The 461,373-nt window shown below is 63.6% G+C and carries 420 protein-coding genes, 3 tRNA genes and 6 pseudogenes (1 of these 429 only partly in view); 225 read left to right on the forward strand and 204 right to left on the reverse strand.

The annotated features are described in order from the left end of the window. Positions 1-700 precede the first annotated feature (700 nt). The 4 genes and pseudogenes from CK222_RS10605 (at position 701) to CK222_RS32250 (ending at position 2,990) form a co-directional block, all read left to right on the forward strand. Positions 701-979 (forward strand): hypothetical protein, encoded by a 279-nt coding sequence (locus tag CK222_RS10605; protein WP_095800350.1) that lies wholly within the window; start codon positions 701-703, stop codon positions 977-979. Positions 980-1,173: 194 nt separating this feature from the next. Continuing rightward, a pseudogene (locus CK222_RS10610) lies at positions 1,174-1,356 on the forward strand (DUF3606 domain-containing protein); the annotation flags it as partial. Between the two features lie 394 nt (positions 1,357-1,750). After that, on the forward strand, positions 1,751-2,053 hold the full coding sequence (locus CK222_RS10615; RefSeq protein ID WP_095800351.1) for a helix-turn-helix transcriptional regulator: 303 nt from the start codon (positions 1,751-1,753) through the stop codon (positions 2,051-2,053). 778 nt (positions 2,054-2,831) lie between these two features. Then, positions 2,832-2,990 carry a hypothetical protein gene (locus tag CK222_RS32250; protein ID WP_176477619.1) on the forward strand — a complete coding sequence of 53 codons (159 nt, stop codon included), beginning with the start codon at positions 2,832-2,834 and terminating at the stop codon, positions 2,988-2,990. A gap of 44 nt (positions 2,991-3,034) precedes the next feature. On the opposite strand, the gene CK222_RS10620 is transcribed toward CK222_RS32250, so the two are convergent. Together CK222_RS10620 and CK222_RS10625 are read right to left on the reverse strand one after the other, a co-directional pair. Further along, positions 3,035-3,256 (reverse strand): DUF768 domain-containing protein, encoded by a 222-nt coding sequence (locus tag CK222_RS10620; RefSeq protein ID WP_095800352.1) that lies wholly within the window; start codon positions 3,254-3,256, stop codon positions 3,035-3,037. Beyond that, positions 3,253-3,435 (reverse strand): hypothetical protein, encoded by a 183-nt coding sequence (locus CK222_RS10625; protein WP_095800353.1) that lies wholly within the window; start codon positions 3,433-3,435, stop codon positions 3,253-3,255. The genes CK222_RS10620 and CK222_RS10625 overlap by 4 nt, the downstream gene beginning before the upstream one ends. Positions 3,436-3,823: 388 nt before the next feature. Between CK222_RS10625 and CK222_RS10630 the strand changes: the two genes are divergently transcribed. Then, complete coding sequence (locus CK222_RS10630) at positions 3,824-4,129, forward strand: hypothetical protein (protein ID WP_095800354.1); 306 nt, start codon at positions 3,824-3,826, stop codon at positions 4,127-4,129. Positions 4,130-4,271: 142 nt separating this feature from the next. Here CK222_RS10630 and CK222_RS31575 read toward each other — a convergent pair whose 3' ends face one another. Next, complete coding sequence (locus tag CK222_RS31575) at positions 4,272-4,676, reverse strand: hypothetical protein (protein WP_141247055.1); 405 nt, start codon at positions 4,674-4,676, stop codon at positions 4,272-4,274. Positions 4,677-5,025: 349 nt separating this feature from the next. Between CK222_RS31575 and CK222_RS10635 the strand changes: the two genes are divergently transcribed. The 3 genes from CK222_RS10635 (at position 5,026) to CK222_RS10645 (ending at position 6,224) form a co-directional block, all read left to right on the forward strand. Then, positions 5,026-5,211: a hypothetical protein gene (locus tag CK222_RS10635; RefSeq protein ID WP_095800355.1), complete on the forward strand. Its 186-nt coding sequence runs from the start codon at positions 5,026-5,028 to the stop codon at positions 5,209-5,211. A gap of 645 nt (positions 5,212-5,856) precedes the next feature. Next, complete coding sequence (locus tag CK222_RS10640) at positions 5,857-6,039, forward strand: hypothetical protein (protein WP_348628809.1); 183 nt, start codon at positions 5,857-5,859, stop codon at positions 6,037-6,039. Continuing rightward, positions 6,006-6,224, forward strand: a complete 219-nt coding sequence (locus tag CK222_RS10645) for a hypothetical protein (protein ID WP_095800356.1) — start codon at positions 6,006-6,008, stop codon at positions 6,222-6,224. Before CK222_RS10640 ends, CK222_RS10645 begins: the two co-directional genes overlap by 34 nt. 118 nt (positions 6,225-6,342) lie before the next feature. On the opposite strand, the gene CK222_RS10650 is transcribed toward CK222_RS10645, so the two are convergent. From CK222_RS10650 to CK222_RS10670, 4 genes are all read right to left on the reverse strand, one after another. Continuing rightward, positions 6,343-7,500 (reverse strand): histidine kinase dimerization/phosphoacceptor domain -containing protein, encoded by a 1,158-nt coding sequence (locus tag CK222_RS10650; RefSeq protein WP_245433005.1) that lies wholly within the window; start codon positions 7,498-7,500, stop codon positions 6,343-6,345. An 831-nt stretch (positions 7,501-8,331) separates the two neighbouring features. Beyond that, positions 8,332-8,634, reverse strand: coding sequence for a hypothetical protein (locus tag CK222_RS10660; RefSeq protein WP_095800357.1), 303 nt, complete (start codon positions 8,632-8,634; stop codon positions 8,332-8,334). Between the two features lie 109 nt (positions 8,635-8,743). Beyond that, a complete protein-coding gene (locus tag CK222_RS10665; RefSeq protein WP_095800358.1) occupies positions 8,744-8,971 on the reverse strand; it encodes a hypothetical protein in 228 nt (75 codons plus the stop codon). A gap of 105 nt (positions 8,972-9,076) precedes the next feature. After that, on the reverse strand, positions 9,077-9,286 hold the full coding sequence (locus CK222_RS10670; RefSeq protein ID WP_095800359.1) for a cold-shock protein: 210 nt from the start codon (positions 9,284-9,286) through the stop codon (positions 9,077-9,079). Positions 9,287-10,890: 1,604 nt separating this feature from the next. On the opposite strand from CK222_RS10670, the gene CK222_RS32255 reads away from it, so the two are divergent. Beyond that, positions 10,891-11,064, forward strand: coding sequence for a hypothetical protein (locus CK222_RS32255; protein WP_176477618.1), 174 nt, complete (start codon positions 10,891-10,893; stop codon positions 11,062-11,064). Positions 11,065-11,100: 36 nt separating this feature from the next. Beyond that, positions 11,101-11,379 (forward strand): hypothetical protein, encoded by a 279-nt coding sequence (locus CK222_RS10675; protein ID WP_141247056.1) that lies wholly within the window; start codon positions 11,101-11,103, stop codon positions 11,377-11,379. Positions 11,380-11,580: 201 nt separating this feature from the next. On the opposite strand, the gene CK222_RS10680 is transcribed toward CK222_RS10675, so the two are convergent. Next, complete coding sequence (locus CK222_RS10680; protein WP_095800361.1) at positions 11,581-11,961, reverse strand: cytochrome c family protein; 381 nt, start codon at positions 11,959-11,961, stop codon at positions 11,581-11,583. Between the two features lie 956 nt (positions 11,962-12,917). Between CK222_RS10680 and CK222_RS10685 the strand changes: the two genes are divergently transcribed. Then, positions 12,918-15,260, forward strand: coding sequence for a Calx-beta domain-containing protein (locus tag CK222_RS10685; protein ID WP_095800362.1), 2,343 nt, complete (start codon positions 12,918-12,920; stop codon positions 15,258-15,260). An 813-nt stretch (positions 15,261-16,073) separates the two neighbouring features. Here CK222_RS10685 and CK222_RS10695 read toward each other — a convergent pair. Next, positions 16,074-18,539: an adenylate/guanylate cyclase domain-containing protein gene (locus CK222_RS10695; protein ID WP_095800364.1), complete on the reverse strand. Its 2,466-nt coding sequence runs from the start codon at positions 18,537-18,539 to the stop codon at positions 16,074-16,076. 80 nt (positions 18,540-18,619) lie between these two features. Beyond that, positions 18,620-19,714, reverse strand: coding sequence for a branched-chain amino acid ABC transporter substrate-binding protein (locus tag CK222_RS10700; RefSeq protein ID WP_095800365.1), 1,095 nt, complete (start codon positions 19,712-19,714; stop codon positions 18,620-18,622). A gap of 245 nt (positions 19,715-19,959) precedes the next feature. On the opposite strand from CK222_RS10700, the gene CK222_RS10705 reads away from it, so the two are divergent. Next, a complete protein-coding gene (locus CK222_RS10705; protein ID WP_095800366.1) occupies positions 19,960-22,857 on the forward strand; it encodes a trifunctional glycosyltransferase/class I SAM-dependent methyltransferase/polysaccharide deacetylase in 2,898 nt (965 codons plus the stop codon). 63 nt (positions 22,858-22,920) lie between these two features. Here the strand turns inward: CK222_RS10705 and CK222_RS10710 are convergent, their stop codons facing one another. Next, a complete protein-coding gene (locus CK222_RS10710; RefSeq protein WP_066994127.1) occupies positions 22,921-23,601 on the reverse strand; it encodes a redoxin domain-containing protein in 681 nt (226 codons plus the stop codon). A 19-nt stretch (positions 23,602-23,620) separates the two neighbouring features. Then, a complete protein-coding gene (locus CK222_RS10715; protein WP_128370242.1) occupies positions 23,621-26,923 on the reverse strand; it encodes an adenylate/guanylate cyclase domain-containing protein in 3,303 nt (1,100 codons plus the stop codon). Positions 26,924-27,166: 243 nt separating this feature from the next. On the opposite strand from CK222_RS10715, the gene CK222_RS10725 reads away from it, so the two are divergent. Beyond that, entirely contained in the window at positions 27,167-28,939 is a 1,773-nt protein-coding gene (locus CK222_RS10725) for an adenylate/guanylate cyclase domain-containing protein (protein ID WP_095800367.1), read from the forward strand. 80 nt (positions 28,940-29,019) lie between these two features. Here the strand turns inward: CK222_RS10725 and CK222_RS10730 are convergent, their stop codons facing one another. The 3 genes from CK222_RS10730 to CK222_RS10740 all read right to left on the reverse strand — a co-directional run bounded on the left by CK222_RS10730 (position 29,020) and on the right by CK222_RS10740 (position 32,026). Next, the gene (locus tag CK222_RS10730) at positions 29,020-30,405 is read right to left on the reverse strand and encodes a hypothetical protein (RefSeq protein WP_095800368.1); all 1,386 of its coding nucleotides are present in this window, start codon (positions 30,403-30,405) and stop codon (positions 29,020-29,022) included. A 197-nt stretch (positions 30,406-30,602) separates the two neighbouring features. Next, positions 30,603-31,127: a GNAT family N-acetyltransferase gene (locus CK222_RS10735; RefSeq protein WP_095800369.1), complete on the reverse strand. Its 525-nt coding sequence runs from the start codon at positions 31,125-31,127 to the stop codon at positions 30,603-30,605. A gap of 74 nt (positions 31,128-31,201) precedes the next feature. Then, positions 31,202-32,026, reverse strand: a complete 825-nt coding sequence (locus CK222_RS10740; RefSeq protein ID WP_095800370.1) for a hypothetical protein — start codon at positions 32,024-32,026, stop codon at positions 31,202-31,204. A gap of 203 nt (positions 32,027-32,229) precedes the next feature. Here CK222_RS10740 and CK222_RS10745 point away from each other — a divergent pair, with 203 nt between their 5' ends. Then, entirely contained in the window at positions 32,230-33,645 is a 1,416-nt protein-coding gene (locus CK222_RS10745; RefSeq protein ID WP_095800371.1) for an adenylate/guanylate cyclase domain-containing protein, read from the forward strand. A gap of 20 nt (positions 33,646-33,665) precedes the next feature. On the opposite strand, the gene CK222_RS10750 is transcribed toward CK222_RS10745, so the two are convergent. The 8 genes from CK222_RS10750 to CK222_RS10785 all read right to left on the reverse strand — a co-directional run bounded on the left by CK222_RS10750 (position 33,666) and on the right by CK222_RS10785 (position 44,677). Further along, positions 33,666-34,145 (reverse strand): class I SAM-dependent methyltransferase, encoded by a 480-nt coding sequence (locus CK222_RS10750; protein ID WP_067326330.1) that lies wholly within the window; start codon positions 34,143-34,145, stop codon positions 33,666-33,668. A gap of 180 nt (positions 34,146-34,325) precedes the next feature. Then, positions 34,326-35,507, reverse strand: a complete 1,182-nt coding sequence (locus tag CK222_RS10755; RefSeq protein ID WP_095800372.1) for an ABC transporter permease — start codon at positions 35,505-35,507, stop codon at positions 34,326-34,328. Then, positions 35,504-36,502 carry an ABC transporter permease gene (locus CK222_RS10760; RefSeq protein ID WP_066994096.1) on the reverse strand — a complete coding sequence of 333 codons (999 nt, stop codon included), beginning with the start codon at positions 36,500-36,502 and terminating at the stop codon, positions 35,504-35,506. The genes CK222_RS10755 and CK222_RS10760 overlap by 4 nt, the downstream gene beginning before the upstream one ends. A 2-nt stretch (positions 36,503-36,504) precedes the next feature. Then, positions 36,505-38,403 carry an ABC transporter substrate-binding protein gene (locus CK222_RS10765; RefSeq protein WP_095800373.1) on the reverse strand — a complete coding sequence of 633 codons (1,899 nt, stop codon included), beginning with the start codon at positions 38,401-38,403 and terminating at the stop codon, positions 36,505-36,507. Beyond that, positions 38,400-40,295: an ABC transporter ATP-binding protein gene (locus CK222_RS10770; RefSeq protein ID WP_095800374.1), complete on the reverse strand. Its 1,896-nt coding sequence runs from the start codon at positions 40,293-40,295 to the stop codon at positions 38,400-38,402. Before CK222_RS10770 ends, CK222_RS10765 begins: the two co-directional genes overlap by 4 nt. Before the next feature lie 143 nt (positions 40,296-40,438). After that, positions 40,439-41,779 carry an adenylate/guanylate cyclase domain-containing protein gene (locus CK222_RS10775; protein WP_066994087.1) on the reverse strand — a complete coding sequence of 447 codons (1,341 nt, stop codon included), beginning with the start codon at positions 41,777-41,779 and terminating at the stop codon, positions 40,439-40,441. Positions 41,780-42,046: 267 nt separating this feature from the next. Next, positions 42,047-43,390 carry a nucleotide sugar dehydrogenase gene (locus CK222_RS10780; protein ID WP_095800375.1) on the reverse strand — a complete coding sequence of 448 codons (1,344 nt, stop codon included), beginning with the start codon at positions 43,388-43,390 and terminating at the stop codon, positions 42,047-42,049. Between the two features lie 108 nt (positions 43,391-43,498). Then, positions 43,499-44,677 carry a DUF3095 domain-containing protein gene (locus CK222_RS10785; RefSeq protein ID WP_095800376.1) on the reverse strand — a complete coding sequence of 393 codons (1,179 nt, stop codon included), beginning with the start codon at positions 44,675-44,677 and terminating at the stop codon, positions 43,499-43,501. 75 nt (positions 44,678-44,752) lie between these two features. Between CK222_RS10785 and CK222_RS10790 the strand changes: the two genes are divergently transcribed. Together CK222_RS10790 and CK222_RS10795 are read left to right on the forward strand one after the other, a co-directional pair. Continuing rightward, positions 44,753-45,841, forward strand: a complete 1,089-nt coding sequence (locus CK222_RS10790) for a glycosyltransferase family 4 protein (RefSeq protein WP_095800377.1) — start codon at positions 44,753-44,755, stop codon at positions 45,839-45,841. Continuing rightward, entirely contained in the window at positions 45,838-46,614 is a 777-nt protein-coding gene (locus CK222_RS10795) for a polysaccharide deacetylase family protein (RefSeq protein WP_095800378.1), read from the forward strand. The genes CK222_RS10790 and CK222_RS10795 overlap by 4 nt, the downstream gene beginning before the upstream one ends. A 50-nt stretch (positions 46,615-46,664) precedes the next feature. Here CK222_RS10795 and CK222_RS10800 read toward each other — a convergent pair whose 3' ends face one another. From CK222_RS10800 to CK222_RS10815, 4 genes are all read right to left on the reverse strand, one after another. Then, on the reverse strand, positions 46,665-47,510 hold the full coding sequence (locus tag CK222_RS10800; protein WP_067326303.1) for an MBL fold metallo-hydrolase: 846 nt from the start codon (positions 47,508-47,510) through the stop codon (positions 46,665-46,667). 36 nt (positions 47,511-47,546) lie between these two features. Next, positions 47,547-47,993 carry a cyclic nucleotide-binding domain-containing protein gene (locus tag CK222_RS10805; protein ID WP_067326300.1) on the reverse strand — a complete coding sequence of 149 codons (447 nt, stop codon included), beginning with the start codon at positions 47,991-47,993 and terminating at the stop codon, positions 47,547-47,549. Positions 47,994-48,095: 102 nt separating this feature from the next. Further along, on the reverse strand, positions 48,096-50,810 hold the full coding sequence (locus CK222_RS10810; RefSeq protein ID WP_095781213.1) for an ABC transporter ATP-binding protein: 2,715 nt from the start codon (positions 50,808-50,810) through the stop codon (positions 48,096-48,098). 15 nt (positions 50,811-50,825) lie between these two features. Further along, positions 50,826-51,179, reverse strand: coding sequence for a hypothetical protein (locus CK222_RS10815; protein WP_095800379.1), 354 nt, complete (start codon positions 51,177-51,179; stop codon positions 50,826-50,828). Positions 51,180-51,261: 82 nt separating this feature from the next. Here CK222_RS10815 and CK222_RS10820 point away from each other — a divergent pair, with 82 nt between their 5' ends. Then, a complete protein-coding gene (locus tag CK222_RS10820; protein WP_095800629.1) occupies positions 51,262-51,933 on the forward strand; it encodes an SAM-dependent methyltransferase in 672 nt (223 codons plus the stop codon). 77 nt (positions 51,934-52,010) lie between these two features. Here CK222_RS10820 and CK222_RS10825 read toward each other — a convergent pair whose 3' ends face one another. From CK222_RS10825 to CK222_RS10835, 3 genes are read right to left on the reverse strand one after another with little or no spacing between them, the layout of a single operon-like run. Then, positions 52,011-53,168, reverse strand: a complete 1,158-nt coding sequence (locus tag CK222_RS10825; RefSeq protein ID WP_095800380.1) for a glycosyltransferase family protein — start codon at positions 53,166-53,168, stop codon at positions 52,011-52,013. Continuing rightward, entirely contained in the window at positions 53,165-54,409 is a 1,245-nt protein-coding gene (locus CK222_RS10830) for a glycosyltransferase family 4 protein (protein ID WP_095800381.1), read from the reverse strand. Before CK222_RS10830 ends, CK222_RS10825 begins: the two co-directional genes overlap by 4 nt. 1 nt (position 54,410) lies before the next feature. Further along, positions 54,411-55,625, reverse strand: a complete 1,215-nt coding sequence (locus CK222_RS10835) for a glycosyltransferase family protein (RefSeq protein WP_095800382.1) — start codon at positions 55,623-55,625, stop codon at positions 54,411-54,413. A 672-nt stretch (positions 55,626-56,297) separates the two neighbouring features. Here CK222_RS10835 and CK222_RS10845 point away from each other — a divergent pair. Next, positions 56,298-57,161, forward strand: a complete 864-nt coding sequence (locus CK222_RS10845) for a FecR domain-containing protein (RefSeq protein WP_095800384.1) — start codon at positions 56,298-56,300, stop codon at positions 57,159-57,161. Between the two features lie 175 nt (positions 57,162-57,336). Here CK222_RS10845 and CK222_RS10850 read toward each other — a convergent pair whose 3' ends face one another. The 4 genes from CK222_RS10850 to uxuA form a co-directional block, all read right to left on the reverse strand. Continuing rightward, positions 57,337-59,541 carry an adenylate/guanylate cyclase domain-containing protein gene (locus tag CK222_RS10850; protein ID WP_095800385.1) on the reverse strand — a complete coding sequence of 735 codons (2,205 nt, stop codon included), beginning with the start codon at positions 59,539-59,541 and terminating at the stop codon, positions 57,337-57,339. A gap of 212 nt (positions 59,542-59,753) precedes the next feature. Then, positions 59,754-60,998, reverse strand: a complete 1,245-nt coding sequence (locus CK222_RS10855; protein WP_095800386.1) for an MFS transporter — start codon at positions 60,996-60,998, stop codon at positions 59,754-59,756. A 19-nt stretch (positions 60,999-61,017) separates the two neighbouring features. Continuing rightward, positions 61,018-61,275: a MaoC/PaaZ C-terminal domain-containing protein gene (locus CK222_RS10860; protein ID WP_245433006.1), complete on the reverse strand. Its 258-nt coding sequence runs from the start codon at positions 61,273-61,275 to the stop codon at positions 61,018-61,020. A gap of 71 nt (positions 61,276-61,346) precedes the next feature. Next, positions 61,347-62,531, reverse strand: coding sequence for a mannonate dehydratase (uxuA, locus tag CK222_RS10865; RefSeq protein WP_095800387.1), 1,185 nt, complete (start codon positions 62,529-62,531; stop codon positions 61,347-61,349). 190 nt (positions 62,532-62,721) lie between these two features. Here uxuA and CK222_RS10870 point away from each other — a divergent pair, with 190 nt between their 5' ends. From CK222_RS10870 to CK222_RS10885, 4 genes are all read left to right on the forward strand, one after another. After that, positions 62,722-63,453, forward strand: coding sequence for an FCD domain-containing protein (locus CK222_RS10870; protein ID WP_095800388.1), 732 nt, complete (start codon positions 62,722-62,724; stop codon positions 63,451-63,453). A 17-nt stretch (positions 63,454-63,470) separates the two neighbouring features. Next, entirely contained in the window at positions 63,471-64,256 is a 786-nt protein-coding gene (locus CK222_RS10875) for an SDR family oxidoreductase (protein WP_066994025.1), read from the forward strand. A 556-nt stretch (positions 64,257-64,812) separates the two neighbouring features. Next, positions 64,813-65,604 carry a WecB/TagA/CpsF family glycosyltransferase gene (locus tag CK222_RS10880; protein ID WP_245433007.1) on the forward strand — a complete coding sequence of 264 codons (792 nt, stop codon included), beginning with the start codon at positions 64,813-64,815 and terminating at the stop codon, positions 65,602-65,604. Beyond that, positions 65,505-66,827 carry an NAD(P)/FAD-dependent oxidoreductase gene (locus CK222_RS10885; RefSeq protein WP_245433008.1) on the forward strand — a complete coding sequence of 441 codons (1,323 nt, stop codon included), beginning with the start codon at positions 65,505-65,507 and terminating at the stop codon, positions 66,825-66,827. The genes CK222_RS10880 and CK222_RS10885 overlap by 100 nt, the downstream gene beginning before the upstream one ends. A 99-nt stretch (positions 66,828-66,926) precedes the next feature. Here the strand turns inward: CK222_RS10885 and CK222_RS10890 are convergent, their stop codons facing one another. After that, positions 66,927-68,084 carry a GNAT family N-acetyltransferase gene (locus CK222_RS10890; RefSeq protein ID WP_067326263.1) on the reverse strand — a complete coding sequence of 386 codons (1,158 nt, stop codon included), beginning with the start codon at positions 68,082-68,084 and terminating at the stop codon, positions 66,927-66,929. A 280-nt stretch (positions 68,085-68,364) separates the two neighbouring features. Here CK222_RS10890 and CK222_RS10895 point away from each other — a divergent pair, with 280 nt between their 5' ends. Further along, the gene (locus CK222_RS10895) at positions 68,365-69,840 is read left to right on the forward strand and encodes a hypothetical protein (protein WP_095800390.1); all 1,476 of its coding nucleotides are present in this window, start codon (positions 68,365-68,367) and stop codon (positions 69,838-69,840) included. Here CK222_RS10895 and CK222_RS10900 read toward each other — a convergent pair. Further along, positions 69,826-70,920 (reverse strand): glycosyltransferase family 4 protein, encoded by a 1,095-nt coding sequence (locus CK222_RS10900; protein WP_095800391.1) that lies wholly within the window; start codon positions 70,918-70,920, stop codon positions 69,826-69,828. The genes CK222_RS10895 and CK222_RS10900 overlap by 15 nt on opposite strands. Further along, complete coding sequence (locus CK222_RS10905; protein ID WP_067326253.1) at positions 70,917-72,329, reverse strand: lipopolysaccharide biosynthesis protein; 1,413 nt, start codon at positions 72,327-72,329, stop codon at positions 70,917-70,919. The genes CK222_RS10900 and CK222_RS10905 overlap by 4 nt, the downstream gene beginning before the upstream one ends. 238 nt (positions 72,330-72,567) lie before the next feature. Here CK222_RS10905 and CK222_RS10910 point away from each other — a divergent pair, with 238 nt between their 5' ends. The 3 genes from CK222_RS10910 (at position 72,568) to CK222_RS10920 (ending at position 77,423) form a co-directional block, all read left to right on the forward strand. Next, a complete protein-coding gene (locus CK222_RS10910) occupies positions 72,568-74,718 on the forward strand; it encodes a GumC family protein (protein ID WP_095800392.1) in 2,151 nt (716 codons plus the stop codon). A gap of 20 nt (positions 74,719-74,738) precedes the next feature. Continuing rightward, complete coding sequence (locus CK222_RS10915) at positions 74,739-75,845, forward strand: cellulase family glycosylhydrolase (protein WP_095800393.1); 1,107 nt, start codon at positions 74,739-74,741, stop codon at positions 75,843-75,845. Positions 75,846-75,911: 66 nt separating this feature from the next. After that, positions 75,912-77,423, forward strand: a complete 1,512-nt coding sequence (locus tag CK222_RS10920; RefSeq protein WP_095800394.1) for a hypothetical protein — start codon at positions 75,912-75,914, stop codon at positions 77,421-77,423. Positions 77,424-77,464: 41 nt separating this feature from the next. Here CK222_RS10920 and CK222_RS10925 read toward each other — a convergent pair whose 3' ends face one another. After that, on the reverse strand, positions 77,465-78,349 hold the full coding sequence (locus CK222_RS10925) for a hypothetical protein (protein ID WP_245433009.1): 885 nt from the start codon (positions 78,347-78,349) through the stop codon (positions 77,465-77,467). A gap of 512 nt (positions 78,350-78,861) precedes the next feature. Between CK222_RS10925 and CK222_RS10930 the strand changes: the two genes are divergently transcribed. The 3 genes from CK222_RS10930 to CK222_RS10940 are packed head-to-tail and all read left to right on the forward strand — an operon-like array spanning position 78,862 to position 81,706. Continuing rightward, the gene (locus tag CK222_RS10930) at positions 78,862-79,416 is read left to right on the forward strand and encodes a MaoC family dehydratase (RefSeq protein ID WP_095800395.1); all 555 of its coding nucleotides are present in this window, start codon (positions 78,862-78,864) and stop codon (positions 79,414-79,416) included. After that, positions 79,413-80,570, forward strand: coding sequence for a CaiB/BaiF CoA-transferase family protein (locus CK222_RS10935; RefSeq protein ID WP_095800396.1), 1,158 nt, complete (start codon positions 79,413-79,415; stop codon positions 80,568-80,570). Before CK222_RS10930 ends, CK222_RS10935 begins: the two co-directional genes overlap by 4 nt. Before the next feature lie 14 nt (positions 80,571-80,584). After that, on the forward strand, positions 80,585-81,706 hold the full coding sequence (locus CK222_RS10940) for an extracellular solute-binding protein (RefSeq protein ID WP_095800397.1): 1,122 nt from the start codon (positions 80,585-80,587) through the stop codon (positions 81,704-81,706). A 25-nt stretch (positions 81,707-81,731) separates the two neighbouring features. Here CK222_RS10940 and CK222_RS10945 read toward each other — a convergent pair whose 3' ends face one another. Together CK222_RS10945 and CK222_RS10950 are read right to left on the reverse strand one after the other, a co-directional pair. Further along, a complete protein-coding gene (locus CK222_RS10945) occupies positions 81,732-82,568 on the reverse strand; it encodes an amidohydrolase (protein WP_095800632.1) in 837 nt (278 codons plus the stop codon). A 120-nt stretch (positions 82,569-82,688) separates the two neighbouring features. Beyond that, a complete protein-coding gene (locus CK222_RS10950; protein ID WP_095781194.1) occupies positions 82,689-83,474 on the reverse strand; it encodes an IclR family transcriptional regulator in 786 nt (261 codons plus the stop codon). 156 nt (positions 83,475-83,630) lie between these two features. Here CK222_RS10950 and CK222_RS10955 point away from each other — a divergent pair, with 156 nt between their 5' ends. From CK222_RS10955 to CK222_RS11000, 10 genes are all read left to right on the forward strand, one after another. Next, positions 83,631-84,944: an extracellular solute-binding protein gene (locus tag CK222_RS10955; protein WP_095800398.1), complete on the forward strand. Its 1,314-nt coding sequence runs from the start codon at positions 83,631-83,633 to the stop codon at positions 84,942-84,944. Positions 84,945-85,050: 106 nt separating this feature from the next. Then, positions 85,051-85,947 (forward strand): sugar ABC transporter permease, encoded by an 897-nt coding sequence (locus CK222_RS10960; RefSeq protein ID WP_095800399.1) that lies wholly within the window; start codon positions 85,051-85,053, stop codon positions 85,945-85,947. 2 nt (positions 85,948-85,949) lie between these two features. Beyond that, positions 85,950-86,816 (forward strand): carbohydrate ABC transporter permease, encoded by an 867-nt coding sequence (locus CK222_RS10965; RefSeq protein ID WP_095800400.1) that lies wholly within the window; start codon positions 85,950-85,952, stop codon positions 86,814-86,816. Between the two features lie 4 nt (positions 86,817-86,820). Next, on the forward strand, positions 86,821-87,918 hold the full coding sequence (gene ugpC, locus CK222_RS10970) for a sn-glycerol-3-phosphate ABC transporter ATP-binding protein UgpC (RefSeq protein ID WP_095800401.1): 1,098 nt from the start codon (positions 86,821-86,823) through the stop codon (positions 87,916-87,918). Positions 87,919-87,920: 2 nt separating this feature from the next. Next, positions 87,921-89,042, forward strand: a complete 1,122-nt coding sequence (locus CK222_RS10975) for a mandelate racemase/muconate lactonizing enzyme family protein (RefSeq protein WP_095800402.1) — start codon at positions 87,921-87,923, stop codon at positions 89,040-89,042. 2 nt (positions 89,043-89,044) lie between these two features. Further along, the gene (locus tag CK222_RS10980; RefSeq protein WP_095800403.1) at positions 89,045-89,374 is read left to right on the forward strand and encodes an L-rhamnose mutarotase; all 330 of its coding nucleotides are present in this window, start codon (positions 89,045-89,047) and stop codon (positions 89,372-89,374) included. Beyond that, positions 89,367-90,440 carry a Gfo/Idh/MocA family oxidoreductase gene (locus CK222_RS10985; RefSeq protein ID WP_095800404.1) on the forward strand — a complete coding sequence of 358 codons (1,074 nt, stop codon included), beginning with the start codon at positions 89,367-89,369 and terminating at the stop codon, positions 90,438-90,440. The genes CK222_RS10980 and CK222_RS10985 overlap by 8 nt, the downstream gene beginning before the upstream one ends. 8 nt (positions 90,441-90,448) lie before the next feature. Continuing rightward, positions 90,449-90,901 (forward strand): MaoC/PaaZ C-terminal domain-containing protein, encoded by a 453-nt coding sequence (locus tag CK222_RS10990; protein WP_067326205.1) that lies wholly within the window; start codon positions 90,449-90,451, stop codon positions 90,899-90,901. A gap of 15 nt (positions 90,902-90,916) precedes the next feature. Next, positions 90,917-91,648: an SDR family oxidoreductase gene (locus CK222_RS10995; protein ID WP_095800405.1), complete on the forward strand. Its 732-nt coding sequence runs from the start codon at positions 90,917-90,919 to the stop codon at positions 91,646-91,648. A gap of 13 nt (positions 91,649-91,661) precedes the next feature. Further along, complete coding sequence (locus CK222_RS11000) at positions 91,662-92,939, forward strand: L-fuconate dehydratase (RefSeq protein WP_095800406.1); 1,278 nt, start codon at positions 91,662-91,664, stop codon at positions 92,937-92,939. Positions 92,940-93,017: 78 nt separating this feature from the next. Here CK222_RS11000 and doeB read toward each other — a convergent pair whose 3' ends face one another. The 10 genes from doeB to CK222_RS11050 form a co-directional block, all read right to left on the reverse strand. Continuing rightward, positions 93,018-94,019, reverse strand: a complete 1,002-nt coding sequence (gene doeB / locus CK222_RS11005) for a N(2)-acetyl-L-2,4-diaminobutanoate deacetylase DoeB (RefSeq protein WP_095800407.1) — start codon at positions 94,017-94,019, stop codon at positions 93,018-93,020. Positions 94,020-94,024: 5 nt separating this feature from the next. Next, positions 94,025-95,203: an ectoine hydrolase DoeA gene (gene doeA, locus CK222_RS11010; protein ID WP_095800408.1), complete on the reverse strand. Its 1,179-nt coding sequence runs from the start codon at positions 95,201-95,203 to the stop codon at positions 94,025-94,027. Positions 95,204-95,240: 37 nt separating this feature from the next. Next, positions 95,241-96,233, reverse strand: coding sequence for a cyclodeaminase (locus CK222_RS11015; protein ID WP_095800409.1), 993 nt, complete (start codon positions 96,231-96,233; stop codon positions 95,241-95,243). After that, a complete protein-coding gene (gene eutB / locus CK222_RS11020) occupies positions 96,230-97,225 on the reverse strand; it encodes a hydroxyectoine utilization dehydratase EutB (RefSeq protein WP_095800410.1) in 996 nt (331 codons plus the stop codon). Before eutB ends, CK222_RS11015 begins: the two co-directional genes overlap by 4 nt. Before the next feature lie 12 nt (positions 97,226-97,237). Continuing rightward, positions 97,238-98,014 carry an ectoine utilization protein EutA gene (gene eutA, locus CK222_RS11025; RefSeq protein WP_067327080.1) on the reverse strand — a complete coding sequence of 259 codons (777 nt, stop codon included), beginning with the start codon at positions 98,012-98,014 and terminating at the stop codon, positions 97,238-97,240. Positions 98,015-98,019: 5 nt separating this feature from the next. After that, on the reverse strand, positions 98,020-98,679 hold the full coding sequence (gene ehuD / locus CK222_RS11030; protein ID WP_067002307.1) for an ectoine/hydroxyectoine ABC transporter permease subunit EhuD: 660 nt from the start codon (positions 98,677-98,679) through the stop codon (positions 98,020-98,022). Positions 98,680-98,695: 16 nt separating this feature from the next. Further along, positions 98,696-99,355: an ectoine/hydroxyectoine ABC transporter permease subunit EhuC gene (gene ehuC, locus CK222_RS11035; RefSeq protein ID WP_067326184.1), complete on the reverse strand. Its 660-nt coding sequence runs from the start codon at positions 99,353-99,355 to the stop codon at positions 98,696-98,698. Positions 99,356-99,536: 181 nt separating this feature from the next. Beyond that, positions 99,537-100,337 (reverse strand): ectoine/hydroxyectoine ABC transporter substrate-binding protein EhuB, encoded by an 801-nt coding sequence (gene ehuB / locus CK222_RS11040; protein ID WP_245307596.1) that lies wholly within the window; start codon positions 100,335-100,337, stop codon positions 99,537-99,539. A 154-nt stretch (positions 100,338-100,491) separates the two neighbouring features. Continuing rightward, positions 100,492-101,277 (reverse strand): ectoine/hydroxyectoine ABC transporter ATP-binding protein EhuA, encoded by a 786-nt coding sequence (ehuA, locus tag CK222_RS11045; RefSeq protein ID WP_067326178.1) that lies wholly within the window; start codon positions 101,275-101,277, stop codon positions 100,492-100,494. Positions 101,278-101,413: 136 nt separating this feature from the next. Further along, the gene (locus tag CK222_RS11050) at positions 101,414-102,799 is read right to left on the reverse strand and encodes a PLP-dependent aminotransferase family protein (protein WP_067326174.1); all 1,386 of its coding nucleotides are present in this window, start codon (positions 102,797-102,799) and stop codon (positions 101,414-101,416) included. Between the two features lie 84 nt (positions 102,800-102,883). On the opposite strand from CK222_RS11050, the gene CK222_RS11055 reads away from it, so the two are divergent. The 4 genes from CK222_RS11055 (at position 102,884) to CK222_RS11070 (ending at position 107,580) form a co-directional block, all read left to right on the forward strand. Continuing rightward, positions 102,884-103,369: an Lrp/AsnC family transcriptional regulator gene (locus CK222_RS11055; RefSeq protein WP_095800633.1), complete on the forward strand. Its 486-nt coding sequence runs from the start codon at positions 102,884-102,886 to the stop codon at positions 103,367-103,369. Positions 103,370-103,498: 129 nt separating this feature from the next. Continuing rightward, positions 103,499-104,992 carry an NAD-dependent succinate-semialdehyde dehydrogenase gene (locus CK222_RS11060; protein ID WP_095800411.1) on the forward strand — a complete coding sequence of 498 codons (1,494 nt, stop codon included), beginning with the start codon at positions 103,499-103,501 and terminating at the stop codon, positions 104,990-104,992. Between the two features lie 36 nt (positions 104,993-105,028). Continuing rightward, a complete protein-coding gene (locus CK222_RS11065) occupies positions 105,029-106,408 on the forward strand; it encodes an aspartate aminotransferase family protein (RefSeq protein ID WP_095800412.1) in 1,380 nt (459 codons plus the stop codon). 68 nt (positions 106,409-106,476) lie between these two features. Further along, complete coding sequence (locus CK222_RS11070; protein ID WP_095800413.1) at positions 106,477-107,580, forward strand: alcohol dehydrogenase family protein; 1,104 nt, start codon at positions 106,477-106,479, stop codon at positions 107,578-107,580. A gap of 36 nt (positions 107,581-107,616) precedes the next feature. Here the strand turns inward: CK222_RS11070 and CK222_RS11075 are convergent, their stop codons facing one another. The 3 genes from CK222_RS11075 to CK222_RS11085 form a co-directional block, all read right to left on the reverse strand. After that, the gene (locus CK222_RS11075) at positions 107,617-108,378 is read right to left on the reverse strand and encodes an SDR family NAD(P)-dependent oxidoreductase (protein ID WP_095800414.1); all 762 of its coding nucleotides are present in this window, start codon (positions 108,376-108,378) and stop codon (positions 107,617-107,619) included. A gap of 34 nt (positions 108,379-108,412) precedes the next feature. Continuing rightward, the gene (locus CK222_RS11080; RefSeq protein ID WP_095800415.1) at positions 108,413-109,183 is read right to left on the reverse strand and encodes an SDR family oxidoreductase; all 771 of its coding nucleotides are present in this window, start codon (positions 109,181-109,183) and stop codon (positions 108,413-108,415) included. A gap of 132 nt (positions 109,184-109,315) precedes the next feature. Then, positions 109,316-110,149 (reverse strand): GNAT family N-acetyltransferase, encoded by an 834-nt coding sequence (locus CK222_RS11085; RefSeq protein ID WP_095800416.1) that lies wholly within the window; start codon positions 110,147-110,149, stop codon positions 109,316-109,318. Positions 110,150-110,481: 332 nt separating this feature from the next. Here CK222_RS11085 and CK222_RS11090 point away from each other — a divergent pair, with 332 nt between their 5' ends. Next, a complete protein-coding gene (locus tag CK222_RS11090; protein WP_095800417.1) occupies positions 110,482-111,348 on the forward strand; it encodes a hypothetical protein in 867 nt (288 codons plus the stop codon). Positions 111,349-111,537: 189 nt separating this feature from the next. Here CK222_RS11090 and CK222_RS11095 read toward each other — a convergent pair. From CK222_RS11095 to CK222_RS11145, 11 genes and pseudogenes are all read right to left on the reverse strand, one after another. Further along, positions 111,538-113,053 (reverse strand): annotated as a pseudogene (locus tag CK222_RS11095) (aldehyde dehydrogenase family protein). 184 nt (positions 113,054-113,237) lie between these two features. Then, on the reverse strand, positions 113,238-114,512 hold the full coding sequence (locus CK222_RS11100; RefSeq protein ID WP_095800418.1) for an RNA polymerase sigma factor: 1,275 nt from the start codon (positions 114,510-114,512) through the stop codon (positions 113,238-113,240). Beyond that, positions 114,509-114,883 (reverse strand): YciI family protein, encoded by a 375-nt coding sequence (locus CK222_RS11105; protein ID WP_067002334.1) that lies wholly within the window; start codon positions 114,881-114,883, stop codon positions 114,509-114,511. Before CK222_RS11105 ends, CK222_RS11100 begins: the two co-directional genes overlap by 4 nt. 106 nt (positions 114,884-114,989) lie before the next feature. Further along, the gene (locus tag CK222_RS11110; RefSeq protein WP_067326145.1) at positions 114,990-116,081 is read right to left on the reverse strand and encodes a DNA topoisomerase IB; all 1,092 of its coding nucleotides are present in this window, start codon (positions 116,079-116,081) and stop codon (positions 114,990-114,992) included. 75 nt (positions 116,082-116,156) lie between these two features. After that, entirely contained in the window at positions 116,157-116,900 is a 744-nt protein-coding gene (locus CK222_RS11115) for a hypothetical protein (RefSeq protein ID WP_095800419.1), read from the reverse strand. Continuing rightward, entirely contained in the window at positions 116,897-117,769 is an 873-nt protein-coding gene (locus tag CK222_RS11120) for a glycosyltransferase (protein WP_095800420.1), read from the reverse strand. The genes CK222_RS11115 and CK222_RS11120 overlap by 4 nt, the downstream gene beginning before the upstream one ends. Then, positions 117,769-118,704, reverse strand: coding sequence for a glycosyltransferase family 2 protein (locus CK222_RS11125; protein WP_095800634.1), 936 nt, complete (start codon positions 118,702-118,704; stop codon positions 117,769-117,771). Before CK222_RS11125 ends, CK222_RS11120 begins: the two co-directional genes overlap by 1 nt. Before the next feature lie 105 nt (positions 118,705-118,809). Beyond that, a complete protein-coding gene (locus CK222_RS11130; protein ID WP_067326134.1) occupies positions 118,810-119,685 on the reverse strand; it encodes a transglutaminase family protein in 876 nt (291 codons plus the stop codon). Then, on the reverse strand, positions 119,686-122,097 hold the full coding sequence (locus CK222_RS11135) for a circularly permuted type 2 ATP-grasp protein (protein WP_095800421.1): 2,412 nt from the start codon (positions 122,095-122,097) through the stop codon (positions 119,686-119,688). It lies immediately after the preceding gene. A 6-nt stretch (positions 122,098-122,103) separates the two neighbouring features. After that, the gene (locus CK222_RS11140) at positions 122,104-125,463 is read right to left on the reverse strand and encodes a transglutaminase family protein (protein WP_095800422.1); all 3,360 of its coding nucleotides are present in this window, start codon (positions 125,461-125,463) and stop codon (positions 122,104-122,106) included. Between the two features lie 105 nt (positions 125,464-125,568). Then, positions 125,569-126,759: an acyl-CoA dehydrogenase gene (locus CK222_RS11145; RefSeq protein WP_067002729.1), complete on the reverse strand. Its 1,191-nt coding sequence runs from the start codon at positions 126,757-126,759 to the stop codon at positions 125,569-125,571. 106 nt (positions 126,760-126,865) lie between these two features. On the opposite strand from CK222_RS11145, the gene CK222_RS11150 reads away from it, so the two are divergent. After that, complete coding sequence (locus CK222_RS11150) at positions 126,866-127,777, forward strand: LysR family transcriptional regulator (RefSeq protein ID WP_067326124.1); 912 nt, start codon at positions 126,866-126,868, stop codon at positions 127,775-127,777. Here the strand turns inward: CK222_RS11150 and CK222_RS11155 are convergent, their stop codons facing one another. From CK222_RS11155 to CK222_RS11190, 8 genes are all read right to left on the reverse strand, one after another. Next, positions 127,778-130,099 (reverse strand): Tex family protein, encoded by a 2,322-nt coding sequence (locus tag CK222_RS11155; RefSeq protein WP_095800423.1) that lies wholly within the window; start codon positions 130,097-130,099, stop codon positions 127,778-127,780. A 123-nt stretch (positions 130,100-130,222) separates the two neighbouring features. Next, positions 130,223-131,401, reverse strand: coding sequence for a serine hydrolase (locus CK222_RS11160; protein WP_095800424.1), 1,179 nt, complete (start codon positions 131,399-131,401; stop codon positions 130,223-130,225). Positions 131,402-131,431: 30 nt separating this feature from the next. Next, the gene (locus tag CK222_RS11165) at positions 131,432-132,628 is read right to left on the reverse strand and encodes a serine hydrolase (RefSeq protein ID WP_095800425.1); all 1,197 of its coding nucleotides are present in this window, start codon (positions 132,626-132,628) and stop codon (positions 131,432-131,434) included. 65 nt (positions 132,629-132,693) lie between these two features. Next, positions 132,694-133,722 (reverse strand): extracellular solute-binding protein, encoded by a 1,029-nt coding sequence (locus CK222_RS11170; RefSeq protein WP_164763689.1) that lies wholly within the window; start codon positions 133,720-133,722, stop codon positions 132,694-132,696. A 47-nt stretch (positions 133,723-133,769) separates the two neighbouring features. Then, positions 133,770-134,582, reverse strand: coding sequence for an ABC transporter permease (locus CK222_RS11175; protein WP_095777180.1), 813 nt, complete (start codon positions 134,580-134,582; stop codon positions 133,770-133,772). Further along, the gene (locus CK222_RS11180; RefSeq protein WP_082953946.1) at positions 134,575-135,522 is read right to left on the reverse strand and encodes an ABC transporter permease; all 948 of its coding nucleotides are present in this window, start codon (positions 135,520-135,522) and stop codon (positions 134,575-134,577) included. Before CK222_RS11180 ends, CK222_RS11175 begins: the two co-directional genes overlap by 8 nt. Beyond that, positions 135,522-136,622, reverse strand: coding sequence for an ABC transporter ATP-binding protein (locus CK222_RS11185; RefSeq protein ID WP_095800427.1), 1,101 nt, complete (start codon positions 136,620-136,622; stop codon positions 135,522-135,524). The genes CK222_RS11180 and CK222_RS11185 overlap by 1 nt, the downstream gene beginning before the upstream one ends. Positions 136,623-136,765: 143 nt before the next feature. Continuing rightward, a complete protein-coding gene (locus tag CK222_RS11190; protein WP_067327066.1) occupies positions 136,766-138,424 on the reverse strand; it encodes an amidohydrolase in 1,659 nt (552 codons plus the stop codon). A 168-nt stretch (positions 138,425-138,592) separates the two neighbouring features. Between CK222_RS11190 and CK222_RS11195 the strand changes: the two genes are divergently transcribed. The 3 genes from CK222_RS11195 (at position 138,593) to CK222_RS11205 (ending at position 141,513) form a co-directional block, all read left to right on the forward strand. Then, positions 138,593-139,624 (forward strand): histone deacetylase family protein, encoded by a 1,032-nt coding sequence (locus tag CK222_RS11195; RefSeq protein ID WP_095800428.1) that lies wholly within the window; start codon positions 138,593-138,595, stop codon positions 139,622-139,624. A gap of 411 nt (positions 139,625-140,035) precedes the next feature. Next, the gene (locus tag CK222_RS11200) at positions 140,036-140,746 is read left to right on the forward strand and encodes a helix-turn-helix transcriptional regulator (protein ID WP_095800635.1); all 711 of its coding nucleotides are present in this window, start codon (positions 140,036-140,038) and stop codon (positions 140,744-140,746) included. Continuing rightward, positions 140,743-141,513, forward strand: coding sequence for a helix-turn-helix transcriptional regulator (locus CK222_RS11205; protein ID WP_095800429.1), 771 nt, complete (start codon positions 140,743-140,745; stop codon positions 141,511-141,513). The genes CK222_RS11200 and CK222_RS11205 overlap by 4 nt, the downstream gene beginning before the upstream one ends. 35 nt (positions 141,514-141,548) lie before the next feature. On the opposite strand, the gene CK222_RS11210 is transcribed toward CK222_RS11205, so the two are convergent. From CK222_RS11210 to motA, 6 genes are read right to left on the reverse strand one after another with little or no spacing between them, the layout of a single operon-like run. Next, entirely contained in the window at positions 141,549-141,986 is a 438-nt protein-coding gene (locus tag CK222_RS11210) for a hypothetical protein (protein WP_067002370.1), read from the reverse strand. Between the two features lie 19 nt (positions 141,987-142,005). Further along, the gene (gene flhB, locus CK222_RS11215; RefSeq protein ID WP_095800430.1) at positions 142,006-143,088 is read right to left on the reverse strand and encodes a flagellar biosynthesis protein FlhB; all 1,083 of its coding nucleotides are present in this window, start codon (positions 143,086-143,088) and stop codon (positions 142,006-142,008) included. A 24-nt stretch (positions 143,089-143,112) separates the two neighbouring features. Next, positions 143,113-144,129 carry a flagellar motor switch protein FliG gene (locus CK222_RS11220; protein WP_095800431.1) on the reverse strand — a complete coding sequence of 339 codons (1,017 nt, stop codon included), beginning with the start codon at positions 144,127-144,129 and terminating at the stop codon, positions 143,113-143,115. Between the two features lie 43 nt (positions 144,130-144,172). Beyond that, on the reverse strand, positions 144,173-144,559 hold the full coding sequence (gene fliN / locus CK222_RS11225) for a flagellar motor switch protein FliN (protein ID WP_095800432.1): 387 nt from the start codon (positions 144,557-144,559) through the stop codon (positions 144,173-144,175). 30 nt (positions 144,560-144,589) lie between these two features. After that, entirely contained in the window at positions 144,590-145,525 is a 936-nt protein-coding gene (locus CK222_RS11230) for a FliM/FliN family flagellar motor switch protein (RefSeq protein ID WP_095800433.1), read from the reverse strand. A 34-nt stretch (positions 145,526-145,559) separates the two neighbouring features. Next, a complete protein-coding gene (motA, locus tag CK222_RS11235; RefSeq protein WP_095781161.1) occupies positions 145,560-146,435 on the reverse strand; it encodes a flagellar motor stator protein MotA in 876 nt (291 codons plus the stop codon). Between the two features lie 144 nt (positions 146,436-146,579). Between motA and CK222_RS11240 the strand changes: the two genes are divergently transcribed. The 31 genes from CK222_RS11240 (at position 146,580) to CK222_RS11390 (ending at position 174,130) form a co-directional block, all read left to right on the forward strand. Further along, positions 146,580-147,356 carry a DUF1217 domain-containing protein gene (locus CK222_RS11240; RefSeq protein ID WP_067326092.1) on the forward strand — a complete coding sequence of 259 codons (777 nt, stop codon included), beginning with the start codon at positions 146,580-146,582 and terminating at the stop codon, positions 147,354-147,356. Between the two features lie 7 nt (positions 147,357-147,363). Next, entirely contained in the window at positions 147,364-148,077 is a 714-nt protein-coding gene (flgF, locus tag CK222_RS11245) for a flagellar basal-body rod protein FlgF (RefSeq protein WP_095800434.1), read from the forward strand. Between the two features lie 4 nt (positions 148,078-148,081). After that, on the forward strand, positions 148,082-149,488 hold the full coding sequence (fliI, locus tag CK222_RS11250) for a flagellar protein export ATPase FliI (protein ID WP_095800435.1): 1,407 nt from the start codon (positions 148,082-148,084) through the stop codon (positions 149,486-149,488). Next, positions 149,469-150,128 (forward strand): hypothetical protein, encoded by a 660-nt coding sequence (locus tag CK222_RS11255; protein WP_095800436.1) that lies wholly within the window; start codon positions 149,469-149,471, stop codon positions 150,126-150,128. Before fliI ends, CK222_RS11255 begins: the two co-directional genes overlap by 20 nt. Before the next feature lie 89 nt (positions 150,129-150,217). Then, a complete protein-coding gene (flgB, locus tag CK222_RS11260; RefSeq protein WP_095800437.1) occupies positions 150,218-150,598 on the forward strand; it encodes a flagellar basal body rod protein FlgB in 381 nt (126 codons plus the stop codon). A gap of 2 nt (positions 150,599-150,600) precedes the next feature. Further along, a complete protein-coding gene (gene flgC, locus CK222_RS11265) occupies positions 150,601-151,017 on the forward strand; it encodes a flagellar basal body rod protein FlgC (protein ID WP_067326083.1) in 417 nt (138 codons plus the stop codon). Further along, complete coding sequence (locus tag CK222_RS11270) at positions 151,017-151,346, forward strand: flagellar hook-basal body complex protein FliE (protein ID WP_095800438.1); 330 nt, start codon at positions 151,017-151,019, stop codon at positions 151,344-151,346. Before flgC ends, CK222_RS11270 begins: the two co-directional genes overlap by 1 nt. 9 nt (positions 151,347-151,355) lie before the next feature. Continuing rightward, entirely contained in the window at positions 151,356-152,144 is a 789-nt protein-coding gene (gene flgG / locus CK222_RS11275) for a flagellar basal-body rod protein FlgG (RefSeq protein ID WP_067002397.1), read from the forward strand. 6 nt (positions 152,145-152,150) lie between these two features. Further along, the gene (gene flgA, locus CK222_RS11280; RefSeq protein WP_095800439.1) at positions 152,151-152,693 is read left to right on the forward strand and encodes a flagellar basal body P-ring formation chaperone FlgA; all 543 of its coding nucleotides are present in this window, start codon (positions 152,151-152,153) and stop codon (positions 152,691-152,693) included. Next, the gene (locus CK222_RS11285) at positions 152,690-153,931 is read left to right on the forward strand and encodes a flagellar basal body P-ring protein FlgI (RefSeq protein ID WP_095800440.1); all 1,242 of its coding nucleotides are present in this window, start codon (positions 152,690-152,692) and stop codon (positions 153,929-153,931) included. Before flgA ends, CK222_RS11285 begins: the two co-directional genes overlap by 4 nt. Before the next feature lie 62 nt (positions 153,932-153,993). Next, positions 153,994-154,527 carry a MotE family protein gene (locus CK222_RS11290; RefSeq protein WP_095800636.1) on the forward strand — a complete coding sequence of 178 codons (534 nt, stop codon included), beginning with the start codon at positions 153,994-153,996 and terminating at the stop codon, positions 154,525-154,527. Continuing rightward, a complete protein-coding gene (gene flgH / locus CK222_RS11295) occupies positions 154,524-155,228 on the forward strand; it encodes a flagellar basal body L-ring protein FlgH (protein WP_067002405.1) in 705 nt (234 codons plus the stop codon). Before CK222_RS11290 ends, flgH begins: the two co-directional genes overlap by 4 nt. 18 nt (positions 155,229-155,246) lie before the next feature. Further along, a complete protein-coding gene (locus CK222_RS11300) occupies positions 155,247-155,741 on the forward strand; it encodes a flagellar basal body-associated FliL family protein (RefSeq protein ID WP_095800441.1) in 495 nt (164 codons plus the stop codon). Then, positions 155,738-156,469: a flagellar type III secretion system pore protein FliP gene (gene fliP / locus CK222_RS11305; protein WP_095777164.1), complete on the forward strand. Its 732-nt coding sequence runs from the start codon at positions 155,738-155,740 to the stop codon at positions 156,467-156,469. Before CK222_RS11300 ends, fliP begins: the two co-directional genes overlap by 4 nt. Positions 156,470-156,697: 228 nt before the next feature. Continuing rightward, complete coding sequence (locus CK222_RS11310; protein ID WP_067002410.1) at positions 156,698-157,582, forward strand: flagellin; 885 nt, start codon at positions 156,698-156,700, stop codon at positions 157,580-157,582. Positions 157,583-157,863: 281 nt separating this feature from the next. Next, entirely contained in the window at positions 157,864-158,748 is an 885-nt protein-coding gene (locus tag CK222_RS11315) for a flagellin (RefSeq protein ID WP_067002412.1), read from the forward strand. A gap of 187 nt (positions 158,749-158,935) precedes the next feature. Continuing rightward, positions 158,936-160,594 carry a flagellar basal-body MS-ring/collar protein FliF gene (fliF, locus tag CK222_RS11320; RefSeq protein ID WP_095800442.1) on the forward strand — a complete coding sequence of 553 codons (1,659 nt, stop codon included), beginning with the start codon at positions 158,936-158,938 and terminating at the stop codon, positions 160,592-160,594. 3 nt (positions 160,595-160,597) lie between these two features. Next, positions 160,598-161,224 carry a hypothetical protein gene (locus tag CK222_RS11325; RefSeq protein ID WP_095781153.1) on the forward strand — a complete coding sequence of 209 codons (627 nt, stop codon included), beginning with the start codon at positions 160,598-160,600 and terminating at the stop codon, positions 161,222-161,224. Next, positions 161,221-162,666, forward strand: a complete 1,446-nt coding sequence (locus tag CK222_RS11330; protein ID WP_095800443.1) for a MotB family protein — start codon at positions 161,221-161,223, stop codon at positions 162,664-162,666. The genes CK222_RS11325 and CK222_RS11330 overlap by 4 nt, the downstream gene beginning before the upstream one ends. After that, positions 162,663-164,093, forward strand: a complete 1,431-nt coding sequence (locus tag CK222_RS11335) for a chemotaxis protein MotC (RefSeq protein WP_095800444.1) — start codon at positions 162,663-162,665, stop codon at positions 164,091-164,093. The genes CK222_RS11330 and CK222_RS11335 overlap by 4 nt, the downstream gene beginning before the upstream one ends. Beyond that, positions 164,090-165,475, forward strand: a complete 1,386-nt coding sequence (locus CK222_RS11340) for a flagellar hook-length control protein FliK (protein WP_095800445.1) — start codon at positions 164,090-164,092, stop codon at positions 165,473-165,475. Before CK222_RS11335 ends, CK222_RS11340 begins: the two co-directional genes overlap by 4 nt. Beyond that, on the forward strand, positions 165,405-165,998 hold the full coding sequence (locus CK222_RS11345) for a transglycosylase SLT domain-containing protein (RefSeq protein ID WP_245433010.1): 594 nt from the start codon (positions 165,405-165,407) through the stop codon (positions 165,996-165,998). Before CK222_RS11340 ends, CK222_RS11345 begins: the two co-directional genes overlap by 71 nt. A 221-nt stretch (positions 165,999-166,219) precedes the next feature. After that, positions 166,220-166,888, forward strand: coding sequence for a response regulator transcription factor (locus CK222_RS11350; RefSeq protein ID WP_067002421.1), 669 nt, complete (start codon positions 166,220-166,222; stop codon positions 166,886-166,888). A 91-nt stretch (positions 166,889-166,979) separates the two neighbouring features. Continuing rightward, positions 166,980-168,236, forward strand: a complete 1,257-nt coding sequence (locus CK222_RS11355) for a flagellar hook protein FlgE (RefSeq protein ID WP_067002423.1) — start codon at positions 166,980-166,982, stop codon at positions 168,234-168,236. A 31-nt stretch (positions 168,237-168,267) separates the two neighbouring features. After that, entirely contained in the window at positions 168,268-169,722 is a 1,455-nt protein-coding gene (flgK, locus tag CK222_RS11360) for a flagellar hook-associated protein FlgK (protein WP_095781148.1), read from the forward strand. A 3-nt stretch (positions 169,723-169,725) separates the two neighbouring features. Beyond that, entirely contained in the window at positions 169,726-170,775 is a 1,050-nt protein-coding gene (locus CK222_RS11365; protein ID WP_095800446.1) for a flagellar hook-associated family protein, read from the forward strand. A 31-nt stretch (positions 170,776-170,806) separates the two neighbouring features. Further along, entirely contained in the window at positions 170,807-171,154 is a 348-nt protein-coding gene (gene flaF, locus CK222_RS11370; RefSeq protein WP_067002429.1) for a flagellar biosynthesis regulator FlaF, read from the forward strand. Beyond that, positions 171,151-171,588, forward strand: coding sequence for a flagellar biosynthesis repressor FlbT (gene flbT, locus CK222_RS11375; protein WP_095800447.1), 438 nt, complete (start codon positions 171,151-171,153; stop codon positions 171,586-171,588). The genes flaF and flbT overlap by 4 nt, the downstream gene beginning before the upstream one ends. A gap of 2 nt (positions 171,589-171,590) precedes the next feature. Continuing rightward, entirely contained in the window at positions 171,591-172,001 is a 411-nt protein-coding gene (flgD, locus tag CK222_RS11380; RefSeq protein ID WP_095800448.1) for a flagellar hook assembly protein FlgD, read from the forward strand. Between the two features lie 21 nt (positions 172,002-172,022). Continuing rightward, entirely contained in the window at positions 172,023-172,289 is a 267-nt protein-coding gene (gene fliQ, locus CK222_RS11385; RefSeq protein ID WP_027165133.1) for a flagellar biosynthesis protein FliQ, read from the forward strand. Between the two features lie 197 nt (positions 172,290-172,486). After that, positions 172,487-174,130 carry an MFS transporter gene (locus CK222_RS11390; RefSeq protein ID WP_067002435.1) on the forward strand — a complete coding sequence of 548 codons (1,644 nt, stop codon included), beginning with the start codon at positions 172,487-172,489 and terminating at the stop codon, positions 174,128-174,130. 34 nt (positions 174,131-174,164) lie between these two features. On the opposite strand, the gene CK222_RS11395 is transcribed toward CK222_RS11390, so the two are convergent. The 7 genes from CK222_RS11395 to CK222_RS11425 form a co-directional block, all read right to left on the reverse strand. Then, on the reverse strand, positions 174,165-174,521 hold the full coding sequence (locus tag CK222_RS11395; RefSeq protein WP_067326033.1) for a cupin domain-containing protein: 357 nt from the start codon (positions 174,519-174,521) through the stop codon (positions 174,165-174,167). Between the two features lie 105 nt (positions 174,522-174,626). Beyond that, positions 174,627-176,012 (reverse strand): FAD-binding oxidoreductase, encoded by a 1,386-nt coding sequence (locus CK222_RS11400; protein WP_095800449.1) that lies wholly within the window; start codon positions 176,010-176,012, stop codon positions 174,627-174,629. A gap of 31 nt (positions 176,013-176,043) precedes the next feature. Beyond that, positions 176,044-177,153 (reverse strand): ABC transporter ATP-binding protein, encoded by a 1,110-nt coding sequence (locus CK222_RS11405; protein ID WP_095800450.1) that lies wholly within the window; start codon positions 177,151-177,153, stop codon positions 176,044-176,046. Then, entirely contained in the window at positions 177,150-177,947 is a 798-nt protein-coding gene (locus CK222_RS11410) for an ABC transporter permease (protein WP_095800451.1), read from the reverse strand. The genes CK222_RS11405 and CK222_RS11410 overlap by 4 nt, the downstream gene beginning before the upstream one ends. Further along, positions 177,947-178,816: an ABC transporter permease gene (locus tag CK222_RS11415; protein ID WP_095800452.1), complete on the reverse strand. Its 870-nt coding sequence runs from the start codon at positions 178,814-178,816 to the stop codon at positions 177,947-177,949. Before CK222_RS11415 ends, CK222_RS11410 begins: the two co-directional genes overlap by 1 nt. A 19-nt stretch (positions 178,817-178,835) precedes the next feature. Further along, complete coding sequence (locus CK222_RS11420; protein ID WP_095781142.1) at positions 178,836-179,912, reverse strand: extracellular solute-binding protein; 1,077 nt, start codon at positions 179,910-179,912, stop codon at positions 178,836-178,838. Positions 179,913-179,949: 37 nt separating this feature from the next. Further along, positions 179,950-180,615 (reverse strand): XRE family transcriptional regulator, encoded by a 666-nt coding sequence (locus CK222_RS11425; protein WP_095781141.1) that lies wholly within the window; start codon positions 180,613-180,615, stop codon positions 179,950-179,952. Positions 180,616-180,846: 231 nt separating this feature from the next. Between CK222_RS11425 and CK222_RS11430 the strand changes: the two genes are divergently transcribed. Together CK222_RS11430 and CK222_RS11435 are read left to right on the forward strand one after the other, a co-directional pair. Further along, on the forward strand, positions 180,847-181,347 hold the full coding sequence (locus CK222_RS11430) for a molybdopterin-dependent oxidoreductase (RefSeq protein WP_067002450.1): 501 nt from the start codon (positions 180,847-180,849) through the stop codon (positions 181,345-181,347). 17 nt (positions 181,348-181,364) lie between these two features. Then, the gene (locus tag CK222_RS11435; RefSeq protein ID WP_095800454.1) at positions 181,365-183,389 is read left to right on the forward strand and encodes a bifunctional diguanylate cyclase/phosphodiesterase; all 2,025 of its coding nucleotides are present in this window, start codon (positions 181,365-181,367) and stop codon (positions 183,387-183,389) included. 8 nt (positions 183,390-183,397) lie between these two features. On the opposite strand, the gene CK222_RS11440 is transcribed toward CK222_RS11435, so the two are convergent. Then, positions 183,398-185,179, reverse strand: a complete 1,782-nt coding sequence (locus CK222_RS11440; protein ID WP_067002454.1) for a chloride channel protein — start codon at positions 185,177-185,179, stop codon at positions 183,398-183,400. A gap of 321 nt (positions 185,180-185,500) precedes the next feature. Next, entirely contained in the window at positions 185,501-186,226 is a 726-nt protein-coding gene (locus tag CK222_RS11445) for an NAD(P)-dependent oxidoreductase (protein ID WP_095800638.1), read from the reverse strand. Positions 186,227-186,288: 62 nt separating this feature from the next. Between CK222_RS11445 and CK222_RS11450 the strand changes: the two genes are divergently transcribed. After that, on the forward strand, positions 186,289-186,759 hold the full coding sequence (locus tag CK222_RS11450) for a MarR family transcriptional regulator (RefSeq protein WP_095800456.1): 471 nt from the start codon (positions 186,289-186,291) through the stop codon (positions 186,757-186,759). Here the strand turns inward: CK222_RS11450 and CK222_RS11455 are convergent. Further along, entirely contained in the window at positions 186,756-187,055 is a 300-nt protein-coding gene (locus tag CK222_RS11455) for a putative quinol monooxygenase (RefSeq protein ID WP_095800457.1), read from the reverse strand. The genes CK222_RS11450 and CK222_RS11455 overlap by 4 nt on opposite strands. 122 nt (positions 187,056-187,177) lie before the next feature. Between CK222_RS11455 and flhA the strand changes: the two are divergent. The 3 genes and pseudogenes from flhA (at position 187,178) to CK222_RS11470 (ending at position 190,402) form a co-directional block, all read left to right on the forward strand. Beyond that, positions 187,178-189,264, forward strand: a pseudogene (gene flhA / locus CK222_RS11460) (flagellar biosynthesis protein FlhA). After that, on the forward strand, positions 189,261-190,013 hold the full coding sequence (gene fliR, locus CK222_RS11465; RefSeq protein WP_067326000.1) for a flagellar biosynthetic protein FliR: 753 nt from the start codon (positions 189,261-189,263) through the stop codon (positions 190,011-190,013). The pseudogene flhA and the gene fliR overlap by 4 nt, the downstream one beginning before the upstream one ends. 5 nt (positions 190,014-190,018) lie before the next feature. Next, entirely contained in the window at positions 190,019-190,402 is a 384-nt protein-coding gene (locus CK222_RS11470; RefSeq protein WP_095800458.1) for a hypothetical protein, read from the forward strand. Positions 190,403-190,520: 118 nt separating this feature from the next. Here CK222_RS11470 and CK222_RS11475 read toward each other — a convergent pair whose 3' ends face one another. Continuing rightward, entirely contained in the window at positions 190,521-191,108 is a 588-nt protein-coding gene (locus CK222_RS11475; protein WP_245433011.1) for a transglutaminase-like cysteine peptidase, read from the reverse strand. A gap of 305 nt (positions 191,109-191,413) precedes the next feature. On the opposite strand from CK222_RS11475, the gene CK222_RS11480 reads away from it, so the two are divergent. The 4 genes from CK222_RS11480 (at position 191,414) to CK222_RS11495 (ending at position 193,452) form a co-directional block, all read left to right on the forward strand. Beyond that, a complete protein-coding gene (locus tag CK222_RS11480) occupies positions 191,414-191,983 on the forward strand; it encodes a rod-binding protein (protein WP_245433012.1) in 570 nt (189 codons plus the stop codon). A gap of 8 nt (positions 191,984-191,991) precedes the next feature. Next, positions 191,992-192,414 carry a hypothetical protein gene (locus CK222_RS11485; protein ID WP_095800460.1) on the forward strand — a complete coding sequence of 141 codons (423 nt, stop codon included), beginning with the start codon at positions 191,992-191,994 and terminating at the stop codon, positions 192,412-192,414. A 31-nt stretch (positions 192,415-192,445) separates the two neighbouring features. Further along, complete coding sequence (locus CK222_RS11490) at positions 192,446-192,970, forward strand: hypothetical protein (RefSeq protein WP_067002470.1); 525 nt, start codon at positions 192,446-192,448, stop codon at positions 192,968-192,970. Between the two features lie 197 nt (positions 192,971-193,167). Next, entirely contained in the window at positions 193,168-193,452 is a 285-nt protein-coding gene (locus CK222_RS11495; RefSeq protein ID WP_067002744.1) for an SCP2 sterol-binding domain-containing protein, read from the forward strand. Positions 193,453-193,533: 81 nt separating this feature from the next. Here the strand turns inward: CK222_RS11495 and CK222_RS11500 are convergent, their stop codons facing one another. Together CK222_RS11500 and odc2 are read right to left on the reverse strand one after the other, a co-directional pair. After that, positions 193,534-194,028 (reverse strand): N-acetyltransferase, encoded by a 495-nt coding sequence (locus CK222_RS11500; protein ID WP_095800640.1) that lies wholly within the window; start codon positions 194,026-194,028, stop codon positions 193,534-193,536. Positions 194,029-194,359: 331 nt separating this feature from the next. Further along, positions 194,360-195,493 (reverse strand): ornithine/lysine decarboxylase, encoded by a 1,134-nt coding sequence (odc2, locus tag CK222_RS11505; RefSeq protein ID WP_095800461.1) that lies wholly within the window; start codon positions 195,491-195,493, stop codon positions 194,360-194,362. 539 nt (positions 195,494-196,032) lie between these two features. On the opposite strand from odc2, the gene CK222_RS11510 reads away from it, so the two are divergent. The 4 genes from CK222_RS11510 (at position 196,033) to CK222_RS11525 (ending at position 200,208) form a co-directional block, all read left to right on the forward strand. Continuing rightward, a complete protein-coding gene (locus CK222_RS11510; RefSeq protein ID WP_095800462.1) occupies positions 196,033-197,232 on the forward strand; it encodes an amidase in 1,200 nt (399 codons plus the stop codon). A gap of 2 nt (positions 197,233-197,234) precedes the next feature. Continuing rightward, complete coding sequence (locus CK222_RS11515) at positions 197,235-198,134, forward strand: LysR family transcriptional regulator (protein ID WP_067002475.1); 900 nt, start codon at positions 197,235-197,237, stop codon at positions 198,132-198,134. A gap of 181 nt (positions 198,135-198,315) precedes the next feature. Continuing rightward, positions 198,316-198,984: a DUF1007 family protein gene (locus CK222_RS11520; protein ID WP_095800641.1), complete on the forward strand. Its 669-nt coding sequence runs from the start codon at positions 198,316-198,318 to the stop codon at positions 198,982-198,984. A gap of 6 nt (positions 198,985-198,990) precedes the next feature. Beyond that, the gene (locus CK222_RS11525; RefSeq protein ID WP_095800463.1) at positions 198,991-200,208 is read left to right on the forward strand and encodes a nickel/cobalt transporter; all 1,218 of its coding nucleotides are present in this window, start codon (positions 198,991-198,993) and stop codon (positions 200,206-200,208) included. A 15-nt stretch (positions 200,209-200,223) separates the two neighbouring features. Here CK222_RS11525 and denD read toward each other — a convergent pair whose 3' ends face one another. Genes denD through CK222_RS11545 form a run of 4 tightly spaced genes read right to left on the reverse strand, consistent with a single transcriptional unit; the run spans position 200,224 to position 203,123 of the window. After that, the gene (gene denD, locus CK222_RS11530) at positions 200,224-201,198 is read right to left on the reverse strand and encodes a D-erythronate dehydrogenase (RefSeq protein WP_095800464.1); all 975 of its coding nucleotides are present in this window, start codon (positions 201,196-201,198) and stop codon (positions 200,224-200,226) included. A 1-nt stretch (position 201,199) separates the two neighbouring features. Further along, a complete protein-coding gene (locus CK222_RS11535; RefSeq protein ID WP_095777137.1) occupies positions 201,200-201,406 on the reverse strand; it encodes a hypothetical protein in 207 nt (68 codons plus the stop codon). Between the two features lie 36 nt (positions 201,407-201,442). Beyond that, complete coding sequence (locus CK222_RS11540; protein ID WP_095800465.1) at positions 201,443-202,423, reverse strand: cation diffusion facilitator family transporter; 981 nt, start codon at positions 202,421-202,423, stop codon at positions 201,443-201,445. A 13-nt stretch (positions 202,424-202,436) separates the two neighbouring features. Continuing rightward, positions 202,437-203,123 carry a GNAT family protein gene (locus CK222_RS11545; RefSeq protein ID WP_095800642.1) on the reverse strand — a complete coding sequence of 229 codons (687 nt, stop codon included), beginning with the start codon at positions 203,121-203,123 and terminating at the stop codon, positions 202,437-202,439. An 83-nt stretch (positions 203,124-203,206) separates the two neighbouring features. Between CK222_RS11545 and CK222_RS11550 the strand changes: the two genes are divergently transcribed. After that, positions 203,207-204,391: a pyridoxal phosphate-dependent aminotransferase gene (locus CK222_RS11550; protein WP_095800466.1), complete on the forward strand. Its 1,185-nt coding sequence runs from the start codon at positions 203,207-203,209 to the stop codon at positions 204,389-204,391. A 14-nt stretch (positions 204,392-204,405) separates the two neighbouring features. On the opposite strand, the gene CK222_RS11555 is transcribed toward CK222_RS11550, so the two are convergent. From CK222_RS11555 to CK222_RS11565, 3 genes are all read right to left on the reverse strand, one after another. Beyond that, the gene (locus CK222_RS11555) at positions 204,406-205,158 is read right to left on the reverse strand and encodes an SDR family oxidoreductase (protein WP_082953977.1); all 753 of its coding nucleotides are present in this window, start codon (positions 205,156-205,158) and stop codon (positions 204,406-204,408) included. 279 nt (positions 205,159-205,437) lie between these two features. Next, positions 205,438-206,145, reverse strand: a complete 708-nt coding sequence (locus CK222_RS11560) for a tellurite resistance TerB family protein (protein ID WP_067002750.1) — start codon at positions 206,143-206,145, stop codon at positions 205,438-205,440. A 121-nt stretch (positions 206,146-206,266) separates the two neighbouring features. Further along, positions 206,267-207,196 (reverse strand): rhodanese-related sulfurtransferase, encoded by a 930-nt coding sequence (locus CK222_RS11565; protein ID WP_095800643.1) that lies wholly within the window; start codon positions 207,194-207,196, stop codon positions 206,267-206,269. A gap of 142 nt (positions 207,197-207,338) precedes the next feature. Between CK222_RS11565 and CK222_RS11570 the strand changes: the two genes are divergently transcribed. Beyond that, the gene (locus CK222_RS11570) at positions 207,339-207,974 is read left to right on the forward strand and encodes a 2-dehydro-3-deoxy-phosphogluconate aldolase (protein ID WP_095800467.1); all 636 of its coding nucleotides are present in this window, start codon (positions 207,339-207,341) and stop codon (positions 207,972-207,974) included. A gap of 113 nt (positions 207,975-208,087) precedes the next feature. Here the strand turns inward: CK222_RS11570 and CK222_RS32260 are convergent, their stop codons facing one another. The 4 genes from CK222_RS32260 to CK222_RS11590 all read right to left on the reverse strand — a co-directional run bounded on the left by CK222_RS32260 (position 208,088) and on the right by CK222_RS11590 (position 212,325). Continuing rightward, positions 208,088-208,264 (reverse strand): hypothetical protein, encoded by a 177-nt coding sequence (locus CK222_RS32260; protein ID WP_082980697.1) that lies wholly within the window; start codon positions 208,262-208,264, stop codon positions 208,088-208,090. Positions 208,265-208,385: 121 nt separating this feature from the next. Next, positions 208,386-208,459: transfer RNA gene (locus CK222_RS11580), tRNA-Gln, on the reverse strand. A 100-nt stretch (positions 208,460-208,559) separates the two neighbouring features. After that, entirely contained in the window at positions 208,560-210,404 is a 1,845-nt protein-coding gene (locus CK222_RS11585; protein WP_095800468.1) for a DUF882 domain-containing protein, read from the reverse strand. 379 nt (positions 210,405-210,783) lie between these two features. Then, positions 210,784-212,325: a sigma-54 dependent transcriptional regulator gene (locus CK222_RS11590; RefSeq protein ID WP_095800469.1), complete on the reverse strand. Its 1,542-nt coding sequence runs from the start codon at positions 212,323-212,325 to the stop codon at positions 210,784-210,786. A gap of 144 nt (positions 212,326-212,469) precedes the next feature. Between CK222_RS11590 and CK222_RS11595 the strand changes: the two genes are divergently transcribed. The 12 genes from CK222_RS11595 (at position 212,470) to CK222_RS11650 (ending at position 225,645) form a co-directional block, all read left to right on the forward strand. Next, positions 212,470-214,308 (forward strand): M3 family oligoendopeptidase, encoded by a 1,839-nt coding sequence (locus tag CK222_RS11595; protein WP_176477620.1) that lies wholly within the window; start codon positions 212,470-212,472, stop codon positions 214,306-214,308. 327 nt (positions 214,309-214,635) lie between these two features. Further along, positions 214,636-215,325, forward strand: a complete 690-nt coding sequence (locus CK222_RS11600; RefSeq protein WP_095800470.1) for a proton-conducting membrane transporter — start codon at positions 214,636-214,638, stop codon at positions 215,323-215,325. 152 nt (positions 215,326-215,477) lie between these two features. Further along, the gene (locus CK222_RS11605) at positions 215,478-216,623 is read left to right on the forward strand and encodes an aminodeoxychorismate synthase component I (protein WP_095800471.1); all 1,146 of its coding nucleotides are present in this window, start codon (positions 215,478-215,480) and stop codon (positions 216,621-216,623) included. Continuing rightward, positions 216,572-217,234, forward strand: a complete 663-nt coding sequence (locus tag CK222_RS11610; RefSeq protein ID WP_095800645.1) for an aminotransferase class IV family protein — start codon at positions 216,572-216,574, stop codon at positions 217,232-217,234. The genes CK222_RS11605 and CK222_RS11610 overlap by 52 nt, the downstream gene beginning before the upstream one ends. Positions 217,235-217,253: 19 nt before the next feature. After that, positions 217,254-217,541 carry a YciI family protein gene (locus CK222_RS11615; protein WP_067002501.1) on the forward strand — a complete coding sequence of 96 codons (288 nt, stop codon included), beginning with the start codon at positions 217,254-217,256 and terminating at the stop codon, positions 217,539-217,541. Further along, on the forward strand, positions 217,538-218,458 hold the full coding sequence (locus tag CK222_RS11620; RefSeq protein WP_095800472.1) for a DUF3445 domain-containing protein: 921 nt from the start codon (positions 217,538-217,540) through the stop codon (positions 218,456-218,458). Before CK222_RS11615 ends, CK222_RS11620 begins: the two co-directional genes overlap by 4 nt. A 125-nt stretch (positions 218,459-218,583) precedes the next feature. Further along, positions 218,584-220,029 carry a homospermidine synthase gene (locus CK222_RS11625; protein WP_095800473.1) on the forward strand — a complete coding sequence of 482 codons (1,446 nt, stop codon included), beginning with the start codon at positions 218,584-218,586 and terminating at the stop codon, positions 220,027-220,029. A 186-nt stretch (positions 220,030-220,215) separates the two neighbouring features. Next, a complete protein-coding gene (locus CK222_RS11630; RefSeq protein ID WP_067325938.1) occupies positions 220,216-220,587 on the forward strand; it encodes a hypothetical protein in 372 nt (123 codons plus the stop codon). 190 nt (positions 220,588-220,777) lie between these two features. Beyond that, positions 220,778-222,856, forward strand: coding sequence for a 5'-nucleotidase C-terminal domain-containing protein (locus CK222_RS11635; RefSeq protein WP_095800474.1), 2,079 nt, complete (start codon positions 220,778-220,780; stop codon positions 222,854-222,856). A 147-nt stretch (positions 222,857-223,003) separates the two neighbouring features. Then, positions 223,004-224,068 carry a ferrochelatase gene (hemH, locus tag CK222_RS11640; RefSeq protein WP_095800475.1) on the forward strand — a complete coding sequence of 355 codons (1,065 nt, stop codon included), beginning with the start codon at positions 223,004-223,006 and terminating at the stop codon, positions 224,066-224,068. A gap of 133 nt (positions 224,069-224,201) precedes the next feature. Then, complete coding sequence (locus CK222_RS11645; protein WP_067002512.1) at positions 224,202-225,152, forward strand: SPFH domain-containing protein; 951 nt, start codon at positions 224,202-224,204, stop codon at positions 225,150-225,152. 28 nt (positions 225,153-225,180) lie between these two features. After that, entirely contained in the window at positions 225,181-225,645 is a 465-nt protein-coding gene (locus CK222_RS11650) for an NfeD family protein (RefSeq protein ID WP_067325928.1), read from the forward strand. A 67-nt stretch (positions 225,646-225,712) separates the two neighbouring features. Here CK222_RS11650 and CK222_RS11655 read toward each other — a convergent pair whose 3' ends face one another. Next, on the reverse strand, positions 225,713-226,714 hold the full coding sequence (locus tag CK222_RS11655; protein WP_095800646.1) for a KpsF/GutQ family sugar-phosphate isomerase: 1,002 nt from the start codon (positions 226,712-226,714) through the stop codon (positions 225,713-225,715). A 161-nt stretch (positions 226,715-226,875) separates the two neighbouring features. Between CK222_RS11655 and CK222_RS11660 the strand changes: the two genes are divergently transcribed. Next, positions 226,876-228,666, forward strand: coding sequence for an outer membrane beta-barrel protein (locus CK222_RS11660; RefSeq protein WP_095800647.1), 1,791 nt, complete (start codon positions 226,876-226,878; stop codon positions 228,664-228,666). 69 nt (positions 228,667-228,735) lie between these two features. Here the strand turns inward: CK222_RS11660 and galU are convergent, their stop codons facing one another. Beyond that, positions 228,736-229,641, reverse strand: a complete 906-nt coding sequence (gene galU, locus CK222_RS11665) for a UTP--glucose-1-phosphate uridylyltransferase GalU (protein ID WP_095777124.1) — start codon at positions 229,639-229,641, stop codon at positions 228,736-228,738. A 224-nt stretch (positions 229,642-229,865) separates the two neighbouring features. On the opposite strand from galU, the gene CK222_RS11670 reads away from it, so the two are divergent. Both CK222_RS11670 and CK222_RS11675 read left to right on the forward strand, forming a co-directional pair. Next, complete coding sequence (locus tag CK222_RS11670) at positions 229,866-231,086, forward strand: lytic murein transglycosylase (RefSeq protein WP_095800476.1); 1,221 nt, start codon at positions 229,866-229,868, stop codon at positions 231,084-231,086. A 115-nt stretch (positions 231,087-231,201) separates the two neighbouring features. Then, the gene (locus tag CK222_RS11675; protein WP_095800477.1) at positions 231,202-232,416 is read left to right on the forward strand and encodes a DUF459 domain-containing protein; all 1,215 of its coding nucleotides are present in this window, start codon (positions 231,202-231,204) and stop codon (positions 232,414-232,416) included. Between the two features lie 38 nt (positions 232,417-232,454). Here CK222_RS11675 and CK222_RS11680 read toward each other — a convergent pair whose 3' ends face one another. Beyond that, on the reverse strand, positions 232,455-233,909 hold the full coding sequence (locus CK222_RS11680; protein ID WP_095800478.1) for a glutamate synthase subunit beta: 1,455 nt from the start codon (positions 233,907-233,909) through the stop codon (positions 232,455-232,457). Positions 233,910-234,063: 154 nt separating this feature from the next. Then, on the reverse strand, positions 234,064-238,782 hold the full coding sequence (gene gltB / locus CK222_RS11685) for a glutamate synthase large subunit (RefSeq protein WP_095800479.1): 4,719 nt from the start codon (positions 238,780-238,782) through the stop codon (positions 234,064-234,066). 490 nt (positions 238,783-239,272) lie between these two features. Between gltB and CK222_RS11690 the strand changes: the two genes are divergently transcribed. After that, a complete protein-coding gene (locus tag CK222_RS11690; RefSeq protein WP_095800648.1) occupies positions 239,273-240,325 on the forward strand; it encodes a low specificity L-threonine aldolase in 1,053 nt (350 codons plus the stop codon). Between the two features lie 180 nt (positions 240,326-240,505). Here the strand turns inward: CK222_RS11690 and CK222_RS11695 are convergent, their stop codons facing one another. After that, positions 240,506-240,973 (reverse strand): Hsp20 family protein, encoded by a 468-nt coding sequence (locus tag CK222_RS11695; protein ID WP_095800480.1) that lies wholly within the window; start codon positions 240,971-240,973, stop codon positions 240,506-240,508. A gap of 463 nt (positions 240,974-241,436) precedes the next feature. Between CK222_RS11695 and CK222_RS11700 the strand changes: the two genes are divergently transcribed. After that, complete coding sequence (locus tag CK222_RS11700) at positions 241,437-242,393, forward strand: alpha/beta hydrolase (protein ID WP_095800481.1); 957 nt, start codon at positions 241,437-241,439, stop codon at positions 242,391-242,393. Between the two features lie 20 nt (positions 242,394-242,413). Here CK222_RS11700 and hisN read toward each other — a convergent pair whose 3' ends face one another. Next, a complete protein-coding gene (gene hisN, locus CK222_RS11705) occupies positions 242,414-243,187 on the reverse strand; it encodes a histidinol-phosphatase (RefSeq protein WP_095800482.1) in 774 nt (257 codons plus the stop codon). 303 nt (positions 243,188-243,490) lie between these two features. Beyond that, complete coding sequence (locus CK222_RS11710; RefSeq protein ID WP_095800483.1) at positions 243,491-244,432, reverse strand: N-formylglutamate amidohydrolase; 942 nt, start codon at positions 244,430-244,432, stop codon at positions 243,491-243,493. A gap of 165 nt (positions 244,433-244,597) precedes the next feature. Here CK222_RS11710 and CK222_RS11715 point away from each other — a divergent pair, with 165 nt between their 5' ends. The 3 genes from CK222_RS11715 (at position 244,598) to CK222_RS31590 (ending at position 245,591) form a co-directional block, all read left to right on the forward strand. Further along, positions 244,598-244,960: a response regulator gene (locus CK222_RS11715; protein ID WP_006199474.1), complete on the forward strand. Its 363-nt coding sequence runs from the start codon at positions 244,598-244,600 to the stop codon at positions 244,958-244,960. A 214-nt stretch (positions 244,961-245,174) separates the two neighbouring features. After that, positions 245,175-245,249, forward strand: a tRNA-Val gene (locus CK222_RS11720). A gap of 126 nt (positions 245,250-245,375) precedes the next feature. Next, positions 245,376-245,591 carry a hypothetical protein gene (locus CK222_RS31590; RefSeq protein ID WP_141247057.1) on the forward strand — a complete coding sequence of 72 codons (216 nt, stop codon included), beginning with the start codon at positions 245,376-245,378 and terminating at the stop codon, positions 245,589-245,591. Between the two features lie 435 nt (positions 245,592-246,026). Here CK222_RS31590 and CK222_RS11725 read toward each other — a convergent pair whose 3' ends face one another. Next, positions 246,027-247,181 (reverse strand): dihydrodipicolinate synthase family protein, encoded by a 1,155-nt coding sequence (locus tag CK222_RS11725; RefSeq protein WP_095800484.1) that lies wholly within the window; start codon positions 247,179-247,181, stop codon positions 246,027-246,029. A gap of 222 nt (positions 247,182-247,403) precedes the next feature. Here CK222_RS11725 and CK222_RS11730 point away from each other — a divergent pair, with 222 nt between their 5' ends. The 14 genes from CK222_RS11730 (at position 247,404) to CK222_RS11795 (ending at position 263,561) form a co-directional block, all read left to right on the forward strand. Further along, positions 247,404-248,456 carry a LacI family DNA-binding transcriptional regulator gene (locus CK222_RS11730; RefSeq protein ID WP_095800485.1) on the forward strand — a complete coding sequence of 351 codons (1,053 nt, stop codon included), beginning with the start codon at positions 247,404-247,406 and terminating at the stop codon, positions 248,454-248,456. Continuing rightward, on the forward strand, positions 248,453-249,469 hold the full coding sequence (locus tag CK222_RS11735; protein WP_095800486.1) for a Gfo/Idh/MocA family oxidoreductase: 1,017 nt from the start codon (positions 248,453-248,455) through the stop codon (positions 249,467-249,469). Before CK222_RS11730 ends, CK222_RS11735 begins: the two co-directional genes overlap by 4 nt. Next, positions 249,466-251,067: an acyl CoA:acetate/3-ketoacid CoA transferase gene (locus CK222_RS11740; RefSeq protein ID WP_095800487.1), complete on the forward strand. Its 1,602-nt coding sequence runs from the start codon at positions 249,466-249,468 to the stop codon at positions 251,065-251,067. Before CK222_RS11735 ends, CK222_RS11740 begins: the two co-directional genes overlap by 4 nt. Further along, positions 251,060-251,836, forward strand: a complete 777-nt coding sequence (locus CK222_RS11745; RefSeq protein ID WP_067327025.1) for an enoyl-CoA hydratase/isomerase family protein — start codon at positions 251,060-251,062, stop codon at positions 251,834-251,836. Before CK222_RS11740 ends, CK222_RS11745 begins: the two co-directional genes overlap by 8 nt. Before the next feature lie 10 nt (positions 251,837-251,846). Continuing rightward, a complete protein-coding gene (locus CK222_RS11750; protein ID WP_095800488.1) occupies positions 251,847-253,358 on the forward strand; it encodes an aldehyde dehydrogenase family protein in 1,512 nt (503 codons plus the stop codon). 59 nt (positions 253,359-253,417) lie between these two features. After that, positions 253,418-254,671 carry an ABC transporter substrate-binding protein gene (locus tag CK222_RS11755; protein ID WP_067002546.1) on the forward strand — a complete coding sequence of 418 codons (1,254 nt, stop codon included), beginning with the start codon at positions 253,418-253,420 and terminating at the stop codon, positions 254,669-254,671. Positions 254,672-254,857: 186 nt separating this feature from the next. Continuing rightward, positions 254,858-255,817: a sugar ABC transporter permease gene (locus CK222_RS11760; protein ID WP_095800489.1), complete on the forward strand. Its 960-nt coding sequence runs from the start codon at positions 254,858-254,860 to the stop codon at positions 255,815-255,817. Beyond that, on the forward strand, positions 255,814-256,758 hold the full coding sequence (locus CK222_RS11765) for a carbohydrate ABC transporter permease (protein WP_095800490.1): 945 nt from the start codon (positions 255,814-255,816) through the stop codon (positions 256,756-256,758). Before CK222_RS11760 ends, CK222_RS11765 begins: the two co-directional genes overlap by 4 nt. 23 nt (positions 256,759-256,781) lie before the next feature. Further along, positions 256,782-257,897, forward strand: coding sequence for an ABC transporter ATP-binding protein (locus CK222_RS11770; RefSeq protein WP_095800491.1), 1,116 nt, complete (start codon positions 256,782-256,784; stop codon positions 257,895-257,897). 106 nt (positions 257,898-258,003) lie between these two features. Continuing rightward, the gene (locus CK222_RS11775) at positions 258,004-259,506 is read left to right on the forward strand and encodes a GMC family oxidoreductase (RefSeq protein WP_095800492.1); all 1,503 of its coding nucleotides are present in this window, start codon (positions 258,004-258,006) and stop codon (positions 259,504-259,506) included. Then, positions 259,503-260,264, forward strand: coding sequence for a 3-ketoacyl-ACP reductase (locus CK222_RS11780; RefSeq protein ID WP_095800493.1), 762 nt, complete (start codon positions 259,503-259,505; stop codon positions 260,262-260,264). Before CK222_RS11775 ends, CK222_RS11780 begins: the two co-directional genes overlap by 4 nt. A gap of 12 nt (positions 260,265-260,276) precedes the next feature. Beyond that, positions 260,277-261,905: a GMC family oxidoreductase N-terminal domain-containing protein gene (locus CK222_RS11785; RefSeq protein WP_095800494.1), complete on the forward strand. Its 1,629-nt coding sequence runs from the start codon at positions 260,277-260,279 to the stop codon at positions 261,903-261,905. Between the two features lie 10 nt (positions 261,906-261,915). Further along, a complete protein-coding gene (locus CK222_RS11790; protein WP_067002558.1) occupies positions 261,916-262,233 on the forward strand; it encodes a Dabb family protein in 318 nt (105 codons plus the stop codon). Positions 262,234-262,307: 74 nt separating this feature from the next. Next, a complete protein-coding gene (locus CK222_RS11795) occupies positions 262,308-263,561 on the forward strand; it encodes an MFS transporter (RefSeq protein WP_095800495.1) in 1,254 nt (417 codons plus the stop codon). On the opposite strand, the gene CK222_RS11800 is transcribed toward CK222_RS11795, so the two are convergent. The 14 genes from CK222_RS11800 to CK222_RS11865 all read right to left on the reverse strand — a co-directional run bounded on the left by CK222_RS11800 (position 263,548) and on the right by CK222_RS11865 (position 278,683). Continuing rightward, positions 263,548-264,393, reverse strand: coding sequence for an EamA family transporter (locus CK222_RS11800; RefSeq protein ID WP_067002559.1), 846 nt, complete (start codon positions 264,391-264,393; stop codon positions 263,548-263,550). The two genes, CK222_RS11795 and CK222_RS11800, sit on opposite strands and share 14 nt — an antisense overlap. A 7-nt stretch (positions 264,394-264,400) precedes the next feature. Continuing rightward, positions 264,401-265,318, reverse strand: coding sequence for an endonuclease/exonuclease/phosphatase family protein (locus tag CK222_RS11805; RefSeq protein WP_095800496.1), 918 nt, complete (start codon positions 265,316-265,318; stop codon positions 264,401-264,403). Between the two features lie 112 nt (positions 265,319-265,430). Beyond that, the gene (locus tag CK222_RS11810; RefSeq protein WP_067325865.1) at positions 265,431-266,981 is read right to left on the reverse strand and encodes a sodium:proton antiporter; all 1,551 of its coding nucleotides are present in this window, start codon (positions 266,979-266,981) and stop codon (positions 265,431-265,433) included. 152 nt (positions 266,982-267,133) lie between these two features. After that, positions 267,134-268,198, reverse strand: coding sequence for an ABC transporter ATP-binding protein (locus CK222_RS11815; RefSeq protein WP_095778821.1), 1,065 nt, complete (start codon positions 268,196-268,198; stop codon positions 267,134-267,136). Positions 268,199-268,225: 27 nt separating this feature from the next. Next, positions 268,226-269,017, reverse strand: coding sequence for an ABC transporter permease (locus CK222_RS11820; RefSeq protein ID WP_095800497.1), 792 nt, complete (start codon positions 269,015-269,017; stop codon positions 268,226-268,228). Then, positions 269,014-269,859, reverse strand: coding sequence for an ABC transporter permease subunit (locus CK222_RS11825; protein WP_176477631.1), 846 nt, complete (start codon positions 269,857-269,859; stop codon positions 269,014-269,016). Before CK222_RS11825 ends, CK222_RS11820 begins: the two co-directional genes overlap by 4 nt. A gap of 134 nt (positions 269,860-269,993) precedes the next feature. Beyond that, positions 269,994-271,100, reverse strand: coding sequence for an ABC transporter substrate-binding protein (locus tag CK222_RS11830; protein WP_095800499.1), 1,107 nt, complete (start codon positions 271,098-271,100; stop codon positions 269,994-269,996). 241 nt (positions 271,101-271,341) lie between these two features. After that, positions 271,342-272,514 carry an iron-containing alcohol dehydrogenase gene (locus CK222_RS11835; protein WP_095800500.1) on the reverse strand — a complete coding sequence of 391 codons (1,173 nt, stop codon included), beginning with the start codon at positions 272,512-272,514 and terminating at the stop codon, positions 271,342-271,344. A 16-nt stretch (positions 272,515-272,530) separates the two neighbouring features. Next, complete coding sequence (locus CK222_RS11840) at positions 272,531-273,916, reverse strand: aldehyde dehydrogenase family protein (protein ID WP_095800501.1); 1,386 nt, start codon at positions 273,914-273,916, stop codon at positions 272,531-272,533. A gap of 24 nt (positions 273,917-273,940) precedes the next feature. Further along, positions 273,941-274,357, reverse strand: coding sequence for a type II toxin-antitoxin system VapC family toxin (locus CK222_RS11845; RefSeq protein WP_095800502.1), 417 nt, complete (start codon positions 274,355-274,357; stop codon positions 273,941-273,943). After that, complete coding sequence (locus tag CK222_RS11850) at positions 274,347-274,757, reverse strand: hypothetical protein (protein WP_095800503.1); 411 nt, start codon at positions 274,755-274,757, stop codon at positions 274,347-274,349. Before CK222_RS11850 ends, CK222_RS11845 begins: the two co-directional genes overlap by 11 nt. A 70-nt stretch (positions 274,758-274,827) precedes the next feature. Continuing rightward, positions 274,828-276,198 (reverse strand): glutamine synthetase family protein, encoded by a 1,371-nt coding sequence (locus CK222_RS11855; protein WP_095778816.1) that lies wholly within the window; start codon positions 276,196-276,198, stop codon positions 274,828-274,830. Positions 276,199-276,285: 87 nt separating this feature from the next. Then, positions 276,286-277,842 carry an amino acid permease gene (locus CK222_RS11860; RefSeq protein WP_095800504.1) on the reverse strand — a complete coding sequence of 519 codons (1,557 nt, stop codon included), beginning with the start codon at positions 277,840-277,842 and terminating at the stop codon, positions 276,286-276,288. Positions 277,843-277,864: 22 nt separating this feature from the next. Next, positions 277,865-278,683 (reverse strand): N-formylglutamate amidohydrolase, encoded by an 819-nt coding sequence (locus tag CK222_RS11865; protein ID WP_067002583.1) that lies wholly within the window; start codon positions 278,681-278,683, stop codon positions 277,865-277,867. 146 nt (positions 278,684-278,829) lie between these two features. Between CK222_RS11865 and CK222_RS11870 the strand changes: the two genes are divergently transcribed. The 3 genes from CK222_RS11870 (at position 278,830) to CK222_RS11880 (ending at position 284,203) form a co-directional block, all read left to right on the forward strand. Further along, positions 278,830-279,660 (forward strand): MurR/RpiR family transcriptional regulator, encoded by an 831-nt coding sequence (locus CK222_RS11870; protein WP_067002767.1) that lies wholly within the window; start codon positions 278,830-278,832, stop codon positions 279,658-279,660. 257 nt (positions 279,661-279,917) lie between these two features. Continuing rightward, on the forward strand, positions 279,918-281,075 hold the full coding sequence (locus CK222_RS11875; protein WP_095800505.1) for an efflux RND transporter periplasmic adaptor subunit: 1,158 nt from the start codon (positions 279,918-279,920) through the stop codon (positions 281,073-281,075). Beyond that, a complete protein-coding gene (locus tag CK222_RS11880) occupies positions 281,072-284,203 on the forward strand; it encodes an efflux RND transporter permease subunit (RefSeq protein WP_095800506.1) in 3,132 nt (1,043 codons plus the stop codon). The genes CK222_RS11875 and CK222_RS11880 overlap by 4 nt, the downstream gene beginning before the upstream one ends. Before the next feature lie 27 nt (positions 284,204-284,230). Here the strand turns inward: CK222_RS11880 and CK222_RS11885 are convergent, their stop codons facing one another. From CK222_RS11885 to CK222_RS11895, 3 genes are all read right to left on the reverse strand, one after another. Next, positions 284,231-284,542, reverse strand: coding sequence for a hypothetical protein (locus tag CK222_RS11885; protein ID WP_176477621.1), 312 nt, complete (start codon positions 284,540-284,542; stop codon positions 284,231-284,233). A 209-nt stretch (positions 284,543-284,751) separates the two neighbouring features. Continuing rightward, complete coding sequence (locus CK222_RS11890) at positions 284,752-285,789, reverse strand: zinc-binding dehydrogenase (protein WP_095800507.1); 1,038 nt, start codon at positions 285,787-285,789, stop codon at positions 284,752-284,754. 5 nt (positions 285,790-285,794) lie between these two features. After that, positions 285,795-287,036, reverse strand: coding sequence for an acyl-CoA dehydrogenase family protein (locus tag CK222_RS11895; protein ID WP_095800508.1), 1,242 nt, complete (start codon positions 287,034-287,036; stop codon positions 285,795-285,797). Positions 287,037-287,150: 114 nt separating this feature from the next. On the opposite strand from CK222_RS11895, the gene CK222_RS11900 reads away from it, so the two are divergent. From CK222_RS11900 to CK222_RS11920, 5 genes are all read left to right on the forward strand, one after another. Beyond that, positions 287,151-287,966, forward strand: a complete 816-nt coding sequence (locus tag CK222_RS11900) for an SDR family oxidoreductase (protein ID WP_067325820.1) — start codon at positions 287,151-287,153, stop codon at positions 287,964-287,966. A gap of 44 nt (positions 287,967-288,010) precedes the next feature. Then, complete coding sequence (locus CK222_RS11905) at positions 288,011-288,496, forward strand: MaoC family dehydratase (protein WP_275955103.1); 486 nt, start codon at positions 288,011-288,013, stop codon at positions 288,494-288,496. Further along, positions 288,493-289,530, forward strand: a complete 1,038-nt coding sequence (locus CK222_RS11910; protein ID WP_095800509.1) for a phosphotransferase — start codon at positions 288,493-288,495, stop codon at positions 289,528-289,530. Before CK222_RS11905 ends, CK222_RS11910 begins: the two co-directional genes overlap by 4 nt. Before the next feature lie 298 nt (positions 289,531-289,828). Next, positions 289,829-290,473: a TetR/AcrR family transcriptional regulator gene (locus tag CK222_RS11915; RefSeq protein ID WP_095800510.1), complete on the forward strand. Its 645-nt coding sequence runs from the start codon at positions 289,829-289,831 to the stop codon at positions 290,471-290,473. 160 nt (positions 290,474-290,633) lie between these two features. Continuing rightward, entirely contained in the window at positions 290,634-290,870 is a 237-nt protein-coding gene (locus tag CK222_RS11920) for a DUF680 domain-containing protein (protein WP_095800511.1), read from the forward strand. Positions 290,871-290,955: 85 nt separating this feature from the next. On the opposite strand, the gene CK222_RS11925 is transcribed toward CK222_RS11920, so the two are convergent. The 5 genes from CK222_RS11925 to CK222_RS11945 all read right to left on the reverse strand — a co-directional run bounded on the left by CK222_RS11925 (position 290,956) and on the right by CK222_RS11945 (position 296,476). Continuing rightward, positions 290,956-291,174, reverse strand: a complete 219-nt coding sequence (locus CK222_RS11925; protein WP_067325802.1) for a hypothetical protein — start codon at positions 291,172-291,174, stop codon at positions 290,956-290,958. A gap of 84 nt (positions 291,175-291,258) precedes the next feature. Beyond that, the gene (locus CK222_RS11930; RefSeq protein WP_067325799.1) at positions 291,259-291,843 is read right to left on the reverse strand and encodes a sarcosine oxidase subunit gamma; all 585 of its coding nucleotides are present in this window, start codon (positions 291,841-291,843) and stop codon (positions 291,259-291,261) included. Beyond that, on the reverse strand, positions 291,836-294,844 hold the full coding sequence (locus CK222_RS11935) for a sarcosine oxidase subunit alpha (protein WP_095800512.1): 3,009 nt from the start codon (positions 294,842-294,844) through the stop codon (positions 291,836-291,838). Before CK222_RS11935 ends, CK222_RS11930 begins: the two co-directional genes overlap by 8 nt. Next, the gene (locus CK222_RS11940) at positions 294,841-295,137 is read right to left on the reverse strand and encodes a sarcosine oxidase subunit delta (RefSeq protein WP_067002607.1); all 297 of its coding nucleotides are present in this window, start codon (positions 295,135-295,137) and stop codon (positions 294,841-294,843) included. Before CK222_RS11940 ends, CK222_RS11935 begins: the two co-directional genes overlap by 4 nt. Positions 295,138-295,222: 85 nt before the next feature. After that, positions 295,223-296,476 carry a sarcosine oxidase subunit beta gene (locus tag CK222_RS11945; RefSeq protein ID WP_067002609.1) on the reverse strand — a complete coding sequence of 418 codons (1,254 nt, stop codon included), beginning with the start codon at positions 296,474-296,476 and terminating at the stop codon, positions 295,223-295,225. A gap of 254 nt (positions 296,477-296,730) precedes the next feature. On the opposite strand from CK222_RS11945, the gene CK222_RS11950 reads away from it, so the two are divergent. The 6 genes from CK222_RS11950 to CK222_RS11975 all read left to right on the forward strand — a co-directional run bounded on the left by CK222_RS11950 (position 296,731) and on the right by CK222_RS11975 (position 301,716). Next, complete coding sequence (locus CK222_RS11950; RefSeq protein ID WP_095800513.1) at positions 296,731-297,489, forward strand: SDR family oxidoreductase; 759 nt, start codon at positions 296,731-296,733, stop codon at positions 297,487-297,489. A 98-nt stretch (positions 297,490-297,587) separates the two neighbouring features. Continuing rightward, positions 297,588-297,974, forward strand: coding sequence for an SET domain-containing protein-lysine N-methyltransferase (locus tag CK222_RS11955; protein ID WP_095781084.1), 387 nt, complete (start codon positions 297,588-297,590; stop codon positions 297,972-297,974). 177 nt (positions 297,975-298,151) lie between these two features. Continuing rightward, complete coding sequence (gene rpsU / locus CK222_RS11960; RefSeq protein WP_040969057.1) at positions 298,152-298,415, forward strand: 30S ribosomal protein S21; 264 nt, start codon at positions 298,152-298,154, stop codon at positions 298,413-298,415. A 136-nt stretch (positions 298,416-298,551) separates the two neighbouring features. Then, the gene (locus CK222_RS11965) at positions 298,552-299,403 is read left to right on the forward strand and encodes a tetratricopeptide repeat protein (protein ID WP_067002613.1); all 852 of its coding nucleotides are present in this window, start codon (positions 298,552-298,554) and stop codon (positions 299,401-299,403) included. Positions 299,404-299,592: 189 nt separating this feature from the next. Next, a complete protein-coding gene (locus CK222_RS11970) occupies positions 299,593-300,069 on the forward strand; it encodes a DUF992 domain-containing protein (RefSeq protein ID WP_067325778.1) in 477 nt (158 codons plus the stop codon). Positions 300,070-300,264: 195 nt separating this feature from the next. After that, positions 300,265-301,716, forward strand: coding sequence for an MFS transporter (locus CK222_RS11975; RefSeq protein ID WP_245433013.1), 1,452 nt, complete (start codon positions 300,265-300,267; stop codon positions 301,714-301,716). On the opposite strand, the gene coaBC is transcribed toward CK222_RS11975, so the two are convergent. From coaBC to ubiE, 3 genes are all read right to left on the reverse strand, one after another. Next, positions 301,713-303,185, reverse strand: a complete 1,473-nt coding sequence (gene coaBC / locus CK222_RS11980) for a bifunctional phosphopantothenoylcysteine decarboxylase/phosphopantothenate--cysteine ligase CoaBC (RefSeq protein ID WP_206522069.1) — start codon at positions 303,183-303,185, stop codon at positions 301,713-301,715. The genes CK222_RS11975 and coaBC overlap by 4 nt on opposite strands. Before the next feature lie 73 nt (positions 303,186-303,258). After that, the gene (ubiB, locus tag CK222_RS11985; protein WP_095781082.1) at positions 303,259-304,833 is read right to left on the reverse strand and encodes a 2-polyprenylphenol 6-hydroxylase; all 1,575 of its coding nucleotides are present in this window, start codon (positions 304,831-304,833) and stop codon (positions 303,259-303,261) included. Positions 304,834-304,846: 13 nt separating this feature from the next. Then, positions 304,847-305,623 carry a bifunctional demethylmenaquinone methyltransferase/2-methoxy-6-polyprenyl-1,4-benzoquinol methylase UbiE gene (ubiE, locus tag CK222_RS11990; protein ID WP_095800515.1) on the reverse strand — a complete coding sequence of 259 codons (777 nt, stop codon included), beginning with the start codon at positions 305,621-305,623 and terminating at the stop codon, positions 304,847-304,849. A 171-nt stretch (positions 305,624-305,794) separates the two neighbouring features. On the opposite strand from ubiE, the gene CK222_RS11995 reads away from it, so the two are divergent. From CK222_RS11995 to CK222_RS12005, 3 genes are all read left to right on the forward strand, one after another. Beyond that, a complete protein-coding gene (locus tag CK222_RS11995) occupies positions 305,795-306,769 on the forward strand; it encodes an adenosine deaminase (RefSeq protein ID WP_095800650.1) in 975 nt (324 codons plus the stop codon). A 175-nt stretch (positions 306,770-306,944) separates the two neighbouring features. Then, positions 306,945-307,574, forward strand: coding sequence for a uracil phosphoribosyltransferase (gene upp, locus CK222_RS12000; RefSeq protein WP_067002624.1), 630 nt, complete (start codon positions 306,945-306,947; stop codon positions 307,572-307,574). A 105-nt stretch (positions 307,575-307,679) separates the two neighbouring features. Beyond that, the gene (locus tag CK222_RS12005; RefSeq protein ID WP_095800516.1) at positions 307,680-308,246 is read left to right on the forward strand and encodes a TIGR02281 family clan AA aspartic protease; all 567 of its coding nucleotides are present in this window, start codon (positions 307,680-307,682) and stop codon (positions 308,244-308,246) included. An 8-nt stretch (positions 308,247-308,254) separates the two neighbouring features. Here CK222_RS12005 and deoA read toward each other — a convergent pair whose 3' ends face one another. Genes deoA through CK222_RS12035 form a run of 6 tightly spaced genes read right to left on the reverse strand, consistent with a single transcriptional unit; the run spans position 308,255 to position 314,466 of the window. Next, positions 308,255-309,571 carry a thymidine phosphorylase gene (deoA, locus tag CK222_RS12010; protein ID WP_095800517.1) on the reverse strand — a complete coding sequence of 439 codons (1,317 nt, stop codon included), beginning with the start codon at positions 309,569-309,571 and terminating at the stop codon, positions 308,255-308,257. Continuing rightward, on the reverse strand, positions 309,571-310,377 hold the full coding sequence (locus CK222_RS12015; RefSeq protein ID WP_095778797.1) for a purine-nucleoside phosphorylase: 807 nt from the start codon (positions 310,375-310,377) through the stop codon (positions 309,571-309,573). The genes deoA and CK222_RS12015 overlap by 1 nt, the downstream gene beginning before the upstream one ends. Next, a complete protein-coding gene (gene cdd / locus CK222_RS12020) occupies positions 310,374-310,766 on the reverse strand; it encodes a cytidine deaminase (RefSeq protein ID WP_067325754.1) in 393 nt (130 codons plus the stop codon). Before cdd ends, CK222_RS12015 begins: the two co-directional genes overlap by 4 nt. A gap of 58 nt (positions 310,767-310,824) precedes the next feature. Then, on the reverse strand, positions 310,825-311,796 hold the full coding sequence (locus tag CK222_RS12025) for an ABC transporter permease (protein ID WP_067325751.1): 972 nt from the start codon (positions 311,794-311,796) through the stop codon (positions 310,825-310,827). 1 nt (position 311,797) lies between these two features. After that, complete coding sequence (locus tag CK222_RS12030; protein ID WP_095781077.1) at positions 311,798-312,937, reverse strand: ABC transporter permease; 1,140 nt, start codon at positions 312,935-312,937, stop codon at positions 311,798-311,800. Beyond that, the gene (locus CK222_RS12035) at positions 312,934-314,466 is read right to left on the reverse strand and encodes an ABC transporter ATP-binding protein (RefSeq protein WP_095800518.1); all 1,533 of its coding nucleotides are present in this window, start codon (positions 314,464-314,466) and stop codon (positions 312,934-312,936) included. Before CK222_RS12035 ends, CK222_RS12030 begins: the two co-directional genes overlap by 4 nt. A gap of 162 nt (positions 314,467-314,628) precedes the next feature. On the opposite strand from CK222_RS12035, the gene CK222_RS12040 reads away from it, so the two are divergent. Both CK222_RS12040 and CK222_RS12045 read left to right on the forward strand, forming a co-directional pair. Beyond that, complete coding sequence (locus CK222_RS12040; protein WP_067002641.1) at positions 314,629-314,838, forward strand: SlyX family protein; 210 nt, start codon at positions 314,629-314,631, stop codon at positions 314,836-314,838. Positions 314,839-314,876: 38 nt separating this feature from the next. Then, on the forward strand, positions 314,877-315,284 hold the full coding sequence (locus CK222_RS12045; RefSeq protein WP_095800519.1) for a hypothetical protein: 408 nt from the start codon (positions 314,877-314,879) through the stop codon (positions 315,282-315,284). Here CK222_RS12045 and CK222_RS12050 read toward each other — a convergent pair. From CK222_RS12050 to CK222_RS12065, 4 genes are all read right to left on the reverse strand, one after another. Continuing rightward, entirely contained in the window at positions 315,279-315,734 is a 456-nt protein-coding gene (locus CK222_RS12050; RefSeq protein ID WP_095800520.1) for a GNAT family N-acetyltransferase, read from the reverse strand. The two genes, CK222_RS12045 and CK222_RS12050, sit on opposite strands and share 6 nt — an antisense overlap. A gap of 70 nt (positions 315,735-315,804) precedes the next feature. After that, positions 315,805-316,794, reverse strand: coding sequence for a BMP family ABC transporter substrate-binding protein (locus tag CK222_RS12055; RefSeq protein WP_067325733.1), 990 nt, complete (start codon positions 316,792-316,794; stop codon positions 315,805-315,807). 196 nt (positions 316,795-316,990) lie between these two features. After that, on the reverse strand, positions 316,991-317,311 hold the full coding sequence (locus CK222_RS12060) for a hypothetical protein (protein WP_095800521.1): 321 nt from the start codon (positions 317,309-317,311) through the stop codon (positions 316,991-316,993). Positions 317,312-317,402: 91 nt separating this feature from the next. Beyond that, on the reverse strand, positions 317,403-318,104 hold the full coding sequence (locus CK222_RS12065; RefSeq protein WP_067325731.1) for a hypothetical protein: 702 nt from the start codon (positions 318,102-318,104) through the stop codon (positions 317,403-317,405). 403 nt (positions 318,105-318,507) lie between these two features. On the opposite strand from CK222_RS12065, the gene CK222_RS12070 reads away from it, so the two are divergent. After that, positions 318,508-318,597: transfer RNA gene (locus tag CK222_RS12070), tRNA-Ser, on the forward strand. Positions 318,598-318,743: 146 nt separating this feature from the next. Here CK222_RS12070 and CK222_RS12075 read toward each other — a convergent pair. Further along, entirely contained in the window at positions 318,744-319,604 is an 861-nt protein-coding gene (locus CK222_RS12075; protein WP_095800522.1) for a DUF1194 domain-containing protein, read from the reverse strand. A 142-nt stretch (positions 319,605-319,746) separates the two neighbouring features. Between CK222_RS12075 and CK222_RS12080 the strand changes: the two genes are divergently transcribed. From CK222_RS12080 to CK222_RS12105, 5 genes are all read left to right on the forward strand, one after another. After that, positions 319,747-324,585, forward strand: a complete 4,839-nt coding sequence (locus CK222_RS12080) for a winged helix-turn-helix domain-containing protein (protein WP_141247058.1) — start codon at positions 319,747-319,749, stop codon at positions 324,583-324,585. 683 nt (positions 324,586-325,268) lie between these two features. Next, positions 325,269-325,748 (forward strand): MgtC/SapB family protein, encoded by a 480-nt coding sequence (locus CK222_RS12090; protein ID WP_095800651.1) that lies wholly within the window; start codon positions 325,269-325,271, stop codon positions 325,746-325,748. Between the two features lie 97 nt (positions 325,749-325,845). Next, positions 325,846-326,202 carry a hypothetical protein gene (locus CK222_RS31595; RefSeq protein WP_127213981.1) on the forward strand — a complete coding sequence of 119 codons (357 nt, stop codon included), beginning with the start codon at positions 325,846-325,848 and terminating at the stop codon, positions 326,200-326,202. A 642-nt stretch (positions 326,203-326,844) separates the two neighbouring features. After that, positions 326,845-327,768 carry an NAD(P)/FAD-dependent oxidoreductase gene (locus CK222_RS12100; protein WP_245433014.1) on the forward strand — a complete coding sequence of 308 codons (924 nt, stop codon included), beginning with the start codon at positions 326,845-326,847 and terminating at the stop codon, positions 327,766-327,768. A gap of 19 nt (positions 327,769-327,787) precedes the next feature. Continuing rightward, positions 327,788-328,093, forward strand: coding sequence for a hypothetical protein (locus CK222_RS12105; RefSeq protein ID WP_067318770.1), 306 nt, complete (start codon positions 327,788-327,790; stop codon positions 328,091-328,093). Positions 328,094-328,176: 83 nt separating this feature from the next. Here CK222_RS12105 and CK222_RS12110 read toward each other — a convergent pair whose 3' ends face one another. The 4 genes from CK222_RS12110 to CK222_RS12125 all read right to left on the reverse strand — a co-directional run bounded on the left by CK222_RS12110 (position 328,177) and on the right by CK222_RS12125 (position 332,225). After that, positions 328,177-328,662 (reverse strand): DUF2269 family protein, encoded by a 486-nt coding sequence (locus CK222_RS12110; RefSeq protein ID WP_095800526.1) that lies wholly within the window; start codon positions 328,660-328,662, stop codon positions 328,177-328,179. After that, positions 328,662-329,945 (reverse strand): SDR family oxidoreductase, encoded by a 1,284-nt coding sequence (locus CK222_RS12115; protein ID WP_095800527.1) that lies wholly within the window; start codon positions 329,943-329,945, stop codon positions 328,662-328,664. The genes CK222_RS12110 and CK222_RS12115 overlap by 1 nt, the downstream gene beginning before the upstream one ends. 73 nt (positions 329,946-330,018) lie before the next feature. After that, entirely contained in the window at positions 330,019-330,495 is a 477-nt protein-coding gene (locus CK222_RS12120) for a hypothetical protein (RefSeq protein ID WP_095800528.1), read from the reverse strand. A 548-nt stretch (positions 330,496-331,043) separates the two neighbouring features. Further along, positions 331,044-332,225: an SGNH/GDSL hydrolase family protein gene (locus CK222_RS12125; protein ID WP_176477622.1), complete on the reverse strand. Its 1,182-nt coding sequence runs from the start codon at positions 332,223-332,225 to the stop codon at positions 331,044-331,046. Positions 332,226-332,587: 362 nt separating this feature from the next. Here CK222_RS12125 and CK222_RS12130 point away from each other — a divergent pair, with 362 nt between their 5' ends. From CK222_RS12130 to CK222_RS12160, 7 genes are all read left to right on the forward strand, one after another. Beyond that, positions 332,588-333,700 (forward strand): sugar ABC transporter substrate-binding protein, encoded by a 1,113-nt coding sequence (locus tag CK222_RS12130; protein ID WP_095800530.1) that lies wholly within the window; start codon positions 332,588-332,590, stop codon positions 333,698-333,700. A gap of 73 nt (positions 333,701-333,773) precedes the next feature. Continuing rightward, on the forward strand, positions 333,774-335,294 hold the full coding sequence (locus CK222_RS12135; protein WP_095800531.1) for a sugar ABC transporter ATP-binding protein: 1,521 nt from the start codon (positions 333,774-333,776) through the stop codon (positions 335,292-335,294). 17 nt (positions 335,295-335,311) lie between these two features. Then, positions 335,312-336,262 (forward strand): ABC transporter permease, encoded by a 951-nt coding sequence (locus CK222_RS12140; protein ID WP_176477623.1) that lies wholly within the window; start codon positions 335,312-335,314, stop codon positions 336,260-336,262. Between the two features lie 170 nt (positions 336,263-336,432). Further along, positions 336,433-337,317, forward strand: coding sequence for an AraC family transcriptional regulator (locus CK222_RS12145; RefSeq protein WP_067003926.1), 885 nt, complete (start codon positions 336,433-336,435; stop codon positions 337,315-337,317). A gap of 197 nt (positions 337,318-337,514) precedes the next feature. Beyond that, positions 337,515-339,122 carry an FGGY-family carbohydrate kinase gene (locus CK222_RS12150; RefSeq protein ID WP_095800533.1) on the forward strand — a complete coding sequence of 536 codons (1,608 nt, stop codon included), beginning with the start codon at positions 337,515-337,517 and terminating at the stop codon, positions 339,120-339,122. A gap of 111 nt (positions 339,123-339,233) precedes the next feature. After that, complete coding sequence (locus CK222_RS12155) at positions 339,234-339,629, forward strand: hypothetical protein (protein ID WP_067319606.1); 396 nt, start codon at positions 339,234-339,236, stop codon at positions 339,627-339,629. Positions 339,630-339,699: 70 nt separating this feature from the next. Next, entirely contained in the window at positions 339,700-340,890 is a 1,191-nt protein-coding gene (locus CK222_RS12160; protein ID WP_067004196.1) for an NADH-quinone oxidoreductase subunit D, read from the forward strand. 225 nt (positions 340,891-341,115) lie between these two features. Here CK222_RS12160 and CK222_RS12165 read toward each other — a convergent pair whose 3' ends face one another. Together CK222_RS12165 and CK222_RS12175 are read right to left on the reverse strand one after the other, a co-directional pair. Beyond that, complete coding sequence (locus CK222_RS12165) at positions 341,116-341,550, reverse strand: hypothetical protein (protein WP_067003930.1); 435 nt, start codon at positions 341,548-341,550, stop codon at positions 341,116-341,118. Between the two features lie 627 nt (positions 341,551-342,177). Further along, positions 342,178-343,363 (reverse strand): annotated as a pseudogene (locus CK222_RS12175) (Gfo/Idh/MocA family oxidoreductase). 304 nt (positions 343,364-343,667) lie between these two features. Here CK222_RS12175 and CK222_RS12180 point away from each other — a divergent pair. The 8 genes from CK222_RS12180 (at position 343,668) to CK222_RS12215 (ending at position 352,645) form a co-directional block, all read left to right on the forward strand. Next, entirely contained in the window at positions 343,668-344,555 is an 888-nt protein-coding gene (locus CK222_RS12180; protein WP_095800653.1) for a MurR/RpiR family transcriptional regulator, read from the forward strand. 71 nt (positions 344,556-344,626) lie between these two features. Continuing rightward, positions 344,627-345,409, forward strand: a complete 783-nt coding sequence (locus tag CK222_RS12185) for an SDR family oxidoreductase (protein ID WP_095800534.1) — start codon at positions 344,627-344,629, stop codon at positions 345,407-345,409. Then, complete coding sequence (locus CK222_RS12190; protein WP_245433015.1) at positions 345,406-346,941, forward strand: mannitol dehydrogenase family protein; 1,536 nt, start codon at positions 345,406-345,408, stop codon at positions 346,939-346,941. The genes CK222_RS12185 and CK222_RS12190 overlap by 4 nt, the downstream gene beginning before the upstream one ends. 18 nt (positions 346,942-346,959) lie before the next feature. Then, on the forward strand, positions 346,960-347,874 hold the full coding sequence (locus CK222_RS12195) for a sugar phosphate isomerase/epimerase (RefSeq protein WP_095800536.1): 915 nt from the start codon (positions 346,960-346,962) through the stop codon (positions 347,872-347,874). Between the two features lie 69 nt (positions 347,875-347,943). Then, complete coding sequence (locus CK222_RS12200) at positions 347,944-348,978, forward strand: ABC transporter substrate-binding protein (protein WP_095800537.1); 1,035 nt, start codon at positions 347,944-347,946, stop codon at positions 348,976-348,978. A gap of 153 nt (positions 348,979-349,131) precedes the next feature. Next, the gene (locus CK222_RS12205; RefSeq protein WP_095800654.1) at positions 349,132-350,679 is read left to right on the forward strand and encodes a sugar ABC transporter ATP-binding protein; all 1,548 of its coding nucleotides are present in this window, start codon (positions 349,132-349,134) and stop codon (positions 350,677-350,679) included. After that, complete coding sequence (locus CK222_RS12210; RefSeq protein ID WP_067003944.1) at positions 350,676-351,662, forward strand: ABC transporter permease; 987 nt, start codon at positions 350,676-350,678, stop codon at positions 351,660-351,662. The genes CK222_RS12205 and CK222_RS12210 overlap by 4 nt, the downstream gene beginning before the upstream one ends. Further along, positions 351,659-352,645 carry an ABC transporter permease gene (locus tag CK222_RS12215; protein WP_067003946.1) on the forward strand — a complete coding sequence of 329 codons (987 nt, stop codon included), beginning with the start codon at positions 351,659-351,661 and terminating at the stop codon, positions 352,643-352,645. The genes CK222_RS12210 and CK222_RS12215 overlap by 4 nt, the downstream gene beginning before the upstream one ends. 9 nt (positions 352,646-352,654) lie before the next feature. On the opposite strand, the gene CK222_RS12220 is transcribed toward CK222_RS12215, so the two are convergent. From CK222_RS12220 to CK222_RS12230, 3 genes are all read right to left on the reverse strand, one after another. Next, the gene (locus CK222_RS12220) at positions 352,655-354,724 is read right to left on the reverse strand and encodes a response regulator (protein WP_095800538.1); all 2,070 of its coding nucleotides are present in this window, start codon (positions 354,722-354,724) and stop codon (positions 352,655-352,657) included. 23 nt (positions 354,725-354,747) lie between these two features. Then, a complete protein-coding gene (locus CK222_RS12225) occupies positions 354,748-360,471 on the reverse strand; it encodes a HAMP domain-containing protein (protein ID WP_245433016.1) in 5,724 nt (1,907 codons plus the stop codon). 140 nt (positions 360,472-360,611) lie between these two features. Continuing rightward, the gene (locus tag CK222_RS12230; protein WP_095800540.1) at positions 360,612-362,111 is read right to left on the reverse strand and encodes an ATP-binding protein; all 1,500 of its coding nucleotides are present in this window, start codon (positions 362,109-362,111) and stop codon (positions 360,612-360,614) included. A gap of 208 nt (positions 362,112-362,319) precedes the next feature. Here CK222_RS12230 and CK222_RS12235 point away from each other — a divergent pair, with 208 nt between their 5' ends. Continuing rightward, positions 362,320-362,574, forward strand: a complete 255-nt coding sequence (locus CK222_RS12235) for a hypothetical protein (RefSeq protein WP_067318808.1) — start codon at positions 362,320-362,322, stop codon at positions 362,572-362,574. 95 nt (positions 362,575-362,669) lie between these two features. On the opposite strand, the gene CK222_RS12240 is transcribed toward CK222_RS12235, so the two are convergent. Next, positions 362,670-363,155, reverse strand: a complete 486-nt coding sequence (locus CK222_RS12240) for a hypothetical protein (RefSeq protein WP_095800541.1) — start codon at positions 363,153-363,155, stop codon at positions 362,670-362,672. 200 nt (positions 363,156-363,355) lie between these two features. Here CK222_RS12240 and CK222_RS12245 point away from each other — a divergent pair, with 200 nt between their 5' ends. Further along, a complete protein-coding gene (locus CK222_RS12245; protein ID WP_067318812.1) occupies positions 363,356-363,721 on the forward strand; it encodes a RidA family protein in 366 nt (121 codons plus the stop codon). A gap of 29 nt (positions 363,722-363,750) precedes the next feature. After that, complete coding sequence (locus CK222_RS12250; RefSeq protein WP_095800542.1) at positions 363,751-364,974, forward strand: amidohydrolase/deacetylase family metallohydrolase; 1,224 nt, start codon at positions 363,751-363,753, stop codon at positions 364,972-364,974. Positions 364,975-364,979: 5 nt separating this feature from the next. On the opposite strand, the gene CK222_RS12255 is transcribed toward CK222_RS12250, so the two are convergent. Both CK222_RS12255 and CK222_RS12260 read right to left on the reverse strand, forming a co-directional pair. Then, the gene (locus tag CK222_RS12255; RefSeq protein WP_095800543.1) at positions 364,980-366,770 is read right to left on the reverse strand and encodes an NAD(P)/FAD-dependent oxidoreductase; all 1,791 of its coding nucleotides are present in this window, start codon (positions 366,768-366,770) and stop codon (positions 364,980-364,982) included. A gap of 50 nt (positions 366,771-366,820) precedes the next feature. Next, complete coding sequence (locus CK222_RS12260; RefSeq protein WP_095800544.1) at positions 366,821-367,768, reverse strand: MurR/RpiR family transcriptional regulator; 948 nt, start codon at positions 367,766-367,768, stop codon at positions 366,821-366,823. Positions 367,769-368,039: 271 nt separating this feature from the next. Between CK222_RS12260 and CK222_RS12265 the strand changes: the two genes are divergently transcribed. The 13 genes from CK222_RS12265 to CK222_RS12325 all read left to right on the forward strand — a co-directional run bounded on the left by CK222_RS12265 (position 368,040) and on the right by CK222_RS12325 (position 381,878). Next, entirely contained in the window at positions 368,040-368,873 is an 834-nt protein-coding gene (locus CK222_RS12265) for an ABC transporter ATP-binding protein (protein WP_067318820.1), read from the forward strand. Beyond that, positions 368,870-369,718: an ABC transporter permease gene (locus CK222_RS12270; RefSeq protein WP_067318822.1), complete on the forward strand. Its 849-nt coding sequence runs from the start codon at positions 368,870-368,872 to the stop codon at positions 369,716-369,718. Before CK222_RS12265 ends, CK222_RS12270 begins: the two co-directional genes overlap by 4 nt. 83 nt (positions 369,719-369,801) lie before the next feature. After that, positions 369,802-370,974 (forward strand): ABC transporter substrate-binding protein, encoded by a 1,173-nt coding sequence (locus CK222_RS12275; protein WP_095800545.1) that lies wholly within the window; start codon positions 369,802-369,804, stop codon positions 370,972-370,974. A gap of 74 nt (positions 370,975-371,048) precedes the next feature. Continuing rightward, a complete protein-coding gene (locus CK222_RS12280; protein WP_067003969.1) occupies positions 371,049-372,140 on the forward strand; it encodes a Gfo/Idh/MocA family oxidoreductase in 1,092 nt (363 codons plus the stop codon). 498 nt (positions 372,141-372,638) lie between these two features. Further along, positions 372,639-372,728: a K(+)-transporting ATPase subunit F gene (locus tag CK222_RS12285; protein WP_067003971.1), complete on the forward strand. Its 90-nt coding sequence runs from the start codon at positions 372,639-372,641 to the stop codon at positions 372,726-372,728. A gap of 22 nt (positions 372,729-372,750) precedes the next feature. Beyond that, positions 372,751-374,454 (forward strand): potassium-transporting ATPase subunit KdpA, encoded by a 1,704-nt coding sequence (gene kdpA, locus CK222_RS12290; RefSeq protein WP_095800546.1) that lies wholly within the window; start codon positions 372,751-372,753, stop codon positions 374,452-374,454. 7 nt (positions 374,455-374,461) lie between these two features. Next, on the forward strand, positions 374,462-374,692 hold the full coding sequence (locus tag CK222_RS12295; protein WP_095783599.1) for a hypothetical protein: 231 nt from the start codon (positions 374,462-374,464) through the stop codon (positions 374,690-374,692). After that, complete coding sequence (gene kdpB, locus CK222_RS12300) at positions 374,689-376,785, forward strand: potassium-transporting ATPase subunit KdpB (protein WP_095800547.1); 2,097 nt, start codon at positions 374,689-374,691, stop codon at positions 376,783-376,785. Before CK222_RS12295 ends, kdpB begins: the two co-directional genes overlap by 4 nt. A gap of 12 nt (positions 376,786-376,797) precedes the next feature. Beyond that, positions 376,798-377,361: a potassium-transporting ATPase subunit KdpC gene (gene kdpC / locus CK222_RS12305; protein WP_095800548.1), complete on the forward strand. Its 564-nt coding sequence runs from the start codon at positions 376,798-376,800 to the stop codon at positions 377,359-377,361. Between the two features lie 56 nt (positions 377,362-377,417). After that, on the forward strand, positions 377,418-380,141 hold the full coding sequence (locus CK222_RS12310; protein ID WP_095800549.1) for a sensor histidine kinase KdpD: 2,724 nt from the start codon (positions 377,418-377,420) through the stop codon (positions 380,139-380,141). Further along, positions 380,138-380,830 (forward strand): response regulator transcription factor, encoded by a 693-nt coding sequence (locus tag CK222_RS12315; protein ID WP_095800550.1) that lies wholly within the window; start codon positions 380,138-380,140, stop codon positions 380,828-380,830. The genes CK222_RS12310 and CK222_RS12315 overlap by 4 nt, the downstream gene beginning before the upstream one ends. 63 nt (positions 380,831-380,893) lie before the next feature. Beyond that, complete coding sequence (locus CK222_RS12320; RefSeq protein ID WP_245307343.1) at positions 380,894-381,265, forward strand: hypothetical protein; 372 nt, start codon at positions 380,894-380,896, stop codon at positions 381,263-381,265. Between the two features lie 145 nt (positions 381,266-381,410). Then, on the forward strand, positions 381,411-381,878 hold the full coding sequence (locus CK222_RS12325) for an NUDIX hydrolase (RefSeq protein ID WP_095800551.1): 468 nt from the start codon (positions 381,411-381,413) through the stop codon (positions 381,876-381,878). A gap of 111 nt (positions 381,879-381,989) precedes the next feature. On the opposite strand, the gene CK222_RS12330 is transcribed toward CK222_RS12325, so the two are convergent. The 5 genes from CK222_RS12330 to CK222_RS12350 all read right to left on the reverse strand — a co-directional run bounded on the left by CK222_RS12330 (position 381,990) and on the right by CK222_RS12350 (position 387,177). Beyond that, entirely contained in the window at positions 381,990-382,829 is an 840-nt protein-coding gene (locus tag CK222_RS12330; protein ID WP_095800552.1) for a citryl-CoA lyase, read from the reverse strand. Further along, a complete protein-coding gene (locus CK222_RS12335; protein ID WP_067318839.1) occupies positions 382,826-384,010 on the reverse strand; it encodes a CoA transferase in 1,185 nt (394 codons plus the stop codon). Before CK222_RS12335 ends, CK222_RS12330 begins: the two co-directional genes overlap by 4 nt. A 15-nt stretch (positions 384,011-384,025) precedes the next feature. Next, complete coding sequence (locus CK222_RS12340) at positions 384,026-385,549, reverse strand: tripartite tricarboxylate transporter permease (protein ID WP_095800553.1); 1,524 nt, start codon at positions 385,547-385,549, stop codon at positions 384,026-384,028. A 5-nt stretch (positions 385,550-385,554) separates the two neighbouring features. Continuing rightward, positions 385,555-386,091 (reverse strand): tripartite tricarboxylate transporter TctB family protein, encoded by a 537-nt coding sequence (locus CK222_RS12345; protein ID WP_067318841.1) that lies wholly within the window; start codon positions 386,089-386,091, stop codon positions 385,555-385,557. Positions 386,092-386,211: 120 nt separating this feature from the next. Continuing rightward, positions 386,212-387,177 (reverse strand): tripartite tricarboxylate transporter substrate-binding protein, encoded by a 966-nt coding sequence (locus tag CK222_RS12350; protein WP_067318842.1) that lies wholly within the window; start codon positions 387,175-387,177, stop codon positions 386,212-386,214. Positions 387,178-387,379: 202 nt separating this feature from the next. On the opposite strand from CK222_RS12350, the gene CK222_RS12355 reads away from it, so the two are divergent. The 7 genes from CK222_RS12355 (at position 387,380) to CK222_RS12385 (ending at position 390,898) form a co-directional block, all read left to right on the forward strand. Further along, positions 387,380-388,231, forward strand: coding sequence for an IclR family transcriptional regulator (locus tag CK222_RS12355; protein WP_095800655.1), 852 nt, complete (start codon positions 387,380-387,382; stop codon positions 388,229-388,231). Between the two features lie 84 nt (positions 388,232-388,315). Beyond that, positions 388,316-388,786 (forward strand): nucleoside deaminase, encoded by a 471-nt coding sequence (locus tag CK222_RS12360; RefSeq protein WP_095800554.1) that lies wholly within the window; start codon positions 388,316-388,318, stop codon positions 388,784-388,786. Between the two features lie 141 nt (positions 388,787-388,927). Further along, entirely contained in the window at positions 388,928-389,251 is a 324-nt protein-coding gene (locus tag CK222_RS12365; RefSeq protein ID WP_067003998.1) for a metalloregulator ArsR/SmtB family transcription factor, read from the forward strand. Beyond that, positions 389,248-389,658, forward strand: a complete 411-nt coding sequence (locus CK222_RS12370; protein WP_095800555.1) for an SRPBCC domain-containing protein — start codon at positions 389,248-389,250, stop codon at positions 389,656-389,658. Before CK222_RS12365 ends, CK222_RS12370 begins: the two co-directional genes overlap by 4 nt. Positions 389,659-389,738: 80 nt before the next feature. After that, a complete protein-coding gene (locus CK222_RS12375) occupies positions 389,739-389,972 on the forward strand; it encodes a hypothetical protein (protein WP_095800556.1) in 234 nt (77 codons plus the stop codon). After that, positions 389,972-390,421, forward strand: coding sequence for a DUF1801 domain-containing protein (locus tag CK222_RS12380; protein WP_095800656.1), 450 nt, complete (start codon positions 389,972-389,974; stop codon positions 390,419-390,421). Before CK222_RS12375 ends, CK222_RS12380 begins: the two co-directional genes overlap by 1 nt. 78 nt (positions 390,422-390,499) lie before the next feature. Then, positions 390,500-390,898 carry a DUF1801 domain-containing protein gene (locus CK222_RS12385; RefSeq protein WP_067318850.1) on the forward strand — a complete coding sequence of 133 codons (399 nt, stop codon included), beginning with the start codon at positions 390,500-390,502 and terminating at the stop codon, positions 390,896-390,898. Positions 390,899-390,946: 48 nt separating this feature from the next. Here the strand turns inward: CK222_RS12385 and CK222_RS12390 are convergent, their stop codons facing one another. Next, a complete protein-coding gene (locus CK222_RS12390) occupies positions 390,947-391,501 on the reverse strand; it encodes a GNAT family N-acetyltransferase (RefSeq protein WP_095800557.1) in 555 nt (184 codons plus the stop codon). Between the two features lie 214 nt (positions 391,502-391,715). On the opposite strand from CK222_RS12390, the gene CK222_RS12395 reads away from it, so the two are divergent. The 4 genes from CK222_RS12395 (at position 391,716) to CK222_RS12410 (ending at position 395,485) form a co-directional block, all read left to right on the forward strand. Next, positions 391,716-392,171 (forward strand): DUF2214 family protein, encoded by a 456-nt coding sequence (locus CK222_RS12395; protein ID WP_067318854.1) that lies wholly within the window; start codon positions 391,716-391,718, stop codon positions 392,169-392,171. Between the two features lie 260 nt (positions 392,172-392,431). Continuing rightward, complete coding sequence (locus tag CK222_RS12400; RefSeq protein ID WP_095800558.1) at positions 392,432-393,409, forward strand: tripartite tricarboxylate transporter substrate-binding protein; 978 nt, start codon at positions 392,432-392,434, stop codon at positions 393,407-393,409. Positions 393,410-393,504: 95 nt separating this feature from the next. After that, complete coding sequence (locus tag CK222_RS12405; RefSeq protein ID WP_067318859.1) at positions 393,505-393,966, forward strand: tripartite tricarboxylate transporter TctB family protein; 462 nt, start codon at positions 393,505-393,507, stop codon at positions 393,964-393,966. 10 nt (positions 393,967-393,976) lie between these two features. After that, a complete protein-coding gene (locus CK222_RS12410; protein ID WP_095800559.1) occupies positions 393,977-395,485 on the forward strand; it encodes a tripartite tricarboxylate transporter permease in 1,509 nt (502 codons plus the stop codon). A gap of 81 nt (positions 395,486-395,566) precedes the next feature. Here the strand turns inward: CK222_RS12410 and nth are convergent, their stop codons facing one another. Continuing rightward, positions 395,567-396,382 carry an endonuclease III gene (gene nth, locus CK222_RS12415; RefSeq protein WP_067318863.1) on the reverse strand — a complete coding sequence of 272 codons (816 nt, stop codon included), beginning with the start codon at positions 396,380-396,382 and terminating at the stop codon, positions 395,567-395,569. A gap of 22 nt (positions 396,383-396,404) precedes the next feature. On the opposite strand from nth, the gene CK222_RS12420 reads away from it, so the two are divergent. From CK222_RS12420 to CK222_RS12465, 10 genes are all read left to right on the forward strand, one after another. Then, entirely contained in the window at positions 396,405-396,899 is a 495-nt protein-coding gene (locus tag CK222_RS12420) for a DUF2244 domain-containing protein (protein WP_095800560.1), read from the forward strand. Between the two features lie 213 nt (positions 396,900-397,112). Further along, positions 397,113-398,018 (forward strand): methylated-DNA--[protein]-cysteine S-methyltransferase, encoded by a 906-nt coding sequence (locus CK222_RS12425; RefSeq protein WP_176477624.1) that lies wholly within the window; start codon positions 397,113-397,115, stop codon positions 398,016-398,018. A gap of 228 nt (positions 398,019-398,246) precedes the next feature. Beyond that, positions 398,247-398,717 carry a hypothetical protein gene (locus tag CK222_RS12430; protein WP_095783521.1) on the forward strand — a complete coding sequence of 157 codons (471 nt, stop codon included), beginning with the start codon at positions 398,247-398,249 and terminating at the stop codon, positions 398,715-398,717. Between the two features lie 38 nt (positions 398,718-398,755). Then, entirely contained in the window at positions 398,756-399,133 is a 378-nt protein-coding gene (locus CK222_RS12435) for a hypothetical protein (protein ID WP_095800561.1), read from the forward strand. Next, positions 399,100-399,624 carry a hypothetical protein gene (locus tag CK222_RS12440; RefSeq protein WP_095800562.1) on the forward strand — a complete coding sequence of 175 codons (525 nt, stop codon included), beginning with the start codon at positions 399,100-399,102 and terminating at the stop codon, positions 399,622-399,624. The genes CK222_RS12435 and CK222_RS12440 overlap by 34 nt, the downstream gene beginning before the upstream one ends. Further along, complete coding sequence (locus tag CK222_RS12445) at positions 399,599-400,084, forward strand: hypothetical protein (RefSeq protein ID WP_095800563.1); 486 nt, start codon at positions 399,599-399,601, stop codon at positions 400,082-400,084. The genes CK222_RS12440 and CK222_RS12445 overlap by 26 nt, the downstream gene beginning before the upstream one ends. Positions 400,085-400,233: 149 nt before the next feature. Further along, positions 400,234-401,136 carry a ribokinase gene (locus CK222_RS12450; protein ID WP_095800658.1) on the forward strand — a complete coding sequence of 301 codons (903 nt, stop codon included), beginning with the start codon at positions 400,234-400,236 and terminating at the stop codon, positions 401,134-401,136. 5 nt (positions 401,137-401,141) lie between these two features. Further along, positions 401,142-402,593 carry an amidase gene (locus tag CK222_RS12455; protein ID WP_095800564.1) on the forward strand — a complete coding sequence of 484 codons (1,452 nt, stop codon included), beginning with the start codon at positions 401,142-401,144 and terminating at the stop codon, positions 402,591-402,593. Between the two features lie 93 nt (positions 402,594-402,686). Beyond that, positions 402,687-403,301 (forward strand): LysE family translocator, encoded by a 615-nt coding sequence (locus CK222_RS12460; RefSeq protein WP_095800565.1) that lies wholly within the window; start codon positions 402,687-402,689, stop codon positions 403,299-403,301. 72 nt (positions 403,302-403,373) lie between these two features. Then, positions 403,374-403,754 carry a hypothetical protein gene (locus CK222_RS12465; RefSeq protein WP_095800566.1) on the forward strand — a complete coding sequence of 127 codons (381 nt, stop codon included), beginning with the start codon at positions 403,374-403,376 and terminating at the stop codon, positions 403,752-403,754. A gap of 30 nt (positions 403,755-403,784) precedes the next feature. Here the strand turns inward: CK222_RS12465 and CK222_RS12470 are convergent, their stop codons facing one another. After that, positions 403,785-404,729, reverse strand: a complete 945-nt coding sequence (locus CK222_RS12470) for a nucleoside hydrolase (RefSeq protein ID WP_095800567.1) — start codon at positions 404,727-404,729, stop codon at positions 403,785-403,787. A gap of 140 nt (positions 404,730-404,869) precedes the next feature. Here CK222_RS12470 and CK222_RS12475 point away from each other — a divergent pair, with 140 nt between their 5' ends. Both CK222_RS12475 and CK222_RS12480 read left to right on the forward strand, forming a co-directional pair. Then, entirely contained in the window at positions 404,870-405,295 is a 426-nt protein-coding gene (locus CK222_RS12475) for an Hsp20 family protein (protein WP_067004038.1), read from the forward strand. Positions 405,296-405,359: 64 nt separating this feature from the next. Further along, positions 405,360-405,617 (forward strand): DUF1150 family protein, encoded by a 258-nt coding sequence (locus CK222_RS12480; RefSeq protein ID WP_067318876.1) that lies wholly within the window; start codon positions 405,360-405,362, stop codon positions 405,615-405,617. Between the two features lie 118 nt (positions 405,618-405,735). On the opposite strand, the gene ptsN is transcribed toward CK222_RS12480, so the two are convergent. The 6 genes from ptsN to lptC all read right to left on the reverse strand — a co-directional run bounded on the left by ptsN (position 405,736) and on the right by lptC (position 411,013). Further along, positions 405,736-406,200: a PTS IIA-like nitrogen regulatory protein PtsN gene (gene ptsN, locus CK222_RS12485; RefSeq protein WP_067004043.1), complete on the reverse strand. Its 465-nt coding sequence runs from the start codon at positions 406,198-406,200 to the stop codon at positions 405,736-405,738. A 59-nt stretch (positions 406,201-406,259) separates the two neighbouring features. Further along, positions 406,260-406,844: a ribosome-associated translation inhibitor RaiA gene (gene raiA, locus CK222_RS12490; protein WP_095800568.1), complete on the reverse strand. Its 585-nt coding sequence runs from the start codon at positions 406,842-406,844 to the stop codon at positions 406,260-406,262. A 313-nt stretch (positions 406,845-407,157) separates the two neighbouring features. Next, the gene (gene rpoN, locus CK222_RS12495) at positions 407,158-408,687 is read right to left on the reverse strand and encodes an RNA polymerase factor sigma-54 (RefSeq protein WP_095800569.1); all 1,530 of its coding nucleotides are present in this window, start codon (positions 408,685-408,687) and stop codon (positions 407,158-407,160) included. 190 nt (positions 408,688-408,877) lie between these two features. Next, positions 408,878-409,696 (reverse strand): LPS export ABC transporter ATP-binding protein, encoded by an 819-nt coding sequence (lptB, locus tag CK222_RS12500; RefSeq protein ID WP_095800570.1) that lies wholly within the window; start codon positions 409,694-409,696, stop codon positions 408,878-408,880. Next, positions 409,696-410,313 carry an LptA/OstA family protein gene (locus tag CK222_RS12505; RefSeq protein ID WP_067004051.1) on the reverse strand — a complete coding sequence of 206 codons (618 nt, stop codon included), beginning with the start codon at positions 410,311-410,313 and terminating at the stop codon, positions 409,696-409,698. Before CK222_RS12505 ends, lptB begins: the two co-directional genes overlap by 1 nt. Beyond that, a complete protein-coding gene (gene lptC, locus CK222_RS12510) occupies positions 410,300-411,013 on the reverse strand; it encodes an LPS export ABC transporter periplasmic protein LptC (protein WP_067004053.1) in 714 nt (237 codons plus the stop codon). The genes CK222_RS12505 and lptC overlap by 14 nt, the downstream gene beginning before the upstream one ends. A 297-nt stretch (positions 411,014-411,310) precedes the next feature. Between lptC and sppA the strand changes: the two genes are divergently transcribed. The 4 genes from sppA (at position 411,311) to CK222_RS12530 (ending at position 414,011) form a co-directional block, all read left to right on the forward strand. Next, positions 411,311-412,264 (forward strand): signal peptide peptidase SppA, encoded by a 954-nt coding sequence (gene sppA, locus CK222_RS12515; protein ID WP_095800571.1) that lies wholly within the window; start codon positions 411,311-411,313, stop codon positions 412,262-412,264. A gap of 75 nt (positions 412,265-412,339) precedes the next feature. After that, entirely contained in the window at positions 412,340-412,624 is a 285-nt protein-coding gene (locus tag CK222_RS12520) for an integration host factor subunit beta (protein WP_027165368.1), read from the forward strand. Between the two features lie 60 nt (positions 412,625-412,684). After that, positions 412,685-413,017 carry a DUF1049 domain-containing protein gene (locus CK222_RS12525; RefSeq protein WP_067004057.1) on the forward strand — a complete coding sequence of 111 codons (333 nt, stop codon included), beginning with the start codon at positions 412,685-412,687 and terminating at the stop codon, positions 413,015-413,017. 22 nt (positions 413,018-413,039) lie between these two features. Further along, positions 413,040-414,011: an ornithine cyclodeaminase family protein gene (locus CK222_RS12530; RefSeq protein ID WP_095800572.1), complete on the forward strand. Its 972-nt coding sequence runs from the start codon at positions 413,040-413,042 to the stop codon at positions 414,009-414,011. A gap of 45 nt (positions 414,012-414,056) precedes the next feature. Here CK222_RS12530 and CK222_RS12535 read toward each other — a convergent pair whose 3' ends face one another. After that, positions 414,057-414,437: a VOC family protein gene (locus CK222_RS12535; protein ID WP_067319618.1), complete on the reverse strand. Its 381-nt coding sequence runs from the start codon at positions 414,435-414,437 to the stop codon at positions 414,057-414,059. A gap of 69 nt (positions 414,438-414,506) precedes the next feature. Further along, a pseudogene (locus tag CK222_RS12540) lies at positions 414,507-415,212 on the reverse strand (YafY family protein). A 124-nt stretch (positions 415,213-415,336) separates the two neighbouring features. Here CK222_RS12540 and CK222_RS12545 point away from each other — a divergent pair. The 6 genes from CK222_RS12545 to CK222_RS12570 all read left to right on the forward strand — a co-directional run bounded on the left by CK222_RS12545 (position 415,337) and on the right by CK222_RS12570 (position 422,294). Further along, complete coding sequence (locus tag CK222_RS12545; RefSeq protein WP_067318889.1) at positions 415,337-416,395, forward strand: class I SAM-dependent rRNA methyltransferase; 1,059 nt, start codon at positions 415,337-415,339, stop codon at positions 416,393-416,395. Next, the gene (locus CK222_RS12550; protein ID WP_095800573.1) at positions 416,396-417,256 is read left to right on the forward strand and encodes an RNA methyltransferase; all 861 of its coding nucleotides are present in this window, start codon (positions 416,396-416,398) and stop codon (positions 417,254-417,256) included. It abuts the gene before it with no gap. Positions 417,257-417,269: 13 nt separating this feature from the next. Further along, on the forward strand, positions 417,270-417,758 hold the full coding sequence (lspA, locus tag CK222_RS12555) for a signal peptidase II (protein WP_067318893.1): 489 nt from the start codon (positions 417,270-417,272) through the stop codon (positions 417,756-417,758). A gap of 52 nt (positions 417,759-417,810) precedes the next feature. Next, a complete protein-coding gene (locus tag CK222_RS12560; protein WP_095800574.1) occupies positions 417,811-418,800 on the forward strand; it encodes an MDR family oxidoreductase in 990 nt (329 codons plus the stop codon). A 143-nt stretch (positions 418,801-418,943) separates the two neighbouring features. Then, entirely contained in the window at positions 418,944-421,223 is a 2,280-nt protein-coding gene (locus CK222_RS12565; protein WP_095800575.1) for a PAS domain-containing hybrid sensor histidine kinase/response regulator, read from the forward strand. Between the two features lie 186 nt (positions 421,224-421,409). Then, entirely contained in the window at positions 421,410-422,294 is an 885-nt protein-coding gene (locus tag CK222_RS12570; RefSeq protein WP_082953625.1) for a GNAT family N-acetyltransferase, read from the forward strand. 130 nt (positions 422,295-422,424) lie between these two features. Here CK222_RS12570 and CK222_RS12575 read toward each other — a convergent pair. Next, positions 422,425-423,056: pseudogene (locus CK222_RS12575) on the reverse strand (trimeric intracellular cation channel family protein). A 111-nt stretch (positions 423,057-423,167) separates the two neighbouring features. Further along, on the reverse strand, positions 423,168-423,818 hold the full coding sequence (gene grpE, locus CK222_RS12580; RefSeq protein ID WP_095800576.1) for a nucleotide exchange factor GrpE: 651 nt from the start codon (positions 423,816-423,818) through the stop codon (positions 423,168-423,170). Positions 423,819-424,036: 218 nt separating this feature from the next. Between grpE and CK222_RS12585 the strand changes: the two genes are divergently transcribed. Continuing rightward, the gene (locus CK222_RS12585; RefSeq protein WP_067318902.1) at positions 424,037-424,237 is read left to right on the forward strand and encodes a hypothetical protein; all 201 of its coding nucleotides are present in this window, start codon (positions 424,037-424,039) and stop codon (positions 424,235-424,237) included. Positions 424,238-424,278: 41 nt separating this feature from the next. Here the strand turns inward: CK222_RS12585 and CK222_RS12590 are convergent, their stop codons facing one another. From CK222_RS12590 to cysG, 6 genes are all read right to left on the reverse strand, one after another. Beyond that, a complete protein-coding gene (locus CK222_RS12590) occupies positions 424,279-424,899 on the reverse strand; it encodes a DJ-1/PfpI family protein (protein WP_095800577.1) in 621 nt (206 codons plus the stop codon). A 242-nt stretch (positions 424,900-425,141) separates the two neighbouring features. Beyond that, positions 425,142-425,675: a DUF934 domain-containing protein gene (locus tag CK222_RS12595; RefSeq protein WP_067318908.1), complete on the reverse strand. Its 534-nt coding sequence runs from the start codon at positions 425,673-425,675 to the stop codon at positions 425,142-425,144. 186 nt (positions 425,676-425,861) lie between these two features. Next, complete coding sequence (locus tag CK222_RS12600) at positions 425,862-426,626, reverse strand: phosphoadenylyl-sulfate reductase (RefSeq protein WP_095800578.1); 765 nt, start codon at positions 426,624-426,626, stop codon at positions 425,862-425,864. Beyond that, positions 426,601-428,271 (reverse strand): nitrite/sulfite reductase, encoded by a 1,671-nt coding sequence (locus CK222_RS12605; protein WP_095800579.1) that lies wholly within the window; start codon positions 428,269-428,271, stop codon positions 426,601-426,603. The genes CK222_RS12600 and CK222_RS12605 overlap by 26 nt, the downstream gene beginning before the upstream one ends. A gap of 39 nt (positions 428,272-428,310) precedes the next feature. After that, positions 428,311-428,616: a DUF2849 domain-containing protein gene (locus CK222_RS12610; protein WP_095800580.1), complete on the reverse strand. Its 306-nt coding sequence runs from the start codon at positions 428,614-428,616 to the stop codon at positions 428,311-428,313. Then, a complete protein-coding gene (gene cysG, locus CK222_RS12615; RefSeq protein WP_095800581.1) occupies positions 428,613-430,061 on the reverse strand; it encodes a siroheme synthase CysG in 1,449 nt (482 codons plus the stop codon). Before cysG ends, CK222_RS12610 begins: the two co-directional genes overlap by 4 nt. 417 nt (positions 430,062-430,478) lie before the next feature. Here cysG and CK222_RS12620 point away from each other — a divergent pair, with 417 nt between their 5' ends. Then, positions 430,479-430,919, forward strand: a complete 441-nt coding sequence (locus tag CK222_RS12620; protein ID WP_164747059.1) for a host attachment family protein — start codon at positions 430,479-430,481, stop codon at positions 430,917-430,919. A 214-nt stretch (positions 430,920-431,133) separates the two neighbouring features. After that, on the forward strand, positions 431,134-432,936 hold the full coding sequence (gene ybaL, locus CK222_RS12625; RefSeq protein ID WP_245433017.1) for a YbaL family putative K(+) efflux transporter: 1,803 nt from the start codon (positions 431,134-431,136) through the stop codon (positions 432,934-432,936). A 66-nt stretch (positions 432,937-433,002) separates the two neighbouring features. Here ybaL and CK222_RS12630 read toward each other — a convergent pair whose 3' ends face one another. From CK222_RS12630 to CK222_RS12665, 8 genes are all read right to left on the reverse strand, one after another. Then, positions 433,003-433,752 (reverse strand): SDR family oxidoreductase, encoded by a 750-nt coding sequence (locus CK222_RS12630; RefSeq protein ID WP_067004093.1) that lies wholly within the window; start codon positions 433,750-433,752, stop codon positions 433,003-433,005. A 63-nt stretch (positions 433,753-433,815) separates the two neighbouring features. Further along, positions 433,816-436,062 (reverse strand): transglycosylase domain-containing protein, encoded by a 2,247-nt coding sequence (locus CK222_RS12635; RefSeq protein ID WP_095800582.1) that lies wholly within the window; start codon positions 436,060-436,062, stop codon positions 433,816-433,818. 198 nt (positions 436,063-436,260) lie between these two features. Beyond that, positions 436,261-436,644 (reverse strand): hypothetical protein, encoded by a 384-nt coding sequence (locus CK222_RS12640; RefSeq protein ID WP_067004095.1) that lies wholly within the window; start codon positions 436,642-436,644, stop codon positions 436,261-436,263. A 190-nt stretch (positions 436,645-436,834) separates the two neighbouring features. Beyond that, entirely contained in the window at positions 436,835-437,815 is a 981-nt protein-coding gene (locus CK222_RS12645) for a beta-propeller fold lactonase family protein (RefSeq protein ID WP_245433018.1), read from the reverse strand. Between the two features lie 117 nt (positions 437,816-437,932). Further along, a complete protein-coding gene (locus CK222_RS12650) occupies positions 437,933-438,079 on the reverse strand; it encodes a hypothetical protein (RefSeq protein ID WP_082953626.1) in 147 nt (48 codons plus the stop codon). 57 nt (positions 438,080-438,136) lie between these two features. Further along, positions 438,137-438,343 (reverse strand): hypothetical protein, encoded by a 207-nt coding sequence (locus CK222_RS12655; RefSeq protein WP_067004099.1) that lies wholly within the window; start codon positions 438,341-438,343, stop codon positions 438,137-438,139. Between the two features lie 63 nt (positions 438,344-438,406). Beyond that, positions 438,407-439,024, reverse strand: a complete 618-nt coding sequence (locus CK222_RS12660) for a ribonuclease D (RefSeq protein ID WP_176477633.1) — start codon at positions 439,022-439,024, stop codon at positions 438,407-438,409. 144 nt (positions 439,025-439,168) lie between these two features. Further along, positions 439,169-440,554, reverse strand: a complete 1,386-nt coding sequence (locus tag CK222_RS12665) for a M20/M25/M40 family metallo-hydrolase (RefSeq protein ID WP_095800584.1) — start codon at positions 440,552-440,554, stop codon at positions 439,169-439,171. 435 nt (positions 440,555-440,989) lie between these two features. On the opposite strand from CK222_RS12665, the gene polA reads away from it, so the two are divergent. Then, complete coding sequence (gene polA, locus CK222_RS12670; protein WP_176477625.1) at positions 440,990-443,953, forward strand: DNA polymerase I; 2,964 nt, start codon at positions 440,990-440,992, stop codon at positions 443,951-443,953. Positions 443,954-444,000: 47 nt separating this feature from the next. On the opposite strand, the gene CK222_RS12675 is transcribed toward polA, so the two are convergent. From CK222_RS12675 to CK222_RS12710, 8 genes are all read right to left on the reverse strand, one after another. Then, positions 444,001-444,405, reverse strand: a complete 405-nt coding sequence (locus tag CK222_RS12675) for a Fur family transcriptional regulator (RefSeq protein ID WP_059184736.1) — start codon at positions 444,403-444,405, stop codon at positions 444,001-444,003. Between the two features lie 125 nt (positions 444,406-444,530). Further along, a complete protein-coding gene (mgrA, locus tag CK222_RS12680; RefSeq protein WP_095783545.1) occupies positions 444,531-445,577 on the reverse strand; it encodes an L-glyceraldehyde 3-phosphate reductase in 1,047 nt (348 codons plus the stop codon). A gap of 106 nt (positions 445,578-445,683) precedes the next feature. Then, positions 445,684-446,826 (reverse strand): Gfo/Idh/MocA family oxidoreductase, encoded by a 1,143-nt coding sequence (locus tag CK222_RS12685; RefSeq protein WP_095800586.1) that lies wholly within the window; start codon positions 446,824-446,826, stop codon positions 445,684-445,686. Positions 446,827-446,837: 11 nt separating this feature from the next. Then, a complete protein-coding gene (locus CK222_RS12690) occupies positions 446,838-447,584 on the reverse strand; it encodes a sugar phosphate isomerase/epimerase (RefSeq protein ID WP_095800587.1) in 747 nt (248 codons plus the stop codon). Between the two features lie 48 nt (positions 447,585-447,632). Next, positions 447,633-448,742 (reverse strand): ABC transporter ATP-binding protein, encoded by a 1,110-nt coding sequence (locus tag CK222_RS12695; protein WP_176477634.1) that lies wholly within the window; start codon positions 448,740-448,742, stop codon positions 447,633-447,635. Beyond that, positions 448,742-449,686 (reverse strand): carbohydrate ABC transporter permease, encoded by a 945-nt coding sequence (locus tag CK222_RS12700; RefSeq protein WP_095800588.1) that lies wholly within the window; start codon positions 449,684-449,686, stop codon positions 448,742-448,744. Before CK222_RS12700 ends, CK222_RS12695 begins: the two co-directional genes overlap by 1 nt. Beyond that, positions 449,679-450,572, reverse strand: coding sequence for a sugar ABC transporter permease (locus CK222_RS12705; protein ID WP_067318934.1), 894 nt, complete (start codon positions 450,570-450,572; stop codon positions 449,679-449,681). Before CK222_RS12705 ends, CK222_RS12700 begins: the two co-directional genes overlap by 8 nt. 85 nt (positions 450,573-450,657) lie before the next feature. After that, the gene (locus CK222_RS12710; protein WP_067318935.1) at positions 450,658-451,896 is read right to left on the reverse strand and encodes an ABC transporter substrate-binding protein; all 1,239 of its coding nucleotides are present in this window, start codon (positions 451,894-451,896) and stop codon (positions 450,658-450,660) included. A 383-nt stretch (positions 451,897-452,279) separates the two neighbouring features. Between CK222_RS12710 and CK222_RS12715 the strand changes: the two genes are divergently transcribed. Then, the gene (locus CK222_RS12715; RefSeq protein ID WP_095800589.1) at positions 452,280-453,323 is read left to right on the forward strand and encodes a LacI family transcriptional regulator; all 1,044 of its coding nucleotides are present in this window, start codon (positions 452,280-452,282) and stop codon (positions 453,321-453,323) included. A gap of 123 nt (positions 453,324-453,446) precedes the next feature. Here the strand turns inward: CK222_RS12715 and gndA are convergent, their stop codons facing one another. From gndA to CK222_RS12745, 6 genes are all read right to left on the reverse strand, one after another. Further along, the gene (gndA, locus tag CK222_RS12720) at positions 453,447-454,871 is read right to left on the reverse strand and encodes an NADP-dependent phosphogluconate dehydrogenase (RefSeq protein ID WP_095800590.1); all 1,425 of its coding nucleotides are present in this window, start codon (positions 454,869-454,871) and stop codon (positions 453,447-453,449) included. Between the two features lie 108 nt (positions 454,872-454,979). Further along, a complete protein-coding gene (locus CK222_RS12725; RefSeq protein WP_095800660.1) occupies positions 454,980-456,614 on the reverse strand; it encodes a copper resistance CopC/CopD family protein in 1,635 nt (544 codons plus the stop codon). A gap of 52 nt (positions 456,615-456,666) precedes the next feature. Beyond that, positions 456,667-457,185, reverse strand: coding sequence for a YcnI family protein (locus CK222_RS12730; protein ID WP_095800591.1), 519 nt, complete (start codon positions 457,183-457,185; stop codon positions 456,667-456,669). 26 nt (positions 457,186-457,211) lie between these two features. Next, positions 457,212-457,739 (reverse strand): copper chaperone PCu(A)C, encoded by a 528-nt coding sequence (locus tag CK222_RS12735; protein WP_095800592.1) that lies wholly within the window; start codon positions 457,737-457,739, stop codon positions 457,212-457,214. A 93-nt stretch (positions 457,740-457,832) separates the two neighbouring features. Further along, positions 457,833-458,180 carry a DUF2946 family protein gene (locus CK222_RS12740; RefSeq protein ID WP_095800593.1) on the reverse strand — a complete coding sequence of 116 codons (348 nt, stop codon included), beginning with the start codon at positions 458,178-458,180 and terminating at the stop codon, positions 457,833-457,835. Between the two features lie 128 nt (positions 458,181-458,308). After that, entirely contained in the window at positions 458,309-459,211 is a 903-nt protein-coding gene (locus tag CK222_RS12745; RefSeq protein WP_095800594.1) for a GntR family transcriptional regulator, read from the reverse strand. 248 nt (positions 459,212-459,459) lie between these two features. Between CK222_RS12745 and CK222_RS12750 the strand changes: the two genes are divergently transcribed. Both CK222_RS12750 and CK222_RS12755 read left to right on the forward strand, forming a co-directional pair. Then, complete coding sequence (locus tag CK222_RS12750) at positions 459,460-460,965, forward strand: altronate dehydratase family protein (RefSeq protein ID WP_067004128.1); 1,506 nt, start codon at positions 459,460-459,462, stop codon at positions 460,963-460,965. Positions 460,966-461,008: 43 nt separating this feature from the next. After that, positions 461,009-461,373: the 5' end (the start) of an aldo/keto reductase gene (locus CK222_RS12755; protein ID WP_095800595.1), read on the forward strand. Its footprint extends 634 nt past the window's final position; the window shows 365 of its 999 coding nt (coding positions 1-365); the start codon lies at positions 461,009-461,011; the stop codon falls past the right edge of the window.

The raw sequence follows: 461,373 nt of genomic DNA on the forward strand, positions 1-461,373 counted from the left end.
GTCGTCGATCGTGGCGTGGACAACGACTCGAATCCGACCGAGAACGACGGCAAGATCTATGAATTCCATTTGAACGACTGGCTGCTCGCCTGATCTGACTTCTCAGCCTTTTGGCTCACCGGGCGAACGGCGACAGTCGAGGCATCCGCTCGGGACCGACATACCAGCGTCGATCAGCCGTTGCAACGTCCACCCGCCATGTTGGTGGTTCAAGCGGGGTTCGACCTTTTGGCTGAATTTCAATCTATTAGCAGATGCGAATATATTCGGTCGCCGGCCATCTGTGTCTCCTGCCGGCCAAGGCCCGGTGGCCGCGCCCAAACGCCACACCCAAAGGCTGCGGACCGCAACCCGTTCTATTGGCCAAATTAGCGACGACACGAGGAAACCAAGAGCCCGCTCGCTTGGGGGGGCGGGGCTCGGGGGCCCCGCGCAACCCAGCCGCGCGCCTCAACAATCGCGCCGCGAAACCCAACCTGCCCACGGTGAAATGTTCCAGCCTCATGCGACCGAAGTCGCACCTGCTGAAGCTTTGGTCCCTACGCTGAAACCTTCGCCTCGCTACGGCATTTGATAAAGCCGGCGAGCATGGGGTTCCTTCGTTCGACGGCAGTCGAGAGTAGTGACGGATGCCCGCCAACCTTGTTGTCTGGGTGGCGGGCATCTGTTTGGGCGGGCAACGGATGGGGCGACAAGAACCATGTTCATCTCGGTCCTCCCGGGTCTAAATAACAGAGCGTCGCGCTGCGGCGGCAGAGCGAAACACCTGTCTCAAAAGAGCGACGTGCGGATGTGGCGCGAGGCTGGGAAACTTGCCGCATCGGGCGACTTTGAAGGGTGGCAGGCCATCGAACGGGAGCTTCGTAGCAAAGGTTTCGTGCGCGCCAACCTCCTGCTTGATAATAATCGGGTCCGCGACAAATTAGATGATCTCTGTAAGAGCGCACAGGAGAAACGTGCCGACGCCGACCGGGCCTGAGTCCAGGAGCTCCCAGCCGATGTGATGGCAACGCCCGCGTCATACGCATCGTTACCAGGTCAGCGGGCCTGGCTCCGTGTCGGGCACCGTTGACTCGCCTGACAGGCCTAGAAGTCGCCCGTTCAAACCGGATAGAGGAACATTCTCGTCTCGCGCGTCTTCCTTTAGCCACGAGAGAGGAACGACGCACGGCGGACGACAAGAGCAAACGCGATTCGCGCGACCGTGACCGCGCGTCTGGGGATTAGGAATATGAGGTTGGCTACTTCGCCAGCAAATTCGGGCTCTCGATCCCTCAGGTCCGAGAACTGATTGCCAAGCACGGAAACGACCGCGAGACTTTGGAGCGTGAGGCAAAAGCGTTGGGCACTCGATGAGCCGCTACTTCTCGACACGTTGAACGGCTCATCTCAGGTGAACTGGATTACATCCATGCAGTGAGACGACCATCAACGACGTTGGCCGAGATGGCGGTCGACCATTGGAACACCGGCTCGAACTACTTCGTCGATATTCGGGATCAGCCGGGTGCTCGGATTGTTAAAGCTCGTATTCGAAAGGTTCGGAGTGGTGACCTCGAAATCTAGCCCTGCATAAGTAGCCGCTCGTTCACCACATCACGGCATCGACATTGAAGGCCCACCGCGGGCCCAATCTGATCCACGCCTAGGTGACCCGCTCCGCCCGCGATCTAAGTTGGGGCTCACAAATATTTGAGGATCGCTGACGAACCGGGCGGCATATTTTAGGGACGTTGAATGTTCAACGCCCATGCGCAGACGAGCCCTACTGTCGGGGGAACAATCAAAAGCCGCACGAGCTCTATTGAGCTGGTCGCGAGTGCGGCTCGCTGCCAAAGCGCATATTAGCGAACCAACGGTCGTCGATTTCGAGAACGGGTCGAGGAACCCGAATCCACGCCATGTTACCGCTATCCGTCAGGCCTTGGAGGATGCGGGAATTGTCTTTGGCCCCGAAGGGCCATTGCTACCTCGCTCCGAAACCCCGAACGGTGATCGACAGACGGACAATAGGATGTGGCGGCGGCGGCAGACGAAACGCCTAGAAACCTAACACTCTTTTGCGGTGAAGGTCTTTCGGGCTGTGTCTGGCGCCGTACACGCCGCATTTCATCCTCAGTCGAAGATCCCAATTCCATCGCCGGAGCATCACGGCCGAAGCGATCGCGCAGCACCGGTAGATCGAGCTTCTGATGCGATGACAGTCGAGGCAGCCGCCAGTGACCGACATGCCCGCGTCAATCAGCTCCTGAAACGTCCAGCCGTTATTCATGTCGGCGATTCCGGCGGCTCGTCCTTTTGGCTGAATTTTCTAATCTACAACCAATGCGCTAGTAGTTGCTCGCCGGCCTCTCGCGTTCTCCTAAACCTAGCCGGCCAAGGCCCGCTGGCCGCCCCCTTAGAGACAGTGGAAAAGGCTACCGGGCCACCTGTTCGGCAACTAGCAAGATTGAGAGACCGCCAGAAGGCTGGAGCCCACTCCTGAGGGAGGGTCGAGTGGGCTCCGTTGCTTGCCTATTAGACGGCTCGGAAGAATGGAGGACGAAACTGCGCCGTCTAATCTATAACCGCTTTCGCGTCGCCAAGTTCCGCCCTTAGGCGGCTGCTAAACAAACCGGACTTATGCGCAGGATCGTTAGAGACTTCAGTCGCAAATCTGTTAGTTGCGAGTCCGCTCATATGGATGCAGGATCAATGCTCCCCACCTTCAAGCGGTGGGGTGGCCCGACCCGCGATATCCTGTGTCACCTAGGTTAAGCGGGCCGGGTCGCAGAGGTTCCTGGGGGTGCCCGATGCGTTCTCAGCCAAACAGCATTCTCGGACCCGACGACATGGCGATGCTTGAAAGAGTGCTCCAGAAGCTATTACCCGCAAGTGCAGACGCCGCCGAAAGGGAATGGCTGGGTAGCCTGTTGATCGCGGCGTTCCAGAACGGGGCGACAGACGAGGCGGCGCTGGTTGCCACGATGGATAGGAAAGCCAAACCGTAAGCCGCGTCGGTCGAAGAGAGCTAGATGCCCGCTGTTCGCTGTGGCTATTCCGGTGCCCCGCCTTCGTGATGAACGATGGCGTCTAGGAGGGCCTGATAGATGCTGCCGGTGTCTTCCTCGAGTTCAGTGCTGCTGATCCCAAACGACTTGGCGTCGGCAAACAGTTCCTGGATGAACTCGGCGATCGACAGGACGTCCGCGCTGATCATGCCCGACTGGTTGTTGGCGAGCCATTGATGCGGGAAGTTCGTGCCGCGCGTGCTCAATGGCGGCTCTTGAGGAATTTCGCCTCTCGCACCAGCGCATTCCAATCTGTGCCGATCGACTTGATCAGGCCCCGGGCCTCCTCCTCGGATAGGCTCGCCTCTTTTGCCAACCGCGCTGCCAAAAGGCCGATGTTTTTGTCGGTGTGCGAGCCATCCGGCTTGCCGTCGCCGTCCTTCATTGCCCTATCTCCGTTGCAAACAAGAGCCCGCTCGCCTGAGGGTCGAACGGGCTCCCGGGGGAGCGCCCCAGCGCGGCGGTGAGCCTCGTGCCGGAGGCACACGCCGCGACACTTAACCGGGACGCTGTAGGAATGTTCCCTTGCGCCCGATGCGACCGAAGTCGGATGGTCTGACGCTTTGGTCCGTGCGGAAACCAAATGCTTGCTACAGCATTGCATGGAGCCGGTGAGGAAATGCGTCACCTTCCTCGTCGGCAGCAGCTAGATCGATGCCCGCCATCCGTTGCCTGGGATGACGGGCATCGTCTTGACTAGGGCAGAGTTTGTGCCCTGTCGAACATTAGCATCTGCTTGATGAACCTACTGGCCGCGTCGGAGTTGTATCGACATGGCAAAGGGCATCAACATCGGCGACGAGGTCGCGATCACGGCGAAAGTGCGCCGTCGCGTAACGGAGGACCGGGTCAGCGTGTCCATCCCATCCTACGGCCAGCCTCATTCGATCGTCGATCGAATCTCGAAGGTGAAGCAAGGTCAGGAGATTGAGCTTCGAGGCGATGTCAGCCGCGTCGATGAAGGCAAGGTAACCATCAACCTAGGCGTCCCTGTCACGGTGAATGCCGATACCGTGAGAGTGGTGACGCCCTACAAGCCGCCGACAAGGAAGACGCCGCTGGTGGACAAGCCGACGTGACGAAGCTGTCCGATCTCGGGCCGCCAATCCTGGCACCGGCCTTGCATAGAAGAAATTGCCGGTTCCTCCACCGGCTCCTGATGGGGATCAGGATGAGTGCGGCGGGCTTGAGGATTTGGGGTTCCTCGCCCGGCGATCTCTTTCAGCAGCCGCTAAACACTGGGCGAAAACGCCGGCCTATGGACACGATCTTCGATGATATCGCCACTGCCCCCAGAGAGCCCGCGTAGACGTTTGGGCCAAGGTCGGCGTCGTTGCCCTGGATGCTGCCGGCAAGTTCTTTATCGGGCGTTTCATCGGCATCCGTTTCGCGATCGGTCACGCCTTCGCGGGCTGACCCAAAACAACAATTGCCACCGCCCGCCGCAACGCTTTGGTTAACGCCGCTTTGGCTACCCAGTCCCGGACCACCTAGGCCCGGCGGCGCGTCACCACCTTCCCCCGAAGCAATATCGCTGCCGGGCCGTTCTACAGCCTCTCCCAGGAGCGTGAAGCGCGGGCAGGGTTTAGCCGAGCCATAGCCCTGGCTATCTAAGTTGCCCGCCATTCGAGAGTGCAGAACGAAAAGAGACCAAGAGCGTAACGGAGGAACAAGCCCGGAGCCTGATCAGGCTGGTCGGCCTTAACTGGGCGCCATTGCTGCCTTGAAGCTCGCTTTATCAAGCAACGACATTGTCGGCTGGAACATTCCCGGCCGGCTGCACTGGGCTTAGCGCAGTTACCCTCTCATGCAGAGACGGTCTAGCCGGGCCTGTCGAACTGCAGATCCCGACAAGAGAGCTCGCTTGCAGGTAGTGTGTCATTGAAATTTGAGCGGCTGCTATCCGCCCCCGACAGACCGTCGCGCCACGCATCGAACTCCTCTATGCTTAGCGTAAAGCGTGGGAGAGCCCCAAATGGCCTACACTGTTATCTGGTATGGCCGAAAAGGCATCATCGACAAGGTGACCTTCGACGCCGAAAAGACGGCCAGGGATCATGCAATTTCCATGTTCCAGACCCGAAAGGGTGATGACGGGGTCATATCCGTTGAAGTCCGCAAGGATAACGGTGCCGTCGTCTTTAGTCATGCGGAAAACTAGAATTGCCCACCGAACCTAAAGCGAAAAACGCCCGCTCTGGTCAATGGAAGACCTTTGCGAACGGATGGGCGCCATCGCGCCGAAGCCGGCAAGCGCGGGTCCTTACAAAAAGCGCTTAGCCTAACGCTGCATGCCGTTGATTCCTATGAAACCGACCGGCGACCACATCACCGACGCACTGAACCAGGCTGAAGAGCTCCGAGTCGAAACGAGACTCCGCGCGCTTCAGCAATCCCGCAATTTTGCTGACGTTGGAACTAGATCGTTCTGCGAGAGGCGGTCGATCCATTCCGAGAGCGCTTCAGTGGCAACCACAAAGCCCGTCGCCTAGGCTCATTAGCTGCGACGGGTTTTTTCCGTTGGAACCAAACTCCGACCAGCGTTGCTAGCTACCGGGGACTTTTCCTATGGCCGAAAACATGCAAGAGCTTAGCGAGCGCGCGCACGCACAGAAGGAATTCAGGGTGCACTTTCTCACGCGAGAAACGGGCATCACCGAAGCTCAAGCCCCCACCTCATCGACATGATCGGCAATGAGCCTAATTCGCTCATTCGCGAGGCCCGCCTCCTGACGCAGACAACAACTAAGGTCTTACCCATGTGCGACGACTACGAGTAGCATACGCTTGGGCTGAGTACTGCCGAATGATGGAGGCGCTGGCTTTAATCCCGACCCATCAGACCGAGCTCGATCTGCCGCAAGGCGACGACATTCGCATCAATGACCCGGCTCCGATCATGCGCGATGCCGGCGATGCAATCGAGCTAGCCTCGATGACGTTCGGCTTCCCGAATTGCCGTCCGTTGCACTGCTCGACGTCAATCTGAGCAACGAGCTAGTCACGCCGCTGGCTGAAGAGTTGAGCAGCCTCGATGTCCCGTTCGCGCTGGCGAGCGCCTACGACAGGCCAGAGCTTGTCGGCGGGTCAGTTCTGGTGGATGCGCCTAACGTCGGAAAGCCAACCGCAGAGGGGCGTCTCTTCATCGTGTTGGCGAAATTGCTGGAACGCTGACAGGCGAGGCATCCCGGGTCCCTGAGCCCTTGGCGGGATCTGGAGAGAGTGCATTGACTGCTGCCTAGATCGGTTTGTGCGCCTGCGAAGCCAATGCAAACAGCCACAGGAGCGAGCGTTATGCAATGACAGGGAAGATCACGGTTATTGTGGTGCCCGCGGCGGAGCTCTCTTGCTGGAGGTTACCGCCCATCTGCCGGGCGAGCGCCTGGATCAATTTCTGTCCCGACCCGCCAGGCCGGGGATTCTGAATGCCACGACCGTTGTCGGCAACGGTCAGGCGTGCCTCGCCGTAGCCTATCCCGGACTCAAGCTTGACAACGATTCGCCCGCCCTCCGCCCCGAACGCATGCTTGACTGAGTTCATCGCGGCTTCGTTCAAGATAAGACCGAGCGGCACCGCGCGTTCAATCGAGAGCTCGACTTCGTCGGCCGCGATCTCGATCGTTGCAATTTCCACCTGCGTCTGCAGCGAAGCGCAGAGCGCCCGCAAGTAACCGGCGACGTCCACCGTTCGGAGGTCCTGCCCCGGTGCCAGTTGGTCATGAGCAAGCGAAATGGCATTAACTCGATTAGCCACGTGTTCCAGTGCCCGGTGCACTTCCGGCCTTTCAAGGCGGCGCTTCTGAATGGCTATCGAGGCCAGGATCAGCTGAAAGTTGTTCTTTACGCGGTGCTGCATCTCCCGCAGCAGCACCTCGCGTTGTTGCGCCTGGACTAGAGCCGTGGTGGATTCCAGGTTGCTTCGGTCCACCTCTGGTCGCCGCATTGCTGAAGCAATGAGGGCAGCAGCAGCCGTCATGAAGTCGACGGTATCTTCGCTGAAGTTGCGCGTGACCGAGGAATCCACCTCCAGCACGCCCCAGGCAGCACCCTTGATGAGGATCGGCACGTTCGCCAGCGATTTGATGTGGTGCTCTCTCAGCACATCTGAAAAGACGTATTCGCCATCCTGCTCGGCGGCCGTGCCATCGACAATCACTAAAGGCTCGGCTGTCTGATAAGTCCGGCCGGGCGGCGATCGCAGATCCGCCGAAAAAACAGCGTTCCGCACAGTCCCTTCCTTCCACCCGAAGCCGGCCTCCATGAACAGGTCCGCGGTGCGCGGGCGGTAGCGAAGGATCTTTGCGTGGTCTATCTCGACAGCCCGGGCTACCTGCACACAGGCCTGATCGAGGAAGCGGCCGAGCGGAGTTTGCTCGCCCGCTACGCGGCCAAGGTCCACGAGAATGCGGACATGTCGGCGCAACTTGGCTAGCTCGGTGGTGGGGTCCAATGATGAGATCCTCTCGAGCAGGGTTGAAAAACCAACGCATGAGCCTGCGAATTGCTCCGATCTGCACCTTGGCAAGCAAAGTGACGCGGATGAGTAGGAGCGCTCCGCGTATGCGATCAGAACTACGAGTTGCTGCCTAGCCGAAGTTCGCGAGGTTCCTCGGCGAAGTCAGCCTTCGCCTGCTTTTAGACGAGGTCAGAGCTTGTATGACTGACATGCTGAAGGGTTTCGGCTGCTGTCGGGCGTACGAAAGCCTCTCATGCAAGAACCCGCGGGGCAGTAGGCGGCGAGCTATGGGGCTTTGTGTCTCGGGTGTGCCAGCGCTTGTCGCGACGTCCGCATGAGGCGCTGGTGGCTGGTCAAGCGCGGGGCCTCTGGGTCAGGCCGGAGAGCTTCTTGCGGTGATGCCCGACAGGCTTCACGTGCCTGACGACCGGCGCCAAAGCGATGCGCATAGCGCGCTGATCGCAACGGTCGCGACTGGCAGATGATTGGGCGCCTCTGCCGACCGTCAGGGAGCGCTTGTGCTGCTTGAGACCGAAACGCCTCAGGTTCGATCCTCGATGTGAACCTTCGGGGGTGAACTGGTGATCGGGTCGAAGAGGCGTGAAAGGCGTGGCTTCGCTTTCACGGTGGGTAGCGCCTATGACAAGCCGGAGCGGGTCGGTGGCAAGGTTCTGGCGGGCGCACCCAACGTCGGCAAACCGGCGCGAGGCGGCGCCGGGAGCCTCATGCGCTGCAGAGGCAATGAGCGCAGGCGCCATTCGGGAAGTGGGCTGATTTCGCTATAACCGCGCGGCCGCCATCCATCAAGAGTTGGTCGAAGTCGGCCTAAGTGAGCTCAAAACAGAAATCGCAGATCAGGTCCGCAACTTTTACCGCCTCGAAGTCGGTCATGTGCGCCGCTGTCTCAACCGCGATCGTGACCATGTCGTCCTGATCAACGGCCAGGAGGTCCAAGATCCTTGCAAACTTGAGCTTCAGTTCCGGGTCGCCCGCGAACTCGTCGAGGGTCACGTTGAGGATGCTCTCGTTCGCTTCGATCAGCCGCGTTTGAATGCCATCCGACGACGCCGCCAGTGCCCTTACGGCTGCGAAGAAATGCCCTCGCGCGTTTGAATATTTTTCCACCATCGATCACCGCCGGTCGTGATTGAGGATTGGGTTCGTCGCCGTCCCCGTCGGATGTTCCACTATGCTCCGCCTGAGCACCCTTCTGGCCAGCCGCGTGCCTCCCCTGCGGTCAGGCGGCAACGCGCCGCTTTGCCGATGCACGTTTAGCTTTTGGCAAAACGGCGGGGGCGGCAGCTTCTTTGGCCAGCCGAGCCAGTCTGAGCCGCTGCGTCTTTGACTCGCGATCTGCGGTCTCTTTGTCCATGATCTGTCGTGCGGCTTGTGTGGTCGCGTCGCCCTTGCTCTCCCTAGCTGTCGGCTTCGGCTTGAACACGGCTTCCGCAATTGCATTGCGCATCGTAAGTTCCTTAAACGAAAAAAGGCCGGGCGAGCCCGACCTCTCCAAAACGCCTCGACGGCCAGTGCCAGTACATCCGTGGTCAAGGGCCAGAAGCGGTATCCTTTAGGCGGCCCGAAGATTGTCGGCCGCGCTCTTGCCATTGCGGCGGTCCTGCACCACATCGAAGCTCAGCTTCTGACCTTCTACGATTGTGCGCATACCGGCACGCTCAACAGCCGAGATATGGACAAACACATCCGCGCCGCCCGTTTCAGGAGCAATAAAGCCGAAGCCCTTGGTCGAATTGAAGAACTTTACCGTTCCAGTGTTCATAGCGATTTCCTTTCAAATCAGCATAGAAATTCGCGTCTGGCGACACGCCAAACGTCATATTAGTCGAGATTTGAGAGGAAGATCGTTGGGCGCCGGAGCGCAGAAACAAGTTCAACAGCAAACATCGATTGCAGATATATAGGCTTGAATTACCGCCAACGCAAGCCTCTCATCTCATTCTGGAGATTCCCGGGCTTTTGGTTTTCTGCCGCCAAAGCCGGGGCTGACCTAATCTGCTATGCCCTCCTGATGAACGACCACATCCAGCATGTCGCCTGATAGAGGCTGCGCTCTTCGTCGATCTGGATGCTGCTGATGCCGAGGGGCGCCGGAATAGCTCCTGGATTGCTTCGCCAATGGACATACATCGCTGCTGATCAGATCCGACTGATGTTGGCTGGCCCCGGTGAGGAATTTGGGGCGACGTGTGCGCTCCTGACCCCCAATAACATCCGAGAAGCCTTCCGGCGTTCCGTACTAGACGATTGTCTTCCGCGACAAGAGTGGGAAGGCATGCCTATGACCTGGTTCGCAGCTTCGTCGGCCTCGAAGCTCGGCCCGAACTCCTCGCCGCATTGCTTGATGACACAAAAAAACCCGCCGACCGAAGCCGACCAGCTTTGATGCTGCGAGTCAGGCGTCGATCCGTTCCGGGCATTTAGTGCGGATTGTATGTGGGACCGGGTGTGCAGAACGATCTGGGAGGGAACAGCCTCTTCCGGCTCGTCCGATAAAGCGCACACGTCCAGGAGCTAACGGGCGACTCAATGGCTCTTGCGGAGCTGCTCAGCCGCTTTTGGAAACAAATTCGGACTGTTGTCGTTAAGAGGTAGGTTGCTGGGAGACTACCGCATGCCTCGTTGCTTTTTCCATTTCGATAACGGTGAGTTCATTCCAGACCACGCAGGAATCGATTTGCCCGACTTAAACGCCGCGCGGCGAGAGGCCGTTCGAGCGGCCGGCCAATGATAGACGGTTCGCAGCAATCGTTCTGGGAACACATGACCCCTTGGAACATGCATGTGACAGATGACGATAGTCGACTTCTGTTCACTCTTCAGTTTGGTGCTAAGGTTCCATCCGGCGAAGCGCGATACATCCCTCGAGCCGATCAGAACTGGCCACTGACCGCTTCCGCTCCAGTCTCCTCCTGAGCTCGCCCAAGCCTGCTTGCCTTTGGCCGATCTGAACTTGCGACTGATCGAGAAAGCAACGGCATTGCTACACAGCGCTCTTGAGCTTTTCAAAAGAATTCAAGCAGATGGCTGGGTGGCGGAAACCCAAAACGCGCTTCTTCATTGATGTCTTCAATCTGAGCCCAGAGAACATGTCTGCGAACGAAGACAGACGACTGTTCGCTTCTGTCAAACAGGAAAGTCCGCTGCTGGCACGCATCCCAGGCGGCCGGCGAGGAAATGCGTCACCTTCCTCGTCGGCGGCAGCTAAGATGGATGCCCGCCATCCCGTTGCCTGGGATGTCGGGCATCTGTAGGGCCTTCCACGGCGCTCCGGAGTTCCGGACATCGTGGCGACATGTGCGCCTTTCCGGGGAACTACTTTCTTTGCATGCCGCAACTAGGTAATTTCTAGGAAGGAGCGCTAACATGCCAAATGAGAGCACAAGACTCACGGAAATGAACCCCGAAAAGCTTATTTTCAGAGGGCGAGGCGCGCCGGGAATTTTTGAAGAAGGCAGGGCGTTTGCGGCTATGACGCCGCCAGCCATAACCGTTTTGCTCGGCACGAGCTTGAACTCCAAGGCGATTGCCAAATCGTGAGGAACACGCCCGGGCAACGGAGGGGCGACAAGAACCATGTTCATCTCGGTCCTCCCGGGTCTAAATAACAGAGTGTCGCGCCGCGGCGGCAGAACGAAACGCGTGTCTCAAAAGAGTGACGTCCGCATGTGGCGCGAGGCTGGGAAACTTGCCGCATCGGGCGACTTTGAAGGGTGGCAAGCCATCGAACGGGAGCTTCGTAGCAAAGGTTTCCTGCGCGCCAAGCTCCTGCTTGATAATGATCGGGTCCGCGACAAATTAGATGATCTCTGTAAGAGCGCACAGGAGAAACGTGCCGATGCCGACCGGGCCTGAGTCCAGAAGCTCCCAGCCGATGTGATTGGCAACGCCGTCCGCGTCATACGCCTCGTTACCAGGTCAACGGGCCTGGCTCCGTGTCGGGCACCGCTGACTCACCCGACAGGCCTAGAAGATCTGGCTGCGACGGCCGTCATCAGTCCGGCCGCCTTCGGTCGCGACGAGCCGGCGCCACCGACAGGGCCTGGAAGAGCCCGTTTATTTGGAAAACTGTTTCAGGTAAGCGACGACGTTGGCTACGTCCTGATCGTTCTTGAGGCCGGGAAACGCCATCTTCGTCCCTTTGACCATCCCCCTCGGATCCTGAAGATACTTTGTCAGCGTGGGCTCATCCCATTTGATGCCAGATTTTCCGGCCTCGATCATGGCCGGGGAATAAGTGAAACCGGGATGCGTGCCCGCGGTGCGCCCGATGACGCCGTTCAGAGAGGGGCCAACCTTGTTCTGGTCCTGGTCGGCAATGTGGCAGACCTTGCATTTGGTGAAGACCTTCTCGCCTGCGGCTGCATCCTGCGCCCGCGAAGGGCTTGCAATGAAGATCGTGGCCGCCGAGGCGATGAAAAGTGCGATTGCGCGCATGGCATTCCTCCCTGATCGATCGTCATCTGCGCCGGACGATCCGCACCACGCCAGCTGCACTGGGGCGGCCTGCACGGTAGAGCGGAAATATCCGTGGTCCCATCAATGGAATTGCGGCATCTACATACCACAGTATCGAGCCGATGGGTAGAAACGCCAGTTTGTGCGAAGGTGCATGTCGCCCGATCGTTCATGCCATCGTGGGCTGACCCAATCAAGAATTGCCACCGGCTGCCGGGACGGTATGATTAACGCGTCCGGGTTTTGGCTACCCCAGTCCGGACCACCTAGGCCCGGCGGCGCGTCGACCACTTCCCCCCGAAGCAAGATGGCTGCCGGGCCGTTCTACAGCCGGGGCGAGGTCCCTAGCCATGGCCTCAAGCCCGACGAGCTGCCAGTGATCAACCGGCAACTCAACGGTGCAAGGTTGGTGCCAGCATTCCCGTCCTGAAACGAGACACAGGGCTGAGAACCCGGCGCCACCACGCCTTGAGGCGCGTGAGCGCGGCAGGATTCTTGCCAGCCATAGCTCTGGCTATCTAACTGCCTGCCATTCAGATGACAGAACGGAAAAAGAACGATAAACCTAGCCGCATCGTGGCCGCGAATGCGAACTGATGCCGGCCTAGATCGTCTGCAAACGGGCGCGAAGGACCCCGAGGGGTCCGTTTCGCCAAAACCGGTCATTTGTCACTCACGAGCCACCTGAATTCAATTGCGGATTAGGCGCGTTAGCGCTACGTTAACCATAGACGAGCCCTTGCTTGTTACCTGCTGCCCATAAAACAGAGACGTACCGAAGTCCTGTTCTCTTCAGCGGCAGCGATGGTGCCCTCGGTAGGCATGCATATTACCATTCCCAAGTCTCAGTGCGCGAAGTGCGAGCCCACTTCTGCGTTGGCCAAGAGTTGTTTGAACGAAGACGCTGTGTCATGGCCTGACCCGAGGAGCCCGACATGCCAACCGATACGCCGGTCACCATTTCTTCGATCAATAATGCAGACACTCAGGTAGAGGGTAATGATATTACCTTCGGCTTTACCCGCACTGGAGGTGATATCTCCCAGCCGTTCGATGCTTTCTATACGGCATTTTTAGGTAGTGGGGGCCGTGGAGGAGATGACGCCACGCTTGCTGATTTCGCTGGAGCAAACGTTCCTGACGGAACGGTCAAGGCCATTCACTTTGATGCTGGATCTACGACTGCCAGCGTTGTCTTCCAGACTTTGGATGATGCTGTCCAGCAGGGCGGTCAACGTGTCTTCACCGTCGAAGTGCAGACTTCGCCGAACTACACAATCGGCGGAGACGGTCGCACAACAAAGTACGGGTTCATTCTCGACAATGACGCTCCGACCTTCTCGATTGCCGATGGAGTAGCCCGCGAGTCTGATGGTGTAATTCATTTCCCGGTTACGCTATCGCATGCGGCCGATGCCGACCTGACGCTTCAATGGATATATCAGAATGCGAATAGGTCTGACATCAACGCAGAGTTCGGCTTCCATCAGTTTACTATTCCAGCTGGTGAGACTACCTACGACATTGCGATACCGTTGGTGATTGACGACGTGTCTGAGCCCGACGAAAACTTCACGGTCAGTGTATCGCGTGTAGCCGGACCTGGGAGCAACGGTGACACCGAAGCCACTGGAACAATCACCGAGATACCTCCGCCTACCATTTCTTCGATCAATAATGCAGACACTCAGGTAGAGGGCGGAATCATTTCTTTCGGATTCACCCGCTCTGGTGATACCGCACGGGCCCTCGACGTTCTCTACAGCACGCATTTCTTTGATCCGAACGGCGGACCGGGTTTTGCCACGCTTGCTGATTTCACTGGGGCAAACGTTCCTGACGGAACGGTCAAGGCCATTCACTTTGATGCTGGATCTTCCACGGCTAGCATCAGCTTCCAGACGATAGACAATACCGTACAGGAGAGCACTCATCAACGTAGCTTCACTGTCCAATTGCAGACTTCATCCAACTATATACTACCGGATGACTTTACCAAAAAGTTTGGATTCATCCTCGACAACGACCAGCCGCCCCCGGCTATCACGTCGAATGGTGGTGGCGACACGGCGGCAGCCTCAATTGCAGAGAATGGCATTGCAGTCACCACGGTGACCGCGACCGATCCGAGTGCTCGCCAGGGTCTCGGCTATGCGCTCGCTGGCGGGTTGGATGCCACCAAATTTGCCATTGACGGAGTTACTGGTGCGCTCACCTTTGTCACCGCACCGGACTTTGAGAATCCGACCGATAACGGTGCAAACAACATCTACGACGTGATCGTTCAAGTCACCGATGGTTATGGGAAAATTGACACCCAAGCACTGGCGATCGCAGTTCAGAACGTCGGTGGAGTCACGATTCCAGGGAATAACACAAGCCAAACCCTGAACGGCACTGGTGAAGAGGATACCATCTCTGGACTGGGAGGCATCGACACGATCTCTGGATTTGCCGGCATTGACCATCTGAATGGTGGAGCGGCTGACGATACCTTGATCGGCGGACTAGATGCAGATTTCTTAGACGGCGGTGCTGGTACGGACAAGGCCTCCTACGCAAGCTCAATCGCCGGTGTGGCGGTGAGCTTGATGCCGGGAATAGTCGGACATGGGGGCGATGCTGAAGGTGATATTCTCACTGCCATCGAGAACCTGATTGGCTCAGGTCAGAATGACACCCTGGAAGGCAACAACACCAATAATGTTCTTGACGGAAGAGCTGGTTTCGACACGATCTCCTACGAGCACGCTGGAGCGGGAGTGACCGTTAGCCTTGCAGTGACAGCTGCACAGAGCACCGTCGGCGCAGGGCAAGATACGCTGATCTCATTTGAAAACCTTACTGGCTCCGCTTTTAACGACGTTCTGATTGGAACGACAGGTGCCAATACCATCATCGGCGCGGGCGGTGCAGACAAAATCACTGGCGGCGGCGGAGCCGATATTCTGACCGGCGGGTTAGGTGCCGACACATTTTTCTTTAATGCGCCTTCCGACAGCGCGCCGGCCACTGCGACTACGATCACCGACTTCGATTTTCAGCATGCGGATCATATCGACTTGTCGGCTATCGATGCAAACACTTCCGCTAAGAAAGACCAGGCGTTCCTGTTCGCTGGTCACACCTCAAACGCCGTTGCGCACAGCGTCACGTGGTGTGAGAGCAGCGGAAACACCATTGTTCAGGCCGACGTCGACGGCAATACGACGGCGGATCTTACTATCATCCTGACGGGCATCGATCACAATCTGACTGGGTTAGATTTTTTGCTCTAAAAAAGCTTCAGTGGCTCAGTCTGTAGCAGGCGTGAATGGTGGGTCGCAAATTCGGCGCCTGCCGATGGTCGAGATTGTCGGCTTCATCCGCCTCCAGGCGGAGAAGGCAGGCTACGTCACACCGGTGTGCATCGGGGCCTTCCTGCTCGGCGCAGCGGGCTGTTGTAAGAGCGAAGCGCCACCACGCATTGTGCTCATACGGGGTTGCTGCCACCGGTCGGCGCCTACGAAAAGGGCCGCACAGCCGCGACGGCAATGTGTTCACCTCTGCCGGCGTGTCCGCGGCGACTGACTTCGCCTTCGCGATCATCGCTGAGGTTGCCGGGCAGGATGTGGCGAAGGCTATCCAGCTTTCGATCGAGTACGACCCAGCACCGCCTTTCGAGGCGGGCCATCCGGACAAGGCATCCGCGGCGGCAACAGAACTTATGACCCAGCGCAAGGGCAACCCACGCCGGCATCTCGCAGGCGCTGGGCAGAGCGCTGTCCTTTGCCGATTGAACGTGAGCACGTCGACCAATTCGGGGCGCCTCGAAAACCTCGTGGGCGGCCTTTGGCGTAATGGGCGCACTTGGGAGTTATGTTTACTCGTTGCCTGAAAGAGCCAGGCCACTTGCGGGGAGCCCAAATCTATCTTGATTCATTAGGTCCGACGCAACTACGTGCGCTGACGCCACGTTGAGCGAACCCCAGAGAAGGTTAGTTTTGGGTTCGCGTCCCTCTACCATCTCACACCTGTCCGACCCGAATACATCGTTCGTGACTTGCTCGGACCCGGTTCGGTGATTTGCCGGCAGGCGCGGCACCCAGCTCCTACTGCCCGGGCTTGTGGGAAAGCCGGTCCAGCGCGTCTCGAAGCGCAGTGGCGGCACCGCCACGCTCATCGGCGGACATCAGCCCCGGTTCAAGTTCCAGCCTGAAGTGCGGCAGCTCGGTTCGAACAACGCGACAGGCGCCCGCTAGATTGGCCTTGATGACGCGGTAGGTAGCGACCGGATAGGCGATGCCCTTGACCTGGACGTGCCCCATCTCCTCACAATCGATCGTGTCCTTCACTTGCGCAAACGTCTCGTAGGAAATGAGGATGGTCCCCGGAGCCGCCTCTTGTTCCAGGCGCGAGGCGAGATTCACGGCGCCGCCGATTATCGTGTAATCCATCCGGTCCTCGCTGCCGAAGTTACCGACGGTGCAGTAGTCGGTATGGATGCCGATGCGGCAGCGCAGCGGTGTTTCGATCCCCATGTCCCGCCAGACCTCCGTAAGCTCGCTGATCCGCTTTTGCATGGCAAGCGCCATCTGCACGCAAGCCAGCGCGTCCTGCTTGACGCCGCGCGTCTCAGGGTCGCCGAAAAACATCAGGATCGCGTCGCCGACGTACTTGTCGATCGTGGCACCATGATCCAACGCGATTTTCGACATTTCCGTCAGGTAGTGATTGAGGAGCTGGGTGAGATCCTCGGATTCCAACTTGTCGGTGGTCTCGGTAAAGCCGGCGATATCGGAGAAGCATATGGTCAGCTTCTTACGCTGGCTGGCGATTCTAACGTCTTGGCGGCCGGTGAATATCGAGCTGTACACTTGGGGCGCCAGATATTTGGCCAGCTTGCTGGAAAGCGCTTCCAGGGCAGCGGACTTCTCGGCGAGGTTCTCCTCCCTTTGCTTCAGCTCGGTGATGTCCGAATAGACGGCGACCGTGCCGCCGGCGCTGATCCGCCGCTCGCTTATCATGATCCATCGTCCGTCGCCCCGCCGCTGCACCCACGGTTCGCCGGGGTTACGGTGCCGCCATAGGCGCTCCGCGACCCACTCATCGACCCGACCCTCGGCATCCCTGATGTAGCCACGCTCCGCGGATCGGCGAATGATCTCCTCGAATGCCATGCCGGGTGTTAGCTCTGCCTCCAGACCGGCGTATAGCAGTTCGCGGTAGCGGCTGTTGCTAAGGACAAGCCAGTCCTCTTTGTCATAGAGAGCGAAACCTTCGGAAATGCTTTCGATGGCATCGACCAGCCGCTGACGCGCTTCTGCAACGTCGCGCAGGTTCTTTTCCTCGACCTCGACAGCGGTATCCCGGAAGAGGCTCAGCGCCTCGGCCATGCGCCCGATTTCGTCGCTGCCCGCCGCCGGCAGCGGCGCACGAAGGTCGCCGCCCGCGATCGCGAGCATGCCCTGACTCACCGCTCCCAGACGGGCGAGAAGGCTGCGGTCGACATAGAGCCAGACGACCAGAACCGAGCTCAACAGGCTGAGAAAGGCAGAGCCGAGGACAACTCCGGTGCCGTAGCGCTGGACGAGCGCGGCTTCGCGACCGGAGGCAGCGATCTCGCGGTCCGCTGCGGCGACAAGACGGTCGACGGCTGCGGTCAGACTGCGCGACAGCCGATTGTTTTCGGCCAGAAGTTTTTCGCCCTGCGCGAGGACCGCAAGCTCCTCCTCCCGTGCCTTCGGGATGCTGCTCTCACCATCGGTGAGTGCCTCGAACTCGTCCACCCGCAGCCGAAAACGGGTTTCCAGCTTTTCGTCGATCTCCGAGGAAGCCGTTTCCAGAGCGGCAAGCGAGCGGTGCAGCGGAAACAGGATCAACGCCAGGTCGCCTCGCGTCGGCGCGGTCGCGGCCTTCACCAGCGCGTCGTTGACCGCCGAGATCTCCAGCAGCGCCTTCTGCTGGGGGATGTAAGCCGCAATCGCGTGGACCATGTCGGCCATTGCCGCTGCGCGTCGATCGGGCGACAGCGACGTATCGGCCGCGACCGCCCGCCATTGCGGGAGCCTGGAATCCATCACCACGATGCCGGTGGCCAGAAGGCGTTGGCTGCCGGTCGTCGTCGCGGCGAGGCGGTTCAGAAGCTCCTCCTTGCGGGCGACGACATCGAGGCGGGCGACAACAAGAGAGTCAAGCTCCTTCAGGTTGCGCCTCAAAACAACCGCAGCTTCCTCGATCTCAGCTAAAGGCACTGTGCCCAGCGTAGCATCTCTGAGATCCGTACGCAGGGCCTCGAGGCGGGACATCTCGAGCGCGACGGCCGCCGAGACCTTGCTGTGCTGAGCCCTGCTTGTCGCCGCCAGCACCGATGGCGCGGCAGCAGCGACCCGTTCGGCCTGGCGCGACAGCTGGAGGGAAGCCAACGCCGGCGGCACCCGATCCGTGGTGATTCGGTCGACAACGTCGCCGACTTCGAGGAAGGCATAAAGCGCCGCAGCGGTAGCCAGCACCGCAAGGCCGCTGATCCCGAAAAAGGCGAGCAACAGCCGACCGCGTATGCCGAGGCGTTCAAGCATCGTGGGGAGTCGGAACAATCCAGCCACACTGGTCTGCATCAGACTAGACGTCTCAGCGTCACGCCGGCGTTCGGCGCACCCTATTCAACCGGCACGTACTCCCCGCCCCGCCAGACGTACCAAACCCAGCTCTGCCTCGTGAGGTCGCCCTTGGCGTCGAAATCGACCCTGCCAATGACGGTGTCGAATTGCTGTTCGCGCAGTGCCGCTATGACCGCCTTTGGCGCCAGCGAACCTGCCTTCGCCACCGCCTGGGCCCAGACCTGCACCGCGCAGTAGCTCAACAGCGTATAGCCCGCGGGCTCGAAGTTGTCCGCACGGAACTGCTCCACGATCGCGGCCGCGCCGGCATTTCGCCGCGGGTCCGCCGGGAAGGTGAACAGGGTCCCCTCCGCCGCTGAGCCTGCGATCAGGGCGAATTCCTCGGTAGCCAAAGCATCTCCGGATATGAGCTGAAGCGTGTAGTCCCGGTCGCCTGCAGCGCGAGCGATCAGCGCAACGTCGGCATGATACCCGCCCACATACAAGGCCGAAATGCCGGCGGATTGCAACGCAGCGACCTCGGCTGAATAGTCGTCCTTCCCAGGCCTGTATGCGTCGTAAAAAGCTTCAGTCACGCCCCGTTTGTTCAGCTGCTTCCTGGTCTCGTCGGCGAGACCCTTCCCATAGGTCGAATTGTCGTGAAGGATTGCGATCTTCTTGTCGCCCCAGTAATCGGCAAGGTAGTTGCCGGCGATGAAACCCTGCGCGTCGTCGCGGCCAATGGTGCGGAAGACATTGCCACGGCCCTGTTCGGTCAGCTGCGGATTGGTCGAGCCTGGGGATATTTGCACGACGCCCGCCGCCTCATACACTTTTGATGCGGGGATCGAGGCTCCAGAGCAATAATGCCCGACGACGAGCACCACCCCGTCGGCCACCAGCTTCTGGGCGGCCGCGACCGCCTGCTCGGGATCGCAGAAATCGTCGACCGAGATCAGCCTCACCTTCTGGCCGAGCACGCCACCCGCCGCGTTGAGGTCGGCCACCGCCCTCTCCGCGCCGCGTTGCCCCTGCTCGCCGATCCAGGCAAGCCGCCCTGTCATCGCAGACGAGACCCCGATCAGCACTTCAGCCCTCGCGGAACTGAACACGGCCGCCAGAACTAGGATCGCTAGGGCGATGACACGGTGCATGTTTTGCACCCCCTGTGAACAGTAGCTTACGCTAATCCAGTCACACCCGACAGCCCCTTCGGTAAGCGCGAGTGCCTCGGATGTGACGCGAAAACACCGCCCCGGCGCACGGGCCTAATTCTAAACCGTCGGGCATGAGCGCTCTCCATTCAAGCCTGTTTTCAAGTCTTGTTTGCCTGCAGGAAATCGCGGGCTATGGTTTGGGACTTTTGTTCTACGTTCGAAGCAGGCGCGGGTAAGACGGCGTGGCGCATAATCCTCTGGTTTCAATCGTGGTTCCTGCGCACAACGCCGAGGCAACGCTGGCGCGCGCACTCGATTGCCTTCTCGATCAGGATATAGTGGATTGGGAGGCGATCATCGTCGATGACTCCTCTACGGATCGCACCCCCGCGATCATCGCCGGTTATGTTGAGCGCGATGCCCGATTTCGCACATTGAGCTCTTGCGCGCACAACGCCGCCGGCGCGCGCAACAGCGGGATTTCGACAGCGCGCGGCCAATGGCTCATGTTTCTGGATGCGGACGATTGGGTGGATGCCAGCTTCCTTGCGAAAATGCTGGCCGCTCTGAAAACCGCTCCCGATGCGGTGGCCGCCTATTGCGGTTCTCGGCGCGTGATGCCCGACGGCGAACTGACCCCGTCGAGCATCTCAACAGAGGTTGCGATCGAGCCCTTCGAAACTTTCGCGCGCCGGCGCGCCATTCGCACTCACGCGCTGCTGGTCGATCGGAAGACAATTGTCGAGTTGGGCGGTTTCGATGTGTCGCTGCGCACCTGCGAGGACTGGGACCTGTGGCAGCGTCTCGCACGTCTGGGCAAACGTTGGGTGATGGTCGACGAGCCTCTCGCTTTCCATCGGGTCAGCCCCAACTCGCTCTCCCGCAATTCGACGCAGATGTTGGCAGATGCGGCAATCGTGATCGTCCGCGGCTTTTCTCCTGATCCCAGGGTCGAACACCCGGCATCGGTTCACGCCAATGGAGCGATCGACGCGAACGGCTGCTCCGCTGCCGAAGCACTCGCGTGGTTCGCGCTGTGGAACGCCGCGTCGGATTGCGGCCGCGGCGCCTGCTCAATCGACGCGCAGTCCCTGCGCGCGGTCCCGGCAGCACGCAAATGGGCGCGTGAGATCGCCAGGGTGGTCTTCGATGGCCTTATGGCAGGAAGCCTGTCGGTGCCAGCGCAATTGGCTGCCAGGTGGGACAGGTTCGGTGGCCCCCTCACCGAGTTGATCGTCGAACTCGGCAGGGTCTGGGACGATCCCGCAGCGGGTCGCCGCGTCCAGTATCACCTTGAGCAAATGCTTCTCGACTCCGACGATCTCGCCGCGCCGCGCAGATTGGCGCGGACACTGGGAATTCGCGTCGACGCCGGAAATCCGGCCTCCACCGAACTTCCGGAAGGAATCGATCGAATTTATGCCTATCTGATGATGGACGGCCGGATCGAGGCTCGCGTGCAGTTCGGCGCGCTCGGGAAAGTGACAAGGAGCCATTGGATCGAGTTGGCCTCGCAGAGCGGCGTTGCCGACAAGTCAAACATGTCTGAAGCCGGGGCATCGTTGTCCATGGCGGAGCCTCCGTCCGATCCGGACAGCCACTTCGGCAAGCTGGCGCGATTGGCCGCGAAAGCGCAGGAACTGGTTCGGTCGAGCGCCGAACCTGCAGAGCCATTAGCGGCACCGCGCCGTAAACCGGCCGCGGATGACAACGGTACTGATCGCACGTCGTTCTGGAATCGCCGTTTCGCGACCGAGGATCCCTGGAACTATCGTTCGCCCTATGAGCAGGAAAAGTATGAGCGGCAGCTCGAAATTCTGCCTGCCGGTCTCATCGGACGGGCGCTTGAGCTGGCCTGCGCGGAGGGCCACTTCACGCGGCAGCTGGCGCCGCGAGTCGGCCATTTGACCGCAACTGACATCTCCAGCGTAGCCGTCGAGCGGGCGCGCGCGCGATGCAGCGATCAGCCGAATGTCGACTTCGGCGTACTGGATTTCTCCGCGGAAACGCTTCCGGGCAAGATGGATCTGATCGTCTGTTCGGAAGTGCTCTACTACCTGGACGATCTCGCTGAGTTGCGGCGCATCGCCAAGAAATTTGTTGAGGCGTTGACGCCTGGCGGCAGTGTCGTCAGCGCACACGCATTCGTGCTCCGCGACAATGTTGAGAGGACGGGCTTCGACTGGAACACATTCGGCGCACAAGCGATCTCGGAGACGCTGGCGGCGACCGAAGGCCTCGTCCTCGAGCGGTCGATCCAGACCGAGCTCTATCGCATAGACCGCTTCCGCCGCCTGTCACCGGACGGCGTGGCGACGGACCCGGTGATTGATCATGTGCCAATCCACGCGCCCATCGGTGTTGGAGTCGCGCGAAATATCGTCTGGGGCGGGGCACGGGCCTTGCGCCGCGACGTCGCGCGCAGCGAGCGGCGGCAGCATGTCCCTGTCCTCATGTACCACGGCATCGCCGATGATGGTCCAGCCGCGCTCGCCCGTTTTCGGCTCACGCCCGCCGCATTCGACCGCCAGATGGCATGGCTGCGCGCCAATGGCTTTCACGCCATCACGTCCGAGCAACTGGGATGGTCCATCGCCAACCGTGAACCTTTCGTTGGTCGCCCGGTGCTCATCACCTTCGATGACGGCTTCCAGAATTTTGCCGACCATGCTTGGCCGATCTTGCGCGCGAACGACCTGACCGCGGAAGTGTTCCTGGTAACGGACTTGGTAGGGGAAAGTGCACGGTGGGACATCGACAGCGGTCCGCCGACGCAGCTCATGGACGCTGGGACGGTGCGACGTCTCGCCGGCGAAGGTGCGTTCTTCGGAAGCCATCTGGCGACGCATCGCGCGATCGATGGTCTGTCGAGTTCTGATTTGGCCGCCGAGCTCCTGCGCTCTCGCATGTTCGTCGAACGGTGGACCGGTCGGCCAACCACGGCGTTCGCGGCACCCTTCTCTGTCACCGACCGACGGCTTGGCCGGCTGGCCAGGGAGTGCGGCTATCGGATCGGCTTCGGCGGCAAACACGGGCCGGCGGATCTCGATTGCGATCCCATCGACCTTCCGCGCATCGAGGTTCGCGGGGATCGCTCGCTCGAAGACTTTGTTGCGCGTGTCGAGGCCGTGCTCGGATGACCGGTGAACAAACCGGGTTCTGCTTTTTTATCGGTGTCCCGCCCGACTACCTTGTTCGCAAGTCTATTGAACGACCTGGGATACGGCTGACATCAGCTCCTGCGGGTTTGGCGCCCCAAACATGTATCGCCCACCCTCTGGAACCTCCGTGAAGCTCCAGCGGACCACCCCCTGCCGGTCCAGCAGGAATTGACCGATCAGTTGTCCGTGTCCCGTTGCCATCATCTGCTGGTCGGCCTCGGTCACTTCGTAATGGTCCTTCTTGTCGAGGAATTCGCTGGCCGCAAAAGGATCCATGGGAGCGGGCAACTCGCCTGGTATGTCGACCCGCATATCCTTTGCCGCTGCCATCGAGACCTTGTACGGCCAGTTCGTGTCGTCCTGGGTAAATTCAAGATTGGGCAGTCCAAAAGCACGATGCGAAGCGCGTTCAGGGTCGGAAGCCGCAAGCAGATTCGGCATCGGGTGGTAGCGGAAATAGAGACGCGCCCGTTCGATCGGCGTGTTGACCACCGTCAGGCTTTCCACCCCCTTTTCGCGCAGTTCCGGATCAAGCCGCGCCTGGGCGGCGATATGGCGTCGGCAAAACGCACAATGCAGACCTCGAAACAGGCCAACCAGCACCGGTTTTTGTCCGCGGAAGTCGTCAAGCGCGATCTTGCCTTCCTGGGTTATGGCGTCGAGCACCACGTTCGGCGCACGATCGCCCGGTTGAAGCGGTACCAAGTCAATACGCGCGGACATTGTTCAACCTCCCACCCGGCTAGTCGAGAAAAGGCAGCACCACAAGCGCTTCCGGGTCTAGCCCGTGCTGGGCGCATATACCCTGCGCCAGGGAAAAGTAGCGTTCGGCCTCGGCCAAATTGTCGAGGTCGAGATTAAGCGTTGCCAGACCATCATAGCACGGAAACAGCAGTTGGGGTTCACTCGTTTCGCGCGCTACGTCCAGTGCTTCGTGGAACAAGCCAACCGCCAGTTCCGGACGACCATTGCACTGGTGGATCTGCGCAAGCACGATCAACGGCACCGGCAGATGCTCGCGCTGGTCGAGTGCCCGGTCGATCTCGATGGCCTTCTCGGCAGCAGGCACGCCCTCCGTTGGGCAACGATCCGTGAAAGTACAACAAGCAACCGCCAGGTTCGCGAGGAGGCGCGCCTGAAAGCCCGAATCACCAATATGGCGCGCCACTTCAAGACCGCGCCGACAGACCTTTATCGCCTGTGCCGGATCGATGGTCGTGTAAAGCACGCCGAGATTGGTGTAGCCGCGGCAGGCCGTGCCCAGCAGACCGGCGGCTTCGGCCAGTTCAATGCTACGCTCGATCTGGCGCACCGCTTCAAGGTTTCGCCCAAGGCGAGCCAGCGCGACAGCCTTGGTGTTGAGTGCCTCGGCGGTCACAAGAGTGGCGTCACGCCCTTCCTCGGAGACATGCTCCGTTGTCAGAGTGCGTACGCCATCCAGCGCCGCGTCTGCCCATTTTGCTGCGCGAGCGTGATCTCCGCCACGGAACGCCTGTCGGCCACGTTCTTGCCACAGCTGCGCCTGCTCGATCGGGGCATCCGCTCCTTCGAGGAGCGCTGCGGCTTCAGCATAGCGGGTTTCTGCGTTGTCCCGCTTGCCGACGTCCCAGAGCAGCCGACCGATCTTGCGCAAAACTCGTGCCGACGCGACGCGATTGCCTGACTCGCGATATGCCTGCAGCACCGTTTCGTAGTGCTGGTGCGCGACCTCGCGGCGGCCCACCGGGCCGCTCAAATCGGCAATGCGCTCCGCGATTGCCAGCTTGAGCGGCGTTTGCCCGATCGCGCCCAACGCAGCCAGCGCTCGCTCATAGAAACGAAGGGCGTCGTCGTTGGCGTATATCATGCGAGCGCGATCGCCCGCCGCCTGCAAGTAATGCGCGCCTTTCTCCCGCTCCGCGCTCTGCGCGAAATGATGACCGAGCACGGTCAAATCCTCGAGCCGTTCCGGCTTGTCGCCACACAGCTGCTCCAAGGCGGCACCGACCCGCCCGTGGATATCGGTCCGGCGTTGCAACAGCAGATTCTGGTAGATCACGTCCTGCAGCAACGTTTGCGTAAAGCGGTAGCTTGGCGACGAGATCGAGCCTGATCCGGCGACCTCCTCGATGATTTCGGCATCGCAAAGCAGTTCGCAGCCGGCTTCCAAGCGGCCGGGTTCGGCTGTCACGGCTTTCAAAAGTGTGGCATCGAAACGCGGGCCGATCACCGCGGCTTCCTGGGCCAACCGGCGCACCTCCTGGGGCAGCCGGTCGACCCGGGCAAGCAGCATTGCCTGGATAGTGGCGGGAATGCCGGTTGCGACTTCGCCTGCCGCAGTCCGCCATCGCTGGCCCTCGCGCATCAGCACACCGCGATCGATCAGGCCGCGAACGATCTCCTCTATAAAAAGCGGATTGCCGCCGGCGCGCTCGAGGATCTGGTCGACAAGCCTGCCTGCGGACTTTACCCAGCTCTCCCCGAACAGCGCCGCCAGCAGCCCGCGTCCGTCATCAGTGTTGAGCGGCGAAAGCCTCAGCGCTGTGTGACTGACCCGACTTGAGTCGAGCTGGTCGTTGTCCGGCGCCGGACGATGCGTGACCAGCAACATCAACCGCGTGCGTTCCAACCTGTCCATCACGAAACGCAGCGCCTCGAGCGACACGGCGTCGGCCCAGTGCAGATCTTCGACGACAATCAACAGCGGCGACAACGCAAGCCGCCTTTCGATGATCGTGCGGACTGCGTAGAGAATTTGCCTCCGCAGCTGCTCGGGCTCGACATGCTGCAAGGTGGCATCGGGGTCGCCAAGGCCAAGCACATGGTAGAGCAAAGGCATCAGCCGCTTCGCCTCCTCGCCCTGCAGGCCGAGGTCGGTCAGCAAGCCTGCGAGCTTCGCCCGCATTTCGTCCCCAGTATCGCTTTGCATCATCCCGGCAGCGCTGCGCACCACTGCGCCCAAGGCGCCAAAAGATTGTTCGCCCAGCGGTGAGCATGTGGCCTGCCGCACGGCGACGTTGCGAAAACGATCCTCGTCGCCGACGCGGGCGACGAACTCCTTCACCAGCCTCGATTTCCCGATACCGGCTTCTCCGACGAGGCGAACAAGTTGGGCCGAGCCGCCGCACGCCTGGTCAAGGCTGGCCAGCATTCTATGGAGCTCCGCACCACGACCTATGATCGGCGCGCTCAGGCCGAGCACCTCGAGCCCACGCGCTGCACGCGGCAACGCAAGCGGTGCGTCCAGTCGATGGACGAGCACACTGCCTGCCTTGCCGCGAAGCACAACATCACCCAGCGGCTCGAAAGAGAAGGCATGCCGGGTCAGCCTATGAGTGAGTTCGCCTACCAGAACCTCACCCGGTGCGGCCAGCGATTGCAAGCGTTGCGCCGTATTCACTGTATCGCCGGTCACCGAATAGGATTTGGCGGTGCCGATGCCCAATCCGCCAGTGACGACCGGACCAGTGTTTATGCCGATGTGGAGCAACAGAGGCGAGCCGGAGTGGGGAGCGCTTTCGCCGAGCCGCGTCGTCCGGGCCATCATGTCGAGAGCGGCGCGAAGCGCACGTTCCGGATCGTCCTCATGCGCGACCGGCGCACCGAACAAGGCAAGCAATGCATCACCGATGAATTTGTCGACGAAACCGCCAAAGTTTCGCACGGCTGCCGTCAATTCCTTGAACAGTTGGTTCTGCAGCGCTTGCATCACCTCGGGGTCGAGCTGCTCGCTGAGTGTGGTGAAGCCGCAAAGGTCGGCGAACAGGACCGTCACCGTCCTGCGATCGGCTTCAGAGACGGGATGCAACCCATCATCTTCGCTTTCGATGTTCGCGAGCAGCGACGGAGTTCGAGAAGGCGGCACAATGGTCCGGCTTGGTGTCGGAGCAGGCCGTTCGACGGCTTTTGCCGTCGCACCGACGCTTGCCCCACATTTCGGACAGAACTCGAAATCGGGCGCGCACAGGTAGCCGCAGCTGGCGCATGGCACGGGCTGGCGCCTGCCACACTTCGGACAGAAAGCGAAACCGCCCTCGACCTCGAAACCGCAGCCCGAGCAGTCCATCGAGCAAGACCTCACTGGAGCCATGACGGCGTGATCTCGCCACGCACTTCACGGCCGGGTATTCAGACAAGAATGAACCGATAGTCGTCGGCCAGCAAGCGGCAGCGCAAATGGGGCATCGAGCGATCGGTCCAGGCCCGGTGGCAGAGCGCTGCCGACTCGCGCGTCTGCGTAGCCGTCGTCCACGAAAATTCCCTCTTAGCCTCCGCCTTCCTGCTATTATGGAGCCGAGGACACGTGCCCATGAGCGAAAACCGGAAGCTGGCCGCAATCCTCGCTGCAGATGTGGTTGGATACAGCCGGCTCGCGAGCGAGGACGAAGATCGTACTTTGGCGAGGTTGCGGGCACTGCGCAGCGACCTGATTGATCCAATCATCGCAGTGCACAACGGGCGGGTGATCAAGCGCACCGGGGATGGAGCGCTGGTCGAGTTCCGCAGCGTGGTGGATGCCGTGCGCTGCGCCGTTGAGGTTCAGAACGGCATGGTCGAGCGCAATGCCGGCGTGCCGCAGGACCGCCGCATCGAGTTCAGGATCGGCATCCATCTGGGCGATGTGGTCGAAGAGAGCGACGGCGACCTGATGGGCGACGGCGTCAACATCGCCTCGCGTTTGGAGGGCGTCGCGGCGCCCGGCGCCATCTGCCTGTCCGAGGATGCCTATCGCCAGGTCAAGGCGCGGCTCGACCTCTCGGTCAGCGATCTCGGCAGCACACAGCTCAAGAACATCGCCGAGCCGATCCGGGTCTATTCGCTGCAAGTCGGCAGCGCCGGGACCAAGCCGGCCGCGAACCCGGAAAGCGCGGCGAGCCGGCCCGCGACGGCAGCGCCGCCGAAACTGTCGATCGCCGTCCTGCCGTTCGCCAACATGAGCGGTGACGCCGAACAGGATTACTTCGCCGACGGCATTTCTGAGGACATCATCACGGCGCTGTCCAAACTGTCGCAGCTCTTCGTCATCGCCCGCAATTCGTCGTTCACCTTCAAGGGGCAGAACGTCCATGTGCAGGAGGTGGGCTCGAAGCTCGGCGTGCGGCATGTACTCGAGGGCAGCGTACGCAAGTCGGGGAACAGGGTGCGCATCACCGCGCAGCTCATCGATGCAGCCTCGGGCGGCCATCTTTGGGCGGAGCGGTTCGATCGCGACCTGACCGATATATTCGCCGTGCAGGACGACGTGACGCAGCAGATCGTCGGGGCGTTGGCGCTCAATCTGACCGAAGGCGACCGTCAGCGGCTGGCGCCCGAGTATGCGCGCAACACGCAGGCGTATGACTATTTCCTGCGGGGCCGGGAGCTGTGGCACCGGCTGACGAATGAGACGAACGTCGCAGCCCGCGACCTCTTGCAACGTGCGATCGAACTGGACCCGAAGTTTGCCTCTGCCCACGCCTTCCTCGCCCTCACGCACGGGCTCGATTACCTGAACAGGTGGAGTGCGTCGCCGCCGGAATCGATGGCGCAAGCGGAAGAGGCCGCAACGCGAGCGGTGACGCTGGATGACAGCGATCCCTGGGCGCACTGGGCGCTGGCTATCGTGAAGCTGTATACACGACGGCACGATGAAGCCATCAACGAGGCCGAGCACGCGATAGCTCTCAATCCGAACTTCGCCGAAGGGCACGTGATCCTCGGCGAGGCGCTGCACTATTCGGGCAGATCCGTAGAGGCGCTCGAGAGTTACGCCCGGGGCAAGACCTTGAATCCATACTTTCCGGATGTGCTTCTGCATTTCCAGGCTTTGGCATCGTTTCAACTCGGAAGGTACGAAGAGGCCGTTGACCTCCTGCTGCAACGGCTGGCTCGCAACGCTGTCACCGATGTCTCGCGCGCGCTTCTGGCCGCCAGCTACGGCCATCTGGGCCGTTTCGCCGAGGCCCGTGAGGCATGGCAGGAGGTGCTTCGCGTCAATCCCGACTATTCGCTGGACTACCGACGCAAGGTCCTGCCCTACAAGAACCCTGCCGATTTCGAACTCATCGTGGACGGGCTCCGCAAGGCCGGGATCGTGCAGTGACAGGTGAGGCCATGTCAGGTCAGGCCTTGAACCGCGGCCGATCGCGATGGACTCTCCGCGAATAAAATCTGATGCGAAGCTCAGGTCGCCTTGATCTCTCCCTGGCCGACCTTGCGCCATCGGGCGTCTTCTCGAACCAGTTTCAGGTCGTCGGTCGTCTCGGCAAATGTTTGCAAGCGATACTGCCGGAGCAGATCCGCGAAGAGCGCCCCTTGCGGCAGGCCGGCAAGCTGCTCGCGGACCGAGATCTTTTCATCGATGACCCGCACGCCCCAGGCATTTTCCCGAACCTGCAGCTCCTGAGCCAGATCGCGCTCTTCCGGCGCGTTCTCGTCAAGCGCGGCCAGCAGGATCGAGTGGAAAAGCGCCACATAGCCAATCTGTCTCAGGCCGCCCACAACCCGCACGCGCGGCAATATGGCGAGCACGAGGAACGTGAGGAACAAGTTCGGCAGCAGCACGCCTTCCAGTAGCGCCTGCTTGAGATGCGTTCGCTCGAACGGGATGGAAAGACCATGCCGCCTATCGGGCTCGATCAGGTGGCCGTTCTCAAGGACGAGCTTGCGCACGCGCTCGTCGCGGATGCCCCAGAAATAGGCTGTGGCATTGGGCAGGAATCTGCCAAATGGTCTCGCTGCGGTCTCTTGCAGGGCACGTTCGAGACGCTTGCGCCTCGCGGGCTCAAAGAGCAGCTTGGAAAGAAGGCTGCCGTCATATTCCAGATGCCGAGCCATGGCGGCCGCGGCCAGCCGATCATCGATGAAAACCGGCTTGGCCATGCTGGAACAGTCCCAATTGGCGACCAGATCCTCGTTGAGGGCTGTCACCGCGTCGGCCGCGGTTGCAAACATCTTGTCCCGGCTGGCAAGCAGTGTGCCCAGCCAGCGGCTGGCATCCGTTTCATCACCCACCGCTTCGAGCGCGCGTTTGTTGAGGAAGACGGGACCGGCCGCGCAGGCGCTTTTGCGGCAAAGCTTGTGGCGTCCCATGCCAAACAGGTTGACCTTGGCGTCGCCGACATCGAGCCATCCGGGCCCCTCCCGGCCGATTGTCTCCATGGTCATCGTCGTTCCCATGAAGCAGAAGAAGGCCGAGAGCCCGCTTTCGACCGCTCCGAGCCAGGCAAGCAGCAGGGCGTCGAAGGTGATCCGGTCCATCAGAAGCAGACAGTGCAGGCCGGACTGAATGACCGGTCTGTGCTCGAACGCTTCGAGGGCCTTGCCGACCTCTTCAGGCTGCATGATCGCACCAAGACGCCGATGCAGCACGTCGCGGAGGATCGAGCGGGCAGCGATCGCCGGGTCCGATGCAGGCCTTGCCACCGGCCGCCACAGATGGCGGGCATAATCGGAAACCGGTGCGTTCCAGTTCTGCTCGATGTCACGCACGACCTCCGGGCAGAGCAGCGACAGCACAGCCAGAATTTCCGCTGGAGGCGTGGGGATTGGGTCAGCCACGGCGGTCATCTGTCCCGTCTGGCGGCTCGCGGTGCAAACGCCAAGGGAGACCAGACTTTCTGGATGCCGGCACACATGGATCGTCAACTCGATCAGAACAGTGTGAGATGAAATTATCCTACAGAGTTCTCCATCGGCAACCGCCAGTTCGCCGACTCGGCTTGGATTGCTAGATTGGCCAAACAGTTAACACTGAACAGCGGACCTCAGAATCGCAGCCGGGCCATGCTGAGGAGGTCGTGGTACTGGCCGTCGGTAAAGCCGGCCTTCACATGCCGACCTTCGACCTCGAAGCCATGGCTTTTGTAGAGGCGCATGGCCGGTTCGTTGTCGGCGGAGACGGTCAATTCGACCCGCTTCAGAGCGCGCCAGTTGTCGGCCACGTCGAGCAGCGCGCCAAGTATGGCAGAGCCGATACCTTTTCCGACAAAGGCATCGTCAAGACCGATATTGATCTCACCGATATGCGAACGGCGCGGCGAACCCTGCACGACCAGGCTGCCATGGCCGACGACCTTGCCCTCCACCTCCGCAACGATCCAGGTGGTTTCCTGGCCGGACTTGGCGATGCGCCGCTCCACCTGCTCCACCATCTCGAAAGGCATCCTGAGCGTGCCCCAGCGGAAGCCCGGCATGTTGAAGATGGCGCAAAGCGCCTCCGCATCGCTTAGCCGAACGGATCGGAGCTGCGGCTGGATTTTCTCGGGGGATGGCGAGGTTGTGCTGGTCATAACGTTCCCGGCGATGGCAATCGGCACGGTACGATGCACCCTACGTCACCTGAAAATCCAGCCGTCTCTAGAACCTATGATGCCGATTGCGAGCTAAAATACGGAGTGGCGGCGAAGAGTTTGAAGACACCGCTGATGCCGATCCAGGCGAAAAGGGCAAGCCAGCACAATGTCCCGATCGCCGCCCAGTCGATCCGGTGCACGGCAGCGTCGGTGATGACGAGTCCAACAATGGCAAGCAGGCCAACCAGCAACTGCGCCAAGCCCAGCACCAGCAGTTCCTCGCGCCGCGCGCTTCTCCAGACGACATATATGCCGCCCGCCCCCGCGAGGAAGATGGCGCTGTAGACCTGAGCGTGGAAGCCATCGACCGGCCATGGCCAGAAGCTGCCGAATGTCAGTGGGAACAGCAACAGGCCGACGCCATAGAGCCCAAGGACTGCCGATTCCACCGGCATGTAGCCGCGCCATGCGGGCTTTAAGGTCACGCCTTTTGCAGAAGGACGGGCCCTGGCCCGCCATAGGAACAGCCCGGATACCGCGATCGAACCAAGATAGACCAGAAACCAGAGCCAGGGCGCTTTGCGCCCGAAGTTGAAATAGCCGAGATTGATGAACGACGCCACCGACACGATGACGGTGAAGATGAGCGCCATGACGAGCACGAGCCTGCCGGGCGACCAGCGATTCCAGAACAGCAGCGCCGCCATCACGACCATTTCGGCGGTGTAGAAGCCACCAAGGAAGCGGGCATTGAACGGAGTGACGGCCCACGGCCAGCGCGGCTTGACCAGCACGGGCGCGAAGAACAGGCCGGCGCCTACGGTCAGGACGATAATGACCACCAAGGAAAAGAGGCGCAGGGTGCCGGGAAACGGCGGATTGTCGGATGTCGGCATCGGGTAGCCCGCATAGATAAATGCCCATGGATCATCATAGTGCCGGTTGCGGCCGGCGAAAATCCACCAAACGGACTTGATGTATCGCCCGGCTTGTCTATTCGAATGGCCGTAGGCTCGGTTTCGAAGTAAAATGGCGCAGTCGGACCAGGACCGGTCCGGTCAACACGTTTCGGCGGCGCATTTCTTCCGGAGCCTGCACGATGAACGAAGCTCAGGATCTGTTCTCGCTTCTGCGGCAATCGACCGATGTCGATCCGCGGGCAATCGATGCGATCAAGCGAACCATCGCGGAGGGCAAGGACCGCGAGCTTTGCCGCATCAATGCTCTAGCCTTCGCCAGCAAGCATGGCCTCGACGAGGAACGCGCCATAGGCGCCTTTCTGCATGCGGCGCGGGTGGGCCTGTTCGACATTTCCTGGAATGTTCTATGCCCGGGCTGTGGCGGCGTGCTCGACAGCAACGCCACGCTGAAAACCCTGCAGAAGGACGAATATACCTGCGCGCTGTGTTCCGAAGGCTATTCACCGACCCTCGACGAGATGGTCGAGGTGACATTCACGGTCAGTCCTCGCGTGCGCAAGATTGCCGCCCACAATCCACACGAACTGCCGTTGGTGGAGTATTTCCGCCAGATCTACTGGGCGTCCGGCGTCGACCTGCCGGAAGAGGATTTCGCCAAGACGATGGAAGCGTTCTCGCTGGAGGATATCGAGCTTGCGCCAGGTGAAAAGGCTGTTCTGCCCGTACAGCTTCCGTCCGAATTCATCATCGTCTTCGAGCCGGTCACCCATTCAGTGCAGTTCATCGACGTCAAGGGCGAACCGACAAGAGAGCGCCGAAGCCTCTCATTGGTCTTCGACCGCGAGCATGTCCAGAACCAGACGCTGGAGATGCAACCCGGCCCGTTGCGCATTTCGCTGGAAAACAGGACCGACACCCGCGTGCTGCCGACGGTCTTCATCGCCGGCCAGGAATTGCATGATCTCCTGGGCAAACGCCGGCCGTTCCTGACAGCCAAGCGCCTGCTCACCAACCAGACGTTCCGCGATCTCTATCGCACCGACACGCTCGACATCAACCAGCGCCTGAAGATCACTAGCCTCACCTTCCTGTTCACCGACCTGCGCGGATCGACCGAGCTTTACGAGCGGGTGGGCGATCTTTCAGCCTTCGATCTCGTGCGCGTGCATTTTCAGGTCCTGCACGAGATCGTTGCGTCGGAGGCAGGCGCGGTGGTGAAGACGATCGGCGATGCGGTGATGGCGACCTTCGCGACGCCGGATCGTGCGATTGCCGCGGCCCTCAGGATGCGCGACGCCATGCGTGCGCTCAATGAGAAGAGCGGGCGCGAGGATCTGCTGCTCAAGATCGGAGTCCATGCCGGCCCGTGCATTGCCGTGTCTATGAACGAGCGACAGGACTATTTCGGCCAGACGGTCAACATTGCTTCGCGGGTCCAGAATCTTGCCAACGCACAGGCGATCTTCGCCACGCGCGCGGTGGTCGACGACAATCTCACCGCCGATCTATTGCACAGGAACGCGCTGACGCCCGTGCCACACGAGGTCTCGCTGCGCGGCATCGAGAGGGAGATAGCGGTATACACGATCCCCTGAAGACTTGGGCGTTGAGGACCTCAGACGCGCCTGCAGACAAAATAACGATCGGCGGGTACCGAAGGCGGCAGTGGAAGGCGCTGCAACTGCGGGTGATCGAGCGGCGTGCCGCTGACCGCAATGCCTCCGACGCGAAGCAGGCGCGCGGTTAGTTCGGGAAGCCAGGTAGAGGTCACTGCATCGCGATCTTCATAGCCGGTGCCGATGTCGGCATGAACAAGGGCGGCCTCGATGCCGATGAACCTGCTCGCCGTCTCGCGGATTTCGCCGAGCACGAGGTTTTCAGCTTCGGGAATTGAGCTGGCGTGTGCGGCAAGTGCGCGGTCGAACGCCACGATCCGTCGGCCGGGCAGACGCTCGCGCAGATGGTGGAACGTCCGGCCATTGCCGAGGCCGAGCTCAAGGATGGGACCCTCGATCTTCGCCACCTCCGCGCAGACTTGATCGAGAATGTCGCGCTGTGCCGTCAGCCTGCGGATGAAACTTTCGAGGCGACTCATATGCGTCTGTGTGTCCTAGACCAGCTCAAGAGACCGGCAATGCCCGCGACCAGGATGAAACCCGAGCAACGTGTAGCCCGATCCGGCGTCGCCGCATATAGAGGCGAACGTTCAACACAGCAACAGGCCCCCGACGAACCGGGCGGAGTCTGCGCCTTGAAGCGCGGCGGACTGGCGATGTCACTTGTAGGGGTCCGCAGCGTCCCGCAAGCCGTCGCCGAGGAAGTTGAACGCCAGAATGACGAGAATGACGGGGAGGATCGGCAAAAGTAGCCATGGATAAAACGCGATCACGCTGACGCTGCGCGCCTCGGTGAGCAGGATGCCCCAACTGGTTATCGGTGCCCGCAGCCCGAGCCCGAGGAAGCTCAGCGCCGTCTCGCCCAGGATCATGCCGGGTATGGAGATCGTCGCCGTCGCGATCAGATGCGACATGAAGCCCGGAATGAGGTGCCGCCGGATAATGCGGCCGCTGCTGGCGCCCATCAATTGCGCGGCCAGAACGTAATCCTCCTCTCGCAACGCTAAAAGCTTTGAACGCACGGCCCGCGCCAATCCGGTCCAGTCGAGCAGCCCGAGGATGACGGTGATGCCGAAATAGATCAGGATCGGACTCCAAGTTATCGGCATGATCGCCGCCAGAGCCAGCCATAGCGGAATGCTGGGGATCGATTGCAGAACTTCGATTATCCGTTGAACGATCAGGTCGAAGATGCCGCCGTGATAGCCGGCCAGTCCGCCGATGACTATGCCGAGCAGGAAGCTGAAACTGATGCCGACGAGGCCGATCGTCAGTGAAATGCGTGCACCATAGATGATGCGCGAGAGCACATCGCGCCCCAGCCTGTCAGTGCCGGCCAGGAAGAGCTGGCCGTTTTCGGCAGGGCAGACAAAATGCCTGTCACCTTCGATCAGGCCCCAGAACCGGTAGCTGTCGCCCTCGCAGAAGAAGCGGATCCGCTGAACATCGTCCTGTTGGTCGATGTAGTTCCGCTTCAGCGTGTCCATATCCAGCTTCATCTGGCGGCCATAGACGAACGGCCCGACGAACTGGCCGTTGTGGAACAGGTGCACCCGCTGCGGCGGCGCATAGATGTAGTCCATGTTGCGCGTGTGCAGATTGTAGGGCGCCAGGAACTCGCAGATCAGTATCGCGAAATAGAGCAGCGCCAGGAATATGCCGGATACATGAGCAAGCCGGTGGCGTCGGAATTTCCACCACATCAGCCGCAACTGCGACGCCTGAAAGACCTTCGACTGCTCCGGCGTCATTGCCTCGACCGACTGCAGGTCAAAGGGCGCGATGGAAACATAGTGTTGCAGCGGAGCACCCGGAGCGGGAAGTGGCGATTGCGTGTTCATTTGGTACTGCCGCCCTGCAAACGAATTCGTGGATCAAGCAGTGCCAGCGCCAGATCGGAAATCAGCACGCCGATGACCGTCAGGAAGGCGAGGAACATCAGGAACGACCCTGCCAGGTACATGTCCTGGCTTTGCAGCGCCTTGATCAGCATCGGCCCGGTCGTTTCCAAAGACAGCACGATCGCCGTGATTTCGGCACCGGAAATGATGGCCGGCAGGATAGAGCCGATGTCCGAAATGAAGAAATTGAGCGCCATGCGCAGCGGGTATTTGACCAGGGTCCTGAAGGGATGAAGGCCCTTGGCGCGCGCCGTCACGACATATTGCTTGTGAAGCTCATCGAGCAGATTGGCGCGCAGCCGCCGGATCATGCTTGCCGTGCCCCCGGTGCCGATGATCAAGACCGGGATCCAGAGATGGGCGAGGATCGACTTCGCCTTGGCCCAGCTCATCGGCTCGCCGAGATATTGCTGGTCCATGAGATGGCCGACGGACGTGCCGAACCAGATATTGGCGAAATACATCAGGATCAGCGCCAGCATGAAGTTCGGGATGGCAAGGCCGAGAAGGCCGAAGAAAGTCAGGCCGTAGTCGCCCCAGCTGTATTGATGCGTGGCCGAGTACATGCCGATCGGAAAGGCGATGAGCCAGGTGAAGAGGATCGTCACGAAGGAAACCAGCACGGTCAGCCACATTCGGTCCCCGATCACGTCGCGAACCGGCAGCTCATATTCGAAGGAATAGCCGAAATCGCCGTGCAGCATCCCGCCGACCCAGTAGAAGTAGCGAATGACCGGCGGCTTGTCGAAACCATAGTCCTTCCGCATCATCTCGATGCGGTCGGAATCCACCGCTTCGCCCTGAGCCCGAAGCTCGGCAACATAGCTGTCGAAATAGTCGCCTGGGGGAAGTTCGATGATTGTGAACACAAGCGCCGATATGATCAGCAGCGTTGGAACCATTACGGCGAGGCGCCAGACAATATATCGAAGCACGCTCAGGACTCTCCAAGCCAAAATGTATCGGGCATGTAGACACCGAAATAGGCGGTCGGGTCGTAGCCGTAGAGCGCCTTGTCAGGCAGATTGCGCAGCCGCGAGGAGGCCAGAACCGGCTGATATGTTCCGTTCACCGTGCCGATCGAAAACACCTGATCGGTGTAGATCGACAGCATTGAATTCCAGATTTCAGCGCGCTCCGTGGGTTCGGTCGATGCGTTCCAGCGCTTGAGTAAGGTCATCAACTCGACCACAGGCGGAAGATCGGGCGCCTCGCCGAGCCTGCCACGAGACAAGTAGTGAGCACCCCAGAGCGGCCATTGCAGTTGGTCGTCAATGGTGGGGGCCAGCTGGTACGGGTTCATGTCGGCGGTCGGCACGCCATTGTCGATGCCCGACCACATCGACATCATGATCTGGCCACCAAGCGCGCGACTGCGAAAGATGTCGCGCTGCGAAGTCCGGATGAACAGGGCGATACCGATCTGGCGCCAGTGATCGCTGATGAGCTCGAGCGCATCGGTTTCCAGCGTGCTTTCGCCGGCCGTTTCCACGACGATCTGCGCCGGGCGTCCATCGGGAAGTATCCGCAGGCCGTCATCGTCACGCGCCTGAAGCCCGACCTCGTCGAGCAGGGCATTGGCCTGATCAGGATCGTAGGTGACCCAGGCTTTCGCGAATTCGGGCCGGTAGAGCGGGCTCTCCGGCAGGACCGTATCGGCACTTTCCTGCGCCAATCCATAGAACACAGCCATATTGATCTCGCGCCTGTGCACAGCGAGCGAAAGTGCACGACGCACGCGCACGTCGCGAAAAAGGCCACGCCAGACCTGGTCGGCACAATTCAGATTGGGCAGCAGCGCCAGTCGCGAACCCTGTGTGCGTTTCCAGAGATGCATTTTGACCGGGTAGCGCTTCTCCGCGTCCTTCAGGAAGGAGTAATCGCTGAAATCAATTCCCATGCATTGCAGGTCGCTCTCGCCCGCGCCGGTCTTGGCGGAAATAATCGCCGACGAGCTCACATTCATGACAATCCGGTCAACATATGGTAGTTGCCGGCCATTCTCGTCTATGCGGTGAAAGAACGGATTGCGCTCGAAGACGAACTGCTCAGCCGGCGGCTTGGTCCGGTTCCGCCAGGGATCGAGCGTCGGCAGTTCCGGGTTCTCCGGGCGATACTGCCGCGACATGCGGATATGCAGGAGCGTCCATTTCTTGGCCCTGTGCTCCTCCATCAGGCCGGCGAGCCGGAATGGATCCTGGTATTTCTTGTGGAACTGCTTGAGATAGGCGGCCGGCAGAACAAGCGATAACGGCGAAGCAGCCGCGAGCTTGGGCAGGAAGTCGGGATTTGGCGCATCCCAGCTATAACGGACCGTCAACGGATCGACGATCTCGAAGCGTGGCGGCTTGCCGTCGGCCAGCAGGGCCGGGGCGAGCCCGCCTTGCGAAAGTTCGTCGTTCAGCCAGACATCTTCCCAGCAATAGCGAAAGTCCTCCGGCGTCAGCAGGCTACCGTCAGACCATTTATGTCCTTCCCGTATCTTGAAAGTGAAGACGCGATCGTCTGCTACCTCGAAACTTTCAAGAATGTCGGCTTGCAAGTTGAGCTTTTCGTCATAGCCGACGAGGCGAGCATATCCGTAGATCGTCATCATCCGGATATCTTTCTGACTGCCGATGATCGTGCGCAGCGTGCCGCCATACTGGCCGGGCTGCCTGCCCATCGCAGCGAGATTCAACACGCGGGGGCTCTTGGGCAAGCGCTCGGAGAGTGCCGGCAGCGCCAGGGCCTTCAGCAGCGGCTGAAGAAACTCCGGCTCCAGATCGCCTGCGCGCAACGTGCCCGGCAAAAACGCCGAAGCCATGAGTCCAAGGACGGTGCGCCGGCTGATCAATGGCGTAGCTCGCTGACATCGGCCGAACGTCGGGCCAGCACGAGGTGGCCGCCCCCAAGATCGAGCGGCGACAGTACATCCTCGTCGCCCTCGTCGCGGAATTGCGGTCCCCATGCGCTGGTGCCGGAAGCGCCGCTGAGCTTCAGCGTCTTGAAATCCATCGGCCTGTCGAGGTCGGGGAAAGGTACTGCGGCGACAAGTGAGCGCGTGTAGGGGTGGATCGGTTTCCTCAGCAGAGTTTCGCGTGGCGCAAGCTCGACGATACGCCCGCCGCACATCACTGCGATTCGGTCTGCCATGTAGTCCACCACCGCCAGATTGTGCGATATGAACAGGTAGGTCAGGCCCAGTTCCTTCTGCAGGTCCTTCAGCAGGTTCAAGATCTGCGCCTGGACAGAGACGTCGAGCGCCGAAACCGGCTCGTCGCAGATCAGCAGTTCAGGGCCCAGCGCCAACGCGCGCGCGATGCCGATACGCTGACGCTGCCCGCCGGAGAAACTGTGGGGATAGCGCTTGATGAAGCGCGGATCGAGCCCGATCGCCTGCATCAGGCTTTTGACAGTGGCGAGTCGGGACGCGGCATCGCCACGTTGATGGATCTCCAGCGGCTCGCTCAGGATGTTCTCCACCGTCATGCGAGGTGACAGCGATGAAACCGGATCCTGGAAGACCATCTGGATTTTGGCGCGCAGCATGCGCAGGGCGTCTCCCTCGCCTTGCAAGACGTCGATCGCTCCATCGCGGCCGTTGAACGTCACAGAGCCGCCGCTAGGGGTGATAGCCCGCATAAGGATCTTGCTGACCGTGGTTTTGCCGGAGCCGCTTTCGCCGACCAGCCCCAGGCACTCGCCGCGCCTGATATCGAAGCTCACGCCGCCCACGGCGCGAACCGTGGTTTGATGATCCCCGCCAAACAACCCGGACTTGCGGATTGTGAAGGTCTTTTTCAGATCCCTGACCGACAACAGGATATCGTCTGGCCCCTTCGACGGCGGCGCCGTCTGCTTGCCGAGCAGGTTCTCGACATTCACCGGCACCTCGCGCAGCGCCTTTAGCCTTTCGCCAGGCTTCAGGTCGAAATGCGGAACGGCTGCCATCAGGCCCTTCAGGTAGGGGTGACCTGGTCGGCGGAATATCGCCTCGACAGGTCCCGCTTCCATGATCTCGCCATGGTACATGACCACGACCTCGTCGGCGACGTTGGCGACCACGCCGAGGTCGTGGGTGATCAGCAGCATCGCCATGTTCAGCTTGGTCTGAAGGCCGCGCAGCAAATGTAGGATTTGCGCCTGGATGGTGACGTCCAACGCCGTCGTCGGCTCGTCGGCGATCAACAGGGCGGGCCGGCAGATAAGCGCCATGGCGATCATGGCGCGCTGACGCAATCCTCCTGAAAGCTCAAAGGGATACATATCATAGGCGCGTTTGGGACTCGGAAAGCCGACAAGACCGAGCATTTCCTCGGTCCGCGCCTTGCGCTCCGCCCGAGCCATGGGGGTATGAATCTGCAAGGATTCGCTGACCTGGTTGCCGATCGTGTGCAGCGGCGACAGCGATGTCATCGGCTCCTGAAAGATCTTGCCGATGCGGCTGCCTCTCAATGCCCGGATTTCGGGTCCGTCACGTGGCATCTTCAGGATATCTTGCGTGGTGCCGGGCCTTTCAGGATCGGAGAACAGGATACGGCCGCGAACATGGGCTGATCCCGGCAGAATGCCCATCACTGCCTGGCTGAGAACCGATTTTCCGGAGCCGGACTCGCCCACAAGCGCGGTAACCTTGCCGGGCAGGACGCGAAGATTTGCGCGCCTGACGGCATGCAACGGTCCGCCGATGATGGCAAAAGAGATGCCAACATCCTCGATCCGCAGCAGATCAACACCCGAATTCATTCCACACCAGCCCCAATCTGGCAGGTTCGGAAGCGAGACTAACCTATTGCCAGCTTAGAGCAACTTGGATTCGGAACGGTCGCCAGCGGCGGAACCGGCGAGCGGACTGTCTATCTGGGGCCCTTCGGATCAGGTCGTGGCGGCTACTGGAGCTTGCTCGGGTCGCCCGCCGACAGCCGCGCGGCATCGCGGTGAAGCAGCATGACCTGCTCGGCGTCCGATCTTCGGTCATAAACCGGCTCAAGCGCACCGTCTTCATCGACTGCGAGAGCACCCGACAGATCGGGTGAGAGCACCGTCAGTTTCTGCTTGATGCCAGCCAGTTCCTCGCTGCCGAGCGTCAGCCAGTTGCTGGCGCCGCAATAGCTGGCGAAGTCCTTGCTGGCGAGAATGCTGTGCGGATATTTCTTGGTCAGTACCTGGAGACGCTGGACCTCGTTTACAGCCGAGCCGAAGACAGAGAATGTGAGCCGGTCGGTAAGCCCGACATTGCCGAACATCACATTGCCGACATGTAGACCGATACCAAATTTTATGTCGGTTAGCCCCTTTTCCTTTCTGCGCAGATTGAGATCCGTCACGCGCGCTGTGGCGCTGCGCGCTGCCGCAAGAGCAGCCTGGCAGGCGATCTCGGACTGCGAGCGATGCCTTTCGCAAGGGTAAACGGCGATGAAGCCATCCCCGATGAAACTCATGATCTGCCCCCCTTTGCGATTGAAAGGTGCAGCAACGGCGTCGAAAAACTGGTTCAGCGTATCGATATAGATTTCACGGCCGGAGGTTTCGGCAAGCCTTGACGACCCGCGCATGTCGCCCATGACCAGCGCGGCCCGGATTGTATCGCCCTCGCCGCGCTTGATCTGACCGTCAAGCACGCGCCTGCCGGCGTCGCCGCCGAGATAAGTGGTCATCATGTTGTCGGCGAGCTTGGTGAGCACCGCCATCTTGGTTGCCATAGCGAGATGGTTCTGGATGCGCAGCAGCGCCGAAATCATGCTGTCGCTGAACCCTGCGGCACTGTCGGTGGACCAGGACCCCATCATGCCCTGACTGGCGTTGCCGTTGAAGGAATGCACGAAAGCCAAATAGTCGGTGACGCCTATAAGCCTGAGATCATCGAAAACAGGAAACTCTGAAGGCAGCGACGGGTCGAGCCGGCGTCGCAGGTGGTCGAGCTTATTGCTGAGCAGATGATAGTATGGGCTGGTCAGGAACCTGTCGGACGGCGCGCCGGGCTCATTGCGGAAGCTTTCGATTTCTAAGCCTCGGCCGCGAACCCAGGTGAAGCCAAGCGCATCATAAAGCGGATGAAGCATCGAAAAGCTCAAATGCACCCGCTTCAACGGCAGGCCGGCAGCAGCCAGCCGTTCGCAAAAGCCTTTTACCAATGTTTCCAGGTCGTTGCCGGCAAGTACCGATTGGTTCAGCCAATCGGCTACCTTATCCATGAGAATGGTGGAAATTTCTGCTTGCGTTGTGCTCATGCTATCTCGAAACTCCTCGAAGACGAGGCATTGTCCTTTGATCCGCCCACAACACAGTCCGCCAACGACCCCAAGAAGAGATCCCCGAAGTCAATGAAGCCAGCTTTGGCAGGAAAAGCCGGCGAAGAACTTCGCAACTGGCTGTCCGTGCGGGCGAGCGACAGGCTAACTGTATCTATTTACTCGCGGCATTATGTGTCGACGCTGCCGGCCGAGTGCAACCACGATCCTGACATCGAGCAAAGAATTCGCCGGCTCAGACCGCCATCAGGCCTTTACCACCGTCTCTCGGGCTAGCCCGAGGCGGCCGAAAACATTGCGCGTGTCGACGATCAGAAGGGCGTGATCGGCGATCGCCTGATAGTCGATCGCGTCGTGGTCGGTTGCAACGACGACAGCATCGAAATCCTTCAAGGTCCCCTCGCTCAATTCGACAGACCGACGCCCCTTGATCGGCATATGCTCCCGTGTCGCCGGAATTTCTCTGACGTGCGGATCGTGGAATTCGGCCTTGCCGCCCCATTCCTCGATGAGTTCAATGAGCCGCAATGAAGGGCTCTCGCGGATGTCCGGCACATTCTTCTTATAGGCGAGCCCAATGATGAGAATGCGCGAGCGGCTGAGCGCCTTGCCGCAACGCCGGTCCAGCGCCCTGGCCAGTTCATCGACCACATGACGCGGCATAGCCGTGTTGATCTCTGCCGCCAGTTCGATGAAGCGGGTCGGCAGTTCGTATTCGCGCGCCTTCCACGTCAGGTAGAAAGGATCGATGGGGACGCAGTGCCCGCCAAGTCCGGGCCCAGGATAGAACGGCATGTAGCCGAAGGGCTTGCTCTTTGCCGCCTCGATCACCTCCCAGATGTCGATGCCCATCGCACCGAGCACGACCTTCAACTCGTTGACCAGGGCTATGTTGACCGAGCGAAAGATGTTTTCCGTCAGCTTGACCGCCTCGGCGGTCGCGGTGGTGGAAACCGGAACGACGGTCTCGACCACACCCTGGTAGAAATCCTTCACGAGCGCCGCCGCTTCAATGCCGTCGCCTGCCACGACCTTGGGGATCGTCGCGACTTCAAAGCTGCGGTTGCCGGGATCCTCGCGTTCGGGCGAGAAGCCAAGGAAGAAGTCTATCTTCGACTGCAAGCCGGTTTGTTCCAGGATGGGCTTGATCACGTCGTCGGTGGTGCCGGGATAGGTGGTCGATTCCAGCACGACCAGCTGGCCGAGACGCAGATGCTTCGCGATGGTGCCTGCCGTGTTCCTGACAAAGGAGAGGTCTGGCTCGCGGTTTTTCGTCAGCGGCGTCGGAACGCAGATGACGATGACATCGCAGGCGGCCAGTTCGGTAAAATCCGCAGTGGCGCGAAACCGTCCGCTCGCCACCTCGACGGCAAGGGCAGTGGACGTCACCGCCTCGATGTAGGATTGCCCGCTGTTCAGATTCTCGACCTTCTGGGCTTCAATGTCGAAGCCGAAAACCGGGAAGCCGGCGCGTGCTACCGCGACCGCCAGCGGCAATCCGACATAACCCAGTCCGATCACCCCGACTTGCGCGGTGCGCGTCGAAATCCGGTTCAGCAGACTGTCATATGTCGATCGTGAGGCGTCCAAAAATCTGTTTTCCTCAATGTGGACAGACTGCCCGCTTCCACGGCGAGGCTCATGTTGGCCCAACAACCCCGAGGCATATTGCGGAAAATGGATCTCCGCAAGCCGTCGTCAGGCCGACACCTTCGCCTTCAGGCTTGCGGCAGCCATCGCATAACCGCCGGCGGCGCCGTCGATGAAATGAACATGATCGCGCTGCAGCGGCGAGGCGACGAGGCACGTCATCAACGCCGATTGCTGGCGGTGCAGGCCATAGGTGCAAATGCCCGCCTCTTCGGCCTGCTGCAGCCGGTGCTCGATCCGCTGCAACAAATCCGCATCTACATCGATGGTCATCTTCAAGCCGTCATCGAACTTCCGGAAATCCGAATTGCTGGCCACGTCGCGTTTGTAGATCTTCGGATCGAACCTCCCGATCGTCCAGCCATATCGATCGGTCACAGCCGCAAGCGACAACAGGAACACTATCCACAGCTTCGACAACCACCGCCTTCCCGCCGGCGCGACGGCCCGGGCCTCGAGATCGAGGCCGGCGGGCGAAAAACCATAGGCCGGCCCGTTCACCGGCACCGGATGGCCATCGCGTTCCTGTCGACCGACAAGGGCGATGATGTCGGAAGCCAGAACCTGAAAGCCGCGCACATCGCGCGAGGCCCCCGGAACGGCTATGATCGAGACGATTTCGCCATGCCGGGCTTCGATCGGGCGCCATCGGCAGGAGAGACCGGTCAGATCCGGCCGCGCGTTGGCCGGCGCAGGATCGATCAAGTAGCGCCCCGCTTTCATCTCGGCTTCCGCCCAACTGCCGCCGCCGCCGGCGAACATGGCATAGAACACCGCTTCGGAGGCCCGGAACCTCGCTACCCGAACGTCGAGGCCCTGCGCTCTTATATCCGCTATCGGCACGATTGCGGCACGCAAGGTCAGGTCCAACTCGTCCGCCACCCATCGCTGGACGGCCGCCAGGGCGTTGCGCGTGATCTCCAGCGCCGAACTCGGAAACGCCACGAGCGCGCCGTCGCCGCCGAAGACAAAGGGAAGATCTTGCCGACCCAGCGCATTGAGCAGCGCCGAAATGACGCTGGCGCCGGCCATATTCACGGTTTTATAGCGCCCTGCCTCGATCGCCTTGGTCGAGCCGACGATGTCGGCGGTGGCCAGCGCCCAGCCATCGGGAAGCGGCCGATAGTTGTCGATGTCGGCAACGCTTTCGAACTTCGCGAACACCGGCAAGGAAGCGACGAACGGGTCGGACGCTGCGGCTGTTTCCATGAGCATGCAATAGCACATTCCACTGCTTGAAGGTGAAACTCGATCATGCTTCGAAATTGACTTGCGCAGGCTTTCGAATGATAGGCTCCGGCGATGCGAATTGCCTTCTACGCGCCGCTGAAGTCGCCCAATCATGCCGTTGCCTCTGGCGACCGTCAGATGGCACGGATGTTGATCAAGGCGCTTGAGCATGGAGGGCATCGCGTCGATCTGGCATCCGAATTGCGCTTCTATCTACGCGAACCGGAGTCGAAAAGTTTCGATGCGCTCAAGGTCGAAGCCCGAGAGGAAGTCGCGCGGCTGACAGAGCTTTGGCAGCGTGACGGCAAGCCCGACCTCTGGTTCTCCTATCATCTCTATTACAAGGCGCCCGACCTGATCGGGCCCGAGCTGGCGTCGGCCTTTGCCATCCCCTATGTGACCGCGGAAGCCTCCTATTCGAAGCGGCGCAACGTCGGTTTTTGGGCCGATATGCAAGCCTTGGTGGCGCGAGCCGTCGAACAGGCGGCGCTGAACATCTGCTTCACGCAAAGGGATCGTCGGGGACTGACAGACGCTCTTCCAGACGCCGTTTTCGGCATGCTTTCGCCCTTCATCGACACATCGGTATTCCGGGAACTGCCGGCGCGTGGTTGTCCGACGCGTCTCGTTACAGTCGCCATGATGCGACCGGGCGACAAGGTCGATAGCTATCGCATGCTCGCGCAAGCCCTCGCTCCGATCGGCCACCTGCCCTGGACCATGTCGGTCGTCGGGGACGGGCCTGCCCGTGACGAGGTCAAAGGGCAATTCGCCGGCCTTCCCGCCGACCGGATCGAATGGCTTGGCGCGATCGAGCCAGCCGCCGTGCCGGATGTCCTCTACAGTGGAGGGATTTACGTCTGGCCGGGTTGCGGCGAAGCTTATGGCGTTGCCTATCTTGAAGCACAGGCCGCCGGGCTTCCGGTGGTGGCGCAGGACATCGCCGGCGTACCGGAGGTCGTGCGGGATGGCCAGACCGGATTTCTCACCCCGCCGGGCGATGTGGCAGCGTTCACGTCTGCCATTGAAAGGCTTCTGGTCCGTGACGACGAAAGAACCGCCATGGCCGGCAACGCCAGACGTTTCATCCTCGAAGAACGCTCTCTCGGTACTGCAGCGGCGCGTCTTTCCGAACTTCTTGCGAAGATCGCGGTTGCATGACATTCGATCAGATCTGGCAGCCCTTGGTGGAAGAACTGGCGTGCTGGCGACGGGCGGACCGCAAGGCGGAGTTCTGGTTGCGCGACGACGACGCTGTGGATCCGACGGCTGCGCTTGATCGGCTGCTGGACCTCACCCGTGCATTCGAGGTTCCGCTCACTCTGGCCGTCATTCCGGCGCTGACCGACGAGAGGCTTGTCGTCCGGCTTGACGAGGCGCCGCATGCCTCCGTCGCCATCCATGGCTGGGCGCACCGCAATTATGCGCCGCAGGACCAGAAAAAGCAGGAACTCGGCGCGCATCGGCCACGCCAGGCGGTGCTCGATGATCTGGCCCGCGGGCTGTCGCGCCTAACCGGGTTGCACGGCGCGCGTGCCGTTCCGATGCTGGTGCCACCCTGGAATAGAATCGACCCCGGCTTGGTATCGGAGCTTGGATCGGTAGGATTTGCGGCATTGTCGGTCTTTGGGCCGCCGAAGCCGGCCTCAGTGCCGGTCATCAACAGCAATGTCGACATCATCGATTGGCATGGCACGCGCGGCTGTCGCGATCATGGGCCATTGGTTCAGGCCATCATTGCGCAATTGCAGCATGCCTTCGACGGTGGCGAACCGGTCGGCCTGCTCACCCATCATCTCGTCCACGATGAATCGGCCTGGCTTTTTCTCGAACGGCTGTTCACAGTCGCCGCACAGACTGAAGCCTGCGCATGGCTTCCGATCCGGACATTGATCGGGCGTAGCGGCGGTAGAGCAATTCCAGGAAAAGTGTGAGCGATTTTCCTCCGGAATTGCGTCAAAACAATAAGATAGAGCAAAATAGCTCAGCGCTTTTTGTGCAATGAGACTGGAAATTTGAGCGTCTGGCCGTCCCGCGCGGCAAAAGCGCCGGCAAACCTGGCTTTGGCCAGTTTCTCGATCTCGTCCAATTGGTCGTCGGTGCGTGTCGGATCGTGGTGGAACAGCCCAAGCCCTCGGGCACCGGCTGCCTCACAGAGTTTGACGCCCTGCTGCCATGTCGAGTGCCCGTTGCCACGGCGGTCTTCCATTTCGTCCTCGGTGTAGGTGCAATCGTAGATGACGAGGTCGGCGTCTTCGATCAGGTCGAGCACCGCCTGATCGAGCTTACCCGGCTCGTGCTCAGTGTCTGTGATCACGGCCACGACGCGGCCGCCCCATTCGACGCGGTAACCTATGCAGCCTCCCGGATGGTTGAGACTGCCGGTCCGGACGACCACTCCTTCGCGCGGCCTTAGAACGTCTCCGGATACGAAATCGCGGCAGTCGATGCTTGCCTTGCAGATGTCGAGCTTGGCCGGAAACCACGGCGGCCGCATGAATTCATCGACCATCTGACGGGTCGTCATGCGTCCCGCAAGATGGCCGGACCAAAGCCTGACCTTGACGCTCCGGTCATAGATCGGTTTGAAAGCCGGCAGCCCGATGATGTGATCGTAATGGCAATGGGTGAAAAACAGCTCGAAATCGGTCACGCCCGAGGCCCGAAACGCTCTGCCGGCAAGCCCTAGGCCAGAGCCGGCGTCGAACAGAAGCATATGCTTGCCGCATCGCATCTCAATGCAGCTCGTGTTGCCGCCATAGCGAGAGAATTCTGGTCCCGATACCGAAATGCTGCCGCGCACGCCCCAAAACCTGACCAGGAAATCCATGCTGCTCCTTCGCCCGTCGTGGCCAAACAACTGCTGCTAGGCGTTTCGTGCGTCGATCAGGTCCGCGGTCGTATGGCTTAGACGATCGGCAAGAACCCGCAATATCTCGATGGTCATCTCCGGGAACTCCTTCATAAGCCTCAGGAAATGATCCTTGCTGATTTTCAAGGCTTCCAGCGGACTTGCCGCTCTGACGGTGGCAGTGCGGGAGCTGTTGCACAAGATGGCGATCTCGCCAACGATCGAATTCGGCGCCAGTTCGGCAACTTTTATCGGCCCGCTGTCGGAATCGACCAGAACATCCGCGCTGCCTGAGAGGATGACATAGGCGGCATCTCCCTCGTCGCCCTGCCGGAAAAGGATCTGGCCGGCGCTGTAGCTCACACGATCGGATGTGAACGCAAGCAGCTTGAGCTTTGTCGGTTCGATGCCGGAGAACAAGGGAACGCGTTGCAGCATTCCAACTTCATCCTTGAGCAGCATTGTCGCAAACCTTCTCAAAATTCGCGTTTGCCAGGCGCCGTATCCCGTGGCCTTGCAGCCAATTCCCACCGACAGAACGATCCCATCTCAATGCCCGTTGGTCTAAGACAGCAGTTCCTTGAAGATACCCTTCCCTGCCAAAAGTGTCTCGAGCGTTCCGTCTTCCACCAATTTACCCGAGTCGAAGACGATAACGCGATCGAACATCATCCCCATTGCCGGATTCGTCACAACCCACACAATTGCCGGCGAATGGCCGTCGCACCTGGCTTCGTCGAGCACGTTTCGCAGCACCTTGTCCTGCGCACGCTGGTCGAGCGCCGACAGCGGCCGGTTGAGAATGAGAAAATCGGGACGCTTGAGCAGGGCCCGGGCAACATCGAGCTTCTGCCGCTGGCCAGCGGTCAGCCGCCTGCCGCCGGCGCCGACGTTGAAGTCCAGGCCAACATCCAGAAGTTCGGCATAAAGCCCCAATTCGTCGAGAATGTCATAGACGATGGAGCGGATGCGATCCGGCGCGTCGGGATGGTTGTTGCCCACACGCCCGAACAGGACATTATCCATGACGCTGGCCGCGGCAATGTATTTGGCAGGATCATAGCGTTCGATCGCATTTTGCAGCTCGGACGGCAGGGTTTCATAGAACCGGTTGCGTGCAGCGACGATCTTGCTCATCAGATCCTCGCTCAGCAGACCGAAGCGGTGCCGGGGCTCGATATAGGCAAAGCTCAGTGTAACGATCATGGCGCGATCGTTCTCCGAAACTGCCTCATAGGGCCGGTTCTTGAGCCGTTGCAACAAGGTTTCGTAGGCGGGTATCTCTTCGGCGCCCATGAAGGCGAGCTGCTGGAAGAACTGGTGATCGGGCGGCAGGTCGGCAAACAGCTCGATCGCCTGTTCGGCGATCTCCATGCCCATCTCGAAAAGCGTGCGGTCGAGGCCGGCTTGCCTCAGCACAGACGCAAAATAGGGATTGGCCGCTAGCGCCTTGTCGGCCAGTTCGGGGCCGGCGGCGGCGCCGAAGAGCAGGTTTTGGCCGATCGATGCTTCCTTGTTGTAGGCGCCTGGTTCGAAAGGAACCACCAGTCCGCTCAGCCCTTCCTGTTCCAGCCGGGTTCGAAGCGCCGCACGCAGTTCGACGATGCGCCTGGCGAGTTCCGTGTGACGCGTCAGGTCAGCCGAGGAGCGCAAGCCAAGATCCAGAATGTCGCGCGACAGAAGAACCGCGTCGAGCACCCGGCGCACCGCCTCAAAAAGGTCGTGCGGGCCGGTGGCGCCGGCGGAAGCATAGTCGATCCAGTCGCTCCGGATATCGAGGTCCGAATTGCCCGACCGCCGCGCCTCGTGAATGTTCCAGCGCTGCTGGTCTGCCGCAGCACCCTCATAAGGCACTGATGTCAGCGGCGCATGCTTCAACCCGTAGAGCAGGTTATCGCGGAGGCTTGCATGGAACAGGAAAACATCCGACGAGGCGTAGGACATGCGCCGGCCGGTCACCGCTTCGGGAAGTTCAAGCAGGTCGTCGGCGCCCGAAGCGATCTTTCCGCTGTCCGGCCAGTTCAGCCGCGCGAAGGCTTCCGCAAGCGCCTCCGCTCCACCTGTTGCGGTGCTGACCAGCGCCACCGTCTCACCCGGCTTGACCTGGAGCGAGATCCGGTCGAGGAGCATTCCACCGCCATCGTCCGCTATGGACAGATTGATCGCCGACAGCGGGTTGGTCATCGGACCGGGAGCATCGATCGTCAACGCCCCAATTCTTGGCGCAATGAGACCCTCGACGGTGAATTGCTCAACGACCTGCTGGTATTTGACCTGGACATCCTGGCGAGCCTGATCCCAGTCGATCAGTTCCTTCATCGGTCCGGGCAGGTCCTTGTAGGCGCTGATCACGGCCACCAGCTGGCCGACGTCCAGCCGCCCCCGGATGACCAGGTAGCCACCGATCATGTAGAACAGAAAGGGCGTGAGCTGCGCCAGGAAATTGTTGAGGAACTTCACCATGAATTTCCATTGGTAAAGATCGAAGCGGATCTTGAAAATGAGGCCGAGCCGGGCAGCTATGTCGGCGCGCTCGTAGTTTGATGTGTCGTGGACGTGAACCGCGCCGATGCCGTCGACGATTTCGCCGACCCGGCCCGAGAGCGCGCGCGCCGTCAACTGCCGTTCGCGCCCGAGCACGATCAGCCGCCGCCGCATGCGCGGGATGAGGACGATCTGGATCACCACGATCACGACCGCAATCGTTCCGAGCCAGAAGTTTTGCACCATGATGAACAGCATGGCCGTCAGCGCCTGACCGCCGAGCAGCACCGGCTGCAGGAAGGCATCGCCGATGAAGCCCCCCAGCGGCTCCACCTCGTCCTTCACCATGGTCGCCACTTCGGCGGATTTCACGCGTTTGAAGTAAATCGGCGGAAACCGCAGCACGCGATCGATCAGATCGAAACGGATACGCCGCAGCATGCGCTCGCCAAGTCGGCCTTTGTATGTGTTGATGTAGAGTTTGAACAGGCCGTTGATGATGACTAGCAAAAGGAAAACAATACTCAGCGCAAACAGCGTCTCCGTGCGGTCGAGCTGAAAGCCGGAGAAGAACTGCACCTCACCAATGAATGGCAGGTCATAGTGCAGCCTCATGAACGGCTGGGTCGCACCGGGTTCTCCGAAACCCTTACCTTGGATGGGGCCGTTGACGATCAGCTTCGGCAGATCGAAGGATATGAAATACGGGATCATCGAAAGCACGACGATCATCAATATCCAGACCTGCTGCTTCTTGGTGTGCGTCCAGATATAGCGGGCTAAACTGGGTTCCATCCGACCGTGGACCGTTCAATTGCAAGGCTGCAGGACATAGAAGCACCTGCTGGCTAATGGCGCATCGGCAATTTCTTCGTCGCCAACGACATGCTTCGAGCCACAGTGCACCGTGATTGTCCTGCGCTCAACGATGAAAGGACGCTGCGAGGCGGCGCGATCCAGTTCAGGCGCATGGTCGATGACCGCAACACGGGCATTGTTGATTAGCGAAGAAAGCAGCTGGCCAAACGATTGACGGCTGCCGTGGCGTTTTGGCGAACGGCCGCCACAGCTGCGCTGCTGATGCTGGCGCATGAACGCCGATGGTCCGGACTGATGCGACAGCCCCTCTCCGGCACGGGGCAATGGCGAAGCGGCGTGCAGCATGATCAACGTCCGCGAACCAACCAGCCTTGCCGGGCAAGATTGCGTTGTGTCGCCCGAAATCCCAACCTACAAGACGAGTATGATGGATGTCACGCAACCACGCAATGCGGGCATGGACGGGCACGAACAGGCCTTGGACCTCACGCGGGGAATTGCCGCCTATGTCAACCACCCTCTCGTGGCAGGGCTGGCGCGCGTCATCGCCAGGCATCCGCAGGCCGATATCGCCAACGCCTTCAACCACAAGCAGGTCGCCTGCAAGATGTGGGCACTCGACAAGCTGTTCGATAGCTGCGGCGGCCGGTTCGGGCGCATATGGGTTCTGGGTGGATGGTACGGCGTATTGCCGGCAATGCTTTTCAACGATGCTCGCTTCGACATCGGAGCGATTGATAGCATCGACATCGATCCTGAAGTCGCGCCGGTCGCCCGGACCCTCAACCGGGATGCCGTTGACCGGTTCCGCGCGCTGACGGCAGATATGTACGCCGTTGACTATGTGGCCGCGCAGCCCGACCTGGTGGTCAATACGAGCTGCGAACACATAGTCGATCTGCGCGCCTGGCTTGCCCTGCTTCCGCGGGGCACGAATGTATTGCTGCAATCCAACGATTATTTCAGCGAGCCGACGCACGTCAACTGCGTGGCTTCACTGGCAGCCTTCGAAGCAATGGCGCCGCTACGGGAGGTGCGGTTCGCGGGCGAACTGCCGACCAAAAATTATACGCGTTTCATGCTGATTGGAACTGTTTAACGCATTTCGCTCTAAAGAAGCGTGACGGCTGTCGAATAACGACGTCGCGCGAATCTCACCGGGGCGACGCGCGTTAGCTAGAGTTCCGTTTTCAGGGACCATGTTCGATGTCGCTCGCGCAGGATTTGGGCCGAGCGACGCGCGCCTTCCAGATCGAGACGAGGCGCGGACGGCCTCGGTCCAGCAAGCGCCTGTTCGATCGCTCGCGCCAAACCTTCAGGCGTTAGGTCCTTTTCCGTCAGCACCGTTGCAAGACCGAGTTCTTCGAGCATCAGGGCGCGAACCGTCTGTTCGGTTTCCGCGCCCGCTGCAAATGGAACGAGTAGGGAGCGACAACCCGCGCGAAGCACGTCGCAGACCGTGTTGTAACCCGCCTGCGAGACCGAGAGGCGGGCGCCGGTCAGCAGGCTGGCGAAATCCTCGCGGAACCGGAAGACGGACAGGCCCGGCGTGGCATCGCGTGCGATCGCGTCGAAATCGCCTTTCGGCAGGTTGGGACCGGTGATCAAACACCATTTCCAAGCGCTGTTGGCATTCCGCGCCGCTGCAACAGTGGCACTAACGAGGCTCTTTCCGGCAGCCCCGCCGCCAACCGACACTAGAACATCGAAGCGCTCGGAGACCGCGGGCGGTGGCGGCGCGGCAACGAGCCCAGTGTAGGCGACCTTGGCCCTGATCGCCCCGACCAGTGGAAAGGTCTTGTCGATGGTCGCGAAAGCCGGATCGCCGTGGACCATGACAAGGTCGAAATGCCTGTTGATGAGATCGACCGTTTCCTCGTTTCGGCCCGGCTTGACGCGCTCCTGAAGGATATCACGGACGGACGTCGCCAGCAGCGGTCTGGGTGATGTCGCGTCGATGGCCTCGATCAGCGGCAGGAGTTCGAAACGCATCTGCCGGCGTCCAAATGGAAACGCCTCGACAATGACGATATCGGGCACGCAATCCCGATAGGCCTGCAACAGCATCTCCGAACGCCATCTCCTGAAAGCATCGTCGATGGGTTTGCCCTGCAGGTCGACAAGTCCGGAAAATCCTTCATCGCCGGAGGTGACGGGAGGCAGAGATACAGATTTGACGCCCGATCCTGGAAACCCCGCGATCGGCGCGCCGCCCGTCACCACGGTTACGTCAAACCCGTCATCGACCAGAGCCGCCGCAATGCGGCTGGCGCGCGCAAGATGGCCGATACCCAGGAGGTGCTGGACATAGAAGAAGGCGCGCAGTCGCTTCATTCGGCGGCCCGCCACTCCCGCTCGAACAGTTCCTTGAGCTGCCCAATGCTTGTCAGATGATCGAAATTGGCGCGCACGCGCCACTCTGCAGCGTCACCGAGGCGGGCGCGCAGCACGGGATCACGGATAAGGCGCTCCAGCGCCTGTGCCAGGGCAATTGGGTTTTCTGTCGGGACCAGCAGCCCGGTTTCATCCGCAGATAAAAGCTCCGGCACGCCGGAAATATCGGTCGACACGCAGGCAAGCCGCTGGCTGGCCGCCTCAACCAGAACATTCGGCAGACCGTCCCGGTCGCCGTTTGCGGTGATCCTGCAGGCCAGGGCGAAGATGTCGGCGCGGCGGTAGTGCTCAAGCACCTCCTCCTGAGCAAGCGCGCCTCTCCAAGAGACGCGACCATCCAGGCCGAGCTTTTGCGCCAGCGCCTTGAGCCGTTCCAGTTCCTCGCCGCCGCCGATATGCTCGAAACGCCACGCCAAATCACCAGGCAGGAGGGCAAGAGCCTCCAGCAAGGTATCGTAACCCTTCTTTTCAACGGCGCGCCCGACACTCAGAACGATAACCGGTTCGTCCGGTGCCGAGCCGTCATGCTGTTTCCGCGCCTCGCGGAAGCTGCCGAAGCGATCAAGGTCGAGCCCATGATAGCTCAGATGCAAAGACGAGTTGCCGTTAGCGAGTTTTTTCAGACGGTCGAAGCCGGTTCTCGTGCAAGTGACCGTCCAGCGGGCCGAGGAAAGCTTGCCGGCGAGATCCCAGTCAGGCGAAGTCCAGATGTCCTTGGCATGGGCCGAGCAGCTCCAGGGCAGACCGCGAAGCTGGCTGGCATAGCGTGTCACCGATGCCGGTGTGTGCGCGAAATGCGCATGCAGCCAGCCCACATCTTCCGGCCATTCGGCCGCCAACACGAGCGCTTGCCCGAAGCGGCGTACGCGATTGCGCGTAAAGTCGCGAGGGATGTCGGCAGCCAGCGATCCGAACGCGCGCCAGAAGCCTGGCCGCAGCAGACAAGCAAACAGCGAGCGAGCCACCCGCATCGGTTCTTCATGCAGATATTCCGGCAGATAATGGACGGGCGCTTTGATCTCGTTATGCACCGGATGGCGTTTTGTGTCGGTCGGCCGTCTCAGCGCGACGAGTATCAGGTCGAACCCCGCTCGCTCCAACCCGAGCAGTTCCTGCGCGATGAAGGTTTCCGACAGCCGCGGATAACCCTTCAGAACCACGACGATCTTGCGATGTTGCAACTCAGTTGATGCCTTCAATGACCGAAAGGTGATGGCCGGCACGCCTGTCGAGCAGTTCCGCGACGATCGCGGAAATATGAGGCAGCCCTTCCAGCCTCAGATGCGGATTGCTCTGCGATGGGCGGGGCCGATCCGGCAGCACCTTCAGTGTATCGGCAAACCGCTGGGAATCCTCGGCTTCTTCCGGCGAAAGCATCTTGATGAGACCGAGTTCGGCTGCTCGCCGTGCGCGGATCAGTTGCTCCTCGCGCGGCTTGATGCGCGGCACGATCAGCGCCGGCTTGTCGAAGGACAGTATCTCGCAATAGGTGTTGTAACCGCCCATCGCCACTACCGCCTTGGCGCCCGCAATCAGCTCTTCCATGCGGTTGTCGAATTCGATGATCTTGATATACGGGATTTTGGACCCCTTCTTGAGAAACTTGTTGCGCTTGCGCGCCGGCATGTAGGGCCCAAGCACGATCAGCGCCCTACGCTGCAATTGCGGATCCTGCTGATAGGCATCGATGACGTTGTGGATCAGATCGGCGCCGTCGCCGCCGCCACCGGTCGTAACGAGGATATAGTCGCCCTGGGGGCGGTGGCCGGGCAACTCGTTCTTCTGCAGGCTCCGTTGCAGGAAACCGACGAACTTCATCTTTGCCCTGATAGCCGGCGGCACATCCAGGCCGGTCAACGGATCGTAAAAATCCGGCGGACCGTAGGCCCAGACCTTGTCGTAGAACAGGCCTATCTTGCGCATCACATCCCTGCGTTCCCACTCTGCCTCCAGCAGATGCGGCGCATCCATCACCTCGCGCAGGCCAAGCACCAGCGTAGTGCCTCGCGTCTTGAGGTACGACAGCGTGTCCTCGATCTCACCGCGCAGCCCGAGCGGTTCCTTGTCGACGATGAAGATATCCGGCCGAAACGTCTCGGCTGTGTGGCGAATGATCGACTGGCGCATTCTTAGCGTCTCATGCAGATCGATATCCTTTTCCAGCGAGGTGTATTCGCCGTTGCGCAACTTGATGACGCTCGGGATCTTCACGAAGTCGACGCGGGCGCGGTAGTCGAAGGCGCCGGCGATAGGCGCGCCCGAAATGATAAGCACCTGAAGTCCGTGGAAATCCTCGACCAGGGAATGCGCGATCGTGCGGCAGCGCTGCAAGTGGCCGAGCCCGAACGTGTCGTGGCTGTACATGAGAATTCGAGCATCTTGTACGTGCTGGGTCATTGTCGAACCTCTTTAGAATTCTCGCCTGAGGACCGCGGGCCCCCCCGCAGGATTCCAACCCATTTCTCGCGGGTCTATCGACCTGTTTTGAACATGAGGGAGCAATTTTTTCAAATTATATTACCCAAGAGGGTTCATATGCTGAGCAGCGTCTGCTCAGCTGCTATGCACATTGGATGCGAGCCCAGCCTATTTGCCTTGTCGGCCTCGTGCGCTGCAGATAGATCACGGCGGATACATGCACTTGTATCGAGACGGGTCGCGGGCTGGCCGATTGCTTGCTTTCAGAAAAGCGGCCAGGGCGATGGCGCTCCTCCCTCGTGGCCGAGCGGCTAAACTGCCCAAGAATGGGCTGAAGATCTTCAAAGACAGCGCGCCGACACAAAGCATGATCGAAGCCCCAGATGCGGGCGCTCTCGCGCCGCCCACGCAGAACATCGCCTTGTCCCTCAGCCAGACGAATTCAGTAACAGCATTGGCGTTATCCCACCTCCGACCCGATGAGCGAGGGGGCAACCCGCGCGGCCCACCCAAGCGCAGGACCTAACGTCGACGATTGTGCCTTCGAGCGTCGCCCAAGCGAAAGAGCCATATCCTACTCAAATTGAGGTATGACTCCGCGGGGACAGCCTTTCAAGCATGTGCTAATAAAGTCGTTTCGGGGAGGATGCCATGCCGTCCTTGAGGTGGGCTGCAGTTGTCGCGCTTGCCGCGAATCTCATCAATGCGACACCGACCATAGCCGCCGAAGCAGTGGGCCGGGCAGTCGTGATCAAGACTGCCGTTACCGGCGCAACCGGACCACTGGTGGTCAGCGCACCCGTTCATCGGGACGAACGAATCAGGACATCCAATACCGGGCTTGGCCAATTCGTGTTCCGGGATGGCACCAAGCTGGCGGTGGGGTGGGGTTCTTCCGTCGTCCTCGACAAATACGTCTTCAACGATGACAATTCGGTGAAGAAGCTCACCATCCGCGCTGCCAAGGGAACGTTTCGCTGGATAAGCGGGAGCTCGCCTTCGTCCGCCTACCAGATTGTGACGCCCGCAGGCACAATAGGCGTGCGGGGGACAGCATTCGATGTCCACATCGCGCCCAACGGCAAAACCGCCGTCGTGCTGCTGAAGGGGTCGGCCCGATTCTGCAGCGGCGGCGGATGCAGGGAACTGAAGCGGCGCTGCGATTGCGTGGTCGCGACGCCGTCAGGCGCGATGTCCGACGTTATCAAGGTCAATCGATCTGTGCTCACCACACTCGGCACCTCGCGGGCATTGCCGTTTCTGACCGGCAATCAGCAGCTCTCGGGAGGCTTTGACGCAATCGGCGGAAATTGCGGGCTTACGGCTGCCATTCAGCAGGAGCATACGGCGCGGCCGGAGCGGCGCAACTCACCGGCACCACCCAGTCCGGGCACCCCCGATCCGCCGAGCCCGCCGCGGGGCGACAAAGATGACGGCAACAACGGCCATGGAAATGATCCGGGCAAGCACGATCCCAGCAATCCCGGAAAATCCAAGGGTCCTGGCAAAAAGTAGCGGCAGGGGTGGCCGGCAGTGGCAAGAGCAGCGGATAGCCGCTCTTTTTCTCGGCGCGTCCGTATCCGACTTCGCCAACCGGTCTGGGCCAACTCGCCCCTACGTCGCGGTGGACGAAATTGTTGCCCTTGAACACCACCGAGTCGAGCGGTCGACCGCCCTACATCAATGAAGGTCAAGAACCGGAGCCGAATTGTTGCTCCGCATAGCCGGCGTTCGCTTCCATCGCCGCTCCCCCCCGCTTGCCAACAAAATCATCCGCTCTGCGCGAGATCCGGCCATAGAATTCCTGCAACCCTGTCGGCAGGCCCGCAGCCTTGACTTTGGCCGCCGCGATCATCTTTCGGGTGCCTGGCAAGCGCGATTGCAACGCCTCCACGAGCTTGCCGTGGAGAAGCCGCAATTCGGCAAAATCCGGCGACGACCCAACGTTTTCATCGCCTACGACGGCATTGATTCTGGTCCTCGTGCTCTTTCCCTTGAGTTCCAGCGATCCCGCGTCGAGCAAGGCCCAGCCTTGCAGCGATCTTACTGTGTCGTCGGACGCGAGGATATCGAAACTCACCGTCTTGCAAGTTGTCTCGATACGCGCTGCGATGTTCACCGCGTCGCCAACGGCCGAATAGTTGAAACGCGACTCCGCGCCCATATTTCCGACACAGGCGACGCCGGTATGGATTCCGATACCGATGCGAACCGTCTGCCCGGCCCCGAATCCGAATGCATCGCTTTCGTTGAGGCGGGCAATCGTCTCGCGCATCGCCAATGCCGCGCGAGCGGCTTTGCGGGGATGATCGGTGACGTCGACCGGGGCATTCCAAAAGGCCATGATCGAATCGCCGATGAACTTGTCGAGCGTGCCTTCATTGGCGGTGACATGACGGCTGAGCGCGTCGAGAAGCGTGTTCAAAAACCGCACGACGGCGGTGGGCGGCAGTCTTTCGCTGATCTCCGTGAAGTTTCGCACATCGACAAACATCACGGTCAGCTCTCGGTCGTCGCCGCCAAGACGAAGCGCGCCGCGCGTGTGCTCGATCCGGTAGAGAAGCGATGGCGACAAATACTGACCGAAGGCCCGCCGGATCGCGCGCCGCTCTCGATCAGTCACCAGGAAGCGGAAAGAGGTTGTCGCGAAATGCGTGATCGTGCCCATGAGGATCGGCGCAAACGGGTCGAACAGCAGTCCCGCAAGCGAAAAGGCAAACCATGATGCGACGAGCGCCAGTCCCGTGATCGCAAGGCCGCAGGCGAGCGCAATCGCGGGGCTTACGAAAATCGTCAGAATCACCAGGAGGCTGCCGAGCATCGCGATCGACGCGATTTCCAGCCCGTTTGCCCAATCAGGCCGAGACAGATAGTGGCCGGACAGCACCTGTTCAACGATCTGCGCGTGGATCGAGACGCCCGGCACGTTCTCACCGAGCGCGGTGACACGAATGTCCTGCAGCCCGGCGGCCGAAGTGCCGACAAACACGATGCTGCCTTCGATCGCGGCCCTCGTTTCGGACGAGACGCCGCCGGGTGCAAGCACGTCCTTCGCCGAAACATAACGCTCGGCCCTGTCGGGACTGACATTGAGCCAGAGTTCGCCGGCCGAGGTCACCGGGATAACGAAGTCGCCGATCTTGACGGAGGTCATTATGCCCTGCCGATCCGGCGCGCCGGCAATGAGGTAGGTGGAGGCCCCCTGCGCTACTCTTATGGCTTCGAGGGCAAGATCCGGATAAAGCTGCTCGCCATCAGTCAGAAAGAGTGGGGCTGTCCTCACCACAGCGGTCGATCTGCCGGGATTGAGGCTGATGTGTCCGATGCCGGCTGAATTGGCCTCAAGCTGCGGCCGCAGCGGCGTGGCTGCCTTGATAGGCGGAGGAGCAGCGACCGGGCTCTCGCCCATAAAGGCAATGCCAGCCTTGATTTGCGGCCGATAGTTCCCTTCGTTGGAGATGCCGTAGCCCAGGATAACTGGCTTGCCGGCGATCGACCCGGCGAAGATCTCGTCATTGTCGGGCAGGCGGTCGAGCAGGGCCGGATCGATGCCCGGCACGTCGCGGAGGACAGTGCGAGGCGACAGACGGTCGGGCTCGGCGAAAAGGATGTCGAATGCGATGGCTGCCGCACCAAGCTCCGTCAGCTTTTCGACCATGGCCGCCATGCGATCCCTGGGCCACGGCCACTGCCCGAACTGCTGCAATGAGGCCTCGTCGATGTCCACCACGCGGACGGGCATCGACTCGAAGCGGCGAGGTGCCAGCCTCTGATACTGGTCGATCGTCGCTTCGCGGGCGAGTCTCAACGGCTGCGGGTCGCTCGCCCGGACAATGGTAAGCGCTGCGACCAGCGACAGACCCAGGATGACGCCGGCCAACTGGGCGCGTGTCATGACATCTGCACCAGTAACTGTGCCGCGTATCCTGCTTGCATGGCCCCGCTCCGGGAGGCAGCTTTCGAGCCTCGAAGCTAGGCTGCATTGTTCCCGGCAAATGTGCAATCGCCAACCTTGCGCCCAACGGAGCAGCGTGGGCCCAGCGCTGGCGATTTGCGTAGCGACGAAGTTCTCAATCTCCAGCGCTAGACAGTCGAGGAGCAAGAGCGCTAGCGGAGGCCGCCGGCCATTTTCACGCTCTCCGGCAAGTTTCGCAACCACAGCATAGCGGCCGCCCCGAGAAGCGGGCCCGGCACCAGCAGCAGGAAGGCCCAGCGCCAGCCGCCGATGAAGTCGGCGAAGCGCGGCGTCAGCCAGATGGCGAGCACCGTCAGCCCAAAGCCGGCGCCAAGCTGCACCGACAGCGCCGTGCCGACGAAGCGGCGATCGCCAAGCTCGGTCACTGCGGCGGAGAATTGCGCCGAATCGCCGATCACCGAAATACCCCAGACGACGGCGACCAGCATGAAGAACCAAAGCGGCCCGGCAAACAGGAAGCCCATCAGCAGCGCACAGCTTCCCGAGACGATCATCATGCCGGCGGTGGTCGCGGTTCTGCCGATGCGGTCCGACAGATAGCCGCCCAACAGGCAGCCAATGATGCCGGAGGCGACGACGAAGAAGGTCGAAAGCGAGGCGGCAGCGGCCGATCCGATCGCCTGCGCCTCGAATGCCGAGCGCGTATAGGCAAGCAGCCACGCCCACATGGCGTAGAGTTCCCACATATGGCCGAGATAGCCGAGATTGGCCAGGAGCAGCGGCCGCTCGCGAAACACCTGCCCGATACGCGATGGCTCGAACACCGCCTTGCCGAAAGGATAGGGCCCCTCCCTTGCGAACAAGAGAAACAGGAGCGCGCCGATCGTCGTTGCTACACTGGCGGCCGCGACCACCGGCCGCCAGTCGAGCGCGGTCAGGACAGCGCGAAAAAGATGCGGCAGCGCCGAGCCGATGGTGAGCGCGCCTATGACTGCGCCGAGCGCCAGCCCCCGGTCGCGCGTGAACCAGGTGGCGACCAGCTTCAGCGCCGGCGGATAGACGCCGGCAAGCGCTGCGCCGGTGACAATACGCGCGGCGATCACGCCGCCTGGCCCGGGATGAAGCAGCAGGCTCGCATTGGCGAGCGCGGCGACAAAAGCGGCGGCCGCCATCAGCCGGCTGAGCCGCACCAAATCGGGAAGGTTGACCAGGCTCGCCCCCAGCGCACCGATCACGAAGCCGACCTGAACGCCGTTGGTCAGCCAGGCCTCCCCGCCGGCGCCGAGCGCAAGCTCCTGCCTCAGTTCGGGCAGGATGGCGGTCGCCGAAAACCAGGTGGTCAGCGACAGAACGACCGCCAGGCAAAGCAGCGACAGCACGCGCCAGCGGCCGCTGTCGGCGGCCATGCCAAGCGGGCTGCCGCTCACCGCGCTCATGCGCCTTGCAGCGGGACGGTCAACACGGTCGCCGCGCCGGTGGGACAAAGCTCCCCTGGCCGTTGCGTAGGCTGGTCTCGATCTTGCAGATCGGCTTGTCGGGGCGCAACTTCTTGACCTCCACGCGTCCGGTGATCGCCTCGTCAACGCCGACCACCTTGACGAACTTCCATGCGATTTCGAGAAAGACCGTCCCGGGCCAGGGCAAATCCTCCGCGACCAGGGCATTGAGAATACCAGAACTGACGCCGCCGTGGAGGATCGGCTTGCCGAACACCGATTCTCGGCCAGCGCGGTCATTATGCAGCGAATTGCGCTCGCCGGTAATGTCGGTGGAAAGTTTCGATTCTATGCCAGCCCGAACCGCTCGACGGCCCGCATGATGCCGCGCAGTTCGGCGAGGCCCTTCAGCCTGCCGATCAGCGAATAACCGGGATTGATCCTGGTCTTCCCGATGTCGTCGGCGAGCAGATGTCCGTGATCGGGTCGCATCGGAATGCGCCAGTCGGCGCGGCCTTCCTTCCGACGGCGCGCTTCCTCCTGCATCAGGGCGAGGATGACATGCGCCATGTCGGTGCCGCCCTCGAGATGTTCGGCCTCATAGAAGGAGCCGTCATCCTCGATGGTGACGTTGCGCAGATGGACGAAATGGATGCGGCCGGCGAACTCCTTGACCATGGCAACGATGTCGTTGTCGGCGCGCGTGCCGTAGGAGCCTGTGCAGAATGTCAGCCCGTTTTCCGGGCTCTCCACGGCATTGAGAATGAACCGCGCATCTTCAGCTGTCGAAACGATGCGCGGCAGGCCGTAGAGCGAGAAGGGCGGATCGTCGGGATGGATGCACATGCGCACCCCTTCCTGTTCGGCGACCGGAATAATCTCGCGCAGGAACCAGGCGAGATTGTCGCGCAATTCCCTTGGCCCAATCGAATCGTACTCGGCCAAGGCCTCGCGAAAACTGTCCCGGTTGTAGCTGCGCTCGGTGGCGGGCAGTCCGGCGATAAGGTTACGCTCGATCCGGTCGATTTTCTCGTCGCTGATCTCTTTCAATCGCGCTTCCGCTTCGGCAATGCGCGCGGCGCTGTAGCCGGCCTCGGCATTCCGTCGCTTCAGCACGAACAGGTCGTAGGCCGCGAAATCGATCGCGTCGAAACGCAATGCATAACCCGTCGTCGGAAGGCGATACGCCAGATCGGTGCGGGTCCAGTCGACCACAGGCATGAAATTGTAGCAGATCGTCGCGATGCCGGCCTTCGCCAGCGCTCGGATCGTATCCTTGTAAAAGCCGACATAGCGCAGCCGTTCCGGCGAGCCGATCTTGATCGAGTTGTGGACGGGGATGCTCTCGACGACCAACCAGGTCAGCCCCGCCGCCTCGATGATCCGCTTGCGCTCCAGGATGTTTTCTAGCGGCCAGGCGCGCCCGTCATAGATGTCGTGCAGCGCCGAGACGACGCCCGTCGCCCCGGCCTGCTTGACGTGATCCAGCGTCACCGGATCGTCCGGGCCATACCAACGCCAGCACTGCTCCATTTGCTGCCTTCCTTTGAGAGAGAGCGGAAACTTATTGTTGGACCAGGATGACAGTCAATCGACAATTTCGGCTTTCTCGAACGCCTGACGGCCGACAGGTAGCGTGGTAAACTGATCGAGACGGCGTCCAATTCGATTGTTTTCCCGGAATCTTGGGATATCCTGGTCCAACAATTTGGGAGATTCGTCATTGGAAAATTCTCACGCCGCGCGCGAGAGCGGCGCCCGCCGCCACGCCGGCGGCAGCTCGGCGGTCGATGCCGCGGCCGGGCGGATCCTCGATCTCATCCGCTCGCGGCAGCTGAATGTCGGCGACGTGCTGCCGACAGAGCGCGAGCTCAGCGAGATCACCGGCGCCAGTCGCAACACCGTGCGCGAGGCTTTGCGCGCCATCCGGACCTACGGGCTGATCGAACCGAAACCCCGCGTCGGGGCTGTGCTCGCGGACGGGCATAGCATCGCCATCCAGAATTTCTTTGCCGCGCATATGGATGTCTCGCGCTCCTCCTTCGCCGACATTCAGGGCTTCAGGCGCATCATCGAAGTCGGCATCGGCGACCACATCGTGCTCAACGCCACCAACGAGCAGATCGAAGCGCTCGACGCGGTCAACGCGCGGATCGTCGAGAGCCGCTCGATCCAGGAGGCCGCCGAGAATGATTTCGACTTCCACATGGCGTTGATCGGGCTGGCGGACAACCGCATGCTGTCGGACATGTATTCCTTCCTTTCCCCGGTGATCCTGCGGATCATGACCATCGGCAAGGAGATGCGCCCGGTCCTGGCCGACACCCGCGCCGCGCATGGCGAGATCGTCGCCGCCCTGCGCGCGCGCGACAGAGTGGCCTACGCCTACCTGATGAGCCGCCATCTGGATTTCGCCCTGCGATTCCTGCCGGAAGAGCCGAGTTCCGACACGTGACTGAAGGAGTTCCCGCAATGAAGGATTTTGTTGGCAAGGTCGCCCTGGTGACGGGGACGACGGGAATCGGTCTGGCAACCGCCAGGCGCCTCGCCGCAGGGGGTGCTGCGATCATCGCCTGCGGCATCGACCGCTCGGCCAATGCGGCAATGAGAGCGGAGCTGGAAAGTTCCGAAGCCGGCGCGCTGGTCGTCGACACCGACGTCTCCGTGGCGGACCAGGTCCGCGATGCCGTCGCTGCCGGGGTCGCACGGTTCTGCGGCCTCGACGTGATCGTCAATTCGGCGGCCGTCCATCCCTACGGAACCGCGACCACGACCGACTGGGAAACATGGAACAAGGCCATGACGGTCAATGTCGGCTCGATCTACCTGACGGCGCATTTCGGCATCCCCGAAATGATCCGCCGCGGTGGCGGCGCCATCGTCAATGTCGCCTCGGTGCAGGGTTTCGCCTGTCAGCAGAACGTCGCCGCCTATGCCACGACCAAGGGCGCAATCCACACGCTGACGCGTTCGCTGGCGCTGGATTACGCGGCGGCTGGCATCCGGGTCAATTCGGTCAGCCCAGGCTCGATCCGCACACCGATCCTGGAGAAGGCCGCGCGTGGCGAAACCGGCAGCGATGCCGATGTCGAGGAAGCGTACAGGCGCTTCGGTGCGGCGCATCCGCTTGGCCGCATCGGCGAACCAGAAGAAGTGGCCGAACTCATCGCCTTTCTGTGCTCCTCCAGAGCGAGCTTCTGCACCGGCGCGGATTACAAGATAGACGGCGGCCTGACCGCCGGCATCGGTGTGAAATAGAGCCATGAAGATCGGTCTTGGCCTTTGCCGAAGTAGCTGACGCCGGACGATTTCCGCTTTGCCCGTCTGGCGGGCGCCATGCATGTCGCTGCCCGCCTCACCAACTATTTCGTGGCCCAGGATCACCCAGGATAGATCAGGAGCTTGTTGGCATTGCAATGTGGTCGCACCAGTGGCGATCGCATCGCATTCGTGTTGAAAACGCAGCTCAAAATCACCCAAAAAGCAAGTGAAGTCGAGGTCAAAAGGTTAAACTGATTTATATTTCGATTCAAATTGTCCATATTAACTAACTATTAACATGTCGCTTAACTTTTTGATTTTTTTAGGTATGGTGCCATGAAGGAGGTAGTTTGAACTACCGGAGAGTGGGGCGACTTCTCCTATGCGAAAAGTTTTAGAAACTTCAAAAAGAGATTTTGAACAACACAGCGTTACGACCGGCGGATCGGATCCGCTCCACTCCAGCCAACATCTGACGTCCGCGAACCATGAGCCCTCTCGTTTTCCCCGGTTGCAGCACCAGACTTCGAGCGGACGTCCAAGCGTGACCGCCGTGGCAGCGCTGGAAGCAGCCCCTTCCCGGCAGGACCTGCCTGCATTTCCGACGGTGCAGCTTGGCGGGCTGCCTGTCACCGTGATCGACCGGCAGGGCGCCGCCCGCTTGATGCTCGCGGCGGCGCGGCAGCATCGCCATGGCAGCCGTCCCTACTACTTCACCTCCGCCAACGGCGACGTCATCGCCCAGGTTCGCGCGAAATCTGAGATCGCCGCCCTCTTCCGCGAAGCCGACCAGATCTTCGCCGACGGCCAGCCGCTTGTTCTCGCCTCGCGCCTATTGTGCCGCACGCGGTTGCCGGAACGGGTGGCCACCACCGATCTGTTCCACGATGTGGCGAAGCTCGCCGAGAACGAGGCCGCGACCTTCTATCTGCTTGGATCGACTGAGGCCGGGAACGCCAAGGCCGTGGCCGCCATCAAAGCCAGCTATCCGCGCCTGCGCATCGTCGGCCACAGCCACGGCTACCTGACCGGCGAAGCACTCGAGAAAAAGCTCGAAGAGATCGACGCGCTTGCACCGGACATTTTGTGGCTCGGCCTCGGCGTGCCGCGCGAGCAGATCTTTGTCCGCGATTTTGGCTCGCGGCTCTCGAATGTCGGTGTGATCAAAACTTCCGGAGGGCTGTTCGACCATATTGCCGGCAAGGTCCGGCGCGCCCCGCTCTGGGTCCAGAAGGCGGGTTTCGAATGGCTGTGGCGCATGTTGATGGAGCCGCGCCGGCTGTTCTGGCGCTACTTCACCACCAATCCCCGTGCCCTTTATGCCCTGTTGAGGTATTCCCAATGACAGCCGAACATTCGCTGCGTCCGCTGCCGGAGGGAACCGACACGGAGATCGCTGTCGTCGGCGGCGGGCTCTCCGGGACACTTGCCGCGACTCTCCTCGGCCGGTCAGGCTACCGTGTCACGCTGATCGATCGCCACCCCGTTTTTCCGCGCGAGTTCCGTGTCGAGAAGATCGCCGGCGACCAGATCGACAAGCTGCGCCGGATCGGCCTCCTCGACAGTCTTTCCACGGCGGCCGCGGCATTCGACGAGATCGTCAACGTGCGCAAGGGGCGAGTGCTCGACCGCACGCGAGCCCGCCATTACGGCATTTTTTACGACAACCTCGTCGCGGCGATGCGGGCCGAACTGCCCAAGACCGTTCGCTTCGTCGCCGGCAGGGTGAGCGCGGTGGAAGCCGGGCCGGAGCGGCAGCGTGTATCGATCATCGGGCAGCCGGATGTGACGGCTCGCCTGCTTGTGCTTGCCACCGGCATGGGCGACATCCTGCGGCGCGACGTCGGCATCGAGCGCCGGTTCGTCCACCAGCGCCAATCGTTGACTTTCGGTTTTAATGTCCGGCCGGCGGGAGCAAGCGCGTTCAAGCATCCGGCACTGACCTATTACGGCGAACGCGTTTCGGACGGCATCGATTACCTGAACTTCTTCCCGGCCGGCGGCGTTACCCGCGCCAACCTCTTTGTTTTCCGGGAGCATACCGACACGTGGGTCAAGGCGCTGCGCGACCGCCCGCGCGAAACGCTCATTGAAACGCTTCCGGGACTCCTCAAGACCTTTGGCGATTTCGAGGTCATCGACCGCGTTTCGAGCTGGCTCACCGACATCACCGTCGCCGAAAATTGCAAGCGCGACGGCGTCGTCCTGATCGGAGACGCCTATCAGACATCCTGTCCGGCCGCCGGAACAGGCGTCAGCCGCCTCCTCACCGATGTGGAGCGCCTGTGCATAGTGCACGTGCCGCAGTGGATGGCCTCGCCCGGCATGGCGGCGGCGAAGATCGCCACCTTCTATGATGATCCCACGAAGCAGGCGATGGATGAACGGGGGCTCGAGTTGGCGAATTTCCGCCGCAGCCTGACCATCGACACGGACCTGCACTGGCGCGCGCGCCGGCAGGTTCATTTCAGCCGTCGCCGCATCCTGCACGAGATCGACAAGTTCAGCCCGAGCTTTGCCGCGCGGCTGCGCGGTCTCAAGCGGCCGCAAGTGGAAGCCGTGACCTGATTGCGGGTAAGCCGGCGCATTTCGTTCAAAGTACGCTTCGGCATAGGCGTGCGCGACCGCCTGAAGCTAGCGTACGGCGTCCGAACCGACCCGCTTCAACTAAGACGACTCGGCGGCTTCATCGGCAGCCGGCGGCACGATGACAGCCGAAGGCTTGGCCTTCTTGACATGCGCGGCCTCAAGGATATGCCGCGCCAGCGCCTTGGCCGCCGGCAATTTCTGCACCGTCAGATGCGCCGCATAGCCGAGCGGACTGCCTGCGCGGTAGATTTGCCACATCGGTGAAGGCCGGCCGCCGAACACGCGCTTGTAGGGCTCGTCGCCGATGGTGAAATCGAGGTGTTGATCGCCGCGCTCGATGCAATCGCGGGCGATCTGCTCGAACATCAGGCTGCCGATCGACTGCTTCCGGTAGCCGGCCTCGTCGAAACCGCCGAGGATGACCAGAAGCGAGCCGCGGTGCTCGAGCCCGAGCGCGCCGGCGATCGGCTGGCCGTTCATCCAGAATGCATAGGTGCGGGCGAAGCCGCCGCACCCTTCATTGGCCACGGCCAGGTAGAAATCGAAATAGGAAGGCAGCTGCAAAAGGTCGGCCGGACCGTTGCTGCCGTCGAAGCGTTTGCCGCGATAGAGCTTGAGGGCATCGAATGTCGTGCGGACCGCGGCCGGGCCGTCAACGCATTCGAAGCGCGCCTCCCCGATGCGGTTGAGCTGCCGGGATTTCTTGTCTAGCTCCTTGCGATAGGACTGGTCCAGCCGCTGCTCGCGCCAGCCGGCGAATGTCGGCTCCAGCTTGCTGGAATAGGCGCTCATGCCCATGCTGTCGCGCTTGTCGACGCCAAGCAGGCGCTCCATCGCGAGGGAGCGGTCCGCCAGCTTGCCGATGCGCAGGAGATCGTATGGCCGCAGATGCTTGCGGATGGCGGCGACGGTGCGGGCGTCGGCAAGAATGCGGGAGAAGGTCTCCTCGTCGGCGACGGGCGAGACATAGTCCGAAACCCGCATATCCGCGAATTCCACGACCTTCAGCAGCGTGTAGCGGCGCCTCACCAGCGGCAGGACCATCGCGAGCCTTCCGCTCGCACGCACGCGGACGACGATGATCAGTGGCGTGGCGGCGCCTCGCCGCACGAGCCTCTCATAAAGTTGCGCGAGCCAAATCGGATGCTGAAAAGCGGTTGCCGCCGAGCTGGCGAAGAGCTCGGCGTACTCCGTCGAACGGAAATCGAACGCATCCTCGGCAGTGACTTCAAACATGTGATCCGAACCGGCAGGGACAGCGGCTATCCACGACTTCTTACGTTCCAGGTCAAGACCGGTCGCCGCGATTGTTGGAATCTTGGTATATGCCGAAACCGCTAATCTCGCGTTGCGTGGCAGGCCGGGCGGACGACCACAACCGCTTCGGGATCGCAAGTCGAAAATCATGCCGAAAAAGTAGAAATCCGGTTCTGCGTGTAACGCCGATGTAAGTATTTTCAGCCAGTCTCTCGTTCCTCATTGTTGGAAATCCGAGCAGGACATAGTCGCGCAAGACATGCTGGCGATCGAGGTCATCGTTCCGCAATCGGCGCCCCGCCATTGGCAGCAGCTCGCCATAGAGCGGCTGGAGGCGGACGGCCACGATGTCGCGGTGGCGCATCAGCCCGGGCCGTCGACCTGGCCGGCCGCGGCAAAAGCCGCCTTCCAGTTCGAGCAACGTCTTTTCCGCCGGCGCGGACCCCTTCTCGGCTCCGCGCTGCAAGCAATCCCGGCACGGCCCGGCGGGCGCCCCGCCGCGCTGAGGCTCGATCTTGCCGGCGATGCGGCCTTGTCGAATGTCCCCACCATCGGCCTTCGCTTCGACGGATCCAGCGCCGATCTGTCGGCTGCAATCGCCGTCGCGGCCGGCAGGCTCCCGGTGATCGAGGCCGTGCTCGACAGGAAGACGGTGGTCGGCCAGGCGCGGCCCATGGTCGACAAGCGGGAATCCACCGCACTCGGCACCGAGGACGTGTTCGCCCGCGCCATTACTCTGGTTCAGTCGGTCACCCGCGCGTTCGCGGCCGACCGGCTGCCACGAGAGGCCGTGGCTGAAATCCATGGTCGTGGCGAGCGAGGCGGGTTCACATCCGCCTATTTCGGCGCGGCGCTGCCGCGGCTCGGCCGGGAAGCGCTTCGGCGCGCGCGCTTCCGCCACGCGCATTGGCGTGTCGGCTATCGCTTTACCGATGCCCTGGGCGTCGCCGATACCGGCAAGCTCGGCACCGGCTGGTCGGTGCTGCCGGACCCGGGCGATCATTTCTATGCCGACCCGTTCCCCTTCTGGTGGCAGGGTCAGCCCTTTGTGTTCGTCGAGGACTATCCGCACGCGACCGGAAAGGCGGTCATTTCCGTTGTTCCGTTCGACGCGGATGGCGTTCCTGGCGAGCCTCGGGTCGTGCTGGAGGAGGCTCACCACCTCTCCTACCCGCAGGTATTCGAGCGCGACGGCGCGATCTGGATGCTGCCGGAGGCGAGCGCCGGCGGCAAGCTCACACTCTACCGCGCCGCGGGCTTCCCGGACAGCTGGCTTGCCGAGACCGTGCTGGTCGAAGGCGAGATTTCCGATGCCACCTTGTTCGAGCATGAAGGCATGCTCTGGCTGTTCGCCACGGATCGTGACGGCCATGGAAGCACTTCCGACACGCTGGTGATTTTCTCCGCCCCCGCGCTTGCCGGTCCGTGGCGGCCGCATCCGGCGAACCCGATCCTGATCGACCACCGCATGGCCCGCCCCGGCGGAGCCTTCGTGCGCAACCGCGACGGCCGCGTGCTTCTTCCGGTCCAGGACGGAACGCTGGGCTATGGCGGCGGGCTGGGCCTGTCGAAGCTGCTGGAGCTCAACCAGCAGACGGTGCGGCTGTCGCCGCCGCGGCCGATCGATGCGGCTGGCGACTTTCCTTATCCGAAAATCCACACACTCAATCGAGCCGGGCGCCTGGAAGTGATCGACGGGATCGCCGCCGTGCGCAAGCGGTCAGGCAAGCAGTAGCGCCTCGTAGCCCGCGCACATCCTGGCCGGCGAATACTTGTCCCGCAGCCGCCGTCCCGCCTCTGAAAGCCTGGTCTTGGCTTCCGGCCGCGCAAACAGATCGCCAAGGCCCCTGGCCATGCCGGCAGCGTCGGCCTCGACGAACAGTGCGGCGGGAGAGCCGTCCTCCGCGGTCAGCACCTCGCGCAAGACGTCGAGGTTGCTCGCCACGACCGGCAGCCCGGAAATGGCGGCTTCGACGCAGGCGAGGCCGAAGGTCTCCGTCATCGAGGCAAACGCATAGGCATCGCCGGCCGCGAGGAATTCGAAGATGCGCGCCGGCGGAACCTCGCCCACGAGATGCAGGCGGTCGGCCACGCCGCGGCTTTCGGCAAAGGCGACGAGCGCCTCGCGCTCCGGCCCGGCGCCTGCCAGCGCGACGTGGACGTCGGGCAGTCGATCGAGCGCGCCGACAAGCGCGATCTGGTTCTTCATCCGCGTCAGGCGGCCCGATGATACGGCCAGCCAAACGTCCTGCGGTAAGCCGAAGGCGGCGCGCGCCGCTGCCTTGTCGAATTCCTCGCCCGGCGCGGGTACGCCGTGATCGATGCGACGCATGCGCCGCCGATAGGAGCGCGGATAGCGATCGAACTGCGCTTGCGTCCAGCCGGAATTGACGACATTCGCCTGGTAAAGGCCGACCGTGCCCATCAGCTTGTCGATCTGGGAGAGCAGCCCCATGACGCCGATGCTTTGCGGGGCGCCGCTTTGGTTTGCGACGATGTGCCTGACGCCGGCCAGCCGCGCTCCGATCGTGCCGAAGATGTTGCCATAGTGTTGGTAAGTGATGACTGCGTCGGGGCGTGCCGCGCGCAGGTATCGCGTCAGGCCGATGGTGGCCCGGATCTGCCCGGACAATCCGCGAGGTCTATCCGTCAGAACGAAATCCACATTGGGATCACGGTCGTAGGCTTCGGTCTTGCGGTACATGAAGACGGTGCGCACCTCGTGCCCGCGCGCCCGCAATCCCTCGCCCACCATGTCGGAGATGCGCTGCGCCCCCGCTGCTTCCGCCTGGGTCTGCACTTGGACGATCTTCACGTGCGCCCCTTCAGGAGGGCATGAGGCACCAGCCCGATCCTGTCCAGGGACAAGCCGAGGATCGACGGGTTGATGCCGATTCTGCGCCGGGCGATCAATACCCCGAAAGCCGTCCATGCGATGACGGTTCCGGCAATGCTGAGGGCCGCTCCTATGGACCCGAGGTAGTAAGTTGCCACGGCCGTCACGCAAAGTCCGACAACGTTGACGATGACCAGCACCTTGAAGAGCGCATGCTGCAGACCCGTCAACTGCAACAGGACTTCGATCGGGCCGCAAGCGGTGCCAAACGTCGCCCCGATGCCGAAGATGACGAGCGTCGCCCTCATGGTCGGCGTCGCATAGGCCGGATTGAAGATGGACAGGATGAAGTCGCCGAATATCCAGAAGGACGCCAGCACGCACAGCGCAATGGCCGAGCCGCCAAGCGCGGCGAGGCTGGTGATGCGCTGCACGTGAGCCCTGTCGCCGCTGTAGAAGGCCGCCGATATCTGCGGCGCCAGCGCCTGGTTGATGCCGTTGAGGGCAAGGGTCACGAAGCGCGTGGTCCGGTCCGCCACGAAGATCGCGCCTGCCGCCTCTGGCCCCAGGATCATCGCCACGAGCAGGGTGCTGACCTGGCCGAGCGCGGGCGGCAGCGAGGTGACGCCCCACAGGCCAAGCGTCACCGTCTTGAATTCCTGCTTTTGCCCTTCCGTGAGACCACCGCGATCTGCCCGCGCCGTGTCGCGCAACAGCACAATTGTTTGCGGGACGACCGAGAGGATGAGCAGCAGCGCCGTCAGATATGTCGCCGCGATCGCATCGATCTTCACTTGCATGAAGTGCAGCGCCGCAACGGCGGCGATTGTCGCCGCGCGCCAAATGATGTCCCGCGGCAGCAGGCCCGATATCAGCGCGTTCTTGGCCCGGAAGGCGCCCGAGGTAAACTCCGACCAGCCGAGCGAGAACGACAGCACCGCCGCCGCCACGCATAGCGGCAGCCATTCCGGCGTTCCCCTGCCGACGAAGGGCAGGAATCCCACCACGATGATGAGCAGGCTGGTGCCGACAAGCCCGGCCAGCGCCACGAGAATGGCACGCGCCATCAGCCCGTGAGCCGAGCCGAGATCGCCCAGCCCGGCATATTGAGGCCAGAACCTGAGCACGGTGCTCTGCTGGCCCACCGAAGCGAAGAAGGAAACCAGGCTCGCGCCGGCATAGGTAGCGCTGTAAAGACCGAACTCGCGTTCGTTCGTCACCATCGCCACGGCCACGAACATCAGGAAGGACAGGCCCGCGCTGGCAAGCTTGATGATGCCGGCCACGGCGCCGCTCTTGGCAAGCGCCGTGACCGACATGCGCATGTCGGTCGCCGGGCTGGCCCCTGCCCCGGGGGCGGCCTCGCGGTTCCCTTTAGTGTCCTTCAACCTCGCCTCCTGAGACGATCGGCGATGGGCTACCCGCACCTACGACGACGCTCAAAACCCGATCCTGCATAAGCAAAATGCCGCAACCGCGCCAGCGCGAACGCTTCGCATGGTTACCGGCATCGCCAGCGCCGAGCGCATCGTCACGCCGCCAAGCTTAACGGATGGCTAACGATAATCCTTAATACTGTGGAGACGAGTGAGGTCGTGAAGTCGCGGCTCTCGACGAGGAAAATCGATGAAGCCAGCCAGTATCGACGAGCGCACTCTTACGCCGTTGTTCGACATAGGTGCAGTGTGGGCCATCCTTTGGACGCGACGCGTGATGGTGCTTGCCATCGCCGGCGCGGCAGTGCTGCTGGCGCTCTCCTATCTTGCGGTGACCAAACCAAGCTATACCGCAACGGCCTCGATACTGATCGACCCCCGCGACACGCGCGCGACCAATTTCAACAACGTGCTTCCGGGGATCGGCTCCGACAGCGCCGCTATCGCCAGCCAAGTCTTCGTCATCCAGTCGCCAGACCTGCTCGGCGCCGTCTTCAAAAGCCAGCAGCTCGACAGCGATCCGGAATTCGCCGGCGGCGGCCTTGCTTCACGTCTGTTCGGAGCCGGCGCCAGCGCGCCGCAGGACGCCGCCTTCAAGCGCTTCCAGAGCAAGGTTTCTGTCGAGCGCGAAGGGCTGACCTACGTCATCAATGTCAGCTTCACGTCGCCGTCGCCGGAAAAGGCCGCGCGCATCGCCAATGCCATCGTCGATCAGTACCGGGCAGGCCTGGTGGGAGAACGCGAGAGCGCCAACAGCGACGTGAATACGCTGCTCACGGACAGGATCTCCGGCCTGCAAAAGGACGTCAGCGACGCCGAGCGGACGGTCGAAGACTTCAAGACGAAACACAATATCGTCAATTCGACGGACGGCGGCACGCTGCAGTCGCAGCTCGATCAGCTGACGACGCAGCTGATCGCCGCCCAGGGCGACGCCGACCAGGCCAAGGACCGCTACAATCAGGCGCTGGCTGCGGGCAGTTCGCCGGCCGGGCTCGCCAAGCTTGCGGATATTCTTACCTCCACCTCGGCCATCAAATTGCGCGACGACTACAACCAGCGCGCCACCGAGCTTGCCAGCCTGCAAACCATGTACGGGCCGCGCCACCCGACCATCGGGCGGCTGCAGTCCGAGCTGGAGCGGTTGAAGCGGCTGATGTCCGCCGAGGCGGATCGCATAAGGCAGCAGTTGAAGGCCAGCTATGATCTCGCCGTGCAGAATGTCGGCAAGCTGCAGGACAAGCTCGAAGCCCTGCGCCAACAGTCGACGAACTCGAACATCGCGCAGGTACAGCTGCGGCAGCTGGAATCGAAAGCCCAGGCGGCGCGCGCCGTGCTCGACGACTATCTCAAGCGTGCACAGGAAACGTCGCAGATGCAGGGCGTGCAGACTTCCGAAGCGCGCAAGATCGGCGTGGCTTCGCCGCCTGTCCAGCCGACATGGCCGAAGCCGGTCCTGCTTCTCTTGGTGAGCGCCGTTCTGGGGCTCCTCGCCGGATGCGGCCTCGCTCTGGCGCTTGGTCCGGTCCCGCAGCCGCAAGAGGACCCGCAGGCGCCGAAGGCGGCCGTGCCGGAGCCGGTCGTGGACCGTAAGGACAGCGCGCCGGTCAGCCCCCGGCCATTGCCGATGCCAGCCAATTTCGGCGAGTACCGTCTGCCCGGCGTCGCCGGTGGGACCGCCTACTCAAACATCAAGGCGATCAGGAAACAGCTCTTCCAGACCGGAAACGAAACGCTGTCGCTCGCCGTCCTGAAGATCATGCGGCAGATGGTCTTGCACCTGAACGACCACGGCAAACCGTTCGTCATCCTCGTGTCTTCGATCCACAGCAGTTTCGAGGCAAGGATTGCGGGCGCGATGCTGGGCATCGGAATGCAACGAGCCGATCAGAACGTGCTGATGGTGGAAATTGGCGATCGTCTGTCCAGCGCGACGACAGACGGAGCCGGATTGTTCATCGATGGCGCGACCGGTCTGCAGACTGTCGTGTGCAGCTCAGTGGCGGAAAAAAGTCCTGGCGTTGCCGATCGCAACTCGTTCCGTGGCATTCTGGCCGAAGCCGGGAGCGCGTTCGATTTCGTCGTCGTGATCGCGCCCTCGCTCAATGAGAACGGCTGGAATCCGGAGCTCTTCGCCAAAGCCGATCTTGCGCTTCTGGCGCTCAGCCCCTCCGAGCAGCCTTCGGAAGCCGCCAGGCTGCTCGCGCAAAAATTCGGTGCCGGCCAGATCGGCCGCAGTGCCACTCTTGTCGTCGCGGCGGAAAGCGCGCGGCCAGCCACGGCGATCGACAGTCCGCGAGCGGCCGGCGAGCAGCGCCGCAGCGCCACCGTTCGGGGCTAGACCGTGGAGGCGGTGCATCGATGACATCGCCGCCCAAGGTGTCGAGGCGACAGGCGCTGGCCTTTGCCGCCGGAGCCGTTTTCGCCGCCTCCCCTCTGCCGCAATCCGCTGCGCTCGCGACGGCCGGCCAAGTTCCGTCGCGCGGCTTCAACCTTCCCGGATGGCTCGACCGAAACGATGGGCTTGCTCCCGCCACGGCCACGCTTGACAAGCTGCGCCAATCAGGCTTCGGAACGATCCGGCTGCCGGTCAACGGCGATCTCGTCTCCAGCGGCGACCCGGCAACGCTTCGCCGCATCCAGAACGGGATCAGGGATCTTGTCGGGCTGGGCTTTTCGGTCCTCCTCGACATGCATCCTTCTGGCGAGCTTGTAGGAGTTTTTCGAAACGATCCCGAGGCGGCTGCAGGAAGAGTGCTTCAGGCCTGGACGGCGTTGCGTGCCGTCGTTGCCGATCTGCCTGCGGAGTGGGTCTATCCCGAGCTGCTGAACGAGCCACCGATGGAACGGAGCGCCTGGCTGGCGCTGCGGGAACGGATCGCCGCGGCGCTGCGGGCGAAATGTCCGCGCCACACGCTGGTCTGGGGACCGGCACGGTTTCAGGGCATCTGGGAAATCGCCGACGCGCCGCCGCTCGCCGACGACAACCAGATTGCCGCCGTTCACTATTACGCCCCCTTGGCCTTCACCCACCAGTGCGAGACCTGGGATGCCTCGCCGCTCGCCCGCATCGCGGACCTGCCCTTTCCCGCAAGCAAGGGAATGGCCCAGGTGAGCCGGCTTATCTCCAAACTGCGGTCGGCCGGCGACGAAGAAGCCGCCAACCTCGTTGAAGAGGAATTGTCGGCGCCTTGGACGGCCGCGCGGATCGGCTCCGATTTTGCCGATCTGGCGCGCTGGTCCACCACCAACGGCTGCCCGGTCATGCTGAACGAATTCGGTGTGCTCAACTTCTGCGTGGATGCCGAAAGCCGCGCCTCCTGGGTGCGCGCCGTGCGCAAGGCGGCTGAAGCGAACCATGTGGCATGGACCTATTGGGAGCTCGATCAGGGCTTCGGCTTCATCAGGAGCAGGCAGAGCGTCGAGGGCTTCGACGGCTCGATGATTGCCGCGCTCCTTGGAGGTTAGGCCGGAAATGGACGACAGGCGCCATCTACGCTTGCTGGGACAAGTGACGAGCGGAGCGGATCAGCGATGAGCACGATGCAGGTCTCTTCGCCCGTCAGACTGGGTTTGCCGGGCAGGGATACGCCCGAAACCTTGCTGCATGTCGGCACGGCCTTGCTTGTCGTTGCGCTCGCCGTCTCCGCATTTGCCGTGTGGACGCCGTTCGGGATTGCCGCAACATTCGTGCTGACGCTGATCGTTTCGAACGCGATGCCGGCGGGCGTTCCGGTGCTGATCATCTGCGCCTTTCTCTTTCAGAACCTCGTGGTCGCCTGGTTCACCCCCTACATTCCCGACAACGACACGTTCGACGCGCTGCGCGGCACCAACTTCATCATCCTGATGACAGCGTTCGGCATTTTCCTGGCCGCCTCATTTCAGTACCGCGTCCGCGCGCTGACCGAGTTGCGCCCGTGGCTGCTGCTGAGCATGGTCCTGTGCGGAACGATTTGTTTCTATTTCGCTCTCGGCGTCGTGCATGGCGACCCCAAGGACGCGGTCGTCTATTTCCGCAACACGATCACGCCGCTCGCCTGCTTCCACGTCGCGGTCCTCGCCGCCAGCCTTTATCCCGTCGATCTGCGCAAGAGCATGCTGTGGCTCGGCGCCGGCGCGATCGTCTATGGCTATGCGGAACTGACCTTCACCATGGATTTCCTCGGACTGTTCCACGGCGACCAATATGTCGAGCGCAGCATCTCGCGGCAGGTCGAGACCGGCGTGTGGGAAAAAGCGCTTCAGGAAACCGGTTTCGTTTACCGTGGGATCGAAGACGTGATGACCACGACCTTCTTCAACACGCCCCTGTTCAACGACATCCTGCCAAGCGTCTTCCGCATCGGCGGCCCGAACTTCCATCCGATCAGCTATGCTTACGCCTTAAGCATCATTTCGGCCTGGCTGCTCTTCAAAGGACGATGGGTGCTGCCTCTCGCGGCTCTGCCGCTGCTGCTCGTCATCGGCTCCAAGGGCGCGACCTTCATGCTTTTCGTCGCAATTGCCGTGCGGCTGATCTACAGTCCCTCCCGCGCCGGTCTGGCGCTCATGGCCGCGATGGCCGTGGTCTGGACGACGGCGGCGATCGGCTATGGCGCCACCCATGGCGACTATCACGTCCTCGGTCTGATTGCCGGCATGCGCGATTTCCTGGCCGATCCGCTCGGCCAGGGCTTGGGTCTCGGCGGCAACCTGTCGAGCACCAGCATCAATCTCAACTGGCAAACCGCCCAGGCCGAAGGCGCCGCCTCCGTGCCGGTCGAGAGCGCGGTCGGTGTCATGCTTTACCAGATGGGCGTGGGGAGCCTCGTCTTCTTCGGCTTCCTGGCGGCGCTGGCCGTGGCATTGCGACGGCAGCTTATCCAGACCGGCGACCCGGATTTCCTGTTCGGCTTTGTCGGCATCGTCACCATTTCGGCCAATGCCGTATTACAGGAGGAGGCTTTCTACTCCCCTCTTGCCCTCGCCTTCTGTCTGCTGCTCGTGGGCGTCTCGCTGGGAACACGCTGGCGCATGGCGGCAAGAGCCGAAGCGGCGGACTGACTTCGGATCGGCTGGGCTCCAGACCGGCTTCACGATTTCGTTCAGGAACCGAACAGCACCATTTCGGTGATCGTCAGGTCTCCCGGAGAAGGCGATTTCGGACCCTTGAAATACTTGATCCCCTTGTTCGGAAAATACCTGCCGGACAGACCGGGAACCGGGCCCATCGCATCGACGAGGCAAAGCAGCTGTCCGCGCCGCAGGAGAAAGCGGCCCACGACCCCGGCGCACCTGACCAGATCCGCGTGGGATCGGCAGTAGACGACATGGCAGCACGACACGTGCCCATGCAATATCCGGCGCGGCTTCAGCACAAGCGGCAACGCCAGACCGTCGCAGACGCAGATCAGCGAAAGACAGCCCAACGCGGCGTGCTCGAGCAATATGTATCTTTCGTTGTCGGTGAGTTCAGCCATTTCGGCGAGGTCCGCATGGGCTTCCAACACCCGGTCCGGACGCGGCATACCATTCAGAATGGGCAAGAAGGCGATCTGTCCGCCGGAAAACAGGCGAAAACCGAAGGCTTTGTTGAGCCTCACTGTCCCGGGCGATGGAGAAATATTGGTGTAGACCACATCCTTGCGCAGGATAACCGTCGCGATCATCCGACTGGCATAGGGCCGGAATTCCGCGTCCACGGACCAGCTCGAGAGATTGCAGCGGATTTCATCGCCTTCCAGGCTTCTGTGTTTGGCATAGAGCGTAAGCACTGCGCCGACGATCCGGCCCGACTTCTCCAGGACGAACCCATATCGCGGAAAATCGACGACCGCTGGCCGCTGCGCCAGGCGGGTCAGCGCTTCTATCCAATAGCTCCTGCTGCGCTCCGGAAACCCCCGGTGCAGGCAATCCGCCACGCCTCCCCAATCCCTCTCGTCGAAGGGCCGGCAGCCGATACCGGGAGGGAATGCGCCGAGAACCGCCATAATCGACTCAAGAAAAAGGCACCAAATATGTCGAGGTCCGGGTTATCCTGACGATCGATTACTAACGAATTACACCGCTATCGAAGCTAATTTTATTGGCCGGATTTGACGGATCGTGCAGTGCTCCTCCGCCTACAATTTATCGTCGCATTACCCTTAGGCGGGTTACAATTGTAGAATTAACTAAAAACAATCATTGGTTTTGTATGATTCGGGCCGGTGGCGGTCCTTCCTGGCAGAAGCGCCTCGCCATCCCGGCCGGCACAGCGGCGTTCGCCGTGACCCGGAAGTCCGCTGGCAACTGCCGGAAGTAGCCGCGCCTGGCGCTGTGCCTGCTGCATCCAAGGCAACTCCGAGTTCGATCGTGCAGGCAAAATTTCACCGGACCGGCTTGTGCGCAAATCTCATATGTGAATATAGTATTCACAAAAGAAGATTTGGAGGATCGATCGCGTCCGACTCCGGCTTGCCGGAGCGGTGCGGCCATTCTCCCGGAGCGGACGAACAGCGCAATGACCAGCTTCCCGCCCACCGCCGGCGTCGCTTCGACCTGCCCTGCCGACATGCCGCCCGATCACGCCTTGCTGCCGGTATGGAATGCCGAAAACTGGTTCTATGAAGATTGGCCAATCGGCCAGAAAATCCGCTCGCTCCGGCGCACTATGGCCGAAGGCGACAGTCATCTCTTCAACACCCTGGTGCTCGACATCCACCCTTATGTGCAGGACCAGATGTTCGCCGAGCGCGAAGGTATCTTCGGCAAGCGCCTCGTGGCGGGCGCGTTCGTTTTCTCGGCCGGGCTCGGTCTAGTCGCCACCAACTGCGTCAATGCCTTTTCCTACGGCTATGACAAGCTCCGCTTCATAAAGCCGGTCTTCATCGGCGACACCATCTATTCGATCCGCACCAACATGGAAAAGAAGCCCCGCTACAAGGAAATGGGGCTGATCCGCGCCAGCTATGAAGTGTTCAAGGGCGAAGGCGAGCTGGTGCTCTACTGCGAGCATCTGCAGACGGTGAAATACAAGGACCCGGCCGACTTCGCCGGCAAGACGGAGAAGCAATGATGGCCGCCGACCTGCCGCTGTCCGGCCTTGTCGTCGTCGACATGAGCCAGTTCCTGTCGGGACCTTACTGCTCGCTGAGGCTCCTCGACCTCGGTGCCCGCGTCATCAAGATCGAGCGGCCCGATGGTGGCGACCTGTCGCGCCGGCTCTATCTCAGCGACACCGAGATCGGTGGTGATTCCACCATCTTCCACGCCATCAACCGTGCCAAGGAAAGCTTTGCGGTCGATCTGAAGAACGAGGACGACCTTAAAGCGCTGCGCGGGCTGCTCGCCAAGGCCGACGTGCTGATCCAGAACTTCCGGCCCGGCGTCATCGAGCGGCTCGGCCTCGATTACGAGCATGTGCGGACGCTCAATCCGCGCCTGGTCTACGCCTCGATCAGCGGCTATGGCGAGGAAGGCCCGTGGGTAAAGCGTCCGGGTCAGGACCTGCTTGCCCAGGCGCGCTCCGGCGTCATGTGGCTGAACGGCGACGAAGATCAGGGTCCGGTGCCGTTCGGCCTGGCAATCGCCGACATGCTGGCCGGCGCGGCCTGCGCGCAAGGCATCCTTGCAGCACTGGTCCGGCGCGGCATCACCGGCGCGGGCGGCCATATCGAGACCAGCCTCTTCGAGGCGCTGATCGACCTCCAGTTCGAGGTGCTGACGACGCATCTCAATGACGGCCGGCGGCTGCCGCGCCGTTCGTCGTTCCATAGCGCCCACGCCTATCTGGCGGCGCCCTACGGAGTCTATCCGGCCAAGGACGGCTTCCTGGCGATCGCCATGACGCCGATCCCGAAGCTCGCCGACCTGCTCGAGATCGAGGGGCTGGCGCCCTATCGCGACAAGCCGGCGACCTGGTTCACGGCGCGCGACGAGATCAAGGCGATCATCGCGCAGCGCATCGCGCAGAAGTCGGTCGACGAATGGCTGGCGATCCTCGAGCCCGCCGACATCTGGTGCGCGAAGGTGCTGAACTGGAAAGAGGTGCTGGAAAGCGACGGCTTCAAGGCGCTCGACCTGCTGCAGACCGTGACGCGCGAGGACGGTGTTTCGATCGACACCACCCGGTCACCGCTCAGGATCGACGGCATGCGCGCCAAAGTCGAGCAGGCGGCGCCGCGCGTCGGCGAGCACAGCGCAAAAATCCGCAAGGAGTTCGGCCTGTGACGACACTCAAGGGCATGACCTGGAACCATCCGCGCGGCTATGATCCGATGGTCGCCTGCTCCCGGCTTTGGCGGGAAAAGACCGGCGTCTCTATCGAGTGGGAGAAGCGCTCGCTGCAGGACTTCGAGTCCTTCTCTGTCGAAGAACTCGCCCGCGCCTACGACCTGATCGTCATCGATCATCCGCATGTCGGCCAGATCACCGCCGAGAAGTGCCTGGCCCCGCTCGACGTGCCCGGCCGCGAGGCGGAGCGCGAAGCGCTGGCGAAGGCAAGCGTCGGCCGGTCCTATCCGAGCTACACTTGGCAGGACCGGCAATGGGCCTTTCCGATCGACGCCGCGACGCAGGTGCAGGCCTGGCGACCCGATTTGATAGACGCCGCGCCGAAGATCTGGACCGAAGTGCTGGAGCTTGCCCAGCGTAGCCGCGTGCTCTTGCCGCTCAGGCCGCCGCACTCGCTGATGTGCTTCTTCACGCTTGCCGCCGATCTCGGCCGGCCATGTGCAGTCGAAAGCCCGAGCGATCTGATCGATCCCGATACCGGCGAGACCGTCTTCGAAATGCTGCGTGAGATCGCGGCACTCCTCGATCCCGAGTGCCTGACGATGGATCCGATTGCGGTGTTCGAAAAGATGGCCGAGGCCGGCTCGCGCATCGCCTGCGCGCCGCTGATCTATGGCTACGTGCCCTATGCCGCTGCAGGCTTCCGGCCGAACCGGCTCTTCTTTTGTGACATGCCGACTGTGGGCGGCAACGGCCCGGTCGGCTCCGCGCTCGGCGGCACCGGCATCGCCGTCTCCGCCTTTTCCGCTGCCGGCGAGGAAGCGATCGACTTCGCCTACTGGATCGCCAGCGGCGACGTGCAGCGCGGCCTCTATGCCGCCGCCGGCGGCCAGCCCGGCCATGCCGCCGCCTGGGAGGACGAAGCCGTGAATGTCGCGACGGGCGACTTCTACCGCGGCACGCGGGCGACGCTGGAAGGCGCCTGGGTGCGCCCGCGCCACGACGGCTACATGGCGTTTCAGCAGGCGGCGTCCGATCGCCTCAACGAGGGTCTTGCCGGCCGGCAGGACGCCCCCCGCGTCGTCGCCGACATCAATCGCCTGTTCCGGCAGAGCTTCGCGGCGCCCGGCTAATACAGTCGGGCATCGGCCTTGCGGCTCACAGCCGCCAGAGCTTCTTCGCGTTGCCGGAGAGCAGTTTCGCGCGCTCGGTTTCGCTCGCCCCGGCAAGGAGCGCGTGCGTCGCCGCTACCCAGCCGAGCAGCCCGCCACCGAGCGTGCAGACCGGCCAGTCGCTGCCCCACACGACGCGATCCCAGCCGAAGCTGCCGATCGTGTGCTCGACATAACGCCGCAGGGTCTCGACGGTCCAGCTCGCCGGATCGGCATAGGCGACGACGCCGGAGATCTTGCCGACGACATTGGGGCGCCGGGCGATCTCGGCGATCTGCTCGCGCCAGGGATGCTCGGCCTTGCCCTGGATGTCGGGCACGCCGCAATGATCGAGGACGAATTGCACGTCTGGCGCCAGATCGACCAGCGCGATCGCTTGGCTCATCTGTCGTGGCAGGACGCAAAGATCGAAGGTCAGCCCACTGCCGGCGATGCGCCCGATGTTCTCGCGGAACAGGGCGCCCTCGGAGACGTCGTCGGGCACGACATGCAGCACGCGGCGGAATCCTTTGACAAATGGATCGGCCTTCACCTTGTCCAGCCAGGCGGCGAAGCCAGGTTCTTCCGGCCGGCACGACACGATCGCGCCCCGCACCAGGCTGCCCGGCTTCTTCGACAGTGCTTCGACAAGGGCTGTCTCAGCCGCGATATCGGCCGGGTGGACGTCGACCTCCATATGGAGCGCCAATTCTATGCCCGCGCGGCGCGCCTCGGTGGCGTATTCGTCGTGGGAAAAATCGCGGTCGAGGGCCGGCACGCCGGAGAGCCATGGATAGCGTAGCGCCGCCCTGTCGATGAGATGCAGGTGGGTATCGACGATCATGGCTTCCTCCCTTGTCGCGCTATCCACGTGGCCCGAATTGCGCAGCGGCTTTTGCGCAAACGACATGCTTCAGACATCGTCTCGATCATTTCACCGGAGAATTCGCCATTCAAATAAGAATTATTCCTTTGACCTGACATCCGACCCGGCGAGTTGCGACAGGCGGGCCGCTGCTGCCTGGAGCAGCGTGATGGTCCTGGTGATATCGGGCGCTGCCGGCGCGTTGACCAGAGTGATATAAGGTATGGTGAGCGCGGCGATGCCGTGCCCGTCGGAACCGAGCACCGGCGCCGACAAATTGTAGACGCCGGCCGTCTGCAACGAAGCCATCATCTCGTAGCCACGATCGCGCACCTGGTCGAGGCGTGCGAAGAAGTCGGGCGACAACTTCATCTCCTCGTTGCTGCGCAAATGCTCGGCGATCATCATCTCGCGCTCTTCCGGCGAGCGGAAGGCCAGCAGCACATGTCCCGAGCCGGTGTCGAACAGGCTGATATGCGAGCCGACGCGGATCGAGATGCCCCAGTATCGCGGCGCTTCCTGCTGGGCAATGACCACGGCGCTGCCGCGGTCGAACACGACGAGCTGGTTTGCCTGCCAGGAGGTCTCGGCCAGCTCGCGCATGATCGAGGTGGCGTAGGAGACCAGCCTGCGCACCGGTGCATGCAGCTGGCCAAGCCCGAACAGCTTCAGCGTCAGCGAATAGCGGTCGCCGTCTGGCCGGGTGACGTAGCCGCGTTTCACCAGACGGTCGAGCATCCGGTAAAATTCGTTGGGGCTGCGGTCGAGCCGCTTGGCGATCTCGGCCTGGGTCAGGCCGCCATCGACGCTGGCGAGCAGTTCCAGAATGTCCAGCCCCTTGTCCAGTGCCGGCGCGCGATAGCGGTCTTCCTCGTCGTCCTGCACCCGGTGCCCTCTGGTGAATTGTGATCTTCATATACGCAAGACAGCCTTCATAGGGAAGAAGTTTCGGCTTGACGACGTATGAATAATTTGTTTGCATATGAATGAAGCATGGAGCTTCAGCCACGACGGCCTACGGCCGTTCCAGGGAGGATATTCATGAACAGACTGCTTTCCGGCGTCGCCGCCGGCGCATTGCTCATGGCATCGGGTGCGGTCTTGGCTGCCGACCTGCCGGGCAAGTTCACCGGCGTCACGATCGACGCCAAGCTGATCGGCGGCCAGCAATACGAAAAACTCTACGCGCGCATCGGCGAGTGGGAGAAAGCGACCGGCGCCAAGGTCAACGTCGTCTCCAAGAAGAACCACTTCGATCTCGACAAGGAGATCAAGTCGGACATCGCCTCCAACTCGATCACCTGGTGCGTCGGCTCCAACCACACTTCGTTCGCGCCGCAATATCCGGGCATCTACACCGACCTCGCTAAGCTGCTGCCGAAGGAGGAGATCGACGCTTTCGTCCCGGCCAACATCGCCGCCGGCACGCTCGACGGCAAGCTGGTGATGCTGCCGCGCGCGCAGTTCGACGTATCGGCGCTCTACTACCAGAAGAGCCTCTACCAGGACGAAGCCAAGAAGAAGGCCTACAAGGAGAAATACGGCGAGGAGCTCGCCCCGCCGGACACCTTCGACGAGATGGCCCAGCAGGCGGAATTCTTCGCCAGCCCGCCCGACTTCTACGGCACGCAATATGCCGGCAAGGAAGAGGCGATCAACGGCCGCTTCTACGAGATGCTGATCGCCGACGGCGGCGAATATCTCGACAAGGACGGCAAGCCGGCCTTCAACTCCGAGGCCGGCGTCAAGGCGCTCGACTGGTTCGTCAAGCTCTACAAGGCCAAGGCTGTGCCCGCCGGCACGACCAACTATTTGTGGGATGATCTCGGCCAGGGGTTCGCGTCCGGCACGGTGGCGCTCAACCTCGACTGGCCGGGCTGGGCTGGCTTCTTCAACGACCCGAAGTCGTCCAAGGTCGCCGGCAATGTCGGCATCAAGGTGCAGCCGAAAGGCTCGTCCGGCAAGCGCTCGGGCTGGTCCGGCGCGCATGGCTTCTCGGTGACCGAAAACTGCGCCAACAAGGAGGCCGCCGCCTCGCTCGTCTGGTGGCTGACCAACGAGGACAGTCAGAAGCTGGAAGCCGCGGCCGGCCCGCTGCCCACCCGCACCAAGGTGTGGGAATGGGACCTCGAGCAGGCCAAGTCCGATCCTTACAAAACCGAAGTGCTGCAGGCATTCCAGGAGGCCGCCAAGAACGCCTTCCCGGTGCCGCAGACGCCGGAATGGATCGAGATCTCCAACGCGGTCTATCCCGAACTTCAGGCCGCCATCCTCGGCGACAAGACCTCCAAGCAGGCGCTCGACGACGCTGCCGACAAGGCGACGCAGATCCTCGAGGACGCCGGCAAGCTCTAAGGACTATCCTCCCAGCGGCGCCGGTCTTCGCGACCGGCGCCGCTTTGACCGAGGCGGCCGCCCTGCGATTGGATCGCCGGCCGTGCAAACAATTTTGGGACTTTGCATGAGGGCCAAGCGGCTTTCCGCGCCAACGCTTCTTCTGCTGCCGGCCGTGCTCGTTCTGGCGGCGGTGGTGGTCGTGCCGCTCTGCCTGTCATTCTATTCGAGCTTCACGCCGTTCAGGCTGACGCGGCCGGAAACCTTCTTCACCTTCATCGGCCTGCGCAACTATCGCAACATTCTGTCCGACGCGAATTTCTGGTGGGCCTTCGGCCGCACCGTGCTCCTACTCACCATCGCGCTCAATCTCGAAATGCTGCTCGGTCTCGGCCTCGCGTTGCTGGTCGAGAAGGCGAGCCGCGGCCAGCGGCTGCTGCGCACCATCATGATGTTCCCGATGATGTTCTCGCCGATCCTGGTCGGCTTCCAGTTCAAGTTCATGTTCAACGACAACATCGGCTTGGTGAACAACGCGCTGCAGTCGCTAGGCATCACGCGGGACGCCATCCCCTGGCTGATCGAAGGCCATCTCGCCTTCATCGCCATTTCGATCGCCGAGATCTGGTCGTCGACCTCGATCTTCGCGATCCTGATCCTCGCCGGCCTGCTCGCCATGCCGAAGGAGCCGGTCGAAGCGGCGCGCGTCGACGGCTGCACGCCGTGGCAAACCTTCCGCTATGTGACCTGGCCCTTCATCATGCCCTTCGCCTATATCGCCATGACCATCCGCTCGCTCGACGTTGCGCGCGCCTACGACATCGTCAAGATCATGACCGATGGCGGCCCAGCCGGCCGCACGGAACTGTTGTGGACGCTGGTCGCGCGCACCGCCTACAGTGACGCGCGCATGGGCGTGGCCAATGCGATGGCCTACTTCTCGATCCTGCTGTCGATCGTCTTCACCGTCTATTTCTTTAAGAAGCTCGCCGCGGCACGGACCCAGATCGGCGCGGAGTGGTGAGGATGGACGCCAACGCATCCGCCCGCCTGAAGCGCCGCGCCGGCGTCGTCGCCCACCGCGTCGGCCTGTTCCTCGCCATGCTTTTGATCTGTCTGCCCGGCATCTGGATCGTGCTGTCCTCGCTGCGGCCGACGGTCGAGATCCTTGCCAAGCCGCCGGTCTGGATCCCGCAGCAGGTCTCGCTCGATGCCTACGTCGCCATGTTCAGCGGTGTCGGCAAGGGCGGCATTCCCGTCTTCGACTATTTCCGCAATTCCCTGATCATCTCGGTGACCTCGACCGTCATTGCCATCGCGATCGGCATGGCCGGCGGCTACGCTTTCGCGCGCTACCGGTTTCGTGGCAAGTCGGCGATGTTCCTCGGCCTTATGCTGACCCGCACCGTGCCTGGCATCGCGCTGTCGCTGCCGCTGTTTTTCGTCTATGCGCGGCTCGACATCATCGACACGCATTTCGGCCTGATCCTCGCCTATGTCGCGCTCAATGTGCCCTTCACCATCTGGCTGATCGACGGCTTCTTCCGCCAGGTGCCGAAGGATCTCGCCGAGGCCGCGCAAATCGACGGCTGCACGCGCTGGCAGGCTTTCTGGCAGGTCGAGTTTCCACTCGCCGGGCCAGGCATCGCGTCGGCCGGCATCTTCGCCTTCCTTACCTCCTGGAACGAATTCGCGCTCGCCTCGCAACTGACGCGCTCGATCAATTCCAAGACGCTCCCCGTCGGGCTGCTCGACTACACCGCCGAATTCACCATCGACTGGCGCGGCATGTGCGCGCTGGCGGTGGTGATGATCATCCCGGCGCTGCTCCTTACCTTCATCGTCCAGAAACACCTCGTCGGGGGCCTGACTTCCGGCGCGGTGAAAGGTTGATCCGATGGCGATTGTCTCGCTCAAGAAACTGACCAAGCGTTACGGCAACATGGAGATCGTGCACGGCATCGATCTCGATGTCGCCGACCGCGAATTCATCGCGCTGGTCGGGCCGTCCGGCTGCGGCAAGTCGACCACGCTGCGCATGATCGCCGGGCTGGAAGACATCTCCGGCGGCACGATCGAGATCAACGACCGCATCGTCAACGATCTGCCGCCGCGTTCGCGCAACATCTCGATGGTGTTCCAATCCTACGCACTTTATCCGCACATGACGGTGCGCGAAAATCTTGGTTTCTCCCTGAAGATAGCCGGCGCGCCCAAGGAAGAGATGGACCGTCGCGTCGCCGAGGCCTCGGCCATTCTCGGCCTCGACGCGCTGCTCGAGCGCCGCCCCTCCCAGCTTTCCGGCGGCCAACGCCAGCGCGTCGCCATGGGCCGCGCCATCGTGCGCGATCCGGACGTCTTCCTGTTCGACGAGCCGCTCAGCAATCTCGACGCCAAGCTGCGCACGCAGATGCGCACCGAGATCAAGAAGCTGCACGCCAAGGTGAAGTCCACGGTCATCTACGTCACCCACGACCAGGTCGAGGCGATGACGCTCGCCGACCGCATCGTCATCATGCGGGACGGCAACATCGAGCAGGTCGGCACGCCGGACGAGGTCTTCCAGCGGCCGGCGACACGCTTCGTGGCGGGCTTCATCGGCTCGCCGCCGATGAACCTGCAGGAGGCGACCGTGGACGACGGCAAGATCGTCTTTTCCGGCGGACAGAGCCTGCCGCTTCCAGGTCGCTTCAAGGCCAAGGTGAACGCCGGCGACAAGGTAGTGTTCGGCCTGCGTCCCGACGACCTCTACCCCGTGGGCCACGGCCTGCATTCGGGCGATGCCGCTGACGTCCACGAAATCGAGCTGCCGGTGACGGTGACCGAGCCGCTCGGCAACGAGACGCTGGTGTTCGCCGAGTTCGACCGCCGCGACTGGGTTTCGCGGATGCTGAACCCGAGGCCATTGAGGGCGGGCGATCGCGTGGCGATGAGCTTCGACCTGTCGCAGGCGCATCTCTTTTCCGCGGAAACCGGCAAATCCTTGAGGGCCTGACGATGGCGAAGATCGAGAAAGTCGAGCTTGCAATGGTCGATCTGGTGCCGAAGGTGAAGCGTACCGACGCCATCCAGAGTTTCGTCAGCCAGGAGACGCCGATCATCACCATCACCGACGCCGACGGCGCGGTCGGCATGGGTTACAGCTACACGATCGGCACCGGCGGCTCTTCGGTGATGCGGCTTCTGGCCGACCACCTCGCGCCCCGCCTGATCGGTGAGGATGCCGACCGGATCGAGGCGATCTGGCACGATCTCGAATTCGCCACGCACGCCACCACCATCGGCGCCATCACGGCCATCGCGCTCGCCGCCATCGACACTGCGCTCTGGGACCTTCGGGCGAAGAAGCAGAAGCTGCCGCTCTGGAAGCTCGCGGGCGGCGCCAAGGACCGCTGTCCGCTTTACACCACCGAAGGCGGCTGGCTGCACATCGAGACTGAAGCGCTTGTCGAAGATGCGCTGGCCGCCAAGGCGAAAGGCTTCACCGGCTCGAAGGTCAAGATCGGCAAGCCGCACGGCGCCGAGGATTTTGCCCGGTTGTCGGCCGTGCGCAAGGCGGTCGGCGACGGCTATGAGATCATGACCGACTGCAACCAGGGTTTTACCGTCGACGAAGCCATCCGGCGCGCCGAGCGGCTGCGCGATCTCGATCTCGCCTGGATGGAGGAACCGCTGCCGGCCGACGACATAGACGGCCATGTGCGGCTATCGAATTCGACGGCGACGCCTATCGCCGTCGGCGAGTCGCTCTATTCGATCCGCCATTTCCGCGAATATATGCAGAAGGGCGGCTGCAGCATCGTCCAGGTCGATGTCGGCCGCATCGGCGGCATCACGCCCTGGCTGAAGGTGGCGCATATGGCGGAAGCCTTCGACATGCCGATCTGCCCGCATTTCCTGATGGAACTGCATGTCAGCCTGGCCTGCGCGGTGCCGAACGGCAAATATGTGGAATATATCCCGCAGCTGGATGAGTTGACGGGCAAGAAGACGGTGATCGAAAACGGCCACGCCCTGGCGCCGGACGAGCCGGGACTCGGCATCGACTGGGATTTCGATGCGATCAAGGCGCTGAGCATCGTCGAATTCAGCGTCACCGTCACGGAGCGGAGGAACTGAGAATGCAGCGAATGGGCATGGTGCTTGGCCTGAAGCCGGAAAAGGTCGAGGAATATGTGCGCCTGCACGCCGCCGTCTGGCCGGACGTGCTCGAGATGATCGCCGCCTGCAACATCAAGAACTACTCGATCTACCTCAAGCGGCCGGAGAACCTGCTGTTCTCCTATTTCGAGTATCACGGCACCGACTATGCCGCCGACATGGCCAAGATGGCCGCCGATCCGAAGACCCAGGAATGGTGGTCGGTCTGCATGCCATGCCAGGAACCCTTGCCGACAAGGCAGGAGGGCGAGTGGTGGGCGACGATGGATGAAGTCTTCCACCATGACTGATGCCTTCGATCCCGCCTCGCTGGCGCAATCCTGGCCAAGGCCTGCAAAGCCGCGTCCGATCGTCACCTTCGGCGCCGGCTCGATCGTCGGTGATGCGCATTTCCCGGCCTATCGCAAGGCTGGTTTTCCAATGGTGGGTCTCTACGATCCGGACCAGGCCAAGGCTCGGAAACTGGCCGAACAATGGGGCGTGACGGCATTCGGCTCGGTGGACGAGGCGGCCGCCGTCAAGGATGCGATCTTCGATCTCGCAACGCCGCCCGGCCGGCACGCCGAGGTGCTGAAGGCCCTGCCCGACGACGCGGTCGCATTGATCCAGAAGCCGATGGGCAACTACCTTGGCGAGGCAACCGAGATCCTTGAAATCTGTCGCGCCAAGAAGCTCAAGGCTGCAGTGAATTTCCAGCTTCGCTTTGCGCCGATGATGCTGGCGCTGAAGGACGCGATCGCCAAGGGCTGGCTTGGCGAGGTCGTCGACTTCGATGCCTGGCTGGCGCTCGCAACGCCGTGGCAGCTCTGGGAATTCCTGCTTACGGCGCCGCGTGTCGAGATCGCCATGCATTCGATCCACTATCTCGACCTGATCCGGCAGCTTCTCGGCGACCCGAAGGGCGTGCATGCCAAGACGCTCGGCCATCCCAATCACAAGGTCGCGCAGACCCGGACAAGCGCCATCCTCGACTATGGCGACACGGTGCGCTGCGCGCTCTCGATCAACCACGATCATAAGTTCGGACGGCGGCATCAGGCCTGCGAGTTCCGTATCTGCGGCACCGAGGGCGCCGCCTACGTCAAGCTTGGCCTCAATCTCGACTATCCGCGCGGTGAGCCCGACGTGCTGGAAATCCACCCTAAAGGCGGCTCCGATTGGGTCGGCGTGCCGCTCACCGGCGAATGGTTCCCCGACGCCTTTGTCGGGCGCATGGCCAATGTGCAGCGCTTCGCCTCCGGGGAAGACAAAGAGCTGGTCAGCTCCGTCGAAGATGCCTGGAACACCATGGCACTGGTGGAAGCCGCCTATCGTTCGAGCGCCGCGCCGGCGACGCCGCTCACCGCAAAACCGTAAGGAACGGCATGGAACAGGTCACCTATTTCGACGACTACGAGATCGGCTCGTCGCGGCTGACCAGCGGCCGCACCATCACCGAGACCGACTTTGTCGTCCATGCCGGCCACACCGGCGATTTCTTTCCGCATCACATGGACGCCGAGTTCATGAAGACGACGCCCTTCGGCCAACGCATCGCGCATGGCACGCTGGTGTTCTCGGTCGGCGTCGGCCTGACCGCGAGCGTCATCAACCCGGTCGCCTTCTCCTACGGTTATGACAGGCTGCGCTTCATCAGGCCGGTCTTCATCGGCGACACGATCCGCACGCGCACGACGATCGCCGCGAAGGAAGACGATCCGAAGCGGCCGGCCTCCGGGCGCGTCATCGAACGCGTCGAGGTTTTGAACCAGCGCGACGAAGTCGTGCTGGCCGCCGATCACATCTATATCGTCGAGCGGCGCCCCCGGCTCGGCTGAAGATGGAGACACAACATGGCTGATCTGACAGGCAAGGTGGTGGTCGTAACGGCCGCTGCGCAAGGCATCGGTCGGGCTAGCGCGTTGGCTTTCGCCAAGGCTGGCGCGATCGTCCACGCCACCGACATCAATGAAGCGGCGCTGGCCGATCTCGGCGGCCACAAAGGCATCGTCAGTCGCAAGCTCGACGTGCTGAACGACGACGCCGTGAAGGCCGCCTTCGCCGAAATCGGCCGCGTCGATGTGCTTTTCAACTGCGCCGGTTTCGTCCACTCCGGCTCGATCCTGGAGATGAAGGACGAGGACCTCGACTTTGCCTTCAACCTCAATGTGCGCGCCATGATCCGCACTATCCGCGCCGTGCTGCCCGGCATGCTGGAGCGCGGCGATGGTTCGATCATCAACATGGCATCGGTCGCCGGCGCCCCGAAAGGCGTGCCCAACCGCTTCGCCTATGGCGTGACCAAGGCGGCCGTGATCGGGCTGACCAAGTCGATCGCCGCCGACTATGTCGGCACAGGCATTCGCTGCAACGCGATCTGCCCCGGCACGGTGGAGAGCCCCTCGCTCGAAAGCCGCATGCGGGCGCAAGGCGACTATGAGGCCGCCCGTGCCGCCTTCATCGCCCGCCAGCCAATGGGAAGGTTGGGCACGGCGGAGGAGATCGCCGATCTTGCCGTCTATCTCGCCGGCGCCACCTATACCACCGGGCAGGCCTATAATATCGACGGCGGCTGGTCGATCTGATGAGGCACCGAGCATGACCCGCATTACCGATCTTCGCGTCTTCGATCTGCGCTTCCCGACGTCGCAGAGCCTCGACGGGTCGGACGCGATGAATCCGGACCCCGATTATTCGGCCGCCTATGTCATCCTCGACGCCGATAGCGAGGGGCTCAGCGGCCACGGGCTCACCTTCACCATCGGCCGGGGCAACGAGATCTGCTGCGCGGCGATCGAGGCGCTGCGCCATCTTGTTGTCGGGATCGACTTGGACTGGGTCAAGCAAGATCCCAGCCGCTTCTGGCATCACGTGACCGGCGACAGCCAGTTGCGCTGGATCGGCCCGGACAAGGGCGCCATGCACCTCGCCGTCGGCGCGGTTGTCAATGCGGTCTGGGATCTTTGGGCCAAGCAAGCCGGCAAGCCGGTCTGGCGTCTGGTCGCCGAGATGAGCCCGGAAGAGATCGTGCGCATCGTCGACTTCCGCTATCTCACCGATGCGATCACGCCGGCCGAAGCGCTGGAGATCCTGAGGAAGACCGAGGCCGGCAAGGCCGAGCGCATCGCCACCCTCGAGCGCGAAGGCTATGCCTGCTATACCACATCGGCCGGCTGGCTCGGCTATCCCGACGACAAGCTGAGGCGCCTCTGCCAGGAAGCAGTCGACGAGGGGTTCAATCACATCAAGCTGAAGGTCGGCCGCGATCGCGCCGACGACATCCGCCGTCTCAGGATCGCCCGCGAGGTGATCGGTCCGGACCGTTACCTGATGATCGACGCCAACCAGGTCTGGGAGGTCGACCAGGCGATCGACTGGCTGCGCGATCTTGCCTTCGCCAAGCCCTTCTTCATTGAGGAGCCGACCAGCCCGGACGATGTCGCCGGCCATGCCAAGATCCGCAAGGCGGTGGCGCCGATCAAGGTTGCGACCGGCGAGATGTGCCAGAACCGCATCATGTTCAAGCAGTTCATCGCCGGCGGCGCGATCGATATCGTGCAGATAGATTCCTGCCGCATGGGCGGCCTGAACGAGGTGCTGGCCGTGCTTTTGATCGCCGCCAAGTTCGGCTTGCCGGTCTGGCCGCATGCCGGCGGCGTCGGCCTGTGCGAATATGTCCAGCATCTGTCGATGATCGACTATGTCGCGGTGTCGGGCACCAAGGATGGACGGGTGATCGAATATGTCGATCACCTGCACGAGCATTTCGTCCAGCCCTGTGTCATCGAGAATGCGGCCTACATGCCGCCGACGGCGCCGGGCTTCTCGATCGAGATGAAGCCGGATTCCATCGCCGCCTATCGGCACCAAGGCTGAATTCGAGCCGTGGCGGAGGCGGCCTACACCTGCGTTACGGCATCGCCTCTCCAAGCACTCAGCACGATTTGGCGCGCGTCAATCGACCTCGACAGCAAGCACCGCGGCACAATCTCCGGCCTTGACCAGGCCGGGGAAATGACGCGCGGCCAAGAGCCCCGACATTCTCGCCTTGATCTCCTGGGGCGCGGTGCCGGTGTGACCGGTCGAATGGATGCGCGCCACGACCTGGCCTTCCTCCACCTTCTCGCCGAGATCGATCATGGTCTCGATCATGCCCTCGTCTTCGGCAAATGCAAAGCAGTCGCCCGAAGGCATGTCGAGCCATTGGGTTTGGCTCTTCTCGACGGCGCCACCAACGATGCCGGCATGGCGAAGCACATTGAGGATGCCACGGCGAGCGATGCGCACCGTCTCGGCCCGGGCCGTGCCGCCACCGCCGAGCTCGGTAGTGACGAAGACCTTGCCCATCTGCTCGGCCGCGGTGTCATACATGCCAACGGTATCGATCTCGGTCATGCGCATCGAGAACGGAGCCGCGAAGGCCTCGACCGCGGCGAAGGCCTTTTCCTCCTGCTCCTTGTCCAGCAGCGTATGCGCGGCGCAGAACGGCACGAAGTCCAGCGTCTTTCCGCCGGAGTGGAAGTCGAACACGATGTCCGCCCGCGGCAACAATTCGCGCTGGAAATAGTCGGCGATCTTTTCCGTCACGCTACCGTCCGGCCGGCCAGGAAAGCTGCGGTTCATGTTGCCCTTGTCGATCGGCGAGGTGCGGCTGCCGGCGCGGAACGCCGGATAGTTCATCGCCGGCACGATGATGACGGTACCGGTGACATCCTTCGGGTCGAGCGTGCGGGCGAGCTCGTAGAGCGCCAGCGGGCCTTCATATTCGTCGCCGTGATTTCCCCCGGTGAGCAGCGCCGTCTGCCCCTTGCCGTTACGGACGACACAGATCGGAATCATCACCGACCCCCAGGCGGAATCGTCGCGGCTGTAGGGCAGGCGCAGGAAGCCGTGCTGGACACCGTCGCGCTCGAAATCGACCGTCGGCGTGATCGGCGATGGAGGCAGAGCTGACATCGGGCTCAATCCTTGACGAACAGCTTGCGCGGCACGTTGGCCAGGCACTCGACGCCGGTCTCGGTGATCAGGATCGATTCGGTGATTTCAAGTCCCATTGTCTCGAGCCACAGACCCGTCATGAAATGGAAGGTCATGCCGGGCTTGAGCTCGGTGCGATCGCCGGGGCGCAGGCTCATCGTGCGCTCGCCCCAATCCGGCGGATAGGAAAGACCGATCGAGTAGCCGGTGCGGTTGTCCTTGACGATGCCGTACTTCTTCAGCACGGCGAAGAAGGCATTGGCGATGTCCTCGCAGGCATTGCCCGGCTTGGCGGCGGCAAGGCCCGCCTCCATGCCCTCGAGCGTCGCCTTCTCGGCGTCGAGGAAGGCTTGCGTCGGCTTGCCAAGGAAGACGGTGCGCGACAGCGGGCAGTGGTAGCGGTTGTAGCAGCCGGCGATCTCGAAGAAGCTGCCCTCGCCCGCCTTCATCGGCTGGTCGTCCCAGGTGAGATGCGGCGCCGAGGCGTCGGCGCCCGATGGCAAGAGCGGCACGATCGCCGGATAGTCGCCGCCGATGCCCTCAACGCCGCGCGTGCCGGCATCATAGATCTCGGCGACCAGATCGCATTTGCGCATGCCGACCTCGATCTTGTCGACGATGCGCTGATGCATGGCCTCGACGATGCGGGCGGCCTTGCGCATATAGTCGATCTCGGTCGGGCTCTTCACGGCGCGCTGCCAGTTGACCAGCGCGGTGGCGTCGACGAAGCGGGCGTTGGGCAGATGCTTCTGCAGCGAGGCGAAGGCAGCCGCCGAGAACCAATAATTGTCCATCTCGACGCCGATGGTCAGCTTGTCCCAGCGGCGATCGGCAAGCACGCTGGCGAGATGGTCCATCGGGTGCCGCTCGGTCGACTGCACATAGTGATCGGCGTAGCCAATGATGTTGTCATGCGCGAGATAGGCGGTGCGCTTGGCGCCGTTGGCATCCTGGCCGCGGCCATACCAGACCGGCTCGCCCGAAGGCGGCACGATGACCGCCTGATGCACATAGAAGGACCAGCCGTCATAGCCGGTCAGCCAGGCCATGTTGGAGGGATCGCTGACGATCAGCAGATCGACCCGCTTGGCCTCCATGGCTTTCCGCGTCTTGGCAAGGCGATCGGCAAATTCGCTTCGCGAGAATTTCAGGTTTGGCTGCATTTTGTTGGTCCTCGTTTGTTGGGCCTCGCGGCCATATTCAGCTTTCGAAAATCGTTCCCGCCTTCGCTGCCCGCGCGCGGTCGCGGGCTAAAGTGGCGATCGCGGTGTCCTGCACGCCGGTGCCAGTGAGATCGGCGAGGGTGATGTCACCGGCCGATCGTCGTCCGTGCTTTTTCCCGGCGATGATCTGGCCGAGCTCGGTGACTTCCGCGTCGGCCGCCATCGCCCCTGCCTCGATGGCGTGGTGAAGCTCGCCCAAGCGCCGCGTCTGCTTCGCGCTGTCTGCGACATAGAGATCTGCCAGGCGAAGGATCGCCGGCGCGATCTCGTTCTTGTGCTCGGCATCCGAGCCCATCGCGGTGATGTGCTGGCCGGCCGAGACGAACCCGGCCTTGATCAGCGGCTCGGTCGAAGGCGTGGTGGTGACGATGATGTCGGCGCCCGCTGCCGTCCTCGCCGCATCCGGCTCGGCACGCACCATGATGCCCAGTCTCTCGCGCAAGCGGGCCGCGGTCGCCTCGGCCTTGGCCGCATCGCGCGCCCAGACGCGCGCCTCCGCGATCGGCCTGACGAGACGCAGCGCTTCCAATTGCAGGCCGGCCTGCAAACCGGCGCCGAAGATCGCCGCTATGCTGGAGTCTTCGCGCGACAGATGCTTGGCCGCGACTGCGCCGGCTGCGGCGGTGCGCACATCGGTCAGATAGCCATTGTCGAGCAGCAGCGCCTCGACCACACCGGTCTTGGCCGAAAGCAGCACCATCATGCCGCCGCCGCTCGGCAGGCCGAGCTTCGGATTGTCGAAGAAGCCGGAGCTTATCTTGACGGCGAAGCCATCTATGCCGGGCACGTAGGCGGACTTCACGTCGACCTCGCCGCGATGCTCGTGAATGTCGAGCCTCAAGATTGGCGGCATCGCCACCGGCATTGTCGCCAAAGCCCGAAAGGCGTTCTCGACGCAGGCGACCGCATCCAGATCGAGCGTCACGATCTTGCGCAGGTCTGTTTCGGTGAGGATGGTCATGCGGCTCATGTGGGGCGCTCCGTCAGTGCAGCGTTGCCGCAGACGATGCGGCGATGCAGGCTCATGTCGATGTTGCGGCCAGACAGGATGGCCACCACCGGTCCTTTCGCAGTGACCTTCCCAGCAAGCAGCGCGCCGATGCCGACCGCGCCCGCGCCTTCGACGATCTCGCGCTCCTGCTCATAGGCATGCCGAATGCCGGCGGCGATCTCGTCCTCGGAAAGCAGGATGACGTCGTCGAGCAGCTCACGGCACATGGCAAAGGTCAGCCGGTTATCGAGGCCGATGCCGCCGCCCAGCGAGTCCGCAAGCGTCGGCAATTCCTCGATCTGCACGGGGCGGCCGGCATCGAGGCTCGCCTTCATCGCGGCACCGCGCGACATCGAGACGCCGACGACTTTGGTGGCCGGGCTCACCCCCTTGACCGCCGCCGCAACGCCGGCTGCCAGGCCGCCGCCGGAGAGCGGCACTAGCACACTTGCTGCGTCCGGAACCTGCTCCATGATCTCCAGCCCCAGCGTGCCCTGCCCGGCGACGATGTCGGGATGGTCGAAGGGCGGCAGCATGACCAGCCGCTCCTCCGCGACCAGCCTGTCGACCTCCTGCTGGGCATCGTCCTGGCTGTTGCCGACGATGCGAATATCCGCGCCGAGGCGGCGGATTGCGTCGAGCTTGTTCTCGGGCACCAGCCTCGACATGCAGATCACCGCCCGCATGCCCTCGAGCTTCGCCGCATGGGCCAGCGCGCGGCCGTGATTGCCGGTCGATGCCGCGACGACGCCGCGCGACCTTTCCTCCGGACTCAACGCGGCGATCGCGTTGGACGCGCCACGCAGCTTGAACGCGCCGGTCGTCTGGTGATGTTCCAGCTTGAGGTGAACGGGATGGCCCACGCGATCCGAGAGGCTTTGCGACAACACAGTCGGCGTCCACTCGACCTTTCCGGCAATGCGTTCGCGCGCAACGCGGATATGCTGAAGCGTGACTTCCGTTTTGGTCATTGGCATGCCCGCTCACCGGGCCAATGGCTTCGTCATCAGCCGGCCGAACTGCGGCCGCGCCGTGTCGTCGCCGCAAAGCCGCAGGCAGTTCCAGGCGCTCGCCTGGTTGCTGGTGACGACCGGGCGGCCGATTGCCTCCTCCATGCCTGGAACGGCGAGCGCCGCGCGTAGCGCGGTGCATGAAACGAACAGCGCATCCGCCTGCGCATGCGTCGCCTTGCGCGCCAGATCGACGAGCGAGGTAGGCTCGATGCGTGCCATCTCCCGATCGTCCTCGAAGCCGAGGCAGGTGACGCTCTCGATGTCGAAGCCGTGCGCGGCGAAATAGGCGGCCATCGGCCGGCTGGTCTCGACAGTGTAAGGGGTGAGAATGCTGATCCGCTTCACGCCAAAAGCGTTGAGGCCGCGCACGCCGGCCATGGGCGGCGTGACCACGGGAACATTCGGCTTGGCCGCCTGGATCGCCTGCTCGATCTCGGCGTCGCCGATCACCACGGAAGCAGACGTGCAGGAATAGCAGACGGCATCGAGCGTCTCGTCCGGCAGGATCAGTGCCGCGCCCGCCGAAAGCGAGGGCTGCATCTTGCGCAGATTGTCCGGCGTCGTCGGATTGGCGTAGGGGATGCGCGCGACGTAGACGCCGATCCGCTCGCTCGCCACCATGCGGCGGAAGTCGACCTCGCTGGTATGATCGGTGGCCAAAGCAATCAGCCCGACGCGCTTTTCGAGCGGACGCGCATCGAGTGCGGGCCGGGTCGATGCCAGCTCGATTTCGGGCAACAGTTTCATGACTTTCATCTCTCGATCCTGCCGTAACGACGCTCCAGCCAGCGCAACAGCACGACGGAGCAGAGGCTGATGACGAGGAAGAAGGCGCCAACCAGCGTCATCGGCTCGATGTAGCGGTAATAGGTATTGGCGACGCTCTTGGCTTGGTTCATCAGCTCCAGCACGGTGATCGCCGAAAGCAGCGGCGTCTCCTTGAACATGGCGATGAAGTAGTTGGCCAAGGCCGGGATCATCGGCGGGATCGCCTGCGGCAGGATGACATGCGTCCAGGTGTGGCGGCCGTTAAGATTGCAGGCCTTGGCAGCCTCCCACTGGCCGCGCGGCACATTGTCGATGCCGGCGCGATAGACCTCGGCCGTATAGGTGCCGTAGTGCAGTCCAAGCCCGATGACGCCCGCCACCAAGGGCGGCAGCAGGATGCCGATATCGGGCAGGACGTAGAAGATGAAATAGAGCTGCACCAGAAGCGGCGTGCCGCGGATGAATTCGGCGAACCAGCCGACGCTGCGCGACACCGTGCGGTTAGGCGAGCGCCGCGCCAGCGCGATCGCCAGACCGACGATCCCGGCCAGGATCGAGCCGAGCACGGTCGCCAGGATCGTGATCTTCACCCCCTGGATCAGGGTCGGCATGATCTCCCAGACAAAGTTCCAATCCCATTCCATTAGCGGGCCCATTCCATCAGACACGCACTCCGTCGAGACCGCGCGCCATGCGGCGCTCCAGCGAGCGCACGCCCCAGGAGATGATCAGCGCGAGCGCGAAATAGATGACGAGAACGGAGACGAAGGGCATCAGCGTGCTGCCGGTCTGCGAGCGAACCACCTGCGCCTGGAAGGTGAGATCGGCAAGCGAGATCAGCGATACGACCGAGGTCGCCTTGAGCAGCTCGATCGCGTTGTTGCCGAAGGTTGGCAGCATGATGAGCAGCGCCTGCGGCAGGATGACGTAGCGCATGCCTTGCCAGCGGCCGAGATTAAGCGCGGTGCAGGCCTCATATTGCTCACGGCCGATCGACAGGATGGCGCCGCGCACAACTTCCGCCGCATAGGCCCCGACATTGAGCCCCAGCGCCAGCACGCCGGCCTGCAAAGGCGTCAGCGACAGACCGGCGAAGGGCAGCACGAAATAGGCCCAGAACAGCTGCACGAAGATCGAGGTGCCGCGGAAGAACTCGATATAGGTCGTGGCAATCGCGCGCACGATGAAGAAGCGCGACACACGTCCCATGCCGGCGAGAAAGGCCATGACGAGCGCGAGCACCGACCCCATCAGCGTCAGCTCGATGGTGACAAGCGCTCCCTGCAATATCAGGCCGAGATAGCCGGACCACTGGGTCATTGAGTTTCAAATTTTCCTAACGTTTGCAGTCGTTGCGAGAGGCTGCGACAGCCTTGTCCCCGCCCACGGGAGAAGATGCCGTCAGGCAGATGAGGGGCAGCGCTGACCTTGAAATGCTGGCGCGCCGCCCCTCATCCGGCTCTTCGAGTGACCTTCTCGCCGCAAGCGGGAAGAAGGGAGATTACTTCGCCGCGCAGAGCTTCTCGCGCGTCGTCGACATCGCCGCCTTGGCCGAGAAGCCGTAGGGCTCTATGATCTTGGCGAACTCGCCGGACTTCTTCATCTTGGCGAGCTCGACGTCATAGGCATCGCGCAGCGCCTCGTCGCCCTTCTTGAAGGCGGCGCCGTCGCAATAGACCGGCGCGCCCTGCACCGGCGCGATCACTTCGAGATTCGGATCATTGGCCTTCTTGATGAGGTCGTTGATCGACAGAACGGGCAGCGAATAGGCATCGATGCGGCCGTCCTGCACCATCTTCAGGCCGCTCTGGCCGTCCGGCACGACGATGACGCGGTCGCGCGGCACGCCGGCATTGAGCGCCAGCTTCTCCTCGGTGCCGCCGCCCGGCGCGCCGATAGTGGCCGACGTGTCCTTGGCGACGTCCTCATAGCTCTTGAAACCCTTCGGGTTGCCCTTCTTCACCAGCATCGCTTCCGCATCGCACAGCACCGGCTCGGAATAGGCGACCGCCGCGCAGCGCTCAGGCTTCATGAACAGGCCGGCGGTGACGACGTCGAAGCGGCCGGCCTGCAGGCCGGGGATCATGGCGCCGTATTCAGAGATGGAGGCGACGATATCGTTGACGCCGAGGCGCTTGAAGATCTCGCGCGCTACGTCGGGTGCAGCGCCCGAGACCTTGCCGTCCGCGGCGACCGCCGTGTAGGGCGGCTCGTTGGCAATGGCGACGCGGGCAAAGCCCTGCTGCTTGAGCTGCTCGAGCTTTGCGTCGTCTGCCGAACGCGCGCCGGAGGCGAGCAGCATGGTGCTTACGGCGAGACCGGCGACGCCAGCCAGGATGCCAAGTTTCTTCATCGTTCCCAACTCCTTGTTTCTCTTCTTGGTTCGCTCGGTTCGGATGGCGTCCTTGCCACCCGTTTCTGGATTTCGGGACGGCTTCGCCGCCCTGGCATGACGGTCAGACGCGATGTCCGGCCGCGATGATCTTCTTCAGGAAGCCCTGCGTGCGTTCCTGCTTGGGATGGCGGAAAATCTCATCGGGCTTGCCTTCCTCGACGATCCTGCCGCGATCGAAGAACAGCACGCGATCGGCGAAGTCGTGGGCAAAGCCCATCTCATGAGTGACGAGCAACATCGTCATGTCGGTTTCGGCGGCGAGCTTGCGCATGACATTGAGCACCTCCTCGACCAGCTCGGGGTCGAGCGCCGAGGTGACCTCGTCGAACAGCATGATCTTTGGCGACAGCGCCAGCGCGCGGGCGATCGCGACGCGCTGCTTCTGGCCGCCGGAAAGCTGTGCCGGCATGCTCTTCGCCTTATCGGCGAGGCCCACCATGTCGAGCAGTTCCATCGCCCGTTTTTCGGCGGCGGCTCGCGCCACGCCCTTGGTCAGCATCGGCGCCAGCGTGACATTGTCCATGACGCATTTGTGCGGGAAAAGATTGAAGAGCTGGAAGACCATGCCGATCTTCTGGCGCATCTTGGCCAGGTGCCGCTCGTCGGCCGGCACCAGCTGGCCGTTGCGCTCCATGTGATAGAGCTGCTCGCCGTCGATCTGGATATGGCCGCCGTCGATCTTTTCCAGCGTCATCAGGATGCGCAGGATCGTCGTCTTGCCCGATCCGGATGGGCCGATCAGCGCCAGCTTCTCGCCTGGCATGACCTGCATCGACAGGCCGTCCAGCACCTTGAAGGCGCCGAAGCTCTTCGAAATGGCGTCGACCTTGATGATGGGCGCGGGCAATCCATTTCCCCGTTCTGAAGCGGCCTATGCTCCTAACGATGCGAAACGCGCTAAATCATGTCAATTAGGAAAATAATATCATGACAATTTTTCGAGAGCTGCACAATTTCAGGGCAATTGGCGAGCCGCTTTTGCATCAGATGGCGAGCAGAAGATGCTCCGGATCGCCCAGCAGGAGCTTGGCGACAACGCTCAAGCCCGAGCGCAGTTCCCCTTCGGTGGTCGAGCCGAGCGAGATGCGCACGGCCGGATGCCACGGCGTGTCGGCGATGCGGAACGACGTGCCCGGGGCAATCGCCACGCCGCGCAGGCGCGCCTGCGCAACGAAGCTCTCCTCGGCGCGGTCGCCCGGCAATTCGAGCCACAGATGCAGCCCTTCGCGATGGGAGCGATAGTCGACGCCGGCCAGCATTTCGGCTGCGATTTCCTGCCGGCGTCTCAACGCCCCGCGTTGCCAGTTGACCAACTCAAAAGCCGTGCCGTCATTCACCCACCGCGTCGCGATTTCCGCCACCATCGGCGTCGCCATCCAGTTCGAGACGAGATGGCGGTTGGCGACGGCCGCGACATAGCGGTCGGGCACGGCGAGATAGCCGATGCGCAGGCCGGGCACGGTGATCTTGGTGAAGGAGGTGACGTAGAGCGTCCGCTCGGGCGCGAAGGCGGCAACCGCCGGAGGCCGGCCTTCGACGAGCGGCCCGAGCACGTCGTTCTCGATGATGGCGATGTCATGTTTGCGCGCGACCGCGGCGATCTGCTCGCGCCGGCTGTCGTCCATCAAGCTCGCCGTCGGGTTGATGACCGATGGCTGGACGAAAACAGCGCGAATGCCGGAGAGACGGCAGGCCTCGTCCAACGCTTCCGGGACCAGGCCGTTGCCGTCGATCGGCAGGCCCTCGAGGTTGAAGCCGAGATAGCGGGCGAGCGGCACCAGCGTGTGGTGGCCGATCGCCTCGGTGGCGACCGTCGAACCGGGCGGTGCGACGCTCATCAGCGCTACCGTCATGCCGGCGGTGGCGCCGTTGGTGAGGCTGATGTTCTGCGGTGAGGCGTCGAGGCCGCAGAGCTTCAGCCATTCGACCGCCACCGTGCGATGACGCGGGAACACCATGTTCGGCCGGAACGACAGCGCCGAACTCGACGGCAGGTTCTCGGCCAGCCACCCCAACGCCTGCTTCAGCTTCTCCAGATGCATCGGCTCGCAGACCGGCTTCAGGATCGAGAGGTCGATGACCTCGCCCAACCGTTCCGGAAGGTAGGGCGGCTCCGGCTCCCGGCGCTGCGTCTGCACGAAGCTGCCGCGGCCGACCTCGCCGGCAATCAGACCGCGGCGGATCAGTTCCTCATAGGCGCGGCTGACCGTCTGGACCGAAAGTTTCAGGTCGTCGGCAAGCCGCCGGTGCGTCGGCAGTCGCGCGCCATTGGCGAGCTTTCCGTCATGGATGGCGCGCGCGAACTGATCGGCCAGCGAGAGGTAGGCCGGGCGGCGGATGAGCGCAGGATCTGGCTGCCATAATGTCATGACTTTATTAGAGATCGAAATCAGTGCAATTGACAATCGAAATAATGCATCGTCATGGTGTCCGGAACAAAAAGCGGGGCCGGCATGGCGGCAGCGAAACTCGATCCGATCGACCTCAAGATCCTCGACGCCATCCAGCGCGACGGGCGCATCACCAAGCTGGCGCTGGCCGAGAAGGTCGGCCTGTCGCCGACGCCTTGCTGGATGCGGCTGCGCAAGCTGGAAAAGGCCGGCATCGTCGCCGGCTACCACGCCGCAATCGCCATGCGCGCGATCGCGCCGGTGGCGACCGTGCTGATGGAGGTGACATTGGCCAGCCACCGGCAAGCCGATTTCGACCGTTTCGAGCGGGTCATCCGCGACGTGCCCGAGATCGTCGCCTGCTGGTCGGTCGGCGGCGGCGTCGACTATGTGGTGAAAGTGATGGCGCGGGACATCGACGCCTATCAGCGGCTGGTCGACGCCCTGCTGGAACGCGAGATTGGCATCGACCGCTACTTCACCTACATCGTCACCAAGACGGTGAAGGAGGAGTCCGTGGTGCCTGTCGCCGACCTGTTGCCAGGCTGAAGCCGGAGAGATCGTCTGGCCCGGCGGGGGATGAGAGACAATCTCTCTCCTGGCGGCTGACGAAAAAGCCTCTCTGTCTCGGTCGCGCGGCTAATCTCTCCGCATCGCCTTGGCACCGGGAGACAAACGATGTCCGCGCATTTTGCACGCCCACACCGCCACGAAGCACTGGATCGTCTCGCCGATCGCCGGCTGCTGCGCGATCTCGGCTATATCGGGGGCCATTGGACCGCCGGCGACTCGGCTGCGAGCTTCGCAGTCACCGATCCGGCCACCGGCGCTACAGTCGCCTTCGTTGCCGCCCTCGGCGCAAGCCAAACGGCGGAGGCTGTCGACGCGGCAGCGCGTGCCCTGCCGGCCTGGCGCTCCGCGCTGCCGCAGGAGCGCTCCGGAATCTTGCGAAAATGGTTCGAGCTGATCGTCGCCGCCAAGGACGACCTGGCGCTGCTGATGACGCTTGAACAGGGCAAGCCGCTAAAGGAATCGCTGGGCGAGATCGACTACGCCGCCTCCTTCCTCGAGTGGTATGCCGAGGAAGCAAAGCGCCTCAATGCCGAAAGCGTCACCAGCCATTTGCCGAATGCTCAGATGACCGTTCGCCGCGAGCCGCTCGGCGTCGTCGGCGTCGTCACCCCATGGAACTTTCCGTCGGCCATGCTCACCCGCAAGGCCGCTGCGGCGCTTGCCGCCGGCTGCACCGTGGTGGCGCATCCGTCCTCGGAAACGCCGCTTTCGGCGCTGGCGCTGGCCGAGCTCGGCGAGCGTGCCGGCCTGCCCGCCGGCGTCTTCAACGTTGTCACCGGGGATGCGCGCACCATCGTCGGCGCGATGTGCGCTGACGCCCGGGTGCGCGCCATGAGCTTCACCGGTTCGACCGACGTCGGCCGGCTGATTGCCGCGCAGAGCGCGCCGACGATGAAGCGACTGGTCATGGAGCTCGGCGGCCATGCGCCGCTGATCGTCTTCGATGATGCCGATATCGAAAAGGCGGTGACGATCGCCCTCGACGCCAAATTCGCCACCTCCGGCCAGGATTGTCTTGCCGCCAACCGCATCTATGTGCAGCGCCAGATCTATGACCGCTTCTGCGCCGCCCTCGCCCGTCGCATCGAGCGTCTGCGCACCGGCAACGGGCTTTCACCCGACGCCGATATCGGCCCGCTGATGCATGAGCGCGCCGTCAAGAAGGTGGAGGAGCAGGTCGCAGACGCGCTGGCTCGCGGCGCGCGCTGCCTCATCGGCGGCAAGCGCCATGCGGCCGGGCCGCTGTTCTATCAGCCAACGCTGCTCGTCGATGTGCCGGACGAGGCGCTGATCATGCATGAGGAAACCTTCGGCCCGGTCGCCGCCGTCACCCCGTTCGACGAGGAAGCGGAAGTCGTCGCCCGCGCCAATGCTACCGAATATGGCCTTGTCGCCTATGTCGTGACCGAGAACGGCGCGCGCCAGGCGCGCATGGGTCGCGCGCTTGAATACGGTATGGTCGCGATCAACCGGGTGAAGATCACCGGCGCGCCGATCCCGTTCGGCGGAGTCAAGCAGTCCGGCATCGGCCGCGAAGGCTCGCGCCATGGCCTCGAAGCCTTCACCGATCTGAAATACCTTTGTCTGGACGTCGCCTAGCGCACGCCGGAAGAATTCCCTGCAAGGAGAAAAAAGATGCTCGAACAGTCCAACGAACTTTCGGCCTGGGATCGCGACCACTTCTTCCATCCCTCGACGCATATGGGCACGCATGCGCGGGGCGAGTCCCCGGCACGCATCATGGCCGGCGGCGAAGGCGTCACCGTCTGGGACAACACCGGCAAGAAGAGCATCGATGCCTTTGCCGGCCTCTATTGCGTCAATGTCGGCTATGGCCGCCACAAGATCGCCGATGCCATTGCCGAGCAGGCCAAGAACCTCGCTTATTATCACGCCTATGTCGGGCACGGCACCGAGGCCTCGATTACGCTCGCCAAGATGATCATCGACCGCGCGCCGAAGGGCATGTCGAGGGTCTATTTCGGCCTCTCCGGCTCCGACGCCAACGAGACCAACATCAAGCTGATCTGGTATTACAACAACGTTCTCGGTCGGCCGGAGAAGAAGAAGATCATCTCGCGCTGGCGCGGCTACCACGGCTCCGGCGTCATGACAGGATCGCTGACCGGGCTCGAGCTGTTCCACAACGCCTTCGACCTGCCGCGCGCGCCGATCATGCACACCGAGGCCCCCTATTATTTCCGCCGCGCCGACCGCTCGATGAGCGAGGAGCAGTTTTCGCAATATTGCGCCGACAAGCTCGAGGAGATGATCCTTGCCGAGGGCCCGGACACCGTCGCGGCCTTTATCGGCGAGCCGATCCTCGGCACCGGCGGCATCGTGCCGCCGCCCGCCGGCTATTGGGAAAAGATCCAGGCAGTGCTGAACAAATACGACGTGCTGCTTGTCGCCGACGAGGTGGTGACCGGCTTCGGCCGTCTCGGCACCATGTTCGGCTCCGACCATTACGGCATCAAGCCGGACCTGATCACCATCGCGAAGGGCCTGACGTCTGCCTATGCGCCGCTTTCCGGCGTCATCGTCTCCGACAAGGTCTGGCAGGTGCTGGTCAGGGGTTCCGACAAGCTGGGCTCGCTGGGCCACGGCTGGACCTATTCGGCGCATCCCATCTGCGTCGCCGCGGGCGTCGCCAATCTCGAACTGATCGACGAGATGGATCTGGTGAGGAATGCCGGCGAGACCGGCGCTTATTTCCGCGCCGAGCTAACCAAGGCCGTCGGCGACCACAGAAACGTCGGCGAGGTCCGCGGCGACGGCATGCTGGCTGCGGTCGAGTTCGTCAGGGATCGCGACGATCGCGTCTTCTTCGATCCGGCGCTCAAAGTGGGCCCGCAGATCGCCACGGCGCTCGCGGCAAGCGGCGTCATCGCCCGCGCCATGCCGCAGGGCGACATCCTCGGCTTCGCGCCGCCGCTTTGCCTGACGCGCGAGGAGGCCGACACCATCGTCGCCAAGACCGCCGACGCCGTGAACAGCGTGTTTGCCAGCCTCTGAGGCAATCCAAGAAAGGTGTGAAACGGTTTTCCGTGGGGAATTGCGCGAAGGCAAAGGAACAGATTGACATGAATGCCATGACCAGAACCGTCCCGGCCACGATGGCCGCCGTGCAGCTCACCGGCCACGGCGGCCTGGAAAAACTCGTCTACCGCACCGATGTGAAGGTGCCGTCGCCGGCTGCCGGCGAGGTGCTGGTCAAGGTCAGCGCCTGCGGCATGAACAACACCGACGTGTGGGTGCGCCAGGGCGCCTATGGCACGGAAGAAGATGCGGCCGCGGTATCGACCTGGCGCCGGCAAGGCAACACGCTGACCTTTCCTCGCATCCAGGGCACCGATACGGTCGGCACCATCGTCGCCGTCGGTGACGGCGTACCCGCCGAGCGCATCGGCGAACGCGTCATGGTCGACTTCTCCATTTACAACCGTGACGACGATTCGCTTGCCGACATCGACTATATGGGCCACGGCCGTGACGGCGGCTATGCCGAATACCAGGCGCTGCCGGCCGAGAACGCGCATGTCGTCAATACCGATTTGAGCGATGTCGAGCTCGCCACCTTCTGCTGCGCCTATCTCACCGGCGAGCAGATGCTGGAACGTGCAGGCTTGAAGGCCGGCGAACGGGTGCTGGTCACCGGCGCCTCCGGCGGTGTCGGCTCCGGCATCGTGCAGCTGGCGCGGGCGCGGGGCGCCATTCCCTATGCCGTGGTCGGCAAGGGCAAGGAGCAAGCGGTGCTCGACATCGGCGCCGAGAAAGTGATCACGCGCGGCGTGGCCGACCTGCCTGCCGCCGTCAACGAAGCGACCGCTGGCCAACCCATCGACGTGGTCGCCGATCTTGTCGGCGGCGCCATCTTCAATGATCTGCTGCGCATCCTGCGGCCCGAGGGACGCTACACCACCGCAGGCGCCATCGCTGGGCCGGTGGTGCAGCTGGACCTGCGCACCATGTATCTGAAGCAGCTTCAGCTGCACGGATCGAGCCAGGGCACCAGGGCCGATTTCCGCCGCATCGTGCGCTACATCGAGGAGAAGAAAATCCGCCCGCTGGTCGGCGGCGTCTACAAGCTGTCGGACTTCCACCGCGCCCAGACCGACTTCATGGCCAAGGACTTCGTCGGCAAGCTGGTGGTGGTGCCGGACGCGATTGCCGACACGAACAAGTAACGGCCGATGGCGGCGGCCGACGGTTGACCTTCGCGGTCAGCCCTTGCGCTCCTGAAGGATGTTGCCGCCATCCACGACGAGGACGGCCCCGTTGACATAGCTGGCGCCGTCGGACGCCAGGAACAGCACAGCCGCAGCGACCTCCTCCGGAGTGCCGGCGCGTCCAAGCGGCGTGTTTTGCGCCGCGACGAGCTCTTCCGGCGTCGAGGCGCCCGTCGCGATCCAGCCCGGCGCCACGGCGTTGACGGTGACGCCGCTGCGGCCGACCTCCAGCGCAAGCGCATGCGTCAGCCCGACCATGCCTGCCTTGGCGGCGGAATAAGCGGCCTCGCCTTCGTTGGAGACGTAAGGGCCGGTGACCGAGGCCATGTTCACCACGCGTCCATGACCGCGCTCTACCATGCCGGCCAGAAATGCGCGTGTGGCAAGGAATGTGGTCTTCAGGCTGACATCGATGCTGCGGTCCCAGTCGCGCTCGCTGAGATCGAGAAATCGCCGCTGCAGCGCCGGCTGAGCGACCGTTCCCATCCCGGCATTGTTGACGAGGATATCGATCTCGCCGACCTCCGAGCAGAGCCGCTCGACATCCGCTGCACGCGTCAGATCGGCCACCACCGCACGAACGTCGAGCCCCTCCGCCCGCAGCTCTTCAGCGCGCTGCTCGACGCGATGCGACGAGGCGGTGATCGCGACCGCAAGCCCGGCGTCGCCGAGTGCGCGCGCCACCGCGACGCCGATGCCGTCGGCGGCGCCCGCGCCGGTCACCAGCGCCGTGCGGGATTTGCGAAACGTGGTCATGAGCCCTCCAAGGCGATGACGCCAATGCCGCGAGTCAGTATCCGGCGCTGATGCCGAAATCGATCGAAAGCGCGGCCCCGGTGATCGGCGCCGCGCCGGGCTGGCAAAGATAATGGATGAAGGAGGCGATCTCTTCCACGCCGATGAACCGTGCTCTTTCCCCTTGCGGGTAGTGCCCAAGGAGCCGGCGCTTGTAGCCGTCCGGGTCATCTCCGCCATAGGTCCTTGCCTGATACTCGATCATCGGCGTCGCCGTGTCGCCAGGACAGACGGCGTTGACCCTGATGCCGTGCGGCGCAAGCTCCAGGGCGAGAGCCTTGGTCAGCATCACCAGCCCGCCTTTGGAGGCGCAATAGACCGCCGCGCCGCTGTTGCCGACGATGCCCGCGTCGGAGGCGATATTGATGATAACGCCCTGCGCCGCCGACAGGTGCGGAATGGCGGCCGAGATCAGGAAGAAGGCGCCTTTGAGATTGACATCCAGCACCAGGTCCCATTGCTCTTCGCGGACCTCGCTTGCCGCTCCCTCGAGCCAGACGCCGGCGGCGTTGACGAGAATGTCCAGGCCGCCTCCCCACTCGCGGGCCTTGTCCACAACCTCCCGGCAGGCGGCGACGGAACGGATATCGAGCGGCAGACCGATCGCGTTCGCACCGGTCGCGGCAATCCTTGACACGGCCTCGTCGAGTTTCGCGCCGGGAAGGTCGGCGAGCACGATCCGCTCACCGTCAGCCGCAAGGCGCAGTCCCGTCGCAAGACCCATTCCCCCGGCGCCGCCCGCGATCAGGACGGTTCTTGCAGCCATTCGATAACCTCCGCTGTGCGATGAGCGTTGCGGCGAGACACAGTCCGGCATCCGAACCACGTCGGAGAGACATCTCGCATGCGCCACGCCGGACAAACAATGATCACAGCACCGAAGCCATTCGCTTCGCGATCACCCCAGCTCCAGCGTCGTGATGCCGAAAACCTTCGACGGCACATTGCCTGGTTTGCCGCCCCGATACATGCGGGTCGTCGTGAATCCGGGGACCATGCCGACAGCCTGAAGCACGGCGGTGAAGCCGATCTGGGTGGCCGGCACGTCGATATGCAGCGCCTCGCCTGCCGTCCTTCCCGTCAGTTCCGCCATCAAAGCCAGGGCTGTCTCCATGTCGTCCGCGAACAGCGGACCGATCTTGAAACCTTCGCGGCATCGGCGCGCCACGCCGTAGCCGGCAAGGCCGGTCGAGCCAGTGGACATCATCGCGATCCGGGGCGGCCGCAGCCATGCCCGCAGGAAGGCCTCCCGAGGCGCCGGGAAGCACTGGCGGTCATAGGCCAGGATCTCGGCTGTCTCGGCGGCGGCAACGGACCGGATTTCCCGACCCCCCGTTAGTCGGGCCGGACGACCGGTGAAGCGGACGGTCTCATAAGCCGGCACGAAGCCTTTGTGTTGGTAGTTGGCGCGCTGCTCGGCTACGCCGTCGAGGCCGACAATGCGGTCGCCGAGCCGAGCCATGCCGGCATCCCAGACCGCCTTGCCATGGCCTTCACCGCGCCGATCGGGCCGGCAGATATAGAGGCCGATGAAACCGAACTCCGCGCCATAGGCGACGGCCGAGATGCCGGCCACCATCTCGCCGGTGACGAAGGCGCCGATGAACCCTTCAGGATCGGCAGCCCTGAGCGCGGCGGCATCGTCGATGCCCGGATTCCATCCCTCCCTCGCCGCCCACTCGACGAGCGTTTCGACCTCGCTGGCGGTCAGCGTCCGGATCGTTCTCGGCATGGCTTCACTCGGCGCGGCCTAGAGGCAACGGATTTCAAGCCTCCAGGATAGGTCGCCGCCAGCAGGTTGCAAAGACCGGTTTTGGACGTTGCCGACCTGTCCACTCACGAAGCCCAAGCGTCGATGCTCCTTCGCCGATTCGGCGAAGAGGCCGCCCATTGAACGCTAGACCGTCGAGCGAATTATTATCCGGGTTTTTCGAATCGATGCAAAGGGTTAGCAAGAACGCGTCGAAACATCAGCTGTTGTTCCAATGGGTAACTGGACACGACCGTGGAAGGCGGGGAATCTTCTTTGGTCGTTGCTTCGAATTGAATGGAGTGCCCGAGGAAATGCCCCTGAGCGCCGAAGAAATCGCCAGTCATCCGGCAGCTCTGCGCGGTGTCAAGGAGCAGTCGCGCGCGCTCATCCATATCTACGAAACCAGCCCGCGCCTTGCCGCCGTTTTTGCCACTCAGCAGCGCTGGCTGCTCGGCCATGTCGGACTTGCGCTGCATTTCAGGCGCGACCCCGATGACCGTCGCACCGAAATGACCGTAGCGCGTTTCATCGAGGTCGTGCGCCGCAATTCAGTCGCCAGCCGCAACACCGCCGAAGCGTTCGTCAAGGAAATGCTCCGTTACAACGTCGCCGAATATATTTCGTCGCGTGGCGATGGCCGGGCTCATCCGTTGCGGGTGACCGCGGCCACCATCGAGACCTTTACCGGCTGGATCCATGCCCATTTGCGAACGCTCGACCGCATCGATGGCGGAGCCCGGCTGACGACTTTCCTCGGACACCCCGATATGCTGGCCAAGCTGCAGCCATTGATCTGCGACGGATTGCTCGCATCCATTCCGGTGCGGGAACCCCAGCAAACCTTCTCGTTGTTCATCTGGCTCAACAACGGCGGCATCGTCATGGACTGGCTGATGTCGGGTATCGATCCGGAGGACGCCAGCCTCGAGAAGATTCCGACCGGCGTCATCTCGATCAGCGAATTTGCGCATTGGCTGAAGCTGTCGCGCACGCATCTGGCGCGCAAGCTCCGCGACGCCGAGGCGCTCGGCAGCATCGGCTGGGTCGGCCAGCGCGGACATTCCGTCATGTGGGTGTCGCGGCAGTTCTTCGACGAATACATGGCCGTCCAGGCAGCCAAGCTCGCCATCGTCGACGCAGCCTTCGAGGCGAGTTTTTCCGGCGCGAGCGAAGGCTGAGCGCCGCGGCGCCTGCTCCGAGCTTGCCGTGACGGCGCGCAAAGAGACGCGCCGTTGAGCCGCTTCGACCATGACGCGGCGCTCAGAGCAATTCCAGGAAAGTGTGAAACGGTCTTCCGTCCGGAATTGTCAAATCAAAGAGCTAGGGAGGCTTGCCGTTTCCGTGGAACGGTGAACCGCTCTATGTCCTCAGTCGATGTCGAACGACACGCCTTGCGCCAAGGGCAGGGCCTTGGAGAAGTTCACCGTGTTGGTGGCGCGCCGCATATAGGCCTTCCAGGCGTCCGAGCCGCTCTCCCGGCCGCCGCCGGTTTCCTTCTCGCCGCCGAATGCGCCGCCGATCTCGGCGCCCGACGTGCCGATATTGACATTGGCGATGCCGCAGTCCGAACCGTCGACGCCGAGAAAGCGCTCCGATTCCTGCAGGTCACGGGTAAAGATCGAGGATGACAGGCCTGCGCCGACCGCATTGTGCAGGTCGAGCGCCTCGTCGAAATCGGCATATTTCATCACATAGAGGATCGGCGCGAAGGTCTCTTCCGTCACCGGCGAAACCTGCTTCGGCATTTCGACGAGCGCCGGATGCACATAGTAGGCCTCGGGATGGCCGTTCTCGAACCGCTTGCCCCCGGTCACCTTGCCGCCATGCGCTTCCGCTTCGTTCAACGCCTTCTGCATATTGTCGAAGGCGGCCTTGTCGATCAGCGGACCGACCAGCGCCGAGGTCTCCAGCGGATTGCCGACCGAAACGCTCTGATAGGCCTTCTTCAGGCGCGGCAGCAGCGCGTCATAGACGCTCTCGTGCACGAACAACCGCCTGAGCGTCGTGCAGCGCTGGCCGGCGGTGCCCATGGCGCCGAACGCAATGGCGCGCAGCGCCATGTCGAGATCGGCGCTCGGGCATACGATGCCGGCATTGTTGCCGCCGAGCTCGAGCACCGCGCGTGCAAAACGCTTGGCCAGCCGCGGACCGACCTCGCGGCCCATGCGGGTCGAGCCCGTGGCCGAGACCAGCGGCACCTTCGGATGGTCGACCAGCACCTCGCCGACGGCGCGGTCGCCGATCAGCACCTGGAGTAGTCCTTCCGGCGCATCGGCGCCGAAACGCCTGGCGGCGCGCTCGAAGATCGCCCCGCAGGCAAGCGCCGTCAGCGGCGTCTTTTCCGACGGCTTCCACACCACCGCGTCACCGCACACGAGTGCAAGTGCCGCGTTCCACGACCACACCGCGACGGGGAAGTTGAAGGCCGAGATCACGCCGACGACGCCGAGCGGATGCCAGGTTTCCATCATGCGGTGTCCAGGGCGCTCGGTGGCGATGGTCAGGCCGTAGAGCTGGCGGGAAAGACCGACCGCGAAATCGCAGATGTCGATCATCTCCTGTACTTCGCCAAGACCCTCGGACGGGATCTTGCCGACCTCGATCGACACCAGCCGGCCGAGCTCCGCCTTGTGAGCACGCAACTCCTCGCCGAGCAGGCGCACCAGTTCGCCCCGCTTCGGCCCCGGCACCAGCCGCCAGGCCTGGAAGGCCTTGTGCGCGACATCGATAGCCTTTGCCGGCATCGACCGCCGAGATCGACTTCAGTGCCGCGATCTGCTCGCCCGTCACCGGGCTGCGCACGATGAGGTCGCCGCCGGAAAGCGTATCCTTGGCGACGCCAAGTTTCTCCAGAAGTGAGGCCGTTTCCTTCGCAATCGTCATGTTTGTTCCTTTTCAGATCTCGCCTTGGATATGGCGAGCGTCGAAGCCTTGCGCCACGTCTTGTCGCCGCCCTGAGGCACGACGGCGCTTTCATGGCGTGGCATTACTCGTTTCAGGGAAAAACCGCCACCCCGGGATGGTCCAACCCCCGGCGCGCAAAATTGGGCCAGCAGTGAAAATGGGATCAGCGCGCCTTCTTGGCCTGCGACTTCTCGGTGCTTTCCTTGATCAGCCGGTCGATATGCATGCGGATATGAGCGGCTTCGGCGGCGGTGTTGGCTAAAGCGATCGCGCGGTCGAAGGCCACGCGCGCCTCCTCGCCACGGCCGAGCTGCATCAGCAGGCCGCCCTTCAGGCCGAAGAAGTGGAAATAGCCTGCCAGCCGATCCTCTAGCGGCTCGATCATCGCCAGCGCCGCTTCGGGGCCGCGCACCTTGCTCACCGCAACCGCGCGGTTCAGCGTCACTACCGGCGACGGCTGCATCTGCTCGAGCAAGCCGTAGAGCAGGTCGATCTCGGTCCAGTCCGTATCCTCGGGTGTTGCCGCCCGCGCATGCAATGCCGCGATCGCCGCTTGCACCTGGTATGGGCCAGGCTTGCGATGACGCAGCGCCTTGTCGACCAGCGCCAGGCCCTCGTCGATCATCTTGCGGCTCCAGAGCGACCGGTCCTGATCCTCGAGCAGCACGATCTCGCCATGCGCGTCGAAGCGCGCCGGCGCGCGTGCATGCTGGAGAAGCAGCAGCGCCGTCAGCCCCATGATCTCCGGTTCCTGCTGAAACAGCCTGAGCAGCAGCCGGGCGAGCCGGATCGCCTCCTCGCAAAGCGGCGCGCGGGCCGGCGCCTCGCCGCCATTGGTCGAATAGCCCTCGTTGAAGATCAGATAGATCATGGCCGCGACCGCCGCCAAGCGCTCGGAACGCTCGACCGCGCCTGGCGTCTCGAACGGCACGCCGGCATCGGCGATGCGCGCCTTGGCCCGGGTGATGCGCTGCTCCATGGCGCTCTCGCCGACGAGAAAGGCGCGCGCGATCTGCTTGACGGTCAGGCCGGAGACGATGCGCAGCGCGACCGCGATCTGCTGCGTCGCCGGCAGGTCCGGATGGCAGCAGATGAACAGGAGCCGCAGGATATCGTCGCGATAATGCGCGCCGTCCAGCCGCTCGGCCATATCGCCTTCGGCATCCTCGAGATCGGAGATCTGGTCCTCTTCCGGCATCGGCGCCTGCTTGGCGCGCTTGCGCACCGCGTCGATGCCGCTGTTGCGGCCGACGAAGATCAGCCAGGCCGCCGGATCGCGCGGCGGCCCGTTTTTCGGCCAGTTCTTCAGCGCCCTCAGGCATGCATCCTGGAAAGCTTCTTCCGCGGCGTCGAGGTCGCGGAAATAGCGCAGCAGCGCGCCCATCGCCTGCGGACGGGCGGTGCTGATCGCGTTGCTGATCCAGGCAAGCTCGGTCATGCGGGAACCTTTGTCGGATTGAAGACCGAGATCGGCCTGATCTCGTAGGAACCACCGCTCGGATTGACCTCGGAGAGTTCGCGAGCGAACTCGACGGCTTCGTCCAGGTGATTGCATTCGAGCGTGTAGAAGCCGAGGAACTGCTCCTTGGTCTCGGCGAACGGGCCGTCGAGCACCACCGATTCGCCCTTGACCTTGCGAAGCGTCGTCGCGGCTGTGGTCGGCAGCAGGCGCGCCACCGGCCCCAGCCGGCCTGCCCTGGCGTATTTGTCCTGTACGTTGAGGAGCTTTGCCATGACCTCCTCGTCCTGTTCCTTGCTCCAGGAGCAGACGACGTCTTCGGAGGCATAGCAGAGGATGGCATAAAGCATGGCGCGTCCTTTCCGTATCAAAGGACGCAACAGTAGGACCCTTCCCGACACAAGGTCGACAAAAAAGTTGTAGGGCTATCGAGGGTTTACGCTATCCTCCTGGTGGTCAGGCTTCGCGCGCCTGCAGCCATCTCAGCACCAGCGTCTCCTCCTCGTCGAGGCCCGGTATAAGGCGCTTTCGTTTGTTGGCTTCGGCCATTTCGCCGAGCAGCTTCCCTTCGGCCCACGCCTCGAAGACGAGCGGATGGATATAGCACCGGCGGCAGACGGCTCGCGTATTGCCGAGTCGTTCGGCGACCTTGTCGACGATACTGTTCATCACGCGGTTTTTCTGGGTCATGCTCTCGGGCAACTCCGCCTGCGCGAACAGGGATGCCGCATGGATGGTGCCGCCCCAGGTGCGAAAATGCTTGGAGCTGAACTCCGGGCCAGATGCCTCGCGAATATAGCGATTGACGTCCTCCGACCGCAGCGGCCGGCGTGTTCCCTCGTCATCAAGATACTGAAACAGCTTCTGGCCAGGCAGGTCCTGCGCGCCGCGCACGATTTTGGCGATGCGTTGGTCGACGAGCTTCAGCTTCCATTCCTTGCCGGACTTGCCCGTGAAGGAGAAGCGCAGGCTGGAACCGGTGATTTCGACATGGCGGTCGCGCAGCGTGGTCAGGCCGAAACTCTTGTTGTCGCGGGCATAGGCGGCATTGCCGACACGGATCATGGTGTTGTCGAGCAGCCAGACGACAGAGGCGACAACGCGCTCCAGCGGAAGTCCATGACGGCGCAGGTCGGCATCGACCTGGCGCCTCAAGGAGGGCAGGCTTTGCGCGAAAGCAACGAGGCTGGAGTATTTGACGCCGTCCCGTTCCTCGGTCCACTGCGGATGATAGCGGTACTGCTTGCGTCCGCGCTGATCCCGGCCGGTCGCCTGGATATGGCCGTTCGGGTCGGGCGAGATCCATACATCCGTCCACGCGGGCGGAATGACGATCGCCTTGATACGGTCAAGGGTGGCCGCGGTGACCGCACTCCCGTTCGGGCCGACATAGGAAAATCCCTTGCCTTTTCTCAGGCGCCGGATGCCCGGATCGGCATCGCTGACATAGCTGAGCGCGGCGCGCTCGGCGGAACTCTGCGCGCCGTTCCCTTGTATTTCCAGACCACCCGCCAGGCGGCCGAAGGACGATTGTGCTCGTTGCAGCATGGTAACTCCACGGAACTGGTCCGTAGATAAGCCGCGCGACAGCGGCTGGTTCCCGCCGTCCCCAGAGGGCGTCCTTCAGCTCCGCCGGTCGGCGGACACCTCAGCCATCCAAAGCCTGCCGTCGTCGACATGGGTGGGAAAGTAGTCTCGCCCGGCCGGTATCGCTTCCAGAACCGCTCCCGACTCGTCCGTCAGATAGTCGTAGCCGATCTGCTGCAAACGTTGCTCCGGATCGAGATGATTGTAGAGGTCGCGACGTGCCACGCGCCGTTTCGGCTCGATCATCTTCAAATGATAAAGGTTAAGGCCGCTGTCCCGAAGCTCGAAGCGCAGATCTTCGGGGAACCAGGCCTCATGCAGCCCTTGCGACCGGCTCAGATCCGGGTGATAGGCGGGGAAAAGCCTGTGCTGCATCTTTTGGCCCCAGACGCCGTCGATGCGATAGCTTGCCGGCGTATACATCTCCCTTAGGCGAAATCCCCAGGCATTGCGCCTGGACCCGCTGGTCAGTTGGCCTATCCGGCTTGCCACGGCATCTTCCAGCCTTTCGTCCGGATCGATTGCCAGAAGCCAATCGGCACCCGCCTCATAGGCCGCGGCAATAAGCGCGCGCCGCCTCTGCGGTTCATTGCTGAAGACCGCATCCGCCGAGCGATCGTCATAGGCGATCCAGCCATCGACGATTGCGTCGAGATTGGCGAGGAGGTCTGGCACCAGATGCGCATCGTAGCGATAGCTGAAAATGGCGACGATCCTTTGCCGCGACCAAAGCCATCGACCGCGCCGCCGGCGCGGCTGCTTCATCTCAATGGTGATCATGGCCGCGTGCCTGTCCTATCGCCATGCGTTACGCCGACGGCTGCCCCCAGCGATTTTGCGAACAATGCCGCCCATACGATCGGCAGCGATAACATCGCGAAACATCTATCCTCTTCGGCCAGGCCTTCTTTTGCGAACTTGCCGACATTGCGCCGGTCCCGAAACACCCCTTTGAAAATCCGCAATGGCTTTCGGTGTCCAACGGATTTGAGGTAGGTCCCATATCGGTATCCGCGCAGATACTGGTCGACAATCACTCGGATCAGCCGTGTCTCGTTGCGATGGACGGTAAGCACCGCCGGCTCCCATAGCGGCACGACCGCCTTCGGCAGCCTTTCCAGGAATTCCGTGTCTTCTCCCGTCGCCATTTGTTCGTCGAACAGGCCATACCGATCGAACAATTTTCGGTCGAAAGAAACGCCGTAGCGAAGTGCCTTATGAGCGGGAAGACCTGGCAGGCGCCGCATATAGGTAACGAGATGGGCCGCGCACGCGACCAGATTGCGCGGATGACTGTTGGCGATGGCGCTTGCCACGGCCGCGACGCCTTCCCGGTGATGGCGCAGCCGGACCTCTGCCCATCGCGGGCATGCCAGGCAATCATCCGCGAGAAAGGCGATGAAAGGAGCTTTCGTCGCCGCTATCCCGCGATTTCTCGCGGCCCCGGCAAAGAGCCTTTCTTCGCACTCGATGACTGGCACGTCGAGTCCGGCATTGGCCAGAAGCGCCTGGGCATTCCCGCCGCCGGAATTCACGACCACCACCTCGAGCGGGATGTTCTGGCCGAGCACCGACCTGACCGCCGCGACCAGATCGGTCGGAGCCCGAAAACCTATCACCACGACTGCAAGTTCCGGCCCGTCGGCCATCAGGCACTTTGCAGTTGGACGCGATGCGCCGGGAACCGGCGCCGCGCCGCGATTTTGAGCCGGTAGCGCATGCAGCGCCAGATGTCGGTGGAAACCTTGGGCGCCGCTTCGGCAACCGCCAGGAATTTTGCCGCCGTTTCGAGATCGCCGCGAGCGTAGTGTACGCGGGCGATCTTGAGCGCCACAAGCCCTTCCCTCGCTTTCAACGACGATTTCGCAATGCCGCAGTCGGCGAGTTCGCGCAACGCCAGGCGCCATTCGAGGAAGCGTCGCGCAGGCTTTATCGCGAAGCGGTCATCCGAACGGTCCGACGATACGAAGTAGACCATGATCGGTTGCCTCACGACCGCGAGCGATGCCTTGCTCATAACCCGCGCCCAGAACAATGTGTCTTCGTCGTAGGCAAGACCGGTCGGGAAGCGCGTGTCGCCGACCGTATGCCGCGACACCAGCGCGCTGCCGACGGCAATCGACCGTATCCTGCCTTCCACATAGGCGGAGGCATTGGCGAGCCCGGCAGTCATGTAGCCGGCCGGCGTTTTGAACTGTCGGTCCCGGCCATCGGTCCGCCGGCGGTAGGCGCCGACCACCATGTCGGCGCCTGGCTTGGTCCTGGTCTTGGACAGCAGCGTCCGCAACCCACCCTCGATATGCAGATCGTCGGCGTCGATCATGTAAATCCAGGGGAAGCGCGCCTCGGCCAGCGCAAGATTGCGGGAGCCGCCCGCGTCTCGACAATTGGACCGGATGATCCGGAACGGCAGCGCCAGCCGCGAGGCTGCGTCCGCGGCCACGGCCGCCGTGTTGTCCGTCGAGGAATCGTCGACCAGTATCACTTCGCCGATGATCTCGGCTTCCGAGCGCAAGGTTGCCAACGTGTCTGCAACGGTTGCCGACGCGTTGTGTGCTGGAATGACGATGCTGACCGATGTCAACAATTGAACTCCGCGCAAGTGCCCGGCAGGCCGGTCCACGGTCCGGCGGCAAGATAGCGGCGGGATCGCGATTTGAGAAGCAGCCGCATCACCGATCGTGCGCCTTCAGGCAGCGACCGGGATGACATCGACCGCCTGCTCGCCGATCTGCTCGCCGGTGGTTTTCAGGACGCCGACAATCGGCGCCACGTCGGAATAGTCGCGGCCGTATCCCACCGTGATATGGTCGTTGCTCGCCCGCATGCCGTTGGTCGGATCGAATTCCTGCCAGCCGGCATCGCGCCCGCACCAGGCCTTGACCCAGGCATGCATGGCGTCGGCGCCTTCGAGCCTCGGCTTACCCTTGGGCGGGATCGTGCGCAGGAAGCCGCTGACATAGCCGGCGGGGATGCCAAGCCCGCGCAGCCCGGCGATCATGATGTGCGAGAAATCCTGGCAAACTCCACGCTGAAGCGCAAAGGCATCGCTGGCGCGCGTCTGCACGGTAGTTGCCTTGCCGTCATAGGTGAAATCGCGGTGGATCCGATTGCAGAGATCGACCGCCGTGGCGATCGCCGAACCGGCGAGGCTTTCCCGCGCATAGTCCGTGATTACCGGATCGATGCTGGCGTGGTCGCTGGCGGCGAGGAAGTGATGCGGCGCGTCGGGGGACAGCGAACGCACCGCGTCGAGTTCCGCCCTCAAGCCGTGAATGTCGGGCGAGACGTCGAGGCCGGCTTCCGGCCGCGATACCGACACACGGGCGCTCATCCTGACGTGGAGCTCCTCATGCGCGTCGCGAACGGCGATCGCAGTGACGTTGTTGCCGAAGAAATCGGAAAAATCCGCGCGCTCGGCCGGATTCGGCTGGAACGACAGCGAGGCGGCGATAACCCGCTGCACGCCGGCGATCGTCTGTGGCAGCACGCGCACCTGGTGCCTGCCGCCGCCGGCTGCGGCCGCATAGCCGTAATGAAGATGGAGCCTGATGTCGTAGAGCATTTATCCGAAATAGGCCCTGGCGAGACTGTTGTAGAGATCGCCGATCTGAATGGCGAGATCGTCCAGCACCTTCGCGGTCATGTCCTGAGGCTCCATCACGGCGAGCGCCGTGTTGAGCTGCAGGATTTCTTTCGCCGCGGGCGACATATGTCCCTCGCCCCCGACGGAAGGCAGCATGCCGATCTCGGCCTTGAGCCGCTCGAGCTGGAACAGGATCGAGCGCGGGTTGAGCGGATCGAGCGCCAAGAGGTCTATAACCGTGCGCCGGCCTGACTGAACCGGATATTGCCGGCGGTGGGTCATGACGCTGTCGCCGATCTCCAGCATCATGTCGAGTGCGCCGTCGGGCGCGTCTGCCTTTGTCAGCCTGGCTAGCGTGCGCGCGATCTGGATGCCACGTTCCAGTCGGCGGCCGATCTCCAGGAAGCGCCAACCGGTGAAGCGGTACATGTTCTCGTGCAGCAGCCCCGAGAAGCCCGCAAGCTTTCGCAGCATCACGGTCATCGCCCGCGTCGCGTCGTCGCCCGGAGCGACCGTCTCCGCGAATTTGTGGATGGTTTTCGACAGATCCTTCAGCGCCAGCCAGCCATCCGGCGAGAAGCGGTCGCGGATCTGGCCGGCGCTGTAGACGGCGCTGTCCAATGTGCCGATCAATCCAAGCGGGATCGCGGTTTCGACCTCGATGCCGAACGGTTCGAGATAGTCTCTGATGTCGGCGAGCAGCGGCATCTCGGGATCGGATGTCTCCGCCAGCCTGACGTGATAAGCGCGCAGCACCCGCACCGTGTCTTCCGAGCGCTCGATATAGCGGCCGAGCCAGGTCAGGTTTTCCGCGGCGCGGCTCGGCAGGCTGCCGGGCATGGTGCGGGTGAAGCCGTCGGTCTCCTGCGGCAGCAGCGTCTCCCGCTCGACAGGCCTGTCGCTGACCACCCAGACATCCGCCGCCTGACCGCCGCGCTGCATGGCCATCGCGGTCGGGTCGAGCGAGAAGCCGACGCGTGCAAAGCCGCCGGGCATCACCGTCCAGCCTTCGTGTGTTCGCGCTAGGTAGACGCGCAGGCTGGCGGGCCGCGGCTCCAAGCGGCCGCCGGCAAAGACCGGCGTAGTCGAGAGCGTGACCGCCTCCTGGCCGACGAAGCCAACCCCGTCGGCTTCGATCCGCGCGATAAGCTCTGCCCGCCCGCCGGCCGAAAGCGCCGAACCGAGCCTGGTCGCGCCATCGTCCTCGAAGGCAAGCCGTGTCGACAGCGCCGGGCCGACCACCATGCGGTCGATATTGGCCAGCACATGGTCGCGTTCGGCCTGCTGTCCGCACCACCAGGTCGCAATGTTCGGCAGCTTGAGTTCCTCGCCATGCAATTCCCGCGCGATCCGCGGCAGGAAAGAAAGCAGCGCCCGCGTTTCCGCCAAGCCGGAACCGAGCCCGTTGACGGCCGAGACGGTGCCGCGCCGGATCGCCTCGACCAGCCCCGGCGTGCCGATCTGCGAGTCCGGTTTGAGCTCCAGCGGATCGGCGAAAGCGGCATCGAGCCGCCGCCACAAAACGCCGATCGGCATCAAGCCCGAAACCGTGCGCACCATCAGCCGGCCGCCGGACACCGTCAGGTCCTCGCCTTCGAGCAGCATAATGCCGAGATAACGCGCGATATAGGCGTGCTCGTAATAGGTCTCGTTGAGCGGTCCGGGCGTCAGGATAGCGACGCGGCCGCCGGAATCCTTCGCCATGCCGTTCAGCGCATCACGGAAGCGGCGGAAGAAGCCGGCCAGGCGATGCACATGCAGCTCGCCATAGATGTCAGACAAGGCGCGCGTGGTGGCAACGCGGTTCTCCAGCGCAAAGCCGGCGCCCGACGGCGCTTGCGTGCGGTCGCCCAGAACCCACCAGCGGCCGTCGGGGCCGCGGCCGAGCTCGAAGGCGACCATGTGCAGGAAATGGCCGCTGGCCGGACGTACGCCGACCACCGGGCGCAGATATTCCGGGCTCGCCGCGATCAGCCCCGCCGGCAGGATTCCCTTCTCGATCAGCCGGTTCGGCCCGTAAATGTCGGCCAGCATCGTCTCGAACAGGTCGGCGCGCTGGACGAGGCCGGCGCTGATCTCGGCCCATTCCTTCTCGTCGATAAGCAGCGGGACATGCGCCAGCGGCCATTCGCGCTCGTTGGCGCCAGCTTTGTCGTAGACGCGGTAGTAGACGCCGGCATCGCGCAGATATTGGTCGGCGCGGGCAAAGCGCTGTCCGAGCGCCTCAGCCCCCAGATCGTCCATCGCTCCGATGAAGGACCGCCAGGCCGGGCGCGGATGGCCCGACGCGTCGACCATCTCGTCGACGACGCCTTCGATCGGCCGGTAATGCTCCAACAGGCTCTGCGCCCGCGGCCTGCCGCCCGCCCGTTTCTGATTCCCCTTGGCCATGGTCGATCAGAATCTCGCCAGTCGCCTGAGGTCAAGGGTCATGGGAAACTCTTCAGAACCTTGTTCTTCACGCAGCACATAGGCACCCGGCGTATGGCCGCGCGGCTCGAAGCGGGCCAGCCGCCGCGCCTCCGCCTCGTTGCCGTTGACCGGGAAGGTGTCGTAGTTGCGGCCGCCCGGATGCGCGACATGATAGACGCAGCCTCCCAACGAGCGGCCCGACCAGCGGTCGTAGATGTCGAACACCAACGGCGTGTTGACCGGAAGGGCCGGATGCAGGCCGGAGGCCGGCTGCCAGGCCTTGAAGCGCACGCCTGCCACCGCGACCTCTCTGCTGTCGGTCGGCCTCATCGGCACGATGCGGCCGTTGCAGACGACCGCGTGACGCTCCGGATTGAGGCCTTGCGTCCTCACCTGCAGCCGCTCGATGGACGAATCGACGAAGCGGACCGTGCCGCCGATCGCGCCCTGCTCGCCCATCACATGCCAGGGCTCGAGCGCCTGCCTGAGCTCCAGCTTGACGCCGCCATGCTGCACCTCGCCGCAGAACGGGAAGCGAAATTCGAGTTGGGCTGCGAACCATTCCGGGCGGAAGTCGAAGCCGTTGAGCTTCAGATCTTCCAGCACGTCGAGGAAATCCGCCCAGACATAATGCGGCAGCATGAAACGGTCATGCAGCGACGTGCCCCAGCGCGCGAAGCGGCCGTCCAGCGGCTTCTTCCAAGCCCGCGCGATGATAGCGCGGACCAGCAATTGCTGGGCGAGCGACATCCGGGCATTGGGTGGCATTTCGAAGCCGCGGAACTCGACCAAACCGAGCCGTCCTGTCGGACCGTCCGGCGAGAACAATTTGTCGATGCAGATTTCCGAACGGTGCGTGTTGCCGGTCACGTCGGTCAAGAGATTGCGGAACAGCCGGTCGACCAGCCACGGCAACGGCGCCTCGCCCTTGTCGGGATGCGGCACCTGGGCCAGCGCGATCTCGAGTTCATAGAGGTAATCATGCCGTGCCTCGTCGATGCGAGGCGCCTGGCTGGTGGGGCCGATGAACAGGCCGGAAAACAGATAGGAGAGCGATGGGTGCCGCTGCCATTGCAGCACCAGGCTCTTCAACAGGTCCGGCCGGCGCAGGAACGGACTATCGTTGGGCGTCGCACCGCCGACAACGACATGATTTCCGCCGCCCGTGCCGGTGTGACGGCCGTCGATCATGAACTTGTCGGTGCCGAGCCGCGACTGCCTGGCTTCCTCATAGATCGCCGCGGTCGTCGCGACGCATTCCCGCCAGTCGGCGGCCGGGTGGATGTTTACCTCGATGACGCCGGGATCGGGCGCCACGCGGATGACGTTGAGGCGCGGGTCGTGCGGCGGCCCATAACCCTCGATATGCACCGGCAGGCCGATCGCCTTGGCCGCGTTCTCGGCCGCCGCCACCAGCTCAAGATAGTCCTCAAGCGCCTCGACCGGCGGCATGAACACGCAGAGCCGCCCGTCACGCGGCTCGGCGGTGAGCGCCGTGCGCACCGCACCGCCGATCTCGGTGATCTCCTGCTCGACGCGGTCCTGCTGGCCCGTTGTCGCGGTGAAGGACGCTGCCAGCTGGCGGCGCGCCATTTCGTCGGGGCCCTCAAGTTCTGCTGGGGCAGGTTCCGGCAAGAGAGCGTCGCGCGCCGGCAGCGTAGCGCGCGGCAGCGACGGATCGACCGGCACGATATAGGGGTACTGCGCCGGCGGCACGTAAGGCAGCGCGCCGAGCGGCAGCCGATAACCGACCGGGGAATCGCCCGGCACCAGGAACAGCCGGCCGCGCCGCGTCTTCCACTTTTCCGAACGCCAGCGCTGCCCGGCGGCCTGGCTGTTCCAGCGCTGCACCGGCAGCACATAGCCTGACGGCTTGGTCAGGCCGCGCTCGAACACACGTGCCATGCGGCTGCGCTCTTCCGGATCCTCCAGCTTCGAGTTGGACGGGTCGACATTATCCGGCAGCTTGCCTTCCTTGAGCAGCCATTCGGCCGGATCCTCATAGGCCTCGCCGACCATCGCCTTGTCGATGCCGAGCTCGGCGGCGATCGCCGTGAGCAAGCTTGCGGCCTGCTCAGGCCCGACAGAGACGGTGCTCGTTTCGCGCGCGATCAGCGACGGGTCGCGCCAGACCGGCTCGCCATCGGTGCGCCAAAAGAGCGAGAAGGTCCAGCGCGGCAGGCTCTCACCCGGATACCACTTGCCTTGCCCGTAGTGGAGGAAACCGCCCGGCGCGAAGCGCTCGCGCAGCCGGCGGATCAGCTGATCCGCCTTGTCGCGCTTGGTCGGCCCGACGGCCGCCGTATTCCATTCGGCAGCCTCGAAATCATCGATCGACACGAAGGTCGGCTCGCCGCCCATGGTGAGCCGCACATCCTGTTCCCGCAAAACCGCGTCGACCTTGTTGCCCAAGGCGTCGAGCGCCTGCCAGCTTTCATCCGAGAACGGCTTGGTGATGCGCGGATGCTCGGCGATGCGATCGACGCGCATGTCGAAGCCGAAATCGACATTGGCGAAGCTCGCCATGCCGGAGATCGGCGCGGCATTGCGGAAGTGCGGCGTCGCCGCCAGCGGCACATGGCTTTCGCCGGTGAGCAAACCGGAAGTCGGGTCGAAGCCGATCCAGCCGGCGCCCGGAATATAGACTTCGCACCAGGCGTGCAGGTCGGTGAAATCGACCGAAGTTCCAGGCGGTCCGTCCAACGAGACGAGGTCCGGCTTCAACTGGATCAGGTAACCGGAGACAAAACGCGCTGCGATGCCGAGGTTGCGCAGGATCTGCACCAGCAGCCAGCTCGAATCTCGGCACGAGCCTTTGCCGGCGGCCAGCGTCTCCTCCGGCGAATAGACGCCGGTCTCCATGCGCACGATATAGGCGATTTCGCGCTGCAGCCGCGCGTTGAGGCCGACCAGGAAGTTGACCGTGTTTGTCGGACTGCGGTCGATGGTTTTCAGGAAGGCCGACAGCAACGGGCCGGCCGGCTCGGGCGTGCGGTATATGGCGAGGTCTTGCCTGATCTCTTCCGGGTACTCGAACGGGAAATTCTCGGCCGATTCCTCGACGAAAAAATCGAATGGATTATAGACCGTCATATCGGCGACGAGATCGACCTGGATCTTCAATTCCGTCACCGGCTCCGGGAAGACGAAGCGGGCGAGGAAGTTGCCGTACGGGTCCTGCTGCAGGTTGACGAAATGGTTCTTCGGATCGACCTTCAGCGAATGGCTGAGCACCTTGGTGCGTGAATGCGGCGCCGGCTGCAGCCTGATCACCTGAGGGCCGAGAACGACCGGCCGGTCGTATTTGTAATGGGTCAGGTGGTGGACGGCTGCCAGAATTGCCATGGTGCCCCGGGGAACGGCGTTTCAGTCGCCGAACCCTGACATAAGTGCTGGGCATTCTCCAAGCAGAGATGTTGCGCTGCACCTAATTTAAGCAGCGTTGCCGGCTTAGAAAAACGCCTGAAGCCCCGTCTGCGCCCTACCCAGTATCAGCGCATGCACGTCATGCGTGCCCTCATAGGTGTTGACCGTCTCCAGGTTCTGGGCATGACGCATCACGTGATAGCCGATCTGGATGCCGTTGCCGCCATGCATGTCGCGAGCCTGGCGGGCGATGTCGAGCGCCTTGCCGCAATTGTTGCGCTTGACGATCGAAATCATCTCCGGCGCCATCTTGCCTTCGTCCATCAGCCGGCCGACGCGCAGCGAACCCTGCAGGCCGAGCGCGATCTCGGTCTGCATGTCGGCGAGCTTCTTCTGGAAGAGCTGCGTGCCGGCGAGCGGCTTGCCGAACTGCTTGCGGTCGAGGCCGTACTGCCGCGCGCGGTGCCAGCAATCCTCGGCCGCGCCCATGGCGCCCCACGAGATGCCGTAGCGCGCGCGGTTGAGACAGCCGAAGGGTCCCTTCAGGCCCGAGACATTGGGCAGCAGCGCCTCCTCGCCGACCTCGACGCCTTCCATCACAACCTCGCCGGTGATTGAGGCTCGCAGCGAAAGCTTGCCGCCGATCTTCGGCGCCGACAGCCCCTTCAGGCCCTTTTCCAGCACGAAGCCGCGGATCTGGTTGTCATGCGCGGCCGACTTTGCCCAGACGACGAAGACGTCGGCGATCGGCGCGTTGGAAATCCACATCTTGGAACCGGAAAGCCTGTAGCCGTTCGCCGTCTTCTCGGCCCGTGTCTTCATGCCGCCCGGATCGGAGCCGGCATCCGGCTCGGTGAGGCCGAAGCAGCCGATCCATTCGCCGGAGGCGAGCTTCGGCAGGTACTTCTTGCGCTGCTCTTCCGAGCCGTAGGCATGGATCGGATACATGACCAGCGACGACTGCACGCTCATCATCGAGCGATAGCCGGAATCGATGCGTTCGACTTCGCGCGCCACCAGCCCGTAGGTGACGTAGTTGGCGCCGAGCCCGCCATATTCCTCCGGAATGGTAATGCCGAGCAGGCCCGCCTCGCCCATCTCGCGGAAGATCGAGGGATCGGTTTTCTCATCGGCATAAGCTTCCTCGATGCGGGGCGCCAGCTTGTCGGCGGCGAACGCCGCTGCGCCGTCGCGCACCATCCGCTCGTCTTCGGAGAGCTGGTCCTCGATCAGGAAGGGATCGTTCCAGACGAAGGCGTTCTTCTCGGCGGCCATGAGGTGGGTCTCCCGGTAAAATCTTGGATGGCCCGGCTTATCCGCCTCCATCTGGAAAAAATCAAACGAAATTGCATCAAGCATCAATGAGCGATAGTAATAGATCATGAACGTCCAGCGCCGCCTCTTGCCAAACATCAGCGCGCTTGCCGCCTTCGAGGCGGTGGCGCGTCTCGGCTCCTTCACCGCCGCGGCCCGCGAGCTCGATCTCACGCAAGGTGCCGTCAGCCGGCAGATCAATCTGCTGGAAGAGCAGTTCGGGCGCCGGCTTTTCGAACGCGACAGCCGCAATGTCAGGCTGTCCACGGCGGGCGAAATCTACGCCGGCGCGGTGCGCTCAGCACTCGCGCAGTTGCGCGATGCGGCGCTTGGATTGATGAGCAATCGGCATAGCGGTGTTCTCAACCTTGCCATCCTGCCGACCTTCGGCACGCGCTGGCTGATGCCGCTCATTCCGGATTTCGTCGCCCGTCATCCGGACATCACGATCAATTTCGCCACGCGCATTGGCCGCTTCGACTTCGCGCGCGAGCGGCTCGACGCCGCAATCCACCACGGCATGCCTGATTGGCCGGACGCTGATTGCACGCTTTTGATGCGCGAGACCGTGATGCCGGTCGCCGCGCCCGAATTCCTGGCGCAGCGGAAGGTCGCGACGCCGGCCGATATCGGCCGCCTGCCGTTGCTGCACATGGCAACGCGTCCCGACGCCTGGAGCGAATGGTTCGAGCATCAGGAGCTCGACGCGCCGACCGGCCCCGGCATGCAGTTCGAGCAGTTCGGTACGGTCGCGCAGGCCTGCATGGCGGGGCTCGGCGTGGCGCTGCTGCCGCAGATCCTGATCGCCGGAGAATTGCAGCGTGGCCAGTTGGCGCCGGCGCCGGGCAAGCCGATGCAGAGCCGCAGTGCCTATTATCTCGTCGTGCCGCACGCCAAGCGCGGCCATCCGCCGGTTGCCAGCTTTCGCGACTGGCTGCGGGGCCAGGTTGAGAAGGAGCCGGCTGTTCTGGCGTGGTAGCTATTTCCGCTTCATCGCCTCGGCGAGCGCCGCGCCGAACGCACCCTGTGACGGCTTTTCAGGCTGGCGCTGCGGCGCCGGCGAGCGCGGTACGGGCTTGCCGCCGCCGCTGTCGCGCTGGCCGACCCGAGGCGCCCCACCCTGGCCGCCATCCTTGCGCATCGAGAGGCCGATGCGATTGCGCTTGATGTCGACATCGACCACTCGAACTTTCACGACATCGCCGGCCTTTACCACCTCATGCGCGTCCTTGATGAAGCGGTCGGCCAGCTGCGAGACATGCACCAGCCCGTCCTGGTGCACGCCGATGTCCACGAAGGCGCCGAAGGCGGCGACATTGGTGACCGTGCCTTCGAGCAGCATGCCGGGCTTCAGGTCCTTGATGTCGTCGACGCCTTCGGCAAAGGTCGCCGTCTTGAAGCCCGGCCGCGGGTCGCGTCCGGGCTTTTCCAGTTCCGCGATGATGTCACGTACCGTCGGCAGGCCGAAGCGCTCGTCGACGAAAACACGAGGGTCAAGTGCCTTGAGCGCGGCACTGTCGCCCATCAGCGCGCGCACGTCGCGGCCGCAGGCGGCGACGATCTTCTTTGCCACGCCATAGGCTTCCGGATGCACGGATGAAGCGTCGAGCGGCTCGGAGCCGTTCGGGATGCGCAGGAAGCCTGCGCACTGCTCGAACGCGCGCGGTCCAAGCCGCGCCACGTTCAGCAGATCGCGGCGCGTAGCGAACGGGCCGCCGACGTCGCGATGCGCGACGATCGCTTCGGCAAGCGATGGCCCCAGTCCCGAAACGCGCGCCAAGAGCGGCGCCGATGCCGTGTTGAGGTCGACGCCGACAGCATTGACCGCATCCTCCACCACCGCCTCCAGCGAGCGGCCGAGCCGGTACTGGTCGACATCGTGCTGATACTGGCCGACGCCGATCGACTTCGGCTCGATCTTGACCAGCTCGGCGAGCGGGTCCTGCAGGCGCCTGGCGATCGACACCGCGCCGCGCAGCGACACGTCGAGGTCGGGAAACTCGGCGGCCGCCGTCGCCGAGGCCGAATAGACCGACGCGCCGGCTTCGCTGACGATCACCTTGATCGGCTTCGGCCCGCCGTCGGACGGCAGGCTGGCGAGCATGTCGGCCACCAGCTTCTCGGTCTCGCGGCTGCCGGTGCCGTTGCCGATCGAGATCAGCTCCACCTTGTGGAAGCGAATGAGCCTGGCAAGTTCCGCCTGCGTGCCGCGCACATCGTTCTTTGGCGGAAACGGATAGACGGTGGTCGTCGCCACCAGCTTGCCGGTACCGTCGACCACAGCCACCTTGACGCCGGTGCGGATGCCTGGATCGAGACCCATCGTGGGCCGGGAGCCGGCGGGCGCGGCGAGCAGCAGGTCCTTGAGGTTGCGGGCAAAGACATGGATGGCCTCGTCCTCGGCCCGCTCGCGCAGGTCGCGCATCAAATCAAGCGTCAGATGGAGCGATAGTTTTATCCGCCAGGTCCAGCCGGCCACTTCCATCAGCCAGCGGTCGCCCGGCAGGGTGCTACCAATCGCATAGGCGTTGGCGATCATCCGCTCGACCGGTTTCACCGGCGATTGATCGTCGGCATCGACTTCGATGTCGAGCGACAGCACCTCTTCGTTGCGGCCACGCAGCATGGCCAAGGCGCGATGGCTGGGCACGTTCGCCCAGCGCTCGACATGATCGAAATAGTCGGAGAATTTCGCGCCCGCCTCCTGCTTGCCGTCGACGACCCTGGCGCGCAGGAAGGCGCGCTCCTTCATATAGGCGCGCAGCCTGCCGACCAGCTCGGCATTCTCGGCGAACTGTTCGGACAGGATGTCGCGCGCGCCTTCGAGCGCCGCCTTGGCGTCGGGAACCTCCTCTGTGAGATAGGCTAGCGCGAGTTCGGCCGGCACCGCCGAACGGTCGGCGAGGATGGCCTCGGCCAGCGGCCCCAGTCCACGTTCCCTGGCGATCTCGGCCTTGGTGCGGCGCTTCGGCTTGTATGGCAGGTAGATGTCTTCGAGCTCGGCCTTGGTGGTCGCCGCCGCGATTTTTGCCTCGAGGTCCTCGGTCAGCTTGCCCTGCTCACGGATCGAACCGAGGATGGTGTCGCGGCGCGCATCGAGCTCGCGCAGATAGGCAAGCCGCTCGGAAAGGTCGCGCAACTGCGTGTCGTCGAGGCCGCCGGTGACCTCCTTGCGGTAGCGCGCCACGAAAGGCACCGTTGCGCCCTCGTCCAGCAGCCCGATTGCGGCTGCCGCCTGCTCCGGCCGCGAGCCGATCTCGGCCGCGATGATTGCTGCGATGCGCTTGATGTCCGATGCCATGCTGGTTCCTGCCGAAAAGAGCGGCGACAATAGGCCGGGACGACGGCTGCGCCAACCGCGCTGTCTCAACCCGACGGGAAAGCTCCACAGGAAAGAGCTGCGAGGAAAGACCAGCCGAACGGCTCAAACCGTCCGGCTCAGGGCCTCGAAGAAGGCGACGACATCGAGATCAAGCTGATCGTCGACCGGTTCCGGCTGCGACGACATCTTGGCGATGACCACCTCGTCGCTCGGGTTGACGTAGATCCACTGGCCGTGAATGCCGATGCCGCAGAAGGCGCCGCTTGGCGTGCCCATCTGGTACCATTTGTTGCGGTAGCGGCCCTTGGGGAAGAGGAACACCATCGTGCCGCGCCGCCAGGCTTCGTGGCTGCCGCCGCTGGCAACCGTGTCATGCACCCAGGTTTCCGGCACGATGCGGCGGCCATTGGCCGTGCCGCCCTGTCGCATCATTTCGCCGATGCGGGCAAGGTCGCGCGGCGTCATCGACATGCCGCCGGCGGTACGCGCCGTGCCTTCCATGTCGACCGTCACCGACATCTCGCTCGCGGCGGCCAGCGGCAGCCACAGTTTTTCGCTGAGCAAGTCGCTGACGCGTTTGCCGGATGCCCGCTCCACCAGGATGCCCAGCATATCCGAATTGGGTGAGCGATAACGGTAGGTCTGCCCATGCGGCTCGGCGAGCCGCGGCAACGTCAACAGAAACGCAGCGAGGCTTTCCGACCCGCCGCCCGGATTCCACAGTGTCGCGCGGCGATAGCGGGCGAAGGCGCTTTCCGGATCGAGATAGGCCTCCTCGAAGTCGAGGCTGACCGTCATGTCGAGCACATTGCGCACGCTCGCATCGCCATAGGCCGAGCTCTTGGCTTCGGGGATGTATTCTGTCACCGGCGCTTCCGGGTCGAACACCCCCTCGCCTTGCAGGATGCCGGCGAGGATCGCCGTCACCGACTTGCTGATCGAAAAGATGATATGGCGCTGACCGAACGCCATATGCGGCGCCGACCAGTCGCCGACCAGCCTGCCGCCCTTCAGGATCGTCAGCCCGTCAGTGTCGGAGCGCTTTAGGAAGGATTCGACTGTTTCGGCGCCCCCGGCCAAGGTGACTTTCTCCTCGAGCAGCGCGCCGAGCGATTTCACCTGTTCCTCGCCGCCGGGCGCGGCGGCAACGTGGACGCTCGGCACCAATTCGCCGACATTCTGGAACGACCATTGGCTGAACGGCCTCAGCCGCCAATTGTCGAGCCGCACATCCTTGCGGGCAAAGCCGTATCTTGTCTCGAACGCGGTGTGGCCGGTCATGATTGTCTCCCGGTCATCTATCTCTGACTTTCAGCCTAGCGCGGCGGCTATGGCGTGCACGGCCTTAAGCGTCGCCACCGAATAGGCGGCGTTGAGGAAATCCGGATAGGTCGAAAGCTTCACGACGACCATCCTGTACTCCCAGTTGATATGGATCATCTGGCCGAACACGCCCTTGCACATCAGCGCGCGAGAGCGTGGATCCTCGATCCAGAACTGGTTGCGGTAGCTGCCGTCCGGAAGGCTCGGGCTGAAATCCGGTCCGTGCTTGCCGCTACGCGTCGCTTCGATCCACTCGGCAGGGATGACCCCGCCGCCATTGTCGAGGATCAACTGGCCGAAGCGGCCATAATCGCGCAGCGTCGCGTTGAAGCCGCCGTCGGCCAGCGCATAGCCGGCGCTGTCGACGGTGAAACAGGCGCTCTCGTCGGCGCCGAGCTTTTGCCAGAGTTCTTCCGAGACCAGCTGCGCCAGGCGCTTGCCGCTCACCCGCTCCATGATGAAGGCAAGCACATCGGTCTCGATCGAGCGGTACTCGAAGGCCTCGCCATGTTCGCGGACCTTGTCCTTCAGCCGCAGGATCAGCTCGAACAGATGCGCGGGCCACCGGAAATCAGGATCGCTGCCCGGCGGGATCGGCTTCCAGCCGGTGGCGACATCGACCTGGCCGATCTCGGAATAGCGATCGGTGTACTCCTCGGAGAAGCGCACGCCCGTGGTCATGTCGAGCACTTGCTGCACGGTGGCCCCGGCCCAGGCGGTCTCGCCGAGCTCCGGAAGATAATCCGTCACCAGCCTGGCCGGGTCGATCAGGTCGCGCCCGACCAGGATGCCGAACACCGATCCCGTGACCGACTTTGCCATCGATTGCGACAGATGCAGCGTGCGCTCGTCCATGCCGTTGAAGTAGCGCTCATAGGCGACCGTGCCGTCCTTCAACACCAGGAAACCGTCCGTGTAGGTCTCGTCGAGCAAGCCGGCGAGCGTTGTCGGCCGGCCCTCGCTATCGGCCACGGTCAGGTCGTCGAGATCCACCTCGGCGCGCTCGAGCCGACGGCGATGACCTTGGCCGCGCCAGACCTCGACGGTCGGCAAAAACTCACGCACGTGCTGGAAGGCCCAGCGGTTCCACGGTGGCCGATCCCAGTCGAGCTTCGGCAGAGCCATGGCCGGCGGCGAGCCCTGCATGATCGGCGGCCGCGGATCGGAGTTGCGGTAAGATGTCATCAATCCTCCCTGCACATAAGAAAGGGAGGCCGGAGCCTCCCCTCCCTTCATGCGTTCCCGCTCAGTTACTTGCGCAGGTTGGTCCAGATCTTGTTGTAGATCTCCACCACATCTGGCGGGCACGGCGGCACGAATTCCGGCGTCGGCGAGCCGGCTGGCGGGCTGATTTCCGGCGAGTTGGCGAACTCCGCCGGCAGGAATTTGTGGCTGCCGGCGATGCCGTTGTCGTAACCGGCATACTCGGAGATCAGCGCAGCGTTCTCAGGCGCCATGACGAAATCCTGGAAGAGCTTGGCGTTCTCCAGGTTCTTGGCGCCCTTCAGCACCGCGACATTGTCCATCCAGCCCTCGATGCCTTCCTTCGGATAGGCATATTTGATCGCCGGGATCTTCTGACGCGAGCGGTAGGCCGCACCATTCCACTGTTCGGTCACGATCACGTCGCCGGAAGTGATCTTGGTGATCGTGTCGTAGCTGAAGGTCTTCCATGACGGCTTGGCGGCCATCAGTATGTCGTTGATCTTTTTCAGGCCGGCCTTGTCTGCGCCGCAGCGCGGCACGCCGGCATAGCGCTCGGCCGCGTGCATGACGGTGTTGACGTCGTCGAGCACGTTGATCTGGCCCTTCAGTTCGTCCGGCGGGTTGAACAGGATGGCCAGCGTGTTGATGTCGCCCTTGAACTTATCCGTATTGACGGAGAACGCCGTTGTGCCGAATTGCCACGGCGCGGTGTAATGGCGTCCGGAGTCCCAGTAGATATCGAGGAAGCGTGGATCGATGTTCTTGCCGTTCGGCATCGCGTTGGGCTCGGTCTTTTCGAGCAGGTCCTCCTCGATCATGATCTTCACGGTGTAGTCGGACGGCACGACGATGTCGTAGCCCGAATTGCCGGCGCGCACCTTGGACAGCATGGTTTCGTTGGAATCGTAGTCGTCCAGCGTCACCTTGACGTTGTACTGCTTTTCGAACTTCTCGATCAGCTTGGGGTTGGTGTAGTCGCCCCAGTTGTAGATATGCAATTCGCCGTCGGCGAGCGCCGGAACGGCCCATAACAGCACGGCCGCGGAAACGGCCGCCATCAGTTTTCCAGACATTTAATGTTCTCCTTGCCTTCCCATTGTTTTGTGTTGGAGCTCACGGATCATTTAGCGCGTCGCCGCGCGATCAGGAACGAGACCGAGACGAACAGGATCGACACCAAAAGCAGGATGGTGGAGATGGCGTTGATCTCCGGCGTCATCGGCCGCCGGATCTGGTTCCAGATATAGAGGGGCAAAGTCGTCTGGCCGGGGCCGGCGACGAGCTGGGTGATGGTGAAATCGTCGAATGAGACGATGAAGGCGAGTGCTGCGCCCGACATGATGCCGGGAACAAGCAACGGCAGCGTGATGCGCTTGAAGGCCTTCCACGGCGTCGCGTAAAGGTCGGCGGCGGCATATTCCAGCGTCAGGTCCATGTCTTCCAGCCGCGCCCGGATCGGCATGTAGGCGAACGGAATGCAGAACACGGTGTGGGCGAGGATCAGATTGCCGATGCCGAAATTCAGCCCGAACGTGCCGGCGATCAGCGCGAAGAAGGAGAGCGTCGCCACCGCCGTGATGATTTCCGGCACCATCAGTGGCAGATTGATGACCATGAAGGCCGCCGCCAGCCCGCGCCACGGCTTCACTCTTGTCATGCCGATCGCCGCGAGCGTCGCGCACACGGTAGAGATTATCGTGGCGCTGATCGAGATGATCAGCGTGTTGCGGGCAGCGTTGTGGAATTCCTCGTTGCGCAATGCGCTGCCGTACCAGCCGAGCGTGACGCCCTCCCAATGCGTGACCAGCGAGCCGCTGTTCAGCGAGAAGATCATCAGGATCAGCACCGGCACGTAGAGCACCAGCAGGCAGATGACAGCAATCGAGCGGAAGCCCGGCTGCTCCTTGATGTCGATGCTGCGCGGCTCAGCCATGCTGCACCTTCCCTGACGTATTGCGGACGTAGAAGAACAGCGCCACCAGCACCGCGGCCATCAGGATCAGCGCCTGCGCGCAGCCGAGCGGCCAGTTGCGCCCCGATCCGAATTGCTGGGCGATGAGATCGCCGATCATCAGGTGGACGCCCCCGCCGAGGATCAGCGGCGTGACATAAGCGCCGAGCGCCGGGATGAAGACGAGCAGGCAGCCGGCGATGATGCCGGGCTTCGACAGCGGGATGATCACCCGCCACAACACCTGGCGGCGCGTCGCATAGAGGTCGTAGGCCGCCTCGATCAGCCGGAAATCGAGCTTCTCCAGGCTGGAATAGAGCGGCAGCACCATGAACGGCAGAAAGGCATAGAGCAGGCCGAGTTGGATTGCGAAATTGGTGTAGAGCATGGTGATCGGCTTATCGATCACGCCGAGCCCCAGCAGCGCGTTATTGATCAGCCCTTCGTCGCGGATGATGAACATGATCGCCAGCGTGCGGACCAAAAGGTTCGACCAGAACGGGATGGTGATCAGAAGCACCCACCAGTTGCGCTGCGCCGGCGGTCGCGTCGCCATGAAATAGGCGGTCGGAAATCCGAGCAGCAGGCAGATGATCGTCGTCACCACCGCGAACAGGAACGAGCGCAGATAGATGATCAGGAAGTCCGGCGTGAACTGCAGGGTGTCGTCGAAGATGTCGCGCTGGAACAGGAAGTTCAGATAGGCGTCGGTCGAGAACCGCCACTGCACGCCGCCATAGGGCGCGGCGGCCAGAAACGAATAGACGCAGATGATCAAAAGCGGGAGCACGCCGAAAATGCCGATGATGAGCAGCGCCGGCAGCGACAGCAGGCGGTTGCGTCGCGCGCCAGCTTTCACCGCCTGGGCTTCGAACAACGCGGCCTTGGAAGGCATGGTCGGGGAGAGCGTGGCTGTCGTCATCAGTCTTTCAGGACGCGCGCGGCGCCCGCCTCGAACTGGATGCCGACCTTGGCGCCGGTCTCGTAGGTCACCGGAGACGAGCGGCTGTTCTGATGGCGCACGATGAAGTTCTCACCGCCGTCGAGCCTCACGTGGTAATGCGTATCGGTGCCGAAATAGACGATGTTGGAAAGCGTTCCAGCGATCGTGCCCTTGGTCGGATCGGGCACCAGGTCGGCATGCTCGGGACGCACCACCAGCGTCACCTTGCCTGTCGGATCGAAGCCCTCCGGATAGCCGGCGGCGATCGTCGCGTTGCTGGCGAATTTGACCGTGGCCGCCCCTGGCTTCTTCGACAACACCGTGCCGGCCAAGAAATTCGTCTCGCCGATGAAATCGGCGACGAAGCGTTCCGCCGGCTTGTCGTAGATGTCGCGCGGCGTGCCGACCTGGAGGATCTTGCCGGCCGACATCACCGCGATCCGGTCTGACATGGTCAGCGCTTCTTCCTGGTCGTGGGTGACGAAGATGAAGGTGATGCCGGTCTCGTGCTGCAGCCGCTTCAGTTCGATCTGCATCTCCTTGCGCAGCTTGTAGTCGAGCGCCGAGAGCGGCTCGTCGAGCAAGAGCACCTTCGGCTGTGGCGCGAGCGCCCGGGCGAGCGCCACGCGCTGCTGCTGGCCGCCCGAGATCTGGCTGGTGCGGCGCGCCTTGAGCGCCTCCATCTTGACCAGTTTCAGCATCTGAGCGACCCGTGCCTCGATTTCGCCCTTGGGCTTGCCGAGCATCTCCAGACCGAAGCCGATGTTCTGCGCCACCGTCATGTGCGGGAAGAGCGCGTAGCTCTGGAAGACGGTGTTGACGGGTCGCTTGAACGGCGGCAGCGGCGCGATGTCCTGGCCGTGCAGCATGATTTCGCCGGCGCTTGGGAAATCGAAGCCGGCAATCAGTCTCAAAAGCGTCGTCTTTCCGCATCCGGACGGGCCGAGCAGCGTGAAAAACTCGTTCTCGCGGATCGAGACGGACACCGTGTCGAGAGCGGCTACCTGGTTTTCACCGGTTCCAAATACTTTTCGTACGCCGCGAACTTCGATCGCGTTCTTACCCGGTTGTTCCGGCACGATTACCCCATTGAGAGAGCCTGCTCTTGGCGGCAGGTGCGTTCCTGTTTGATTGTCACCATAAGCCGACCGGCTTGGCAACTGCGGAGCTGCTACTCGTTTTTTTAACGCAATACCCATGCCAGCCTCAGGCCTAGTCAATCCTAAGCTTGGAAAGTGATCTTGCCGCCACAGATGGTGGTGACCGGCCGCACGGTGTGCAGCGCCTCCGGCGCCGTCTTCTCGATATCGGCCGACAAAACCACGATATCGGCGAGGTATCCGGGCTTCAGGCGCCCCTTGCGGTGTTCCATGAATTCGGCATAGGCGCCTTCGACCGTGTAGCCGGCAATCGCTTCATGCAGCGAGAAGCTCTGGTCCGGCAGGCCTTCTGCCCAAGGTTTGCGCAAGACCGCCGCCTGGATGCCCAGGATCGGGTCAACCGGCGAGACCGGCCAGTCGGATGCGAAGACGACCCGCGCGCCGGCATTCTTCAAGGTGCGCCAGGCATAGCTCAGCGGCCACTTATCGTGGCCAATGCGCGAGATCGTCGGCTCCAGCGGGAAATTCATCGCGCCCGGCGGATGCGGCGGCTGCATCGAGGCGAGCACGCCGAGCTCGGCGAAACGCGGCACATCGGACGGGGTGATCACTTCGATGTGCTCGATGCGGTGCCGGCTGTCGCGCCTGCCGTTTTTCTTCGCTGCCGCCTGGTAACCGTCGAGCACGGCGCGCACCGCTCCGTCTCCGATCGAATGAACGGCGATCTGCAGGCCGCGCCTGTCGGCTTCGACCGCAACCTCGGCGAAATGCTCGGGGGAAAAAAGCGGCTCGCCGCGCCAGCCCGGACGGTCGGCATAATCGTCGACCATCACCGCGGTCCAGGAATCCAGCACCCCGTCGTAGAAGACCTTGACCATGCCGGACGACAGCCACTCGGAATTGTACGCCGCCGCCATGCGCGAGGCTTTTTCCAGCATGTCCAGCTTCATGAAATTCTTGAAGTGGAACGGGATCTTGGTGCGGCAGATGAGCCGTCCTTCCTCTTGCAGCCCGGCGAGCAGCTCGAGCTGGTAGAGGTTGCCGTCCATGTTCTGGATCGAAGTGATGCCGTGCTTTGCGCACCACTCGAGCCCGCGGTGCATGAGATCGCCGTCGGCGGCAAGCTCCGCTGCCGACGGATAGGGATCCGGCTCCGCACCTTGGAGGCCGAGCCGTGTCCGGTTCGCGCCGAAATGATCGAGCACGGGACCGAACGCCTCGCCTTCGCGCAACTCGCCGGCGGCAAGCCCGTCCGCGCCCATGACGATTTCGTTGCCTGGTCCCACCTGCTTGCCATGCAGCAGGCCGGCCTCTTCCAGCGCCTTGGTGTTCGCCCACATCGTGTGATGGTCGGAGGCCGACATGGCGAAGGGCCGGTCGGGAATGATACGGTCGAGGTGATGGCGGGTCACCGGCTCGGGCAGGATCGCATAGTCTACACCGGCGCCGAGCAGCAGCCTGGCTTTCGGACGCTTCGCCGCAAAGCCCTGGATCGCGTCGCGAAGCGCGTCGAAGCCCTGCACGCCTGTCAGATGCAGATTGTCGAGCTCGGCCGCGCCGCCGAACAAATGCATGTGCGCTTCGATGAAGCCCGGCAGGACGGAGCCGCCCTGAGCATCGACGACACGAGTGGCAGGGCCTTTGCAGTCGCGGAGGCTATCGCGATCTGCGATCGCAATTATCTTATCACCTTTGATGGCAATGGCCTGGGCGGCGGGGGTATCCGGATCCATCGTCAATATGCTGGCGTTCTCGACGATAAGATCGGCCGTTTGCGGCATCATTTTCTCCCATTTCTGCCTAGGCTAGCAGAGTATTGGCGTCTGGCAAGCCGTCCCATGCTGGCCCGAACGACAAATTGAAATGCCCCTTGGCGGCGCCGGAACTCTCTGCCACAAAGCTGTTTGAGGCCCCGTAACCAGAACTCGAACAGCGAGCCAACTCCCAAAATGAAGACAGTTTTTTCGCCGCTTCACGCCGGTCACGCCGGCCAGATGGAACTGGTCACCTCGGCGATCGTGCCGGGTTTCGAGAAGCCATCGCGGGCCGAATTCATCAAGGCAAGGGTGGAAAGCGAGAAGCTGGGGCCGATCATCGGGCCGGTCGAGCACGACCTTGCCGCCGCCAAGCGCGTGCATGAAGCGCACTACATCGATTTCCTGCCGACGGTTTGGCCGGAATGGGTCGCCGCCGGCTTCAAGGGCTCGGCGATGGGCTTCACCTGGCCGACGCGCGGCCTGCGCGGCGATGTCCCGCCGAAGCGCATCGACGCCCTGCTCGGCTACTATTCCTTCGATGCCGGCGCCACTTTCGTCGAAGGCACATGGAAGGCGATCAAGTCATCCTATGACGTCGCGCTGACGGCGGCCGCCCTGGTCAAGGGCGGCGAGCGGACCGCCTTCGCGCTCTGCCGCCCGCCCGGCCACCACGCCGGCGCTGCCTTCATGGGCGGCTACTGCTTCATCAACAACGCCGCCGTCGTCGCGCAATGGTTCCGCGACCAGGGCGCAAGCCGTGTCTCGATCCTCGATGTCGATTACCACCACGGCAATGGCACGCAGGAGATTTTCTATCGCCGCGGCGACGTCCAGGTGCTCAACCTGCATGGCGATCCGATGGTCGAGTACCCCTTCTTCCTCGGCCATGCCGACGAGCGCGGCGAGGATGAAGGCGAAGGCTTCAACGTCAACTACCCGATGCCCTTCGGCACCAACTGGGACGGCTGGAACGCAGCGCTGGAAGACGCCTGTGCCAAGCTTGCCGCCTATGCGCCGGACGTGGTCGTGGTCTCGCTCGGCGTCGACACCTTCGAGAAGGATCCGATCAGCCAGTTCAAGCTGAAGAGCGAAGACTATCCCAAGATCGGCCGGCGCATCGCCAAGCTCGGCCTGCCGACGCTGTTCGTCATGGAAGGCGGCTACGCGGTTGAGGAAATCGGCATCAACGCCGTCGGCGTGCTGACCGGCTTCGAGGACCGCTGAGCCATATCTGATTGAAAGGACGCGCTTCCGCCTGCAACGGACGTCACCGGGAAATCGGCTCGATTCAGCTCTGAAGCCACCCCCAAGCAACGCGATGAGCAGCCGCTGAGTCGCAACAAGAGTCCAGCGGATTCGATTTTGTCAAATCGCGTTTGATGTCGGATTCATCTGCGGGTAGATTAGACCCGAATCAGCCGGTCCACGGGGGGCGCGGCGACCACCCAAAGTCTCAAGTTCCGGCGTCCTGCCGGTACCAGACGCGGACGGCTTCGCGTTCCCTGTAAGGATTCGGCTCGGTTGGGCGCTGTGCGCGCCCGTGGGTGTGTCTTCGTAAACGTGACGCGTTTCGGGTCCGAGCGCTGGCCAATGCCAGCACCGGGCGCAAGGATCGATTCCGGTCAGAATATCAAAATGAGCAGTCCCGCCGCGATTCTTCATTCCGACGCTTCAGGCTCGCGCCTGGCGTCGCGCGGCGATCTCACCAGTTTCTTCATGCAGCTTTCAGCCGATATCGGCGCCGACAGCTATATGTTGGTCGCCATGGTGCACGATCAGGATCGAAACGACGCGCGTATCGTGTCGTCGAACTGGATTTTCGACGCCATCGAGTTGATCGGCAAGCGGCTGATTGCCAATCTCGCGCTCGGCCCGCTGACGGCAGCGCCGGGCGTGCGCCCCAAGCCATTGGTCGCGGCGCATGCGCCCGACGCCGGCGCGCTACTGAGCGGCGAGGAAGCGCGGCTGCTCGATGTGCTCGGCCACGCCGAGATCTATTCGCTGAGGTTGAATGTCGGCCGCCAGCGCCTTTTCGTGCTGTTTTCCGCCGCCGAGCCCGCCAAGATCGACCTTACGGCCTTGATGAAGGCGCAGCTGAAATGCTGCTACGCGTTATCCAGCATCCCGCAATTGATCGCCGCGGCATCCATGCAGGATCCGCTGTCGGACCGCGAGCGCGAATGCCTGTTCTGGGTATCGGAGGGCAAGACCACCGACGAGGTGGCCCTCATCCTTGGCGTCTCGTCGAACACCGTCAACAGCTACATCACGCATGCCATCCAGAAATTCGCGGCTTCGAACCGCGCGATGGCGATTGCGACCGCTATCAGGAGCGGCATCATTTGAAGCACGCACAGATCAAAGAGGCCGCTGCCGCCCTTTTCAACGAGCAGCGCAATCCGTTCGGCGCCTTCTCGCTCGGATCGGAGACGCATCACGCGGTGACCATTCCGGACGCCGTGCGCCGCTGCCGCTGGATCGCGGTCGATATCAACGCTTCTGGTTTCGGACTCTTCTTCGTCAGCCCCTCGCTGGAGCGAGCGCGCCTGGTCGCCTGCTTCGATTCGGATTATCCGTCGACCGGCCTCACCACCAAATTCATCTCGGGCGCCAGCGGCGAGGAAATGGTGCGCCACAGCCGCATCTCGACGACGCCGCGCTGGTGGGCCGACAGCGGCATGGCCGTTTCGCAGCAGAGGTTGGAGAGCCTGGCATGGTCCGAACCGACCGCGCCGCTCGCGCCCGGCACCGACGGCATCGCCTTTCCGGTGCATGCGGAGCGCGGCCAGTGCGGGCTACTCGTCTTCCTGGGGCCGGATATGACCCTTTCGGACGACACGCTATGTGAAATCCACGCGCGCTGCTTTGCCCTGTTTGCGTCGGTCGCCCGCATCCGTCCAAGCGAAACCGGCAGGACGCGCGCCATTTCCAAGCGCGAACTCGAATGCCTGAAGCTGACCGCCAACGGCAACACCAGCGAGGAGATCGCGAAGCTCCTGAAACTGTCGGTGCACACCGCCAACCAGTATCTCACCCAGTCGACGCAGAAGCTCAACGCTGTCAACCGCAACCAGGCGGTCGCGAAGGCGCTGCGCCTTGGCCTGATCGAGTAGCTCGCCCAGGCCAGGCGCCGAGACCTGAAACATCGTCAGGGAAAAGCGAGCGGCTCGGTCCTCCGGATGCGCGCCTCGTCGATCGCGTCCTCGAGCAGGGCGGTGTTGTGCTCCGGCGTCTCGCCCGGCTTCTCGAAAGAGACGTAATTGACGATCACGGACGTGCCCTGCCCGGTCAGCATCAGCTGGAAATAGACGGTTACGCCGCGCGGCCGAAGCTCGAGATCGAGCACGATGCGCGGGCTGCCGCTCCAGTCGACATGCGCTTCGCCGCCATGACCGAGCCTGAGCGTGCCCGGCTGGAAATAGAGCTCCGCAGCCGAGTCCACCAGGTCCGACAGGCAGGCGAAATGCTCCAGCCGGATAAAGGCGATATAATCCGCGACCTCGATCAGGCGCAGCTCGCCCACCACGTCCTGGATGGCATTGGCGACGATCTGCTCGCGTGAATTGGCGTGTGGTTGCCGGTTCATGGATAGAAACAGCGTCCGATCATTGGGTTACTTTTCGCTCGGCCTTCTTCGAGTAGACGATCCGCACCAATTCGGCGACCGCCTGGTAGAATTGCGACGGGATCACGCTATCAACTGAAACTTGCTTGTACATGGAGCGGGCAAGCGCCACGTCCTCGAAGATCGGGATGTTGTTCTCTCTCGCGATCTCGCGGATTTTCAGCGCCACCAGATCCTGGCCCTTGGCGAGCACCAGCGGAGCGGAGTCCTCTTCGCGCACATATTTCAGCGCGATGGAATAGTGGGTCGGATTGGCGATGACGAGCGTCGCGCGCGGCACCGCCGTCATCATGCGCCGCCGCGCCCGGTCACGCGCCAGCGAGCGCAGGCGCGACTTCACGATCGGATCGCCTTCCGACTGCTTCAGCTCGTCTTTCACTTCCTGCTTGGTCATGCGCAGGTCGCGCCGCCAGTGGAAGCGCGACCAGACGATATCGGCGACCGCGACCGCCCCCATGACGAAGACGATCGCCACCAATATGTCGACGAAGATGCCGCGGATGACCATGCCGAACGACACCGGGTTGGTGATCATGCCGGCGAGCAGCCTGCGGTGATCTTCCGACAGCGTGAAGGCGAGCACGGCGATCGCGAAGGCAAGCTTGGCCAGCGACTTGGCGAATTCGACAAAGCCCTGCACGCCGAACAGGCGGCTCCAGCCCTTGGCGATCGAAATGCGCGACAGCTGCGGCCGGATCCGTTCGCCGACGAATTGCGGGATGTTCTGGAACACCGAAGCGCCGACGCCGGCGACCACCAGCAGCACCAGCAGGCTGACGACGGCGCGGCCGATTTCGAACAGCACGGTCTTGTAGAGCTCGATGACGTCGGTCTCGGTGTCCATCGGCCAGGCTTCCGGCTTTTCCAGGAACATGGCGAGGAACATGCCGAGATTGACGATGGCGTCCTTGGCGTAAAAGACGCTGAACACCAGTATGGCGAGGAAGGAAGCGAAGATCGCCGTCTCGCGCGAGTGAGGCAGCTTGCCCTGCTCGATCGTGTCGCGGATCTTCTTTTCTGTGGCTTCCTCGGTTTTGGAATCCTTGTCGACCGCGTCAGCCATGGTGCCCTGACCGCATCGCTATCGTCAGGCGGCTTCGGCGGTGGTCTGCGTCGAGGGAAGCTCGAACGCTCCCTGCCGCGAGAGACGAATGGTCGCCACGGCGATCGTCTTTCGCGCCGCCATGATGTCGGCCAGCGCGATACCTTCCGATCCCTGTCCGAGCTCGGATTCGATCATGCGGCGCGAGCGAGCGCCGATCGCCGACAGCACGGATTCGGTTAGCTCCGCCGGCGCGCCGCGCAAAGCCAGTGTGACGAGCTCCGTCGACAGCCCGTCGAACAGAAGCACGCGCGCCTTCTGGGCGAGCAGCGGCAAGTCGTCGAAGGCAAACAGCCGCGACCTGACCCCGGCCAGATCGGGCGTGCCCGCTTCCTCCAGATCCTGCATGAGTTCGTCGAGCTCGGGCTTGGCCATCTCGTTGAGCACGCTGGCGACGCGCTCCTGGCCGACCGAGGTGTCCCTGGTCGCTTTTTGCGAAAGCACGCTGGCGCGCAACTGGTTCTCGACGATCCTGGCTGCCGCATCCGGAATGTTGGCCATCGTCACCATGCGCTTGATGATCTGGCTGCGTATCGGCTTTTCCATCGTCAGCAGCACATTGGCCGCGGTCTGCGGCGCAAGCTTCGACAGCACCATGGCGGACGTTTGCGGGTGTTCGCCGGCGAGGAAGGTGCCCAGGCGCGTCGGCTCGAGCTTTTCCAGATCCGGCCAGATCGGCGACGGTCCCTCAGGAGCGGGCTCGAACTTCTTCTCGCCCATGATCGCGCTCATTTCCTCCGGCGACAGCGATTCGTTGAGGATCGTGTCCATCCGGTCCGCCGAATCGAGCAGGCCTGCGCCCTCGGTGAACTCGGCCTCGAATTCCGCAACGATGCGCTCCAGGTCGGTTTGCGGAATGGTGCGCAGCAGCCGCGCGCCCTCGATCAACGCCTTCAGCTCCTCCTGCTTGAAGAATTTGAGCAGCCGGCTGGCCGAGGGCTTGCCCATCGCCACCAGGATGGCGGCGGCCTTTTGCGGGCGCGTCAGCGTCAACGATGTCATTGGGCCTGGCTCCGCTGCCGGTGAATGCTCTCGCCGTCCATGCTCAGGCGCTCTTGGTAGCAGCGTTGATTTCGGTAAGCCTGATGCCGAAGCGCGACGGATCGTGTTCCAGCACCGTGATCTCGCCACGCGCGATTCTGCGGCCGTTGACCACCACGTCGACCGGCTCGCCTATGCGGCGGTTGAGCGCTACCGTCGAGCCCTTCTGCAGCGCCATCAGCTCCGACACCGGCATTTCGGTGCTGCCCAGAATGATCTGCACATCGACCGGAATCGTCATGATGATCGAGGAATTGGCGCCGGCCTGCAGGGCAGCGTCGGGGCGGTTCTCCTCCTCCCGCAGCACGCCGCGCAATTCCTCGATGGCGCGGTCGAGCTGCTCGTCCGGCTGGTCGGCTTCGGGTTCGGCTTCCAAGTTGGTCTTTGCCATGCCTCGTCTCCAATAATCCCAAGCCAGGCCTCAGCCCGGCACCAATCCGTCGATGAAACCCTGCCCGCCATCGTGGGGATGCCGGATGCGGACCGTGTAGTTCTGTCCGAGCTTGCCGAACTCGCAGACAAACAGCGTCTTGTCGCGCGCGCTGAGCTTTGCCTGCAGTTGCGCATCTTCCTCGAACTCGATCACCTGTCCGGGCTGGAAGGCGGCGAGATCGCCAAGCGACAGCCGGGCGAGCGGCATGGTGGCCTCGAGCCGCACGGCCGAGCGCATCACTTCTTCCGAGAAGCGGGCTCGCCAGTCGAATTCCGTCGTCTGGTCGCCGCCGTGATCTGCGGTGGCGCCGCGGGTCGCCAAAAGGATTCGCTGCGGGATCATCACCGTCACCGTGCCGGTGTCGGTCGGCGTCGAGATGCCATAGATGATGCGAACCGCCGCCCCGTCGCGCAGCACGCGCCGTTTCGCCTCGTTGCCGGACATCGCCCTCGGGACAGGCTGGCGCAGCTCGAGAGAACGCCGGCCCGATCCGTTCAGCGCCATCGCAACCTCTTGGAAGACGGTGGTGGCGACGTCGGTCTCGATCTGTGACAGGTCGCGCTCGATCGGCGCCACCGGCTGATCCGGGTCCCCGCCGAACAGCGCCTGGACCATGACGGCGATCGCCGGCGCGTCCATGACGAGCGTCATGGCGTCGGCCGACGTCGGCGACGGAACGATGGTCATGGCGAAGGTTTCGCCCGCGCGCATACGCGCATCGGGGACACGTCCCACTTCGACCGCCTGCAGGTCGACGGTGACCGGCGCGCCAAGCTCTCCGGAAAGGGCTTTCTGCAGCAGCGGGAGCGAGCGCTCGGCCATGCCGCGGCCGACGCCGATCACCTGCGCGGCCTCGCCGCTGTCGCCGACGAGACGCTCGATGATGAGAGCCCGGGTTTGCGACGGACTTGCCGGACTGGTCATGACGGCAAGCGGCCCCGGCTGAAGTTCTGCATGCTCAGGCCGCCTTCTTCTCGGCGGTGCCGGTGCTCATCGTGCTCTGCTCGACGGCATCGATCGTCGGACGCTCATAGGACGAGATGGTCTTGCGGCCGAACTCGATCGCGACCTGCGGCAAGGCGCCGTTCATGTAAGCGAGCAGCGTCTGCTTGACGATGATATAGAGGCGGTTCTTCTTCTCGCGCACCGTCTTGATCTTGGTGGCGACCGGACCGACCACGGCATAGGACAGGAAGATGCCGAGGAAGGTTCCGACGAGCGCAGCACCAATCAGCCCGCCGAGAATTTCCGGCGATTGGTCGAGCGCGCCCATCGCCTTCACCACGCCGAGCACGGCCGCGACGATGCCGAGCGCCGGCAGGCCATCGCCGACCGCGACCATCGCGTGATAGGCCTTCAGCTTGTCGGTGCGGATCGTCTGGATCTCCTCATCCATCAGCGCCTCGATCTCGTGCGAGCGCGCATTGCCGATGATGATGATGCGGCAATAGTCGCAGATAAAATGCGTCAGGTCGTGGTTCTTGAGCACGGTCGGGAACGCCTGGAAGATTGCCGACTCTTCCGGATTGTCGATATGCGCCTCGACCTCGCTGCGCGACTTCGATCGCAACTCGCGCATCAGGCTGTGCAGGACGCCAAGCGTTTCGAGATAGTCGCGCTCCTTCGGCACGGCCTGCTTGAAGGCCTCGAGAATGCCCTTGCCGGTGTCCTTGACCGTCTTCATCGGATTGGCGACGAGGAAAGTGCCGAGCGCTGCGCCGCAGATGACCACCGCTTCCCAAGGCTGGATCAGCACATGCAGATGCCCACCCATGGCCATGAAGCCACCGAGCACGCAGCCAAGCGTCACCACAAGTCCGATCAGAATACCCACGACAGGTCCTTCCACATGTCACGTCGGGGATCAGGGATAGTCCTCGTGCCTTGTGTGAGGCTTGAATCGCGATGCGGAAACCGATTCAGCCTCGCACAAGGAAGCATCGCTATCGTCACCGGAAAGCTTCGGCCGGAGGCGCAGATGTTGAACACCTATACGAGCTATCAGCTCATCGCCAAGGACATCCCAAAGGCAATCGACCAGGTCGAGTCGCAGCCCGTCGTGAAGCGTGACACCGACTACTATTTGGCCAATATCGGCAACGTTAAAAGCATCGACGATTTCGTCAACAACACTCGGCTGTTCAACTACGCGATGAAGGCGTACGGGCTGGAAGACATGGCCTATGCCAAGGCCTTCATGGTCAAGGCGCTCAAGGAAGGCGTGTCCGACTCCGACAGCTTCGCCAACAAGCTGAGCGACAAACGTTACGCCGACTTCGTCAAAGCGTTCAACTTTGCGGCTTACGGCTCGACCGCCACGCTCTATCCTTCCGCCCAGCAAGGCGCGGTCGATAAATACATGCGCCAGACGCTGGAGGAGAATGCCGGCGAGACCAATCAGGGCGTGCGGCTGGCGCTCTATTTCCAGCGTAAGGCGCCTGACATCAACAGCTGGTATGACGTGCTCGCCGACACGGCCCTTTCGAGCGTGGTGCGCACGGCTCTCGGCCTGCCCGACTCCATCGCCTCCGCCGACATCGACAAGCAGGCGCAGATGTTCGAGCAGAAGCTCGATATCGCCGACTTCAAGGATCCCGACAAGCTGAACACCTTCCTTACCCGCTTCACCAGCCTGTGGGAGATCAACAACCCGACGACCACTGCCGTGACCTCGGTCAGCGTGCTGTTCGCGCAACCGACGACAGTCGGCATCTCGACCGATCTGATGATGGCCATGCAGAAGCTGAAGTTCTGAGAACACCATGCAGGACAGTCTCTACGTCGCCCTCTCCTCGCAGATTGCGCTCGAACGCCGTCTCGACACCATCGCCGACAACGTCGCCAACGCTTCGACCATCGGCTTTCGCGCCACCGGCGTGAAATTCGAGGACGTAGTCTCCGGCACCGGGCCGAAGTCGGTATCCTTCGCATCCTCCGGCAAGACCTATCTTTCCAGCGCGCACGGCTCGCTGACCGAAACCGGCAATCCTTTCGATTTCGCCATCCAAGGCGACGCCTGGTTCGCCATCGAGACGCCGGCCGGCACGGTGATGACCCGCGACGGCCGTTTCTCCATGAACGAGAACGGCGAGCTGATGTCGATCGAAGGCTATCCGGTGCTGGACAGCGGCGGCGCGCCGATCCAGCTCGATCCGCGCAACGGTCCGCCCAAGGCCGGCGCCGATGGCTCGCTACGCCAAAACGACCAGCTCGTCGGCGCCATCGGCCTCTACGATTTCGACCCCGGCGCCAATTTCGTCCGCTACGGCAATTCGGGCATCGTTCGCCCGGAACCGGTCACCGACCGCTCCGATGTCGGCGTAGCTCAAGGGTTTCTCGAGGAATCCAACGTCAATCCGGTGCTGGAGATGACCCGGCTGATCCAGGTGCAGCGCGCCTTCGAGAATACGGCTGCGCTGATCCGGCAGAGTGCTTCGTCCACCGACGATGCGATTAAGACGCTCGGCGACAAGTAACGGGATGGCGAACGGCTCGTCCCTGCTCCGCGCGCCTGAGAAGCTTGCAGACGCCGGTCCCACGGATCGGCTGGCCGCGCTCGAACGCATCTGGCGGCGGTTCGACAACCCGGAAACGCTGCTCAGCCGCGGCGGCCGCGTCGTCGAGATCTCGCCCACTCACTACAAGGTGCGCGGCCTTTCGGACATTGCCAGGCTCGGCGACATCGTCGAGCAGCGCGGCAAGACCGGCACGCGCCGCGGCGAGATCGTCAGGATAGGCCGCGACGAGGTGGTGGTCGCGCCGTTCGAGCGCCACGCCGATGCCGGCATCGGCGACACCGTTTTCCGGCGCGGCCCACTCGCGGTCGCGCCGGATGTTTCCTGGCGCGGGCGCGCCATCGACGCTTTGACTCGCGTCATCGACGGCGGCCCGCCGCTGGTCAGGCCGAATGCCGCCGGCAGCGCCGACACATTGACGCCCGGCGCCATGTCGCGGCAGCGGGTCGACACCGGCTTTCTGACCGGAGTGCGGGTGATCGACATCTTCACGCCGCTCTGCTTCGGCCAGCGGCTCGGCATCTTCGCCGGCTCAGGCGTCGGCAAGTCGACGCTGCTTGCCATGCTCGCCGGCGCCGAGGCCTTCGACACGGTGGTCGTGGCGCTGATCGGCGAGCGCGGCCGCGAGGTGCGCGAATTCCTCGAGGACACCATCGGCGCCGACAGCATGGCCAAGACCGTCGCGGTCGTCGCCACCAGCGACGAGAGCGCCATGATGCGCCGGCGCGCGCCCGACACAGCCATGCGTGTGGCCGAGCATTTCCGCGACCAGGGCCATCGCGTGCTCCTCGTGCTGGATTCGATCACCCGCTTTGCCCATGCGCTGCGCGAGGTGGCGACGGGCACCGGGGAGCCCCCGGTCGCGCGCGGCTACCCGGCATCGGTCTTCACCGATCTGCCCAAGCTGCTCGAGCGCGCCGGACCAGGCGCCGAGGGCAAAGGCTCGATCACCGCCATCATCTCGGTGCTGGTCGACGGCGACGACCACAACGATCCGGTGGCCGATTCGGTGCGCGGCATCCTCGATGGCCACGTCGTGCTCGACCGCGCGATCGCCGAGCAGGGACGCTACCCGCCGGTCAATCCGCTGTCGTCGATCTCACGTCTCGCCAACAAGGCCTGGAGCGCGGAGCAGCGCATGCTGGTGACAAGGCTGAAAGCGATGATCGCGCGCTTCGAGGACACGCGCGACATCCGTCTGCTCGGCGCCTATCAGGGCGGCGCCGACGCCGAGCTCGACATCGCCGTGCGCCAGGTGCCGCTGATCTACGAGGCGCTCACGCAGTCGCCGAGGGATCGCGCATCGGCCGATCCGTTCACCGATCTCGCCCGCCATCTCAAGGGGAAGCAGAATGGCGATCAAGGAGACTGACCTGCAACAGACCGAGCGCATGCTGCGTGAGATGATTGACGAGGCCAAGGCCGCCGAGGAGGCCGACGCCAGCCGCGACTCGCTCATCAACGGCCTGTTCCCGAAAAAGGTGGAGTGGCCGCAGCCGCCGCCGGTCCAGTTCCCCCGCCTGGCCAACAGGAAAGCGGACCGGCGCAGCGATTTCGTCGTCGCAGCGCTCGGCATCACGCTCGGCCTGATCTGCGCGCTGTTTCCCTGGTATATCTTTTTCAACCAGGAGCAGTTCGGCGTTCAGACCATCAAGTTCGGCGGCAGCGGCAGCAATTCGGGACGCGACGGCGGCGGCGTCGCGGCCGAACGCAGCGGACCGCTGACGGCCAAGGACGTTCCCAACGCCGATATCGACCTGCTGGCCACCGGAACGGTGCAGGACGAACCCCCGCCGGCGCCTGGCGACCAGCCCTTCCCTGCGGCCGCGGCGGAATTCAGGATGGTGCATGTCGCCAATGGCCGCGCGATGATCGAGGACGACACCGGCCTGTGGATCGTCCAGCGCGGCTCCGTCCTGCCGGACTCCAGCCGCGTCGCCGCGATCGAGCAGCGCGGTGGCAAGTGGGTGATCATCACCGATGCCAACAAGGTGATCCAGCTTTCCAGGTGATGGTCTCGTAACGGGCCGCGGGCTCGCTCCGCGCAAGGTCCGCGCAAGACTGGCGGCCTAGTCTTGTGCGTACTCGCCCGGAGAGTCCCATGGAACCCGTCAACCTCTTTGACCTCGCCACCCGGCAGTCGCAATGGCTGGCCGTGCGCCAGTCCGCGATCGCATCCAACATCGCCAATGCCAACACGCCGGGCTACACGGCAAACGACGTCGAACCGTTCGAAAAGGTCCTCGACCGGACTGCGGTGACGCTGGCGGCCACCCAGACCGGCCATTTGGGCGCCGAGGGGACCAATGCCGGCTTCAATCTCAAGCCGGAGGATGTCACGGGCTCGATAATGCCGTCGAAGAACACGGTGGTGCTCGAGGACGAGCTGATGAAGGCCGGCGAAGTGCGCCGCTCCTTCGAGCTCAACACGGCGATCGTCAAAGCCTTCCATTCGATGATGACGATGGTGGTGAAGAGCTGACCATGGACGCCCTGACCGCAGCCCTCAAAGTCGCGGCATCCGGCCTTGGCGCCCAGTCGGAGCGTCTGCGCGTGGTGTCGGAGAACCTCGCCAATGCGCAATCGACGGGCAACACGCCTGGCGCCGATCCCTATCGCCGCAAGACGATCAGCTTCCAGTCCGAGCTCGACCGGACGAGCGGTGGTTCGCTGGTCGAGGTGAGCTCGATCGCGCGCGACCCGTCGGACTTCCCGATCGAGTTCCAGCCCGGCAACGAGGCCGCCGACGCAAAAGGGTACGTGAAGATGCCCAACGTCAATGTGCTGGTCGAAATGGCCGACATGAGCGAGGCCAACCGCTCCTATGAGGCCAACCTGCAGGTCATCAAGCAGGCTCGCGATCTGATTTCCATGACCATCGACCTGATGAGGAACCAGTAATGATCGGCGGTATCGGGGCACTACAGTTCAAACCGGCAATCGACGGCACGGAGGCCGCCTCGCCGGGCCTGCTTCAGGGCGGTGTCGGCACCAAAGCAGGCGAAGGCGTCGGCAGCAGCTTTGCGGAGGCTCTCAGCCAGGCTGCGACCAAGACCGTCAACACGCTGCAGAACGCCGAGCAGATGTCGATCCAGGCGCTCAAAGGCGACGCCGACACCCGCCAAGTGGCCGATGCGGTGCTGAGCGCCCAGCAGGCCCTGCAGACGACGATCGCCATCCGCGACAAGGTCGTCTCGGCCTATCTCGAAATCAGCCGCATGAGTATCTAGGACCGCGTCATGAAAGCCCTTGCCATCGCCGCGACCGGCATGAACGCCCAGCAAACCAATCTGGAAGTCATCGCCAACAACATCGCCAATATCAACACCACCGGCTACAAGCGGGCGCGCGCCGAATTCTCCGACCTGCTCTACCAGGTCGATCGCACCCAAGGGGTGCCCAACCGCTCCAACACCTCGCTTGTGCCCGAGGGCGTTTCGATCGGCCTCGGCGTCAAGACGACGGCCGTGCGCAACGTCCATACACAGGGCGAGCTGACCAGCACGGGCAACAGCTTCGACCTGGCGCTGACCGGCCGCGGCTGGTTCCAGATCGAGGGCGCCGACGGCAGCACGCTCTACTCCCGCGCCGGTGCCTTCAACACCAATGCCACCGGGCAGCTGGTCACCGCCGACGGCGCCACCGTCATTCCGGCGATCACCGTGCCGACCGACGCGGTCGAGGTCATCGTCAACAAGACCGGCCAGGTCTTTGCCCGTATCGACGGCCAGACCGACCTTCAGCTTCTCGGCCAGCTTCAGATCGCCAACTTCGCCAATGAGGCGGGCCTGGCGCCGCTCGGCGACAATCTGTTCCAGGAGACGGCGGCCTCTGGCCCGGCCAATGTCGGCGTTCCAGGCGATCCGGGCTTCGCCACCATCGAGCAGGGCTATCTGGAGTCCTCCAACGTCGATCCGGTCAAGGAAATCACCGAGCTGATCTCGGCGCAGCGCGCCTATGAAATGAACTCGAAGGTCATCCAGGCCGCCGACGACATGGCCTCGGTGGTCTCAAAGAACATCAGGTAACCGACGATGGCCATGCCGGCTTCCTGCCCTGCTTTTCGTCGCGCCGTGCTGGCCCTTGCGCTGGTGGTCGTCGGCGTGCCGGCGCTTGCGCAAGAGACGGGCCCATCTCCCTTGCGATCCGGGGAGTCGGCCAACCAGCTCGCCGCCAATCAAGCGGTCGGCGAAGCCGTGCTGATCCCCAACCGGGTCATCTATCCCGGCGAGACGATCGAACTTGCGGCGCTGAAGCAGGTGACGCTTGTCCCGGGCAAGCACAAGCCGGACGGAATGGCGACGCGCTCCGAGGAACTTCAGGGCAAGGTCGCCAAGCGCACCCTCGTGCCCGGCCGCTACATTCCGGCGGCCGCGATCCGCGATGCCTGGCTGGTCGAGCAGGGTGCCTCGGTGCAGATCTATTTCACCGCCGGAGCGCTGACCATCTCGGCCGCCGGCGTCACGCTGCAGCCGGGCGCCGCCGGCGACCTCATCAAAATTCGCAATGTCGACAGCGGCAAGATCATTTCCGGCACAGTAATGGCCGACGGCACGATTCGGGTCGGCGCATCGTGAGGCGCGTCTTTGCCCTTCTGCTGAGCGCCGCGATCGGTCTTCAGCCCGCATTCGCCGATGGGCTCACGTCCAAGGCCAAGCGCGAACTTGCGCAGAAAAATGGCGGCGTTTACGACGATCCGGAATACGATCCGGCCACCACCACCCGCATGTTCCGCGTCTCGACGGGACCGAGCACGCTGCCGCCCGGCCAGGTCGCCGCGCGCATCAAGGACATTGCCCAGCTGCAGAGCGCGCGCGACAACCAGCTCGTCGGCTACGGCCTGGTCATCGGCCTGGCGGGAACCGGCGACAGCCTGCGCAACTCGCCGTTCACCGAACAGTCGATCCGCGCCATGCTGGAGAACCTCGGCATCGCCACCGAAGGTGGCAGCGCGCGCGCCAAGAACGTCGCCGCCGTCATCGTCACCGCAAACATGCCGCCCTTCGTCCAGTCGGGCGCGCGCATCGACATCGACGTCTCCTCGATGGGAGATGCCACCTCGCTTGCCGGCGGCACCCTGGTGATGACGCCGCTCAAGGCCGCGGACGGCGAGATCTACGCCGTCGGCCAAGGCTCGGTGATCGTGGGCGGTTTCACCGCCCAGGGCCAGGCAGAGCAACTGACGCAAGGCGTGCCCACCGCCGGCCGCGTGCCGAACGGCGCCATCGTCGAGCGCTCGGTGCCGGCCGAGTTCGATGACCAGCGCGTGCTGACGCTGCAATTGCGCAATCCCGATTTCTCGACCGCCATCCGCATCGCGGACGCCATCAACGACTACACCTCGCAGCGCTTCGGCATGCGCGTTGCGGCCGAGCGCGATGCCCGCACCGTGCAGATCAGACGGCCGAAGAACGTATCGGCCGCGCGCTTCTATGCCGAGATCGAAAATCTGGTCGTCGAGTCGGATGCGCCTGCCCGGGTCGTCATCGACGAGCGCACCGGCACCATCGTCATCGGCAACAACGTCAAGATCTCGCGCGTGGCGATCAGCCACGGCACGCTCACGGTGCGCATCACCGAAGCGCCGAAAGTCGTCCAGCCCGAGCCCTTTTCCAAGGGCGTGACCGCAGTCGAGCCCTTCACCGCCATCGAGGCTTCGCGACCCGACGCCCGCGTCGCCGTGCTCGACGGCCCCGATCTTGAAACGCTTGTCTCCGGTCTCAACCGTCTCGGCGTCAAGCCCGACGGCATCATCGCCATCCTGCAAGGCATCAAGTCGGCCGGCGCCCTGCAGGCCGACCTGGTTCTCCAATAGGCATGCCGATGATCGAGCTCTTCTCCTCAAACCCGCATCGTCGCCCGAGACTTCATACGACCATGAAGCTGCTAGCCGCTGTCGCGATCGCTGCGCTGATGGGCGGCACTCCGGGTCGCGCGGAAGAAGTCCGCCAGGTGCTGCCCGGCGGACAGGCCCCGGCCCAGCCGGCTGATCTCGCGCGCGGGAAGGCGCCGGACGAGAGCGAGATCCAGCGCTTCTGCTCCAACATCGCCGATGCGGCTCGCGACCGCCGCTACGCGTTGCAGGCCGAGGAGCTGAAGCAGCTCCAGGCAGGCATCGACGAGCGCATGAAGGCGCTGGAGACAAAACGCGCCGAGTACGAGCAGTGGCTGAAGCGGCGCGAGGTATTCCTGGCGCGCGCCGAAGAGAGCGTCGTCAAGATCTATGCCGGCATGAAGCCAGACGCCGCGGCCGAGCGCCTGGCAATGGTCAACGCCGAGCTCGCTGCGGCCATCCTGATGAAGCTCGATGCGCGCAAGGCCGGCGTCATCCTCAACGAAATGGACCAGAAGGCGGCGGCGACGCTCACCGGCATCATGGCCAGCGCGGCGCGAAGGGTTGATCCATCATGAAGTTGAAATTGCTCGTCCTTGTCGCGGTCGCGGCACTGTCCGGCTGCGGCACCGATCTCAAGGAAGTCGGCCGGGAGCCTGCGCTCTCACCGGTCGGCTCCGGCATCGGCAATGGCGGCGCAGCCCCCTACTCCTATCCGGAGCCGCCGGCGAGACCCGTCAAGAAATTCTCGCTTTGGGATGATCGCCAGAGCAGGCTTTTCACCGATCCGCGGGCGCTGCGCGAGGGCGATATCCTGACCGTCAACATCAAGCTCAACGACAAGGCCAATTTCAAGAACAAGAACGACCGCAGCCGCACCGCCGCGCGCAAGCTCGGCTACGACGTGACGCTCGGTTGGGACGGCAAGAGCACCAGCGGCAAGGGCGATGCCGGCTTGAGCTCCAGCACCGAGACCAACGCCGACGGCGAGATCAATCGCTCGGAGAATCTCGAGCTCAATGTCGCCGCCGTCGTCACCGAAGTGCTGCCCAACGGCAATCTGATGATCAGGGGCTCGCAGGAAGTGCGCGTCAATTACGAACTTCGGGTCCTCACCATCGCCGGCATGGTGCGTCCCTCCGATATCGGCGCCGAAAACACCATCCCCTACGAGCGCATCGCCGAGGCACGTATCTCCTATGGCGGACGCGGCCGCGTGAGCGAGGTCCAGCAGCCGGCCTACGGTCAGCAGATCCTCGACCAGGTTCTTCCTTTCTAGGCCGGGGAGATCGCTGTCGTGGCAAATGTCGAGCAGGCTCAGTCCAAGAAGGGACCTTCCCTTGTGGTCCAGCTCGCCATGCTGTTGGCCATGACGGGCGCGGCCGTCGGCATGGGCTGGTTCTCGGGCGGCTATCTCAAGCAGGGAGAAGCCCCGGCGCCTGTTCCTGCCGCACCCGAGAACGCTGGCAACCCGGAGAAGTCGGCCGAAGTGGGCAAACAGATCGCCGGACCGACGGTGGTCCAACTGGCGCCGATCACCACCAATCTCGCCGCACCCAGCGAAGTCTGGATAAGGCTGGAGGCATCGGTGCTCTACGACGCGCCGCAGCCGCAGGATATGACCGAGCAGATCCATCAGGACCTGCTGGCGTTCGTGCGCACGCTGAAGATGCATCAGATCGAAGGCGCCAGCGGCTACCAGCATCTCAAGGCCGATCTCGACGAGCGTGCGGCGCTGCGCAGCGGCGGCCACGTCAAACAGGTTCTCATCAGGACGATGCTGCTCGAATGAGAAAGTTCCTCATCGCCACGGCGCTCATCGTCGTCACCACCTCTGTCGCCGCGGCCCAGCAGCTCGATCTCGGCGGCATAGGCAAGGCCGACGGCACCACGGTCGGTTATCTCATCCAGATGTTCGGGCTGCTCACCGTGCTTTCGGTGGCGCCGGGCCTGCTGATCATGGTGACGAGCTTCACCCGCTTCGTCATCGCCTTCTCGATTCTGCGCGCCGGCATCGGCCTGCAGTCGACCCCGGCCAACCTGATCCTGATCTCGCTGTCGCTGTTCATGACCTTCTATGTCATGGCGCCGACCTTCGACCAGGCCTGGAACACGGGCGTCAAACCGCTGATGGACAACCAGATCACCCAGGCCGAGGCCTTCGAGAAGATCTCGGATCCGTTCCGCAGCTTCATGCTGCACAATGTGCGCGACAAGGATTTCGATCTTTTTGCCGATCTCGCCCGCGAGCGCGGCCAGACCGTCTCGCGCGACACCGTGGACCTGCGCATTCTGGTGCCCGCCTTCATGATCTCGGAAATCAGGCGCGGCTTCGAGATCGGTTTTCTGATCGTGCTGCCGTTCCTGGTGATCGATCTCATCGTCGCCACCGTGACCATGGCGATGGGCATGATGATGCTGCCGCCGACGGTGGTTTCCCTGCCGTTCAAGATCCTGTTTTTCGTGCTGATCGACGGCTGGAACCTTCTGGTCGGCAGCCTGGTGCGATCCTTTACCTGACCGCCCCGCCGGGCTCGAGGACGACACTTAAGGCTTCGCCTGCTAAAGCCCGCGCGAATTATTTTGGATTAACCGTCCAGTTTAGCCGTTTGGTAGGAAGTTGCCCGCATAGTCCGCTCCAGATGGCGGGTGATCGGGTCTCAACGATCATTGGCATGATGCCGCACCGTCATACCGGACAAGCCGGTATGTCAAAAAAATCCGTGTAAAAACCAAGGTACGAGTATCATGTCCAGTATCATGACCAATTCCGCTGCGCTGACCGCGCTGCAGAGCTTGAACAACACCAACAAGCAGCTCGAGACCACCCAGTCCCGCATTTCGACCGGTTACCGTGTCGCCACCGCCAGCGACAACGCCGCTTACTGGTCGATCGCCACCTCGATGAAGTCGGACAACAAGGCGCTCTCGGCCGTTCAGGACTCGCTCGGCCTCGGCGCCGGCAAGGTCGACACAGCCTACACCGCCATCAACGACGTCAAGGATCAGGTGGACCTGATCAAGACCAAGCTGGTTACCGCCCGCGGCGCCAGCCAGGAAGACCAGCAGAAGATCGCGACCGAAATCAAGGCCATCCAGGATCAGATCAAGTCGTCGGTCACCAACGCCAACTTCGCCGGCTCGAACCTGCTGCAGAACGACGGCACGGCTGCTTCCGATCTGAACATCGTTGCTTCGTACAACCGCACCGGCTCGACCGTCACGATCGACACCATCAAGGTGGCCTCTGCCGACACGCAGGTCCTCGACACGGCGGGCACCGGCGGCATCGTCGGCGGTCTTCTTGCCACGACCTTCTTCGATCCGAGCTCCGCCGCCGTCGCCGACACCGCCATCGACACCGCGCTCGGCACCGTTGAAACGGCGCTCGGCAAGCTGTCCACCGGCGCCGCCTCGCTCGGTGCCGCAAAGTCGCGCATCGATACCCAGCAGAGCTTCCTGTCGAACCTGTCGGACTCGATCGACAAGGGCGTCGGCGCTCTGGTCGACGCCGACATGAACAAGGAATCGACCCGCCTGCAGGCCCTCCAGGTGCAGCAGCAGCTCGGCATCCAGGCGCTGTCGATCGCCAACGGCAACTCGCAGCAGATCCTGTCGCTCTTCCGCGGCTGATCGCCCGGCGAACTTCAGGCATCTTTGTCGGGCCGCGCCACCAGCGCGGCCCGATTTTCATTTTTGATGCTGCTGCCCCTCCGAGGCGCGCCTCTTCCCTCGAGAAATATTACCGCACCGCGGTTTCAAGGCTGGCTTTTAACGCGCCGTTAACTGTGACGCGCTAGCTATGGTTAACCAATCGCTATGACGGGCCGACCGACGGTCGACAGGCATGACCGCCCCCGCCAGAGAGTTGACCGGCATGCGCGAGGCATGCCTGCTTTGAGAAGGGGTGTATCTTGGCAAGCATCATGACCAACGCCGCCGCGCTCACCGCGCTGCAGAGCCTCAACGCCACCAACAAGGCGCTTGAGACGACGCAGGGCCGCATCTCGACCGGCTACCGTGTCGCCACCGCTTCCGACAACGCCGCCTACTGGTCGATCGCCACCTCGATGCGGTCCGACAACAAGGCGCTCTCGGCCGTCCAGGACGCGCTCGGCCTCGGCGCCGGCAAGGTCGACACAGCTTACACCGCCATCACCGACATCAAGGACCAGGTCGACGCGATAAAGGCCAAGCTGGTCACCGCGCGCGGCGCCAGTCAGGACAACCAGCAGAAGATCGCGACCGAAATCAAGGCCATCCAGGACCAGATCAGGTCGTCGGTCACCAATGCCAGCTATGCCGGTTCGAACCTGCTGCAGAATGACGGAACGGCCGCCTCGGACCTGCATGTCGTGGCTTCGTACAACCGCACCGGCACGACCGTCTCCATCGACACCATCGACGTGGCAGCGACCGACACGCAGGTTCTCGACACCGCCGGCACGGGCGGCATCGTCGGCGGGCTGCTTGCGACGACCTTCTTCGATCCGAGTGCCGCGGCCGTTTCCGACACCGCCGTCGACACCGCGCTCGACAGCGTTGAAACCGCGCTTGCCAAGCTCTCCACCGGCGCTGCCTACCTTGGCGCCGCCAAGTCGCGCATCGACACCCAGCAGAGCTTCCTGTCGAACCTGTCCGATTCGATCGACAAGGGCGTCGGTGCCCTCGTCGATGCCGACATGAACAAGGAATCGACCCGCCTGCAGGCGCTCCAGGTGCAACAGCAGCTCGGCATCCAGGCGCTGTCGATCGCCAACGGCAACTCGCAGTCGATCCTGGCCTTGTTCAAGAGCTGATATTTCCGCTGAGGCAACCCCTCCATCGCAAGGCCGCGTCCTGAGCGCGGCCTTTTTCTTGCGCGTCGGACCGCTGCCTCCGGGCCGTTCGGGCCTCGCATAGCTCCTGGCCGCATGCGCTATCATCCTCGCACAAGCTTCGCGGTCTAGTCTTCCGGCGGAAAGTCATGCTGGGAGCGGTTGAATCGTGCCGGAACAGATCCAGAGCCTCATCGCGAACCTCCGCGGCTTCGGCGTCAGGCGTCTCGCTCTCATGGGCGGCATCGCCGCGCTGGTCATGGCCGTCATCGGCGTCGGCTCGGTCTATCTCAATCGCCCGGCCTACGAGACGCTCTATGTCGGGCTCGACCGCAGCGACGTGAACCAGATCGGCCTGGTGCTGGGCGAGGCCGGCATCGGCTTCGATGTCGGCGCCGACGGAACATCGGTGCTGGTGCCGGCCGGCACCACCGCGCAGGCGCGCATGCTGCTGGCCGAAAAGGGCCTGCCGACCAGCGCCAACGCCGGCTACGAGCTGTTCGACAATGTCGGCTCGCTCGGCCTCACCTCGTTCATGCAGCAGATCACCCGCGTGCGTGCGCTGGAAGGCGAGATCGCGCGCACCATCCAGTCGATCGCCGGCGTCAAGGCGGCGCGCGTACACATCGTCATGTCCGAGCGTGCCAATTTCCGCCGCGACGAGCAGCAGCCCTCGGCCTCGGTGGTCATCCGCTATGCCGGCGTCGATGCCGAGAAGAGCGCCCAGTCGATCCGCCACCTCGTCGCCGCAGCGGTTCCCGGCCTGTCGGCCGACAAGGTGACCGTGCTCGATTCCAACGGCAATCTGCTCGCCGCCGGCGACGACACTTCCAACACAAGTGCTGCCCGCACGCTCGGCGTCGAGCAGACGGTCGAGGCGCAGATCGGTGACAACATCCGCCGCGCGCTGACGCCCTATCTCGGCCCCGACAATTTCCGCGCCAGCGTCAAGGCCGACGTCAATACCGACACCCGTCAGACCGAAGAAACGATCTTCGATCCCGAATCCCGCGTCGAGCGTTCGGTGCAGTCGGTGCGCACCAACGAGGCCAGCAACCAGAAGCAGGCCTCGAACCCGACCAGCGTCGAGCAGAACCTGCCCGAGACGCAGACGACCACGACTGAAGGGCCGCAGTCCTCCTCGCAGAACGACCGCAAGGAGGAGATCACCAACTACGAGATCAACTCCAAGAAGATCGCCACCGTTTCCAACGGCTACTCGGTGACCAAGATGTCGATCGCCGTCGTCGTCAACCAGGATCGGCTGAAGACCATCCTCGGCAAGGACGCCACCCCCGAGCAGATTGCCAAGCGCGTCGCCGATATCCAGAAGATGGTGGCCTCCGCCACCGGCTTTGAGGAGAAGCGCGGCGACGTCATCGATGTCTCGGCGGTCGAGTTCATCGACGGGCTGGACGGTGAGCCGATCGACCAGCCGGGCATCCTCGCCTCGATCGGCACATACACCGGCACGCTGATCAATGCCGGCGCCTTTATCGTCGTCGTGTTCCTGGTCGCCTTCTTCGGCCTGCGACCGATGGCGGCCGCGCTGACGGCGTCGGCCAAGCCCGCGGCCCTCTCCGGCCCGAGCTTCGACGATGTCCAGCGCTCGCTGCCGACCCCCGACGCGCCGGTGGCCGCAATCGCAGCCGACACGGCCGTCGGCGCGCTGCCGGGCGCCCGGCCGGGCGCCACTCCGCTCGACGACCTGCGCCAGAAGATCAGGCCTGCGCCGCAGGAACGGCTAGCACGCATGGTCGACCTCAACGAGGAACGCACCGCCCAGATCCTGCGCAAATGGTCGGCCGCCCCGGAAGCCGCGGGTTAAGCCATGGCTTCGGCGGCCCTTTTCGATCTCCTGCCCGATTTCGGTTCGCGCGCCCCGCGCGCCGGCCAGGCACCGTCAGCGCCTGACATCGAGCGCAAGCCAGACGTATCGCCACCGCAGGCCGACATCGGCGCGCTGATCGCCGAGGCGGTGGCCGATGCGGAAGCAGCACTCGGGGCGCGGCTCGCGGCCGCCCACGAGGCGGCCCTCGAGGCCGAACGCCAGGCCAATGACGATGCGGCAAAGGCGTTCCTCAAAAGCTTCGGCGGCGATCTGGGCGCGGCGGTCGCGACACGGATCGATGCCATGGAAGCGCGCGTGGCCGAGCTCACCGCCGCCACCGTCGCCCGCATCATCGGCGGCGTGGTCAGCGATGATCTGCAGGAGCGCTCGATCGAAGCTCTTGCCCGTACCGTAAGCGCCGCGATTGCCGACAGTGAGGCGGTGCGTATCGGCGTGCGCGGGCCGCTGTCGCTGTTCGAGCCGCTGAAGGCGTCGCTTGGAGATCGCGCGGCCAATCTCGATTTCACCGAGGCCGCCGGCTTCGACCTGACCGTGACCATCGATGAAACCGTCTTCGAGACGCGCATCGCCGAATGGTCGGCTTCCCTGTCGGAGGTCCTGTCATGAGCGCCATCGACCACGGCGAGGCCAGGCATGAGATCATCATCGTCAAGCGGAACCACGACGGTCATGACGACGGCCATCATGGCGGCGTCTGGAAGATCGCCTTTGCCGACTTCATGACCGCCATGATGTGCTTCTTTCTCGTCATGTGGCTGATCAACGCCGCCAACGAGCAGACCAAGGCGGCGGTCGCCAGCTATTTCAACCCGGTCGAGCTGATCGATCGCAATTCCAGCCGCAAGGGCTTGGAAGATCTTGGCGACGGCCCGAGCAAGGTTGGCCTCACCGCCGACAATCCGCAGGATGGCGCGAGCAAGGCCGGCGAGGACGGCAAGGGCGGCGCCGGCTCCTCCGACCGCAGGCAGACGAAGGAGGCCTCGCAGAAATCCGATCTCTCCGACGAGCATCTGTTTGCCGATCCCTATGCCGTGCTGTCGGAGATCGCCACCGATACCGGCGTGATGCAGAATGTCAGCGCCAAGGGTGAAGGCGGCGCTCAGAACGCCGGTCCGGCGACCGGCGCTTCCGGCGGCGAATCCTATCGCGATCCTTTCGCGCCGGACTTCTGGTCGCAGCAGGTTGCGACGCCTGGCGCCGAAGCCAGCGCCGAACGCAGGAGGATCGAAGGCGATCCGGCCAGGCCTGGCGAGAAGGTCGCCGAGACCGATGTGCCGAAAGTCAAGGCCGCTCCGCCGGCACCGCCGCAGTTGGATGCGCCGCTCGAGCCGCTGGCGGCACCGGAAAAACCCGGTGCCAAGGTGGTCGCCGGATCGGACGGCGACACGAAAGTCGGGAAGGCCGAAGGCAAGGCGATCAAGGGCGAGAAAGCCCAAGCTGAAAAGGCAGAAGCCGAAAAAGCGGAGGCTGCTGCGACCGATGCTGCGATGCCGGGAGCCGCAGGGGCCGAAGCGGCGACGGCCGAGCCGGCAAAGGCGGAGCCGGAGCAAGCCTCCGACAACGGAAAGAAGGTCCCGAGCAGCGCCGCCCTCAAGGCGGCCGCCGAAATCAAGCAGGAACTGGCCAAGGCTTTCGCGCCCGGTGACAAGCTGGCCGAGGGCGTCTCCGTCGAGGCAACCGACAAGGGCGTCGTCATCTCGATCACCGATCAGCTCGACTTCGGCATGTTCGAGATCGGCTCGGCCGTGCCGCGTCGCGAGATGGTGCTGGCGATGGAGAAGATCGGCCGCATCATCAACGAGAAGAAGGGCACCTTCACCATCGGCGGCCATACCGATGCGCGGCCGTTCCGCAGCGGCGCCTACGACAACTGGCGGCTGTCCACCGCCCGCGCCCACTCCGCCTATTACATGCTGGTGCGCGGCGGCGTCGACGAAAGCCGCATCACCGAGGTCGCGGGCTTCGCCGACCGCCAGCCCAAGATCGCGTCCGATCCGCTGGCCGCCGCCAACCGCCGCATCGAGATCCTGATGGCGACCGGCGGATGAGGGTCAGGACCGCCATCGGCCGCGCAGTCGGGCTGCTGCTGCTCGCCGCAGGATCGCCCGCTGCCGCTTTTGCACAGGATGACGGCCTGCAGCCTTACCAGCTGGTGCGCTCGCTGCAGTTGGTCCAGGACCGCATCGCCGGAGGCGATCATGCGGCGCTGCCGATGCAGGCCAAGCTGCTCGAAATGACCGATGCGAGGCTTCGCGCCGCCGATGCCGCCGACTTCAAGGACCCGAAGAATTTCCGCGCTCTGCTCGTCTACGGCATGAGCGGCGGCAATCCCGCCACAGTCGAGGCGGCAGCTTCGCGCGCGGCGACCGACCCGCAAAGCCTCGCCATCGCCAAAGGGGTCGTCGCCTATCTCAACGGCAGGCCGGCCGCGGCAATCGAAATCCTGAAGCCGATCGACCCGATGAGCGTGCCCGCCGACCTCGGCGCCTTCCTGGCGTTGGTCAAGGGCTCGCTGCTTGCGACCGATGAACCCGCAACGGCGCTGACGCTGCTGGACGAGGCCCGCCTGCTCAGCCCCGGCACACTGGTCGAGGAGGCAGCGCTTCGCCGCTCGGTCGGCCTCGCAGCGACTCAAGGCGACGCCGCGCGCTTCGCGCTTGCCTCGACGCAATATGTCGCCGGCTATCTCTATTCCCCCTATGCCAGCCAGTTCGCCGATTCCTTCGTCTCCGGTGTGATTGCGCTGCACATGTCGATCAGCCAAGACAAGCTCGCAGACATCACCTCGATGATGGACCCCGAGCGCGAGAAGGTGATTTATCTGCGCATCGCGCGCCGCGCCGCGATCGACGGGCTGAGCGACCTCTCCGCCTTCGCCTCGGCCCGGGCCGAGCAGGGCCGCAACGGCAAAGGCAATCAGGACGACCCGCGCGCCGTGCTCTATTCGGGCCTCTCCACGGTGACATCGGCCACGATCGATGATGTACGCGCGAGGCTCGGCAAGATCGATCGCGGCAAGCTTTCGGAGAGCGACCGCGCTTTGCTCGATGCGGCACAGGCCGTTGCCGGCGAGGTCGTCGCTCCCGTGCGTGCGGCCGCCATGAATGAGACGGAGGCCGCAGGTCCGGCAAAGAGCGATGCCGCGAAACCCGCTGAAACCGAGGCTGCGAGCCAGGCCGACGCCGAAGGGTTGCCACCAGTGGAGGGCGCGATGGCCGAGCAGCCGGCCCCGGTCAAGCTGGCGGACGCGCCGGCCGCAGCATCCGCGCCGCCGGCTCCGCCGATGACGGCTCAGGCCGCGGCCGAGGCTCAAGCCCCCGCTCCTGCACAGCCCGAAACGCCATCCGTGCTGCCTGCATCCGCGCCGGAGGCCGCAGCAAGCCTCGATCCGCACGATCCCACCGATGCCGCGATGCTCAAAGCGCGCCGCCAGCTCGACCAGATCGACCAGCTACTCGGAGCCGCTCCCAAATGACCAGCGCCCAAATGAACAGCGTGAGCCAGGCCACGCCGGGACTTGCATCCGCCCAGGTCCAATCGCGGCAGCATCCTGCCGACAGCAAGGAAAACGGCTCGAATTTTGGCGAGATGGTGCATGGCGCCGAACAATCGGCGCGGCAGGCAAAGCAGCCGGCCGAGCCTGTGTCTTCCGATGCGCAGCCGGCGCGGCGCGCCCTCGCCGGTCCGCCCAAGCCACCACCCGATCAGGATGGCCAGAACAAGACTGCCGCGCCGAAGCCAGCGGCCGCAAAGGCCGCGAAGAATGGCGCCGAGGCTGACCATGTAAAGGCCTCGGACGATGCCGATGCGGCGGCGCAATCGTCAGATAGCGCTCTGCTTCAGGACGGTTTTCCCCTGCTGATGGCGCTGGGCGACATCCGCCACTTCGCAACGTCGACAAATGCCGAGCGCGGTGGATCTTCTGTCGAGGGAGAGCCCTCGATCGGCCAGGCCGCGTCTTCGCAGCTGGCGATCCGTCAAGGCAAACGCATGTTGGCCGACGCTTCCGAAGGCAGCGAGCCGTTGCCGCGATCCGGTCGCGCGACGATGGCGACCGAGAAGCCCGGGCCCGATTTCGGACAGAAACCGGCCGGCGCTGGTCAGGGCCCGGACATGTCGATCCGCAAGGACGACATCCTGTCTGGAACGCAAGGAGCCGCAACCGACGCAACGACGCCGCAAGGCTGGCGTCCGGCGGCCGCCCAGAAGACCGCGCAAACGGCGCAAGCCCTCGCATCGAACAATCAAGCCAAGCCATCCTCTGCCGCCGCGCGCATGGATGTGGTCAGCCAGCAGAGCTTCCCCGCGCCGGCCCAAAACGCCTTCGGCCAGACGGTATCGGCGCTGGCTGAGGCGATCGCCTCTGACAGCGGGGTTCAGCAGGCCTACTCGAGCGCTCCGATCGGCTCGCACGCGACCAACTCTGTTGCCGTTTCGACACATGTCCTGAAGATCGAGCTCCACCCGGCTGACCTCGGCACGGTCACCGCCAGCCTGCGTCTTTCCGGAGAGCAGCTTTCGATCGAGATGAAGCCGGAAACGCACGAGGCGTACCGCCGTCTGACCGCCGACAGCGACGCCATCGTCAAGTCGCTCCGCAGTCTTGGTTTCGACGTCGATCACGTCACCATCATGCAACCCTCGATAGCGGTCCATTCGCCCGGTCGCGTCGAAGCGAGCGGCGCACCGCCGATGTCCACGGGCCGCGAACAGCCTTCGTTCCAGCCCGGGAACTCGGGCGGCAACAGCGCCGGCGGCGATCGGCAACCGGGAAGGAACGACGGCAATGGCGCACAGGAATTCGGCCGCGCTGCTTCGCCTCTTCGCGAGCGCGCTGGCGACGATATCTATATCTAGTCTGGCCGCGACCGTCGCCGCCAAAGCCGCGCCCAATCCTTGCGAGCCGGAAATCCTGCGCGCCGCCGATCGCTATGGCGTGCCGGCCGGTATCCTTTACGCGGTCGGCCTAACAGAAACGGGAAAGAAGGGCAGCCTTCAGCCCAACGCTTTGAATGTAGAAGGAAAGGCTGTTTTTCCGCGCAGCAGGGGCGAAGCGCTGGCGACGTTCGAGAATGCCCGCCGCGAGGGTAAGACGCTGATCGATCTCGGCTGCATGCAGATCAATCATCGCTATCATGGCGCGCAGTTCCGCAGCGTCGAGGACATGCTAGACCCGCACCAGAACGTCGACTACGCCGCGCGCTTCCTGGCGAGCCTCCACGCCCGCCACATGACTTGGTCGATGGCCGTCGCCCGCTATCATGCCGGCCCCGACAACGACCCGGCGCAGAAGGTCTATGTCTGCCGCGTCATCGCCAACATGGTCGCCACCGGCTTCGGCAAATGGACGCCGAACGCCAGCGCGTTCTGCAACCCGTAGTTGCCAAACCATATGCCTTTGGTCCGCCGCGATGGGGTTCACAGCGGCCGCCGGCAGCCCTCTATCCAGTGCCGCGAATAGTCCCTTCACGGCCGGCTTTATTACGGCTCCCAAAAAAACTCCCAAGAAAATAGCTACAAGAAATGACGGTTTTTCAGGATTCACCGCACCGGATACCGCTTTCCGCACGGGGCAAATGAGATGATTCGGAGGGCGGGCCGATGATCGTGATCGTTGATGAGCGCGAGCTCGTAACTGAGGGCTACAGCTCACTTTTCGATCGCGAGGGCGTTGCCACCGCGGGCTTCGCGCCAGGCGAGTTCGGCGAGTGGGTGAACTCTGCCGCCGACACGGACTTGAGATCGGTCAGGGCTTTCCTTATCGGCGACTGCCGCGAGGGCGCCATCTCGCCGCGCCAGATCCGCGACCGCACCGGCGCGCCGGTGATCGCGCTCAGCGAACAGCACTCGCTGGAACACACGCTTAGGCTTTTCGAGAGCGGCGTCGACGACGTCGTCCGCAAGCCGGTGCACATCCGCGAAATCCTCGCCCGCATCACCGCCATCCGCCGCCGCGCCCGCGAAGAGGCCGCCTACACCGAGGTCGGCTCGATGCGCATCTTCATGGACGGGCGCGACCCGGAGATCGACGGCGAGCCGCTGCCGCTGCCGCGTCGCGAGCGGCGCATCCTGGAATATTTGGCCAGCAATCGCGGCCGGCGCGTGACCAAGACGCAGGTGTTCAACGCCATCTACGGCATCTTCGACGAGGAGGTCGAGGAGAACGTGGTGGAGAGCCACATCTCGAAGCTGCGCAAGAAATTGCGCGAGAAGCTCGGCCATGACCCGATCGATTCCAAGAGGTTCCTCGGCTACCGGCTGGTGTTTTGATGGTCGTCGCCGGCACATCCCGCGCCAGCCTCGCGCAAGACACGAGGCTTAGTTTTGTAGCCTCTCAGAAAGGCACCGAGGAGATGTATCGATGAGCCTCTACGGAATGATGCGCACCGGCGTCTCCGGTATGAACGCCCAGGCCAACCGCTTGTCCACGGTGGCCGACAATATCGCGAATTCCGACACAACCGGCTACAAGCGCTCCTCCGCCGAATTCTCGACGCTGATCATGCCGAGCACCGGCGGCGCCTATAATTCAGGGGGCGTAACAACGACGATCCGTTCGGCCGTCAGCTCGCAGGGTGTTCTGCAGTACACCACTTCGGTCTCCGACCTCGCCGTCAACGGCGACGGCTTCTTCGTCGTGCAGGACCCGAGCGGAACGCCCTATCTCACCCGCGCCGGCGCCTTCGTTCCGGACGCTCAAGGACGCCTCGTCAACGCCGCCGGCTACCAGCTGATGGCCTACAGCTACGCCAATGGCGATCCGGCCGCCACCGCCAACGGCTTCGAAGGCCTCGTGCCGGTGCAGATTTCCGATCAGGAGATGACGGCGACGCCGAGCACGGAAGGGACATTCACCGGCAACCTGCCGGCTGGCGCCACCGCTGTCACCGCCGGCAACCTACCCACCGACAACAGCACCTCGTCACAATACACGTCGAAATCGTCGCTGGTCGCCTACGACAATCTCGGCAACAAGGTGTTGCTCGACGTCTATTTCACCAACACCGGCACCGGCACCTGGCAGGTTTCGGTATTCGATCAGTCGAAGGCCACGGCCGGCACGTCGTTCCCCTATGCGGGCGGCGCGCTGGGTTCGGCCAATCTCACCTTCGACACCACCACCGGCAAGCTCACCGGCGCGACCACCGGCGTGTCCTTCACGGTGCCGAACGGTTCGACTCTCAACCTCGACCTCTCCAAGCTGACGCAGCTCGGAACCGGCTTCACGGTCTCCGATGCCAACGTCAACGGCAATGCGCCGAGCACGATCGAAAAGATCCAGATCAGCCAGGACGGCGTCATCTACGCCCAATTCGAGGATGGCTCCACCAAGCCGCTCTACAAGATCCCGCTGGCCGACGTTCAGAGCCCCGACAACCTCACCGCGATGCCGGGCAACGTCTATGTGCAAAGCGCGGACTCAGGCGCTGTTCGCATCGGCTTTGCCAATGAAGGAAAGCTTGGCTCGGTCGTCTCGGGCGCGCTCGAAAATTCCAATGTCGATATCGCCGAGGAACTGACCAACATGATTGCGGCGCAGCGCAGCTACACCGCCAACTCGAAGGTCTTCCAGACCGGTTCCGACCTGATGGACGTCCTGGTCAACCTGAAGAGATAACCCCATCGGCGCCAGCCCGTGAAAGACCCGCATGTCGCTTTCCACCGCATTAAGCATCGCCCAGTCGGCGCTCCTGGCCACGTCCAAGCAAACCAGCGTCGTGTCGCGCAATGTGGCCGACGCGTCCAACCCGGATTATGCCCGTCGCGTCGCCGTCGTCACCAGCACGGCGCCCGGCGCGCGATCGGTAGAGATCCAGCGCGCCGCCAATGATCTTCTGTTCCGGCAGAACCTTTCCGCGCTGTCGGCATGGAGCGGGCAGAGCGCGCTTTATAGCGGCATGGATCAGCTCGACCTATCGGTTAATGGAGTCGACAATGCGTCGTCTGCGTCGACTGCGATCGGCAATCTGCAGCAGGCGCTGCAGCTCTACGCCACCACGCCGTCGAACCAGAATCTCGGCGCCAGCGTCATCGACGCGGCCAAGCAGGTGGTGAGCTCACTGAACGACGGCACCACGGCGATCCAGGATTTCCGCACCCAGACGGACGGCCAGATCGCCACGGCGGTTGACGACCTCAACTCGCTGCTCAGCCAGTTTCAGGACGCAAACAAGGCCGTCATCGCCGGCACGCGCTCCGGCACGGATGTGTCGGACGCGCTCGACCAGCGCGACGCGCTTCTCAAGAAGATCGCCGAATATGTCCCGGTCTCGACCTTCACGCGCGGCGACAACGACATGGTCATCACCACCAAGGACGGCACGACGCTGTTCGAGACGGTGCCGCGGTCGGTGACCTTCACGCCCTCCGCCGGCTACACCGCCGGCACGCCCGGCAACACGATCTATATCGACAATGTGCCGCTTTCTGCAGGCACCGGCGACAATACCAGCGCCGACGGCAAGCTTGCCGGCATGCTGAAGCTGCGCGACGGCGTTGCCGCGACCATGCAGAGCCAGCTCGACGAGATCGCGCGCGGTCTGATCACGGCATTTGCCGAGACCGCGCCGTCTCAGCCCAACGCCGCAGGCCTGTTCACCTGGTCCGGCGCGCCGGCTATTCCCGCTGCCGGCACCCTGGTCGACGGCCTTGCCGGCTCGATCAGCGTCAACGCCGCGTTTGACCCGAGCGCCGGCGGCAGCGCGGCGCTGCTGCGTGACGGCGGCGCCAACGGCGCGGCCTATGTTTCCAACACCGGCGGCGGCGCCTCCTATTCTGACCTGCTGATCGCCTACGGCAACAGGCTCGACCAGCCGATGGCCTTCGACACCTCCGCCGGCATCACGGTCAGCTCCGGCGTCTCGGATTACGCGGCCAACACCATCGGCTGGTTCGAAGGCGTGCGCCAGCAGGCGTCGACCAACGCCGACGCCAAGGAAGCGCTGTCCACCCGCACCGCCGAAGCGCTGTCGAACGATACCGGCGTCAATGTCGACCAGGAAATGTCCCTGCTTCTCGACCTCGAGCATACCTATCAGGCGTCGGCGCGCATGATGAAGACCGTCGACGACATGCTGGACGCCTTGTTGGGCGCGGTGGGATAATCGATGAAAGCGACAGCCGTCTCCTCAGCCGCCATCTCCAACGCCCTGCGCTATCAGCAGATGCGCATGCAGGCCGATCTCGTCAAGGCGACCACGGAATCCCAGACCGGCAAGGTAGCGGATGTCGGCCTGGCGCTCGGCGGGCGCACGACACAGGCCGTCACCTTCCAGCGCGATCTCGACCGGTTGAACGGCATCGTCGATTCGAACTCGCTGGTCGCCGCGCGTCTGACTTCGACACAGGATTCGCTGGGTCAGCTCTCCGATGTCGCGCAGGATCTGCTGACGGCGCTGACCAGCGCCGTATCGGGCGACTCCTCGACCAGCATCACCCAGACCGCCGGCGCCACGGCGCTGCAGCAGATGACGGGCATCCTCAACACCAGCGTCAACGGCGAATACCTGTTTGCCGGGACCAACACCGACGTCAAGCCGATCGACGATTTCAGCGCCGCCGGCTCGCCCGCCAAGGCGGCGTTCGACGCCGCCTTCACCAGCTATTTCGGCTTCACCCAGAACGACCCCGCGGCCGCCAACATCACCGCCGCCCAGATGGACGACTTCATCACCACCGCGGTCGAGCCGCAGTTCCTGGGGTCCGGCTGGCAGGCCAACTGGTCGAACGCCACCGACGACCAGATCACCAGCCGCATTTCCTTGAACGAGACCACGCAGACGTCGGTCAGCGCCAACGAGCAAGGCATCCGCAAGCTCGCCATGGCGGCCGCCATGGTCGGCACGCTCTTTGCCGGCAACATCAGCGAGGCCGGGCAGAATACGATCGTCAGCCGCGCGCAAAAGCTGGTCGGCGAGGCCATCGGCGGCATCGTCCAGGTGCAGTCCGAAGCCGGCCTCACCCAGAAGCGCGTGTCCGACGCCAGCGATCGCATGAAGACCCAGGTCGATCTGTTCGAAAAGCACATCATCGACCTCGAAGGCGTCGATCCCTCGGAGGCCGCCACCCGCGTGGCCGACCTGACGCAGCATATAGAAACGTCCTTCGCATTGACCGCGCGACTGCAGCAACTGAGCCTGTTGAACTATCTCACCTGAACACTCTCACCGGAACGCCAGAGCTCCGACGATGTATCAATTCTCCTACGCCGACATCCAGACCGACTCCGTCGCCGACGCCAAGGACCGGGAGCGGCAGTTGCTCACCCGATCGATCGACATGTTGTCCACGGCAGCTTCCGTTGGGCCGGAGTCGATTGAGGCGGTCGAGGCGCTGCACTTCACCAACCGCATCTGGACCACCTTCGTCGAGGATCTCGGCTCCAGCGACAATGCGCTGCCCAAGGAACTGCGCGCCAATCTGATCTCGATCGGCCTCTGGCTGCTGCGCGAAACCGAAGACATCCGGCAGGGCCGCACCAACAATTTCGAAGGATTGATCGAGGTCTCCCAGATCATCCGAGACGGCATCCAATGAGCAACACGCTGAAGATCTCGCTGAAGCCGAACGAGAAGATTTACATCAACGGCGCCGTCATCCGGGTCGACCGCAAGGTCACGATCGAGCTGATGAACGACGTTCAGTTCCTGCTCGAAAGCCACGTCATCCAGGCCGAGCAGGCCTCGACGCCGCTCAGGCAGCTCTATTTCATCGTGCAGATCATGCTGATCAACCCGCCGGGAGCCTCCGAGGCCCGCGACATGTTCCGCCGCTCGCTGCCGATGCTGATCGCAAGCTTCGACAATCAGGAAATCTGCAGCGCGCTGAAGCAGATCGACCGCATGGTCGGCGAGGATCATATCTACGAGGCGCTGAAGGCGATCCGCGCGCTCTATCCGCTCGAGCGCCAGGCGCTTGGCGGCAATGACGACATTCCGGAAGCGCCGCGCGCGCTGGCTGTGGGAGCATAAAGATGGCCGTGGACATGACAACGACGATCCCGGTTGGCGCCACCCAGGCCAGCAGCCAGCAGACCTCGAAGACGGCGGTCGACTACCAGTCGTTCCTGAAGCTTCTGATCGCCGAGATGAAGAACCAGGATCCGACCAAGCCGATGGATTCGACGGAATATGTCGCGCAGCTCGCGACCTTCTCGCAGGTCGAGCAATCGGTGCAGACCAACAGCAAGCTCGACCAGATCATGCAATCCTCGGCGCTGTCGCAGGCGGACGCGCTGATCGGCCGTTCGATCACCGCCGCCGACGGCAAGACAACAGGGACCGTGGCTTCGGTGAAGCTCGCCAGCAGCGGCCTGATCGCGGTGTTGCAGGACGGCACCGAGATCCCTGTCGGCGCAGGCGTATCGATCAAGCCGGCCGCCTAGAGTTTTGTATAGAGTCTGCCCATGAACGAGGCCGATGCCCTCGATATCGTGCAATATGCGGTGTGGACGGTGCTTACCGCCTCCGCGCCGGTGGTGCTCGTGGCTATGGCCGTCGGCATCGGCATCGCGCTCATCCAGGCGCTGACCCAGATTCAGGAAATCACCCTCACTTTCGTGCCCAAGATCGTCGCCATCATGCTGGTGGTGGCGCTGACCGGCCCGTTCATCGGCAGCCAGATCTCGGCCTTCACCAACGTCATCTTCGAACGCATCGAGCACGGCTTCTGACCTGCGGTCGCGGGCATCCCGCCCGCGCGGACCAGCAAAAGTTTGGTCCACACCGGCAAGATGCTTGGCTTAAAGCTTCGCCGACGCATTTTCGCCTTTGCCTTCCTGTTGTTGGACCGGGATGCTTTGGCGAGTCGCCGGCGCGATAATGGCGTCGGGCGAGCGCAAGACAGCAAGATGAAGGCGGGACAGCGACCATGATCGACGACGAGCCGGAAAGCGAACGCGTCTCGGCGTTGGCGCCGTTCCGGCACGGCATCTTCCGTGCCGTCTGGTCGGCGAGCCTTGTGTCGAATTTCGGCGGCTTGATCCAGGGCGTGGGCGCCGCCTGGATGATGACGACGATCGCCACCTCATCCTACCAGGTGGCGCTGGTCCAGGCCTCGACCACCTTGCCGATCATGCTGTTCGCGCTTGTTGCCGGCGCCATTGCCGACAGCTTCAACCGCCGCAAGGTCATGCTGGTGGCGCAGAGTTTCATGCTGGTGGTCTCGGCACTGCTCACCGTATTCACCTGGTTCGGCTGGATGACGCCGTGGACGCTGCTTGCCTTCACCTTCCTGATCGACAGCGGCACGGCGCTGAACAGCCCGTCATGGCAGGCGTCGGTTGGCGACATGGTGCCGCGCGCCAAGGTGCCGGCGGCGATCGCGCTCAACTCAATGGGCTTCAACATCACGCGCAGCGTCGGCCCGGCGATCGGCGGCATCATCGTCGCCGCCGCAGGGGCGGCGGCGGCCTTCGCCGCCAACGCCATCAGCTATATCGGCCTGATCGTCGTGCTTTTCCGCTGGAAGCCGGAAGTGCCCGCGCCGACCCTGCCGCGGGAATCGCTCGGCGCCGCGATGGGAGCCGGCCTGCGCTACGTCGCCATGTCGCCGAACATCGGCAAGGTGCTGGCGAGAGGCTTCGCTTTCGGCTTCAGCGCCGGCGCGGTGCTGGCGCTGCTGCCCCTGGTGGCGCGCGATGTCGTCAAGGGCGACGCGCTGACCTACGGCATCATGCTTGGCGCCTTCGGTATCGGCGCGGTCGGCGGTGCGCTGATCAGCGTGAGGCTCAGACAATGGCTCTCCAGCGAAACGATGGTGCGCGCCGCCTTCGCTGGTTTCGCGCTTTGCGCCTTCAACGCCGCCGTCAGCGACAATGCCTGGCAGACGTCGGCGGGCCTGCTCATCGGCGGTGCCTGCTGGGTGATCGCGCTCTCGCATTTCAACGTCACGGTGCAGATGTCGACGCCGCGCTGGGTGGTCGGGCGCGTGCTGTCGATCTACCAGACAGCAACCTTCGGCGGCATTGCGCTGGGCAGCTGGATCTGGGGCGTCGTCGCCGACGCCCATGGCGCGGAGACTGCATTGATGGTTGCCGCTGTCACCATGCTCGTCGGTGGCGCCATCGGCCTGATCCTGCCGCTGCCGCAGCACACCGCTCTCAACCTCGATCCGCTCAACCGGTTCAAGGAGCCGATGCTGGCGCTCGATTTGAAGCCGCGCAGCGGCCCGATCGCCATCATGATCGAATACATCATTCGCGAGGAGGACGTGCCGGAATTCCTCGCAACCATGGCCGAGCGTGGCCGCATCCGCCGCCGCGACGGCGCCCGCAACTGGACGCTCGCCCGCGATCTCGAAAATCCGGGCATCTGGATCGAACACTACCACACGCCGACCTGGGTCGAGTATATCCGCCACAACCGGCGTGCCACCCATGCCGACGCCGTTGTCGGCGAGCGCATCCGCGCGCTGCACAGCGGCGAGAACCCGCCGCGTGTGCGCCGCATGATCGAACGCCCGACCACCGCCGGCACGGCCCTTGTCTCGCCCAAGGGGCCGATCGATCACTAACCCGCGTCTTTTGGCCCGGAATATCTAGTTCCGATCAGCCAGCGCTGTGGATCATATAGAGCTTGCGCGTCGTCTCATGAATAAGCCACTCGCCCTTCCAGCCCTTCGGCAGGACGAGCAGATCGCCAGGCCCCAGCTCACGCATCTCGCCGTCGGCGCGGCTCACTTCCACGCGACCGGAGATGATGTGGCAGATCTCGGATGAACCCGAGCGGTCGGCGGTGAAGCGGCCGGGCGTGCATTCCCAGATGCCGATATCGACGGTCCCGTCCGGCGATTGGAAGAACGAGCGCACCGCTTCGACCTGATCGCCTTCGATCGAGGTCGGCTTCGGTGAAAAGGCGCCGATATCGGCCGTGGCGAGGTCGCGGAAGGTCGAAAGGTCGATCAAGATAGGCTCCAGTGTCAAAAGCAATTCCAGGAAAGTGCAATGGTTTGCCGTCCGGAATTGCGCGAAAACAAAGAGTTAGAGCGGTTCGGCGAACGCCGAACCGTCTCAGTGGCCTGTGATGCTGTCGGCCAGGGCGGCCAATTTCGAAGTGTAATTGAGCCCGGCGGCCTCGCGTTGGTCGGCGATGCGGTAGAGCTGGTACATCGAGTGGACGCCGAGCCAGCGGAACGGTTCCGGCTCCCAGGGTCTGACCTTGCGGTTGACCCAGGGCAGTCGCGTAAGATCCGTGTCATTGCCGAGGATCAGATCGGCAAGCGTGCGCCCCGAAAGGTTTGAGCTCGACACGCCCAGCCCGACATAACCGCCGGCCCAGCCGATGCGCGTCCTGGGGTCGAGGCCGACCGTCGTGCACCAGTCGCGCGGCACGCCGAGCACGCCGCACCAGGCGTGGTCGATGCGGCACCCGGCCGTCTGCGGCAACAGCGTCGTCAGGATCGTGTGCAGCTGGTCGATCGTCGCCTGCTGCGTCCGACCGTTGACGTCGGTGCGCGAGCCATAGCGGTAGGGCACGCCGCGTCCGCCCATGGTGATACGGCCCTCGCGCGTGCGCTGGGCATAGCAATAGGCGTGCGCCGCATTGCCGAGGAGCTCATGCCCGTCCCAGCCGATCTCGCGCCAGAGTTCTTGTGGCAGCGGCTCGGTCACGATCTGCGCGCTGTTGAGCGCCAGCCATGTCCGCTCTTCCCCGGGAATGCCGGCCGTGAACCCCTCCGTCGCGCGAATTATCGTTTCCGCCCGCACCGTGCCACGGTCGGTGGCCACCCTGCCCTTGGCGATCGACGTCACGGTCGTCTTTTCGTAGATCGGCACGCCGAGCCGCTCGACCGCTTCCGCCAGCCCGCGCACCAGCTTGGCCGGCTGCACCCGCGCCTGGCCGTGGATGACGAAGCTGCCCATGACATTCGCGATATTGATGCGCGCGCGTGTGGCTGCAGCGTCGAGCAATTCGATGCGCTCGGGGTCGGCGTCCCAGGAGCGGATCGTCTCGCACGCCTCGCGCACACGTTGGAGCTGTGCGGCATTGGTGGCGACCGTCAGATTGTCGGCACGGCGGATGTCGGCGTCGATGCCTTCGGCCGCCGCCACCCGGATCACCTCGTCGACACAGCCCGCCATCGCTGCCTGCATGGCGCTGACAGCTTGCCGGGTCGAGGTCTTGAGGTATTTCTCGCGCGACCAGCCGAAGCCGCCCGAAAGCCAGCCGCCATTGCGCCCCGAGGCACCGAAGCCGGCGAATTCGCGTTCGAGCAAGACTATGCGAAGCGAGGGTTTCGCCTTCTTGAGATAATAGGCGGTCCAGAGCCCGGTGTAGCCGGCGCCGACGATCGCAACATCGGCTTCGATGTCGCCGGGCAAGGGCGGACGCGGGCTTGGGACCGCGCCCAGATCCGCATACCAGAACGAGATGTCGCCGTTGCGCTTGACTTGCATGGGATGGCTTCCAGGAGACCGGAGAGAGGGATCAGGTGAGCGTCGTGTCTGCCGTGCTGTCGTCGGGCAGAAGCTTGGCGTCGGCGCCGTCAAAGCAGAGTTCCACGTTCTCGCCGAGGGCGAAATTCTCGCCCGTCAGCGGCGACCGCACGATCGCGGTCGAGCCGTCGCCGAGCTTCACTTCGTATTTCGATCCCGAGCCAAGATAGATCGCCTCGGCGATCGTTCCCGCCAGGCGGTTCTTGCCGTCGGCTTGCCCCGGCCGGCGAATGGCAAGTTTCTCGGGCCGCAGCAGCATCACCGGGCTGACTTCTCCGGCAAGCCGTCGCGGCGCGGCGACCGTCTCGCCGGCAATGGTCAGCGCAGTGCCGGTGCCGTCACTTCTGGCTTCGCCGCGCAGCACCGTGGAGTCGCCGATGAAGCGGCCGACGAACAGCGTTGCCGGCTCGTCATAGAGCTGCCGTCCGGTGCCCACCTGCTCGATCCGGCCACGGTTGAATACGGCGATGCGATCCGACAGCACCAGCGCCTCCTCCTGGTCGTGCGTGACATAGACGAAGGTGGTGCCGAGCTCGCGATGGATGCGCTTGATCTCGAGCTGCAGCCATTCGCGCAGCTTCTTGTCGAGCGCGCCGAGCGGCTCGTCCATGAGGAGCAGCGGCGGGTCGAAGACGATGGCCCGCGCCAGCGCCACGCGCTGCTGCTGGCCGCCCGACAATTCGCTCGGATAGCGATGCGCGAAGTCGCCCATCTTGACCATGTCGAGCGCCTTGGCCACGCGCCGCTTCCGATCGTCCTGCCCAACGCCGCGCAGCGTCAGCGGATAGGCGACGTTGCGGCCAACCGTCATATGCGGGAACAATGCGTAGTGCTGAAAGACGACGCCGATGTTGCGCTTGTGCGCCGGCACGCCGACGACGCTTTGTCCTCCGACCAGCAGCTTGCCGCTCGACACATCCGTGAAACCGGCGATCACATTGAGCGTCGTCGTCTTGCCGGAGCCGCTCGGCCCAAGCAGCGTCATGAACTCGCCGGGCTCGATCCTGAGCGACACGCCGTCCAGCGCCTTGAACGCGCCATAGGCCTTGGTGACGAATTCGAGGTCGATCGCCGCGCCGCGATTGTCCGGTCTTGGGTTCATAGGCGTCCCTTCCGCTCGCGGCCAAGAAGAAGCATGCCGCCGCCGATCAGGATCGTCGTGGCGCACAAAAGGATCGTACCGACGGCAGCGACGGTCGGGTCGGCGTCGCGCGTGATCGAGGAGAAGATCTGCACCGGCAGCGTCTTCAGATAGGGGTTGGTGATGAACAGCGAGACGATGATCTCGTCGAAGGACGTCGCGAAGGCGAACAGCAGGCCCGACAGGATGCCGGGCAGGATCAGCGGCAGCGTCACCGTCCGGAACGTGGTGAGCGCGCCGGCGCCGAGGCTCGCCGCAGCCGTCTCCAGCCGCCTGTCGAACACTTCGAGATTGGCCGACACGGCGATCAGCACGAAGGGCAGCGCCAGGATGGTGTGGGCGAGCACGAAGCCGGGCAGCGTGCCGACGAGTCGCGCATCGAGATAGACGGCATAGATGCCGATGGCCAGCACCACGCCCGGCACAACCATCGGCGTCAGCATCAGCATCCGCAGCAGATTGGCAGGCCGCGCCTTCATACGGTCGAGGCCGAAGGCGGCCAGCGTGCCGAGCACCGTTGCCAGCACCGCCACGATCGAGGCGACCTTCAGGGAATTGAGGAAGCTGGTCGACCATTCTGGATTCGTGACGAAATTCTCGTACCACTGCCAGGAGAAGCCTTGCGGTGGGAAGGAGAGCGACTTGTTGCCGTTGAACGACATCGGCACGACGACCAGCGTCGGCGCCACCAGCCAGATCGCCACCAGCAGGCAGACAAGGCCAAGAACGACACGGGTGAGCGGCTTCATTTCCATCAGCGCCGCCCCGCTTCCCGGTGCCGCGACCGCATCACCGGCGCTGCAAGCGCCAGCAACAGGAAGGTCGTGACCAGCAGCACCACGCCCATCGCGCCGCCGCGTCCCCATTGCAGCAGGCTGAGCACCTGGGTCTGCACCAGTGTCGACAGCATCGTCGAGCGCGGCCCGCCGAGCAGTGCCGGCGTGATGTAGAAGCCCAGCGCCAGGATGAAGACGATGATCGCGCCGGCATAGACGCCCGGCAGCGACAGCGGCAGGTAGACTGTGAAGAAAGCGCGGGACGGCCGGGCGCCAAGGCTTCGCGCCGCCTGCACCAGCCTGAGGTCGATGCCTTTCATCACCGAATAAAGCGGCAGGATCATGAAGGGCAAAAGCACCTGCGCCATGCCGATCACCACGCCCGTCTGGGTGCGGATCAGCCGGATGCCCGCGAAGCCGGCTGATCTCAGCAGCGAGTTGATGACGCCGGAATCCTGCAGCAGGATCACCCAGGAGAGTGTGCGCACCACGCCGCTCACCCAGAATGGGATCAGCACGCAGAGAACCAGGACGAGCCGCACGCGCGGCCCGACCGCGGTCATGAGGTAAGCATAAGGATAAGCGCAAACCACGCAGACCAGCGTCACCCATGCCGAGATGGTGAATGTGCGCTGGAGCACCGCGAGATTGACGGGCGCGCCGAAGAACCAGGCATAGTTCTGCACGCCCCATTCCGGCTCCGAGAGGCTGCGCAGCACGATGGTGAGCAGCGGATAGCCGATCACAGCTGCGAGCAGGATCATGGCCGGCAGCGTGAGCGCGAACGGCCGCCAGGCCCATCCTGCCCGTTTTTCGGCAGTCTGGATCGTCGGTTCGAGCGCGCTCACGGGCCTTGCCTCCGTCAGCTCAGTTGCCGGCCATCAGCGCGGACCACTTCTCCTGCGCCACTGGGAAGTTCTCGACCCAGAACTTGATGTTCTGCTTGTAGCCTTGCTTCTGGCGCTCGGGCGTGTTGGTCAGGAACGCTGCGACCGACTCGTCAACCTTCGGCTTCGCATCGTTGTTGATCGGCGTGTAGGAGGTCTGCTGCGTGAGAATCTCCTGCGCCTGCTTGCCGAGATAGGCATTCAGCAGCGCATAGGCGGCATCCGTATCCTTGACGCCGACGGGGATCGTCATCTGGTCCATCACCACCAGCCAGTCCTGCCAGGCGGGCGCGTATTTGGCGCCGTTCTTGACCGCCGTCATGGCGCGGCCGGTCCACATCATCAGCATGTCGGCTTCACCGGACTCCGCGAGCTGCTGCGATTCAGCGCCCGTCTTCCAGTAGATCGTGTCCGGGCCGAGCTTGCGAATCACGTCGAGGGCCTTGTCGATATCGGCAGCGGTCATCGCCTTCGGATCGCCGCCCGCCACCTTGAAGGCCTGTTCGAGCAGGCCACCGGTCGGATCGCCGGATCCGTCCAGGGCGCGCACCCCGGGGAACTTTTCGGTGTCGAAGAAGTCAGCCCAGTTCTTGGGCGGGTTATCTTTGTACTTCTCCTTATTGTACATCAGCACGACGCCGTAGTTCATCGCCGGAACCGAGCACTCGCCGACCTGTCCTTCGGGTATCTTCGAGACGTCGAGCTTCGAGAGATCGAGCTTCTGGAACAGCTTTCCGCAATGGACGTAAGGCGGCAGATCGCCGGTATCGACCACGTCCCAGGTGACGTTGCCGGATTCGACCTGGGCCTGCAGCTTGGCGATCTCGGTCGGCCCGTCATTGAGCAGCTTGACGCCGGACTTCTCGACGAACTCCTTCAGCGCCGCCACCTGGCCATCCTGATAGATGCCGCCATAGGAGACGAAGGTCAGGGTCTTGCCCTTGAGCGAGCCTTCCTTCACCTCGCCCGCGACAGGCTTTTCCTGTGCGAAGGCGGTGGTTGTCAGCATTCCGAGCGCCAGCACGGCGCCAAGACCTGCAAGTTTCGACTTCAACATAACTCTGACTCTCCCATTATGCCCGCGTTTAATCGGACTACCTGGCCGCGAGCGGTTTCCAGGGCTTGTATTGATCGAGCTCGGCGCGTGCCGAGGTCGGCGGTGCGATGATCCACATCACCTCGGCCCGACCACTGCCGATGTTCTCGCTGCGATGTGGTGTCGATGTCGCGTATTCGATGCTGTCGCCTTCTTCGAGGACGTGGCGGGCGTCGCCAAGAGAGACCTCGACGACACCGCGAAGGACGATCAGCATCTCCTGCGCGTCGCCATGCGTGTAAAGCGCGGAGCCGGTCGAGCCGCCGATATCGAACTCGCCGACATAGACCTCCATGTCGCTCAGCGGCGGGCGGGAAAGCAGCATCTTACGGCAGCCGTTGCTGGGCGGAAGGCTTGGCCGCTCGCTGCGCCGGAGCACGCCATGGTTCTGTGTCGCGCTTTCCTCGAACAGCATCGCGACGCTCACGCCCAACGCCGAAGCCATCTGGTTGAGCGAGGCAGTACTGGCGCCGGTCAGCCCGCGTTCGAGCTGGCTGATGAAGCTGGCGCTCGTTCCGGTCGCTTCCGCGAGGTCGCGCAATGATAGACGGCGAGCGAGGCGGAGGGCCTTGAGCCGCACGCCCAGCACCTGCTGCGCATGAGCTGCAGCCGTGCCGGCACCGATCGCCGCCGGAGCCTGGCCGTCCTCCGAAGCCTCGCGCATCCCGTTTTCCTCCACTTAACACCTTGTACAGTACCACTGTACAGCTGGCAATAGGGGCGGATGCCATTTCCGCGGTCCCATGACTGGGAAACGGACGCCGACCAAAAAATTAAGCATTCAACGGCAGTATCGAATGTCGGCCGGCAAGATGTCGTACAGCAAGGACCATTGTCGGTCAGCTGAGCGGGAAGGGATCGCGATATGTCATCCTGGCTAAGAAAAGGACCGTTGATGCTCATGCGCAGCCTGCTGATGCTGGCTGTCTTGGCGATCGGCACTCTGACTGCAGGGGCGTTGGAACCGGCCAGCTATCCGGAGCCGCCGGACTCCGTAGCTTTCACCGTTCAGAAGGACGGCAAGCAGATCCCGCTCACGCTGCGGCAGTTGGAAAAGCTCGGCCTCTATAAGGTCATCACCACAAGTCCTTTCGAGCAAGGGCAATTGACGTTTGAAGGCGTCCTGTTCCGAGATGTGCTCAAGTCCGTGGGATTGGCGGATAGGGATTCCGTCACTCTAAGGGCCGCGGACGATTACGTGCAGGTGATTCCGCACGAGGATTGGACGGAAGGTCCTCTGCTTCTCGCGACGCGCCAGGACGGGGAGTTGCTCACCCGACGAACACAAGGTCCGACCCGCTTGGTCTATCCTCTCAAGGACTATCCCGCCTTCGACACGCCGATCCGCAAACCGCGATGGATTTGGCTGATCAAGACGATCGAGTCTGACAACTGACCGGCTGGCAGGCCTCCATGGTGGGATCTCGACAGAGAGGCTGGCGAATTCCGCTTACCTATGGCGGTGCCATAGGGCTGGCGGCGATCGGTTCCGCGATCCTCATCGTCATGCTGTTTGTCAGTATCAGCAAGATCGAGTCTTCGCTCCCCCGGTTCGGGTTCTTTGCCATCCGCGAATTCCATATCGCCATACGCGACGTGACCCACCTGAGGGATATGATCTCGCTCGCTGAGGTCGCGCCCAACTCTCAGGCGAGCCTAGATCATCTGGCCGCTGCAAACGACCTGGTTTACATCCGCTTCAAGCGGATCGACGGCGGCGAAACGATCAGCGCAATTCCCGCATATGCAGGCATCGTGCCGCGCGTGAACGACGCGGTAACGCGGCTCGACGCCGTGATCGCGGCGGGGCTCCCCTTCGATCAGCAGCGCTTGAAGGAACTGGGTCTGGAACTCGAGCAGATCGTCGGCCGGATGAACGACGAGTACTACAAATACGGCGAGGGCGTTAACGCCGATCTCTATGCGTCGGAAGTCAGCCTGAATCGGTTCAACTATCAGATAGCCTTTGCTCTGACGATCCTGTCGCTGCTGGCAATCGGGACGGCGGTTCTGTTCATCGGGCGCCGGGAAACGATAAAGAAGCTGGAATTTCTCGCCTGGCGCGATGCGACCACCGGACTGAAGAATCGTGCCTGGATGGCAGCCAACAGGGACGCCATGCTGGACCGGGCGAGGGAGACCGGTAGGCAGCTTCAGCTGCTCCTGATCGATCTCGACCATTTCAAGAGCGTGAACGACACCTTCGGCCATCACGTCGGCGATCTGCTGCTGAAGGCGGTTGCCGAGGTCCTTCAGTCGGTCGAGCGGCAGGGCGACGTAGCCGCCGTGCGATTGGGCGGCGACGAATTCGCCATCATGGCTATTGCCGATCGGAATGATCATGACAATTTGGGGCAACGTCTGCGCGAACGGCTGAACAGGTTCGCAGAGTTGGAGGGCCATCAGGTGCGCATTGGCGCCAGCATCGGCATGGCATGTTTCCCTCAGCACGGTTCCGACATTTCCACGTTGCTGCACAGTGCCGATAACGCTCTCTACACGGCAAAGGCCGAAGGGCGGTCCGGTTTCGTGACGTTTTCGCCCGCGATCCTCAGTCAGATCGACATGCAGCTCGGTGAAGAAGCGGCCATCAAGCGGGCCCTCAATTGCGACGAGTTCTTCCTGGTCTGGCAATCCCAGTTCGAGCTGGCGACCGGCCGCATGATCGGGGCCGAGGCGCTGGTCCGCTGGCACGACCCGGTCTCGGGAGCGGTTCGTGCGCCGGCATCGTTCATTCCGATCGCGGAACGAAGTGAGCTGATACTGGAACTCGACAAGATGGTTCTGGGCAAGGCTTGCGAGCAAGCCGCCCGATGGATGCCTATTTCCACCGAAGAGTTCATCTGCTCGGTCAACGTCTCCGGAAGAAGTCTCCAGACCGATGCCTATCTGACGCATCTCACCGAGACGCTCCGGCAAACGGGGTTGCTTCCATCGCGTCTGCAGTTGGAGATCACTGAAGGGATATTCATCCAGAACAGCCGCAATGCCCTGGAGAGTATCGGCAAGATTAGAAACCTCGGGGTGAGCCTGGCACTCGACGATTTCGGGTCAGGTTATGCGAGCTTTGGATACCTTGCCGATTTCGACTTCAACCAATTGAAAATCGATCGCTCGTTCCTCAGCGACCTGGCTTCCTCCACGAAGAAACAGAACGTGGTCCGAGGCATCATCGCGCTGGCCAATTCACTAAGCCTGACCGTTGTCGCGGAAGGGGTGGAGAACGAAGCCCAACTCGACTTCCTGATCCACGAACACTGTCACGGCGCACAAGGGTTCTTTATGTCGGAGCCTGTTGAGGCAAGGTTGATGACCAATTATCTCGTCGCAAGGCAGGGTGGCGCCAAAACAGATGGAAAAGTTCGGGCCGAGTCTCTTTGCTTGGGCCCATCCATGCTGAGGAAAGTCGCCAAGCAGGGCCGCAAGACCGCCGATTGAATCAGGGCTCAGCCCTCGCCGGAAAGATCCCGCCGCGCCTTGTCCAGCTCCTCGGCGTAGCGCCGCATCAGATGGCTTTCAGTGAGCAGGCCAAGCACGATGCGGTCGTCGAAATCCTCAACGACCGCTAGCTCTTCAGCGCCGGCGCGCTGAAAGGTCTCGGCGGCGGACTGGACGTTCATCGACGGCACCAGCACCGCATCCTTGAACTGCGCGAGCGCCTGCACCGGAGTCTCGCCGTCTGAGAGGTCGCTGTGCAGTTCGGCCACGAGCAGCACGCCGACATAGTGCCGGCCCTCTTCGACGGCGATGACGCGCTGCGCCGAGCCGAGCGGGATCTCCTTGCGGAACTCGGCCAAGGTAATCGAAGCATCGATAGTACGGACGTCCTTGCGCATCATCGACCCGACATTGAGGCTGCGCATCCAGCCGACGTCGTGGGCGCTGCGGATCGTCTCGCCGCGCAGATGGAAGCGCCAGGTCGAGAAGGAGTAGCCGAAGGTCTCGCGGACCAGGATGGCCGACATGATCGACGCTGCCAGCACCACGCCGGTGAGCGTCAGGTCGCGCGTCGATTCCAGCGCGAGAAAAGTCATGGTCAGCGGGCCGCCGACGACACCGACGGCAAGCGACGTCATGCCGACGACAGCGGCGACCGCCGGATCGAGCGCGGTTGAGGGCGCAGCCATCGCCATGACGCCGGCAAAGACCTTGCCGAGCAGCGCCCCCAGGAACAGCGAGGCGAAGAACAGACCGCCGCGGAAACCGGAGCCGAGCGAGATCGCCGAGGCAGCAAGCTTCAGCACGAAGACGCTGGCCACCACGGGAAGCGCGTAGTTCATGGCGAACTCGCGGTGGAGTGCGCCGTGTCCGCTGGACAGCACCTGCGGCGTGACCAGCCCGAGCAGCCCGACAACGATGCCGCCGATGAAAGGTCTGACGGAAGCGTCGATCGCCAGCCGCACAAAGACGCGCTCGATAAGGCTCACCAGATGCATGATCGCGATGGACGCCGCCCCGCCGAGCAGTCCCAGCAGCAGGAACGGCACATACTGGCTGGCGGTCAGCGTCGGCAGGCCGGAAAGTTCGAGCGGAAACGGCACGCCGCCGAACATCTCAGCCGTCAGCGAGGCGGCGATCGCCGCCGTCATGACCGGCGCCACATTGGCCACCGAGTAGATGCCGATGACCAGTTCGAAGCCGTAGAAGGCACCCGTCAACGGCGCGTCGAAGGCGGCAGCGATCGCGCCGGCGGCGCCGCAGCCGACCAGGATGCGCACGTCGTTGCGGCGCAGCCGGAAGGCGCGCGCCAGCCGCGAGGCGATGCCGGAACCAACCTGCGTATAACCGGCTTCCAGACCGACCGAGGCGCCGAAGCCGCTGGAGATCATGGTCTGGCCGACAATGATGAACGTATCGGTGAGCGACATGCGCCCACCGTAGAGCGCGTTGGCTTCGATCGGGTCGACAGGCGTTCTGAACTTCCGCCTTCTCAGCCAGATCACCGAAAGGCCGAGCAGCAGTCCCCCGATCGCCGGAAACATCGCCTGCACCGGACTGGCCAGCGAAAACATCGCTGAAAGACGCCCGCCCGGCTGCACGTCAAAGAGCAGGAAGTGCATGGCTTGCACCAGCGCGCTCATGCCGGTGACCAGGGCGCCCGCGATCATGCCGACCATCCCCGCCATCAGCACAATGACGATGCCGCGCGCCTCGAGCACGGGAATGGAATTGATCAGCACCGCCCGAAGCCGGCGGGCGTAGACTTGCGGTTCGTTTATGGCAGGCAACGGAGCGGCTCGCCGGTATGCGGAGGATGGATGCTGCCGCGCCTGATACGCCCGACGGCATGGAGTGGCAACCGCAATGCCGACCCCTTGTGGCGCCATTTTGGCGTTGCGTCGATTAGCGACGGTTGGGCCGGCTACCCTCGCTGCGAGAACGGGAAAATGTCACTGATCGAAGATGGTCAGCGGCCCGCAATCGTCCCTCGCGACGAAGGTCGCCAGCAGCTCCGCCGGCTCCATTGCGCTCGCCTTCTCCGCGAACGATGCACCGTGCCCGGCGGCTCGAACCAGGTCTGTCCTTTGGCGGCAATTCCTCCGTCTGCCTCACACAGCCAGACGGAAGTCGGGCCGCCAGCCGAGTTCGCTGACCGCCTTGTCGGTCGCGACATGGCCGTTCGGCTCGGCGATGTTGAAGGCGCCCGGCGCACCGCGCTCGACGGCAAGCAGCACCGCATAAGCGGCGGCATCGACATGCAGCGCCGGGTCGGCGGCAGCGTCGGCTCCGGTACCAGGCCCGTAGAGATGCCTATAGCGCAGCACGATGCCCGTCATGGGCTCCTCGAGAACCTGGCGTTCGAGCGCGATCACGCCGCCGACGCTGATGCCGCGGCCGCCTTCGGCGCCGCTGTCGAGCGGATCGGTTTCGGCATGCGGCTCGGGTCCGGGCGCATAGGCCCAGGCGATGCTCTGCGCGATCAGGCGACGGGCGCCGGCCGACGCCGCGGCCTCGACCAGATTGCGGGTCCCCTCGTCGCGGACGCGCGCGTTTCCGATGATGGCCTCGCCCATCTTGTTGGGATCGAGTCCGGCCGGCAGATCGGTAAGCTGATGGATCACGACCTCCGGCTTCACCTCGGCGACCGCCGCAAGCAGGTCGCCGGCATCGAACACATCGATCACCACCGGGCTGGCCCCGATCGCGCGGAGCGCCTCGGCCTTCTCGGCCCGGCGCGTTGTCGCAGCTACCTGATGGCCGGCAGCGACCAGTTGCGGGATCAGGCGGCGGCCGATCGCGCCGGAACCACCAGCAAGAAAGATGCGATAGCCCATCGTCTTCCATTCCATCTTGCGATAATATCAGAGTTCGAACAACATATAAGAGCTCTTACATCGTGCGCAAGCAGAAACCGGAAATTCCGGCCCCTGGCAAAGGCAAGCGCGGCGAGGAAGGTTATCTCGGCTACCTGCTGCGCCAGGCCGCCGGCGCCTACAGGCTGCGGGTCGAGCGGGCGCTGGATGAGTTCGGCGTCACGCAGCCGCAATTCGCGACGCTGATCATGCTGTCGGCCTATCCAGGCATCTCCAATGCCGACCTCGCCCGGCTCGCGGTGCTGACGCCGCAGACGGTGAGCGTGATCGTCGGCAATCTGGAAAAGGCCGGTTCCGTGGTCCGCAAGCCGCATGCGGTGCACGGGCGCATCCAGCACCTTGATCTTAGCGACAGCGGCCGTGCCTTGCTGAAGAAATGTCGCGAGCGGGTGCAGCGGCTTGAACGCGAGCTGACCGCCGCACTTTCGGCCAACGAAGAGCGCGCCGTCCGGCGCTGGCTGGTCGCCGTCTCGATCGCGGACACGGCCGGTTAGATCGCAGTACCCTCGTCCGCTTCATAGAGCGCCAGCTTCCGATCCCCAATGCCGAGTTCCGCCCAGCTCGCGCGCCATTCGGCTATATGCGCTGACTTGAAATGCGCCTCGAGCGCCGCACGATCCCGCCAGGCTTCCGAGACATGGATCAGGCCGGGATCGAGAACATCCTGCGCATAGGAATATGCGAGGCAGCCGGCTTCGGCGCGACTCGCTGAAATCATTCGTCCCATCGCCGGCCTTGCCTGCTCGAGCCTGTCGGGTGGCAGCCGAATCGTGCCGATGATGAGGAGCATGCGCCTTTCCTTTCGCCAGCCGGCTCAAATCCCGTAGCCCCTCTCCCACCTTCGCGCAAGCTTGACCGGTTAACGGTCGGGAGCCTGCCTTTGCACTGGGCAAGTCTGGATTCGAGGACGATATGGCGATCAGCGAAACAATCCCGTCCGGCCTGGTGGCCAAGAACGGCCGCGACGTTTTCTTCGCGCTCGGCATCGTCGTCATCCTGGCGGTGCTGTTCCTGCCGATCCCGGCCTTTCTCATCGATATCGGCCTTGCCTTCTCGATCGCGCTCTCGGTGCTGATCCTGATGGTGGCGCTCTGGATCCAGCGGCCGCTGGATTTCTCCTCCTTCCCGACCGTGCTGCTCATCGCCACGATGCTGAGGCTCTCGCTCAACATCGCCACCACGCGCATGATCCTGTCGCATGGCAATGAGGGTACGCATGCCGCCGGTTACGTCATCTCGGGTTTCTCGAAGCTGGTGATGTCGAGCGACTTCGTCATCGGCCTCATCGTCTTCATGATCCTGATCGTGGTGAACTTCATCGTCATCACCAAGGGCGCCACCCGCATCGCCGAAGTCGGTGCGCGCTTCACCCTCGACGCCATCCCCGGCAAGCAGATGTCGATTGACGCCGACCTTTCCGCCGGAATGATCGACGAGAAGACGGCGCAGCTTCGCCGCCGCGAATTGGAAGAAGAATCCTCCTTCTTCGGCTCGATGGACGGCGCGTCGAAATTCGTGCGCGGCGACGCCATCGCCGGCCTCATCATCACCGCCATCAACATCGTCGGCGGCATCGCCATCGGCTATCTGCGCCACGGCATGGGCCTCGGCCAGGCGGCCGACGTCTTCATCAAGCTGTCGGTCGGCGACGGCCTCGTCACCCAGATCCCGGCCCTCATCGTCTCGCTCGCCGCCGGCATGCTCGTCTCCAAGGGCGGCACGCGGGGCTCCGCCAATCAGGCGGTGTTCGGCCAGCTCGGCGCGCATCCGCGCGCGCTCTATGTCGCGGCCTCGCTGCTCGTCATCCTCGGCCTTATGCCCGGTCTGCCGCTATTCCCGTTCTTTGCCCTTGCCGGCGCCATGGCCGGCCTCGGCTACGTCATCCCGCTGCGCCACAACGCGCGCTGGCGGCAGCCGAAGCGCAGAAGAACAAGGAGAAGGCCGACAAGGTCGAGGAGGAGAAGAATTCGGTCAAGGCCTCGCTTGCGACTGCCGAGATCGAGCTGCTGATCGGCAAGCAGCTCTCGACCAGGCTGCTGGTCGCACATCAGGAGCTGGTGTTCCGCATGTCGAAGATGCGCAAGAAATTCGCCCAGCAATATGGGTTCGTGGTGCCGGAGGTGCGCGTCGCCGACGACTTCGCCATCCCGCCGAAGAGCTATCAGATCAAGGTCCACGGCACCGTCGTTGCCGAATACCAGATGCGCGTCGGCGAAATCATGGTGCTGCTTGGCACCCGCGGCGTGCCCGACATCCCCGGTGAGGAAATCCGCGAGCCGGCTTTCGGCATGCGCGCCTATTCGGTGCTGGAAACCTTCGCCGAAGATCTGAAGCGCGAGAACTACACCTTTGCCGACAACATGTCGGTGCTGCTCACCCACCTCTCCGAGGTGATCCGCAACAACCTGCCGCAGCTTCTGTCGTACAAGGACATGAAGGCGCTGCTCGAGCGGCTGGACCCCGAGTACCGCAAGCTCGCCGACGAGATCTGCACCTCGCACATCTCCTATCCCGGCCTGCAGGCGGTGCTGAAGCTTCTGCTTGCCGAGCGTGTCTCAATCCGCAACCTGCACCTGATCATCGAGGCCATCGCGGAGATCGCGCCGCACGTGCGCCGCACCGAGCAGATCGTCGAGCATGTCCGCATCCGCATGGCGCAGCAGATCTGCGGCGATCTCTCCGAGGGCGGCATGCTCAAGGTGCTGCGCCTCGGCAACCGATGGGACCTCGCCTTTCACCAGAGCCTCAAGCGGGACGCCAAGGGCGAGGTGCGCGAGTTCGACATCGATCCGCGCCAGCTCGAGGAATTCGGCCAGGACGCCACCAAGGCGATCCGCAAGCATCTCGAAGCCGGCGAGCGCTTCGTGCTGGTCACCGCGCCGGACGCGCGGCCTTATGTACGCATGATCATCGAGCGGCTGTTCACCACGCTGCCCGTGCTCAGCCACGTCGAGATCGCCAAGGGCGTCGAGATCAAGGTGCTCGGAACGATCTCGTGAACGCGCTCTCGCAAGGCGTCGTCATCGCCGCCTTCCTCGCCTTCTGCCGCATCGGCGCCTGTTTCATGCTGATGCCCGGCCTGTCGAGCGCCCGCGTGCCTCTCCAGGTCCGGCTGTTTGTGTCGATCGCCGCCACCGGCGGCCTGCTCGCCTTCCTCTGGGACCGCATCTATCCCTATGTCGACCCGCGCCCGCAGGTTCTGGTGCCGATGATCGTTTCCGAGCTTCTGGTCGGCGGGCTGATCGGCGCCATGACCAGGCTGTATATGGAAGCGCTGCGCTTCATGGGCTCGGCCATCGCCATGATGATCGGCTATGGCGGCTCAGGCGGCCCGGCGATCGAGGAGCCGGAGCCGCAGGCTGCGCTTGCCGCCATCATCTCGTTCTCGGCGCTGCTCCTGCTTTTCGTCTTCGACTTCGACCACGAGATCGTGCGCGCGCTGGTCGCCTCCTACACGGTTGCTCCGGTCAATGTATTCTTCAACCCGCAGGCGGCGCTGGTCGACGTCACCGACACGGTGTCGGACGCCTTCTTCCTGGTCATCCGGCTCGGCAGTCCCTTCGTCGCCTACGCCATTCTGGTCAATTTGACGATCGGCTTCGTCAACAAGCTGACGCCGCAGATCCCGGTGTATTTCATCTCGCTGCCCTTCGTCATCGCCGGCGGGCTGATCATCTTCTACTTTGCCATCGGCACCTTGCTGTCGTTGTTCGTCGACGGCTTTGTCGACCTGACGCTAGCGAGGTAGCCGCGATGGCCTCGCGCAAGGACAGACTGAAGAAGTTGGTCAAGGTGCAGGAGCAGTTGAAGGCGGTGCACGAAACTCGTCATGCGGGCTTCCTCTCCGCGGCCGCGGCGGCCGAATCGGAAGCAAAGGAACTCATCGGGCATTTCGACGCTGACAGCTCGCTGGCCGGCCTGTTCCCGGAACTTTACCATCGCCGGATTGCAAACGCGCTCGGCCAACAAAAACAGAATCTTGAAAGCGCCCGGGAGGAGACGACGTTGATCGCCGCCGCGACCGCGCGGACCAACATGGTCGAGCGCGCCTATAGGGACGCTCGCCGCCGCGACGAGCGCGAACGCTCAGAACGCGAGCGGCTGGACCTCATTGCCCAGAAGCGGGGACATGACTAGGGCAATCAGGAAAAGCATGAAACGGTTGGGCTCGGCGACGTCGCCGTGGCCTCCCGTCCGGACTTGCGTCAAACCAAGGAGATAGAGCGGTGGATCCGGCGCGCGGCGAACGAGGCTGTCAGATGCCGGTCGCCGTCGTGCCGACCGACTTGGCCGCCCCGATCCGCTCCCAGCGCCTGCCATTGCCCTGCACCTGCCGGGCGAAATAGTTGTAGGGCGTGCTGGACCAATCACGGACCGCGCTGGTGAGGTTGTCGAGCACCAGGTCGCCCTCGTTGGTGCGCACCGTCAGCACCGTGTGTCCCTCGCCGCGATAGCTTGCCACGGTCAACAGCAGCGCCGAGGCCGGCCAGCCGCGCTTCATCAGTTCGAGCTTCTTCAGTATCGCGATATCCTCGCAATCGCCGGACACGGTCGGCACGCGCCAGTCGTCGTTCTTGCCGACAACGGCTCGATCACTGACCTCGGTAATGCGTGAATTGACCGAAAGGTTGATCTCGTTCAATTGCGCGCTGAGCTGAGGCCGCAGGGCGACGACCTTTGTTCCGCCGGCCGTGCTGCAGAGGCTGGGTTGGCGGCTGCAGAACGAATAGAAGGCCGGCGGTGGGAACGCCTTGCCTTTGGTTTGCATCGCCGTTCCGGCCTGGGCGGCAAATGGGCTGGCAACCGACAGCAGAAATGCGATCAGCACGACATCGCTTTTCACGATCAACGTCTCCAAAGCGTGGTCTCGAGGATGAGGGGGCGGGGTTAATTAGTCGTTTTCAAACCCCGAATTGCGCCGGCGGCGGGGCAACGCCGTTAAAATATTAATACCTGCTAAAATAAGATTTGAGCTTGTACGAAGCTACGGAGGGGTTCGGCCGAACGATCGATCGATGAGGTGACTCCCTGGCGGCGGGCGCGCCGCCGCTTGAAGCGGGCTGCACTGCACCTCGCCATCCCGCAAGCCTGCCACAAGCTTGTTGCGTCATTGTGCAACGGACAAAACCGGCAAAAGGCAGTGCATTCTTGGCGATTTCACCTCCCAGCGACATCGTGATGGACGTCGCCCGTGCGGCGGAGCCGGCCGACGTCGAGGCCGCGCGGGCAGCACTCGCGAGGCGGGCCGGCGGTGCCGGGGAGACCTTCTCGATCGACCAGACTGCCTCGGTCAATGCGGGCTCGGTGCTCTCGCGCGCCGCTGCCGACAAGGCCGAAGCGGCAAATCCGGCTAAAAAGTTCCAGCGCTTCGAGGCGATGGTGCTGACCACTTTCATCCAGAACATGATGCCTAAGGACACCGAGGGCGTTTACGGCAAGGGTCTGGCCGGCGACATGTGGAAATCGCAGCTTGCCGAAAAGGTAGCCGATGTCATGGCCGCGCATGGCGGGATCGGCATCGCGAGATCGATGCTTGCCGACCATTATCTGGACGGCAAACACAAGGTGCCGGTCGGGTCCGTTGGGGGCGGACCGGACAAAGCCGAGATCGACCAGCAGACCAGGCTTTCGACCTCCCTGGTCGACGAGCTCGAGCGCAAGGCCGCCCGGTCTATGACCGGTGACGACACAACCATAAAAACGGACATCAAGATCTAGGGACCTACATGGCCGACCAAACGGACCTTTCCAACCTGCCTGCACGAACCACCGCCGCGGAAGCACCGATGGCATCTGCACGGCCTGGCAACCTCGCCGCCATCATTGGCCGGATCGAGGAGGCGGTGGACGAGGAGACGGCGGGTATCCGCAGCGGCACCAGCTACGACCTTAAGGCCTCGAATGCCCGCAAGAGCCGCTATCTCTACGAACTGACCCGCGCGCTGAAGGGCGCCAATGAGATCGAGTTCCTCGAGCAGCATCGCGAAGGGCTGGCGCGGCTGCGCCAGAAGCTGGCAAAGAACGAGGCGGCTATTCTTGCCCATCTCAATGCCGTCAACGAGGTCGCCACGCTGTTGAAGAACGCCATCCAGCGCGCCGATGCCGACGGCACCTACTCGGCAGGCGAATTCGGATATGCCCGGGCTTGAATGAGATGACTGCGGAGCAAGGTAGGATTCGGTGATCAAATTCCTCGCCGCAGCGCTTTGGATCTGCGCCGTAACCCTCGGCGCGGTGTTTTATTCGTTCCAGGCGGCGGGCGAGCGCGGCGTCGGTGAGCCGCCGAAGCCGATGCTGGGCGGTCTCGACTACGTCAAGACCGACATCATTTCGGTACCGCTCGTCCGCGATGCCAAAATCGACGGCTATTTTCTCACCAAACTCGTCTACACGGTGGAGCCGGATCAGATAAAGAAACTGTCGATCCCGGCGCCGGCCATCATTACCGATCAGGTCTATTCCTACCTCTATTCCAATCCGCAGATCGATTTCACCAAGAAGGACACGATCGATCTCGATGCTTTCCGCAAAGCGATCCGCGAGACCGTCAACGCCCGCGTCGGCGTCGAGCTGGTGCATGACGTGCTGATCGACCAGGTCAACTTCCTGTCCAAGGACGAAATCCGCGACAACGCCATCCGCCGCCGGAAGACTGCCGGCGAGACCGCGCAAGCGATGACCAAGCCGTTCCAGCCGGAGCATTGATCGGCTCTCGGCGATCGACTGGCGGGTTCACACCCTCGTCTGGTGATGCGACATGCCGCATGGCAGCCACGTTGACGTAAACGTCAACCCGAAGCTATATGCGCCGATGGCTGTCGCCGCGCTGCCGCGCGACGCGGCGCTTCGCCCAGCGGCCAAGGCCGATGCGCGTCAAACGCAACCAAACGAGGAGAACCGCCATGGGCGTTCAGGAGATTGCCGACAAGATCAGGTCGCGCGTGGCAAGCGCCGGCTTCGAGCATTCGGTCAAGTTCGACACTGGCAGCGACGGCGTCATCGTGATCGACGGCGCGACCGTCTCGACCGCCGACGCCCCGACCGACTGCACGATCAAGCTCTCGCTCGACGATCTCGATTCGCTGATCGCCGGCGACCTCAACCCGACCATGGCCTTCATGGCCGGCAAGCTGAAGGTCGAGGGCGACATGACGGTCGCCATGGCGCTCAGCCAGTTGCTCGGCTGACCGCCAGCCAACTATTTTAGAAGAGCGATGTGGCGCCGCGTTTTTGAACGCGCGGCGCCGCATCGGTAATGCCTCCGACAGTCAGGCGACGAAATCCAGCGCCTTGACCTTGCGGCCGGCGGCCTTGATCGTGCCCGCGGTCCCGTCGAGCGAGCCCTCCTTCAGCTCGAGCGCCAGCAGGCGGTGCCGCTCATAGGGCCCAGGCATGGCGAGCGAGCCGGTGCGGTCGGCCGAAAAACCGAACCGCCCGTAATAGGGTGCATCGCCGACGAGCAGGATCGCGCCGTGACCGAGCCGCGCAGCCTCGGCGATCGCGTGCCGCATCAGCGCCGAGCCGATGCCGCCGCTCCTCAGGCCCGGCTCGACTGCCAGCGGCCCAAGCAGCAGCGCTGCCGGACCACCCTCGCCCAGCGTCACGTCCCACAGCCGAACCGTACCGACGAGCGCGCCCGACGGGTCGCGCGCGACAAAGGCCAGGCCTTCCGACGGCCGGCGGCCACGCCGCAGTTTCTCGGACGACTTCTTCCTGCGCTTCGGCCCCATGGCGCCGTCGAGCAGCGCTTCGCGCGCCTGCATATCACCGATGCCTTCGGCAACGATGACGAAGGCCGGCGCAATCTCCCCCCTCGAGCGGGAGATGTCGCCAAAGGCGACAGAGGGGGTCGTTGCGCATGTAATACCGGCGCCCAGCGTGACGAGAAGCGGCGCTGGCGCTCCACGCGCGACGCCCCCCTCTGACCGCTGCGCGGCCATCTCCCCCTCGAGGGGGGAGACCCGGCGCGCGGCGCCCTCGATGATGAAATCTGCAAAGTCCATTTCCGCGATCCTTCACGAGCGGAGATCTGTTCCACAAGCGAGCCCCGGCGGGCGATGTCGCCCACGCCGGTTGATCTGAAGGCTCGCGCCTTCAGATCACGTAGGATCGGAGAGGCTCGAAGCCGTTGAAGGCGACCGACGAATAGGTGGTCGTGTAGGCGCCGGTACCTTCGATCAGCACCTCGTCGCCGATGGTGAGCGACAGCGGCAGCGGATAAGGCGTCTTCTCGTAGAGCACATCGGCCGAATCGCAGGTCGGGCCGGCGAGCACGCAAGGCGCGGTCTCCGATCCGTCGCGCGGCGTCACGATCGGATAGCGGATCGCCTCGTCCATGGTCTCGGCGAGGCCCCCGAACTTGCCGATGTCGAGGAACACCCAGCGCACATTGTCATTGTCGGCCTTCTTCGAGATCAGCACGACTTCCGACTTGATGACGCCGGCATTGCCGACCATGCCGCGACCCGGCTCGATGATCGTCTCGGGCAGCGCGTTGCCGAAATGCTTGCGCAGCGCCGAGAAGATCGCCTGGCCATAGGCCTGCGCCGCCGGCACGTCCTTCAGGTAACGGGTCGGGAAACCGCCGCCCATGTTGACCATCTTCAAGACGATGCCTTCCTCGGCGAGCGTGGCGAACACCTTCTTGGCATCGCCCAGCGCGCGGTCCCAGGCCGAGAGATCGGTCTGCTGCGAGCCGACATGGAACGACACGCCATAGGCATCGAGACCGAGCGCCTTGGCATGTCGCAGCACATTCACCGCCATTGCCGGCACGCAGCCGAACTTGCGCGACAGCGGCCATTCGGCACCCTCGCCGTCGGTGAGCACGCGGCAGAACACGCGCGAGCCCGGGGCGGCGCGGGCGATCTTCTCGACCTCCTCAACGCAATCCACGGCGTAGAGGCGGATGCCGAGCTGGTAGGCGCGCGCAATGTCGCGCTCCTTCTTGATGGTGTTGCCGAAGGAAATGCGATCCGCCGGCGCGCCGGCATCCATCGCCATCTCGACCTCGGCAACCGATGCGGTGTCGAAGGACGAGCCCATCGCAGCAAGCAGACGCAGGATCTCCGGCGCCGGGTTTGCTTTCACCGCATAGTAGATCTTGGGATCGGGCAACGCCTTCTCGAAGGCGCGGAAATTGTCGCGCACGACATCGAGGTCGACGACGAGGCAGGGGCCATTCGGACGTCGGGTGGCGAGAAAGTCAAGGATGCGCTGGCTGGCCATCGAGGTCTCTCCATCTGCGCCTTTCGGCGCGCACGAAGGCTGCGGGACGCGGGCGCTCGGCCTCGCGAACTCGCGGTGGACAAAGGCGGGACGGAAAATCCATGGAACCAGCCGGTGGAGACCCCGGAACCACGGATCGCCGTCTCGCGGCGGTGAACCTGGCCTTGCCCGGCCTCGGTTCGCTTTGTCTGCCTTGGCTTGGATGGGAGTACCCGTCCGCACTGCCGGCAATGAAGGTGTGCCTCTTCAGTAACCCCGGTCTTTGGACGACCGGCAGACACCAGAAAGGCCCGCACCGTCGTTGCTTCAAGGTGTCCTCGGTCTTGTGGTTGGCCACTGACCGACTGGAGGGGTTGGCTCCAGTTACCTTACCGATTGCCCTCACCATTCGAGGATCGGCGGACACCCACAGGCACGTGCGACTTTGGGCAAGCGCGATATAAGAGCGAAGGGTTTCACAATCAATAAAAATCGTCAGCGCCGGTTGTAAAAATTGCGGCATCGAACAATGTTTGTGGACCGTATTCGGAAATCGAACAATGCCAGGCACCCACGGCCCTCTCAACGCCTTCCTCGATCTGCGTCAAATGCCCGTGGCCAATGCGGAATTTGGCCCGTTGGCCGGCCTGCGCCTAGCCGTGAAGGACATCTATGACGTCGCCGGCTATCGCACCGGCTGCGGCAACCCGCGCAAGTTCGAACAGGCTCACGCCGCCTCGCGGACGGCCGAGGCTGTGCAGTTGATTCTCGATGCCGGTGCGCGATTCGTCGGCAAGACGCAAACCGACGAGCTCGCCTTCTCGCTGTTCGGCCAGAATTCGCATTTCCCGTTTCCGGTGAACGCAGCCGCTCCGGATCGCGTGACCGGCGGCTCCTCGTCAGGTTCGGCGGCAGCGGTCGCCGGCGGCCTTGCCGACATCGCCGTCGGCTCCGACACCGGCGGCTCGATCCGCGCGCCGGCGAGCTTCTGCGGGTTGATCGGGCTGCGTACCAGTCACGGCCGGATATCGCTCGAGGGCGCCATGAAGCTCGCGCCGAGCTTCGACACCTTCGGCTGGTTCGCCGGCGACATAGAAACTTACGAATTGGTCGGCAAGCTTCTGCTCGGGCGCGATCCACACCAGCATCCGCTCAACCGCCCGCTGTCGATCGGCTGGCTCGATGCCTTTGTCTCCGGGCCGACGGAAGCCGCCGAATATGCGCAGATGAAGGCACAGGCAGCAGCCGTCCTCGGCGAGCCGACCGAAACCGAACACGCCTTCGCCTCGTCCCCAGATGATCTCTACTGGTGCTTTCGCCGGCTGCAGGCCTTCGAGGCCTGGCAGGTGCATGGCGGCTGGATTTCGGCAGGCGGTCACGGGCTGGGTCCGGGTGTCGACGAGCGTTTCGGCTTCGGCCGCACGATCGACCCAAAGACAGTCGAAGCCGAAACGGCGCGTCGGGCAGCCTTCCGTTCCGAGTTCGGCAAGCTGCTCGGCAACGACGGCTTTCTTGTTCTGCCGACCGTGCCGGGCGCAGCGCCACTGAAGACCAGCACGCCGGAGCAGTTCCAGGCCTATCGCGAAAGGGCGCTGCATCTTTTGTGCCTGGCCGGGTTGTCGGGCTTCCCGCAGATCACCTTGCCGCTCGGTTCCGTCGACGGCGCGCCCTTCGGCCTGTCGCTGCTCGGCCCTTCCGGCAGCGACGTCGCCCTGATAGGGCTCGGCCGCACGATTCTCGACGCGGCCCGAAAGGTCTGATCATGGATACATTGACCCGCATGCGCGCCTTCATCGACGTCGTCGAGGCCGAAGGCTTCTCGGCCGCCGCGCGCAAGATCGGCCGTTCCAAGGCGCTGCTGTCGAAATATGTGCGCGAGCTCGAGGACGAGCTCGGCGCGCTGTTGTTGAACCGTACCACGCGGCAGTTCTCGCTGACCGAAGCCGGTCACACCTATTATCAGCGCGCCTCCGAAATCGTGCGCGAGGTCGACAGCCTCGCCGATGCCGTGCGCGAATCTTCCGGCGACGTGCGCGGCCGCATCAAGCTCTCGGCTGCGCGCACCTTCGCCGACGCGCCGATTGGGCAGTCGCTGATCGATTTTGCCAAGCAACATCCGGACATCGTTCTCGACATCCATCTCGACGACCGCTTCGTCGATCTGGTCGAGGAAGGCTTCGATGTCGCCGTGCGCATTTCGCGGCTGGAGAACTCGTCGCTGATCGCGCGGCGCCTCGGGCCGTTTTCGATCAAGCTCTGCGCGTCGCCGGACCTGCTCGCAAAGCATGGCACCCCGACCCGCCCGCAGGATCTTTCCAACATGCCCTGCATCGTCGACACCAACGGCCGCTCTTTAGCCAACTGGCGCTTCAAGGGAGACGGCGAGGATTCGGTGAGCGTCACCGTGTCGGGGCCGATCGAGGTCAACAGTCCGATGGCGGCGAGAGCAGCCGCCGTGTCGGGCCTGGGCTTCACCATCCTCCCGGATTTCATCGCTGCGCCCGAAGTCGCGTCGGGCAAGCTGGTGACGGTGCTCGACGACCGCATCCTCTCGGGCAGCGGCATCTTCGCGGTCTATCCGCATCGCCGCTATTTGCCCGCCAAGGTCCGTGTCTTCGTCGATTTCCTGGTGCACTGGTTCAGGACGCGCGACGCTGCGTGAAGCACGTCCCCCGAAGGTGGGAACCGTTTTCGGCACAAGGACATGCGCAGAATCAGAGCCTGAAAGCGCATCGGGCGAATCTGGAAAGAGCACGACGCTCTCCGAGAGCGCGTCCCAATTTCGCCCCCTTTCTGTTAACTCTCGGAGCCCACTCCCAAAGTCGATGGAATCGCGGCCCGGAATGCACTTGAAACGGCAAGCAACCATACTGGCTTCGGCAATTGCGGCCACCTTTGCCGCGGTAGAGCCCGCCCAGGTGCACCCGCACGTCTTCGCCGAGGCTCGCCTCGACGTCATCCTCAGCGCGGATCACCAAAGTGTGACGGCGCTGCGCCACCTTTGGCGCTTCGACGATCTGTTTTCGAGTACAGTGATGATGGAGTTCGACAAGAACTCCGATCTGAAGCTTGACGACAAAGAGCTCAAGGAAGTGGCCGACACCGTCCATTCCTCGCTGGCCGAGTTCAACTATTTCCAGCTGGTCACGCAGGACGGCAAGGACGTGCCCATGGTCCCTCCGCCGCATCTGATGGCGAGCTTCGACAACGACCAGCTGATCATTCTGTTCGAGTCGCAGCCGAAGACGCCGATCAAGCTCGCCGGCAAGATCGACATCGGCGTCTACGATCCGACCTTCTACACGGCGATCGACTTCACCGACGACGCCAACCTCACCGTTGAGGGATTGCCCGCGAATTGCACCAAGAAGGTGATCCGTCCCGATCCGGACGAAGCGATCAAGGAAAACCAGAAGACCCTGACGGAAGCCTTCTTCAACGATCCGACAGGCACCGACATGAGCAAGATCTTCGCCACCAAGCTCGAACTGAACTGTCCGCCGGAAGGATAATCGGTGATGAAACCGTCGCTGCGCTTGGCGCTCGGCCTCGCGGCCGCCACCTTGGTCATGACGCATTTACCTGGCGTCGCCCATGCCCAGAGCTCGCTCGGCATCGGCACCAATGACGGCATGGCGCCGAGCACGACCGGTCCGTTCGCCCATATCCTGATGTGGATCAATCTCAGGCAGCAGGAATTCTACCATTCGCTGGCGGCCGCGATGAAAGCCATGCGCCAGGACGGCAGCAAGCTCTGGCTTCTGGTCGGCCTGTCCTTCGCCTACGGCATTTTCCACGCCGCCGGGCCCGGCCACGGCAAGGCGGTGATTTCGTCCTACATGGTCGCCAACGAAGTGGCGCTGAAGCGCGGGATCATGCTGTCCTTCGTCTCGGCGCTGCTGCAGGGGCTGACCGCGGTCGTCGTCATGATGCTTGCCTATTTCGTGCTGCGCGGCACGGCGGTGTCGATGACCGACGCGGCATGGTTTCTTGAGATCTCCAGTTATGTGCTGGTGACGCTGTTCGGCGCCTGGCTACTGTGGCGCAAGGCGGGCCCGGCCATTCTTCGGCGGTTCGGCGCCGGTCCGGCCTACAGCCTGTCGGCGGCCCATGCCGGCCACTCGCGTGGCGGGCACTCGCATGCTCACGCGCATTCCCATGCCGGTCATTCCCACTCCCATTCGCATTCCGCGCATGCCCACTCGACGCACTCGCACGCGCATCACGACCATGATCATGCCGCGCATTCGCATGCGCACAGCCATGAGGCGACTGATCACAAGGCGCATGATCACGACCACGCGGCGCACGACCATGCTCACGCTGGCCAACATCACCACGGCCCGGGCGAAGTCTGCGACACCTGCGGCCATTCGCACGCGCCGGATCCGGCGCTGCTTTCGGGCGATCGCTTCGACTGGAAGACCGCCTGGTCGGCGGTGGCCGCCGTCGGCATCCGCCCCTGCTCCGGCGCGCTGATCGTGCTGAGCTTCGCGCTCCTCAACGGACTCTGGCTCGGCGGCCTGCTCTCGGTGCTCGCCATGTCGATCGGCACCGCGATCACCGTCTCAGCGCTGGCGACGATCGCGGTGACGGCCAAGAACTGGGCTGTCTATTTCGCCGGCGACGGACGCATCGGCAACCGCATCCATTCGATCGTCGAGATCGGCGGCGCCGCCTTCATCTTCGTCGTTGGCCTGCTGCTCTTGTCGGCCAGCCTGACGGGCGGCGTCTGAAGCCGACCGGAACTGTCACCCAATCTTTCCGTCGAGTTCGTCCTCGATATAGGCGCGGATGATCTCGTCGAAATTCTTCTCGGCGACAAAACCCAGTTCCCGCGAGCGGCGCGCCTCGAAGCGCGTCGGCCAGCCTCTGACGATCGCCCAGATCGTTTCGTCGGGCTGCTCGCGGATCCGTTTGACCACCTCGGCGCCGGCTATGCGCGCGAGCGCTTCGATCTGCTCGCCGACCGTGACGGCCACGCCGGGCATGGTGAGATTGCGCCGCGGCCCGACCTTATCGCCATCGATTTCGGCCGCATGGATCAGGAAATTCACCGCCGATCGCGGGCTGGCATGCGTGTGCAGCACCGAGCGCGGCACCGGCAGGATCGCCTCCTGGCCGCTGAGCGGCTCGCGGATAATCCCTGAGAAGAAGCTCGACGCCGCCTTGTTCGGCCTGCCCGGCCGCACGCAGATGGTGGGCAGCCGGATGCCGATGCCGTCGAAGACTCCGCGCCGCGAGTAGTCGGCAAGCAGCGCCTCACTGATCAGCTTCTGCGTGCCGTAGGAGGTGAGCGGCGTCGGATGGAACTCGTCCGGGATGACATCCGGGAACGGCGCGCCGAACACCGCGATCGACGAGGTGAAGACAAGGCGCGGCGCGAAGCCCGCCACCCGCACCGCGTCGAACAAAGCGCGCGTGCCGTCGAGATTGACGCGGTAGCCGAGGTCGAAATTGGCCTCCGCCTCGCCGGAAACGATGCCGGCGAGATGGAAAATCACGTCCGGGCGGGAAGCAACGAGCTTGGCCGTCGCACCGGGCGTGGAAAGATCGCCGGTGTGGATCGAGACATCGACTCCGGCGAGCGTCGGCGCCTGCGGCGGCACGATATCATGCAGATCGAGCGCGGTTATTTTGCGCCCGCGCAGCACACCGTCCTTGGCCAGCCTTGCGATCAGCTTGCGGCCAACCATGCCGGCGGCGCCGGTAATCAGAACTCTCATCTCATAGACCCTTCTTGCGTTGGCTGCGTCCGCGCAGCCACAGGACGACGAACAGCCCCACCATGAAGAGCGCGGCGATGACGACCGCAAGGACCGTCGAGACCTTGCCGGCGGCCAGCATGATGGTCGGCAGGAAATAGGCGGCGAGGCCGAACAGGAGCAGTATCCAGGCCGCGGCGATCGCCGCGTTGCGCGTCTCGCGATCCATCAGGCGCCGTCCCTCGATCCGAAGCTCATCACCGGCTCAGTGATAGTGGCGGCGATCGCGAGGCGCATCATGCGCATGGTCGTGATCATGGTGATGATCGTGCTCGTCATGGCTGTCGGCGCACAGGCCGAACTCGGGCTCCACCGTTGCATGATCGATCCCGTGCTTCGCCGCAAGCCGCTTCTTGATGGCGCTCACCGCAGCATGCGCATCGACGCCGTCATTCAGGCAGGCATGCAGCGTCGCCATGTTGCTGGTGCCGTCGAGCGACCAGACATGCATGTGATGCACCTCCCGCACGCCCTTGACCGCGGCTTCCAGATCCTTGGCGATGAGATCGCGATCGAGGCTTGCCGGCACGCCTTCGAGCAGCACATGGGCGGCCTCGCGCATCAGCGACCACGCCGTCGACAGGATCAGCAGCGCCACTAGCACGGAGAGGATCGGATCGATCGGCGTCCAGCCGGTGGCGAGGATGATGAGGGCCGCAGCGATTGCCGCGGCCGAGCCAAGCAGGTCGCCCAGCACATGCAGTATGGCGCCGCGCATGTTGAGGCTCTCGCGGTCGCCGCCATGCAGCACGAGGAAGGAGGCGACGTTGACCAGCAGGCCGGCGACCGCCACCACCAGCATCGGCCCGCCCAGCACCGGCGCCGGGTGCATCAGCCGCCCCCAGGCCTCGTAGACGATCCAAAGCGCGATGACGAAGATGGCGATGCCGTTGGTGTAGGCGACCAGCGTCTTCACGCGAGCGAAGCCGTAGGTGAGACGCCCGGTAGCCGGACGTCCGGTGAGATGGAAGGCATACCAGGCAAGGCCGAGCGCGATCGCGTCCGCCAGCATATGGCCGGCATCCGCGAGCAGCGCCAGCGAGCCGGTGAGCCAGCCGCCGAGCGCCTCCGCGATCATGAAGCCGGCTGTCAGGCAGCCCGCGACGAGAACGCGCTTCTTGTCGGTCGACCCGTGCACGTCATCGGCGCCGTGGCTGTGGGCGTGTGAGCCGTGATCATGCGCCATCGCGCAACTCCTGCTACGCGCCGGACTCGGCGCGGAAATCCTCGAGCCGTCGCTTTTGGCGGCCCTCGCCATCGAAATTCGCCGGATCGAGCCAGGCCTCATAGGCCTTGCGCAGCGCCGGCCACTCCTTGTCGATGATCGAATACCACGCCGTATCGCGGTTTTCGCCCTTCACCACAAGATGCTGGCGGAAAATGCCTTCGAACTTGAAGCCGAAACGTTCCGCCGCACGTTTCGACGGCTCGTTGCGGTTGTTGCATTTCCATTCGTAGCGGCGATAGCCGAGCTCGTCGAAGGCATATTTGGTAAACAGGAACTGTGCTTCCGTCGCCTGCGGCCTGCGCGAGATCAGCGGCCCCCAATAGATGTTGCCGATCTCGATGACGCCGTTGGCGGCATCAATGCGCATCAGCGTCTGACGTCCGGCGACCTTGCCGCTCGCCTTGTCGATGACGGCGAAGAACAGCGGATCCTCGCTCGCCTCGACTTTGTCCAGCCATGGCTGGAAGGCGGCGCGGTTCTCGGGCGGATAGTCCGGCAACCAGGCGAAGCGGCCTCCGGCATCCGACACCGACGACGCTTCATAGAGCCCGTCGCCGTGCTTTGACGCGCTCAGCGGTTCGAGCCGGACATAGCGGCCTTCCAGCGCCTTGCGTTCGGGGCGCGGGCGTGCCTGCCAATTCTTCAGATTTTCCGACACCGACCGCTCCAATCCGTTTGACTTTTCCTGGCGCACGCTCACAAAAACGCTCGCCCACAGAAAGAACCACAGGGACGGGAAAAATGCTCCACACCATCGCGGCCTTCGATCGTCTCGGCGAGGAAAATGCCTTTGCGGTGCTCGCGCGGGCAACGGCGCTTGCCCATGAGGGCCGCGACATCATCAACCTCGGCATCGGCCAGCCCGACTTCAAGACGCCGCAGCATATCGTCGAGGCGGCGATCAAGGCGCTGCGCGACGGCCACCACGGCTACACGCCTGCCAACGGCCTTTTAGCCACGCGCGAGGCCGTCGTGCGCCGCACGCTGACCACCACTGGGGTCGAAGTATCACCCGAGAGCGTGATGATCCTGCCCGGCGGCAAGCCGACCATGTTCGCCGCGATCCTGATGTTCGGCGAGCCGGGGGCGGAGATTCTTTATCCCGATCCCGGCTTTCCGATTTATCGCTCGATGATCGAGTTCACGGGTGCGGCTCCAATCCCGGTGCCGATCCGCGAGGAGAACGGCTTTGCCTTCTCGGCGGAAGAGACGCTGGCGCTGATCACGCCGAAGACGAGGCTGCTGATCCTAAACTCGCCCGCCAATCCGACCGGCGGCGTGACCGCGCGGGACGAGATCGCCAAACTCGTGAAGGGGTTGGAGAAGCACCCTGAGGTCGCGATCCTCTCCGACGAAATCTACGATGTCATGACCTATGACGGCGAGACCCACTGCTCGCTGCTCAATTTTCCAGAACTCCGCGACAGGCTGATCGTGCTCAACGGCTGGTCCAAGACCTGGGCGATGACCGGCTGGCGCATGGGCTGGTCGATCTGGCCAAACGGCGAAAAGGGGGCCTATCTCTACGACAAGGTGCGCAAGCTGGCGGTCAACTGCTGGTCCTGCGTCAACGCGCCGAGCCAGTATGCCGGCATCGCCGCGATAGACGGCCCGCAGGACGATGTCGAAAAGATGATGCTCGCCTTCGACAACCGCAGGAAGATCGTGGTCGAAGGGCTGAACGCGCTCCCCGGCATTTCCTGCATCACGCCGAAGGGCGCCTTCTACGCCTTCCCCAATGTTTCGAAGACCGGCTGGAAGGCCAAGAAGCTTGCCTCGGCGCTGTTGGAGGATGCCGGCGTCGCGCTGATCGGCGGCCCCGATTTCGGCGTGCTCGGCGAAGGCTATGTCCGGCTTTCCTACGCCAATTCCGAGGAGAACATATTACGAGCGCTGGAGCGGATCGAAGTGTTCTTGACGAAATAGAAGCCTCAGCCCCCTCACCCGCGGCCGACGAACGGCATCTTCGTCGCCATCACCGTCATGAACAGCACATTGGCGTCGAGCGGCAAGCTCGCCATGTGAAGCACCGCGTCGGCGACGCGCTGGACATCCATCACCGCTTCGGCGGCGATGGAGCCGTTAGCCTGCGGCACGCCGACGGTCATCGCCTGCGCCATCTCGGTCAATGCGTTGCCAATGTCGATCTGGCCGCAGGCAATGTCATAGGGCCGGCCGTCGAGCGCCAGGGTCTTGGTCAGGCCGGTGATGGCATGCTTGGTCGCCGTGTAGGGCGCTGAGCCCGGCCGCGGCGCATAGGCCGACACCGAGCCATTGTTGATGATGCGCCCACCCATCGGCTTTTGCCGGCGCATGACGCCGAAGGCGGCACGGGCGCATAGGAACGAGCCGGTCAGGTTGACGCCGACGACATCGTTCCAGACCTCGACCGGGATCTCGTCGATCAGCGTCGACTTGTAGCCCATGCCGGCATTGTTGAAGAGCAGGTCGACGCGCCCGAACGCCTCCACCACTGTCTCGAACATGTCGTCGACTTCGCCGGCCTTGCTGATGTCGCATGCAACGGCAAGCGCCCTGGCGCTCGTCTTCCCGGCCTCGGCGATCGCCTCCTCGAGCAGCGTCTTGCGGCGGCCGCAGAACACGGTGTTCCAGCCTGCCTTGAGCAGCGTGGTGGCGACGCTCTTGCCGATGCCGGTGCCGGCGCCGGTTACGATGGCTGTTTTCTCTGTCATGGCGGTCATCGTCCTCGCTCCCCGTCACTGCTGGAAGAAGACGTGGCATCGCAAATGACAGAGGGCGTGGCAAGCGGCTATTGTCGGCAAGAAAGCGGAGCCGACAAAAAGGGCGGTCATTGGCGACCGCCCCTCATCTGAACCGCGCTTGGGAGGAGGATAAGCCGGTCCGACTGGTTAGAATGATGCGCTTGCTGGGTTAACGAAAGATTAACGGCCAGCAGCACGTCCCATGCCCGTTTACCAACCGGCAATTTGCTGGCGCGGATCGGGCGCGGTTCAAGCCGGCGCCTTCGCCGCCGAGACCGTCGCCTCGACATGGTCGACCAGCGCGTCCGGCAGGCCGAGGCGGCCGGCTAGCAGGTCGAGATAGCCGCGCTCCGTGCGGGTGTCGGGATCGATGGTAAGGCGCGAGGCGGTGTAGAGCTCAACCTTCTGCGCATCGGTCTTGGCGCCGGTGATCAGGACGTCGAGATCGAGCGGGCGTTCAAGCTCATCCAGCAGAAATTTTTCCGCTTCGGCACCGATGCCGGCGAGCTTGAGCTTGTCGGCGATTTTCTGCCGCTCCTCGTCATCGACGTGACCGTCCGCCTTGGCTGCGGAGATCATCGCCCGCACCAGGGTCAGCGTGAATTCGGCCTCGCCCTGCGGCGCCTGCGAGGGATGGAAGGCGGTGTCCTTGGGCGGCGGCAGCAACTCGGGCTCGCCGGCCACGGGTTCTTGTGCCGGCACATTGCCGGCCTTGTAGTTCTGGTAGGCCTTGTAGGCGAGGCCGCCAATGGCTGCCAGGCCGCCGAGCTTCATGGCAGCGCCCGTCACCTGTCGACCGGGGCCGGTGCCGAGCAGCACCGCCGCCAGCGCGCCGGCGGCGAGCGGATTGTCCTTCGCCATCTGCACCGCCTGCCCCGCCTTGTCGCGAACGGTCGATCCCGTGCCGGGAATTTGCGAGCCGAAAAGGTCGTCGAGCAGCTTCTTGGGGTCGAGCATCAATGCCTCCAGAATTGGCCCGGCCGAATGCGCCCGGGCGGGGTTTCGGATCGGCAAGACGTAGGCCCCGCGCATTGACATTACAATGAACGGGCGGATGATTTGACGAAACCTGGGCTGCTCAGCTTCCGATGTGGCGCTTGGCGCCCCGCGCATGCGCGAGTTCCACCTGGCGATGGCGCTCGGCGTAGCGCGCGCGGTCCTCGTCCGAGCGCGCTTCGAAGCAATGCGGGCATGAGACGCCGACCGTATATTTCGGCGAGAGCCGGTCCTCGACGGTGAGCGGATGGCGGCAGGCGCGGCAGAGTTCGGCTTCGCCCTCGGCCAGGCCATGCGACACCGATACCCGCTCGTCGAAGACGAAGCATTCGCCCTGCCACAGGCTCTCTTCGGCCGGCACCTCTTCGAGATATTTCAGGATGCCGCCCTTAAGGTGGAAGACCTGCCTGAAGCCCAGCGACTTCACGTAAGCGGTCGCCTTCTCGCAGCGAATGCCGCCGGTGCAGAACATCGCCACCTTGCGGCCTTCGAGCTTGTCGCGGTGCTCTTCGACCCAGCCCGGGAACTCGCGAAAGCTGGCGGTCTTGGGATCGACCGCGCCCTTGAAGGTGCCGATCGAAACCTCGTAGGCGTTGCGCGTGTCGATGACCAACGTGTCGGCGTCCGAGATCAGCGCGTTCCAATCGGCCGGCGCGACATAGGTGCCGGCGCTGCTCGCCGGATCGAGATCGTCGACGCCCATCGTGACGATCTCGCGCTTCAGCCGCACCTTCATGCGGTGGAACGGCATCTCGGCGGCGGTGCTGTATTTCACTTCCAGGCCGGCAAGCGCTTCGATCGCCTCCAGGTGATCGATAAGCTCGGCGATCGCTGCCTCGCTGCCGGCGACCGTGCCGTTGATGCCCTCATGCGCCAAAAGCAGCGTGCCCTTGATGCCGCGTCCGCAGCAGAAGGCGGCAAGCGGCGCGCGCAGCGCTTGGTAATTGTCGAGCCGCGCAAACTTGTAGAGCGCGGCAACGCGGACCGGCTGAATTTCCTTGGTTGTTGTCATGCCCATGCCACTAGACCGTGCTGAAAGCCGTTTCAAGGCGGAGCGGACGGGCCGCGTGACATTGCGACACGCCCGCCTTCGTGGACTCGGAATACCCCTTCTGCTAATCGGTTGAAATCGACCGAAACGGAGAGACAAGCCAATGACCAGCAGGACCGAAAAGCTTCTGTCGCTCCTCAACGGCCAGCCGGTCATCCCGGTGCTCAAGATCGCCAATGTCGCCGACGCCGTGCCGCTCGCCCGCGCTCTGTCGCGCGGCGGCTTGAGGGCGATCGAGATCACGCTGCGCACCGCCGATGCGCTGGAAGCGATCCGCCGCGTCGCGGCCGAAGTCGAGGATGCGGTTGTCGGTGCCGGCACCATTCTCGATGCCAAGCAGTTCGACGAGGCGGCACGCGCCGGCTCGAAATTCATCGTCAGCCCCGGCATTACGAGCCAGCTTCTCGACGCGGCCAAGGACAGCCCCGTGCCGCTGCTGCCCGGCGCCATCACCCCCGGGGAGATCATGGCCGCGCGCGAAGCCGGCCTGCGCTTCCTGAAATTCTTCCCGGCCGAACAGTCGGGCGGCATCGCATCGCTGAAGGCCTTCGCCTCGCCGCTCGCCGACGTGAAATTCTGCCCGACCGGCGGCATAACGGCCAAGAACGCCGCCGACTATCTGAGCCTCCCCAACGTCATCTGCGTCGGCGGCTCGTGGGTGGCGCCCGACGAATTCATCAAGGCCGGCAAATGGGATGAGATCGAAGCCCTGGCGCGCGAGGCGAGCAAGCTCGCCTAACGCAATTCCAGGAAGAGTGGGCACCGGTTCTTCCGTGCGGATCGTGTAAAGAACAACCTGGAGCGGTTCAGCGGTCTATCAAACGCTGAACCGCTCCAGGGCTGGACATGCGGTCAGTGGCAGACCTTGACCTTCTCGACGACCTTGCGGTGGTGAACCCAATGGGTGACCACCTTGGTTCTGCAGTGATGCTTGCCGGTCTTGACGATAACGGTTTCGGCCTGCGTTGGAGCCACGGCAGCCGATGCCGCGGCCAGAGCGAGAACTGACGCCAATAGAATCTTCTTCATGAATATCCCCAGTTTGGAACGAACGCATCCTAACCCTAAAAAGCGCGGCCCGTTCCGGTCTCACGAGAAGTTTAAGCGTGCGTGATGGCATGCCGGTGCGGGCCGAAAACCAGCCGCCGGCTGGTTCCCGCTCATGGATTCGAACCACGATTCACGCCTTCAAAGGGCGCTGTCCTACCGTTAGACGAAGCGGGAAAAGGCCACGCGGGAAACCCGCGCCGTTCAAACTATGCCGTGATAAAAAGCAAAAGCCGCGCTGTTGTTCAACGCGGCTGTTGCGGCACTGGCAGGCTCGTTATTTCGTCTGGAAGCGGGCGACCGAAAGGAACTTCACCGCGTTGCCGGTGAACCGGCTGGCGTCCGGCAATTGCGCATCCGTCTGGAAGCCGGCCGTGTAGACCTCGCTCGGCGGCGTGTGCACGATATTGTAGGCATAGCGCGGTGCCGTGGTCGGATCGGAAACGGTGGCGATGTTGTCGCCGCTGCCCAGCGCCCAGCGCGCTGCCTGCGGCGGCGTTGCCACCACCATTGCCTTCGGGCCGGGCTTCAGGTCGTTGGCGGACGCCCTGGCCTCCTTGCGCGTCGTCTTCACGCCGGCGCCGATCGCCTGCGCCGGATCGGTGCCGGCGGGGCGTGCGGCAATGGCTTGACGCGGCGAAGCTGCATCGAGACCCGACGGATCGTTGAATGCCGAGCGTGGCTCCGGCGCAGTCAGCGAAGCGACTTCGTATTCGGCCCCACTCGAGCCGGCCACGGTGGTCGCGCTGGCCTGCTCGAGCACCGCTTTGATCTCATCCGGCTTGCCCGTGTCGGGCCGCGCGGTCGGCAGCACCGAGAAGGCATCGGTCGCGCTCTTGTCCTGCGAGGCGGTTTCCGCCAGCGCCAGAAGCACGCCCTTGTCCTTGGGCGCAAGTTCCCTCGGCAGATCGGGCCGCCTCGTCGGCAGCGGAACATTGTTGAACGCCCCCTGCGCGGGATCGGCTGCGGCCTGCGCCGCGCCGGCGGCCATGCCGAACGGTACGTTGGCCGGAGCATGCGCCGTCGCCACCGCCTGCTCAGCCGTGGCCGAGGCGTCCGCCACGGCGAACGGCACGTTTTCAGCCGTCTGCTGGCCGACATCGGCCTTGGGCCTCGGCGCGAAGGCGGGCAGAGGAACCTCCTTCGGCGGCAGCGCGGCAATGATGGTTTCGGGCGTGTCCTGCTGCGGTTGCGAATCGTCCGAGCTGTCATCGGCGATCTGCGGGATGTTGGCGCGCTTGGCATCCTGCGGCGAGACGATCGCGATGCCCGGCAGGCTGCCGCTGTTGCCGCTGTTGGCGGCCGCCACCTGCTTCACAGCTTTCGGCTGGGGTGCGGGTTGGGCGCTCGCGACATCGGCGCTGTCGTCGGCCTCGTCGTCGCCGCCGCCGAACCAGGCCGCAAACAGTCCGCCGGACCGCTTGGTCGAGCCGCCGGCGCTGGCCAGCTCGATATTGGGGGTGCCGGCGCCCTTGCGCGCCTTGTAGGCGGCCAGAGCCTGCTCATAGCCAGGCAGCGGCCGGCCGTCGCTCGGCACGTGCAGCGTCTTGCCGTTCGGGAACAGGCTGACCAGTTCCTGACGGCTGATACCCGGCCAGTGGCGGACATTGCCGACATCCATGTGGACGAACGGAGAACCGGAATTCGGATAGTAGCCGACGCCGCCGCCCTGCATCTTGAGGCCGATGTTGCGCAGCTTCTTCAGCGGCACGCCGGGGATGTAGAAGTCCATCGCCTTGCCAAGCATGTGCTGGCTTTTCTCGGCGACACCGCGGCTGCGGCTGCGCAGCATCGAATTGGTAGATGGCGAGCGATAGCCGCAGACGACCTGGATGTAGTCGGTCGCTCCGCTCTGCCGGTAGGCCTCCCACACCAGATCGAGCAGCCGCGGATCCATCTTGGTCGGCTCGTTGCGGCGCCAGTCGCGCAGGATGATGTTGATCTTGCGCAGGCCTTCGGGAACGTAGCGGCCGTTACGCTTGTAGACGATCTCGGCCTTTTCGTGCGTGTGCAGGTGATAGAGCTTCAGCGAACGGACTTCGGCTTTCGCGCCGGAGGCGGCTGCCGAAAGGAACCCTACGGCCAAAATCACAAACGTCAGCCACCGTGGCCAGACGCTCATGTGAAAATGCCGCCCGTTCGTGTGTCGTTCGACTTGGTTCAAATCAAAAGGCCTTGCAGGCTGCCGTTTGTCCCCGGATTTGCCCAAACGGATGCGTGGTTCTCACATCCGAATATCGATCCTAATGGTTAATCATCGCTTATTGGAGCCGAAATGCGGTAACACCGTGGCGATATCCCGTCAAAAAATGATGCACCATGTTTCGTGGTAAATCGCTGGTTTAGATCGAGAATTCGGCTTTGCCCCAAACACAATCTGTTACCGATTGCGTTAAATGCGTGATCGAGAACACGCAAGCGACTGAAAAAGCGCCTTCAGAAACGAAAAAGCGACGATTTAAGTCGGAATATAAAGCGGTAGGCTGGGCTGGGCTTGCGTCTCAAGAGGCAAGTCGATCAAGCCGACCCGCTTCGGGGTCAATGCCATATTCCTTCAACTTGCGGTAGAGCGTAGAGCGCCCGATGCCGAGGCGGCGCGCCACCTCGCTCATCTGGCCGTTATAGTGGTCGATCGCAAGCTTGATCATCTCGAACTCGACATCGGCCAGCGCCCGCACATTGCCGCGCTCGTCCAAGGCCCTCAGCGTGCCGAATCGCGGCTGCAGCCGCGCCCGCGCCTCGGCCTCGTGCGAACCTGCCGCCGCTCCATTGGAGACGGCCTGATCGCCCGGCTGCGGCTCGTCCGCGACCGGTGCCACGGCAGTCGCAGGCTCGGCATCGAGCTTCACCGTGCCTTCGACCTGCGCGCGGATTTGCGGGAATTCCTCTTCGGTCAGCAACTCGCCTTCGGCGAGCACCGACGCCCTGAACACCGCATTTTCGAGCTGGCGGATGTTGCCCGGCCAATCGTAGGCCTGCAGCATCGCCAGCGCTTTGGCCGATATGCCGGTGAGACGATGACGTGGATCGGCCTGCGCCACCTTCTCCATGAAATGCCTGACCAGATGGGGGATGTCCTCGCGCCGGTCGCGCAGCGGCGGCACGAAGATCGGATAGACGTTCAGGCGATAAAATAGGTCCTCGCGGAATTTGCCGTCCTTGACCTGCTGCAAAAGATTCCGATGCGTCGCCGAGATCAGCCGGATGTCGACCTTGACGGTCGAACGGCCGCCGACCGGGTCGACCTCGCCCTCCTGCACGGCGCGCAGCAGCTTGACCTGGACGTCGAGCGGCAGGTCGCCGATCTCGTCCAGGAACAGCGTGCCCGAATGCGCCTCGACGAATTTGCCGGTGTGCTTGTCCGTGGCGCCGGTGAAGGAACCCTTCTCATGGCCGAACAGGATCGATTCCACCAGATTGTCGGGGATGGCGCCGCAATTGACGGTGACGAAGGGTTTCGAGCGGCGGTCGCCGCTGCCCTGGATGGCGCGCGCCACCAACTCCTTGCCCACGCCCGATTCGCCCTCGATCAGGATCGGAATGTTGGAGGCCGCCGCCTTCTGGCCGAGCCGGATCACCCGGTCCATCGCCGGGCTGCGGGTGATCAGATCCTTGAAGGTGAGATGGCCGCCGCGACGCCGCGACGTGCGCTTCACCTCGTCCTCCACCGCTTCGACCTTCAAAGCATTGGAAATCGAGGTCTGCAGCCGGTCGGGCGAGGCCGGCTTGACGACGAAATCGAAAGCGCCGTGGCGCATGGCCGAGACAACGGTTTCGATGCCGCCCTGCGCGGTCTGCACGATGACCGGGAGATTGATGGCGCGCTCGCGCATCGCCTTCAGCACGCCGATGCCGTCGAGACCGGGCATGACCAGGTCGAGGATGACGACCGACACATCGCGCGCGTTCGGTCCGTCCAGCATATCGAGGCCCGCCTCGCCGCCGTCGGTGACGATGGCGCTGTGGCCGAATTTCGTCACCGCCGCCTCGAGCAGCCTGCGCTGCACGGGATCGTCATCGACTATGAGTACGGAACCTGTCATGACTCTTTGAATTGTCCGCCCGATAAATCCCCATGGATCATCTTGGCACAGGGTTCTAAATAAGGTTTCAAAAAACCCGGTGAACGAATTCCTTAGGATTTGACCGGCTTCTCCTTTCCCGTTGATTCGAAGAAGGTATTGTCGATGCGCATGATGTTTGGTCAGCGGCTTGCGGCGACGGCGTCTGGCCAGGCCGCGGCGGAGCTCGGCGATCTGCCGGAGTGGAATCTCGCCGATCTCTATTCCGGTATGGAAGCGCCGGAGCTGAAGCGTGACATCGCCCGGGCGGCAAGCGACGCCATCGCCTTCGAGGTCCGCTGGAAGGGCACGTTGGCCGCCGAAGCCGAGCGTGGCGCCGCCGGCCGGCTCGGCGAGGTGCTGAAGGCCTACGAGGCGCTGGAGGAACTGATCGGCCGCATCGTCTCCTATGCCGGGCTTGTCTATGCCGGCAACACCGCCGATCCGCAGCGCGCCAAGCTCTATGGCGACATCCAGGAGAAGATGACGGATGCCAGCGCGCATCTTTTGTTCTTCGCGCTGGAGCTCAACCTGATCGACGACGCGGTGATCGAAGCAGCACTCGCGGCCGACCCGGCATTCGCCCACTACCGTCCCTGGGTGCTCGACCTCAGGAAGGACAAGCCGTACCAGCTCGAGGATCGGGTCGAGCAGTTGTTCCACGAGAAGTCGGTCACCGGACGCGGCGCCTGGAACCGCCTGTTCGACGAGACGATGACCGACCTGCGTTTCGACGTCGACGGCGAGGAGTTGACGCTGGAGCCGGCGTTGAACCGACTGCAGGACGCGGATGGCGAAGTGCGCCGCCGCGCCTCCGAGGCACTCGCCGCGACTTTCCGCAAGAACCTGCGCACCTTCACGCTCATCACCAACACGCTGGCTAAGGACAAGGAAATTTCCGACCGCTGGCGCGGCTTCGAGGACATCGCCGATTCACGCCATCTCGCCAACCGCGTCGAACGCGGCGTGGTCGATGCTTTGGCCGCGGCCGTGCGCGAAGCCTATCCGCGCCTGTCGCACCGCTACTATCAGATGAAGGCGCGCTGGCTCGGCATGGACGTCATGAACCACTGGGACCGCAACGCGCCGCTGCCCGAGACCCCGCAGTCGGTGATCCGGTGGGACGACGCCAGGGACACGGTGCTGTCAGCCTATCAGCGTTTCTCGCCGAAGATGGCGGAAATCGCGCGGACATTCTTCGATCGCAAATGGATCGATGCGCCGGTCAGGCCGGGCAAATCGCCCGGCGCCTTCGCCCACCCGACCGTGCCATCGGCGCATCCCTACGTGCTCCTCAACTACATGGGCAAGCCGCGCGATGTGATGACGCTGGCGCATGAGCTGGGTCACGGCGTTCACCAGGTGCTGGCCGCCGACCAGGGCGCGCTGATGGCGTCCACCCCGCTGACGCTGGCCGAGACGGCCTCCGTCTTCGGAGAGATGCTGACCTTCCGCTCGCTGCTCGACCAGACCTCCGACAAGCGCGAGCGCAAGGCCATGCTCGCCCAGAAGGTCGAGGACATGATCAATACTGTCGTGCGCCAGATCGCCTTCTACGAGTTCGAGCGCAAGGTGCATGCCGAGCGCCGCAACGGCGAGCTGACCTCGGACAGGCTGGGCCAGTTCTGGCTTGAGGTGCAGGCTGAAAGCCTGGGGCCGGCGATCAAGTTGCGCGATGGCTACGAGGTCTTCTGGACTTATATCCCGCACTTCATCCACTCGTCCTTCTACGTCTACGCCTATGCCTTCGGCGACTGCCTGGTCAACTCGCTCTACGCCGTCTACCAGAACGCCGAGCGCGGCTTTCAGGAGAAGTATTTCGAGATGCTGCGCGCCGGCGGCACCAAGCATCATTCGGAACTGCTGGCGCCCTTCGGCCTCGACGCCACGGATCCGGCCTTCTGGCAGATCGGCCTGGGTGTGATCGGCGCGCTGATCGACGAGCTGGAGGCGCTCGACAAATGACGGGTGCTCGCCTGGCGGCATAGACCGGGAACAGTTTGGCCGGAACGCATACTTGTGCTGTTCTTGAATAACTCTGCCCGCACTTTTCAATTAGCTTTGCGCAGGCCGTGTGCTAGCGTAGACCCCAAGCTCAACCGGACGCGACAGCAAGGCCGGAGGCGGCCCTAGCGTTGCTTCAGCGAGAGCGATAGCGGCCGTCGGGCCGCAGCCGGAGGAGGGCCAGCCGCCAGCGATTGGAGGGGCTGTTCCGCCCAGCGCGGAACGATTGACGATCCCTGCGGCAAGGCCGCCGTTTGCGGCCGCGGCCCGATCGGACTGGAGAGGGAAATGAGCACTTTCTTCTATATGCTTCTGGCGTTCGTTGTCGGTGTCCTGGTTGGCTGGTTCATCTGGGGCCGCCTGCGTGGCGAGCTCGACAGCCTGCGCGGCGAACTCGGTCGCGCCAAGAGCGAACGCGACCGGTTTAGCGCCGATACCTACCGCCTGAGCGGCGAGCTCGACGCATGCGGCCGCAGCCGCGCCGATCTCGAACGCAAGCTGCGCGAAGCGCCGACCTCTTCCGCCAAGGCGGGAACCGACAAAGCCTCCGCGCCTGCGCCGGCGGCGCTGATGTCGACCCCGACCCCAGCCAGATCCTCATCTGCAAGACCGTCAGCGGCAAAATCGGCAGCGGCCAAGCCGGCAGCGGCAAAGACGGCCGCCGCGGCGCCAAAGAAGGCGCCGGCTCCGAAGAAAGCCGCCGCCCCGAAGGCGACCACCGGCAAGGCGGACAATCTGCGCCGCCTGATCGGCATCGGCCCGGTCAATGAAAAGCTGCTCAAGGCGCAGGGCGTCACGTCCTATGCCCAGATCGCCGCTTGGACCGATGCCGACGTCAAGCGCGTCGAGGAGGTGCTCAATTTCGACGGCCGCATCGCGCGCGAGAAATGGATCGAGCAGGCGAAACTGCTGGCCGCGGGCGACGAGGCCGAATTCGCTAGCCGGTTCCCCACGGCGACGACCTCGAACAACAACTGATCTCGCTGTGCCTTCCCAGCGCAGGCGGCGTCCATTGGGCGCCGTTTTGCTTTGGACCAGATGCCTTTACGCCCTCCGACGCCGTTCTCTCGATTGCGCCTCGCCGCGCCCCCATATAGAGCGATCGACTTAATCGACCCCATCCAAGGCTTATGTCCCTGCCCTCAGCAATATTCCGCAATGACGAGACCGGCCACCAGCTCGTCTTTGACGGGCCGCATGAGGTCATCACGGCGCGAACCGCGGACGAATTCACGCCGGCGCTGGAAGCGGCACAGGCCGCCTCCGACGCGGGCAAATGGCTGGCAGGCTATTTCTCCTATGAGGCAGGCTACCTGCTGGAGCCGAAACTGGTGCCGTTGCTGCCAGAGGGCCGCCGCGCGCCGCTGATCTGTCTCGGTGTCTTCGATGCGCCGCTCGAACAGGCTGTGCCGCGGAATGAAGGCCCCGCCAGCAACGGACCGATCTTCGACGCCCGCGCATCCTGGTCCGCCGAGGACTACGCCGTCCGCTTCGCGCGCCTCCACCACCATATTCGCCAGGGCGACTGTTATCAGGGCAATCTGACCTTTCCGGTCCATGCGCAATGGTCGGGCGATCCGCTTGCCGCCTTCGAGGCGCTGACCGGGCGCCAGCCAGTGAAATACGGCGCGCTGATCTCGTTCGGCGATCCGATCGTGCTGTCGCGCTCGCCGGAACTCTTCTTCGAGATCGACGCCGACGGTATGATCGAGACGCACCCGATGAAGGGCACGGCGCCGCGCGGCGCCACCAAGGCCGAGGACGCGCGGCTGAAGGCGTTCCTGCGCAACGACGAGAAGAACCAGGCCGAGAACCGGATGATCGTCGATCTCCTGCGCAACGACATCTCGCTGATCAGCGAGGTCGGCACGCTGGAAGTGCCGGAGTTGTTCCGCATCGAGACCTACCCGACGGTGCACCAGATGGTGAGCCGGGTGCGGGCGAAGCTCCTGCCGGATATCGGTATTCGCCAAGTCTTCGCAGCGCTCTTTCCCTGCGGCTCGATCACCGGCGCGCCGAAGATCCGCGCCATGGAGATACTGCACGATCTGGAGGGCGTGCCGCGCGACGTCTATTGCGGCGCCATCGGCTGGGTCGCGCCCGGCGGCACGATGCGGTTCTCGGTGGCGATCCGCACCATCTCGCTCTTTGCCGACGGCGAGGCTGTCTACAATGTCGGCGGCGGCGTCGTCTTCGATTCCACCGCCGAGGAGGAGTACCGGGAGTGTCTTCTGAAAGCGCGCTTCGCGACGGGAACCGTCCCGACTTCGAGCTGATCGAGACCATGCGTTGGGAGCCGGGATCCGGCTTCCTGCGCTTCGAGCGCCACCTTGCGCGGCTTTATGCCTCGGCCGCGGAGCTCGGCTTTGCCTGCGATCCGCATCGGATCGGCGAAGTGCTGACGAGCGCGGTCGGGGGACAGCAGGGCATCCTGCGTACCCGCCTCGCCCTGCAGCGCAATGGCGAGGCGACCGCATCCGTGCAGCCCTATGAGCCGCTCGTCGCCGACAAGGTCTGGCGGCTGCAAATGGCCCGGGTCAGGCTTGATTCCGCCGACATGCTGCTGCGCCACAAGACCAGCCGGCGACATCTGTACACGCGTGCCCGCGCCGAATATCTCGTCACCCAGGCCGACGAGGTGCTGCTGGCCAATGAGCGCGGAGAAATCTGCGAAGGAACCATCACCAATGTGTTCGCCGATTTCGGCGACGGCGTGTTGGCCACGCCCCGGCTTGATTGCGGCCTGCTGCCTGGAGTATTGCGCGGCGAGCTTCTGGACGAAGGCCGCGCCGCGGAAGCGATCTACACCTTCGACGATCTGAAGTCGGCGCAGGCGATCTTCGTCGGCAATTCGCTACGTGGGGTGATCCCGGCGAGGCTGGCATGACGCCAAGCAGGAGAATGCAATGTTCATCGTTTCGCTGAACTACAAGGTGCCGCTGACCGAGATCGATCGGCTGGCGCCGGCGCATGTCGAATGGCTGAAGGCCTGCTACGCGGAAGGCATTTTTGTTGCGTCTGGACCGAAACGGCCAAGGACCGGCGGCATCATCGTCGCGCGCGGTTCCCGCGACGTGCTTGACGCCAGACTGGCGGCCGACCCTTTCTCCGAGGCAGGCGCGGCCGACTACGAAATCACCGAATTCGCGGCGCGGTTGACCGCCACCGAACTGGACGCCTTCAAGGAAGCATGAGTGTTCGCCAGCCGACCCATACGCCCTATGACGGATCGTCAAGGCTTTTCACCATCGGGCTGAAACCGCTCGATCTCGATCGATGGATCGAGCTCGACGAGTTTCTTTTGCCGCATCTCGCCGAGAAGCGCCGTCTCTACGCGGAAATCCCAAGCCGGGTTTTTGTCGAGGAGGAGGGCACGCGTGAGGCGCAGCAGGAGGTGCTGGATCTGCTTGGAGCGCACCTGCTGGCGAAACATCCCGAAACCTACCGCCGCAAGGGTGCCGGGATCGAGGTAGCCGGCCCCGAAGGCAGCAATGTCGGCCCCGACGCCCCGCTGGTCGCAGCCTCGCTGCTAATCCAGGAAGACCTGATCCTGATGCGCCGCGGCGATGATGGCTGGCGGCTCGCCGCCGGCTCGCTCTGCTTTCCGTCGTCCTGGTCGCTCCAGGAGAAATTCGGCAAGCCGCTGCAACAGATCCACGCGCCCGTGCCCGGCTTCGGCCCCGGTACGCGGCCTGCCGACCTCATCAACCGCATGTTCGACGGCCTGCAGGGCCAAGCGGTCGAGCGCTTCAACTGGTCGATCCAGGCGGGCGACGCGCTCTATCATCCGCTTTCCAACGGGGAGCGCATCGACCGTGCCGCGAACCGTCCGACGCGTTTTGCGGACGGCGACATCAACGCCCATGCCTTCATTCGCGTCGAGCGTCAGACCTTGCGCAAGCTGCCGGTGTCGCGCGACATCCTTTTCACCATTCGCATCCATCTCGACCCGCTGGCGGTGCTTGCCCGCCACCCCGACAAGGTCGCGCTTGCGGCCTCCTTCGCCGACCAGCTCAATGCTCTCGATCAGGCGCAGCTCGACTACAAGGGTTTGAGCGCGGACCGCGACCGGCTGGTTTCGTACCTCGCCGGCATGGCCATGGTGGCTTAACCAAACCGCCAGGCCGGTTTGGCCGTCGGTTGGCGGTTTTTGCTGGTTTGTGACAATGATCTATGATGTAGGGCTACCGGCGAAAAATGCCGGACTTTCCCGTGTTTGAAGGAGTGTGCGAAAAAATGGCGAACGAGAACTGGCCCGTTTACGGTGAAATCACCGGCCCTGTCGTGATGATCGGCTTCGGCTCGATCGGACGGGGAACGCTGCCGCTGATCGAACGCCATTTCAAGTTCGACAAGTCGCGCATGGTGGTCATCGACCCGCGCGACAGCGACCGCATGCTGCTCGACGAGCGCGGCATCGCCTTCGTTCAGGACGCGGTGACCAGGAAGAACTACAAGAAGCTTCTGATCCCGCTTCTCACCAATGGCAGCGGTCAGGGCATGTGCGTCAACCTGTCGGTCGACACCTCCTCGCTCGAGTTGATGAAGCTCTGCCGCAAGCTCGGCGTGCTCTATATCGATACGGTGGTCGAGCCGTGGCTCGGCTTCTATTTCGACGACAAGGCCGACAATGCCTCGCGCACCAATTACGCGCTGCGCGAGAGCGTGCGCCAGGAGAAGGAGAAGGCTCCCGGCGGCACTACGGCGATCTCCTGCTGCGGCGCCAATCCTGGCATGGTCTCCTGGTTCGTCAAGCAGGCACTGGTCAACCTCGCCAACGATCTCGGGCTCGAGTTTGTGGTCCCGCCGGAGCACGACCGCGAGGGCTGGGCGAAGCTGATGAAGAAGGCCGGAGTCAAGGGCATCCACATCGCCGAGCGCGATACCCAGCGCACCAAGAAGCCGAAGCCGATGGATGTATTCTGGAACACCTGGTCGGTCGAGGGCTTCATCTCGGAAGGCCTGCAGCCGGCCGAGCTCGGCTGGGGCACGCATGAGACCTGGATGCCGAAGAACGGCAAGAAGCACAAGCATGGCTCGCAGGCGGCGATCTATCTGGAGCAGCCGGGCGCCAACACGCGCGTGCGCTCCTGGTGCCCGACGCCCGGCCCGCAATACGGCTTCCTGGTCACCCACAACGAGGCGATCTCGATCGCCGATTTCTTCACCGTGCGCGGCAAGAAGGGCAAGGTTCAGTATCGCCCGACCTGCCATTATGCCTATCACCCCTGCAACGATGCCGTGCTGTCGCTGCACGAGATGTTCGGCGCCGCCGGCAAGGCGCAACCGGTGCATCACGTGCTCGACGAGAACGAGCTGGTCGACGGCGTCGACGAGCTCGGCGTGCTGCTCCACGGCCATGCCAAGAACGCCTATTGGTACGGCTCGCAGCTGTCGCTGGCCGAGGCGCGCAAGCTGGCGCCTTATCAGAACGCCACCGGCCTGCAGGTCACCTCGGCGGTGCTGGCCGGCATGGTCTGGGCGTTGGAAAATCCGATGGCCGGCATCGTCGAGGCCGACGAGATGGACTACCGGCGCTGCCTGGAAGTGCAGCTTCCCTATCTCGGGCCGGTCAGGGGCTACTACACCGACTGGACGCCGCTTGATAATCGCCCGGGGCTTTTCCCCGAGGATCTGGACAAGGACGATCCGTGGCAGTTCCGCAACATCCTGGTGCGATAGCAGCCAAGCCTACCCGCGTCTCCACCTTGCAATCGCCCGGAAATCGGGCGATTGAAGACGGGCGGCCTAGAGAAACGGGCGTTCCTTCGGACGCACAAAGTACTCTAGCACTTTGAATGCACGCATCGTGCTTTTCCGAAGATCGGAGATCGGTTTTCGGGCCGACGCGAGAGGAGAGGATTCTAAATGACCATTGCGCGCAAATTGCTTTCGGCAGGCTCCGCGGCAAGCCTTCTGGCCGCGGCCGCCTGCACCACCACCGGCCCTTCGGAGCCGATCGCAGCGGCGCCCAAGGGCGTCGAGGGCAACTGGATCGACGCCAAGGGCACCGGCCTCTCGACTTTCGCGGCCGGCAGCTTCACCACCGTCGCGACCGATACCGGCCAGAAGCTGTCCGAGGGCAGCTACACCATGACCGGCGCGACCTCGGTCGAGATCCACGGCACCTCGCTGATCCGCCAGACGCCGGTTAGCTTCAACTGCCTGATGGTCTCTACCAGCCAGCTCAACTGCACCAGCTCCAGTGGTCAGAATTTCGTGCTGACGCGCCGGGCCTGAGCGCAGGCAGAGATCGACTTTGTTGAGGATGGCGGCGCGAGCCGCCGTCCTTTTTTGTGCCGGCAAACCTCCTCCCGATTTCCGCTTGCATCGGCCAAAACGCGATGTGAACATGACCCGAAGCTGACTGTTACCTTCCAGCCAAGCGAGGGCTTTAAGCACTTCAAGTCAGCTCATCCGGGAGACGAGAATGAAGAAATTTGCCGCCATTGCCGCCCTTTCCGCATCAGCACTTGGCCTCTCGGCCGGAGCGTCTTTTGCCGACTACACGCTGAACATCCTGCATTTCAACGATTGGCATAGCCGCATCGAAGGCAACAACAAATACGAGTCGACATGTTCCGCGGAGGAGGAGACCAAAGGCGAGTGCATTGGCGGCGCCGGCCGGCTGGTCACTGCGATCGCGCAGGAGCGCAAGAAGCTCGAAGGTCAGAACGTGCTGCTGCTCAATGCAGGCGACAGCTTCCAGGGATCGCTGTTCTACATCACCTACAAGGGAGCAGCGGAGGAGGAATTCCTCAATCAGCTCAAGCCCGACGCGGTGACGCTGGGCAATCATGAGTTCGACGACGGCGAAAGCGCGCTTGTGCCTTATCTCGACAAGGCGAAGTTCCCGGTGGTCAGCGCCAACGTCGTGCCCAACGACAAGTCCGGCGCCCACGGCAAGATCAAGCCGTCCATCGTGGTCGAGGTCGGCGGCCAGAAGATCGGCATCGTCGGCGCCGTCACCAACGACACGCCGGAACTGGCCTCGCCCGGCCCCAACATTGCCATCGCGGACGACGTCAAGTCGATCACCGCCGAGGTCGAGAAACTGAAGGCGCAGGGCATCAACAAGATCATCGCCGTCACCCATATCGGCTACAACCGCGAGCGCGACGTCATCGCGAAAATCCCCGGCGTCGACGTGGTGGTCGGCGGCCACAGCCACACGCTTTTGTCGAACACCGATCCGAAGGCGGCAGGCCCCTACCCGACGATGGTCGACAACCCCGACGGCTACAAGGTGCCGGTGGTGCAGGCGGCGTCCTATTCGAAATATCTCGGTGAATTCAAGGTCGTGTTCGACGACAACGGCGTCGTCAAGTCGGCCAGCGGCGACCCGATCTTTCTCGACAAGTCGATCACGCCCGATCCGGCGGTGCTCGCCCGCATCAAGGAGCTTGGCGCGCCCATCGAGGCGCTGAAGAACAAGGAAGTGGCGGAGACCACCAAGCCGATCGATGGCAGTCGTGAAAGCTGCCGCACCCGCGAATGCGAAATGGGCAATCTCGTCTCCGACGCCGTCCTCGATCGGGTCAAGGGCCAGGGCGTCGAGATCGTAATCTCGAATGGCGGCGGACTGCGGGCCTCGATCGACCAGGGCACCGTGACCATGGGCGAAGTGCTGACGGTGCTGCCTTTCCAGAACACGCTGGCGACCTTCAAGATCTCCGGCAAGGATCTGGTCGCCGGTCTCGAAAGCGGCGTCAGCCAGGTCGAGGACGGCGCCGGCCGCTTCCCGCAGGTGGCCGGCTTGAAATATGCCTTCGACAAGTCGGTCGCGCCCAATGCCGGTCGCGTCAAAGCGGTCGAGGTGATGGAGAACGGCGCCTGGGTGCCGATCAACCCGGACAAGCAGTATCTCGTCGCCACCAACAACTACGTCCGCCAGGGCGGCGACGGCTACAAGGTCTTCGCCGAAAAGGCCACGGATGCCTATGACTACGGCCCGGGCCTGGAGCAGGTGGTGGCCGACTATCTCGGCGCGCACCGCCCCTACACGCCGAAGCTCGACGGCCGCATCACCGAGATCGGCGCCACGACAGCGGCCGCAGAGCCGGCAAAACCTGCCACGACGCCGCCTGCCGCCCAACCCGCGAAGCCGGCCGAGACGGCGCCGGCGGCCACCGAGCCTGCCATGCCGGCTTTGCCGTCCAATTCCGGCGACATCGCCGGGACGCCGCCGGCCGTTCCGACCGAGACGGCACCGGCAACGTCGGAGACAGCAAAACCTGCCGAGACTGCGCCGGCGACCGCCGCCCCTGCGACCGAATCCGCCAAGCCGGCCGAAACAGCGCCCGCCGAGGCCAAGCCGGCCGCGACCGGTCCGGAGGCCAGCCCAGAGACCAGCCATGTGGTTGCCGCCGGCGACACCTATTGGGATCTGGCCAAGAAAAACTATGGCGACGGCAGCAAATGGAAGCTGATCTCCGAGGCCAACAAGGACTACAGGCCGCGCCGTCTGCCGCTCGGAGCAACGCTGACAATTCCGCCGGCCGCAAAGTAACCTTTCGCCGGAAATTCATGGCACCCGTCCGGAAGACCGGACGGGTGTTCCGGTTTCAGACGCAAACGCGGTAAGGTGCGTCCAGACGCAGCATTCCAAAACCGGCATGGCATCGCTAGTTTTCGCGCCGACAACCGGAGACCGTCGATGACGCTTGCCAATCCTGCCGATGCGAAAGCCGCCAAGACCGCCGGTCCGGCGCCGGCGGGTGCCGCGCCGGTGAAAGCGGGCAAGATCGGCATCATGCTGATCAATCTCGGCACGCCCGACGGCACCGATTTCAAGCCGATGTGGCGCTATCTCAGAGAATTCCTCTCCGATCCGCGCGTCATCGAGCTCAACAAGGCGATCTGGTATCCGATCCTCTATGGGCTGGTTCTCACAACGCGACCGAAAAAGTCCGGCGCCAACTACGCCAGGATCTGGAACCGGGAGAAGAACGAGTCGCCGTTGCGCACCTTCACCCGCTCGCAGGCGGAGAAGCTCGCGGTTGCGCTTGCTGATCTGCCAACCGTCGTGGTCGACTGGGCCATGCGCTACGGCAATCCCTCGACCGGCAGCGTCCTCCGACGGCTGGTCGAGCAGGGCTGCGAGCGCATCCTCACTTTTCCGCTCTATCCGCAATATTCGGCGACGACCACGGCGACCGCGAACGACCAGCTGTTCCGGGCGCTGATGAAGATCAGGCGAGCGCCGGCGATCCGCAGCGTGCCGCCCTATTATGACGAGCCGGTCTATATCGACGCCCTCGCCCGTTCGATCGAGCAAAACCTGGCGACGCTCGATGTCGCGCCGGAGGTGGTGATCACCTCCTACCACGGCATCCCAAAACCCTATTCCGACAAGGGTGACCCTTACCAGGCGCATTGCCTCGAGACGACGCGGCTGCTCAGGGCAAGGCTCGGCTGGGACGAGAAGAAGCTCATCACCACCTTCCAGTCGCGCTTCGGCGCCCAGGAATGGCTGCAGCCCTACACCGACGTCACTGTCGAGAAGCTGGCGAAGGACGGCGTCCAATCGATCGCGGTCGTCAATCCGGGTTTTTCCGTCGACTGTATCGAGACGCTGGACGAGATCGGCCACGAGGCCGCCGAGACATTCCACCATGCCGGCGGCAAGAACTTCGCCCACATCCCCTGCCTCAACGACAGCGCCGAGGGCATGGCGGTGATCGAGGCGCTGGTGCGGCGGGAACTGTCAGGCTGGGTCTGACGTCCAATAATAGGCGTCGAAACCGGTTCGCAACAGCCTTCGCTAACCAATATTCGCGATCACCTGATTGTAACGCTTCGGAAACACACTTAAGTGATTCCGCGAGGTCGCCGCCTTTTGAGGGAGAAACGAAATGGGGTTTAGCGGTTTCGATATCGCCATCATTGTTCTTGTATTCCTCGTCATCATCCTTCTTTTCAAAGGCATCAGAACGGTGCCGCAGGGCTACAACTACACGGTGGAGCGTTTCGGCCGCTACACCAAGACGCTGACGCCCGGCCTGAACATCATCAACCCGATCTTCGAGCGCGTAGGCGCCAAGATGAACATGATGGAGCAGGTGCTCGATGTCCCGACGCAGGAGATCATCACCCGCGACAATGCAATCGTCGGCGTCGACGGCGTCGCCTTCTACCAGGTGCTGAATGCCCCGCAGGCCGCCTATCAGGTCTCCGGGCTGCAGAACGCCATCCTCAACCTCACCATGACCAACATCCGTACCGTCATGGGCTCGATGGATCTCGACGAATTGCTGTCCAACCGCGATGCGATCAACGAACGGCTGCTGCGCGTCGTCGATGAGGCCGCGCACCCGTGGGGCATCAAGATCACCCGCGTCGAGATCAAGGACATCAACCCGCCGGCCAATCTGGTGGATTCGATGAGCCGCCAGATGATCGCCGAGCGCGACAAGCGCGCCCAGATCCTGGCCGCCGAAGGCATGAAGCAGTCGCAGATCCTCGAGGCCGAAGGCCGCAGGGAAGCCGCTTTCCGCGATGCCGAGGCGCGCGAGCGTTCCGCCGAGGCGGAGGCCAAGGCGACCCAGGTGGTGTCGGAAGCCATCGCCAAGGGCGACGTGCAGGCGATCAACTACTTCATCGCGCAGAAATACACCGAGGCGCTGGCCAGGATCGGCTCGTCCAGCAACAACAAGATCGTGCTCATGCCGTTCGAAGCCTCATCGCTGATCGGTTCGCTCGGCGGCATCGGCGAGATCGCCCGCGAAGTGTTCAAGGCCGACGGCCCTTCCGGCCCGCAACGTCAGGGGGCGCGCACGCCGCTCGTGCGACCGTCGGACAATTGAGTCACGCCATCTGGGTGGGAGAACGTCAATGATCGATCGCATCGTCTCGGAACTCGGGCCGTGGAACTGGATGGTCCTCGGCTTCGTGCTGCTGGTGATGGAAATCGTGGCGCCCGGCGTGTTCATGCTGTGGATCGGCATCGCCGCGCTGATCATCGGCGCGGTATCGCTGCTGATTTGGGACGCTGCCTTCTGGACCTGGCAGCTCCAGGTGCTCGCCTTCCTCGTGCTCTCTCTGGTCTCAGCCTTCGTCGGCAAGAAGCTGGTGGGCGATCGTGCCGTCAATGCGGACCAGCCGCTGCTCAACCGCCGCGGCGCTCAGATGGTCGGCCGCACGGCGACATTGGCCGAGCCCATCAAGAATGGCCGCGGCCGCATCCGCCTCGGCGACACGCTGTGGCGTGTCTCCGGCCCGGACCTGCCCGTCGGCACCCAGGTGCGTGTGACCGGCGCCGCCGACACCGATCTGGAGCTGACGGTGGAGGCCGTCTGACGTTTGCGGGTTTCCTATTCTGAAGCCGTTTGGGAATCAGGCCTGCATGTCCTGAGTCTCGCCCATCTCAGGCGGCGCCGATGCGCAGCAGATCGTGCAGATGCACCAGCCCCACGGGGCGATCGGCCTCGACCACCATCAGGCTGGTGATGGCCGACGTATTGATCGTCTGCAGCGCCGTCGCCACCAGCGTGTCGGGGGCAGCCGTCTTCGGCTTCTTTGTCATCACCTCATCGACGTTCATCGACAGAAGATCATCGGCAATGTGGCGGCGGATGTCGCCATCGGTGATGATGCCGATCAGCGCACCGTCGGCGCCGGTGATCGCCACGCAGCCAAAACCCTTGCGCGACAACTCAACGATCGCTTCGCGCATTCCCGTGCCCGACGGTACCAGCGGCAGCCGCTCGCCGACATGCATGATCTCGCGCAGTTGCATCAGATTGGCGCCGAGCTGACCGCCGGGATGGAAGGTGCGGAAATGGTCCGGCGTGAAGCCGCGCGCCTCGAGCAGCGCGATCGCCAGCGCATCGCCCATGACCAGCTGCAGCAGCGCCGATGTCGTCGGCGCCAGCCCGTGCGGACAGGCCTCCGGCGAGGCCGGCAGCAACAGCACGACGTCGGCGGCGCGCGCCAGCGCCGAATTCTCGCCCGAGGTGATGGCGACCAGTGGGATCGAAAAGCGTCTGGAATAGGCGACGATGCCCATCAGTTCCTTGCTCTCGCCCGACCAAGACATGGCGATGATGGCGTCGTCCCCGGCGATCATGCCGAGATCGCCGTGATTGGCCTCGGCCGGATGGACGAAGAAGGCAGGCGTGCCGGTCGAGGCGAGCGTCGCTGCAATCTTTGAGCCGATATGCCCGCTCTTGCCGACGCCGGTGACGATGACTCGGCCCTCGATCCGCGCGATGGCATCCACTGCGGCAGCGAACGGTTCGGACAAGCCGTTGCCGAGAGCGGCTGCAAGCGCGGCCATGCCGGCCTGCTCCGTCGCCACCGTTCTCAGCGCCGATTCGATCGCTGCCTGCCTGTCCGGCTGCTTTCTTTCTGAGGACCCCGCGTGCATGGCAGATGCCATTAGCGCCATGTCGCCCGCCTGTCCAACGGAATTCCCGTCTCGCGTGCGTCGCGGACAAGGGCCCTTGGCCTGTTTCAACCCTCCGTTAACCATCCGCATTTACGGTCCGGTAAGTATGGCGCGCCTGCGCCGCGCAAGCAGTGGTGATGATGTCCGGGGGCGAGCCAGATACGAAAAAGGGCCGGAAGTGCATTGCCGTTGCAGCGCTTTTGCTGACGGCAAGCATTGGCGCCTTGATGCGCACCGTGCCGGCATTTTCGCAGGAAACCGAGTTGCGCGGCGAGGTCTCCGAATCGGCAATCCTGGCCGACCAGCAACGCAAGGCGAGACAATTGCGCGCGCAGGGATCGCTGGATCAAGCGGTTCCGGCGACCCAAATGGCTGAGGACCAGACGAGCGCCAACCCTTATGAACCAGCAAGCCCAGGCGCGGTGCCCGACGACGACCAGACCGGGGGCGCGGCGGGCAGCATATTCGACCAGCCGCAAGCCACCGACGACCCCTTCGCCGACAATCAGACAGTGGCCGCGCCACGCCGGCCTTCGACTGCCAGGCAGGGCTCGGCGGGTGCCAACGCGAAAAGCGATGCCAAGGCGGCCGACAAGAAAAACGCCAAGAAGAAGCCTGGCCAGACGGCCGACAGCACGGCCAAGGCCGCCACCGGCGATCCGGCCGAAACGGCGGCCACCGAGGATGACGGCGCGAACCGCCGCGCCGTCACTATCGACAGCGTCGACCGGCAGAAGCTCGATCCCGGCGCGGAGCGCACAGGATCGATCGAGGGCCAGAAAGTGAAGCTGGAGGACGATGCCTTCGCCGCCCCCGGCATCAAGGTCGGGACCTTTGTCTTCCGTCCGACACTCGAGCAAGGCCTCACCGCGACTTCCAATGCCGATGCCAGCGCCGGCGGCAGGTCGGCTGTGCTGTCCGAAACCGCGCTGCGTTTCTCCGCCACCTCCGACTGGCGCGAGAATTCGGCCGTCGTCGACGGCTACGGCCTTTTTCGCAACACGCTTTCGGGCCAGAAGATCAACGATGCGCAGGGCCGGATCGAAGGCCAGCTCACTGTCGACCTCGACAATGAACTGCGCGCCATCGCCAAGCTCGGGTATGAAGCGGTGCCGGAATCGGCGTCCTCGCCGGATGCGATTGCCGGCGTCACCTCACAGCCGCTGCGGCAGACGGTCGACGGCAGCCTCGGCATCGAGAAGGATGTCGGCAAGATGCGCTACGCGCTGACCGGCGCGGTCTCGCATGACTTCTACGGCGACGCCAAGCTCTCGGACGGCACCGTCTTGTCGCTGAAGGATCGCGACTCGACACTCTACTCTGCGACCTTGCGTACCGGCTATCAGGTCTCACCGGCCATGACGCCATTCGTTGAAGTGGAAGCCGGCCGGCGGATCTACGATCTGCGCCTCGACAGCAACGGTTTCGAGCGCTCCTCGACGCGGCTCAGCGCGCGCGCCGGCGTCGAGCTCGACATGCGCGAGAAGCTCTCCGGCGAGTTCTCCGTCGGATGGCTGCGCGAAGGCATCGACGACGACCGTCTGCCGGCGATTGCGGGGCCCTACGTCAACGCCGACCTCAGATGGTCGCCCGAGCGCGGCACCATCATCGGGCTGACCGGAAGAACCACGGTCGAGACCACGACCATCGCTAACGAGAGCGGCGACCTCCTCTATTCGGGCCGGCTCACCGGCGAGCGGCAGGTCCGCGCCAACCTGACGGCGAATACAGCGCTGGGGCTCGATTGGCGCGACTACATCGGCTCCGATGGCCACGATCTGGTCCTGAGCGCCGAGGCCGGCCTGACCTGGTGGCTGAACCGCTATGCCGGCCTCACCACAAGAATCAGGACGGAGAAGCTCACCAGCAACCTTCCCGGTCGCGACTATGTCGCCAACAGCGTCTATCTCGGTCTGAAGGTGCAGCGCTGACACTTCGTGATCCTCGCGCCAGCGATGCGGACGCGGAGATCCGAAGGATCCGCTCCGCTTAGCCAGCACCTAGGAAGCGGCGCCGATCCGCTCCGCCGGCCGCACCTCATCCAGCAGCGTGCGGATGACCCCGGCCATGCTCGCATTCATGTCGCTGCGCCAGAGCGCGAAGGCGACATTGGCCTCGACGAAGCCTTCCGGCGAGCCGCAGTCGAAGGTGCGCCCCTTATAGTGATAGCCGTAGAAGGCCTGCTGCTTCTCCAGCTTCAGCATCGCATCCGTCAGCTGGATCTCGTTGCCGGCGCCGCGCTCCTGGCTTTCGAGGATGCCGAAAATCTCCGGTTGCAGGATGTAGCGCCCGTTGATGAAGAGATTGGAGGGCGCCGTGCCAGCCTTCGGCTTCTCCACCATGCCGGTGATGCGAAAACCGTGATGGGTGTCCTCGCCACGGCCGACGATGCCGTATTTATGGGCCTCGGCCGGGTCGCATTCCTGTACGGCGATGATGTTGTTCCCGGTCTCGGCATAGAGTTCGACCATATCCTTCATGCAGCTTTTTTCCGACTGCATGATCATGTCGGGCAAAAGCAGCGCGAACGGTTCGTCACCGACCAGCTCACGCGCGCACCAGACGGCATGGCCAAGCCCCATCGGCACCTGCTGGCGGGTGAAGCTGGTCTGGCCCGGCGCTGGCTGCAGCCGCTGCAGGCGGGCGAGCTGGTCGTCCTTGCCGCGCTGGGCGAGCGTATCATAGAGCTCGAACTGGACGTCGAAGTGATCCTCGATGACCGCCTTGTTGCGCCCGGTCACGAAAATGAAATGCTCGATGCCGGCGTCGCGCGCCTCGTCGACCACATATTGAATGACCGGCCGGTCGACGACCGTTAGCATCTCCTTCGGGATGGCCTTGGTGGCCGGAAGAAACCGTGTGCCGAGACCGGCGACCGGGAAAACTGCCTTGCGAACTCGCTTCATGCTCCACCCATCCGTTTAAGCCCATTATCCGCGCGGCCATCCGCTCCGCAATCCCCCCGAACATTTTCGCGCCGGAATGTTGAATTATCCGAGCGGATGGCTTGAAAATCGAAAGTTAAAGCACCGACCTCTCTTTTCGTTCCTAATGGCACCTATGGTAAACTAAATACTAACCGGCTTCGGCGTTGAATGATCCTTCCTAATTTTGATGAAGGAGGAAAAGGATGTCCGTTCGCAACAGCGCAAGGCGCCTGGCGGCATTTTTGACGGCCGCGGGCCTCACGCTTGCCTTGCTGATGCCCGCCGGACCCGCTTTCGCCGATGCGGGTTTCCGCCAGTGGGTCGCGGGCTTTCGTGCCACCGCGGTTTCGGGCGGCGTTTCCGGCGCAGTCTACGACAGGGCCATGAGGGGCATCGAGCCCGACCCGGTCGTGCTGGAAAAGGCCCGCACCCAGCCGGAATTCACCGCCCCCGCCTGGGATTATTTCGACAACCGCGTGCATGACCAGTCGGTGACCAACGGTCAGGCAATGGCGCGCAAATGGAAGCCGTGGCTGGATCGGATCGAGGCGCGGTTCGGCGTCGATCGCCATATCCTTCTCGCCATCTGGTCGATGGAATCGAACTATGGCGAGATCCTCAAGCGCGACGACATCATGCGCAATGTCATCCGTTCGCTGGCGACCCTTGCCTATGGCGACCCGAAGCGGTCGAAATATGCCCGAACCCAGCTGATCGCGGCGCTGAAGATCCTGCAGACCGGCGACATCGACGAAAGCCATCTCATGGGTTCCTGGGCGGGCGCAATGGGTCAGACGCAGTTCATCCCGACCAGCTATCAGCACTACGCGGTGGACATGGACGGCAATGGCCGGCGCGACATCTGGAATTCGATACCCGACGCGTTGGCGACTGCCGCCAACCTGCTCAGGAAGAACGGCTGGCAGGCCGGCAAGACCTGGGGCTATGAAGTGACCTTGCCGCCGGGCAAGCTGCCCGCCGGATCGAAGACGCTGGCGCAGTGGCAGGCTCTCGGGGTCGCCAGGGCCAACGGCAAGCCATTCAGGAACCTGAGCGACAAGGCGACGCTCAAGGTGCCGGACGGCAGGGGCGGACCGGCCTTCCTGATGATCAGGAATTTCTCGGTCATCAAGGCTTACAACAATGCCGACAAATATGCTTTGGCCGTCGGCCTGCTCGCCGACGAAATCGCCGGTGGCACCGGGCTTGTGCAGGACTGGCAGCGGCCTTTCACCAAGCTCAGCTTTGAGCAACGGCAGGAACTGCAGAAGCGGCTTTCCGAGCACGGTTATTATGACGGCAAGTTCGACGGCAAGATCGGCGAGGGGTCGAAAGCCGCCATCATGGCCTACCAGGCGAAGGTAGGCTTGAGCCAGGATGGCTATCCGAGCCTGGAAGTGCTGAAATGGCTCCGGAAGCAATAGAGCCGCCCATGGCGTCAAGCATCCTTTCAAAAGCGGAAAGGATGCTGTAGCGCTGCGGCCTGCGCATGACTTGCCGGCTTTTTACGTTGTCATGCGCCAAGGATGGAGACTTTCATTGGTTACGGTCGCGCGTGTCTGGCTGATCGTTCGCCGCCTGCCGATTCTCGTCCTGGCCATCGCCGTGCTTGCCGTCGCCGGCTCGAGCGCCTTTCATACCCCGGCTTTCGCGCAGGAAGACGGAAACCGCGGCTGGTCGCTGCGCGATCTTCTTTTCCCGCGCCGCAGCGAGCGCATTGAACCCCCTGCCAATGTCCAGCCGGTGAGGCCGAAGCCGAAGGCCAGAAAACCCAAGCCGCGCCCGCCGGCCGAGCCGGAGGCGCCGGTCGTCGAAAAGGCGCCGGATGCGCGCGTCGTGCTGGTAGTCGGCGATTTCCTGGCGGGCGGGCTCGCCGAGGGCCTGGAGGTCGCCTTTGCCGACAATCCGGCGGTCAGGATCGTTTCGCGCAGCAACGGCTCGTCGGGCTTCGTGCGTGACGATTTCTACAATTGGCCGGTCGAGATCAAGTCTCTGATCGAGACGGAGAAGCCGTCCGTGGTGGTGGTCATGCTTGGCTCCAACGACCGCCAGCAGATGCGCGTCGGCGACGTCCGCGAGCAGCCACGCTCCGAGAACTGGACCAAGGAATACGAGCACCGCACCGATGCGCTGGGCAAGGCCATTCAGGATGCAAAGGTGCCGTTCCTGTGGGTCGGCATGCCGGCGTTCGGGGCGGCAAAAATGACCTCGGATATGCTCGCCTTCAACGACATCTATCATTCAGCCGCACAGACCCATGGCGGCGAGTTCGTCGATGTCTGGGACGGCTTCGTCGACGAGAACGGCGCCTTCGTCACCTCCGGTCCGGACATCAACGGCCAGCCGGTGCGCCTGCGCTCCGACGACGGCATCAACGTGACCAAGGCCGGCAAGCGCAAGCTTGCCTTCTACACCGAAAAGCCGCTGGCCAAGATCCTCGGGCTGGCGGCACCCGGAAGCGTCACCACGGTTTCCGCGCCGGCGGGCGCTCCGGTCGAGGCGTCGAAGCCTGCCGCAGCCCCTGTCATCGTCGACCGCACCGCGCCGATGCTGCTCAGCGACCCCGCGCTCGACGGCGGGACCGAGCTGTTGGGTGCCGCACCGCCAGCCAAGGCCGATCCGAATCTTCCAGGCGAAAAGCTGACCGTCGAGGGCAAGGCGCCCGTCGCCTCGCCCGGCCGAGCCGACGATTTTTCCTGGCCGCCGAAGACGCCAACCGCTTCATCGGAGACCTCGACAGCGGTGCGTCGGTAGGGCCGCAACGGAAGAGCCCATCGTGGCTGCAGGTAGCCTCAGCGGGGGAGTACGCTAGACCCCATCAGCGCCTCGTCGATCGCCCGCGCTGCCTGGCGGCCTTCGCGGATCGCCCACACCACCAGCGACTGGCCGCGACGGACGTCGCCCGCGGCATAGAGCCTGTCTATGCTGGTTCTGTAGTCGCGGTCGTCGGCCTCGACGTTCCGCGAGCGGCGGCTGTCGGTGACCATTTTTATCTCGCCGTCCAGCTCCTTCATGACCCCATCATTCGCCGGACCGGCAAAGCCGATGGCGATGAAGGCGAGATCGGCGCGGATGACGAACTCGGTGCCGGCGATCGGCTTGCGCTTCTCATCGACCTCGCAGCAGCGGACGCCGGTCAGCTGTCCGTCCTCGCCGATGAATTCGAGGGTCGCCACCTGGAATTCGCGCTCCGCGCCCTCGGCCTGCGAGGAAGACGTGCGCATCTTCGTCGCCCAGTAAGGCCAAACGGCGAGCTTGTCTTCCTTCTCCGGCGGCTGCGGACGGATGTCGAGCTGCGTCACGCGCACCGCGCCTTGCCGGAAGGCGGTGCCGATGCAGTCGGACGCGGTGTCGCCGCCGCCGACGACGACGACATGCTGGCCGCCGGCGATGATCGGATGTGACGGCCAGGCCACCGATTGGATCGGCTCGCCGCCGACGCGGCGGTTCTGCTGCACGAGATACGGCATGGCATCATAGACACCGCTGAGATCGTCGCCCGGAATGTTGGCCGGGCGCGGCGTTTCCGAGCCGCCGCAATAGAGCACGGCGTCGTGCTCGGCGAGGAGCTCGGCAACCGGCTTGTCGACGCCGACATTGACGCCGCAATGGAAACTCACGCCCTCGCCCTGCATCTGCTCGATGCGGCGATCGATGTAATGCTTCTCGATCTTGAAGTCGGGAATGCCGTAGCGCATCAGCCCGCCCGGCCGGCTCTCGCGCTCATAGACATGCACATCGTGGCCGGCGCGGCCGAGCTGCTGGGCGGCGGCCATGCCGGCCGGCCCGGAGCCGATGACGGCAACCCGCTTGCCGGTCTTCGTTTCCGGCGGGTAGGGCCGGATGTGGCCGGTCTCATAGGCCTTGTCGGCGATCGCCTGCTCGACCGTCTTGATGGCGACCGGAATGTCCTCGAGGTTCAGCGTGCAGGCTTCCTCGCAGGGCGCCGGGCAGATGCGGCCGGTGAACTCCGGGAAATTGTTGGTCGAATGCAGGTTGCGGATGGCGCTGTCCCAGTCGCCATTGTAGACGAGGTCGTTCCAGTCCGGGATCTGGTTGTGGATCGGGCAGCCGGTCGGTCCATGGCAGAACGGGATGCCGCAATCCATGCAGCGCGCGGCCTGTTTCTCGACCTCCTTGTCCGACATCGGCAGCGTGAATTCGCGGAAATGCCGGATGCGATCCGAGGCAGGCTGGTACTTCTGCACCTGCCGGTCGATTTCGAGAAACCCTGTTACCTTGCCCATAGTCCAGTCCCTGCTGTCCGAAGGCGCGCTCGCAAGTCTAGCTTGTCGGCGCACCCGTTAACCTCATAAGGCCGCCGTGGCAACCTTGGTCCGAGGTCAGGATTGTTGGTGAGGATGCCGGCCGGGCGATTACCTCCCCGGCCGTGCCCAAAGCCTATTCCGCCGCCACGCTCATGCGCATGCGCTCCATCTCGATCAGCGCGCGGCGATACTCGACCGGCATGATTTTCCGGAATTTCGGCCGGAAGCTTGGCCAATTGTCGAGGATCTCGCGGCCGCGCACCGAGCCCGTGTAATGGACGTGGTTCGAGATCAGCTGATAGAGCCGCTCCTCGTCATGGCTTGTCATGTCTCCGGAGACGTCGACGCGTCCCTTATGGTCGAGGTCGCCGCCATGATGGAGCAGCTTCTCCATCAGGTCGTCCTCTTCCGGAACGGGCTCCAGCTCGACCATCGCCATGTTGCAGCGTTCGGCGAAATCGCCCTTCTCGTCGAGCACATAGGCGACGCCGCCCGACATGCCGGCGGCGAAGTTGCGGCCCGTTTTGCCGATGACCACGACGATGCCGCCGGTCATGTATTCGCAGCCATGGTCGCCGACGCCTTCGACGACGGCAACGACGCCGGAATTGCGCACCGCGAAGCGCTCGCCGGCGACCCCGGCGAAATAGGCCTCGCCCTCGGTCGCGCCGTAGAGCACCGTGTTGCCGACGATGATCGAGTCGGCCGCGACGATCTTGGCCTCTTCCGGCGGCCGGATGACGATGCGGCCGCCCGACAGGCCTTTGCCGACATAATCGTTGCCGGCGCCGACCAGCTCGAAGGAAACGCCGCGCGCGAGAAACGCACCGAAAGACTGGCCGGCCGTGCCGGTGAGCTTGACCTGGATCGTGTCCTCGCGCAGGCCTTTGTGCTTGAAGCGCTTGGCGACTTCGCCCGACAGCATCGCGCCGGCAGAGCGGTCGACATTGCGGATTGGTAGCTCGATGCTGACCGGCTGCTTGGCTTCCAGCGCCGGCTTTGCCAGCTCGATCAGCTTGCGGTCGAGCACGTCGTCGATCGGATGCTTCTGCCGCTCGGTCCAGTGCAGCGCCTCAGGCGGCGCCTCCGGCTTGAAGAACATCTTCGAGAAGTCGAGCCCGCGCGCCTTCCAGTGCTGGATCACGTCGCGCTTCTCCAGAAGGTCGGTGTCGCCGATGATCTGGTCGAGATGGGTGAAGCCCATTTCCGCAAGCAGCGCGCGCACCTCCTCCGCCACGTAGAAGAAGAAGTTGATGACATGCTCCGGCGTGCCCTTGAAGCGCTTGCGCAGCACCGGGTCCTGCGTCGCCACCCCGACCGGGCAGGTGTTCAGGTGGCACTTGCGCATCATGATGCAGCCGGCCGCAATCAGCGGCGCGGTCGAGAAGCCGAACTCGTCGGCGCCGAGCAGCGCGCCGATGATGACGTCACGGCCGGTGCGCAACCCGCCGTCGACCTGCAGCGCCACGCGGGAGCGCAGGCCGTTGAGCACCAGGGTCTGATGCGTCTCGGCGAGGCCCATTTCCCACGGGCTGCCGGCATGCTTGAGTGAGGTCAGCGGCGAAGCGCCGGTGCCGCCGTCGTAGCCGGAGATGGTGATGTGATCGGCGCGCGCCTTGGCGACGCCCGCCGCAACCGTGCCGACGCCGACCTCCGACACCAGCTTGACCGAGACATCGGCCGCCGGATTGACGTTCTTAAGGTCGTAGATCAGCTGAGCCAGATCCTCGATCGAATAGATGTCGTGATGCGGCGGCGGCGAGATCAGGCCGACGCCTGGCGTCGAGTGTCTGACCTTGGCGATGGTGGCGTCGACCTTGTGTCCGGGCAACTGACCGCCCTCGCCGGGCTTGGCGCCTTGGGCCACCTTGATCTGCATGACGTCGGAATTGACCAGATACTCCGCCGTCACGCCGAACCGCCCCGACGCGACCTGCTTGATTGCCGAGCGTTCCGGATTCTTGCCGCCGCCGGGCAGCGGCAGATAGCGGTCGGCCTCTTCGCCGCCCTCGCCGGTGTTCGACTTGCCGCCGATAGCGTTCATCGCTCGCGCCAGCGTCGTGTGCGCTTCCCGGGAGATCGAGCCGAAGGACATCGCGCCGGTCGAGAAGCGCTTGACGATCTCGGCCGCCGGCATGACGTCTTCGATCGCGACCTTCTTGCGGCCGGTCTCTTCCGCCAGCTTGATCTCGAACAGGCCGCGGATGGTCTGCGCTCTAGCTGTCGCGCTGTCGATCTGCGCCGAATACTCCTTGAACGTGTCCCAGGAGCCCTGGCGCACGGCATGCTGCAGGCTGGCGACCGCATCCGGCGACCACATATGCGCCTCACCGCGCATGCGGAACATGTATTCGCCGCCGACCTCGAGATTGTTGCGCAGCACCGGGTCGTTGCCGAAGGCATCGGTATGGCGGCTGAGAGTCTCGGTCGCGATCTCGTCCAGCCCGACGCCTTCGATCAGCGTCGCAGTGCCGGTGAAGTACTTCTCGACGAAGTCCGACTTGAGCCCGATGGCGTCGAAGATCTGCGCACCGCAATAGGACTGGTAGGTCGAGATGCCCATCTTGGACATCACTTTGAGGATGCCCTTGCCGATGGACTTGATATAGCGGGAGACGACCTCGTATGCGTCGACCTCCTCCGGCAGCTCGCCGCGCCTGTGCATGTCGAGCAGCGTGTCGAAGGCGAGATAGGGATTGATCGCCTCGGCGCCATAGCCGGCCAGGCAGCAGAAATGATGCACCTCGCGGGGCTCGCCGGATTCGACGACCAGTCCTACCGCGGTGCGCAGGCCCTTGCGGATCAGGTGATGGTGCACCGCCGCCGTCGCCAGCAAAACCGGAATGGCGATGCGGTCCGGCCCGACCTGGCGGTCGGACAGGATGATGATGTTGTAGCCGCCCGCGACCGCCGCCTCGGCGCGCTCGCAGAGCCGGTCGATGGCGCCTTGCATGCCGGCAGCGCCCTCGTTCGAACCGTAGGTGATGTCGATCGTCTTGGTGTCGAAGCGGTCCTCGGTGTGTCCGATGGAGCGGATCTTCTCGAGATCGCCGTTGGTGAGAATCGGCTGGCGCACTTCAAGCCGCTTGCGGCGCGATGTGCCGATCAGGTCGAAGATGTTCGGCCGCGGCCCGATGAAGGACACCAGGCTCATCACCAGTTCCTCACGGATCGGGTCGATCGGCGGATTGGTGACCTGAGCGAAGTTCTGCTTGAAATAGGTGTAGAGCAGCTTCGACTTGTCCGACATCGCCGAGATCGGCGTGTCGGTGCCCATCGAGCCGACCGCTTCCTGGCCGGTAGTGGCCATCGGTGCCATTAGAAGCTTCGTGTCTTCCTGTGTGTAGCCGAAGGCCTGCTGGCGATCGAGCAGGCTGACATCCTTGCGCAGCGCCCGCGGCTCGACCGGCTTCAGCTCTTCAAGAATCAACTGCGTGTTGGCGAGCCAGGTCTTGTAAGGGTGCCTGGTCGCGATCTCCGACTTGATCTCCTCGTCGGAGATGATGCGGCCCTTGGCCAGATCGATCAAAAGCATGCGGCCGGGCTGCAGCCGCCACTTCTGCACGATCTTTTCCTCCGGCACCGGCAGCACGCCGGCTTCCGAAGCCATGATGACGCGGTCGTCGTCGGTGACGATGTAGCGAGCCGGACGCAAGCCGTTGCGATCGAGCGTCGCGCCGATCTGGCGCCCGTCGGTGAAGACGACCGCCGCCGGCCCGTCCCACGGCTCCATCAGCGCAGCGTGGTACTCGTAGAACGCCTTGCGGTCGGAATCCATGAGCTTGTTGCCGGCCCAGGCTTCCGGGATCAGCATCATCATGGCGTGGCTTAAGCTATAGCCGCCCTGGAACAGGAATTCGAGCGCATTGTCGAAGCACGCCGTGTCGGACTGACCCTCATAGGAGATCGGCCACAGCTTCGAGATGTTGTTGCCGAACAGCTCGGAATCGACCGAGGCCTGACGCGCCGCCATCCAGTTGTTGTTGCCGCGCACCGTGTTGATCTCGCCGTTATGCGCGACCATGCGATAGGGATGCGCCAGCTTCCATGACGGGAAGGTGTTGGTCGAGAAGCGCTGGTGGACGAGGATCAGCGCCGTGTCGAAGCGCGGATCCTTGAGGTCCTTGTAATAGGCGCCGACTTGGTAGGCGAGGAACATGCCCTTGTAGACGATGGTGCGCGCCGACAGCGACACGCAATAGGCGCCGACATCCTTGTTGTCGTTCTCGGCATAGATGCGGCCCGAGATCACCTTGCGCAGCAGGTAGAGCCTCGCCTCGTATTCCTCGTCGTCCGGAATCTCGGCCGTGCGGCCGATGAACACCTGGCGATGGAACGGCTCGGAGGCGACAATCTCCGGCGCCTTCGACAGCGACGAATTATCGACCGGCACGTCGCGGAAGCCGATCAGCGGCAGCCCTTCGGACTGGGCCGATTCGGCGATGATGTCCTCGATATGGGCGCGAAGTGCTGCGTCCTGCGGCATGAACCAGTGGCCGACGCCATATTGGCCGGCCGGCGGCAGTTCGACGCCGTTTGCGGCCATCTCATCGCGGAAGAACCGATCCGGAATCTGCACCAGCACGCCGGCGCCGTCGCCGACCAGCGGATCGGCGCCGACAGCGCCGCGATGGGTGAGGTTTTCCAGCATCGCCAGACCGTCCTCGACGATCTGGTGCGACTTTACGCCCTTCATGTTGGCGATGAAGCCGACGCCGCAGGCGTCATGCTCGTTGCGCGGATCGTAGAGGCCCTGCGCGATCAAACCATTGGCGGTGGTACCAGTTTTGACGGCTGCCGCTTTCGTCTGCGCGGCCTGGCCGTTGATCGCAGATGGCGTCAGTTCCGTCATCGTCCTATCCTCCGTTCCGCACCCTTGGCGGTGATTTCCCTCGGGGCGCTGGTTTGCCTTGGGAAGCACGATGCTTCCCTTCGTCCTTGCTGCACGTCTCGCGAAATTCTTGCCGAACCATGCGGCCATACGCCCGGTTCGCATCCGGTATCGTACAGGCCAGAGCGGAGCCGTCTACCCGCCGCTCGCGACAATAGCCGGAATGGCAGCGATGATATGCCAGTCCAGCCTGTTTTGTGCGACAAAATAAGACAGCACTACTGTCCTAAATTTTTTATGGCAGAAATCCCGCACCTGCACAAGACCGATTCACAAAATTCTTGGGCGTGCCGCGACACAAAATTTCGCGAAGGGATCAAAAAACGCAACCTCTAGTCAGTCGTTACGGCCCGGCTGGCTTCACCGTTTTGCGAAAGATTGGCCCTTGCGCTTCGGGCGCCAAAGCAGTCAAGTCGCGCCGCTTTCTGCCAATCACAATACGGACCTCTCGATGTTCTTTGCATCCGACAACTGGGCGGGCGTTCATCCCGACATTTCGGCGAACCTCTCCCGCCACGCGGCCGGCATCGCGACCGCGTATGGCGACGGCGACTTGGACCGCACCGTCTACCATCGCTTCAGCGAGATCTTCGAGCGCGATGTTCAAGTGTTCTTCGTCGCCACCGGCACCGCGGCCAACGCCCTTTCGATGGCGGCGTTGAACCGTATCGGCGGCATCGCCCTTTGTCATTCCGAAGCGCATATGAATGTCGACGAGTTCGGAGCGATGGGCTTCTACACCGGCGGCGCTCGTACGACGCCGGTTGCGGGTCCCCTGGGGCGCATCAACCCGCAGGCTCTCGACGACGCCATCAGGCGTTATTCACAGGATCTTGCGCCGGCCGGCCAGCCGATGTCCGTGACGATCACCCAGGCGACCGAGGTGGGCACCGTCTACACCGTCGACGACGTCAAGGCGATCGCCGAGGTCAGCCGCAGGCACAAGCTGCCACTGCATATGGATGGCGCGCGCTTTGCCAATGCGATTGCCGCGACCGACGTCACGCCGGCGGAAATGACCTGGAGGAGCGGCGTCGACTTGATCTCCTTCGGCGGCACCAAGAACGGTTGCTGGATGGCCGACGCGGTGGTGATCTTCAACCCCGAAGTCGGCCGGGATCTGCGCCTGCTTCGCCAGCGCGCCGGACAGGCCTTTTCCAAGGCGCGCTTCATCTCGGCGCAATTCGAAGCCTATTTCACCGACGACCTTTGGCTGAGGATGGCGCGGCATGCCAATGCGATGGCGGCACATCTCGCCGAGACGATCGAGGACGCGCCGGCGGGCAGGCTCGCCTGGCTGCCGCAGGCCAACGAAGTGTTCGCAATCTTCGACCGCGCTCTTGCCGAAAAGCTGCAGACCGCCGGCGCCAAATTCTATGAATGGGGCGTGCCGCAGGGTTTCGAAGGCCATCTCGGCGACAAGGAAGCAATCTACCGTTTCGTCGCCAGCTTCGCCACCACCACGCAAGAGATCGACCGTCTCGGCCAACTCCTCTCGCAATGATCAGGCGAGCAAAGGCCGCAGCGACAGTTCGAGGCCAAGCAGGATCAAAAACGCCAGAAAACATCGGCGAAATGTCGCCGCGTTGATTTTCTGGCGCAGGATTAATGTCACAAACAAGCGGCGCCCTTCGGCGCCGCTTTCGTCTCGGGAGGGAGACGTTTCTTACATGGAGCCCGCGGCTTACGCGGCGGCCTTGGCCTCGATCTGCTTGGCCTTGTCCGAAGACGAGGTGATCGCGATCTTGCGCGGCTTCAGCTCTTCCGGAATGTTGCGCTTGAGGTCGACGAAGAGCAGGCCGTTCTTCAGCGTGGCGCCCTCGACCTCAACGTGGTCGGCGAGCTGGAAGCGACGCTCGAAGGCGCGCGAAGCGATGCCGCGATAGAGCAGCTCCGAACCCTCGCCATTGTTCTCTTCCTTGCGCTCACCGTTGACGGTGAGCACATTGCGGTGCGCCTCGATCGAGATCTCGTCTTCCGAGAAGCCGGCAACCGCCATCGAGATGCGATAGGCGTTCTCGCCGGTGCGCTCGATGTTATAGGGCGGATAGGTCTGCGCGCTCTCGGGCTGGCCGAGCGTATCGAGCATGGTGAACAGCCGGTCGAAACCGACGGTCGAACGATAAAGCGGGGAAAAATCAACGTGACGCATGATGTGTTCTCCTGTTGAGCAACATGGTTTGCGTTTGACCCGGTACGAAACCCTCGAAAGGCGCTCCGGATAGGCCAGCGGCCCCGACATCGGCGGCCGCAACCTCCATTTGGGAAGCGGAAAAGCCCATTTCAAGAAGTTCGCGCACCAACTTTCACTTCGATTTTTTCGCTCGATGAACGCCAGATGAACCGAGGCTTCGGCATCCGTTCAGCCGGGGCTCGCTAGGCTGCAGTCAACAATACGGATATGCGGCGCCTCGATCGGTGCGCCGCGACGAGGCCGACCGGGTGTAACGTCCCTTCCTCCCGGATCGACAGGGGGCCGGAAGCGCGCCGCAGGTGCTTCCGGCCTTCCCGTTCAGGAAAGCGCGTATCCCGGACCTTTGCTTTTGGCGCATGGGCGTCTATCACCGTGGCGACGCCTGGCCCGCTCGGGCAAGAAGCAATCAACGAAGCGCCGAATGACGGACCTTTTCTATCTGACTGAGGGCAATCCGCCGCCGCAGAACGCTGCCGGCGGCTTCTTCACCACCCGCGACGGCAGGAAGATCCGCTACGGCGTTTTCGCCGCCGTCGCCCGCCCGCTCCAGGGCACGGTGGTGCTGCTGACCGGCCGCAACGAGTGCATCGAGAAATATTTCGAGACCATCCGCGATCTCGCCGACCGCGGATTCGGCGTCGCCACCCTCGACTGGCGCGGCCAGGGCGATTCCAGCCGCCTGCTGCGCGACCGGCAGCGCGGCTATGTCCGCAGCTTCCGCGACTACACCCGTGATCTCGAGCAGTTCTTCGAGGAGATCGTGCTGCCCGATTGCCGCGGCCCCTATTACATCCTCGCCCATTCGACGGGAGCGGTGATCGCGCTTCTTGCCTCGCCGTCGATGGTCAACCGGGTGCGGCGGATGGTGCTGATCGCGCCTTTCCTGGCCGTGCCCGACTTGCGGGTTTCGATCGCCACCATACGGCGCGTCTGCGCGGTGTTCTGCGCGCTGGGCCTCGGCCGCCTCTATGCCGCCTGGGGGCCCCGCTCGAAATTGCCGACGCCCTTCGAAATGAACAAGGTGACGTCCGACCCGGAGCGCTACCGGCGCAATACCGATATTTACAGGGCCTGGCCCCACCTTGGACTCGGTGGTCCGACCATCCGCTGGCTGAAGGCCGCAGCCGCAGCGGCGGAAGCGGTCAGCGACCCCGATTTCATGGCAAGGATCCAGGTACCGACGCTGATCGTCGGCGCCGGCGCCGACCAGGTGGTCTCGACCAAGGCGGTCGAATCCTATGCCAGACGGCTGCGCGTCGGCTCTTTGTTGATGATCGACGGCGCGCATCATGAGATCCTGCAGGAGAGGGATGTCTTTCGCGAGCAGCTCCTGGCGGCCTTCGATGCTTTTGTTCCGGGAACCGGCGACGCTGCCTGATCACGGAACGACGCCGCGGATCAGCCGCGCAGCGCCGCCATTGCCGCGGCGTGCAACTCCGGCGTCGCCGCCGCCAATATGTCGCCACCGTTTTCCGCCGGGCCGCCTTCGAAGGTGGTGACGACGCCGCCCGCCTTCTCGATGATCGGGATCAGCGCCACGATGTCGTAGGGTTTCAAACCCGGATCGGCGACGATATCGACGCTGCCCGCCGCCACCATGGCGAAGGCGTAGCAGTCGGTGCCGTAGCGGGCGAGCTGCACCTGTTTCTCGAACGCGTCGTAGCGGTTGCGCGCCGCACCCTTGAACAGCGCCGGCGTGGTGGTGAATAGGGTCGACTGCGAAAGCTGCGTCGTCTTGCGCGTCGCGAGCTTGCGCGGGCCGCCCGGGCCTTCGTAATGCGAGCCGGAGGCATTGGCATAGAACAGCTCGCCGGTGAAGGGCTGCGACATCAGGCCGGCGACGGCATCGCCGTCGATCGTCAGTCCGACCAGCGTTCCCCAGACCGGCAGGCCGGAAATGAAGGCGCGTGTGCCGTCGATCGGGTCGATGACCCAGACATGCCGGCTCGAAATGTTCTCGCTGCCATGCTCTTCGCCGAGGATGCCGTGATCGGGATACTCCGCCGAGATAAGCGCCCGGATCGCCCGCTCGGCCTCGCGATCGGCTTCCGTCACCGGATCGAAGCTCTCCGCCAGCTTATTGGCGACTGCGGCCTGGCTGCGGAAGCGAGGCAAGGTCTCGGCGGCGGCGGCACGCGCGATGCGCCGCATGAAGTCGATGCTGATATCCAACCCACTCTCCCCGTTGCGGCAACCATCCGGCAGCTGCTGTCTTCTTGTCGGACCGGAGCGTCAACCGGGTCAGGCGCCCTCGCCTGTTGCCTCAAAGTCACATGTCAGGCGCCGAAACCGGATTTGCACATCATATTGAATTAAAAAAGCCTGAAGCCGATTGACATTTGTGCATTGCACAATACTTTTGTTCTCGGACAGCTTATCCTGTCCATGCCCTCCTTGGGCGTTTCCTCCCTAGACTTCGACCGTGTCGTGAAAACGATGCGGTCTTTTTTTGAGCTGCGGATCGCAGCGCCGCCGTCATTCGGCGGCGAGCGGCAGGTCGAGGAAATGATGGCCGGGCATCGAAATCAGTTCGGCCAAAAACCGCGTCAGGTCGTCGGCTAAAGCGTCGAAGCCGGCCGATTTCTGGAATGTCCGCTCGTTCATGTAGAGCCCGCGATTGACCTCGATCTGCAGCGCGTGGAGATGACGCGCCGGCCGCCCGTAATGCTCGGTTATGAAGCCGCCGGCATAAGGCTTGTTATGCGCGACAGCGTAGCCCATTCCGGTGAGCAGGCCGATCGCCCTCTCGGTTAGAGCCGCGCTGGCGGAAATGCCGAAACGATCGCCGATGATGAAGTCCGGCCGCGCGCCATTGTCGCCGACCCGGACGCTGGCCGGCATCGAATGGCAGTCGATCAGCACGGCATAGCCGAACCTGGCGTGGGTCCTGGTCAATAGCCGCTTCAGCGTCTCGTGGTAGGGCTTGTAGACGGCCTCTATGCGTCCCACGGCCTCGGAGAGCGGCAGACGCCCGGGATAGATGTCGAGCCCTTCCCCCACCAGCTTCGGCACGGTGCCCAGCCCGCCCGCCACGCGGGCAGAGCGGATGTTGCAGAAGGACGGCACCGGCTCCGCGAACATGCGCGGATCGAGTTCCCACGGTTCGCGGTTGACGTCGAGATAGGCGCGCGGGAAATTTGCCGCCAGCATGGGCGCGCCGAGCGCGACGGCGCCGCCGAACAGCTCATCGACATAGCAATCCTCCGAGCGGCGTATGGCGTTGCGGTCGAGCCGCACCATGGCCAGGAAGCGCTCGGGATAATGGCGGCCACTATGCGGCGAGTTGAACAGGAAAGCTACGCGTTGCTCGGCGCCCGATCGGATTTCGAAGGGTGGTGTGACCGAAAAATCCTCGGCTGCCGTCTTCAATTTGAACGAACCAGGACGAAGCACTGCATCATGATGCGAAACTGCCATCTTGCGCCCGGCATGTCCAGCATTTCAGCCCCGCGAAACGCACAGTCGAAGTGGTCGCGACAAGGCCAACGTTCACTTGATGTTTACCGTCTCCTCCTCATATACAGGATGGTTAACGGGCTTGCCCGGCGGCAGGCTTGGGGCGGGTGATTCGGACGGGATACGATGGCACGCATTCTTCTGGCGGAAGACGACGACGATATGCGCCGGTTCCTCGTCAAGGCGCTGGAACGCGCCGGCTACCAGGTGAGCGATTTCGACAACGGCGCCAGCGCCTATGAGCGGCTGCGCGAAGAGCCTTTTTCGCTGCTTCTGACCGACATCGTCATGCCGGAGATGGACGGCATCGAGCTTGCCCGCCGCGCCACTGAGATCGATCCGGATCTCAAGGTCATGTTCATCACCGGCTTCGCTGCCGTCGCGCTCAATCCGGATTCCAAGGCGCCCAAGGACGCCAAGGTGCTGTCGAAGCCGTTCCATCTGCGCGATCTCGTCAACGAGGTCGAGAAGATGCTTCAGGCCGCCTAAAGGGTTTTCCGGCCGGCGCATGTCGTCCAAAACGGCGCAGCGGCTGGGAAAACGACATCCACAAAACAAAGATCTAAGCGCGTCACTCGAACCCGTTTCGACGCGACGCGCTTTAGGCATCGGCGCTTCCGCCGCTGCGGCGAAACGGAGCTTTCTTTTCTTGTTCCTGCTATTGACGTGCCGGACCAAAAATGGTGTATGCGCGGCTTCGGATGGGCGTGTAGCTCAGCGGGAGAGCACTGCATTGACATTGCAGGGGTCACAAGTTCAATCCTTGTCACGCCCACCATCCTTTCAATAACTTAGCTAACCCAATGTGCCGATTGGCACAGAAACTCCGGGGCGAAGATTTCCAACCGCACTCCGGAACCAAAGCGGACGCGTTCCGTTGCACGCCAAATGGGGACTGGCTGCAATGGCCGAAGACGACGACCGTTTCTGGAAGGTCTATATAGATTCCATCAAATTGCGCGCCGAGCGGTATCGGCTTCGAGCCGAAGTCGATGCCGAACGGCAACAAGCGCGACGGATCCGCAGCGAACTGCAATCGGCCCGAGAGCGAGCCTGGATATTCCGGCAAGGCCCAGAAGATCTAACGCACCGTGCAACTGATCTGACGCTCGCAAGTTAACCTTCATCGTCGGCAACTAGCAAAGGACGCCGGCGGCTGAGAGACAGCGACCGCGCTCCCGTCTGAACCAAGACCGGAGACGCGTCATGCGAGACCAAATTCCCGACAACCCACGTCCGCGCCCTCTTCAAGCCGAGAGCGACAGGAAGCTCCTCGCCCAAACGAGAGATGTGATCAATCGTTCGAGGCAGAAGCATCGACACAGAACCGCAGATCGATCCGCACCGGTTGAAGCGGATTTCTCGCAAAGTCACTGGGATCTAGACTAGACCTCGGCCTGCGAGAACATGCGCTACTGCCGATCGGTCGGCCTAATGATGGTCCATGACGGCGGTGCCCACCCCTTCCAGCTGAATTTCGGCTGCTGCCGGCCCAAGCCCGATATCAAAGTTACGCTCTTCGCCAGCGGCAGGGGAAGCGAGAGGCGTATCCCTCTCAGACGCCCGAGACGGCGCACAGCGCTTTCATTCTAGCGACGGCGAGATCTGGATCGGCCAGCAATCCCGCCTGATCGGCGAGGCGGAAAACATCGGCGTAGTGGCAGACGCCGCGTGCCGACTGCATGCCGCCGACCATGGTGAAATGATCCTGGTGGCCATTCAGCCAGGCCATGAAGACGATGCCTGCCTTGTAATATTCCGTCGGGGCTTCGAAGATCTTGCGCGACAGCGGCACGGTCGGCGCCATCAGCGCGTCATAGCCGGCCCGGTCGCCCTCGGCGAGCCTGGCCAGCGCGGGGTTGGCCACCGGGGCGATGGCATCGAAGATGCCGAGCAGCGCATGCGAGTGCCTCTTGCCGTCGCCCGCGATCAGCTCCGGATAGTTGAAGTCGTCACCCGTGAACATCACCACGCCTTCAGGCAGGCGGTCTCGCAGCAGCACCTCCTTGCCGGCGTCGAGCAGTGATATCTTTATGCCTTCGACCTTGTCGGCGTGCCGCTCTATGATGGCGACCACGGTGTCCAGGGCGGTATCGAAATCGTTGCTGCCCCAATAGCCCTTGAGCGCCGGATCGAACATGTCGCCCAGCCAGTGCAGGATCACCTTGCCGGAGGCTTGGCTGAGGATCCGGTCGTAGACGCGGGCATAGTCGTCCGGGCCTTTGGCCGCGGCCGCCAGCGCGCGGCTTGCCATCATGATCGCCTTGCCGCCCTCGCCTTCGATGAAGGCGAACTGCTCCTCATAGGCTCGGATCACATCGTCGAGCGTCCTTGCCGCGGCCGGCGTCGGGTGGTCGGTGCCGGCGCCGGAGGCGAGATCGGCGCCTTTCACCGTGCGCGCCTCGGCGATCGAGCGCCGGATCAGTTCTTTCGCGCTCGCCCAGTCGAACCCCATGCCGCGCTGCGAGGTGTCCATCGCCTCGGCGATGCGGAAGCCGAGCCGCCACAGATGATGACGGAATGCCATGGTCTTGTCCCAGTCGACCGCCGGCCGCGACCAGGGATCGGTCATGGCGAAGGGGTTGGCGACGACATGGGCGGCGGCATAGGCGAGGCGCGGGAAATCCGCGCCGATGTTGGGCTGCGCCGGTTGGCCGACCAGCCGGTAGCCGACACGATCGCCATTCTTCGCAGGCAGGATGATGTCCATCGAAATCTCCCTTTGTGGCAGCCTATAGATGGAACGTTCCAATAAATCAAGAACCTTTATGATCCCTGCGACTGAAGCGATCCAACGCAGCGCTGCGGCCCTAAACCCCATACATTTTCTGGCCATCGATCAATTTTTCGAAATCGACATGATTCCCAGTTGACTCCGGCTTGACGCAATGTTTAGAACGTTCCAATAAATTTTAGCGGAGGAAGCACGGATATGGCCAGCCGGGCCAAGGCGACGATCCTGGACATCGCCCGCGAGGCCGGCGTGTCCAAATCGACGGTATCGCTCGTGCTGCAAGGCAGCGGGCTGATCCGGCCTGAGACCGCGGTCAAGGTCCGCAAGGCGATCGAGGATGTCGGCTATGTCTACAACCGCGGCGCCGCCAACCTGCGCAAGGCGCATTCCAACGTCATCGGCATGGTGATCAACGATCTCACCAACCCCTTCTTCGCCGAGCTGGCGGTTGGCATGGAGCGCGTCTTTCAGGCCGCAGGCATCGTGCCCTTCATCGCCAACACCGCGGAAAATCCGGTCCGCCAGGAAGAAGTGCTGAAGTCGCTGCTGGAACAGGGCGTCGCCGGTCTGATCGTCTCGCCGGCGCGCGGCACCACGCCCGGCGCCTTCCGCCGCATCGAGGCTGCCGGCGTGCCGGTCGTCTTCGCCATGCGCCGCCTGCCCGAGAGCCGCATCCCGGCAATCGCGCCCGACAACCATCGCGGCGCCTATCTCGCCACCCAGCATCTGATCGGCAAAGGCCACCGCCGGCTGGCTTTCTTCGGCGGTTCGTCCGACCTCGTTGTCTATCACGACAGGCTCGGCGGCTTCATCGAGGCCTGCGAGGCGCTTGGCATCCCGGCCGCCAACCGAACGATCGTCGAAGGCGAGACCAGCCGCAGAGGCGGCATGGCCTGCCTGGAGACCGCGCTTGCGGCAGCCGAGCCGCCGACAGCCGCGCTTTGCTTCAACGACGCCGTCGCTTTCGGCGTCATGCTCGCGCTGCGCAAGCGCGGCCTGGAGGCCGGGGCCGACTTCGCCGTGGTCGGTTTCGACGACGTGGCCGAAGCCGAGCACTACATGCCGGCGCTGACCAGCGTCGCCGTCGACACCCCAGGCCTCGGCGAGCGCGCCGCGCACGTCATGCTGAAGATGATTCAGTCGCGCACGACGCGCGCCGAGGACCATATCGGCGCGGTCAGCCTCGTCGTCAGGGAAAGCTGCGGCCCGAGCCGCAGCGCGCACGGCACTGGAATGGGAGACGCGGCATGAGCGTGAGATGGGGCCTGATCGGCGCGAGCACAATCGCCAGGCAGTTCATGATCAACGCCATTCGCGCGCAGGCCGACGGCGAGGTTGCCGCCGTGATGAGCTCCAGCGCAGAGCGGGCTCAAGGCTACGCCAAGGAAAACGGCATTCCTAAAGCCGTCTCGACGCTCGATGCGCTGCTTGGCTCGGACATTGATGCCGTCTACATCTCGACCACCAATGAGCTGCATCTCGAACAGGGGCTGGCCGCCATCAAGGCCGGCAAGCATGTGCTCTGCGAAAAGCCGCTGGCGCTGACCAGCGCCGATGCGCGCAAGATGGTGGCGGTGGCCAGGAAAGCCGGCATCGTGTTCGGCACCAACCATCATCTGCGCAATGCCGGCGCGCACCGCGCGATGCGCGAGGCAATCGCAACCGGCCGTATCGGCAAACCGATCGCCGCGCGTGTCTTCCATTCCGTCTATCTGCCTGAAAGCCTGCAGGGCTGGCGCCTCACCAGGCCTGAAGCCGGGGGCGGCGTGGTGCTCGACATCACGGTGCATGATGCAGACACGCTGCGCTTCGTGCTCGGCGACGATCCAGTCGAGATCTCGGCCTTCACACAGTCGGCCGGCATGGCCGGCGGCGGGCTGGAGGACGGCGCGATGTGCATCTGGCGCTTCAAGTCCGGCGTCATTGCGCAATCGCATGAAGGCTTCACGACCAAGTTCGCCGGCATCGGTTTCGAAGTGCATGGGTCGGAGGGCTCGCTGATCGCCACCGATGTGATGACGCAGAAGCCGGTCGGCTCGGTGCTGCTGCGCACTGCAAATGGCGAGGAAGAGCTGAACTTCGATCGCGAGGACCTCTACACCCGCTCGCTGCGCCAGTTCCATGCCGCGATCCGCGGCGAAGGCCAGCCTTCGGCCACCGGCGAGGACGGCATTTGGTCGCTGGCATCCGCCGAAGCAGCACTGCAATCATCGAAGACCGGCAAGGCCGTGATCATCGATCCGCAACTCAGGAGCCTCGCGTGAGCAAGCTCGTCACGGCAGCGCATGCCGCCAGCCTGATCAAGGACGGCATGGTTGTCTCGGTGTCGTCCTCGAGCGGCCTCGGCTGCCCCGACGCCGTGCTCGCCGCGATCGGCGAGCGCTTCGATGCGGAAGGGCATCCGAGAGCGATCACCACGCTGCACCCGATCGCCGCCGGCGACATGTACGGCATCAAGGGCATCGACCATCTCGCCAAGCCTGGCCTGCTCAAACGCACGCTCTGCGGCTCGTATCCGTCAGGCCCCTCCTCCGCCGAGCCGCCGCGGATCTGGCAGATGATCGGCGACAACTCGGTCGCGGCTTACAACGTGCCCTCCGGCATCCTCTTCGACATGCATCGCGAGGCGGCCGCCAAGCGTCCCGGCGTGCTGACCAAGGTCGGCCTCGACACTTTCGCCGACCCTCGCCACCAGGGCTGCGCCATGAACGCCGCCGCCAGCGAGCCGATCGTCTCGGTGCAGCAGTTCGACGGCGAGGAGTGGCTCTATTTCCGAGCCATCGTCCCCAACGTCTCGATCATCCGCGCCACCTCCGCCGACGAGCGCGGCAATCTCACCTACGAGCATGAGGGCGCCTATCTCGGCGGTCTCGAACAGGCATTGGCTGCACGCAACAATGGCGGCATCGTCATTGCGCAGGTGAAGCGCATCGTCGAGAACGGCACCCTCAAGCCGCACGATGTGCGCGTGCCCGGCGTCTTGGTCGACCATATCGTCGTCGCGCCCGATCAGCTGCAGACGACGCAGACGGCTTACGACCCGGCGATCTCGGGCGAGATCTTCCGGCCGCTCTCCACCTTCCGCACCCCGGAGATGAACATCCAGAAGGTGATCGCGCGCCGCGTCGCCATGGAGTTGCGCGACGGCATGGCCGTCAATATCGGCTTCGGCATCTCCGCCAACGTGCCGCGCATTCTTCTCGAGGAAGGCCAGCACGGCAAGGTCACCTGGGTGATCGAGCAGGGCGCGGTCGGCGGCGTGCCGCTGCTCGACTTCAAGTTCGGCTGCGCCTCGAATGCCGAGGCGATCATGCCCTCGCCGCACCAGTTCATCTATTTCCAGGCCGGCGGCTTTGACGCCTCGCTCCTGTCCTTCCTGCAGATCGACCGCCACGGCTCGGTCAACGTGTCGAAGCTTTCGGCGAGACCGCATGTGACGGCCGGCGCCGGCGGCTTCGTCGATATCACCGCGCGGGCGAAGAAGATCGTCTTCTCCGGCTTCTTCAATGCTGGCGCCAAGCTTTCGCTGGCGAACGGCGCCCTCCGCATCGACCAGGAAGGCAAGGTGAAAAAGATCGTCGAGGAGGTCGAGCACATCTCCTTCTCCGGCAAGCGCGCGGTCGCGCAAGGCCAGGACATCACCTATGTCACCGAACGCTGTGTGATGAAGCTGACCCAGGCCGGGCTGATGGTGACCGAGCTGGCGCCCGGCATCGATCTCGAACGCGATGTGCTGGCGCAGGCCGACACTCCGCTCTCCGTCGCAAACGACCTCAAGTTCACGCCGGCCTCGCTCTATCAAGATCGGCCGATCGGCCTGTCGCTCAACGGCGGCGCTTCGCTTGGAGGCGCGCATGGCTGAGCGCCTCGTCACCTTCGAGCAGGATGGCGTGATCGGTACCGTGACGCTCAGGCGGCCGGAAAAGTTCAACGCGCTCGACATTCCGATGCTGCGCGCGCTCGAAGCCGCACTCGACAAGGCCGAACTGGCCGAGGGTGTCCGTGTCGTGCTCATCAGCGGCGAAGGCAAGGGTTTCTGCGCCGGCGGCGACGTCGAGGCCTGGGCACAATTAAGCGCCGCCGATTTCCAGGTTCAATGGGTGCGCTACGGCCATCGTGTCTTCGACCGGCTGGCGCGGCTTCGGCAACCGACAATCGCCGTGCTGTCCGGCCATGCGCTGGGCGGCGGCTTGGAACTGGCCGCCGCCTGCGATTTTCGCGTCGCCGAAACCCAGATCAAGCTCGGCTTTCCCGAGACCTCGATCGGCGTCGTGCCCGGCTGGTCTGGTACGCAGCGCGCTGTGCGCCGCTTCGGTGCACAGATCGTGCGGCGCATGGCGCTTGGCGGCGAGATTTTTCTGGCGAACGAGGCGCTCGCCCTCGGCGTCGTCGACCGCGTCGTCGAAACCGGCAAGGCCTTGGATGAAGCAAAAGCCTGGGGAGAAAAGATCGCCGAGCGTGGTCCGCTCGCAACCGAGGCCGCCAAGCTGATGATCGGCATTGCCGAAGGCGAGGAAGACGCCGCCGCCACGGAAGCGCTGGCCAGCGGCTTCATTGCGCTCACCGGCGACCTCAAGGCCGGTGTCGGCGCCTTCAAGGCCAGGCACAAGCCGGACTTTTCGAGATCCTAGAGAAGATACGATGAACGCACCGCTTAACATTTCCATGCCGGTCGAAGCGTCTCAGGCGCCGAAGAGCTACAAGCTTCTGATCGACGGCAAACATGTCGATGCCCGGGACGGCCGCACGATCGAACGCAACAGTCCCGGCCACGGTTTTGCGGTTTCACGCTATGCGCAGGCGGGTGCTGCGGAAGTCGACGCTGCGGTGCAGGCAGCTCACAAGGCCTTCGAGGCCGGCGCATGGCCGCGCATGAAGGCATCGGAACGCGCCGCGGTGCTGCTCAAAGCGGCCGATCTGATCGAGGGCCGACTGGAAGAGATTGCCAGGCTCGACGCGTTGGAATCCGGCAAGCCGATCGCGCAGGCGCGCGGCGAGATCGGCGGCGCCGTCGACATCTGGCGCTATGCCGCTTCGCTTGCCCGCACGCTCCATGGCGAGAGCTACGCCAATCTCGGCGATGACATGCTGGGCGTGGTCGTGCGCGAGCCGATCGGCGTCGTCTCGATCATCACGCCGTGGAATTTTCCCTTCCTGATCGTCAGCCAGAAACTGCCCTTCGCGCTCGCCGCCGGCTGCACTGCCGTGGTCAAGCCGAGCGAGATGACCTCGGCGTCGACCTTCGTGCTCGGCGATATCCTGCTGCAGGCCGGCCTGCCGACGGGTGTCGTCAACATCCTCGCTGGCCTGGGTAGCGATGTCGGCGCGCCAATGGTCAGCCATCCGCTGGTTGAGATGGTGTCCTTCACCGGCTCGACCCGCGTCGGCAAGATGACCATGGCGGCGGCGTCCAGTTCGCTGAAGAAGGTGTCGATGGAGCTCGGCGGCAAGAACGGCCAGATCGTCTTTCCCGACGCCGATCTCGAAGCAGCGGCGGATGCCGCAGTCTTCGGCGGCTTCTTCAACGCCGGCGAATGCTGCAATGCCGGCAGTCGGCTGATCGTGCATGAGGCGATCGCGGACGACTTTCTCGGCGCAGTCAAGGCGCTGGCCGAGAGGGTGAAAGTCGGCGATCCGCTTGACGACCGCACCAAGGTCGGCGCGATGATCTCGGCCGACCACATGGCGAAGGTAGCCGGCTATGTGAAGGCGGCCAAAACCGGCGGCGGCAGCGTCTTCAGCGGCGGCGGACAGCTCGCCTCCAACGCCGGCCAGTATCTCGATCCGACCATTGTCCGCAACGTTACCGAGGACATGGAAATCGCGCGCGAGGAAGTCTTCGGGCCGGTGCTGTCCGTGCTCACTTTTGAAACGATTGAAAGGGCATTGCACATCGCCAACAACACGCCCTATGGTCTGTCTGCGGGAGTGTGGAGCGCCAGCATCGACACATGCATGTCGGTGGCGCGCGGTGTGCGTTCGGGGACGGTTTGGGTGAATACGTTCATGGAGGGTTATCCCGAACTGCCCTTCGGCGGCTACAAGCAATCCGGTCTCGGACGCGAACTCGGCAAACGCGCCGTCGAGGACTATACCGAGGAAAAGACAATCCAGTTTCATCGCGGCCAGCGCACCGGATGGTGGCTCGGCTGAGTTGGGAGACCCCGGCGGTCACCCCGCCGGTTATGTGAATGCAACAAGGGAGGTAGTACATGTTGCGCAAACTGCTTATCGGAACGGCTCTTGCGACGAGCTTTGCGTTCTCGGCGCATGCCGCGGACGTCAAGGAAGTGCAGATGCTGCATTGGTGGACGTCGGGCGGCGAAGCGGCTGCTCTGAACGTGCTGAAGCAGGATCTGGCCAAGGAAGGCTATGCCTGGAAGGACGTGCCGGTGGCCGGCGGCGGCGGCGACGCCGCCATGACCGCTCTGAAGGCGATGGTCGCGGCCGGCAACTATCCGACTGCCTCGCAGATGCTGGGCTACACCGTGCTCGACTATGCCGCTGCTGGCGTCATGGGCGACCTCACCGAGACCGCCAAGAAGGAAGGCTGGGACAAGAGCGTTCCGGCCGCCCTGCAGAAGTTCTCCGTCTATGACGGCAAGTGGGTTGCGGCTCCGGTCAACGTCCACTCGGTCAACTGGCTGTGGATCAACAAGGCCGTGATGGACAAGATCGGCGGCACCGAGCCGAAGACCTTCGACGACTTCATCGCCCTGCTCGACAAGGCCAAGGCCGCTGGCGTCATCCCGCTGGCGCTCGGCGGCCAGAACTGGCAGGAAGCGACCATGTTCGACTCCGTCGTGCTGTCGACCGGCGGACCGGAATTCTACAAGAAGGCGATGAACGACCTCGATGAGGAGTCGCTCAAGTCCGACACGATGAAGAAGTCGTTCGACAACCTCGCCAAGCTCGTCACCTATGTCGACCCGAACTTCTCGGGCCGCGACTGGAACCTCGCCACCGCCATGGTCATCAAGGGCGATGCGCTGGTTCAGGTCATGGGCGACTGGGCCAAGGGCGAATTCCATGCCGCCAACAAGACGCCGGGCACGGACTTCCTCTGCTACCGCTTCCCGGGCACCGACGGCTCGGTGATCTACAACTCCGACATGTTCGGCATGTTCAACGTTCCGGACGACCGCAAGGCCGCCCAAGTCGCTCTGGCCACCGCCACCCTGTCGAAGAGCTTCCAGTCGGCTTTCAACGTCGTGAAGGGCTCGGTCCCCGCCCGCACCGACGTGCCGGACACCGACTTCGATGCTTGCGGCAAGAAGGGCATCGCCGACCTTAAGGCGGCTAACGAAGGCGGCAAGCTGTTCGGCTCGTTGGCCCAGGGCTATGGCGCGCCCCCGGCTGTCGCCAACGCCTACAAGGACGTCATCTCGAAGTTCGTCCATGGCCAGATCAAGACCTCGGACGAAGCCGTGACCGAATTGGTCAAGGCGATCGACGACGCCAAGTAAGGCGTTTTGCTGGAGCAATTCCAGGAAAAGTGCATAGCGGTTTTCCGTTCGGAATTGCATAAACAAAACCACTCGAGTCTCCCCCGCTCCGGCGGGGGAGGTCTCCTGTCGAGACGATATACGGGATTGCTGCCTGGTGTGCGCCGCACGCTGGCTGGTCTCCAATAACCGGTACTGGATGAGCCGATGAGCACAGTCGCCGAAACCCAAATCAAGCTGACGCCGGAACATGACGCCCGTCCTGGCGCCTCCGTCCGCTCGCGATTGCAGGACCTGTTGCCGAAGATCGTCCTGGCGCCGAGCTTCGCGGCGACGATCGTCTTCGTCTATGGCTTCATCCTATGGACGATCTATCTGTCGTTCACCAATTCCAAGACCTTCCCATCCTACGACATCACCGGCGCCCGCGCCTATCAGCGGCTGTGGCGCTGGACCTTCGAGAGCGACCCGCCGTCGAGCTGGTACACCTCGATCACCAACATGGGGATTTTCGGCTTCCTCTACATCCTGATCTGCCTGGCGCTCGGCCTCTTCCTGGCCATCCTGCTCGACCAGAAGATCCGCGGCGAAGGCATGCTGCGGCCGATCTATCTCTATCCGATGGCGCTCTCCTTCATCGTCACTGGCGTCGCCTGGAAGTGGTTCCTCGACCCCGGCCTCGGTCTCGAGCAGACCCTACACCAATGGGGCTGGACGAGCTTCCATTTCGACTGGATCAAGAACAAGGATTTCGTCATCTACACGGTGGTGATCGCCGGCGTCTGGCAGGCTTCCGGCTTCATGATGGCGATGTTTCTGGCCGGGCTTCGCGGCATCGACGGTGAGATCATGAAGGCCGCGCAGATCGATGGCGCCACCACCTTCCAGCTCTACCGCCGCATCGTTATTCCGCTGCTCAGGCCGGTGTTCCTGTCAGCCTTCATCGTGCTCGCGCATCTGGCCATCAAGTCCTATGACCTTGTCGTGGCGCTGACCAGCGGCGGACCGGGCGGTTCGGCCTGGCTGCCCTCCAACTTCATGTATGAGTTCACCTTCAAGCGCAACGAGATGGCGGTCGGCTCGGCGAGCGCGGTGATCATGCTGATGACTTTGACCGCGATCATCGTGCCTTATCTCTATTCCGAGCTCAGGGAGAAGCCGCGATGAGCGCCGTCACCTCACCGGCCAGCCAGGCATCGAGCGGCGTCAGCGCCAGGACGATCAACCGCATCGTCATCTACGGACTGCTTGCGCTGTTCGCACTGTTCTACCTGATGCCGCTCTTCGTGATGCTGGTCACCTCGTTCAAGACCATGGACGAGATCCAGAACGGCAACATGCTGGCGCTGCCGCAGTCGCCCACCATCGCGCCATGGTTCAAGGCCTGGGGCGAAACCTGCGTCGGTCTCACCTGCGCCGGGATCAAGGGCTACTTCTGGAACTCCATCAAGATGGTGGTGCCGGCGGTGCTGATCTCGACGCTGCTCGGCGCGCTCAACGGCTATGTGCTGACCAAATGGCGCTTCCGCGGCCATACGCTGGTCTTCGCGATGATGCTGTTCGCCTGTTTCATTCCGTTCCAGTCGGTGCTCTTGCCGATGGCGACCATCCTCGGCAGCATCGGCCGCTTCGGCGCCAGCCTGCAGAACGCGACGGGGTTCAACTTCGGCCTCGGTAACTCGACGGTCAACCTGGTCTTCGTCCATGTGGTCTACGGCCTCGGCTTCACCACCCTGTTCTTCCGCAACTATTACGAGGCCTTCCCGACCGAACTAGTGAAGGCGGCGCAGGTCGACGGCGCCTCCTTCTTCCAGATCTTCCGTCGCATCATGCTGCCGAACTCGATGCCGATCTTTGTCGTCACCGTCATCTACCAGTTCACCAACATCTGGAACGACTTCCTGTTCGCTTCCGCTTACGCCGGCACCGGCGACGTGATGCCGATGACGGTGGCGCTCAACAATGTCGTCAACACCTCGACCGGCGTCGTCGAATACAATGTCAACATGGCCGCGGCGATGATTGCCGCGCTCCCCACCCTTATCGTCTATGTCGTCGCCGGCCGCTATTTCGTGCGCGGGCTGATGGCCGGCGCGGTCAAGGGCTGACCCTATTTTCTGAAGGAACGACCATGGCTTTTCTGGAAATTGATGGGCTGAAGAAGCGCTTCGGGAATGTCGAGATCCTGAAAGGCATCGATGTCGAGCTCGAAAAGGGCGGCTTCCTGGTGCTGGTCGGCCCGTCCGGCTGCGGCAAGTCCACGCTGCTCAACACCATCGCCGGGCTGGAAACCATCACCGAGGGCCAGATCCGCGTCGACGGCCGCGCGATCAACGATCTGCATCCCTCGAAGCGCGACATCGCCATGGTCTTCCAGAGCTACGCGCTCTATCCGAACATGACGGTTGCCGGAAACATCGCCTTCGGCATGGAGATGCGCGGCGTGCCGGCGGCGGAGCGCCAGGCGGCGATCGACAAGGTGGCAAAGATCCTGCAGATCGGTCACCTGCTCAACCGCAAGCCCAGCCAGCTTTCTGGCGGCCAGCGCCAGCGCGTCGCCATGGGCCGGGCGCTGGTGCGCGACCCGAAGCTCTTCCTGTTCGACGAGCCGCTTTCCAACCTCGACGCCAAGCTGCGCGTCGACATGCGCATCGAGATCAAGCGCTTGCACGCCACGACCGGCACCACGATCGTCTATGTCACCCACGATCAGATCGAGGCGATGACGCTGGCGACCAAAATCGCCGTGATGCGCGATGGCGAGGTACAGCAGTTCGGCACGCCGGCCGAAGTCTACAACAACCCCACCAATGTCTTCGTCGCCGATTTCATGGGCTCGCCGGCGATGAACCTGATCCCGGCCAAGATCGGCGCCAATGGCGGCGGGCTCTCCGTCGTTCTCGATCGTGAGGCGCGCCAGCCGATCACGCTGTCGCTGCCCGGCGCGCCGACCGGCCTTGCGGCCTTCAAGGACAAGCCGGTCATCTTCGGCGTGCGCCCGGAAGCGCTGACCGATCCAGAAGGCGCCGAGCGCAACGGATCCGAAATCGCCACCGCCGACTGCCACATCGAAGTGGTCGAGCCGGCGGGATCGGACACGTTCGCCGTCACCAATCTCGGCGGCAAGGGCGTGGTGGCGCGGCTGCGCGCCGACGCCAGGATCCAGCCCGGCACCAGCACGCCGCTGGCCTTCAATCTCAGCAAGGCGGTGTTCTTCGATCCGGCGACCGAGAAGCGCATTCTCTGATGCATGTCGCCCAAAAGTGGATCCGGTTTTGGGGCAGCGACATGCGTCAAAACAAAGATCTAAAGCGCGTGGTCCCGGTCAGTTCAAACACGATGCGCTTTAGACCATGACAAATCCGGATATCGTCATCATCGGCTCCGGCATCGGCGGCGCCACGATCGCCTCCGGCTTGGCCGGCAGCGGCGCCTCGATCCTGATCCTGGAACGCGGTGAACCGCTGCCCGCGACGCCGCATGCGCGCTCGACGCGCTCGATCTTCGTCGACGGGCATTACCGGCCGAAGGAGATGTGGCGCGAGGCCGGCGGCGCCGCGTTCAACCCCGGCAATTACTATTATGTCGGCGGCAACTCGAAATTTTTCGGCGCGGTGCTGATCCGCTACCGCAAGGAGGATTTCTCCGAGTTGGAGCATTTCGGCGGTGTCTCGCCGGCCTGGCCGTTTTCCTATGACGAGTTCGAACCCTGGTATTCGAAGGCCGAGCAGCTTTTCCGCGTGCGCGGCGCGCTCGGCGAGGATCCGACCGAGCCGTTCCATTCGATTCCCTATGCCTTCAAGCCGGTGCCCGACGAACCTTCGATCGCGCGTGCCCGCGCCGAGCTCAAAGGCCTCGGCCTGCATCCTGCCTCGCTGCCGCTCGGCGTCGACATCGAAGCCTGGCTGAAGGAGGGCAAGACCGGCTGGGATGCTTTTCCGAACACCGGCCAAGGCAAGGTCGACGCCCAGACCGGGCCTCTGGCGGCTGCGCTCAATGACAAGAACATCAAGCTCGAAACCGGCGCCCATGTCGACTGGCTCGAGGCCTCGCCGGGCGGCAAATCGATTGCCGCCATTCATTACACGCAGAACGGCGCGCAAAGGACGCTCTCGCCGAAGCTGGTCATCCTTTCGGCCGGCGCGATCAACTCCGCCGCCATCCTGCTGCGCTCGCCCTCGACAAACGGCAAAAGCCTCGCCAACAGTTCCGACCAGGTCGGCCGCAATTTCATGAACCACAATTCGAGCGCGATGCTGGCGATCGACCCGCGCCGCCGCAACGACGCCGTCTACCAGAAGACGCTGATGCTCAACGACTATTATCTGTCGGGCGGCAAGGGCGGCAAGCCGCTGGGCAATGTGCAACTGCTCGGCAAGATCGACGGCAACATGCTGCGGGCCAATGTGAAGCTGGCGCCAAGATTCGCGCTCGATTTCATGGCCGGCCACGCCGTCGACTGGTACCTGATGTGCGAGGACCTGCCCGATCCTGAAAGCCGCATCCTGGTCGACGGCAAGGAGATCGTCATGCAGTGGCGGCGCTCCAACATGCAGTCGCTGGAAGGCCTGACCACGGTGATGCGCGAAAACTTCCGCGCCTGCGGTTACCCGATCGTGCTGTCGCGCCCGTTCGACAAGCGCACGCCCTCGCACCAGTGCGGCACCGTGCGGATGGGCAACGACCCCGCGACGGCGCCACTCGATACGTTCTGTCGTGCTTACGACCATAAGAACCTGTTCGTCGTGGACGCCGGCTTCCTGCCGACCTCGGCGGCGGTCAATCCGGCGCTGTCGATCGCAGCCCAGGCGCTGCGCGTGGCAGACCATATCCGCAAGACGGAGTTCGCGGCATGACCCGCCCGGCAGCCATCGTCACCGGCGGCGCGCGCGGCATCGGCCTTGCCTGCGCCGAGGCGCTGGCCGATGCCGGCTTCGATATTCTTGTTGCCGACCTTGCGGACAAGCCGGCCGATGGACTTGCCGAAAGCATCGCCGCGCGCGGCGCGAAATTCGCCTATGCCAGCTGTGACATCGCTGATCTCGCTGGCCATCCAAAACTGGTCGCGGCGGCGGTGGACGCCTTCGGCAGCATCGATTGCCTCGTCAACAACGCCGGCATAGGCGCCGTCGTGCGCGGCGACCTTCTGGAATTGAAGCCTGATAATTTCGACCACGCGCTAAATATCAATCTGCGCGGCACGGTGTTCCTCAGCCAGGCCGTCGCCAAGGCGATGCTGGCGACACCCGCCAGCTTTGCGAGGTCGATCGTCACCATCACCTCGGTCAGCGCGACAATGGCCTCGCCGGAGCGCGCCGACTATTGCATCTCAAAGGCAGGGCTTTCGATGTGGGTGAAGAACCTGGCGCTGCGGCTCGCCGCGGAAAGCATCGGCGTGTTCGAGGTGCGGCCGGGCATCATTCGCACCGACATGACGGCAGGCGTATCCGCAAAATATGACGCGTTGATAGACGGCGGGTTGGTGCCGGCCAAACGCTGGGGCGAGGGCGCCGATATCGGCGCTGTGGTGGCCGCACTTGCCAGCGGAAAATTCGGCTTTGCAACCGGATCGGTCATCGATGTCGACGGCGCGCTCTCCGTGCCTCGTCTGTGAGTGAGTGGAACCATGGCTGACTACATCATCGTTGGCGCCGGACCGGCCGGTTGCGTGCTGGCCAACCGGCTGAGCGAGGAGCCGACCAATTCGGTGCTGCTGCTCGAAGCCGGCGGCAAGGATTGGCACCCGCTGATCCACATGCCGGCAGGCTTCGCCAGAATGACCAAGGGCATCGCTTCCTGGGGCTGGTCGACGGTGCCGCAGAAGCACATGAAGGACCGCGTCTTCTGGTACACCCAAGCCAAGGTTGTCGGCGGCGGCTCGTCGATCAACGCCCAGATCTACACGCGCGGCAACGCCCGCGACTATGACGCCTGGGAGAAGGAAGAGGGCTTGGCCGGCTGGGGCTATCGCGATGTGCTGCCCTATTTCAAGCGCGCCGAGAACAACCAGCGCTTCGCCAACGATTATCACGGCGACCAAGGGCCGCTCGGCGTTTCCAACCCGATCTCGCCGCTGCCGATCTGCGAGGCCTATTTCCGCGCCGGCCAGGAGATGGGAATCCCCTTCAATCCGGATTTCAACGGCGCCAGCCAGGAAGGCGTCGGCTATTACCAGCTCACCCAGAAGGACGCGCGGCGCTCCTCCGCCTCGGTCGCCTATCTGAAGCCTATCCGCGCCCGCAAGAACCTGACGGTCAGGACCGGTGTGCTCGTCACCCGCGTCGTCGTCGAGAAAGGCCGCGCCATCGGCGTCGAGATCGTCGACAAGCCGGGCGGAGAGAAGACGATCCTGCGCGCGGAACGCGAGGTGATCATCTCCTCCGGCGCCATCGGCTCGCCAAAGCTCTTGATGCAATCCGGCATTGGCCCGGCCGATCATCTGAAGTCGGTCGGCGTCACGCCGGTCCATGACCTGCCCGGCGTCGGCTCCAACATGCAGGACCATCTCGACCTGTTCGTGATCGCCGAATGCACCGGCGACCACACCTATGACAACTATGCCAAGCTGCACCGCACGATGTGGGCCGGCCTGCAATACGTGCTTTTGAAGAAGGGCCCTGTCGCATCCAGCCTGTTCGAGACCGGCGGCTTCTGGTACGCCGATCCGACCGCCGCCTCGCCCGACATCCAGTTCCATCTCGGTCTCGGCTCCGGCATCGAGGCTGGGGTCGAGAAGCTGAACAATCCCGGCGTGACGCTGAACTCCGCCTTCCTGCGCCCGCGCTCGCGCGGCACCGTGCGATTGAAGGGCGCCGATCCCGCCGATCATCCGCTGATCGACCCGAACTACTGGTCCGATTCCTACGATCGCGACATGTCGATCAAGGGACTGCGGCTGGCGCGGGAGATCATGCGGCAGAAGGCGCTGCAGCCTTTTGTGCTGCGCGAGGTGCTGCCCGGCCCTGCGCTGCAAAGCGACGCCGACCTCTTCGACTATGCCTGCCGCGCGTCCAAGACCGATCACCATCCCGTCGGCACCTGCCGCATGGGACATGATGCGATGGCTGTGGTGACGCCCGATCTCAGGCTGCGCGGCATCGACGGCCTGCGGGTCTGCGACGCGTCGGTGATGCCGCGTGTCCCCTCCTCCAACACCAATGCGCCGACCATCATGGTCGGCGAGAAGGGCGCCGATCTGATCCTCGGACGCGAGCCGCTGCCGCCGGCCGTGTTCAAGGGCAATAAGGCGGCTTGAGGGAAGAACAATGATCCGCCACTGCGTCTTTGTCCGCTTCGGCGACGGCACCTCCGCCGCCGAGCGCGCCGCGATTCACGCCGATCTCGAAGCGCTGCGCCCGGCCATCGACGGCATGGGCAAGGTTCATTTCAGCGCCAATGTCAGCCCGGAGCCGTTCGCGCGCGGTTTCGGCCATGGCTTTACCATCGATTTCCGCGATGCTGCCGCCCGCGACGCCTATTTGGCGCACGAGGCGCATCAGCGCGCCGGCGCTCGCCTGGTAGCCGCGCTCGAAGGGGGCACCGACGGGCTGATGGTCCTCGACTTGGAGTTTACGGAAATGTGACCGCCGGTTGATCGGAAAGCGGCAAATGACCCGTTCTCTTTTGCACTGCATGGAACATATCGTTCCTTTCGCGGATGCAAAGGAGCAGCGATTTGAGTCTCACCTCGGAGCAGAAGAAAACCGTACTCGCATCTTTCCTGGGCTGGACGCTCGACGCTTTTGATTTCTTCCTTCTGACATTCCTGCTCACCGATATCGCCGCTGAATTCCACACCGATGTCCCGGCGGTCTCCAAGGCGCTGTTCCTGACCTTGGCCACGCGATTCATCGGCGCGTTCCTGTTCGGCATGCTGGCCGACAGATATGGGCGCAAACCGCTGCTGATGCTCAACATCGTCAGCTATTCGGTGATCGGGGCGCTGGCCGCCTTCTCGCCCAATCTCGGCATATTCCTGGCCCTTCGGGCGCTGTTCGGCATCGCGATGGGCGGCGAGTGGGGCCTTGGCAGCTCGCTCGCCATGGAATCCATTCCGCCCAGCGCCCGCGGCATGGTTTCGGGCATCCTGCAATGCGGCTATCCGGCGGGATATCTGCTGGCGGCAGTTGTCTATGGGCTGCTCTACGGCCAGAAGATCGGCGATTTCACCTTCGGCTGGCGCGCCATGTTCCTGCTGAGCTTCGTACCGGCGCTGATCGTGCTCTTCATCCGCTCGCACGTGCCGGAATCGCCCGCCTTCGTCTCAGGCCGGGCGCAGGCGCGGCCGGGTCTTCTCGTAACGCTGCAGAAGCACTGGGGCATCGCGCTCTATGCCGTGGTGCTGATGATGTTCTTCAACTTCTTCAGCCATGGCACGCAGGACCTCTACCCGACCTTCCTGAAGAAGCAGCACGGCTTCGATCCGCACACGGTGAGCTGGATCACCATCGTCGCCAATATCGGCGCCATTGTCGGCGGCTTGGCGTTCGGCGCGCTGTCGGAGAAGATCGGGCGCATAAACGCCATCACGCTCGCCTGCGTCATTGCCCTGCCGGCTATTCCGCTCTGGGCCTATACGACGACGCCCTTCATGCTGGCGCTCGGCGCCTTCATCATGCAGGTGGCGGTGCAAGGCGCCTGGGGCGTCATTCCGGTGCATCTCAACGAGCTATCGCCGGGCTCCGTGCGGGCGACCTTGCCTGGCTTCATCTACCAGGCCGGCAATCTGGCGGCCTCCTATGGCGGCCCATATCAGGCCGGTATCGCCGAAGCGCCGGGAGGCAGCTATGGCTATGCGCTGGCATTGTTTGCCGGCGTGGTCGCCGTCTGCATCATCGTCGTGATCCGCTTCAGCCCCGAGAAGCGTGGCGAGGTCATGACCGTGATCGACCGGGAAGTCAGCCCAGTCTGAGCGCGACCACGCCCGCGACGATGCCCAGCGCCGCGGCGGCGCGCCATGCCGTCATCTTCTCGCCCAGCGCCAGCACCGAGATCAGCATGGCGAACAGGATCGAGGTCTCGCGCAGCGACGCGACCGAGGCGATCGGCGCCTTGGTCATCGCCCACATCACTATCCAGTAGGCGGCGCCGCTGAGCACGCCGGTGAAGAGGCCCGCCTTCCAGTCCCGCGCCAGCAGGGGCAGCGACTGCGGCCCGCGAAAGGCGATGCACAGCACCAGCGCCCAGAGGGCGTCGCAGACGAACAGCCAGGCCGCATAGCTTTGCGCGGTTGCCGCCAGCCGCGCGCCGCTGCCGTCCGACAGCGTGTAGCTGGCAATGAAGATCGATGTGCCGAGCGCGAAGCTGACGGCGCGCAGATTGAACCGTTCAAGATGCACACCGCCGCGAAACGACATGACCAGCGTGCCTGCCGACAGAAGCACGATGCCGAAGATGGAGAGTGGCGCCGGTATCTCTCCGAGCAGAACGATGCCGCCGAGCGCGGAGAGCAGCGGCGCGGTACCGCGCGCCAGCGGATAGGTCTGAGCGAAATCGCCGGCCTTGTAAGCGCCGATCAGAAACGTCCGGTAGCCCATATGGAAGAAGACCGAGGCGAGGATGAATGGCCAGACCTCGGCTTTCGGCACTTCAACGAAAGGCAGCGCCAGCAGCGCCGCAGCCCCCATGCCGAGCGTCATCAAGGTGATCGACAGGAAGCGGTCGAGGTGCACCTTGACCAGCGCGTTCCAGATCGCGTGCATGGCGGCCGCCGACAGCACCGCGAGGAAGACGAAAAGCGTCATGCCCGCCTCACCCGCCTGCAAGCCTAGCGGCGATGCCTGGGGTTTCCAGATCGATATCGACCCTGAGCGGGAAATGGTCGGAGGCCACTTCGCCGATATCGGCGCTCACGGAACGCACCCGCCCGGCCAGCACGCCGCCAACGAAGCAATGATCGAGCCGGCGTTTCGCCAGCTTGCCCTCGATGATCTTTTCATGCGTGTGGAAGTCCGCCACCGGCTTGGCGGCGACGGCTGCGGCATCGACGAACCCGTCGATATAGACGGCGCCGCGATGATAGGGCGTGCTGCCGACGATGCGCCGGTATTCCGCACTTCCCGGCTCCATGTTGAAATCGCCGAGCCAGATCGCCGCCAGCGGGTTTTCCGGCTCCGGCTCGCCATTCGCCCAGTTGCGCTGCGGCTCGTCATCGGCGCCGCTCCAGGGACCGCCATCGGACGGCGCGCGGCGCTGTTCGGCGAGCAGATAGTCGATCTGCTCCAGCCGCTCTTCGGCCGCGATATGGGCAAGATGCAGCGAGAAGACCCGCACCGATCCCGCCGGCGTCCGGATCATGCACTCCAGTGCGGCGGTGCGCGTGTTGAGGGGCTTGAGCGTGCGACGCAGCGGCAGCGCATGCAGCCGCGACCAGACGATCGGCAGCTTCGACAGAAGCATCGTGCCGAACTGCCTGCGGCGGTTGACGATGCGCCCATCACGCTTTTCGCTGGCGTCCATGTCGAAGGCCGGACCGTAGACCCAGTGATAGTCGGGCAGCAGCCTGGACAGGATTTTCGGCTGGTCGTCGCCGTTGCTGCGCTGCCAGTGCCGCTCCACTTCCTGCAGGGCGATGATGTCGGCACCGTCGACGAGGCGCGCGGCGCGCGCCAGATCGTAGCGGCCGTCGCTGCCGTAGCCGTACTGGATGTTGTAGCTGACCAGCTTCATCGATTAACCGGCTGAATATCCGGCCACGGCACTAGCGCCTCGGCCATCGCGTTGCAATGGACGCCATCGACGTGCGGAATGGTCCAGTCATGACCGCCGACCCTGGCATCGTCTAGGTCGTGAGCGACTGGAACCGCCCCGCCGGCGATGCTGCCAGCTCGGACCAGTCGATTTCTTCTTCCAGACGGTGATAGGCTTCGTCGCCGATCGTACCGTCGCGGCGCAATTCTTCGAGCCTATCGCGCTGCCGCTTGATGGCATAGAGGCGCAGCCGGTCGTATTCGGTGGCCGCCTGCGCATCCTCAGGATTCTCGGCGATCTTTCGTTGGGCCTCGTACTGCTCGCGCACGACGTCCGCAGCGGCAGAGGTCTTGCGGCTCAGGACGTCGAGCGCGGCTTCCATGATGGCAACGCGTGCCTGCGCCACTTCGCGATCTATCGTCGTATCCTCTTCGAAATTGAGCCAGCGCAGCAGCGGCTTCAAGCTCATGCCTTGCAGCACCAGCGTGCCGAGCACGACCGCGAAGGCGGCAAGCACGATCGGGTCCCGGCCAGGGAAATTGGCCGGCAGTGCAATGGCCACCACCAGGCTCACCAGCCCACGCATGCCGCACCAGCCGACAAGCAAGGCGCCCCCGAATGTCGGCGCATCCCGCCTTTGCTCTTTGCTGTCGAAGCGGGCGAACCGCCGTATGATCGCGACGTAGCCAAACACCCAGACGAGGCGTGCCACGATGACAACGGCCAGCACCGTTGCGGCGAAGACAAATTCATCGCCCTGCCCATCGCCGGAGAGCCTGCCGACGATCGACCGGGCCTGCAGGCCCATCAGCACGAAAGCCAGCACGTTGAGCACGAACACTGCCGACTCCCAGACCGAGTAGGTGCTGACGCGGCGTCTGGCCGACATCTGGCGCGGCGCGGTGCGCGCGATGGTGATGGCATAGACGACGATGGTGATGATGGCGGAAAGGCCGATCCTGTCGGCGATGATCCAGACGGCAAAGGTTCCGGCAAACTGCACCACGGTGCTGCTTGCCGCATCCTCGATGCGCGTCAGCGTCAGCAGCGAGAGGCGGCCGAACAGATAGCCGGCGGCGACGCTGCCGACCGTCGACAGAAGGATCACCGGCACCGCATCGCTCAGCATGACCGAGCCGACCGCGGCCGAAACGGCGATGCGGTAGATCAGAAGCGCCGTGGCGTCGTTGAGCAGGCTCTCCCCTTGCAGGATGGCGTTGAGGCGGTGCGGCACCTTGAACTGGCCGAGCACGGCGCTGGCCGCCACGGCGTCCGGCGGCGCGACGATGGCGCCGAGCGCGATCGCCGCCGCGATCGGCAGACCTGCCATCTTCCAGCCGACGAAGGCGACGACCACGGTGGTGAAGACGACCGCGCCCAACGCCAGCAGCACCAGCGACAGCCGGTAGCGCTTCAGGTCTCGCAGCGACGTATCATAGGCGGCATCGAGAAGCACCGGCGCGATGAACAGGGCAAGCGCCAGTTCCGGATCGATCTCGATGGTCGGCGCACCTGGCAGAAAGGCGATCCCCACTCCGGCCAAGGCCAGCAGGGAGGGATAAGGTATCCCCAGCCATCGCGACAACGTCGTCAGCCCGACGGCGATCAGAAGCAGAATGAGGGTGAGCTCGAAAAGCGCCATGACTCATCGTAGCGATGGAACCAGGCCTTTGGCACTGCAAAAAACGAATGGTGAATGGTGAATGGCGAATGGTGAACGGGCATCATCAGAGAGAATTCGAGCACGTAACGTGCTCTCTTCGCTGACTACCATTCACTTATTCACTATTCCCGCTAGTGCAGCACCAGCATGTCGCCCGACGAGAACGAAATGTCCGCCTTCTCGCCGACGACAGGCGGCGGCGTCGCTGAGTTGTTGAAGGTGTCGAGCGATACCGTGTTGCCGCCGATGCCGACGCGCACCCGGATGACCGAGCCGAGGAAATGCACCTCGGCGATCTCGCCCGAAAGGCTGGTGTCGTGGCCCGGCTGGCGTCCGAGCGAAATCGCTTCGGGCCGCAGCGCCAGCGACAGCGTGTCGCCGGACTTCGAGCCGTTGAGCTTTCCCTTCAGCGAGACTTCCTGCGTGTTGACCTGCACCTTGCCGGACGCGGCATCGGTGACCTTGCCTTCCAGGACGTTGAGCGTGCCGACGAAATTGGCAACGAATTTGGTCGCCGGCCGGTTGTAGATCTCGAACGGCGTGCCGACCTGCTCGGCCTTGCCGCCATACATGACCGCGATGCGGTCGGAGATCGACAGCGCCTCTTCCTGGTCGTGCGTCACGAAGATGGTGGTTATGCCGAGCTTCTTCTGGATCGAGCGGATTTCCTCTCGCAGCGAAATGCGCACTTTGGCGTCCAGCGCCGACAGCGGCTCGTCGAGCAGCAAAAGCTTCGGCTTCGGCGCAATGGCGCGCGCCAGCGCGATGCGCTGCTGCTGGCCGCCGGAGAGCTGGTAGGGATAGCGGTCGGCCATCTGCGGCAGCCTGATGATGTCGAGCATCTCCGCGACACGGGAATCGATGGCCGCCCTGGGCATGCCCGCCACCTTCAGTCCGAACCCGATATTCTGCGCTACAGTGAGGTTGGGAAACAGCGCATAGGCCTGGAACACCATGCCGATATTGCGCTGGTTGGGCTTCAGCCTGGTGATGTCCTTGCCGCTAACCACGATCTTGCCGGCCGAGGGCTCCTCGAAGCCGGCCACCATGCGCAACACCGTCGTCTTGCCGCAGCCGGACGGACCGAGGAAGGAGACGAATTCGCCCGGCGCGACATCGAGGTTGAAATCCTCGACCACGGTTGTGGCGCCGAAGGACTTTCGCACATGCTGGATGGAGAGGAACGGCTCGGCCATGGCTTTTTCTTTCGGTCGGTACTTCGCTCAATTGGGGCGGTTCGCCGATTTCGGCGCGAAACGGGACAAGATCTGGATCAGCGACATGCAGCCCCAGGTTATGACGAACGCGATGATCGACAGCGCCGCCGGCTCATAGGCGCGGTTGGCCACAAGATTCTGCAAATACGGGCCGAATGCCGGCCGGTTGAGCAGGCTGGCCATGGTGAATTCGCCGATCACGATGGCGAAGGTCAGGAATGCGCCCGAAAGCACCGCGATTAGCACATTGGGCAGGATCACGCGGCTGATGATCGTGCCCCAGCCGGCGCCCAGGATCTGCGCCGCTTCCGTCAACGTGCGCACGTCGATGGTGCGAAGCCCGGTGTCGACGGCGCGGTACATGTATGGCAGTGCAAGCGTTGCATAGCCGATGACCAGCAGAGCATTCGCGCCTGGATTGGTTGCCAGGAACGGCAGCGGCGAATTCGACCCATACATCCTGATATAGCCGAAGACGATGACGATGGCCGGGATCACCAGCGGCAGCAGCGTGATGAACTCGACGATCGGCCTGATCTGCGGCATGCGAAGGCGGATCCAGTAGGCCGTAGGCACGACGATCAGCACGCCGAGGAGAATGGTGAAGATGGCGACGACCGCCGAAAACATGAAGGTCGCCTGGAACTGGCTGTCGCCGAGCACGACCTTGTAGGCGTCCAGGGAATAGACGCCGCGGCGCATGCGCAGCGAGAACTCGATCGTCGCGATCAGCGGGATGAAGAAATACGCCGCGCCGAGGACAAAGACGACCCAGGCCCAGAACCTGCCGGATTTCATTTCAGCCACCTCTCCGAGCGCGTCCGGAACCAGATGTAGAAGATGTTGGCAAGCCCGGTGATGACGATCATGCCGAAGGCGATCGCGTAACCGAGATGGGCATTGTGCAGCACGTCGCCGCGGATCTGGGCGTAGAGCAGGATCGGCACGATGTTGAGCGAGGACCCGGTCAGCGCATAGGCGGTGGCGATCGCCCCGAAGGCATTGGCGAAGAGCAGGATCACGGTGCCGAGGAAGCTTGGCCACAGCACGGGGATTACCACCAAGCGCCAGTATTGCGCCTGGGTGGCGCCGAGCGTGGCGGCGGCTTCGCCCCATTCCCTTTTTAGTCCGTCGATCGCCGGCACGATGATGACCACCATCAGCGGGATCTGGAAATAGACATAGGTGATCGTCAGACCCCAGAACGACAGCAGGTTGAAGCCATGCGCATAGATGTTGAACCCAACCAGCGTGTTGAGAAGCACGGTGACGAGGCCCAGCCGGCCTAGGGTCGCGATGAAGGCGAAAGCCAGCGGCACTCCGGCGAAATTGGACGCGACACCGGAAAACGTCAGCGTCCCCGACCGTATCCAGTTGGGCAGGCCTCCGCGCACGATGGCGATGGCGATGGCAAGACCGGCGAAGGCGCCGATCAGCGATGACGCCAGGCTGACCTTTATCGAAATCCAGTAGGCGGCAACGATGTTGGCCGAAAAAAGCGCGACGATGTTGGCGAAGGTGAACTCGCCCGCCTCGTTCTGGAAGGCGCCCAGCATCAAGTAGAGCGTGGGCAGGATCAGGAACATGACGGCGAAGACGAAGAACGGCGTTACGCCAAGCCATTGCGTCGGCAGCCGCATTGCGCGCGCTTCGCCGGGGGGCGCGGCCTTGCCCGCAATTGCCTGATTGGAAACCGAGAGATCGGTCATGCGCCGGCTACCGTTTTTGGGAAGGAGTCCGGGCGGCCATCGGGCCGCCCGGACCATATTGATGCTTACTTCACATTTGCGCCGACAACGGCGTCCCAGTTCTTGGTGATGGCTTCTTTCGCCTTGCCCTGTTCATCGAGCGTCGGAAACACCGCGGCCGCATAGGACTCGGCCGGAGGCATCTTCGCCAGCATATCCGCCGGAACCTTGCCGTTCTTGGCGAGATCGTTGAAGCGGATCGGGTGGCAATAGCCCTTCAGCCAGCCGATCTGGCCTTCGTCGGAGTAGAGATATTCCAGCCAAAGCTTGGCCGCATTCGGATGCGGCGCGTAAGCGCTGATCGCCTGCACGTAAACGCCGGCGACAACGCCGGTCTTCGGCACAATGACGTCAACGGGGGGATTGCCCTTCAGCGTGTCGCGACCGGAGAGCGCGTTGTAGTCCCAGGTGACGAGGATCGGCGTCTGGCCCTGGGCGAGCGTCGCGGTTTTGCCGATGACCGGCACGAAGTTGCCGGCGGCATTGAGCTTCTTGAAAAACTCGAGCCCGGCAGTGCCTGCGGCTTCGCCAGCGGCAGCGCCGCTGGCAAGGCCGGCGGCGTAGACGGCCTGGATAGCCTGGTTCGAAGCGCGCGGATCGCCGGCAAGGGCAACCGAGTTGGCGAATTCAGGCTTCAGCAGGTCGGCCCAGTCGGTCGGCGATTCTTTGACCAGATCCTTGTTCACCTGGAACGAGAGCACGCCATAATAGTCGGCTGTCCAGTAGCCGTCAGCGTCCTTGGCGCTGTCCGGAATGGAATCCCAGGTCGAGACTTTATAAGGCTGGATCAGGCCGTCCTTCTTGGCGGACGGACCGAAGGACAGGCCGACGTCGATGACGTCAGGTGCCTGCGGGCCCTTGTTGTCCTTGTTCGCTTTGATCGCCTCGATCTCATCGCCGGAGCCTGCATCCGGGTTGAGCTCGTTGACGGTGATCTCCGGATACTTCGCCTTGAAGCCGGCGATGACGTCGCCGTAGCCGCACCAGTCGTGCGGCAGCGCGATGGTGGTGAGCTGGCCCTCGGCTTTCGCCGCCTTGACGAGATCGTCCATCGCGTCGGCGGACGAAATCACCGTCGACGCAAACAGCGCCGCGGCCGAAAGGGAAAGTACTTTCCCCGTGAATTTGAACATGTGTTCTCTCCGTTGAACTGACGCCATTGGACGCCTGCGATGCGGTATCGTTTTCGTGTGACAGCCAGATGAAAGCTTTGTGAAAGCGGCACCCCGCAACACGAAAAAGTAAACTCTCTTTAACCGGCTGTAGCAATCGCTTCGCGATTCTTTTTCCGGCTAATTATTCTCCTCCTTGCATTCCGCCCGTTGCCCTTTCCTTTCCCCTCGTTTCCAGATCAACTTTCCGCTGCAAATTGGTTTACACAGACCCTACGATGGCATTTTCGAGCAGAGCAAGCGCCCCTTTCTTGGTGAGCTTGACCGGATTGCCGCCGGCGGTCGGATCGACCACCGCCATGTCGGCGATCAGTGTCTTGCGGTTCTTGTCCATGTCGAGGTCCTTGATCAGGCCGGGCAGCGCATGCGGCACCTTGAGCTCCTTGCGCAATTTGATGACGGCTTTTGCGAAGCCATCGAAGCCGCCCTTGATGCCGCAATAGGCGGCGAGCCGCGCGATGCGATCCTCGATCGCATCGCGGTTGAAGGCGAGGACATAGGGCATGAACACCGCATTGGTCATGCCGTGATGGGTGTCGTAGAGCGCGCCGATCGGATGCGACAGAGAGTGGATGGCGCCCAGCCCTTTCTGGAAGGCGGCCGCGCCCATCGCGGCCGCGCTCATCATATTCGCGCGGGCGACCAGATCCTTGCCGTTGGCGAAGGCCTTGGGCAGGTTTTCGAACACCAGCCGGATGCCTTCCACGGCGATGCCGTCTGCCATCGGATGATAGCCCGGCGCGCAATAGGCTTCGAGGCAGTGGGCGAGCGCGTCCATGCCGGTGCCGGCCGTGATGAAGGGCGGCATGCCGACCGACAGCTCCGGATCGGCAATCACGATCGCCGGCAAAAGCTTCGGGTGGAAAATGACTTTCTTGGTGTGGGTCTCTTCATTGGTGATGACGCCGGCGCGGCCGACCTCGGAACCGGTGCCCGCCGTGGTCGGCACCGCGATGATCGGCGCGATCGCATCCGAGTTGGCGCGCGTCCACCAGTCGCCGATGTCCTCGAAATCCCATACCGGACGCGTCTGCCCGGCTTGGAAGGCGATCAGCTTGCCGAGGTCGAGCGCCGAGCCGCCGCCGAAAGCGACGACCCCGTCATGCTTGCCTTTCTTGAACACGGCGATGCCGGCGATCAGGTTGGACTCGACCGGGTTCGGCTTCACCTCGGAAAAGACGCCATAAGGCACATTGGCATCGTCGAGGATCTTCAGTGTCGAAGCGACGACGGGCAGCTTCGCCAGGCCCGGGTCGGTCACGAAAAGCGGGCGCTTGATGCCTGCCGCAGCCAGCGCGTCCGGCAGTTCCTTGATGCGCCCCGCGCCGAAGCGGACGGTGGTGGGGTAGTTCCATTTGGAGGTGAGCTTGGACATGGATTGTCTTTCGAATTCAGATCGCTTCGCGCAGGTGATAGGATTTCGGCCGGGTCAGGTTGTCGTAGCCGATGGCGGACAGCGCCGCGCCCTTGCCGGTGTCCTTGACGCCGGTCCAGACCAGCGCCGGATCGAGATAGTCGCAGCGGTTCATGAACACGGTGCCTGTCTGGACCCGGTCGCCGATCGCCACGGCGCGCTCGGTGTCGCGCGTCCAGATCGAGGCCGTCAGCCCATAGGGGCTGTCGTTCATCAGCGCGATGGCTTCCTCGTCGTCGCGCACCTTCATGATGCCGACGATCGGGCCGAAGCTTTCCTCGCGCATGACGCTCATCTGGTGGTCGACACCGGTCAGCACTTCCGGCGCCAGATAGGGCGAGCCCGGCCTGTCATTTTCCACCTTCATGGCGATATGCGCCTTGGCGCCCTTGCGCAGCGCCTCTGCCTTCTGCTCGCGGATCAGGTCGGCGAAGCGTGCCTGCGCCATCGGACCCATGGTCGTCGCCTGCTCCAGCGGATTGCCGACGACATAGTTCCTGGTCTCGGCGACAAAACCTTCGACGAACTCGTCATAGACCTTTTCGTGCACATAGACGCGCTCGATGCCGCAGCAGCATTGGCCGGAATTGTAGAAGGCGCCGTCGACCAAATTGGCGACCGCATGGTCCATTTTGGCGTCGGGAAGGACATAGGCCGGATCCTTGCCGCCGAGCTCGAGGCCGAGCGTCATGAAGGTGCCGGCCGCGGCCTTCTCGATGGCGCGGCCGCCGGCAACCGAGCCGGTGAAGTTGACATGATCGATCTTGCCCGAGCCGAGCAGCCTTTCGGTCTGGTCGTGGTTCATGACCAGATTCTGGAACAGGCCTTTCGGCAGGCCCGCCTTGTCGAACGCCTGCTGGAAGCGCTCGCCGACCAGCAGCGTCTGCGCCGCATGCTTGAGGATGACCGCGCTTCCGGCCATCAGCGCCGGCACGATCGTGTTGACCGCGGTGAGATAAGGATAGTTCCACGGCGCGATCACCAGCACGACGCCAAGCGGCACCTTCTTGACATAGCGGCGAAAGCCGTCCTTCGGATTGGAGGCCATGATCGGCTTCAGCGCAGCTTCCGCGATCTCGACCATGTAGCTGGTGCGTTCCTTGACGCCGCCGAACTCGCCGCCATAGCGCACCGGCCGCCCCATCTGCCAGGCGATCTCGGGCACGATCTCGTCGCTGATGCCGACCAGCGCTTCCAGCATCGCCAGCATGTACTTGCCGCGCTCGGCAACCGGTGTCTCGGCCCATTTCTCCTGCGCCGCCCTGGCGCGCTCTGCCGCCGCATTGATCGCCTGATCCGTCGCGACCGGCCGCTCGGCATAGATCGAGCCGTCGATGGGTGATTTGAGTTTTACGGTATCCAAGAAGACGTCTCCAAATTGACTCTTTCAGCAGGCGATGGCTCTGACATGACCCTGCGCGGCATAGGCCAAAATGGCCTTGTCACGGGTTACGATAGTCAAATCGCGCTCCCGCGCGGTCGCTATCAGAATTCGATCCATTGGATCGCTGTGAACGACAGCTGGGAGGTAGGAGGCCGCGATGAGAATACGTGGCGTCACCCCTTCCACTGTGACGGCCGCCGCCTCAACGAACTCGTCGAACCAACGGTCGGGCGTCTTCGTCGACGGCAACCTGCCCTTCGACACCAGCATGCCCATCTCCCATGCCGACATGACCGATACGTTCAGCGTGCCGGACTGAGGAGCCTTGCTGATAGCCGTTGTCGCGGCATCGGCTATCGGTTCGTCCTGCGAAATCCAGATGACCGCGCAAGTGTCCAACAGAAGGTTCTCAGTGTTCATAGACCTTGCCCCAATCCTGCTCGACAGGCTCCGTCAGATCGACCTCTGGGAGGATAGTAAGCGTTCCCTTCATGCAGCCGAAGATCGGGTGTCGTTTCGGTGTCCCGCCGATCTCGGCCTGAGCCGATTCGCCGAACCCCTTTGAAGTGCCGGAACCTGGTTGAACGCGCCGAAAGACCAGATTTTCGCCCGCTATATTGACGGACTCAGTCTGGAACCCCGCGGCCAGCCACTCCTTTGTCATTGGATTGTTGCTGGGGTTATTGCTCCACCAAGCCGGATACTGCTTGGACGCCGGTAGCTTTTCGCCAAGCAGCTTCTCGATGTCGCTGAACGACATCGGAACCCGCTCGCCGGTTTGAGCCATAAGATACGAACGCAAAGGCGAATACTTTCCCATTCTCACGTTCCCGAACTCAACCAGCCAAGACTGCAGCTTTAGTTAGGTTAAGTCAACGTCGATTACAGCTTTAGTAGCGTTCAAACCCCCGGTGCAGTTCCCAATCCGTGATACGGCGGTCGTATTCGAACTGCTCCCAGCGGGCGGTGTGGACATAGTGCTCGATCACCTCCTCGCCGAAGGCCTGCTTCAGCATCGTGGAGCCTTCCAGCGTCTCGGTGGCATCGCGCAGCGTCTTCGGGATTTCCGGCAGTTGCGACGCCTGATAGGCGTCGCCGACAAACGGCTTCTGCAGCTCCAGCTTCTCGTCGATGCCGGCGAGACCGGCCGCGATCAGCGCGGCGAAGGCGAGATAGGGGTTGAGATCGGCGCCGCCGATGCGGCATTCCATGCGGATGCCTTTGGTACCCTCGCCGCACAGCCGGAATCCCGCCGTGCGGTTGTCCTCGCTCCACATGATCTTGGTCGGCGCGAAGGTGCCGGCCTGGAAGCGCTTGTAGGAGTTGATGTACGGCGCCAGGAACCAGGTGAACTCCTTGGCGTATTTGAGCTGGCCGGCCGCCCATTGCTGGCCGAGGCTCGACAGCGTCCATTCGGCGTTTTTGTCGAAGAACAGCGGGGTCCCGCCGTCGGCGCTCCACAGCGAATTGTGGATGTGGCTGGAATTGCCGGCGAGCCCGTAATTGTACTTGGCCATGAAGGAGATGGCCTTGCCTTCGGAATCGGCGATCTCCTTGGCGCCGTTCTTCAGGATGACGTGGCGATCCGCCATCTCGAGCGCCTCGGCATAGCGCACATTGATCTCTTCCTGGCCCGGACCCCACTCGCCCTTGGAATTTTCGATCGGGATGCCGGCTGCCTCCATCTCGTTGCGGAGCCGGCGCATGACGCCTTCTTCCTTGGTGGTGATGCCGATCTGGTAGTCGCCGATATAGGGCGAAGCGCTGTCGAGCCCTTGCCAGTGCTTTCTGCGCGCCGATTCGTAGGTTTCGCTGAACAGGTAGAATTCGAGCTCGGAGGCGAAGTAGCCGATATAGCCGCGCTCGCTCAGACGCTTGACCTGCTTCTTCAGGATCGCGCGCGGCGAATGCGCGAGGTCCTCATGGTCGTGATGATCGAGCACGTCGCAGATGACCAGCGCCGTCTTCTCCAGCCATGGGACGCGCCGCAACGTCGACAGGTCGGGTTTCATGACAAAGTCGCCATAACCCTTCGACCAGCTCGCCGCCTTGTAGCCTGGCACCGGCTCCATATCGATGTCGCAGGCCAGCAGATAGTTGCAGCCATGCGTCTCGCCATGCGCGGAATCGACGAAATACTGGGCCAGGAAGCGCTTCCCCGCGAGCCGGCCCTGCATGTCGACGATGCAGGCCAGCACCGTGTCGACCTCGCCGTTCGAGACCGCTTTCTTCAACTGATCGAACGAGAAATTCCCGGCCATTCCTTTGGCACTCCAACACTTGTCGATTGAAAGGGAGAAACGAAGCCCTGGCCGGCGTGACGCCGGCCAAGGCCATGATGTCCGATGTCAGTGGCCGGTTTCGCCGACCGCCTGCTCTGCCGCCTTGATCGCCGCCTGGCGCGCCGCGATGATGTCGCCGAGCGGCGGCCCCTGGAAGCGGTTGCGCTCGAAGGCGAACCAGACGACCGCCGTCAGGATGAAGAAGCCGACGGTGATGTAGAGCGCCCAGTCGTTCGGCGGCTGGATGCCGATGACGAAGATCAGGATCATCGACACGATCGAGAGCAGACCGAACAGCATGAAGATGCCGCGGCCCATGTTCCACGGCCCCATCTTGTCCCACTTCGGCGTCCCCCAGGCCATCATGCCGAGCACGATCGGCACGGTGAAGGAGAGGAACAGGAAGATGACGGTGCAGGACACCACGATCGTGTAGGCCGAGGTGCCGGCGACCGAGACCACCGACGAGCCCCACACGAACAGCACCGACAGGATCGAGGCTGTCCAGATCGCCGCCACGGGCGTGCGATAGGTCGGGCTGACCTTGGAAAGCGCTGCCGAGCCGGGCAGGCCGCCGTCACGCGAGAAGGCAAAGATCATGCGCGAGGCCGACGTGACGGTTGCAAGGCCGCACAGCAGCTGTGCCAGGAACACGACGAGATAGACGAACTCCTTCAGTCCGGTTCCGACGCGCTGGTCGAAGGCCCAGAAGAACACGTTCCAGCCCTGCTTGGCGGCCTCGTCCATGTTCGGGATCATCAGCACGAAGGCAGCCAGGAACAGGTAGCCGAACAGCGCCGACCAGATGACCGACATGACCATCGCGCGCGGCACGGAAGAAGCCGCCTTGATGGTTTCCTCCGACGTGTGCGCCGAGGCGTCATAGCCGGTGATCGTATAGATCGGCAGCAGGAGGCCAAGCGCGAAGACCCAGGCGTTCGAGACCTGCGGCCACACGCCGCCTCCGGCATCGCCTGAGTAGTTGTGGAAGGTGAAGAGGCGGCTGAAGTCCCAGGTCTCGGCCGAGAGCAGGCAGACCACCGCGATCAGGATCGAGCCGAAGAAGATCAGATAGCCCGAAAAGTCGGTGAGCTTTGCCGTCAACTTGATGCCCAGATGGTTGATCAGCGCCTGCGCGCCTGTGATGATGACCAGGAAGATCGTCTGGGTGGTCAGATTGTTTTCAATGCCCAGCGTCGGCCCGAAAGCGCCGACGAAGAAAGTCCAGGTGCCGACATTGATGGCGCCGAGCACGGTGATCAGGCCAAGCAGGTTAAGCCAGGCGGTAACCCAGCCGGTGCCGCGATTGCCGAGGATCGAGCCCCAGTGATAGAGGCCGCCGGCCGTCGGATAGGCCGAGCTGATCTGCGACATGGCGACCGCGAAGGTGAGCGACACGAAACAGCCCACCAGCCAGCCGATTCCGATGCCGATGCCGCCGGCGCCGGAGGTCGCCTGCGCCAGCGAGTTGATGCCGCCGGACAGGATGCAGATGATGGAGAAGGAAACCGCGAAATTCGAGAAGCGGCTGAGGCGCCGCTCCAGTTCCTGGGCATAGCCCATGCTGTGGAGGACTTGTATGTCCTCAGCCTTGTCGACTTCGGTGTAGTCATTTGCTGCCATGTTGGAAGTCCCCTGTGGTTTCTTAGCTGGCCGACTGTACTGACTTTCCCATTGCGCGTTGTCGGGAGCCCCTGGCCTCCTCGGGCTCCAGATTCGAGAATATGCCTGTGAGCAGATCCGCCCATTTCCGCTGCCCGGTCTCGCCGGAGATCTCGTCGTTGCGGATTTCGATCATCGCGCAGGCAAGGCCGCGCGAGCGCGCGTGCCGTTCCAGCGTGAAATAGACGCGGTCGGCCGGCGAATAGGGTTCGTTGACGCCAACGGTGACGCCGGAGAGCCGCTTGAGCGCCGATATCAGCGGCGCGGCGAGCCGGCGATCGTCGTCATGGATGATGCCGATATGCCAGGGACGGGTCCTGCCCTTATAGACCGGCGTGAAGGAGTGCACCGACACCAGGCGCGTTTCCTGGCCGAGCGCCAGCCGCTGCTCGATGATCTCAGCGATCGTGTCGTGGAACGGACGCCACGCGAGATCGATCCGCTCCGCGCGCTGCTTGCCGGAGAGATTCGAATTGCCCGGAATGGCCGTCGCCTCGCTGACCGGCGGCACGAGGTCCGGCGCGTCGAGCGGGCGGTTGCAGTCGATCACCAGGCGCGAGATGCGGGTTTCGACCAGCGTGGCGTCGAGCGCGTCGGCCATCCGGCTGGCGACCGGCAGCGCGCCCGGATCCCAGGCGATATGCCGGGAGAGATCCTCGGCGGGCAGCCCGAGCGTTCCGAATTCGGCGGGCAGGAAGTTCGAGGCGTGATCGCAGGTGAGGACGAAGGGGCTCGAGCCGCCGGGGTTGGTCACCCTCACGGTCTCAGACGGTGCAAGGCTGGCGCGCCGTGCTTTCTCCATACTGCCGTCCCCTCGGGAGCGCTGTATCTTATGTTACGTAATTTGCCTCATTGCGCCCCTGTGAATGATTTCATACAGTTTACGCGGCTTTGTCAAACGCGGAATTCCGAAAACGGCGGCGACCGGGTCAAAGGGTGGGGAAAACGATGATCTCCAGTATTGCCGAACTGATTTCGGACCGCATCGGCACGATGCCGGCAGGCGAGCGCCGCGCCGCACAGACGCTGATTGCCAACTATCCGCTGACCGGGCTGAAGACCGTGGCCGAGTTCTCGACCGCGGCGGGAGTCTCCTCACCGACGATTCTGCGTTTCGTCGCGAGGTTAGGTTTCCAGAACTATCCCGAATTCCAGTCAGCGCTGCAGGATGAACTGGCCGCGCAATTGCAGTCGCCGGCCTCTCGCACGCTCAACTCGGCGTCGCCCGCCAATGGCGGCGCCGTTTCGCCGATGCTGGAGGCGACGCTCGACAACATGCGCGAGACGTTCCGGCACCTTACCGACAAGCAGTTGGCCGACATTGCCGCACGGCTTGCCGAGCGCCGCGGCAAGACCTTTCTGATCGGCGGCCGCTTCACCGATCCGCTCGCGCGCTACATGGCAGCCCATCTCGCCATCATCCAGCCAGACGTCTACCACCTCGCCGGCCAGGAGAGCATCTGGCGCGACCGGCTGATTGACATGGGCAAGCGCGACGTCCTGGTTATCTTCGACATCAGGCGCTACCAGGAAAGTCTGCTCCGCTTTGCCGAGAAGGCGCACCAGCGCGGCGTCCAAATCGTGCTCTTCACCGATCAGTGGCTCTCGCCGATCGCCCGCTTCGCCCGCCATGTGATCGCCGGGCGTACCGCCGTGCCTTCGGCCTGGGATTCATCCGCCGCCCTCTTTGTCGTCGCCGAAACGCTGATCGGCGCGGTTACAAGGCAGCTCGAAGCCGCCGGCGCCAAGCGCATCCGCGACCTGGAGAGCCTGCGCTAGGCAGTTCCAGGCAACGGCTTCCGTTCGGTTTTGCTTTGACCGAATGGCGGCCGGCGCCCCCCCAAATTGCGGCAAAAGATGGGGCCGAAGCGATGATCCCGCTTCACGTTACCGAGATTTAATGTGCACGTTTGCGTGATAATTGCCATAAAACGCTGATATTATGATGTGGCGTGGCCGGTATCGCTCTCACGCCGTATCGTCGCTCAGCCTGCTTCCACTTGGAACCGGCGGACGATTCTGCCGCTGGAGTGTCAATGTCGAGCTGGAAACAGATTGTTCTTGCGCTGGTGATCGTGGTTGCCGCTGCGGCCGCCTGGGCGCGCTTCTATCCCGGCGCGCCTGAGGTATTGGCACGCTGGGGTATTGACTGGGCGATTGCGGCGACGCCCCCCGCCACGGGAAGCATCGAGAGCGGTTCTGTCCGGTCCGGTCGCAATCGCGCCGGCCAGATCGTGACCATTGTCGCCTCCCCTGCCGGCACCGCCACCATCAACGACAGGCTTCAGGCGATCGGGACCGGCCGCGCCAATGCGACAGTCACTGTCAATCCATACTCTTCCGGCCGCCTCACCGAACTGCCGGTGCAGTCCGGCACCCATGTCGAAAAAGGCGATGTCATCGCCAGGCTCGATTCGGAGACGGAAGTGATTGCGCGCGACCGTGCCAAGGTCGCGCTCGACGACACCCAGGCGAAGCTCGATCGGGTCAAGTCGCTGCGAGCCTCCAATGCCGCCACGCAAGTTGCCGTCGCGGATGCCGAGGTGGCGCTCGCCAATGCCAAGCTGGCGCTGCGCGATGCCGAGCTTGCGCTCGAGCGCCGCTCTGTCGTCGCGCCTATCGAAGGCACTGTCGGTATCCTGCCGATCGCCGCCGGCAACTATGTCACCAGCCAGTCGGCGATCGCCACGCTTGACGACCGCTCGAGCATATTGGTCGATTTCTGGGTGCCGGAGCGTTTTTCCGCCGCTGTAAAGGTCGGACAGCGATTGTCAGCCACGCCGCTGGCCAACCCCAACCACGTCTATTCCGGCACGGTTTCGGCCATCGACAACCATATCGACGAGAACAGCCGCACGCTGCTCGTCAAGGCGACGATCGCCAACCCGGCGGATTCGCTGCGCGCCGGCATGTCGTTCCAGATCGCCATGAAATTCCCCGGCGACACCTATCCGGCCGTCAGCCCACTGGCCATCCAGTGGGGCACCGACGGCGCCTATATCTGGACCGTCGAAAACGGCAAGGCAAAGCGCGTGCCGGTGCGCATCATCCAGCGCAACACCGAGACGGTGCTGATCGATGCTCCCGTCGAGAGCGGTGACATGGTGGTGACCGAAGGCACGGAGAGTGTCAGCGAAGGCGGCGACGTCCGGATCGCCGGCGAGGACCGCGCCACCGCGGCCGAAGGCTCATGAGCGCCACCGGCGACCAGACCGCGGGATCGGGCCTGACCGCGCTCTTCATCCGCAGGCCGGTCATGGCCTTCGTGCTCAACACGCTCATCGCGGTCGCCGGCCTCGCAGCCTTCTGGGGCGTCGAAATCCGCGAACTGCCGGATGTCGACCGCCCGGTCATCACCGTCAACACCACCTTCGAGGGCGCGGCCGCCGAAACCGTCGACCGCGAGTTGACCGACCCGATCGAGGGCGCCGTCGCGCGCGTCTCGGGTGTCAAGTCGATCTCGTCGACTTCATCTTTCGGCCAGAGCCGCGTCACCATCGAGTTCAACGACGGCGTCGATCTCAATGTAGCCGCCTCCGATGTCCGCGATTCCGTCAGCCGCATCACCAACCAACTGCCCGAGACCGCCGATGCGCCGCGCATCGTCAAGGCCGACGCCAATTCCGACCCGGTGATGCGGCTGGCGGTCACGTCCGACACCATGTCGGTGCAGGACATGACGGTGCTGGTCCAGGACCGTATCGAGGACGAGCTCGCCGCCGTTCCAGGGGTCGCCGACGTCCAGGTATCCGGCGACCGCGACAAAATCTTCCGCATCGACGTCGACCAGAACAAGCTGGCAAGCCACGGCTTCACCGTGGCGGATTTGCGCAAGGCGCTCGCCTCCGTCGCCTTCGATTCCCCGGCCGGCTCGATCACCACCACAAACCAGGACCTCGTCGTGCGCACGACGGCCGACGTGACCACGCCGGAGGAATTCGAGAGCATCGTCATCGGCGGCGCGACGCGCATCCGCGACGTCGCCACCGTGACGCTCGGCCCCGACATCGGCCAGACCTCATTGCGCTCCGACGCCAAAACCGGCATCGGCCTCGGCATCATCCGCCAGGCGGAATCGAACACGCTCGATATATCGACCGGCGTCAGGGCCGCCGTCGAGAAACTCCAGGCAAATCTTCCGCAAGGCATGTCGATCAAGGTCACCAGCGACGATGCCGTCTTCGTCAACGGCGCGGTGCACGAGGTTGAGATCGCGCTCGCGCTTTCCGTCTCGATCGTGCTGATCGTCATCTACGCCTTCCTGCTCGACTGGCGCGCGACGCTGATCCCGGGCCTGTCGATGCCGGTCGCCATGATCGGCACCATCGCCGCGATCTATCTCGCCGGCTTTTCCATCAACATCCTGACGCTGCTGGCGCTGGTTCTGGCGACGGGCCTCGTCGTCGACGACGCCATCGTGGTGCTCGAAAATATCGTGCGCCGCCGCAACGAGGGCATGGGGCCGCGCGCGGCCGCCGTGCTCGGCACCCAGGAAGTCTTCTTCGCCGTCGTTGCCACGACGCTGACCCTGGTCGCCGTCTTCGTGCCGATCTCCTTCCTGCCGGGACAGACCGGCGGGCTCTTTCGCGAGTTCGGCTTCGTGCTGGCGATGTCGGTACTGCTCTCCTGCGTCGTGGCGCTGACGCTCTGCCCGATGCTCGCCTCGCGCATGCTGACCAGCGCCTCTCTTCACCACGAAGGCGGCAGCGGCGTGGGCGCTCGCATCGGCGGCGCATTGCATCGGCTCTACAAGCGCTGCCTGCATGCCTGCCTCGGCGCCCCCTGGATCGTAGTGCTCGTCGCTATGCTCTTCGCTGGCACCGCCTTCACTTTGTTCGGCACGATACGTCAGGAGCTGACGCCGACCGAAGACCGCGCCGTCGTTTTGCTGCGCATCAACGCGCCGCAAGGAGTCAGCCTCGACTACACGACCGAGCAGATGCGCAAGATCGAGCGGCTGATCCAGCCTTTGCGCGATTCCGGCGAGATCCGCAGCACCTTCGCGAATGCCGGCAACAACGGCGCCTACAATAGCGGTTTCATGGTGATGACGCTGGCGCCGTGGGCCGAGCGGACGCGCAGCCAGCAGGAGATCATGGCCGAGATCAGTCGCCTGACGAAGCAGGTGCCAAGCGTCCGCGTTTTCCCGGTTCAGCCCAACAGCCTTCGCATCCGCGGCGCCGGCAGCGGCCTGCAATTCGCCCTGGTCGGCAACGACCGCAAGGCGCTAAGCGCGGCGGCGGTGCAGATCGTCGAGGAGATGCGGCAGGATCCGCGCTTCCAAGCACCGCGACTTTCCGTCGACCTTACGCAGCCGCAGCTTGCCGTTGCCATCGACCGTGAGCGCGCCTCCGACCTCGGCATCGACATCACCGGGCTTGCGGACACGCTGCAGGCAATGCTCGACGGCAACGATGTCGTCGACGTCTACATCGCCGACCGCAGCTATGGCGTGAAGCTGGTCTCGACCACCAATCCAATCAACGATCCGACCGATCTGGAAAACATTTTTCTGAAAACGTCGGACGGCCGCTTCGTGCCGATGTCGACCATCGCCACGCTGACCGAGCGCGCCGTGCCGCCGTCCCTCACTCGCGAGCAGCAGCAGCCCTCGGTGGCGATCACCGCCAATCTGGGCGGCAGCTTCGCGCTCGGCGATGCGCTGACCCGCGCCGAGGAGATCGCAACACCGCTGCTGCCGTCGGACGCGCGGATCGTGCCGCTGGCCGAAGCGGCGACGCTTGGCGAGAGCAACAGCGCCATGGCGACCATTTTCGGTTTCGCGCTGGTCATCATCCTTCTGGTGCTGGCGGCCCAGTTCGAGAGCTTCGTCAGCGCCGTCATCATCATGGCGACAGTGCCGCTCGGGCTCGCCTGCGCCATCTTCGCGCTGCTTTTGTCGGGCACCAGTCTCAATGCCTACAGCCAGATCGGCCTGGTCCTCCTGGTCGGCGTCATGGCCAAGAACGGCATCCTCATCGTCGAGTTTGCCAACCAGCTGCGCGACCGCGGGCTTGGCGTGCACGAGGCGATCGAAGAGGCCGCCACCATTCGCCTTCGCCCGGTGATGATGACGATGATCTGCACCGTGCTCGGCGGCGTGCCGCTGGTGCTGGCTTCGGGCGCAGGCGCCGAGGCGCGCGTGGCGCTCGGTTGGGTGATCGTGGGCGGCCTTGGCCTGGCGACCGTCTCCACGCTCTTCCTGACCCCTGTCGCCTATCTCTTGCTTGGCCGCTTCGTCACGCCCAAGGCGCATGAGGAAGCCCGCGTGAAGCGCGAACTCGAGCAAGCCGCCTATGCCAATGTCGAGCCGGCGGAATAGTGCGCAGGCACGAGCCAGGCAGCTCAGCTACTTGCCGGTGAAATCGGGCAGCCGAATGTATGGATTGCGCTGATCGTAGGAATATCTTGGCTCGCCTTTGCCAGACGAAACGGCTCCCGCTATGAGCACTCCTTTCGGCCCAAACTGATAATCGATGCCGGCACAAAGATGCGCGAGCGTTTCATAGTCGAAGTTGCGCAATTCGCTGCCGGCTGCGAATGCAGCCGCTTTCAATGCATCCGACGAAAGCGAGCCGAGCATGCTATCGCGATAGGCCCTGACCTTGGCCTTGCTGAGCCGCGATGACTGGCATTCAGAGCCGACGACGCGCGCCAGCATGATATTTCTAATTGCGGTCGATGCTGGATCATTCAAAGAGGCCGAATATTTATTGAGAAATAGTTCGTACCCGGATCATTGGTCATCGACTTGCGCCAAATGGGCGGGAACTTGTCGGCGGCCTCGGCACTAAATGTACCTGCCATTGACACCAGGACGAATCCGACAAACCACCGTAGCCTCATAGACGCGACCTCGAGTTATTTTGATCAGGGCTTAACAAACACCTTGCCGTTCGGCTTGGCCAGCTCGTCCGACAGCCTGGCCATCGCCTCGTCCAGCGGCACCACCGCTGTCACATCCGTCGACCAGCGCCCGTCGGAAAATCTCTTCTGTGCCTCCAGCACCGCCGGGCCGAGCCGGTCGCGGAACTGCCGCATCCATTCGGCCAGCCAGAAGCCTTCGATGCGCTTGTGCTGGAAGATCAGTTGGCCGGGCTCGCGGATGACAGTCGGCTCGGCGTCGAGCCTCCCATAGACGATCCAGCGCGAGCGCTTCGGCATGGCGTTGAAGATGGCCGAGGCAAGCAGTCCGGTCACTGCGTCCAGGAAGATGCGGGGCTGCTCCGCCTTCATCACCTCGCGCAGCGCGGCCTCGAAATCCGCCGCCTTCTCGTTGAGCGCATGGGCGGCGCCCAGCCCTTTCAGCAGCGGGATCTGCTCGTCGCGGCGCACGGTGACGATCGGCCTAAAACCCTCCTCTTTCGCCAGCCCGATGATCAGCTTGCAGAGCTGGCTGGCGCCGGCAGTCATGATGAAGGCCTTCTCACCCTCCTGCTTGACGATGTCGAACATGGCTAAGGCGGTCAGCGGATTGACGATCATCGCCGCGGCGTCCTCGTCGCGCACCGTGTCGAGCAGTGGAATGCAGGAAGCCGCCTCGGCAACCGCGTATTCTGCCCAGGCGCCCCAGTTCGACACGCCGGTGGCGAAGGCGACGCGCTTGCCCGCAAGGCTTTTTGCGTATGGATCGTCGCCAGTCGAGGCCACGATTCCGACGCCCTCAAATCCGGCCGGCCGGCCCTGCACACGGGGCTGGCCGTATTGCCCTGTGATGAAGGCGATATCGGACGGGTTGATTGAGGCGAGACTGACCTTGATCAGCGCTTGTGTCGGACCAGGCGCCGGCACGGCGATGCTGCCGGGCTTCAAATAAGCCTCCATCGCCTCCGGCACGCTGGCCGAAGGCGTTTTGCTGTAGCCGTCGCCGACAAGCAGCAAGCCTCGCATTTCCGATGGAAGCGTCATGCCGGTCAGATCTTCTCCTGCGTGTATTTCCTGAGCTCGGCGCGCGCCACCTGCCGCCGGTGCACGGCGTCGGGCCCGTCGGCCAACCGCAGAGTTCTCAGATGCGTCCACGAGCGGGCGAGCGGCGTATCCTGGCTGATGCCTTGCGCGCCGAACATCTGCACCGCCTCGTCGGTGACCTTGAGCGCGACGCGCGGCGCTACCACCTTGATCTGGCTGATCCAAGGGGCCGCAGCCCGTGCATCGCCCTGGTCGATCATCCAAGCCGCCTTGAGGCACAGGAGCCTCGCCATGTCTATCTCCATGCGGCATTCGGCGACGATGTCGAAATTGGCGCCGAGCTTTGCCAGCGATTGGCCGAACGCCTCGCGCCGCACCGAACGCTGGCACAGCATCTCCAGCGCCATCTCGGCCTGGCCGATCGCACGCATGCAATGATGGATGCGGCCTGGCCCAAGCCGTCCCTGCGCGATCTCGAAGCCCCTGCCCTCGCCGAGGATCAGGTTCGCCGCCGGCACCCGCACATCCTTGAACCTCAGATGCATATGGCCATGCGGCGCGTCGTCGTCGCCATAGACCTGCATTGGCCGGAGCTTGGTGATCCCCTCGCTCTCTGCCGGCACCAAGATCATCGAATGCCGACGATGCTGCGGCTCCTCGTCCGAGCCGGTCCTCACCATGACGATATAGATGGCGCAGCGCGGGTCGCCGGCGCCGGACGCCCACCATTTCTCGCCGTTAAGCACATAGTCGTCGCCCTGCCGCTGGCAGCGCATCGAAATGTTGGTGGCATCGGATGAGGCGACGTCCGGCTCGGTCATCAGATAGGCCGAGCGGATCTTCCCTTCGAGCAGCGGCTCCAGCCATTGCCGCCTGTGCTCTTCCGAGCCGTAGCGCTCCAGCACTTCCATATTGCCGGTATCGGGCGCCGAGCAGTTGAAGGTCTCGGCGCCGAGATGCGCCTTGCCCATCTCCTCCGCCAAGTAGGCATATTCGACCGTCGACAGGCCGTAGCCGCGCTTGGAATCGGTCAGCCAGAAGTTCCACAGCCCGCGCTCCCGCGCCGTCTTCTTCAGCCCTTCGAGGATTTCAGTCTGCCTGGCCGTGTAAGTCCAGCGGTCACCGTTTCTGCCGACCTCGGCGAGAAACTCCTCGCCGAGCGGTGCGATCTCGTCGCGCACCATCGCGGCCACGCGCTGATGGATCGGCTTCAGCCGCTCGGTCATGCCGAGGTTCATGTCCGCCATCGGTTCCGACCCTTTCGCTTCTTTATCCGTGGCAAGGATGACCGTACTTCGGCTAGCCTTGTCAACGCGAGTCCTTCGGTTCCGGCTGGGACGAGGCGCGCGGGAGGAATTAGGATGAGCTATCTCGACAAGCTGTTCTCGGTCGTCGGCAAGACCGCGCTTGTGACCGGTGCCGCAACAGGCATCGGCCGCATGGTGGCGACCGGACTGGTGCAGGCCGGCGCCACTGTGATGATCGCCTCGCGCAAGGGCGAGGACTGTGTGCGGGTCGCCGACGAAATGAACGCTCAGGGCGGCTCCGGTCGGACCGAGGGGTTTGCCGGCGACGTGTCCAGCGAAGCGGGCATCGCCGCGCTGGTTGCCGAGGTGAAGGTCCGAACGGACCGGCTGCACATCCTGGTCAACAATGCCGGCATTTCCTGGGGCGCGCCGCTCGCAGAGTTTCCCTACCACGCCTGGACGAAGGTGTTGGGCGTCAACGTCACCGCCGTCTTCCACCTGACGCGCGAGCTCTTGCCGCTGCTCGATGCTGCAGCAAGCGACGATGACCCGGCCCGCGTGATCAATCTGGGCTCGGTGATGGGCACGCAGCCGCTGGCCGACGACGCCTATTCCTACACCGCCTCCAAGGCTGCGGTGCATCACCTGACGCGCACGCTGGCGATCGAATTCGCCGCCCGCCGCATCACCGTCAACGCCTTTGCGCCCGGTCCCTTCCAGAGTCGGATGACGGCCTTTGCCACCGCCACGGAGGAGCAGGCGAAACGTGTCGGCAGCCATGTTCCGCTCGGCCGCATCGGCGTGGCGGATGACATTGCCGGCGCAACGCTCTATTTGTGCAGCCGTGCCGGAAGCTATGTCACCGGCGCCATCCTGCCGATCGACGGCGGCCAGTCGGTGCAGCACGGGATGACATTGTTCAAGGAGTAGGACGCCCGGTTCAAGCAATCGCGATCGGGCGGGGTGCGGAGGACATCAGCGTGGAACCGATCAGTCTCGATACGCTTCTGGCCTGCGTCGGCAAGGAAGTCGGCGTGTCGCCCTGGCGCACGGTGACGCAGCGCATGATCGATCAGTTCGCCGACGCCACCGACGATCACCAGTTCATCCATTGCGATCCGGAACGGGCCGCGCGCGAGACGCCGTTCGGCGGCACCATCGCGCACGGCTTCCTGTCGCTGTCGCTGCTGTCGGCCATGACCTTCGAGACCATGCCGCCGATCGAAAACACCAAGATGGGCGTCAATCACGGCTTCGACACGCTGCGCTTCCTGGCGCCGGTGAAGACCGGCTCGCGCATCCGCACCCATTTCGTGCTGGCCGACGTCAAGGTGCGGCCTTCCGGATGGGTGCAGACGGCGCACGACGTCACCATCGAGATCGAAGGATCGAAGAAGCCGGCGCTCACCGCGCGCTGGCTGACCCTGACGCTGATCGAGCGCCAGCCCGAGACCGCATGAGCGGCGACGCCAACGCGCTCGACCAAGCAGCGCTTGCGCCTTATCTCGAAGCGCATCTGCCTGGTTTTTCCAAGCTTTGCGCGGCCGAAAAATTCAAGTCCGGACAGTCGAACCCGACCTATCTGCTGACCGCCGCCAGCGGCCGCTACGTGCTGCGCGCCAAGCCGCCGGGGCAGTTGCTGAAATCGGCGCATCAGGTCGACCGCGAATTCCGGGTCATGCAGGCGCTGAGCACGACCTCCGTGCCGGTGCCGCGCATGCTCCATCTTTCAGGCGAGATGACGCCGATCGGCCGCATGTTCTACGTGATGGAGTTCCTCGACGGGCGCATCTTCTGGGATCCGTCGCTGCCGGATACATCCGGCAATGACGAGCGTGCCGCGATCTACGACGCCATGAATGCGACCCTCGCCGCCCTGCACCAAGTCGATGTCGAGGCTGTGGGCTTAGGCGATTTCGGCAAGCCCGGCAGCTATTTCCAGCGCCAGTTCGCGCGCTGGACAAGTCAGTACCGCGCCTCCGAAACCGAAAGCATAGCCGCTATGGATCGGCTGATGACCTGGCTGGAGACGCATATGCCGGCCGATGACGGCCGGGTCTCGCTGGTGCATGGCGACTACCGATTGGACAATATGATTTTCGCCAAGGACGAGCCGAAGGTCATCGCCGTGCTCGACTGGGAACTGTCGACGCTTGGCCATCCTTTTGCCGACCTCGCCTATCAATGCATGCAATGGCGGCTGCCGCATGCGTCGGGCTTTCGCGGCCTAGACGGCATCGACCGCGCCTCGATCGGCCTGCCGTCCGAGGAGGCCTATGTCGCCGCCTATTGCCGCCGGCGCGGCATCGACGGCATCGGCAACTGGACCTTCTTCCTCGCCTTCTCCTTCTTCCGCCTGGCGGCGATCTGCCAGGGTGTCTACCGCCGCGGGCTGGACGGCAATGCCTCCAACCCGGAAAAGGCCAGGACCTATGGCGAGGCGGTGAAGCTGCTCGCCGCGCTGGCGGTGGAACTGATTGACAAGAAAAGTTGAGGGAGCCAAGCCACGGGCCCTTTCGATGGAGCGACGGTGCTGATCACCGGTGCGACAGGCGGTCTCGGCAGCGGCGCGGCCAAAGCCTTCGCCACTGAGGGCTCGCGGCCATGCGCAGGCGCTGGACGGCGGCATTAGCGCGATCTAGTTCGGAAAAAGTGGGTAGCGGCTTTCCTGTTCGGAATTAAGTAGGAACAAAGCGTTAGGGCGTATCTTGGGGAACCAGGCCGCTCCCTTGTCCGTTTCCGTACAGCGTATATAATTTTGTCAGGCAACCAACCATAAAGGCAGGCGGAAATTGCCGCTGAGCGTTCAGAAACGCCGCGAGAAACAGAAAGCCGAGCTTCGTTCCGAACTGGTCGACGCAGCTCACAAGCTTGTGCAGGAAGAGGGCTACGAAGGGCTTACCATTCGCAAGCTTGCAAAGCGGGTCGGCTACGCGCCGATGTCGGTCTATTCCTATTTTGCCGATAAGCAGGACATCCTGTTCGCGCTCGCCGAGGACGCGTTCGAAACGCTTGCCCGCCGCATCGAGGAGCACCCGGCAGACGATCCCGTTGAGGCGCTGCGGGCTGTGATGACCGAGTATGCCGCCTTCGGGCTCGGCAATCCCAATGAATACCGCACCGTCTTCATGACAGAGAAGACCCGGCTGCCGGAAGGCCGGAGCTACGAGGACATGGAACAGGGCAATCCGGCGATGAAGGTGCTGATCAAAAGGGTCGAGGCCTGCGTCGCAGCCGGCAAGCTCAAAGGCGACCCTCGCGCCATAGCCACCATGCTGTGGACCGTTGGCCACGGCACGATCTCGCTGCTGATCACCTTTCCCTTCTATCCGTTCGGCGACCCCCAGGCCTATGTGAAGCGGATGTGCGACTTCATGCTGGCCTCGTTGTCGGCGCAGGACATACCCCCGCTCACCGAAACACCGGTCAACTGCTGACCGGCTTCGCCGGCTTGACACAACGCCGGTCGCTTGATTTGCGACGCCGGTTACTCGGTTCAAGCTAATTTGTCGTACGCGTACAAATTCCCTCTTGAATTCAGCCTCCATTAACCGTATATGTACGTTGTGTCGTACATGTACGATTGGAGACGGAAAGATGAAAAAGACAATCCTCGCGCTCGCTGCCTTGCTGGCTTTCTCGGGCGCCGCTTTCGCTGGCGGGAGCCAGCCGGCCAAGCACGCCCCTGCGGCCTGCACCCAGGCTCACACCAATCAGGCGCTCGACTGCGCCGCGACCGGCTCGGTGGAAAAGCCCGATGCCGCCAACACTCAGACGACCAACGGCCCGCGGCTCGGTATCGACGTGAACCCTTGGTTCGTGCCGGGCCTCTAATCAGCGCCAAATCGCAAACGAAACCGGCGGCGCTTGGCCGCCCGTTTTCGTTTCGCCTGAAGCCCGATTTGACTGCGGCGGCGCTCTACTTCTTGTGCGACTTCATTCCAGGCAAGGTCTTGGCCCTGCCAGGCTTTGCCGGCCCGCCGGGGATGGTGGTGCTGGTAATCGACACCGGATCGCTGGCCGGGAAGGTGTCCTCGAGGCCTTCCTCGAGCTCTTCTTCCTCGATCTCGCGATCCCGCTCCAGCGAACGGACCGCCTCTGACTTCTTGGGCGACTTCGGCGCAGACTTGGACGGCATCGGCAGTCTCCTCGCAAGCCGCAGAAACGGCCCGGACCGGTGAAGGCTCCCCGAGGCCGGCCCTTCGGACCGGTTGGCGCAGGATCAGTTCGCCGCGTCGCTCGCCGCTTCCGACAGCAAAGTAAATACATAGTCCGAGAAGGAACGCCAGCATTCCACCCGGAACGTGTCTTCAGCGGTACGCAGCAGCACGATCTCGGACTTGCCGAGAATGGTGCGCGATGCTGCCCCGACTGGGAAGGCCTCGAGCGACAGGTCCTGTGGGCAACCGGAACTGACCGTCACCGCGGCCGCCGGCCCGGCAACCGAGATCGCCACATTGCGATGCGAGATGCCGACCGCGGAGTGCAGCGCCGAAACCTTGGCGCAGTCGGCCAGCGGATCGTTGCCGGCATCGTCGATGACCAGCCATTCGTCCGGCCCGAGCCATAAGGCGGTGCGCCCGCCTTTCGCCGCTGAGGTCTTCGGCTTCGACGGCAGCGTCACGCCGAGCGCCTTGGAGAGCGCGGCGACGGAAGCTTCGGGCGCGCGCAGCGAGATGCGTTCGGCCGGCGGTAAGATCTCGACCTTGACGCCCGGCGCCGACACCGCGCGCCCGGCAAGTGCCGGACGCCGTTCGGCGGCAGCTGAAGCGTCGGCGGCTTTTGTCTTGGCGGTAGCCTTAGCCATTGAGGCGCTCCCCCTTTTCGTCGACGAACACCATGCCGGTGACCTCCACCTCGATCGTGCCGTTCGGCATCGGCACATAGAGCGTCTGGCCCATGCGATCACGGCCGCCGGCGACCAGCGCCAGCGCGATCGAGCGCCCGCAGTTCTCCGACCAGTAGCTGGAGGTGACGTGGCCGATCATCTTCATCGGGATCGCCTGTTTCGGATCCTCGACGATCTGCGCGCCTTCTTCCAACACGACCTTCGGATCCTTGGCCTTCAGGCCGACCAGTTGCTTGCGGCCCTTGGCGACGAGATCCGCGCGCATCATGCCGCGGATGCCGACGAAGTCGGTCTTCTTCTTGCCGACCGCCCAGTCGAGACCGGCATCGTTCGGCGTCACCGTGCCGTCCGTATCCTGGCCGACGATGATGTAGCCCTTTTCGGCGCGCAGCACGTGCATCGTTTCGGTGCCGTAAGCGGTCGCGCCATGCTTCTGGCCTTCGGCCCACAGCGCTTCCCACACCGCTTCGCCATAGTCGGCCGGCACGTTGACCTCGAAGCCGCGCTCGCCGGTGAAAGACATGCGGAACAGCCGCGTCGGCACGCCGCAGATCTTACCTTCTCGCACCGACATATGCGGCAGTGCCTCGTCCGACATGTCGATGCCTTCGACCAAAGGCTCGATGATCTTCCGCGCGCTCGGCCCCTGCACGGCGATCACCGCCCATTGCTCGGTGATCGAGGTCAGCCAGACATTGAGATGCGGGAACTCGGTCTGGAGATAATCCTCCATGTGATGCATGACACGCGGCGCGCCGCCGGTGGTCGTCGTCACATGGAAGCGGTCCGGCGCCAGCCTGCCGACGACGCCGTCATCATAGATGAAGCCGTCCTCGCGCAGCATGATGCCGTAGCGGCAGCGGCCGGGCTCCAGCTTCTCCCACGGGTTGGTGTAGAGCAGCTCCATGAACTTCGCCGCATCCGGCCCGACCACCTCGATCTTGCCGAGCGTGGAGGCGTCGAACAGGCCGGCCGCTTTGCGCACCGTCACGCATTCGCGGTTGACAGCGGCGTGCATGTCCTCGCCGGCTTTTGGGAAATACCAGGCGCGCTTCCACTGGCCGACATCCTCGAACACGGCACCTTGGGCGGCCGCCCAGCCATGCGTCGCCGTGCGGCGCGTCGGGTCGAACAGCGCGCCACGCGCATGGCCGACGATCGAGCCGAAGGTGACCGGGGTATAGGGCGCGCGGAACGTGGTGAGACCGACCTGCGGGATCGGCTTGCCGAGCGTCTCGGCGGCGATCGCCAGGCCGTGCATGTTCGACGTCTTACCCTGGTCGGTCGCCATGCCGTTGGTGGTGAAGCGCTTGACGTGCTCGATCGAGTGCATGCCCTCATGCACCGCCTGGCGAATGTCCTTGGCGGTGACATCGTTCTGAAAATCGACGAAGGCCTTGACCGTGGTGCCCGGCCCGGCGCCGGGCGCAGCGCCAAGCATGCCGCGTGACCAGCTTTCACTGGCATCGACCTTTGGCTTGGCGCCCTTGCCCATCTTGCCGCTGGAATCCTTGCCGCCGGCGTCCCTTGCCGCCTGGGCGCCTGCCGCATAGGCCTCGTCGACCGTTGCCTCCAAACCGTCCGTGCCGTTGCAGGCGCCGACCGAGACGCAGTCCTGCGCATAGGTCCCCGGCACGAAGCGTCGCGCCTCCTCGTTGAAGGCGACTTTGCCGCGCGACTGCGAGAACAGATGCACCGACGGCGTCCAGCCGGCGGACATCAGGATGGCGTCGACCGCGATCCTGCGCTCGCCGCCGCCGTTCTTCGGCTGCACCGTCATCGACGATACGCGCAGCTTGCCGCCGGCGCTAACCACAGCGCGACCGAAATTGATCTCGATGCCGAGGCTCCTCGCTTCGTCGATCACCGCCCCCGACGGGTTGTCGCGCAGGTCGACGATGGCAGCGACATTGACGCCGGCCTTCCTCAGGTCGATCGCGGCCGCGTAGGCCGAGTCGTTTGCCGTATAGACGCCGACATTCCTACCGACCGCCACGCCATAGTGGTTGAGGTAGGTGCGCGCCGCCGATGCCAGCATGACGCCCGGCCGGTCGTTGTTGGCGAACACCATGTGCCGCTCGATGGCGCCGGTCGCGAGCACGACCCGTTTGGCGCGAACCTGCCACAGGCGCTCGCGCGCCAGCTCCCGGCCGGGGCTCTTGAGATGGTCGCTGACCCGCTCGACCAGGCCGACGAAGTTCTGCGCGTAGTACCCGAAAGCTGTCGTGCGCGACAGCACTCGGACATTGTCCATCGCCTTGAGTTTGGCGATCGCGGCTTGTGCCCAGGCAAAGCCGTCCTCGCCATCGATCCTGGCGCCGCTCTCGAAGCGCAGGCTGCCGCCGAATTCGGCCTGCTCGTCGGCGAGGATCACCCGCACGCCGGTTTCGGCTGCGGCAAGCGCCGCAGTGATGCCGGCCGCACCGCCGCCCAGCACCAGCACGTCGCAATGCGCGTAGCGCGCCGCATAATGGTCGGGATCCGGCCGGTCGGGGGAAACGCCAAGGCCGGCCGTCGCGCGGATCTTCGGCTCATAGAAGTTCAACCAGGCCGACTTCGGCCACATGAAGGTCTTGTAGTAGAAGCCGGCCGAGAACATCGGCGAGGCAATGTCGTTGACCGCGCCGACATCGAAGGCGAGCGAGGGCCAGCGGTTCTGCGAATGGGCGGTCAGCCCGTCATAGAGCTCCTGCACGGTCGCGCGCACATTCGGCGTCTTGCGCGCGTCGTCGCGCACGATCTGCACCAGCGCGTTGGGCTCTTCCGCGCCGGCCGACAGGAAGCCGCGCGGCCTATGGTATTTGAAGGATCGGCCGACCAGATGGACGCCGTTGGCGAGCAAGGCCGAGGCCAGCGTGTCGCCTTCGATGCCGAGATAGGACTTGCCGTCGAAGCTGAACGAGGCTGTCTTGGCCTGGCTGAGGCGCCCGGCGCCGGAGATGCGGAACGACGCGTTCATTTCGAGGCTCCAGGCAGCTTCGCGGGCTTCGGCTCGCCGGCCTTGTAGGTCATGACGAACTTGTCGGTGACGGTGTCGCGCACGGCGTTGAAGAAGCGGGCGCAGCCATGGATATGCCGCCAGCGCTCATAGATGACGCCTTTCGGGTTCGAGCGGATGAAGAAGAATTTCTCGAAATCGTCTTCGCTTTCGGCGGCAATGTTGGTCGGGCGCGCGATATGCGCCTCGCCGGCATTGCGGAACTCGAGTTCCGGGCGCTCTTCCTCGCAATAGGGACAGCGGATGAGAAGCATCTAGGTTGATCCTACAATTCGCCATGGCCGACGCGGGCGCCGGCCGGTTGATCGCAAAGCTTCTGGCAGGCCATCTCGGCCATCATCAATGCGCCACCGCCGCCGCCGCCGCTTCGTCGATGAGACGACCGGTGCGGAAGCGCTCGAGCGTGAAGGGCGCGTTGATAGGGTGCGGGTCGTCCCTGGCGATGGTGTGGGCAAAGACGTTGCCCGAACCTGGCGTCGCCTTGAAGCCCCCCGTGCCCCAGCCGCAATTGACATAGAGGCCCTTGACCGGCGTCTTAGCCAGTATCGGCGAGCGATCGGGGGTCACGTCGACGATGCCGCCCCAGGAGCGCAGCATCTTCATGCGGGTGAAGATCGGGAACATTTCGCAGATGGCGTCGAGCGTGTGCTGCAGGATGTGCAGGCCGCCGGTTTGCGAATAGGAGATATACTGGTCGGTGCCGGCGCCGATGACCAGCTCGCCCTTGTCCGACTGCGAGATATAGGCGTGCACCGTGTTCGACATGATGACGCATGGCACCACCGGCTTGACCGGCTCCGAGACCAGCGCCTGCAACGGATAACTCTCCAACGGCATGCGCACGCCGGCCATATCCATGATGACCGACGAATGGCCGGCAGCGACGACGCCGACCTTCTTGGCGCCGATGAAGCCGCGCGTCGTCTCGACGCCGGTGACCGCGCCGTTGGCCGCACGCTTGACGCCGGTGACCTCGCAGTTCTGGATGATGTGCACGCCGCGCGCCGAGGCGCCGCGCGCATAACCCCAGGCGACCGCATCGTGGCGCGCCGTGCCGCCGCGGCGCTGCAGCGCGGCACCCATGACCGGATAGCGCGCCTCCTTGGAAATGTTGAGCGGCGGACAGAACTCCTTCGCCTGTTCCGGCGTCAGCCACTCATTGTCGATGCCGTTGAGGCGGTTGGCATGGATGTGGCGCTTGAACACCTGGACGTCATGCACATTGTGCGCGAGCATCATGACGCCGCGCGCCGAATACATGACGTTGTAGTTGAGCTCCTGGCTCAGTCCGTCCCACAATTTCAGCGCATGGTCGTAGATGCCGGCGCTTTCGTCATAGAGATAGTTGGAGCGGATGATGGTGGTGTTGCGGCCGGTGTTGCCGCCCCCGAGCCAGCCCTTTTCCAGCACCGCGACATTGGTGATGCCGTGCTCGGTCGCCAGATAATAGGCGGTGGCCAGGCCGTGGCCGCCGGCGCCGACGATGATGACGTCATATTCCTTCTTCGGCTCGGGTGAGGTCCATTGCTCTTCCCAGCCCTTGTGGCCGCGCATCGCCTCGCGGGCAATGGCGAATACGGAGTATTTCTTCACGTTCAGCCTCGCGCCAAAAATCGCGGATCTCGGCCGGGCATTCCCCGGCGCGCGTGGTTGTATCACTAGCGAAAGCGTGCAGTCACCCTTGCGCTGTTTGCGACGGCGCTTGCCGTTTTGCGCCGCGGCTGCGCGGCGCATGCCCGACAACTTGCATTCCGATCGGCAAGTCAGCTTTCGGGTGGCTGCCGAAATGCCGATTTGCGACCAAGCATCCCACCACCGGCTGGACCGGCATAGAGAAAGGATGAGAAATGTTCGCACTCACCGAAAAGGTCGCCATCGTCACCGGCGCCAGCTCCGGCATCGGCCGCGCTACGGCCAGTCTGTTCGCCGAGCAGGGCGCCAGTGTCGTCGTCGCGGCGCGCCGCCGGGCCGAGCTCGATGCGCTCGTCGGCGAAATCGAGACGGCCGGTGGAACCGCAATTGCACTCGCCGGCGATGTCCGGGACGAAGCCTATGCCAGAGCTCTGGTCGAGCTTGCGGTCGAAAGGTTCGGCGGCCTCGACATTGCCTTCAACAATGCGGGCGCCGTCGGCTTGATGGCGCCGGTACCGGAGATGGCGCCGGCGACTTGGCACGACACGATCGACACCAATTTGACCAGCGCCTTCCTCGCCGCCAGGCACCAGATCCCGGCGATGCTGGAGCGCGGGGGCGGCTCGCTGATCTTCACCTCGAGCTTCGTCGGCTATACCGCCGGCATGCCGGGCATGGCCGCCTATGCCGCCGCCAAGGCGGGGCTGATCGGGCTGACGCAGGTGCTGGCCGCCGAATACGGCCCGAAAGGGCTGCGCGTCAACGCGCTGCTGCCCGGCGGCACCGACACGCCCGCAGCGACGTTCAAGACGCCGGAGTCGCGAACATTCGTCGAAAACCTGCATGCCTTGAAGCGTGTGGCCCGGCCCGAGGAGATCGCCCGCTCAGCGCTCTACCTTGCCTCGGACACCTCAAGCTTCACCACCGGCGCGGCGCTGTTTGCCGATGGTGGCGTCTCGATCAATCGGACGTGACGTCGGCAGCCATGCTCATCCGCTGAAATAGCGCGACGGGGCCTTGCATTCCGGTCCGTTTTGACGATTTGGTTTCCCGTCGAAAACGGACCGGAACGATGCTGCTGATCAGAACCTATGTCGCTCAGAGCGCTATCGAAGGCGTCGGTGTTTTCGCCGCCGAGCCGGTCAGGAAAGGCGCCTCCATCTGGCGGCTCGATCCCGATTTCGACCGGCTGATCCCGATGGAGAAATACGAGAAGGCGCCGCCGCATCTCAAGGAATTGCTCGACCGCTACGCCTATCCGAGCCCGGACAAGCCGGGTTTCATGGTATATGAGGTCGACAATGGCCGCTTCATGAACCATTCCGAGCGGCCGAACACGGATTTCTCCCAATACGGTGGCGCCACAGCGACCCGGGATATCGCGGCCGGCGAGGAAATCACTTGCGACTATGGCGAATTCTTTGAGGATTTCGCCCGTCTGCATCTGGCGACCGCCTAAGGCTCAGACCGGCAAGGCACGGCGCTCGGACTTCCGATCGCGGTTTCCTGCAATCAACGGTGGACAGCACGGCCTGATTCTGCTATCAGCCGGCACAATTCGCGGTGCAGGTCACTGCGGAGGCATGCGGCTATGGGCTGCTTGCCTGAGATTTCAAACCCGAAGACAGGATTGCACGTGCAGGTACTCGTCCGCGACAACAACGTTGATCAGGCGCTTCGCGCGCTGAAGAAGAAGATGCAGCGCGAAGGTATTTTCCGCGAAATGAAGATGCGCGGTCACTACGAAAAGCCGTCCGAGAAGCGTGCCCGCGAGAAGGCGGAAGCCGTCCGCCGCGCCCGCAAGCTGGCCCGCAAGCGCGCCCAGCGCGAAGGCCTGCTGCCGATGACCCCGCGCCCGGCTCCGGCTGGTGCTGCCGGCGCATCGCGTTCGCCGCGCTGATACCGTCAATTTTTCGTCCTTTTCGAAGGATACCGAGGGTGGCGCGATGCGGAATCGCCGCCACCTTTTTGTTTATGCGTTCGAGCCGGTTCGGAGAGGGAACGGACCTGACGGCGCGGCGCCAGTGAGGACTGAGATGAACGCAATTACCGTGGAGCGCAGAACCGCTTTTCGCGGCTTCGCCCTGACGGCGGCCCTGCTTTCGGGCCTGACCCTTGCAGCATGCCAGACGGCCCCGACCGGGGAGTTCAACAATATCGACAAGGCGCAAGGCTCGACCGAGAACATCTCCTCGCTGTCGGCTGTCATCCAGCGCAATCCTCAGGATCCCGAGGGTTACAATGTGCGCGGCTCGGCCTATGGCCGCGGCGGCCAGTACCAGGCGGCGCTCAAGGATTTCGACACCGCCATCCAGCTCAATCCGAACTTCTATCAGGCCTATTCGAACCGGGCGCTCATCCAGCGTTTCCTCGGCAACCAGCAAGCAGCGCTTGCCGACTATAACCGCTCGATCCAAATCAACGCCAACTACGACGCCGCCTATATCGGCCGCGGCAATCTCTATCGCAAGGCCGGCCGCGTCAACGACGCCTTCAACGATTTCCAGAAGGCGATCCAACTCGACACGACCGACGCCCGCGCCTACCACAATCGCGGCCTGATCTATCAGAGCCAGGGCCAGCACAAGTTCGCCATCGAGGATTTCTCGACCGCCATCTCGCTGGCGCCGGACGCAGCCGAGCCCTACAACGGCCGCGGCCTGTCCTATCTGGCCATGAATGACGAGGACAACGCCTTCGCCGACTTCAACATGGCCATCAAGCTCGACGGCAAGAACGCCGAGGCCTGGGCCAACCAGGCGCTGATCTACGAGCGACGCGGCGACAAGGAAAGGGCGGCCAAGTCCTACCGCGAGGCTGTCCACCTCGACCCGAATTACCAACCCGCCAAGGACGGCCTGTCGCGCACCTCGGCCGGCGCCAGCTGATCGGAAGCTAAGGCCGCCCGCGGGTCCGGTCGCCCGCGATGGGTCTATTGCGGCGCTGACACGCCGATGTGGCCGTCAGCCGCCAACGGCGATGCGTTGGCTCGCCATGCTCGCGCCAAGTTTTGGGCGGAACGCTCCTCGCACCTCGACCGTTTAACCGGGGCCGTTTGTTGCGAAAGGACATTTCCGATGATCAAGACACTTGCCTGTGCCGCCGCCGCGCTTGCCGCCACGGTCCTCGCTTCTCCGGTCAGCGCCGGCACACTCCGGCTCGGCACGCTCGATTGCACCATCGACGGGGGCACCGGTTACGTCATCACCTCCAACAAGGGCGTGTCCTGCGTCTTCCGCCCCTATCATCACGGCCCGGCCGAGCTCTATACGGGCATGATCTCCAAGCTGGGCGTCGATATCGGCCGGACGCATCAAGGTCAGCTTGTCTGGGCAGTTCTCGCCGCCACCCGCCACCATGACTCGGGCGATCTCGCCGGCAGCTATTACGGCGTCAACGCGGAGGCGAGCGTCGTGACCGGCGGCGGCGCCAATCTTTTGGTCGGTGGCCTGGACGGCGCCTTCATGCTCGAGCCGCTGAGTGTCCAGGCACAGACCGGCGTCAACCTCGCTGTTGCCGTGGCTTCGCTGGACCTCGTCCACTCCTATAAGTGAAATTTCAAATCAATTAGCACCGATACGGCCCGGGACGCTCGTTCCCGGGCCGAATTTTTAGCGCGCTGCTCGCCGATATCGCCGAAAATGCTCTTGAGCTCAACTGCGCTTGAGGTTCTACAAGCCCTGCCGAACTGGATCTGGCGCTTCGTTCGCAATGCGGATGAGGTTGCGGAAAACAAGCGGGAGATCGACGTGACGGCAGCAGGCGGCGGCAAGGTGGCCGGCAACAAGGTGGACTGGCGAGCACTGTGGGCAAGCGGCGACCTGGCGCGTTTCTGCTTTGTCAGTCTCGGCATCCTGCTGCATGCCACCAATGAGACTATGGTGGCGACGGTGATGCCGGCCATGGTCGGCGAGCTGGCCGGCGTGCAGCTGGTTGGCTGGTCGCTGGCGATCTATGAGCTCGGCGCCATCGTCGCGGGTGCGGCCGCCGGGCGGCTGGTGAGCTATGTCGCGCTGCGCTCCAACATGATGATCGCCGCCCTGCTCTACGCAGCAGGCGCGCTGATCTGCGCGACGGCACCCTCCATGCCGTTCTTCCTCGCCGGGCGGCTGGTCGAGGGACTTGGCGGCGGCGCGCTGGTGTCGCTCGCCTTCGTTTCGGTCGAGCGTCTCTTTCCGCGCAACATCTGGCCGCAGCTCTTCGGCATCATGTCGGCGATCTGGGGCGTCGCCGCCTTCAGCGGACCGATGCTCGGCGCTGTTATGACCGAGTTCCTGTCGTGGCGCTGGGCCTTTGGCGTCTTCACTTTCGGCGGCGCGGCGATGGCGCTGGCGAGCTTTATCGTGCTGGACACGCCGGAGGCGACGAGGCCGCAGGCGGGCAGCGGCACGGCGCCGCCCTTTCCCTATCCGGCGCTTGCCTGTCTCGCCATCGCCGTCGTGCTGATCGCTGCCGCCGGCATCGACATCGCCCTGCTGCGCTCGTCGCTGCTGCTGGCCGTCGGGCTGATCGGCCTGGCGCTTTTCTTCCGCATCGATGCCCGCAGGCCGCGCTCGCGCCTGTTTCCGGCACCTTTGTTCTCATGGCGCTCGCCGCTTGGCTCAGGCATGACGATGGTTGCGGCCTTCTCGGTAGCGACCTGCACGTTCACCATTTACGGGCCGCTGCTGCTCACCACGCTGCACGGCATTCCGATCCTGACCACCGGCTATATCATCGCCGCCGAATCCATCGCCTGGTCGATCCTGTCGATCCTCATCGCCAATGCGCCGCTGGAACGCGAAAGACTGATCATCGTCGTCGGCGCGCTGATGATCGCCTCCGGTCTTGCCAGTTTCGCCTACGCCATCCCCGCAGGTTCGATCCCGCTGATCCTGCTCTGCGCTCTGCTGCAGGGCGGCGGCTTCGGCGTCTGCTGGCCGTTCTTGACGCGCGTCATCGTCGCTTCGGCCCGCGACGGCGAGCAGACGATCGCTTCCGCCGCCGTGCCGACCATGCAGCGGATCGGCTACGCGGTGGGCGCGGCCCTTGCCGGCATCGTCGCCAACGCCAGCGGCTTCTCGCAAGGCCTCAATCGTGACGCGGCTGCAGGCGTGGCCGGCTGGCTCTTCCTCGCCTTCGTGCCGCTTGGGATCCTTGGCTGCATCGCCGCGCTGCGGATCGCGCTGCCGCCAATGCGACCGCAGGCAGCGGCCAGCTAAACCACTGTCGTTTTCAGCCGCTCGGCAATCGATGCGGCGAGCCGTGTCGCCACCTCGTCCTTGCCCATCTCCGGCCACTCCTCGACGCCCGTGCGCGAGACGATGCGCACCTTGTTGCGATCGCCGCCCATAACGCCGGAAGGGCCGATGCCGCTGCCATGCGAGACGTCGTTCGCGACGATGAGATCGGCGCCCTTCTTCCTGAGCTTGGCCTCGGCGTTGCCGATGAGGTCCTGCGTCTCGGCGGCAAAGCCGACGACAAGACCGGGCCTCTGCGCATGATGGCCGACGCCCGCGAGGATGTCGGGATTCTCGACCATCTTGAGCGACGGCGGGCCCTTCCCCGCCACCTTCTTGATCTTTTCACCGGCGGCATTCGCGGTGCGCCAGTCGGCGACGGCCGCGACGAAAACAGCCGCGTCCGCCGGCAAAAGGCTCTCGACCGCTTCCTTCATCTCGGCCGCTGTTTCCACATGAGTGGTCTTCACCCCGGCCGGATCGGCGATGTTGACCGGACCGGACACGAGCCGGACATCGGCGCCGAGCTTCGCCAGTGCCGCCGCGATAGCATGGCCCTGCTTGCCGGACGAACGGTTGGCGATGTAGCGCACCGGATCGATCGGCTCATGCGTCGGCCCCGAGGTGACGATGATCTTGCGGCCCGCAAGCGGCTTCGGCTTCTCGCCGAGCATCGCCTCGATCGCGGCCACGATTTCCAGCGGCTCGGCCATGCGGCCTTCGCCCGCCTCGTTGCTTTCCGCCATCTCGCCCTTGGCCGGCCCGACAAAGGCGATGCCATCCTTCTGCAGGGTCGCCCGGTTGCGCCGCGTTGCCGGATGCGACCACATCTTCGGATTCATCGCCGGCGCCATCAGCACTTTCTTGTCGGTCGCAAGCAGCACCGTCGAGGCAAGATCATTGGCATGGCCGTTGGCGAGCTTCGCCATCAGGTCGGCGGTGGCCGGCGCCACGACCAGCAGATCGGCCTCGCGCGACAGCCTTATGTGGCCGACATCGTGCTCGTCATTGCGGTCGAAGAGTTCGGTGAAAACATGGTCGGCCGAAAGCGCGCCGACGGACAGCGTGGTGACGAATTCCTGCGCGGCTGATGTCATTACCACCCGGACAGAAGCGCCGCGCTCGCGCAGGCGCCGGATCAAATCGAGCGATTTATAGGCGGCGATGCCGCCGCCGATGACGAGAAGGACGCGCTTGCCGGAGAGCGTTCCGCGAACTGATGGCCTGCCGGGCATGTCGGCGATAGGCGGTGCTTGCTGGCCGGGGCCGGTCAGCGCACGCAGCGTCTTCTCGATCTGGTCGATGCGGTCGGCCTGCCCTGCCCGGCCCTCAACCGCCGCCCTGATCATCGCCCGGGCCTGCTCCTCCATCGAGCAGCCATTTTCGGCAGCCAATTGGCGCAGCAGGTCCTTAACTCCATCGTCAAGGTTGCGGATCGTGATGCTGGCCATCTGATTGCACCCGCCTCAAACTAGCGCCGGCAATGATAGCAATGCAATCAAAACGCAGCAAGGCGGCGGGCGGTCAGAAAATCCGCCACGCGATGTAAATCAGCGTCAGCGCAATGGTCCACAGCGCCACGCGGCCGGAGCGGGTGTGGCGCGCCTCCGCCTTGCCGATCGCGCGCGCGGTCGCCTCGTCGAAGCGCAGGCCGTGCTCCGCCATCAGGTCGATCTCACGCGACAGCCGCTCGGTGCGAACCGCAATGTCCGGCGCCTGCCTCGCCAGCGAGATCAAGGCCTTGCCGGCGTCCCGCGCGTCCGAGAGCACGCCGCGCGGGCCGAGATTGCCCGCGATCCAGTCGCTGACCACCGGCTCCGAAGTCTTCCACATGTTGAACGCCGGATCGAGCGTGCGGGCGACGCCTTCGACCACCACCATGGTCTTTTGCAAAAGCACCAGCTCGGTCCGCGTCGCCATGTCGAAGAGGTCGGTGACCTCGAACAGCAGCGTCAGAAGCTTGGCCATCGAGATCGTGTCGGCCGACTGGCCGTGGATCGGCTCGCCGATGGCGCGGATCGCCTGCGCGAAGGCCGAGACATTGTGCTGGCGCGGCACATAGCCGGCCTCGAAATGCACCTCGGCGACGCGCCGGTAGTCGCGCACGATGAAGCCGTAGAGGATCTCGGCCAGAAAACGCCGCTCCTTCTTGCCGAGCCTGCCGGCGATGCCGAGATCGACGGCAACGATGGTGCCGTCCGGTTCGACGAACAGGTTGCCCGGATGCATGTCGGCATGGAAGAAGCCGTCGCGCAGCGTGTGCCTGAGGAAGGACTGGACGAGATTGGCTGCGATCGCCTTGAGGTCGTGTCCGGCGGCGGCAAGGCCGGTCAGATCGTTCATCTTGACGCCGTCGATCCACTCCATGGTGATCACGTCGCGGCCGGTCCGCTCCCAATCGACCGCCGGCACGCGGAAGCCCGGATCATCCTTGGTGTTCTCAGCGAGCTCGGAAAACGCGGCCGCTTCGAGCCGCATGTCCATCTCGACCTTGGTGGTCTGCGCCAGCGTCTGGGTCACCTCGATCGGCCGCAGGCGCCGCGAGGAGGGGATGTACTTCTCCTGCAGGCGGGCGGCGAGGAAGTAGCTCTCGAGATCCTGGAAGAAGCGATGGCGCACGCCGGGGCGGATGACCTTCACCGCGACCCGTGAAGCCTTTCCGTCGCGAACGACTTCGGCGCCGTGCACCTGGGCGATCGATGCCGCCGCGACCGGCTCGCCGAAGGTTGCGTAGAGATCCTCGATCCTGCGCCCGAGCGAGGCTTCGATCGCCGCGACCGCTTCCGCCCTCGGAAAGGTGTGCATCTTGTCCTGCAGCAGCGCAAGGTCGACCGCCATGTCGTTGCCGACGACGTCGGGCCGCGTGGCGAGGAACTGGCCGAGCTTCACATAGGATGGCCCCAGCCGCACCACCGCCTGCGCCAGCCGGTCGCCGCGCAGATGGCTTCGGGCGCGGCGGCGAGTGAGCACGCGCGCCAGCCGCCAGCCGAGCTTCGGCATACCGGAAAGCTCTTCGCCGGGCAGCGCCGCGACGACGCCCTCGCGGACCAGCACCCAGCCGGCCCTGGCGAGCCGGAAGCCGGCGCCAACGCTGGTCATCGGACGCCCTGCCTCAAAGCTTCCAGCCCGAATGGAGCGCCGCGATGCCCCCCGAATAGTTGCGGAAAGTAACCCGATCGAAGCCGGCCCGACCAATCATCGCGGCGAAGTTCTGCTGGTTGGGGAACTTGCGGATCGATTCGACCAGATAGGAATAGGGCTCGTCGTCGCCGGTCACCGCCCTGCCGATTTTGGGGATGGCGTTGAACGACCAAGCCTCGTAGGCCTTGTCGAGCAGCGGCATGTCGACCTCGGAAAACTCCAGGCATAGGAAGCGCCCGCCGCGCTTCAGCACACGAAAAGCTTCGCTCAGCGCCACATCGATGCGCGGCACGTTGCGGATGCCGAACGCGATCGTATACGCATCGAACGTGCCGTCCTCGAACGGCAGCGCTTCGGCATTGGCCTCGACGAAATCGGTGTTTTCCGAGAGGCCTTTCTTTTCGGCCCTGTCGCGGCCGACGTCGAGCATCGAGCCGTTGATGTCGAGCACCGTGGCATGCGCATGGCGCTGGCTTGCCTCGATGATGCGAAAGGCGATGTCGCCGGTGCCGCCGGCGACGTCGAGCACCTTCCAGCCCGGCCGTTTCGGGGGGTTGAGCCACGCGACCATCGCGTCCTTCCACAGCCGGTGCAACCCACCCGACATCAGATCGTTCATCAGGTCGTATCGATTGGCCACCTTGTGAAAGACGTCATTGACGAGCGACTGCTTGTCGCCCGCGCCAACCTTCCTGAAACCATAGGAGGTTTCCATGCCGCCCGCGGCCGTGGTTCTCTCAACTGACATTATTTCGATCCGCCATAAAACCGGCGGGACCATAGCCGATCGATGGGGCGGGCGCTATTGTCCAAGGCGCGGTTTTCGGCCGCGCTTTCAGAACGGGTCGGGGAAGAGTTTGCCACGATTTTCCACCCGGAATCGGCGCCACGACAGAAGAATACCGCACGGGATGGCCGCATGATCTTGAAAGCCGAATTGCACTGCCACATCGAAGGGGCAGCGGCGCCCGACCTCGTCGTCAGCCAGGCCCGCAAATACGGCAAGGACCCTTCGCCCTACATCCAGAACGGCTCTTTCGTCTGGCACGATTTCACGTCTTTCCTCGCCGCCTATGATTTTGCTTCCGACCTGTTCCGCACCGAGGAGGATTACGCCCGTCTGACCGATCATTATCTCACCAGCCTCGCCCGCGACGGCGCCATCTATTCCGAGGTCTTCACCTCGCCGGATCACGCGAAAAGGGCCGGGCTTTCGCCCAAGGCCTATACGGACGCGCTGGGCGAAGGCATGGCCCGCGCCAAGGCGAGGACCGGCATCGAGGGGCGCATGATCGTCACCGGCGTACGCCACGTCGGCGTCGAGGCGATCGAGCAGGCGGCGCGCTTTGCGGCGCGCTGCGGCCATCCGCTGGTCACCGGCTTCGGCGTCGCCGGCGACGAGCGCATCGGCGATTTCGAGGACTACGTCCGTGCGTTCGAGATCGCGCGCGAGGCCGGCCTCGGCATCACCATCCACGCCGGAGAATTGATGGGCTGGGAAAGCGTGGCGGCAGCGCTCGACCATATCCGCCCGTCGCGGATCGGCCATGGCGTGCGCGCCATCGAGAACCCGGACCTCGTTCGCCGCATAGCCGCCGAGGGCGTGGTGCTGGAATGCTGCCCCGGCTCCAACATCGCGCTCAAGGTGTTCGATAGTTTCGCCACGCATCCTTTTCCGGCGTTGCGCGCGGCCGGCTGCAAGGTGACGCTCAATTCCGACGACCCGCCCTATTTCTGGACCTCGCTGAAGCGCGAATACGACATCGCCGCCGAGCATTTCGCGATGGACGACAAGGCGCTTATCGCCGTCACCAGGACGGCCATCGAGGCGGCCTTCGTCGACCGGAAGACCAAGGCGATGCTGATGAGCCGGCTCGACCCCAAAGGCCGGTGAATGGTCAATGGTGAATGGTGAATGGTGAATGGTGAATGGTGAATGGTGAATGGTGAATGGTGAATGGTGAACGTTTGCCGGCGGCTTCAGCGTGTCAACCAATCATCGGCCCATCAGGACTCGCAAACCGGCTCACTATTCACTATTCACTACTCACCATTCACTGGAGAAGACCATGCAGGGCGTCACCGTCGTCGACCACCCCCTTGTCCAGCACAAGCTGACCATCATGCGCAAGAAGGAGACCTCGACGGCAGGCTTCCGGCGGCTGCTGCGCGAAATCTCCCTGCTTCTCGGCTACGAGGTGACCCGCAACCTCGAACTGACGACCACCACGATCGAGACCCCGATCGAGGAGATGGAAGCGCCGACGCTGGAGGGCAAGAAGCTGGTTTTCGCCTCCGTGCTGCGGGCCGGCAATGGCCTGCTCGAAGGCCTGCTCGATCTGGTGCCGGCGGCGCGCGTCGCCCATATAGGCCTTTACCGCGACCATGAGACGCTCGAGGCGATCGAATATTTCTTCAAGGCGCCGAGCGACCTTGCCGACCGTCTGGTGATCGTGGTCGATCCGATGCTTGCGACCGCCAATTCCGCGATCGCGGCGATCGACAAGCTGAAGGGGCGCGGCGCCACCAACATCCGCTTCCTTTGCCTGCTTGCGGCGCCCGAAGGCATCGAGCGCTTCACCAAGGCGCATCCGGATGTCCCGATCTTCACCGCTTCGATCGACCGCCAGTTGAACGACAAGGGTTACATCATGCCTGGCCTCGGCGACGCCGGCGACCGCATGTACGGAACCAAGTGAGATCTTTTCTTAACCGGTCGTTTACGAAACGCCGTGGTTCCGGCGCGCGTTAAAGCCGAAAACACCATGTCGGCTTAAGGATCGAACCTTCACGAAGGTCGATCCATGCTGCGCAAGCTTCTTCTCCTTGGCGTCTTTGTCGGAAGCTCGGCATCGATTCCGATCGTCTATCAGTCGAACCCGCAGATGGTGGAAACCCTGCTGAGATCGGCGTTTGCTTCGAAGCCGGCGCCGCCTGAGGCTCAGCCGGACGTCAATCTCGCTTCGGTTCCAGCCAGGCCGGCGACGCCGATGCCGCTCGGCCGCCAGGTGCTGGTCAATGCCGACCAGCGCGGCCATTTCACTTCCGCCTTCAAGTTCAACGGCCGTCAGATAGACGGCATGATCGACACCGGCGCGACGCTAGTCGCGATCAACATATCGACGGCGCGCCGGATCGGCATCTCGCTCAACCAGTCGGATTTCACTCAACAGGTGAACACGGCGAACGGCGCCATCAAGGCCGCCGTGGTCACCGTCGACCGGCTGCAGATCGGCAAGATTTCCCTCGACAACGTCCAGGCGGTGGTGCTCGACGATCGAGCGCTGCAAACCAACCTGATCGGCATGAGCTTCCTGCAGCGGCTGCAGAAATACGAAGTGCAGGACGGCGCGCTGTTGCTCGTTCAATAGGCGCGATTTTACAGAGGCAGTATCCGCCTGAGCACCGTCTTTTCTGCGGTCGGCTTCGAGTGACCGACCGTATAGGCGGCGCGCACCGCGACGGCGGCAGCCTCGGCGTCGGCCTCGGTCCGCGCATGGACCAGCGCCAGCGCCTCGCCCGCATGCACCTCCGCGCCCACAGGCAGCAGCCGGGTGAGGCCGACGGAATGATCGATCTTGTCATCCGGACGGACGCGCCCGCCGCCCAGCGCAACGACGGCGAGCCCGATTTCGCGCGTCGCGATCCCGGTGACGAAGCCGTCCTCGGCCGCTTTGACCGCCGATTCCACTGCCGCCTTCGGCAGATATTTCTCCGGATTCTCGACGAAGTCGGCGGGTCCGCCGAGCGCCGTCACCATCCGCGCGAACACCGCCGCCGCGCGGCCGCCGGCGAGCGTCTCGGCCGCGCGCCTGATCCCGTCCTGGTTGGACGAGACAACTCCCGCCGATTGCAGCATCTCGGCGGCAAGCGCCAGCGTGACGTCCTCCAGCCGGCGGTCGCGGAACCGGCCGGTGAGAAAGTCGACCGCGTTCTTCACCTCGACCGCATTGCCGGCTGCCGAGGCCAGCGGCTCGTTCATGCCGGTCACCAGTGCCGAAGCGTTCAGGCCGGCGCCATTGGCGACCTCGACCAGGCTGTTCGCAAGTGCGGCCGCATCGCGCGACTTCTCCATGAAGGCGCCGTTGCCGACCTTGACGTCGAGCACAAGCGAGTCGAGCCCGGCGGCAAGCTTCTTCGACAGGATCGAAGCCGTTATCAGCGGCACCGATTCCACTGTGCCCGTCACGTCGCGGATGGCGTAGAGCCGGCGATCGGCCGGCGCCAGGTCGGCGGTCTGGCCGATGATGGCGCAGCCCGTCTCGAGCACCGTCCTGCGGAACCGCGCCAAATCCGGCCGGCTGACGTAACCGGGAATGGCATCCATCTTGTCCAGCGTGCCGCCGGTATGGCCAAGCCCGCGGCCGGAGATCATCGGCACATAAGCGCCGCAGGCCGCGACGATCGGCGCCAGCATCAGCGAGACATTGTCGCCGACGCCGCCCGTCGAATGCTTGTCAGTGACCGGTCCCGGCAAATCGGACCAGTCGAGCACGTCACCGGAATCGCGCATCGCGAGCGTCAGCGCCACTGCTTCCTCGCGACTCATGCCTTTGAGGAACACCGCCATGGCAAAGGCGCCGATCTGGCCCTCCGAGAGCGTGCCGGCCGTGATCCCCTCGATGAAGGTCGCAATCTCGGGCATCGAGAGCTTGTGGCCGTCACGCTTGCGCCGAATGATTTCCTGCGGGAGCATCAGCTTTCCGGCAAACCTTCCTCGAAGACGCGCCGCAGGATCGTCGCCAGCCGCGCGCCGCCGACCGGCGCCATGTCCTTGGTTTCCTGGTGCGAGAGTTCCGCCCCGGTCATGCCTGCCGCAAGGTTGGTGATCACCGAGCAGGCAGCGACCTTGAGGCCGAGGAAGCGGGCCAGGATCACTTCGGGCACGGTCGACATGCCGACCGCGTTGGCGCCCATGACGCGCGCCATGCGGATTTCGGCCGGCGTCTCGAAACATGGTCCGGAAAACCACATGTAGACGCCCTGATGGAGCGCGGTGCCGGTCTCCTTCGCCGCCGTCTCGATCGCCTTGCGCAAGCCGGCATCATAGGCCTCGGTGAGGCCAACGAAGCGGCGGTCGCTCGGCTCGCCGATCAGCGGATTGGAGCCGGAGAAGTTGATGTGATCGGTGATCATCATCACCGAGCCCGGTCCCATCTCGGAATCGACCGAGCCGGCGGCGTTGGTGAGGATGAGATGCGAGATGCCGATGCCGGCAAGCACCTCGAGCGCCGGGCGCATCGCGGCGGCATTGCCGTGCTCGTAATAGTGCGCGCGCCCGGAAAGCATCAGCACCGGCGTGCCGGCGAAACGCCCTGCCACCACCTCGCCGGCGTGGCCGGAGACGCCACTGCGCGGGAAGCCCGGCAATTCGGCATAGGGGATGCGCCTTGCGTCCTCCACCTGGTCGACCAGCCCACCAAGGCCGGAGCCCAGCACAAGCGCCGCGGTCGGGGCCAGCCCGTCCAGTTTCTCGACCAGATGATCCAGCGCCTCCTTCATTTCAGGATATCGCCCCTGAAGCCGTAAGGCAGCATGTCGCCCATGGTGACCGTCTCGACCACGCCGGTGTTGTCGCAGAGATAGAGTTTCGTCTCCGGCCGGCAGAATTCCGCCAGCCGCTGCCGGCAGCCGCCGCAGGGCGAGCATTTGGCCATGCGCTCGGCGATCACCGCGATCTCGGTGATCTTGCCGCCGCCGCCCATGATGTAGTGGCCGAGCGCGGTGGTCTCGGCACACCAGCCTTCCGGATAGGACGCCACCTCGATGTTGGCGCCGGTGAAGACGCGACCGTCCTCGGTGCGCAGCGCGGCGCCTACGGGAAACTTGGAATAGGGCGCATAGGCCTTGGCCATCGCCGTCCTGGCCGCTTCGAACAGATCATGCGACATTTCCTTCTTCTCTCCCACGATCTTGTTCAAATTGCCGGTTGCCGAGACGGCCCGAGCCTCAGCGTTCCTTGACATAGGGCACGCCGCCGGCGCGCGGCGGTATTGCCTTGCCGATGAAGCCGGCGAGCAGGATGACGGTGAGCACATAGGGCAGCGCCTGCATGAACTGCACCGGCACTTTGCCCAGGATCGGCAGCGGCGAGCCCTGCAAGCGGATCGATGCCGCGTCGAGGAAGCCGAACAGCAGGCAGGCGAACATCGCGTTGACCGGCTTCCATTTGGCGAAGATCAGCGCGGCAAGCGCGATATAGCCCTTGCCTGCGGTCATGTCCTTTACGAAGCCGCCATTCTGGACCATGGACAGATACGCACCGGCGACGCCGGTAAGGATACCGGTGCAGATCAGCGCCCGATAGCGCAGCCAGGCGACCGAGATGCCGGCGGTGTCGACGGCGGCCGGGTTTTCGCCCACGGCGCGCATCCTGAGACCGAAGCGGGTGCGGAACAGCACCCACCAGGTGAACGGCACCATCGCGAAGGCGAAGTAGACCAGGATCGAATGCCCGGAGATCAGCTCGGCATAAACGGGCCCGAGGATCGGCACGTTGCGAACGGCTTCGGCGCCCGGCCACACGATCGCCTCGAAGCGCTCGCCCGGCTGCAGCGCCGGCGTGCGGCCGCCCTGCTCGAACCAGGCCTGGCCGAGGATGATGGTCGAACCGGCGGCGACGAAGTTGATGGCGACTCCGGAGACGATCTGGTTGCCGCGATGCGTGATCGAGGCGAAACCGTGCACCATGGCGAAGGCGACCGAGATCAGGACGGCGGTGCCGAGACCGAAAAAGGCCGAATGGAAGACCGATGCCGCTGCAGCGCCGGCGAAGGCGCCGACCAGCATCTTGCCTTCGAGACCGATATCGAAGATGCCGGCCCGCTCTGAATAGAGGCCGGCAAGACAGGCAAGCAGCAGCGGCACCGACAGGCGGATGGTGGAATCCAGGACCTGGACGATCGCGTTGAAACTGTCCATCTCAGGCCCCCTTCCCCTTGACCGCCTGCATGCCGACCGATTTCGGGCTGACCGATGCGAACAGCGCCTGGATATAGGGCCTGAACATATGCTCCAGCGCGCCGGCGAAGAGGATGACCAACCCTTGAATGATGACGATCATGTCGCGGCTGATCGCCGGCATCTCGAAGGCAAGCTCGGCCCCGCCCTGGTAGAGCATGCCGAACAGGATCGCCGCCAGCACGATGCCGACCGGATGCAGTCTGCCCATCAGCGCGACCGCGATGCCGACATAGCCGGCGCCCGAGACGAAATCGATCGCCACATTGTGCTGGTCGCCCATCACGGGGTTGAGGGCCATCATGCCGGCCAACGCACCCGAGATCATCATCGCGGTGAGGATGATGCGGGTTTCCGAAATGCCGGCATAGCGCGCCGCTTTCGGACTATGGCCGTAGGTGCGCATCTCGTAGCCGAGCTTGGTGCGCCAGATCAGCAGCCAGACCAGGAACGCCATCGCCAGCGCCAGCAGGAAGCAGATGTTGAGCGGCGCCGAGCGGATCTTGGCGCCGAACAATTCGATCATCCAGTTGAGCTTCGGCAATTCCGCGCCGGCCAGGAAATTGCGTGTCTGCGGCGCCTGCGATCCGACCGGCTTCAGCGGACCGACCAGCAGATAGACCATCACCGAGGCGGCGATGAAGTTGAACATGATGGTGGTGATGACGATGTGCGAGCCACGCTTGGCCTGCAGATAGGCCGGGATGAAACCCCAGAGCGCGCCGAACGCCGCCGCGGCGACGATCGCCATCGGAAATATCAGCCACCAGGGCAGGACGCTGTCGAAGCTCAGGCAGACGAGCGCGATGCCGAGGCCGCCGATATAGGCCTGGCCTTCGGTGCCGATGTTGAACAGGCTGCAATGCGCCGCCACCGCCACCGACAGCCCGGTGAAGATGAAGGTCGTGGCATAGAACAAGGTGAAGGCGATGCCTGTGCCCTTGCCGAAAGCGCCTTCGACCAGGATGACGGCGGCGCGGAACGGATTTTCGCCGACCAGCATGACGACGAAGCCCGCGACGATGAAAGCAACCGACAGGTTGATCAAAGGGATCAACCCATAATCGGCCCAGGCCGGGAGCTTGGCGTAAGGCGTGCTCATTCGGCGGCCTCCTGGTGCTCGACACCGGCCATCAAGAGGCCAAGCTCGCCTTCCGTCGCTTCCGGTCCGCGTTCGCCGACGATGCGGCCGGCGAACATCACCAGGATGCGGTCGGACAGCGAGCGGATCTCGTCGAGCTCGACCGACACGACCAGCACCGCCTTGCCCTGATCGCGCATGGCGATCAGCCGCTTGTGGATGAATTCGATGGCGCCGACGTCGACGCCGCGCGTCGGCTGGCCGACGATCAGCACGCCGGGATCCTGCTCCATCTCCCTGGCCAGCACGATCTTCTGCTGGTTGCCGCCGGAGAAATTTGCGGTCTTCAGCCGCGGATTGCCGGGACGGATGTCGTATTTCTCGATCTTGTCCTTCGCGTCGGCCATGATGGCATCGACGTTGAGGAACGGTCCCTTGAGATAGCGCTCGTCGTCGTGATAGCCGAGGATCGAGTTCTCGTGCTCCTCGAAGGCGAGCACCAGCCCGACATGGTGGCGGTCTTCCGGCACATGGGCGAGACCGCGGTCGCGCAATTCGCCGGGATCGGCCTTGCCGGTCAGGTCGATTGGCTTGCCGTCGAGCATGACCTCGCCCGAGACGGCGTGCCGGATGCCGGAGATCGCCTCGAGCAGCTCCGACTGGCCGTTGCCGGCCACGCCGGCGATGCCGACGATCTCGCCGCCGCGCACGTCGAAGGAGACGTCGTCGACCATGGTGACGCCGCGTGAATCCTTGACCGTCAGGTTCTTGACCGAGAGTTTTGTCGCACCGGCCTCCGACTGGCCTTTCTCCACCCGCAACAGCACGCGCCGGCCGACCATCAGTTCGGCCAACTCGCCGACCGTCGTTTCCCTGGTCACCCTGGTCGCCACCATGGTCCCCTGGCGCATGACCGAGACCGTGTCGGTAACGGCCATGATCTCGCGCAGCTTGTGGGTGATCAGCACCACCGTTTTTCCCTGTTCCTTCAGCTGCTTGAGGATGCGGAACAGATGGTCGGCCTCGGCTGGCGTCAGAACCCCTGTCGGCTCGTCGAGGATCAGGATCTCGGCGCCGCGATAGAGCGCCTTGAGGATCTCGACGCGCTGCTGCAGGCCGACCGGCAATTCCTCGATGATGGCGTCGGGATCGACCTCGAGGCCGTATTCGCGCTCCAGCCGTTCGAGCTCGGAGCGCGCCTTGGCGATGCTGCTCTTCAACAGCGCGTCGGTCTCGGCGCCGAGGATGACGTTCTCCAGCACCGTGAAATTGTCGACCAGCATGAAATGTTGGTGCACCATGCCGATGCCGAGCGCTATCGCGTCGTTTGGGGTGTTGATCGACACCGCCTTGCCGGCGACGCGGATTTCGCCGCTGTCGGCCTGGTAGAAGCCATAGAGGATCGACATCAGCGTCGATTTGCCTGCGCCGTTCTCCCCGACAATGCCATGGATGGTGCCGCGCGTGACTTCCAGGTTGATGTCGCGGTTGGCGCGCACGGCGCCAAAACTCTTGTTGATGCCTATGAGCTCGATTGCGGCTTGCGCCATGCAGCCTGTCCCACTCGTTATTTTTTATCGCTTGGTCAAATTGCCTAGCACGACGCCCCGCCCGTGCCAATTGGCCGGAACGCCATTCACTCTCGACAAATCCCCCCGCGCTTGTCAATTTCGAAGGTGGCCGGGAGCTTCACATTCACAGAGACCGGGATGATGACGATGCCTGACGATCGGCTGACGACGCTGGAAATCCGCGCCGCCGAGCAGGAAAAGACGATCGAGGAACTGTCCGGCCAGATCGCCGAGCAGTGGACGGTGATCGAGCGCATGGAACGCAAGCTGGCCGCCCTTGCCGACCGGTTCCTGGCCCTGGAGGAGCAGGCCGCTCCCGACGTGCCGGTGACCAAGCCGCCGCACTACTGAGCCTGCAGGGGGAGCGAGCGAGTTCGAGGAGAACGGTCATGGCCGGTGAAGGAGACCGCATCGCAAGGGCCGGCGACTATGTCTTCGGCCTGATGGACGAACGGGAGCGCGCTCGCGCCGAGCGCGACCTACAGATCGATCCCGCCTTTCGCGACGCGGTGCTGCGGCTTGCCGAGCGCATGCGTGCTTTGGAGCCGCAGGGAGCGTCGGCCACGGCTTCGGATGAGCGCTGGCAGCTTATCCAGCGCCGGCTTGGCGAATTGCCGCAAATGCGGTTTGCCGGGCTGGACAAGGGCGATGCGAAGCCGCAGCCGATCGTGATCAACAAGATCGAGCGCAAGCCTTATGGCGTCGGCCTGCATTCTCTTGGCGGCCGGCTCGGCCTGGCTATCGCGCTCGCCCTGGCGGCCGCCTTCGCGCTGGGCTATCTCGCCGGCACGCTATAGGGCGCACGACATCAAAAGCATCGGCTCGCCCTCCTGCTCGAAAGCTTCCGCCGCAGTCCAGCCAAGCGCTTCGTAGAACGGTCGTGCCTGCCAGGTGTAGAGATAGAGCCGGTTAACGCCGGCCGACGCGGCGTGGCCTTCTATGGCCCTGACCAGCGCCGTGCCAACGCCCTGCCCTCGATACGCCTCGTCAACAACAAGCCCGGCGAGCCACGGCGTCAGATCATGCGCCGGGTCGATCTCGTTGCGGACGAAGAGGCAGCTTCCGATCGGCGGGCCGCCGAGGCGGGCGACGACAGCCGCCTCGAACCCGTCGCCTGCGATCAGCCGGCGAAGTCCCGCAATATCCTCTGCGAGCGTCCGCCCGGTGCCCTCAAAGAAGGCGGCCAGGCGCAGCTTGGCGATCGCCTCGACATCGCGCTCCGTCATGGCTTCGATAATCGGTTGCATGATGCTGGTCCGAAAAACAAACCGCCGGGCAAAAAGCCCGGCGGTCTAAGAAGCCTCGTTCAGTTGCCGATCAATATGGGCAGTTGTTGTCGGTGGTGTAATCGTGCACCTGGACCTTGCCGGCGATAATGTCGGCCTTGGCCTTTTCGACCGCCGCCTTCATCTCGTCCGTCACCAGCGCCTTGTTGTTGTCGTCCATGGCGTAGTCGACACCGCCTTCCTTCAGGCCGAGATTTTCGACGCCGCCCTTGAAGGTCCCGTTCTTGCCGTCCATGAAAGCCGTGTAGACGGCAACGTCCACGCGCTTCAGCATCGAGGTCAGCACCTTGCCGGGCTGCAGGCCGTTCTGGTTGGAGTCGACGCCGATGCCGAGCTTGCCGGCATCCGCGGCCGCCTGCAGCACGCCGACGCCGGTGCCGCCGGCCGCAGCATAGACGACGTCCGCGCCCTGATCGATCTGGGTCTTGGCGATCTCGCCGCCCTTGGCGGGGTCGTTCCAGGCGGCCGGGGTATCGCCGGTCATGTTCTGGATGACCTCGGTGGCCCCGGCAGACTTGGCGCCGCCGACATAACCACATTCGAACTTGCGGATCAGCGGGATGTCCATGCCTCCGACGAAGCCGACCTTCTTCGACTTCGACGCCATCGCAGCCAGAATGCCGACGAGGTAGGAGCCTTCGTTCTCCTTGAACACCAGCGAGCGGACATTGGGCAGGTCGACGGCATCGTCGATGATGGCGAAGTTGAGGTCGGTATATTCGGCCGCGACCTTCTTCAGCGCATCTTCCCAGGCAAAGCCGGCCATCACGATCGGGTTGCGGCCGTCCTCGGCGAAGCGGCGCAGCGCCTGCTCGCGCTGCGAAGCGTTGGAGACTTCGAATTCGACATAAGCGACGCCGGTTTCCTTCTTGAATTTCTCGGCGCCGTTATAGGCAGCCTCGTTGAAGGATTTGTCGAACTTGCCGCCGAGATCGTAGAGGATGGCCGGCTGGACATCCGCGGCGAAGGCCGGGAGAACCATTGCGGTTGCGGCCAGGAGGCCGAGAACGATACGTTTCATGTGATCCACACCCTGTCGGTTATTTTCCGTTGCACCGCACACCCTGCCCGGTTCTCCGGCAGGCATGCGACGTCAGGCAGGAAGTGTATGCCCCTCCCGCTCGCGGCCAATCTGGCACGGCCCGAAACAAAATTCACGTGGAATTTTGACCTGTTGGAAAAAGCGTGAAGGCCGACCGTTTCGGGCGGAGTCAGCGTCAGTTGGTCGGGGCGAATTCGTGGCGGCGCCGGCGGTAGCCGAGGGCGTAGACCAGGAACGCCAATACCGCGAACACGGCGAATCCCGGCTGGCCGAGCACCCAGGCGATGATCCCGTCCCAGACCAGCGGACTGGCATTGGCGCGCACATAGGTCTCGAACGCGGCGCGCGTGTCGGGCGATACCGCCAGCCAGCTTGCGTTGAGCGGCGTCATGACCAGCGCCGACGCCGCGACAGAGCGCGTGGTGTCGATCACCGCCATGATGACAGAAATCGACAACGCAACCATGGCCGCCAGCCGAAAGATGAAACGCAGCATCCAACGCACTCCCCGGGAACACTCCCGTCTGCCCCGCCAAACGACATAGAGCGTGCACAACCGCCACGCAATCGCGACACGTGATTTTGAGTTAGGCCCTCCGCGCCGCTTTGCGCCGGTTGACGCGCCAGATGGCGAAAATCCCGCCGCCGACGGCTCCGATGATCAGTCCGCCCAAGCCGATGAAGACAGCAAAAAACCCGCAGGCGCCCTCGAAGCAGCTCATATGGGTGGCGTCGGCGATTAGCGACCCCGCGAAAAATCCGATGCAGGCGCCGATGGCGCCACCAAGAATGATGCCGAGCAACGCGGCGACGAGCGAGACCAGGAGCGGCGGGCGTACGGCCTCGGGATTGGCATACACCGTGTCGGCGCCGGCGCCGCGCCGCAGGAGGTAGATGCAGAGCAGGCCGATGGCGATCTCGGCCACCGTGAAGCCCAGCCCTTCGGCCGAGAAGACGAAATCGGGGACAAGAAGCGTGTAGGCCTGACGCACGACGAGCCAAAGGATGATGGCGACCTGCCCGATCGTATAGTGACGCGGGAAACGCGCCGACCGGTTGAAGGCGAGGCCGAGCAGGTAAAGCCCCCACAGAATGGTCACGACGCCACCGGTCAGCCCGCCGTAGATCAGGAAGAGCACGCTTTCCGGCAGATTGAAGTCGCCGATCAGCCGCCAGCTCGAGATCAGGCCATAGGCCGAAAGCGCCATCACGATGATCAGCCACGCCACCGGGATGAAGGAGAGCCCGCTGTCGGGCCGGCCCGCGGGCTGCTGGTTGATCGATGCCATGTCAGGACGATGCCCCTCGCAAAGCCCAAGCAGTTCCGGGAACTGCGTCGTGGTTTTCCGTCCGGAGGTGCACAAAAACAACGCCTCAGGCAGTCGACAGGCGGCCAGAGCCGAAGTCAAGCGCGGGAAACTCCGCCGGCCAGCCTGTGCACAGCATTCGGCTGCATGGCAGGCCACCGAGGCAGCTTCCGTGTCATCCACGGCAAAAGCCACGGAATGACTTGGCATTCGCTTTAGGATCGACTAGATGAGCCCCGCGCCTGTTTTGCCTAGACGGCTAGAGGTGCCGGGAAAGGGTTGCCTGCCGGTTGAAGGCACCCCAAATTTAGGCCGAGAGGCCTTCCCGAGGGAGATGCATCTCCCCAACCCGCGCGGCGAAACCGGCCGACGCGACATGCAAGACGGAGAGGTGGCCGAGTGGTTGAAGGCGCACGCCTGGAAAGTGTGTTTACGGGAAACCGTAACGCGGGTTCGAATCCCGCTCTCTCCGCCATCAATTTTCCCAATACTATGATGTTTTCAAGCTGTTAGCGAAGAGGGAAGACACCTCAAAGCCGTCCGCAATTGGCTGTTAGGCAGGTGGCCGGAAAGACGTTTCGTGCGGCCCGCCCCAGAAACCGTCGCGCTATCGCCGATCGGTTACCGCCCTGGCAGCTGACCGATCACGTTGCAATCGGTCGTGCTGTCTGAACGCGCCGTGTAGGTGGCGTAGATCACCAAATCCGTGTTCATGGCGATTTCACGCACCAGCTTTCGACGGACTGCGGTGGCGAACATGGCGGGCTCTGTGACACCGATTGCAAACGCGTCTGGTCCGCCAATGACGCAGCGCTCGAAATAGGATTGCAGGTTGGAACGGCCATACCTCGCGAACCCGTCGGCCCCGCCAATCCGGGGCAGTGCGATAGGCAGCCCGTTGATCGTCACGCCTTCCGCGAGAAGAACCTGCCGGATGGGGTCAAGGAGTGCTCCCGCATTATTGGGTCCGTCGCCGGATATATCAACAACCCTGCGCGGGCTGCGCAAGCCACTATTCGCGAACAGATCATTCGCGGCAGACAATGCGCCGGAAATCGACGTTCCGCGGCCTTCAGTCAACGACAAAGCCGCGAGCCTGTCTGCCAAAGTGAGAGCGTCCTCGCGACTTTGGACGATTGTCCATGGCACGATGACGGTTTGCTGATTTGGCCCTGCCCACTCCAGATAGAGCACTGCAATTCTTCCACGCTCTCCCGACTTGACTGCCCGCGCAATGTCCGCGTGGCGGAAAGCATCGACGTAGCCGTCGCGCTGCACTCTTTGCTCAACTTTGCTCATCGACGGCGAAACGTCCACTGCAAGGATCAATTGCAGATCGACGTCGACCAGGCCGTCCTGGGAACGGTCGGTTGAGTGAGCCTGGGGCGCCATTGCCAAGAACAGGGTCATCAGGCACACGCCTGTGAGCCGGAGCACCGGCCTTGCGCCCACACTTCGAGCAATCTGCACTTCGTCGTCCATGGTGAGCCTCTCGCTGACGCTGCGATTGTCGGTCCGAGGCGTCTCGGGGTCACGAACGGCTTCCGATCATTTGCCGAAATCGGCGCTCCCCGCCCGATGTGAATGATGATGGCAAGCGCGAAACCGTGCTAGGATCGAAACATTGGACTGCGGCTTCGTGCTTGAGGGAAACGGCTTGAGTAGCTCGCCGCCCACGATGTTCGTGCTCAACGGCGTTACCGTCGACGTGAGCAGCGAGACCTTGCGCGACAAATCCAACAGCACAATCGCACTTCGTCACCAAACCTTCGCGGTGCTTCGTCACCTTCTGGAGAACGCTGATCGCGTGGTCACCAAGGACGAGCTGATGAGGGCGGTCTGGAACGGGATCGCGGTCACCGACGACAGCCTTGTGCAATGCATTCACGAGATCCGTGCGGCGCTCAATGACGGTCGGCAGGCTGTTGTGGAGACGGTGCCTCGGCGCGGTTACAGGCTGGTCCGTCCTTCAAGCGCCGGGCCAAGAATGGCCACTATCCTGGCAGCCGAACTGGCTGCTGACGGTCGGCCGCCAGGTGAGGCTGAGCGGGGCGCTGCTGTACCAATCGGGCCGTACAGGCAGATCGTCGATCGGCTGCTGGTGCAACATGCCGGTCGCGTGTTCTCGAGCGCCGAAGAGAGCGTGGTCGCCGAATTCGCAGGCCCTGTCGAGGCCTTGCGGTGTGCGAGCGACATCCAGCATGAGGTCGACAGACGGAATTGCCAAGTTCCCAAGACAAAGCGCCTGCGCTTCCGCATCGGGCTTCACCTCGGTTATGTCGTCGACGAGGGCGACCACCTCGGGGGCGAGGCGGTCGAGGTCGCAGCCCATGTTCAATCATTGTCACGACCGGGCGGGATTTGCATCACGGAAGCGGTTCATGCCCAGGCTCGAGACCGGCTCCCGCTGGAATTCATCGAGCTTGGCGAGCAGAAGCTGAAGGACGTCGCACGTGCCCTGCGCATCTACCGCGTACCTCTCGCTTCAGAGGAACCGGTCAGGTCGCCATTTCGCGGTCTCGATGCCTTCGAATTCGAAGATGCCGATCTCTTCTTCGGCAGAGCGCGGGCGATTGCTGCCTGCACTTCAAGACTGGAGCAGCAGGCAGCAAGCGGCACCGCATTCCTGCTAATCTACGGCATGAGCGGTTGCGGCAAGTCTTCCCTCCTGCGCGCTGGCCTGCTGCCGTCATTGATCCGGCCCGGAACCGTGGCGGGCATATCGTTGTGGCGCCGCTGCCTGATCCGCCTCTCCGAAGGACCGGATGCATTTGCTGTGCTGGCTGCGGCGCTGCTTAGCGAAGCTGCTGTGCCGGAACTGGCCTGCGAAGTAACAGCCGCGGAGCTCGCTCGGCTTTGCAGAAGCGCGCCGGATCAGGCGCTGGCGATGGTTCGCCAGGCACTTGGCAAAGCCGCTGGGTCGGCCCGCTCGCAGATCAGATTGGTTGTCGCCATCGATCAGCTGGAGGAGCTGTTCACGACGGAGAAGCAGCCGGCGCGCGAGGCTCTCGTGCGGCTCATGACGCTGCTCGCCGCGAGCGGACTGGCCTGGGTGATCGCGGCGATCCGTTCAGATTTTTTTCACCGTTGCGGCGAGGTCCCGGGGTTCTCGGCGCTCAAGGATGGCCTCTCCAGCTACGAACTCCTGCCGCCGACTGGCCCGGAGATGGGTCAGATCATCCGTGAGCCGGCGGGCGTTGCCGGACTCCGCTTTGAGGAGAATGCCGAGTTGGGGCGACTCGATGACGTGCTGCAGGAGGCAGCAGCTGCCGATCCCGGATCATTGCCGCTTCTGGAGTTTGTGCTCGACGCGTTGTACCAGGCCGGCCGCCAGCGCCGCGTTCTCACCTTTGCGGATTATCGCGCGCTCGGCGGGCTCGAAGGCGCAATCGCGCGCCGCGCCGATGAAGTCGTGGATTTACTGGCGCCCGAGATCCAGGAGGCCTTACCGACGGTACTGGGCGCCCTCACAACTGCAAGTCTGAGCGATGACACCGTGACGGCACGTCCGGCCCTGCTCACCGAAGTTGCAGGCACTCCCGCGCGATCGGCGCTGGTCAGGGCCCTGATCGACGCGCGGCTCCTCGTCAGCGACGAGAACGCCGCAGGGCGTGTCTTCGTGCGCGTTGCACATGAAGCACTGTTGAGGCGCTGGCCGCGCGCAAGTGACATTGTGAATGCAAACCGGAATTTTCTCGAGACGCGCGAACGCCTCAGGGCTGATGCCCACCGATGGCACCTGGAAAGCAGGAATCGAGAGCTTCTCCTTCCCTCCGGCAAACGTCTGGCGGAGGGCGAAGAACTAATGTTGTCGAGACGGGAGGAGATCGACGATTATGTCCTTGAGTACATCGAGGAGTCTTTGCGTGCCCATCGGCAGAAAGAGGAGAAGGACCGGCACGCAGCGCTAGCGCTGATCGAGGCCGCCGAAGAGGCAAAACACGAGCGCCTGGAGCGCGAAGCCGAGCGCCGGAGCCTGGCGGCGGCCGCAGCAAACCGGCTTTCCCAACGTACCCGCAACGCAGCGATTGTGGCGATAATGCTCGCTCTCATCGCGGGCGCAGGCGCGCTGGTCGCCTTCAGGGCGCAGGAGGAAGCGAGGTCGCAACGCGACCAGGCGATGCGCAATCAGTTCCTTTCGCTCTCGTTCCTTTCGGAGCAGTCCACCGCGGCAGGCAGCACCGAGGCTGCGATCCTCTTGGCGCTTGAAGCACTGCCCTCAAAAGACCAATCCGAGCGGCAATATCTGTTCGAGGCGGAGGCAGCCCTCTACAAGGCTCTGCTGGCGCACCACCAGATCAAAATCTTCCGGCATGGCGCCGGCGTGACGGATACGGCATTCAATCCGAGCGGCGATCGCATCGTCACCGCATCCTACGACAAGACTGCAGCCGTCTGGGACATCTCCAGCGGTGCCGAAACTGCAGTTCTAATGGGTCATGAAGCGGCCTTGGAGAGGGCTGAATTCAGCCCGGACGGGAGCCGTATCCTGACGGCGGCGAGGGATGGCACTGCACGTCTCTGGGACGCTGTCTCGGGAGAGCAGCTCTTTATCATGCGCCCGGTAGGCAATTATCCGACGGCAATCTTCAGCCCGGATGGCACCCGGGTGCTGACGGCGGGGGAGAACAGCGATGCAACGCTCTGGGATGCTCGGACCGGAAAGAAAGTTCTAGGTGTAAAAAGCGACGCATATACGCGTGCTGTTTTCAGTTCAGACGGCCGCAGCTTCGCGACGGCAGGCAAGCATTTTGTTTCGATCTGGAATAGCGCAGACGGCGCGCTGACGCGGTCAATGCGAGTGACCTCCTGGCCCTACAGCCTGGCGTTCAGCCCGGACGGAAGCCGGATGCTGGCCGGCCCGTGGGGTTGGCATTCACACCGAGACACTTCCAGCCTTTTCGATTTGTCGAAAGGAACGGAGATCGCAAAGCTGGCCGGCAGCAAGAGCGACACGCAATTGAACGGCGTCATTTTCAGTCATGGGGGTCAGCGAATCGCCACGGTATCCATCGATGGCACTGCCCGAATTTGGGATGGAGCGTTGGGAACGCTGGATCACGTGCTAGGCCAAGAGGTGTCGGGGTTGAAGGCAGACATCGATACGGATGAACGCGATGTGGAGATGAACGGTGCTTTCACTCCGGACGACCGCTTCCTGGCGACTGCCTCGGTCAATGGGCCGATCCGCATCTGGGACGCTGAACGCGCCTCGTTGGTGACGACGATCGCCGGTCATGAATCCTTGGTCGAGCATATGGAATTCAGCCCGGTCGACAGCAACATTCTTCTCACTGCTTCACACGATGGCACCGCTCGGCTGTGGGATGTCGACGGCGCGCTGACGACTGCGCTCTCACATGAATATCGGCCGACTTTCGCGGTCTTCAGTCCCGACAATGTCCACCTGCTGACCGGCGGCGGCGACAGCGCGGCGCACCTGTGGGATGTCGTGAGCGGGCGCGAGACAATCCGGCTCGATACACATGAGATCGTTCAAAGCGCGACGTTCAGCCCAGATGGAAGGCGCGTCGCGACGGCATCTCTTGGGGGGCAGGTCCGTGTTTGGGATGTGGCCACGGGACACGAGACCGCCCAGTTCCGATCACATCGCGGCCTGATCCAGATCCAGTTTGGTCGCGACGGCAAATCGCTTCTCTGCGCATCGATGAACGGCACCGCGCAGCTGTGGGACGCGGCGACCGGCACCGAGCTAGCCGCCATTAACACGAGCAGCAACCTACCGCAGGCCATTCTTAGCCCTGACGGAAATCTGATCCTCTCGGCCAGGGAAGACAATGCGGGCCACCTCTTGACGACGGGCGGAGCCGAGCTCAGGGTTCTTGTGGGGCATCAGGATCGCATCACGGCAGCGGCCTTCAGCCCGGACGGTCAACTCGTCGCCACGGGCTCACTCGACCACACGGCTCGCATTTGGTCGACCACGGACGGAGCAAACGTCAGAACGCTAGTGGGACACACCGGCGCGGTAACGGTCGTCGCCTTGAGCCCCGACGGTCAGTTGCTGCTGACCGGCTCGCGCGATGGAACCATCCGGATCTGGAGCGTCGCTGGCGGACTGGAAAGGGCCGTTCTAAGGGGCCACAGCGGCGCGGTGGACAGCGCCCAGTTCAGTCCCAACGGTTTGTATGTCGTGACCGCGTCCTCGAAGGATCGCACGGTCCGGCTCTGGGCGACGCAATCGGGACGCCAGATTGCCGTCCTCGGCAGCCACGACGAAGCAACCATTCTACTGGGCTTTACACGCGCAGCTTTCAGTTCCGACGGCACCCGCGTTGCAATTGTTTCCGGCGAAAAAGATGTCCGCATCCTTCGCGTCTTCCAAACGTCCCGGGACCTCATTGACTTCGCCCGGCGCACCGTCCCTCGCGAACTCACCGCTTGCGAGCGGCGAAGCTTCTTCCTTCCTGAAGACCCTGCAATTGGCACTTGTCCGGGCTGAGGTCGACAACGGGGTCAGAGCCCTTGTGATCAATCTGCGATGCCAGGCCGATACCGCAGCATGTTTTCGATCTTCTTCGTCCGCTGTGGAGGGTGCGTAGCAGCCATTCCGGGTCTGGGTTGGGCATTCTGATCGAATTCATAAGAAACTGGGATGGAGACGTGTCTGTACCTCAGACAGGTAGGCTTGCCGGTCGCCATCCAAGGCAACCGTGAAGCAAACAGCGCAACGAGCCGGCGCGAAAGCCAAATTTTTTCAATTATTTAGATGCGAACTCGAAAGACGCTCTCTTCGCCAGCACTCCAACGGTCGGGATGGCGGCAAGCCGCATCGTGGGCGGCTCAGATTCCGCGCTCTGGGGTGTGGATCGGCGTATGGTTCGTCCTTGTCGATCCCGATGCTCTCGCCCTCGCCATGCACCTGGTTCCGGTCCCAATCGTTGGTCTTGTCAGGCGTTTTCGCGGCAGCTTTTTGGTTTTCCCGTTCCTTGTCCTTGCGGGGCTTAGGACCGGGCAGATCGCGCGATGATTTGGGTTCCATTGAGGTGTGTCCCTGTCAGTCGAACAGAACCCAACGTGGGCTGAGCTCGAATGTTCCGGCGCTTTGCCGGCGATATGCGTTGCAGGGACATCCCGGCGTCCTGCGGAAGGAACCGGGCAGCCCACAGATACGTTCTGGCGCTCATGGATGAGCTTGTTGAACGTTTCGGGCAGCAAACCTGGCTGCCATTTTCCGTAATTTCAGCCAGGCTTTTGCTGGCTGCGGTTCTTGGCTCACTCGTCGGCATGGAGCGCGAATGGCGTAACCGGCCGGCCGGGCTGAGGACGCATATCCTGATCTGTCTAGCAACCGCCTTGATCGCCATCCTGGCCATCGAAATCACCCATCTCCCCGTCTTCGATGGCCAGGAGATAGCCATTGACCCCATCCGCCTGATTGAAGCCACAACTGCCGGCGTCGCATTCCTGGCTGCGGGGCTAATATTCTTCTCCAAAGGGGAGATTCAGGGGCTGACGACCGGCGCGGGAATGTGGCTGGCCGGTGCCATTGGATTGGCAGTGGGTCTCGGGTTCTGGCAGATCGCAATTCTTGGCACAGTCTTGGCGCTGATCGTGCTAGGGCTTTTGCAGCTGGTGCAGGTTGCCCCAAAGGACGAGCAATAGTCGGAGCATTTGGAGGCAGGGCGTCCAGTCCCTGCGCTTGTCGGCGTTACAGTGTTTTGCTGAATTGCAGATTCCGATCGTCTCGGCCGGCGCACTCATGGCAGATCATGACCTGTCACCAGATCAAGTGCAGACACCCATGGTCCGGCCCGACAAGGCAGGAATCCTCCTAGCCATTTTCGGCTCTGCGCAGCAGCCGCGACAAGTGCTGCCGATGCATCGCCTGCATGTCTTCAAGCAGCTGGAGGGAGCGCAGGGCGTCATCGGTCGGCAATCCCTGATCGCTGAGGTCGGCAACCAACTCGTGCTGACGGCGAAGGTGCCGCTCGCCTTCGTGAACATGCCGCCTGGCCATTTCGATATCATCGTCGATTGCCATTTACCGGAACGTCGCTGGTGTCGTCACGTTCCTCGGGTGGGCTGTCCAAGATTGGAACTGACTGCGCGGCCATGACTTGTTATGGGAGCGGTCGTTTACCGTTGGGACGTAGCCGTCTCGGCAGCACAAAGCCCGTCGCTTACGCTCATTAGCTGCGACGGGCTTTTCAAGTCTTAGAAAATGTTAATGTCGGTCGCCGCAAGCGCGGCGCATAATGGAACTCTGCCCCGCTGCGCGGGGTAAGGGCCCGGCCTGTATGTCAAGCCCCCAACCCCGCCCGGCAGGCCGGGCTACTTTGATCCACAAAAGCGAACTTTTGCACCGTCCGGTCCGCCGCGTGGCGAGAACGGCGGCCTGCGGCACGTGAAGGCAGCCGAACATCGTCAGCGTCTGGCGAGACAACGGATCGGCGAGCAACGCGAATGCACGGCGGAACCAATAGGCAAGGGCGCGGTTGGGGCAGATGGTCGCCTATAACGAAACAACTGATCCCGCGCTTACCGGTGCACGCGGTCGAGGCCGGATTTTGCGCCCTCGTTTCTGTCTGTTCGGAAGGAAACGAGGCCATCCTCACGAGCGACATCTGTGTCGGCCTCATTCTTATGAGAACCGGGAAGCAGTCGCGCACGCCCTTGGTCTTAGTCACCAACAGACAAGTTCGTTTGCCGGGCACGAGCCGCTTGCAATAGCTCTGCATCACCTCCCGGGAGTTCTTTGGTGATCGAAGACGATAGCGTCTGTCAGTGGGAACGAATTGACTGCTTGGTTATCGGTGGCGGTCCGGCCGGCTTGGCAGCAGCGACGTATCTCGGGCGCTTTCGCCGCCGGGTCGTCGTTGTCGATTGCGGTCAAAGCCGCGCGAAGCTCATTCCGATTACCCGCAACTGTCCCGGCTTCCCCGACGGCATAGCCGGCGCCGAACTGCTGAATCGGCTGCGGCAGCAGGCTTTGCAGAGCGGAGCCGATCTTAGGCACGATATAATCCACGAGATTGGCCGCGACGGAACGGATTTTATTGCGATCGGTTCGACAGCCATTCGTTCCCGCGCGGCGCTCCTGGCTACTGGCATTGTCGATAAGCTTCCAGAGACGCCTTCGGCAGACGATATGATCAGAGCCGGCACCTTGCGCCTCTGTCCGATCTGTGACGGCTATGAGGCGATCGATAAGCGCGTCGCAGTCCTAGGCCCGGCGGAAGAGGCAGTGAAGAAGGCATTGTTCATGCGGACCTACACTCGCGACGTCACCGTACTGACGACCGATGCTTCGAGTGAAATTGATGCAGATGCCGGCCGACTGATCCACGAAGCTGGAATCCAGCTCGAGCCCTGCATCCCTCATTCGCTACGACCCTCGGGAGAGCAGGCCACCATTCAACTCTCCAACGGAACAGCATCCTCATTCGATACCGTCTATCCAGCCATGGGATGCACGATAAGGTCGCAACTTGGCCTAGATCTCGGGGCGACATGCGACGAGCTTGGAAATCTTGTCGTGGATGCGCATCAGCGCACGGTCGTGCCAGGCCTGTATGCCGCTGGCGATGTGGTCAACGAAATCAATCAGCTTGCTGTCGCATTCGGCCACGCCTCGATCGCAGCCACCGACATGCATAACTATCTTGACGATACCAAGTGCTAGTTTTCACCGGTGAATTGTGATGCATCTTGTTCAGATCCTGCTCCCCTGCTCGGACAACAACGGCCAGCCTTTCGCTCAAGAAGATTTCGACCGCGTGAAGGAAGAACTGGCGAGTCGCTTCGAAGGCGTTACTGCTTACCTTCAGGCGCCTGCCGACGGTTTGTGGAAAAAGGGTGCCGAGTCCAACGCCGACAAGATTGTGATCTTCGAAGTCATGGCCAACGAGGTCGATCTCATCGACTGGCGTGAACGCCGGATCGCACTCGAGCGGTGGTTTCGACAGGAGAAGGTGGTTATCCGCTACATGCCGATCGCGCTGGTGTAGTCGTTCTTGTCCATGCACGGGAAATCAGAGCCGGCGCCTCTCCTCCCGGCGTAGCTCAGATGAGTTCGCTCGGCCCGTCGGCATCAGCCGGTCCCGAACCATTCGATGGCCGGGCGGGTGATCATCAGCCATAAGATAGCGGCGACCGCGCCGAAGGCCGGAAAGCCGAAGACGAACCAGAGCCGGAAAAGCCGGTGATAGCGCGGCGGAAGCAACTGGCCGGCTTTCGCCGCCGCCAGGGCAAGATCGCGCATCTCCATCTGCATCCAGACCACGGGAAGCCAAAAAACACCGGTCACGACGTAGAGAAGGATCGACAGCGCGATCCAGCCGTCCCAGAGCGAATAGCCGACGAGCCGGGCAAGCGCGACGCCGGTGATCGGTTGCGCTACAACTGCCGTTGCCGTGAACAGGAAATCGGCAATCACGACAATGCGCGCGACCGCGGCCACGGTAGCCGGGTTGCCGGTCCGGTGTGCAAGCAGCATGAAGAAGGCGATGCCAGCGCCCGTCCCCAGCAGAACCGCCGCGACCACGATATGGAGATATTTGAGACCGAAGTAGAGCATCAGCGCTCCTCCAGGATCGCCAATGCGACGAAGTGCAGAAGAACGATCGGCAGGATCTTCATCAGCGGGCCGAGCGGTTCATTCCACAGATCGGGCCGCAGGAGCGTGCCGGCCAATGCATAAAAAACGCATACGCCGATCGCTCCCCAGAGCCCAACGCGCGCGGTTTTGCGAAGCGCGATGAGAACGCCGATGACCAGGTCGGCCAGCGCGCCGGCGATGACCAACGGCGCCGCCAGCGCGCTCACAGCGGTACCGATCAGGAGTTGGACACCGCTCTGCCATCCGGTTGTCAAGGATATGATTCCGGTCATGATCCAGAAGAACGGCAGCACCGTGAAGATCGCGGGTTTGATGAAGTAGAGGCCGGCAAACCACCTGTCCTGCACCGTGGCTGGGTTTGCGGCGAGTGCTGTCGGGAGACCTCGCGGCTCGATCCCGGTTATCGCCTTCCAGGGTCCGGGATCACCGGTGGCTCCCCGGCTGATCTCAAGGGCGGCGTTGGTGCGCATGGGAGGGCGCCATCCCAGCACACTGACGGCGTCACCCAGCCGATAAAGTAGACGTGCCGCCCATCTCGGGAGAGCCAGGACGCGAGCCTCGTCCCATCCAAGCCACCTGCGGTAATGCGCGACTACCTCCTCCATTGCGAAGGCGTCCGGACCAGCAAGGTCGAGAGCGATCCGTGACGGGCTGTCAGGGCTGAGGAAAAACGCCACCGTTTCGACCACGTCCTCAAGTTGAACCACCTGCAGACGGCCGGAGCCGGGCATGGAGGGCAGCAGAGGAAGCGCGGCAAGGCCGCGAAACAGGGCGCTCGCTCCAAAAACGGGGCGGCCCAGAACGACGGAGGGTCTCAGCACGACCCAATCCAAGTCGAGCGTCATCAAGGCCTCCTCGCCGGCATATTTGCTGGCGGAGAAGGCCGAGGGTTGCTCACGATCGACGCCGATAGCGGAAAAGTGGATGACCCGGCGCACCCCGGCTTGCTGGCAGGCACGAAACAGCGCCGCTGCGCCCAATGCATGAACCCCTGTCGTATTTTCGCTGGCGCTGTCCTGCAGAACACCGGCACAATTCACCACCACGTCAACGCCTTGAAGAGCACTGCCCCAGTTCTCGGGGGCGAGCGCCTTCGCCATATCGATGGCGACCGTTCCCGCCTCCCCGGCCCGGCTTGATCGGCGTCGTGAGGCCCGCACGACCTCGTGCCCTGACGCGACCAAACGCGCGCACACCGCTGTGCCGATGAGACCGTTCGATCCCGTTACGAGAACCTTCATTGCCGATGTCCCGCCGGACAAGACAGCGCGGCGGGCCGAAGGGTCGGATCGTTCCGCAGAACGCGCCGCCCGGTCACCGGCTTCTCCTCTCGGCTTGCTGGTCGAACGCCTCGATGGCGGCGCGTTCCATTTCTCTCAGTGATCTCGAAAGCGTCAGGCCCCAAACGACATGAGCTGCAATCATCAGCATGTTTCTCCTGATGGGGTGACGGTGCGCCGGGGTCAGAATGCGGGCGGCGGGAATCCAACCGAGATAGCTCAGCGCCCAGATGCATAAACCATAGGCGATCCCGCTCCCTCGAGTGGTGGGCAGCAGGGCAAACAAAGCACCGGTGAGACCGCCAAACCCGAAATGCGCAAGCAGTGTTCTTGAACGTGCTTCGCGCTCGTCAACAGCTGGAAAAGTGCGGTCGACGATCTCGCGAGGCGGGAGCGGATAGCGCTCGTCGTCGGGCAGGACTGCGTGCAGGCGCCTCATCGTTGATGTCATCGCCATGGTCGCCGCGACGCCTGCCACAGCCCCAAGCAACGCCTTATTGAGCGGCCGCATTGCTCACCATCTCTTCTCCATTGGGATCGAAAGACGACCTTTGCGTCCAGCCTGACGTCGACGCTTCAGGCCAGAAGCAAGAATCAACGCCGTCGTCCTCGACCCTCACTTCGCTTTAAAACCTCCATCAACCCGGCAAGCCGGTCAGGGAGCCACCTCTCGGTCCGAAACAGCGGAAGTGCACGCAGATGGCGCCTCATTATCTCACTGGAAAACTGGCGCCTCAGTAGCTGCGCAATCTGCTCATTATTATGTCTTCTATGTCCAACCATTTTCGTGACCGCAATCGGTTCGGTCACCAAACCGGAAAGACTTGCAGTTTGTTCCTGGACAGCTGAGCTCTTCTGTCAGGTCCATTATGCTAAGTGCTCGTCGTCCTGTTCTGAGGTTGGCCATCCGTGGTTTCGCCGAATTGCACCCGACGACGGGCGCCGATATTGGAGCACGACCGGGGCGGGTCGCACCAAGAATGGTGACATGGGCAGCGCCGCCAACATCCAGAAGGCGCCGGCGCGGGCAGCAGCCGCCACTCGCAGAACCAGGTAATCCTATTGGCCGCGAAGCAAGCTCTCGAAAGCTTCCTCGAACAGCCTAGCCATCTCGGCATAGCCGCCGTCGGACGGATGCAGGCCGTCGCCGCAATCGAAGGCGGCGAGCAGCCTCGACGGGTTGGCGGGATCGGCCAGCGCACGCTCGAAATCGACGACGGCATCGGCTTCGCCCGATGTCCTGATCCAGGCGTTCACCGCCTCGCGGTCGCGCTCCTTGGTCGCAGAGTAGAAGGTTCTGAGCGGCTGGCCTTCGAAGGCGCCACCGAAGGGCGGCAGCGTGCCAAGCAGCACCTTGATGCCGTTGAGGCGGGCGCGTGCGATCAATTGCCGGTAAGCCGCGATCAGGCTTTCGACGGCGACGGCCTCCTGACGGCCGGCAAGCATGGTTTCCGGCCAGCCGATGTCGTTGATGCCTTCCAGCACCGAGACCCATCGGACGTTGGGAAAGCCCAGAACGTCGCGGTCGAAGCGGGCGAGCGCGTTGGCGCCGCGGGCGCGGCTGGCAAGCACGCGGTTGCCGCCGATCCCCTGGTTGAGGACGCCGATGCCTGACAGCCGGCCGCTTTTCGCAAACCGCTCCGCCAGCCGGTCCGGCCAGCGCGCATTGCCGTCGACGGTCGAGCCGAAGCCGTCGGTGATGGAATCGCCGAGACAAACCAGAGAGCCACTGTCCGGCCCGCTCTCGACCAGCACGGCGCTGAGGAAATAGCGGCTGGTCGAGGTCTGCTGCACCGGCAGTTCGGCTGCGCCGGCGAAGTCGCCGATTTCGGAGATGTAGGCGGTCTGCTGCGCCTCGTAGTGATAGGTCTCGATCGGAGCGAAATCGGGGAAATAGAGGCTGATCGCGATCTGCCCGAGATCGGGAACCGCTAGGTCCACAACATCGCTGAGCAGCGGCGCGCCGGGCGCTAGATCGGTCTGCCGTTCGCCGCCGAACGTCACCTGCCGGATGCTGCCGGCGTCGACCTCGCCGTCTTTCGCGGCAAGCGCGACGGTCGCGGCGCCGATCCGAATCGGCGAGGCGCCATATTCGTTGGACAGCCTCAATCGCAACCTCTCACCGCCGGTGCTGACGCGCACGACTTGGCGTACCGTCTGCCGGTGGAAGCCATAGAGCACGGCGTCTCCCGGCCAGACGTTCATCGGGCTTGCGCTCCAGGTTCCGATCCAGTGCTTCATTCTCTCCATCCCTTCGGTTTCGACGCGCGGCCCTCCGCCAGACAGATAGTCGCGGCTTGCGGCGCGAGCTACCGGTTGCGCTTTCCGCGACACATAGATTTTTGACTCCGAATGCAGCGCGCCGGAGGTCGAGCATGTTGTAGCGCAGTCGTAATCGCGGCCTCGGCTTTCACTAGCGGAATCAAAAAAGTACTAACACCCGCCCCGGAACGTGGTGGCTGGCCGGATAGCGCGCGCCTAGCCTGATCAGATCGTCCGGGGGAGGAAACGTTCCGGGGGATGTTTGGGGCTGAGTGCCCCGCCGGGCGGGCTTGGTGGAAAGCTCTACCGGCAAAGATTCCAACCATTTCAGGGAGCGAGACATGGGTTGCGAGACCAAGAGCTTAACATTGAACCGCCGCGCGCTTTTGCAGGGCGCGGCAGCCACTGCCGGCGGCCTGTTGCTGGCGGGCGGCGAGCGCGCCGCGGCGCAAGGCACGACCTCCAAGGTTGTGGCTTGGGAGACCGGCTATCTCGGCTTCTTCTTCTTCGTCGTGCTGCAGGAGGCGCTGAAGCGCAAGGTCGAAAGCCTCGGCCTGGAATTCGTCGGCAAGGACGCCAATGGCGATGCCAACGCGCAGGTCAACGACTGGAACAGCCTGCTCTTGCAGAAGCCGCGCTACCTCATTTCCGACGCGCTGGATTCGGAGCTGCTCATCCCACTGAGCAAGAAGGCGAAGTCGCTCGGCGTGCCGCTCGGCATGGTCGACACCGTGCTTACCGGCGGAGAGGTAGCCGCTTCGGTGACCTTCGACAACAAGCAGTCGGGCGTCATGGCGGCGGAGAAGACCGCCGAGCTGCTCACCAAGAAGCACGGCTCGCCGAAGGGCAGCGTGCTCAACAATTACGGCTCGCTGACCGCCGTGGCGCTGCGCGACCGCAAAGACGGTTTCGAGGACACGCTTAAGAGCAAATATCCCGACATCGAGATCATCTCGCGGCCGCAGAGCAACCAGCATGAGCAGGCGCTCGCCGTGGTCTCGGCGACGCTGCGCGAGCGGCCGGACCTCGACGCCATCCACATGCCGACCGACATCTTCGTCGTTGATGCCCGCAAGGCACTCGAAACGCAGAAACGGCTGTTTCCGGTCGGCCATGAGAAGCACATCATCCTGACCAGCATCGATGCCTCGCCGAATGCGCTGGAATGGGTGAAGGCCGGCGAGATCGACGCCGACATCGCACAGGACCCGATCGCCTATGTCGAGATCGTCGTCGACCTGCTGGAAGAGTACACGCTGAAGGGCAAGCCGGTTCCGACCGGACCTTACGAAAACAAGAAGTATTTTTGGGAGAAGGGCACGATCGCCGACAGCCCGTCCGGCCCGCTGCTCACCATCCCGCCCTACTTCCTCACCAAGGAAAATGCCGACGACCCGCGCCACTGGGCCAATGTCGTGACCCAGGTGTGGAAGATGCAGCAGAACGCCGGCTGAGATCGCAGCCGACGAGGCGGGTGAGAACGCGCCATCGCGTTCTCACCTCATTTCGAGATTGCCGGTTATCCCAATGGTCAACGCCGACGGCACGATCGTGCCCGATAGCCTTGCGCAGGACAGTGCCAACGCTGTTCTGACCGTCGACAATGTCTTCAAGCGCTTCGGCCCGCTTGCGGTGTTGGACGGCGTCTCGCTGAGCGTGTCGCGGGGCGCGATCCATGGCCTGCTCGGCAAGAACGGCGCCGGCAAATCGACGCTATCCAACATCATCGCCGGCCTGTTGCGCCTCGACAGTGGCACCATCCTGTTGAATGGGGAGGACGTGTCGGCTCTGCCGTTGACGGCGCGCAAGAAGCGCGGACTCCACCTTCTGTCGCAGCATTCGGAGATCTTCGAAGACCTTTCGATCGGCGAGAACCTTCTGCTGCCGGATCTGCCGAGACGCTACGGCCTGACCGACTGGCCCGCGCTCCGCCGCCTGGCGGCGCGCCAGCTCGAAAGCCATGGCATGCCGGTCGACCCGAGGCGGCGCGCCGGCGACCTCGGCGCCAGCGACAGGCGCAGGCTCGCCATCATCAAGGCGGTCGCGGCCGAAGCCTCGCTGATCATCCTCGACGAGCCGACCGCAGGCCTTGCGGCGGCCGAGCGGCTGCATCTGCTGGAATGGGTCGAGAGCCTCACCCAACGCGGCACGTCTTTCATCTACATCTCGCACCACAACGACGAGGTGCGCCAGCTCTGTTCGGAATACACGGTGCTGCGCGACGGCAAGGTGACCGCCAGCGGCAAAGCGGCGGAGCTTTCGGCCGAGGCCATGGCGCGCGTCATCACCGGCGCCGACGTCGCCGAATTCCACCGCGCCCGCAAGGATCATGGCGCGGCCATCGAGCTCAGCGGGCTATCCTTTTCCGGCGGCGGCCCGGTCGATCTTGCGATCGGCCACGGCGAGATCGTCGGCCTCGTCGGCCTGCTCGGCGAAGGGCCGCAGGAATTGATGCGGGCGCTGGGCGGCCTGCTGCCCATCGAGGCCGGTGCCGTCCTGATCGCTGGCCGGGAAGCGCGTCTCGGCTCGCCGGGGCAGAGCCTCGGCTCGGGCATTGCCTACCTCACCCATGACCGCATCGGCGAAGGCCTAGTCGGCTCGATGTCGGTGGCCGAGAACCTCAACCTCGGCAATTGGCCGCTATCGCTCGGCTGGCTGGTGAGCGGCGCCGGCATGAACCGCCGCATGCGCGAGGCGCGCGGCGCCATGGAGATCGTCATGGGCAGCAGCGCCCAGGAGATCGGCGAGTTGTCTGGCGGCAACCAGCAGAAGGTGCTGCTTGGCCGGCTGCTGGAACGCAAGCCGAGATTGCTTCTGCTCGACGAACCGACCGTCGGCGTCGATGTCGCCGCCAAGGAGCAGATCCACCGCCTGATCGACGATGCGACGAAGGAGGGCGTTAGCGTGCTTCTGCTCGCGCAGGACCCGGAAGAGATGCAGCGCCTCGTCGACCGCGTGGTGATCTTCTCCAAGGGTCGAATCGCGCGAATGCTGCGCGGCGCCGAGATCACCATCGATGCGATCGCCGAAGCGAGAGCGGCGCGATGACAGGGGCAGTATCAGACATGACCAGCAAGAAATTCCTTCTCGACAATGTGGTCTGGATCCTGATCATCGTGTTCAGCATCCTCGCCGGCTTCCTCAATCCCTTCTTCCTTTCGGAAGGCAATCTGCAGAACGTGCTGGTGCAGGCGACCACGCTGGGCGTGCTGGTGCTGGCGGTCTCCTTCACGCTTCTGATCGGCGAGATCGATCTCTCGGTGGTCGGCAATCTGGTCTTCTCGAGCATGGTCGGCGCCTATGCCATGCAGCAGTTCGGCGTCCACTGGACGCTGGCCGTGCTCATCACCATCGTTGCCGGGGGGCTCGTCGGTCTGCTCAACGGCTACTTCGTCGCCTATTTGCGCATGAATTCGCTGATCGCGACGCTGGCCATGGGGCTTTTTCTGCAAGGCGCGGTGCTCGGCGCCACCCAGGCCCGCACCATGGTGGTGACCGATGAAGGCTACAGCTACATAGGCAGCGCCACCATCGGCAGCTGGCCGGTAATGCCGATCGCCCTCTTCGTCGCCTATCTCCTGGCGCATGTCGTGCTTGCTTATTCGGCCTGGGGTCGCAACCTCTATGCCACCGGCGGCAACCGCCGGGCGGCGAATGCCGCAGGCATCAACGTCAAGCGCGCGAGGCTTGGCGCCTTCAGCGCTTCCGGCTTCCTCGCTGGAGTGGCCGGCTTCCTCTACACCTCCTATCTCGGCGGCGTCAGCGTGACCGTCGGCAGCACGACGCTGCTCTATGCCGTGGCAGCACCCGTCATCGGCGGCGTCTCGCTGTTCGGCGGCCGCGGCCGCGTCATCGGCATGCTCGGCGGCACGCTGCTCATCACCGTCATCCAGACCGGCCTGCAGCTCATCAACGTCTCGGCCTATTACATTCAGATGATCGGCGGCGCGATGATCCTGCTTGCGATCGCCGTCGATGCTTTCCGCATAAGGAGCGAGGAACGCGGCGTCGTTTGAGGCGCCGCTCAGCGCCGTGGAGGCTCAGAATAGTCAAAAAAGTACCAATGGAGTGACGCGAACATGGTGGCGAAGATCTTGTCGGCTCGATAGCTTGGCTGACATGAGGCCGAAACCGACGGCGCGTCGTAGAGGGGACGCGCCTTGGCTTCAATACGGGAGGAGCAGCGATGAAACCCGATCTTGAAGTTGTGCAGATCAGGCCGGGCGAGTCTTTCACTGCCTGGTCGCACGGTTACCCGTTCCGCACGGTGCGCTGGCATTTCCATCCGGAATACGAACTGCATCTCATCGTCGCCACCCGCGGCCGCTATTTCGTCGGCGACTTCATCGGCGAGTTCGAGCCGGGCAATCTGGTGCTGACCGGCCCCAACCTGCCGCACAACTGGGTGAGCGATGTGCCGAAGGACGCGACGGTGCCCCTGCGCTGCCGCATCATCCAGTTCAATGAAGGCTTTATCGACGGCGCCATCAATACCTTCCCCGAGCTCGCGGCGCTGACGCCGGTGCTCGAAGCCTCGCGCCGCGGCGTGCTGTTCAGCCGCCAGACCAGCAAGCAGCTTGGCCCGCTGATGGAAGAGATCATGAATTCGCAAGGCGTGCGCCGCATCGAGCTGTTCATGATGATAATGGGTCTGCTCAGCCGCGCCGAAGGCGCGCGCATGCTGGCCAGCGCGAGCTACCTGCCCGATCCGTCGGGGTATATGTCGGCCGGCATCAACAAGGCGCTTGCCTATCTGCGCGAGAACCTGACCCAGCCCTTCAGCGAGACGGACCTAGCCGCCATCGCCGGCCAGTCGCCCAGTGTGTTCTCCCGCTCCTTCCGCCAGCACACCGGTATGACGCTGGTTCAGTATGTGAAGCGGCTGCGCATCAACCTGGCCTGCCAGATGCTGATGAGCGACGAGCAGGCTTCGATCACCAGCATCTGCTTCGAGGTCGGCTACAACACCCTTTCCAACTTCAACCGGCAGTTTCTCGCCGAAAAGGGCATGACGCCCTCGCATTTCCGGCGGCTGACACTGCACAACATCAACCTTGCGAAAGCGGCCTAGCCAGCCGGCTCGACAAGCAACGGCATCGAGTTGGCATGGCAAACGTGCCCGGCAAGGTAAAGCTTGGCTGCGCCACTGGCCGGAACGGCAACACCGACAAGGAAACGAAGGTGACATCACCATCCGCGACCCTTGTCATCCTGCCGCAAAGCAATGACCTATAGCAACCGAACGGATCGGGCGAAGGATCTGAAGTCATGAGCAGTCATTTCATCGGCATCGACATCGGAACCGGCAGTGCCCGCGCGGGCGTCTTCGACGAAGCGGGCGCCATGCTTGCGTCCGCCAAGGCCGACATCGCCACCTGGCATGCCGAAGGCCATATCGTCGAGCAATCGAGCAATGACATCTGGCGCGCCGTTTCTACGACCGTTCGCGAGGCGGTGTCGCTTGCCGGCATCCCGGCGCAGTCGGTGCATGGCGTCGGCTTCGACGCCACCTGCTCGCTTGTCGTTCTGGGGCCGGGTGGCGAGCCGCTGACGGTCAGCCCGTCAGGGGATCCCGAGCGCAACATCATCGTCTGGATGGACCACCGCGCTACCGAGCAGGCGCGCAGGATCAACGGCACCGGCGAGGACGTGCTGCGCTATGTCGGCGGCACAATCTCGCCCGAGATGGAAACCCCGAAGCTCTTATGGCTCGCCGAGAACATGCCGCGGACCTTCGCCGCGGCATGGCAGTTCATGGATCTCGCCGATTTCCTCACCTGGCGCGCCACCGGCAGCCTGGCGCGCTCGACCTGCACGGTGACTTGCAAATGGACCTATCTCGCGCACGAGGCACGCTGGGATGATGGCTATTTTCGCAAGGTCGGGCTCGGCGCGCTCGCGGATGAGGAATTTGCCCGGATCGGCACCGAGGTCGTGGCGCCGGGGAGCGCGCTGCCCAACGGCTTGAGGAGCAAGGCGGCGGCCGAGCTTGGCCTTTTGCCCGGAACGCCGGTCGCCGCCGGCATGATCGATGCGCATGCCGGCGGCATCGGCTCGGTCGGCGCGCGCGGCGGCGCCGGCGATGTGACCACGCGCATGGCCTATGTCTTCGGCACTTCGGCCTGCACCATGACGACGACCGAGCAGGCGGCTTTCGTGCCGGGCGTGTGGGGGCCCTATTTCTCCGCGATGGTGCCGGGGCTGTGGCTGAACGAAGGCGGCCAGTCGGCCGCGGGCGCCGCCATCGATCGCCTGGTCGGCATGCACCCCGCCGCCGTCGAGCTGGCCGGGATCGCGGCGCGAGGCGGCCAGAACCTCAGCCAGTGGCTGGCGCAGGAGGCGGAGCGGCATGGCGGTGCGGCGAAGGCGGACAGACTGGTCGGCGGCTTGCATGTCGTTCCCGAATTTCTAGGCAATCGTGCCCCCTTGGCCAATCCCGACGCGCGCGGACTGGTCGCCGGCTTGGACATGGCGACCGGGGCCGACAGTCTCGTCGCGCTCTATGTCGCCGGTCTCTGCGGCCTCGGCTATGGCGCCCGCCAGATCCTGGCCGCCATGCATGGCCGCGGCATCAACATCGATACGATCGCCATCAGCGGCGGCGCAGGGCAGAGCCCGCTCGTGCGGCAGCTCATCGCCGACTCCACCGGCAAGGTGGTCTACGCGCCAACGTCCCCCGAGCCGGTGCTGCTCGGCTCAGCGATGCTCGGCGCGGTGGCCGCCGGGCGCCACTCCGACCTTCGCGCGGCCATGGCGGCGATGTCGGAGGTGGGGGAGGTCTATTCGCCGAACGCCGCGCTCGCTGCCTGCCACGACAGGCGCTTTGCCGCGTTCGAACGCCTGCAGGCTGCTGCGCTGTCAGTTTTGGCTGTGTGAGATATCCAGCCGTCGCCCGCCAACATTCACCGTCACTTGCCCTCTTGGGCCGGAACCATCGCCGGGCGGAGGGGTTGTGTCGTCAGACTTCGATACATGGAAGGAAAGACGATGCGGACATTGACGATGATGCTCGCTCTTTCGACCCTTGCCCTGGCGCAGTCGGTCTCGGCTCAACACGCCGATCCGCAATCGCCCCAGGTTCTGCCCCCGGCTGAACAACCTCGGCTCGACCAGGTGCAACCCGATCCGCCAAGTTCCGGCCAGACCGTTACCAACGTCGTGGTGGTGGCGATGGAGGACCTGCCCGCGGAGATCAAGGTCCAGGCCGAAGCCGTGGTCACCAGGACAACCGCCACGGACCTGGCCAAGCTGCAGAAATCGATCGATGCCTCGCCCGAGGCGGTATCGGTGCTGCATGCGAACGGGCTGAATTCCTCGCAGGTCGTCGCGGCCAACATCGACGGCGACGGCACGCTGACGCTGATCATCCAGACCACGACATGATCAGCGGCGCCGCGGGCGGTTGACCCGACTGCAGCGGCCAAACAAAATGAGAGTCCGCGAAGAGGCCGCCATGGCCGAAACCGCAATTCGCAACTTCACGCTCAACTTCGGACCGCAGCACCCGTCGGCGCATGGTGTGCTCAGGCTGGTGCTGGAACTCGACGGCGAGATCGTCGACCGCGCCGATCCGCATATCGGCCTGCTCCACCGCGGCACCGAGAAGCTGATCGAATACAAGAACTATCTGCAGGCCCTGCCCTATTTCGACCGGCTCGACTATGTGGCGCCGATGAACCAGGAGCATGCCTTCTGCCTCGCCGCCGAGAAGCTGCTCGAAATATCGGTTCCCCGGCGCGGACAGCTTATCCGCGTCCTGTTTTGCGAGATCGGCCGGCTGTTGTCGCACCTGCTCAACGTCACCACGCAGGCGATGGATATTGGCGCGCTGACGCCGCCGCTCTGGGGCTTCGCCGAGCGGGAGAAGCTGATGGTCTTTTATGAGCGCGCGTCGGGCGCGCGCATGCATGCCAACTATTTCAGGGTCGGCGGCGTGCATCAGGATCTGCCGGGAGAGTTGCTCGACGACATCTGGAATTTCTGTGATCCGTTCCTGGGAACTTTGAGCAATCTCGATGAACTCCTGACCGAAAACCGTATCTTCAAGCAGCGCAATGTCGACGTCGGCGTGATCGGACAGGACGATGCCTGGGCCTGGGGTTTCTCCGGCCCGATGGTGCGCGGCTCGGGCGCGGCCTGGGATTTGCGCAAGGCGCAACCCTATGAATGCTATCCCGAAATGGATTTCGACATTCCGGTCGGCAAGCACGGCGACTGCTACGACCGCTATCTCGTGCGCATGGAGGAGATGCGGCAGTCGGTTAGGATCATGAGGCAATGTCTGGAGAAGCTGCGCTTGCCCGACGGGCACGGCCCGGTCGCCGTACCGAACCAGAAGATCACGCCGCCGCCGCGCGCCACCATGAAGCGTTCCATGGAGGCGACGATCCACCATTTCAAGCTCTACACCGAAGGCCATCATGTGCCGCAGGGCGAGGTCTACGCCGCGGTGGAGGCGCCCAAAGGCGAATTCGGCGTCTATCTTGTCTCTGACGGCAGCAATGTTCCGTACCGCTGCAAGATACGTGCGCCGTCTTTCGCCCACCTTCAGGCGATGGACTTCCTGTCGCGCGGGCACATGATCGCCGATGTCGCGGCCATCATCGGATCGCTGGATATCGTGTTCGGAGAGATCGATCGCTGAGTGGAGGTGCGGCGCGGGCAGCCCTAAGAGCAAATTCCAGACACAGTCCCAAACTTCGCGCGGGGAATTGCATCAACAGCAGAATGAGCGAAAGCAAAAAGATAGAGCGGTTCGACGTTCTCGCAAAACGGTGAATCGCTCTAGCTACCGACGGCTGGGGACAACTCCCCTCCGTCTCCGATAAGGATTGAACTTGCCGCGGTTCTTCGAACCGCGGCAGTCGTCTTAGTGCATGAACACCGATCTCAGCCAGGCAAGAATGCCCGAGCCTGGAGAGATGGCCGCGCGAACGCGGGACGCCGCCCAGCGTGCCGGCAGATTGGCGCCGACATGGCAATGGCAGACGACCTCGTGCAGTTGCCAGTCGCTGAGTTCGAAGAAGCGCTTTGCTTCGCCGTAGGTGTCGTCCTTCAGGCCCTGAGCACGAAAGATCGGGTCTTCGAAGGCGACAGTAATCGGCGATCCGGTGGAACGCATCTTTTCGCGCACGTCGGGTGTGGCGTATTCGGTGCCCGCAAGCGCCATAAGGCGCCGGCCGGGATCCTGCTCGAGAAGTTGCGCCCAGCGTTCGAGGCGTTGGCCACGACTGGCGATGAGAACCGCTGCTTCAGCATGAACGTCGGCAACGGCATTGAGTTGGTCTACGGTTTGGTGCTTCAAGGCCGCCTCCTATGTCGGCAGATGATCACCCGCCCCGCAAACGGAACTAAGGCGCTGCATGGCGCCGGCAAGGGCGAAATGGGCGACGGGAAATCATTTGATCGTCATTCGTGTCCGACCCCGCCGAAGCGCGGCGGGATCGCTGTGGAACCATCCCCGGTCGAGGCCGTTCTGCCATGCGTCAGCCGCCGGTGATCAGGTGTCGATGAAGCGTCGGATGAGGCGGCTCTACCCATCATGTTCTGGTCGGGCAGATACCGGTTGCCCAAACCGCATCTCGCGGACTGCTCTGCCAGCGCAACGAGGGACCACCTTATGGCTATTCTCCCCACTCCCGACCCCACGCCAACGCCGGTCCCCACGCCGCCGCCGTTTCCCGACCCAAAACCGATGCGCGAACCAGATCCGGAGAGGCTGCCGGACGAGGAACCCGTTCCCAATCCGGATGAGAACGACGTGCCTCCCAAGCACTCGGGTGCGCTCGGTGCAGGGCCACGAGGCCATATCGGTGCGGGACATCATCGATGAGGCCGACCTCGGCCGCTCGGCTGATTGGCCACACGTCGGCCGGTCGCGCCGCCCCGCATTGTAAAGCGGATTGAACGATTCAAAGCACCAAGCCGGCGTCTATTCAAACCGCGCCGGCGTCCAGGCTCCTCCGGCCGCGTTCGACTCCACTGCCGCCGCCAGGAACTTCACACCACGAGCGCCGTCGACGAACGTCCGGCACCTGCGCCGCGCGCGCAACATCGACCGCAGCGCCCGCTCGATGCGCGCGGATGATGTCGGCGGCATCGCGGTAGAAATTGGCGAAGGCCTCGATATAGCCCTCGGGATGCGCCGCCGGCATGCGCGAGACGCGCCGGGCTTCCGTCGTCGAGCCGTGGCCGCCGCGCACCAGCGTGCGTGCCTCCTCGCCATACGGCGCGAAGCGCAGTTCCTCCGGCCGCGTGCCCGACCATTCGAGCCCGGCCCGGTCGCCATAGATGCGCACCGAGAGATCGTTGTAGTGGCCGGGCGAAGTCTGGCTGGCGAGGATGGTGCCGCGCGCCCCGCCGGTCCAGCGCACCAGGACATGCGCGTTGTCGTCGAGGCGACGACCTGGCACGGCGGTGAAAAGGTCCGCCGATACGGCGTCAGCCTCGAAGCCGGAGATGAAGCTCGCCAGGTTGAAGGCGTGCACGCCGATGTCGGCAAGCACCGCCGATTGCCCGGCGCGCGCAGGGTCGGTGCGCCATTCGGCCTGCTTCTGGCCTTGCGCGTCGATCGGCTGCGTCAGCCAGTCCTGGATGTAGGCACCGTGCACGGACAGGATGCGGCCGAGTTCGCCCGCTGCCACCATTTCGCGCGCCTGGCGCGCCATGGCGTAACCGGTGTTGTTCAATGTGACGAGGAAGCGGCGCTTCTTGGCTTTCGTCAGCGCCACCAACGCCTCAGCCTCGGCAAGCGTTGTCGACAGCGGCTTGTCGCAGATGACGTCGATGCCGGCTTCTAGGAAAGCAGTGGCGATCGGCGCATGCAGATGGTTGGGCGTGACGATGACCACCGCCTCGATGCCGTCCGTCCGCGCCGCTTCGGCCTTTGCCATCGCATGGTAGTCGTCATAGCTGCGCTCCGGCGCGATGCCGATCTCAGCGGCGGATGCCGCAGCGTTCTCGGCATCCGAGGACAGCGCACCCGCCACCAGCAGGATCTGGTCGTCGAGCCGCATGGCCAACCGATGAACCGCGCCGATGAAGGCGTTGCGACCGCCGCCGACCATGCCGACCGTCAGGCGCCTGCGGAAGGTTCCGTCAGCGGTTGCGGAGACCATGGTTCGAGTCCTCCCGGATGCCGTCCAGCACAGGGACTATAGGAGGCGCCTCGCCAATTTCGAACAGCCTTTCCAAATTTTGTTTTGTAAAACGATCGTGCCGCACTAGCCTTATGCGAGACCGGTGGAGGAGGGTTCGAATGGTGAAGCGTCGCATGGCTACCTGCCGGCTTGTCCAGGCGATGGAAGCAAGACAATCGCTTCAGGTTTTGAATTCTCCCCTTTCTCCAAACGTCGACAATTGGCGATCTTCATCGCAAGTTCGGGGCGCCTCAGGTACAACAGCTCGAATCCGGCCCATCTGATGAGCGGCGCACGAACCTCACCCGGCGAGAGCGTTACCCGGAAACGCGGCCGTTCGCTGGCGGCACTTGGCCACACGAAACCACAAACCTATGAGGAGCTGCGCGCGGTGCTCTCCTCCGGCACCGTGCATTTCCCGAAAAGGATGCGCCAGGTCGCCATCTTCCTATGGCAGCATCCGAGCGACGTTGCGCTTGGCACCATCGCCCAGGTGGCGGCGCAGGCAGGCGTGCAGCCCTCGACGCTGGTACGCTTCGCGCAGATCTTCGGCTATGCCGGCTTTTCCGACTTCCAAGGCCTGTTCAAGGACCACATGAAAGGCTCCTGGCCGGAAGGACGCACGCGCGACAACAAGGGACCGGCAGCAGCCGAACCCCACGCCGACTTGCATTTCCTCAACGGCATGGTCGGCGCCTCGCAGGCTTCGCTCAACCGCATCGGCAATGGCTTCGACACCGACAGCTTCGACAAGATGGCCGACTTGCTGGCGGGAGCCGAGCTGATCTATGTCATCGGCAGCAAGCGCGCTTTCCCGGTCACCACCTATCTGTCGCTGACGCTGTCGCAACAGGGCGTGCGCAACGTGTTGGTCGACAATGTCGGCTCGACCGCGCTCGATCAGGTCGGCTGCATAAGCCAGCGCGACGCGGTGCTCGCCGTTTCCTTCAGCCCTTACAACTCGATTACGCCAGACCTGGTCGCCCTCGCCCATGATCGCGGAGCACGCATCGTCGCCATCACCGACAGCACCTTCTCACCGCTGGTGAAACTCTCCGACACCTGGCTGGAAGTGGTGGAACAGGACTTCGCAGGCTTCCGCTCGCTCGCCGCTTCGCTCGCCGTCGGCATGGCTTTGGTCCACGGCGTCGTCGCGCGGCGGACAGGTTGATCGGCGCAGTTGACTGCAAGGAACTGTCGTTCCATATTCGAGAAAATAGAAACTTTGTTCCGGGAGGAGGAATGGAGGTTCGGCTCGACGGCAAGGTCTTGTTGATCACCGGTTCGACCCAAGGCATCGGCCGCGCGATTGCCTGGACGGCCGCCCGTTCCGGCGCCGAAGGTTTGCTGATCACCGGCCGCAACCGGCAGCGCGGCGACGCGGTCGCGGCGGAACTGTCGGCGATCGGGGCGCCGTCCGCTTTCCTGGCAGCCGACCTCGGCGTCCCGGAGACTCCGGCCCTGCTCGCCGCCGCATGCACCGAGCGCTTCGGCCGCATCGACGGGCTGGTCAATGCAGGGGCTCTGACCGACCGGGCCTCCTTCGTCGATGCCGGCCTCGACGACTGGACATCATTGTTCGCCGTCAATGCGCGTGCGCCTTTCTTCCTGATGCAGGCGGCGATCGCCGACATGAAAAAGCGCGGACAAGGCGGCGCCGTCGTCAACATCCTGTCGATCAATGCGCATTGCGGCGCGCCGGACCTCGCCGTCTATTCCGCCACCAAGGGCGCTCTGGCGACGCTGACCAAGAATGCCGCCAACGCGCACCGCTTCGATCGCATCCGCGTCAACGGCATCAATGTCGGCTGGACCGACACGCCCGCCGAACGCGTCATGCAGGCCGAAACGCTCGGCCACGGCCCGGGCTGGCTAGACGCGGCCAATGCCGCGCAGCCCTTCGGCCGGCTACTCTCCGTTGCCGACGTAGCGAACCTCGCCGTCTTCCTGCTTTCCGACGCGGCCGGGCCGATGACCGGCGCGCTGATCGACCAGGAGCAATGGGTGATCGGAGCGAACCGGTGAGCATCTCACCCTCCGCCAATCTCGGCCCCGCCCTGCTCGGCGTTGTGCCGCCTGAAGTCCGCAGACCGGCTTACGCTCGCTCGGCGCTGCAGCCGGGCATTGCCCATATCGGCGTCGGCGCCTTTCACCGCTGCCACCAGGCTGAATACACCGATGACCTCCTGGCGGACGATTTCGACCGCTGGGGACTGGTCGGCATCAACATCCGGCCTCCCGTGCTCGCCGCGACGCTCGGCCGGCAGGACGGCCTCTATACGCGGCTCATCCGTCAGAACAACGAGATCGAGGCCCGCGTCATCGGCAGCATCGTCCGTGTGGTCGACAGCCAGCACAGCGCCGCGCCCGCACTCGAGGTGCTCGCCTCGCCCGATATCGAGATGGTCACGATGACGGTGACCGAAAAGGGCTATTGCCACATCCCGTCGAGCGGCGCGCTCGACCTAGACCATCCCGACATTGTCCACGACCTCGCCAACCCCGAGGCCCCGCGCAGCGTGCCCGGCATCCTGGCACGAGCGCTTGAGCTGCGCATGGGCTCGCATGGCCGCCCGGTGACGCTGCTTTCCTGCGACAACATCCCGGCCAACGGCACTATCCTCGGCAATGTCGTGCAGACATTCGCCGAGCGGCGCGGCAACGGCTTGGCGGACTGGATCGCCGCCAATATCGCCTTCCCCTCGGCCATGGTCGACCGCATCGCGCCGGCAACGACCGAGGCCGATATCGAGACGGTCGAGCAGCGCTTCGGCTATCGCGACAGCGCCGTCGTCGTCGGCGAGCGCTTTCGGCAATGGGTGATCGAGAACCGCTTCGCCGGCCGCGTGCCGCGCTGGGACCGCATCGGCGCCGCTTTCGTAGACGACGTCACGCCGTTCGAGCATCTCAAGATGCGGGTGCTGAACGGCGCCCAGACGACGCTCAGCTATCTTGGCGTTTTGGGCGGCTTCGAGCACACATCGGACGCCATGGCCGACCCGTTGCTTGCCACCTTCGTCCGCCGCATGCTGACGGAAGAGACGCTGCCGACGCTGATGCCCGTGCCCGGCATCTCGCCGTCGGCCTATGTCGAGCAAAGCCTTTCGCGCCTCGCCAACACGGCGATCCGCCACCGCAATCACCAGATTGCTACCGACGGCTCGCAGAAGATCGTCCAGCGCCTGCTCAACCCGGTCAGTGATCGCCTGGCTAAGGGCCAAAGCAGCGCGCTGCTGTCGGTTCCGATCGCGGGCTGGATGGCCTATCTGATCAAGGCATCGTCGCGCTTCGGCCGCGCCTGGCAGGTGTCCGATCCTTTTGCCGAAAAGATTGCGGCCATCGCCGACCGCGTTGGTTCGGACAGCAAGGCCCTTGCCAATGCAATCCTTGCCATCGAAGCCATCTTTCATCCGTCACTTGCCGCCAGCGACGTGTTCCATGCAAATGTCGTCACCAGCCTCGATGGTTTGCTGTCAGATGATCCGATGGCCTTTGTCAGACATGTGTGCGCTGACCCAACAGACGGACGGTTGAAGCGACCAGCACGATCTGCATAGTACGAAGCGGGAGGCATCATGAAGCTTGGACTGCTCACGGCACCATTTCCGGATATTGCTCTCGGCGATGTCGCCGACTGGGCGAACTCGGCCGGCTTCGAAGCGCTCGAGATCGCCTGCTGGCCGAAGACTTCGGGCGCCAGCCGCCGCTATGCCGGCACCAGCCATATCGACGCCGCCGGCACCTCCCCCGCGCAAGCCAAGGACATTGCCGCCGAGCTCGCCGGCAAGGGCCTGACGATCTCCGGTCTCGGTTTCTATCCCAATCCGTTGCATCCCGATCAGGCGCATCGCGATGCGGTGATCGATCACCTGAAGAAGGTGATCGTGCTGGCAAGCCGAATGGGTGTCTCGCTCGTCAACACCTTCTGCGGCGGCGACGCCTCGAAGACTGTCGACGACAACTGGCAGGCCGCGCAGAAAATCTGGCCCGCGATCATCGCCCACGCGCGCGAGCACGGCGTCAAGCTCGCCTTCGAGAACTGCCCGATGATCTTCAGCTATGACGAATGGCCGGGCGGACACAACATCGCCTATTCGCCCTATGTCTGGCGCCGGATTCTCGAGGCCTGGGGCGGCGACGTCGGCATGAATTTCGACCCCTCGCATCTCGTCTGGCAGATGATCGACAAGGAACGCTTCATCCGCGAGTTCGGCCCGCACATGCTGCATGTGCATGCCAAGGACCTGATGATCGATCATGATGGTTTGTATGAGCGCGGGATCCTTTCCGCAGGCATAGGCTGGCAGGTGCCACGCATGCCGGGGCTTGGCGACATCAACTGGAGCAGCATCTTTTCGGGCCTTTACCGGGCCGGATATGACGGGCCGGTGGTCATCGAGCATGAGGACCGCCGGTTCGAGGGAAGCGACGAGAAGGTCAAGCGCGGTTTTCTGCTGGCTCGCGACGTGCTGCGCCCCTTCGTCAAATGAGGTGACAAACGGCTAGGCTTCGATCGCTTCGGAGCCCAGGAACTGAAATCAATGTGGAGGAGTACTGAAATGAAGAAATACTTGACCATGGCCCCACTGCTTGCCGGCGCTGCCTTGCTTGGCTCGGTGGGCGTGTCGTCCGCCGAAGGCAAATACACGATCGGCATCTCCAACACCGTGCAGGGCAATGGCTGGCGTGAGGAAATGATCTGCGCCATGAAGGCCCAGGCGCTCGCCTCCGGCGAAGTGGCGAAGCTCAACATCGCCCACCGCAACACCGACGCCGCCGGCCAGCTCGAGGACATCCGCAATCTGATCAGCGCCAAGGTAAACGCCATCGTCGTCAACCCGGCCGATCCGGCCGGCATCAAGGCCGGTCTGGAGGAAGCCACCAAGGCCGGTATCGTCGTCGTTGCTGTCGACCAGGCGGTGACCGAGCCGTCCGCATACATCATCTCCAACAACCAGGAACAGTATGCTTATCTCGGCGCCAAGTGGCTGTTCCAGCAGATGGGCGGCAAGGGCGAGGTGCTGTACATGCGCGGCGCCGCCGGTGCTTCCGCCGACAGCGACCGCGACAAGGGCTTCAAGAAGGCGCTGGCCGAATTCCCCGACGTGAAGGTCGCGCAGGAAGTCTTCACCGGCTGGCAGCAGGACCAGGCCAAGCAGCAGATCCTGTCCTTCCTCGCCACCGGAACGCCGATCAACGGCATTTGGACCTCCGGCATCGACAACGTCATCGTCGACGCTCTGGTCGAGCAGCAGGCGCCGATGGTGCCGGTTGTCGGCGCCGACAATGCCGGCTTCGTCGGTCAGTTGAACACGGTTAAGGGTCTGGTCGGCGCTGCCGTCACCAATCCCGGCTCGATCGGCGGCGCCGGCGTTACGCTCGCACTGCAGATCCTCGACGGCAAGAAGCCGGCGCAGCAAACCGTTCTGGTCGAGCCGCAGCTCTGGGAAAATGTCACGGAGGAAGGCAAGGCCAAGCTGAAGGCGGCCGCCGACCCGTCGCTCAGCCCCGAATGGCCGGTCTCGATCTCTATCCCGGACTGGACCACCTACACCAAGGAGCAGATCGTCGCCTGCAAGGGTCCGGGCGAATAATCGCCCGACCGACTTCAACTTCGCAGATTTCGCAAAAGCATCCTACGGTTTTTGCGATAAGGAACTGCGGCAGATAAGGTCGCTGGGACGGCAGGTGCGAACCTGCCGTCCTCGGTGCTTGATGCGAGAACGCTGGTTTTGACGACGAACGAATTGCCGAACAATACATTGCTGGACGCCACCGGCGTGGCGAAGAATTACGGCGCGGTTTCGGCGCTGCGTGACGCATCATTATCGGTGCTGCCGGGCGAAGTGCATGCGCTGATGGGCGCCAACGGCGCCGGCAAGTCGACCCTTGTTAAGATCCTGACCGGTGCGATCCCGGCGGATGCCGGCCGCATCCTGATCCGCGGCGAAGCTCGCGATGTCCGCTCTCCGGCCGCCGCGCGTCGCGCCGGCCTGCTGCCGGTCTACCAGGAACCGGCGCTGATCCCTGACCTCGATGTGCTTTCCAATCTCAGGCTCACTGGCACGCCGGTCGAGCCGTTCCGCGCCTGGGTGCGCGAGCTCGGCATTCCGAACCTCGACATACGCGAGACCGCGCGCGACATTCCGCTGGCCGTCCTGCGTGTGCTCGACCTAGCGCGCGCGCTCGCCGCCGAGCCCGACGTTCTGCTGCTCGACGAGATGACGGCCGCGCTGCCCGCCAACCTTGCCGAAAAAGTGCTGGAAGTCGTGCGCCGCCAGGGCGACAGCGGCCGCTCGGTCATCTTCATCTCGCACCGTTTCGTCGAGATCTCGGCGCTGTGCGACCGAGCCACAGTGCTGCGCGACGGCGCAACCGTCGGCGTCATCGACATCGAGCCCGGCGTCGAGGAAAAGATCGTCGAGATGATGCTTGGCGCCCGTATCGAGAAGACCAGCGTCGCCGCGGCGCGCACGGCAAGCGAAGCGCCGGTCGTGAAGGACAGCCACCCTCGGCTTTCGGTCCGCAACCTGCAGCTCGGCACGAAGCTGCATGACGTCTCTTTCGATCTCGCCAATGGCGAGGTGGCCGGCGTCGTCGCGCTCGAGGGCCAGGGCCAGGACGAGCTCTTCGCCGCCCTTGCCGGCTCGATCCGCCCGGCCGGCGGCACGATCGCCGTCGATGGCGCGCCGGTGAAGTTCTTCCATCCAAGCGATGCCATCCAGGCCGGCCTCGCCTACGTGCCGGGTGACCGCACAGAGGCTTTAGCCATGCAGCGTTCGGTGCGCGAGAACATCGCGCTGCCTTTCAGCGCTGCGCTGCGCAAATGGGGACCGATCAAGGTGCGCCGGGAGCATATGGTGGTTTCAAGCGCCATCGCCCGGCTGCAGATCGACACCCGCGCGCAGGGCGAGGTCCAGCGCCTTTCCGGCGGCAACCAGCAGAAGGTGACGATTGCCCGCTGGATCGCGGCAGATGCCCGCACCATCCTCTGCTTCGACCCGACGCGCGGCATCGATGTCGGCACCAAGCAGGAAATCTACAAATTGCTGCGCGAGCTCGCCGGCCTCGGCAAATCGGTCCTCTTCTACACATCCGAGCTGGAGGAAGTGCAGCGTGTCTGCGACCGCGTCATCGTCATCTTCGGCGGCCGTGTCGTCGACACCTTCCCGGTCGAGCTCGCCGACGAGCCGGCTCTGATGCGGGCCGCCTACGGCCTGCCGCGCGGCGCCAGGGCGGATGTCGGCATCCTTGCCGATGTCAGGCCAACGTCCGACGCGGAGACCGCGCCATGATGCGCTTCCTGCGCCGCCAGGGCTGGGTCGCCGGCCTGCTCGCCCTGCTCGTATTCCTGTTCGTCGTCACCAAGCTGATCCAGCCGGGCTACGGCAGCGGCGACTTCGGCTCGCTGGCGCGGGCGGTTCTGCCCTACGCCTTCGCCGTCGCGGCGCAGACTGTGGTGGTCATCGCCGGCGGCATCGACCTCTCGGTTGCCGCCATGATGGCGCTGACCAGCGTCACCGCCGCTTCGATGATGAACGGCGCCAGCGAGGAATATGCGTACTTCGTCGTGCCCTTCGTGCTGGCCATGGGCCTTGTGCTCGGCGCGCTGAACGGCCTCCTGATCGTGGTGACCCGAGTGCCGGATATCGTGGTTACTTTAGCCACGCTCTTCGTTCTGCAAGGCGCGGCGCTTCTGGTGCTTGACGCGCCCGGCGGCGCAGCCGCCGAGTGGCTGAAGGCCACCGTCGTCGGCACCATGCCGATCCCCGGCCTGCCGGATTGGGCCGATGCCTGGGTCCCGAAGGCGCTGGTGCTGCTGCTTGTCTGCCTCTTCGTCATCTGGATCCCGCTCAGGCGCTCGCGGCTTGGCCTCTCCATCTACGCCATCGGCAGCAACGAGCTCGCCGCCTTCCGCAGCGGTGTGCCGGTGGCCCGCACCAGGATCGTCGCTTACGCGCTCTCCGGCCTGTTCGCAGCACTTGGCGGGCTGTCGCTCACCATCAGCACCGGCATCGGCGCGCCGATCCCCGGTCCCTATCTGCTGGCCAGCGTCGCGGCGGTGGTGCTGGGCGGCGTCGCGCTCGGTGGCGGCAAGGGAGGGCTGCTCGGGCCGATCATCGCCGTCTTCGTGCTCAGGCTGGTGCGCACCGACCTGACGCTTCTGGCCATCGATCCCAACGTCACGGCCATCATCGAGGGCGCGATCATGGTCGCCGTGGTGATGTTCGGCGCCTTCATCACCATCCGGGGCCGCCCGGCAGGAGCAACACCATGACGAACAGCGCGACCATGCCCCAGCCGGTCTCGCTCGGCCGCCGCCTGAAGCGTTTCATGGCGGATCGGCCGCTCATTCCCCTGATCATCCTGCTCGTCATACTGGTGCTGATCCTGCAGGTTCTTCGCCCCGGGATCGTCAACGAGCGCTGGATCGCCAACACCGCCAAGTTCGCCATTCCGCTGGCAATCCTCGCCGGTTGTCAGACCATGACGATGCTCACCGGCGGCATCGACCTCTCGGTCGGCACGGTGGCGACGATGAGCGCCTTCATCATGGCGACGCAAATCGTCAACCAGGATCCGACGGTGGCTTTCATCCTCGCCATGCTGCCGGCGGTGCTGATCGGCCTCGTCAACGGCGTCGGCGTCGGCGTCTTCCGCGTCCATCCGCTGATCATGACGCTCGGCACCAGCCTGATCGGCACCGGCTTCCTGCAGGTTTACCAGCGCACCGTGATCGCCTCCGGCGCCAAGATCCCGGATTTCCTCAACTGGCTCGGCACCGGTCTCACCTACGGCTTCCCCAACGCGCTCTTCCTGTTCGTGCCGGTGGCGGTGCTGATCGTCTTCACCTTGAACCGTACAGGCTTCGGCCGCCTGCTCTACGCCGTCGGCGACAATGAGCGCGCTGCACGGCTTTCGGGCGTCCGCTACTGGCAGGTGATCACGGCGCTCTATGTCATCTCCAGCCTGCTCGCCGGCATCACCGGCCTGCTCTATATCGGCCTGATCAAGGCGCCCTCGCTGTCGCTCGCCGAGCCGCTGGTGCTACCTTCGGTGGCTGCCGCCGTCATCGGCGGCACCTCGATCTTCGGCGGCCGCGGCGGCTATATGGGAACCATTGTCGGCGCGCTGATCCTGACCGTGCTGACGACGCTGCTCACCATCCTGCATATGCCCGAAGGCGGCCGCCGCATCCTCTTCGGTTTCATCGTGCTGTTCGTGACCGCGGCCTATTTGAGGATCATCGAGGACAGGTAACAGGGGAAGCTATGCCGAGGCGTTGATTAGCTTGCCGCGCGCTGCGGCATGTATGGCCACAACAAGGTCTTTTTCGTCGAACGGCTTGCCGACGAGCGCGACATCGAGGGGGCGCTCCACGATTTTCTCCGCATCCGCATAGCCGGTGATCATGACCGCGGGCCAGCCGGCACGCAGATTGCGGGCAAACCGGATCACGTCTATGCCCGAGATAAGGGGCATGGCAAAGTCGGTGACGATCACGTCGAATCGATCCGGCTCTCTCTCAATGGCGGCAAGCGCTTCGGCTCCGCCGGAGGCCCCTACGACCTCGAAGCCGGACTGCCTGAGCGACATGGCCGTCATTTCTCTCAAGGAGTGGCTGTCATCGATGAGCAGAACGGTCAGCGATCGTTCGCCAACCGCCGTGGCGCGCTCCGCGTCGGCAGCCTCGACAGCCTCTGCGCCGGCAACAGCGATAGCCTCGGTGACATCCTGCGGCTGATTGGATCGGGGCAGCCACAGTTCTATGATGGTGCCGCGGTCCACCTCGCTCTCTATCCTGAGCGTGCCGCCCGACTGCTTGGCGAAACCATAGACGGTGCTGAGACCCAGCCCCGTGCCCTTCCCGATCGGCTTGGTTGTGAAAAACGGCTCGACCACCTTGCTTATCATGTCGCCGGCAATTCCGGTCCCGGTGTCCTCGACAGCGACCACCACATAGTCGCCGGCCGGCAGTTCGTCGCCCGCGTGGCCGACGCTGCGGTTGCTCGTCCGGACGAGAACCGTGCCTCCCGAAGGCATTGCGTCTCGCGCATTGAAGATGAGGTTCATCAAGGCGAGCTCGAGCTGCGCCGCATCCACATACACGGGCCATGTGTCGTCACTCACCAGCCACTTGAAGCGCACGAGGCCTCCAAGGACCGGGGCAACCAACCCGTTCATCGTATCCCCAAGGCTCGACAAGGGTACTGCCACGGGCTTCAGGTCCTGGCGCCGCGAAAAAGCGAGCATGCGCTGGACGAGATCCCTGCCTTGCCCGGCGGAGCGGCGTGTCATGTCGAGGATCTTGGTAGCGTTGCCGTCCAGCGTCAGCTGTCGCTCGAGCAGGCTTAGGCCGGAAAGGATCGCCGCGAGGAGGTTGTTGAAGTCATGGGCGAGTCCGCCGGTCAGTTTGCCGATCGCATCGAGCCGCTGCGACTGCAGCAGCTGGCTCTCCAGGCGGCGTTGCTCTGTTATGTCTTGCATGGTGCCAAGCAACTCGAGCCCAGCGTCATCTTTGGAAACCACGCCCCGATCGAAGAAGATGCGATATTCATCATTGGCACACCGCCAGCGAAATTCGCAGCCATAGGACCCCGTCTCGCATGCCGCCGAAAGCGACCTGGTTACCTCCTCGCGATCGTCGGGGTGAACCCGGCTGAGCCCGAAATCCGGATGCGACAGGAAACGGCTCGGCGGGAACCCTGTCAGCCGCTCGACGCCTTTCGAGACGTAGCTTGGGGCGAAAGGCGCCTCAGCCGAGCGGGCATGAAAACAAATTGGAAGCGAGGCAAGAATAGCCTCCTGCCTTGCTTCCGAATGGCGCAGCGCCCGCTCGGCATCGAGTTTGTCCGACTTGGCCTTCAGCGCCTGTTCGAGCAGCCGCTGCTCCCGCGCCGCGTTTCGCTCGATCTCGCGCGTCTTCTCATGAAGATCGACGAAGACCATAACCTTGGAGCGAAGCATCACCGGGTCGAACGGCTTGAACAGGTAGTCGACAGCGCCGACGTCATAGCCGCGCAGCATATGCGCCTCTTCCTTGCTGATCGCGGTAAGGAAGATGATCGGCGTGTTTTTCGATCGTTCACGCCGGCGGATCAGCGTGGCCGTCTCGTAGCCGTCGAGGTTCGGCATGAGCACGTCGAGCAGGATGACGGCGAAATCTTCCTTGAGCAGGAAGCGCAGCGCTTCCTCACCCGACTGGGCACAGACGACCTCGCCGACTTCGCCAAGCACCTCCGCGATGGCAAGCAGATTGCGTTCGTCGTCATCGACCGCGAGAACGCGTGCCCGCAATCCTTCGACCGGTTCGCTTCTTTCTGCCTCGATCGCGGCCATTCCTTTTACCTGCCGGAGCGCTTTCAGATGGCGGTCATCAATGCCGGCGCGAAGGGCTCAGCCCGCGCCCGCGCGCGACCGATCCAAACCCGCAGCAACGCAAGCAGCAGATCGAGGTCGACCGGCTTGGCGATGTAGTCGGATGCGCCGGCGTCCAGGCATTTCTGACGGTCGCCTTTCATCGCCTTGGCGGTAACCGCGATCAAGGGGATGTGGGCTATCGCCGGCATGGCGCGAATCCGACGCATGGTCTCGTAGCCGTCCATTTCCGGCATCATGATGTCGATCAGGGCGACGTCGACGTCGGGCGTTTCTTCGAGCAACGCGATGCCGTCCCGGCCCCGTTCGGCATGCTGCACATCAATGTCGTAAGTCTCCAGCACGCTGGTCAACGAGTAAATGTTGCGAATGTCGTCGTCGACGATCAGAACCTTGGCGCCGGCGAGATCGGCATTGTCGACCTGCTCGGTGGCCAAGATCTGTTCGCTCTGCGTGTCGCTTGGCAGTGCCGCCGAGATCAGGAGCCCGAGCTGGCCGAAGTTATCGGCACGTGGGACATCGCCCAGTGCCGGATGCAGCGCGACCTGCTGCAGAAACGCGTCCGGGTGCGGCGTGAAGAACAGCAGGCGCGGTAGAGCGTCGCTGAACTGAGACACGATTTCGTCGAGCATCTGGGCGTTGTCCTTGGCCGAACGCCCAAACCCGAAAACAATCGCGTCATAAGCGGCGACGCCCGGCTCGTCCACGTTGGCGGCGACACGACCGACCGCGGTGACCGAGGTGATGCCATCTCGAATGGCTTCCACCAGGGCCAGGCGGCGCTCGGGGTCAGGATCGGCGATCAGCACGTTGCGCTGCACCCTCAGGTTCCGCGAATGGATCTCCTCGAAAACGCGGGCGAGCTCGCCGGCCGAAACCGGCTTGCTCGAAACGCTTGCAGCGCCCCTGCGCGTCAGCACTTCGAGATCCTCGGCGCCGGAGATGACATGGATCGGAATGTTCCTGGTCTTCTGGTCATGCCGCAGAAGGTCGAAAAGCACCCAGCCGTCGATGTCTGAAAGGCCGAGATCGAGCGTGATGGCATCGGGCATCAGCTTGCGGGTCAGTGCCAGCGTGCCGGAGCCGGCCGTTGAAAGCACCCCCTTCAGTCCGGCGGATCGAGCAAGACCGAGCAGCAGCCCTCCGAAGGTCGGGTCGTCCTCGACAATAAGCACCACCCTGTCCGAGGGGTTGATCGAGTCACGATCGTCCGCAAGTTCTGGGGTACCCGAGCTGTCTGCTGGCTGGACGCCCGCCGCGATGACGTCGGCAGGCGAAAGCTCGATCGGCGCCGCCAGGCTGCTGCTGCGCGGGCCGTCGAAGGGGATGACCAGGGTGAAGGTCGATCCCTTGCCTGGCTCGCTTTCGACGCGCAGCTCACCGCCGAGCAGCCGGGCGATTTCCCGGCTGATGGAAAGGCCGAGGCCTGTGCCGCCGTATTTGCGGCTGGTCGTGCCGTCGGCCTGCTGAAACGCCTCGAAGATGAGCTTTTGCTTGTCTTCCGGAATGCCGATCCCGGTATCGGTAACGGCGATCGCCAGCGCCCGGGGCGGCGCCGCACCGTTTTTGCGGCCGGTTCTCTCGGCATGGATGTTCAGCATCACCTCGCCATTGGACGTGAATTTGAAGGCATTGGACAGCAGATTGAGCACGATCTGCTGCAGCCGCTTTTCGTCCGTGCGGATCGTCTCAGGCAGGGCTTGCTCGATCTTGATGGTGAAGCCGAGCCCCTTGTCAGCCGCAAGCTGTCTGAAAGTCCGCTCCATATGCTGGCGCAGGTGTGCGAGCGGCATGTCGTTGATTTCGATCGACACCGTGCCGGACTCGATCTTGGAAAGATCCAGTATGTCGTTGATGAGGCTGAGCAGGTCGGTACCTGCCGAGTTGATCGTACGCGCGAAATCGATCTGCTTGTCGTTCAGATTCCCCTGCTGGTTTGTCGCAAGCAGATTGGACAGGATCAAAAGCGAATTTAGCGGCGTCCTCAGCTCGTGACTCATGTTCGCCAGGAATTCGGATTTGTATTTGGAGGTCAGCGCCAGCTGCTCGGCCTTCTCCTCCAGAGCCCGCCTGGCCATCTCGATCTCGAGATTCTTGTTTTCCACCTGCTTCTTTTCATTCTCGAGCAGTTGCGCCTTTTCCTGCAGCTCCTCATTGGTGGCGTGAAGCTCTTCCTGCTTCTTGGTGAGCTCGGTCTGACGCGACTGCAGTTCGGACGTCAAAAGCTGCGATTGCTTGAGAAGCCCTTCCGTGCGCATGGTCGCAGCGATCGTGTTGAGCACGATACCGACCGATTCCATGAGTTGCTCCAGGAAAAGGCGGTGCGTATCGCTGAACCGGCTGAACGAAGCCAGTTCGATAACCGCCTTGACCTCGTCCTCGAACAAGGCCGGCAGGACGATGGCGCTCGCCGGCGGGGCCTCGCCCAGGCCGGAGGTGATGCGCAGGAAGCTCGATGGGACGTCATCGAGCATGATTGCCCGTTTGTCGGCGGCGCACTGCCCGATCAGGCCTTCGCGGAAGTCGACCCGTTGGCGGACGGTGGCCTTGCCTTCGGCGGCGTAGGACGCGGCTAGTTCCAGATAGGATTCTTCCTCGTCGCGATTGGTGACGTAGAACAGGCCGTATTGCGCGTTCACCAGCGGCGCGAGCTCGGAAATGATCATCCGCGAAACCGTGGCAAGGTCCCGCTCGCCCTGCAGCATGCGCGAGAAACGGGCGAGATTGGTCTTCAGCCAATCCTGCTCGGCATTCTTCAAGGTCTGGTCCTTGAGGTTGCGGATCATCTCGTTGATGTTGTCCTTCAGCGCCGCGACCTCGCCGGAGGCCTGCACGCTGATCGAGCGGGTGAGGTCGCCCTTGGTCACCGCGGTCGACACTTCGGCGATGGCCCGGACCTGGGTCGTCAGGTTCGCCGCCAGCTGATTGACGTTGTCGGTCAGGTCGCGCCACAGGCCGGCGGCGCCCGGCACCCTGGCCTGGCCGCCGAGCTTGCCCTCGATGCCGACCTCGCGAGCCACGTTGGTCACCTGATCAGCGAAGGTCGCCAGCGTCTCGATCATGCCGTTGATCGTGTCCGCCAGAGAAGCGATCTCGCCCTTGGCATCGACCGCAAGCTTGCGCTTCAGATTGCCCTGGGCAACGGCGGTGACGACGTCTGCAATGCCGCGCACCTGGTTGGTCAAATTGGTCGCCATCAGATTGACGTTGTCGGTCAAGTCCTTCCAGGTGCCGGCCACACCCTCCACCCGAGCCTGACCGCCGAGCTTGCCTTCGGTGCCGACCTCGCGCGCCACGCGCGTCACCTCGCCGGCGAACGAGTTGAGCTGGTCGACCATGGTGTTGATGGTCGACTTCAGCTCCAGGATCTCGCCTTTGACATCGACGGTGATCTTCTTGGACAGGTCGCCTCGCGCCACCGCTGTGGTAACTTCGGCGATGTTGCGGACCTGACCGGTCAGGTTCTCGGCCATCGAGTTGACGTTGTCGGTCAGGTCCTTCCAGGTGCCGGCGACGCCGCGCACCTGTGCCTGACCGCCGAGCTTGCCTTCGGTGCCGACCTCGCGAGCCACGCGCGTCACTTCCGAGGCAAAGGAGTTCAATTGGTCCACCATCGTGTTGATGGTGTCCTTGAGCTCCAGGATTTCACCGCGCACATCGACCGTGATCTTTTTCGACAGATCGCCGAGTGCGACGGCGGTCGTCACCTCCGCAATGTTGCGCACTTGGCCCGTGAGATTGGCGGCCATGGCGTTGACGTTGTCGGTGAGGTCCTTCCAGGTGCCGGCAACACCGCGCACCTGCGCCTGTCCGCCGAGCTTGCCGTCGGAACCCACTTCGCGGGCGACGCGCGTCACCTCCGAGGCGAAGGAGTTCAACTGATCCACCATCGTATTGATGACGTCCTTGATCTGCAGGATTTCGCCCAAGGCGTCGACGGTGATCTTCTGGGTCAGGTCGCCGGTGGCGATTGCGGTCGCGACCTTGGAGACGTCGCGCAACTGCACGGTCAAATTGCCGGCCATCGCGTTGACATTGTCGGTCAGATCCTTCCAGGTGCCGCCGACGCCCTCGACATGCGCCTGACCTCCCAGTTTGCCTTCCGAGCCCACTTCGCGCGCCACGCGGGTGACCTCCGACGCGAAGGAATTGAGCTGGTCCACCATGGTGTTGACGGTGTTCTTCAGTTCGAGGATTTCGCCCTTCACATCGACGGTGATCTTTTTCGAAAGGTCGCCCCTGGCAACGGCCGTGGTCACATCGGCGATATTGCGCACCTGCCCGGTCAAATTGGCGGCCATCAGGTTGACGTTGTCCGTCAGGTCCTTCCACGTGCCGCCGACTCCGCGGACTTCAGCTTGGCCGCCCAGCTTTCCCTCGGTGCCGACCTCGCGTGCCACGCGGGTGACTTCCGAGGCGAAGGAGTTCAGCTGGTCCACCATCGTGTTGATGGTGTTCTTCAGCTCCAGGATCTCGCCCTTCACATCGACGGTGATCTTCTTCGAGAGGTCACCCAGTGCCACCGCGGTAGTCACTTCGGCGATGTTGCGCACCTGACCGGTAAGATTCGCCGCCATGGAATTGACGTTGTCGGTCAGGTCCTTCCAGGTGCCGGCGACACCGCGCACCTGTGCTTGGCCGCCGAGCTTGCCTTCCGTGCCGACCTCGCGCGCCACGCGCGTCACCTCGCCGGCAAATGAGTTGAGCTGATCGACCATGGTGTTGATGGTCGATTTCAGTTCCAGAATTTCGCCTTTCACGTCGACGGTAATCTTCTTGGAGAGGTCGCCCAAAGCCACCGCCGTCGTCACATCGGCGATGTTGCGGACTTGGCCGGTCAGGTTGGCGGCCATCAGGTTGACGCTGTCGGTGAGGTCTTTCCAAGTACCGCCAACGCCCTCGACACGGGCTTGGCCTCCGAGTTTGCCCTCGGTGCCGACCTCACGCGCGACGCGGGTCACCTCCGAGGCGAAGGAGTTGAGCTGGTCCACCATCGTGTTGATGGTGTTCTTCAGTTCGAGGATCTCGCCCTTCACGTCGACGGTGATCTTCTTCGACAAGTCGCCAGATGCGACAGCCGTGGTCACCTCCGCAATGTTGCGCACCTGGCTGGTCAGGTTGGTCGCCATCGCGTTGACATTGTCGGTCAGGTCCTTCCAAGTGCCGGCCGCCCCCCTGACGCGTGCCTGACCGCCCAGCTTGCCTTCGGTGCCGACCTCGCGCGCCACACGCGTCACCTCCGACGTGAAGGACGCGAGCTGCTCAACCATGGTGTTGACGATTTTACCGATGCGCAGGAATTCGCCACGAAGCGGCCTGCCGTCAATTTCCACCATCATGGATTGGGACAGATCGCCCTTGGCGACCGCGCCGATGACGCGGGCAACTTCCGCGGTGGGCTGCACCATGTCCTCGATCAGGTCGTTGACCGAACGGACGCTCGATTCCCAGCTGCCTTTGGCGTTCCTCACATGGCCGCGTTCCCCGATGCGGCCGTCCTTGCCGACGACCCTGCTCAGCCGCGCAAATTCTCGCGCCATCTGGTCGTTCAACTCGACGATCTGATTGAATGTGTCGGCGATCTCGCCGTTCAACCCTTCATAAGAATTCTCGATGCGGACGGAGAAGTCACCGTTTCGAAAGGCTTTGAGGGCGTTGAGAATCTGACGGGAATCGAATTGTTCCTTTGACGAACGAGAAACGCCCACACTCCCCTCCGCGCCTGCCCCGACAGCTATATTAAGCCGAGGGCCAGAACGCATCGCGGCCTGTTTGGTTCCGTGCCTGTTTGAACAGGTGGTTAATCAGATGTGGCGAAGCTTGCCGTAGAGACACTCAGGCCGGATTCTTATGCAGCCGAACTGCCCGGCTCTTCTTCTCCGGCATTCGGATCGCCCGGGGCCGTTGCCCAGGCGAGCTCGACCAGCGTCACCGTGCGGCGGCCAACACCGTCGATCTGGCACACGATCAGCCCCTGCTCCTCGATGTAATCGAGCAGCCGCCGGGCGCGACGCAGCGAATGCGAGCCATACGCGCGGGCGATCGCCGCGTCGCTCGGGCAGGGCCAGCCTTCCTTCGCCGCCCTCGCGATCATCATGAACACGCCCTGCATGTCCTCCGGCAGAAGCGATGCGCGCACGGAGATGTCGCGCCACGCGTCGTCCTCGGCGATGTCCGAGCCGACGCCGGCGCGGGCGCGCGTCAGCATGCGTCGGAATTCCGAAAGGTCGGGCACCACCGAAGCGAGTCCTTCGATCCGGCAGCGGACCACGAACTCCTGATAGAGCACGCCGATGACGCGGAATCCGGCATCGGGCTCAGCCAGGATGGCGCGCAGGATACGGTCCATCCGTCGGCGCCGCTCGGCGAGGTCCTCGGCGCTCGGCTGCGTCTCGGCCGGCTCGGGGCGGATGTCGAGCGGCGCGGCCTTGGCCGCCATCAACTGATCGAGCAGGTCGGGCGACGGCCGGCGCTGCGGCCGGATCGCCTCCGGCGGCGGTGCCGCGAGGATGATGGCGCGCGCATCTTCGAGCGTCGCTTCGGGCAGCGGCATCAGCCGCGGCGTGCCGTTGCGCGGGCTCGTCTCGGTCGATCCGATCCGCACGCTGAGCGGGCGGCGCGACAGCGCCGGACCGAGCGCCATGAAATGCCCGCGCTCGAGGTCGCGGAAGGCTTCCGCCTGCCGCCGCTCCATGCCGAGCAGGTCGGCGGCGCGCGCCATGTCGATGTCCAGAAAGGTGCGGCCCATCAGGAAGTTGGAGGCCTCCGCCGCGACGTTCTTGGCGAGCTTCGCCAGCCGCTGCGTGGCGATGATGCCGGCGAGCCCGCGCTTGCGGCCGCGGCACATCAGATTGGTCATGGCGCCGAGCGAAAGCTTGCGCGCCTCATCCGAGACCTCGCCTGCAGCAGCCGGCGCGAAGAGCTGCGCCTCGTCCACCACCACCAGCATCGGATACCAATGGTCGCGCGCGACCTCGAACAGCCCGCCAAGGAAGGCTGCGGCGCGCCGCATCTGGTTCTCGGCATCGAGCCCTTCGAGGTTTAGCACCGTCGAGACGCGGTGGATGCGCGCTCGCTCGCCGGCCGCCTGCAGGCCGCGCTCGGTATGATCCTCGGCGTCGATCACCAGATGGCCGTAGCGCTCACCCAGCGAGACGAAGTCGCCTTCGGGATCGATGATGGTCTGCTGCACCCAGGGCGCGCTCTGCTCCAGCAGCCGGCGCAGCAGATGCGACTTGCCCGAGCCCGAATTGCCCTGCACCAGCAGGCGGGTCGCCAGCAGCTCCTCAAGGTCGAGGGCCGCCGGCGCGCCTGCCGACGTCTGCCCCATCTCGATCGCAACCGTCATATTCTCGACTCGGATAGTCTCCCTGCGCGGGAGGGACTTAGCAACCGGCGCGCGGTGCGTCGAGCATGGGGCCAAGGGCTCGGCGCGATGTTCCACACTTAACGGCAGGCCATCGCCAGCTGAACTGGTCCGACCACCATTTCGCTGGCGCAATCCCCTGATCGGCGTATCATCCCTTGAGGGAGGGGTTCATGGCAGGAGGAGGCTTATGAACGTCGCTGCGGAAGTGCCCGTCATAGACCTGACAGTGCAAGACATTGTTTCTTCTGCTCTTTCGAAATTTCGCGCCGGCGACACTGTTTCGACCCGGGCAATGCTCGATGCGATCCGCCAATCGGACCCCGCCTGCGGGGACAGCGACGACCATCTGGTCGAACTGATCGTCATGGCCGCTGTTGGTAAGACCATGGGCGTCGTCTTCGATCACCGCTCGCCCGACGAGCGGTTGCCGCGCCTGTCCTAAACCTCGTTACTCTGAAAGGATTCAGGCGAGGCGCTGCAAATCCTTGTTTGGCGGATGTCGGCGTCCCAAACGCGCACACATCCGGGCGACATGCATTAGCTTCCCAGCGGATGCGGCATATAACCGACGAAACCGGCGATCTTCCAGCGCCCGCCGACCTTGCGGCAGAAGTAGAGCGTCTGCCATTTCAGGCGGTCGACGCTGCCGTCGGCCTTGGCGACCGAGCCGTCGAACTTCTTGTGCAGCACAGCACGATCGCCATCGACGTCGATGTCGCGCAGATTGGTGACGCGGAAAATCGCCTCGCGCAGCGGCTCGGCGAATTCTGTCGCGGCTGTCTCCTTGGCCTGGCGCAGCCATTCGTCGCGATAGACTTCCAGCCTGGGAAACTGCAGCCGCCAGGCATCGGCATTGGGCAGGAAATGCGCATGCATGCCGAAAAAGCTTTCGGCGATGAAGTCGTCCTCGACCATCGACCAATGCTGGCCGAGGAAGGCGTCGATGTCGCGCCGCACCAGCATTTCCCACAGCGCATGGCGATCGGCATCGCCTTCCGGAAACGGATTCTTGTCAAAGGTCATGTTGGTTCTTCCCCTTGCGTTCGATCAGCAACCCACCGGTCGCATCTCAGGATTCGGAGTGCAGGATGCTCACGATTTGTAATAAAGAAACATGATTTTCGGAAAAAATGTTGCTTTCCGACATTGCCTCTTGGAGGATCACCTCTACAAGCGTAGACGGCTGCAAGAACGGTCCTTACGCTCGACAACAGGAGATTCATTTGCCCAAGCAGTGCTTCGGAAAGTCGCATGTCCCGCTCTCGCCTGCCGTCCGCGCCGGCGATTTCGTCTATGTCTCCGGCCAGGTGCCGGTGGGCAGCGACGGCCTGGTAGTCAAGGGCGGCATAACTGACCAAGCCGAGCAGGTGCTGCAAAACGTCAAGGCTGCGCTGGCGCTGGCCGGATGCACCATGGACGACGTGGTGAAGACCACCGTCTGGCTCGAGGACGCCCGCGATTTCGGCGCCTTCAATACGGTCTATGCCAGGCACTTCCCGAACGACCCGCCGGCGCGTACCACCGTCGAGTCGCGCCTGATGATCGACATCAAGATCGAGATCGAGGCCGTCGCCTACCGGCCGGTCTGATCGGGGCCAGACAACAACGGAGGCGCGGAATGCAGTTCGATCTGTTGATCAAGGGCGGCCGCGTGATCGACCCGGCTTCCGGGTTGGATGCGCCGCGCGACATCGCCGTCGCCGATGGTCGAATCGCCGCGATCGAAGCGGCCATCGATAGCGAGACCGCCGGTGATGTCGTCGACGCCAGCGGCTGCATCGTCACTCCGGGCCTCGTCGATCTGCACAGCCACGTCTACTGGGGCGGCACCTCGCTCGGCGTTGACGCTGACCGTCTCGCCGCCAAGAGCGGCACCACCACCTTCATCGATGCCGGCAGCGCCGGCGCCGGCAATTTCCTGGGGTTTCGCCGCCATGTCATCGAGCGTTCGAAGGTCCGCATCCTTGCCTACGTCAACATCTCGTTTGCCGGCATATTCGGCTTCGCCGAGACCATATCCGTCGGCGAATGCAGCGATCTCAGGCTCTGCGAGCCGCGCGAGACGGTGGCCGCGGTGCGCGAGCACGCCGCCGTCGTCGTCGGCGTAAAAGTCCGTTCCGGCAAGCACGCCGGCGGCACCAGCGGCATCGCGCCGGTCGACCTCGCGCTCGAAGCCGCAGACCGAGCCGGCCTGCCGCTGATGGCGCACATCGACGAGCCGCCGCCCGGCCGCTCGGAAGTGCTGACCAGGCTCCGCCGCGGCGACATCCTCACTCACTGCTTCCGGCCGTTCCCCAACGCGCCGGTCTTCGCTTCGGGCGCGGTGCGGCCGGATATGCGGCAGGCGCGCGAGCGCGGCGTCATCTTCGACATCGGCCACGGCATGGGCTCCTTCGACTTCGAGGTGGCGAAGGCGATGCTGGCGGAAGGGCTGGCGCCGGACGTCATCTCGAGCGATGTGCATCTCTACTGCGTCGACGGCCCTGCCTTCGATATTCTCGTCTGCATGTCGAAGCTCATGGCGCTCGGCATGCCGCTGGTCGAAGTCGTGCGCGCCGCAACGCAGCGCCCGGCCGAAGCGATCGCCAGGCCCGAGCTCGGGGCGCTTAAAGTCGGCGGCATCGGCGATGTCGCGGTGCTGAGGCTGCAGCCCGGCCGCTTCACCTTTGTCGACGCGGCCGGTGCGTCACTCATCGCGGACCAGCGGCTGGTCTCGAATGGCATCGTCATTGGCGGCAAATGGTGGCGGAACGAGACGCCCGACCACAATGAGACCGAGCGCTTCGAGGCCCATGCGCACCACACGCATGTCGAGGTTGCGGCCAGGCACTTCGGGCGCTGATTGGCTCACCGTCGCGAATTGCTCGGCTCGCCATAGACCGGCGTCGCAATCCCCTCCATCCGCGCCTTGAGCTGCAGCGCCACGAACTTCGAATAGAAGCGCGACAGCGCGAGATTGCCGCCGTGGAACCATAGCGCCTCCTGGGCGGTCGGCTTCCACATGTTGCGCAACTCGCCCTGCCACGGGCCGGGATCGCCCTTGACGCCGGAGCCGAGGCCCCAGCACGGCCCGACCTTGTCGGCGACCTCCCGGGAAACGATCCCTGCCACGGTCTCGTTCATCGACTGGTAGCCGGTGCAGGAGACGATCGCGTCGACCGCCAGCTCGCTGCCGTCCTCAAACAGGACGCCGGTCGGCGTCAGCGATTTGATGCCGACGCCGCTCTTCACCGCGATCTCGCCGTTCAGGATCAGCTCGCAGGCGCCGACATCGATGTAGTAGCCGGAGCCGGTGCGATAGGCTTTCATAAGCAGTCCGGTCTCGTCCTCGCCGAAGTCGATGGCAAAGCCGCTGTCGCTGAGGCGCTTGTAGAAATCCGCGTCGCGCTCGCGGATGACGTCATAGAGCGCCCGCTGGCCTTTTGGGACCAGCGCGAAGGGTGTCGAAGCCACGATCATGTCGGCCTTGTCGGTGGTGATGCCCCGCGCCAGCGCCTTTTCCGAAAAGATCTCGAAGCCGACCTCCATCAGCGTGTCCGACTTCACCACCGTCGTCGGCGAGCGCTGCACCATGGTGACCTTGGCGCCGGCTTCCCAGAGGTCGACGCTGACATCGTGGCCGGAGCTCGCCGCGCCGATCACCGCGACGCGCTTGCCGCGGAATTTCTCGCCGGTCGAGTACTGGCTGGAATGCAAAAGCTCGCCTTTGAAGCTGTCCGCGCCAGGCAGATCGATCTGCCGCGGCGGCCCGTAGGCGCCGGTGGCGAACACGATGTGCTTCGGCTTCAGCGTGATGCGCTCGCCGGCGCGATCGACCACCACCGTCCAGACCTTTTTGGCCTCGTCATAGGCCGCACTGATGCATTTGGTGGCGACCCAGTAGTTCAGCTCCATGACGCGGGCATACATTTCGAGCCAATCGCCCATCTTGTCCTTGGGCGTGAACACCGGCCAGTTTTCCGGGAACGGAATGTAGGGCAGATGGTCGTACCAGACCGGGTCGTGCAGCACGAGCGAGCGGTAGCGGTTGCGCCAGGAATCGCCGGCGCGCGCGTTCTTCTCGACGATGAGGGTGGGAACACCGAGCTGCCGCAGACGGGCGCCGAGCATGATGCCGCCCTGGCCGCCGCCGATCACCAGGCAATAGGGCTGCTCGTGCACGCCGAGCTCACGCGCCTCGCGCGCTCTTGCTTCCGCCCAGGTCTCGCGTTCGGGATCGGCCTTGTGGCGGATGCCGAGCGGCCGGGCAGGCCCCTTCTGCTCCTCGAACCCCTTGAGCTCGCTCATCGCCGTGAACAGCGTCCGGCAGCGGCCATCCTTGAGCCGCAGGATGCCCTCGCCTCGCGCCACGGCCGTCTCGAAGCTGAACCAGGCCTCGATGACGCCGTCGGCGACGCTTGACTCCCCGGACAGGCGCCAGTGCGATGGTTGCGTCGAGGAAAGCGTCGCCTTGAGCATCTCGCGGACCGCCGGTTGGCCGTCCACGGTCTTGATGTTCCATGTGAAGGTCAGCAGATCGCGCCAGTAGCAATCGTCCACGAAAAGGTTCGTCGCCGCCTCGATGTCACCCGCCTCGAGCGCGCGGCCGAATGTGCCGAGCCAGGTTGCCGCCTGTTGCGATGGTGCGATGTCGAGCATTGATGTTCGTTCCCCTGAATACGCAGATCATAGCCGCGTTGCGGCTGTTCTCAGTCGCCGAGCGGCTCCATCTCCTTCCCCGTCCGATGGATCTGGGCGTTATATTTGATGCGGCGCACCGTCTCGCGCGCCGGGCCGTCGAGCATGTAGGCGGACGCGACCGCGAGCAGGTCGATGGCCGCAAGGAAGGCGTAGCGCGAAGCTGTCGGCTTCAGCGTGTCGGGATATTCGGGAACCGCCATCGTCAGCTGGACATCGCAGACGCGTGTCAGCTCCGTGTCCGGCGCGGTCACGCAGATCGCGTCGGCGCGATAGTGCTTGGCAAGCTCCACCGCCTCGATCACTTCTCGGGTACGGCCGGTCGCCGAGATCGCGATCACCACATCGCCCGGCTTCAGTGTCGAAGCCGTCATGCGCATCAGATACGGATCGCATTGCGCGCTGATGGTGATGCCATAGCGAAACAGGCGATACTGCGTCTCTTGCGCCAGCGCCGATGAGCTGCCGCCAAGTCCGAATACCGTCACTTGCCTGGCCTTGGCGATCAGCTCCGCCGCTTTCTGCAACTGCCCTGGATCGATCTGCCGTTCGGCCTCCTGCAGCGCGCGGCGCGCTTCGCCGAAGACGGCGTTCCAGAACGGCATGCCGCTGTCGCCGTTCGTGGGTTGCGGCTTGGTGCTAAGATAGAGCGCGCCGACGACGAGGCTCTGCGCCAGCTTCAGCTTGAAGTCGCGCACGCCGTCGCATCCGATGGCGCGGCAGAAACGGGTGACCGTCGGCTCGCTGACCTGGGCGCGCTGCGCCAGCGCGGCATTCGATGCATCGACGGCATATTTGACGTCGTCGAGCACGACGTCGGCGACGCGACGCTCCGCCGGCCGCAAGTCCGTGTAGCTGTCCTTCACCTGCGAAATGATGTCGGGGAAGCGCCTGACATGATCATGCCGGCCGTCATCCCCGTCGGAAATCCGCAGCGCCTGGCTGTCAGCTTCGGTCATTGGCCGTCCTTCTCTGCCGTTTCTGGACCACCATATTTGCGATTATCCGCCGGCTGGCCATGGGCAATCAGCCGAAGTGAGTATGTAGGAAAGTAACACACACTGCAAGCGCGTCTAAACACAGGCGAAATCAGACACTTAGATAAGCTTTAGTTGAATCTGATGGCGCCAGATCTTTGCCACCGCTTGACAGTAAAGTAGGATAGTTACAGACTGATTTCGCGGACAGAGGGGGCTCCGGCAACCCAATCACGCAGTCTCCGAGGGGAGCATGAATACCGGCAGCGCAAGAACGCCGAAGCTCGGCGTGCAGGCAGCGAGCAAGGTTTATACCACGGCCTCCGGCGATCTTCTCGCCCTAGACCGCTGCAGCCTCGACGTGCACGCCAACGAGATCGTCTCCATCGTCGGCCCCTCCGGCTGCGGCAAGACCACGCTGTTGTGGTCGATGTCGGGTCTGCATCGTCTGACCAGCGGCGCGATACTGCTTGACGGCAAGGAGGTCACCGGCCCGCGTCCCGAGATCGGTATCGTCTTCCAGGAAGCGAACCTTCTGCCCTGGCGCAATCTCGACGCCAACATAAACTTCCCGTTCGAGATCAAAGGCGAGAAGCCCGATCGCGCCTGGATCGCGCATCTGCTTCATCGCGTCGGGCTCGACGGCTTCGGCGGCAAGTTCCCGCGCGAGCTTTCCGGCGGCATGCAGCAGCGCGCGGCGATCGTCCGCGCGCTGGCGCTGAAGCCTTCCGTGCTCTTGATGGATGAGCCCTTCGGTGCGTTGGACAGCTTCACCCGCGAGGAGATGAACCGCCTCGTCGAGGAGATCTGGCTCGATACCAAGACGACCATCGTTTTCATTACCCACAGCATCGAGGAAGCGATCTTCCTCTCCGACCGGGTCGTGGTGCTGACCGCGCGGCCGGGACGCGTCGCCAAGGTCTACGACGTGCCGTTCCCGCGCCCGCGCTCGCTGGAGATCATGGCCACCAAGGAGGTCTTCGACCTCACCAACCGCATCAAGATGGACATCGTCGGCGAGCGCCGGCCGAAGGCGCAGGAGCAGCTGCAACACAAGAGCGCTGAAATCGTGAGGATCAGACCGTGAGCGGGGGCGACGCCATTCCGGAATTCTCCAAAGCCAAGTCCGGTGACGGCCAGGATGTCAGCCTCACCAACCTCTCCGCCTTCGCCGGCGGCCCAGGCATCAAGTCCGGCGCCGAGGTGGCCGCGATTCTCGTCGTCGCGGTGGTGATCATCGGCGGCATCGAGCTGGCGCTGCGCATCTTCCACGTGCCGCAATACATCATGCCGCCGCCGAGTGCGATCGTTTACGCTTTATTCGACGAGTTCCCGCTGATCGCGCCGCATCTCGGCTACACGCTGGTCGAGCTCTTCTCCGGCTTTGCCATCGGCGCCGTCGTCGGGCTGGTGATGGCGGCGGTGATCACGCAGTTTCCCTTCGCCGAGAAGATCGTCGCGCCTTACATCTTGATCCTCGTCACCACGCCGATGCTGGCGCTGGTGCCGCTTCTCATCCTGCGCTTCGGCTTCGGCTACACGCCGCGCATTATCGCGGTAGCTTTAGCCGCCGGACCGATGGTGATGATCAATGCCGCGACCGGGTTCCGGCGCGTGGACAGCGCCAAGATCGCGCTCGCTCGCTCCTATGGCGCGAGCACCTTGCAGATCTTTTGGAAGATCCGCGCGCCGATGGCGCTGCCGATGATCCTGGTCGGGCTGATGATCGGCGCGATCTTCGGGCTCCTCACTGCGGTAGGTGCCGAGATGGTCGGCGGCGGCTTCGGCCTCGGCAACCGGCTTACCTCGTATTCGTCGATGATCCAGATGCCGCAATTCTTCGCGGTGGTGCTGATCCTGTCGACGCTCGGCATCCTGATCTACGTGCTCTTCTTCCTGATCGGCAAGAAATGGGCGAGCTGGGAGGCATGAGCGCGGACGGATGAGATCGCCCGGGAGACGGGCGAAGGCAAGGGCAAGCGATCGATAAGGGCAATCAACAAAAGGGGAATGCCATGACCAACGAAAGCTTATTCAGTACGGCGACAAGAGCGGGCATCAGCCGCCGCTACTTCCTGCAAGTGACGGCCGCCGGCGTCGTGACCGCCACCGCGCTCGGCGCATCGGGTCTGAAAGCCAGCGCGGCGGCTTATGAAAAATTCACCTGGATTTCGCCGCGCGGCACGCTCGAAGTGCTGGACGACTATCCCTACTGGTCGGCCAAGAAGGCCGGCTATTTCGGCGACCTCGCCACCGACATGCAGCCGGGTCCGTCTGACGGCACCGCGACGGTCAAGTTCGTCGATGTCGGCCAGGCCGACATGGGCTTCCCCTCGCCCGGCGTCTTCTCCTTCGCCATCCAGAACGGCATGAAGCTGAAGTCGGTGTTCCACATGGGCGCGCGCGACACCTTCAGCATCGCCTTCCGCAAGGGCCAGGGCACCAAGAACCTGAAGGACCTCGAAGGCAAGACGATCCTGCTCGGCTCCGCCGCTTGGCAGGCGATCGTCGATCCGCTGCTTGCCGCGCAGGGTGTCGACATCAAGAAGGTGAAATTTGTCGAGGCCGGGTGGCCGACCTGGGGCACCGCGCTCGCCGGCGGCCAAGGCGATGCCGCACTCTCCTGGGAAGGTCTGCGCGCCGAATGGATCGCCAAGGACCTCGACTTCGAATATTGGCTCGGCGTCCAGAATTCCAAGCTTCCGGCCAACACCTTCGTCGTGCGCGCCGCCGATCTCGAGGATCCCGACAAGAAGGCCTTCCTCGAAAAATATCTGCGCGGCTGGGCGATGGGCCTCGAATTCGGCTACCAGAACCCGCGCGCGGCCGTCGAAGCCGTGTTCGAGCAATTCCCGACCTTGGCCAAGAACCTTGGCCCTGAGCTCGGCACCACCTCGATCCTGCAGCAGATCAACGTCTTCCGCGGTGACATGGACAAGCGCAGTGGCTGGGGCTCGCACGACATGGCGAGCTGGCAGGGCTTTTTCGACGAGATCCTGAAGATCGGCCAGATCACCGCGCCGGTGAAGGCCGAAGACGTCTGCACCAACGACCTGATTCCGACCGCCAACGACTTCGACAAGGCGAAGGTCAAGGCCGATGCCGACGGCGTGAAACTGTCGGAAGGCTTTGCCGCGCTCGACGTCGAGAAGATCAAGGCGCACCTGTTCGATTCCGCCGTCAAGTAAGGCGGGCGCATTGACCATCGGGCGGCGCCTGATGCCGCCCGAGCTACTGTTCAAAGAGCATTGGGGAGGCTGACATGGCCGACAAAGTAAAAATCCTGGTGGTTGGTCTGGGCAATATGGGCGCTTCGCATGCGAGCGCCTATCACCGCTCCGACGGCTTCGAGATCGTCGGCATCATGAGCCGCACCATCAAGAGCAACAAGAAGATCCCGAAGGAGCTCGCCGGCTATCCGCTCTATGAGGATTTCGACTTGGCGCTGAAGGAGACCAAGCCGGACGCGGTCTCGATCAACAGTTGGCCGAACACGCATGCCGAATACGCGCTGAAGGCGATCGCCGCCAACTGCCATGTGTTCATGGAAAAGCCCCTCGCCACCAACATCGCCGACGCCGAGAAGGTGGTGGCCGCCGCGCGGGCCAAGAACCGGAAGCTGGTTCTGGGCTACATCCTGCGCGTCCACCCGTCCTGGATCAAATTCATCGAGGTCGGCAAGACGCTCGGCAAGCCCCTGGTGATGCGCCTCAACCTCAACCAGCAGAGCAGCGGCAGCGCCTGGCACTGGCACAAGAACCTGATCGACTCGCTGATCCCGATCGTCGACTGTGGCGTGCACTATGTCGACGTCATGTGCCAGCTGACCGGCGCCAAGCCGGTGCGCGTGCACGGCATCGGCGCCAAACTCTGGGCCGAGGCCGACAAGCAGAACTATGGCCATCTGCACGTCACTTTCGATGATGGCTCGGTCGGCTGGTATGAAGCCGGCTGGGGCCCGATGATGAGCGAGACCGCCTATTTCGTGAAGGATGTGGTCGGCCCGAAAGGCGCCGTTTCGATCGTCGCCGGCCAGTCCGCAAGCAGCGCCAAGGAAGCCGAGGAGGTATCGGATTCCGCCGACATCGACCGCCACACCAAGACCGACGCGCTGAAGATCCACTACGCGCAGGTCGATGGCGACAAGAACTTCTCGAAGCCCGACGAGATCGTCAGCATGGAGGACGAGCCCGGCCATCAGGAGCTTTGCGACCGCGAGCAGGCCTTCTTCCTGCGCGCCATCCGTGAGGACCTCGATCTGACCGAGCAAATGGATGCCGCCGTCAACAGCCTGCGCATCGTTTTAGCCGCCGAGCAGAGCATCGCGGAGAAGCGGACCGTCGAGCTGACCTGAAGCTTCCGGTCAGCCTGCCGCGCAACCCCACATCTAGCCGCTTCGCGGCTGGGCAGTCCGCCGGCGGCGTGCCGATCGGCATGCAGCCAGTCGGGCCGCTATGTAGCGCTCTCCACGCAGTTGGAAGAGGAGATGCCGTGCAGGGACCGGCGGCCGGCCAACCAGCTTCCGGATCTTTGGAACAGCACGTTGCCGCCGCCTTCATCCCGTGGCGTCAATTTCCTATAAGATTCCTATTTCTTTGCTCCCCGCCTCGTCTCGAACCTTTATGGCGGTCGGGTCCATATTCCCCTCGAAAAACACTTTCATCGCCATCGCCGCCAAGGTGACGGGCGGTCCTGTGCAATTTTGAACTCGACCGTGTCGGGGTGCAAAAACAAGCCGAAACAAGGAATACCTGCAATGGACCTCGTTGTTCTCGGGATGGGGATTTTGTTCTTCGTCCTGTCCTTAGCTTACGTCAAAGCCTGCGACAGAATCTGATCGAAGGGTCTTACAATGCTTTTCGACTACGTCCTCGGCGGCGCGGTGACCTTGTTCTTGCTTGCCTACCTCACCTACGCCCTCATCCGCCCAGAGCGCTTCTGATCGGCATACGGAAAGTCAGTTCATGACACTCAACGGCTGGATACAGATCCTCGTCTATTGCGGGATCCTGCTTTTGCTCGTGAAGCCGCTCGGCGGCTACATGCACCGCGTCTTCAAAGGCGATCGTACGTTGCTGTCGCCCGTGCTTGTCCCGATCGAGCGCGGCCTCTATCGCCTCGCCGGGACAAGCGAGAAGGAAGAACAGCACTGGGCCGCCTACGCCACCGGCATGCTGCTTTTCAACCTCGCCGGTTTCCTCGTGCTTTATGCCTTGCAGCGGCTGCAGGGCGCGCTGCCCTACAATCCCGCCGGGATGGCTGCGGTCGAACCGGAGCTCGCCTTCAACACCGCGGCGAGCTTCGTCACCAATACCAACTGGCAGAACTACGGCGGCGAAAGCACGATGTCCTACCTCGTGCAGATGGCCGGCCTCACCGTCCAGAACTTTGTTTCGGCCGCCACCGGCATTACCATTGCGATCGCGCTGATCCGCGGCTTTGCCCGCGCCTCGGGCAAGTCGATCGGCAGTTTCTGGGTCGACCTGACCCGCTGCACGCTTTACGTGCTCCTGCCGGCCTGCATCGTGCTGACGCTCGTCTATGTGTGGCTCGGCATCCCGCAGACGCTTGGACCCTATGTCGACGCCACCACGCTGGAAGGCGCCAAGCAGACGATCGCGCTCGGCCCAGTCGCCTCTCAGGTCGCCATCAAGATGCTTGGCACCAATGGCGGCGGCTTCTTCAACGCCAATGCCGCGCATCCTTTTGAGAATCCGGACGCCATCTCGAACCTGATCCAGATGCTGTCGATCTTCGCGCTCGGCGCCGGTCTCACCAACGTCTTCGGGCGGATGGTCGGCAGTGAGCGCCAGGGTTGGGCCATCCTTGCCTCGATGGGCGTGCTGTTTCTCGTCGGCGTCATCGTCTGCTACTGGGCCGAGGCCGCCGGCAGTCCGCTGGTGCATGCGCTCGGCATCGACGGCGGCAACATGGAAGGCAAGGAGACGCGCTTCGGAATTGCGTTGTCGGCGCTGTTCGCGGTCATCACCTCGGCCGCCTCGTGCGGCGCCGTGAATGCCATGCACGATTCGTTCACCGCGCTTGGCGGCATGATCCCGCTGATCAACATGCAGCTTGGCGAGGTCATCGTCGGCGGCGTCGGCGCCGGCTTCTACGGCATCCTGATGTTTGTCGTCATCGCCGTCTTCGTCGCCGGCCTGATGGTCGGCCGCACACCGGAATATCTCGGCAAGAAGATCGAGGCCAAGGAGGTCAAGATGGCGATGCTTGCCATCCTCTGCCTGCCGCTGGCGATGCTGATCTTCACGGCTATCGCCGTGGTCCTGCCTAGCGCGGTGGCATCGATGGCCAATGGCGGTCCGCACGGCTTCACCGAGGTGCTCTATGCCTACACATCGGCGGCCGCGAACAACGGTTCGGCCTACGGCGGACTGACCGGCAACACGCCCTGGTACAACATCACCATCGCGATCGGCATGCTGATGGGCCGCTTCCTGGTCATCATCCCGGCTTTGGCCATCGCCGGCTCGCTGGCCACGAAGAAGACCGTGCCTGCTTCCGCCGGCACCTTCCCGACCGACGGCATGCTGTTCGTCGGCCTCCTGGTCGGCGTGATCGTCATCGTCGGCGGCCTCACCTTCTTCCCGTCGCTCGCCGTCGGTCCGATCGTCGAGCATCTGGCGATGATCCTCGGACAGACTTTCTGAGATGACCATGCCCTGGTTCAACAACATACGTCGGCACGATCGTCACCAATCCGGTGACGGAACGCCCGATGACGGAGGGGACGAGAAGCCTCGTCCTTTCCCGACGCTCTCCACCTTCCTCGGCATGGCGGCCGTGCTGTTCGTGCTGTGGCTGCTGGCCTCGGGCCTTCCGCATCTGTTGCCGAAGACCGAACACCCGGCGCCATCCAACATCACCGATACCGGAGTCCTGAAATGAGCCAGTCCAAATCCGCGAGCATTCTGGATGCCAGCATCCTGATGCCCGCCATTGGCGGCGCTTTCCGCAAGCTCGATCCGCGCACGCTGATCAAGAACCCGGTGATGTTCGTCGTTGCCATGGTCTCAGCACTCACCACCGTGCTGTTCGTCAAGGATGTCATCACCGGCGGCGGCGATCTCGGCTTCACCTTGCAGATCATCATCTGGCTGTGGTTCACCGTGCTGTTCGCCAACTTTGCCGAGGCCGTGGCCGAGGGTCGCGGCAAGGCGCAGGCCGACTCGCTGCGCAAGGCGCGCACCGAGACCCAGGCCAAGCTGCTCGTCAACGGCGAGGATCGCGGCAAGTTCAAGTTGGTGCCTGGCACCAGCCTGAAGGTCGGCGACATCGTGCTGGTCGAAGCCGGCGACATCATCCCTTCCGACGGCGAGGTGATCGAAGGCGTGGCTTCCGTCAACGAGGCGGCAATCACCGGCGAATCCGCGCCTGTCATCCGCGAATCCGGCGGCGACCGCTCGGCCGTCACCGGCGGCACGCAGGTGCTGTCCGATTGGATCCGCGTGCGCATTTCCGCCGCCTCCGGCCAGACCTTCCTCGACCGCATGATCTCGCTGGTCGAAGGTGCGGAGCGCCAGAAGACCCCGAACGAGATCGCGCTTAACATCTTGCTTGTAGGCATGACGCTGATCTTTGTCCTGGCCACCGCGACCATCCCGAGCTTCGCCTCTTATTCCGGCGGCTATATCCCGGTGACGATCCTCGTCGCTTTGTTCGTGACGCTGATCCCGACCACGATCGGCGCGCTGCTTTCGGCCATCGGCATTGCCGGCATGGATCGCCTGGTGCGTTTCAACGTGCTTGCCATGTCCGGGCGCGCCGTCGAGGCTGCCGGCGACGTGGACACCTTGCTCCTCGACAAGACCGGCACCATTACGCTCGGCAATCGCCAGGCGACCGAGTTCCATCCGGTGAAGGGGGTGACCGAACAGGAGCTGGCCGATGCTGCTCAATTGGCCTCGCTGGCTGACGAGACGCCGGAAGGCCGCTCGATCGTGGTGCTGGCGAAGGAAAAATACGGCATCCGCGCCCGTGATATGGCGACCTTGCATGCCACTTTCGTGCCCTTCACCGCGCAGACCCGGATGAGCGGCGTCGACATCGACGGCTCGTCGGTGCGCAAAGGCGCGGTCGATGCCGTGCTAGCCCATGTCAATCAAGCAACGGTGGCAAGCCATGGCACGCGTCCGACAAGCGACACCATGCGCGACCTGCAGGCCAGGGCCGACGAGATCGCCAAGGCCGGCGGCACGCCGCTGGCGGTCGAGCGCGACGGGCACCTGCTCGGCGTCGTCCACCTCAAGGACATCGTCAAGGGCGGCATTCGCGAGCGTTTCGCCGAGCTTCGCAAGATGGGCATCCGCACGGTGATGATCACCGGCGACAATCCGCTGACCGCAGCGGCCATCGCGGCCGAAGCCGGCGTCGACGACTTCCTCGCCCAGGCGACGCCTGAAAACAAGTTGTCGCTGATCCGCGAGGAACAGGCCAAGGGCAAGCTTGTCGCGATGTGCGGCGACGGCACCAACGATGCGCCGGCGCTCGCCCAGGCCGATGTCGGCGTCGCCATGAACACCGGCACGGTCGCCGCGCGCGAGGCCGGCAACATGGTCGACCTCGACAGCGATCCGACCAAGCTGATCGAGATCGTCGAGATCGGCAAGGCGCTGCTGATGACGCGCGGTTCGCTGACCACCTTCTCGATCGCCAACGACGTCGCCAAGTATTTCGCCATCATTCCGGCCATGTTCGCCGTGTTCTACGTCGCGCCCGGCCAGTCGGCGGGCCCGCTGCAGGCGCTCAACATCATGCATCTGGCGACGCCGCAGAGCGCCATTCTGTCGGCGATCATCTTCAACGCGCTGATCATCGTCGCGCTGATCCCGCTGTCGCTGAAGGGGGTGAAATACCGCGCCATCGGCGCCGGCGCGCTGCTCACCCGCAATCTTCTCGTCTACGGCTTTGGCGGCATCATCGTGCCGTTCGCCGGCATCAAGGCGATCGACCTGATCGTCACGGTTCTTGGCCTGGCATAGGGACCCATTCCGATGTTCAAGCAACTCAGACCCGCGATCGTCATGATCGTTTTCTTCACGGTGCTCACCGGCCTCATCTATCCGATCGGCATGACCGGCATCGCGCAGGCGCTGTTTCCCAGGCAGGCCAATGGCAGCCTGATCGAAAAGGATGGTAAGGTTATCGGCTCCGAACTGATCGGCCAGGCCTTCGCCAGCGACCGCTATTTCCACGGGCGGCCCTCGGCCGCCGGCGACGGCTACAACGCCGCCTCCTCCGGCGGCTCGAATCTCGGGCCGACCAATGCGAAGCTGATCGAACGTATCAAGGCCGACGCCGACAGGCTGAAGGCTGAGAACCCGAACGCACCGGTTCCGATGGATCTCGTCACCACGTCTGGCAGCGGCCTCGATCCCGACATCAGCCCGGAGGCGGCCTATTTCCAGGTGCCGCGGATTGCCAAGGCCAGGGGCATCGATGAAGCCAAGGTGAAATCGCTTGTCGACGGCCATGTCGAGGATCGCGAGCTGGGCTTCATGGGTGAGCCGGTGGTCAATGTGCTGGCCCTCAACATGGGGCTCGACGATCTCAAATAATCAGCACTCGCAGCGGGGATCGACACGATCCCCGGTGCAATCCATGATTGGACTTGATGCCGGACGACAGGACCAACTTCGAGAACAGACCTTCTCCCGACGCGCTGCTCGAGCACGCGGAGCGGGAGGGCCGCGGCCGTCTGCGCATCTTCCTTGGCGCGGCGCCCGGCGTCGGCAAGACCTACGAGATGCTGTTGGCAGGCCGCGCCCGGCGCGCCGACGGCATCGACGTCGCGATCGGCGTCGTTGAAACGCATGGCCGCAAGGAAACCCAGGCGCTGGTCGAAGGCTATGATGTGATCCCGCGACGCGAGGTCGAATACAGGGGCCGCGTCCTCGACGAGATGGACATCGACGCCATCCTGAAACGGCGGCCAGAGCTGGTTCTGATCGACGAGCTCGCGCACACCAACGGGCCCGGCAGCCGTCATCCCAAGCGCTATCTCGATGTTCAGGAAATCCTGTCGCAGGGCATCGACGTCTACACCACGCTCAACATCCAGCATGTCGAAAGCCTGAATGACGTCGTGGCGCAGATCACCCGCGTCAGGGTGCGCGAAACCGTTCCGGATTCCATCATCGACGAGGCCGACGACATCGAGGTCATCGACCTCACCCCGGACGACCTGATCAAGCGGCTGCATGAAGGCAGGGTCTATTTCCCGCAAACCGCTCAGCGCGCGATCGAGAACTATTTTTCGCCTGGCAATCTGACAGCGCTTCGCGAGTTGGCGCTGCGACGCACCGCGCAGCGCGTCGATGAACAGCTCCTCAGCCATATGCAGTCCCACGCCATTCCGGGACCGTGGGCGGCCGGCGAGCGGGTCCTTGTCTGCGTCGACTCGCGTCCGGACGGGGGCGCTCGTATCCGCTACGCGCGCCGGCTCGCCGATCGCCTGCGGGCGCCATGGACGGCGCTGCATGTCGACACGCCTCGCCTGGCCGGCATGTCCGAAGAGGACAAGGACCGGCTGGCGACAAACCTGCGCCTTGCCGAACAGCTCGGCGCCGAGGTGGCGACCATCCCGGGCCAGAACGTCGCCCAGGACATCGTGCGCCATGCGACGGCGAACAACTTCACCCATATCGTTATCGGCAGGCCGACCCGCTCGCGCTGGCGGGAACTGATCGAGGGCTCGCTCACCTATGACCTGATCCGCAATGCCGGCGACATCAGCGTCCATGTCATTTCGGGCAAGGAGCGCGATGCCGACATGCCGTCGGCACGTGTGAAGGCCGCGTCCGAGCAGAAGCCCTTCCAGATCTGGCCCTATCTGTTCTCGACGGCCTATGTCGCCAGCGCGGTGGCCGTCAGCTCGATTCTCGATCAGTTCCTCGATGTCCGCAATCTGGCCAGCGTCCTGCTGCTGGCGGTGCTGACTTCTGCGGTGACGTTCGGACTCTGGCCGGCGCTCTACGCTTGTTTCCTGAGCGCGCTTGCCTTCAACTATTTCTTCCTCGAGCCGCGCTATACGTTCACGATCAGGGATCCGGAGAGCATCGTTGCCTTCGTGGTCTTTCTCGTTGTCGCAGTCATCGCCAGCAATCTGACGGCGCGCGTCCAGCGCCAGGCGGTCGCCGCCCGCTCACGCGCGCGAGCCACGCAGGACATCTACTCGTTCTCGAAGAAGCTCGCTGGCGCCGGCACGCTTGACGACGTGCTGTGGGCCACCGCCTTCCAGATCGCCTCGATGCTGAAAGTGCGCGTGGTGCTGCTTCTGCCCGAGAATGGAACGATCACCGTCAAGGCCGGCTATCCGCCGGACGATACGCTCGCCGAGGCCGACATCGCGGCGGCCCGCTGGGCCTGGGAACATGATCGCCCCGCCGGCCGCGGCGCCGATACGCTGCCCGGCGCCAAGCGCCTCTATCTGCCCTTGCGAACAGGCCGGACAGCGGTCGGCGTCGTCGGCCTCGACAACGACAAGCAGGGCCCTTTGCTGACCCCCGAGCAGCAGCGCCTTCTCGACGCGCTTGCCGATCAGGCGGCGGTCGCCATCGAACGCATCCAGCTTGTCGCCGATGTCGACCGCGCCAGGCTGGCGGCGGAAGCGGACCGGCTGCGCACGGCGCTGCTTACCTCGATCTCGCATGACCTGAAGACGCCGCTGGCCGCCATCATGGGTGCCGCCGGCACGCTGCGGGAATACGCGGCCGCCCTTCCCGAAGAGGACCGCACGGAACTCCTGTCGACGGTGGTCGACGAATCGGAGCGGCTCAACCGCTTCATCGCCAATCTGCTCGACATGACCAAGATCGAGTCCGGCGCCATGGAGCCGAACTACGCCCTCCATTATGTCGGCGATATCGTCGGCTCGGCGCTCGATCGCGCTCGCAAGATCACCGGCGAGCACCGCATCGACACCGACATTCCGCCGGACTTGCCGATGCTGCGCCTCGACCCGGTGCTGTTCGAGCAGGCGCTGTTCAACCTCCTCGACAATGCCGCCAAATATTCCGCGCCCGGCTCAACCATCCGCCTCCAAGGCTGGGTCGACAACGGCTCCGTCATCCTGCAGGTCATGGATGAGGGACCAGGCATCCCGCCGAACGACCTCGAACGGATCTTCGACACCTTCTACCGGGTGCGCAAGCGCGACCAGGTCCGCGCCGGCACGGGTCTCGGCCTGTCGATCAGTCGCGGTTTCGTCGAGGCCATGGGCGGCAGGATCTCGGCGACGAACCGTACCGACCGGCCCGGCGCGATCTTCACCATCCGCATGCCGGTGCCGCAGGAAATTCCGGACCTTGCCGTGGCCAAAACGGATGACGCCGCATGACCGGTCAGAACGTCAGCATCCTGGTCGTCGACGACGAACCGCCGATCCGCAGGCTGCTTCGGGTCGGCCTCGGCAGCCAGGGCTATGCCGTATCGGAGGCACCGAACGCCAAGGCAGCGATCGAGCTCATGCAGGCGCAGCGGCCCGACCTGATCCTGCTCGATCTCGGCCTCCCGGGGATGACGGGCCTCGAACTGCTCGGCAAATGGCGTGACGACGGCCTCGACATTCCGGTCGTCATCCTGTCGAGCCGCACCGACGAGGCCGGCATCGTCCAGGCGCTCGAGATCGGCGCCGACGACTATGTGGCGAAACCCTTCGGCATGAACGAGCTCGTCGCCCGCGTCCGCGTGGCGCTGCGCCACAAGCTCCAGCAGCAGGGCGAGAAGCCGGTGTTCCAGGCCGGCGACCTCTCGGTCGACCTGGTGAAGCGCATCGTCAAGGTCGAGGGCAAGGAAGTAAAACTGTCGCCGAAGGAATACGATATCCTGCGCATGCTCGTGCAGTATGCCGGCAAGGTTCTGACCCATCAGTTCCTGCTGAAGCAGATCTGGAACGAGTCGACGGACGTGCAATATCTCAGGGTCTATGTCCGCCAATTGAGGCAGAAGATCGAGAAGACACCGGACCAGCCGCGCTACATCATCACCGAGACCGGCGTCGGCTACCGTTTGCGCGAGGTCGATTGAAGGATCCGAGCGGCGGGCATCATCAAACCGATCGAGGCTGTGCCGAGATCGGTCGCTTGAACCATGGTAGATCCGCACAAACATCCTATATTACGGCAAGGTTTCTGTTTTTCGTGCGGGAAGGAAGCGATGTCGCATCCTCGGCTATCGGCGGCTTTGATTGCCGCGGCTTTGTCGACTGCCGCCCTTTTGGGCGCGGCTTCATATGCCTCCGCGCAGGTCGTCATCCCCACAGACCGCAACGCCCTGATCCAACATAACGAGCTGCAGGCGCTCCGGAACCAGCTGCAGCGACGACAGTTCCAGCAACAGCAGCAGCTTTACCGCGAGCAGGACCGGCAGATCGTTCCGAAGGCTCGCCCTGAAGTGCCGATCGTCAAGCAGAATTGCCAGTCTCAGGTGATCGGCACCACGATTTCGCGCGTCTGCCGCTGACATTTTTTTTTTTTGGGTTTACTTAGCCGACTTACTGTCGGCAGCGAGCCGCCTTGCATGGGCGGCGGTTTTGGGATTTGCAGGAGCGAGATTTTTGCCGTGCGGATAGCGTACGGCAGGAATGCCGCTTTGATCGGATTTGGGGATGGCAGCAGCCAAGAAGAAAGCAGTACGCAGGGCAAAGAAGGGAGAGCGGATCCGCCAGGTGGCGGCCATCCCCTTTCGCCTACGCGGCGACGGCCAGCTTGAAGTCTTGCTGGTCACCTCGCGCACGACCAAACGTTTCATTGTGCCCAAGGGCTGGCCCATGAAAGGCAAGAGCGGGCGCAAGGCGGCCGCGATCGAGGCCCAGGAAGAGGCGGGCGTGCTGGGCAAGGCGCTGAAGCAGCCTGCCGGCGGCTACTCCTATTGGAAGCGCATGGCCAGCCGTTTCGTCCGTGTCGACGTGGTCGTCTACCTGCTCGAGGTCAGCGAGGAGATGGCCGACTGGCGGGAGGCCGTGAACCGTCAGCGGGCTTGGCTGCCGGCGGCCGATGCGGCCCTGCTGATCGACGAGCCCGAGCTTTCCACGCTGCTGAGGGATTTGACGGCCTTGGTGACCGATCCGGCGTAAGACGATGGCCTGGCGCAATTCCACGAAAGTGTGACACGGCATCCGTCAGGAATTCCGTCACAACAAAATGGATGGAATGGTTCGCCGTTTTCCGTGGAACGGTGAAACGCTCTAATCGGAGTCGCCAGGAAACGGCCGTGCCGGGGTGCCGCTATAAGCCCACAGCCATTCTTTGGGCAGAGGTCCCTTGTTGCGGTCGCTCTCCTGTGATTGCTCCCAGGCATGCGCCAGTATGCCTACCGAGCGCGAGAGCACGAAGAGGCCGCGCGTCAGTGGCGGCGGGAAGCCAAGCTCGCCATAGATGACGGCCGTGGCGCCATCGATGTTGAGCGGGATCGTCTTGCCCTTGCGTGTCGCCACCTCCGCCTCGATCGCCTCGGCAATGTCGGCAAAGCGCCCGCTGACGACGCCGCGACCGGCGAAGTCGCGCGTCAGTTCGATGAGGCGTGGCGCCCGCGGATCGATCGGGTGGAAGCGATGCCCGAGGCCGGGCACGTAGCCCTTTTCCTCGGCGAAGAACCGGTCGAGCCGCGCACTCACCGCTTCGGCGAGGCTCGCGCCACCATCGATTGCGGCGGCGATGTTGCCATAGAAGGAAAGCGCCTGCTCGCCGGCCCCGCCATGCACGTCCCCCAGCACATTGATGGCGGAGGCCATGGCGTTGTTGATGCCGACGCCGCAGGTCGCCGCCATGCGCGCGATCGCGATCGACGGCGCCTGCGGGCCGTGGTCGACGGCGGCCCCGAGCGCGATGCCGAGCAGCGCCGCCTGATCGTCGCCCGGCAATTCGCCGCGCAGCATAAGCCAGATCATCGCCGGAAAGCTGACCCGGCCGATCAGATCCTGGATCTGGTAGCCGCGCAGCCGGATCACGCCGGGCTGCATCTCGATGATGCCGGTCCGCCACCACTCCTCGCCGCGGTCGCGGCCGGTCTTTTTGTCCGCGCTCATGCCCGCGCCCTCCCCTTGCCGCGCGCCGGCAAGCTGGCGAACACGTCGTCCATATGCGCGCCAAGACGTGGCGGAGGGCCGGCTGGCACGGGAGCCGCACCGTCGACCATAAAGCCGCCGCGCACCACCGTGAGCGGGTTGTCCATTCCCGGTATCTCCTGGAAGCGCGTCGTCATGCGGCGCTCGATGACCTGGCGTTCCTGCAGCACTTGCGGGATCGTCAGCACCCGCCCGGCCGGCACGCCGGCGCGGTTGAGCTTTTCTTCCCAGACCGCCGCAGGAGCGCCGGCAAGCGCGTCCTCGATGAGCGGCTTCAGCGCTGCCCGGTTCCCTTTGCGCGTCTCGCGTTCGGCGAAGCGCGGATCCGAAGCCAAGTCTGGGCGGCCGATCAAGCCGCAAAGGATCACGAACTGCTCCTGCTTGTTGGCGGCGATGTTGAGCAGGCCCTCGCCGGTGCGGAACGCGCCGGAGGGCGCGGCCGTCATGTTCTCGTTGCCCATGGCTTGAGGCTGGACGCCCGCCGTCAGATAGTTCGACACCGGCCATCCCAAGGCCGACAGCGTGCATTCGAGCATCGACACGTCGAGGAAGGCGCCTTCGCCGCTGGTCTTCTGCCGCACCAGCGCCGCAGCGATGGCGAAGGCCCCGACCAGTCCGCCCAGCGTGTCGGCGACCGGATAGCCGACGCGCAGGGGCGCCGTTTCCGGCGTGCCGGTGATGCTCATGATCCCGGACAGCCCCTGGATGATCTGATCATAGGCTGGGTTGCCACGCATCGGGCCGGTCTGGCCGAAACCCGATATCGCGCAATAGACGAGGCTTGGCCTAACCTCCTTCAGCTTCTCGTGGCCGAGGCCGAGCCGATCCATCACGCCCGGCCGGAAATTCTCGACCAATGCGTCCGCCGTTGCGACCAGGTCGAGGAAGCGCTCGCGGTCGGCCTCCTGCTTCAGGTCGAGCACCACCGATCGTTTGCCGGCGTTCTGCGCCAGGAAGGATGCACCCATGCCGGCTTTGTTGAGCTCCGGCGAGGCGCCAAGCTGGCGCGCGAGATCGCCGCCCGGCGGCGCCTCGACCTTGATGACGTCGGCGCCGAGCAGCGCCAGCTGGTAGGCGCAGTAAGGACCTGCCAGCACATTGGTGAGGTCGAGGACGCGTATGCCTGAAAGCAGGTCTGTCATGATGCTCCAGATCGGTCAGGCATCGCCCGGCACATGCTCTGGTCCGCGCGTGCGCCGGCGTTCGATCCAGGCCCAGATATGCGGGCCGACCAGACCGATGAAGGCGAGCGTTAAAAGCGTCAGCGAGAGCGGGTGCCGGTAGAACACCGTCCAGTCGCCATTGGCGATCGTCATCGCCCGGCGGAACTGCGTCTCGGCGAGCGGCCCGAGGATCATGCCGATGATGACCGGCGCCGTCGGAAAATCGAAGCGGCGCATCAGGAAGCCCGCCGCGCCCAGCAGATAGAGGATGATGAGATCGATCGGCGACTGCGAAATGCCGTAGGTGCCGACGGTGGCGAACACCAGAATGCCGGCATAGAGCTGCGGGGCCGGAATCTTGAGCAATCGTACCCAAAGGCCGATCAACGGCAGGTTGAGGATGACGAGGATGACGTTGGCGATGAACAGGCTGGCGATGAGGCCCCAGACGAGATTGGCCTGCGTCGTCAACAGCAGCGGTCCGGGATTGATGCCGTAGCTCTGGAAGGCAGACAGCATGATCGCCGCCGTTGCCGAGGTCGGCAGGCCAAGCGTCAGCATCGGCACCAGCACGCCGGCAGCCGACGCGTTGTTGGCAGCCTCCGGCCCGGCGACGCCTTCGATGGCGCCGACCGTGCCGAACTCCTCCTTGTGCTTGGAAAGCTTCTTTTCGATGGCATAGGACAGGAAGGTCGGGATCTCGGCCCCGCCGGCGGGCAGGGCGCCGATCGGGAAGCCGATTGCCGCGCCCCTGAGCCACGGCTTCCACGAGCGCGCCCATTCGGAAGCAGTCATGTAGAGCGAGCCCCTCAGCGGCACGATCTCGTCCTTCCCGGCATAGCGGCGCGAGGCCACGTAGAGAGTCTCGCCGACCGCAAAGAGGCCGACCGCGACGACGATGACGTCGACGCCGTCGAGCAACTCGCCCATGCCGAAGGTGAAGCGCGGCTGCCCGGTCTGCAGGTCGACGCCGATCATGCCGATGACGAAGCCGACGAACAGGCTGGTAAGCCCACGCACAGAGGACGAGCCGAGCACCGCCGAAACGGTGATGAAGGCGAGCACCATCAGCGAGAAATATTCCGCCGGCCCGAAAGCCAGCGCCAACTTGACCACGATCGGCGCCAGGAAGGCGACGCCCAGCGTGCCGATGGTCCCGGCGACGAACGAGCCGATCGCGGAAGTCGCGAGCGCCGCGCCGCCGCGGCCCGAACGCGCCATCCGGTTGCCCTCGAGCGCGGTGACGATGGTGGCGCTTTCGCCCGGTGTATTGAGCAGGATCGACGTCGTCGAGCCGCCATACATGGCGCCGTAATAGATGCCGGCAAACAGGATGAAGGAAGCTTCCGGCGCCACCTGGTAGGTGATCGGCAAAAGCAGCGCGATGGTCAGCGCCGGCCCGAGCCCGGGCAGCACGCCGATCGCGGTTCCGAGCGTCGTGCCGAGCAGGCACCACAAGAGATTGGTCGGCGTGAAGGCGACCGCAAATCCGTGCGCGAGATAACCGAGCGTGTCCATCGTCCTCAGCCCCTTCCCATGCCGACGAGGGCGCTGATCAACGCGTTGAGCTGGTTCTCGATCAGGCCGGCCCCGATGTTGACGCCGAGCGCTCTGGCGAATCCGAAATAGGCCGCCAGCGCCAAGATCAGGCCGAGCAGCGCATCGCGCAGCGGATGCCGGCTGCCGAAGCCGAAGCAGACCAGCACGAACATGATCACCGAGGCGGCTGTGAAGCCGAGCGGCTGGATCAGCACGAGATTGGCAACGAGCCCCGCGACTACGAAACCCATCGCCTTCCAGTCGGTCGGCGTCTCCTTTTCCTCGTCCGGCTGCCAGCCGCCACGCAGGGCGGCGACGATGAGCAGCAGCGACAGGATCACCATGCCGGCCATGGTCATGTAGGGGAAGACCTTCGGGCCGACCTTGGAATAGAGCGGCGAAACCGGGATCGCCAGGGTCTGCCAGGCAACGGCCCCGGCGCAGGCAAGAAGCCCGACGCCGATCAGCAATTCGGGTATGGCAAGGCGCGGCGGTGACGCCTGCTGGTCGCTGGTGCTCATGATCTCCTCCCCGGAAGCCGGCCTTCCACTGCCGGCTTCGCCGCAGTTTCATTGAACCGTCGCATGTCCGCTGTCTCGAAGAAGGCGATGCAGCCTCCTTCGAGATCAGGCAGGAGGCGATCAGGCCAGGCCGAGATCCTTGAGGATCGCGCCGATGCGTGTCGTGTCCTCGGCGACGAACTTGGCATAATCGTCGCCGGTCAGCAGAATCGGCGTCCAGTTGCGGTTCTTGCACTCGGTCGCCCAGGCCTCGCTCTTCGCCATGGTCTCGACCATCTTGATCATCGCCGCCTTGTCTTCATCGGAAACGCCGGGGGGTGCAAAGACGCCGCGCCAGTTGAACAATTCGACGTCGATGCCGGCCTCTTTCAATGTCGGCGCGTCGATGCCTTCCTGGCGCTTGTCCGACGAGATCGCCAGCAGCCGGAGCGCGCCCGCCTTGACCTGCTCGGAGAATTCGCCATAGCCGGAAATGCCGGCCGCGACCTGGTTGCCGAGCAGCGCCGACAGCGCCTCGCCGCCGCCGGCGAACGGCACATAGGACAGGTTGGCGGCAGGCACGCCGGCCGTCTTGGCGATCAGGCCGAAAAGGATGTGGTCGGAACCGCCGGCCGAACCGCCGGCCACCGGAACCTTCGTCGGATCCGCCTTCAGCGCCGCGACGAAATCATTGGCCGTCTTGAACGGCGAGGCTGCCGGCACCACCAGCGCCTCGAACTCACCGGTGAGGCGCGCGATCGGCGTCACTTCGGTGAGATTGTTGGCGGCCTTGTTGGCGATGATGGCGCCAACCATGACCATGCCGGCAACCATCAGCGCGTTGCCCTTGCCCTTCCACTGGTTGACGAATTGCGGCAGGCCGACCGTGCCGCCGGCGCCGCCGACATTGGTGATCTGCGAGCCGGAGATCAGCTTTTCGGAGCGCAGCACCTGATCGATCGTGCGCGCGGTCTGGTCCCAGCCGCCGCCGGGGGCCGCCGGCACGAAAATTTGGATTTGCGGGGCGTCCTGCGCAAAGGCGGGTCCGAAATGCAAAGCCGCGAAGCCGGCGGCGGTGGTCGACAAGAATCTGCGTCTGTTCAGCATGGGATTCCTCCAAATCACGACACCTCCTCCGGTGCCTGCCAAGACGTGGCCTGAATTAAGACCCGCATTCGAGTTCAAGCATTTGTTACCGCGTTCTGTCAACGGGAATGCCATTCTGCTGGACAGAACGCATAGGATCGGACTAAATCCGCATGTCCAGGGTCATTCCCGGATGGGCGACCACGATGAAATCGTCACCGCAATGACAGACCTCCCTCCAAGCCAGGCTCCGGCCGACGGCGTTGCCGCGCTCGACCGGGCAATCGCCATCCTCGACGCGTTCACCATTGCCGACCGGTCGCTCGGCCTCGCCGAAATCGCGGCCCGAACCGGTCTCTACAAGAGCACGATCCTCAGATTGGCCACCTCGCTGATGCGCGGGCAATTGCTGGAGCGCCTGGAGGACGGACGCTATCGCATCGGACCGGCGACCTTCAGGCTTGGCGCGCTTTACCAGCGCTCGCTCGTGGCGATGGATATCCTTTTGCCGATCATGCGCGATCTCTCCGAGCGGAGTTGGGAAAGCGTCGCCTTCTATGTCCGCTCGGGCGACGTGCGCACCTGTCTCTACCGGGTCGAGTCGAAGCACCCGATCCGCTACACGATACGGGAAGGTGACGTGCTGCCCTTGCTGGTTGGTTCCGGCGGCCGGGTGCTGGCCGCGTTCTCGGGAGAGCAGGGCGAGCCTTACGAGACGATCCGGAAAACCTATAGCTACATTTCAATCGGTGACCGCGACCCGCAGACTGCCGGCATCTCCGCCCCTGTCTTCGGGCCGGGACGGACACTGCTCGGCGTGCTCACGCTCGCCGGTCCGAACACGCGGGTCGACGCGGCCTTCCTCACCCGTATGAAGCGGCCGCTCCTCGAAGCTGCCGCCCGCGCCACCCGCGCTTTTGGCGAAGATGCATCCATGCTGGATGCGGCAAGCCTCGACACGCCGCCGGAGCGCACAACGGATCCGGGTTTTGGCGAGCATCAAATTCGAGTTTCCGGCACGCAACAGGCCAATGTCGCCGAGCTTCGGGCAGGTGGACGCTCACGCGACGGTTAGCACTTGCCAATCGCGTCCCTTGGCACCAATCTCGGCTCAAAGGGCCGCCCATCGGGTGGATGGCGGCGCGATAGGGTTTTTGCCATGACCCGCGATCAGATGCTCGCCCACCTCCGATCCGCCGACGCCGCGGCGCGCGAGGCGGCGGCGCACGGTCATCATCCATTCGGTGCGGTGCTGGTCGGCCCCGACGACGCCATCCTCATGCGCCAAGGCAATATCGACACCGTCCATCACGCCGAAACCGAACTTGCGCGACGCGCGGCGGCTGCCTATTCGCCGGAGTTTCTCTGGACCTGCACCCTGGTCTCAACCGGCGAGCCCTGCGCGATGTGCACCGGAACGGTCTACTGGGCCAATATCGGCCGGCTGGTTTACGGCTTCGAGGAGACCAAGCTTCTCGCGCTCACCGGCGATCACGCGGCGAATCCGACTATGAGCCTTTCTTCGCGCGCCGTGCTCGACTCCGGGCAGAAAAAGATCGAGGTGTTTGGCCCCTTTCCCGAAGTCGCGGACGAGCTGCTCGCACCACACCGCGAGTTCTGGAAGCGCTGACGCGGAAGCGGATGTTGGGGACGGGTCCGCAAGGATAGGGTGACCCAGTCCGCCCTAAGCTTCCGCCCTCTAGGCTCTGCTTGACTCACACATATCTCACTGGTTATACGTCAATCAATAGCCATTGAGTTATCGATCCAGATGACGAACGCACACGATATGCTGTTCCGGACGCTTGCCGATCCGACAAGGCGCGCCATCTTCGAGCGTCTGTGCCGGCAAGGCGAGCAGACGGTCGGCGCGCTGACGGCTGAGGCCGGTGTCTCGCAGCCGGCGGTGTCGAAACATCTCGGCCTGCTCAAGCAAGCCGGACTGGTGCGCGACCGCCACGAGGGTCGCCAGACCCATTACAGCGCACAGCTTGGCGCGCTGGCGCCGCTAATGGATTGGACTCGCGATATGGCCGGGTTCTGGGAGAGCCGGTTCGACGATCTCGAGGATCTGCTGCAGAGGATGGATCAATGAACGATATGCCGGCCGGAACGCGCTCCGTTGTCGTCGAGCGCGAGATTCCCTATCCGCCGGAAAAGATCTGGCGGGCACTGACCCAGCCGCATCTCATCGAGGAGTGGCTGATGAAGAACAACTTCAAGCCGGTCGTAGACCACCGTTTCGAACTGAGCGCGGACTGGGGCGGTGTCGAGTGCCAGGTCCAGACAGTCGAGCCAAACAAAACGCTTTCCTACACATGGGACACCAAGGATCTAGAGAGCGTCGTCACATGGACGCTCACCCCGACCGGCGCCGGCACTCGCCTGCGCATGGAGCAGACGGGCTTCCGGACTGACCAGGAGCCGTATTTCCGAGGTGCCACTGTTGGCTGGCCGAGGTTCTTTTCGGCCTTGGAGCAGGTGCTTTCGCGGATCGAGTGAGGGCGGCAATCTCATCCAGATGACGCAGCCTGGCGCGCTGGTAAGCCCAGCGTTCATTGGATCTTTCAGAGGAGGAAGCATTGGACTGGAGCAAGTGGATCAGGCAGTTGCATCGCTGGCTGTCGATCATCTTTACCGTGACCGTCATCGCCAACTTCGTCGCCATGGCATTGGGCGAGGCGCCGGCCTGGGTGGTCTATTCGCCGCTCCTGCCGCTTTTCCTGCTGTTGTTCAGCGGCCTCTACATGTTCGTGCTGCCCTATGCCGCAAGGTGGCGCGGTGGGCCGGCGCGCGAGCGCGCCGGACCGGCCTGATGGCAAAAGCGAAATCGGCAAAGGTTGCAGCCAGGCCGTCGGGGGAAAAACCCGTCCTGCTTTCGGGCGGCAACCCGCAGATCGCCAAGGGGTATGGTGACGCTCCCGTGCAGGCCTATATCGCGGCGATGCCGGGCTGGAAGAGCGAGGTAGGCCGCCGGCTCGACCAACTTATCATGCATGCCGTCCCCGACGTGCAGAAGGCCGTCAAATGGAACTCGCCGTTTTACGGCATGGACGGCGAAGGCTGGTTTCTCGGCATTCACTGTTTCACCAGATACGTCAAAGTGGCCTTCTTTCGCGGCATGTCGCTGAAGCCGGTGCCGCCCGGCGAATCCAAGAGCAAGGACACGCGCTATTTTCACATCCATGAGGACGACCAGCTCGACGAAGCGCAATTCGTCTCCTGGGTGAAACAGGCAAGTCAATTGCCTGGCGAACGAATGTAAGCGCATTATCGGTCACTCACGGTCCGCCCGACGAGGCATCATGGCGATCCGTCTAGCGGGTGTTGAAGGAGGACACATATGGAGAAAATCGGCGTGCAGGAAAGCAAGTCTCCTTCCGAGCTGATCGATGGCCGTATCGCGGAATTGGGCGATTGGCGGGGCGAGATGCTCGGCCGGCTGCGCGCCCTGATTAAGGATGCCGATCCGGACGTCACCGAGGAATGGAAGTGGCGCGGCGTGCCGGTCTGGGAGGACGCCGGAATGATCTGCACCGGCGAGACCTACAAGGCCGTCGTCAAGCTGACCTTCGCCAAGGGCGCGGCGCTGCCGGATCCCTCACGTCTCTTCAACTCCAGCCTCGAAGGCAACACAAGGCGCGCCATCGATTTTCGCGAAGGCGAGGAGATCGACCAGGAAGCGTTCAAGGCTCTCGTGCGAGCAGCGGTGGCCCTGAACAGGTCCAAGGCCAAACGCTGATCCCAGAAGCGCGTCAGCACCGGAGGCGGACGAACCCGGCATTGCCCTCTAGGCTGTTGCCTCTCCGGCCCACCGCTCCAGCAGGATCGTCGGCTTGTCGTGATAGGTGGTCCGCAGGATTTCGCGATAGCCGTTCTTATCTGCGACCTTGAGCGAGGCGCCATTTTCGGGATCGATGATGCAGACGGTTCTGGCTCGCCCGAACGCCTCGTCACCCCAGGCGACGATGCGCCCGACGACTTCGCTTGCAAGCCCCTGGCCATGCGCACCCGAAGCTAAAGCCCAGCCGGCTTCCGGCACGCCTTCGATCGAGGGCTCGATCTCGCGCTTCAGATCATGGAAGCCGGCCTCGCCGAGGAAGCGGCCAGTCGCCTTGTCCTCGATCGCCCAGAACCCATAGCCAAGCAGCGACCACAGCCCGGCATGGCGCAGGAAACGCATCCAGCTTTCCTCGCGGGTGCGCGGCTTGCCGCCGATGAAGCGGGTGACCCCCGGGTCCGCCCACATCGCGACATAGGTCTCGAAATCGTCGAGCCGGTGCGGCCGCAGGACGGTCCGCGCCGTCTCGAGGATCGGCACCCCGGCTTCCCTTGCAACGCTCATCGCAGTCCTCTCCTTTGAGCGGCAGCGCTTAGCAAACCTGCACGTTCGAACAAGGGCCAGGATCGCCCGGGGCATCCTCCAGCGACGCAAGTAGATGAGCGCGGTCATTGACCGGCTGACATTTCGGCGTGTGGGATTCTCGACAGGCGATGCTAGTCTTGGGACGAAGCTGATTCAGCGATATCGCGGCGCCGTCTGAAAACGAGGAAAGATAATGGACACCACCGACCTTCTGCTGGCGATCGCCCATCATCTTCTGGTGTTCTCGCTGGCCGGCATCATTGGCGCCGAGTTCGTGCTGGTGCGCGGCGAGTTGGGGGCGACGACGCTCAAGCGCGTTGTCGGCATCGACCGCCACTACGGCATCATCGCCGCGCTGATCGTCATCATCGGCATCTGCCGGGTGTTCTTCGGCCTGAAAGGCTGGGAGTTCTACGTCTTCAACTGGGTGTTCTGGGCAAAGATGATGGCCTTCATCATCGTCGGCCTGCTGTCGATCATCCCGACCGTGCGCTTCATCTCCTGGAGCAGGCAGGCGAGCGGCAATCCATCCTTCTCGGTTCCGGCGGCGGAGCTCGCCTCGGTGAAGAACTATGTCCGCGCCGAGGGCTTCATCTTCCTGCTCATCCCGGTCTTTGCGGCGGCGATGGCGCGCGGCTACGGTTATTAGAATAGAACCGAGGAAGAGCAGGGATCGGGCAGCAACCGGCATCCGCCAACGTACCGTCGTCAGATGTCGACATCCCGCGATCCATCATCCGACCCAGATCTTTTCCATCCATCTTGCGGGTGATTTGTAGATAATCGCGGTTTGCCGTTTGAGTCCGATTGCAATCTGCTAGCCTGCACTAGTTGCTATTGCATCCACAGCCGTCGCCGAGAGGAATTTCGCGCGGTGGCTGGAGGTTCATACTCTGGGAGGAAGTCACAATGAGAAAATTTGTTGCCGCTCTGGCTGCCGCAGCGGCCGTCACGCTTTATCCGTTCGCCGCGGGCGCGCAGACCTATCCGGAACGCACCATCACCGTTGTGGTGCCGTTTGCGGCCGGCGGCCCGACCGACACGGTCACACGCCTCATCGCCGAAGCCATGTCGAAGGATCTCGGCCAGCAGGTCATCGTCGAAAATGTCGGCGGTGCCGGCGGCACGCTGGGCGCGGGGCGCGTCGCGAAGGCTGACCCGGACGGTTATACGCTGCTCCTCCACCACATCGGCATGGCGACCAGCGCGACGCTGTACAGAAAGCTCGCATACGACACGCTCAACGCCTTCGAATATGTCGGCCTCGTCACCGAGGTGCCAATGACCGTCGTCGGCCGCAAGGACCTTGAGCCGACCGATCTGAAGGGACTGGTCGAGTACGCCAAGGCCAACAAGGATACTGTCACCGTCGCCAATGCCGGGATCGGTGCGGCCTCGCATTTGTGCGGCATGCTGTTCATGAGCGCTATCGGTACGCCGCTGGTCACCGTGCCCTACAAGGGCACCGGCCCGGCCATGACCGATCTTCTTGGCGGCCAGGTCGACATGATGTGCGACCAGACGACCAACACCACCAAGCAGATCCAGGGCGGCACGATCAAGGCCTATGCCGTCACCTCGCCGGAACGCCTCGATGTGCTGCCGGACGTCCCAACGACGACGGAAGGCGGCCTTCCCGAGGTGCAGGTGAGCATCTGGCACGGCCTCTACGCACCAAAGGGTACGCCGGCCGAGATCACCGAACGCCTGTCGAAATCGCTGCAGGTCGCGCTGAAGGATCAGAACGTCGCCGCCCGCTTCGCCGAACTCGGCACCAAGCCGTCGCCCGAAGCCGACGCGACACCGGCGGCGCTGAAGGCCAAGCTTGAAAGCGAGATCGGGCGCTGGAAGCCGATCATCGAAGCCGCCGGCCAGTACGCCGACTGAGGTTTTGGACGGGGCAAGATCGGCGCCCCGTTTTTGCTTCGGCCCCGTTTTGCGTTGCAACGGCGCGCCCGGGGTGCGCACCTGAGAGGAACGTGATGAAGCCCTTCGCAATCGACACGACCAACGGCATATGCGCCGCGCTGTTCATCGCCTTCGGCGCATTTTTCGCGCTGCAGTCGCTCGGCCTCGAAATCGGCAGCGCCTTCCGCATGGGACCGGGCTATTTCCCGCTGGTCCTGGCGATAGTGCTGCTTCTGCTCGGCGTTATCATCCTCGTCCAGGCTGTGCGCTTCGAGAGCGAGGCGATCGGCCACATTGCGTGGCGCGGCATGCTGCTCATCCTCCCCGCTCCGATCTTCTTCGGCCTGACGGTGCGCGGTCTCGGCTTCATCCCGTCGATCTTCCTGACGGCGCTGATCGCATCCTTTGCCAGCGCCCGCATGAAACCGCTGACCGCGCTCGTGTTATCGGCCGGCCTGACGCTGTTTGCGTCGCTCGTCTTCAGCTACGCACTCGGCCTGCCGTTCCGACGCTTTGGCCCGTGGCTGCCATTGTGAGGAGACGACCATGGAGCTCCTCGCCAACTTGGTGCTCGGCTTTTCGACGGCGACATCGCTGACAAATCTCGGTTTCTGTCTGATCGGCGTCCTTCTCGGCACGCTGATCGGCGTCCTGCCCGGCATCGGCGCCACCGCAACCATCGCCATGCTCTTGCCGATTACGTTCCAGATAGGCGACCCGGTTTCCTCTCTCATCATGCTCGCCGGCATCTATTACGGCGCGCAATATGGCGGCTCCACCACCGCCATTCTCATCAATATGCCCGGCGAATCCTCGTCAGCCGTCACCGCAATCGACGGCTACCAGATGGCAAAGAACGGCCGCGCCGGGGCGGCACTCGCGATCGCGGCGATAGGCTCGTTCTTTGCCGGCACGGTGTCGACCTTCCTGGTCGCCATCTTTGCTCCGCCGCTGACGGCGATGGCGCTGGAATTCGGCGCGGCCGAGTACTTTTCGCTGATGGTCGTCGGCCTCGTCTCGTCCGTCGCGCTCGCCCACGGCTCGATAGTCAAGGCGCTAGCCATGGTTGTGCTCGGCCTGCTGCTCGGCATCGTCGGAACCGACATCTATACCGGCACGCCGCGCTTCACGCTCGGCATCACGCAATATGCCGACGGGCTGAATTTCGTCGCGGTAGCGGTCGGCGTCTTCGGCGTCGCCGAGATCCTGCGCAACCTCGAGAACGAGCATGAGCGCTCCGTGCTGATCCGAAGAGTCTCCGGCCTCATGCCCACCGGCGAGGATTTTCGGCGCATGGCCGCGCCCATCATGCGCGGAACGATCATTGGTTCGGCGCTCGGCATCCTGCCGGGAGGCGGCGCGATCCTTGCAGCCTTTGCCTCCTACACGGTCGAAAAGCGCGTATCGAAAAAACCGGGGGAATTCGGCAAGGGCGCCATCGAAGGCGTCGCCGGGCCGGAATCGGCCAACAATGCCGGCGCGCAGACCTCCTTCATCCCCATGCTGACGCTTGGCATTCCGGCCAATCCGGTAATGGCGCTGATGATCGGCGCGATGATCATCCAGGGCATCGTGCCCGGCCCCAATGTCGCGACCGAACAGCCGGAGCTGTTTTGGGGCATCATCGCCTCAATGTGGATCGGCAACCTGATGCTGATCATCCTCAACCTGCCGCTGATAGGGCTTTGGGTGAAGCTCCTTACGATCCCCTATTACGTGCTGTTTCCGATCATCATGGCGTTCTGCTCGATCGGCGTCTACAGCGTCAACACCAATGTTTACGACCTCTACGCCGTCGCCTTCTTTGGCTTGCTCGGCTACCTCCTGACCAAGCTGCGCTGCGAACCCGCGCCACTGCTGCTCGGCTTCGTGCTCGGCCCGTTGCTTGAGGAAAACTTGCGTCGCGCCATGATTCTGTCGCGCGGCGACCCGAGCACCTTCGTGACGAGACCGATCAGCGCCAGCCTGCTCTTCATCGCGCTCGCCGTGCTCGTCATCGTCTTCCTGCCCGCGCTCAAGAAGAAGCGTGAAGAGGTGTTTGTGGAGGAAAATTAAGTCATTGAATTTCGTTGCGATTTTCGAATTCGGCGTTTTGGCCGCAGGCGCCGTCGGCTGGCATCATCCGCTACACTCTGCCTAGCTGACACCAATCGCTCGGTCCTCAGTTTCGTCGAGCGGCGCGAGCTCGATCAGCGGCGCCGGCAGGTCGGTGGTCTTTTCCTTGGACTTGCAGATATCGGCGATGACACAGACCGGGCAGTCGGGCTTGCGCGCCTTGCAGACATAGCGGCCATGCAGGATCAGCCAGTGATGGGCGTGCCGCATGTATTCGGCGGGGATGACTTTTATCAGCCCCTGCTCAACCTGTTCCGGCGTTTTGCCGGGCGCCAATCCAATACGATTGCCGATGCGAAAGATATGCGTGTCCACCGCCATCGTGTGCTGGCCGAAGGCTACGTTGAGCACGACATTGGCGGTCTTGCGTCCCACGCCCGGCAGCTTGACCAGCTCGTCCCGATCTTCGGGCACGTTGCTGGCATAGTCGTCGATCAGTGCCTTCGAGAGCGCGACCACGTTCTTGGCCTTGTTGCGCCACAGGCCTATGGTGCGGATGTAGTCGCCGACCTTGGCCTCACCGAGCGCCAGCATCTTCTGCGGTGTATCGGCGACCGAAAACAGCGGCTTCGTTGCCTTGTTGACGCCGGCATCGGTCGCCTGCGCCGACAGCACCACCGCGATCAGCAGCGTGAAGGGATTGACATAGTCGAGCTCGCCCTTCGGCTCGGGCCGCTGCACGGAAAAACGCCGGAAGATCTCATGCACCTCGGCGGGCGTGTAGAGCGAGCGCAGCCCGCCCTTCCGGGACGGCGTCTTTGCTTTCGCACTGCCGCCTGAGGCGGAGGCTGACGGCTTTTTGACGAGGAAGGAGTTTTTGGACTTGGGCGGCGCCATTCCCTTCCTATAATATTTCCCTATGAGCGACACAAACGCCTCGTTCGAAGCCGACAAGCCATTCTTCCAGGCCCTGCTGACGCCGCATCGCTCCCTCGGTCGGACCGGCTTTCTGATATTGATGGGCGCGCTGATGTTCGGCTGGGCGATCACCGGCGCGATCTTCCTGGCACATGGCGCATGGCCGGTCTTCGGCTTCTTGGGGCTGGACGTGGTCGCCGTCTACATCGCCTTTCGCGTCAATTACCGGGCGGCCCGCGCCCGTGAGGAAATATCGGTCTCGCGCACCAGGCTTGACATCCGCAAAACGGCGCCGTCGGGCCGCTTCGAGGATCATCGTTTCAACCCGTTCTGGGCCCGCTTTTCGATCGCCCGCCATGCCGAGATCGGCATCACCAACATGGCCGTCGAGGCGCAAGGCGAAAGCGTTTCGATCGGGTCTTTCCTGGATCCCGGTTCCCGCGAAAGCTTTGCTGCTGCCTTTTCGCGCGCACTGGCGACCGCCAGGGCGCGTTGAACTGGCACGGCGCTCCGGCGCCTCGCCGTAGAGCGTCATCAGCAAGGTCTGCCTTACCCCGGTCAAATCTATCTTTTCGCCGGCTGTCATCGCCCTTCGGCTCGAAGCCTGCTCGATCTGGGTAGGGGCCGGAGGAAGGCAAGTTTCGGGTGGTGGCATTGCGCGGGAAGACCGATATTCGCGGCCGAGCAGATAGCCATGGGAGATATTGCCATGAACGCCCAGATGACCATGAATACCCGGATGGAACCGTCAGCGATCCTGCAGAACGACATCACGCCCGTGGGCAGTGACTACGAAATCGTGCGCCGCGCCATCGAGAAGATCAGCCTCGACTATCGCGACCAGCCCTCGCTGGAGGTTCTGGCCGAGGCGGTCGGCGAGACGCCGACGGGCCTGCAGAAACTGTTCACGCGCTGGGCCGGCCTGTCGCCTAAGGCCTTTCTGCAGGCGGTGACGCTCGACCATGCGCGCAGGCTGCTTGATTCCGGCATGCCGCTGCTCGAAACCTCGTTCGAGCTCGGCATGTCGGGCCCCGGCCGGCTGCACGACCTCTTCGTCACGCACGAAGCGATGTCACCCGGCGACTACAAGACCCGTGGCGCCAGCCTGACCATCCGCTACGGCTATCATATCTCGCCCTTCGGCATTGCGTTGATCATGGTCACCGATCGCGGGCTGGCCGGCCTGGCCTTCTGCGACGCCGGCAGCGAGCGGGCTGCCTTCGCCGATATGTCCGGCCGCTGGCCGAACGCAGCTTACGTCGAGGACATGTCGGCCACCCAGCCCTATGCCGCGCGCGTCTTCGATCCGACAAGATGGCGCGCCGACCAGCCGCTGCGTGTGGTGATGATCGGGACCGATTTCCAGCTGCGCGTCTGGGAGGCGCTGCTGCGCATTCCGATGGGCAGGGCCTGCACCTATTCCTCGATCGCGGCAAGCATCGGCGCGCCGAGCGCCAGCCGGGCGGTCGGTGCGGCGGTGGGCGCCAATCCGATGTCCTTCGTGGTTCCTTGCCATCGTGCGCTCGGCAAGTCCGGCGCCCTCACCGGCTACCACTGGGGACTGACGCGCAAGCGCGCCATCCTCGGCTGGGAGGCGGGACAAATGGCGTCCTGAAACTTCGTTTTTTCCGCGCGCCATTGCGAAAAACCGTGGATCTGAAGGTAAGTATAACGAAACAATACATCCGAAATATAGGGAAATGCAACCGGAGACAACCTCAGGTTTCGCCGGTTGTATTTTGAATTGTTTGCAGTCGTTATCTTGTTTAACGCTAAATTAACCGCGATAAACGGATGATACCTCTGTATTGAGCCGAATTTTCCGGCTCGAAAGAGGGGTCTCATGAAGTTCTTTCGCGTCGCAATGGCCGCGAGCCTGCTGGCCGTCTGCACCGGCCAGACTGCATCGGCAGCCACCGGAAACGTCCTCTTCAACGGCACTATCACCGCTACCTGCACGGTCACGATCAACTCCAACGGCACGATGACCGTCAGCAGCAATCTTCAGTCGCTGAGCTCTCACAATGCCGGCGGTTCGGCCGGCAGCGCCCAGGTCGATACCACCGGCGGCGTCACGCTCAGCGTCGATCCGGTCACCATCACCACCGTCCCGGCCTCGGACACCACGGCCACGACATGGACCCCGACCTTTGCCACCTCCGGCGCGCAGACCATTGCCGAAACCGGCACAGCGACGGCGCTCACCGTACCGGGCACATCGACCGTCGCGGTCAATCTTGCCGGCACCAAGAGTGGCACGGACCGCTTCTCCGCCGGCAACTACCAGGCAACCGTGACGCTGCGCTGCGAATAGCCCTCTGGCGAAAGGAGCGGTCCTTGAGAACGATTGGAATGCTGGCGGCGGGGCTGATCGCCGTGCTGTCTCCCATTGCCGCGGAGAGCCAGTCGATGACGCCGATGCGGGGCGAGGTCAGGTCCTTCACCGATGCTTTCGCGGTCCGGGTTTTCCCCGGCAACCCCTACGACCAGCGCATACGCGTCGAGATTCATGTCTATGACCAGGATTTTCGGCCGATCGACGCCAGGATCACGCCGAGCGCCTTCGTTCTGGCCGGCCGGGCTTCGCGCCCGGTTCTGGTGGTCGTCCCGTTCGACGGCGCGAACGAGCGTAAAGTGCGTATCTGTACCGAGAGTATCCCCTTTCCAAGCGAGCAGACGCAGATAAGGGCACAGATATGCGGAAAGTTCTTCGGGCATCGCAGGTTCTGACGCTTGCCCTGCTGCCCGCCTTGGCGGTCGCAAGTCAGGCGGAGGATATACTGAACCTGAACCAGAACCAGACGGGCTTCACCTTGCCCGGCGTCACCCTGCCCCAGGGCCAGGACGAGGTTCATGCTTCCGACGGCACGACCTGCCGCTCGGCCGTTTCCGGCAGCGGCGCCTATCTGGACGTCGGCGTCATCCGTGGCAACAGCAACAGCCAGTCGAACAGCGACCTCGCCACTTACGGCCGCGTGGTGGTCCCGATCGGGCGGACGCCGAAGCGCGTCGATTGCAGCCGCCTCTACGAACTCGAGGTCGAGCGCCTGCAGCTTGAATTGAAGCTGCTCAAGATGGGTCTCGGCGCCGACGGCCAGACGGGAAGCGTGGCTGCTCCCAATCCCGCGACCGCCTCGGCCGCCGCATCGACTGGATGGGCTAACGAGGGCTGGAGCATCAGAGGCACAACCGGCAATGACAAGAAAAAGAAAAAGAAATAGCCGCGCGCTGATCGCCGCGGTGGCTGCGCTTGCAAGCTTCTCGCTCCCGGCTTCGGCGGCGATCATCGGCACTTGCACCATCATGATCGGCGCCTCGGGAACGATGAAATCGAACCCCGCCATCAATATCTTCGGCTCCAGGCAGGCGGGCGGGTCGAGCGCCGGCGCCACCATCATCGCGAATGCGACGCTATGCACGATCCTCAACCTGCTCGACTGCTATTCCGTCTCGGCACCGGCGCCGATTACCTTCACGTCCGCGCCGAGCGGCGGCGACACCGACGTCACCTTCGCCACCGTCTTCCGCCTCGATGGCTCAGGCGCGGACATCCCGGGCAGTTCGCCGCAGCGGGTGACCAACGGCACTCACACCATCCAGGTCGATCTCACGGCCACGAAATCGCCGGGCATCTTCCCGGCCGGCAACTACCAGGGCACGGTGACGGTGCGCTGCGAATGATGCTGTGGGCCGGTGCGGCGCACAACCGGCTTGATCTGGCAATAGACGGTCTTTGCGGCTAGCCTCCCGCGCAAGCAACTGCGTAAATGCAAGGACTTGCGGCATCGGCCTTCGATCGAAGGCTCGCCCGCTCGTGCAGGAGGCCTTTCTTGATCATCATCGTCGGCTCGATCAACCTCGACCTGATCGCCAATGTCGACCGTTTGCCTGAACCCGGCGAGACGGTCCGCGGCTCCGGCTTTGCCACCGCTCCCGGCGGCAAAGGCGCCAACCAGGCGCTGGCCGCGGCCCGCGCAGGCGCTGAGGTGCGCATGGTCGGCGCCGTCGGCAAGGACAGCTTTGCCGCCGAAGCGCTGGCGCTGCTGAAGGCCGGCGGTGTCGATCTTTCCGGCGTCGGCGAGAGCTTCGCCTCCACCGGCACAGCGCTCATCCTGGTCGGTGCCGATGGCGAGAATGTGATCGCCGTCGTGCCGGGCGCTAACGATTCTGTACTGCCCGGCGACATCGCCAAGGCGTATCTGAAGAAGCGCGATGTCGTGCTTTTGCAGCACGAGATCCCGCTGCCCACGGTCGAAGCGGCGCTTGATGCAACCCGCGCGGCGGGTGCCGTCAGCGTGCTCAACACCGCGCCTTTCCGCCCCGAGGCGGCCGGCTTTCTCGGCAAGGCCGACTACGCCGTCGCCAACGAGACCGAGTTCGACCTCTATGGCGAGACGCTGGTGCTCACCGGCCGCGACCGGGAGGCGCGGATGCGCGACTATGCCGAAAAGACAGGCCGCGCCATCGTCGTGACGCTCGGCGGCGACGGCGTGCTGGCTGCCACTCCCGACCATTTCATCACCGTCCCGGCACTGAAGATAACTCCGGTCGACACGGTCGGCGCGGGCGACACCTTTTGCGGCTATTTGGGCGCCGGCCTGTCGTCCGGCCTCTCGCTCGAACAGGCGCTCACGCGCGCCGCGGCGGCAGGCTCGCTCGCATGCTTGAAGCCGGGTGCGCAGCCGGCGATTCCGCTGGCGAAGGATGTCGACGAGGCCTTGGCCGCGCGGTGACGGCGATGCGCCCGTCGACGAAACACGCCGTGCCGCCGGCAAGCGACATCTGTCGCTTGTCCGCCGTAGAGCTTACCGACACGATCAGGCAGCGCCGTCTGTCGGCGCGCGAGGTCGTCAGCGCCTTTCTCGACCGCATCGATGCTGTGAACCCGCTGGTCAACGCCATCGTGTCGCTGCGCGAGCGCGCCGATATCCTGGCGGAAGCCGACGGGGCGGACGCCCATGTGGCACGGGGCGCCGCGGCCGGATCGCTGTTCGGCCTGCCGATCGCCATCAAGGACCTGGCCCTGACCAAGGGCTTAAGAACAACCTTCGGCTCGCCGATCTTCGCCGATTTCGTCCCGCAAGAGGACGATTTCTTCGTCGAGCGCCTGCGCAAGGCCGGCGCCATCATCATCGGCAAGACCAATGTTCCGGAATTCGGGCTGGGCTCCAACACCTACAATCCGGTCTTCGGTCCGACGCTCAATGCCTTCGATCCGACGCTCACCGCCGGCGGCTCGAGCGGCGGCGCGGCGGTGGCGCTGGCGCTCGACATGGTGCCGGTCGCCGACGGCAGCGATTTCGGCGGCTCGCTGCGCAATCCGGCGGCCTACAACAACGTCTATGGCTTCCGCCCCTCGCAAGGGCTGGTGCCGGCCGGCCCCGACATCGATGTCTTCCACGCCCAGATGGGCGTCGAAGGGCCGATGGGCCGGAATGTGCGCGACATCGCGCTGCTGCTCGATGAGCAGGCCGGCTATCATCCGCGGGCGCCATTGTCGCATGACAAGCAGGGCTCGTTTCTCGAAGGCCTTCGGGAGAAAGCCACCGGCGGCCGCATCGCCTGGCTCGGCGATTTCGGCGGCCATCTGCCGATGCAGCCAGGCATTCTCGACCTGTGCGAGGCCGCCCTTGCCCGCTTCGCGGACGCCGCGTTCCACAGCGAAACGCTGGTGCCGGATGTCGATTTCGAGGCGCTCTGGCAGGCTTTTGTCACCTTGCGCCAGGCGAGCAGCGGCTGCGGACTGAAGGCGCATTATGACGATCCGGAAAAGCGCAGGCTGCTGAAGCCGGAGGCCATTTGGGAAGTTGAGCAGGCGATGCGCCTTACCGCGCCCCAGGTCCATGCCGCCTCGGTCCGGCGCACCTCATGGCACCGCACGCTGCTGTCGCTGTTCGAGCGCTTCGACCTCATCGTGCTACCGACCGCCCAGGTCTTCCCCTTCGAGGTCTCGACGCATTGGCCGCGCGAGATCGTCGGACGGCCGATGGACAGCTATCACCGCTGGATGCAGGTCTCCGCCTTTGCCACGCTCGGCGGTTGTCCGGCGCTCAACGTGCCGGTCGGCTTCGACGGCAAGGGCCGGCCGATGGGAATGCAGTTGATCGGCCAGCCGCGCGGCGACCTGGCGGTCCTCCAGGCCGGCGCCGCCTATGAGGCGACGCTGCCCTGGCCGGCGGGGGCTGCCTGACGGGCTCAACCGGCTGGCGCGCTTGCGCCCGCGTCAACTCCGTGCATTGATCGCGCTCCGCGCCTGTCGTCGCGATCCTGTTCGGGGGAAAACATGTCGCTGGAACTCTACGCCGCCTATGTCGTCGCCTGCATCGTCATCGTCCTGGTACCCGGGCCGACGGTCACGCTGATCATCGCCAACAGCATCCGCCATGGCTCGCGCGCCGGGCTGGCCAATGTCGCCGGCACTCAGGCCGGGCTCGCCGTCATGATCGCCATCGTCGGCATCGGCCTCAACACGCTGATCGCCGGCATGGGTCACTGGTTCGAATGGGTGCGGCTGATCGGTGCGACTTACCTCATCTGGATGGGCGTGCAGATGCTCCGCGCCAAGGGAGCCCTGAACCCCGATGGATCGGCCAAGAAACCGCGCGGCGGCTTCTTCCTGCAAGGTTTCCTGGTGGCGATTTCCAATCCGAAGACGCTTGTCTTCTTCGGCGCCTTCTTCCCGCAGTTCATCGCGCCACAGGGCAATTACACGCTGCAGATCGTGGTCATGGGCCTGACCGCGATGGTCTTCGCCGCCATGTCGGATTCGACCTACGCGCTTGCCGCCGGCCGCGCCGGGCGCATGCTCTCGGCCAGCCGCGTTAAGCTAATGTCGCGGATCAGCGGCAGCTTCCTGGTCGGCGGCGGGCTCTGGCTGGCGTTCTCCAAGGCGAAATGAGAGCGAATACTCTGGTCGCAATTATTTTTGACGCGTATTGAATTATTGTGCTTGGCAGCACACTTCTTCAGGATGAACAAGTCAAACGTTTCCTTCCGGAATCGCTTGCTTATTTGGCAATATGAGTACAGCGACGCCGTGATCGGCGTCGCTTTCTTCTGCGCATTTGCGGCTATGAAATCCATCGCCATCGTTGAGCTTCAGGCCAATCCGGTCATCGCCACTCAACGCGTGATGGGCGTGGTCGAATACGTCAGGGTGAAGCCCATCAATCCGTACGGCACGATCGGCCACAATCTACACTACACCTACGATCTGCGCCTTGATGACGACAACACACGGATATCTGTCGACGACGATGTGAGGCGACCCCATCTTGTCGGCTCCGTCGTTCCCATCGAGCGACAGCACCACAAGCACGGCGCCGACACCTATCGGTTGCTCAACGGATGACGACGTGTGCTCGGTTGGCCGCTTTGACGGTCAGTTGAGCCGCCCCAGCCGCTCCACCAGCAGCGCGAAGAACGCATCGTGGTCGATGTCGCGCATCACCATGGCGTTCTTCTCGCGCTTGGTGACGCCCCACCAGTCGATGACCGTCATGCCCATGGTCAGCTCGGAGCTGGTCTCCACGCTGACATTGCAGCGGCGACCCTTGAACAGCTCCGGCTTGATGAGATAGGCGATCACGCACGGATCGTGCAGCGGCCCGCCGTCGGTGCCGTATTTCTCCTCGTCGAAGCGCTCGAAGAACTCCAGCATCTCGGCGGTTGCGGTGCCGACCTTGGTGCCGAGCTGGCGGAAGGCCTGGATGCGCTTGGCCGAGGTCAGTGCCTTGTGGGTGACGTCGAGCGGCATCATCACGATCGGAACGCCCGACTTGAACACCAAATCCGCCGCCTGCGGGTCGACGTAGATGTTGAATTCGGCGGCAGGCGTGACGTTGCCGCCCTCGAAAAAGCCGCCGCCCATCAGCACGATCTCCTTGAGACGCGGCGCGATCCGCGGCTCGCGGATCAGCGCCAGCGCGATGTTGGTGAGCGGCCCGAGTGGGCACAACGTGATCGTGCCCGCTTCCTCGCGCATCAGCGTCTCGACAATGAAATCGACCGCGTATTGCTCCTGCAGCGGCATGGTCGGCTCGGACAGCTGGGGTCCATTGAGGCCGGTCTTGCCATGCACGTCCTCGGCGGTGACCAGCTCGCGCGCCAGCGGGCGGATGGCGCCGGCATAGACCTTGACCTCGGGCCGGCCGCCGAGCTCGCAGATCTTGCGCGCATTCTTCTCCGTGAGCTTCAGCGGCACGTTGCCGGCAACGGCGGTAATGCCGACGACCTCCAGCTCGGCGCTGCCGAGCGCCAGCAATATGGCGACGGCATCGTCCTGGCCGGGATCCGTGTCGATGATGATCTTTCGTGACTGGGGCATTTCAATTCCTTTGGGGAGTCTTTTTGGGCGGGGTTTTGACGGCTTGAACTTGATCGCGCGGCGGACCATATCAAGACCATCGGGAAAAATGCCATCCGGGTTTTTCCGGTTTGTGTCGCTCTTAAGAGGACAGTGTAACAATGAGTCGAATGACGCCCTTCTCCAGCCCGCTTCTTCTGGGCTTCGACGCCATGGAAAAGACGCTCGAACGTCTGGCGAAGTCGGGCGACAGCTACCCTCCGTATAACATCGAGCGTCTGGGCGCCTCGGACGGCAAGGCGGAAAGGCTGCGCATCACGCTTGCCGTGGCGGGTTTCGCAGAGAACGACCTCGATGTCACCACCGAGGAAAACCAGCTGATCGTGCGCGGCCGTCAGACCGACGACACCGAGCGCGAGTTCCTCCACCGCGGCATCGCCGCTCGCCAGTTCCAGCGCTGCTTCGTGCTGGCCGACGGCATGCGGGTGGTCGGCGCGGAACTGAAGAACGGCCTTTTGTCGATCGATCTCGACCGTCCGGAGGCCGAGCGGCTGGTACGGAAAATAAACATATCGGTGAAAGACTGATCTTTGCCGATGGCTCTAATGCGGGACGGCCGGAAGTGGCGTCCTTGCGCCAAGGAGGCTTGTAATGACCAGAATTGACGAAACCCTGACCATGACCAGCGGCGAATTCGCCCATCTCGGCGAAGGTTCGGTCGCATATCTGAGGAAAATATCGAGCGACGATTTGCGCGGCCGCTTCCCCGGCCTCGGCGAAATCGCGCCCGGGCTGGAACTGTGGGCGCTGTTTGCCGCCAACGGTCAGCCGATCCTGCTTTCCGATGCCCGTGACCGGGCCCTGGCGGGTGCGCTGGAGAACGACCTGACCACGGTCGCCATCCATTGACCCCAATCACTATTTGAATTTGGGGTCGTTGCCTGAATTGGAAAGGGCCGCTCCCGGCGGCCCCTCAAGGTTATATCCCAAAAACCGGGTTTATCCAAAGACCAGCTTCACCCAAACTTCAGGCCGCGTGCGAGGCTTGAGTGTCCGACAGCAGCGCGTGGATCGCCACTGCGTCGCGCGTCCCCCTGATCTTGGCCACCGTATCGCCATCGCGCAGCACGCGCGCGATACGCGACAGCGCCTTAAGATGGTCGGCGCCGGCGCCTTCGGGCGCAAGCAGCAGAAACACCAGGTCGACCGGCTGGTCGTCGAGCGCCTCGAAATCGACCGGCGCCTCCAGCCGGGCGAACACGCCTGCGATCCGCTTGACCCCTGCGAGCTTGCCATGCGGAATGGCGATGCCGTTGCCGACGCCGGTGGAGCCCAGCCGCTCGCGTTGCAGGATGGTGTCGAACACTTCCCGCTCCGGAATGCCTGAAATCGCCGCCGCCCTCTCCGACAGCAATTGCAGAAGCTGTTTTTTGGAATTCGCCTTCAACGCCGGCATGATAGCCGGGACGCTGATGAGATCGCTGAGATCCATGCTTGAAAAATCCCTTGCTCGCCACCGCGCCGGTCGTCCCCCTCGCGCGGCCGGCTTTCTTATCCCTGCGCAACTTTGGTGGTCGACGGATCAATCCAGCCGATGTTTCCATCCGGCCGGCGGTAGACGATATTGACATGGTCGTTTCCGGCGTTGCGGAAGACGAAAACCGGGCTATCCTTGGTATCGAGCTCGATGACGGCAGACGCAACCGACATGGTGCGAAGCGTCACGGTCGATTCGGCGACGATGGCCGGAGCGAAGTTCTCCGGGATTTCCTCTTCGTCGTCGGCGAGCGGCTCCATCACGGCGTAGGCGATGTCGGTGGGTTCGCCGTTGCCGTTGCTGGAATTGTGCGACTTCAGCCGGCGCTTGTAGCGCCTGAGCCGCGTTTCGAGGCGATCGGCGGCCGCCTCGAAGGCAAGCGTGGGATCCTGGGCGTCCCCGGTCGCCTGCAGCGAGGCGCCGGAATCGAGGCGGATCATGCAATCGGCCGAGAAGCGCGACCCTGCTTTGATGACCGTTACATGTCCTGAAAAACCCCGATCGAAATATTTTTCAATCGCTTCGTTGACACGATCGTTGATGCGCGTACGGAACGCATCGCCGATGTCCATGTGTTTTCCCGAAATGCGCAGATTCATCTGAAAACTGACCTTCCCTGCTCAGGCTTCAAACTGTCCCAAGTTTATACCCGTGGTGCGCGCGCACAAGCTTTGCGGCGGCACGCGCGCCGATTTTAGACCCGAACTTTCCGGTTGATCACAAGTCGCCTTCTGGCCGTCCGAGGCCTTCGCTTTGACGGAGCCATTCGCGAGGCGGGCATCACGGCCCGGCTCATGCGGGCGGGCTTCTAGACACTTCATTGCAGCTTGTCAATGAAACACGAAAACTGTGAAAAATCGCCATTCCTCAGCTCGGACCAAACTAGGTCAGGCCCGATGAATATCAACTGCCCTATCGCCCGGCGTTGGCCAGCGCCCGCTTCTCCCGGCGCCGCTGCACCGATGAAGGAATGTTCATGCCTTCCCGGTATTTGGCGACCGTGCGGCGGGCGATGTCGACGCCGCTTTCCCGCAGCATGTCGACGATAGCGTCGTCGGAAAGCACATCGGCGGGCTTTTCCTCGTCGATCAGCTGCTTGATGCGGTCACGCACGGCTTCCGACGAATGCGCTTCGCCGCCTTCCGCCGAGGCGATCGAAGCGGTGAAGAAATAGCGCAGCTCGAACACGCCGCGAGGCGTCAGCATGTATTTGTTGGCAGTGACGCGGCTCACCGTCGATTCATGCATGCCGATCGCGTCGGCCACCGTGCGCAGGTTGAGCGGCTTGAGATGCCGCACGCCATGGACGAGGAACGCGTCCTGCTGGCGCACGATTTCCGAAGCCACTTTCAGGATCGTCTTCGCCCGCTGGTCGAGGCTGCGCGTCAGCCAGTTGGCGTTCTGCAGGCATTCGGCCAGAAACTCCTTTTCCGCCTGGTCCTTGGCATGGCCGGAAACCCGGGCGAAATAGACATGATCGACCAAAACTCGCGGCAGCGTGTCGGCGTTGAGCTCCACCGCCCAGCTGCCGTCGGCAGCGGCCCGCACCTCGACGTCGGCAACGACGGCGTCGCTCGCGCCGCCCGAAAACGCGGTGCCGGGACGCGGATCGAGCGCCCGGATCTCGGCCAGCATGTCGAGAAGGTCTTCCTCGTCGACGCCGCAGATGCGTTTCAGCGTCTGGAAATCCCGCCGCGCCAGGAGTTCGAGATTAGCCACCAGGGCCTTCATCGCCGGATCGAGCCGGTCGCGTGCGGCAAGCTGCAGCGACAGGCATTCGGCGAGGTCGCGGGCAAACAGGCCGGCCGGCTCGAAGGTCTGGCAGACCGCGAGCGCTCGCGCGACCGCTCCCATGTCCGCCCCCAGCCGCGCGGCAATCTCTTCCAGATCGGCGCGCAGATAGCCCGCTTCGTCGAGGCTGTCGGCAAGCTCGCCGGCAATCAGGCGCTCGGCGGGTTTGGCGAAGGCAAGCGCGATCTGTTCGCCGACATGCTCGCGCAGCGTCACGATGGTCGCGGCCATCTCGCCGACGTCGAAGCCTTCCGACGAAGCGCTGCCGGCGCTGCCGGCGGATGCCGACTTCCACTGCGCGGTGAGATCCGGTCCGAGCTTTTCGCTGGTGCCTGGGTCGTCGGGAAACAGGTTCTCTAGCGAAGAGTCGAGCTTTTCCGAGATCGCCTCGGCGCTCCATTCCGTCTCGCTTTCGAACCAGTCGTCCCCGGCGGCGGGTTCTGGAGCGGTCTCGCTCTTCTGCGGCTGGTCGCCGCCCGCATCGTCCTGCGGCTCGGCTCGCTCCAAGAGCGGATTGCGCTCGATTTCCTCGTCGATGAAGCGGTCGAGCTCGACATGGGTGAGCTGCAGCAGCCGGATCGACTGCATCAGCTGGGGCGTCATCACCAGCGACTGGGACTGTCTGAGCTGCAGTTTGGCCGCCAGCGCCATGGTTGGATTCAAACGCCTCGTCTACGCATCGAGCTGCCGTTTTTCGGTCGGGCATACAAACTGGCCCGGCTTTTGCTTGTCAAGGCAAACGCTAGCAGAGACGGCTTACCGGAGCCTTTATTCGCGGGCAGAGCAGGCATAAAGCCGGAAAATTCAGCGAGAAATTGCCGCGGAACCGGAATTTTCGCGTTTAGAGCGTAAAACCCTCGCCGAGATAGAGCCGCCGCACATCGGCGTTGGCGACGATCTCGTCGGCGCGGCCATGCGTCAGCACCTGGCCGGCATGGATGATATAGGCGCGGTCGATCAGGCCGAGCGTCTCGCGCACATTGTGGTCGGTGATCAGCACGCCGATGCCGCGCGCGGTCAGATGGCGGACGAGCTGCTGGATGTCGGCGACCGCGATCGGATCGATACCGGCGAAGGGCTCGTCGAGCAGCATATAGGCCGGCCGCGTCGCCAGCGCCCGCGCGATCTCGAGGCGGCGTCTTTCGCCGCCGGACAGCGACATCGACGGCGCCTTGCGCAGATGGCTGATGTGGAATTCCTCGAGCAGCTCGTCGAGCGTGCGCTCACGTTCCTTGCGGCTCTTTTCCACCACTTCCAGGACGGCGCGAATATTCTGCTCGACGTTGAGGCCCCGGAAGATCGACGCTTCCTGCGGCAGATAGCCGATGCCGAGGCGGGCGCGCCGGTACATCGGCATCGAGGTGACGTCGAAGCCGTCGATCTCGATCGTGCCTTCGTCCACCGGCACGAGACCGGTGACCATGTAGAAACAGGTGGTCTTGCCGGCGCCATTGGGCCCAAGCAGTCCGACGGCCTCGCCGGCCCGCACGCCGAGCGTCACGCCGCTCACCACCTTGCGGCCCTTATAGCTCTTGGTAAGGCCCTTGGCGATCAGGGTGCCCTTGAACTTCGCCTTGTCGGCGCCGACCGTTGCCGGCGCAGACGTTTTTGCGGCCGTCCGCGCCGGGAGGCGGGCCAGCAGCGACGATACGCCGGCCATTAGTTGCTCGACGCTCCCTGCTGGGCCGTGCCCTTTTGGGGCGCGCCCTGCTTCTGCGGCGTAATCGACATGATGACCCGACCGCCGGTGCCGCAACCGTCGACATTGGCAAGGCCGCTTTTCATCTGAACGGTGAGCTTGCAACCCTTGAGCACGTTGTCGCCCTGCGAGAGCACGACTTCGCTGCCGGAAAGAACGAGCACCTGGGTCTTCATGTCGAACGTGCCCTTGTCGCCGGTGGCGATCTGGTCGTTCGATTTGATATAGACTTTGTTCTCAACCACGAGGTGGTCGATATTGGCTGCCCCGGTCATCGCCGATGCGCCCGCCGCCGCGCCCTTGGGAGCGTTTGGATCCTTGACGTAATAGACCGTCATCTTGCCGGCCTTGAGCAGCGTCGGCCCCTGATTCACGGTGACGTTGCCGCTGAAGATCGCCGCGCTGTCGGCCTGGCGGACCTCGAGCTTGTCGCTTTCGATCTGGATCGGCTGGTCGCCTGACAATTTCAGGCCGGACATCTGGCTGGTGCCGCCGGATTGGGCAAGCGCCGGCGCCGCCCCGAGCAACATGAAGAGAGAGGCCGCCGCTGCAAGCCTTGCCGAACTACTGCGACGCATTCTGCTCTCCGCCCTTTGCCTCTGCCGCCTTCAGACTTGCCGCGTCGATGTTGACGCGCACCCGGTTCTCGAAGACCACGACCTTGCCGTTTTCTTCCACCGACATCGAGTCGGCGGTGATGCGCGATCCGCCGCGGCTGACATCGACCGGATTGTCGGTCTTCATAGAGCCTTTGCCCATGTCTAGGAAGACCGATTTGAACTTGGCTTCCATGCCGTCGCTCGTCGTCACCAGGACATCGCTTGTGAGGTCCATCGTGTTGGCGTCGCGGTCGTAGATGCCATGCGCGGCGTTGACCGCCACCACATTGTCGCTCGCGACGGGCAGCTTGGCATTGATGCCTTCGAGGTCGATGATACCCTGCTTGCCGACATCCTGTGTCGCCCTGGTCGCCGTCAGCGAATAAGGCAGTTTCTGCTTGGTGAAGCCGTTGAGCTTGGGGTTGGCCATCACCAGCTTGCCGTCCGAAAACGCCGTGCCGTCGGCCTGCACCGAGATCGACACCGGCGCGGCGAGATAAGAATAGACCGGAAAGGCGATCGCAATTGCCGCCGCCAGCAGCGGCACGGCGAATTTCAACACGCGCACGCGGCGCGAATGCCGCTGCGCACGATCGAACGCATCGCCGCGCGTGCCGCTTTCGCCAGCGGCAGCCGATACCGTTTCGGCATCGCTCGTTTCGTCAGATCGCGCCAACATGACTATTTTCTAATGAGCCCTTGCCCCGCCAAACACCGCCTATAGGTGGTATGCCGGTCCCCGCAAGCAAGCACAAGCGGAGGAAAACTGCAAAAATGTGACGGCTACTACCGTACGACTAGGACGAATCCGGCTGCACTGCCAGCTCTTCATAGCAGATAGGAACGGGCTGCGTTAATTTTTCGTGAGGTCGTCGTGACCGCCGCGTTGCGCCAAGGGCCAGGGCGTCAGGAAACGGTAGCCCCGCGCGGATGGTTGCTTTAAAAGCGTCCGTTCCCACCGAATGTGAGGCTGACCATGGCAATGAGAGCCGACGACCTGATCGACCGCCGCCGCTTGCGCCGCAAGCTGACGTTCTGGCGCGTGACCGCGTTTGTAATTCTGGCGGCAGCGCTGATCGCGTTTTCGGCATGGATCTATGGTGACGATTTCACCGGTCAGGCGATCGACCACATCGCGAAGGTCAAGATTGAAGGCACCATCACCGAGGACGAGGAGCTGATCAAAAGACTGGAGACGATCCGCAAGTCCGCAACGGTGAAGGGCGTCATCCTGTCGATCGATTCGCCCGGAGGCACCACGGTCGGCGGCGAGTCGATCTATGAGGAAGTGCGCAAACTCGCCGCCGACAAGCCGGTGGTGGCCGAGGTCGGCACGCTGGCCGCGTCCGCCGGCTATATGATCGCAAGCGCGGCCGACCACATCGTCGCCCGCAAGACCTCGATCGTCGGATCGATCGGCGTGCTGATCCAGTATCCCGACGTGAGCGGCCTGATGGACAAGCTCGGCATCAAGCTCGAGGAAGTGAAGTCCTCGCCGCTCAAGGCTGCGCCCTCGCCGTTCAAGCCGACCAATGACGACGAGCGCGCCATGGTGCGCAAGCTCATCCTCGACAGCTATGACTGGTTCGTCGGCATTGTCGCCGAACGGCGCAAGATGACCCGCGAGCAGGCGCAGGCGCTGGCCGACGGTTCGATCTTCACCGGCCGCCAGGCGCTCGCCAATCACTTGGTTGATGCCGTTGGCGGCGAACCCGAGGCGATCAACTGGCTGGCGACCAAAGGCGTCGACAGCAAGCTCAAGGTCGTCGAATGGAAGGATACGGAGGGGCACGGCCTCCTGTTTTCGAGAAGCATGACCAAAGCCGTCGCCAACGCGCTCGGCCTGCCGGATGCCGGCGGCGACATCATTCACGAGCTTGGCGCCGACCGCTTGTTCCTTGACGGTCTCGTTTCGGTCTGGCACCCTTGACAACCATTGGGACGAGCCAAATAAAGCAATAAAATCATCCTGATATTTGACCGCAGTGGTTTACGGGGAACGTTCATGATCAAGTCCGAGCTTGTGCAGATCATTGCCGCGCGCAACCCCCATCTTTTCCTCCGCGACGTTGAAAACATCGTCGGCGCGATCTTTGACGAGATCACCGACGCGCTCGCCGAAGGCAACAGGGTCGAGTTGCGCGGTTTCGGTGCCTTTTCGGTGAAAAACCGTCCTGCCCGCACCGGCCGCAACCCCCGCACCGGCGAATCCGTCGAGGTCGAGGAGAAGTGGGTGCCGTTCTTCAAGACCGGCAAGGAGTTGCGCGAAAGGCTGAACGGCGGCAAATAGGCGCCGCGCCGGCAGGTCGGAAACGACGTTTCGGCGCTTAAGCCACCTCCAGGAGATTTGATGTTCAATCGCGTCATGCTCGTCGTGGTCTTCGTGCCGCTGGCCGTCATCCTGATCGCGCTTGCCGTCGCCAACCGCGGCCTCGTCGCCTTCACGCTCGACCCGTTCCACCCTGGCAATCCGGCGCTGACGCTGAATTTGCCGCTCTTCATCTTGCTGTTCCTGGCTTTGGCCATCGGCATGATCGTCGGCAGCATGGCGACCTGGGTGAAGCAGGGCCGCTACCGCAAGCTCGCGCGCCAGCGCGGGCTGGAGGCCGAGAACCTGCGCCAGGCAGTGAGCCGCGCACCCGCTGCGCCGAAAGGACCGGCGCTGCCCAAGCCGACGAACTAAACAGCGCCTTACGGAGCTTTCCATGCTGACTATTTCGGCCGCCGAGGTCGACCGCGCGCTGACCTTTTCAGGTCTGGTCGAGACACTGCGCACCGCCTTCCGCGAAGGCGCCGTGCAGCCGGTGCGCCACCATCACGCGATCGAGCGGCCGGACGGCGCCGCCTCGACGCTTTTGTTGATGCCGGCCTGGACCGACTTCGACGCCGCCGGCACCTCGGCCGGCGGCCATATCGGCGTCAAGATCGTCACCGTCTCGCCGGACAACAACGCGATCGGCAAGCCGGCGGTGATGGGCCTCTATCTGCTGCTCGACGGCGTGACCGGCGAACCCCAGGCTCTGATCGACGGCCAGCGGCTGACGCAATGGCGGACCGCCTGCGCCTCGGCGCTCGCCGCATCCTATCTCGCCCGCGAGGACGCCTCGCGGCTCTTGGTGATCGGGGCCGGCGCGCTGTCACCCTTCCTCGCCGAGGCGCATTCGGCGGTGAGGCCCGTTAAGTCGATCCGCATCTGGAACCGCACGCCGGCCAATGCCGAAAAGGTCGCGGCGGCGCTGCATGCCGAAGGCTTTCCAGCAAGCGTGGCAGGCGACCTCGAAACCGAGCTTGGCGAGGCCGACATCGTCTCGTCGGCGACGATCACGACCGCGCCGCTGATCAAGGGCGCGCTGTTGAAGCCGGGCGCCCATGTCGACCTGGTCGGCGGCTTCACGCCGCAGATGCGCGAGAGCGACGACGATGCCATTTCCCGCGCCCGCGTCTATGTCGATACCCGCGCCGGCGCCACCAAGGAGGCCGGCGACATCGTGCAGCCATTGGCTTCCGGTGTCCTGAAGCCGGAAGCGGTCATCGCCGACCTGCACGAACTGGCGCGTGGCGAGAAACAGGGCCGGCAAAGCGAGAGCGAGATCACGCTGTTCAAGTCCGTCGGCGCAGCGCTTGAAGATCTCGCCGCCGGCATCGCCGTCTACAAGGCGCTCAGCACAAGCAAGTAAGAGGATAGGGTAGTGAGAAGCTCACACCCCTACCGCCATACCGCCCTACTGCCCTGCTGCCTCGTTCGGCCAATAGACACGCAGCCGATGACCGTCGGGATCGAGCGCGACGAACGTGCGTCCGAAATCCATGTCGGTCGGTGCCTGTAGCATTCTCAGCCCCCGTTCCGCCCAGTCCGCATGCGTGGCGTCGACCGCGGCCGCATTCTCCATCGCAAGCACGAGCTCGCCCCCCCCGCCCGCGGCGGCGGCCGCCGGTTCAACCGTGTGACGCGACCACAAGCCGAGCTTGAAGCCGTTGTCGAGGACGAACATGGCGAAGGTGGGCGAGGCCTCTACCGGCTGGCGCCCGAGCAGCGAGGCGTAGAACGCGCCGCTCTTCTCGGGGCTGTCGACATAGAGGATGACGAAATTGGGCGTGGTCATGTCGGTCTCCAAGGTGTTTGAACCTTGGCCAAGCTAGATCATCCCACTGTCAGATTCTGGCAGCAGCGATCAGCCAGTAGGCTCCTGCGCCGTTTTCAGGGCCGATTCATCGAGCGTCGCTCGCCATTCCTTGAGCATCGCCTGGCGGCGGCGCGGATAGCGGATCTCGGTGGCTGTGAGATCGGCCATGCGGTCGGCGCGGAAATGCCGGAAATCCTGGCGCAGCTCGCACCACGCCACCATCACCCGCACCTTGTCGAAGAAGCCGAGCGCGAACGGCCAGACCATGCGCTCAGAGGCCGCGCCGCCGGCGTCGCGGGAAGCCGAGCTTGCGCTCGCTGCGGATCGCCTGCCTGACGATGCCGAGATCGATCGCCTCGCCGCTCGCTGAATTCGGCCCGACCAGCAGCGTCGTGGCGTCGAGATCGTCACGCAGATCGTCCGGCAAGACCGCCGCGATCTTGGACAACGCATCCGCCGCCGCCGCGGCCAGCCGCTTGTCCGGCTGTTTCGCCACCCAGCGCGAGCCGAGCACGATCGCCTCGACCTCCTCGTCGGTGAACATCAGCGGCGGCAGCATGAAGCCGGGCTTCAGCACATAGCCCAGCCCCGCCTCGCCTTCGATCGGCGCGCCCTGCCCCTGCAGCGTCGCGATGTCGCGATAGAGCGTGCGGATCGACACGCCCATTTCCTCCGCAAGCGTGCGGCCGCTGACCGGCCGGCGGTGGCGGCGCAGAATCTGGATCAGGTCGAGCAGGCGTTCGGAACGGGACATGACCGGAGACTTGCCCGTTTCTTCGGGCGAGGTCCATCGCATCGCGACAGAACAGCGCCGGACCATGCGGTTGCGAAGGTCAAGGGCCTATGCCAAAAGCGGCGTGCCGTTCCGGAGATTGTTCTTGAAGTCCTTTCGCGACCGAAACCGCGACAACCGTCCGCGCCAGCCGGCGAATCCCCCCAGCCAGTCGCGGCTGCGGGAGGCGGCTTCGGCGGAGAGGTCAGAGCCGCATCATCGTCAGGAAGCAAAACCAGCGCAGCGCCCTCTTGCACGCCGCGAAGGCCCGTTGCCCGCCGAGCGCCTGCCGCTGATCCTCGAGGTTGCGCCCAACGCCGACTATGCTCTGCTGGACAGCGGCGCCGGCGAAAAACTGGAGCAGTATGGGCCCTACCGCATCGTGCGCCCCGAAGGCCAGGCTATCTGGCAGCGGGCGCTTCCCGCCAAGGAATGGCGGCGCGCCGACGCCATCTTCACCGGCGACACCGACGAGGAAGGCATCGGCCGCTGGCGTTTTCCAAAAACGCCGCTCGGCGAGACCTGGCCGATGAAGCATGACGGCATCGACTATCTCGGCCGCTTCACCTCATTCCGCCATGTCGGCGTCTTTCCCGAACAAGCCTCGCATTGGGACCACATGGCCGGCCTGATCGCCGCTGCAGGGCGACCGGTCAAGGTGCTGAACCTCTTCGGTTATACCGGCCTTGCCTCGCTGGTGGCGGCGCGCGCCGGCGCAGAGGTTACTCATGTCGACGCCTCGAAGAAGGCGATCGGATGGGCGCGCGAGAACCAGGAGAGAGCCGGCCTCTCCGACAAGCCGATCCGCTGGATCGTCGAGGACGCGGTTAAGTTCGCCGAGCGTGAGGAGCGCCGTGGCAGCCACTATGACATCGTGCTCTTCGACCCGCCCGCGTATGGCCGCGGTCCCAAGGGCGAGGTCTGGCAATTGTTCGAGGATCTGCCGGGCCTCACCGATCTCTGCCGCTCGATCCTGACGCCGAAGCCGATCGCCGTGGTGCTGACCGCCTATTCGATCCGCGCCTCCTTCTTCGCCATCCATGCCTTGATGCGGGAAGCCTTCGCCGGCATGGGCGGCACGGTCGAATCCGGCGAGCTGATCATCCGCGAGAAATCCGCCGGCCGCGCGCTGTCGACCTCGCTGTTCTCGCGCTGGGTGGCTTGAATGGTCCCGCATGATGGAGCCCGGCCCGTCGGGCAGGTCAAGGAAGTCACCAGCCTCGCCAATCCGCTGGTCAAGGACATCAAGGCGCTGGCGCTGAAGAAGTTTCGCGACCAGCAGAACGCCTTCATGGCGGAAGGCCTGAAGCTGGTCATCGACGCACTCGACCTCGGCTGGTCGATCAGGACGCTCGTCTTCGCCAAGGCCGGGCGCGGCAACGCGGCGATAGAAAAGGTCGCGGCGCGCACTGTCGCCGCCGGCGGCACTGTGCTCGAACTCTCGGAAAAGGTGCTGGCGGCAATCACCCGCCGGGAAAATCCGCAAATGGTCGTCGGCGTCTTCGTCCAGCAGACGCTGCCGCTGAAGGATATCCGTGCCACGGACGGCGACGTCTGGGTCGCGCTCGACCGCGTTCGCGATCCCGGCAATCTCGGCACCGTCATCCGCACCGTCGACGCCGTCGGCGCCAGGGGCGTCATCCTGGTCGGCGACACCACCGATCCGTTTTCGCTTGAAACCGTGCGCGCCACCATGGGCTCGATCTTTGCCGTGCCGGTCGCGAAGGCGACGGAGCAGGCTTTTCTGGCCTGGCGACGCGACTTTCCGGGCCTCGTCGCCGGAACGCATCTGAAGGGCGCGGTCGACTACCGTTCGGTCGACTTTTCGAGAGGCCCGGTGCTGCTGTTGATGGGCAACGAGCAGCAGGGCCTGCCCGACAGCCTTGCGGATAGTTGCGACCGGCTGCTCAGGATCCCGCAGGCCGGACGCGCCGATTCTCTCAATCTGGCGGTTGCCACCGGCGTCATGCTGTTCGAAATCCGGCGTGGCGCGTTGAAGCTCGACCCCACTGCCGACTCGCGATGAGGGCTGCGAAAACGTGAAATCCTGGTCCCCTTACGCCCTGCTGGTCGTGCTCGCTATCGCACTCGACCAGTGGATAAAACAGCTGGTGGAAAACGGCCTCGCCTTCCAGGAAAAGGTCGATCTTCTGCCTTTCCTGGCGCTGTTTCGCACCTACAACACCGGCATCGCCTTCTCGATGTTCTCGTCCTTCGGCGACACCGGCCTGGTGGCCATCGCCGCGCTTGTCGTCGCCTTCGTGCTGTATCTGGCGGTGCGCACGCCCGCCGGCCACGTCCTTGCCCGGATCGGCTTCGCCCTGATCGTCGGCGGCGCGCTCGGCAATCTGATCGACCGCGCGGTCTACGGCCACGTGATCGACTATATTCTTTTCCACACGCCGGTCTGGTCCTTCGCGGTGTTCAACTTTGCCGACGCCTTCATTTCGGTCGGCGCCGCGCTGGTCGTGTTCGACGAGCTGATCGGCTGGCGGCGGGAAACCAGGTCCCAGGATCCAGGCAATTGACCAAGCGCGGCGACCGCCGCAAATTTGTTTCAAACAAAACGAGGAGACCAAAGTGTCCGATACCTTCAAAGCCATCCTCGTTTCGCGCGACGCCGAGAAGAAGCAGTCGGTCGAGATCGTCGACCTCACCGAAGCTGACCTGATGGAAGGCGATGTCACCGTCGCCGTCGAGGCGACGACGGTGAATTACAAGGATGGGCTGGCCATCACCGGCAAGGCCCCGGTCGTGCGCCGCTGGCCGCTGGTGCCCGGCATCGATTTCGCCGGCACTGTCATCGAATCTTCGCACCCCGACTGGCGCAAGGGCGACAAGGTCATCCTCAATGGCTGGGGCGTCGGCGAGACGCATTACGGCGCCTTTGCCGCCCGCGCCCGCGTCAAGGGCGACTGGCTGGTGCCGCTGCCCGACGGGATGAGCCCGCATGATGCGATGGCAGTCGGCACCGCCGGCTATACGGCAATGCTCGCCGTCATGGCGCTGGAGCGGCATGGCATCGTGCCGGATCGCGGACCGGTGGTGGTGACGGGGGCCGCCGGCGGCGTCGGCTCGGTCGCCATCTCGATCCTTTCCACCCTCGGCTACCATGTGATCGCCTCGACCGGGCGCCATGCTGAAAGCCCCTATCTGATCGACCTCGGCGCGGCTGAGGTGATCTCACGGGACGACCTCAGCCAGCCGGCCAAGCCGCTGGCCAAGGAACGCTGGGCCGGCGGCGTCGACTCGGTCGGCACCCATACACTGGCCAACGTGCTGTCGATGACGTCCTATGGCGGCGCGATCGCCGCGTGCGGCCTGGCCGGCGGCATGGACCTTCCGACGAGCGTCGCCCCCTTCATCCTGCGCGGCGTATCGCTGCTCGGCATCGATTCCGTCATGGCGCCGAAAGCGGTCCGCCTCGAGGCGTGGCGCCGCATCGGCGCCGACCTCGACCTCCAGAAACTGTCGACCCTGTCGCGCTCGATCGGCTTCGACGGCATCATCGGCGCTGCGCGCGATATTGTGGAGGGCAGGATCAGAGGCCGCGTGGTCGTCGATCTGTAGGGCGATCCCAGGAATAGCGTTCGGCGATTTCCCGTCCGAACTGCCCAAAATCAGGCAAAAACTGCCGGTTATCGGCACGGACGACTAAAATTCGAACGATCCGCCGCAATCTTCCATAATCTCTGTCTGGCAAGGTTTTCCGCATGCTCGCGGACTCCGACTTCAGACAGGACAGCAAAGCCGCAGGCGACGACGGACTGGGTCCTGACGCGCCGAAGCGGCAGGTGCTTGTCGCGCCGCCGCTGGTCCCCGCATTGCAAGCGGACAGTCATGAAGGCCTGCCGTTCCTGACGATCGTCGCCATAGTCGTCCTGGCCGGGCTGGCGCATCTCACCGGAGCGCCGATCTTCATCACCATAGGCCTCCTGGCGACGGGTCTGGGCGGCCTGATGATGCATCTGCGCAATCAGCGCGCCGAGCGGCGCACCGCCGCACTTCTCGACGAGACGGCCGCCCGTAGCCGCGCCGAGATCGAGACCCTCGCCGATCGCATGTGGGAGATGCAGGAGAGCGAAGAGCGTTTTCGCGGTCTGATCGATGCGCTCGGCGACCTCGTTGTCCATCGCGACCGCGACGGCCACATCGTCTACGCCAACAAGGTGTTCGCCTCGCTCGTCGAGATCGATCAGCGCGACCTCGCAGGCAAGACGCTTTCCGAGCTCGGCATCGACGTCGGCGTCGTGCCCGAGGCCGCCTTTTCGGATCATGAATGCCTGAGCTCCACCGATGTCGCCATCCGCACGCCGAACGGGCCGCGCTGGTTCTCCTGGATCGAGCTCTCGGTGCGGGACAGGGACACCGGTGCTGTTTCGCACCGGGCGATCGCCCGTGACATCACCGCCCGCAAGCGCGCCGAATCGTCGCTGATCACCGCCCGCGAGCGGGCCGAATACGCCAGCCAGGCCAAGTCGCGCTTCCTTGCCACCGTCAGCCACGAGATCCGCACGCCGATGAATGGCATCATGGGCATGGCGAAGCTGCTTGCCGACACCGACCTGTCGCCCGAGCAGCGTACCTATGTCGGCGCCGTCTCGACTTCCGCAAGCTCGCTGCTGGCGCTGATCGAGGATCTGCTCGACTACTCCAAGATCGAGGCCGGCCGCTTCGATCCCGAGCCGCAGCCGACATCACTGCGTGAGATCGCCGACAACATCATCGAGCTGCTGGCCGCGAAGGCCTTCTCCAAGACCATCGGCCTCGGCTGTCACGTCGAACCCGACGTGCCGCAGATGATCACCGCCGACCCCGGTCGCGTGCGCCAGGTGCTGCTCAACCTCATCGGCAATGCCGTCAAGTTCACCGACACAGGCGGCGTGCTGCTTACCGTCGCGCGCGCCAGCACCGAGAGCACCGACCGCATCCGCTTCACCATCGCCGACACCGGTCCGGGGCTGCGCGAAGAGGATATGGAGCGCATCTTCGAGGAATTCGAGCAATCCGACGGTACTTCGACCAGGGTGCACGGCGGCGCCGGTCTCGGCCTCGCCATCTCCAAGCGCCTGGTGATCGCCATGGGCGGCACGATCTCGGTTTCGAGCCGGCTAGGCGAGGGATCCGAATTCGTCTTCGACATTCCGGCGACCGCGGCAACCCAACCGCCACAGTATCGCCGGGACATCCTCTCGGGCCGACGCGCGGTGATCGTGTCCAAGAATGCCGTCGAGGCCGATGCCATCGCTCGCACCATCCGCGCGCATGGCGGTGCCGTCGAGATCGCGGCCACGCCGGACCAGGCCATTGCCTTCGCCGCCGGCTGCAACGTGCTTCTGGTCGACGCCGCGCTCGAGAACAGCGACGGCCGCCTGCTCAAGCGGCTGCGTCAGAGCGGTTTTGTCGACTGCCAGGCCATCACCCTGATCGCACCCGCCGATCGCGGCATGCTTGGCGAATTCCGCGCCAACGGCTACGCGACGTTCCTCGCCCGGCCGGTGCGCGGCGAAACGCTGCTGCGCGTGCTGTTGACCAGCCATGTGCCGGCACCCGCCGAGCCGCGGTCGGAACCGCGCGGCACCGCCTCCGTCCGCCGCCGCGACAAGGGCCTGTCCGTGCTGATCGCGGAGGACAATGACATCAACGCGATGCTTGCCCGCGCCACCCTGCTCAAGGCTGGACATCGCGTCAAGATCGTCAGCAACGGCAAGGCCGCGGTCGAAGCCGTCACCGACGCCGGCCTCAAGCATCGTTTCGATGTCGTGCTGATGGATCTCCACATGCCGGTGATGGACGGGCTGGACGCGATCGCCGCCATCCGCCGCCATGAGGAAGCGCTTGCCGTGCCGCCGATCCCGATCATGGTGCTTTCCGCCGACAGCCAGGAAAAGACGCGCCACACGGTTTTGGCCCACGGCGCCAGCGGCTTCGTCACCAAGCCTCTCGACCCCGATGCGCTCGTCCAGGCCGTCGAGAGCCAGGCAGCGGCGTAACGAATTTTTTAGACTTTCCGGAACGCCTTGGATTGCTTGGCTTTCGCAGCCATAAGATAGCCGGTTGAGGGTATTGCCCAGCCGACGAAGTATTGCCGGGATCGCCGTATCACGGTACTGTCACAATCCTGTTGCACCTACACCGTATCCCCGTGCCAAGAGGGATGGCTCGAAGGAGAATCACTCGTGCATACAGTCATGCCTGAATGCGATACTCGGCCGAACGCCAGCGCCCTTCTCGGCGCGCGTGCCGCCGACGCTTTCGCAAGCGGCGCACCGCTGGGCCGCATCGGCAACCTGGAAGTGCGGCTCGCCCGCAACGGGGCCGAGATCGCCGCCGCCCAGGAAGTGCGTTATCGGGTATTCTATGACGAGCTCGGCGCGAGGAAGGATTTGTTCCAGGCGCAGGATCGGCGCGATGCCGACCGCTTCGACCCGCTCTGCGATCATCTCCTGGTTTTCGACACCTCGCTTCCCGGCCCAGAGCACCGCCGTATCGTCGGCACCTATCGCCTGCTGCGGCAGGAGATCGCCACCGCGGCGGGCGGCTTCTACTCCGAGGGCGAGTTCGAGCTGACCAAGCTGGTGGCGCGCCATCCGGGCCAACGCTTCCTGGAACTCGGGCGCTCCTGCGTGCTGCCGGAATACCGCTCCAAGCGCACCATCGAGGCGCTCTGGCAAGGCATCTGGGCCTATATCAACCACTATGGCATCGGCGTGATGACCGGCTGCGCCTCCTTCCACGGCACCGTGCCGGCGGCGCATGCGGAGGCGCTTACCTATCTCGCCCATCACTGCCGCACCGACCAGGCCTGGGATGTCCGGGCGGTGGCCGGCCGCTACTGCTCGATGGACTTGATGCCGATCGAGGCGGTCAATGCCAAGGCCGCGATCGCCGCCATGCCGCCGCTCGTCAAAGGCTATCTGCGTGTCGGCGCCCGCATCGGCGACGGCTGCGTCATCGACCACGAATTCTCGACCGTCGACATTTTCGTCGTCATGCCGGTCAAGGAGATCGGCGCCCGCTACGTCAATTACTATGGCGGCGAAGGCCAGCGTTTCGCGGCGTGAGTCTGGCGAATAGCGAATAGCGAATAGCGAATAGCGAATAGCGAATAGCGAATAGCGAAGGAACTAACGATAGTAGGCTGACTACAACAGCCCTATTCGCTACTCTCTATTCGCTATTCGCTGTTTGCTATCACGGAATATCCTCCGGCCTTCGCCCGGGCCGGCTCTTATAGGCCGGGAACGACCAGCCGAATTTGAGCGCCCCGCCCCGCACCAGGAAGGCCGCCGCAAAGCCGAGCAGGCTGGATGGCAGGGCCGACATGCCAACGAGATCGCCAACCGTGAAGAGCGCTGCACCCGCAAGCGCCGCGGTGACATAGATTTCGGGCCTGAGCAGCACGGAAGGCTCGCCTGCGATCAGGTCGCGCAATATGCCGCCGAAGGTCGCGGTGAGCACCCCGGTGATGACCGAAACGACCGGGGAGCCGGTGATCGCCAGGCCCTTTGCAGCCCCCATCACCGCAAAGGCGGCAAGTCCGATCGCATCGAGCCAGAGCAGCAGCTTGTAGCGGGATTCCACACGATGGGCGCTGAAGAAGACAAGCACTGCCATCACGGCGCAGATCAGCACATAGCCGCTGTTGGCGACCCAGAACACCGGCAGGTTGAGAATGACGTCGCGCAGCGTTCCGCCACCAATGCCGGTGATGCTGGCCAGAAACAGGAAGCCGATGATATCGAGCTCTTTGCTGACGCGGCAAGCGCGCCGGTCGCCGCGAAGACGGCGACGCCGGCATAGTCGAGCAGCTCGATGGGATTCATGGGCGGGCGAATAGTGATTGGCGAATAGTCAGTGCACAGTGAATATCACGAAGCGGTGCGGTTGGTACCGTCCTTCCCTATTCGCTATTCCCTATTCGCTATTGGCTCCCTTCACGCATCCTTCTCGGCCTGCTCGTTCACCGGACCCGGCTCGACCGGCGCTTCGGCGGCGGCGGCCTTTGGGCCGCCCTTGGAGACGCCGACCATCGCCGGCCTCAACACGCGCTCGCCGATCGAATAGCCGGGCTGCACGACCTGGACCACGGTCCCGGCCGGAACGTCGGGGTTGGGCACCTCGAACATAGCCTGATGGAAGTTCGGGTCGAACTTCTCGCCTTCGGGCGCAAGCTTCTTCACCCCGTGCCGCTCCAGCGCCGCCAGCATGGCGCGCTCGGTGAGGTCGACGCCCTCGATCAGCGCCTTGAAACCGGCATCGCCGGAGGCCTTGGCCTCGGTCGGAATGGCGTCCAGCGCGCGGCGCAAATTGTCCGACACCGACAGCATGTCGCGCGCGAAATTGGCCACAGCGTAGGTGCGTGCGTCATGTACATCACGCGCGGTACGGCGCCGCAGATTCTCCATTTCGGCAGCTACGCGAAGCGCCCGGTCCTTCAGTTCCTCGTTTTCCTTCAGCAACCGCACAAGCGCCTCATAGTCGCCGTCGACGCCGCCTTCCGCACGTTCGCCGGAAGCCCGGGCCTCGGAAGCCTGGTTGGCTTCGATTTCCTCGGGCGCGCGTTCGTCTTTTGCCTGGTCGCTCATCGCCGTTTCCCGTCATTCGGATTGGTTTGGATTTGCGCCCGATATCGAGGTTTAGGGGCCAAAAATCAAGGGGCAAGCACCGATGACGGCCCTTCCGCGATCGTTCCAAGTTAATTCAAATTTTACCGTACCGGACGGCTTTGCTTGCCACTAAGGGCCTATGCGGGAACCATTGCCGGGCTGCGAGAGTTTCGAAGCCGACACAGGATTTTGGGACCATGAAGGGCAACATCGGCGAAAGGCGCGCCAAGCTCGCCGACGATATCAGGCGACAGGTTGGCACCGAAGCGACCAAGCGCCTTCTGCGCACGCTTCCGGCATTTCGCCTGGAAAAAGAAGTGCCCAAGCAGTTCACGGATCTGCTTGACCGCCTGGACGGCGCCGAGACGGACAAGGCGGACGGCCAGCGGCAGCACTAGACCGCCCTTCCCCCAGTTCCACAGCGTAAGGCGCTGAGGAGCTATGCGGCTCTGCGCTCGTCGCGCATCAGAGCCTCGCCATGACGGATCTCGGTGCCAAGCACCTTGAGGCACTCCCGCATGAACGACGCAAGGCCGGGCCATCCCTTTGCCGAAACCAGATTGCCGTCGACATGCGCGCCGGTCGGCGACACGTCGATATAGGTGCCCCCGGCAAGCGTCACTTCGGGCTCGCAATACTGCAGCGCCGCCACCTTCCTGCCGCGCACCACGCCGTCGACCGCGATCAGGATTTGCACACCGTGGCAGATGGTGAAGATCGGCTTGCCGGTCTCGTGGAAATGCCTGACCAGCGCCTGCACGCGCTTGTCGATGCGAATATATTCCGGCCCGCGTCCGCCCGCAGCGTAGACCGCGTCGTAATCGGCGGGATTCACCTCGGCGAATGTCTTGTTGAGGATATAGTCGTGGCCGAGCTTTTCCGTATAGGTCTGATGGCCCTCGAAGTCGTGCAGCGAGGTCTTGAGCACGTCGCCGGCCTTCTTGTCCGGGCAGACGACATGGACTGTGTGGCCGACCGCATGCATCGCCTGCTCAAAAACGAAAATCTCGTATTCTTCGCTGAACTCGCCAACGAGCATCAGTATCTTCTTGCCTGCCATGCCGTTTCCTCCTTTGCCGGCTGTTTATTTCGGAGCGCGAAATAATCACCGTATCCTAAGGGCAAGACGGCAAAAGAGAAAGTGAAATTCGCAGAAGTGGTCTGACCAGATTGTTGCAAAGAGGCGCGTAGAACTGAACCGACCGCGCCAAGACGTCAAAAGCAAGGTGCTTGGTCAGACCAAAGCTGCAGGCTCCCTTGGTTTACCGGATGGCTGCCTTCGGCGGTCAGCGCGGGGACGGCTCAGCCCGGGCGTTTGCGCCGCCAGGAATATTTCGGGCCCTTGGCTTCCGGCTCCACCGCCGGCTGGTAATAGACTGGCAAGCCTCCTGTGCGCCCTTCCTCCAGCCGCTTCAACAGCACCGGATTGGAGACCTCGAACTCGTCGAAGCCGAGCCGCAGCATATGCGGCAATTGATCGACCAGGACCTGGCCCGTGGCGCGCACCGCGCCTTTGAAGTTATGCCGGGTGCGCAGCAATTCGCCCTTGGAGAAGGAGCGGCCGTCGTTGAAGGCCGGGAAGGCAAGCGCCACCAGCGACAGCTGGTCGAGCAGGCCGACGATCTTGTCGAGCTCGTCGCCGGGGAGCAGGAGCACGCCGAGGCGCTCCTTGGCCGACCTGCGGATATCGTCATCGAGCCCGAGAAAGGCCTGCAACGGGAGGATGAAGCGGCCATTGCCGGCAAGCGCTTCGGCGCTCTCGGCATGGGTCCATTCGTCCTCGCGGAAACCGTTCGGGGTCCAGAGGCGGGTTTCCGATTTGGTCGGCTCAGTCATCAAAATTCCTAATGCCCTAAGATCCTAATGCCCTAAGAATGAAAGGATATGTCGCTGTTCAGGTCGGCCCGGAGTCGAAAATGGTGGCTTTCGAGAACGGGAGCGGAGCGTACTTCAACTACGCGAGCTCCGAAAGCGCAGGAACCCGCCATTTGCAGGCCGGCCTCACCTGAGTAGCGGCTGTCCTTAAAGTGATGCGTCGGTCAGCGACTTCTCCAGCCCCGACAGATGGATGCCGCACTCGGTCTTGGCGTGCCCCGCCCAGCGGCCGCTGCGCGCATCCTCGCCTGGCTGTACCGGCTGCGTGCAGGGGAAGCAGCCGATCGACAGATAGCCATAGGCGACCAGCGGGTTTTCGCGCAGCGCATGCGCGCGCATGTAGTCGGCCTGGTCGGATGTCGTCCAATGCGCGAGCGGATTGATGCGGATGCGCGAGCCGACGGCCTCGAAGACCGGGAGTGCCGCGCGCGTCGAAGCCTGGAAGCGCTTGCGCCCGGTGAACCAGGCGCGGAACGGCTCGACGCCACGCGCCAGCGGCTCGACCTTGCGCAGGTTGCAACAGGCGTCGGTATCGGTCTCATGCAGCCTGCCGGTCGGATCGACGCGTTCGAGCGCCGCTTCGTCCGGCTTGATCACTCTCACATCGGTCAGGCCGAAATCGGCGACCAGCGCGTCGCGGTAGCCCAGCGTCTCCTCGAAATGCTTGCCGGTGTCGAGAAAGATCATCGGCAGCGAGCGGTCGATCTCGGCAATCATGTGCAGGAGGACTGCCGAATCGGCGCCGAAGGACGACACGGCGGCAACCTCGCCGCGGAAAAATTCACGCGCCGAGCGCTCGATGATCTCGATCGGCTTCAGATGGCCGAGCAGCGCGTCGAGCCCCGCCGCTTCCGCGGCAACGCCGGCCTCGACGCCGCCGATCCGGTCAAGCGGCCTTGGTTTCGCCAGCATAGAGCGCCTCCTTGAACGGCGCGGGACCGACACGGCGGTAGGCGTCGATAAAACGTTCACTGGGATTGAGCCGAAGGCCGAGATAGGTGTCGACGATCTGCTCGATGGCATCGGTGATTTCTTCCGAAGAGAAACCGCGGCCGATGATCTCGCCGACCGACGTGTTCTCGTCGGCCGAGCCGCCGAGCGTGACCTGGTAGAGCTCGGAGCCCTTCTTCTCCACGCCGAGAATGCCGATATGGCCGACATGGTGGTGGCCGCAGGCGTTGATGCAGCCGGAGATCTTCAGCTTCAACTCACCGATCTCGCGCTGCCGCTCCAGCGAGGCGAAGCGGCGCGAGATTTCCTGCGCGACCGGAATCGAACGCGCCGTGGCAAGCGCGCAATAGTCGAGGCCGGGGCAAGAGATGATGTCGCTGATCATGTTGGAATTGGCCGTCGCCAAGCCGATCTCGACCAGCGCGTCATAGACGGCCTTGAGGTCGGCGCGCGCCACATGCGGCAGGATCAGGTTCTGCTCGTGACTGACGCGCAGCTCGTCGAAGGCGTATTTCTCGGCGATGTCGGCAACCGCCTCCATCTGGCTGTCGGAGGCGTCACCGGGCACCTCGCCGATGCCCTTAAGCGAGATCGTCACCGCCGCATAGTCGGGGTGGCGATGCGTTATGACATTCTGGTCGAGCCACTCCGAAAAACTCTTGGAATCGAGCCGCGCCTCGTTCACCTGCGCGTCGCCTTCCGGCCGGTCAGGCAATGCCGGCGGCGCGAAATAAGCATTGATCGCCTGGATGTCGGCGTCCGGCAGCTTCAGCTCCGCGTCCTTCAACTCCTGCCATTCGGCCTCGATCTGGCGGGTTATCTCCTCGACCCCGGTCTCGTGGACGAGGATCTTGATACGCGCCTTGTACTTGTTGTCGCGGCGGCCATAGAGGTTGTAAACGCGCAGGATCGCCGTGCAGTAGGACAACAGCTCGGCTTCCGGCAGGAAGTCGCGGATCTTCTTGGCGACCATCGGCGTGCGGCCCTGGCCGCCACCGACATAGACGGCAAAGCCCAGTTCGCCGGCCGCGTTCTTCTTCAGATGCAGCCCGATGTCGTGCGTCTGGATGGCGGCGCGATCACGCTCGGCGCCGGTCACCGCGATCTTGAACTTGCGCGGCAGGTACGAGAACTCCGGATGCACCGACGACCACTGGCGCAGGATCTCCGCATAGGGACGCGGATCGGCAACCTCGTCGGCGGCCGCGCCGGCGAAATGGTCCGCGGTGACGTTGCGGATGCAGTTACCGCTGGTCTGGATGGCATGCATCTCGACGCTCGCCAGATCAGCAAGGATCGCCGGGATGTCGGACAGCGCCGGCCAGTTGAACTGGATGTTCTGGCGCGTGGTGAAGTGGCCGTAGCCCTTGTCGTATTTGCGGGCGATGTGGCCGAGCATGCGCAATTGCCTGCTGTTCAGCGTGCCGTAGGGCACGGCGATACGCAGCATATAGGCGTGCAGCTGCAAATAGACGCCGTTCATCAGCCGGAGCGGCCGGAACTGGTCCTCGGTGATCTCGCCGGCAAGCCGGCGCTGCACCTGGTCGCTGAACTCGGCGACGCGGGCCTTTACGAAATCCTGGTCGAACTCGTCGTAACGGTACATGCTTCGTCTTTCAGGGCGCGTCCGCCCGCTTTCTTGTGTCTATGCCGCCCGTGCCGGAGCCGGGCTCGCCTGCTTGCCGAGGTCGGTGCGGATGGTGGGGCCCGCGGCGCGGATCTTCTCGCGCAGCCGCACCGGCTCGACCGCGCCGTTGATCACGGTCACATCGATCAGGTTGACGTCGACGACTTCGTTGTTGGCAGCGGCCGCGGCGCCGATGGCCTCGAGCCGATCCTCCGCCGCCTTGTCATGGGCGATGTCGGCACGAGTGACGGTCTCCGCCCAGCCGCCATCGGCGTACCAGACGGCGATACCGTCCGAGAGCCTGTTCGCGGTCAGAACCTTCATTGCTCAACTCCTTCGGCCGCTACGCCGGCCGTATCTTCACGCGTGTGCGCCGCAAGCGGCTCGGATTGTTCGAAATTGGCGCCGGCGACCGCGTCGCCGATGATGGTCATGACCGGACCGGTAAGATCGGCGCGCGCTTCCAGCGACGGCAGGTCGGCGAGCGTGCCGTGGAAGCGGCGGCGATTGCCAAGGCTGGCATTCTCCACCACGGCGACGGCGGTATCGGGCGACAGCCCGGCTTCGATCAGCCGGCCGGCGACTTCGGCTGCAACCGAGCGGCCCATATAGACGGCGACGGTGGCGCCGGAAATGGCAAGCTTTGCCCAATCGGGCAGTGAGTTGCCCTTGAGGTCATGCCCGGTGGTGAACACCATCGAGGACGTCACGCCGCGCAGCGTCAGCGGCAATTCGAAATCGGCGGCCGCGGCGAAGGCGGCGGTCACGCCCGGAACCACCTCATAGGCGATGCCGGCCTCGCGAAGTGCTGCCATTTCCTCGCCCGCCCGCCCGAACACAAGCGGATCGCCTGATTTCAGCCGCACCACGCGCTTGCCGGCGCGGCCAAGCTCGATGAGCAGAGCGTTGATTTCTTCCTGGCTCTTGGAATGGCAGCCCTTGCGCTTGCCGACAGGCAAGCGCTCGGCATCGCGGCGCCCCATGGCGACGATCGCTTCCGGCACCAGCGCGTCATAGACGATCGCGTCGGCCTCCATCAGCAGGCGGTGGGCGCGCAGCGTCAAAAGATCCTCCGCGCCCGGGCCGGCGCCGACCAGAGCGATGTGACCTGCGGTCGGCGCGTCCGAAGTCAGAAGTTCGAGCGCAGCACTATGCGCCCTGGCGAACTCTCCGGCTTCAACCGCCTTGGCCGGGAGGCCGGCGAAGAAATCGCTCCAGAACTGGCGGCGGCGATTGCCCTTCGGCAGCCGCTCGGCAGCAGTGCGAAACGACGACGCCAAGGCTGCCAGCCGGCCAAGCGACGGCGACAGCATGCGATCGATGCGCACCCGCAGCAGCTGCGCCAGCACAGGGCCGGCGCCCTCGGTGCCGATGGCGATGGCGACCGGCGCGCGGTTGACCAGCGCCGGTGTGAAGAAATCGCAGAGCTCAGGCCGGTCGACGGCGTTGACCGGAATGCCCAGCCGGCGGGCGTCTTCGACCACGCGGCGGTCGAGCGCCTCGTCGCCGCTGGCGGCAAACACCATGGCCGCGTCCTCGAGGTGCGCGGCATCGTAGGCGACATCGACGTGGACAGCGCCGGCGGTTGCAATGAAATTCAGAAGCTCGGGATCGGCATTGTCCGCAATGATGCGCAGCGTCGCGTTTGACTGAGCAAGCAGCCTGGCCTTGGCCAGTGCCTCCTCGCCGTTGCCGACGATGGCCACGGCTTCGCCGTCGACCCGCAGGAAGACGGGGAAGGCGTTGAGCTTGGCATTGGCTGGCGACATGGCGATAAACAGTACGAGAACAGTCTGGCAGTTTTATGCGGGCCTGGGAAAAACCAGAAGGCAAGCACTCGCGCATCCCTTGATGGCAGGCAATCGCTTTTTCGCAGCCGCGAAAGGCAGGAGAAAAAAATTCTACGTCGGAGCTTGAGGTGGTCGGGCACCTCTCCGAGAGCTACTGATCCGGCAGAGTTTTTAGCGCCGTGCAGCCGACACGGCAAAACGGTTTTTTCTAAATTCTACCTTAAGTAGATTAAGACGCGTCTTGCTGGTGGGTGAGATCGCTGCCGCTTGCAGCACATCCTGCAGTCGTTAGTTGATCCGGAACTATCATGCTCGGCGGCACGTTTCGCTAACGATCCATCCCGTCGGTCGAGCCGCTCTCGCGGGGCTCGATTTGTGCTCAAGGCAAGGAGGAAAATCATGAACATCAAGCTTAAACGCGGTCTCTGGGTGGTCGTGGCCGACGGCGAGAAGGCGCTTTTCCTCCGCAATGAAGGCGACAGCAAGTTTCCGAACCTCGAGGTGGTTCAGGAGATGGAGCAGGAAAATCCCGCCACCAGGGAGCAAGGCACCGATAAACCGGGCCGGTATGCCGAAGGGCCACGCAGCGCGATCGAAGAAACCGACTGGCATCGCCTCGGCAAGGAACGTTTCGCAAGCGATATTGCCGATCGGCTCTACAAGCTTGCACATCGGGGTGAGTTCGACCAGCTCGTGCTGATCGCGCCGCCGCAGGTGCTCGGCGAGATGCGTCAGAAGCTGCACAAGGAAGTCAGTGAAAAAGTGCAGGCCGAAATCCCCAAGACGCTGACCAATCATACCGTCTTCGACATCGAGAATCTGCTCAAAGCGGCCTGAGCGGCACGCAGGAACGCACAGTGCAGGGGATTGATGCCGTGGCCCCCTCATGGCGGCTCGCTCTGATTTTCTCATCCGGCGCCCGATCGCGGCGCCGATTTCCGTGTAGCGGTGGTTGCGTCACCGCCCCTCCCCCGACCATATTGCGAAGGGGCGGCGGCCCTCGGGCGGCGCTTATCGACATCGTGAATTCTCGAAAGGCGCTCCATAGACAATGCCGCATGACACGCCCCTGATCGCCACCATCGTCGCCGGTTTGGGGCTTGCCTTCGTTTTCGGAGCATTGGCCAACCGATTCCGCATCCCGCCGCTGGTCGGCTATCTCGTGGCTGGCGTGCTGGTCGGGCCGAACACGCCGGGCTTCGTCGCCGACGCCAGCCTTGCCAACGAGCTCGCCGAGATTGGCGTCATCCTGCTGATGTTCGGCGTCGGCCTGCATTTCTCGCTGAAGGATCTTTTGTCGGTCCGCGCAATCGCCGTGCCCGGCGCCGTCGTGCAGATCGGCTTTGCCACGCTGCTCGGCGTCGGCCTCGCCTGGCTGCTTGGCTGGTCGCTCGGCGCCGGCCTTGTCTTCGGCCTCGCGCTCTCCGTCGCCTCGACCGTCGTCCTGCTGCGCGCCATGCAGGAGCGGCGGCTGATCGAGACCGAGCGCGGCCGCATCGCCGTCGGCTGGCTGATCGTCGAGGATTTGGCCATGGTGCTGGCGCTGGTGCTTTTGCCGGCGCTCGCCGGCGTGCTTGGCGGCCAGCCGCAGGCCGACGACCATGCGAGCCTGCTTTCGCTGCCCGCCAGCCACGGCATATGGGGCGTGGTCGGCATAACGCTGGCCAAGGTCGTCGCCTTCGTCGTCGTCATGCTGGTCGTAGGCCGCAGGGTCATCCCCTGGATCCTGCACTATGTCGCCCATACCGGCTCACGCGAGCTGTTCCGGCTCTCGGTGCTTGCCATCGCGCTCGGCGTCGCCTTCGGCGCGGCGAAGCTGTTCGGCGTCTCGCTGGCGCTCGGCGCCTTCTTCGCCGGCATGGTCATGAGCGAGTCCGAGCTCAGCCACCGGGCGGCGGAAGAATCGCTGCCGCTGCGCGACGCTTTTTCCGTGCTGTTCTTCGTTTCCGTCGGCATGCTGTTCGATCCGTTCAGCCTAGTCAGCAACGGCCTGCCGATCCTGGCGACCTTAGCCATCATCCTCATCGGCAAATCGCTCGCCGCTTTCGTCATCGTCATCGCCTTCCGCTATCCGGTCGCGACCGCGCTGATTATCTCGGCCAGCCTTGCCCAGATCGGCGAATTCTCCTTCATCCTGGCCGAGCTCGGCGTCGGGTTGAAGCTTCTGCCCGAACAGGGCCGCGACCTCATTCTGGCCGGCGCCATCCTGTCGATCCTGCTCAACCCGCTGATGTTCCTGATCGTCGACAGGATGAAGCCGTGGCTGGAAAAGCGCGCCGGCAAAACGGCAGAGCCCGAGGAATCAAGGCCGATCGGCCCGGCGACCGAGCCCGGCCAGGTGGCCTCGGCGGCGGCAGTGTCTGAAAGCGAGAATGGTCTGCCGCCGCGAACGGGACTCACCGACCATTCCATCCTGATCGGCTATGGACGTGTCGGCAGCCTCGTGGGTGCCGCGCTGAAACAAACCGCCCTGCCCTTCCTGGTTGTCGAGGATGCCGACAAGACGCTGGCGAAGCTGAGGGCCGAGGGCGTCGAAACGGTGGCCGGCAACGCCGCCAATGCGGACGTCTTCGCGGCCGCCAATCCGGAAGGCGCCAAACGGCTGATCCTCGCCATCCCCAACGCCTTCGAGGCGGGACAGGTGGTGCTGCGGGCGCGCGCGGCCAATCCCGGCATCAGCGTCATTGCGCGCGCCCATTCCGATGCCGAGGTCGAGCATCTCAGGGCTCTCGGCGCCGACACCGTGATCATGGGCGAGCGCGAAATAGCACGCGGCATCGTCGAGGCGGTTACCGGCATGTCACCCGCTCGGTTGGACGACGCCGCTGCCGAGATCAGGCCGCAGCCTGCCTGACGCTCGCCTGCACAAACCAAGCGGATCAGGAAACGAATAACGGAAGCGATGTCGCTGAGATGGAAGTCACACGTGCTGGCCGCCATTGATGTGGATTTCCGAGCCGGTCACGTAGGACGCCTGGCCCGAACACAGGAAAAAGATGATGTCGGCCACTTCCGACGTGGCGCCCAGCCTTCTCAGCGGGATCGTCTCGACGATCTTGTCGGTGCCGGGCGACAGGATCGCCGTGTCGATCTCGCCCGGCGCGATCGCATTGACGCGGATGCCGTGCGGCCCGAAGTCATGCGCCATCTCGCGCGTCAGAGAACCCAGCGCCGCCTTCGACGTCGCATAGGCCGTGCCGGCAAATGGATGCACGCGCGTGCCGGCGATCGAGGTGACGTTGACGATTGAGCCCTTGGCGGCGGCGAGTTCCTTGAACAGCCCTCTCGCCAGCATGATCGGCGCGAAGAAATTGACCTGGAACACGTCGCGCCAGACATGCATCGGCGTCTCGATCGAGTTCATCCGGCCGCCGTCCTTGAGCTTCGGCGAGATGCCAGCATTGTTGACCAGCGCGTGCAACTGCCCGCCATGCGCCTCCAGCCGGTGGCGGATTTCCGAGACGGCAATGCCGACATCCTCCTGGTCGGCAAGGTCGACCTTGATGTGGTCTTCGGGACCGGCCGGCCATGGACAGTCCTCGGCAAAGGCCTGTCGCGAGCAGGTGATGACGCGCCAGCCCTCGCGTGAAAAGCGTTTCACCGTCGCATGGCCGATGCCGCGGCTGGCGCCGGTGAGCACGATGGTTTTTCTGCTGTCGATTTCGGCCATGGCTTTATCTCCGGCCGGACATGTAGCCGAAGGCGCCAGCCATTGCGAGAGGCGAGTTGCCGCTCAACCGCCGCTGAGGATGTCGAGAATCGACGTCTGCCGCCTTTTCTTCGGGCCGCCGACATCGCCGGGCGGCACCGGATGCCCGACCGAGGCGGTGGTACCGCCGTCGCTCGGCATATCGAAGCCATCGGCATCGACCGTCTGGGCTGGACGGGCCTGCCGTGCGGGCGCCTGGGCGACAGGGCTCGACTGGCCGACGGGCGCCGGCGGCGCCGGCTGCGAGTTGTCCGCCGAGGGTATCTCGTCCGGCACAACCGTATCGGGCGGCGTCGATTTCCAGGTGCCGGGCAACGGCCTGACCGGCAAGCCTTCATGCGCGGCGACCATGAATTCGTGCCAGGCCTGCGCCGGCAAGGCGCCGCCGGTCACCTTCTTCATCGGGCTGCCGTCGTCATTGCCGAACCACACACCCGTCGTGAGGTTGGCGGTATAGCCGACGAACCAGGCGTCGCGTGAATTCTGGCTGGTGCCGGTCTTGCCGGCCGAGGGCCAGTTGAAGGCCGCCTTCTTGGCGGTGCCGACTTCGACCGTGCCCGTCATCATAGAGTTCATCATGCCGACGATGTCGGCCTTGAGGACGCGCGGCGCGCTGCCGCCATTGTTTTCGTAGAGCACCTTGCCGCTAGCCGTGGTGACGCGCTGGATGAAACGGATATCCGGCTTGTAGCCGCCATTGGCGAAAGGCACATAGGCGGCGGTCAGTTCCAGCGGCGTCACTTCCGAGGTGCCGAGCGCGATCGAGGTGTTCGACTGCAGGTCGGATTGGATGCCCATGCGGTGCGCGGCCTCAACCACGGCGTCGGGGCCGACCTCCATGGTGAGTTGCGCCGCCACCGAGTTCAGCGACTTCGCCAGTGCGGTGGCCAGCGTCACCTTGCCATAATATTTGCCGCCATAGTTCTCCGGCGTCCATTTGCCTATTCTGATCGGGGCGTCGTTGCGCACGCTGTCCGGTGTGCGGCCTGCTTCCAGCGCCGCCATGTAGACGAAAGGCTTGAAGGCCGATCCCGGCTGGCGCCGCGCTTCCGAGGCGCGATCGAACTGGCTGGTCGAATAGTCGTAACCGCCGACCATGGCGCGAACGGCGCCGGAATCATCGATCGACACCAACGCGCCCTGGGTGACGTTGAGCTTTCTGCCGCTCTCGTCGATCAGCCGGCGGATCGACTGCTCGGCGAGCTTCTGCAGCGTCAGATCCACGGTGGTGTCGATGACGATGTCGCCGCGCACGTCGCCGATCAGGTCGGGAAGTTCCTCCATGACCGTGTCGGCGACATAATTCTCCGAGCCGGTCCAGTAGGAGGGCGAGCGCGTCGCCGGCGCGCTCAGCGCCATTTTGTATTCCTTGTCGCCGATCTTGCCTTCCTCGCGCATGGCGGCGAGCACGAGCTGTGCGCGTTCTTCCGCCGCCTTGGGATCGCGCGCCGGCGAAAGCCGCGACGGCGCCTTGAGCAGACCGGCCAGAAGCGCTGCCTCGGAAAGCGTGACATCGCGCGCGCTCTTGCCGAAATACCGCCGCGAGGCGGCCTCCACGCCATAGGCGCCGGACCCGAAATAGACCCGGTTGAGATACATTTCGAGGATCTGGTCCTTGCTGTGCTTGTGCTCCAGCCACAGCGCCAGCAGCACTTCCTGCACCTTGCGCTCCAGCGTGCGATCCGGCGTCAGGAACAGGTTCTTGGCCAGCTGCTGCGTCAGCGTCGAGCCGCCCTGCGAGAAATGACCGCCAAGGACGTTGGTGACCATGGCGCGCGCCAGGCCGATCGGGTCGATGCCGAAATGCGAATAGAACCGCCGATCCTCGATGGCGACGACAGCCTCGGGAATATATGGCGACATTTCATTGAGGCCGACGGCCTCGCCGCCGCTCATGCCGCGATTTGCGATGAGTTGCCCGTCGACCGAGACGATCTTGATGTTGGGCGCGCGGTCGGGGATCGACCATGTGGTCGCCGCCGGCATCTTGGCGCCGTAATAGACGACGACGCCGGCCACCGCGATGCCGCCCCAGATGCAGAAAACGAAGCACCAGTAGAGCAGGCGGCCGAAGATGGAAAACAGCCCGCGCTGGCTGCGATCGCGCCCCCGGCCGCGCGATTTCGCCTTGGCGGATTTGCGTTTCGCTGCGGATTTACGATTTGCCGGCACGACGCGATCCTCCTCGCTGACCGAAAAGCCGTCGGAGGATTTCGCCCGCGGCGAGCCCTCGAAGCTCGGTTCGATGCGACTGTCTCTGCGGTTCGCCATTGCGCTGTGCTTGCTGTCCCCGATGCCGATGGCGCTCGGGTTGCAGAGTAGATGCGGCGGTTTAAAGGCGCGTTAAGTGGGGAAAAATCGAAGTGATTGAAAAGCAAATGTTTGGTAAGCTGCCACCTGACGGAGCGCGATCGGCGTGGCATTCCGGCCGCGCTCCAGCGTTTGCATAGGCGGGCGAGTCGGCTCGGACTAGTCGAGCACGGCACGGACCGAGAGCGCAGCTCTCGATGCCCGCATGACATCGCCGACATGGCAGTAGCAGACGATCTCGTGCAGCTGATAGTCGGTCAGCTCGAAGAAGCGTTTTGCTTCGCCGTAGGTGTCGTTCTTCAAACCCTCGTCGTGCAGAACGGGGTCTTCCAGGGCGACGGATATGGGCGAGCCGGCGCCCCGCATGACATTGCGTTCCCGCGGGGCACGATATTCAGTGCCGATCAGCGCGGTCAGGAGCCGGTTTGGCTCACGTTCGAGAAGCTCCGCCCAACGTGCGAGGCGCTGGGTTCGGCTCATGACGGGTTTGGCGGTGCGGACCTCGGCAACGGCGTGCAGCTGGTCCAGTGTTTGGTGCTTCATGGCAACCTCCTAGAGGCTAGGTTGGTCGGCCCCAAAACTCCCTATACTCAGCATGATATCGCCGAACCGCGCGGACGTCATCCGTTTGCCGCCCACGCCGCCAAGATTTGATGGAGCTGCGCGCGGCCCCTGTCATTCTTTCATGCCGTCGCCAGAATATGGAGCCGAAATCACAGGCTTATCCTGGACGTCAAAGAACGCGGAACTCGGGCTCCGCCGCCCTTCGACCGACGATCGACGACAGGCCGTAGAAAGCCAGCGGCTGTTCCTGACAAGTCACCGCCACGACGCTGTTCGACTTGTCTATGTCCAGGCCCTTCGGCCCACCCTCCTCGACGCTGGCCCTGCCGCGCAGAAAGCTTTCGTCGTCGAGCACGGCGACCGAACGCGACGGCGTGCGGCGCCCCTTCCAGCCTTCGTCGCTTGCATAGACGTGAACCATCGGGCTGCCGGCGTCGGCGACAAGAATGTGGCTGCCGTCCTGCGTGAAGCGCAGGCCGTGCGGGTAGTTGGCATTTTCCAGGACACCGGCGGGTCGGGTTTCAGGGCCAAGCGGCGCCGACATGTCGTAGATCTTCACGTCGTTGGTGCCGTGGCTGCTGACGGCGACCCACCGCCCGTCATGGCTGAGCGCGATGCCGTCCGGGATGTCGAGGCCCTGCTCCAGGAGAACCTGATTCCACAGGGCGCGGTATCCCCATCGCCGGTGAATCACATGGCGGGTCACCCGATGCGTGTAGTTGTTACAGACCAGCAGGCTGAGCCGGCCATGCGACTCACGCCTGACGGCGACCGAGCCGGGCGTTCTCAATCTGCAAAATCGGCTGCCTTTGATCACGCGAAGTGGCGAGATTTCGTGCCCTTGTCCGGCCGGTTCGCCTTGCGGCAGGGCGAAGACCGCAACCAGCCCATCGCGATTGGCGACCACAAAAGTCCTGTTGTCGATGAAATCGAGGCCATGCACCTCGCCCATGCTGTCCGATCTGAGCTCCACGAAGCCACGGATAACGATGCTCGGTGCACCGGCCGTCGGCTCTATGTCGATGCGCAGCATCAGGCATCGCCTGCGTCCATATCCGGCGACGGCAAGCAAGCGGTTGTCGGGCGAAAAGCGCAGGTCCTCGGTCCGCCCGATCGCGGCGAGCGCATCGTTCACGGCACCGGTGGCCACGAAATCGATCCGGGGAATCATATCAAAAACCACCACCGCCCCAGCGAGCGGACCCGAATGCAATAGGTGCTATCAGGAGCCGACCGGTCAAGTTCGCGAGATGCGGACGTGGTGAGATCAATTCTGCTGGATCGAAATGCCCTTGTCGTCGATCTTGAGCTCCACGCCCTTCGGCCTGGTCTGCTCGCGGTAGATGTAGATGCCAAGCGCGATGACCACGACGGCCAACGCGCCGATGATGAGGTAGAGCATATTCTGTCTCATCTCGCCCCCTTCTTGCAGCCGAGTCTCGCGCCTGCTTCGAGGCCCTGCGGCGATCGCTCACTGGTCGCTGTCATCATTGGCCGATGCAGGCCGCCAACTGGTCGGCTCGACTTTTTTCTGGGTGTTGCTGTCGGTGTAGACCCACCAGCCGCCGTCGCGATATTGCCCGACGGATTCGTTGACCACGCCGTGCTCGTCGTTCCACAGGATCGTTACCTTCGAGCCGTCCTTCGGCGCGCTCGCTATCGGTTTGCGCTCTGCCATTCATTCCCTCCCATCTCACGCCGAGAATGGACCGGCAGGAACGTCGCTCGACGCGCCGGGTCGTCAGCTATGCGCGAAGATATCCTCTTCCGCCCAGCCCATCAGATCGAGCTTGGCGCGCGTCGGCAGGAAGCGGAAGCAGGCTTCGGCCTCCTTAGTGCGACCCTCGCGCGCAAGCCGCGCGGCCAGCACCTCGCGCAGCCGGTGCAGGTAAAGCACGTCGGAGGCGGCATATTCGAGCTGCTCGGGCGACAGTGTTTCCGCCGCCCAGTCCGACGATTGCTGCGCCTTGGAGAGGCCGATACCGAGCAGTTCGTTGCATATATCCTTCAGCCCGTGGCGGTCGGTGTAGGTACGGGTCAGCCGCGAGGCGATCTTTGTGCAGAAAACCGGTTCGGCCATGACGCCGAAAGCGTGATAAAGGACGGCAATGTCGAAACGGCCGTAGTGAAACAGCTTCACCACGGCGTCGTTCCTGAGAAGGCTGACAAGGTTGGGCGCCTCCTTCTGGCCCGGCGCGATCTGGATGACGTCGGCGCTGCCGTCGCCGGGCGAGATCTGAACCACGCAGAGCCGGTCACGATGCGGGTTCAAGCCCAGCGTTTCCGTGTCGATGGCGACCGCACCGACATTGTAGCGGGAAAGGTCCGGCAGATCGTTCTTGTGGAAACGGATGTCGATCATTCTCTTCTCCGGATCGCGGCCAGCGGCGCACCCGTTTTTGGACGCGAAGGCGCCGCGCATTGCGCTATCACGCCCGTCCTTGCCGCGATCCGGAAAAAAATCAACAGAAAGTTGATTTTCGCGGTCCGCCGCGGGTTCACCTCAGCGTGTCAGAGCATCGAGAATGCGCGCCCAGGAACGCTGCCCCTTGTGGAAGGAGGTGAGCTCGTACTTCTCGTTGGGCGAATGGATGCGGTCGTCATCGAGGCCGAAGCCGACCAGCAGCGATTCCATGCCGAGATAGGTCTTAAAATCGCCGACTACGGGGATGGAGCCGCCGCCGCCGGTTGTGACGGCCTGCTTTTCCCATTCGTCGGAGAGCGCATCCTTGGCCTTGGCCAGGAACGGCGAGTCGTAGGAAAGCTGGATCGCCGGCGAGCCGCCATGCGGATGGAATTCGACGGAGCAGTCGCCGGGAATCCGATCGCGCACGAAAGCCTGGAAGGCGGCGCGGATTTTTCTCGGATCCTGCTTGTGGACGAGCCGGAACGACACTTTCGCCGATGCTTCCGCCGCGATCACCGTCTTGAAGCCCTTGCCGGTATAGCCGCCGATGATGCCGTTGAACTCGGCCGTCGGCCGTGCCCAGGTGAGTTCGAGCACGGAGCGGCCCTTTTCGCCGGCGGGAATGGAAAGCCCGACCGGTCCGAGGAAGGTCTCGGCGGTCTCGCCGAGCCCCTCCCAGGATTTCAGCACCTGCGAGGGCGTCTCTTCGACGCCGTCATAGAAGCCCGGGATGGTGACACGGCCGTCTTGATCATGAATGTCGGCGAGAATTTTGGTCAGGATTCGGATCGGATTGGCGGCCGGGCCGCCATAGAGGCCTGAATGCAGGTCGCGGCTGGCTGCCTTGACGGTGACTTCCTCGCCGACCATGCCGCGTAGCGACACGCAGATCGACGGCGTCTCACGGTTCCACATGCTGGTGTCGCAGACCAGCGCGAAATCCGCTTTCAGCTCGGCGGCGTTGGCCTCGAGAAAGGGCTTGAGCGACGGCGAGCCGGACTCTTCCTCGCCCTCGAACAGGATCGTGACGCGGCAGGGCATATTGCCGTGCACCTGCCTCCAGGCGCGGCAGGCCTCGACGAAGGTCATCAGCTGACCCTTGTCGTCCGCCGAGCCGCGCCCGGCGATCACCTTGCGTCCGGGCTGGACCTCCTTGATCGACGGCGCGAATGGATCCGTTTCCCACAGCTCGATCGGATCGACCGGCTGCACGTCGTAGTGGCCGTAGAACAGCACATGCGGCGCGCCGGCCGGTCCTTCGTGATGCGCCACCACCATCGGGTGGCCGGGCGTGTCGCGCACGCTGGCGTCGAAGCCGATCAGCTTGAGCTCGGCCGCCAGCCATTCGGCGCCCTTGCGGCAATCGGCGGCAAAGGCCGGGTCGGTGGAGATCGACTTGATACCAAGCAAGCCGAAAAGCCGCTCCAGGCTCTGATCGAGGTTCTGGTCGAGACGGTCAAGGACGGGGGAGAGTCTGGACATTTCTTCAGCCTTTCGATTCTGGCCCGACCCTAAAGGGGCGAGCAGAAAACGCAAAGCCGCGATCGTTGGACCACGCGTTCCGGCGTCGGTAACACGCGGGCTGGGAGACAAAAAAGAACCGCCGTGGTGGAGGGGGAACCACGGCGGTCTTTACTCGAAACGTTGCGGCAGCCCGGAGAGGGGGGATAGGCTGCCGCAGTTGCCCGGGATAGGCGGGGGACGGGCCTTACTCCGGACTTCGGCGAAAATTGCCGATGACAGCTATTTGGGTCTGTGAAAATGGCGATTCAAGGGCACGAAGATTACACTTTTGTAACATGCCCGTGAGCGGCTGAATTTTGTCCGAGACCTGTCTGTCAGGGGTGTTGCCGGAACCGGCCGTTTGCGCGGCCTTTGGCATGGACCGCGAAGCTTGGCCGCGCTATCCCTGCCGGCATGAAAAAAGGCGATCATCTCTTTCTTGTCGACGGCTCCGGCTACATTTTCCGCGCCTACCACGCGCTGCCGCCGCTCAACCGCAAATCCGACGGCCTGCCCACCAGCGCCGTGCTCGGCTTCTGCAACATGGTATGGAAGCTTATGCAGGACGCCCGCAACACGAACGTGGGCATCGTGCCGACCCATTTTGCCGTCATCTTCGACTATTCGGCGAAGACCTTCCGCAGCGATCTTTATCCCGAATACAAGGCCAACCGCTCGGCGCCGCCGGAAGACCTGATCCCGCAATTCGGCCTGATCCGCCAGGCGACCGTGGCCTTCAACCTGCCCTGCATCGAGATGGAAGGCTTCGAGGCTGACGACATCATCGCCACCTATTGCCGCCTAGCATGCGAGGTCGGCGCCGACACCACCATCATCTCCTCCGACAAGGACCTGATGCAATTGGTCGGCCCGACGGTCGGCATGTACGACCCGATGAAGGATCGCCAGATCGGCATTCCCGAGGTAATCGAGAAATGGGGCGTGCCACCGGAAAAGATGATCGACCTGCAGGCGCTGACCGGCGACTCCGTCGACAACGTGCCCGGCGTGCCCGGCATCGGCCCGAAGACCGCGGCGCAACTTCTGGAGCAGTTCGGAGACCTTGACGGCCTGCTGGCGCGCGCCGGCGAGATCAAGCAGGAAAAGCGGCGCGAATCGATCATCGCCAATGCCGACAAGGCGCGCATCTCGCGCGAGCTGGTGACGTTGAAGAACGACGTGCCGCTCAAGGAGGGGCTGGACGACCTTGTGCTGCATGCCCCGGACGGGCCGAAGCTGATCGGCTTCCTGAAGACGATGGAGTTCACCACGCTGACACGCCGCGTCGCGGAAGCGACTGCAACCGAGATCGGCGACGTCCAGGCTTCCAGTGTCACCATCGAGCGCGCCGACACCGCACATGGTCCCGATGTCGGCGCCGGCACGCCGACTGCCTCAAGACCGGCGGCGACGCCGAACGGCGCCGCGAAGCCTGCAGCGCCGGTCAGGCCCGAGGATGCCCCACCGCAGGGCGATACGCCTTCCCTGCTCTCCGCGCTGCGGCTGGAGCAGGCGACGGCGCGCAAGATCGATCCCGCGGCCTATGTCGCCATTCGCGATACGGCCGCGCTGAAGGCCTGGATCGCCGAAGCGAGGGAAGCCGGCATCCTTGCCTTCGACGCGGAGACCTCTTCGTCCGATCCGATGCAGGCCGACTTGATCGGCCTGTCCATGGCGATCGCGCCGGGCCGCGCCGCCTACGTGCCGCTCGCCCACACGAGCGGCAATGGCGACCTGCTTGGCGGCGGCATGCTGGCGGACCAGGTCCCGGTCCGCGACGCGCTGGCTCTGCTCAAGCCCCTGCTCGAGGACCGGTCGGTCCTCAAGATCGTCCAGGACATGAAATACGACATCGTCGTGATGAGCCGGCATGGTATCGAGGTCGGCCCGTTCGACGACACGATGCTGATCTCCTACGTGCTCGACGCCGGCACATCCGGCGGGCATGACCTCGCCTCGCTGTCGGAGAAGTGGCTCGGCCATGCGCCAGGCACGAAGAAGGAGCTTGCCGGCTCGGGCAAGGGCGCGGTCGGCTTCGACCAGGTCGACATCGAGCGGGCGACCGCCTATGCCGGCGAGCAGGCCGATCTGGCGCTGCGGCTGTGGCAATTGCTGAAGCCGCGGCTCGCCGCCAAGGGTCTCGTCTCCGTCTATGAAAGGCTGGAGCGGCCGCTTGTGCCCGTGCTCGCCCGCATGGAGCAGCGCGGCATTTCGGTCGATCGCCAGATTCTCTCCAGACTGTCGGCTGAGCTGGCGCAAGGCGCCGCCCGCGCCGAAGAAGAGATCTATGGCATCGTCGGCGAGCGCATCAACATCGGCTCGCCGAAGCAGCTCGGCGATATATTGTTCGGCAAGATGGGCCTGCCGGGCGGCTCCAAGACCAAGACCGGCCAGTGGTCGACCTCGGCGCAGCTGCTGGAAGATCTCGCGGCCGAAGGCCACGAGCTGCCGCGCAAGATCGTCGACTGGCGGCAGCTCACCAAGCTGAAATCGACCTATACCGACGCCTTGCCCGGCTTCATCAATCCCGGGACGAACCGCGTCCACACTTCCTATGCGCTGGCCGCGACGACGACCGGTCGGCTATCATCGTCCGATCCCAACCTGCAGAACATCCCGGTGCGCACCGCCGAAGGCCGCAAGATCAGGACCGCCTTCATCGCCGAAAAGAGGCACAAGCTGGTCTCGGCCGACTACAGCCAGATTGAATTGCGCGTGCTGGCCCATGTCGCCGAAATCCCGCAGCTCAAGCAGGCTTTTGCGGACGGCGCCGACATCCACGCCATCACCGCGTCCGAAATGTTCAACGTGCCGGTAGAAGGCATGCCTTCGGAAGTGCGGCGGCGTGCCAAGGCGATCAATTTCGGCATCATCTACGGCATCTCGGCCTTCGGTCTGGCGAACCAGCTGTCGATCCCGCGCGAGGAGGCGAGCGCCTACATCAAGCGCTATTTCGAGCGCTTCCCGGGCATCCGCGACTATATCGAGGAAACCAAGGCCTATGCGCGCGAATACGGCTTCGTCGAAACCATCTTCGGCCGCCGCATCCACTATCCGGAGATAAGGTCCTCCAACCCGTCGGTTCGCGCCTTCAACGAGCGCGCGTCGATCAATGCGAGGCTCCAGGGCACTGCGGCCGACATCATCCGCCGCGCCATGGTGCACATGGAAGAGGCGCTGGAGAAGGCGAAGCTGTCGGCCCGCATGCTCTTGCAGGTGCATGACGAGCTGATCTTCGAGACGGTGGAAGCGGAAGTCGAAGCGACAATTCCCGTGGTGCGCCGCGTGATGGAGAACGCGCCGATGCCGGCGGTCTCGATGTCGGTGCCGCTGCATGTCGATGCGCGAGCCGCCGACAACTGGGACGAGGCGCACTGATACCTTCGTCATCCTCGGGCTCGACCCGAGGATGACGACTCGAGGGGCTAAGCCGCCTCAGCTCTACACTTCGCGCAAACCCCGCGAAACTCGATCACCGCCTTCTTGGCGGCGAAGCCGGTCGAGCGCACCCATTCGTCCAGCCGGTGGTCGACATCATGGTCGGACATTTCGGTTACCTGGCCGCAGCTGTCGCAGATGGCGAATGCGGTCATCGAATGACTGTGGTCGTGCGGCTCGGCGCAGGCGACGAAGGAGTTCAAGCTTTCGAGCCGGTGCACGAAGCCCGACTTCACCAGCGTGTCCAGCGCGCGGTAGACCTGCAGCGGCGCCCGGAACCCGCGCTCGCGCAGTTGGTCGAGCAGCATATAAGCGCTCAGCGGCCCGCTGGCGGCTTCGAGCTTCTCAAGCACGCACAGCTGGTTCTTGGTCAGCGCATCCCTTGCCGTCATCTTGTCTCCGGTCGTCGCGTCGTTTCGCGTGCCGACTGCGCACGCGAACGGCCTTTGGTCCATGAGATAGCGACGAACGCGCATCTTTGCCACTGTTTCCGCAGCTGGCGGCCTGGCGCGGGCCACTACTTGCGTGGCGGCCCCTTGCGCTCGGCGGAGGCCGCCCAAAGATTGATGTCGGCCTCGCGCGCATAGGTGTCGATCTCGGCAAGCTCGGCGTCGCTGAAGTCGAGCGCCTTGAGAGCGCCGACGCAATCCTCGACCTGTTCCGGCCGGCTGGCGCCGATCAGCGCCGTCGTCACGCGTCCTTTGCGCAGCACCCAGGCCAGCGCCATCTGCGCCAGCGTCTGGCCGCGCCGGCTAGCGATGGCGTTCAATGCCTTGATGTTGGTGACCGACTTATCGTTGATGAAGGCCGGACGCAGCGACTTGCCCTGGGATGCGCGGCTGCCTTCCGGGATGCCGCCGAGATATTTATCGGTCAGCATGCCCTGCGCCAGCGGCGAGAACACGATCGAGCCGATGCCGAGCCCTTCCAGCGTATCGAGCAGCCCATCTTCCTCGACCCAGCGGTTGAGCATGGAATAGCTCGGCTGGTGGATCAGGCAGGGCGTGCCGAGTCGCCGCAGGATGTCGGCCGCTTCGCGGGTGCGCTGCGAATTGTAGGAGGAGATGCCGGCATAGAGCGCCTTGCCCGAGCGCACCGCATGGTCGAGCGCGCTCATCGTTTCTTCCAGCGGCGTCTCGGGATCGAAACGGTGGGAATAGAAAATATCGACATAATCGAGCCCCATCCGCTTGAGGCTCTGGTCGAGGCTCGCGAGCACGTATTTGCGGCTGCCCCATTCGCCGTAGGGGCCGGCCCACATCTCGTAGCCGGCCTTGGTTGAGATGATCAGCTCGTCACGATAGGCGGCGAAATCGGTGCGCAGGATCTCGCCAAAGGCGGTCTCGGCCGAGCCGGGCGGCGGGCCGTAATTGTTGGCGAGATCGAAATGCGTGATGCCGAGGTCGAAGGCCTTGCGCACGATCGCCTGCTTGGTCCTGTGCGGCGTGTCATTGCCGAAATTGTGCCACAGCCCGAGCGAGATGGCCGGCAGCTTGAGGCCGGACCGTCCGCAGCGGTTGTAGATCATCTTCTCGTAGCGATTCTCGGCGGCGACATAGGGCATAGGGGAATCCTTGGGAAGGCGGCCGGGATCGCCGCCAGGTGACTTGAATCGATGCTCCCCCGCAGCTTTACCCTCTCCCCGCCGAAACGGGGAGAGGGGTTGCCACCTACTTTTTCTTCGCCAGCAGCGCCTTCGCTTCCTTGATGCCGAGCGCCGCCGGCCGCTCGCAGGTCGTCTGCATGGCGACGAACTTGCCGCTTTCGCCGGAGCGCAGGACGCCGGTCATGACATCGACGGCATGCAGCGCCAGCTCCATCGAGCAGCGGTGCGGCCGCCCTTCGCCGATCGCGATCGCCATGTCGGCAAGACCTGCCGTGCGGTAGTTGGCCATCATGCCTTGGCTGTGCATCTCATTGGGCACGCCGAACGGATGATCCCACTTGGGAAGCTTCTTCACCGGCTTGGTCGCATCGGTGAAGCGGACTTCGCCGCCGAAGAAATTCGGGTCCGGCACAAAGACGGTGCCCGCCTCGCCGTAGAGCTCCATCGGCGCATGGCCGTGGCTCCACACGTCCCACGAGGTGTTGAGTGTCACCACCGCGCCATTCGCGAATTCCAGCAGCGCGTGGATGGTGGTCGGCGTGTTGACCGGGATTTTTTCGCCCGCGCGCGGTTTGGAGCTGATGGTGCGCTCCTTGGCCGGCGTCGCCGCGAAAGCCGCGACCTGCTTCACCGGCCCGATCAGCTGGATCAGGTTGGTGACATAGTACGGGCCGATGTCGAGCACCGGACCGGCGCCCGGCTGGAAGAAGAAGTCGGGATTGGGGTGCCAGTGTTCCATGCCATGGCCCATCACATGGCAGGTGCCGCTGGTGATCTTGCCAAGCTTGCCGCTGTCGATCAGATCGCGCGCCAGCTGATGCGCGCCGCCGAAGAACGTGTCGGGCGCCGAGCCGATGCGCAGTCCCTTCTTCTCCGCACGCTTCTTCAGATCCAGCCCTTCCTTGACCGACAGCACGAAGGGCTTTTCCGAATAGACGTGCTTGCCGGCGTCGAGCACCGCCTTCGACACGTCATAGTGCACGGCCGGAATGGTGAGGTTGACGACGATGTCGACGTCGTCATCTTTGAGAAGGTCGTTGACCGTCTCGGCGCGGAGCTTGAACTCCTTCGCCCGCATCTTCGCCGCGTCCATGTTGATGTCCGCGCAGGCGCGCATCTCGATGCCGCGGAAGAGCGGCGCCAGCGAGAAATACGCCTTCGAGATGTTGCCGCAGCCGATGACGCCTACGCCAAGTTTGTTTGCCATGATGGTATGTCCTAGTAATTCTTGACGGATTCGATCGAGCGACGGGCGAAGCGCTCGATGTCGTTGGGGTTGTCCTGCTCCATGACGAAGTACTTCGTCGCGCTTTTCGCGCGCAGCGCCTTGATCAGGCCCGCCCAGTCGATGGTGCCGTGACCGACATCCGACCAGCCGTCCTCGTCCAGCCCCTCCCCCGGCTTCGCCATGTCTTTGACGTGGACGGCACTGATGCGCTTGCCGTGCCTTTCGATCCAGGGCAGCGGATCGGCGCCGCCGCGCACCACCCAGGCAACGTCCATCTCCCAGCCGATGTCGGGCGCAGCCGACAGGATGCGGTCCTGCGGCAGCGAGCCGTCGGCGAGCGGCTTGAACTCGAAATCATGGTTGTGCCAGGCAAAGCCGTAGCCGGCCTTCTTCGCGGTGTCGCCCACCTTGGCGAGTCGCTCGCCGAAGCCGCGCCAGCCGGCGGCATCGCCCGGCCGCGCATCGGGCATGAGGTAGGGGCAGATGAGCAGCGAGATGCCGAGCGCATCGGCAATTCTGCGCACGCCGTCGAAATCCTTCTCCAGCGCATCGATCGAGAAATGCCCGGTCGGCATGGCGAGCCCGTTCTTATCGAGCTCGGCACGGAAAGCCTTGGGATCGTCATAGACGCCGCCGAAACCTTCGACTTCTTTGTAGCCCAGTTCGCCGAGCATTTTCAGCACGCCGTCCCATGGCTGGAAGTTGCGGGCACTGTAAAGTTGGAATGACCAGTTCATCTGTCTGTCCGTTCTGTTGATGGTTCCGGGAGGTTGTGGTCTGGGAGGTTAGAGCCTGCTGTCGGTCTCGGCGTCGAACAGCGAGGCGCGCGCCGGATCGAAGCCGATGCGTATCGCATCGCCGTTGCGCAGCGTCTTGTCGGCTTCGACGCGGAAGGAGAGGATCTGGCCGCCGAGCTTCGTCCACACCAGCGTGTCGGAGCCCATCGGATCGACAATCTCGACAGTGGACTCGGCGGTGAACGGCATGGCCCTCGCCGATTCGCCAAAAGCGATATGCTCCGGCCGGATGCCGAACACGCAGGGCCTGGCGGCGCGCCCGCCTTCGTTTTCGAATTGATAGCGGCCCAGCGGCACCGAAACACCGTCGGCCTTGAACACCGGCGCCTCGCTTGCTTCCAGGTGCCCCTTGATAAAATTCATCGCCGGCGAGCCGAGGAAGCCGGCGACGAAGCGGTTGACCGGGCGATTGTAGATCGTCTGGGGCGCATCGAGCTGCTGGACGACGCCGCCCTTCATCACCGCGATACGGTCGGCCAGCGTCATCGCCTCGATCTGGTCGTGGGTTACGTAGATCATCGTGTTCTGCAGCCTGCGGTGCAAAAGTTTGATCTCGACGCGCAATTCCGACCGCAGCTTGGCGTCGAGGTTGGAGAGCGGCTCGTCGAACAGGAAGACATCGACGTCGCGCACCAGTGCCCGCCCGATCGCCACGCGCTGCCGCTGGCCTCCGGAAAGCGCCGACGGCTTCCTCTGCAACAGCGGCTCGATCTGCAGGATCTCCGCCGCGCGCGCGATGCGTTTGGCGATCTCGTCCTTGGGCACGCCGGCGACCCGCAGGCCGAAGGAAAGGTTCTTCTCCACCGTCATCTGCGGGTAGAGGGCGTAGGACTGGAACACCATGCCGATGCCGCGATCCTTCGGCTCCTCCCAGGTGACATTCTTGCCCTTGATGAAGATGCGGCCCTCGGAGATGTCGAGCAGGCCGGCGATGCAGTTGAGCAAGGTCGACTTGCCGCAGCCGGATGGTCCGAGCAGCACGATGAACTCGCCCTCGGCGACGTCGAGATTGAGCGTCTTCAGCACCGACATGACGCCGAAATTCAGCGACAGGTCCTGGATCGAAACGCTGGGATTGGCGATCGCTGCTGCCATCATCATCCTTTCACCGCGCCGGCGGCGATGCCGCGCACGAAGAGCTTGCCGGAAACGAAGTAGACGATGAGCGGCACAAGGCCGGTCAGGATGGTCGCGGCCATGTTGACGTTGTACTCCTTCACGCCCTGTACCGAGTTGACGATGTTGTTGAGCTGCACCGTCATCGGATAGGTGTCGGGGCGGGTGTAGACGACGCCGAACAGGAAGTCGTTCCAGATGCCGGTCACCTGCAGGATGATGGCGACGACGAAGATCGGCAGCGACATCGGCAGCATGATGCGCAGGTAGATGCCCCAGAAACCGGCGCCATCGACGCGCGCCGCGCGGAACAGTTCCTCCGGCATGGACGTGAAATAGTTGCGGAACAGGAGCGTCAGGATCGGCATGCCGAAGATCGAATGCACGATCACGAGGCCGGTCAGCGTGCCGTAGATGCCGATCTCGCGCAGGATGATGACGATCGGGTAGATCATCACCTGATAGGGAATGAAGGCGCCGACGATCAGGATGATGAAGAAGGTGTCGGCGCCCTTGAAGCGCCAGTTGGCCAAGGCATAGCCGTTGACCGAAGCGATCGCGATCGACAGCAGCACCGACGGCACGGTGATGCGCACCGAGTTCCAGAAGCCGCGCGACAGCCCGTCGCAATTGAGCCCGGTGCAGGCCTGCGACCACGCCTTGACCCAAGGCTCGAAGGTGATCTCCAGCGGCGGCGAGAAGATGTTGCCGAGGCGGATTTCCGGCATGCCCTTCAGCGATGTGACGATCATCACGTAGAGCGGCAGCAGATAATAGAGCGCCACGACGATCAGCGTGCCGTAGAGGAAGATGTTGCGACGCGAGAGCACGTGCCGCGGCTTCGTTCCGCTCGGCCCCGATGCATCGCGCGACACGGCTTCGCGCCGAAGAGCATCACCGGACATGGAGGCAGCAGCTTCAGCCATGCTTTTTGCCTCCGAATTCGAGATAGGCCCAAGGCACGATGACGATTACCACCGAGAGCAGCATCATGGTCGAGGCGGCAAAGCCCTGGCCGAGATTCTGGGCAAAGAACATGTAGTCGTAGACGTATTTCGCCGGCACTTCGGAAGCGATGCCCGGACCGCCGCTGGTCTGCGCCACCACAAGGTCGTAGACCTTGACGATGCCGGCGGCGATGATCACCAAGGTGGTGATAAAGACCGGCCGCATCATCGGAATGATGATGAAGACATAAGTCTTCCACATCGGTATGCCGTCAACCCGTGCGGCCTTCCAGATGTCCTCGTCGATGCCGCGCAGGCCGGCGAGCATCAGGCACATGATCAGTCCCGTGCCTTGCCAGAGGGCCGCGATCGAAATGCCGTAGATGACGATGCTGGAATTGTAGAGCGGATCGAAGCTGAAGCTCGTCCAGCCGAGGTCTCGCACGACGCGCTGGATGCCGAAATCGGGATTGAGCAGCCACTGCCAGACCAGCCCGGTGACGATGAAAGAAAGGGCGAAAGGGTAGAGGAAGATCGTGCGGAACGTGTCCTCGAAGCGGATCTTCTGATCGAGCAATGCCGCGAGGATGAAGCCGATCACCAGCGAGAACACCAGCGAGATCACGCCGTAGATCAAAAGGTTCTCGATCGACACCAGCCAGCGCGGCGTCGCCCATAGCCGGTAATATTGGTCGAGGCCGACGAAGTTCAGCCGCGGCAAGAGCTTCGAATTGGTGAAGGAATAGAGCACCGTCCAGGCCGTGCCGCCGACGAAGACGACCAGCGCGGTCAGGATCATCGGGATTGATGCGACCTTGGCGTTGAGGTTGCGTAAAAGCTGGTTGGGGCGTTCGCTGTTGCTCATCTCGGCAGCCGGGCTGGGACAATGAGGGCATCACGCTCCCGGCCCCGGATAGGCGCGGGCCGGGAGCTGGCGGGGGCGCCGTTGATCAGTCTGCCGACGCGATGATGTCGGCGAAGCGCTTCTGCGCCTCTTCTAGCGTCATGTCGGGCTTGGCGAAGAATTCGGAGAACAGATCCTCCTTCTGCTTCTGGCTGTCCTGCGACAAGAGCTGGTCGGTCCACGGGATCACCGCGCCTTTGGCGAGGATGGCGAGGCCCTTCTTCATGCAGTCGTTCGCCGTGTTGAGGTCGACGTCGCCGCGCACCGGAAGCGAGCCCTTCTTGAGATTGAAGGCGACCTGGGTCTTCGGGTCGAGCAGCGTCTCGGCCAGAACTTCCTGAGCCTTGGCCTTGTCGGCATCCTTAAGCAGCGGGAAGTAGAACGCGTCGCCGCCCGTGGCGATGACCTCGTTCAGGCCGAGACCGGGCAGGCAGGTGTAGTCTTTGCCGGCGGTCTTGCCGGCGACCTGGAACTCGCCCTGCGCCCAGTCGCCCATGATCTGGCCGCCGGCCTTGCCGGTGATGACCAGATTGGTCGCCTGGTTCCAGTCCTGCACATTGGTGTTCTTGGCCATCTTACGGGCGTCGTCGGCGGCCTTGAACACCTTGGCGATTTCGGGACCGCCTGCGAATTTGGCGTCCTTGTCCCTGTAGACCTTGAGGAAGGCGTCGGTGCCGCCGACGGCGGCAAGCAGCACGTCGAAGGCGCCGGACGCCTGCCAGGGCTGCCCGCCGACGGCGAGCGGGATGATGCCGGCTTTTTCCAGCGCCGGCGCAGCCGCAACGAATTCATTCCAGTCCTTCGGCATCGGCACGCCGGCCTTCTGGAAGGCTTCGTTCGACAGCCACAGCCACTGCCAGGAATGGATGTTGACCGGCACGCAATAGATCTTGCCGCCGATGGTGCACGAGTCGAGCAGGCTCTTCGGCCGCACGATTTCCGTCCACTTTTCCTTGGTGGCTAGATCGGTGAGGTCGCGCATCAGCCCGGCCTGGACGAGCTCCTCCGCCTGCCGGCCGTGGTTGAACTGGGTGGCGCCCATCGGATCGCCGCCGGTGATGCGGCTGATCATGATCGGCCGCGCCGTGCCGCCGGAACCGGCGATGGCGCCGTCGACCCAGTGATTGCCGGTCGCGTCGAACGCCTTGGCAAGTTCGGCCACTGCCGCCGCCTCGCCGCCCGAAGTCCACCAATGGGTGACTTCGAGATCGGTCGCGGCCGCCGGTCCGGCGAAGTTCAGCGCGGCCGTCGCGGCGAACGCGGCGGTCAGGAATTTGTATCGCATTTCGGTTCCTCCCAGAATCTGAAACGTTACAGATTTTCGATACGGCAAATGGCCCTTATAGGCAACCCCTCGAATGGAAACGGCATGAGATTTCTTCGGGGCACGAACAAAATCCTCTCCAAAGACCTGTCGGGGAGTCCATGGTGCGGCCAATCGATACAAAAAGAAGAGGTAAATCGAGATTTGTTTATGATTCCAGTGGCTTTCAGTCCACCCCTCCGGCGCTGACCGCAACGAGTGCGACCTGCTCATTGATCACGGGCGTTGGCAATCTGTAACGTTTCAGTATATTGCACCGTGTCACGGGCTGAAGGCCGCGCAAAGGCGACGGGCGCGATTGCCGGCCGGCCTCGCGGCTGCTATGCGCCTGACGGGCGGGACGAATGGACAGACGAGCAATCGAGAAGGACGACGACACGTCGGCTAAGGAACGGCCGACGCTGAAGACGCTTGCCTTCATGACCGGGCTCGGCGTCACCACCGTCTCGCGCGCGCTGAAGGACGCGCCGGAGATCGGCGCCGAGACCAGGCGGCGCGTGCAGCTCGTCGCCAAGCAGATCGGCTATCGCCCGAACCGCGCCGGCGTGAGGCTGAGGACGGGCAAGACCAACGTCATCAGCCTGGTGCTCAACACCGAGCACGAGCTGATGAGCTTCGTCTCGGACATCATCTACGGCGTCACCGAGGTGATCGCCGACACGCCCTATCACCTGATCGTCACGCCCTATTCGCGCTCGCAGGACCCGCTGGATCCTGTCCGCTATCTGGTGGAGACGGGCTCCGCCGACGGCGTCATCATTTCACGCACGCAGCCCAACGACCCGCGCGCCCGCTATATGCTGGAACGCGGCATCCCATTTGCCACCCACGGCCGCACCGACATGGGGCTGGTGCATCCCTATCACGACTTCGACAACTATGCTTTCGCCGGCGAGGCGGTCCGCCATCTCGCCGGCATGGGCCGGCGCCGGCTGGCCCTGGTGACGCCGCCGGTCGGCCTCACCTATTACGGCCACACGTTGAACGGTTTTGCCGATGCGCTGAGCGAGGTCGGCGCCAGCGAGGTGCCGTTCAACACCGTCTCCATCGACCACACGATCGAGCAGATCAGGATGCGAACCGCGCAGCTCATGCGCCGCGAGAGCCGTCCGGACGGCATCGTCAGCAGCGCCGCCGCCGCTACGCTCGCCGTTGTTGCAGGCATCGAGGACGCCGGCCTGAAACTCGGCCGTGATGTCGACGTGGTGTCGAAACAGTCGTCGGAGCTGCTGCATTTGTTCCGGCGCGAACTGCTGGTCGTGAACGAGAATTTCCGGCTCGCCGGCTCCGAGCTTGCCCGCGCCGTGCTCGGCTGGATCGGCGGCAAGGAACCTGGCTCACTGCAATCGCTGAGCAAACCGAGCGAGGTCCTGCCCTATCGGGGTTGAACTGGCGCGACTTGAGAGTCAGGTCAGGCCGAGTTGGCGGCTTCCGAGAACGGGAGCGTACTTGAAGTACGCGAGCACCGGGAGCGCAGGAAGCCGCCCTTTGCAGGCTGGCATACCCTGACTCTACGCAGCGCCGCTTCCCCACGGCCCATGGAACGCCCCCTCCTCGCCGATACGCTCGAAGCCGTGCGCGCCGAAGAAATCGCGCTGCGCCTGGATCAGGTTCGACGTGCCGCGGCCCTGGCGATAGCTGTCGAAATAGGCGAGCGCCGAGGACAGCGCCGGCACCGGCGAGCCGGCCTCGGAGGCTCGCGCCACGATGCGCCTGAGCGACGGATGCACCTCCTTCATCATGGCGATGAAGGCCGGCGCCATCAGGAGATTGGTCGAGGCGCCGCCTGAGCCGAAGGCCTCCGCCATTGTGTCCAGCATCTGCGAGCGGATGATGCAGCCGGCACGCCATATCTTGGCGATGGTCGGCATCGGCAGGCTCCAGTTGAATTCCTTTGAGGCGCCGCTCATCACAGCAAAACCTTGCGCGTAAGCCGCGATCTTGCCGGCGAACAGCGCCAGCTCGAGATCCTTCAGCAGCGCCGCCTTGTCGCCGGAAATCTTCTCGACGCCGATATTGCCGTAGGCCTTTTCCGCCGCCTGCCGTTCGTCCTTGATCGACGACAGCACGCGCGCCGCGACGGCAGCCTCGATGGCCGTCGCCGGAATGCCGAGCTGCTGCGCTTCGATGATCGACCATTTGCCGGTGCCCTTCTGGCCGGCGCGATCGAGGATGATGTCGACCACCGGCCTGCCGGTCTTGGGATCGTCGGCTGCGAGAACCTTGGCGGTGATCTCGATCAGGTAGGAGTTGAGCCTGCCCTTGTTCCAGCCGTCGAAGACCCTGCCGATCTCCTTCGGCTCCATGCCGAGACCGTCGCGCAGTATGCCGTAGATCTCGGCGATCATCTGCATGTCGGCATATTCGATGCCGTTGTGGATGGTCTTGACGAAATGTCCGGCGCCGTCGGTGCCGAGCCAGGCGGCGCAAGGCTCGTCCTTGAACTTGGCGGAAATCGCCGTCAGCACCCTCTCGACGCGCTTCCAGGAGTCTTCCGTGCCCCCGACCATTATTGACGGCCCGTGGCGCGCGCCCTCCTCGCCGCCCGAGACGCCCATGCCGATGAAGGTCAGGCCGGAGCCCGACAGCTCGGAGAAGCGCCGCATCGTGTCGCGGAAATTGGCATTGCCGGCATCGATGACGATGTCGTTGTCGGAGAGCACGCCGCGCAGCGCCGATATCTGCTCGTCGACCGGCTTGCCGGCCAGCACCATGATGATGATCGGCCGAGGCGGCCGGATCGCTGCGGCGAGTTCCTCCAGGCTGTAGCAGGGCACAACCATGTCCCTGAGCGCGCCTGCGCTCTCGACGAAGGCGTCGGTGCGCGAACCGGTGCGGTTGAACACGGCGATGCGGTGCCCATGCTCGGCGATGTTGAGCGCCAGGTTGGAGCCCATCGTGCCAAGGCCGATCAGGCCGATTTCGGCTTTTTCCATCGTTTCTTCCCTGCTTTCGAACTTTTGTTGAAGCCGCGCTTTGGACGGATGATTGACGGGCCTTCGCGACGGCGTCAACCGCCTCGCCGAATTGTGTCGCGGCCCAGGTCAGTCGGCTCTGATATCAATTGGCGCTTCAATCTTCACCATCTCGAAATCGGAAACCAGGATGTCGAGCCGAGCGTTCCAGCGGCCGGGCAGCGGGATGACGAGATCGTCGACGCGCCAGGTGCCGTCGCCGCGTTTCGTCGCCGGCCGCTTGATCGGCTCGATGCCGGAATCCGGCTTCGACAGCACCAGGGTCACCTGCTTGGCATCCATCGGACCGAAATCGCCGGTCATGATCACCATCGAGGCGGCAACCTGGCCGGCATGGCCGGGCGTGATGCTGAGATCGGCCATCCCCTGCAGGGTGTGGATGTGGATCGAGGCCGGCTGCGCTGCGGCGATCGCCAGCGCGCGTGGCGGCGGCGTGAAGCGCCAGCCGGCGGCGACGCCGAAGATGGCAAGCACGATCAGCGTCTCGATGCCGATCGAACGCGCCAGCCGCCGCTGCACTTCCGTGTCGCCCGTTTCGGCAGGCGCGGTCAGCGTCCATCGGTTCACGGAGGCAAGGGTGAACAGGAACAAAAGCAGGGCCAGTTTCAGCAGCAGCAGGCGGCCATAGGCGGTGTTGATGAGCGCTGCCGGTTCGCGCACTTGGATGATCGCCAGCACGGTGCCGCTTATCGCAAGCACTGCAACCACGGGCAGGATCGCGCGCGAAAACCGGCGCAAGAAGATTTTGGCCTCCGCCGGCTGATAGCGCAACGCAAGGCCGAGCGGCGCGAGCGCGCCGCTCCAGAAGGCGATGGCTGTGCCATGCAGGAAAACGAGCGGCCGCGTCAGCCATTGCGGCTCGGCGGCGCTGGCGTGGCCGCTTGCCGCAAGCGCCGTGCCCACACCGACGAGCCCGGCGAGCACAAGCAGCTTGCCAAGAGCGCGCGGTCCGGGGAGGGACAGCAAGGCAAGGCCGAGTGGAATCAGGGCGGCAAGCACCGTCCAGCCGAAGCTGGTGGCAAGCGCGGTCTCCCACACGATGGGCGCCGCAAACCGGGCGAGCGGCGCGCCAAGCGCGTCCAACCCCTGAAATCCGAGCGAGAACGGGGCGGCGGCCAGTCCACACAGAAGAGCGCCGATAACGAAACCCTGGCCGCAGCGACAGTCTCCAGCGAGCCAGGCGAGCGCGAAGGCGCCGCCGGCGCCGAGGAACAGCCCGGCATAGAGAAGGAGCTTACCGATCCAGATTGCCGTGCGCAGCGATAAATCGGCGGCTTCGCCCGCTGCCGGCGCAGCACTTGGCGCGCCGACGGAAAACAGCGCCGAGCCGCCGACCGGATGGCCGTCGACCGAAATCACCCGCCAGCTCAGCACATGCGTGCCGGGTTTGAGCGTCTCCGGATTATCGATCTCGACGGTCTGATCGTTGAGCCGGAAGGAGGTCAGCGAAAGTTGCGTGCCGTCCGGCCGCACCAGAGTGAGCACCAGGGGCGAAACCGGCTCGCTGAAGGTCAGCGAGAATCGCGCGGGACTCTGCGACAGCACCGCGCCATCGGGCGGATCGGTCGCGACCAAGGCCGCATGCGCGAGGGCGCGGCCGGGTAGCACCAGCAGCAGCACGAGTACGAAAGCCGCGAACAGGCCGCTGGCGACTGGCCCGATGCGCATGCCCGTCAGGCGGATTGGGAAAGTTGCTGCGTTCATGCGGTCTTTCGAGAAGGGACGGCGCGCCCGAATGGGACGCGCCATCGAGAGATCATTTCTTCGGCAGCAATTTGATGCCGGGCGCCGGATTTTCCAGTGCATCCTCATCCTGTCCTGCCGCCGGAATCTCGATCCAGCGATCGGCGGCATCGCCGCATTCCTGGACCACTGGGAAATAGAGCATCTGGCCGGCCGGAAGATCGGCGGCGAGCGAAGCACGGAAAATGAACTCGTCATAGAATTCGTCCGGCAGGTTGCCGCCGCTCCAGTCGACTTCCTTGACGCCGGTGGTCAGCGTCTCGCCATGGAGCTGGTAGGATTTCTCGTATCGGCCTTTCTTGGTCTGCAGCGTCCAGCCGGGCTTTGGCATCGGCTTGACCGAAATGACGCCTTCCGGAATCTGCACGCGCACCGCGGTCGTCGCCTTGCCCTCGCAGCCATGCGGCACGCGCAGGACGGCCTTATAGGTCGAGCCGACGGCCGCTTCCTGGGTTTCGAGCGTGATGTGCGCAAGCGCGGCGTTTGTTCCGAGCGCCAGAACCGCGCCCACCGCCAAAAGATACTTCTTCATGAATTGTCCCTCTAATTTCGAAATGATCACTCGGCGTGATCGTCCATGCTGCCCATCTCGCCAATGCCCTCGACGGCGAACTCGACTTTGATGCTGCCGGCCTTCTCGAAGGTCAGCGTGGCAGGGAATTTCTCGCCCTGCTTGGGCTGTCGCTTCAGGCCGATGAACATCAGGTGATAGCCACCCGGCTTCAGTGCGACCTTGCCGCCGGCCGGGATCACGAGCCCGCCGCTCACCGGCCGCATAGTCATGACGCCGTCCTTGACACTCATCTCATGCAATTCGGCCTTGTCGGAGATGTCGGCGGAAACCGACAGCAGCCGGTCGGGCGAGCCGCCCTTGTTGGTGACGGTGAAATAGCCGCCGGCCACCTTGGCGCCGGGCGGCGTTGCGCGGGACCACGGGTGTCCGACTTCCAGGTCACCGGCCTTGAATTCATGCGCCTGGGCGCCGGGAACGCATGCGAACAGAAGAAGAGCGAACACGGCAAGGCCGAGCCGTTCGAAACCGCGCGGACGAGCTTGCGCTCGCGCGGCGGGAAGAAGATTGGACATGGTTGCTCCATGAGTATGAGATCGCGCCGTGATCCGGCCGCGAGCAGTCTGATCTTGGATGAATGCGCCTGCGAAAGGTTTCGCGGGTTTTTGTCAGACTGCGGCCGGCGGCGCGCGCGGATTGGCCGGAGAGCGGTCGCGGGCAAAATCGAGATGCCGGAAGGCCAAAGGCGGGAAAGCGACCGCGTCGAACACCAGCACCCTGACGGGCGCACGGGTATCCGGCGGCGGCAGATGCGCCGGCGAAACCAGGCTGCAGCCAGCCAAGCAGCAAGCCGGCATATGCTGCCGGGGCGGATCGCCGCCCGGAAGCTTGACCGCCCCGTCATGGGTGCAGATGACGTTGCCGAAGGCATCAAGCTGCGAAGGAGCGCCAAAGGCGAAGGCGCCAAGCGCCGACTGAAGCAACAGCAGCAGCGCCGCGACGAACGCGGCCGGCATGCTCCATCGTCTCAGCCGGATATCCAAATGACCTGCCTCTTTCCAGCAATTCCACCGAGCCTAGCATGGGGGCGGCGGCCGGAAAATCGTCAAAACCGGGCTGCGGCAACGCGGCGCGACGCGCCTGATCAGGCGGGCTGCACCTGCCGCCCTTCCGGAATTGAGCTCAACAGCGTCTGGCGCGCCGACTTCAGGTGCTTGCGGCAGGCGGCGTCCACCTTGGCGGGATCGCGCGATTTCAGCGCCGCAATATAGGCCAGATGCTCCTGGACTGCGACCTCGTTGCGCTCGCGTTCCTGCGCCTTGTTCCATTGGTAGTGGTAGTGGAAAATCATCGCGATCACATCGTAGAAATCGACGATGAAGCGGTTGTGCGAGGCGCGGTGGATCAGCCGGTGGAAGCGCTCATCGAGCTCGGAGAATTCGTTGAAGCGCGTCGCGATGTCGCTCGCCAGTTGGCGATGTTCGATCTCCAGCCGGTCGAGGTCGGCCCAGACCGCGCTTTCCTGCGGCAGCGCGACGAAGGCAGCCGCCGAGCGCAGCTCGAACATCTCGCGAATCTCGGTGAGCTCCAGCGCAAAGGCGCGGGTGAAGCCCTTGAGCACCCAGTGGCTGTTGCGCCGCTTCTCGATCAAACCGAAGCGCGAGAAGCGGATCAGGAATTCGCGCACGCTGGTGGTGCCGACGCCGATCTCGCGCGCCAGCTCGAGCTCGTTGATCTGCATGCCCGCTTCCGCGCCGCCGGCGAGCAGCCGGCGCATGAAGGAGCGCTCGATGATCTCGGCCAGCGAGTCGGTCTCTTCCTCGGGGAAGAAATCTTCCGCCTTCGGCGCCCGCAGCACCGTTTTGTTGCGCTTGTTCCAGGCGATCAGCCCGGTTTCTTCCATGCGCGAAAGAATGCTGCGCACCGTGGTGCGGCTAACGCCGAGCAGCGTTCCGAGCTCGGGCTCGGACGGCAGGCTCCTGGTTTCGTCGAGCAGCCGCAGTCCGCGGTTGAAGGCGTCCTTGTAGACGTTGTTGCTCTTCGACATGCCCCGTATCCCCAACGCTTGCGGCGGCCGGCCGGAAGCGCAATATGATCGGTGTTCCTAGCGCAAGCCTCCGAAATGCGGAACGAATTTCGCCGGCTTTATCTAACGGGCGGCCACGCACCCAAGGGCGCGGCGCGCGATGAAAAAACAATTGACGCAAAAATGTTTTTTCACGATAAAAGACATTATCCTCAAACGGGCGCATGTCAATCCGCCCACACTCCCAGGTTTACCCAGGACAGCCGCCCGTGAACGCCGCAAGCACCATTCTTCTTTCCCCCGCCGACAATGTCGCGGTCGCCAATGGCCGCATCGAGATCGGTGCGGCGCTGCCCGGCGGCGCGGTTGCGGTGGCGGCGATCGACCCAGGGCACAAGGTGGCGATCAAGCCGATCGCGGCGGGCGAAGCGGTGGTGAAATATGCGCAGGCGATCGGCCGCGCCACTCAAGCCATCGCGCCGGGCGAGCACGTCCACTCGCACAATCTGGTGTTCGAGAGTGGCCGCCTGCCGGTGGTGCCGCCGAGCGAGGCCGAGCACGCCACCGAAGCGGACCGCAAGCGCACCTTCATGGGCTATCGCCGCGCCGATGGTCGCGCCGGAACGCGCAACTTCATCGGCATCATCGCCAGCGTCAATTGCTCGTCCACCGTCTGCCATGCGATCGCCGACGAGGCCAATCGCACGCTTTTGCCGAAATATCCCGGCATCGACGGTTTCGTGCCCATCGTCCACGGCCAGGGCTGCGGCATGAGCGCCACCGGCGACGGCATGATGGTGCTGCACCGCACGCTGGCCGGCTATGCTCGCCACCCGAATTTCGGCGGCGTGCTGATGGTCGGTCTGGGCTGCGAGGTCAACCAGCTCACCCTTTATGGCCAAAAGGGCGTCGCGGCGGGAAAGCGGCACTTCAACATCCAGGAGGCCGGCGGCTCGCGCAAATCCGTCGAGCGGGCGATGGGCGTGCTGGCCGAGATCGCCGAGGAGGTCGGCCAGTTGCAGCGCGAACCGATCCCGGTCAGCGAGATCGTCGTCGGCCTGCAATGCGGCGGCTCGGACGGCATGTCCGGCATCACCGCCAATCCGGCGCTGGGGGCGGCGGTCGATATTCTGGCCGGCTGCGGCGGCATCGGCATCCTGTCCGAGACGACCGAGATCTACGGCGCCGAGCATCTGCTTGCCTATCGCGCCGCCTCGCCCGAGATCGCAGCCAAGCTCGACGGCTTTGTGAAATGGTGGGAGGACCATACAGCCAAGCACGGCGCCTCGATCGACAACAATCCCTCGCCGGGCAACAAGCGCGGCGGCCTGACCACGATCCTGGAGAAATCGCTGGGTGCTGTTGCCAAGGGCGGTCAGACGCCGCTCAACGGCGTCTTCGGTTACGCCGAGAAGGTCAGCGGCAGCGGCTTGGTGTTCATGGACACGCCCGGCTACGATCCGGTCTCGGCCACGGGCCAGGTGGCCGGCGGCGCCAATGTCATCGTCTTCACCACCGGCCGCGGCTCCTGCTTCGGCTGCCGTCCGACGCCATCGATCAAGGTCGCCACGAACTCGACCATGTACCACCAGATGGAAGAGGACATGGACGTCAATTGCGGTGTCATCGCTTCCGGCGAGAAGACGATCGCCGGCATGGGCCGCGAGATCTTCGAGCTGATCATCGAGACGGCGTCCGGACGCAAGACCAAGAGCGAGGCGTTCGGCTACGGCGACAACGAGTTCGTGCCCTGGCATCTCGGCGCGACGCTCTAGATAGTCGAAACGACCGCCGGTCGAACGGCAAAGGGAGGCTTTGATGAACAAACGCCGGATCGGCGCGACCGCGCTCGAAGTCACCGAAGTCAGCTTCGGCGGCGCCGCCATCGGCGGCCTTTATCGCGCCTGTCCGCGCGAGCCCGCAATGGAAACGCTGCAAGCGGCCTGGGACGGCGGGCTGCGTTACTTCGACACCGCGCCCTTCTACGGCTTCGGCCTGTCGGAGCGGCGCACAGGCGATTTCCTGCGTGAGAAGCCGCGCTCCTCCTATGTGCTCTCGACCAAGGTCGGCCGCCTGTTCCGGCCGGTGCCGGAGGACCAGGTTCCCGATCACTCCTATGTCGACCCGCTGCCCTTCGCGCTCGATTACGACTATTCCTATGACGGCATCATGCGCTCGGTGGA

The organism is Mesorhizobium sp. WSM3866 (assembly GCF_002294795.1).
Classification (GTDB): domain Bacteria; phylum Pseudomonadota; class Alphaproteobacteria; order Rhizobiales; family Rhizobiaceae; genus Mesorhizobium.

Bases quoted from the DNA above. Each gene is read 5' to 3' on its own strand.
- CK222_RS10605 (WP_095800350.1), top strand. From the start codon at position 701: ATGTTCATCTCGGTCCTCCCGGGTCTAAATAACAGAGCGTCGCGCTGC.
- CK222_RS10615 (WP_095800351.1), top strand. From the start codon at position 1,751: ATGCGCAGACGAGCCCTACTGTCGGGGGAACAATCAAAAGCCGCACGA.
- CK222_RS32250 (WP_176477619.1), top strand. From the start codon at position 2,832: ATGGCGATGCTTGAAAGAGTGCTCCAGAAGCTATTACCCGCAAGTGCA.
- CK222_RS10625 (WP_095800353.1), bottom strand. From the start codon at position 3,435: ATGAAGGACGGCGACGGCAAGCCGGATGGCTCGCACACCGACAAAAAC.
- CK222_RS10630 (WP_095800354.1), top strand. From the start codon at position 3,824: ATGGCAAAGGGCATCAACATCGGCGACGAGGTCGCGATCACGGCGAAA.
- CK222_RS31575 (WP_141247055.1), bottom strand. From the start codon at position 4,676: ATGGCGGGCAACTTAGATAGCCAGGGCTATGGCTCGGCTAAACCCTGC.
- CK222_RS10635 (WP_095800355.1), top strand. From the start codon at position 5,026: ATGGCCTACACTGTTATCTGGTATGGCCGAAAAGGCATCATCGACAAG.
- CK222_RS10640 (WP_348628809.1), top strand. From the start codon at position 5,857: ATGATGGAGGCGCTGGCTTTAATCCCGACCCATCAGACCGAGCTCGAT.
- CK222_RS10660 (WP_095800357.1), bottom strand. From the start codon at position 8,634: ATGGTGGAAAAATATTCAAACGCGCGAGGGCATTTCTTCGCAGCCGTA.
- CK222_RS10665 (WP_095800358.1), bottom strand. From the start codon at position 8,971: ATGCGCAATGCAATTGCGGAAGCCGTGTTCAAGCCGAAGCCGACAGCT.
- CK222_RS10670 (WP_095800359.1), bottom strand. From the start codon at position 9,286: ATGAACACTGGAACGGTAAAGTTCTTCAATTCGACCAAGGGCTTCGGC.
- CK222_RS32255 (WP_176477618.1), top strand. From the start codon at position 10,891: ATGCCAAATGAGAGCACAAGACTCACGGAAATGAACCCCGAAAAGCTT.
- CK222_RS10675 (WP_141247056.1), top strand. From the start codon at position 11,101: ATGTTCATCTCGGTCCTCCCGGGTCTAAATAACAGAGTGTCGCGCCGC.
- CK222_RS10680 (WP_095800361.1), bottom strand. From the start codon at position 11,961: ATGCGCGCAATCGCACTTTTCATCGCCTCGGCGGCCACGATCTTCATT.
- CK222_RS10685 (WP_095800362.1), top strand. From the start codon at position 12,918: ATGCCAACCGATACGCCGGTCACCATTTCTTCGATCAATAATGCAGAC.
- CK222_RS10695 (WP_095800364.1), bottom strand. From the start codon at position 18,539: ATGCTTGAACGCCTCGGCATACGCGGTCGGCTGTTGCTCGCCTTTTTC.
- CK222_RS10700 (WP_095800365.1), bottom strand. From the start codon at position 19,714: ATGCACCGTGTCATCGCCCTAGCGATCCTAGTTCTGGCGGCCGTGTTC.
- CK222_RS10710 (WP_066994127.1), bottom strand. From the start codon at position 23,601: ATGTCCGCGCGTATTGACTTGGTACCGCTTCAACCGGGCGATCGTGCG.
- CK222_RS10715 (WP_128370242.1), bottom strand. From the start codon at position 26,923: ATGGACTGCTCGGGCTGCGGTTTCGAGGTCGAGGGCGGTTTCGCTTTC.
- CK222_RS10725 (WP_095800367.1), top strand. From the start codon at position 27,167: ATGAGCGAAAACCGGAAGCTGGCCGCAATCCTCGCTGCAGATGTGGTT.
- CK222_RS10730 (WP_095800368.1), bottom strand. From the start codon at position 30,405: ATGACCGCCGTGGCTGACCCAATCCCCACGCCTCCAGCGGAAATTCTG.
- CK222_RS10735 (WP_095800369.1), bottom strand. From the start codon at position 31,127: ATGACCAGCACAACCTCGCCATCCCCCGAGAAAATCCAGCCGCAGCTC.
- CK222_RS10740 (WP_095800370.1), bottom strand. From the start codon at position 32,026: ATGCCGACATCCGACAATCCGCCGTTTCCCGGCACCCTGCGCCTCTTT.
- CK222_RS10745 (WP_095800371.1), top strand. From the start codon at position 32,230: ATGAACGAAGCTCAGGATCTGTTCTCGCTTCTGCGGCAATCGACCGAT.
- CK222_RS10750 (WP_067326330.1), bottom strand. From the start codon at position 34,145: ATGAGTCGCCTCGAAAGTTTCATCCGCAGGCTGACGGCACAGCGCGAC.
- CK222_RS10755 (WP_095800372.1), bottom strand. From the start codon at position 35,507: ATGAACACGCAATCGCCACTTCCCGCTCCGGGTGCTCCGCTGCAACAC.
- CK222_RS10770 (WP_095800374.1), bottom strand. From the start codon at position 40,295: ATGAATTCGGGTGTTGATCTGCTGCGGATCGAGGATGTTGGCATCTCT.
- CK222_RS10775 (WP_066994087.1), bottom strand. From the start codon at position 41,779: ATGAGCACAACGCAAGCAGAAATTTCCACCATTCTCATGGATAAGGTA.
- CK222_RS10785 (WP_095800376.1), bottom strand. From the start codon at position 44,677: ATGTGCTATTGCATGCTCATGGAAACAGCCGCAGCGTCCGACCCGTTC.
- CK222_RS10790 (WP_095800377.1), top strand. From the start codon at position 44,753: ATGCGAATTGCCTTCTACGCGCCGCTGAAGTCGCCCAATCATGCCGTT.
- CK222_RS10795 (WP_095800378.1), top strand. From the start codon at position 45,838: ATGACATTCGATCAGATCTGGCAGCCCTTGGTGGAAGAACTGGCGTGC.
- CK222_RS10800 (WP_067326303.1), bottom strand. From the start codon at position 47,510: ATGGATTTCCTGGTCAGGTTTTGGGGCGTGCGCGGCAGCATTTCGGTA.
- CK222_RS10805 (WP_067326300.1), bottom strand. From the start codon at position 47,993: ATGCTGCTCAAGGATGAAGTTGGAATGCTGCAACGCGTTCCCTTGTTC.
- CK222_RS10810 (WP_095781213.1), bottom strand. From the start codon at position 50,810: ATGGAACCCAGTTTAGCCCGCTATATCTGGACGCACACCAAGAAGCAG.
- CK222_RS10815 (WP_095800379.1), bottom strand. From the start codon at position 51,179: ATGCTGCACGCCGCTTCGCCATTGCCCCGTGCCGGAGAGGGGCTGTCG.
- CK222_RS10820 (WP_095800629.1), top strand. From the start codon at position 51,262: ATGGATGTCACGCAACCACGCAATGCGGGCATGGACGGGCACGAACAG.
- CK222_RS10825 (WP_095800380.1), bottom strand. From the start codon at position 53,168: ATGAAGCGACTGCGCGCCTTCTTCTATGTCCAGCACCTCCTGGGTATC.
- CK222_RS10835 (WP_095800382.1), bottom strand. From the start codon at position 55,625: ATGACCCAGCACGTACAAGATGCTCGAATTCTCATGTACAGCCACGAC.
- CK222_RS10845 (WP_095800384.1), top strand. From the start codon at position 56,298: ATGCCGTCCTTGAGGTGGGCTGCAGTTGTCGCGCTTGCCGCGAATCTC.
- CK222_RS10850 (WP_095800385.1), bottom strand. From the start codon at position 59,541: ATGACACGCGCCCAGTTGGCCGGCGTCATCCTGGGTCTGTCGCTGGTC.
- CK222_RS10855 (WP_095800386.1), bottom strand. From the start codon at position 60,998: ATGAGCGCGGTGAGCGGCAGCCCGCTTGGCATGGCCGCCGACAGCGGC.
- uxuA (WP_095800387.1), bottom strand. From the start codon at position 62,531: ATGGAGCAGTGCTGGCGTTGGTATGGCCCGGACGATCCGGTGACGCTG.
- CK222_RS10875 (WP_066994025.1), top strand. From the start codon at position 63,471: ATGAAGGATTTTGTTGGCAAGGTCGCCCTGGTGACGGGGACGACGGGA.
- CK222_RS10885 (WP_245433008.1), top strand. From the start codon at position 65,505: ATGGCTGTGGCGCATGTTGATGGAGCCGCGCCGGCTGTTCTGGCGCTA.
- CK222_RS10890 (WP_067326263.1), bottom strand. From the start codon at position 68,084: ATGTTTGAAGTCACTGCCGAGGATGCGTTCGATTTCCGTTCGACGGAG.
- CK222_RS10895 (WP_095800390.1), top strand. From the start codon at position 68,365: ATGCTGGCGATCGAGGTCATCGTTCCGCAATCGGCGCCCCGCCATTGG.
- CK222_RS10910 (WP_095800392.1), top strand. From the start codon at position 72,568: ATGAAGCCAGCCAGTATCGACGAGCGCACTCTTACGCCGTTGTTCGAC.
- CK222_RS10915 (WP_095800393.1), top strand. From the start codon at position 74,739: ATGACATCGCCGCCCAAGGTGTCGAGGCGACAGGCGCTGGCCTTTGCC.
- CK222_RS10920 (WP_095800394.1), top strand. From the start codon at position 75,912: ATGAGCACGATGCAGGTCTCTTCGCCCGTCAGACTGGGTTTGCCGGGC.
- CK222_RS10925 (WP_245433009.1), bottom strand. From the start codon at position 78,349: ATGGCGGTTCTCGGCGCATTCCCTCCCGGTATCGGCTGCCGGCCCTTC.
- CK222_RS10930 (WP_095800395.1), top strand. From the start codon at position 78,862: ATGACCAGCTTCCCGCCCACCGCCGGCGTCGCTTCGACCTGCCCTGCC.
- CK222_RS10935 (WP_095800396.1), top strand. From the start codon at position 79,413: ATGATGGCCGCCGACCTGCCGCTGTCCGGCCTTGTCGTCGTCGACATG.
- CK222_RS10940 (WP_095800397.1), top strand. From the start codon at position 80,585: ATGACCTGGAACCATCCGCGCGGCTATGATCCGATGGTCGCCTGCTCC.
- CK222_RS10945 (WP_095800632.1), bottom strand. From the start codon at position 82,568: ATGATCGTCGATACCCACCTGCATCTCATCGACAGGGCGGCGCTACGC.
- CK222_RS10955 (WP_095800398.1), top strand. From the start codon at position 83,631: ATGAACAGACTGCTTTCCGGCGTCGCCGCCGGCGCATTGCTCATGGCA.
- CK222_RS10960 (WP_095800399.1), top strand. From the start codon at position 85,051: ATGAGGGCCAAGCGGCTTTCCGCGCCAACGCTTCTTCTGCTGCCGGCC.
- CK222_RS10965 (WP_095800400.1), top strand. From the start codon at position 85,950: ATGGACGCCAACGCATCCGCCCGCCTGAAGCGCCGCGCCGGCGTCGTC.
- ugpC (WP_095800401.1), top strand. From the start codon at position 86,821: ATGGCGATTGTCTCGCTCAAGAAACTGACCAAGCGTTACGGCAACATG.
- CK222_RS10975 (WP_095800402.1), top strand. From the start codon at position 87,921: ATGGCGAAGATCGAGAAAGTCGAGCTTGCAATGGTCGATCTGGTGCCG.
- CK222_RS10980 (WP_095800403.1), top strand. From the start codon at position 89,045: ATGCAGCGAATGGGCATGGTGCTTGGCCTGAAGCCGGAAAAGGTCGAG.
- CK222_RS10985 (WP_095800404.1), top strand. From the start codon at position 89,367: ATGACTGATGCCTTCGATCCCGCCTCGCTGGCGCAATCCTGGCCAAGG.
- CK222_RS10990 (WP_067326205.1), top strand. From the start codon at position 90,449: ATGGAACAGGTCACCTATTTCGACGACTACGAGATCGGCTCGTCGCGG.
- CK222_RS10995 (WP_095800405.1), top strand. From the start codon at position 90,917: ATGGCTGATCTGACAGGCAAGGTGGTGGTCGTAACGGCCGCTGCGCAA.
- CK222_RS11000 (WP_095800406.1), top strand. From the start codon at position 91,662: ATGACCCGCATTACCGATCTTCGCGTCTTCGATCTGCGCTTCCCGACG.
- doeB (WP_095800407.1), bottom strand. From the start codon at position 94,019: ATGTCAGCTCTGCCTCCATCGCCGATCACGCCGACGGTCGATTTCGAG.
- doeA (WP_095800408.1), bottom strand. From the start codon at position 95,203: ATGCAGCCAAACCTGAAATTCTCGCGAAGCGAATTTGCCGATCGCCTT.
- CK222_RS11015 (WP_095800409.1), bottom strand. From the start codon at position 96,233: ATGAGCCGCATGACCATCCTCACCGAAACAGACCTGCGCAAGATCGTG.
- eutB (WP_095800410.1), bottom strand. From the start codon at position 97,225: ATGACCAAAACGGAAGTCACGCTTCAGCATATCCGCGTTGCGCGCGAA.
- eutA (WP_067327080.1), bottom strand. From the start codon at position 98,014: ATGAAACTGTTGCCCGAAATCGAGCTGGCATCGACCCGGCCCGCACTC.
- ehuD (WP_067002307.1), bottom strand. From the start codon at position 98,679: ATGGAATGGGATTGGAACTTTGTCTGGGAGATCATGCCGACCCTGATC.
- ehuC (WP_067326184.1), bottom strand. From the start codon at position 99,355: ATGACCCAGTGGTCCGGCTATCTCGGCCTGATATTGCAGGGAGCGCTT.
- ehuB (WP_245307596.1), bottom strand. From the start codon at position 100,337: ATGCTGCTCGCCTCCGGCGCGCGTTCGGCAGACGACGCAAAGCTCGAG.
- CK222_RS11050 (WP_067326174.1), bottom strand. From the start codon at position 102,799: ATGACATTATGGCAGCCAGATCCTGCGCTCATCCGCCGCCCGGCCTAC.
- CK222_RS11055 (WP_095800633.1), top strand. From the start codon at position 102,884: ATGGCGGCAGCGAAACTCGATCCGATCGACCTCAAGATCCTCGACGCC.
- CK222_RS11060 (WP_095800411.1), top strand. From the start codon at position 103,499: ATGTCCGCGCATTTTGCACGCCCACACCGCCACGAAGCACTGGATCGT.
- CK222_RS11065 (WP_095800412.1), top strand. From the start codon at position 105,029: ATGCTCGAACAGTCCAACGAACTTTCGGCCTGGGATCGCGACCACTTC.
- CK222_RS11070 (WP_095800413.1), top strand. From the start codon at position 106,477: ATGAATGCCATGACCAGAACCGTCCCGGCCACGATGGCCGCCGTGCAG.
- CK222_RS11075 (WP_095800414.1), bottom strand. From the start codon at position 108,378: ATGACCACGTTTCGCAAATCCCGCACGGCGCTGGTGACCGGCGCGGGC.
- CK222_RS11080 (WP_095800415.1), bottom strand. From the start codon at position 109,183: ATGGCTGCAAGAACCGTCCTGATCGCGGGCGGCGCCGGGGGAATGGGT.
- CK222_RS11085 (WP_095800416.1), bottom strand. From the start codon at position 110,149: ATGCCGAGAACGATCCGGACGCTGACCGCCAGCGAGGTCGAAACGCTC.
- CK222_RS11090 (WP_095800417.1), top strand. From the start codon at position 110,482: ATGCCCCTGAGCGCCGAAGAAATCGCCAGTCATCCGGCAGCTCTGCGC.
- CK222_RS11100 (WP_095800418.1), bottom strand. From the start codon at position 114,512: ATGACCGAGCTTGCCTGGATCAGCAACGCGATCAGCACCGCCCGTCCG.
- CK222_RS11105 (WP_067002334.1), bottom strand. From the start codon at position 114,883: ATGCTTTATGCCATCCTCTGCTATGCCTCCGAAGACGTCGTCTGCTCC.
- CK222_RS11110 (WP_067326145.1), bottom strand. From the start codon at position 116,081: ATGCTGCAACGAGCACAATCGTCCTTCGGCCGCCTGGCGGGTGGTCTG.
- CK222_RS11115 (WP_095800419.1), bottom strand. From the start codon at position 116,900: ATGATCACCATTGAGATGAAGCAGCCGCGCCGGCGGCGCGGTCGATGG.
- CK222_RS11120 (WP_095800420.1), bottom strand. From the start codon at position 117,769: ATGGCCGACGGGCCGGAACTTGCAGTCGTGGTGATAGGTTTTCGGGCT.
- CK222_RS11130 (WP_067326134.1), bottom strand. From the start codon at position 119,685: ATGCTCTACGACATCAGGCTCCATCTTCATTACGGCTATGCGGCCGCA.
- CK222_RS11135 (WP_095800421.1), bottom strand. From the start codon at position 122,097: ATGGCCAAGGGGAATCAGAAACGGGCGGGCGGCAGGCCGCGGGCGCAG.
- CK222_RS11140 (WP_095800422.1), bottom strand. From the start codon at position 125,463: ATGGCAATTCTGGCAGCCGTCCACCACCTGACCCATTACAAATACGAC.
- CK222_RS11145 (WP_067002729.1), bottom strand. From the start codon at position 126,759: ATGGCCGCCGAGAAGAACGCCTTCGTCTGGAACGATCCCTTCCTGATC.
- CK222_RS11150 (WP_067326124.1), top strand. From the start codon at position 126,866: ATGAACGTCCAGCGCCGCCTCTTGCCAAACATCAGCGCGCTTGCCGCC.
- CK222_RS11155 (WP_095800423.1), bottom strand. From the start codon at position 130,099: ATGGCATCGGACATCAAGCGCATCGCAGCAATCATCGCGGCCGAGATC.
- CK222_RS11160 (WP_095800424.1), bottom strand. From the start codon at position 131,401: ATGACCGGCCACACCGCGTTCGAGACAAGATACGGCTTTGCCCGCAAG.
- CK222_RS11165 (WP_095800425.1), bottom strand. From the start codon at position 132,628: ATGACATCTTACCGCAACTCCGATCCGCGGCCGCCGATCATGCAGGGC.
- CK222_RS11170 (WP_164763689.1), bottom strand. From the start codon at position 133,722: ATGTCTGGAAAACTGATGGCGGCCGTTTCCGCGGCCGTGCTGTTATGG.
- CK222_RS11175 (WP_095777180.1), bottom strand. From the start codon at position 134,582: ATGGCTGAGCCGCGCAGCATCGACATCAAGGAGCAGCCGGGCTTCCGC.
- CK222_RS11180 (WP_082953946.1), bottom strand. From the start codon at position 135,522: ATGACGACAGCCACGCTCTCCCCGACCATGCCTTCCAAGGCCGCGTTG.
- CK222_RS11190 (WP_067327066.1), bottom strand. From the start codon at position 138,424: ATGCCGCAAACGGCCGATCTTATCGTCGAGAACGCCAGCATATTGACG.
- CK222_RS11195 (WP_095800428.1), top strand. From the start codon at position 138,593: ATGAAGACAGTTTTTTCGCCGCTTCACGCCGGTCACGCCGGCCAGATG.
- CK222_RS11200 (WP_095800635.1), top strand. From the start codon at position 140,036: ATGAGCAGTCCCGCCGCGATTCTTCATTCCGACGCTTCAGGCTCGCGC.
- CK222_RS11210 (WP_067002370.1), bottom strand. From the start codon at position 141,986: ATGAACCGGCAACCACACGCCAATTCACGCGAGCAGATCGTCGCCAAT.
- flhB (WP_095800430.1), bottom strand. From the start codon at position 143,088: ATGGCTGACGCGGTCGACAAGGATTCCAAAACCGAGGAAGCCACAGAA.
- CK222_RS11220 (WP_095800431.1), bottom strand. From the start codon at position 144,129: ATGACATCGTTGACGCTGACGCGCCCGCAAAAGGCCGCCGCCATCCTG.
- fliN (WP_095800432.1), bottom strand. From the start codon at position 144,559: ATGGCAAAGACCAACTTGGAAGCCGAACCCGAAGCCGACCAGCCGGAC.
- CK222_RS11230 (WP_095800433.1), bottom strand. From the start codon at position 145,525: ATGACCAGTCCGGCAAGTCCGTCGCAAACCCGGGCTCTCATCATCGAG.
- CK222_RS11240 (WP_067326092.1), top strand. From the start codon at position 146,580: ATGTTGAACACCTATACGAGCTATCAGCTCATCGCCAAGGACATCCCA.
- flgF (WP_095800434.1), top strand. From the start codon at position 147,364: ATGCAGGACAGTCTCTACGTCGCCCTCTCCTCGCAGATTGCGCTCGAA.
- fliI (WP_095800435.1), top strand. From the start codon at position 148,082: ATGGCGAACGGCTCGTCCCTGCTCCGCGCGCCTGAGAAGCTTGCAGAC.
- CK222_RS11255 (WP_095800436.1), top strand. From the start codon at position 149,469: ATGGCGATCAAGGAGACTGACCTGCAACAGACCGAGCGCATGCTGCGT.
- flgB (WP_095800437.1), top strand. From the start codon at position 150,218: ATGGAACCCGTCAACCTCTTTGACCTCGCCACCCGGCAGTCGCAATGG.
- flgC (WP_067326083.1), top strand. From the start codon at position 150,601: ATGGACGCCCTGACCGCAGCCCTCAAAGTCGCGGCATCCGGCCTTGGC.
- CK222_RS11270 (WP_095800438.1), top strand. From the start codon at position 151,017: ATGATCGGCGGTATCGGGGCACTACAGTTCAAACCGGCAATCGACGGC.
- flgG (WP_067002397.1), top strand. From the start codon at position 151,356: ATGAAAGCCCTTGCCATCGCCGCGACCGGCATGAACGCCCAGCAAACC.
- flgA (WP_095800439.1), top strand. From the start codon at position 152,151: ATGGCCATGCCGGCTTCCTGCCCTGCTTTTCGTCGCGCCGTGCTGGCC.
- CK222_RS11290 (WP_095800636.1), top strand. From the start codon at position 153,994: ATGAAGCTGCTAGCCGCTGTCGCGATCGCTGCGCTGATGGGCGGCACT.
- flgH (WP_067002405.1), top strand. From the start codon at position 154,524: ATGAAGTTGAAATTGCTCGTCCTTGTCGCGGTCGCGGCACTGTCCGGC.
- fliP (WP_095777164.1), top strand. From the start codon at position 155,738: ATGAGAAAGTTCCTCATCGCCACGGCGCTCATCGTCGTCACCACCTCT.
- CK222_RS11310 (WP_067002410.1), top strand. From the start codon at position 156,698: ATGTCCAGTATCATGACCAATTCCGCTGCGCTGACCGCGCTGCAGAGC.
- CK222_RS11325 (WP_095781153.1), top strand. From the start codon at position 160,598: ATGGCTTCGGCGGCCCTTTTCGATCTCCTGCCCGATTTCGGTTCGCGC.
- CK222_RS11330 (WP_095800443.1), top strand. From the start codon at position 161,221: ATGAGCGCCATCGACCACGGCGAGGCCAGGCATGAGATCATCATCGTC.
- CK222_RS11335 (WP_095800444.1), top strand. From the start codon at position 162,663: ATGAGGGTCAGGACCGCCATCGGCCGCGCAGTCGGGCTGCTGCTGCTC.
- CK222_RS11340 (WP_095800445.1), top strand. From the start codon at position 164,090: ATGACCAGCGCCCAAATGAACAGCGTGAGCCAGGCCACGCCGGGACTT.
- CK222_RS11345 (WP_245433010.1), top strand. From the start codon at position 165,405: ATGGCGCACAGGAATTCGGCCGCGCTGCTTCGCCTCTTCGCGAGCGCG.
- CK222_RS11350 (WP_067002421.1), top strand. From the start codon at position 166,220: ATGATCGTGATCGTTGATGAGCGCGAGCTCGTAACTGAGGGCTACAGC.
- CK222_RS11355 (WP_067002423.1), top strand. From the start codon at position 166,980: ATGAGCCTCTACGGAATGATGCGCACCGGCGTCTCCGGTATGAACGCC.
- flgK (WP_095781148.1), top strand. From the start codon at position 168,268: ATGTCGCTTTCCACCGCATTAAGCATCGCCCAGTCGGCGCTCCTGGCC.
- CK222_RS11365 (WP_095800446.1), top strand. From the start codon at position 169,726: ATGAAAGCGACAGCCGTCTCCTCAGCCGCCATCTCCAACGCCCTGCGC.
- flaF (WP_067002429.1), top strand. From the start codon at position 170,807: ATGTATCAATTCTCCTACGCCGACATCCAGACCGACTCCGTCGCCGAC.
- flbT (WP_095800447.1), top strand. From the start codon at position 171,151: ATGAGCAACACGCTGAAGATCTCGCTGAAGCCGAACGAGAAGATTTAC.
- flgD (WP_095800448.1), top strand. From the start codon at position 171,591: ATGGCCGTGGACATGACAACGACGATCCCGGTTGGCGCCACCCAGGCC.
- fliQ (WP_027165133.1), top strand. From the start codon at position 172,023: ATGAACGAGGCCGATGCCCTCGATATCGTGCAATATGCGGTGTGGACG.
- CK222_RS11390 (WP_067002435.1), top strand. From the start codon at position 172,487: ATGATCGACGACGAGCCGGAAAGCGAACGCGTCTCGGCGTTGGCGCCG.
- CK222_RS11400 (WP_095800449.1), bottom strand. From the start codon at position 176,012: ATGCAAGTCAAGCGCAACGGCGACATCTCGTTCTGGTATGCGGATCTG.
- CK222_RS11405 (WP_095800450.1), bottom strand. From the start codon at position 177,153: ATGAACCCAAGACCGGACAATCGCGGCGCGGCGATCGACCTCGAATTC.
- CK222_RS11410 (WP_095800451.1), bottom strand. From the start codon at position 177,947: ATGGAAATGAAGCCGCTCACCCGTGTCGTTCTTGGCCTTGTCTGCCTG.
- CK222_RS11420 (WP_095781142.1), bottom strand. From the start codon at position 179,912: ATGTTGAAGTCGAAACTTGCAGGTCTTGGCGCCGTGCTGGCGCTCGGA.
- CK222_RS11425 (WP_095781141.1), bottom strand. From the start codon at position 180,615: ATGCGCGAGGCTTCGGAGGACGGCCAGGCTCCGGCGGCGATCGGTGCC.
- CK222_RS11430 (WP_067002450.1), top strand. From the start codon at position 180,847: ATGCTCATGCGCAGCCTGCTGATGCTGGCTGTCTTGGCGATCGGCACT.
- CK222_RS11435 (WP_095800454.1), top strand. From the start codon at position 181,365: ATGGTGGGATCTCGACAGAGAGGCTGGCGAATTCCGCTTACCTATGGC.
- CK222_RS11445 (WP_095800638.1), bottom strand. From the start codon at position 186,226: ATGGGCTATCGCATCTTTCTTGCTGGTGGTTCCGGCGCGATCGGCCGC.
- CK222_RS11455 (WP_095800457.1), bottom strand. From the start codon at position 187,055: ATGCTCCTCATCATCGGCACGATTCGGCTGCCACCCGACAGGCTCGAG.
- CK222_RS11470 (WP_095800458.1), top strand. From the start codon at position 190,019: ATGGCCTCGCGCAAGGACAGACTGAAGAAGTTGGTCAAGGTGCAGGAG.
- CK222_RS11485 (WP_095800460.1), top strand. From the start codon at position 191,992: ATGGCCGACCAAACGGACCTTTCCAACCTGCCTGCACGAACCACCGCC.
- CK222_RS11495 (WP_067002744.1), top strand. From the start codon at position 193,168: ATGGGCGTTCAGGAGATTGCCGACAAGATCAGGTCGCGCGTGGCAAGC.
- CK222_RS11500 (WP_095800640.1), bottom strand. From the start codon at position 194,028: ATGCAGGCGCGCGAAGCGCTGCTCGACGGCGCCATGGGGCCGAAGCGC.
- odc2 (WP_095800461.1), bottom strand. From the start codon at position 195,493: ATGGCCAGCCAGCGCATCCTTGACTTTCTCGCCACCCGACGTCCGAAT.
- CK222_RS11510 (WP_095800462.1), top strand. From the start codon at position 196,033: ATGCCAGGCACCCACGGCCCTCTCAACGCCTTCCTCGATCTGCGTCAA.
- CK222_RS11515 (WP_067002475.1), top strand. From the start codon at position 197,235: ATGGATACATTGACCCGCATGCGCGCCTTCATCGACGTCGTCGAGGCC.
- CK222_RS11520 (WP_095800641.1), top strand. From the start codon at position 198,316: ATGCACTTGAAACGGCAAGCAACCATACTGGCTTCGGCAATTGCGGCC.
- CK222_RS11525 (WP_095800463.1), top strand. From the start codon at position 198,991: ATGAAACCGTCGCTGCGCTTGGCGCTCGGCCTCGCGGCCGCCACCTTG.
- denD (WP_095800464.1), bottom strand. From the start codon at position 201,198: ATGAGAGTTCTGATTACCGGCGCCGCCGGCATGGTTGGCCGCAAGCTG.
- CK222_RS11535 (WP_095777137.1), bottom strand. From the start codon at position 201,406: ATGGATCGCGAGACGCGCAACGCGGCGATCGCCGCGGCCTGGATACTG.
- CK222_RS11540 (WP_095800465.1), bottom strand. From the start codon at position 202,423: ATGGCGCATGATCACGGCTCACACGCCCACAGCCACGGCGCCGATGAC.
- CK222_RS11550 (WP_095800466.1), top strand. From the start codon at position 203,207: ATGCTCCACACCATCGCGGCCTTCGATCGTCTCGGCGAGGAAAATGCC.
- CK222_RS11555 (WP_082953977.1), bottom strand. From the start codon at position 205,158: ATGACAGAGAAAACAGCCATCGTAACCGGCGCCGGCACCGGCATCGGC.
- CK222_RS11560 (WP_067002750.1), bottom strand. From the start codon at position 206,145: ATGCTCGACCCCAAGAAGCTGCTCGACGACCTTTTCGGCTCGCAAATT.
- CK222_RS11565 (WP_095800643.1), bottom strand. From the start codon at position 207,196: ATGACAACAACCAAGGAAATTCAGCCGGTCCGCGTTGCCGCGCTCTAC.
- CK222_RS11570 (WP_095800467.1), top strand. From the start codon at position 207,339: ATGACCAGCAGGACCGAAAAGCTTCTGTCGCTCCTCAACGGCCAGCCG.
- CK222_RS32260 (WP_082980697.1), bottom strand. From the start codon at position 208,264: ATGAAGAAGATTCTATTGGCGTCAGTTCTCGCTCTGGCCGCGGCATCG.
- CK222_RS11585 (WP_095800468.1), bottom strand. From the start codon at position 210,404: ATGAGCGTCTGGCCACGGTGGCTGACGTTTGTGATTTTGGCCGTAGGG.
- CK222_RS11590 (WP_095800469.1), bottom strand. From the start codon at position 212,325: ATGACAGGTTCCGTACTCATAGTCGATGACGATCCCGTGCAGCGCAGG.
- CK222_RS11595 (WP_176477620.1), top strand. From the start codon at position 212,470: ATGCGCATGATGTTTGGTCAGCGGCTTGCGGCGACGGCGTCTGGCCAG.
- CK222_RS11600 (WP_095800470.1), top strand. From the start codon at position 214,636: ATGAGCACTTTCTTCTATATGCTTCTGGCGTTCGTTGTCGGTGTCCTG.
- CK222_RS11605 (WP_095800471.1), top strand. From the start codon at position 215,478: ATGTCCCTGCCCTCAGCAATATTCCGCAATGACGAGACCGGCCACCAG.
- CK222_RS11615 (WP_067002501.1), top strand. From the start codon at position 217,254: ATGTTCATCGTTTCGCTGAACTACAAGGTGCCGCTGACCGAGATCGAT.
- CK222_RS11620 (WP_095800472.1), top strand. From the start codon at position 217,538: ATGAGTGTTCGCCAGCCGACCCATACGCCCTATGACGGATCGTCAAGG.
- CK222_RS11625 (WP_095800473.1), top strand. From the start codon at position 218,584: ATGGCGAACGAGAACTGGCCCGTTTACGGTGAAATCACCGGCCCTGTC.
- CK222_RS11630 (WP_067325938.1), top strand. From the start codon at position 220,216: ATGACCATTGCGCGCAAATTGCTTTCGGCAGGCTCCGCGGCAAGCCTT.
- CK222_RS11635 (WP_095800474.1), top strand. From the start codon at position 220,778: ATGAAGAAATTTGCCGCCATTGCCGCCCTTTCCGCATCAGCACTTGGC.
- hemH (WP_095800475.1), top strand. From the start codon at position 223,004: ATGACGCTTGCCAATCCTGCCGATGCGAAAGCCGCCAAGACCGCCGGT.
- CK222_RS11645 (WP_067002512.1), top strand. From the start codon at position 224,202: ATGGGGTTTAGCGGTTTCGATATCGCCATCATTGTTCTTGTATTCCTC.
- CK222_RS11650 (WP_067325928.1), top strand. From the start codon at position 225,181: ATGATCGATCGCATCGTCTCGGAACTCGGGCCGTGGAACTGGATGGTC.
- CK222_RS11655 (WP_095800646.1), bottom strand. From the start codon at position 226,714: ATGCACGCGGGGTCCTCAGAAAGAAAGCAGCCGGACAGGCAGGCAGCG.
- CK222_RS11660 (WP_095800647.1), top strand. From the start codon at position 226,876: ATGTCCGGGGGCGAGCCAGATACGAAAAAGGGCCGGAAGTGCATTGCC.
- galU (WP_095777124.1), bottom strand. From the start codon at position 229,641: ATGAAGCGAGTTCGCAAGGCAGTTTTCCCGGTCGCCGGTCTCGGCACA.
- CK222_RS11670 (WP_095800476.1), top strand. From the start codon at position 229,866: ATGTCCGTTCGCAACAGCGCAAGGCGCCTGGCGGCATTTTTGACGGCC.
- CK222_RS11680 (WP_095800478.1), bottom strand. From the start codon at position 233,909: ATGGGCAAGGTAACAGGGTTTCTCGAAATCGACCGGCAGGTGCAGAAG.
- gltB (WP_095800479.1), bottom strand. From the start codon at position 238,782: ATGACGGAACTGACGCCATCTGCGATCAACGGCCAGGCCGCGCAGACG.
- CK222_RS11690 (WP_095800648.1), top strand. From the start codon at position 239,273: ATGTTCTTTGCATCCGACAACTGGGCGGGCGTTCATCCCGACATTTCG.
- CK222_RS11695 (WP_095800480.1), bottom strand. From the start codon at position 240,973: ATGCGTCACGTTGATTTTTCCCCGCTTTATCGTTCGACCGTCGGTTTC.
- CK222_RS11700 (WP_095800481.1), top strand. From the start codon at position 241,437: ATGACGGACCTTTTCTATCTGACTGAGGGCAATCCGCCGCCGCAGAAC.
- CK222_RS11710 (WP_095800483.1), bottom strand. From the start codon at position 244,432: ATGGCAGTTTCGCATCATGATGCAGTGCTTCGTCCTGGTTCGTTCAAA.
- CK222_RS11715 (WP_006199474.1), top strand. From the start codon at position 244,598: ATGGCACGCATTCTTCTGGCGGAAGACGACGACGATATGCGCCGGTTC.
- CK222_RS31590 (WP_141247057.1), top strand. From the start codon at position 245,376: ATGGCCGAAGACGACGACCGTTTCTGGAAGGTCTATATAGATTCCATC.
- CK222_RS11725 (WP_095800484.1), bottom strand. From the start codon at position 247,181: ATGGACATCATCCTGCCTGCGAAGAATGGCGATCGTGTCGGCTACCGG.
- CK222_RS11730 (WP_095800485.1), top strand. From the start codon at position 247,404: ATGGCCAGCCGGGCCAAGGCGACGATCCTGGACATCGCCCGCGAGGCC.
- CK222_RS11735 (WP_095800486.1), top strand. From the start codon at position 248,453: ATGAGCGTGAGATGGGGCCTGATCGGCGCGAGCACAATCGCCAGGCAG.
- CK222_RS11745 (WP_067327025.1), top strand. From the start codon at position 251,060: ATGGCTGAGCGCCTCGTCACCTTCGAGCAGGATGGCGTGATCGGTACC.
- CK222_RS11750 (WP_095800488.1), top strand. From the start codon at position 251,847: ATGAACGCACCGCTTAACATTTCCATGCCGGTCGAAGCGTCTCAGGCG.
- CK222_RS11755 (WP_067002546.1), top strand. From the start codon at position 253,418: ATGTTGCGCAAACTGCTTATCGGAACGGCTCTTGCGACGAGCTTTGCG.
- CK222_RS11760 (WP_095800489.1), top strand. From the start codon at position 254,858: ATGAGCACAGTCGCCGAAACCCAAATCAAGCTGACGCCGGAACATGAC.
- CK222_RS11765 (WP_095800490.1), top strand. From the start codon at position 255,814: ATGAGCGCCGTCACCTCACCGGCCAGCCAGGCATCGAGCGGCGTCAGC.
- CK222_RS11770 (WP_095800491.1), top strand. From the start codon at position 256,782: ATGGCTTTTCTGGAAATTGATGGGCTGAAGAAGCGCTTCGGGAATGTC.
- CK222_RS11775 (WP_095800492.1), top strand. From the start codon at position 258,004: ATGACAAATCCGGATATCGTCATCATCGGCTCCGGCATCGGCGGCGCC.
- CK222_RS11780 (WP_095800493.1), top strand. From the start codon at position 259,503: ATGACCCGCCCGGCAGCCATCGTCACCGGCGGCGCGCGCGGCATCGGC.
- CK222_RS11785 (WP_095800494.1), top strand. From the start codon at position 260,277: ATGGCTGACTACATCATCGTTGGCGCCGGACCGGCCGGTTGCGTGCTG.
- CK222_RS11790 (WP_067002558.1), top strand. From the start codon at position 261,916: ATGATCCGCCACTGCGTCTTTGTCCGCTTCGGCGACGGCACCTCCGCC.
- CK222_RS11795 (WP_095800495.1), top strand. From the start codon at position 262,308: ATGCAAAGGAGCAGCGATTTGAGTCTCACCTCGGAGCAGAAGAAAACC.
- CK222_RS11800 (WP_067002559.1), bottom strand. From the start codon at position 264,393: ATGACGCTTTTCGTCTTCCTCGCGGTGCTGTCGGCGGCCGCCATGCAC.
- CK222_RS11805 (WP_095800496.1), bottom strand. From the start codon at position 265,318: ATGAAGCTGGTCAGCTACAACATCCAGTACGGCTACGGCAGCGACGGC.
- CK222_RS11810 (WP_067325865.1), bottom strand. From the start codon at position 266,981: ATGGCGCTTTTCGAGCTCACCCTCATTCTGCTTCTGATCGCCGTCGGG.
- CK222_RS11815 (WP_095778821.1), bottom strand. From the start codon at position 268,198: ATGGCCGAGCCGTTCCTCTCCATCCAGCATGTGCGAAAGTCCTTCGGC.
- CK222_RS11820 (WP_095800497.1), bottom strand. From the start codon at position 269,017: ATGAAATCCGGCAGGTTCTGGGCCTGGGTCGTCTTTGTCCTCGGCGCG.
- CK222_RS11825 (WP_176477631.1), bottom strand. From the start codon at position 269,859: ATGCGGCTGCCGACGCAATGGCTTGGCGTAACGCCGTTCTTCGTCTTC.
- CK222_RS11830 (WP_095800499.1), bottom strand. From the start codon at position 271,100: ATGTTCAAATTCACGGGGAAAGTACTTTCCCTTTCGGCCGCGGCGCTG.
- CK222_RS11835 (WP_095800500.1), bottom strand. From the start codon at position 272,514: ATGTCCAAGCTCACCTCCAAATGGAACTACCCCACCACCGTCCGCTTC.
- CK222_RS11845 (WP_095800502.1), bottom strand. From the start codon at position 274,357: ATGAACACTGAGAACCTTCTGTTGGACACTTGCGCGGTCATCTGGATT.
- CK222_RS11850 (WP_095800503.1), bottom strand. From the start codon at position 274,757: ATGGGAAAGTATTCGCCTTTGCGTTCGTATCTTATGGCTCAAACCGGC.
- CK222_RS11855 (WP_095778816.1), bottom strand. From the start codon at position 276,198: ATGGCCGGGAATTTCTCGTTCGATCAGTTGAAGAAAGCGGTCTCGAAC.
- CK222_RS11860 (WP_095800504.1), bottom strand. From the start codon at position 277,842: ATGGCAGCAAATGACTACACCGAAGTCGACAAGGCTGAGGACATACAA.
- CK222_RS11865 (WP_067002583.1), bottom strand. From the start codon at position 278,683: ATGGAGAAAGCACGGCGCGCCAGCCTTGCACCGTCTGAGACCGTGAGG.
- CK222_RS11870 (WP_067002767.1), top strand. From the start codon at position 278,830: ATGATCTCCAGTATTGCCGAACTGATTTCGGACCGCATCGGCACGATG.
- CK222_RS11875 (WP_095800505.1), top strand. From the start codon at position 279,918: ATGTCGAGCTGGAAACAGATTGTTCTTGCGCTGGTGATCGTGGTTGCC.
- CK222_RS11880 (WP_095800506.1), top strand. From the start codon at position 281,072: ATGAGCGCCACCGGCGACCAGACCGCGGGATCGGGCCTGACCGCGCTC.
- CK222_RS11885 (WP_176477621.1), bottom strand. From the start codon at position 284,542: ATGCTGGCGCGCGTCGTCGGCTCTGAATGCCAGTCATCGCGGCTCAGC.
- CK222_RS11890 (WP_095800507.1), bottom strand. From the start codon at position 285,789: ATGACGCTTCCATCGGAAATGCGAGGCTTGCTGCTTGTCGGCGACGGC.
- CK222_RS11895 (WP_095800508.1), bottom strand. From the start codon at position 287,036: ATGGCGGACATGAACCTCGGCATGACCGAGCGGCTGAAGCCGATCCAT.
- CK222_RS11900 (WP_067325820.1), top strand. From the start codon at position 287,151: ATGAGCTATCTCGACAAGCTGTTCTCGGTCGTCGGCAAGACCGCGCTT.
- CK222_RS11910 (WP_095800509.1), top strand. From the start codon at position 288,493: ATGAGCGGCGACGCCAACGCGCTCGACCAAGCAGCGCTTGCGCCTTAT.
- CK222_RS11920 (WP_095800511.1), top strand. From the start codon at position 290,634: ATGAAAAAGACAATCCTCGCGCTCGCTGCCTTGCTGGCTTTCTCGGGC.
- CK222_RS11925 (WP_067325802.1), bottom strand. From the start codon at position 291,174: ATGCCGTCCAAGTCTGCGCCGAAGTCGCCCAAGAAGTCAGAGGCGGTC.
- CK222_RS11930 (WP_067325799.1), bottom strand. From the start codon at position 291,843: ATGGCTAAGGCTACCGCCAAGACAAAAGCCGCCGACGCTTCAGCTGCC.
- CK222_RS11935 (WP_095800512.1), bottom strand. From the start codon at position 294,844: ATGAACGCGTCGTTCCGCATCTCCGGCGCCGGGCGCCTCAGCCAGGCC.
- CK222_RS11940 (WP_067002607.1), bottom strand. From the start codon at position 295,137: ATGCTTCTCATCCGCTGTCCCTATTGCGAGGAAGAGCGCCCGGAACTC.
- CK222_RS11950 (WP_095800513.1), top strand. From the start codon at position 296,731: ATGTTCGCACTCACCGAAAAGGTCGCCATCGTCACCGGCGCCAGCTCC.
- CK222_RS11955 (WP_095781084.1), top strand. From the start codon at position 297,588: ATGCTGCTGATCAGAACCTATGTCGCTCAGAGCGCTATCGAAGGCGTC.
- CK222_RS11965 (WP_067002613.1), top strand. From the start codon at position 298,552: ATGAACGCAATTACCGTGGAGCGCAGAACCGCTTTTCGCGGCTTCGCC.
- CK222_RS11970 (WP_067325778.1), top strand. From the start codon at position 299,593: ATGATCAAGACACTTGCCTGTGCCGCCGCCGCGCTTGCCGCCACGGTC.
- coaBC (WP_206522069.1), bottom strand. From the start codon at position 303,185: ATGGCCAGCATCACGATCCGCAACCTTGACGATGGAGTTAAGGACCTG.
- ubiB (WP_095781082.1), bottom strand. From the start codon at position 304,833: ATGACCAGCGTTGGCGCCGGCTTCCGGCTCGCCAGGGCCGGCTGGGTG.
- ubiE (WP_095800515.1), bottom strand. From the start codon at position 305,623: ATGTCAGTTGAGAGAACCACGGCCGCGGGCGGCATGGAAACCTCCTAT.
- CK222_RS11995 (WP_095800650.1), top strand. From the start codon at position 305,795: ATGATCTTGAAAGCCGAATTGCACTGCCACATCGAAGGGGCAGCGGCG.
- upp (WP_067002624.1), top strand. From the start codon at position 306,945: ATGCAGGGCGTCACCGTCGTCGACCACCCCCTTGTCCAGCACAAGCTG.
- CK222_RS12005 (WP_095800516.1), top strand. From the start codon at position 307,680: ATGCTGCGCAAGCTTCTTCTCCTTGGCGTCTTTGTCGGAAGCTCGGCA.
- deoA (WP_095800517.1), bottom strand. From the start codon at position 309,571: ATGCTCCCGCAGGAAATCATTCGGCGCAAGCGTGACGGCCACAAGCTC.
- CK222_RS12015 (WP_095778797.1), bottom strand. From the start codon at position 310,377: ATGAAGGAGGCGCTGGATCATCTGGTCGAGAAACTGGACGGGCTGGCC.
- cdd (WP_067325754.1), bottom strand. From the start codon at position 310,766: ATGTCGCATGATCTGTTCGAAGCGGCCAGGACGGCGATGGCCAAGGCC.
- CK222_RS12025 (WP_067325751.1), bottom strand. From the start codon at position 311,796: ATGGACAGTTTCAACGCGATCGTCCAGGTCCTGGATTCCACCATCCGC.
- CK222_RS12030 (WP_095781077.1), bottom strand. From the start codon at position 312,937: ATGAGCACGCCTTACGCCAAGCTCCCGGCCTGGGCCGATTATGGGTTG.
- CK222_RS12035 (WP_095800518.1), bottom strand. From the start codon at position 314,466: ATGGCGCAAGCCGCAATCGAGCTCATAGGCATCAACAAGAGTTTTGGC.
- CK222_RS12040 (WP_067002641.1), top strand. From the start codon at position 314,629: ATGACGATGCCTGACGATCGGCTGACGACGCTGGAAATCCGCGCCGCC.
- CK222_RS12045 (WP_095800519.1), top strand. From the start codon at position 314,877: ATGGCCGGTGAAGGAGACCGCATCGCAAGGGCCGGCGACTATGTCTTC.
- CK222_RS12050 (WP_095800520.1), bottom strand. From the start codon at position 315,734: ATGCAACCGATTATCGAAGCCATGACGGAGCGCGATGTCGAGGCGATC.
- CK222_RS12055 (WP_067325733.1), bottom strand. From the start codon at position 316,794: ATGAAACGTATCGTTCTCGGCCTCCTGGCCGCAACCGCAATGGTTCTC.
- CK222_RS12060 (WP_095800521.1), bottom strand. From the start codon at position 317,311: ATGCTGCGTTTCATCTTTCGGCTGGCGGCCATGGTTGCGTTGTCGATT.
- CK222_RS12065 (WP_067325731.1), bottom strand. From the start codon at position 318,104: ATGGCATCGATCAACCAGCAGCCCGCGGGCCGGCCCGACAGCGGGCTC.
- CK222_RS12075 (WP_095800522.1), bottom strand. From the start codon at position 319,604: ATGGACGACGAAGTGCAGATTGCTCGAAGTGTGGGCGCAAGGCCGGTG.
- CK222_RS12090 (WP_095800651.1), top strand. From the start codon at position 325,269: ATGGATGAGCTTGTTGAACGTTTCGGGCAGCAAACCTGGCTGCCATTT.
- CK222_RS31595 (WP_127213981.1), top strand. From the start codon at position 325,846: ATGGCAGATCATGACCTGTCACCAGATCAAGTGCAGACACCCATGGTC.
- CK222_RS12105 (WP_067318770.1), top strand. From the start codon at position 327,788: ATGCATCTTGTTCAGATCCTGCTCCCCTGCTCGGACAACAACGGCCAG.
- CK222_RS12110 (WP_095800526.1), bottom strand. From the start codon at position 328,662: ATGCTCTACTTCGGTCTCAAATATCTCCATATCGTGGTCGCGGCGGTT.
- CK222_RS12115 (WP_095800527.1), bottom strand. From the start codon at position 329,945: ATGAAGGTTCTCGTAACGGGATCGAACGGTCTCATCGGCACAGCGGTG.
- CK222_RS12120 (WP_095800528.1), bottom strand. From the start codon at position 330,495: ATGCGGCCGCTCAATAAGGCGTTGCTTGGGGCTGTGGCAGGCGTCGCG.
- CK222_RS12125 (WP_176477622.1), bottom strand. From the start codon at position 332,225: ATGAAGCACTGGATCGGAACCTGGAGCGCAAGCCCGATGAACGTCTGG.
- CK222_RS12130 (WP_095800530.1), top strand. From the start codon at position 332,588: ATGGGTTGCGAGACCAAGAGCTTAACATTGAACCGCCGCGCGCTTTTG.
- CK222_RS12135 (WP_095800531.1), top strand. From the start codon at position 333,774: ATGGTCAACGCCGACGGCACGATCGTGCCCGATAGCCTTGCGCAGGAC.
- CK222_RS12140 (WP_176477623.1), top strand. From the start codon at position 335,312: ATGACCAGCAAGAAATTCCTTCTCGACAATGTGGTCTGGATCCTGATC.
- CK222_RS12145 (WP_067003926.1), top strand. From the start codon at position 336,433: ATGAAACCCGATCTTGAAGTTGTGCAGATCAGGCCGGGCGAGTCTTTC.
- CK222_RS12150 (WP_095800533.1), top strand. From the start codon at position 337,515: ATGAGCAGTCATTTCATCGGCATCGACATCGGAACCGGCAGTGCCCGC.
- CK222_RS12155 (WP_067319606.1), top strand. From the start codon at position 339,234: ATGCGGACATTGACGATGATGCTCGCTCTTTCGACCCTTGCCCTGGCG.
- CK222_RS12160 (WP_067004196.1), top strand. From the start codon at position 339,700: ATGGCCGAAACCGCAATTCGCAACTTCACGCTCAACTTCGGACCGCAG.
- CK222_RS12180 (WP_095800653.1), top strand. From the start codon at position 343,668: ATGAGCGGCGCACGAACCTCACCCGGCGAGAGCGTTACCCGGAAACGC.
- CK222_RS12185 (WP_095800534.1), top strand. From the start codon at position 344,627: ATGGAGGTTCGGCTCGACGGCAAGGTCTTGTTGATCACCGGTTCGACC.
- CK222_RS12195 (WP_095800536.1), top strand. From the start codon at position 346,960: ATGAAGCTTGGACTGCTCACGGCACCATTTCCGGATATTGCTCTCGGC.
- CK222_RS12200 (WP_095800537.1), top strand. From the start codon at position 347,944: ATGAAGAAATACTTGACCATGGCCCCACTGCTTGCCGGCGCTGCCTTG.
- CK222_RS12210 (WP_067003944.1), top strand. From the start codon at position 350,676: ATGATGCGCTTCCTGCGCCGCCAGGGCTGGGTCGCCGGCCTGCTCGCC.
- CK222_RS12215 (WP_067003946.1), top strand. From the start codon at position 351,659: ATGACGAACAGCGCGACCATGCCCCAGCCGGTCTCGCTCGGCCGCCGC.
- CK222_RS12220 (WP_095800538.1), bottom strand. From the start codon at position 354,724: ATGGCCGCGATCGAGGCAGAAAGAAGCGAACCGGTCGAAGGATTGCGG.
- CK222_RS12230 (WP_095800540.1), bottom strand. From the start codon at position 362,111: ATGACGGTTGCGATCGAGATGGGGCAGACGTCGGCAGGCGCGCCGGCG.
- CK222_RS12235 (WP_067318808.1), top strand. From the start codon at position 362,320: ATGAACGTCGCTGCGGAAGTGCCCGTCATAGACCTGACAGTGCAAGAC.
- CK222_RS12240 (WP_095800541.1), bottom strand. From the start codon at position 363,155: ATGACCTTTGACAAGAATCCGTTTCCGGAAGGCGATGCCGATCGCCAT.
- CK222_RS12250 (WP_095800542.1), top strand. From the start codon at position 363,751: ATGCAGTTCGATCTGTTGATCAAGGGCGGCCGCGTGATCGACCCGGCT.
- CK222_RS12255 (WP_095800543.1), bottom strand. From the start codon at position 366,770: ATGCTCGACATCGCACCATCGCAACAGGCGGCAACCTGGCTCGGCACA.
- CK222_RS12260 (WP_095800544.1), bottom strand. From the start codon at position 367,768: ATGACCGAAGCTGACAGCCAGGCGCTGCGGATTTCCGACGGGGATGAC.
- CK222_RS12265 (WP_067318820.1), top strand. From the start codon at position 368,040: ATGAATACCGGCAGCGCAAGAACGCCGAAGCTCGGCGTGCAGGCAGCG.
- CK222_RS12275 (WP_095800545.1), top strand. From the start codon at position 369,802: ATGACCAACGAAAGCTTATTCAGTACGGCGACAAGAGCGGGCATCAGC.
- CK222_RS12280 (WP_067003969.1), top strand. From the start codon at position 371,049: ATGGCCGACAAAGTAAAAATCCTGGTGGTTGGTCTGGGCAATATGGGC.
- CK222_RS12285 (WP_067003971.1), top strand. From the start codon at position 372,639: ATGCTTTTCGACTACGTCCTCGGCGGCGCGGTGACCTTGTTCTTGCTT.
- kdpA (WP_095800546.1), top strand. From the start codon at position 372,751: ATGACACTCAACGGCTGGATACAGATCCTCGTCTATTGCGGGATCCTG.
- CK222_RS12295 (WP_095783599.1), top strand. From the start codon at position 374,462: ATGCCCTGGTTCAACAACATACGTCGGCACGATCGTCACCAATCCGGT.
- kdpB (WP_095800547.1), top strand. From the start codon at position 374,689: ATGAGCCAGTCCAAATCCGCGAGCATTCTGGATGCCAGCATCCTGATG.
- kdpC (WP_095800548.1), top strand. From the start codon at position 376,798: ATGTTCAAGCAACTCAGACCCGCGATCGTCATGATCGTTTTCTTCACG.
- CK222_RS12310 (WP_095800549.1), top strand. From the start codon at position 377,418: ATGCCGGACGACAGGACCAACTTCGAGAACAGACCTTCTCCCGACGCG.
- CK222_RS12315 (WP_095800550.1), top strand. From the start codon at position 380,138: ATGACCGGTCAGAACGTCAGCATCCTGGTCGTCGACGACGAACCGCCG.
- CK222_RS12320 (WP_245307343.1), top strand. From the start codon at position 380,894: ATGGTAGATCCGCACAAACATCCTATATTACGGCAAGGTTTCTGTTTT.
- CK222_RS12325 (WP_095800551.1), top strand. From the start codon at position 381,411: ATGGCAGCAGCCAAGAAGAAAGCAGTACGCAGGGCAAAGAAGGGAGAG.
- CK222_RS12330 (WP_095800552.1), bottom strand. From the start codon at position 382,829: ATGAGCGCGGACAAAAAGACCGGCCGCGACCGCGGCGAGGAGTGGTGG.
- CK222_RS12335 (WP_067318839.1), bottom strand. From the start codon at position 384,010: ATGACAGACCTGCTTTCAGGCATACGCGTCCTCGACCTCACCAATGTG.
- CK222_RS12340 (WP_095800553.1), bottom strand. From the start codon at position 385,549: ATGGACACGCTCGGTTATCTCGCGCACGGATTTGCGGTCGCCTTCACG.
- CK222_RS12345 (WP_067318841.1), bottom strand. From the start codon at position 386,091: ATGAGCACCAGCGACCAGCAGGCGTCACCGCCGCGCCTTGCCATACCC.
- CK222_RS12350 (WP_067318842.1), bottom strand. From the start codon at position 387,177: ATGCTGAACAGACGCAGATTCTTGTCGACCACCGCCGCCGGCTTCGCG.
- CK222_RS12355 (WP_095800655.1), top strand. From the start codon at position 387,380: ATGACAGACCTCCCTCCAAGCCAGGCTCCGGCCGACGGCGTTGCCGCG.
- CK222_RS12360 (WP_095800554.1), top strand. From the start codon at position 388,316: ATGACCCGCGATCAGATGCTCGCCCACCTCCGATCCGCCGACGCCGCG.
- CK222_RS12365 (WP_067003998.1), top strand. From the start codon at position 388,928: ATGACGAACGCACACGATATGCTGTTCCGGACGCTTGCCGATCCGACA.
- CK222_RS12370 (WP_095800555.1), top strand. From the start codon at position 389,248: ATGAACGATATGCCGGCCGGAACGCGCTCCGTTGTCGTCGAGCGCGAG.
- CK222_RS12380 (WP_095800656.1), top strand. From the start codon at position 389,972: ATGGCAAAAGCGAAATCGGCAAAGGTTGCAGCCAGGCCGTCGGGGGAA.
- CK222_RS12385 (WP_067318850.1), top strand. From the start codon at position 390,500: ATGGAGAAAATCGGCGTGCAGGAAAGCAAGTCTCCTTCCGAGCTGATC.
- CK222_RS12390 (WP_095800557.1), bottom strand. From the start codon at position 391,501: ATGAGCGTTGCAAGGGAAGCCGGGGTGCCGATCCTCGAGACGGCGCGG.
- CK222_RS12395 (WP_067318854.1), top strand. From the start codon at position 391,716: ATGGACACCACCGACCTTCTGCTGGCGATCGCCCATCATCTTCTGGTG.
- CK222_RS12400 (WP_095800558.1), top strand. From the start codon at position 392,432: ATGAGAAAATTTGTTGCCGCTCTGGCTGCCGCAGCGGCCGTCACGCTT.
- CK222_RS12405 (WP_067318859.1), top strand. From the start codon at position 393,505: ATGAAGCCCTTCGCAATCGACACGACCAACGGCATATGCGCCGCGCTG.
- CK222_RS12410 (WP_095800559.1), top strand. From the start codon at position 393,977: ATGGAGCTCCTCGCCAACTTGGTGCTCGGCTTTTCGACGGCGACATCG.
- nth (WP_067318863.1), bottom strand. From the start codon at position 396,382: ATGGCGCCGCCCAAGTCCAAAAACTCCTTCCTCGTCAAAAAGCCGTCA.
- CK222_RS12420 (WP_095800560.1), top strand. From the start codon at position 396,405: ATGAGCGACACAAACGCCTCGTTCGAAGCCGACAAGCCATTCTTCCAG.
- CK222_RS12425 (WP_176477624.1), top strand. From the start codon at position 397,113: ATGAACGCCCAGATGACCATGAATACCCGGATGGAACCGTCAGCGATC.
- CK222_RS12430 (WP_095783521.1), top strand. From the start codon at position 398,247: ATGAAGTTCTTTCGCGTCGCAATGGCCGCGAGCCTGCTGGCCGTCTGC.
- CK222_RS12435 (WP_095800561.1), top strand. From the start codon at position 398,756: ATGCTGGCGGCGGGGCTGATCGCCGTGCTGTCTCCCATTGCCGCGGAG.
- CK222_RS12440 (WP_095800562.1), top strand. From the start codon at position 399,100: ATGCGGAAAGTTCTTCGGGCATCGCAGGTTCTGACGCTTGCCCTGCTG.
- CK222_RS12445 (WP_095800563.1), top strand. From the start codon at position 399,599: ATGACAAGAAAAAGAAAAAGAAATAGCCGCGCGCTGATCGCCGCGGTG.
- CK222_RS12455 (WP_095800564.1), top strand. From the start codon at position 401,142: ATGCGCCCGTCGACGAAACACGCCGTGCCGCCGGCAAGCGACATCTGT.
- CK222_RS12460 (WP_095800565.1), top strand. From the start codon at position 402,687: ATGTCGCTGGAACTCTACGCCGCCTATGTCGTCGCCTGCATCGTCATC.
- CK222_RS12465 (WP_095800566.1), top strand. From the start codon at position 403,374: ATGAACAAGTCAAACGTTTCCTTCCGGAATCGCTTGCTTATTTGGCAA.
- CK222_RS12470 (WP_095800567.1), bottom strand. From the start codon at position 404,729: ATGCCCCAGTCACGAAAGATCATCATCGACACGGATCCCGGCCAGGAC.
- CK222_RS12475 (WP_067004038.1), top strand. From the start codon at position 404,870: ATGAGTCGAATGACGCCCTTCTCCAGCCCGCTTCTTCTGGGCTTCGAC.
- CK222_RS12480 (WP_067318876.1), top strand. From the start codon at position 405,360: ATGACCAGAATTGACGAAACCCTGACCATGACCAGCGGCGAATTCGCC.
- ptsN (WP_067004043.1), bottom strand. From the start codon at position 406,200: ATGGATCTCAGCGATCTCATCAGCGTCCCGGCTATCATGCCGGCGTTG.
- raiA (WP_095800568.1), bottom strand. From the start codon at position 406,844: ATGAATCTGCGCATTTCGGGAAAACACATGGACATCGGCGATGCGTTC.
- rpoN (WP_095800569.1), bottom strand. From the start codon at position 408,687: ATGGCGCTGGCGGCCAAACTGCAGCTCAGACAGTCCCAGTCGCTGGTG.
- lptB (WP_095800570.1), bottom strand. From the start codon at position 409,696: ATGGCCGGCGTATCGTCGCTGCTGGCCCGCCTCCCGGCGCGGACGGCC.
- CK222_RS12505 (WP_067004051.1), bottom strand. From the start codon at position 410,313: ATGCGTCGCAGTAGTTCGGCAAGGCTTGCAGCGGCGGCCTCTCTCTTC.
- lptC (WP_067004053.1), bottom strand. From the start codon at position 411,013: ATGTTGGCGCGATCTGACGAAACGAGCGATGCCGAAACGGTATCGGCT.
- sppA (WP_095800571.1), top strand. From the start codon at position 411,311: ATGGCAATGAGAGCCGACGACCTGATCGACCGCCGCCGCTTGCGCCGC.
- CK222_RS12520 (WP_027165368.1), top strand. From the start codon at position 412,340: ATGATCAAGTCCGAGCTTGTGCAGATCATTGCCGCGCGCAACCCCCAT.
- CK222_RS12525 (WP_067004057.1), top strand. From the start codon at position 412,685: ATGTTCAATCGCGTCATGCTCGTCGTGGTCTTCGTGCCGCTGGCCGTC.
- CK222_RS12530 (WP_095800572.1), top strand. From the start codon at position 413,040: ATGCTGACTATTTCGGCCGCCGAGGTCGACCGCGCGCTGACCTTTTCA.
- CK222_RS12535 (WP_067319618.1), bottom strand. From the start codon at position 414,437: ATGACCACGCCCAATTTCGTCATCCTCTATGTCGACAGCCCCGAGAAG.
- CK222_RS12550 (WP_095800573.1), top strand. From the start codon at position 416,396: ATGGTCCCGCATGATGGAGCCCGGCCCGTCGGGCAGGTCAAGGAAGTC.
- CK222_RS12565 (WP_095800575.1), top strand. From the start codon at position 418,944: ATGCTCGCGGACTCCGACTTCAGACAGGACAGCAAAGCCGCAGGCGAC.
- grpE (WP_095800576.1), bottom strand. From the start codon at position 423,818: ATGAGCGACCAGGCAAAAGACGAACGCGCGCCCGAGGAAATCGAAGCC.
- CK222_RS12585 (WP_067318902.1), top strand. From the start codon at position 424,037: ATGAAGGGCAACATCGGCGAAAGGCGCGCCAAGCTCGCCGACGATATC.
- CK222_RS12590 (WP_095800577.1), bottom strand. From the start codon at position 424,899: ATGGCAGGCAAGAAGATACTGATGCTCGTTGGCGAGTTCAGCGAAGAA.
- CK222_RS12595 (WP_067318908.1), bottom strand. From the start codon at position 425,675: ATGACTGAGCCGACCAAATCGGAAACCCGCCTCTGGACCCCGAACGGT.
- CK222_RS12600 (WP_095800578.1), bottom strand. From the start codon at position 426,626: ATGCTGGCGAAACCAAGGCCGCTTGACCGGATCGGCGGCGTCGAGGCC.
- CK222_RS12605 (WP_095800579.1), bottom strand. From the start codon at position 428,271: ATGTACCGTTACGACGAGTTCGACCAGGATTTCGTAAAGGCCCGCGTC.
- CK222_RS12610 (WP_095800580.1), bottom strand. From the start codon at position 428,616: ATGAAGGTTCTGACCGCGAACAGGCTCTCGGACGGTATCGCCGTCTGG.
- cysG (WP_095800581.1), bottom strand. From the start codon at position 430,061: ATGTCGCCAGCCAATGCCAAGCTCAACGCCTTCCCCGTCTTCCTGCGG.
- ybaL (WP_245433017.1), top strand. From the start codon at position 431,134: ATGCCGCATGACACGCCCCTGATCGCCACCATCGTCGCCGGTTTGGGG.
- CK222_RS12630 (WP_067004093.1), bottom strand. From the start codon at position 433,752: ATGGCCGAAATCGACAGCAGAAAAACCATCGTGCTCACCGGCGCCAGC.
- CK222_RS12635 (WP_095800582.1), bottom strand. From the start codon at position 436,062: ATGGCGAACCGCAGAGACAGTCGCATCGAACCGAGCTTCGAGGGCTCG.
- CK222_RS12640 (WP_067004095.1), bottom strand. From the start codon at position 436,644: ATGAAGCACCAAACACTGGACCAGCTGCACGCCGTTGCCGAGGTCCGC.
- CK222_RS12650 (WP_082953626.1), bottom strand. From the start codon at position 438,079: ATGAGACAGAATATGCTCTACCTCATCATCGGCGCGTTGGCCGTCGTG.
- CK222_RS12655 (WP_067004099.1), bottom strand. From the start codon at position 438,343: ATGGCAGAGCGCAAACCGATAGCGAGCGCGCCGAAGGACGGCTCGAAG.
- CK222_RS12665 (WP_095800584.1), bottom strand. From the start codon at position 440,554: ATGTCCAGACTCTCCCCCGTCCTTGACCGTCTCGACCAGAACCTCGAT.
- polA (WP_176477625.1), top strand. From the start codon at position 440,990: ATGAAAAAAGGCGATCATCTCTTTCTTGTCGACGGCTCCGGCTACATT.
- CK222_RS12675 (WP_059184736.1), bottom strand. From the start codon at position 444,405: ATGACGGCAAGGGATGCGCTGACCAAGAACCAGCTGTGCGTGCTTGAG.
- mgrA (WP_095783545.1), bottom strand. From the start codon at position 445,577: ATGCCCTATGTCGCCGCCGAGAATCGCTACGAGAAGATGATCTACAAC.
- CK222_RS12685 (WP_095800586.1), bottom strand. From the start codon at position 446,826: ATGGCAAACAAACTTGGCGTAGGCGTCATCGGCTGCGGCAACATCTCG.
- CK222_RS12690 (WP_095800587.1), bottom strand. From the start codon at position 447,584: ATGAACTGGTCATTCCAACTTTACAGTGCCCGCAACTTCCAGCCATGG.
- CK222_RS12695 (WP_176477634.1), bottom strand. From the start codon at position 448,742: ATGATGGCAGCAGCGATCGCCAATCCCAGCGTTTCGATCCAGGACCTG.
- CK222_RS12700 (WP_095800588.1), bottom strand. From the start codon at position 449,686: ATGGCTGAAGCTGCTGCCTCCATGTCCGGTGATGCTCTTCGGCGCGAA.
- CK222_RS12705 (WP_067318934.1), bottom strand. From the start codon at position 450,572: ATGAGCAACAGCGAACGCCCCAACCAGCTTTTACGCAACCTCAACGCC.
- CK222_RS12710 (WP_067318935.1), bottom strand. From the start codon at position 451,896: ATGCGATACAAATTCCTGACCGCCGCGTTCGCCGCGACGGCCGCGCTG.
- CK222_RS12715 (WP_095800589.1), top strand. From the start codon at position 452,280: ATGGACAGACGAGCAATCGAGAAGGACGACGACACGTCGGCTAAGGAA.
- gndA (WP_095800590.1), bottom strand. From the start codon at position 454,871: ATGGAAAAAGCCGAAATCGGCCTGATCGGCCTTGGCACGATGGGCTCC.
- CK222_RS12725 (WP_095800660.1), bottom strand. From the start codon at position 456,614: ATGAACGCAGCAACTTTCCCAATCCGCCTGACGGGCATGCGCATCGGG.
- CK222_RS12730 (WP_095800591.1), bottom strand. From the start codon at position 457,185: ATGAAGAAGTATCTTTTGGCGGTGGGCGCGGTTCTGGCGCTCGGAACA.
- CK222_RS12735 (WP_095800592.1), bottom strand. From the start codon at position 457,739: ATGTCCAATCTTCTTCCCGCCGCGCGAGCGCAAGCTCGTCCGCGCGGT.
- CK222_RS12740 (WP_095800593.1), bottom strand. From the start codon at position 458,180: ATGCCGGCCGCGTTCGTCGCGGCGCTGCTGCTGTTGCTTCAGTCGGCG.
- CK222_RS12745 (WP_095800594.1), bottom strand. From the start codon at position 459,211: ATGTCGAAGAGCAACAACGTCTACAAGGACGCCTTCAACCGCGGACTG.